Source organism: Ruegeria sp. AF3, assembly GCF_056536285.1.
The window spans coordinates 1070981-1518660 of sequence record NZ_JBQFJM010000001.1 but is presented as its reverse complement, the minus strand read 5'-3'; the positions used below and the strand labels follow the sequence as shown (position 1 = coordinate 1518660).

The 447680-nt window shown below is 58.1% G+C and carries 458 protein-coding genes, 2 tRNA genes, 1 other RNA gene, 4 pseudogenes and 2 riboswitches (2 of these 467 running past the window's edge); of the genes and pseudogenes, 251 read left to right on the top strand and 214 right to left on the bottom strand.

What is annotated here, in order from left to right:
• The 4 genes from holA to ACR3FC_RS07655 all read right to left on the bottom strand — a co-directional run.
• Window positions 1–889 carry the 5' portion of a DNA polymerase III subunit delta gene (gene holA / locus ACR3FC_RS07670; RefSeq protein ID WP_480474149.1) on the bottom strand. 140 nt of this gene lie to the left of the window's left edge, so 889 of the gene's 1029 nt are visible here — the first part of the coding sequence; the start codon lies at window positions 887–889; its stop codon lies beyond the left edge, outside the window.
• Window positions 886–1377, bottom strand: a complete 492-nt coding sequence (gene lptE / locus ACR3FC_RS07665) for an LPS assembly lipoprotein LptE (RefSeq protein ID WP_480474148.1) — start codon at window positions 1375–1377, stop codon at window positions 886–888. Before lptE ends, holA begins: the two co-directional genes overlap by 4 nt.
• Window positions 1364–3901, bottom strand: a complete 2538-nt coding sequence (gene leuS / locus ACR3FC_RS07660) for a leucine--tRNA ligase (protein WP_480474147.1) — start codon at window positions 3899–3901, stop codon at window positions 1364–1366. Before leuS ends, lptE begins: the two co-directional genes overlap by 14 nt.
• 72 nt (window positions 3902–3973) lie before the next feature.
• On the bottom strand, window positions 3974–4459 hold the full coding sequence (locus tag ACR3FC_RS07655) for a DUF3576 domain-containing protein (RefSeq protein WP_480476837.1): 486 nt from the start codon (window positions 4457–4459) through the stop codon (window positions 3974–3976).
• A 281-nt stretch (window positions 4460–4740) separates the two neighbouring features.
• Here ACR3FC_RS07655 and ACR3FC_RS07650 point away from each other — a divergent pair, with 281 nt between their 5' ends.
• Window positions 4741–5757, top strand: coding sequence for a porin (locus ACR3FC_RS07650; RefSeq protein WP_480474146.1), 1017 nt, complete (start codon window positions 4741–4743; stop codon window positions 5755–5757).
• A gap of 99 nt (window positions 5758–5856) precedes the next feature.
• Window positions 5857–6516: a YggS family pyridoxal phosphate-dependent enzyme gene (locus tag ACR3FC_RS07645; protein ID WP_480474145.1), complete on the top strand. Its 660-nt coding sequence runs from the start codon at window positions 5857–5859 to the stop codon at window positions 6514–6516.
• Here the strand turns inward: ACR3FC_RS07645 and ACR3FC_RS07640 are convergent.
• A complete protein-coding gene (locus tag ACR3FC_RS07640; protein WP_480474144.1) occupies window positions 6500–7000 on the bottom strand; it encodes a L,D-transpeptidase family protein in 501 nt (166 codons plus the stop codon). The two genes, ACR3FC_RS07645 and ACR3FC_RS07640, sit on opposite strands and share 17 nt — an antisense overlap.
• Window positions 6997–8088, bottom strand: a complete 1092-nt coding sequence (ribA, locus tag ACR3FC_RS07635) for a GTP cyclohydrolase II (protein ID WP_480474143.1) — start codon at window positions 8086–8088, stop codon at window positions 6997–6999. The genes ACR3FC_RS07640 and ribA overlap by 4 nt, the downstream gene beginning before the upstream one ends.
• 162 nt (window positions 8089–8250) lie before the next feature.
• On the opposite strand from ribA, the gene ACR3FC_RS07630 reads away from it, so the two are divergent.
• The 6 genes from ACR3FC_RS07630 to ACR3FC_RS07605 all read left to right on the top strand — a co-directional run bounded on the left by ACR3FC_RS07630 (window position 8251) and on the right by ACR3FC_RS07605 (window position 12270).
• A complete protein-coding gene (locus ACR3FC_RS07630; protein ID WP_171724917.1) occupies window positions 8251–8937 on the top strand; it encodes a response regulator transcription factor in 687 nt (228 codons plus the stop codon).
• A gap of 238 nt (window positions 8938–9175) precedes the next feature.
• On the top strand, window positions 9176–9568 hold the full coding sequence (locus ACR3FC_RS07625) for a GFA family protein (RefSeq protein WP_480474142.1): 393 nt from the start codon (window positions 9176–9178) through the stop codon (window positions 9566–9568).
• Between the two features lie 73 nt (window positions 9569–9641).
• Window positions 9642–10430 carry an exodeoxyribonuclease III gene (locus tag ACR3FC_RS07620; RefSeq protein ID WP_480474141.1) on the top strand — a complete coding sequence of 263 codons (789 nt, stop codon included), beginning with the start codon at window positions 9642–9644 and terminating at the stop codon, window positions 10428–10430.
• A gap of 75 nt (window positions 10431–10505) precedes the next feature.
• Complete coding sequence (trxA, locus tag ACR3FC_RS07615; protein WP_480474140.1) at window positions 10506–11420, top strand: thioredoxin; 915 nt, start codon at window positions 10506–10508, stop codon at window positions 11418–11420.
• 26 nt (window positions 11421–11446) lie between these two features.
• Window positions 11447–12088: an LON peptidase substrate-binding domain-containing protein gene (locus ACR3FC_RS07610; RefSeq protein WP_209504974.1), complete on the top strand. Its 642-nt coding sequence runs from the start codon at window positions 11447–11449 to the stop codon at window positions 12086–12088.
• A complete protein-coding gene (locus tag ACR3FC_RS07605) occupies window positions 12085–12270 on the top strand; it encodes a Trm112 family protein (RefSeq protein ID WP_209504973.1) in 186 nt (61 codons plus the stop codon). The genes ACR3FC_RS07610 and ACR3FC_RS07605 overlap by 4 nt, the downstream gene beginning before the upstream one ends.
• Here the strand turns inward: ACR3FC_RS07605 and ACR3FC_RS07600 are convergent.
• The gene (locus tag ACR3FC_RS07600; RefSeq protein WP_480474139.1) at window positions 12267–13529 is read right to left on the bottom strand and encodes an FAD-dependent monooxygenase; all 1263 of its coding nucleotides are present in this window, start codon (window positions 13527–13529) and stop codon (window positions 12267–12269) included. The two genes, ACR3FC_RS07605 and ACR3FC_RS07600, sit on opposite strands and share 4 nt — an antisense overlap.
• Before the next feature lie 51 nt (window positions 13530–13580).
• Here ACR3FC_RS07600 and ACR3FC_RS07595 point away from each other — a divergent pair, with 51 nt between their 5' ends.
• From ACR3FC_RS07595 to ACR3FC_RS07580, 4 genes are all read left to right on the top strand, one after another.
• Window positions 13581–14909: an amidase gene (locus tag ACR3FC_RS07595; protein ID WP_480474138.1), complete on the top strand. Its 1329-nt coding sequence runs from the start codon at window positions 13581–13583 to the stop codon at window positions 14907–14909.
• 108 nt (window positions 14910–15017) lie between these two features.
• Window positions 15018–16199 (top strand): aminotransferase class I/II-fold pyridoxal phosphate-dependent enzyme, encoded by a 1182-nt coding sequence (locus ACR3FC_RS07590; protein WP_480474137.1) that lies wholly within the window; start codon window positions 15018–15020, stop codon window positions 16197–16199.
• 14 nt (window positions 16200–16213) lie between these two features.
• Entirely contained in the window at window positions 16214–19138 is a 2925-nt protein-coding gene (locus ACR3FC_RS07585) for a DNA translocase FtsK (RefSeq protein ID WP_480474136.1), read from the top strand.
• Window positions 19139–19177: 39 nt separating this feature from the next.
• Window positions 19178–19774 carry a LolA family protein gene (locus tag ACR3FC_RS07580; protein WP_480474135.1) on the top strand — a complete coding sequence of 199 codons (597 nt, stop codon included), beginning with the start codon at window positions 19178–19180 and terminating at the stop codon, window positions 19772–19774.
• Between the two features lie 15 nt (window positions 19775–19789).
• Here the strand turns inward: ACR3FC_RS07580 and ACR3FC_RS07575 are convergent, their stop codons facing one another.
• Both ACR3FC_RS07575 and ACR3FC_RS07570 read right to left on the bottom strand, forming a co-directional pair.
• Window positions 19790–20371: a transglycosylase SLT domain-containing protein gene (locus ACR3FC_RS07575; protein WP_209504968.1), complete on the bottom strand. Its 582-nt coding sequence runs from the start codon at window positions 20369–20371 to the stop codon at window positions 19790–19792.
• Window positions 20372–20432: 61 nt separating this feature from the next.
• On the bottom strand, window positions 20433–21314 hold the full coding sequence (locus ACR3FC_RS07570) for an AEC family transporter (RefSeq protein ID WP_480474134.1): 882 nt from the start codon (window positions 21312–21314) through the stop codon (window positions 20433–20435).
• 80 nt (window positions 21315–21394) lie between these two features.
• On the opposite strand from ACR3FC_RS07570, the gene hspQ reads away from it, so the two are divergent.
• Window positions 21395–21721: a heat shock protein HspQ gene (hspQ, locus tag ACR3FC_RS07565; RefSeq protein ID WP_209504966.1), complete on the top strand. Its 327-nt coding sequence runs from the start codon at window positions 21395–21397 to the stop codon at window positions 21719–21721.
• A gap of 35 nt (window positions 21722–21756) precedes the next feature.
• Here hspQ and ACR3FC_RS07560 read toward each other — a convergent pair whose 3' ends face one another.
• From ACR3FC_RS07560 to ACR3FC_RS07550, 3 genes are all read right to left on the bottom strand, one after another.
• On the bottom strand, window positions 21757–23334 hold the full coding sequence (locus ACR3FC_RS07560) for a gamma-glutamyltransferase family protein (RefSeq protein WP_480474133.1): 1578 nt from the start codon (window positions 23332–23334) through the stop codon (window positions 21757–21759).
• Window positions 23335–23552: 218 nt separating this feature from the next.
• Window positions 23553–24002, bottom strand: coding sequence for an ATP-binding protein (locus ACR3FC_RS07555; RefSeq protein WP_480474132.1), 450 nt, complete (start codon window positions 24000–24002; stop codon window positions 23553–23555).
• 21 nt (window positions 24003–24023) lie between these two features.
• Window positions 24024–24362 (bottom strand): STAS domain-containing protein, encoded by a 339-nt coding sequence (locus ACR3FC_RS07550; protein WP_480474131.1) that lies wholly within the window; start codon window positions 24360–24362, stop codon window positions 24024–24026.
• Window positions 24363–24464: 102 nt separating this feature from the next.
• Here ACR3FC_RS07550 and ACR3FC_RS07545 point away from each other — a divergent pair, with 102 nt between their 5' ends.
• From ACR3FC_RS07545 to rarD, 12 genes are all read left to right on the top strand, one after another.
• A complete protein-coding gene (locus ACR3FC_RS07545) occupies window positions 24465–25637 on the top strand; it encodes an acetyl-CoA C-acyltransferase (RefSeq protein WP_480474130.1) in 1173 nt (390 codons plus the stop codon).
• Window positions 25638–25711: 74 nt separating this feature from the next.
• Window positions 25712–26167 carry a GAF domain-containing protein gene (locus ACR3FC_RS07540; protein WP_480474129.1) on the top strand — a complete coding sequence of 152 codons (456 nt, stop codon included), beginning with the start codon at window positions 25712–25714 and terminating at the stop codon, window positions 26165–26167.
• A 100-nt stretch (window positions 26168–26267) separates the two neighbouring features.
• On the top strand, window positions 26268–26786 hold the full coding sequence (locus ACR3FC_RS07535; protein WP_480474128.1) for a GNAT family N-acetyltransferase: 519 nt from the start codon (window positions 26268–26270) through the stop codon (window positions 26784–26786).
• Window positions 26787–26911: 125 nt separating this feature from the next.
• Window positions 26912–27481, top strand: coding sequence for a helix-turn-helix domain-containing protein (locus ACR3FC_RS07530; RefSeq protein ID WP_480474127.1), 570 nt, complete (start codon window positions 26912–26914; stop codon window positions 27479–27481).
• On the top strand, window positions 27481–28104 hold the full coding sequence (locus ACR3FC_RS07525; RefSeq protein WP_480474126.1) for a LysE family translocator: 624 nt from the start codon (window positions 27481–27483) through the stop codon (window positions 28102–28104). Before ACR3FC_RS07530 ends, ACR3FC_RS07525 begins: the two co-directional genes overlap by 1 nt.
• A gap of 4 nt (window positions 28105–28108) precedes the next feature.
• Entirely contained in the window at window positions 28109–28489 is a 381-nt protein-coding gene (locus ACR3FC_RS07520) for a GFA family protein (protein WP_480474125.1), read from the top strand.
• 15 nt (window positions 28490–28504) lie between these two features.
• Complete coding sequence (locus ACR3FC_RS07515) at window positions 28505–30958, top strand: GcvT family protein (RefSeq protein ID WP_480474124.1); 2454 nt, start codon at window positions 28505–28507, stop codon at window positions 30956–30958.
• Between the two features lie 14 nt (window positions 30959–30972).
• Window positions 30973–32007: an alcohol dehydrogenase family protein gene (locus tag ACR3FC_RS07510; protein ID WP_480476835.1), complete on the top strand. Its 1035-nt coding sequence runs from the start codon at window positions 30973–30975 to the stop codon at window positions 32005–32007.
• An 11-nt stretch (window positions 32008–32018) separates the two neighbouring features.
• The gene (locus ACR3FC_RS07505) at window positions 32019–32912 is read left to right on the top strand and encodes a homocysteine S-methyltransferase family protein (RefSeq protein WP_480474123.1); all 894 of its coding nucleotides are present in this window, start codon (window positions 32019–32021) and stop codon (window positions 32910–32912) included.
• A gap of 10 nt (window positions 32913–32922) precedes the next feature.
• Window positions 32923–33897 (top strand): GlxA family transcriptional regulator, encoded by a 975-nt coding sequence (locus ACR3FC_RS07500; protein WP_480474122.1) that lies wholly within the window; start codon window positions 32923–32925, stop codon window positions 33895–33897.
• A gap of 89 nt (window positions 33898–33986) precedes the next feature.
• The gene (locus ACR3FC_RS07495) at window positions 33987–36440 is read left to right on the top strand and encodes a GcvT family protein (RefSeq protein WP_480474121.1); all 2454 of its coding nucleotides are present in this window, start codon (window positions 33987–33989) and stop codon (window positions 36438–36440) included.
• 259 nt (window positions 36441–36699) lie between these two features.
• Window positions 36700–37605, top strand: a complete 906-nt coding sequence (rarD, locus tag ACR3FC_RS07490; protein WP_480474120.1) for an EamA family transporter RarD — start codon at window positions 36700–36702, stop codon at window positions 37603–37605.
• Here the strand turns inward: rarD and ACR3FC_RS07485 are convergent.
• Window positions 37596–38306: an SGNH/GDSL hydrolase family protein gene (locus tag ACR3FC_RS07485; RefSeq protein ID WP_480474119.1), complete on the bottom strand. Its 711-nt coding sequence runs from the start codon at window positions 38304–38306 to the stop codon at window positions 37596–37598. The two genes, rarD and ACR3FC_RS07485, sit on opposite strands and share 10 nt — an antisense overlap.
• Before the next feature lie 7 nt (window positions 38307–38313).
• Window positions 38314–38724 (bottom strand): nuclear transport factor 2 family protein, encoded by a 411-nt coding sequence (locus tag ACR3FC_RS07480; protein WP_480474118.1) that lies wholly within the window; start codon window positions 38722–38724, stop codon window positions 38314–38316.
• A gap of 92 nt (window positions 38725–38816) precedes the next feature.
• Between ACR3FC_RS07480 and ACR3FC_RS07475 the strand changes: the two genes are divergently transcribed.
• Window positions 38817–39464: an RluA family pseudouridine synthase gene (locus tag ACR3FC_RS07475; protein WP_480474117.1), complete on the top strand. Its 648-nt coding sequence runs from the start codon at window positions 38817–38819 to the stop codon at window positions 39462–39464.
• Between the two features lie 2 nt (window positions 39465–39466).
• Here ACR3FC_RS07475 and ACR3FC_RS07470 read toward each other — a convergent pair whose 3' ends face one another.
• Window positions 39467–39658, bottom strand: a complete 192-nt coding sequence (locus ACR3FC_RS07470; RefSeq protein WP_267363584.1) for a hypothetical protein — start codon at window positions 39656–39658, stop codon at window positions 39467–39469.
• Window positions 39659–39762: 104 nt separating this feature from the next.
• Between ACR3FC_RS07470 and ACR3FC_RS07465 the strand changes: the two genes are divergently transcribed.
• From ACR3FC_RS07465 to ACR3FC_RS07450, 4 genes are all read left to right on the top strand, one after another.
• Window positions 39763–40455 (top strand): helix-turn-helix transcriptional regulator, encoded by a 693-nt coding sequence (locus ACR3FC_RS07465; RefSeq protein ID WP_480474116.1) that lies wholly within the window; start codon window positions 39763–39765, stop codon window positions 40453–40455.
• Window positions 40456–40580: 125 nt separating this feature from the next.
• On the top strand, window positions 40581–41252 hold the full coding sequence (locus tag ACR3FC_RS07460) for a YiaD family glycine zipper/OmpA-like lipoprotein (protein WP_209505259.1): 672 nt from the start codon (window positions 40581–40583) through the stop codon (window positions 41250–41252).
• A gap of 122 nt (window positions 41253–41374) precedes the next feature.
• A complete protein-coding gene (locus ACR3FC_RS07455) occupies window positions 41375–41917 on the top strand; it encodes an NADPH-dependent FMN reductase (RefSeq protein WP_480474115.1) in 543 nt (180 codons plus the stop codon).
• A 15-nt stretch (window positions 41918–41932) separates the two neighbouring features.
• Window positions 41933–42724, top strand: coding sequence for an HTD2 family dehydratase (locus ACR3FC_RS07450; protein WP_480474114.1), 792 nt, complete (start codon window positions 41933–41935; stop codon window positions 42722–42724).
• Here ACR3FC_RS07450 and ACR3FC_RS07445 read toward each other — a convergent pair.
• Entirely contained in the window at window positions 42716–43750 is a 1035-nt protein-coding gene (locus ACR3FC_RS07445) for an NAD(P)/FAD-dependent oxidoreductase (protein WP_480474113.1), read from the bottom strand. The two genes, ACR3FC_RS07450 and ACR3FC_RS07445, sit on opposite strands and share 9 nt — an antisense overlap.
• A 55-nt stretch (window positions 43751–43805) precedes the next feature.
• On the opposite strand from ACR3FC_RS07445, the gene mnmC2 reads away from it, so the two are divergent.
• Window positions 43806–44471 carry a tRNA (5-methylaminomethyl-2-thiouridine)(34)-methyltransferase MnmC2 gene (gene mnmC2, locus ACR3FC_RS07440; protein ID WP_480474112.1) on the top strand — a complete coding sequence of 222 codons (666 nt, stop codon included), beginning with the start codon at window positions 43806–43808 and terminating at the stop codon, window positions 44469–44471.
• The gene (locus ACR3FC_RS07435) at window positions 44468–45337 is read left to right on the top strand and encodes a DMT family transporter (protein ID WP_480474111.1); all 870 of its coding nucleotides are present in this window, start codon (window positions 44468–44470) and stop codon (window positions 45335–45337) included. Before mnmC2 ends, ACR3FC_RS07435 begins: the two co-directional genes overlap by 4 nt.
• On the opposite strand, the gene ACR3FC_RS07430 is transcribed toward ACR3FC_RS07435, so the two are convergent.
• A complete protein-coding gene (locus ACR3FC_RS07430) occupies window positions 45311–47284 on the bottom strand; it encodes a lytic transglycosylase domain-containing protein (protein ID WP_480474110.1) in 1974 nt (657 codons plus the stop codon). The genes ACR3FC_RS07435 and ACR3FC_RS07430 overlap by 27 nt on opposite strands.
• Before the next feature lie 133 nt (window positions 47285–47417).
• On the opposite strand from ACR3FC_RS07430, the gene dapA reads away from it, so the two are divergent.
• Window positions 47418–48290 (top strand): 4-hydroxy-tetrahydrodipicolinate synthase, encoded by an 873-nt coding sequence (gene dapA, locus ACR3FC_RS07425; protein WP_480474109.1) that lies wholly within the window; start codon window positions 47418–47420, stop codon window positions 48288–48290.
• Window positions 48291–48423: 133 nt separating this feature from the next.
• Here dapA and ACR3FC_RS07420 read toward each other — a convergent pair whose 3' ends face one another.
• From ACR3FC_RS07420 to pdxR, 6 genes are all read right to left on the bottom strand, one after another.
• A complete protein-coding gene (locus ACR3FC_RS07420) occupies window positions 48424–49296 on the bottom strand; it encodes a dimethyl sulfoxide reductase anchor subunit family protein (protein WP_480474108.1) in 873 nt (290 codons plus the stop codon).
• On the bottom strand, window positions 49296–50045 hold the full coding sequence (locus ACR3FC_RS07415) for a 4Fe-4S dicluster domain-containing protein (RefSeq protein ID WP_267363598.1): 750 nt from the start codon (window positions 50043–50045) through the stop codon (window positions 49296–49298). The genes ACR3FC_RS07420 and ACR3FC_RS07415 overlap by 1 nt, the downstream gene beginning before the upstream one ends.
• Before the next feature lie 109 nt (window positions 50046–50154).
• On the bottom strand, window positions 50155–52974 hold the full coding sequence (locus ACR3FC_RS07410; RefSeq protein ID WP_480474107.1) for a molybdopterin oxidoreductase family protein: 2820 nt from the start codon (window positions 52972–52974) through the stop codon (window positions 50155–50157).
• A 90-nt stretch (window positions 52975–53064) separates the two neighbouring features.
• Window positions 53065–54072, bottom strand: coding sequence for a phosphate acetyltransferase (gene pta, locus ACR3FC_RS07405; RefSeq protein ID WP_480474106.1), 1008 nt, complete (start codon window positions 54070–54072; stop codon window positions 53065–53067).
• A 22-nt stretch (window positions 54073–54094) separates the two neighbouring features.
• Window positions 54095–55870, bottom strand: coding sequence for a sulfoacetaldehyde acetyltransferase (xsc, locus tag ACR3FC_RS07400; protein WP_209508319.1), 1776 nt, complete (start codon window positions 55868–55870; stop codon window positions 54095–54097).
• Window positions 55871–55995: 125 nt separating this feature from the next.
• Entirely contained in the window at window positions 55996–57456 is a 1461-nt protein-coding gene (gene pdxR / locus ACR3FC_RS07395; protein WP_480474105.1) for a MocR-like pyridoxine biosynthesis transcription factor PdxR, read from the bottom strand.
• 133 nt (window positions 57457–57589) lie between these two features.
• Between pdxR and ACR3FC_RS07390 the strand changes: the two genes are divergently transcribed.
• Window positions 57590–57898: an ArsR/SmtB family transcription factor gene (locus ACR3FC_RS07390; RefSeq protein ID WP_209507696.1), complete on the top strand. Its 309-nt coding sequence runs from the start codon at window positions 57590–57592 to the stop codon at window positions 57896–57898.
• Window positions 57891–58922: a permease gene (locus tag ACR3FC_RS07385; protein WP_480474104.1), complete on the top strand. Its 1032-nt coding sequence runs from the start codon at window positions 57891–57893 to the stop codon at window positions 58920–58922. Before ACR3FC_RS07390 ends, ACR3FC_RS07385 begins: the two co-directional genes overlap by 8 nt.
• A gap of 55 nt (window positions 58923–58977) precedes the next feature.
• Here ACR3FC_RS07385 and ACR3FC_RS07380 read toward each other — a convergent pair whose 3' ends face one another.
• Together ACR3FC_RS07380 and ACR3FC_RS07375 are read right to left on the bottom strand one after the other, a co-directional pair.
• Entirely contained in the window at window positions 58978–59367 is a 390-nt protein-coding gene (locus tag ACR3FC_RS07380) for a hypothetical protein (RefSeq protein ID WP_480474103.1), read from the bottom strand.
• 51 nt (window positions 59368–59418) lie between these two features.
• Window positions 59419–60180 (bottom strand): DUF1013 domain-containing protein, encoded by a 762-nt coding sequence (locus ACR3FC_RS07375; protein ID WP_480474102.1) that lies wholly within the window; start codon window positions 60178–60180, stop codon window positions 59419–59421.
• 130 nt (window positions 60181–60310) lie between these two features.
• Between ACR3FC_RS07375 and ACR3FC_RS07370 the strand changes: the two genes are divergently transcribed.
• Window positions 60311–60940, top strand: coding sequence for a ribonuclease T2 family protein (locus ACR3FC_RS07370; protein ID WP_480474101.1), 630 nt, complete (start codon window positions 60311–60313; stop codon window positions 60938–60940).
• Here ACR3FC_RS07370 and ACR3FC_RS07365 read toward each other — a convergent pair.
• Window positions 60937–61434, bottom strand: coding sequence for a hypothetical protein (locus tag ACR3FC_RS07365; RefSeq protein ID WP_480476833.1), 498 nt, complete (start codon window positions 61432–61434; stop codon window positions 60937–60939). The two genes, ACR3FC_RS07370 and ACR3FC_RS07365, sit on opposite strands and share 4 nt — an antisense overlap.
• Before the next feature lie 80 nt (window positions 61435–61514).
• Here ACR3FC_RS07365 and ACR3FC_RS07360 point away from each other — a divergent pair, with 80 nt between their 5' ends.
• Entirely contained in the window at window positions 61515–62444 is a 930-nt protein-coding gene (locus ACR3FC_RS07360) for a class I SAM-dependent methyltransferase (protein WP_480474100.1), read from the top strand.
• 59 nt (window positions 62445–62503) lie between these two features.
• Here ACR3FC_RS07360 and recR read toward each other — a convergent pair whose 3' ends face one another.
• From recR to ACR3FC_RS07345, 3 genes are all read right to left on the bottom strand, one after another.
• Window positions 62504–63097 (bottom strand): recombination mediator RecR, encoded by a 594-nt coding sequence (gene recR, locus ACR3FC_RS07355; RefSeq protein WP_480474099.1) that lies wholly within the window; start codon window positions 63095–63097, stop codon window positions 62504–62506.
• 61 nt (window positions 63098–63158) lie between these two features.
• Window positions 63159–63512 carry a YbaB/EbfC family nucleoid-associated protein gene (locus ACR3FC_RS07350; RefSeq protein WP_209507712.1) on the bottom strand — a complete coding sequence of 118 codons (354 nt, stop codon included), beginning with the start codon at window positions 63510–63512 and terminating at the stop codon, window positions 63159–63161.
• Window positions 63513–63701: 189 nt separating this feature from the next.
• Window positions 63702–65465 (bottom strand): DNA polymerase III subunit gamma/tau, encoded by a 1764-nt coding sequence (locus tag ACR3FC_RS07345; RefSeq protein WP_480474098.1) that lies wholly within the window; start codon window positions 65463–65465, stop codon window positions 63702–63704.
• Window positions 65466–65637: 172 nt separating this feature from the next.
• Between ACR3FC_RS07345 and ACR3FC_RS07340 the strand changes: the two genes are divergently transcribed.
• Window positions 65638–66150: a protein-tyrosine phosphatase family protein gene (locus tag ACR3FC_RS07340; RefSeq protein WP_480474097.1), complete on the top strand. Its 513-nt coding sequence runs from the start codon at window positions 65638–65640 to the stop codon at window positions 66148–66150.
• On the opposite strand, the gene ACR3FC_RS07335 is transcribed toward ACR3FC_RS07340, so the two are convergent.
• The gene (locus tag ACR3FC_RS07335; protein ID WP_480474096.1) at window positions 66142–66549 is read right to left on the bottom strand and encodes a hypothetical protein; all 408 of its coding nucleotides are present in this window, start codon (window positions 66547–66549) and stop codon (window positions 66142–66144) included. The genes ACR3FC_RS07340 and ACR3FC_RS07335 overlap by 9 nt on opposite strands.
• Before the next feature lie 91 nt (window positions 66550–66640).
• A riboswitch (cobalamin riboswitch) is annotated at window positions 66641–66859 on the bottom strand.
• 133 nt (window positions 66860–66992) lie between these two features.
• On the opposite strand from ACR3FC_RS07335, the gene ACR3FC_RS07330 reads away from it, so the two are divergent.
• Window positions 66993–67850: an alpha/beta hydrolase family protein gene (locus tag ACR3FC_RS07330; RefSeq protein WP_480474095.1), complete on the top strand. Its 858-nt coding sequence runs from the start codon at window positions 66993–66995 to the stop codon at window positions 67848–67850.
• A 36-nt stretch (window positions 67851–67886) separates the two neighbouring features.
• Here the strand turns inward: ACR3FC_RS07330 and rsgA are convergent, their stop codons facing one another.
• From rsgA to ACR3FC_RS07315, 3 genes are all read right to left on the bottom strand, one after another.
• The gene (gene rsgA, locus ACR3FC_RS07325) at window positions 67887–68915 is read right to left on the bottom strand and encodes a ribosome small subunit-dependent GTPase A (RefSeq protein WP_480474094.1); all 1029 of its coding nucleotides are present in this window, start codon (window positions 68913–68915) and stop codon (window positions 67887–67889) included.
• Window positions 68916–69073: 158 nt separating this feature from the next.
• Window positions 69074–69172, bottom strand: an RNA gene (gene ffs, locus ACR3FC_RS07320) — signal recognition particle sRNA small type.
• Window positions 69173–69211: 39 nt separating this feature from the next.
• A complete protein-coding gene (locus tag ACR3FC_RS07315) occupies window positions 69212–71080 on the bottom strand; it encodes a bifunctional 2',3'-cyclic-nucleotide 2'-phosphodiesterase/3'-nucleotidase (RefSeq protein WP_480474093.1) in 1869 nt (622 codons plus the stop codon).
• Window positions 71081–71263: 183 nt separating this feature from the next.
• On the opposite strand from ACR3FC_RS07315, the gene nudC reads away from it, so the two are divergent.
• From nudC to ACR3FC_RS07295, 4 genes are read left to right on the top strand one after another with little or no spacing between them, the layout of a single operon-like run.
• Window positions 71264–72247, top strand: a complete 984-nt coding sequence (gene nudC / locus ACR3FC_RS07310) for an NAD(+) diphosphatase (protein WP_480474092.1) — start codon at window positions 71264–71266, stop codon at window positions 72245–72247.
• Between the two features lie 39 nt (window positions 72248–72286).
• Window positions 72287–72754 (top strand): SRPBCC family protein, encoded by a 468-nt coding sequence (locus ACR3FC_RS07305; protein WP_480474091.1) that lies wholly within the window; start codon window positions 72287–72289, stop codon window positions 72752–72754.
• On the top strand, window positions 72744–73034 hold the full coding sequence (locus tag ACR3FC_RS07300) for a hypothetical protein (protein WP_480474090.1): 291 nt from the start codon (window positions 72744–72746) through the stop codon (window positions 73032–73034). The genes ACR3FC_RS07305 and ACR3FC_RS07300 overlap by 11 nt, the downstream gene beginning before the upstream one ends.
• 3 nt (window positions 73035–73037) lie before the next feature.
• Window positions 73038–73259, top strand: coding sequence for an N-acetyltransferase family protein (locus tag ACR3FC_RS07295; protein ID WP_480474089.1), 222 nt, complete (start codon window positions 73038–73040; stop codon window positions 73257–73259).
• Window positions 73260–73379: 120 nt separating this feature from the next.
• Here ACR3FC_RS07295 and ACR3FC_RS07290 read toward each other — a convergent pair whose 3' ends face one another.
• The gene (locus ACR3FC_RS07290; protein WP_267363539.1) at window positions 73380–74213 is read right to left on the bottom strand and encodes a prephenate dehydratase; all 834 of its coding nucleotides are present in this window, start codon (window positions 74211–74213) and stop codon (window positions 73380–73382) included.
• Window positions 74214–74333: 120 nt separating this feature from the next.
• Here ACR3FC_RS07290 and ACR3FC_RS07285 point away from each other — a divergent pair, with 120 nt between their 5' ends.
• From ACR3FC_RS07285 to ACR3FC_RS07265, 5 genes are all read left to right on the top strand, one after another.
• Window positions 74334–74846: a c-type cytochrome gene (locus ACR3FC_RS07285; protein WP_209507801.1), complete on the top strand. Its 513-nt coding sequence runs from the start codon at window positions 74334–74336 to the stop codon at window positions 74844–74846.
• A gap of 170 nt (window positions 74847–75016) precedes the next feature.
• Complete coding sequence (locus ACR3FC_RS07280; protein WP_480474088.1) at window positions 75017–76921, top strand: extracellular solute-binding protein; 1905 nt, start codon at window positions 75017–75019, stop codon at window positions 76919–76921.
• A 1-nt stretch (window position 76922) separates the two neighbouring features.
• Entirely contained in the window at window positions 76923–78017 is a 1095-nt protein-coding gene (locus ACR3FC_RS07275) for a microcin C ABC transporter permease YejB (RefSeq protein ID WP_480474087.1), read from the top strand.
• Window positions 78018–79124 carry an ABC transporter permease gene (locus ACR3FC_RS07270; RefSeq protein WP_480474086.1) on the top strand — a complete coding sequence of 369 codons (1107 nt, stop codon included), beginning with the start codon at window positions 78018–78020 and terminating at the stop codon, window positions 79122–79124.
• Complete coding sequence (locus ACR3FC_RS07265) at window positions 79121–80698, top strand: ABC transporter ATP-binding protein (RefSeq protein WP_480474085.1); 1578 nt, start codon at window positions 79121–79123, stop codon at window positions 80696–80698. Before ACR3FC_RS07270 ends, ACR3FC_RS07265 begins: the two co-directional genes overlap by 4 nt.
• Before the next feature lie 24 nt (window positions 80699–80722).
• On the opposite strand, the gene ACR3FC_RS07260 is transcribed toward ACR3FC_RS07265, so the two are convergent.
• Together ACR3FC_RS07260 and hemN are read right to left on the bottom strand one after the other, a co-directional pair.
• Window positions 80723–82651, bottom strand: a complete 1929-nt coding sequence (locus ACR3FC_RS07260; RefSeq protein ID WP_480474084.1) for an elongation factor G — start codon at window positions 82649–82651, stop codon at window positions 80723–80725.
• A 210-nt stretch (window positions 82652–82861) separates the two neighbouring features.
• Window positions 82862–84217 carry an oxygen-independent coproporphyrinogen III oxidase gene (gene hemN / locus ACR3FC_RS07255; protein WP_480474083.1) on the bottom strand — a complete coding sequence of 452 codons (1356 nt, stop codon included), beginning with the start codon at window positions 84215–84217 and terminating at the stop codon, window positions 82862–82864.
• A gap of 61 nt (window positions 84218–84278) precedes the next feature.
• On the opposite strand from hemN, the gene fnrL reads away from it, so the two are divergent.
• Together fnrL and ACR3FC_RS07245 are read left to right on the top strand one after the other, a co-directional pair.
• Window positions 84279–85022 (top strand): transcriptional regulator FnrL, encoded by a 744-nt coding sequence (gene fnrL / locus ACR3FC_RS07250; RefSeq protein ID WP_480474082.1) that lies wholly within the window; start codon window positions 84279–84281, stop codon window positions 85020–85022.
• Window positions 85023–85095: 73 nt separating this feature from the next.
• A complete protein-coding gene (locus ACR3FC_RS07245; RefSeq protein WP_209507747.1) occupies window positions 85096–85350 on the top strand; it encodes a GlsB/YeaQ/YmgE family stress response membrane protein in 255 nt (84 codons plus the stop codon).
• 39 nt (window positions 85351–85389) lie between these two features.
• Here the strand turns inward: ACR3FC_RS07245 and ACR3FC_RS07240 are convergent, their stop codons facing one another.
• Window positions 85390–86229 (bottom strand): universal stress protein, encoded by an 840-nt coding sequence (locus ACR3FC_RS07240; RefSeq protein WP_480474081.1) that lies wholly within the window; start codon window positions 86227–86229, stop codon window positions 85390–85392.
• Window positions 86230–86430: 201 nt separating this feature from the next.
• Between ACR3FC_RS07240 and ccoN the strand changes: the two genes are divergently transcribed.
• From ccoN to ccoP, 4 genes are read left to right on the top strand one after another with little or no spacing between them, the layout of a single operon-like run.
• Window positions 86431–88038 (top strand): cytochrome-c oxidase, cbb3-type subunit I, encoded by a 1608-nt coding sequence (gene ccoN, locus ACR3FC_RS07235; RefSeq protein ID WP_480474080.1) that lies wholly within the window; start codon window positions 86431–86433, stop codon window positions 88036–88038.
• Between the two features lie 16 nt (window positions 88039–88054).
• Window positions 88055–88783, top strand: coding sequence for a cytochrome-c oxidase, cbb3-type subunit II (gene ccoO, locus ACR3FC_RS07230; RefSeq protein ID WP_480474079.1), 729 nt, complete (start codon window positions 88055–88057; stop codon window positions 88781–88783).
• A gap of 12 nt (window positions 88784–88795) precedes the next feature.
• On the top strand, window positions 88796–88981 hold the full coding sequence (locus ACR3FC_RS07225) for a cbb3-type cytochrome c oxidase subunit 3 (RefSeq protein WP_209507756.1): 186 nt from the start codon (window positions 88796–88798) through the stop codon (window positions 88979–88981).
• A complete protein-coding gene (gene ccoP / locus ACR3FC_RS07220) occupies window positions 88978–89841 on the top strand; it encodes a cytochrome-c oxidase, cbb3-type subunit III (RefSeq protein ID WP_480474078.1) in 864 nt (287 codons plus the stop codon). The genes ACR3FC_RS07225 and ccoP overlap by 4 nt, the downstream gene beginning before the upstream one ends.
• Before the next feature lie 152 nt (window positions 89842–89993).
• Here ccoP and ACR3FC_RS07215 read toward each other — a convergent pair whose 3' ends face one another.
• Window positions 89994–90152 carry a hypothetical protein gene (locus ACR3FC_RS07215; RefSeq protein WP_480474077.1) on the bottom strand — a complete coding sequence of 53 codons (159 nt, stop codon included), beginning with the start codon at window positions 90150–90152 and terminating at the stop codon, window positions 89994–89996.
• Window positions 90153–90252: 100 nt separating this feature from the next.
• On the opposite strand from ACR3FC_RS07215, the gene ACR3FC_RS07210 reads away from it, so the two are divergent.
• From ACR3FC_RS07210 to nusG, 7 genes are all read left to right on the top strand, one after another.
• The gene (locus tag ACR3FC_RS07210) at window positions 90253–91128 is read left to right on the top strand and encodes a LysR family transcriptional regulator (RefSeq protein WP_480474076.1); all 876 of its coding nucleotides are present in this window, start codon (window positions 90253–90255) and stop codon (window positions 91126–91128) included.
• A gap of 102 nt (window positions 91129–91230) precedes the next feature.
• Window positions 91231–92658, top strand: coding sequence for a cytochrome c oxidase accessory protein CcoG (gene ccoG / locus ACR3FC_RS07205; protein ID WP_480474074.1), 1428 nt, complete (start codon window positions 91231–91233; stop codon window positions 92656–92658).
• A gap of 2 nt (window positions 92659–92660) precedes the next feature.
• Window positions 92661–93119: a FixH family protein gene (locus ACR3FC_RS07200; protein ID WP_480474073.1), complete on the top strand. Its 459-nt coding sequence runs from the start codon at window positions 92661–92663 to the stop codon at window positions 93117–93119.
• 3 nt (window positions 93120–93122) lie between these two features.
• Complete coding sequence (locus ACR3FC_RS07195; protein WP_480474072.1) at window positions 93123–95300, top strand: heavy metal translocating P-type ATPase; 2178 nt, start codon at window positions 93123–93125, stop codon at window positions 95298–95300.
• A gap of 5 nt (window positions 95301–95305) precedes the next feature.
• Window positions 95306–95464, top strand: coding sequence for a cbb3-type cytochrome oxidase assembly protein CcoS (gene ccoS, locus ACR3FC_RS07190; RefSeq protein WP_209507770.1), 159 nt, complete (start codon window positions 95306–95308; stop codon window positions 95462–95464).
• 99 nt (window positions 95465–95563) lie between these two features.
• A complete protein-coding gene (gene secE, locus ACR3FC_RS07185; protein ID WP_480474071.1) occupies window positions 95564–95761 on the top strand; it encodes a preprotein translocase subunit SecE in 198 nt (65 codons plus the stop codon).
• A 195-nt stretch (window positions 95762–95956) separates the two neighbouring features.
• Window positions 95957–96490 carry a transcription termination/antitermination protein NusG gene (gene nusG / locus ACR3FC_RS07180; RefSeq protein ID WP_209507773.1) on the top strand — a complete coding sequence of 178 codons (534 nt, stop codon included), beginning with the start codon at window positions 95957–95959 and terminating at the stop codon, window positions 96488–96490.
• A 96-nt stretch (window positions 96491–96586) separates the two neighbouring features.
• Here the strand turns inward: nusG and ACR3FC_RS07175 are convergent, their stop codons facing one another.
• The gene (locus ACR3FC_RS07175) at window positions 96587–97798 is read right to left on the bottom strand and encodes a peptidoglycan-binding domain-containing protein (protein WP_480474070.1); all 1212 of its coding nucleotides are present in this window, start codon (window positions 97796–97798) and stop codon (window positions 96587–96589) included.
• 446 nt (window positions 97799–98244) lie between these two features.
• Here ACR3FC_RS07175 and rplK point away from each other — a divergent pair, with 446 nt between their 5' ends.
• The gene (gene rplK, locus ACR3FC_RS07170) at window positions 98245–98694 is read left to right on the top strand and encodes a 50S ribosomal protein L11 (RefSeq protein ID WP_480474069.1); all 450 of its coding nucleotides are present in this window, start codon (window positions 98245–98247) and stop codon (window positions 98692–98694) included.
• A gap of 1 nt (window position 98695) precedes the next feature.
• Window positions 98696–99394 (top strand): 50S ribosomal protein L1, encoded by a 699-nt coding sequence (gene rplA, locus ACR3FC_RS07165; RefSeq protein ID WP_480474068.1) that lies wholly within the window; start codon window positions 98696–98698, stop codon window positions 99392–99394.
• Between the two features lie 57 nt (window positions 99395–99451).
• Here rplA and ACR3FC_RS07160 read toward each other — a convergent pair whose 3' ends face one another.
• The gene (locus ACR3FC_RS07160; protein ID WP_480474067.1) at window positions 99452–100222 is read right to left on the bottom strand and encodes a class II glutamine amidotransferase; all 771 of its coding nucleotides are present in this window, start codon (window positions 100220–100222) and stop codon (window positions 99452–99454) included.
• Window positions 100223–100669: 447 nt separating this feature from the next.
• On the opposite strand from ACR3FC_RS07160, the gene rplJ reads away from it, so the two are divergent.
• The 15 genes from rplJ to ACR3FC_RS07085 all read left to right on the top strand — a co-directional run bounded on the left by rplJ (window position 100670) and on the right by ACR3FC_RS07085 (window position 120316).
• Window positions 100670–101188, top strand: a complete 519-nt coding sequence (gene rplJ, locus ACR3FC_RS07155) for a 50S ribosomal protein L10 (RefSeq protein ID WP_480474066.1) — start codon at window positions 100670–100672, stop codon at window positions 101186–101188.
• 79 nt (window positions 101189–101267) lie between these two features.
• Complete coding sequence (rplL, locus tag ACR3FC_RS07150; protein ID WP_209507787.1) at window positions 101268–101645, top strand: 50S ribosomal protein L7/L12; 378 nt, start codon at window positions 101268–101270, stop codon at window positions 101643–101645.
• 250 nt (window positions 101646–101895) lie between these two features.
• A complete protein-coding gene (gene rpoB / locus ACR3FC_RS07145) occupies window positions 101896–106032 on the top strand; it encodes a DNA-directed RNA polymerase subunit beta (RefSeq protein WP_480474065.1) in 4137 nt (1378 codons plus the stop codon).
• Window positions 106033–106307: 275 nt separating this feature from the next.
• On the top strand, window positions 106308–110549 hold the full coding sequence (rpoC, locus tag ACR3FC_RS07140; protein WP_480474064.1) for a DNA-directed RNA polymerase subunit beta': 4242 nt from the start codon (window positions 106308–106310) through the stop codon (window positions 110547–110549).
• Between the two features lie 208 nt (window positions 110550–110757).
• A complete protein-coding gene (locus tag ACR3FC_RS07135) occupies window positions 110758–111537 on the top strand; it encodes an SdiA-regulated/phytase-like domain-containing protein (protein ID WP_209598267.1) in 780 nt (259 codons plus the stop codon).
• Between the two features lie 138 nt (window positions 111538–111675).
• Window positions 111676–112545 carry a DMT family transporter gene (locus ACR3FC_RS07130; protein ID WP_480474063.1) on the top strand — a complete coding sequence of 290 codons (870 nt, stop codon included), beginning with the start codon at window positions 111676–111678 and terminating at the stop codon, window positions 112543–112545.
• A gap of 434 nt (window positions 112546–112979) precedes the next feature.
• Complete coding sequence (gene rpsL / locus ACR3FC_RS07125) at window positions 112980–113351, top strand: 30S ribosomal protein S12 (protein WP_005621086.1); 372 nt, start codon at window positions 112980–112982, stop codon at window positions 113349–113351.
• A gap of 15 nt (window positions 113352–113366) precedes the next feature.
• The gene (gene rpsG, locus ACR3FC_RS07120; RefSeq protein WP_093964348.1) at window positions 113367–113837 is read left to right on the top strand and encodes a 30S ribosomal protein S7; all 471 of its coding nucleotides are present in this window, start codon (window positions 113367–113369) and stop codon (window positions 113835–113837) included.
• A gap of 18 nt (window positions 113838–113855) precedes the next feature.
• Complete coding sequence (gene fusA, locus ACR3FC_RS07115; protein ID WP_480474062.1) at window positions 113856–115973, top strand: elongation factor G; 2118 nt, start codon at window positions 113856–113858, stop codon at window positions 115971–115973.
• 60 nt (window positions 115974–116033) lie between these two features.
• A complete protein-coding gene (gene tuf, locus ACR3FC_RS07110; protein ID WP_480474060.1) occupies window positions 116034–117209 on the top strand; it encodes an elongation factor Tu in 1176 nt (391 codons plus the stop codon).
• 219 nt (window positions 117210–117428) lie between these two features.
• A complete protein-coding gene (locus tag ACR3FC_RS07105; protein WP_480474059.1) occupies window positions 117429–118139 on the top strand; it encodes an SMI1/KNR4 family protein in 711 nt (236 codons plus the stop codon).
• Window positions 118140–118350: 211 nt separating this feature from the next.
• The gene (rpsJ, locus tag ACR3FC_RS07100) at window positions 118351–118665 is read left to right on the top strand and encodes a 30S ribosomal protein S10 (RefSeq protein WP_008756422.1); all 315 of its coding nucleotides are present in this window, start codon (window positions 118351–118353) and stop codon (window positions 118663–118665) included.
• A gap of 18 nt (window positions 118666–118683) precedes the next feature.
• Window positions 118684–119409 (top strand): 50S ribosomal protein L3, encoded by a 726-nt coding sequence (rplC, locus tag ACR3FC_RS07095; protein WP_171638102.1) that lies wholly within the window; start codon window positions 118684–118686, stop codon window positions 119407–119409.
• A complete protein-coding gene (gene rplD / locus ACR3FC_RS07090; RefSeq protein ID WP_480474058.1) occupies window positions 119406–120023 on the top strand; it encodes a 50S ribosomal protein L4 in 618 nt (205 codons plus the stop codon). The genes rplC and rplD overlap by 4 nt, the downstream gene beginning before the upstream one ends.
• Window positions 120020–120316: a 50S ribosomal protein L23 gene (locus tag ACR3FC_RS07085; protein WP_170609990.1), complete on the top strand. Its 297-nt coding sequence runs from the start codon at window positions 120020–120022 to the stop codon at window positions 120314–120316. Before rplD ends, ACR3FC_RS07085 begins: the two co-directional genes overlap by 4 nt.
• A 281-nt stretch (window positions 120317–120597) precedes the next feature.
• On the opposite strand, the gene ACR3FC_RS07080 is transcribed toward ACR3FC_RS07085, so the two are convergent.
• The 25 genes and pseudogenes from ACR3FC_RS07080 to ACR3FC_RS06960 all read right to left on the bottom strand — a co-directional run bounded on the left by ACR3FC_RS07080 (window position 120598) and on the right by ACR3FC_RS06960 (window position 134412).
• Window positions 120598–120810, bottom strand: coding sequence for a DUF1127 domain-containing protein (locus ACR3FC_RS07080; protein WP_209505835.1), 213 nt, complete (start codon window positions 120808–120810; stop codon window positions 120598–120600).
• A gap of 247 nt (window positions 120811–121057) precedes the next feature.
• On the bottom strand, window positions 121058–121885 hold the full coding sequence (locus tag ACR3FC_RS07075) for a VOC family protein (RefSeq protein ID WP_480474057.1): 828 nt from the start codon (window positions 121883–121885) through the stop codon (window positions 121058–121060).
• A gap of 134 nt (window positions 121886–122019) precedes the next feature.
• Window positions 122020–122208, bottom strand: a complete 189-nt coding sequence (rpmD, locus tag ACR3FC_RS07070; RefSeq protein WP_267364815.1) for a 50S ribosomal protein L30 — start codon at window positions 122206–122208, stop codon at window positions 122020–122022.
• A 12-nt stretch (window positions 122209–122220) separates the two neighbouring features.
• Entirely contained in the window at window positions 122221–122790 is a 570-nt protein-coding gene (gene rpsE / locus ACR3FC_RS07065) for a 30S ribosomal protein S5 (protein ID WP_480474056.1), read from the bottom strand.
• A 186-nt stretch (window positions 122791–122976) separates the two neighbouring features.
• The gene (rplR, locus tag ACR3FC_RS07060; RefSeq protein ID WP_010437103.1) at window positions 122977–123336 is read right to left on the bottom strand and encodes a 50S ribosomal protein L18; all 360 of its coding nucleotides are present in this window, start codon (window positions 123334–123336) and stop codon (window positions 122977–122979) included.
• A gap of 11 nt (window positions 123337–123347) precedes the next feature.
• Window positions 123348–123881, bottom strand: a complete 534-nt coding sequence (gene rplF, locus ACR3FC_RS07055) for a 50S ribosomal protein L6 (protein WP_170467582.1) — start codon at window positions 123879–123881, stop codon at window positions 123348–123350.
• An 11-nt stretch (window positions 123882–123892) separates the two neighbouring features.
• Window positions 123893–124285 (bottom strand): 30S ribosomal protein S8, encoded by a 393-nt coding sequence (gene rpsH / locus ACR3FC_RS07050; RefSeq protein ID WP_209505841.1) that lies wholly within the window; start codon window positions 124283–124285, stop codon window positions 123893–123895.
• 13 nt (window positions 124286–124298) lie between these two features.
• The gene (rpsN, locus tag ACR3FC_RS07045; protein WP_142639784.1) at window positions 124299–124604 is read right to left on the bottom strand and encodes a 30S ribosomal protein S14; all 306 of its coding nucleotides are present in this window, start codon (window positions 124602–124604) and stop codon (window positions 124299–124301) included.
• A gap of 19 nt (window positions 124605–124623) precedes the next feature.
• Window positions 124624–125184, bottom strand: coding sequence for a 50S ribosomal protein L5 (gene rplE, locus ACR3FC_RS07040; protein ID WP_209505843.1), 561 nt, complete (start codon window positions 125182–125184; stop codon window positions 124624–124626).
• A complete protein-coding gene (rplX, locus tag ACR3FC_RS07035; protein ID WP_480474055.1) occupies window positions 125177–125488 on the bottom strand; it encodes a 50S ribosomal protein L24 in 312 nt (103 codons plus the stop codon). Before rplX ends, rplE begins: the two co-directional genes overlap by 8 nt.
• Window positions 125489–125490: 2 nt before the next feature.
• Window positions 125491–125859, bottom strand: a complete 369-nt coding sequence (gene rplN / locus ACR3FC_RS07030; protein ID WP_005621870.1) for a 50S ribosomal protein L14 — start codon at window positions 125857–125859, stop codon at window positions 125491–125493.
• Between the two features lie 75 nt (window positions 125860–125934).
• The gene (gene rpsQ / locus ACR3FC_RS07025) at window positions 125935–126165 is read right to left on the bottom strand and encodes a 30S ribosomal protein S17 (RefSeq protein ID WP_209505845.1); all 231 of its coding nucleotides are present in this window, start codon (window positions 126163–126165) and stop codon (window positions 125935–125937) included.
• 4 nt (window positions 126166–126169) lie between these two features.
• Complete coding sequence (gene rpmC, locus ACR3FC_RS07020; RefSeq protein WP_209505847.1) at window positions 126170–126376, bottom strand: 50S ribosomal protein L29; 207 nt, start codon at window positions 126374–126376, stop codon at window positions 126170–126172.
• A 202-nt stretch (window positions 126377–126578) separates the two neighbouring features.
• On the bottom strand, window positions 126579–127082 hold the full coding sequence (locus ACR3FC_RS07015; protein ID WP_480474054.1) for a hypothetical protein: 504 nt from the start codon (window positions 127080–127082) through the stop codon (window positions 126579–126581).
• 184 nt (window positions 127083–127266) lie between these two features.
• Window positions 127267–127473 carry a cold-shock protein gene (locus tag ACR3FC_RS07010; RefSeq protein WP_480474053.1) on the bottom strand — a complete coding sequence of 69 codons (207 nt, stop codon included), beginning with the start codon at window positions 127471–127473 and terminating at the stop codon, window positions 127267–127269.
• A gap of 253 nt (window positions 127474–127726) precedes the next feature.
• Entirely contained in the window at window positions 127727–128347 is a 621-nt protein-coding gene (locus ACR3FC_RS07005) for a 2OG-Fe(II) oxygenase family protein (protein WP_480474052.1), read from the bottom strand.
• Between the two features lie 236 nt (window positions 128348–128583).
• Window positions 128584–128997 (bottom strand): 50S ribosomal protein L16, encoded by a 414-nt coding sequence (rplP, locus tag ACR3FC_RS07000; RefSeq protein WP_267364819.1) that lies wholly within the window; start codon window positions 128995–128997, stop codon window positions 128584–128586.
• 12 nt (window positions 128998–129009) lie between these two features.
• The gene (rpsC, locus tag ACR3FC_RS06995) at window positions 129010–129720 is read right to left on the bottom strand and encodes a 30S ribosomal protein S3 (protein ID WP_209505853.1); all 711 of its coding nucleotides are present in this window, start codon (window positions 129718–129720) and stop codon (window positions 129010–129012) included.
• Window positions 129720–130100 carry a 50S ribosomal protein L22 gene (gene rplV / locus ACR3FC_RS06990; protein ID WP_209505855.1) on the bottom strand — a complete coding sequence of 127 codons (381 nt, stop codon included), beginning with the start codon at window positions 130098–130100 and terminating at the stop codon, window positions 129720–129722. The genes rpsC and rplV overlap by 1 nt, the downstream gene beginning before the upstream one ends.
• 3 nt (window positions 130101–130103) lie before the next feature.
• On the bottom strand, window positions 130104–130382 hold the full coding sequence (gene rpsS / locus ACR3FC_RS06985; protein WP_005980699.1) for a 30S ribosomal protein S19: 279 nt from the start codon (window positions 130380–130382) through the stop codon (window positions 130104–130106).
• Window positions 130383–130385: 3 nt separating this feature from the next.
• Entirely contained in the window at window positions 130386–131228 is an 843-nt protein-coding gene (gene rplB, locus ACR3FC_RS06980; protein WP_480474051.1) for a 50S ribosomal protein L2, read from the bottom strand.
• Between the two features lie 216 nt (window positions 131229–131444).
• Window positions 131445–132074, bottom strand: a complete 630-nt coding sequence (locus ACR3FC_RS06975; protein ID WP_480474050.1) for an MAE_28990/MAE_18760 family HEPN-like nuclease — start codon at window positions 132072–132074, stop codon at window positions 131445–131447.
• Complete coding sequence (locus tag ACR3FC_RS06970; RefSeq protein WP_480474049.1) at window positions 132067–133167, bottom strand: GmrSD restriction endonuclease domain-containing protein; 1101 nt, start codon at window positions 133165–133167, stop codon at window positions 132067–132069. Before ACR3FC_RS06970 ends, ACR3FC_RS06975 begins: the two co-directional genes overlap by 8 nt.
• 111 nt (window positions 133168–133278) lie before the next feature.
• A pseudogene (locus ACR3FC_RS06965) lies at window positions 133279–133356 on the bottom strand (50S ribosomal protein L23); the annotation flags it as partial.
• Between the two features lie 21 nt (window positions 133357–133377).
• Window positions 133378–134412, bottom strand: a complete 1035-nt coding sequence (locus tag ACR3FC_RS06960; protein WP_480474048.1) for a fatty acid desaturase — start codon at window positions 134410–134412, stop codon at window positions 133378–133380.
• A gap of 319 nt (window positions 134413–134731) precedes the next feature.
• Between ACR3FC_RS06960 and rplO the strand changes: the two genes are divergently transcribed.
• The 17 genes from rplO to ACR3FC_RS06875 all read left to right on the top strand — a co-directional run bounded on the left by rplO (window position 134732) and on the right by ACR3FC_RS06875 (window position 150645).
• A complete protein-coding gene (gene rplO, locus ACR3FC_RS06955) occupies window positions 134732–135205 on the top strand; it encodes a 50S ribosomal protein L15 (RefSeq protein WP_480474047.1) in 474 nt (157 codons plus the stop codon).
• A 110-nt stretch (window positions 135206–135315) separates the two neighbouring features.
• A complete protein-coding gene (gene secY, locus ACR3FC_RS06950; protein WP_480474046.1) occupies window positions 135316–136680 on the top strand; it encodes a preprotein translocase subunit SecY in 1365 nt (454 codons plus the stop codon).
• Entirely contained in the window at window positions 136677–137321 is a 645-nt protein-coding gene (locus ACR3FC_RS06945) for an adenylate kinase (protein ID WP_267363761.1), read from the top strand. The genes secY and ACR3FC_RS06945 overlap by 4 nt, the downstream gene beginning before the upstream one ends.
• Before the next feature lie 201 nt (window positions 137322–137522).
• Window positions 137523–137891 carry a 30S ribosomal protein S13 gene (gene rpsM, locus ACR3FC_RS06940; protein ID WP_480474045.1) on the top strand — a complete coding sequence of 123 codons (369 nt, stop codon included), beginning with the start codon at window positions 137523–137525 and terminating at the stop codon, window positions 137889–137891.
• Window positions 137892–137906: 15 nt separating this feature from the next.
• The gene (rpsK, locus tag ACR3FC_RS06935; protein WP_170462414.1) at window positions 137907–138296 is read left to right on the top strand and encodes a 30S ribosomal protein S11; all 390 of its coding nucleotides are present in this window, start codon (window positions 137907–137909) and stop codon (window positions 138294–138296) included.
• Window positions 138297–138410: 114 nt separating this feature from the next.
• Window positions 138411–139427: a DNA-directed RNA polymerase subunit alpha gene (locus ACR3FC_RS06930; RefSeq protein WP_480474044.1), complete on the top strand. Its 1017-nt coding sequence runs from the start codon at window positions 138411–138413 to the stop codon at window positions 139425–139427.
• A 175-nt stretch (window positions 139428–139602) separates the two neighbouring features.
• Entirely contained in the window at window positions 139603–140025 is a 423-nt protein-coding gene (gene rplQ, locus ACR3FC_RS06925) for a 50S ribosomal protein L17 (protein WP_480474043.1), read from the top strand.
• 109 nt (window positions 140026–140134) lie between these two features.
• Window positions 140135–140542 carry a glycosyltransferase gene (locus ACR3FC_RS06920; RefSeq protein ID WP_480474042.1) on the top strand — a complete coding sequence of 136 codons (408 nt, stop codon included), beginning with the start codon at window positions 140135–140137 and terminating at the stop codon, window positions 140540–140542.
• A gap of 65 nt (window positions 140543–140607) precedes the next feature.
• Window positions 140608–141993: a trypsin-like peptidase domain-containing protein gene (locus tag ACR3FC_RS06915; protein WP_480474041.1), complete on the top strand. Its 1386-nt coding sequence runs from the start codon at window positions 140608–140610 to the stop codon at window positions 141991–141993.
• A gap of 3 nt (window positions 141994–141996) precedes the next feature.
• Window positions 141997–143307: a replication-associated recombination protein A gene (locus ACR3FC_RS06910; protein ID WP_480474040.1), complete on the top strand. Its 1311-nt coding sequence runs from the start codon at window positions 141997–141999 to the stop codon at window positions 143305–143307.
• A gap of 186 nt (window positions 143308–143493) precedes the next feature.
• Window positions 143494–144537, top strand: coding sequence for an RluA family pseudouridine synthase (locus ACR3FC_RS06905; protein WP_480474039.1), 1044 nt, complete (start codon window positions 143494–143496; stop codon window positions 144535–144537).
• Complete coding sequence (locus ACR3FC_RS06900; RefSeq protein WP_480474038.1) at window positions 144534–145205, top strand: HAD-IA family hydrolase; 672 nt, start codon at window positions 144534–144536, stop codon at window positions 145203–145205. Before ACR3FC_RS06905 ends, ACR3FC_RS06900 begins: the two co-directional genes overlap by 4 nt.
• 3 nt (window positions 145206–145208) lie before the next feature.
• On the top strand, window positions 145209–145916 hold the full coding sequence (locus tag ACR3FC_RS06895; RefSeq protein WP_480474037.1) for an ATP12 family chaperone protein: 708 nt from the start codon (window positions 145209–145211) through the stop codon (window positions 145914–145916).
• A gap of 205 nt (window positions 145917–146121) precedes the next feature.
• A complete protein-coding gene (locus ACR3FC_RS06890; protein ID WP_480474036.1) occupies window positions 146122–147138 on the top strand; it encodes an amino acid ABC transporter substrate-binding protein in 1017 nt (338 codons plus the stop codon).
• A 128-nt stretch (window positions 147139–147266) separates the two neighbouring features.
• The gene (locus tag ACR3FC_RS06885) at window positions 147267–148535 is read left to right on the top strand and encodes an amino acid ABC transporter permease (RefSeq protein ID WP_480474035.1); all 1269 of its coding nucleotides are present in this window, start codon (window positions 147267–147269) and stop codon (window positions 148533–148535) included.
• 1 nt (window position 148536) lies between these two features.
• The gene (locus ACR3FC_RS06880) at window positions 148537–149841 is read left to right on the top strand and encodes an amino acid ABC transporter permease (RefSeq protein ID WP_480474034.1); all 1305 of its coding nucleotides are present in this window, start codon (window positions 148537–148539) and stop codon (window positions 149839–149841) included.
• 12 nt (window positions 149842–149853) lie between these two features.
• Window positions 149854–150645 (top strand): amino acid ABC transporter ATP-binding protein, encoded by a 792-nt coding sequence (locus tag ACR3FC_RS06875; protein WP_480474033.1) that lies wholly within the window; start codon window positions 149854–149856, stop codon window positions 150643–150645.
• A 44-nt stretch (window positions 150646–150689) separates the two neighbouring features.
• On the opposite strand, the gene ACR3FC_RS06870 is transcribed toward ACR3FC_RS06875, so the two are convergent.
• The 8 genes from ACR3FC_RS06870 to ttcA form a co-directional block, all read right to left on the bottom strand.
• Window positions 150690–151187: a SixA phosphatase family protein gene (locus ACR3FC_RS06870; protein ID WP_480474032.1), complete on the bottom strand. Its 498-nt coding sequence runs from the start codon at window positions 151185–151187 to the stop codon at window positions 150690–150692.
• Window positions 151184–151870, bottom strand: coding sequence for a ferredoxin (locus ACR3FC_RS06865; protein WP_480474031.1), 687 nt, complete (start codon window positions 151868–151870; stop codon window positions 151184–151186). The genes ACR3FC_RS06870 and ACR3FC_RS06865 overlap by 4 nt, the downstream gene beginning before the upstream one ends.
• A 22-nt stretch (window positions 151871–151892) precedes the next feature.
• The gene (gene argB, locus ACR3FC_RS06860) at window positions 151893–152756 is read right to left on the bottom strand and encodes an acetylglutamate kinase (RefSeq protein ID WP_480474030.1); all 864 of its coding nucleotides are present in this window, start codon (window positions 152754–152756) and stop codon (window positions 151893–151895) included.
• Between the two features lie 60 nt (window positions 152757–152816).
• On the bottom strand, window positions 152817–153470 hold the full coding sequence (gene yihA, locus ACR3FC_RS06855) for a ribosome biogenesis GTP-binding protein YihA/YsxC (protein WP_480474029.1): 654 nt from the start codon (window positions 153468–153470) through the stop codon (window positions 152817–152819).
• Window positions 153467–154204: an MOSC domain-containing protein gene (locus ACR3FC_RS06850; protein ID WP_480474028.1), complete on the bottom strand. Its 738-nt coding sequence runs from the start codon at window positions 154202–154204 to the stop codon at window positions 153467–153469. The genes yihA and ACR3FC_RS06850 overlap by 4 nt, the downstream gene beginning before the upstream one ends.
• A complete protein-coding gene (yidC, locus tag ACR3FC_RS06845; RefSeq protein WP_480474027.1) occupies window positions 154201–156030 on the bottom strand; it encodes a membrane protein insertase YidC in 1830 nt (609 codons plus the stop codon). Before yidC ends, ACR3FC_RS06850 begins: the two co-directional genes overlap by 4 nt.
• Before the next feature lie 126 nt (window positions 156031–156156).
• Window positions 156157–157713, bottom strand: coding sequence for a putative bifunctional diguanylate cyclase/phosphodiesterase (locus ACR3FC_RS06840; protein WP_480474026.1), 1557 nt, complete (start codon window positions 157711–157713; stop codon window positions 156157–156159).
• Window positions 157714–157757: 44 nt separating this feature from the next.
• Window positions 157758–158651, bottom strand: coding sequence for a tRNA 2-thiocytidine(32) synthetase TtcA (gene ttcA, locus ACR3FC_RS06835; RefSeq protein WP_480474025.1), 894 nt, complete (start codon window positions 158649–158651; stop codon window positions 157758–157760).
• A 114-nt stretch (window positions 158652–158765) separates the two neighbouring features.
• On the opposite strand from ttcA, the gene ACR3FC_RS06830 reads away from it, so the two are divergent.
• Window positions 158766–159701, top strand: coding sequence for an alpha/beta fold hydrolase (locus ACR3FC_RS06830; RefSeq protein ID WP_480474024.1), 936 nt, complete (start codon window positions 158766–158768; stop codon window positions 159699–159701).
• On the opposite strand, the gene yidD is transcribed toward ACR3FC_RS06830, so the two are convergent.
• Genes yidD through rpmH form a run of 3 tightly spaced genes read right to left on the bottom strand, consistent with a single transcriptional unit; the run spans window position 159698 to window position 160514 of the window.
• Window positions 159698–159931 (bottom strand): membrane protein insertion efficiency factor YidD, encoded by a 234-nt coding sequence (gene yidD, locus ACR3FC_RS06825; RefSeq protein ID WP_480474022.1) that lies wholly within the window; start codon window positions 159929–159931, stop codon window positions 159698–159700. The genes ACR3FC_RS06830 and yidD overlap by 4 nt on opposite strands.
• The gene (gene rnpA / locus ACR3FC_RS06820) at window positions 159928–160353 is read right to left on the bottom strand and encodes a ribonuclease P protein component (RefSeq protein WP_480474021.1); all 426 of its coding nucleotides are present in this window, start codon (window positions 160351–160353) and stop codon (window positions 159928–159930) included. The genes yidD and rnpA overlap by 4 nt, the downstream gene beginning before the upstream one ends.
• Window positions 160354–160379: 26 nt before the next feature.
• On the bottom strand, window positions 160380–160514 hold the full coding sequence (gene rpmH / locus ACR3FC_RS06815; protein WP_005980833.1) for a 50S ribosomal protein L34: 135 nt from the start codon (window positions 160512–160514) through the stop codon (window positions 160380–160382).
• 296 nt (window positions 160515–160810) lie between these two features.
• Between rpmH and ACR3FC_RS06810 the strand changes: the two genes are divergently transcribed.
• The 9 genes from ACR3FC_RS06810 to ACR3FC_RS06770 all read left to right on the top strand — a co-directional run bounded on the left by ACR3FC_RS06810 (window position 160811) and on the right by ACR3FC_RS06770 (window position 176209).
• Window positions 160811–161542: a TVP38/TMEM64 family protein gene (locus ACR3FC_RS06810; RefSeq protein ID WP_480476831.1), complete on the top strand. Its 732-nt coding sequence runs from the start codon at window positions 160811–160813 to the stop codon at window positions 161540–161542.
• 3 nt (window positions 161543–161545) lie between these two features.
• Window positions 161546–162964, top strand: a complete 1419-nt coding sequence (locus ACR3FC_RS06805) for a dihydrolipoyl dehydrogenase family protein (protein WP_480474020.1) — start codon at window positions 161546–161548, stop codon at window positions 162962–162964.
• Window positions 162965–162979: 15 nt separating this feature from the next.
• Window positions 162980–164365, top strand: coding sequence for an ATP-binding protein (locus ACR3FC_RS06800; protein WP_480476829.1), 1386 nt, complete (start codon window positions 162980–162982; stop codon window positions 164363–164365).
• A 64-nt stretch (window positions 164366–164429) separates the two neighbouring features.
• A tRNA-Arg gene (locus ACR3FC_RS06795) sits at window positions 164430–164506 on the top strand.
• Window positions 164507–165058: 552 nt separating this feature from the next.
• Window positions 165059–165517, top strand: a complete 459-nt coding sequence (locus tag ACR3FC_RS06790) for a hypothetical protein (protein WP_480474019.1) — start codon at window positions 165059–165061, stop codon at window positions 165515–165517.
• Window positions 165518–165530: 13 nt separating this feature from the next.
• Window positions 165531–167468: an adenylate/guanylate cyclase domain-containing protein gene (locus ACR3FC_RS06785; protein ID WP_480474018.1), complete on the top strand. Its 1938-nt coding sequence runs from the start codon at window positions 165531–165533 to the stop codon at window positions 167466–167468.
• Between the two features lie 499 nt (window positions 167469–167967).
• Window positions 167968–174846, top strand: coding sequence for a GAF domain-containing protein (locus ACR3FC_RS06780; protein WP_480474017.1), 6879 nt, complete (start codon window positions 167968–167970; stop codon window positions 174844–174846).
• Between the two features lie 3 nt (window positions 174847–174849).
• On the top strand, window positions 174850–175191 hold the full coding sequence (locus tag ACR3FC_RS06775; protein ID WP_170519322.1) for an Hpt domain-containing protein: 342 nt from the start codon (window positions 174850–174852) through the stop codon (window positions 175189–175191).
• Window positions 175184–176209, top strand: coding sequence for an adenylate/guanylate cyclase domain-containing protein (locus ACR3FC_RS06770; protein ID WP_170566137.1), 1026 nt, complete (start codon window positions 175184–175186; stop codon window positions 176207–176209). The genes ACR3FC_RS06775 and ACR3FC_RS06770 overlap by 8 nt, the downstream gene beginning before the upstream one ends.
• A gap of 253 nt (window positions 176210–176462) precedes the next feature.
• Here ACR3FC_RS06770 and ACR3FC_RS06765 read toward each other — a convergent pair whose 3' ends face one another.
• Window positions 176463–177872 carry an arylsulfatase gene (locus ACR3FC_RS06765; protein ID WP_480474016.1) on the bottom strand — a complete coding sequence of 470 codons (1410 nt, stop codon included), beginning with the start codon at window positions 177870–177872 and terminating at the stop codon, window positions 176463–176465.
• Between the two features lie 154 nt (window positions 177873–178026).
• Between ACR3FC_RS06765 and ACR3FC_RS06760 the strand changes: the two genes are divergently transcribed.
• Together ACR3FC_RS06760 and ACR3FC_RS06755 are read left to right on the top strand one after the other, a co-directional pair.
• Entirely contained in the window at window positions 178027–178719 is a 693-nt protein-coding gene (locus tag ACR3FC_RS06760) for a TetR/AcrR family transcriptional regulator (RefSeq protein ID WP_480474015.1), read from the top strand.
• Window positions 178720–178959: 240 nt separating this feature from the next.
• Window positions 178960–179874: a hypothetical protein gene (locus ACR3FC_RS06755; protein WP_480474014.1), complete on the top strand. Its 915-nt coding sequence runs from the start codon at window positions 178960–178962 to the stop codon at window positions 179872–179874.
• 22 nt (window positions 179875–179896) lie between these two features.
• On the opposite strand, the gene ACR3FC_RS06750 is transcribed toward ACR3FC_RS06755, so the two are convergent.
• The 10 genes and pseudogenes from ACR3FC_RS06750 to ACR3FC_RS06705 form a co-directional block, all read right to left on the bottom strand.
• A complete protein-coding gene (locus tag ACR3FC_RS06750) occupies window positions 179897–180490 on the bottom strand; it encodes a hypothetical protein (RefSeq protein WP_170798130.1) in 594 nt (197 codons plus the stop codon).
• A gap of 451 nt (window positions 180491–180941) precedes the next feature.
• On the bottom strand, window positions 180942–182702 hold the full coding sequence (locus ACR3FC_RS06745) for an AAA family ATPase (RefSeq protein WP_480474013.1): 1761 nt from the start codon (window positions 182700–182702) through the stop codon (window positions 180942–180944).
• Window positions 182699–183523, bottom strand: coding sequence for a hypothetical protein (locus ACR3FC_RS06740; RefSeq protein WP_480474011.1), 825 nt, complete (start codon window positions 183521–183523; stop codon window positions 182699–182701). Before ACR3FC_RS06740 ends, ACR3FC_RS06745 begins: the two co-directional genes overlap by 4 nt.
• A gap of 69 nt (window positions 183524–183592) precedes the next feature.
• Complete coding sequence (locus ACR3FC_RS06735; RefSeq protein ID WP_480474009.1) at window positions 183593–183826, bottom strand: helix-turn-helix transcriptional regulator; 234 nt, start codon at window positions 183824–183826, stop codon at window positions 183593–183595.
• A 222-nt stretch (window positions 183827–184048) separates the two neighbouring features.
• The gene (locus ACR3FC_RS06730) at window positions 184049–185335 is read right to left on the bottom strand and encodes a tyrosine-type recombinase/integrase (protein ID WP_480474007.1); all 1287 of its coding nucleotides are present in this window, start codon (window positions 185333–185335) and stop codon (window positions 184049–184051) included.
• Between the two features lie 26 nt (window positions 185336–185361).
• The gene (locus ACR3FC_RS06725; RefSeq protein WP_480474005.1) at window positions 185362–185544 is read right to left on the bottom strand and encodes a hypothetical protein; all 183 of its coding nucleotides are present in this window, start codon (window positions 185542–185544) and stop codon (window positions 185362–185364) included.
• A 493-nt stretch (window positions 185545–186037) separates the two neighbouring features.
• Window positions 186038–186699: pseudogene (locus ACR3FC_RS06720) on the bottom strand (IS3 family transposase); the annotation flags it as partial.
• Window positions 186700–186891: 192 nt separating this feature from the next.
• A complete protein-coding gene (locus ACR3FC_RS06715) occupies window positions 186892–188721 on the bottom strand; it encodes a caspase family protein (RefSeq protein ID WP_480474003.1) in 1830 nt (609 codons plus the stop codon).
• Between the two features lie 38 nt (window positions 188722–188759).
• On the bottom strand, window positions 188760–189437 hold the full coding sequence (locus tag ACR3FC_RS06710) for a DUF928 domain-containing protein (protein ID WP_480474001.1): 678 nt from the start codon (window positions 189435–189437) through the stop codon (window positions 188760–188762).
• Window positions 189437–191347, bottom strand: coding sequence for a CHASE2 domain-containing protein (locus ACR3FC_RS06705; RefSeq protein WP_480473999.1), 1911 nt, complete (start codon window positions 191345–191347; stop codon window positions 189437–189439). The genes ACR3FC_RS06710 and ACR3FC_RS06705 overlap by 1 nt, the downstream gene beginning before the upstream one ends.
• Window positions 191348–191788: 441 nt before the next feature.
• Here ACR3FC_RS06705 and ACR3FC_RS06700 point away from each other — a divergent pair, with 441 nt between their 5' ends.
• From ACR3FC_RS06700 to ACR3FC_RS06690, 3 genes are read left to right on the top strand one after another with little or no spacing between them, the layout of a single operon-like run.
• Window positions 191789–192784: an HlyD family secretion protein gene (locus ACR3FC_RS06700; protein ID WP_480473998.1), complete on the top strand. Its 996-nt coding sequence runs from the start codon at window positions 191789–191791 to the stop codon at window positions 192782–192784.
• Window positions 192781–195474 (top strand): ribosome-associated ATPase/putative transporter RbbA, encoded by a 2694-nt coding sequence (rbbA, locus tag ACR3FC_RS06695; protein WP_480473996.1) that lies wholly within the window; start codon window positions 192781–192783, stop codon window positions 195472–195474. The genes ACR3FC_RS06700 and rbbA overlap by 4 nt, the downstream gene beginning before the upstream one ends.
• On the top strand, window positions 195475–196590 hold the full coding sequence (locus ACR3FC_RS06690; protein WP_480473994.1) for an ABC transporter permease: 1116 nt from the start codon (window positions 195475–195477) through the stop codon (window positions 196588–196590). It abuts the gene before it with no gap.
• Window positions 196591–196689: 99 nt separating this feature from the next.
• On the opposite strand, the gene ACR3FC_RS06685 is transcribed toward ACR3FC_RS06690, so the two are convergent.
• Window positions 196690–197826, bottom strand: coding sequence for a GlxA family transcriptional regulator (locus ACR3FC_RS06685; protein WP_480476827.1), 1137 nt, complete (start codon window positions 197824–197826; stop codon window positions 196690–196692).
• Here ACR3FC_RS06685 and ACR3FC_RS06680 point away from each other — a divergent pair.
• From ACR3FC_RS06680 to ACR3FC_RS06665, 4 genes and pseudogenes are all read left to right on the top strand, one after another.
• Window positions 197713–198545 (top strand): annotated as a pseudogene (locus ACR3FC_RS06680) (CoA transferase). The gene ACR3FC_RS06685 and the pseudogene ACR3FC_RS06680 overlap by 114 nt on opposite strands.
• Window positions 198546–198575: 30 nt before the next feature.
• A complete protein-coding gene (locus tag ACR3FC_RS06675) occupies window positions 198576–198860 on the top strand; it encodes a hypothetical protein (RefSeq protein ID WP_480473993.1) in 285 nt (94 codons plus the stop codon).
• A gap of 4 nt (window positions 198861–198864) precedes the next feature.
• A complete protein-coding gene (locus ACR3FC_RS06670; protein WP_480473992.1) occupies window positions 198865–200493 on the top strand; it encodes a N,N-dimethylformamidase beta subunit family domain-containing protein in 1629 nt (542 codons plus the stop codon).
• Between the two features lie 242 nt (window positions 200494–200735).
• A complete protein-coding gene (locus ACR3FC_RS06665; protein WP_480473991.1) occupies window positions 200736–202070 on the top strand; it encodes an adenylate/guanylate cyclase domain-containing protein in 1335 nt (444 codons plus the stop codon).
• A 150-nt stretch (window positions 202071–202220) separates the two neighbouring features.
• On the opposite strand, the gene ACR3FC_RS06660 is transcribed toward ACR3FC_RS06665, so the two are convergent.
• The 6 genes from ACR3FC_RS06660 to ACR3FC_RS06635 all read right to left on the bottom strand — a co-directional run bounded on the left by ACR3FC_RS06660 (window position 202221) and on the right by ACR3FC_RS06635 (window position 205548).
• Complete coding sequence (locus tag ACR3FC_RS06660) at window positions 202221–202880, bottom strand: DUF2461 domain-containing protein (RefSeq protein WP_480473990.1); 660 nt, start codon at window positions 202878–202880, stop codon at window positions 202221–202223.
• 12 nt (window positions 202881–202892) lie between these two features.
• Window positions 202893–203231: a TfoX/Sxy family protein gene (locus ACR3FC_RS06655; RefSeq protein WP_480473989.1), complete on the bottom strand. Its 339-nt coding sequence runs from the start codon at window positions 203229–203231 to the stop codon at window positions 202893–202895.
• A 5-nt stretch (window positions 203232–203236) separates the two neighbouring features.
• Window positions 203237–203458 carry an MAPEG family protein gene (locus tag ACR3FC_RS06650; protein ID WP_480473988.1) on the bottom strand — a complete coding sequence of 74 codons (222 nt, stop codon included), beginning with the start codon at window positions 203456–203458 and terminating at the stop codon, window positions 203237–203239.
• Between the two features lie 24 nt (window positions 203459–203482).
• On the bottom strand, window positions 203483–203869 hold the full coding sequence (locus ACR3FC_RS06645) for a VOC family protein (RefSeq protein WP_480473987.1): 387 nt from the start codon (window positions 203867–203869) through the stop codon (window positions 203483–203485).
• Window positions 203870–203937: 68 nt separating this feature from the next.
• Window positions 203938–205173, bottom strand: coding sequence for an RNA polymerase sigma factor (locus ACR3FC_RS06640; RefSeq protein WP_480473986.1), 1236 nt, complete (start codon window positions 205171–205173; stop codon window positions 203938–203940).
• Window positions 205174–205176: 3 nt separating this feature from the next.
• Window positions 205177–205548 (bottom strand): YciI family protein, encoded by a 372-nt coding sequence (locus ACR3FC_RS06635; RefSeq protein ID WP_480473985.1) that lies wholly within the window; start codon window positions 205546–205548, stop codon window positions 205177–205179.
• 210 nt (window positions 205549–205758) lie between these two features.
• Between ACR3FC_RS06635 and ACR3FC_RS06630 the strand changes: the two genes are divergently transcribed.
• Entirely contained in the window at window positions 205759–207999 is a 2241-nt protein-coding gene (locus tag ACR3FC_RS06630) for a HEAT repeat domain-containing protein (RefSeq protein ID WP_480473984.1), read from the top strand.
• Window positions 208000–208099: 100 nt separating this feature from the next.
• Here the strand turns inward: ACR3FC_RS06630 and ACR3FC_RS06625 are convergent, their stop codons facing one another.
• A complete protein-coding gene (locus ACR3FC_RS06625; protein WP_480473983.1) occupies window positions 208100–209005 on the bottom strand; it encodes a LysR substrate-binding domain-containing protein in 906 nt (301 codons plus the stop codon).
• A gap of 178 nt (window positions 209006–209183) precedes the next feature.
• On the opposite strand from ACR3FC_RS06625, the gene ugpB reads away from it, so the two are divergent.
• The 5 genes from ugpB to ACR3FC_RS06600 all read left to right on the top strand — a co-directional run bounded on the left by ugpB (window position 209184) and on the right by ACR3FC_RS06600 (window position 214290).
• A complete protein-coding gene (gene ugpB, locus ACR3FC_RS06620) occupies window positions 209184–210494 on the top strand; it encodes a sn-glycerol-3-phosphate ABC transporter substrate-binding protein UgpB (protein ID WP_480473982.1) in 1311 nt (436 codons plus the stop codon).
• A 63-nt stretch (window positions 210495–210557) separates the two neighbouring features.
• A complete protein-coding gene (ugpA, locus tag ACR3FC_RS06615; protein WP_480473981.1) occupies window positions 210558–211439 on the top strand; it encodes a sn-glycerol-3-phosphate ABC transporter permease UgpA in 882 nt (293 codons plus the stop codon).
• Between the two features lie 20 nt (window positions 211440–211459).
• Window positions 211460–212296, top strand: coding sequence for a sn-glycerol-3-phosphate ABC transporter permease UgpE (ugpE, locus tag ACR3FC_RS06610; RefSeq protein WP_480476825.1), 837 nt, complete (start codon window positions 211460–211462; stop codon window positions 212294–212296).
• A gap of 3 nt (window positions 212297–212299) precedes the next feature.
• Window positions 212300–213355 carry a sn-glycerol-3-phosphate ABC transporter ATP-binding protein UgpC gene (ugpC, locus tag ACR3FC_RS06605; RefSeq protein WP_480473980.1) on the top strand — a complete coding sequence of 352 codons (1056 nt, stop codon included), beginning with the start codon at window positions 212300–212302 and terminating at the stop codon, window positions 213353–213355.
• A complete protein-coding gene (locus tag ACR3FC_RS06600) occupies window positions 213355–214290 on the top strand; it encodes a glycerophosphodiester phosphodiesterase family protein (protein WP_480473979.1) in 936 nt (311 codons plus the stop codon). The genes ugpC and ACR3FC_RS06600 overlap by 1 nt, the downstream gene beginning before the upstream one ends.
• Window positions 214291–214363: 73 nt before the next feature.
• Here ACR3FC_RS06600 and ACR3FC_RS06595 read toward each other — a convergent pair whose 3' ends face one another.
• Window positions 214364–216049, bottom strand: a complete 1686-nt coding sequence (locus ACR3FC_RS06595) for a tryptophan halogenase family protein (protein WP_480473978.1) — start codon at window positions 216047–216049, stop codon at window positions 214364–214366.
• Between the two features lie 65 nt (window positions 216050–216114).
• Complete coding sequence (locus ACR3FC_RS06590; RefSeq protein ID WP_480473977.1) at window positions 216115–217641, bottom strand: malonate--CoA ligase; 1527 nt, start codon at window positions 217639–217641, stop codon at window positions 216115–216117.
• Window positions 217642–217921: 280 nt separating this feature from the next.
• Here ACR3FC_RS06590 and ACR3FC_RS06585 point away from each other — a divergent pair, with 280 nt between their 5' ends.
• The 4 genes from ACR3FC_RS06585 to ACR3FC_RS06570 are packed head-to-tail and all read left to right on the top strand — an operon-like array spanning window position 217922 to window position 222264.
• Window positions 217922–219448: a DUF4153 domain-containing protein gene (locus tag ACR3FC_RS06585; protein ID WP_480473976.1), complete on the top strand. Its 1527-nt coding sequence runs from the start codon at window positions 217922–217924 to the stop codon at window positions 219446–219448.
• A gap of 13 nt (window positions 219449–219461) precedes the next feature.
• A complete protein-coding gene (locus ACR3FC_RS06580; protein WP_209505965.1) occupies window positions 219462–220154 on the top strand; it encodes a response regulator transcription factor in 693 nt (230 codons plus the stop codon).
• The gene (locus tag ACR3FC_RS06575) at window positions 220139–221671 is read left to right on the top strand and encodes a sensor histidine kinase (protein WP_480473975.1); all 1533 of its coding nucleotides are present in this window, start codon (window positions 220139–220141) and stop codon (window positions 221669–221671) included. The genes ACR3FC_RS06580 and ACR3FC_RS06575 overlap by 16 nt, the downstream gene beginning before the upstream one ends.
• Before the next feature lie 41 nt (window positions 221672–221712).
• Window positions 221713–222264: a VOC family protein gene (locus tag ACR3FC_RS06570; RefSeq protein WP_209505961.1), complete on the top strand. Its 552-nt coding sequence runs from the start codon at window positions 221713–221715 to the stop codon at window positions 222262–222264.
• Window positions 222265–222376: 112 nt separating this feature from the next.
• On the opposite strand, the gene ACR3FC_RS06565 is transcribed toward ACR3FC_RS06570, so the two are convergent.
• Entirely contained in the window at window positions 222377–222727 is a 351-nt protein-coding gene (locus ACR3FC_RS06565; RefSeq protein ID WP_480473974.1) for a hypothetical protein, read from the bottom strand.
• Window positions 222728–222991: 264 nt separating this feature from the next.
• On the opposite strand from ACR3FC_RS06565, the gene ACR3FC_RS06560 reads away from it, so the two are divergent.
• The gene (locus tag ACR3FC_RS06560; RefSeq protein WP_480473973.1) at window positions 222992–224728 is read left to right on the top strand and encodes a caspase family protein; all 1737 of its coding nucleotides are present in this window, start codon (window positions 222992–222994) and stop codon (window positions 224726–224728) included.
• Between the two features lie 671 nt (window positions 224729–225399).
• On the opposite strand, the gene ACR3FC_RS06555 is transcribed toward ACR3FC_RS06560, so the two are convergent.
• The 7 genes from ACR3FC_RS06555 to ACR3FC_RS06525 all read right to left on the bottom strand — a co-directional run bounded on the left by ACR3FC_RS06555 (window position 225400) and on the right by ACR3FC_RS06525 (window position 229280).
• Window positions 225400–225834: a c-type cytochrome gene (locus ACR3FC_RS06555; RefSeq protein ID WP_480473972.1), complete on the bottom strand. Its 435-nt coding sequence runs from the start codon at window positions 225832–225834 to the stop codon at window positions 225400–225402.
• Window positions 225835–225845: 11 nt separating this feature from the next.
• Window positions 225846–226718, bottom strand: coding sequence for a copper resistance D family protein (locus ACR3FC_RS06550; protein ID WP_480473971.1), 873 nt, complete (start codon window positions 226716–226718; stop codon window positions 225846–225848).
• On the bottom strand, window positions 226715–227056 hold the full coding sequence (locus ACR3FC_RS06545; RefSeq protein ID WP_480473969.1) for a copper resistance CopC family protein: 342 nt from the start codon (window positions 227054–227056) through the stop codon (window positions 226715–226717). The genes ACR3FC_RS06550 and ACR3FC_RS06545 overlap by 4 nt, the downstream gene beginning before the upstream one ends.
• 10 nt (window positions 227057–227066) lie before the next feature.
• The gene (locus ACR3FC_RS06540; RefSeq protein ID WP_480473968.1) at window positions 227067–227498 is read right to left on the bottom strand and encodes a c-type cytochrome; all 432 of its coding nucleotides are present in this window, start codon (window positions 227496–227498) and stop codon (window positions 227067–227069) included.
• 96 nt (window positions 227499–227594) lie between these two features.
• Complete coding sequence (locus ACR3FC_RS06535) at window positions 227595–227936, bottom strand: hypothetical protein (protein ID WP_480473967.1); 342 nt, start codon at window positions 227934–227936, stop codon at window positions 227595–227597.
• Window positions 227937–228733: 797 nt separating this feature from the next.
• Window positions 228734–228809: transfer RNA gene (locus tag ACR3FC_RS06530), tRNA-Ala, on the bottom strand.
• 144 nt (window positions 228810–228953) lie between these two features.
• Complete coding sequence (locus tag ACR3FC_RS06525) at window positions 228954–229280, bottom strand: TIGR02300 family protein (protein WP_480473966.1); 327 nt, start codon at window positions 229278–229280, stop codon at window positions 228954–228956.
• A 100-nt stretch (window positions 229281–229380) separates the two neighbouring features.
• Between ACR3FC_RS06525 and ACR3FC_RS06520 the strand changes: the two genes are divergently transcribed.
• The 3 genes from ACR3FC_RS06520 (at window position 229381) to ACR3FC_RS06510 (ending at window position 231998) form a co-directional block, all read left to right on the top strand.
• Window positions 229381–230076, top strand: coding sequence for a M48 family metallopeptidase (locus tag ACR3FC_RS06520; protein ID WP_480473965.1), 696 nt, complete (start codon window positions 229381–229383; stop codon window positions 230074–230076).
• A 30-nt stretch (window positions 230077–230106) separates the two neighbouring features.
• A complete protein-coding gene (locus tag ACR3FC_RS06515) occupies window positions 230107–230754 on the top strand; it encodes a GntR family transcriptional regulator (RefSeq protein ID WP_480473964.1) in 648 nt (215 codons plus the stop codon).
• A gap of 113 nt (window positions 230755–230867) precedes the next feature.
• Window positions 230868–231998, top strand: coding sequence for a lytic murein transglycosylase (locus ACR3FC_RS06510; RefSeq protein WP_480473963.1), 1131 nt, complete (start codon window positions 230868–230870; stop codon window positions 231996–231998).
• A gap of 3 nt (window positions 231999–232001) precedes the next feature.
• On the opposite strand, the gene ACR3FC_RS06505 is transcribed toward ACR3FC_RS06510, so the two are convergent.
• Complete coding sequence (locus ACR3FC_RS06505; protein WP_480473962.1) at window positions 232002–232964, bottom strand: acetyl-CoA carboxylase carboxyltransferase subunit alpha; 963 nt, start codon at window positions 232962–232964, stop codon at window positions 232002–232004.
• Between the two features lie 185 nt (window positions 232965–233149).
• Window positions 233150–233746: a LysE family translocator gene (locus ACR3FC_RS06500; RefSeq protein ID WP_480473961.1), complete on the bottom strand. Its 597-nt coding sequence runs from the start codon at window positions 233744–233746 to the stop codon at window positions 233150–233152.
• A gap of 73 nt (window positions 233747–233819) precedes the next feature.
• Between ACR3FC_RS06500 and ACR3FC_RS06495 the strand changes: the two genes are divergently transcribed.
• Together ACR3FC_RS06495 and ACR3FC_RS06490 are read left to right on the top strand one after the other, a co-directional pair.
• Window positions 233820–234272 (top strand): Lrp/AsnC family transcriptional regulator, encoded by a 453-nt coding sequence (locus ACR3FC_RS06495; protein ID WP_480473960.1) that lies wholly within the window; start codon window positions 233820–233822, stop codon window positions 234270–234272.
• A gap of 119 nt (window positions 234273–234391) precedes the next feature.
• Window positions 234392–234970: a PA14 domain-containing protein gene (locus ACR3FC_RS06490; RefSeq protein ID WP_480473959.1), complete on the top strand. Its 579-nt coding sequence runs from the start codon at window positions 234392–234394 to the stop codon at window positions 234968–234970.
• 54 nt (window positions 234971–235024) lie between these two features.
• On the opposite strand, the gene ACR3FC_RS06485 is transcribed toward ACR3FC_RS06490, so the two are convergent.
• Entirely contained in the window at window positions 235025–235987 is a 963-nt protein-coding gene (locus ACR3FC_RS06485) for an L-malyl-CoA/beta-methylmalyl-CoA lyase (protein ID WP_480473958.1), read from the bottom strand.
• A 295-nt stretch (window positions 235988–236282) separates the two neighbouring features.
• Between ACR3FC_RS06485 and dgcN the strand changes: the two genes are divergently transcribed.
• The 3 genes from dgcN (at window position 236283) to ACR3FC_RS06470 (ending at window position 239195) form a co-directional block, all read left to right on the top strand.
• Window positions 236283–237284 (top strand): N-acetyltransferase DgcN, encoded by a 1002-nt coding sequence (gene dgcN / locus ACR3FC_RS06480; protein ID WP_480473957.1) that lies wholly within the window; start codon window positions 236283–236285, stop codon window positions 237282–237284.
• A gap of 74 nt (window positions 237285–237358) precedes the next feature.
• A complete protein-coding gene (gene dgcA / locus ACR3FC_RS06475) occupies window positions 237359–238324 on the top strand; it encodes an N-acetyl-D-Glu racemase DgcA (RefSeq protein ID WP_480473956.1) in 966 nt (321 codons plus the stop codon).
• Between the two features lie 10 nt (window positions 238325–238334).
• Window positions 238335–239195, top strand: a complete 861-nt coding sequence (locus ACR3FC_RS06470) for a D-amino-acid transaminase (RefSeq protein WP_480473955.1) — start codon at window positions 238335–238337, stop codon at window positions 239193–239195.
• Between the two features lie 43 nt (window positions 239196–239238).
• Here ACR3FC_RS06470 and ACR3FC_RS06465 read toward each other — a convergent pair whose 3' ends face one another.
• The 3 genes from ACR3FC_RS06465 to ACR3FC_RS06455 all read right to left on the bottom strand — a co-directional run bounded on the left by ACR3FC_RS06465 (window position 239239) and on the right by ACR3FC_RS06455 (window position 240705).
• Window positions 239239–239553: a DUF1244 domain-containing protein gene (locus ACR3FC_RS06465; protein WP_480473954.1), complete on the bottom strand. Its 315-nt coding sequence runs from the start codon at window positions 239551–239553 to the stop codon at window positions 239239–239241.
• Window positions 239554–239641: 88 nt separating this feature from the next.
• Entirely contained in the window at window positions 239642–239881 is a 240-nt protein-coding gene (locus ACR3FC_RS06460) for a DUF6868 family protein (RefSeq protein WP_480473953.1), read from the bottom strand.
• An 86-nt stretch (window positions 239882–239967) separates the two neighbouring features.
• Window positions 239968–240705, bottom strand: a complete 738-nt coding sequence (locus ACR3FC_RS06455) for an N-formylglutamate amidohydrolase (RefSeq protein ID WP_480473952.1) — start codon at window positions 240703–240705, stop codon at window positions 239968–239970.
• 143 nt (window positions 240706–240848) lie between these two features.
• On the opposite strand from ACR3FC_RS06455, the gene pyk reads away from it, so the two are divergent.
• Complete coding sequence (gene pyk / locus ACR3FC_RS06450; protein WP_480473951.1) at window positions 240849–242294, top strand: pyruvate kinase; 1446 nt, start codon at window positions 240849–240851, stop codon at window positions 242292–242294.
• 32 nt (window positions 242295–242326) lie between these two features.
• Here pyk and ACR3FC_RS06445 read toward each other — a convergent pair whose 3' ends face one another.
• Window positions 242327–242761: an Lrp/AsnC ligand binding domain-containing protein gene (locus ACR3FC_RS06445; RefSeq protein WP_480476823.1), complete on the bottom strand. Its 435-nt coding sequence runs from the start codon at window positions 242759–242761 to the stop codon at window positions 242327–242329.
• A 208-nt stretch (window positions 242762–242969) separates the two neighbouring features.
• On the opposite strand from ACR3FC_RS06445, the gene ACR3FC_RS06440 reads away from it, so the two are divergent.
• The 5 genes from ACR3FC_RS06440 to ACR3FC_RS06420 all read left to right on the top strand — a co-directional run bounded on the left by ACR3FC_RS06440 (window position 242970) and on the right by ACR3FC_RS06420 (window position 246614).
• Window positions 242970–243407, top strand: a complete 438-nt coding sequence (locus ACR3FC_RS06440) for a universal stress protein (RefSeq protein ID WP_480473950.1) — start codon at window positions 242970–242972, stop codon at window positions 243405–243407.
• Between the two features lie 13 nt (window positions 243408–243420).
• Window positions 243421–244971, top strand: a complete 1551-nt coding sequence (locus ACR3FC_RS06435) for an alanine/glycine:cation symporter family protein (protein WP_480473949.1) — start codon at window positions 243421–243423, stop codon at window positions 244969–244971.
• Window positions 244972–245154: 183 nt separating this feature from the next.
• Entirely contained in the window at window positions 245155–245355 is a 201-nt protein-coding gene (rpmI, locus tag ACR3FC_RS06430) for a 50S ribosomal protein L35 (RefSeq protein WP_010443552.1), read from the top strand.
• Window positions 245356–245370: 15 nt separating this feature from the next.
• Window positions 245371–245736: a 50S ribosomal protein L20 gene (gene rplT, locus ACR3FC_RS06425; protein ID WP_039523695.1), complete on the top strand. Its 366-nt coding sequence runs from the start codon at window positions 245371–245373 to the stop codon at window positions 245734–245736.
• A gap of 68 nt (window positions 245737–245804) precedes the next feature.
• Window positions 245805–246614 carry a hypothetical protein gene (locus ACR3FC_RS06420; protein WP_480473948.1) on the top strand — a complete coding sequence of 270 codons (810 nt, stop codon included), beginning with the start codon at window positions 245805–245807 and terminating at the stop codon, window positions 246612–246614.
• Between the two features lie 89 nt (window positions 246615–246703).
• On the opposite strand, the gene ACR3FC_RS06415 is transcribed toward ACR3FC_RS06420, so the two are convergent.
• Window positions 246704–248095 carry an aminotransferase family protein gene (locus tag ACR3FC_RS06415; protein ID WP_209506068.1) on the bottom strand — a complete coding sequence of 464 codons (1392 nt, stop codon included), beginning with the start codon at window positions 248093–248095 and terminating at the stop codon, window positions 246704–246706.
• A 221-nt stretch (window positions 248096–248316) separates the two neighbouring features.
• On the opposite strand from ACR3FC_RS06415, the gene ACR3FC_RS06410 reads away from it, so the two are divergent.
• Entirely contained in the window at window positions 248317–249945 is a 1629-nt protein-coding gene (locus ACR3FC_RS06410; RefSeq protein ID WP_480473947.1) for an acyl-CoA synthetase, read from the top strand.
• Here ACR3FC_RS06410 and ACR3FC_RS06405 read toward each other — a convergent pair.
• The 8 genes from ACR3FC_RS06405 to hmgA all read right to left on the bottom strand — a co-directional run bounded on the left by ACR3FC_RS06405 (window position 249942) and on the right by hmgA (window position 256827).
• The gene (locus ACR3FC_RS06405; RefSeq protein ID WP_480473946.1) at window positions 249942–250277 is read right to left on the bottom strand and encodes a DOPA 4,5-dioxygenase family protein; all 336 of its coding nucleotides are present in this window, start codon (window positions 250275–250277) and stop codon (window positions 249942–249944) included. The two genes, ACR3FC_RS06410 and ACR3FC_RS06405, sit on opposite strands and share 4 nt — an antisense overlap.
• Window positions 250278–250363: 86 nt before the next feature.
• The gene (maiA, locus tag ACR3FC_RS06400; RefSeq protein WP_480473945.1) at window positions 250364–251002 is read right to left on the bottom strand and encodes a maleylacetoacetate isomerase; all 639 of its coding nucleotides are present in this window, start codon (window positions 251000–251002) and stop codon (window positions 250364–250366) included.
• Between the two features lie 11 nt (window positions 251003–251013).
• Entirely contained in the window at window positions 251014–251211 is a 198-nt protein-coding gene (locus tag ACR3FC_RS06395) for a DUF2783 domain-containing protein (RefSeq protein WP_209506076.1), read from the bottom strand.
• Window positions 251212–251216: 5 nt separating this feature from the next.
• The gene (locus tag ACR3FC_RS06390; protein WP_480473944.1) at window positions 251217–252827 is read right to left on the bottom strand and encodes an FAD-dependent oxidoreductase; all 1611 of its coding nucleotides are present in this window, start codon (window positions 252825–252827) and stop codon (window positions 251217–251219) included.
• A 134-nt stretch (window positions 252828–252961) separates the two neighbouring features.
• Window positions 252962–253912, bottom strand: a complete 951-nt coding sequence (locus ACR3FC_RS06385) for an MBL fold metallo-hydrolase (protein WP_209598814.1) — start codon at window positions 253910–253912, stop codon at window positions 252962–252964.
• An 87-nt stretch (window positions 253913–253999) separates the two neighbouring features.
• Window positions 254000–255256: a fumarylacetoacetase gene (gene fahA, locus ACR3FC_RS06380; protein ID WP_480473943.1), complete on the bottom strand. Its 1257-nt coding sequence runs from the start codon at window positions 255254–255256 to the stop codon at window positions 254000–254002.
• A 44-nt stretch (window positions 255257–255300) separates the two neighbouring features.
• Window positions 255301–255435: a hypothetical protein gene (locus ACR3FC_RS06375; protein ID WP_480473942.1), complete on the bottom strand. Its 135-nt coding sequence runs from the start codon at window positions 255433–255435 to the stop codon at window positions 255301–255303.
• A 36-nt stretch (window positions 255436–255471) separates the two neighbouring features.
• Window positions 255472–256827 carry a homogentisate 1,2-dioxygenase gene (gene hmgA, locus ACR3FC_RS06370; RefSeq protein ID WP_267365046.1) on the bottom strand — a complete coding sequence of 452 codons (1356 nt, stop codon included), beginning with the start codon at window positions 256825–256827 and terminating at the stop codon, window positions 255472–255474.
• A 57-nt stretch (window positions 256828–256884) separates the two neighbouring features.
• Here hmgA and ACR3FC_RS06365 point away from each other — a divergent pair, with 57 nt between their 5' ends.
• The 3 genes from ACR3FC_RS06365 (at window position 256885) to ACR3FC_RS06355 (ending at window position 259458) form a co-directional block, all read left to right on the top strand.
• The gene (locus tag ACR3FC_RS06365; RefSeq protein ID WP_480473941.1) at window positions 256885–257337 is read left to right on the top strand and encodes a MarR family winged helix-turn-helix transcriptional regulator; all 453 of its coding nucleotides are present in this window, start codon (window positions 256885–256887) and stop codon (window positions 257335–257337) included.
• A gap of 39 nt (window positions 257338–257376) precedes the next feature.
• Window positions 257377–258648, top strand: coding sequence for an adenylate/guanylate cyclase domain-containing protein (locus ACR3FC_RS06360; protein ID WP_480473940.1), 1272 nt, complete (start codon window positions 257377–257379; stop codon window positions 258646–258648).
• Between the two features lie 237 nt (window positions 258649–258885).
• Window positions 258886–259458 (top strand): hypothetical protein, encoded by a 573-nt coding sequence (locus ACR3FC_RS06355; RefSeq protein ID WP_480473939.1) that lies wholly within the window; start codon window positions 258886–258888, stop codon window positions 259456–259458.
• 84 nt (window positions 259459–259542) lie between these two features.
• Here the strand turns inward: ACR3FC_RS06355 and ACR3FC_RS06350 are convergent, their stop codons facing one another.
• Window positions 259543–260352 carry a division plane positioning ATPase MipZ gene (locus tag ACR3FC_RS06350; RefSeq protein WP_480473938.1) on the bottom strand — a complete coding sequence of 270 codons (810 nt, stop codon included), beginning with the start codon at window positions 260350–260352 and terminating at the stop codon, window positions 259543–259545.
• A gap of 486 nt (window positions 260353–260838) precedes the next feature.
• Here ACR3FC_RS06350 and ACR3FC_RS06345 point away from each other — a divergent pair, with 486 nt between their 5' ends.
• Window positions 260839–262449, top strand: a complete 1611-nt coding sequence (locus ACR3FC_RS06345; RefSeq protein WP_480473937.1) for an MFS transporter — start codon at window positions 260839–260841, stop codon at window positions 262447–262449.
• A gap of 54 nt (window positions 262450–262503) precedes the next feature.
• On the opposite strand, the gene rpmE is transcribed toward ACR3FC_RS06345, so the two are convergent.
• Both rpmE and rplS read right to left on the bottom strand, forming a co-directional pair.
• Window positions 262504–262725, bottom strand: coding sequence for a 50S ribosomal protein L31 (gene rpmE / locus ACR3FC_RS06340; protein WP_480473936.1), 222 nt, complete (start codon window positions 262723–262725; stop codon window positions 262504–262506).
• A gap of 11 nt (window positions 262726–262736) precedes the next feature.
• Window positions 262737–263120 carry a 50S ribosomal protein L19 gene (rplS, locus tag ACR3FC_RS06335; protein WP_480473935.1) on the bottom strand — a complete coding sequence of 128 codons (384 nt, stop codon included), beginning with the start codon at window positions 263118–263120 and terminating at the stop codon, window positions 262737–262739.
• Between the two features lie 379 nt (window positions 263121–263499).
• On the opposite strand from rplS, the gene ACR3FC_RS06330 reads away from it, so the two are divergent.
• Window positions 263500–264300: a glycoside hydrolase family 25 protein gene (locus tag ACR3FC_RS06330; protein WP_480473934.1), complete on the top strand. Its 801-nt coding sequence runs from the start codon at window positions 263500–263502 to the stop codon at window positions 264298–264300.
• Here ACR3FC_RS06330 and ACR3FC_RS06325 read toward each other — a convergent pair.
• The 11 genes from ACR3FC_RS06325 to ffh form a co-directional block, all read right to left on the bottom strand.
• The gene (locus ACR3FC_RS06325; RefSeq protein ID WP_480473933.1) at window positions 264297–264722 is read right to left on the bottom strand and encodes a hypothetical protein; all 426 of its coding nucleotides are present in this window, start codon (window positions 264720–264722) and stop codon (window positions 264297–264299) included. The two genes, ACR3FC_RS06330 and ACR3FC_RS06325, sit on opposite strands and share 4 nt — an antisense overlap.
• 134 nt (window positions 264723–264856) lie before the next feature.
• Window positions 264857–265666: a tRNA (guanosine(37)-N1)-methyltransferase TrmD gene (gene trmD / locus ACR3FC_RS06320; protein WP_480473932.1), complete on the bottom strand. Its 810-nt coding sequence runs from the start codon at window positions 265664–265666 to the stop codon at window positions 264857–264859.
• The gene (locus tag ACR3FC_RS06315; RefSeq protein ID WP_480473931.1) at window positions 265663–266478 is read right to left on the bottom strand and encodes a hypothetical protein; all 816 of its coding nucleotides are present in this window, start codon (window positions 266476–266478) and stop codon (window positions 265663–265665) included. Before ACR3FC_RS06315 ends, trmD begins: the two co-directional genes overlap by 4 nt.
• Entirely contained in the window at window positions 266478–266981 is a 504-nt protein-coding gene (rimM, locus tag ACR3FC_RS06310; protein WP_480473930.1) for a ribosome maturation factor RimM, read from the bottom strand. Before rimM ends, ACR3FC_RS06315 begins: the two co-directional genes overlap by 1 nt.
• On the bottom strand, window positions 266974–267123 hold the full coding sequence (locus tag ACR3FC_RS06305) for a hypothetical protein (protein WP_209506115.1): 150 nt from the start codon (window positions 267121–267123) through the stop codon (window positions 266974–266976). Before ACR3FC_RS06305 ends, rimM begins: the two co-directional genes overlap by 8 nt.
• Window positions 267124–267129: 6 nt before the next feature.
• The gene (gene bluB / locus ACR3FC_RS06300) at window positions 267130–267765 is read right to left on the bottom strand and encodes a 5,6-dimethylbenzimidazole synthase (protein ID WP_480473929.1); all 636 of its coding nucleotides are present in this window, start codon (window positions 267763–267765) and stop codon (window positions 267130–267132) included.
• A gap of 12 nt (window positions 267766–267777) precedes the next feature.
• Window positions 267778–268167: a 30S ribosomal protein S16 gene (gene rpsP / locus ACR3FC_RS06295; protein ID WP_209506119.1), complete on the bottom strand. Its 390-nt coding sequence runs from the start codon at window positions 268165–268167 to the stop codon at window positions 267778–267780.
• Between the two features lie 95 nt (window positions 268168–268262).
• A complete protein-coding gene (locus ACR3FC_RS06290) occupies window positions 268263–268559 on the bottom strand; it encodes a chorismate mutase (protein WP_209506121.1) in 297 nt (98 codons plus the stop codon).
• A complete protein-coding gene (locus tag ACR3FC_RS06285) occupies window positions 268556–269098 on the bottom strand; it encodes a GNAT family N-acetyltransferase (protein WP_480473928.1) in 543 nt (180 codons plus the stop codon). Before ACR3FC_RS06285 ends, ACR3FC_RS06290 begins: the two co-directional genes overlap by 4 nt.
• Window positions 269095–269649 (bottom strand): GNAT family N-acetyltransferase, encoded by a 555-nt coding sequence (locus tag ACR3FC_RS06280; RefSeq protein ID WP_480473927.1) that lies wholly within the window; start codon window positions 269647–269649, stop codon window positions 269095–269097. Before ACR3FC_RS06280 ends, ACR3FC_RS06285 begins: the two co-directional genes overlap by 4 nt.
• Window positions 269649–271157: a signal recognition particle protein gene (gene ffh, locus ACR3FC_RS06275; RefSeq protein WP_480473926.1), complete on the bottom strand. Its 1509-nt coding sequence runs from the start codon at window positions 271155–271157 to the stop codon at window positions 269649–269651. Before ffh ends, ACR3FC_RS06280 begins: the two co-directional genes overlap by 1 nt.
• 258 nt (window positions 271158–271415) lie before the next feature.
• Here ffh and ACR3FC_RS06270 point away from each other — a divergent pair, with 258 nt between their 5' ends.
• Window positions 271416–272303, top strand: coding sequence for a sulfotransferase domain-containing protein (locus tag ACR3FC_RS06270; protein ID WP_480473925.1), 888 nt, complete (start codon window positions 271416–271418; stop codon window positions 272301–272303).
• Between the two features lie 3 nt (window positions 272304–272306).
• Here ACR3FC_RS06270 and ACR3FC_RS06265 read toward each other — a convergent pair whose 3' ends face one another.
• Window positions 272307–272822: a hypothetical protein gene (locus ACR3FC_RS06265; protein WP_480473924.1), complete on the bottom strand. Its 516-nt coding sequence runs from the start codon at window positions 272820–272822 to the stop codon at window positions 272307–272309.
• An 87-nt stretch (window positions 272823–272909) separates the two neighbouring features.
• Here ACR3FC_RS06265 and ACR3FC_RS06260 point away from each other — a divergent pair, with 87 nt between their 5' ends.
• Window positions 272910–273440 carry a prolyl-tRNA synthetase associated domain-containing protein gene (locus tag ACR3FC_RS06260; RefSeq protein ID WP_480473923.1) on the top strand — a complete coding sequence of 177 codons (531 nt, stop codon included), beginning with the start codon at window positions 272910–272912 and terminating at the stop codon, window positions 273438–273440.
• Here the strand turns inward: ACR3FC_RS06260 and ACR3FC_RS06255 are convergent, their stop codons facing one another.
• Window positions 273441–274178 carry an aspartate/glutamate racemase family protein gene (locus tag ACR3FC_RS06255; protein WP_480473922.1) on the bottom strand — a complete coding sequence of 246 codons (738 nt, stop codon included), beginning with the start codon at window positions 274176–274178 and terminating at the stop codon, window positions 273441–273443.
• A 72-nt stretch (window positions 274179–274250) separates the two neighbouring features.
• Window positions 274251–274832 carry an FMN-dependent NADH-azoreductase gene (locus ACR3FC_RS06250; protein WP_480473921.1) on the bottom strand — a complete coding sequence of 194 codons (582 nt, stop codon included), beginning with the start codon at window positions 274830–274832 and terminating at the stop codon, window positions 274251–274253.
• A gap of 119 nt (window positions 274833–274951) precedes the next feature.
• On the opposite strand from ACR3FC_RS06250, the gene ACR3FC_RS06245 reads away from it, so the two are divergent.
• From ACR3FC_RS06245 to ACR3FC_RS06235, 3 genes are all read left to right on the top strand, one after another.
• Window positions 274952–275830 carry a LysR family transcriptional regulator gene (locus ACR3FC_RS06245; RefSeq protein ID WP_480473919.1) on the top strand — a complete coding sequence of 293 codons (879 nt, stop codon included), beginning with the start codon at window positions 274952–274954 and terminating at the stop codon, window positions 275828–275830.
• On the top strand, window positions 275827–276741 hold the full coding sequence (locus ACR3FC_RS06240) for a DMT family transporter (protein ID WP_480473918.1): 915 nt from the start codon (window positions 275827–275829) through the stop codon (window positions 276739–276741). Before ACR3FC_RS06245 ends, ACR3FC_RS06240 begins: the two co-directional genes overlap by 4 nt.
• 125 nt (window positions 276742–276866) lie before the next feature.
• Complete coding sequence (locus ACR3FC_RS06235; RefSeq protein WP_480473917.1) at window positions 276867–277280, top strand: universal stress protein; 414 nt, start codon at window positions 276867–276869, stop codon at window positions 277278–277280.
• Here ACR3FC_RS06235 and ACR3FC_RS06230 read toward each other — a convergent pair.
• Window positions 277277–277612, bottom strand: coding sequence for an ArsR/SmtB family transcription factor (locus ACR3FC_RS06230; protein ID WP_480473915.1), 336 nt, complete (start codon window positions 277610–277612; stop codon window positions 277277–277279). The two genes, ACR3FC_RS06235 and ACR3FC_RS06230, sit on opposite strands and share 4 nt — an antisense overlap.
• Window positions 277613–277696: 84 nt before the next feature.
• Between ACR3FC_RS06230 and ACR3FC_RS06225 the strand changes: the two genes are divergently transcribed.
• From ACR3FC_RS06225 to ACR3FC_RS06195, 7 genes are all read left to right on the top strand, one after another.
• Window positions 277697–278608, top strand: coding sequence for a DMT family transporter (locus ACR3FC_RS06225; RefSeq protein ID WP_480473913.1), 912 nt, complete (start codon window positions 277697–277699; stop codon window positions 278606–278608).
• A 184-nt stretch (window positions 278609–278792) separates the two neighbouring features.
• Window positions 278793–279125, top strand: a complete 333-nt coding sequence (locus ACR3FC_RS06220; RefSeq protein WP_480473911.1) for an AtpZ/AtpI family protein — start codon at window positions 278793–278795, stop codon at window positions 279123–279125.
• Window positions 279126–279127: 2 nt separating this feature from the next.
• Complete coding sequence (locus ACR3FC_RS06215) at window positions 279128–279913, top strand: F0F1 ATP synthase subunit A (RefSeq protein WP_267366759.1); 786 nt, start codon at window positions 279128–279130, stop codon at window positions 279911–279913.
• A 48-nt stretch (window positions 279914–279961) separates the two neighbouring features.
• On the top strand, window positions 279962–280186 hold the full coding sequence (locus tag ACR3FC_RS06210) for a F0F1 ATP synthase subunit C (RefSeq protein WP_005981269.1): 225 nt from the start codon (window positions 279962–279964) through the stop codon (window positions 280184–280186).
• An 86-nt stretch (window positions 280187–280272) separates the two neighbouring features.
• Window positions 280273–280824, top strand: coding sequence for a F0F1 ATP synthase subunit B' (locus ACR3FC_RS06205; protein WP_480473909.1), 552 nt, complete (start codon window positions 280273–280275; stop codon window positions 280822–280824).
• Between the two features lie 5 nt (window positions 280825–280829).
• Window positions 280830–281390, top strand: a complete 561-nt coding sequence (locus ACR3FC_RS06200; RefSeq protein ID WP_480473907.1) for a F0F1 ATP synthase subunit B — start codon at window positions 280830–280832, stop codon at window positions 281388–281390.
• Window positions 281391–281569: 179 nt separating this feature from the next.
• On the top strand, window positions 281570–282424 hold the full coding sequence (locus ACR3FC_RS06195) for a hypothetical protein (RefSeq protein WP_480473905.1): 855 nt from the start codon (window positions 281570–281572) through the stop codon (window positions 282422–282424).
• A 30-nt stretch (window positions 282425–282454) separates the two neighbouring features.
• On the opposite strand, the gene ACR3FC_RS06190 is transcribed toward ACR3FC_RS06195, so the two are convergent.
• Window positions 282455–283225, bottom strand: a complete 771-nt coding sequence (locus ACR3FC_RS06190) for an FCD domain-containing protein (RefSeq protein WP_480473903.1) — start codon at window positions 283223–283225, stop codon at window positions 282455–282457.
• Window positions 283226–283375: 150 nt separating this feature from the next.
• On the opposite strand from ACR3FC_RS06190, the gene ACR3FC_RS06185 reads away from it, so the two are divergent.
• The 5 genes from ACR3FC_RS06185 to ACR3FC_RS06165 all read left to right on the top strand — a co-directional run bounded on the left by ACR3FC_RS06185 (window position 283376) and on the right by ACR3FC_RS06165 (window position 290094).
• Window positions 283376–284569, top strand: a complete 1194-nt coding sequence (locus tag ACR3FC_RS06185) for an aminotransferase-like domain-containing protein (RefSeq protein ID WP_480473902.1) — start codon at window positions 283376–283378, stop codon at window positions 284567–284569.
• Window positions 284570–284595: 26 nt separating this feature from the next.
• Entirely contained in the window at window positions 284596–285021 is a 426-nt protein-coding gene (locus ACR3FC_RS06180; RefSeq protein WP_480473901.1) for a hypothetical protein, read from the top strand.
• Between the two features lie 140 nt (window positions 285022–285161).
• Complete coding sequence (locus tag ACR3FC_RS06175; RefSeq protein ID WP_480473900.1) at window positions 285162–288617, top strand: chromosome segregation SMC family protein; 3456 nt, start codon at window positions 285162–285164, stop codon at window positions 288615–288617.
• Window positions 288618–288670: 53 nt separating this feature from the next.
• A complete protein-coding gene (locus ACR3FC_RS06170; RefSeq protein ID WP_480473899.1) occupies window positions 288671–289021 on the top strand; it encodes a hypothetical protein in 351 nt (116 codons plus the stop codon).
• Window positions 289022–289293: 272 nt separating this feature from the next.
• Window positions 289294–290094: a hypothetical protein gene (locus ACR3FC_RS06165; RefSeq protein WP_480473898.1), complete on the top strand. Its 801-nt coding sequence runs from the start codon at window positions 289294–289296 to the stop codon at window positions 290092–290094.
• A gap of 75 nt (window positions 290095–290169) precedes the next feature.
• Here ACR3FC_RS06165 and ACR3FC_RS06160 read toward each other — a convergent pair whose 3' ends face one another.
• Genes ACR3FC_RS06160 through cobD form a run of 3 tightly spaced genes read right to left on the bottom strand, consistent with a single transcriptional unit; the run spans window position 290170 to window position 293227 of the window.
• On the bottom strand, window positions 290170–291333 hold the full coding sequence (locus ACR3FC_RS06160; protein WP_480473897.1) for a lytic murein transglycosylase: 1164 nt from the start codon (window positions 291331–291333) through the stop codon (window positions 290170–290172).
• An 11-nt stretch (window positions 291334–291344) separates the two neighbouring features.
• Window positions 291345–292265, bottom strand: a complete 921-nt coding sequence (cbiB, locus tag ACR3FC_RS06155) for an adenosylcobinamide-phosphate synthase CbiB (protein ID WP_480473896.1) — start codon at window positions 292263–292265, stop codon at window positions 291345–291347.
• Window positions 292262–293227: a threonine-phosphate decarboxylase CobD gene (gene cobD / locus ACR3FC_RS06150; RefSeq protein ID WP_480473895.1), complete on the bottom strand. Its 966-nt coding sequence runs from the start codon at window positions 293225–293227 to the stop codon at window positions 292262–292264. Before cobD ends, cbiB begins: the two co-directional genes overlap by 4 nt.
• A gap of 185 nt (window positions 293228–293412) precedes the next feature.
• Between cobD and ACR3FC_RS06145 the strand changes: the two genes are divergently transcribed.
• Entirely contained in the window at window positions 293413–293775 is a 363-nt protein-coding gene (locus ACR3FC_RS06145; RefSeq protein WP_209506176.1) for a response regulator transcription factor, read from the top strand.
• Here the strand turns inward: ACR3FC_RS06145 and ACR3FC_RS06140 are convergent.
• Window positions 293757–294746, bottom strand: coding sequence for a glutathione S-transferase family protein (locus ACR3FC_RS06140; protein ID WP_480473894.1), 990 nt, complete (start codon window positions 294744–294746; stop codon window positions 293757–293759). The two genes, ACR3FC_RS06145 and ACR3FC_RS06140, sit on opposite strands and share 19 nt — an antisense overlap.
• A gap of 212 nt (window positions 294747–294958) precedes the next feature.
• On the opposite strand from ACR3FC_RS06140, the gene ACR3FC_RS06135 reads away from it, so the two are divergent.
• Window positions 294959–295312: a hypothetical protein gene (locus ACR3FC_RS06135; RefSeq protein ID WP_209506181.1), complete on the top strand. Its 354-nt coding sequence runs from the start codon at window positions 294959–294961 to the stop codon at window positions 295310–295312.
• Between the two features lie 147 nt (window positions 295313–295459).
• Here the strand turns inward: ACR3FC_RS06135 and ACR3FC_RS06130 are convergent, their stop codons facing one another.
• Complete coding sequence (locus ACR3FC_RS06130; RefSeq protein WP_480473892.1) at window positions 295460–296632, bottom strand: MalY/PatB family protein; 1173 nt, start codon at window positions 296630–296632, stop codon at window positions 295460–295462.
• Window positions 296633–296726: 94 nt separating this feature from the next.
• Here ACR3FC_RS06130 and def (ACR3FC_RS06125) point away from each other — a divergent pair, with 94 nt between their 5' ends.
• Genes def (ACR3FC_RS06125) through ACR3FC_RS06105 form a run of 5 tightly spaced genes read left to right on the top strand, consistent with a single transcriptional unit; the run spans window position 296727 to window position 299183 of the window.
• Entirely contained in the window at window positions 296727–297245 is a 519-nt protein-coding gene (gene def / locus ACR3FC_RS06125; protein ID WP_480473890.1) for a peptide deformylase, read from the top strand.
• On the top strand, window positions 297242–297736 hold the full coding sequence (gene def, locus ACR3FC_RS06120) for a peptide deformylase (protein WP_480473889.1): 495 nt from the start codon (window positions 297242–297244) through the stop codon (window positions 297734–297736). The genes def (ACR3FC_RS06125) and def (ACR3FC_RS06120) overlap by 4 nt, the downstream gene beginning before the upstream one ends.
• A 53-nt stretch (window positions 297737–297789) precedes the next feature.
• Window positions 297790–298698: a methionyl-tRNA formyltransferase gene (gene fmt, locus ACR3FC_RS06115; protein ID WP_480473888.1), complete on the top strand. Its 909-nt coding sequence runs from the start codon at window positions 297790–297792 to the stop codon at window positions 298696–298698.
• Window positions 298699–298708: 10 nt separating this feature from the next.
• Window positions 298709–298945 (top strand): hypothetical protein, encoded by a 237-nt coding sequence (locus ACR3FC_RS06110; protein ID WP_267364066.1) that lies wholly within the window; start codon window positions 298709–298711, stop codon window positions 298943–298945.
• Window position 298946: 1 nt separating this feature from the next.
• Window positions 298947–299183, top strand: coding sequence for a GlsB/YeaQ/YmgE family stress response membrane protein (locus ACR3FC_RS06105; protein ID WP_480473887.1), 237 nt, complete (start codon window positions 298947–298949; stop codon window positions 299181–299183).
• A gap of 60 nt (window positions 299184–299243) precedes the next feature.
• On the opposite strand, the gene ACR3FC_RS06100 is transcribed toward ACR3FC_RS06105, so the two are convergent.
• The 7 genes from ACR3FC_RS06100 to ACR3FC_RS06070 form a co-directional block, all read right to left on the bottom strand.
• Window positions 299244–299846, bottom strand: a complete 603-nt coding sequence (locus ACR3FC_RS06100; protein WP_480473886.1) for a COG3904 family protein — start codon at window positions 299844–299846, stop codon at window positions 299244–299246.
• A 64-nt stretch (window positions 299847–299910) separates the two neighbouring features.
• The gene (locus tag ACR3FC_RS06095) at window positions 299911–300534 is read right to left on the bottom strand and encodes a trimeric intracellular cation channel family protein (protein WP_267364069.1); all 624 of its coding nucleotides are present in this window, start codon (window positions 300532–300534) and stop codon (window positions 299911–299913) included.
• A complete protein-coding gene (gene rnhA / locus ACR3FC_RS06090) occupies window positions 300531–300998 on the bottom strand; it encodes a ribonuclease HI (RefSeq protein ID WP_117872847.1) in 468 nt (155 codons plus the stop codon). Before rnhA ends, ACR3FC_RS06095 begins: the two co-directional genes overlap by 4 nt.
• Entirely contained in the window at window positions 300991–301578 is a 588-nt protein-coding gene (locus ACR3FC_RS06085; RefSeq protein WP_480473884.1) for a class I SAM-dependent methyltransferase, read from the bottom strand. The genes rnhA and ACR3FC_RS06085 overlap by 8 nt, the downstream gene beginning before the upstream one ends.
• Window positions 301575–302027, bottom strand: a complete 453-nt coding sequence (locus ACR3FC_RS06080; RefSeq protein ID WP_480473882.1) for a DUF3429 domain-containing protein — start codon at window positions 302025–302027, stop codon at window positions 301575–301577. The genes ACR3FC_RS06085 and ACR3FC_RS06080 overlap by 4 nt, the downstream gene beginning before the upstream one ends.
• Window positions 302024–302974 (bottom strand): 4-hydroxy-3-methylbut-2-enyl diphosphate reductase, encoded by a 951-nt coding sequence (gene ispH / locus ACR3FC_RS06075; RefSeq protein WP_480473880.1) that lies wholly within the window; start codon window positions 302972–302974, stop codon window positions 302024–302026. Before ispH ends, ACR3FC_RS06080 begins: the two co-directional genes overlap by 4 nt.
• Before the next feature lie 189 nt (window positions 302975–303163).
• Complete coding sequence (locus ACR3FC_RS06070) at window positions 303164–303739, bottom strand: LabA-like NYN domain-containing protein (RefSeq protein ID WP_209506211.1); 576 nt, start codon at window positions 303737–303739, stop codon at window positions 303164–303166.
• Window positions 303740–303884: 145 nt separating this feature from the next.
• On the opposite strand from ACR3FC_RS06070, the gene folK reads away from it, so the two are divergent.
• The 6 genes from folK (at window position 303885) to ACR3FC_RS06040 (ending at window position 309139) form a co-directional block, all read left to right on the top strand.
• Window positions 303885–304454 carry a 2-amino-4-hydroxy-6-hydroxymethyldihydropteridine diphosphokinase gene (folK, locus tag ACR3FC_RS06065; protein ID WP_480473879.1) on the top strand — a complete coding sequence of 190 codons (570 nt, stop codon included), beginning with the start codon at window positions 303885–303887 and terminating at the stop codon, window positions 304452–304454.
• A gap of 94 nt (window positions 304455–304548) precedes the next feature.
• Window positions 304549–304902 (top strand): DNA-directed RNA polymerase subunit omega, encoded by a 354-nt coding sequence (gene rpoZ / locus ACR3FC_RS06060; RefSeq protein ID WP_209506215.1) that lies wholly within the window; start codon window positions 304549–304551, stop codon window positions 304900–304902.
• Between the two features lie 26 nt (window positions 304903–304928).
• The gene (locus ACR3FC_RS06055; RefSeq protein WP_480473878.1) at window positions 304929–307061 is read left to right on the top strand and encodes a RelA/SpoT family protein; all 2133 of its coding nucleotides are present in this window, start codon (window positions 304929–304931) and stop codon (window positions 307059–307061) included.
• A 16-nt stretch (window positions 307062–307077) separates the two neighbouring features.
• Entirely contained in the window at window positions 307078–307770 is a 693-nt protein-coding gene (locus ACR3FC_RS06050; RefSeq protein WP_480473877.1) for a DUF2062 domain-containing protein, read from the top strand.
• Entirely contained in the window at window positions 307770–308516 is a 747-nt protein-coding gene (locus ACR3FC_RS06045; RefSeq protein WP_480473876.1) for a pyridoxine 5'-phosphate synthase, read from the top strand. The genes ACR3FC_RS06050 and ACR3FC_RS06045 overlap by 1 nt, the downstream gene beginning before the upstream one ends.
• Window positions 308513–309139, top strand: coding sequence for a LysE family translocator (locus tag ACR3FC_RS06040; protein WP_480473875.1), 627 nt, complete (start codon window positions 308513–308515; stop codon window positions 309137–309139). The genes ACR3FC_RS06045 and ACR3FC_RS06040 overlap by 4 nt, the downstream gene beginning before the upstream one ends.
• Window positions 309140–309177: 38 nt before the next feature.
• On the opposite strand, the gene ACR3FC_RS06035 is transcribed toward ACR3FC_RS06040, so the two are convergent.
• Entirely contained in the window at window positions 309178–310026 is an 849-nt protein-coding gene (locus ACR3FC_RS06035; protein WP_480473874.1) for a CE1 family esterase, read from the bottom strand.
• A 127-nt stretch (window positions 310027–310153) separates the two neighbouring features.
• Between ACR3FC_RS06035 and acpS the strand changes: the two genes are divergently transcribed.
• The 4 genes from acpS (at window position 310154) to ACR3FC_RS06015 (ending at window position 312780) form a co-directional block, all read left to right on the top strand.
• Window positions 310154–310573, top strand: a complete 420-nt coding sequence (acpS, locus tag ACR3FC_RS06030) for a holo-ACP synthase (RefSeq protein WP_209506227.1) — start codon at window positions 310154–310156, stop codon at window positions 310571–310573.
• A 62-nt stretch (window positions 310574–310635) separates the two neighbouring features.
• On the top strand, window positions 310636–311475 hold the full coding sequence (gene lepB, locus ACR3FC_RS06025) for a signal peptidase I (protein WP_480473873.1): 840 nt from the start codon (window positions 310636–310638) through the stop codon (window positions 311473–311475).
• Complete coding sequence (gene rnc / locus ACR3FC_RS06020; RefSeq protein ID WP_480473871.1) at window positions 311472–312149, top strand: ribonuclease III; 678 nt, start codon at window positions 311472–311474, stop codon at window positions 312147–312149. Before lepB ends, rnc begins: the two co-directional genes overlap by 4 nt.
• A 154-nt stretch (window positions 312150–312303) precedes the next feature.
• On the top strand, window positions 312304–312780 hold the full coding sequence (locus ACR3FC_RS06015; protein WP_480473869.1) for a hypothetical protein: 477 nt from the start codon (window positions 312304–312306) through the stop codon (window positions 312778–312780).
• Between the two features lie 51 nt (window positions 312781–312831).
• Here ACR3FC_RS06015 and ACR3FC_RS06010 read toward each other — a convergent pair whose 3' ends face one another.
• Window positions 312832–314214 carry a multicopper oxidase domain-containing protein gene (locus ACR3FC_RS06010; protein WP_480473868.1) on the bottom strand — a complete coding sequence of 461 codons (1383 nt, stop codon included), beginning with the start codon at window positions 314212–314214 and terminating at the stop codon, window positions 312832–312834.
• On the opposite strand from ACR3FC_RS06010, the gene ACR3FC_RS06005 reads away from it, so the two are divergent.
• The 3 genes from ACR3FC_RS06005 to ACR3FC_RS05995 are packed head-to-tail and all read left to right on the top strand — an operon-like array spanning window position 314213 to window position 315609.
• Window positions 314213–314341, top strand: a complete 129-nt coding sequence (locus ACR3FC_RS06005) for a hypothetical protein (RefSeq protein WP_480473867.1) — start codon at window positions 314213–314215, stop codon at window positions 314339–314341. The two genes, ACR3FC_RS06010 and ACR3FC_RS06005, sit on opposite strands and share 2 nt — an antisense overlap.
• A 33-nt stretch (window positions 314342–314374) precedes the next feature.
• A complete protein-coding gene (era, locus tag ACR3FC_RS06000; protein ID WP_480473866.1) occupies window positions 314375–315283 on the top strand; it encodes a GTPase Era in 909 nt (302 codons plus the stop codon).
• Window positions 315280–315609, top strand: coding sequence for a DUF1491 family protein (locus ACR3FC_RS05995; protein ID WP_209598772.1), 330 nt, complete (start codon window positions 315280–315282; stop codon window positions 315607–315609). Before era ends, ACR3FC_RS05995 begins: the two co-directional genes overlap by 4 nt.
• A 43-nt stretch (window positions 315610–315652) precedes the next feature.
• Here ACR3FC_RS05995 and ACR3FC_RS05990 read toward each other — a convergent pair whose 3' ends face one another.
• The gene (locus ACR3FC_RS05990; RefSeq protein WP_480473865.1) at window positions 315653–316141 is read right to left on the bottom strand and encodes a RidA family protein; all 489 of its coding nucleotides are present in this window, start codon (window positions 316139–316141) and stop codon (window positions 315653–315655) included.
• A gap of 134 nt (window positions 316142–316275) precedes the next feature.
• On the opposite strand from ACR3FC_RS05990, the gene recO reads away from it, so the two are divergent.
• Window positions 316276–317001 (top strand): DNA repair protein RecO, encoded by a 726-nt coding sequence (recO, locus tag ACR3FC_RS05985; RefSeq protein ID WP_480473864.1) that lies wholly within the window; start codon window positions 316276–316278, stop codon window positions 316999–317001.
• Here recO and ACR3FC_RS05980 read toward each other — a convergent pair.
• From ACR3FC_RS05980 to ACR3FC_RS05970, 3 genes are all read right to left on the bottom strand, one after another.
• A complete protein-coding gene (locus ACR3FC_RS05980) occupies window positions 316985–317377 on the bottom strand; it encodes an META domain-containing protein (RefSeq protein WP_480473863.1) in 393 nt (130 codons plus the stop codon). The two genes, recO and ACR3FC_RS05980, sit on opposite strands and share 17 nt — an antisense overlap.
• Window positions 317378–317417: 40 nt before the next feature.
• The gene (locus ACR3FC_RS05975) at window positions 317418–317972 is read right to left on the bottom strand and encodes a hypothetical protein (RefSeq protein WP_480473862.1); all 555 of its coding nucleotides are present in this window, start codon (window positions 317970–317972) and stop codon (window positions 317418–317420) included.
• A gap of 252 nt (window positions 317973–318224) precedes the next feature.
• Window positions 318225–319916, bottom strand: a complete 1692-nt coding sequence (locus ACR3FC_RS05970; RefSeq protein ID WP_480473861.1) for an acyl-CoA dehydrogenase family protein — start codon at window positions 319914–319916, stop codon at window positions 318225–318227.
• 144 nt (window positions 319917–320060) lie between these two features.
• Between ACR3FC_RS05970 and ACR3FC_RS05965 the strand changes: the two genes are divergently transcribed.
• Window positions 320061–320825, top strand: coding sequence for a sulfite exporter TauE/SafE family protein (locus ACR3FC_RS05965; RefSeq protein WP_480473860.1), 765 nt, complete (start codon window positions 320061–320063; stop codon window positions 320823–320825).
• 4 nt (window positions 320826–320829) lie between these two features.
• Here the strand turns inward: ACR3FC_RS05965 and ACR3FC_RS05960 are convergent, their stop codons facing one another.
• The 3 genes from ACR3FC_RS05960 to ACR3FC_RS05950 form a co-directional block, all read right to left on the bottom strand.
• Window positions 320830–321375, bottom strand: coding sequence for a hypothetical protein (locus ACR3FC_RS05960; RefSeq protein ID WP_480473859.1), 546 nt, complete (start codon window positions 321373–321375; stop codon window positions 320830–320832).
• A 33-nt stretch (window positions 321376–321408) separates the two neighbouring features.
• A complete protein-coding gene (locus ACR3FC_RS05955) occupies window positions 321409–321795 on the bottom strand; it encodes a hypothetical protein (RefSeq protein WP_480473858.1) in 387 nt (128 codons plus the stop codon).
• 283 nt (window positions 321796–322078) lie between these two features.
• The gene (locus ACR3FC_RS05950; protein ID WP_480473857.1) at window positions 322079–323677 is read right to left on the bottom strand and encodes a phosphoenolpyruvate carboxykinase; all 1599 of its coding nucleotides are present in this window, start codon (window positions 323675–323677) and stop codon (window positions 322079–322081) included.
• A 345-nt stretch (window positions 323678–324022) separates the two neighbouring features.
• On the opposite strand from ACR3FC_RS05950, the gene ACR3FC_RS05945 reads away from it, so the two are divergent.
• The 7 genes from ACR3FC_RS05945 to ACR3FC_RS05915 are packed head-to-tail and all read left to right on the top strand — an operon-like array spanning window position 324023 to window position 329444.
• Window positions 324023–324727: a response regulator transcription factor gene (locus ACR3FC_RS05945; protein ID WP_267364197.1), complete on the top strand. Its 705-nt coding sequence runs from the start codon at window positions 324023–324025 to the stop codon at window positions 324725–324727.
• Between the two features lie 31 nt (window positions 324728–324758).
• Entirely contained in the window at window positions 324759–326477 is a 1719-nt protein-coding gene (locus ACR3FC_RS05940) for an ATP-binding protein (RefSeq protein WP_480473856.1), read from the top strand.
• Window positions 326478–326480: 3 nt separating this feature from the next.
• Complete coding sequence (locus ACR3FC_RS05935; RefSeq protein WP_480473855.1) at window positions 326481–326951, top strand: HPr kinase/phosphorylase; 471 nt, start codon at window positions 326481–326483, stop codon at window positions 326949–326951.
• Window positions 326948–327829 (top strand): RNase adapter RapZ, encoded by an 882-nt coding sequence (rapZ, locus tag ACR3FC_RS05930; protein ID WP_480473854.1) that lies wholly within the window; start codon window positions 326948–326950, stop codon window positions 327827–327829. Before ACR3FC_RS05935 ends, rapZ begins: the two co-directional genes overlap by 4 nt.
• On the top strand, window positions 327826–328218 hold the full coding sequence (locus ACR3FC_RS05925; protein ID WP_209506320.1) for a PTS sugar transporter subunit IIA: 393 nt from the start codon (window positions 327826–327828) through the stop codon (window positions 328216–328218). Before rapZ ends, ACR3FC_RS05925 begins: the two co-directional genes overlap by 4 nt.
• A 16-nt stretch (window positions 328219–328234) precedes the next feature.
• The gene (locus tag ACR3FC_RS05920; protein ID WP_209506323.1) at window positions 328235–328504 is read left to right on the top strand and encodes an HPr family phosphocarrier protein; all 270 of its coding nucleotides are present in this window, start codon (window positions 328235–328237) and stop codon (window positions 328502–328504) included.
• A gap of 40 nt (window positions 328505–328544) precedes the next feature.
• A complete protein-coding gene (locus ACR3FC_RS05915) occupies window positions 328545–329444 on the top strand; it encodes a lysophospholipid acyltransferase family protein (RefSeq protein WP_480473853.1) in 900 nt (299 codons plus the stop codon).
• Between the two features lie 47 nt (window positions 329445–329491).
• Here ACR3FC_RS05915 and ACR3FC_RS05910 read toward each other — a convergent pair whose 3' ends face one another.
• Window positions 329492–330367, bottom strand: a complete 876-nt coding sequence (locus tag ACR3FC_RS05910; protein ID WP_209506328.1) for a 3-hydroxybutyryl-CoA dehydrogenase — start codon at window positions 330365–330367, stop codon at window positions 329492–329494.
• 164 nt (window positions 330368–330531) lie between these two features.
• On the opposite strand from ACR3FC_RS05910, the gene ACR3FC_RS05905 reads away from it, so the two are divergent.
• Window positions 330532–331335, top strand: coding sequence for a DUF6473 family protein (locus ACR3FC_RS05905; RefSeq protein WP_480473852.1), 804 nt, complete (start codon window positions 330532–330534; stop codon window positions 331333–331335).
• A gap of 59 nt (window positions 331336–331394) precedes the next feature.
• On the opposite strand, the gene ACR3FC_RS05900 is transcribed toward ACR3FC_RS05905, so the two are convergent.
• From ACR3FC_RS05900 to ACR3FC_RS05875, 6 genes are all read right to left on the bottom strand, one after another.
• Complete coding sequence (locus tag ACR3FC_RS05900; protein ID WP_267364206.1) at window positions 331395–332324, bottom strand: electron transfer flavoprotein subunit alpha/FixB family protein; 930 nt, start codon at window positions 332322–332324, stop codon at window positions 331395–331397.
• Window positions 332324–333082 (bottom strand): electron transfer flavoprotein subunit beta/FixA family protein, encoded by a 759-nt coding sequence (locus ACR3FC_RS05895; RefSeq protein ID WP_267364208.1) that lies wholly within the window; start codon window positions 333080–333082, stop codon window positions 332324–332326. Before ACR3FC_RS05895 ends, ACR3FC_RS05900 begins: the two co-directional genes overlap by 1 nt.
• 201 nt (window positions 333083–333283) lie before the next feature.
• A complete protein-coding gene (locus ACR3FC_RS05890) occupies window positions 333284–333856 on the bottom strand; it encodes a cob(I)yrinic acid a,c-diamide adenosyltransferase (RefSeq protein WP_480473851.1) in 573 nt (190 codons plus the stop codon).
• The gene (locus tag ACR3FC_RS05885) at window positions 333856–334059 is read right to left on the bottom strand and encodes a twin transmembrane helix small protein (protein ID WP_480473850.1); all 204 of its coding nucleotides are present in this window, start codon (window positions 334057–334059) and stop codon (window positions 333856–333858) included. The genes ACR3FC_RS05890 and ACR3FC_RS05885 overlap by 1 nt, the downstream gene beginning before the upstream one ends.
• Before the next feature lie 76 nt (window positions 334060–334135).
• Window positions 334136–334963, bottom strand: coding sequence for an SDR family NAD(P)-dependent oxidoreductase (locus ACR3FC_RS05880; protein WP_480473849.1), 828 nt, complete (start codon window positions 334961–334963; stop codon window positions 334136–334138).
• 69 nt (window positions 334964–335032) lie between these two features.
• Window positions 335033–335662, bottom strand: coding sequence for an SH3 domain-containing protein (locus ACR3FC_RS05875; protein ID WP_480473848.1), 630 nt, complete (start codon window positions 335660–335662; stop codon window positions 335033–335035).
• Between the two features lie 201 nt (window positions 335663–335863).
• Between ACR3FC_RS05875 and ACR3FC_RS05870 the strand changes: the two genes are divergently transcribed.
• The 3 genes and pseudogenes from ACR3FC_RS05870 (at window position 335864) to tuf (ACR3FC_RS05860) (ending at window position 340192) form a co-directional block, all read left to right on the top strand.
• Window positions 335864–338212: a DNA topoisomerase IV subunit A gene (locus tag ACR3FC_RS05870; protein WP_480473847.1), complete on the top strand. Its 2349-nt coding sequence runs from the start codon at window positions 335864–335866 to the stop codon at window positions 338210–338212.
• 99 nt (window positions 338213–338311) lie between these two features.
• Window positions 338312–338905, top strand: coding sequence for a hypothetical protein (locus tag ACR3FC_RS05865; protein WP_480473846.1), 594 nt, complete (start codon window positions 338312–338314; stop codon window positions 338903–338905).
• Window positions 338906–339017: 112 nt separating this feature from the next.
• A pseudogene (gene tuf / locus ACR3FC_RS05860) lies at window positions 339018–340192 on the top strand (elongation factor Tu).
• Window positions 340193–340484: 292 nt separating this feature from the next.
• Here tuf (ACR3FC_RS05860) and rpe read toward each other — a convergent pair.
• Complete coding sequence (gene rpe / locus ACR3FC_RS05855; protein WP_267365711.1) at window positions 340485–341174, bottom strand: ribulose-phosphate 3-epimerase; 690 nt, start codon at window positions 341172–341174, stop codon at window positions 340485–340487.
• Window positions 341175–341335: 161 nt separating this feature from the next.
• On the opposite strand from rpe, the gene phnC reads away from it, so the two are divergent.
• The 4 genes from phnC to phnE (ACR3FC_RS05835) all read left to right on the top strand — a co-directional run bounded on the left by phnC (window position 341336) and on the right by phnE (ACR3FC_RS05835) (window position 345439).
• The gene (gene phnC / locus ACR3FC_RS05850) at window positions 341336–342157 is read left to right on the top strand and encodes a phosphonate ABC transporter ATP-binding protein (protein ID WP_480473845.1); all 822 of its coding nucleotides are present in this window, start codon (window positions 341336–341338) and stop codon (window positions 342155–342157) included.
• Between the two features lie 67 nt (window positions 342158–342224).
• On the top strand, window positions 342225–343127 hold the full coding sequence (phnD, locus tag ACR3FC_RS05845; protein ID WP_480473844.1) for a phosphonate ABC transporter substrate-binding protein: 903 nt from the start codon (window positions 342225–342227) through the stop codon (window positions 343125–343127).
• A gap of 66 nt (window positions 343128–343193) precedes the next feature.
• Window positions 343194–344075 (top strand): phosphonate ABC transporter, permease protein PhnE, encoded by an 882-nt coding sequence (gene phnE / locus ACR3FC_RS05840; RefSeq protein WP_480473843.1) that lies wholly within the window; start codon window positions 343194–343196, stop codon window positions 344073–344075.
• Window positions 344072–345439, top strand: a complete 1368-nt coding sequence (phnE, locus tag ACR3FC_RS05835; protein ID WP_480473842.1) for a phosphonate ABC transporter, permease protein PhnE — start codon at window positions 344072–344074, stop codon at window positions 345437–345439. Before phnE (ACR3FC_RS05840) ends, phnE (ACR3FC_RS05835) begins: the two co-directional genes overlap by 4 nt.
• Window positions 345440–345641: 202 nt before the next feature.
• On the opposite strand, the gene phnF is transcribed toward phnE (ACR3FC_RS05835), so the two are convergent.
• Window positions 345642–346352 (bottom strand): phosphonate metabolism transcriptional regulator PhnF, encoded by a 711-nt coding sequence (phnF, locus tag ACR3FC_RS05830; RefSeq protein ID WP_480473841.1) that lies wholly within the window; start codon window positions 346350–346352, stop codon window positions 345642–345644.
• A gap of 103 nt (window positions 346353–346455) precedes the next feature.
• Here phnF and phnG point away from each other — a divergent pair, with 103 nt between their 5' ends.
• Genes phnG through phnN form a run of 8 tightly spaced genes read left to right on the top strand, consistent with a single transcriptional unit; the run spans window position 346456 to window position 352308 of the window.
• The gene (phnG, locus tag ACR3FC_RS05825) at window positions 346456–346914 is read left to right on the top strand and encodes a phosphonate C-P lyase system protein PhnG (RefSeq protein ID WP_480473839.1); all 459 of its coding nucleotides are present in this window, start codon (window positions 346456–346458) and stop codon (window positions 346912–346914) included.
• On the top strand, window positions 346914–347489 hold the full coding sequence (gene phnH / locus ACR3FC_RS05820; RefSeq protein ID WP_480473838.1) for a phosphonate C-P lyase system protein PhnH: 576 nt from the start codon (window positions 346914–346916) through the stop codon (window positions 347487–347489). Before phnG ends, phnH begins: the two co-directional genes overlap by 1 nt.
• 3 nt (window positions 347490–347492) lie before the next feature.
• The gene (locus ACR3FC_RS05815; RefSeq protein ID WP_480473837.1) at window positions 347493–348584 is read left to right on the top strand and encodes a carbon-phosphorus lyase complex subunit; all 1092 of its coding nucleotides are present in this window, start codon (window positions 347493–347495) and stop codon (window positions 348582–348584) included.
• Window positions 348581–349426 (top strand): EamA family transporter, encoded by an 846-nt coding sequence (locus ACR3FC_RS05810; RefSeq protein ID WP_480473836.1) that lies wholly within the window; start codon window positions 348581–348583, stop codon window positions 349424–349426. The genes ACR3FC_RS05815 and ACR3FC_RS05810 overlap by 4 nt, the downstream gene beginning before the upstream one ends.
• A 3-nt stretch (window positions 349427–349429) precedes the next feature.
• Window positions 349430–350290, top strand: a complete 861-nt coding sequence (locus ACR3FC_RS05805; RefSeq protein ID WP_480473835.1) for an alpha-D-ribose 1-methylphosphonate 5-phosphate C-P-lyase PhnJ — start codon at window positions 349430–349432, stop codon at window positions 350288–350290.
• Window positions 350287–351057 carry a phosphonate C-P lyase system protein PhnK gene (gene phnK, locus ACR3FC_RS05800; RefSeq protein ID WP_480473834.1) on the top strand — a complete coding sequence of 257 codons (771 nt, stop codon included), beginning with the start codon at window positions 350287–350289 and terminating at the stop codon, window positions 351055–351057. The genes ACR3FC_RS05805 and phnK overlap by 4 nt, the downstream gene beginning before the upstream one ends.
• Window positions 351058–351079: 22 nt before the next feature.
• Window positions 351080–351763: a phosphonate C-P lyase system protein PhnL gene (gene phnL / locus ACR3FC_RS05795; protein WP_480473833.1), complete on the top strand. Its 684-nt coding sequence runs from the start codon at window positions 351080–351082 to the stop codon at window positions 351761–351763.
• On the top strand, window positions 351760–352308 hold the full coding sequence (gene phnN / locus ACR3FC_RS05790) for a phosphonate metabolism protein/1,5-bisphosphokinase (PRPP-forming) PhnN (protein WP_480473832.1): 549 nt from the start codon (window positions 351760–351762) through the stop codon (window positions 352306–352308). Before phnL ends, phnN begins: the two co-directional genes overlap by 4 nt.
• On the opposite strand, the gene ACR3FC_RS05785 is transcribed toward phnN, so the two are convergent.
• Window positions 352290–352973 carry a DUF1045 domain-containing protein gene (locus ACR3FC_RS05785; protein ID WP_480473831.1) on the bottom strand — a complete coding sequence of 228 codons (684 nt, stop codon included), beginning with the start codon at window positions 352971–352973 and terminating at the stop codon, window positions 352290–352292. The two genes, phnN and ACR3FC_RS05785, sit on opposite strands and share 19 nt — an antisense overlap.
• 52 nt (window positions 352974–353025) lie before the next feature.
• Here ACR3FC_RS05785 and ACR3FC_RS05780 point away from each other — a divergent pair, with 52 nt between their 5' ends.
• Window positions 353026–354168 (top strand): alpha-D-ribose 1-methylphosphonate 5-triphosphate diphosphatase, encoded by a 1143-nt coding sequence (locus tag ACR3FC_RS05780; protein WP_480473830.1) that lies wholly within the window; start codon window positions 353026–353028, stop codon window positions 354166–354168.
• Here ACR3FC_RS05780 and ACR3FC_RS05775 read toward each other — a convergent pair whose 3' ends face one another.
• From ACR3FC_RS05775 to ACR3FC_RS05745, 7 genes are read right to left on the bottom strand one after another with little or no spacing between them, the layout of a single operon-like run.
• Window positions 354169–354645 carry a class I SAM-dependent methyltransferase gene (locus ACR3FC_RS05775; RefSeq protein WP_480473829.1) on the bottom strand — a complete coding sequence of 159 codons (477 nt, stop codon included), beginning with the start codon at window positions 354643–354645 and terminating at the stop codon, window positions 354169–354171.
• Window positions 354646–354655: 10 nt separating this feature from the next.
• A complete protein-coding gene (locus ACR3FC_RS05770; protein WP_480473828.1) occupies window positions 354656–355411 on the bottom strand; it encodes a polysaccharide deacetylase family protein in 756 nt (251 codons plus the stop codon).
• Window positions 355408–356550: a glycosyltransferase family protein gene (locus ACR3FC_RS05765; RefSeq protein WP_480473827.1), complete on the bottom strand. Its 1143-nt coding sequence runs from the start codon at window positions 356548–356550 to the stop codon at window positions 355408–355410. Before ACR3FC_RS05765 ends, ACR3FC_RS05770 begins: the two co-directional genes overlap by 4 nt.
• Window positions 356547–357131: a histidine phosphatase family protein gene (locus ACR3FC_RS05760; protein ID WP_480473826.1), complete on the bottom strand. Its 585-nt coding sequence runs from the start codon at window positions 357129–357131 to the stop codon at window positions 356547–356549. Before ACR3FC_RS05760 ends, ACR3FC_RS05765 begins: the two co-directional genes overlap by 4 nt.
• A complete protein-coding gene (locus tag ACR3FC_RS05755) occupies window positions 357128–358204 on the bottom strand; it encodes a glycosyltransferase family 4 protein (protein WP_480473825.1) in 1077 nt (358 codons plus the stop codon). Before ACR3FC_RS05755 ends, ACR3FC_RS05760 begins: the two co-directional genes overlap by 4 nt.
• Window positions 358204–359451, bottom strand: coding sequence for a glycosyltransferase family 4 protein (locus ACR3FC_RS05750; protein ID WP_480473824.1), 1248 nt, complete (start codon window positions 359449–359451; stop codon window positions 358204–358206). The genes ACR3FC_RS05755 and ACR3FC_RS05750 overlap by 1 nt, the downstream gene beginning before the upstream one ends.
• Entirely contained in the window at window positions 359448–360662 is a 1215-nt protein-coding gene (locus ACR3FC_RS05745; protein WP_480473823.1) for a glycosyltransferase family protein, read from the bottom strand. The genes ACR3FC_RS05750 and ACR3FC_RS05745 overlap by 4 nt, the downstream gene beginning before the upstream one ends.
• A 391-nt stretch (window positions 360663–361053) precedes the next feature.
• On the opposite strand from ACR3FC_RS05745, the gene ACR3FC_RS05740 reads away from it, so the two are divergent.
• Window positions 361054–363435, top strand: a complete 2382-nt coding sequence (locus tag ACR3FC_RS05740) for a mechanosensitive ion channel domain-containing protein (RefSeq protein WP_480473822.1) — start codon at window positions 361054–361056, stop codon at window positions 363433–363435.
• A gap of 57 nt (window positions 363436–363492) precedes the next feature.
• Here the strand turns inward: ACR3FC_RS05740 and ACR3FC_RS05735 are convergent, their stop codons facing one another.
• Genes ACR3FC_RS05735 through ACR3FC_RS05715 form a run of 5 tightly spaced genes read right to left on the bottom strand, consistent with a single transcriptional unit; the run spans window position 363493 to window position 370717 of the window.
• Window positions 363493–364848, bottom strand: coding sequence for a CoA transferase (locus ACR3FC_RS05735; protein WP_480473821.1), 1356 nt, complete (start codon window positions 364846–364848; stop codon window positions 363493–363495).
• Complete coding sequence (locus ACR3FC_RS05730; RefSeq protein WP_480473820.1) at window positions 364845–365999, bottom strand: ABC transporter permease; 1155 nt, start codon at window positions 365997–365999, stop codon at window positions 364845–364847. Before ACR3FC_RS05730 ends, ACR3FC_RS05735 begins: the two co-directional genes overlap by 4 nt.
• Complete coding sequence (locus ACR3FC_RS05725) at window positions 365996–367024, bottom strand: ABC transporter permease (RefSeq protein WP_480473819.1); 1029 nt, start codon at window positions 367022–367024, stop codon at window positions 365996–365998. The genes ACR3FC_RS05730 and ACR3FC_RS05725 overlap by 4 nt, the downstream gene beginning before the upstream one ends.
• Before the next feature lie 14 nt (window positions 367025–367038).
• On the bottom strand, window positions 367039–368952 hold the full coding sequence (locus tag ACR3FC_RS05720; protein ID WP_480473818.1) for an ABC transporter substrate-binding protein: 1914 nt from the start codon (window positions 368950–368952) through the stop codon (window positions 367039–367041).
• Complete coding sequence (locus ACR3FC_RS05715) at window positions 368945–370717, bottom strand: ABC transporter ATP-binding protein (protein ID WP_480473817.1); 1773 nt, start codon at window positions 370715–370717, stop codon at window positions 368945–368947. Before ACR3FC_RS05715 ends, ACR3FC_RS05720 begins: the two co-directional genes overlap by 8 nt.
• A 233-nt stretch (window positions 370718–370950) precedes the next feature.
• On the opposite strand from ACR3FC_RS05715, the gene ACR3FC_RS05710 reads away from it, so the two are divergent.
• From ACR3FC_RS05710 to ACR3FC_RS05685, 6 genes are all read left to right on the top strand, one after another.
• Entirely contained in the window at window positions 370951–371448 is a 498-nt protein-coding gene (locus ACR3FC_RS05710; RefSeq protein WP_480473816.1) for a class I SAM-dependent methyltransferase, read from the top strand.
• Between the two features lie 19 nt (window positions 371449–371467).
• Window positions 371468–372097 (top strand): glutathione S-transferase family protein, encoded by a 630-nt coding sequence (locus ACR3FC_RS05705; RefSeq protein WP_480473815.1) that lies wholly within the window; start codon window positions 371468–371470, stop codon window positions 372095–372097.
• 110 nt (window positions 372098–372207) lie between these two features.
• On the top strand, window positions 372208–374610 hold the full coding sequence (locus tag ACR3FC_RS05700; RefSeq protein WP_480473814.1) for a GcvT family protein: 2403 nt from the start codon (window positions 372208–372210) through the stop codon (window positions 374608–374610).
• A 2-nt stretch (window positions 374611–374612) separates the two neighbouring features.
• Window positions 374613–376151, top strand: coding sequence for a trimethylamine methyltransferase family protein (locus ACR3FC_RS05695; protein ID WP_480473813.1), 1539 nt, complete (start codon window positions 374613–374615; stop codon window positions 376149–376151).
• The gene (locus ACR3FC_RS05690) at window positions 376152–376826 is read left to right on the top strand and encodes a TetR/AcrR family transcriptional regulator (RefSeq protein ID WP_480473812.1); all 675 of its coding nucleotides are present in this window, start codon (window positions 376152–376154) and stop codon (window positions 376824–376826) included.
• Window positions 376823–378127, top strand: a complete 1305-nt coding sequence (locus ACR3FC_RS05685; RefSeq protein ID WP_480473811.1) for an NAD(P)/FAD-dependent oxidoreductase — start codon at window positions 376823–376825, stop codon at window positions 378125–378127. Before ACR3FC_RS05690 ends, ACR3FC_RS05685 begins: the two co-directional genes overlap by 4 nt.
• Window positions 378128–378248: 121 nt before the next feature.
• Here ACR3FC_RS05685 and ACR3FC_RS05680 read toward each other — a convergent pair whose 3' ends face one another.
• Entirely contained in the window at window positions 378249–378611 is a 363-nt protein-coding gene (locus tag ACR3FC_RS05680; protein WP_480473810.1) for a DUF3307 domain-containing protein, read from the bottom strand.
• Between the two features lie 244 nt (window positions 378612–378855).
• Here ACR3FC_RS05680 and ACR3FC_RS05675 point away from each other — a divergent pair, with 244 nt between their 5' ends.
• Window positions 378856–381852, top strand: a complete 2997-nt coding sequence (locus ACR3FC_RS05675) for a cyclic nucleotide-binding domain-containing protein (protein WP_480476821.1) — start codon at window positions 378856–378858, stop codon at window positions 381850–381852.
• A 6-nt stretch (window positions 381853–381858) separates the two neighbouring features.
• Here ACR3FC_RS05675 and ACR3FC_RS05670 read toward each other — a convergent pair whose 3' ends face one another.
• The 9 genes from ACR3FC_RS05670 to ACR3FC_RS05630 all read right to left on the bottom strand — a co-directional run bounded on the left by ACR3FC_RS05670 (window position 381859) and on the right by ACR3FC_RS05630 (window position 390042).
• Window positions 381859–382146: an ArsR/SmtB family transcription factor gene (locus ACR3FC_RS05670; RefSeq protein WP_480473809.1), complete on the bottom strand. Its 288-nt coding sequence runs from the start codon at window positions 382144–382146 to the stop codon at window positions 381859–381861.
• 111 nt (window positions 382147–382257) lie between these two features.
• The gene (locus ACR3FC_RS05665; protein WP_480473808.1) at window positions 382258–383490 is read right to left on the bottom strand and encodes a mandelate racemase/muconate lactonizing enzyme family protein; all 1233 of its coding nucleotides are present in this window, start codon (window positions 383488–383490) and stop codon (window positions 382258–382260) included.
• Between the two features lie 23 nt (window positions 383491–383513).
• A complete protein-coding gene (locus ACR3FC_RS05660) occupies window positions 383514–384608 on the bottom strand; it encodes a Zn-dependent alcohol dehydrogenase (protein ID WP_480473807.1) in 1095 nt (364 codons plus the stop codon).
• 82 nt (window positions 384609–384690) lie between these two features.
• A complete protein-coding gene (locus ACR3FC_RS05655; protein ID WP_480473806.1) occupies window positions 384691–385890 on the bottom strand; it encodes a TCR/Tet family MFS transporter in 1200 nt (399 codons plus the stop codon).
• 86 nt (window positions 385891–385976) lie between these two features.
• The gene (locus tag ACR3FC_RS05650; RefSeq protein ID WP_480473805.1) at window positions 385977–386693 is read right to left on the bottom strand and encodes an alpha/beta fold hydrolase; all 717 of its coding nucleotides are present in this window, start codon (window positions 386691–386693) and stop codon (window positions 385977–385979) included.
• Between the two features lie 12 nt (window positions 386694–386705).
• The gene (pcaD, locus tag ACR3FC_RS05645) at window positions 386706–387494 is read right to left on the bottom strand and encodes a 3-oxoadipate enol-lactonase (protein ID WP_480473804.1); all 789 of its coding nucleotides are present in this window, start codon (window positions 387492–387494) and stop codon (window positions 386706–386708) included.
• 60 nt (window positions 387495–387554) lie between these two features.
• A complete protein-coding gene (locus tag ACR3FC_RS05640; RefSeq protein ID WP_480473803.1) occupies window positions 387555–388529 on the bottom strand; it encodes a threonine ammonia-lyase in 975 nt (324 codons plus the stop codon).
• Window positions 388526–389356 (bottom strand): alpha/beta fold hydrolase, encoded by an 831-nt coding sequence (locus ACR3FC_RS05635; protein ID WP_480473802.1) that lies wholly within the window; start codon window positions 389354–389356, stop codon window positions 388526–388528. Before ACR3FC_RS05635 ends, ACR3FC_RS05640 begins: the two co-directional genes overlap by 4 nt.
• Entirely contained in the window at window positions 389356–390042 is a 687-nt protein-coding gene (locus ACR3FC_RS05630; RefSeq protein WP_480473801.1) for a haloacid dehalogenase type II, read from the bottom strand. The genes ACR3FC_RS05635 and ACR3FC_RS05630 overlap by 1 nt, the downstream gene beginning before the upstream one ends.
• A gap of 125 nt (window positions 390043–390167) precedes the next feature.
• Between ACR3FC_RS05630 and ACR3FC_RS05625 the strand changes: the two genes are divergently transcribed.
• Entirely contained in the window at window positions 390168–390596 is a 429-nt protein-coding gene (locus ACR3FC_RS05625; protein WP_209505363.1) for an FKBP-type peptidyl-prolyl cis-trans isomerase, read from the top strand.
• 33 nt (window positions 390597–390629) lie between these two features.
• Here the strand turns inward: ACR3FC_RS05625 and ACR3FC_RS05620 are convergent, their stop codons facing one another.
• Genes ACR3FC_RS05620 through fabA form a run of 4 tightly spaced genes read right to left on the bottom strand, consistent with a single transcriptional unit; the run spans window position 390630 to window position 393435 of the window.
• On the bottom strand, window positions 390630–390809 hold the full coding sequence (locus ACR3FC_RS05620; RefSeq protein ID WP_480473800.1) for a hypothetical protein: 180 nt from the start codon (window positions 390807–390809) through the stop codon (window positions 390630–390632).
• 58 nt (window positions 390810–390867) lie between these two features.
• On the bottom strand, window positions 390868–391659 hold the full coding sequence (locus ACR3FC_RS05615) for an enoyl-ACP reductase FabI (RefSeq protein WP_480473799.1): 792 nt from the start codon (window positions 391657–391659) through the stop codon (window positions 390868–390870).
• 5 nt (window positions 391660–391664) lie between these two features.
• A complete protein-coding gene (gene fabB, locus ACR3FC_RS05610) occupies window positions 391665–392894 on the bottom strand; it encodes a beta-ketoacyl-ACP synthase I (RefSeq protein WP_480473798.1) in 1230 nt (409 codons plus the stop codon).
• Window positions 392895–392925: 31 nt separating this feature from the next.
• A complete protein-coding gene (gene fabA / locus ACR3FC_RS05605; protein WP_209598228.1) occupies window positions 392926–393435 on the bottom strand; it encodes a bifunctional 3-hydroxydecanoyl-ACP dehydratase/trans-2-decenoyl-ACP isomerase in 510 nt (169 codons plus the stop codon).
• Window positions 393436–393623: 188 nt separating this feature from the next.
• Here fabA and irrA point away from each other — a divergent pair, with 188 nt between their 5' ends.
• Window positions 393624–394040 carry an iron response transcriptional regulator IrrA gene (gene irrA, locus ACR3FC_RS05600; protein ID WP_267366106.1) on the top strand — a complete coding sequence of 139 codons (417 nt, stop codon included), beginning with the start codon at window positions 393624–393626 and terminating at the stop codon, window positions 394038–394040.
• Here irrA and ACR3FC_RS05595 read toward each other — a convergent pair.
• Window positions 394018–394941: a LysR family transcriptional regulator gene (locus ACR3FC_RS05595; RefSeq protein ID WP_480473797.1), complete on the bottom strand. Its 924-nt coding sequence runs from the start codon at window positions 394939–394941 to the stop codon at window positions 394018–394020. The genes irrA and ACR3FC_RS05595 overlap by 23 nt on opposite strands.
• 83 nt (window positions 394942–395024) lie before the next feature.
• Here ACR3FC_RS05595 and ACR3FC_RS05590 point away from each other — a divergent pair, with 83 nt between their 5' ends.
• A complete protein-coding gene (locus ACR3FC_RS05590) occupies window positions 395025–395822 on the top strand; it encodes a phytanoyl-CoA dioxygenase family protein (protein ID WP_480473796.1) in 798 nt (265 codons plus the stop codon).
• 6 nt (window positions 395823–395828) lie between these two features.
• Here the strand turns inward: ACR3FC_RS05590 and ACR3FC_RS05585 are convergent, their stop codons facing one another.
• Window positions 395829–396692, bottom strand: a complete 864-nt coding sequence (locus tag ACR3FC_RS05585; protein WP_480473795.1) for a hypothetical protein — start codon at window positions 396690–396692, stop codon at window positions 395829–395831.
• 122 nt (window positions 396693–396814) lie between these two features.
• On the opposite strand from ACR3FC_RS05585, the gene miaB reads away from it, so the two are divergent.
• From miaB to cmk, 10 genes are all read left to right on the top strand, one after another.
• Window positions 396815–398134, top strand: a complete 1320-nt coding sequence (gene miaB, locus ACR3FC_RS05580; RefSeq protein WP_480473794.1) for a tRNA (N6-isopentenyl adenosine(37)-C2)-methylthiotransferase MiaB — start codon at window positions 396815–396817, stop codon at window positions 398132–398134.
• A gap of 37 nt (window positions 398135–398171) precedes the next feature.
• Complete coding sequence (locus ACR3FC_RS05575) at window positions 398172–399071, top strand: outer membrane protein (RefSeq protein WP_480473793.1); 900 nt, start codon at window positions 398172–398174, stop codon at window positions 399069–399071.
• 136 nt (window positions 399072–399207) lie between these two features.
• A complete protein-coding gene (locus tag ACR3FC_RS05570; RefSeq protein ID WP_209505382.1) occupies window positions 399208–400230 on the top strand; it encodes a PhoH family protein in 1023 nt (340 codons plus the stop codon).
• A 36-nt stretch (window positions 400231–400266) separates the two neighbouring features.
• On the top strand, window positions 400267–400761 hold the full coding sequence (gene ybeY, locus ACR3FC_RS05565; RefSeq protein WP_480473791.1) for an rRNA maturation RNase YbeY: 495 nt from the start codon (window positions 400267–400269) through the stop codon (window positions 400759–400761).
• A 35-nt stretch (window positions 400762–400796) separates the two neighbouring features.
• A complete protein-coding gene (locus ACR3FC_RS05560; RefSeq protein ID WP_480476819.1) occupies window positions 400797–401684 on the top strand; it encodes a hemolysin family protein in 888 nt (295 codons plus the stop codon).
• A complete protein-coding gene (lnt, locus tag ACR3FC_RS05555) occupies window positions 401681–403195 on the top strand; it encodes an apolipoprotein N-acyltransferase (RefSeq protein WP_480473790.1) in 1515 nt (504 codons plus the stop codon). Before ACR3FC_RS05560 ends, lnt begins: the two co-directional genes overlap by 4 nt.
• Window positions 403196–403225: 30 nt before the next feature.
• Window positions 403226–403274: riboswitch (SAM-SAH riboswitch) on the top strand.
• 5 nt (window positions 403275–403279) lie between these two features.
• A complete protein-coding gene (metK, locus tag ACR3FC_RS05550) occupies window positions 403280–404461 on the top strand; it encodes a methionine adenosyltransferase (protein ID WP_480473789.1) in 1182 nt (393 codons plus the stop codon).
• A 95-nt stretch (window positions 404462–404556) separates the two neighbouring features.
• Window positions 404557–405267: a tRNA (guanosine(46)-N7)-methyltransferase TrmB gene (gene trmB, locus ACR3FC_RS05545; protein ID WP_480473788.1), complete on the top strand. Its 711-nt coding sequence runs from the start codon at window positions 404557–404559 to the stop codon at window positions 405265–405267.
• Window positions 405268–405335: 68 nt separating this feature from the next.
• Window positions 405336–406682 carry a 3-phosphoshikimate 1-carboxyvinyltransferase gene (gene aroA, locus ACR3FC_RS05540; protein WP_480473787.1) on the top strand — a complete coding sequence of 449 codons (1347 nt, stop codon included), beginning with the start codon at window positions 405336–405338 and terminating at the stop codon, window positions 406680–406682.
• Entirely contained in the window at window positions 406679–407296 is a 618-nt protein-coding gene (cmk, locus tag ACR3FC_RS05535; protein WP_480473786.1) for a (d)CMP kinase, read from the top strand. Before aroA ends, cmk begins: the two co-directional genes overlap by 4 nt.
• A 24-nt stretch (window positions 407297–407320) precedes the next feature.
• Here cmk and ACR3FC_RS05530 read toward each other — a convergent pair whose 3' ends face one another.
• Window positions 407321–407797: a YHS domain-containing (seleno)protein gene (locus tag ACR3FC_RS05530; RefSeq protein ID WP_480473785.1), complete on the bottom strand. Its 477-nt coding sequence runs from the start codon at window positions 407795–407797 to the stop codon at window positions 407321–407323.
• A gap of 629 nt (window positions 407798–408426) precedes the next feature.
• Here ACR3FC_RS05530 and rpsA point away from each other — a divergent pair.
• The 6 genes from rpsA to ACR3FC_RS05500 all read left to right on the top strand — a co-directional run bounded on the left by rpsA (window position 408427) and on the right by ACR3FC_RS05500 (window position 415359).
• Window positions 408427–410103 (top strand): 30S ribosomal protein S1, encoded by a 1677-nt coding sequence (rpsA, locus tag ACR3FC_RS05525; RefSeq protein ID WP_480473784.1) that lies wholly within the window; start codon window positions 408427–408429, stop codon window positions 410101–410103.
• Between the two features lie 270 nt (window positions 410104–410373).
• Window positions 410374–410658 (top strand): integration host factor subunit beta, encoded by a 285-nt coding sequence (gene ihfB / locus ACR3FC_RS05520; RefSeq protein WP_050603110.1) that lies wholly within the window; start codon window positions 410374–410376, stop codon window positions 410656–410658.
• A gap of 7 nt (window positions 410659–410665) precedes the next feature.
• Window positions 410666–411016 (top strand): lipopolysaccharide assembly protein LapA domain-containing protein, encoded by a 351-nt coding sequence (locus tag ACR3FC_RS05515; protein WP_480476817.1) that lies wholly within the window; start codon window positions 410666–410668, stop codon window positions 411014–411016.
• Window positions 411017–411021: 5 nt separating this feature from the next.
• Window positions 411022–411666, top strand: a complete 645-nt coding sequence (locus ACR3FC_RS05510) for a phosphoribosylanthranilate isomerase (RefSeq protein WP_480473783.1) — start codon at window positions 411022–411024, stop codon at window positions 411664–411666.
• A 98-nt stretch (window positions 411667–411764) separates the two neighbouring features.
• Window positions 411765–413012, top strand: a complete 1248-nt coding sequence (gene trpB / locus ACR3FC_RS05505; protein WP_480473782.1) for a tryptophan synthase subunit beta — start codon at window positions 411765–411767, stop codon at window positions 413010–413012.
• A gap of 943 nt (window positions 413013–413955) precedes the next feature.
• Window positions 413956–415359, top strand: a complete 1404-nt coding sequence (locus ACR3FC_RS05500; protein ID WP_480473781.1) for an Ig-like domain-containing protein — start codon at window positions 413956–413958, stop codon at window positions 415357–415359.
• Between the two features lie 28 nt (window positions 415360–415387).
• Here ACR3FC_RS05500 and ACR3FC_RS05495 read toward each other — a convergent pair whose 3' ends face one another.
• From ACR3FC_RS05495 to ACR3FC_RS05465, 7 genes are all read right to left on the bottom strand, one after another.
• Window positions 415388–415762, bottom strand: coding sequence for a DUF2237 family protein (locus ACR3FC_RS05495; RefSeq protein ID WP_480473780.1), 375 nt, complete (start codon window positions 415760–415762; stop codon window positions 415388–415390).
• A 9-nt stretch (window positions 415763–415771) separates the two neighbouring features.
• Window positions 415772–416935: a serine hydrolase domain-containing protein gene (locus ACR3FC_RS05490; protein ID WP_480473779.1), complete on the bottom strand. Its 1164-nt coding sequence runs from the start codon at window positions 416933–416935 to the stop codon at window positions 415772–415774.
• Between the two features lie 83 nt (window positions 416936–417018).
• Window positions 417019–417699, bottom strand: coding sequence for an aminoacyl-tRNA hydrolase (gene pth, locus ACR3FC_RS05485; protein WP_480476815.1), 681 nt, complete (start codon window positions 417697–417699; stop codon window positions 417019–417021).
• Window positions 417700–417841: 142 nt separating this feature from the next.
• Window positions 417842–418489 carry a 50S ribosomal protein L25/general stress protein Ctc gene (locus tag ACR3FC_RS05480; RefSeq protein ID WP_480473778.1) on the bottom strand — a complete coding sequence of 216 codons (648 nt, stop codon included), beginning with the start codon at window positions 418487–418489 and terminating at the stop codon, window positions 417842–417844.
• Window positions 418490–418736: 247 nt separating this feature from the next.
• Entirely contained in the window at window positions 418737–419903 is a 1167-nt protein-coding gene (locus ACR3FC_RS05475; protein ID WP_480473777.1) for an alpha-hydroxy acid oxidase, read from the bottom strand.
• A gap of 145 nt (window positions 419904–420048) precedes the next feature.
• Window positions 420049–420840, bottom strand: coding sequence for a tryptophan synthase subunit alpha (trpA, locus tag ACR3FC_RS05470; protein ID WP_480473776.1), 792 nt, complete (start codon window positions 420838–420840; stop codon window positions 420049–420051).
• A gap of 79 nt (window positions 420841–420919) precedes the next feature.
• Complete coding sequence (locus tag ACR3FC_RS05465; protein ID WP_480473775.1) at window positions 420920–421408, bottom strand: acyloxyacyl hydrolase; 489 nt, start codon at window positions 421406–421408, stop codon at window positions 420920–420922.
• Window positions 421409–421608: 200 nt separating this feature from the next.
• On the opposite strand from ACR3FC_RS05465, the gene ychF reads away from it, so the two are divergent.
• The 7 genes from ychF to ACR3FC_RS05430 all read left to right on the top strand — a co-directional run bounded on the left by ychF (window position 421609) and on the right by ACR3FC_RS05430 (window position 429887).
• Entirely contained in the window at window positions 421609–422706 is a 1098-nt protein-coding gene (gene ychF, locus ACR3FC_RS05460) for a redox-regulated ATPase YchF (protein ID WP_480473773.1), read from the top strand.
• Between the two features lie 65 nt (window positions 422707–422771).
• Window positions 422772–423653: a LysR family transcriptional regulator gene (locus ACR3FC_RS05455; RefSeq protein ID WP_480476813.1), complete on the top strand. Its 882-nt coding sequence runs from the start codon at window positions 422772–422774 to the stop codon at window positions 423651–423653.
• An 85-nt stretch (window positions 423654–423738) separates the two neighbouring features.
• The gene (locus ACR3FC_RS05450) at window positions 423739–425442 is read left to right on the top strand and encodes an NAD(P)H-dependent oxidoreductase subunit E (RefSeq protein WP_480473772.1); all 1704 of its coding nucleotides are present in this window, start codon (window positions 423739–423741) and stop codon (window positions 425440–425442) included.
• Complete coding sequence (locus tag ACR3FC_RS05445) at window positions 425443–425679, top strand: hypothetical protein (RefSeq protein WP_480473771.1); 237 nt, start codon at window positions 425443–425445, stop codon at window positions 425677–425679.
• Window positions 425672–428455 carry a formate dehydrogenase subunit alpha gene (gene fdhF / locus ACR3FC_RS05440; protein WP_480473770.1) on the top strand — a complete coding sequence of 928 codons (2784 nt, stop codon included), beginning with the start codon at window positions 425672–425674 and terminating at the stop codon, window positions 428453–428455. The genes ACR3FC_RS05445 and fdhF overlap by 8 nt, the downstream gene beginning before the upstream one ends.
• A gap of 111 nt (window positions 428456–428566) precedes the next feature.
• A complete protein-coding gene (locus ACR3FC_RS05435) occupies window positions 428567–429355 on the top strand; it encodes a cyclase family protein (protein WP_480473769.1) in 789 nt (262 codons plus the stop codon).
• A gap of 10 nt (window positions 429356–429365) precedes the next feature.
• Window positions 429366–429887, top strand: coding sequence for a thioesterase family protein (locus ACR3FC_RS05430; RefSeq protein WP_480473768.1), 522 nt, complete (start codon window positions 429366–429368; stop codon window positions 429885–429887).
• 21 nt (window positions 429888–429908) lie between these two features.
• On the opposite strand, the gene ACR3FC_RS05425 is transcribed toward ACR3FC_RS05430, so the two are convergent.
• Window positions 429909–433955, bottom strand: a complete 4047-nt coding sequence (locus tag ACR3FC_RS05425) for a translocation/assembly module TamB domain-containing protein (RefSeq protein ID WP_480473767.1) — start codon at window positions 433953–433955, stop codon at window positions 429909–429911.
• A gap of 38 nt (window positions 433956–433993) precedes the next feature.
• Window positions 433994–435799 carry an autotransporter assembly complex protein TamA gene (locus ACR3FC_RS05420; protein ID WP_480473766.1) on the bottom strand — a complete coding sequence of 602 codons (1806 nt, stop codon included), beginning with the start codon at window positions 435797–435799 and terminating at the stop codon, window positions 433994–433996.
• Between the two features lie 331 nt (window positions 435800–436130).
• Between ACR3FC_RS05420 and ACR3FC_RS05415 the strand changes: the two genes are divergently transcribed.
• Entirely contained in the window at window positions 436131–437066 is a 936-nt protein-coding gene (locus tag ACR3FC_RS05415) for a LysR family transcriptional regulator (RefSeq protein ID WP_480473765.1), read from the top strand.
• A 36-nt stretch (window positions 437067–437102) separates the two neighbouring features.
• Here the strand turns inward: ACR3FC_RS05415 and ACR3FC_RS05410 are convergent, their stop codons facing one another.
• From ACR3FC_RS05410 to ACR3FC_RS05400, 3 genes are all read right to left on the bottom strand, one after another.
• Window positions 437103–438089, bottom strand: coding sequence for a type I glyceraldehyde-3-phosphate dehydrogenase (locus ACR3FC_RS05410; protein ID WP_480473764.1), 987 nt, complete (start codon window positions 438087–438089; stop codon window positions 437103–437105).
• Window positions 438090–438142: 53 nt separating this feature from the next.
• On the bottom strand, window positions 438143–438466 hold the full coding sequence (locus tag ACR3FC_RS05405; protein ID WP_480473763.1) for a hypothetical protein: 324 nt from the start codon (window positions 438464–438466) through the stop codon (window positions 438143–438145).
• Window positions 438467–438577: 111 nt separating this feature from the next.
• Entirely contained in the window at window positions 438578–439411 is an 834-nt protein-coding gene (locus ACR3FC_RS05400) for a bifunctional allantoicase/(S)-ureidoglycine aminohydrolase (protein WP_480473762.1), read from the bottom strand.
• A 224-nt stretch (window positions 439412–439635) separates the two neighbouring features.
• Here ACR3FC_RS05400 and ACR3FC_RS05395 point away from each other — a divergent pair, with 224 nt between their 5' ends.
• Window positions 439636–439944, top strand: coding sequence for a hypothetical protein (locus tag ACR3FC_RS05395; protein ID WP_480473761.1), 309 nt, complete (start codon window positions 439636–439638; stop codon window positions 439942–439944).
• A 15-nt stretch (window positions 439945–439959) separates the two neighbouring features.
• Here the strand turns inward: ACR3FC_RS05395 and ACR3FC_RS05390 are convergent, their stop codons facing one another.
• Complete coding sequence (locus ACR3FC_RS05390; RefSeq protein ID WP_480473760.1) at window positions 439960–440895, bottom strand: 2-hydroxyacid dehydrogenase; 936 nt, start codon at window positions 440893–440895, stop codon at window positions 439960–439962.
• Between the two features lie 232 nt (window positions 440896–441127).
• On the opposite strand from ACR3FC_RS05390, the gene ACR3FC_RS05385 reads away from it, so the two are divergent.
• Genes ACR3FC_RS05385 through ACR3FC_RS05375 form a run of 3 tightly spaced genes read left to right on the top strand, consistent with a single transcriptional unit; the run spans window position 441128 to window position 443549 of the window.
• Window positions 441128–441931 (top strand): thioesterase family protein, encoded by an 804-nt coding sequence (locus ACR3FC_RS05385; protein ID WP_480473759.1) that lies wholly within the window; start codon window positions 441128–441130, stop codon window positions 441929–441931.
• Window positions 441932–441975: 44 nt separating this feature from the next.
• A complete protein-coding gene (locus tag ACR3FC_RS05380; RefSeq protein WP_480473758.1) occupies window positions 441976–442650 on the top strand; it encodes a DUF1007 family protein in 675 nt (224 codons plus the stop codon).
• Complete coding sequence (locus tag ACR3FC_RS05375; protein ID WP_480473757.1) at window positions 442635–443549, top strand: nickel/cobalt transporter; 915 nt, start codon at window positions 442635–442637, stop codon at window positions 443547–443549. The genes ACR3FC_RS05380 and ACR3FC_RS05375 overlap by 16 nt, the downstream gene beginning before the upstream one ends.
• Window position 443550: 1 nt before the next feature.
• Here ACR3FC_RS05375 and truA read toward each other — a convergent pair whose 3' ends face one another.
• Window positions 443551–444318: a tRNA pseudouridine(38-40) synthase TruA gene (gene truA / locus ACR3FC_RS05370; protein WP_480473756.1), complete on the bottom strand. Its 768-nt coding sequence runs from the start codon at window positions 444316–444318 to the stop codon at window positions 443551–443553.
• Window positions 444319–444425: 107 nt separating this feature from the next.
• Between truA and ACR3FC_RS05365 the strand changes: the two genes are divergently transcribed.
• The 4 genes in view from ACR3FC_RS05365 to ACR3FC_RS05350 are tightly spaced (at most 60 nt apart) and all read left to right on the top strand, a layout consistent with a single transcriptional unit that may run on beyond the window.
• The gene (locus ACR3FC_RS05365) at window positions 444426–445841 is read left to right on the top strand and encodes a YcjX family GTP-binding protein (protein WP_480473755.1); all 1416 of its coding nucleotides are present in this window, start codon (window positions 444426–444428) and stop codon (window positions 445839–445841) included.
• The gene (locus ACR3FC_RS05360; protein WP_480473754.1) at window positions 445838–446293 is read left to right on the top strand and encodes an N-acetyltransferase family protein; all 456 of its coding nucleotides are present in this window, start codon (window positions 445838–445840) and stop codon (window positions 446291–446293) included. Before ACR3FC_RS05365 ends, ACR3FC_RS05360 begins: the two co-directional genes overlap by 4 nt.
• Window positions 446286–447275 carry a YcjF family protein gene (locus ACR3FC_RS05355; RefSeq protein ID WP_480473753.1) on the top strand — a complete coding sequence of 330 codons (990 nt, stop codon included), beginning with the start codon at window positions 446286–446288 and terminating at the stop codon, window positions 447273–447275. The genes ACR3FC_RS05360 and ACR3FC_RS05355 overlap by 8 nt, the downstream gene beginning before the upstream one ends.
• A 60-nt stretch (window positions 447276–447335) precedes the next feature.
• Window positions 447336–447680, top strand: the 5' portion of a protein-coding gene (locus ACR3FC_RS05350; protein WP_480473752.1) for a VIT1/CCC1 transporter family protein. The gene runs 366 nt beyond the window's last position; only the first 345 of its 711 coding nucleotides appear in the window; its start codon is at window positions 447336–447338; its stop codon lies off the right edge, out of view.

The window sequence follows — 447680 nt, the reverse complement described above, 5'->3', positions numbered from 1 at the left end:
CCCAGCCCTGTGCCTGACGCAGAATACGGTCACGCCGTTTGCCGTAAACCGGCGGACGCAACTTGCCGATACCCTGCGCCGCACCACCGGGATCCGAGGCGCAGGCATAAAGGGTGCGGAAATGCCGGGTTGCCCCAATACACAGAGTTACCCCGTTGGTACCCTGTGCCTGCAAACGCCGGATCAGTGGTCCGATCTCACCGGCGCGGCCTTCTGCAACCACGTTCAGCACGTCGTCAAGCGCCGCCTCGGTCGAACGCGGGGCGCAGGCTTCGATGTCTTCCATGGTCAACTCAGAGTTGTCACCGCGCTTGTAGAGCGACAGTTTCTCAATGGTTTGGGTAAAGTCACCAGGGCTGAGACTGTTGGCCAGTTCGTTGATGGCAGACGTGACATCGCGGGGGATGTTATTCAGATGCGCCTCGGTCAGAACCCGCTCGACCTCTGCACGCGATGGCGGGTCGTCATAAATGCCTATCGCATAGGCCGCGGGATGCCCTTCGAACGCTTTGCGGATTTTCGAGTTTGGTTTCAGCTGACCAGCCGTCACGATGATCTGAGCGTCGCCGGGGGTCCAATCTTCAAGTGCGGCCAGAATCGCAGGCGAGGCGGTTTCGGTGGCGTCTTCCACAAACACCGCGCGCGGGCCGGGGAAAAACCCAACCGCCTTGACCGCGTCCAGCAGAGACGCCGGATCGCCGCGCAAGTCGCCACCCGGCAGGCGGGTCAGGCGCATTTCCTCTTCCGCACCAGGACCAAGCAGGGCGGCCAGAACCTGCTGCCGCTTAAGCGCCACCCGCATGGCATCTGCACCATAGATCAGCAGCCCGGTCTTGTCCGCATCCGGCTTGGCGAAATACCCGTCAGCCTCGCGCGGGCTCAACTTCATTTGGACAAGCCCGGTGTTGAATACAGGCGGTTCACGATATGCCCGGACAGGATCACCATCAGGCGTTCTTTCGCATCGCGTTCGTCAGCCAGCGTCGACACGGTGGAACCCGAAGCAGAATAGCCCACAAAATCGGTTACGGTGCCGGACGCCGCGACTTGCCCGGTCTCATTGGATTTCAAAGCGTATTGCGCCCGTCCATCAATCGTGTACCGCGTTGTCTCGTTCGTCGTGGTTATGGCCGCGCCGCGGATTTCGGTCGAGACCTGAACATCCAGAGCGTAATCGCTGATAGAGCCCGCGCTGCGGCCCAGTTGGTGTTCAAGGTTCTGAACCAGGAGATAGCTTTCGACGGTATTTGGCGCAGATACCGCCACCCGACCGAACAAGGCTGAGCCCGACCCGCCCGGAGCATAAACCGGTTGGAAGCCGCAGGCAGCCAGTACCAGCGGCATCACAAGCAATGTTCTGCGATCAAACAACGACATTCACAATCCGGCCCGGAACAACGATAACTTTCTTCGGCGCGTTGCCATCCAGCGCCTTTTGGACAGCTTCGGTGCTAAGCGCGATATTTTCAACCTCGGCTTTGTCCATATCTTTCGGAACGCTGATTTCCGCGCGACGCTTGCCGTTGATCTGGATCGGCAGGGTGACGGTGTCATCAACCAGCATCGCCTCATCCGCGACGGGCCACGGGGCGACGGCCACAAGGCCCTCACCGCCCTGATGCGCCCAGATATCTTCTGCCAGATGTGGTGTCATCGGTGACATCAACTGGGCCAGAGTTTTGATCGCTTGTTTCTGAGCCGCCGCTCCGGCCTTGGATTTTGCCAGCGTATTAGTGAAAGCATAAAGCTTGGCTATGGCGGCATTGAAGCCAAAGCTTTCAACACCCAATGTCACGTCACGGATGGTTTTATGCATCTCGCGCAACAGGTCCTCATCGCCTTCGCCCGCTGCATTGGCGTCCATAGCGCCGATCCTGTCGCATAGGTTCCAAACGCGATTCAGATGCTTATAGGCGGCTTCGGCCCCTGCCGCCGTCCATTCCACGTCTCTCTCGGGTGGCGAATCGGACAACACGAACCAGCGGGCCGTGTCGGCGCCAAAGGCCGAAATGATGCTGACTGGATCGACCACGTTTTTCTTGGATTTCGACATCTTGGCCGAAGGGATGATTTCGACCTCAGTACCATCGGCCAGTTTGCCGTCGGTCACATCCTCGGGCAGGTGATAGACCGGCCGTCCGTTGGCGTCGCGCGTCTGGTAGATCTCATGCGTCACCATGCCTTGTGTGAACAGCGCGTCGAATGGCTCGATGGCCTTTTGGGGCAAGTGACCGGTGAGGTTCATCGCCCGCGCAAAGAACCGGGAATACAGCAGGTGCAGAATCGCGTGTTCAATGCCGCCGATATACTGGTCGACATTCATCCAATACTCGGCCTCAGCCAGATCGGTGGGTGTTTCCGCACGCGGAGCGGTAAAGCGCGCGAAATACCACGACGAATCGACGAAGGTATCCATCGTGTCGGTCTCGCGCTTGGCCGGTGCGCCACAAGACGGGCAGGCGCAATCGCGCCAGGTCGGGTGGCGGTCCAGCGGGTTGCCGGGTTTGTCGAATGTCACATCGTCGGGCAGGCGGACCGGCAGGTTTTCTTTCTTCTCGGGCACCACGCCGCAGCTTTCGCAATGCACGACGGGAATCGGACACCCCCAATAGCGCTGACGGCTGAGGCCCCAGTCCCGCAGACGGTATTTGGTGACACCCTCGCCCCAACCGGCTTGTTCAGCAAAATCGACGGTGGCGTTGATGGCTTCTTCGCCTGTCGCTTCGGTCAAACCGGCAAAGTGGTTCACCCAGCGGACTTTCTCGGTTTTCGGCGGGACGAATGCGATTTTGTCGACCGGCGTGTCGTCATCCAGTGCAAAGAATGTGTCGACCACAAGAAGGCCGTATTTGCGGCAAAAGTCGAGGTCACGCTGATCATGCGCAGGGCAGGCAAAGATTGCGCCCGTGCCGTAATCCATCAGGATGAAATTGGCGATCCAGACCGGCAGTTCCCAGCTCGGGTCCAGCGGGTGCTTGACCTTGATGCCTGTGTCAAAGCCCAGCTTTTCGGCGGTTTCTATGGCTTCCTCAGTGGTGCCACCTTTGCGACATTCGGCCACGAATTCAGCCACTTCTGGATTTTCGGCTTCAAGCTGTTTTGCGATCGGGTGATCGGGCGAGATGCCAACGAAAGATGCGCCCAGCAGCGTGTCGGGGCGGGTTGTATAGACGGTGATCGGATCGCCGCCGTCTGTGCGTTCAAAGCCGAATTGCAGACCACGGGATTTGCCGATCCAGTTCTCCTGCATCAGGCGCACTTTGGCGGGCCAGTTGTCCAGAGTGTCCAGCGCATCCAGCAATTCTTCGGAATAGTCCGAAATCTTGAAGAACCACTGGGTCAGCTCGCGTCGCTCTACCAATGCACCCGAACGCCAGCCACGACCATTTTCAACCTGCTCGTTGGCCAGAACGGTCATGTCGACCGGGTCCCAGTTCACCACAGCGTTTTTGCGATAGACCAGCCCGGCATCGAGCATATCGAGGAACAGCGCCTGTTGCTGGCCGTAATACTCGGGGTCGCAGGTCGCGAACTCACGAGACCAGTCGATTGACAGGCCAAGTGGTTTCATCTGGTCGCGCATGTCGGCGATGTTGCTGTAGGTCCAGTCCTTCGGATGACCCCCGATGGCCATCGCGGCATTTTCCGCAGGCATCCCGAATGCGTCCCAGCCCATCGGGTGCAGCACGTTATGGCCTGTCGCCAGCTTGTGCCGGGCGATCACGTCACCCATCGTATAGTTGCGCACATGCCCCATATGGATTCGGCCAGACGGGTAGGGAAACATCTCAAGCACATAGTATTTCGGCTTGTCCGCCTTGTGGTTAGCGGTGAAGATCCCGGCCTTGTCCCAGGCCTCCTGCCATTTTGCTTCGATTTCAGTGGCCGAGTAGCGCGACATTGTGCGGTCCTTCGTGAATGAAAACGCCGGGTAGGAACCCGGCGTGGTAATATTGTGATTTTCGGCGGGTTGCTAGAACTTGTTGTCTGCTATGCGTAGTTGCCGGGCGCGCGACAGAATCGCATCCTCGACTGCGCGGGATGTTGCCGCACTCACCGGAGCCCCCCCACTTGATTGCAGCGCAACCGACAAAGAGCGCGCGGCAAGCGCCGGATCGCTGATATGAACAGTTGCCCGGTAGGATCGGCCGCCGCCCGGAGGCGTGCCATAACCCGTTACGATTACACCGGTAAACGGATCAACCTCTTGCACTGGCAGGAAGCTCAGCACATCCAGCGAAGCCGCCCAAAGATACCGGTTCACGTTTGTTGTCTGTTCGGCGGTGCTGCGGTCAAAGATGTCCCAGATAGTTGCCCGCTCGGGGTCATTCAGCTCCTGTTCGTCCGAATTGCCGCCAGCGATGTTGGGGGAGTATGTTGTTGAAGCGTTTCGATTCTGCCCACATGCCGAAAGAGCGGCGGTCAGCAGGATCATTCCCAAAATCGTCGGCAGGCGCATTGCAAACAGGTCCTGTTTCACATGTTCTACAGTATTCAGGGGATACTCCTAGCCAAGGACCCCCGCTGCAACAAGCCCATTCTTCTGAAATGTAAGTGTATCAGCTGCATCGGGGCGAAAACTGACTGTGGCATCCTTGCACCAATTTGACCTCAATGACGCTGACGTCTTTATGCCAAGCTTGCGCAAAGGGGGCAAAAAGAGCGAAACGGTGTCCGTGCTGAGACATGTGCCGAGGCATATGTCGAGTAGATAACTCTTTTGAAACCGAGGGAAACAAGATGAAAAAAGTTCTCTTCGCATCGACGGCGCTGATTGCGACCGCAGGCGTTGCAGCAGCTGAAGTTAACTTCAGCGGTTATGGCCGCTTTGGTATTGGCTACGTTGAAGATCGTAGCGGAACCGTTGCAAACATCCAGACAACCGGCACCTCAACAGCTACTACTGCTGTTGTTCAAACTGACGACGCGATCCTGGTCTCGCGCTTCCGTCTGAACATCGACGGTATTGCAGAAACCGACGGTGGCGTTCGTTTCGAAGGCCGCGTTCGTCTGCAAGCTGACGAAAACAGCGGCAACGGCGAAGCAAACCGCGCTGGTCTGAACGGTGCACGCTTCTCGGTCATCTACGGTGGCCTGCGTGTTGACGCCGGTAACGTTGCAGGTGCCTTCGACAACCTGGCAAACTACTACGGCAACGAAGTTGGTCTTGAGCTGTTCGCAGGTCAGTACTCGGGTGTTAACTACAACTTCTTGGGTTACACTTCGACCGGTTCGGGCTCTAACGCCGTGTTCTTCCAGTACTCGGTTGGCGACTTCTCGTTTGGCGCATCGTACGACCAAGCGACTGTAGCTCTGAACGGTGCACCTATTAGTGCAGACCGTTGGGACATCAGCGCAACCTACACCTTCAACAACATCACAGCTGCTTTGGCCTACGGCCAGACCGACGCTGGTGTTGCTGGTGTAAGCGATCCGAGCCTGACCGTTCTGACCCTGGGTGGCGAATGGGGTGACTTCTCGGGTACTCTGTTTGTTGCAGACGACGCAACTCAAGTTACTGCAACTGACGGTACCGCATGGGGTCTGTCGGCTGCCTACAACCTGGGTGCTGCAACCACCCTGCTGTTCACCTACGGTGACGGTAACGCGTCTGCTGATACTCAGCAGGTTGCTGTTGGCGCGATCTACGACCTGGGCGGCGGTGCATCGCTGCGCGGTGGTATCGGTGTCAACGACTGTGACAGCTGCACAGACTCGACCATGGTTGCTGACTTCGGTGCTCAGTTCAACTTCTAAGCTGATCTGAACCGCAAGGTTTAAGGGCGGGTCTTCGGACTCGCCCTTTTCTTTTGCGCCGACTTGGTGTTTTTCTGCGCAAAACAGGATGAGGGTCCCATGTCGCTGCAAGACATCACCGCACGTATCGCCAAAGCCGAAGCCAGGTCGGACAGACCGGCTGGTTCTGTCAAACTGATTGCCGTGTCCAAAGTGCAGCCGAATGAAAGGGTGCAGGCGGTTCTTGAGCAGGGGCACAGATGTTTTGGCGAGAATCGCGTGCAGGAAGCAGCAAGCAAGTGGCCCGCGTTCAAAGAACTGTTCGAGGGTATTGATCTGCACCTCATTGGCCCGTTGCAGACCAACAAGGCTCGTCACGCAATGGAACTGTGCGATGCGATCCATTCGGTAGATCGACCCAAACTGGCCAAGACACTGGCGCGTTTGGCACAGGAAATGGGAAACTGCCCGGACCTGTTCATTCAGGTCAACACCGGTGAGGAAGACCAAAAGGCCGGTATCCTTCCTGCGGACGCGGACAGTTTCATTGCCGAGTGCAGGGCGTTGGATCTGCCCGTGCGTGGATTGATGTGCATTCCTCCGGTCGATGAAGAGCCTGCTCTGCACTTTGCGCTATTGGCCAAAATCGCTGCATGCAACGGGCTTGATGGATTGTCTATGGGGATGAGTCACGATTTCGAACAGGCCATCGCTTTGGGCGCAACCCATGTCCGTGTTGGCTCGGCCATCTTTGGCGAACGGGTTAAACCTCAGGAATGATCAGCCATGATCCGGGGGCAATGCGCTGTGATATCCAGTGTAGATGGTCCCGACGAAATGCAACGCAGCCTTCGGTTGGATAACCGGGTCTGCGCCATTGGTGCAGAAAAATCGCTGACCCTCTGCCCGGAACCGCGTTTGGCCAGTTCCAGTCGGTCAACAGAATCAGATCATATAACGGGTCGGCGCGGCGCAGCTTTTCGTGGCTGAATGCATAGGGTGCGCTGACCATGTGGTTGTATCTGCTTTCAGACACGTCGTCAGACCACAAGTCCCGTGGGCCAATGGCACGGGCCCATTTGCTGGGGGCGGCCATTCGGTCGGCCCGGTACAGCATACCGACGATTCGATGATGTCCAGTTGGGGTCGCGCCATCGCCTTCGCGTTTTGCGTTGCTCAACCCGCCTTTGCCCACGGAGCAAGGGAACTCCCTGCCAAGAAACCGGATGCCGCGCGGGGTCAGAACAAGATCGCCTGGGGTCAAAGCAGATGCCCTGATTTCTTGGCCTTGGTTGCCAGGTATCCCCGGTTGTGAGAGGTTTCGCCAACCCTCAGAGGGACACGCTCGGTTACTGCGATACCTGTTCGCTCCATCATGGCGATCTTGGCCGGGTTGTTGGTCAGCAAGCGGACAGAATTGAAGCCCAGCGACTTCAATATGTCCGACCCAAGCCGAAAATCGCGCTCATCGTCCTCAAAACCCAGCCTGTGGTTCGCCTCAACAGTGTCAAAACCCTGATCCTGAAGGAAATAGGCGCGCATTTTGTTGGCCAGACCGATACCGCGCCCTTCCTGATTCAGGTACAAAAGAACGCCTGCACCTTCTGCCCCCATCTGTTCCAGGGCACCGCGCAGTTGCGGGCCGCAATCACATTTCAGGCTTCCCATCAGATCGCCGGTGAAACAGGCAGAATGCAATCGGGCCAGCACAGGCTTGTCGCGGTCCGGGCGTCCGATCTCGACGGCGTAGTGCTCTTCACCACCGTCTTCAGGTCGGAAGACGTGCAACCGGCCTGCTTCGGACACCTCCATCGGAAGGCGGGCCGCGACGACTTCGTGCAAAGTGCTGCGATCCGCCAGATGAGGTGTGGCGCGCGTGTGATCAATGCATGTCAGACCGTGCGACGCGGCAAATGCCCTGCCGTCCTCGACAGGTACCACGACCACAGCGGGAAGGATGCGCGCGGATTTGGCCAATGCAATTGCGATACGGTGGAGATTGGCATTACCGTGCCGCTCGGTCATCAACGGGCCCTTCATGGGCGCGTTCAGATCGTCGGAAGGATCGGCAACCGCCTGTACCCATGCGATATCCGCATCCGCCGGGATCGATACACGCGCCAGATCCCCGTCGTACGCCCGCGCTTTCAGGGTTTCAGCACGTCGCCCAGTTATGGCCACCACCGGACTCCCTAGTTTTTTCAGGTCGGCCAGACGCTGCGGGCTGAGCGTTTCGGCAGAAACCGCAAGCACGCTGAAGCCGCTGTCATCAGTCAGTGCAACGGGAACGCCCATGCGCAGATCGGCCCGGGCCCGGGCGAGAAGTTCCGTGATGTCGGGGATGAGACTCATCAATGTTACCCTATAACGCTCAATCTTTCTCCTAGCTCTTTCGAAAGGAAATGTGAAACATTTCCGCGAACTCTGACACGAAGGCGTGAAACGGTTGCAGCAAATCTTGTTGATTGCATATTCCACGCGCAAGTGATGGAAAAGCGTTTGGAGGACCGGGAAATGGCTCAGCTCAAGAAAATCCTGCTAGTGGACGATGATGAGGATCTGCGCGAGGCGCTCAGCGAGCAACTTGTCATGACCGAAGACTTTGACGTGTTCGAGGCGTCGGATGGTCACTCTGCCATGGAGCGCGCGCGCGAAGCGATCTATGATCTGGTCATTCTTGATGTGGGTCTGCCGGATACCGACGGGCGCGAACTGTGCCGCCTCATGCGCAAACAGGGTGTCAAAAGCCCGATCCTGATGCTGACCGGTCATGACAGCGATGCCGATACGATCCTGGGCCTGGATGCCGGCGCGAATGACTATGTCTCGAAACCATTCAAATTCCCGGTGCTTCTGGCACGTATCCGTGCGCAGCTTCGACAGCACGAACAATCCGAGGACGCTGTATTTGTACTTGGCCCCTATACGTTCAAACCGGCGATGAAGATGCTGATCACGGAAGAGGACAGAAAAATCCGCCTGACCGAGAAGGAAACCAACATCCTCAAATTCCTGTACCGCTCGACTGACGGCGTGGTGGCGCGGGATGTGCTGCTTCACGAAGTTTGGGGATATAATGCTGGTGTCACAACGCACACGCTGGAAACCCACATCTACCGCCTGCGTCAGAAGATTGAGCCCGATCCGTCAAATGCGCGCCTTTTGGTCACAGAATCCGGTGGATATAGGCTGGTTTCTTAACTGAGTGTGGATTGATTTGGATCAAAGTGATACCCTGTACTCATAATTAGGTTACTCCCAACCCGCGCATGTCCGGGTTATGACATGCACCTCCCTGTTGGACTGCCGGGCCGGATGGCCCGGCTTTTTTCTTTTCTGAAGGACGAGATCATGCGCCGCCTATACCGTCACAGGCGTTGCGAAATCCATTTTGTTCCTGTAATGTTCTAATTCTTGCGAAAGGTTGGAGGAGCGCGTGATGATCGAAGGAAGCTGTTTGTGCGGGGCGGTGAAGTTTAACCTGAAGTCTCAACCATCCGTGATGGGAACCTGCCATTGCTCAAGATGCAGAAAAGCCGGGGCCAGCACAGTCGTATTTGTCAACAAAGAAGACTTGGTGTGGGTTAGGGGAAGGGAAAACGTAACGCTGCACCAGCCTGATCCGCCTTACAAATACGACAGGTGTTTCTGCACGAAATGCGGGACATCTTTGGGCGAAATCACTTCAGAAGCAGACAGTTTTCCAATCGCTGCAAACGCATTGGATACTGGGTTAAAGCAGAAAGTTCAGTTTCACGAATTTGTTTCGGAAAAGCCGGACTGGTACGAGATTTGCGACGATGCCCCCCAAAATGAAAGCCACCCGTCCTAGCTTTTCTTTTCTGATGGTACCCCATCCCCCACCGCGTTAACCTTCGCCAAATCGCGACAGAGGAATCCTCGCCATGCCCTTCACACTTGCCACCTGGAACATCAACTCGGTCCGACTGCGCGAACCTATCGTGCTGAAACTGTTGGAAGAAGAGGCACCGGATGTTCTGTGTTTGCAGGAATGCAAGTCTCCGGTTGAAAAGATCCCGACCGAAGGGTTCGCGGAGCTGGGCTATACCCACATGATTGCCCGTGGCCAGAAAGGATATAATGGCGTCGCCATCCTGTCCCGCCTGCCGATAGAGGAGGTGGGCGACATGGATTTCGCAGATCTCGGCCACGCACGCCACATAGCCGGGCGGTTGGAGAATGGTGTCACGATCCACAACTTCTATGTCCCCGCTGGCGGTGATGTGCCAGATCGTGAAGTGAATGAGAAATTTGGCCAAAAGCTCGACTATCTCACGGGCATGCGCGATTGGTTCCACGCAGAAAAGCCGGAAAAATCCATCCTCGTCGGCGATCTGAACATTGCCCCGCGTGAAGATGACGTCTGGTCACACAAACAATTGCTCAAGATCGTCTCGCACACTCCGATTGAAGTGGAACATCTGGCCGAGACCCAGGACGCGGGTGGTTGGGTCGATATCACCCGGCAGGATATTCCCGAAGGGCAGCTTTTCAGCTGGTGGTCCTACCGGGCCCGCGACTGGGATGCGGCAGACAAGGGGCGGCGGCTGGATCATGTCTGGGCCACGCCCGATATTTCGAATGCGGGCCATTCCAGCCGCATTCTGCGCGACGCGCGTGGGTGGGAAAAGCCCAGCGATCATGCGCCGGTCTTTGCGACTTTCGACATTTGAACTGAAACTCTGCCCTTGGTTTCTGCGACAAGCGATTGCATATAGAGCGCAAGTTCGAACGAAAGAGTGATTGCCATGGACATCCTGAACGGCGCAGCCGCCCCAGCCACCGATCTGATCAAGGACGGGACCGAGGCCACTTTCATGGTCGATGTGGTCGAAGCTTCGCAGGAAACGCCTGTTATCGTTGACTTCTGGGCACCTTGGTGCGGCCCGTGCAAGACGCTGGGCCCGATGCTGGAAGACGCTGTTACCGCCGCCAAAGGCGCGGTGAAGATGGTCAAGATCAACGTGGACGAGGCACAGATGATCGCCTCGCAAATGCGCATCCAGTCGATTCCAACGGTCTACGCGTTTTTTAAAGGGCAACCCGTGGACGGTTTTCAGGGCGCGCTGCCGGGGTCCGAGATCAAGGCTTTCGTAGACCGCGTGATCGAGGCGTCAGGTGGGGAAAGCCCCGGTGGTCAATTGGATGACGCGGTAGTTGCCGCCGAAGAAATGCTGAGCGAAGGCGCAGCGGCAGATGCCGCGCAGACTTTTGCCGCCGTTCTTGGCGAAGACCCGAACCACGCGGCAGCATATGGCGGGCTGGTGCGGGCACATATCGCCACTGGCGATCTGGAGCATGCCGAGGCCATCCTGAACGGTGCACCGGCTGAAATATCCAACTCGGCCGAGGTCGAGGCTGCGCATGCGCAATTGCAACTGGCCAAGCAAGCGGCTGATGCGGGTCCGGTGGCTGATCTGACAGCGGCCGTTGAAGCAGACCCCGAAAATCTTCAGGCCCGGTTTGACCTGGCACAGGCCTTGCATGCGAACGGCGAAGTGGAAGAAGCCGTGGCGCAATTGCTGGAATTGTTCCGCCGGGATCGTGAGTGGGATGACGGGGCCGCCAAGACCCAGCTTTTCACGATCTTTGATGCGCTCAAGCCCAATGACCCGATCGTTCTGAACGGTCGCCGCAAACTCAGCTCGATGATATTTGCCTAATTTCTGATCAGAGCTAGAATTGGGACATGATGCATCCCGCCGATCTGCCGGACACCGTATCCGTGTTCCCCTTGCCCGGGGCGCTGTTGTTGCCCCGCTCGCGCTTGCCGCTTCACATCTTCGAGCCGCGCTATTTGCAAATGCTGGACGATGCGCTCAAGACCAAGGAACGGCTGATTGCGATGGTCCAGCCAAATCCTTCGGCCCATGATGAGAACAAACTGCACCGCATCGGATGCGTCGGGCGTGTGACCCAGTTTTCCGAAACGGAAGATGGCCGTTATCTGATCACGCTGACCGGTGTGTCCCGGTTCCGCGTGGTTTCAGAGTTGGACGCTTTCACGCCATACCGGCGGTGCGAAGTTTCGTGGGACGGCTTTGACAGGGATCTGGGCAAGGCCGAAAACGACGACAGGTTCAATCGCACCAAGTTCCTAGCTTTGCTGGAACGCTTCTTTTCGTCCCGGCAATTGTCCACCGATTGGGCTTCTCTGAAAGATGCCGAGGATGAATTGCTGGTGAACTCGCTGTCCATGTTGCTGGACTTTGACCCGGAAGACAAACAGGCCTTGTTAGAGGCCCCTTGCCTGCGCACACGGCGCGAGACGCTGATGACATTGATAGAATTCGCAATGCGAGGCGGATCGAATGAGGAAAAACTGCAATGACTGACCCTGAACACGCCTTTGATCGCCGCATGCTCGAAGCTCTGGTCTGCCCGCAGACGCAAACGACCCTGCGCTATGACGCCGAAAGGCAGGAACTTGTGTCACAGGCCGCAGGTCTGGCTTTTCCCATCCGCAACGGCATTCCGGTCATGCTGGTCGACGAGGCACGGCAGCTGGACTAAATTGGCTGCCCTTGCAGCAGCTTGGGCAAATCTCCGGTCAAACCGGCGGCTTCGCGGACGAAACCGCGCTGCAACCCCGGCAGTGCGCCGACAATTCCCATACCAACGTCTCGCCCAATGCGCAGCAACGGGTTGTCGTTCGAGAACAGTTTGTTGAAAACATCCGTTGCCATCGCAAGAGCAGCGGTGTCGAACCTGCGCCATTCCTGATAGCGTTCCAGCACCATAAGCGATCCGATGTCTTCGCCGCGCCGTCCTGCCAAGGTCAGAACCTCTGCCAACGCGCCGACGTCACGCAAACCGGCGTTCAGGCCCTGACCGGCAATCGGGTGCATCCCGTGGGCAGCATCCCCGACCAGTGCCAGACGATCAGCGATAAAGGAATTGGCGATGGTCAGGTTCAAAGGATAGGTGAAACGATCACCAGCCAGATGGATGTCACCGAGGAAATCGCCAAACCGCGGGCGTAGCACTTGCAGATACTCATCCTCGGGCAGGGCGTTGATCTGCTGCGCGGCCTCGGTGCGTTCGCTCCATACAATGGAACTGCGATTGCCGGTCAGCGGCAGAATCGCCAAGGGGCCTGGCGGCATGAAGAACTGATGGGCAATGCCGTGATGCGGCAGCTCGTGTTCAATGGCGCAGACAAGTGCGGTCTGGCCATACTCCCAACCTGTGCGCTTGATACCTGCGCGGCGCGCGGTGCCGCTGTGGCGGCCGTCACACCCAACCAGCAGGCTGCTGTTCACAGTCGAACCATCGTCCAGCGTCACGGTCACTCCAGTGGTGTCGGCTTGTTGCGACACAACAGTCTTGCCACTCAGCTGAGTGATGCGGGGCTCATCAGCCATAGCGTCCAGAAAGGCGCGGCGCAGGTGACGGTCTTCGACCATATACCCCATCGGGCCTTCTTCTATTTCGGCGTGGTCGAAATGCATGAAAAACGGTGACGGGCCTGTACCGGCGTGGCCGTCTGTGACCTTGATCTCCAGCATCGGTTGGGCGTGTTCCGCAACGCGGTCCCAGACACCGATGGCAGCCAGCAAGCGCTGTGACGCCAAGGCCAGCGCATAGGCTCGCCCGTCGAATGCCGCATTCTTGCGGACCTTCTCTTCCAGCGCATCAATCACTGTGACCGAATGTCCGGTTTGTGCCAGAGCCAATGCCAAAGCCGGGCCGTTCAGCCCGCTGCCCACGATCAGAATGTCAGATGCCTGTGTCATGCCCTGCAATATGCGCGCCCTTTCGGGATTGTCCATGTGCAGTCCTGTCGCTACCGTTCTTTCAAGCCAAAAAGCAGGAGGGGCGGGATGCAGGATTGGTTGACCATGACGGCGTGTGATTTGGGCCGTGGAATTGGGATGGGCCAGATCGATCCGGTTGAATTGACGGAAACCTACCTGTCCGCAATAGACACCCATCCGCACCGCGACCGCATCTATGCCCGCGTCACCCATGACCGCGCCCGCGCCGAGGCCGAAGCCGCGCAGCAACGCGCGAAGATGGGATTGCGGCGGTCGTTGCTGGATGGGGTTCCCATTAGCTGGAAAGACCTGTTCGACACCGCTGGTACTGCGACCGAGGCCGGGTCGGCGCTTTTGAAAGACCGGGTGCCGGACGCGGATGCACTTGTGGTACGCAACGCAACCCAGATGGGAACGGTCTGTCTGGGTAAGACGCATATGAGCGAGCTGGCCTTTTCCGGCCTTGGATTGAACCCGATCACCGAAACGCCCCCTTGTATCCATGATGAAACGGCTGTGCCAGGTGGGTCTTCATCTGGTGCGGGCGCGTCGGTCGCCTGGGGGTTGGCGGCCTGCGGGATTGGTTCCGATACCGGCGGTTCAGTGCGAATTCCAGCGGCATGGAATGATCTGGTGGGGTTGAAAACCACGGTCGGGCGGCTGAGCCTTGAAGGTGTGGTGCCGCTCTGCCTGCGGTTTGACACTGTCGGGCCACTGGCGCGATCTGTTGAAGATGCAGCACATATGCTGGCCCTGTTGGAAGGCGGGGCACCTGCAGACCTGAGGGGCGCTTCGCTGAAAGGCCGTCGCTTTGCTGATTTGCAGAACATCGCCAAGGACGACCTGCGTGATGCCCCGCGAAAAGCCTATGACGAGGCCATTGCGAAACTTGCGGATGCAGGCGCTGAGATTGTTCCATTGGACGTGCCCGAGCTGAACGAGGCGATGACCCTGTCCAGCGTCGTCTACACGACCGAGGCCTATGGGTTGTGGCGCGATGTGATCGAGGCCAACCCAGAGGCAATGTATCCCGAAATCCTGGAACGGTTCCGCATTGGTATGGGTTATTCCGGGCCCGATTATGTCGCGGCCTGGGCTAAGCTCAAGGCGTGCCGCAGTGCCTGGGATGCGGCAACTGCCGGGTTCGATGCGGTTCTGGCACCCACAGCACCGATTTTGCCACCCAATCTGGACCGGTTGATGACCGATCACGACTATTACGTGACTGAAAACCTGCTGGCCCTTCGCAACACGCGGATCGGCAACCTGATGGGGCTTGCGGCGCTGACCCTGCCCACCGGAACGCCCTGTTGCGGGCTGATGATGATGGGGTATCCGAACTCGGAAGAGGCCCTTTTGCGGTTGGGGTCAGCGGCAGAATCGGCATTGGCCTGAATGCCACAATCCACTGATTCGGAACCTCTTTGTCTGGACGAAGAGGTATGCGGGCTGTAATCTGCCAAAAAAACGGGGCGCAAATGACCCCGATATTGAGGCAGTAATATGGATTTCCCCGAGCGGTTTTCGAACCTACCGGAATATGCATTCCCGCGTTTGCGCGCCCTGTTGGATCACCATCAACCGGGCGGTGACGTCGTTCATATGACGATTGGCGCACCCACGCATGACTTTCCGGCCTGGGTGACGGATGTCATCATGGAAAACGCGGCCGGGTTTCAGGGCTATCCGCCGAACGAAGGCTCGGAAGACCTGCGCGGTGCAATCACGGGCTGGATCAAGCGGCGCTATGGGGTCGAAATGGACCCTGACACCAACGTCATGGCGCTGAACGGCACACGTGAGGGGCTGTATAATGCGGCCATGGCGCTGTGCCCGGAACAGAAGAATGGCAAACAACCGATCATCCTGTGCCCGAACCCATTTTATCAGGTCTACATGGTCGCGTCGATTTCGGTGGGTGCGCAACCTTATTTTGTCCCTGCAACCGCCGCGACAGGTCATCTGCCGGATTATTCCAGCCTGCCCGAAGATGTGCTGAACCGAACTGCGGTGGCTTATATCTGCTCCCCGGCCAACCCGCAGGGTGCAGTTGCGTCGCGCGACTATTGGGCTGACCTGATCCGTCTGGCCGAGGCTTATGATTTCCGGATCTTTGCCGACGAATGCTATTCTGAGATTTACCGTGACCAAGCCCCGACGGGGGTTCTGACCGTCGCGCAGGAACTGGGGGCTGATCCCGAACGGATCACGCTGTTTAATTCCCTGTCCAAACGCTCGAACCTGGCCGGTTTGCGCTCGGGCCTGATTGCAGGTGGACCTAAGTCCATCAGCCAGGTGAAAAAGCTGCGCACCTATGCCGGATCCCCACTGCCTTTGCCCTTGCAAGCCGCCGCCGCGCGCGTCTGGGCGGATGAGATACATGTCGAGCAAAACCGCGCGCTCTATCAGGAGAAATACGCCATTGCTGATGAGGTGTTTGCGGGCGTGCAAGGTTACATGTCGCCAGAGGCCGGGTTCTTTCTGTGGTTGCCGGTCGAGAATGGCGAGGACGCGGCATTGAAGGTTTGGAAGGATACCGGGGTTCGGGTTCTTCCTGGCGCATATCTTTCACAAGGCGATCCGGGGAACAACCCGGGCGAAGGCTTTATCCGGGTTGCATTGGTAGCCCCAAAAACAGAGTTGCAGCGTGGTCTGATCACACTCCGCGACTGCATCTATACGTGAGGTACGAGGGCAAAATGGCATCATATAATGCGCGAAACCGCGACCCATTGTTGGACAGCACAACACAGGCAGCCCTTGAGCGACGCAGTAAAGAACTGATCGGTATCGCGCTGATCCTGTTGGGCTTGGCCGCGGCTGCGATGATCTGGTCCTATACGCCCGATGATCCCAACTGGATGGTTTCGACCGATGCACCCGTGCAGAACTGGATGGGACGGGTCGGAGCGTCTATTGCAGCCCCCTTATTCATGATCGTGGGCTGGGGAAGCTGGGGCATCGCGCTTGTTCTGGTTGGATGGGGTCTGCGTTTTGCGGGCCATTTCGGTGAAGACCGGGCCATTGCCCGCCTGATCTTTGCCCCGATCTGGATCGCTGTAGCCTCGGTCTATGCCGCAACCCTTGTTCCCGGTGCCGAGTGGCGTGCAACGCATAGCTACGGTTTGGGCGGTTTGTTTGGCGACACGGTCATGGGCGCGTTGCTGACGCTGTTGCCGATCTCCTCGCATTTTCTGGTCAAACTGATGTCTCTGGCCATGGCCGTCGGTATGACCGCGCTGGGTGTTTTTGTGCTGGGCTTCACCAAGGCCGACGTGAAACGTGGCTTCCGGGCCTTCATCCTGGGCCTTGTGATGTCTTATGACATGCTGATGACGCTGATGGGGCGCGGTGCGACTTCGGCCGCGCAAGCGGCACGGGATCGCCGGGCGCAGTGGGAAGAACGCAAGCTTGCTCGGGCTGAAGCGGTCGAGGCGATGTTTGACGACGAACTGGTCTATGCCGACCCTGTTTTTGAAGAACCTGAATTGGGACGCCCTGAACCTCCGGTCAAATCGGGCCTGTTGGCGCGAATGCCGTCGCTTATCCGTCGCCCCGATCCAATGCCCGAACCCGAGCTGGTGGACCCGGAACCGATCGCGGGCTTTGACGACATGCCCGGCGAAGATCGCATCCGCTCCAAAATCTCGGCCGCCGTGCGAAATCGCAAGGTTGCTGTGGGCGAAATGACACCCGAGCCAGATCCCAGCCTGCCGTTGACCAAAGGTCGTGGACGCCGTCCCGATCCGCTGATCCTGAACCAGCATACCTTGTCCGAACTGCCCCCGGAACCGCCGGTGACGGCGTATGGTCTGCGCCCCGAGCCGCAGGTGTCCACTGGTGACACGCCAGAGGCACCAGAGCCTGCTTTGATGGGTTATGAGGCCGGGACGGAACAATACGACTACGCGTCCGAGTTGGATATCGATGATGAATCGGTTTTCGAGGATGTCGCCGATGCCATGCCGCAACCGCGTCAGGCGATGAAGATCCCAGTGGCTGAACCGCGGAAGCCTGTGGTGGCGCAGCCCGTGCGCCGGACACCGTTGCCGTCCCGTCGTGCGCAGGCCGAAGCGCAACCGGCATTGTCCTTCGAGGAACGACACTCTGATTTTGAACTGCCGCCTCTGGGCTTATTGTCCAACCCCGCAAATATCCAGCGCCATCACCTGAGCGATGAGGCCTTGGAAGAAAACGCGCGGATGCTGGAAAACGTTCTGGACGATTACGGCGTCAAGGGTGAGATCGTCAGCGTACGCCCCGGCCCGGTCGTGACCATGTACGAGCTGGAGCCCGCTCCGGGCCTTAAGGCGAGCCGTGTGATCGGTTTGGCAGACGATATTGCGCGCTCGATGTCGGCCCTTTCGGCACGTGTTTCGACACTGCCCGGCCGTTCGGTGATCGGGATCGAGTTGCCCAATGAAAACCGGGAAATGGTGGTTCTACGCGAAATCCTCGCCAGCCGCGATTTCGGCGATGGCAATCAGGCGCTGCCGTTGGCGCTGGGCAAGGATATCGGCGGCGCGTCCGTGGTGGCGAACCTGGCCAAGATGCCTCACCTGCTAATCGCCGGGACCACGGGTTCGGGCAAGTCGGTGGCGATCAACACGATGATCCTGTCGCTGCTTTACAAGCTGACGCCGGATGAATGCCGCCTGATCATGATCGACCCCAAGATGCTGGAACTGTCGGTTTACGATGGTATCCCGCATCTGCTGTCACCTGTTGTGACCGATCCGAAAAAAGCGGTCGTGGCCCTGAAATGGGTCGTGGGCGAAATGGAAGACCGCTATCGCAAGATGTCCAAGATGGGCGTGCGCAACATCGCTGGCTACAATGGCCGTGTGAAGGATGCGCTGGCCAAGGGCGAGTTGTTCAGCCGCACGGTGCAGACCGGGTTTGACGATGAAACCGGTGAACCAACATTCGAGACGGAACAATTCGCGCCCGAAGCGATGCCCTATATCGTTGTCATTGTTGATGAGATGGCCGATCTGATGATGGTCGCGGGCAAGGAGATCGAAGCGTGTATCCAGCGTCTGGCGCAAATGGCGCGGGCCTCAGGTATTCACCTGATCATGGCAACACAGCGCCCGTCTGTTGACGTGATCACCGGCACGATCAAAGCCAACTTCCCGACGCGGATTTCGTTCCAGGTGACCTCAAAAATCGACAGCCGTACCATTTTGGGCGAGATGGGCGCCGAGCAGCTGCTGGGGCAGGGCGACATGCTTTACATGGCCGGTGGCGCCAAGATCACCCGATGCCACGGGCCGTTTGTGTCGGATGAAGAGGTCGAGGAAATCGTCAACCACCTCAAACAATTCGGCCCGCCCGATTACGTGGGCAGCGTTCTGGATGGACCGGCCGAGGACAAGGTCGACAACATTGACGCCGTTCTGGGGCTGAATACAGGTGGCAACACGAACGGAGAGGACGCGCTGTACGATCAGGCGGTGGCAATTGTGATCAAGGATCGCAAATGCTCGACCTCTTACATTCAGCGGAAACTCGCCATCGGGTACAACAAGGCGGCGCGGCTTGTTGAGCAGATGGAAGAGGAAGGTGTTGTTTCGTCAGCAAATCATGTCGGGAAACGCGAAATCCTCGTCCCCGAGCAATAGGATATTTAATAACAAGGGCAGACAGCCTATCTGTACGGCATGAAACAGATTGCTTTTGCCCTTGCTTTGACACTGGCTGCACCAGCCGCCTGGGCGGCAGAAAAACTGCCGCTTTCGCAAATCTCAAGTTACCTGAACGGATTGAAAACGGTTCAGACAACGTTCACGCAGGTGAATGATGATGGCTCGTTGAGCACCGGGCAGCTGTGGATGCAGCGCCCAGGCAAGATGCGGTTCGAATATGACCCGCCCAACAGCGCTGTGGTGCTGGCGCGCTCGGGCAGTGTTCAGATCTTTGATCCCAAATCGAACCAGCCGCCCGAGCAATACCCGCTGAAGCGCACGCCGCTATCCATTGTGCTGGCGCGCAATGTGAATCTTGATCAGGCCAATATGGTTGTCGGCCACAGCTTTGACGGCACGGCCACAGTGGTCACTGCACAAGACCCCAAGAACCCTGAAGCAGGCCGGATTGAATTGATGTTCACCGATAACCCGGTCGAACTTCGCAAATGGGTGATCCATGACAACGCGGGCAGTCAGACCACAGTTCTTCTGGGTGCGCTGACCGAAAGCGATGACCTGGATCAGGGCCTTTTTTCGAACAAGGAAAGACGCGGGTCAGTCAATCGCTGACCCGTTGAGTATGACTCAATACCGGCAGTTCGCTAATTGCGCCTGATACAGTTGCGCGCGTGCGTCCACGTCATTGGCCACGCTCAACAACCATGATTTGCTGTTGTGGGTGCCGCGTGCGTACCCCGTGTGGCCTTCGTGATAGGCCAGGTATTGATTGCGTGTGTCGCCGGGGTGGATGCCGTTGCGCTCATAGCTTTTGTTCATATACCAGCCGATGAAGTCCGACGCGTCGCGGATGCGATCCCGCTTGGCCCGACGCTTGCCGGTTTCGCGCTGATATTGATCCCAGGTGCCGTCCAGTGCTTGGCTGAACCCATAGGCGCTGCTTTGCCGCCCCATCGGGATCACGCCCAGCACGTAACGGTGCGGGGTACGTGCATCGTGGCGATATCGGCTTTCCTGATAAATCGTGGCCATCTGAACGTGAACCGGAACACCCCATTTCTGCTCGGTGCTTTTGAAAGCCTTGATAAAATCCGGTCGCTCGTGCGCAATACTGCACGCGTCGTTCAGTTTGCTGGGCGGTTGTTTTGACCCGCCGCCACAGGATGCCAAAAGCAGCACCCCGAAGAGTACGATAAGAATTCTGCTCATGTGCCTCATGCCTTTTTTTGTTTATTCTAGCGTAGATTGAGCTCTGAGGAAATCACAATCGCTACAAAACAATGGCAAGAATTACGGGTAACACCGCCACGGAAAGCACAGTGGACACCATGACCATGCCGGCAACGGCATCGGAATCGGCCTCAAATCGTTCTGCCAACAAATATGAGGTCACAGCGACCGGCGTACAAATTTGCAAGACCAGAACGCCAAAGGCGACAGTGTCCAGATCAAACAACACTCCAATCCCCCAGCCCAACGCAAAGCAGACGATAAGTTTCAGGACTGACAACCAGAGTGCTTGCCCCAGACTGCGCGAGGTCAGGCGGGCGATTGCCACACCGACCGTGACCAACATCAGCGGAACAGCCATTTGCCCCAAAAGCTCTAACGTGTTGGTTAGAAATGTCGGAGTTTGCCACCCTTGCCACAAAAACACTGCACCCAGAATGGTCGCCCACGCCATCGGCTGGCGCAAGACTTGTCCCCATGCGCCTTTTCCGGCGACTAGGTATATTCCATAAGTGAAAGAAAACAGCGCAGTTACAGACAGAAAGATGACTGCGTAACCCAAGCCAATCTGTCCGAACGCAAAGATACATAGCGGCAAGCCAAGATTGCCGGTATTGCCGAAAATCAGCGGTGACAGGTACGTGCGCTGATCCAGTTTCAATACGCGAACCAGCAACCAGAACACCCCTGCCAGCAGAAGATTTGCGACCAGGGTCGCGGATGTGAAACGCGACAAATCTCCGCCCGGGATGTCGGTTTGCATGAGCGCAACAAAGATCAGACTGGGCATTGCCAGCGTCGTTGCAAAGCGTGTCACAAATTGCAGCCGGTATTCGAACCCCAGTTTGACCCAGGTAAAGCCAATGGCCGCCAAGAGAAAAACCGGGGCCACGATTTCGAACACTGTCAGTATTAGGTTCACAGACTGTTTCCCTGAATTTCACATCAATGATTGGCATTTCGGGCCAAAAACCGTTAGTAAATGCGGTGGGGGCTGAAACAATGTTAAAGACACGCGCGAAATACGGATTGGGCCAGGTGGTCCGTCACAAGAAACACCCTTTTCGAGGGGTGATTTTTGACGTGGACCCAGAGTTTTCGAACACAGAAGAATGGTATCAGGCCATTCCGGAAGACAGCCGTCCAAGGAAAGAACAGCCGTTCTACCACCTGTTGGCAGAGAACGACCAATCCTTCTATGTTGCTTATGTTTCAGAACAAAATCTGGTTGCAGACTATTCCGGCGAGCCGGTTGAACACCCGGATATCTCCAACATGTTCGGCCCATTCGAAGACGGTGCCTACCCTCTGCATTTCCACCTGAACTAGGTCTGGCGAACCGGTCGGCATTGTACTGCCGCTGATCAGTATCCAAGGGCACACCCATCCTTGCGCGGGTCGCTGGCACCTTCCAAAACACCGTCTTTTCGGATTCGGATCGCTTGCGCTCCACCAAGCGGAGTTTCCGGAACTTCAATATTGTGGCCGATTTCAGACAATTGTTTCGCCACTTCTTCAGAATAGCCCCGCTCCAGTTTCAGGACATTTCCATCAAAAAAGGCACGCGGCGCGTTGATGCTTTCCTGTAGCTCCAGCCCAAAGTCCCTAAGGTTCGAAACGAAACGCGCGTGCCCGGTCGGTTGATAAGCACCGCCCATGACGCCGAATGGCATCGTGACACGGTCATTCTCGGTCAACATCCCCGGTATGATCGTGTGCATCGGGCGCTTGCCACCAGCCAGTTCATTGGGGTGACCCGGCTGAAGCGTGAACCCCGCGCCCCTGTTCTGAAGCAAGATGCCGTATCTCTCGGACGCGATCCCTGACCCAAAGCCATGAAAGATCGAGTAGATCAGCGACACAGCCATAAGGTCGCGGTCGACCACTGTGATATAGACCGTGTCTTTGTGTATGGCTTCCGTCAAAGGTGCTGCTGCGGGCATTGCGCGTTTTGGGTCAATCAATGCCGCCAGCCTGACTGCTACATCCATATCAAGAAACCGCTCGGCCCGCGCGACATGATCGGGATCAGCAATAAACCGGTTGCGCGCGTCATAAGCCAGCTTGGTGGCTTCAGCCTCGATATGAACCCGTTCTGCTCCAAATGGATCCATACTGGCCAGATCGAACTGTTTTAGAATGTTCAGCAGCAGGATCGCGGTTGCACCTTGGCCGTTCGGCGGGTGTTCGACCAGATCAACACCCTTGTAGGCCCCGCGCATGGGCTGCGTTTCAGTGCACTTGGTGCGGTGGAAGTCCTCGGCGGTGTGGACACCTCCGAGTGCGGACAGAGCCCGGATCATATCCTCGGCAATGTCTCCTGAATAAAAAGCGTCTCGTCCCTGGCTGGCGATCCTGCGCAAGACCTCAGCCTGACCGGGGGCGCGAAAGATCTGCCCGATTGCGGGTATTTGCCCATTGACCAGATAATGATCACGCGCAGCGCCCAGTAATGTGGTCGCCCCTGTTTTCCAGTCAAATGCAACCCGAGGGGCCACCGGAACGCCAGCCTCGGCATAGTGGATTGCGGGTTCCAGAATCGCGCCCAGCCCCAATCGCCCTTCGGTTTCTGCAAGGTGACAGAAGGCGTCCACGGCACCGGGAACAGTCACCGCGTCCGGGCCGTTCAACAGTACAGATGACAGACCCTTGTCTCGCAAGGGCTGCGCCCGCGCAGCGGCCGGTGCGCGACCCGATCCGTTCAATGCGCGTATCCGGTTTTCGCCCGCACGGCTGAACAAAACGAAACAATCGCCGCCCAACCCGGTCATCTGCGGTTCGCAAATCCCAAGCAGAACTGCACCTGCAATCGCTGCGTCCATGGCGTTGCCGCCGCGCTCAAGAATATCGATTGCCACCTTGGCGGCCAGCGGGTGCGACGTTGCGCACATCCCCCGCGTTGCAAAAACTTCCGACCGGCCAGGTTTGTGCAGATCACGCATGGTGGTTCTTTCTCCTTAAAACAGGGGAAAGCTATTCTCTGATTGCCGGTTGTCCAGTCAATTCAAGTTGGGGAGGAGATCCTCGGCGCCGTTCACTGGGTGGGGGCTGTGATAATTGGCGCCGAGGGAAGCTATCTGAGCTACGATTCACTGTATGGCGGCGATTTGCGGCGCGACAATGTTTCGAAAATGGCGTTATTGTGGCCAATTGCGGCTGATTACCCGTTCTTGTCAAAGTTAAATCGCAAGGATAGCCGATTGCACCCGTCGCGACGCTCATAACAGATATCGCTGGTAAGTTGATGAATCAGGAACCAGCCGAACCCGCCTTCGGGCAAATCCTGAATGCGGGTTCCCAGTGGTGCTGGTGTTCCGTCTGGTGGTTCGTAGCCGGGCAATGGATGGCCCGTGTCCGAGATCAGAATGTCCAGGCGGTTTCTGTCCAACCGGCATGTGACCTGAACCCCGGCCGGGGCCACGTCCATATAGGCATGTTCCACAACGTTGTTGATTGCTTCTGCCAGTGCGATCTTGACGTCGTCCGCCTTGTGCGGCGGCAACCCTCGTTTCGCCAGTCCTGCACTGAGTTTCGCAATCCCCGCGCTGGCTTCTGTTTCCGTTGCGGGAAAGCTCACTTCCAGGCAGGTCGCGTTACAAATGGGCTCCATGTTGTCGCACTCCTGCTCTTGTCACCTGTCCGGTTCCGACAGGGCGTCATCCAGTGTCGCAAACAACCTGAACACAGTATCCATGCGCGTCAGGCGAAAGACCTTTTCCACCACGGGCTGCGGGCCTGCCAGATCAAGCCTTCGGTTCAGCCCCAGTTGTTTCATGGAGGCCACGATTGCGCCCAGCCCGCTTGAATCGATGAACTCGACACCTGAAAGGTCAAGGACAACCCGATCAGCGCAGGCCTCGGTCTCAGCGCGCATGTCTTCTTTGAACTGAATGGCCATCGCAGCGTCGATCCGGTCAGAGTGAACGGTGATAATCTGTGTCGTACCGTCTGATGTGCTGGTCAGCCTCATGGTCCGGCCGCCCTCCAATCTGAAAATGAGTCGTAGAAATACGCTAGACGCGAATTCTTACCATTCGGTATTCAAGGGCCGGACGACAGGAGGATTATCCGGATGAGAGATGTTGTTATTGCAGGTGCTGCCAGAACACCAATGGGTGGTTTTCAGGGCATGTTCGACGGTGTCGCAGCATCCGAGCTTGGCGGCGCAGCGATTCGTGCCGCGTTAAAGCAGGCAGGGGCACAGACGGTTGACGAGGTGTTGATGGGATGTGTCCTGCCCGCAGGTCAGGGGCAGGCACCGGCGCGCCAGGCGGGTTTCGCGGCGGGTTTAGGCGAGGAGGTTCCTGCCACCACGCTGAACAAGATGTGTGGTTCCGGGATGAAGGCGGCGATGATGGCCTTCGACCAGATCGCATTGGGTCTTGCGGACACAATGGTCGCCGGAGGGATGGAGAGCATGACCAACGCGCCCTACCTGCTGCCGAAAATGCGGGGCGGTGCGCGCATCGGTCATGGTCAGGTGATCGACCACATGTTCCTTGACGGGCTGGAAGACGCCTATGACAAGGGCCGCCTGATGGGAACCTTTGCCGAAGACTGCGCCGAGGCGTATCAGTTCACCCGCGAAGCGCAGGATGAATATGCCTTGAAATCCTTGTCCAACGCACTTTCCGCGCAAGAAAGCGGTGCTTTCGCGGGCGAGATCGTCCCCGTCACAGTGCGCACGCGAAAGGGTGAGGTTGTACAGGTGGCTGACGAGCAACCCAAATCTGCCCGTCCCGAGAAAATTCCGACGCTGAATCCCGCTTTCCGCAAGGACGGGACAGTGACCGCCGCCAATTCCTCGTCAATATCCGACGGCGCGGCGGCGCTTGTTCTGGTATCGGCTGAAACGGCAGAAGCGCGAGGGCTGACAGTTCGGGCCCGTATTCTGGGACATGCCAGCCATGCACAGGCACCCGGACTTTTCACGACTGCGCCGGTTCCGGCGGCGCAAAAGCTCCTGTCCCGCATCGGTTGGAACAAGGATGATGTCGACCTGTGGGAGGTCAATGAAGCCTTCGCAGTTGTGCCGATGGCTTTCATGCACGAGATGGGATTGCCGCGCGACAAGGTGAACGTAAATGGCGGTGCCTGTGCCTTGGGCCATCCTATAGGAGCATCTGGCGCCCGTATAATGGTCACCTTGTTGAACGCGCTCGAGAAACGAAATCTCAAGCGGGGGGTTGCTGCAATCTGCATCGGCGGCGGTGAAGGAACAGCTATCGCGATCGAACGCATTTGACCCTTCATCTTTTTCGAAATACTCCGGGGGTTCGGGGGCAGAGCCCCCGGGGTTTTCCAAGGGGTTCGGGACCTATGACCGTCGATTACAGTACGCTGGCCAGTACAATTGCAGCATTGACCGAAGGCGAAACCGATCAGGTTGCCCTGATGGCCACCGTTGCTTGCGAGGTCCACTATTCTGACGACCGTTTCGACTGGACCGGGTTTTACCGGGTGACAGAACCGGGCTTGCTGAAGATCGGCCCCTACCAGGGCGGGCATGGCTGTCTGGTCATCCCGTTCGCGCGCGGCGTCTGCGGGGCGGCAGCGCGCACTGGCGAAGTGCAGCTGGTGCCGGATGTCGACGCGTTTCCGGGTCACATCGCTTGCGCCAGTTCAACCCGGTCCGAACTTGTTCTGCCGGTGCGGAACGCAGCGGGCGAGTTGATTGCAGTTTTCGACATCGACAGCAATCAACCCGATGCGTTCTCAACTGAAGACGCGGATAACTTGTCCGCGATCCTGTCAAAGACCTTCGCACAAGCCTGATTGATTCTCGGTCCGTACAAGGTGCGTCTACCGGTTTCCTCTTTTCGATTTCGCTCGGGGCCTGATAAAACCGGAAAGCCCGATACGTATTGGATTAACCATGGTTCCAGGCCATTTCCGAACTCCGCGCCTTTCGGTTCGCAACTGGAAGGTTGAACTCACCGATCCGCGATTGCGAGCTCGGCTTGAAGATGATCTTGTCGCGCTTCTGACCCCTGCGGTCCTGAAACACCTGCCACCGTCGATGCAGTTGCAGGGCCGGGATATTTCGAACTGGATTGATGACAGACGTGCTGAAAGCGATATTCTGCTTGCGCGCTATAACCGCGGTAACCACCATATTGGCCTATTCGTGTTGGCCATGAGTACAGAGGCCGATTCAATTCCAAACCTTCACGTTGGCTATCTGATTGCAGAATCCGCTTGGGGGAATGGCTACGCCTCCGAGATGTTGCAAGGCTTGCAGGACGCATTGACGCCTGGGCCTGCCGTGCGTCTCATTGCCGGGGTCGGGCGTGACAATCCGGCCTCTGCCCGCGTTCTGCAAAAAACAGGCTTCACGCTTTGGCACGAGCGCGCCTCTGCCACCACCGATACATATGTTTGCCATATCAGCTGAGTGACCGAACCGTCAGGGCATAGCCAATCCGGAATACGGGCTTGCGTGAAAAAATGCTTGGAAATTTCACGGAATCGAGGCATCGTGAAAAACGAGATCAAATTTTCACGAGAGTTGGAGCCCCCTTGAACAGCCAGGCCCCGCAAAGTGCAACACTTGGTGCAGATATCCGCGCGCTGCGCAAGGCGCGTGGATTGACGCTGAGTGCTATCGCAACCCGGCTGGACAGGTCTGTGGGCTGGCTCAGCCAGGTCGAACGTGACATGTCTGAGCCGTCAATCTCGGACCTGAGGCAGATCGCCGAATGCCTTGGCGTACCCATGTCGATGTTGTTTGCTCATTCGGCGGCACCTGCGGACGAGCAGGGATATGTCGTGCGTGCCGGCTCGCGCCGGCCCATGGGGTCGGGCGAGGAAGGGTTGATCGAAGAACTGCTCTCGCCGGATCTGACCGATGATTTCGAAATGGTACATTCTACCTTCAAACCCAACTCGCAGATGCAGACACCGGCCAATCGTCCGACACAGGAAGTCGGATACATGATCTCGGGCAAGTTGGACCTGACAATCGGGGCGCGCGCGTTCACGGTTGGGCCAGGTGACAGTTTTCGGATCCGACACGAACCTTATCAATGGGCCAACCCTTACGACGAGCCCGCTGCGGCCATCTGGGTCATCGCCCCGCCGGTCTACTGATGTCGTTCGAAGCCTGGACCATATTTGCGTTTTTCTGGGTGGTTTTCGTAACCACGCCGGGTCCAAATGCGGTCAATTGCATCTCAAACGGGATGAGCCTTCCGTTCCCAAAGGCAATGCTGGGCGTATTGGCAATTCTCACGCAAGCCAGCGCCTTTCTGATCCTGTCTGCGCTGGGAGTGACGGCCCTGATCGCCGCATCGCCGACCGGGTTCTTTGTCGCCAAGCTGATTGGTGCGGGGTTTTTGATCTGGTTGGGCATTCGCGGATGGATGAATGCAACAAAACCCGCACCAGCCTCCGAGCGTCCGGCGCGACATGTCTATCTGCACGCACTGGCAGTGGCCACGATCAATCCCAAAAGCGTCGCCGGGTACCTGGCCGCGTTTTCGCAGTTCGTTCAGCCCGAGGTCCCGGTCTGGCAGCAGATGGGGGTTATCATGCCTACCGCGCTGATCATCACCACACTCAGCTACACCGGCTTTACGGCGCTGGGCGCCTTGATGGGCAGGGCAGCGCTGAGCGCCGTGTTCAATATCTGGGTGCGCCGGATCATGGCGGCCTGTTTTGTCATCTACGGTGTGTTGTTGGGAACCAGCACCACACCCGCAACAAAGGGGTAGTCAGATGCACAAGGGATCCTGCCTTTGCGGCTCGGTCGCGTTCACGATTGACGGAGACCTGTCGCTGCCTTCGGTCTGCCATTGCGGACAGTGCCGCAGACAGTCGGGCCATTTCTGGGCTTCGACCTCAACCCATCAGGACAACCTGAGTTTCTCGGCCAGCGACACGCTAAGCTGGTATCGCGCGTCTGACATCGCCCGACGGGGGTTCTGCAGCAAATGTGGCTCGTTTCTCTTCTGGCAACACAACCAGGAGGACACGATTTCGATCTCCATGGGCGCACTCGATGCTCCCACGGGTTTAAAGCTCTCAAAGCACATCTTTGTGGCTGACAAGGGCGATTATTACGACATCACGGACGATCTGCCTCAAGAGGCACAGTAACAGGGATCTAAACGCATGAGTGATTTTCCAACAAAAGCCCGCGTGGTCATTATCGGCGGTGGCGTGGTGGGGGCTTCCTCGCTATATCATCTGGCCAAGAAGGGCTGGACCGATTGTGTTCTGCTGGAAAAGAACGAGCTGACTGCCGGGTCGACCTGGCATGCGGCAGGGAACGTTCCGACCTTTTCGACCTCATGGGCGATCATGAACATGCAGCGCTATTCGACCGAGCTGTATGCGCGTCTGGGTGAGGAAGTCGATTACCCGATGAACTACCACCAGACCGGTTCGATCCGACTGGCGCATTCGAAAGAACGTGTGCAGGAGTTCGAGCGCGCCATGGCGATGGGCCGCTATCAGGGTATCCCGATGGAAATGTGGACCCCGGAAGAGGCGAAAGAGCGCTATCCCTTCCTGGAAACGCACGATCTTGAGGGTGTTCTCTACGACCCGACGGATGGTGATATCGATCCGGCGCAGCTGACCCAGGCGCTGGCCAAGGGCGCGCGCGATATGGGGCAGAAGATCATCCGTTTCTGCCCGGCGACTGGCGTGACGCAGCATAATGACGACACCTGGACCGTGCACACGGACAAAGGCGATATAGCCTGTGACTATGTTGTGAACGCAGCCGGATACTATGCGCAGCGTGTGGGCGAATGGTTCAAGCCCTTCGGTGGCCGCACCGTTCCGGCAATGGTCATGAGCCACCAGTACCTGCTGACCGATGAAATCCCCGAGATCGAAGCATGGACCAAGCAAAGCGGTGCCAAACTGCCGTTGCTGCGTGATGTGGATGTCTCGTACTACCTGCGGCAGGAAAAGAACGGCTTCAACCTTGGTCCTTACGAGCCGAACTGCAAGGGCCACTGGATGACCGAAGACGATCCGATGCCGGATGATTTCAGCTTTCAGCTGTGGAATGACGATCTGGACCGCATCGAAGATATCGTCACCGATGCGATGGAGCGAGTGCCGCTGATGGCAACCTCGGGCGTTGGACGCGTCATCAACGGGCCGATCCCTTACGCGCCTGACGGGCTGCCTTTGATCGGCCCGATGCCCGGCGTCAAGAACGCGTTCGAAGCACATACTTTCACGTTTGGCATCGCGCAGGGCGGTGGCGCAGGCAAGGTTCTGGCCGAGTGGGTCGTTGATGGCGCGACCGAATGGGATATGTGGGCCGTCGATCCGCGCCGCTATACCGATTACACCGATCAGGATTATTGCAACCAGAAAGGCATGGAAGTCTATGGCAACGAATATGCCATGCACTTCCCGCACCATGAATGGCCCGCCGCGCGCGACAAGAAACTGTCACCCGTGCATGACAGAGTCAAGGCGCTGGGTGGCGTAATGGGCGCCTATAACGGCTGGGAACGCGCCAACTGGTTTGCACAGCCCGGCGATGACACCTCGCTGGACGCGACCCATACTTGGGGTCGGTCCGGACCGTGGGAACAGCGGATCAAGGAAGAATGTGAGGCCGTGCGCGATCATTGTGGCGTGTTGGACCTGCCGGGCTTCTCGCGGTTCAAAATACAGGGGCCGGGTGCTGATGAATGGCTGCGCGGTCTGGTTGCAGGGGCATTGCCCAAGATTGGTCGGGTTGGGCTGGTTTACTTCGCAGATGACCGCGGGCGTATCCTGACCGAAATGTCGGTCACGCGTGAGGCCGAAGACCTGTTCGTTCTGGTCACTGCAGCGACCGCGCAATGGCATGACCGTGAATGGCTTGTGCGTCACATACCTGCCGATGCCGAGTTCACGCTGGAAGACTGGACAACGCGGATGAGCACGCTGATCGTTACCGGGCCTCGATCTCGGGACATTCTCAGCAAAGTTACCGAGGCCGATCTGACCTTGCCGTGGCTCAGCTTTCAGGAAAGCGAAATCAAAGGCGGATGGGTCGCTCTGCTGCGTGTCTCATTCGCTGGTGAGCTGGGCTGGGAAGTTCACGCTGAAAATGCGGATATGCCTGCGATCTACGACGCGATCATCGATGCCGGTGCCAAGCCGTTCGGGATGTATGCGCTGAACTCGCTGCGGATCGAAAAGGGGTACCGCGCCTGGAAGGGCGATCTGTCGACCGACTATTCCCTGCTTGAAGGCGGGTTGGAGCGTTTCGTCAAGCTGGACAAACCGCAGGACTTCCCGGGCAAGGCTGCAATCCTGAACGAAAAGCAGCAAGGCGTGAAAAAGTCCTTCGTCACCCTGACTGTTGATGCGGGCGATTGCGACGCGCCGTATATGTCCTGCATCTGGCATGGCGATGAGATCGTGGGCGAAACCACATCCGGCGCATGGGGCTACCGTGTTGGTAAATCCATCGCGCTGGGCATGATCCGGGCCGAGCTTGCCAATCCGGGAACTGAGCTTGAGGTCGAAATCTACGGCCAGAAATGCCGCGCCGTGGTAGAGCTGGACCAGCCGCTCTGGGACCCCGAGAACGAGCGGTTGCGCGCGTGACGCTTCCGGCTACCATGTCTGGCGTCTATCTGACCGGCCATGGCGGGCCAGAGGCGCTGGAATGGCGTGACGATATCCCTGTCCCGGCCCCTGGGCCGGGGCAGGTGCTTGTTCGGGTCGCTGCGGCAGGTGTCAATAACACGGATATCAACACGCGGATCGGCTGGTATTCATCGGATGTCACCGGCGGGACGGATGCCGTCGATCAGGATGTTGAAGCCGGAGGGTGGGGCGGTGCACTGAACTTTCCCCGCATTCAGGGCGGCGATCTGTGCGGGATCGTTGAAAAGGTCGGGCCAAACTCGGGGTTCAAAAAAGGCCAGCGTGTGACTTGTCCGATCAACCTGCCGCGTCCGAGCCCAAGAAACCCTCAGGGCTTTATTGCGCTCGGGTCAGAGATTGATGGGGCTTTTGCCCAATACTGTCTGGTTGAAGCAAATGACCTTTATGACGTAAGTGCATCGCCCCTGTCAGACGTGGAAATTGCGGCCATTCCCTGTGCCTTTGGTACTGCCGAAAACCTGCTGACCCGCGCAGGCGTGACGTCTGGGCAAAAAGTTCTGATCACCGGTGCGTCAGGCGGCGTTGGTCTGGCGGCGGTGCAGCTTGCTGCGCTACGCGGGGCATCGGTTTGGGGTGTGACGGCGGCAGCGAAGGCAGAGGTCGTCAAATCCCAAGGCGCGTTGGGCACATTTGGCCGGGATGAGCTGCCACCGCAGGATATGTTCGACGCGGTCATAGATGTGGTTGGCGGGCCCGCATGGGCATCGCTGATCCTTGCCCTGAAACCCGGCGGGCACTACGCCGTTTCGGGGGCAATCGCCGGTCCGATTGTCGAGGCTGATCTGCGGGACATCTATTTGCGCGACATCACCATTCACGGCTGCACGCATCAGGCACCCGAAGTCTTTGGCCGCCTAGTGGAGTTGATGAATTCCGGACGGATTAAGCCACTGGTTTCCCGAACCTACCCATTGAAGGATATCGCCCGCGCACAGGCTGATTTTCAGGCAAAGACCCTTCCGGGTAAACTCGTGCTGCTGCCTTAAGGAGCAAGGACATGACAAAGATCACTCTGTTGGACGGTTCAATCGGACAGGAACTGGTCAAACGCAGCGGAGATCGGGCGACGCCGCTATGGTCCACGCGTGTGATGATCGACCACCCTGATCTGGTCAGCGCGGTGCATGGCGACTATTTCCGTTGTGGTGCCACGATTGCCACCACCAATACTTATGCAGTCCACCGCTCTCGCCTTGTACGGGTGGGGATGGAGGACCAGATGTCCGCCCTTGTCGACACTGCCCTGACACAGGCCGAACGTGCCCGTATTTCGACCGGGGGGCGGATCGCCGGGTCTCTGGGGCCGCTTCTGGCATCTTACCGACCCGACCTGAACCCGGACCCGGCAGACGCGGCGAAAAAGTTCGCTGAACTTGTGGCTTTGATGGCTGCGCGCGTCGATCTGTTTCTGATCGAGACAGTGTCCTCGGTGCAGGAGGCCGAGGGCGCGCTGCGTGGAACGACCGGATGTGGCAAACCAATCTGGCTGTCATTCACGGTCAATGACGACGATGGCAGTCGCCTCAGGTCTGGCGAACAGCTCAGGGATGTCGCGCCATTGGTTGAAGAGTTTTCGCCTGACGCGCTGCTGATCAATTGTTCGCGCCCCGAAGCGATCCCAGCTGCTCTGGACATCCTGTCCGGCATGAACAAGCCTTATGGTGCCTATGCCAACGGCTTTACACATATTTCGGATGAGTTTCTAATGGACGCGCCGACAGTGGATGCGTTGGATCAACGCCATGATCTTGGTCCCGATGCCTATGCGGATCACGTCATGCGTTGGGTCGGTCAGGGGGCCACGATTGTCGGTGGATGCTGCGAGATCGGCCCGGACCACATCGAAGCGCTGGCCAAGCGGTTGCGTACTGCCGGGCATGAGATCGTCTAAGGTGACAGCGATGAGGAAATTTGCTTCTGAATCACCGCAGGCGATACAGCAACATTTCGATATTCTGGTCGCACCCGGATTTGTACTGCTTGAACTGGCCTCATTGGTCGAGGTTCTCAGGCTGGCAAATCGTGTGTGTCCGAAGCCGCCGTTCACTTTTGCCTATCGGTCGCTCAAAGGTGGCCCGATCTCCAGCAGCAGCGACGCGGTGGTGCAAACGGAACGCGTGCAGGCGCAGCCCAAGGCGAATTATCTTTTTGTGATCGGCAATTCTGACCCGGATCACCCGGACTTGTCTTTGGAGCGGGTGGTGTCGGATTACACCTTCCGGGATGCCAAGGTGTTTCTGCTGGCGGAAGCCGCCAGCCGGTATATCGACGAACAGGGTACAGACGACTTGGCAACCCACTGGGAGAATGCCTCGTTCCTGCGGGAACGCGGGGCCCGGTTTGAAGCCAAACTGTCGATTGCAACCGAACAGGGCGCGGTTGTGACCTGTGCCGGAATGGAGGCGACAACAGATATCGCGCTGGCAGTGATCGGCCGTCATATCTCGGGGCCCGCAAAAATGACCGTGGCGGACATCATGTTGCATGAAAACATCCGGGATTTCGCCTCGATGCAGCCATTCTCTGGGGTAAAGTTGACGGCGACCGGAGATGTGAAGCTGGATCAGTGCATCAAGCTCATGCAGGCCAATATCGAAGACCCTCTGCCGATCAATCAGATCGTCGATTCGCTGCGACTGTCGAACCGCTCGCTTGAGCGTAAGTTCAAAACCTTCTTTGGCACCACGCCCAACGGATTCTATCGTGAAATGCGGCTGGCCAAGGCCAATAACCTGCTTCTGAACACCACTATGAGCGTTCGCGAAATCGGGTTGGCCTGTGGTTTTCCGAACGGGTTTTCGTCTGTTTACAAAAGCTTCTTCGGTGTCACGCCTTTTGTCGTTAGGCGGGAAAAGCGGGCCGCGACACATCGGTGAAAACTGCTGATCTTGTGACGTTTTTGGTGCATTTGTTGTCGATCTTCCGTGGCAGTTTACGCCAAACCTGACACAGCGGAGATTTCAGGATGGTTGATCTTCCCAGCAAGGCCCGAGTGGTCATCATCGGTGGCGGCGTCATCGGATGTTCGGTCGCGTATCATTTGACCAAGAAGGGCTGGACTGATGTTGTTCTTCTAGAGCGCAAGCAACTGACCAGCGGCACCACCTGGCACGCGGCGGGCCTGATCGGGCAACTGCGCGCGTCTTCCAACATGACCAAACTGGCGCGCTATTCCGCAGAGCTTTATCTGGGCCTTGAGGAAGAGACCGGTGTCGCCACCGGCCTGCGTCAGGTCGGGTCCGTTTCGGTCGCCCTGACCAGTGAGCGGTTGGAAGAGCTTCACCGAAATGCGGCAATGGCCCGTGCCTTTGGCGTGCCGGTCGAAGAGCTGTCACCGACCGAAGTCAAAGAGCGATATGAGCACATCAACCTCGACGGCGTGGCAGGTGGCGTTTGGTTGCCAACCGATGGCCAGGCGGATCCTGCTAATATTGCCTTGGCGTTGGCCAAGGGTGCGCGTCAACGCGGTGGGGTGATCAAGGAACGGGTGAAGGTGACCGGGATTTCCCGGCACGGACGGCGTGCAACCGGTGTCGACTGGGTCAGTGATGACGGGCAAACCCAAGGGCATATCGCCTGTGATATGGTTGTTAATTGCGCGGGAATGTGGGGGCGCGAGATAGGCAAGATGGCCGGTGTGAATGTGCCGCTGCATGCCTGCGAACATTTCTACATCGTCTCTGAACCCATTGAAGGGTTGAGCCAGATGCCGGTTCTGCGGGTGCCAGATGAATGCGCCTACTACAAGGAAGATGCAGGCAAAATGATGCTGGGCGCATTCGAGCCCAATGCCAAACCCTGGGCCATGAACGGTATTCCAGACAGCTTCGAGTTCGACCAACTGCCCGAGGATTTCGACCACTTCGAACCGATCCTCGAAGCGGCCTGCAACCGGATGCCAATGCTGTCCGAGGCGGGTATTCACACCTTCTTCAACGGCCCTGAATCCTTTACTCCCGACGACGCCTATCACCTGGGTCTGGCACCCGAGATGGACAATGTCTGGGTCGCGGCCGGGTTCAACTCGATCGGTATCCAGTCCGCCGGTGGCGCGGGCATGTCGCTGGCCGAGTGGATGGATACCGGTGAAAAGCCCTTTGATCTGGGCGACGTGGATATCGGTCGGATGCAGCCGTTTCAGGGCAATAAGAAGTACCTTTTTGAACGCTCAAAGGAAACGTTGGGACTGCTCTACGCCGATCACTATCCCTATCGTCAGAAAGTCACCGCGCGCGGTGTGCGCCGAACCCCGTTCCACCATCACCTGAAAGAACAAGGCGCCGTTTTTGGCGAACTCGCAGGTTGGGAACGTGCCAATTGGTACGCGAATGAAGGGCAGGAGCGCGAATACCAGTACAGCTGGAAGCGCCAGAACTGGTTCGAGAATTCCGCTGCCGAGCACAGAGCCGTGCGCGAGAATGTGGGCATGTATGACATGTCTTCCTTCGGCAAGATTCGCGTGGAAGGCACTGATGCTGAAAAGTTCATGAACTACATCGGCGGGGGAGACTACTCGGTCCCTGTCGGCAAGATCGTCTATACGCAGTTTTTGAACCGCACGGGCGGGATCGAAGCGGACGTCACCGTGACCCGCCTGACCGAAACTACCTATCTGGTCGTGACCCCCGCAGCCACACGCTTGGCGGATCAGACATGGATGATGCGCCATGTCGGGGATTTCAACGTGGTCATTACAGATGTCACAGCGGGTGAAGGCGTTCTCGCTGTCATGGGGCCAAACGCTCGGGCTTTGTTGGAAAAAGTCTCGCCCAATGATTTCACAAACGCGAACAACCCCTTTGGCACCGCGCAGGAAATCGAGATCGGAATGGGCCTCGCCCGCGCTCATCGTGTGACCTATGTGGGTGAGCTTGGGTGGGAAATCTATGTTTCCTCGGACATGGCGGGCCACGTCTTCGAGACGCTGCATGAGGCCGGTCAGGACATGGGGCTGAAGCTGTGTGGTATGCACATGATGGACAGCTGCCGGATCGAAAAGGGTTTCCGCCATTTCGGCCATGATATCACCTGTGAGGATCACGTGGTTGATGCTGGTCTTGGCTTTGCCGTCAAGGTGGACAAAGGTTGTGATTTTATCGGGCGTGAAGCGGTGATTGCACGAAAAGAAAGCGGCCCCAAAAGGCGTCTGGTACAGTTCCGTCTGACCGACCCTGAACCGTTGTTGTTCCACAACGAGCCGATCGTGCGTGATGGCGAATATGTCGGCTACCTGAGTTCCGGCAACTACGGTCACAGCCTCGGCGGTGCCATCGGAATGGGCTATGTACCGTGCGAAGGTGAAAAGGCCGCAGACGTTCTGGGTTCAACCTATGAGATCGATGTTTGCGGCGTGAAGGTCAAAGCCGAAGCATCGCTTAAACCGATGTATGACCCGAAATCCGAACGGGTGAAGGTCTGACAGACAGGGCTGGGGGCTCTGCCCCCGCCGCCCGTGCCGGGCGACTCCCCCGGGATATTTTGGGCCAGATGAAGTGCGGATCCCTTGCTTCACCTGGCTCTAAATATCCTGGAGCGCGAGGCAGAGCCTCGCATTTTGGCGGCAACAGCTGCGGTCAGCTAACTTATCACAAATCGTTATGTGACACTTCACTGTTTTCAGAGTTTTCAATCCGTTCAGTTCTGCCGTAAACGAAACCGGTATCAACCGGAGAACCTTCGTGACAGACACGCCTTTACCACCTCAGAATGCGGACACGCCCAAAGGTCTGGCTTTGGCTGTCACGGCGTATGTCCTGTGGGGATTTCTGCCGCTTTATATGAAAGCGATGGATCACATTGGACCGGTTGAGGTGGTGGCGCATCGGGTTATCTGGTCTGTTCCGGTTGCAGGTTTGCTTCTGGTCGCGCTGGGGCGTACCCGGGACTTGAAAGCTGCACTGGGCAATCCCCGGATGCTGGCCATGGCGGCTTTGACGGCGGCGCTGATTTCCGTGAACTGGGCGATTTATGTTTGGGCGATCTCGACGGGGCACGCGCTGGACGCGGCGCTTGGGTATTACATCAACCCGCTTTTCAGTATTGCGTTGGGCGCAACTCTGCTGCGTGAGCCCCTGACGCGGACCCAATTGTTTGCGGTGGGGCTTGCCGCGCTGGGCGTTCTTGTACTTGTTCTCGAGACAGGGCGGCTTCCCTGGGCGGCGCTGAGTTTGATGGTCAGCTGGGGTTTCTATGCGTTCTTCAAGAGATCCCTTCCAATTGGTCCCAACCAGAGCTTTCTGCTTGAGGTCCTGATCCTTTTGATCCCGGCCTTGGCTTATGTCACCTGGCTGGGCGTGCAAGGCACAGGCCATTTTGGGGTCGCGATGTCTGATACCCTACTGTTGTCCTGCGCCGGTATCGTCACGGCGGTTCCATTGCTGGTCTATGCGAACGGGGCCAAGCTGGTGCGCCTGTCGACCATGGGCATCCTGCAGTACATTGCGCCGACTATGATTTTCATTACAGCCATCACTCTGTTTGGTGAGAAAATCGACACCGGACGCATGATCGCATTCCCCCTGATCTGGGTGGCATTGGTCATTTACTCGATCCCGATGATCCGGCAGGCGCGGGCTCAGGCCTGAAGCAACAGGCGTGCTGCAGCATCTGCCCACAGCGCATAGGCCCGGGGGCTTGGGTGATAGCCGTCCGGTGCCGCCAGGGCCGGGTCGTCGGGCAGATCAAGCCTTAGATGTTGCACGTGTGAATGGACGGAAACAACCTGTTGCAACGCATTATCCAGCCGCGCAGCCTGACGGCCAAGCACCCAGGCCAATGGGTGTGGCAGGGCGGGAAACCTGTTCATTTGCGGAACGCCGGTGATGATTATGCGCCGCGCCCCCAGGTCTTTTGTCAGGATGTTGATAAGCTGCGCCTGACGATCCGCAAATGTGCGGCAAGAGACGGCGCGGGTGACATCGTTCACCCCCAAAGCAGTGACCACCGCATCGAATTCGCCCTTTATGCGGCTCAGGCGGTCAATCGTATCCAGCGTCGTGTGCCCTGTGGTGGCCTCAAGTTGCCATTCAACCGTGTGGTGTCTGGTCAGCCGGTCCACAAGCTGCCCCGACAAGGCCTGCGCCTGAGTTCCCGCGCCCACTCCGGCCGCCGAGCTGTCGCCGGTGATCAGCAGACGCAGGCGGGGGCCACGCCCTGTTCGGCCCGCTCGCGGGCCAGTCGGCTCCGGCAAAAGCCGGGCATTGCGGCGCACCAAAAGGGCTTGCGCGGCCAGAATGGGCAACAAGGGCACACGTAAAACCTGGTCGGGTGCTATCAGAGTGCGCATCATCAAGTCACGTCAGGGCGTTTTTGAATTCCAGAAAACGAGCGTCAGTCATCACGCGCGCCATCATCGCCTCGCGTAATGCGCCGACTGTTTTGTAGGGGCGCATGGCCACTTCGAAGATTTGGATCAGACCATCCTCGTTCAGCGTAATGAGGTCAACGCCAATGCCGTCCAGATCTCCAATCTTGCATTGAAACTCCAGTGCCCAATCGTTGCCAGCGCCCATGATCCTGCGATACCGGAAGTCGGAAAAGACCTGCCCGACATGACCAAGAACGGCAGCCACAGGTGAGCGCCCGGTCCAGGTGCTGTAATAGGTTGGTGGCAGGAACTGCACATCTTCGGCCAGCAGATCGTGGATCAGCGCCTCATCGCCCTTGGCGACAACCTCTTGCAGTCGTTCAATTGTGGGGTGCATGTCCTGTCCTCCTGCGCAGAAGTTCACTGATCATGACCGTGCGCGCAAGGACGACGTTGCGGGAAGGTGCGCGCTGAGATAGGCAGGCCCGCATGAGCGAAACCTATGCCCCCCCGCAAACCGCGCTGGACGTGCTGCACGAAGATGCGCAGCTGATTGTAGTGAACAAACCGTCGGGTCTGCTTTCCGTGCCGGGGCGGGGCGATCATCTGGCTGATTGCCTTCTGACACGCGTGCAGGCGGCTTTCCCTCAGGCGTTGCTTGTGCATCGACTGGACCGGGACACATCAGGTGTCATGGTTTTTGCCCAAACACCCCATGCGCAACGGCATCTGAGTATGCAGTTCGAAAAGCGGCAGACCCGGAAAACCTATATTGCCCGTATCTGGGGGCGGATGGAGCCAAAGACCGGCACGGTTGACCTGCCGTTGATCGTGGACTGGCCCAACCGACCCAGACAAATGGTGTGTCATGATACGGGCAAACCTGCGGTCACCGATTGGCGCGTTGTGAAACATGAGGGCGAGACCTCTCGCGTGCGCCTGTTTCCCAAAACCGGGCGGTCTCATCAGCTGCGCGTTCATATGCAGGCATTGGGTCACCCGATCCTGGGCGATCCGTTCTATGCAACAGGTGCCGCGAGGGAGTTTCCCAGATTGATGCTGCATTCCGAAGAATTGCGCCTGAAGCATCCCGAGGGCGGGCATTCGATGAAGTTTCGCGCCCAGCCCGATTTCTGATCTCAGGCAATTCTTGCCCACAGCATCTTCAGGTTGCCCAGCGAAATGCGTCTTGTTCGTTTCGTCGAAACCGATTGGCGGCGATGGCGCTCCTGCGCGATCTCACGTTCAATCTCGAAGGCACGCAGTGTGTGGTCCTGTGACCATTGGCCAAGTTTCAGTGTCATCATGACGTGGTTGTCGAGGTGCGGCATTTCTTGGCTCCTTGTGTGATATCCACCCATTATCGCGCGTCACTGCTGACAGCATGTTGTCAGTGGGGTGTGCTAGGGTGTCAGCAGAGTGTCAGGAGAATGCGATGCGCCGTTCGACCCGTTTGTTTGAAATCATCCAGATCTTGCGGGCCGCAAGTGCGCCGGTCACGGCAGAAGCACTGGCCACCCGGCTAGAGGTGTCCGTTCGCACTGTCTATCGTGACATTGCCGAATTGCAGGCCCAGCGAACACCCATCGAAGGTGAGGCCGGTGTCGGTTACATGATGCGGCGCGGTTACGATCTGCCGCCGCTGAATTTCGACGCCGAAGAGGTTGAGGCTCTGTGGGTTGGCCTGTCTCTTCTGGCGCGCACCGGCGACAGCCACTTGCAGCGCGCTGCAAGTCGAATCTGTCGGAAGATCGATGCACTGCATAGCCCGACCGATTGGTTGCAGGTTTCACCCTGGGGGGCTCCGGCGGATGATCCCGAGAAGGGATGTGTTTCTGTTTCGCATTATCGCGAAGCTATTCGGGCAGAACGGAAAATTCGCATCACTTACGTAGATGGTGAAGGCGAACAAACCATCCGCGTGGTGCGCCCGCTAGCGCTGATCTATCATATCGAATGCACGTTGCTGGCAGGGTGGTGTGAAATGCGAAGCGGCTTTCGCTATTTCAGAACCGATCGCATCTGGTCCAGTGAACACACTGACGAAAGATTTCTGGGGCAAGGTAAATCTTTGCGTGATCTCTGGCAGGAACAACAGCACGCGGGCACCTTTGCGGAACCGGTATGAATGGCCTTTGGCGGGTATTCGCCTATTTCACCGCATTGTTGCTTGAGCCTGTGAGCAAGCGCAGTGATATACTGGGTGAAATGGATCAAGCCCGAAGAACGGGTACCGGAGCAGAAGGTGATATCATGACGATTTCAAAGTTTTTTCTGGCGACAGGCCTGTGTTCAATCATGGCCGTGACGGCCTGTACCGATCCTGGCACCCTGACCGTTCAGAACGACCCCAACAAAAATACGAAGCAGGGTGCGGTTCTGGGTGGCCTTATCGGCGCGGGTGTCGGCGCGATTGCCAATAATTCGAACCCGGGTCTTGGGGCGCTGGCCGGTGCCGCCATTGGTGCCACGGGTGGCGGTCTGATCGGCAACCAGTTGGACAAGCAGGCTGCGGAATTGCGTCAGCAACTGGCAAATGACGGGATTACAATCGTCAATGCGGGTGACCGGCTGATCGTGACCGTCCCGAATGACATTACGTTTGACACGGACAGCTCGACCGTGCGCCCGGCGCTGCGGGCGGATCTGGTGAAAGTGGGCCAGAACCTTGTCAACTATCCCAACTCGAACGTGCAGATCATTGGTCATACCGACAGCGACGGCGACGCGTCTTATAATCAGGGATTGTCCGAGCGTCGCGCAAACGCGGTCGCGGATATCCTGCAAGCCAATGGTGTCAGCTACAGCCGTATCAGAACCTACGGTCAGGGTGAAAACAACCCGGTCGCGTCCAACCTAACGCCGCAAGGAAAAGCGCAAAACCGGCGGGTTGAGATTGTTGTGGTCCCCAGCGGAAACGCGTGATCCTGAAACGCAAGACCGGTCTGGCACATCCCCTGTTGCGCAATGACTGTGCGTCAATGGGGGTTTGGTCGGGGTCAATCTCGGTCTAACTAATGGGAAACACTGAAACGGAGTTGTCCCTGATGTCTCAACCGACCCTGCTTGGCCTGTCCGGCTCCCTGCGCAAGGACGCGACGAACCGCAAGCTGCTGCGCGAAGCGGCCCGGTTGTTCGACCCTGTCAGCTATGCCGAAGCAGACCTGAACTTGCCGCTTTATGATGGCGATCTGGAGGATGCCGAAGGGATACCGGCATCTGTTCAGATGCTGGCCGACCAGATCGGGCAGGCGGATGCGGTGATCATCTCGACGCCCGAGTACAACAAAGGGCCTTCGGGCGTTCTGAAAAACGCGCTGGACTGGGTCAGCCGGACGAAAGGCAATCCATGGGCGGGCAAGCCGGTTGCCGTGATGTCGGCGGCGGGTGGCCGCGCTGGTGGGGAAAGGGCGCAGATGATCCTGCGCGCTTGCATGGTGCCCTTTCAGCCCCGCATCTTGCAGGGTCCGGAAATCCACCTCGCTGACAGTTCGAATGAATTCGACGAACAGGGAAAGTTGCTGTCCGAACGGTATGAAAAGTCACTGCACATGCTGATGCAGAAACTCAGGGTCGAGGCCGGTTTCTGAGCTTGGACTGCGCATATGTTGGAACAAAGTCAAAGCGATATCCTTGACCCGGCCCGTGCCGCTTCGTTTCAGGTTGCGTTGGGCTCTGAGCCAACAATTGCCAAAGGCTCAGCTCTGCCGCCATTCTTCCATCAGCTCTATTTCTGGGCGCCGCAACCGCCTGCTGCGCTGGGGCGGGATGGGCATCCCAAGGTGGGTGGCCTGATCCCGGATATGGGATTGCCCCGCAGAATGTGGGCCGGTGGGCAATTGGAATTTCATGCACCGCTGATCGCGGGTATCCCTGCTGACAGGACATCGGTTCTTGAAAACCAAAGCGCAAAAACAGGGCGCTCCGGACCGTTGGGTTTTGTCACGTTGCGGCATGAGATACGGCAAGGTGGCCAACTTTGTCTGACAGAATGGCAGGACCTTGTTTATCGTGAAGACCCCACGCCGGATGCAATAACTCAAACGCCGCCTCGTTCACGCACGGATGAAACGGATATCCACGCGGTTGCGTTCGATACCACCCTGCTGTTTCGCTACTCAGCGCTGACCTTCAACGGCCATCGCATTCACTACGATCTGGACTATGCGCGCGATGTGGAAGGATATGCAGGGCTGGTTGTGCACGGGCCACTTCTGGCGCAGCTTCTGATGCTGTTTGCAGTTGATCTTGGCGGACCACTCAAGTCGTTTTCTTTCCGTGCGACCTCGCCGTTGATGCATTTCGAGACTGCTCAGCTGTGCCGGAACGGTCAGGACATGTGGGTGCGCGGACCGGATGGGCGGCAATGCATGAAAGCTGTGGCCCTATCACAGTGAGGCTCCGGGGCGGAAGTCATCGGGGATCGAATCCCGATCCTCCAGCATCAGATCGGCCATGACCTCGGCCACTTTCGGAGCCATGCCAAAGCCGATCTTGAAACCGCCATTGGCGATGAACTGACCCTGATGCAACGGATGCAGGCCCAACATCGGGGCGCGGCTTTTGCTGCGGGGACGCACCCCGGCCCAACGTTCGATCACCTCGGCCCCGTGTAAAAGCGGCAGCGCGCGCGTGGCCCGGTCTATGACATTGTCCAATGCACTGTCTGTGCTGGTTGGGTCGTCATAGTCCCGTTCAGACGTTGATCCGATTGCAAGCGTTCCGTCCGCATGTGGCACGATATGGACCGCATCCGCGAAAAGCTGTGGCACCTCTCCCGCGTCAAAGCGCAACAGGGCTGCCTGACCTTTGACACCGTTTCCGACGGTCTTTCCGTAGGCGTCGTTCAGTTCAAGTAATCCGGCTAGGCCCGTGGCGTGGACAACCTGCCCTTTATCATCAGCGCTACTGACAACGTGGACACCCATGACCTCAAGGGCTGCAACCAGAGCGGCGCAGGCCCGCCGGGGATGCATGCGCGCCGTCAGCGTATCGCGGATGACAAAGCCGGTGGGGCTGGGCGGGCACCACGATCCGGCCTGCGATGTGCTGATCACCCGCCATTCTGCCCGCCCCTGCCAAAGCTGATCGGCTGAACCTTCGCGTTGCCGGGCCAGATCCAGACTGCGGGCGTCAGGAATGGGTTGAAGACGGCCCAGCCGCCCGTAGCCGGGAGAAACGCCGCCGGTACCCTCGACCTGATGCCAAAAGGGTTCGGCCATGATCAGGCTGTCGAATTGGAAAGCTTTCTTAGCATTCCAGTTTTCAGGCACGTGCGGGGCCAAGGCCCCCACCAGACCGCCGCTGGACCCGGAGCCCGGCCCAAAAGGATCGACGACCTGCACCTTCGCGCCCCGACGGGCGCAGGTCCAGGCGATGGACAGGCCGAAAATTCCTGCCCCGCGAACCGTCACATCGATCATTGCCAATTCCCTTTTCCTTGTTCAGTGTCGCGCCGCTTAGCTACAGGATTCCCCGATGGCAGACCAGCATGCCGAATTGACGTGGACCGAGGATCAGATACCGGTCTCGGACCGTTTCGACGATCCCTATTACTCGTTGCAGAACGGGCTGGAAGAGACGCGCCATGTGTTTCTAGCAGGTAATGATCTGCCAGAACGTTTTGCGCCGGGGTTTCATATTGCCGAGCTGGGCTTTGGCACCGGTCTGAACCTGCTGACGGTCTGGTCTGAATGGGAGAAATCCGGCCAAACAGGGCCGCTTCGGTTCACCAGTTTCGAAGCCTTTCCCATGGCCACGGATGATATGCGTCACGCGCTTGAGGCCTTCCCCGAGTTGCACCCGTGGAGCAGCCGGTTTCTGGCCCATTGGACAGGTCGCGCGTGCAGTCTTGAAACCCTTCAATGCGAAGTGATCATCGGCGATGCGCGCAACAGCCTGCCGCAATGGACTGGCCTGGCCAACGCCTGGTTCCTCGACGGGTTCTCTCCTGCCAAGAACCCAGAATTGTGGGGGGCAGATCTGATGCAGCAAGTGGCGGCGCATACAGCCACCGATGGTACAGCAGCCACATATACGGCCGCCGGGTTTGTTCGACGCGGGCTTCAGGATGCCGGTTTCACCGTCACCCGTACATCCGGTTATGGCCGAAAGAGGCACATGACGCGGGCGCTCAAGGCATGACGCAGAAAAACAATGCAGGTGCGGGTATTGCCCTGATGGTGGGCGCGACAATTGTCTTTGCCTTGCAGGACGGTATCTCACGCCATTTGGCCGGAACCTATAACACCTACATGGTGGTGATGATCCGCTATTGGTTCTTCGCGGCCTTTGTCATTGCGTTGGCGGCGCGATCCTCAGGCGGGTTAAAGGCGGCCATGCAGACGAACCAGATGGGTCTTCAGATCCTGCGGGGCCTGCTGCTGGCCACCGAGATCTGCGTCGCCGTGTTTGGTTTCACAGTGCTCGGTCTGATCGACAGTATGGCCGTTTTCATAAGCTATCCCCTGCTTGTCGCCGCGCTGAGCGGTCCGGTTCTGGGCGAAAAGGTCGGATGGCGGCGCTGGGTCGCGATCGGCGTTGGTTGCATTGGTGTTCTGATCATTCTGCAGCCGGGCGTTGGTGTCTTTGATCCTTGGGCCGTCATTCCGCTGATCTCGGCGTTTCTGTTTGCGATCTATGGCCTGCTGACGCGCTATGTCGCACGTCAGGACAGCACGGCCACCAGCTTTTTCTGGACCGGCGTCGTTGGCGCCGTCGCCATGACTCTGTTTGGAATGTGGTTCTGGGAGCCAATGGCCCGCAGCGACTGGCTCTGGATGGCGTTGCTGTGCGTCAGCGGGGCAACGGGGCACTGGCTGCTGATCAAATGTTATGAGATGGCCGAAGCCAGCGCCGTCCAACCCTTTGCCTATTTTCACCTGGTCTGGAGCGCGATTCTGGGGATTTCGATCTTTGGTGAAACACTGCGCCCTGAAGTTGTCGCGGGCGCAGCGATTGTTGTAGCCGCAGGGCTTTTTACCTTATGGCGCGAACGCCGCCAGCGATGATCCGATCAGTTCCTGCGAAAACGGAACCGGCAGGGCGGGCTGCCCCAGTCGGGCGCGGTAGACCGGCAAGCTTTCGGTCACGCGCATCACATAGTTGCGCGTCTCATCGAACGGAATGGTCTCGATCCAGTCTACGATATCCACCTCGCCGGTGCGTGGATCACCATAGCGTTCCATCCACGAGATCGGGCGCTTTGGACCAGCATTGTAACCCGCCGCCATCATGACGACATTCCCGTTGAACTCGGTCGCAAGGCCCGAAAGATAGTTGGCGCCAAGCTTGGCGTTGTATTGCCAGTCCGACGTCAACCGACCGGTCTGATGGCCGCTGAGTATCCCCAGCTCTCCGGCCACCAGCTTGGCCGTTGCGGGCATCACCTGCATCAGGCCGCGCGCACCCGCGCCGCTGACGACAACCGGATCAAATTCGCTTTCGCGCCGTGCGATGGCCAGCGTCATTTCCTTGGCCATTGGCAGACGCATGTCGGCCACCGGATGAACCGGGTAGTAGGCCGCAGGCAAAATGGTGCCCGTGGTCGCAGCCCGCTTGGCGATCATCACAGCCAGATGCGGCTGCTTAAGTTCAATTGCAAGGTCGCCCAACTGGTTGGCCTGCACAGGGTCAAGACCTTCGACAAGATGGGTCAGGAACCTCTCGGACAAGTTGTCTTCCCCGGCCTTCAGCAACAGCAGCCCGGCTTCCAGGACGCTGGATTCGGCGAACTCAGCCTGACGCCAGTGCGGCGCGCGACGCGGATTGGCCAGTTCCTTGTCAAATGGCCGTCCGATCCGTTCCGCCGCAAGCAGACCATAAAAAGAGGTCTGATGATCCGCGCCCATCGCATAGGCCTCATAGGCTTTGTCTGCTTCCCCAAGCTCGGCGTAAGCTCGCCCCAGCCAATAGCCGCCGCGCCCTTTCGAGATCGGCGATTGCACGGCATTCGAAAAATTCTGGAAGTGCCGCACAGCTGTGGCAGGGTCATTCAGTTTGCGCAGGGCCAGAAACCCGGCCAGCCACTCGAGATCCGCATAGGAATATCCCATTTCGGGGGTCATATGGTGCTTGGCCGCCACGTCATAAGCGCGCGCCGCTCGCCCCGATCGCATCTCGAGCCGGGCCAGACGGCGGCGTCCCTCGGCCCATTTGTCAGGCTCGCCCAGAGCCTCCGGTCCGGTTGACCGTGCCAGCATCAGGTCGACGGCGCTGTCATCCAGTTCTTTCTTGTCCCGCCAGACAAAACGGTCGAATGCCAGCCCCGGCGCATCTGCCAGCGACTTCGGTACCGCCGCCACCTTGCCGTCTACGCCTGGCTGGCGTTTCTGCAACGCGATCCGTGCTTCGGCCAGCTTGCGCTCATCCGTGCTGACCAGGGGCAGCATCTGTTCTGCGCTGACCAAATGGCCATCCCACAGCATCCGGTCCAGCCGCGCGGCATGGTGTGGCTTCAGCAGTTTGGCAAAATTCTCCAGATAGTCCTTTTGCAACCCCGACCCCATCGGCATGGTACGCCAGGCTGTCACGATGTCGGCTTCCGCCTCGCCAATGCGCCCTTTGGCCTTAAGGGCCACCGCATAGTTCAGCGCGCCTTCAGCAGTCTGAGGAGTCAAGCCAGCGTAAAACTTCAGAACCCTGTCGGGATCGGCCCCGGTAAAGACCGGCTCACTCTTGCGGCGCAGCCAATCCAGCCCGGGCCAATCCGGGCGGCGTTCGAGAAACACCAGCACATCGCCCGAGCTGCCAAACCCCTCACGCAGCCAGTGCCAGACAATGACATCGCGCGGGACCGAGCCGCGCTGGCCCGATACGCGCAGTGCCGCGTTCCAGTCGCCCTTGCGCATTTCATACAGCCCGGCGCGCAAATCACCGGCCGCATCCGCGCGTGCGGCTTGCGGTGTCGTCACTGCGTATAGAATCACACCAGTCAACAGTGCTAGAAAGCGTGTCATCCCTTGCATTTCCCAACCAACCGAGGATAGAGCCTGTGAGGATAAACCCTGCGCCGGCGGGATCAACTCACAAAGCTGGAAACGTGAGAGGCCGAGGCGCAAAAACCGCAATGTGCACCTTAAGGAGCGTGTCATGTTCAAAGGCTCGATGCCAGCCCTCGTCACTCCGTTCAACAACGGCGAGTTGGACCTGAAGACGCTTAAACATCTGGTCGAATGGCAGATCTCCGAAGGCTCGACCGGGCTGGTGCCCGTTGGAACCACCGGCGAAAGCCCGACGCTCAGCCATGACGAACACGAAACGGTCATCGAAGAAGTGGTCAAAACGGCTGCTGGCCGTGTGCCGGTTATTGCCGGTGCCGGGTCGAACAACACGGTCGAAGCCGTCCGTTTCGTTCAGTTCGCCGAAAAAGTTGGGGCCGATGCGGCGCTGGTTGTCACGCCTTACTACAACAAACCGACTCAACGCGGCCTGATCGCGCATTTCCAAGCCCTGCACGAGGCTGCGGATATTCCGATTATCATCTACAACATTCCCGGGCGATCGGTCATCGACATGACCCCCGCCACCATGGGCGAATTGGCCCGGTTGCCGCGTATTGTCGGGGTCAAGGATGCGACGGGCGATCTGGCGCGCGTCAGCCAGCAGCGTGCGATCTGTGGCAAGGACTTCTGCCAACTGTCCGGTGAAGACGCCACGGCACTGGGTTTCAACGCCCATGGCGGTGTCGGATGCATTTCAGTTACCGCAAACGTGGCCCCCAGGCTCTGCGCCGAATTCCAGCAGGCCACATTGTCGGGCGATTATGCAAAGGCACTGGAATACCAGGACAAGCTGATGCCGCTGCACGAAGCGATCTTTATCGAACCCGGGTTGGTCGGCGCCAAATACGCGCTCAGCAAACTGGGTCTCTGCAGCACTGAAGTCCGCTCGCCTCTGACCGAGCTGGAAGACAGCACAAAGGCCGCGATTGAAGCAGCAATGGCACACGCGGGCCTCATCTGACCCGGTCTTCAGAAACCGGAAAAGGCGGCCTCGACTACCGAGCGCCGCCTTTTTCTTTTTCAGGATCCAGACTTCATCTGGCCAAAAATATCCCAGGGGAGTCGCGGTGTGCCGCGGCGGGGGCAGAGCCCCCTCAACGTTTGCCGTAATAAAGCCCCACGACATGTTCGGCCTGCGCAAAGAACAGCCAGCGCGAGGTCGCGACACCCGCCAGATGCGATGCCACCGCCAGCAAGGCCAGTAAATGGTTGAATGGCAGGACCAGCAACAGAACCGGCAGGACAAAGGCCAATACAAACGAGATCACCCGCAATTTCTGTGCATGTTTGCGCCCGACCACATGAACAAACTCACGCAGCAGATAGTTGGTACCGGTATGCGGTGGCTCGAACGCTCTGACTGTGCCCCGGTTACCCAAACCTGTCGCCGTGCCCAGATCCGTTCCGGATACCTCCAGCGCTTTGTCGCCTTTCTTCCAATACAAGAATTGAACCAAAGCGGCGATCAGCAGAAGCGGAATAGCAACACGTGTCTGGCCCGCCAGCAACGCTCCACCCGCCAGGCTGAAGCTCAGGAACATGGCGGGGGTCAGGTTCATATTCCAGCGCGGGATGGTCTTGAGTTGCGTGTAGATCATCGATGTCGTGAACACGGTCGCCAGTGACATCAAGGCTCCGACCCAACCCAGCAGGCTCCAATGCCGATCCAGAAACACTACGCCAATCGCATAAAGTCCCATGACGACCAGGGCGAGCACGGCACACCAGCCCTCACGGCTGAGCCAGCTGGTTTTCCATTGGGTAAAAGCCTTCAAGGCCCGTTCCGGGTGGCCGAGGTGGAAGGTTGAGGCCATCAGCCCTCCGACGGCCAGACCGTAAGCAATGGCGAAGAACACAAAGGCCACCCAACCCGAGACAGCCGGAAGGCCAAGACCAAGAAAGAAGAGCAGGCCGAAGCCCAGACCGGACAGGGTGGTAAAGAGGATGACGGAGGGTGCAGGATGCATCAGAGTTTCTCCAACGTCTTGTCGAGCCAGCCGAGGAAGCCCTTGGGCTCTTCAGCGACAGGTGCCAACAGGGGGGCCAGGATGTCGATCTGATCTTCCACCGTGTCTTTCGGGCGCGGCGGCAGATATTTATTGACGGGTTTGGTGCCCATTTCGGGCATCAGGTCCATTCCGCCGCGGTCCGCAACAAGCTTGCTGACGTCGCTGTCCGGATCGCCCAGATCGCCAAAGTGCCGCGCGCCCGCCGGACAGGTTCGGACACAGGAGGGAATCCGGTCCACCTCGGGCAGGTTCTCATTATAGATCCGGTCGACGCAGAGTGTGCATTTCTTCATCACCCCCTCGGCCTTGTCCAGTTCACGCGCGCCATAGGGGCAGGACCAGGCACACAGGCCGCACCCGATACAGTCGCTTTCATTAACCAGCACGATGCCATCTTCGACCCGCTTGTAGCTGGCCCCGGTCGGGCACACGGTAACACAGGGCGCATCTTCGCAATGCAGGCAGGATTTAGGGAAATGGATCAGTTGCGCGTGCCCTTCCGCCGGTTGCACCTCGTAGGAATGCACGCGGTTCAGGAAAGTGCCCGAAGGATTGGCGCCATAGGCATCCTGATCGGACAGCGGCGCGCCATAATTTTCCGTGTTCCAGCCTTTGCAGGAAATCACGCAGGCATGGCAACCAACGCAGGTGTCCAGGTCGATCACCAGACCCATCTTGCGCTCGGTGGAGTTCGGTAGCTGGGTCATGTCAGGATACCTGTGCTGTTGAGGACGGGTGAGGGGGCCAGCCCCCTCTTGAGCCTACGGCTCAATTCACCCCCGGGATATTTGTGGCCAGATGAAGTGCGGATCCGGGTCATTTGCCCACCTTCCACGCCAAATTCGCAGGGCCGGTTCCTACCGGTGATTTGATCGGGTCAAAATGAGGCTGGCTTTGGGCATCGGCGGGCGCGTCGGCTTTTTCGATTTTCACCTTCAGGTCAAACCATGCGGCCTGACCAGTAATGGGGTCGGAGTTGGCCCAACGTAGCCCGTCGCCTTTTGGCGGCAGCAATTCGTGGATCAGGTGGTTGAGCAGGAAACCCTTGGTGGCCTCGGGCGCGTCCTCTTGCAGGGCCCAGGCGCCTTTGCGTTTGCCGATGGCGTTCCATGTCCAGACGGTGTTGTCGTTCAGCGCGGCCATTTCCATCACAGGGACCGTAATCTCACCATGAGGGGATGTGATTTTGGCCCAATCTCCGTCGTTCAGGCCGTGCTTGCGCATCAGCCTGGTCGGAACATAGAGCGGGTTTCGCCCGTGCAACTGCCGCAGCCAGGCGTTTTGCGTGCCCCAGCTGTGATACATCGCCATCGGGCGCTGGGTCAGCGCGTTGACAGTGAAGCCGTCGTTGCCGTGCTGATCGGTTTCGTACCAGATCGGAAGCGGGTCCATCGTGTCTTTGATCCGCTGGCGCAAATGATCAGGCGGCTGTCGGTCGCCATGGCCTTCGGCTGCCAGCTGAAACTTGCGCATCGGTTCGGAGTAAAGCTGGAATAGGTATGGCTGCGGGCTGTCATAGAGCCCCATGCCCACGGCCCATTCCTGATAGGCTGCATTCCACGGTTTGTAGTAATCCGCGCCTTGCGGGATATGCGCCACGTAGAAGCCACCGTTTTCGATATAGCGGTTCAACTGATCCGGGTTGACCTCTCCGCGCCCTTCCTTGTCGGCGTTTTCACCGCGGAATCCGGCCAGCGGGCCAATACCCGGCTTGCGTTCGTGATTGACGATGTAGTCGGCGTAATCGACCCATTTTGCGCTGCCGTCTTCATGGGTGAAACCCGGAAGTTTCATTCGGTTAGCGAGATCGATCAATACTGACTGAAATCCGCGCACGTCGCGGTCCGGTTCGATCACAGGCCAGCGGATTGCGTCAGCGGCCGCATCCGCCTCGCAAATCGGGCGATCCAGCAGCGAGATACAGTCGTGGCGTTCGAGGTAGGTCGTGTCCGGCAGGATGAGGTCCGCGTAAGCCACCATCTCGGAAGAATAGGCGTCCGAATAGATGATGCGCGGGATCACGTAATCGCCGTTTTCATCTTTGTCCGTCAGCATCTCGATGACACCCTTGGTGTTCATGGTCGAGTTCCACGACATGTTGGCCATGTACATGAACAGCGTATCGATCTTGTACGGGTCGCCCGCATGTGCGTTCGAGATCACCATATGCATCAGCCCGTGACTGGACATCGGGTTTTCCCAGGTGAACGCCTTGTCGATCCGCGCGGGGCTGCCATCTTCCTTCAGTGCAAGGTGTTCCGGGCCGCGGACGAAACCCAGATGCGGGCCATCCAGTGGAGAATTGGGCGTCACCTTGCAATGCGGTGTCGGGTGCGCCTCGACCGGTTTGGGGTAGGGGGGCTTGAAGCGGAAGCCGCCGGGAACCTCGACCGTGCCCAGGATGATTTGCAGCACGTGCAACGCGCGGCAGGTCTGGAATCCATTGGCATGAGCCGAAACGCCGCGCATCGAATGCATTGCAACAGGGCGGCCAACCATCTTGGTGTGTTTCTCGCCCCGGAAATCGGTCCATTCGTGATCGAGCTCAAACGCCTCGTCAAAGGCGACGCGCGCCAGCTCCGCTGCAATCGCGCGAATGCGATTGGCGGAGATACCGCATTTTTCGGCAACAGCTTCAGGCGCGTGTTCCTCGGACAGGTATTTTTCTGCCATCAAGTGAAATACAGGGCGATGAACGACACCGTCATTTTCGTAGACCGCCGACAAATCCGGGCGAACGCCCGGCGTGTCGAAAGCCGTCAGCTTGCCTGTATTCCGGTCGATGACCAGGGGCTTTCCGTCATCGTCGCGCAGGAACAGGCCCTTTCCGGCGCCTTCTGACGCGTCCACCAAAACCGGGGCATTGGTGTAGCGGCTGAGATAGTCGAGATCGATCTTTCCGGCTTTCATCAGCACATGGGTCAACGACAGGATGAACAGCCCGTCGGTTCCCGGTGTGATGCCGACCCAATCATCGGCGACGGCATTGTATCCGCTGCGGATGGGGTTGACGCCGATTACACGTGCGCCGCGCGCTTTGATCTTGCCAATACCCATTTTGATCGGGTTGGAGTCGTGGTCTTCGGCCACGCCAAACAACATGAACAGCTTGGTTTGGTCCCAATCAGGCTGGCCGAATTCCCAGAACGCGCCGCCCATCGTATAGATGCCGCCCGCGGCCATGTTGACCGAACAGAAGCCGCCATGCGCCGCATAGTTGCAGGTTCCGAAATTTTGAGCCCAGAAGCTGGTAAAACTCTGACTTTGGTCCCGGCCGGTGAAAAAGGCCAGCTTTTCCGGGTTATCTTTACGGATTGGTTCCAGCCAGCTGACAGCCAGTTCCAGCGCTTCGTCCCAGCTGATCTCCTCAAATTCACCCGAGCCACGCGGGCCGACCCGTTTCAGTGGCTTGCGCAGGCGCGAAGGGGCGTTGACCTGCATGATCCCGGCGGACCCCTTGGCACACAAGACGCCCTTGTTCACCGGGTGGTCGCGATTGCCTTCGATATAAGCAACCTTGCCGTCTTTCATGTGAACGTTGATGCCGCATCGGCAGGCGCACATGTAGCAGGTGGTCCTGCGGATTTCGTCCGAGACTTTCGGTGACGTATCAAGGATCGGCTGCTGATGGGTCATTTGCGGGTCCAGTTGGTTATGTCAGGAGGATTTTGTCAGTTTCCTCGGTATTTTAGAACATCGTTCCGGGAGCGGTGCGAAAATTAAGTGTTACAGTCCATTTGCCTGTAATGCGGTCACGGCGATCATCTGGGTCACATCCTCGGCGCTGCATCCGCGGGACAGGTCGTTGGCGGGTTTGGCCAGCCCCTGTAAGACCGGTCCGATGGCGGTGTAGCCCCCCAGTCTTTGGGTGATTTTGTAGCCGATATTTCCAGCATCAAGATTGGGAAAGATCATCACGTTGGCCTGCCCGGCGACAGACGAACCCGGTGATTTACGCTCACCAACCGAAGGTACAAAGGCGGCGTCGAATTGCAGTTCACCGTCGACGTTCAGGTCTGGCGCGGCCTGGCGCAGCATTTCTGTAGCCTCGATCACCTTTTCCACGTCCGGATGCTTGGCGCTGCCCTTCGTGGAAAAGCTGAGCATCGCGATCTTTGGATCGACCTGCAGCAGCGTCCGGGCCGATGTGGCGGATGCCATGGCAATCTTGCTCAGCTCGCCCGCGGTCGGATTGATGACCAGCCCGCAATCGGAATAGAGCATCGCCCGCGCCCCGGGCTGAGCGTTTTCCGGCGGGTACATCAGGAAAAAGGATGACACCATTCCTGCATCGGGGGCCATGCCAATCACTTGGATGGCTGCACGGACGATTTCGCCGGTCGTGTGAACGGCCCCTCCCACGGTGCCGGTGGCGCGTCCGCTGCGCACCAGCATGGCGGCATAGACGGGGGGTGTTTCAACGGCAGCACGGGCTTTGACCCGGTCGACGCCTTTATGCTGGCGCAGTTCGAAAAAGGTCTGGGCAAATTCTTCGGTCAGGTCCGAAGTCACAGGGTCATGGATCTCAACGCCGTGAGAGGCAGCAGCCCCCTGTTCTTTCAGGGACGCTTCGACTTCGGCGTGCGGGCCAACCAGAATGATATCGGCCAGATTGGCCCTCTGCGCGTTGAGGGCCCCTTTGGTGATGCGGGGGTCGTTGCCTTCGCTGAGGGCGATTATGGGACGGGTGGCCGGAGCGTTTTGCCGCAACAGCTCGACGGGTGTCAGGGTCATGTGCTCCGGCCTCGTCCTGGGGTTAAGCGCCCTGCGCTTTCATGTCATCGGCGCTGATGCCGGCGACTGCGACGGGTTTTTTCATCGCGTCGCGGCGGAAAGGCTCGCCAAGCTCCTGGTTGATCAGGGCCTCGATCAGCGTGGTGATGCCGTTCTTCTGGTCCTCGATTGCCTGGTTCAGCGCCGCGGTCAGCTCGTCCTGGGTGCGCGCGACAACGCCTTTCAGGCCACAGGCCTGCGCGATACCGGCATAAGACACCTTGGTGTCCAGCTCGGTGCCCACGAAGTTGTCGTCGAACCACAGGGTCGAGTTGCGCTTTTCCGCGCCCCACTGGTAGTTGCGGAACACGATCTGGGTCACGGCGGGCCATTCCTCGCGGCCGATCGCGGTCAACTCGTTCACCGCGATGCCAAAGGCACCGTCACCGGCAAAGCCCACAACCGGAACATCCGGGCAGCCGATCTTGGCACCGACGACGGCGGGCAGGCCATAGCCGCAGGGGCCGAACAGGCCCGGCGCCAGGTATTTGCGCCCCTCTTCAAACGACGGATAGGCGTTGCCGATGGCGCAGTTGTTGCCGATGTCCGAGCTGATGATCGCCTCTTTCGGCAGTGCCGCCTGAATGGCGCGCCACGCCATGCGCGGGCTCATCCAGTCGGGCTTGGCCGCGCGGGCACGCTGGTTCCAGGTGGTGCCCGGATCGTCATCCTCGTGGGTCATCGAGGTCAGTTCCTGCGCCCAGGCCGATTTCTTCTGCGCGATGCGCTCTTTGCGCTCCTTGCGGCCTTCGTCACCGGCTGTGTCGCTCAGCTGGGCCAGAATGCCCTTTGCCACCTTGGCGGCGTCGCCGATGATACCGACGCTGACAGCTTTGGTCAGGCCGATACGGTCGGGGTTGATGTCAACCTGGATGATCTTGGCATCCGCGGGCCAGTAGTTGATGCCATAGCCCGGCAGGGTCGAGAACGGGTTCAGACGGGTGCCGAGGCACAGGACAACATCCGCCTCGCTGATCAGCTCCATCCCCGCTTTCGAACCGTTATAGCCCAGCGGACCGGCAAACAGCGGGTGGCTGCCCGGGAAGGCGTCATTGTGCTGGTAGCCGACGCAGACCGGCGCATCCAGACGCTCGGCCAGCGCTTTCGACGCCTCGATGCCGCCTTCGGCCAGAACCACACCGGCGCCGTTCAGAATGACAGGGTTCCTGGCGTTCGACAGCAGCTCGGCCGCCTGGGCCACGGCGGTTTCGCCGCCCGAGGGGCGCTCGAACTCGACAATGGCGGGCAGGTCGATATCGACAACCTGGGTCCACATGTCGCGCGGGATGTTCAGCTGCGCCGGGGCGCTGGCGCGCTTGGCCTGCATGATCACACGGTTCAGAACCTCGCAGACGCGGGTCGGGTCGCGGACCTCTTCCTGATAGGCAACCATATCCTCGAACAGCTTCATCTGCTCGACTTCCTGGAAGCCCCCCTGACCGATGGTCTTGTTGGCCGCCTGCGGGGTCACCAGCAGAAGCGGCGTGTGGTTCCAGTAGGCAGTCTTGACGGCGGTCACAAAGTTGGTGATGCCCGGGCCGTTCTGCGCAATCATCATCGACATCTTGCCGGTGGCACGGGTGTAGCCATCCGCCATCATCCCCGCGCTGCCCTCATGCGCACAGTCCCAGAACATGATCCCAGCCTTCGGAAACAGGTCCGAAATCGGCATCATCGCCGAGCCAATGATCCCAAACGCATGCTCAATTCCATGCATCTGCAAAACCTTAACAAAGGCCTCTTCCGTCGTCATCTTCATAGGGGTGCTCTCCAAGCAAGAGTGAGGAAACCGGGCACCGGGGCCCAGGGGTTGATATGGTTTTGGCGTAAGGGTGCGACCTGCGTTAGGGCCAGACGCGTCTGCGGAATATGTCCAGTGCGATCTCAGGCAGACCGGATGGCTTCCGCGATAAGTTCAACGCCGGGGCCTATGCGGTTGGTCGAAATAGAAGAGTACCCGAGGCGGTAGAAATTCTGTGGCCTGTCGGGCCCCGAGAAAAACGGAGCACCCGGTTCGATATGAACACTCTGGTTCTGTAGCTTTAGCGCAAGCTGCGTTGTGTTGACGTGCTCAGGGGCCGACATCCACATTGAAGAGCCGCCCATTACACCCCGCCCGGCCACTGTCAGCCCGCTTTCCTCGATGGCTTTGTCCATCGCATCGCGCCGCTCTTGCAGGGCTTTCGACATACGTCGGATCTGCGCGTCGTAATGGCCCAATGACAGAAAATACGCTGCCGTGCGCTGAATATGACCCGGAGGGTGGCGCAGGACCAACGAGCGAAGCGCACGTGCTTCGCGGATGAAAGGTTCGGACCCGACCATATATCCAAGCCGCAATCCCGGGAACAGCGATTTGGAAAAACTGCCCACGTAAATCACGCGCCCATCCCGATCCATCGACTTGAGTGCAGGCGAAGGTGCGCTGCGAAAGGCCATCTCGAATTCGTAGTCGTCCTCGACAACCATTGCATCCAGATCGCGTGCCCGATCCAGTAGCTTGTTGCGGCGGTCGACCGGCATCGTCGCGGTTGTCGGGCTTTGATGGCTGGGGGTGGTAAAGATGACATCCGCTTCGTCGGGGATCGCCTCCGGTGGCAAGCCGTCGCGATCGACGCTCAGGGGCGTCACAGCGCAGTCCCAGTGGTTCAAAAGGCTTCGCAGCGCGTAGTAGCAGGGATCTTCGATTACGGCCGTGCGATTGTGGGTCAGCAAAATGCGAGAGGCCAGCCAAAGCGCGTTCTGCGCGCCCAAGGTGATCAAGATCTCTTCGGGGCGGGCAACGATACCACGGCGCGGCAGGGTGTGGCGCGCGATGAACTCGATCAACAACGGATCATCCTGATCCACGTAATCCCCTGTCAGCGAATCGAAGTCCTTATGCCCCAATGCGCGAACCGCACACAATCTCCAGTTGGCGTGATCAAACAGGGTCCGGTCGGCCTGACCGTAGATGAACGGATAGCGGTATTCGCGCCAGTTGCTGGGTTTCGGCAGGACGTCGCTGTCCAGAAAGCGGCGTGCCAGTGCCTTGTCCCAGTCGACAGATTCCGTGCCGCGCTGCACAGGCGAGTATTTGGGCGGAACCGGCGCGTTTTGCGAGACGTAATATCCTGAGCGACCCTTTGCCGTCAGATAATCATTGGCCAGCAACTCGGTATAAGCCAGCGTCACAGTGATGCGGCTGACACCCAGATGTGCGGCCAGCTTTCGCGAGGATGGCAGTTTTTCCCCGACATGAAAGCGACCGGACAGAATGCCCTCGGCAATCATCTGCTGGATCTGGGCCTGCAACGTGCCCTGACCGTTGAGCTCAAGAAAGAATGTTTCGACCGATATCCCCATGCCTGCTTATAGGTTGGACTTAAGGCGGGGGCAATCTGGACTTACAGTGCCATGGAAAATTTTCCCAAGGTGGGTTGACCAGGATCTTTTATAAAACTAAAAAACTAGAAATCTAGTTTAATGGAGGCGACTCATGTGGGAAACTGCTGCTGCCGGATTTTCCGCCATGGGCTCGGAAGCCCGGCTGAAAGTTCTCAAGACACTGGTGCGGGCTGGCGAGGCCGGTCTGACTGTTGGCGAAATCCAGAACCGGACAGGGATTGCCCCGTCGACTTTGGCGCACCACCTGCGGTTTCTTGCAGCCGGAGGTGTGGTTGAGCAGGAAAAGATCGGTCGCACCACCATCAACCGGGCCTGTTATGACGAATTGAAGACGCTGGCGCAGTTCATTCTCAGTGAATGCTGCGCTGACGCGGTTGGAAAGGCGGCCAACGATGGCTGAATTGACGCAATCCCCCCGACTGACCGCCAAAGGCGCGAAGGAGATGATCAAGACGCCCTGGGCATTGATTGTCGTCATTCTTGTGGCGGTGGCCGTTCTCGACCCCGGCAACCTGACTGAGGTTGTGAGTTTTGCAGTCAGGGCTTTGGCGCATACTGGACAATACATCCTGTTTGCCGTGCTTCTGTTGTCATATCTCAAGGCGACAGGGGCCGAGGTGATGGTGGCGCGCGCCTTTGAAGGGCGCGAGACCCGGATGATCTTTCTGGCCGCCCTGTTCGGCGGACTCGCACCATTTTGTTCTTGCGAAGTCATTCCCTTTATTGCGGGCTTGCTTGCACTCGGAGCGCCCCTGTCGGCCGTGATGGCGTTCTGGCTCAGCTCGCCATTGATCGACCCGCCGACGCTTTTGATTACGGCTGCTGCACTGGGGTGGCCCTTTGCGATCGGCAAGGCGGTTGCCGCCGTTGCGCTTGGCCTCTTCGGCGGGTTCGCGGTTCGGTTGCTGATGCGGCAGGGGGCGTTTGCACAGCCCTTGCGCGAATACAAACCTGCAGGGTGTTGCGGATGTGGTCCGAAAGCGGATGACACGCCGGTCTGGAAGTTCTGGCAAGAGCCTGAACGCCGGGTTCGGTTTCGTTCGGAATTCGTGCACAACGGGCTGTTCCTGCTGAAGTGGCTGGCGCTGGCCTATGTGCTCGAAGCTTTGTTGGTCAACTATGTGCCTGCGGACCTGATCGCTGGCGTCGTTGGCGGAGAAGGCGTGCTGCCGATCATTGTCGCCGCGCTGGTGGGGATGCCGGCCTATCTGAATTCCTATGTCGCGCCGCCGCTGCTGGCGGGTCTGATCGATCAGGGCATGACCGCGGGGGCTGCGATGTCGTTCATGGTTGCGGGTGCCGTCAGTTCCATACCGGCGATGGCCGCAGTCTGGTCATTGGTCAAACCATGCGTGTTTGTCACCTACCTGAGCCTTGGCGTGGGGGGCGCAATAATCGCAGGTATCATCTTTCAGGTGGTATGAACGAAAAAGCCGCCCGGCGTCAGCATCGGCGGCTTTGTTTGGTCTGAAATCTTGATCAACCGGACTCGCAGAGACGGGGCAGTTTGAACCGATACCGGGCTTCACCGCTTTTCACGTAGATGCGTTTTTCCACGCAGGCCGTCGTTCCTACGGTTTTTGAAATCTGCGATTCGGTCGACGTGATCGACGTGGCCGATCCATCGGGCAGGCGAACCGAGGCTACGACGCCGTTCTTCAGGTCCCCGTTCACCGGGGTTGCGGACAGAACCGGTACGATCAAAAAAGCCTCGTGCTCATGTTCGCCTTCGTCCCCCAGCAGAAACAAGGTGGTGACGATGGCGATCATGACAACACCACCCGCCAGACCCAGCCCCCATGTCCTGAGAAAGGCATAGATCGTTACGGCGCGGTGCGGACCGAAAATCGCGGAAAGAATGCTCAGCATGACAAGTCCGTCAAAAAAGCCCCAGCCGTTCCGACCGGGGCTGATTGTCTGTTACAAACGAGGATCATCCTCGTCTTCATCATCCGCCCCGCCTTTGGGCAGGTTGAAGAAACTGTCGGCGTCGATGATAGGCTCGTCGTCTTTGTCATCCGAGCGATCATCGGACAGCGAGAAGGTTTCCAGACCTTCGATCGCGGTCGGGATTTTCGGCGCAGCGTCCATTTCCAGCGACTGCTCGGTCGAAACCAGTTTGCGACGCTCGTCATCGCTCATCACGCCGCCTTCGGCCGCTTTCTTGGCTGCGGCCTTTTGGACGATGGCATCCAGTTCGGACTGTTTGCACAGGCCCAGCGCAACCGGGTCGATCGGCTGCATGTTCGAGATGTTCCAGTGGGTGCGCTCGCGGATCGACTGGATGGTCGGCTTGGTGGTGCCGACCAGCTTGGCGATCTGGCCGTCGCTGAGTTCGGGGTGGAACTTGACCAGCCACAGGATCGAGTTCGGACGGTCCTGACGCTTGGACAGCGGGGTATAACGCGGGCCACGGCGCTTTTCTTCGCCGGATGCCGCCGGGTTGAACTTGAGCTTCAGCTTGTGCAGGTGGTTGTTCTGCGCGGCGTCGATCTCATCCTGGGTCAGCTGGTTGTTTGCGATTGGGTCAAAGCCCTTTACGCCTGCGGCCACATCACCATCGGCGATGCCCTGCACTTCCAGTTCGTGCATCCCTACGAAATCCGCGATCTGCTTGAAGCTGATCGTGGTGTTGTCCACCAGCCATACGGCGGTTGCCTTGGCCATAAGCGGTTTTGCCATCAGCCCGTCTCCTATACATACATCTTTCCCGTCGCCGGAATTCGGCGGCCCCTTGGTTTTGGGGCAGGTTTCCGTTGTCGGGGAACTTGGCCCGTATATAGTCGCCACGCAGCAAGAAGGGAAGAGGCGAATGCGCTGGGTCGTATTGTGGGTTTTCAGCGCGATGGTAGCGCTGGCCGATGGTGAAAAAGCGGGTGAGTTCGACTATTACGTCTTGTCGCTTAGCTGGTCGCCCAACTGGTGCGCCCGGGAAGGGGACGCGCGCGGGTCAGACCAATGCGACGACCGACACGACCACGGATGGATCCTGCACGGGCTCTGGCCGCAATTTGATCAGGGCTGGCCATCCTTCTGCCGCTCACCCGAGGCGCCGCCATCGCGCCGCATGACGCGGGAAATGGAAGATATTCAGGGTAGTGCTGGCCTTGCATGGCATCAGTGGAAGAAACACGGCACCTGTTCGGGGCTTTCTGCGCCCGACTATTTCGCCCTGTCCCGGCGTGCCTATGATGCGGTAGAACGCCCGCAGGTCTTCCGCAAGCTGGACGCATCCGTCAAACTGCCGGCTTCGGTGGTTGAGGATGCGTTTTTGACGGCCAATCCGGGGCTTGAGCGCGATATGATCACGGTCACCTGCAAACAGGGCTATATCGAAGAGGTCCGCCTGTGCCTGTCGCGCGATCTTGATCCGGTGCCATGCAGCCGCGATGTGATCCGCGACTGCACCGCCAAGGACGCGCTGTTCGATCCGATTCGTTAAAGTTTTTTGTTCTGGCAGTCCCGCGCATAGTCCAGCGCCTTGGCGGTGCCTTTCAGATTAATCGCCATCACCACCTCGCCTGCGGGATTGTAAACCGTCATCGTCTTGTTCTGGGCAATCGCGGTGACGAAATTCCGGTCGGTGAAAAAAACCGTCGCACCGGGCACTTTGCGTTCATTGAACCCGATAGCGGTGGCATCAAAGCTCTTGCCGTCCAGTTCGAACCGGATGGGATAGCTTTTACCCTGTTCAATATTGCCCCAGGCCTTGTTGTAAACGGCGAAGTACCCGCGATTATCCAATGCGTCATAGCCCAGCCGCACGACCGAGAGGTCCTGATAGACCGTCTGGATCAGACACCCGTTCCCAAGCGCGGGGTCCATCATGATGTTCCAGCCTTCGACAAAGCCCTTGTCGACCAGCTCCTGCGACAGGGCAGCGGTTGCGGTGAAGGCGGCGAAGGTAAAGGCGAGAAGGCGGGTCAAGTTAATCACTCCCATCTAAAAAACGTGGTTGGCTGTATCTAACTGTAACTCTGTTTCAGGCAAACAGTATTCTCTGAAACCTGGTCCAGATGCTTCAGCAGTTTCAAAGTACGACAGTTTTGCGCGGCAACTATGCTACAGTGATTGCGTTCAAGAATGTGAGAAACGCTATGACTGCCAACAAAGCGCAGGCGGATTACTGGAGTTCAGCTCCGGGACTTCAGTGGATCAGGTTCGAAGAAGAACTGGACGCTGTTTTTGAAGCGGTGGACCAAGAACTCATCCGGCGAGCGGGTGATATCCATGATGCGGATGTACTTGATGTTGGTTGCGGAACCGGCGCCACGAGCCGTGCTTTTGCGAAAAAGCTGACCCCAAATGGAACACTGACGGCGTTGGATATTTCCAAACCGCTGTTAGAGCACGCTCAAGAGAAAGCTGGTAAGCTTCCCGTAAAATCAAGGTATTTTTTGATGGACGCGCAACAAGGTGCGATCCCAAGCGCGCCATTCGATCTTGTGATTTCGCGCTTTGGCGTCATGTTCTTTTCCGATCCGAACGCTGCGTTTGCCAATATACGAAAACACATGCGGGCACAGGGGCGTTTGATTGCAGCGGCTTGGGCTCCAATGGCAATAAACCCTTGGTTCGATGCTCCATGCAAAGCGGCAGTTTCACGTTTGGGGCCACCTGATCCTGCTGATCCCAACGCACCGGGACCTCTGGGTTTTCAGGATATCGACTACGTTGTCGATGTGTTGAAAAAAGCAGGGTTCAGAAATGTGAAAGGAGAGGTTTCGGCGATCACACTAAAACATCAAGGACCGCTCAAGAAAGTTTCTGATTTGGCTTCCAACATAGGACCAGCAGCGCGAATTCTAAAAAAGTATTGTGGAACGGATGCGGATGTCGCGGCAATACAAGAAGCCGTTATGGAAAAATTCAGGGTATTCGAGAATCCGGAGGGCGTTGGTATTCCCGCAAAGTTAAACTTTTTTGAAGCAGTTAACCCTGAATAAGCTTACAAATGACAGCCAGGTGACAGACTCGTGCAGCTGGTATATCATCCTTCGTTAGGCTACATTTCCTTGCGCGCCCTGAGCGCCGCCGTAATCGTCCCATCATCCAGATAATCCAACTCTCCGCCGATGGGCACGCCTTGCGCCAGTGAGGTCAGGCGCACCTGACCTTCCAGCTGGTCCGCGATGTAATGGGCGGTGGTCTGGCCGTCGACAGTGGCGTTCAGGGCAAGTATCACTTCGGTGATCCCTTCGGCCAGAACCCGATCCCTGAGGCGGGGAATACGCAGCTCGTCCGGGCCGATGCCGTCCAGTGCAGACAGTGTGCCACCCAGCACGTGATAGCGGCCTTTGAAGACCCCTGACCGCTCCATCGCCCAGAGGTCGGCGACGTCCTCAACCACGCAGAGTTCGCCGTTCGCTCGGGCCTCGCTATTGCAGATATCGCAGATATCGGTGGTGCCCACGTTGCCGCAATTCAGGCATTCGCGAGCGGTGATGGCCACTTGCTGCATGGCGTCTGACAGGGGCGTCAGAAGCAGAGCGCGTTTGCGGATCAGATGCAGCACCGCACGGCGGGCCGAGCGCGGGCCCAACCCCGGCAGTTTGGCCATCAGGTCGATCAGATTGTCGATTTCGCTGTTCGTGCCCATGGCCTGCCCTGCTTTGCGCCGGAGGGAGCCTCCGGCGGGAGTATTTGGGAAAAGATGAAGCTCAGAACGGTAGCTTGATGTCCTTCGGCAGGCCCATGCTTTCGGTCAGCTTGCCCATCTCTTCCTGTGAACGTTCGGCAGCTTTGGCCTGAGCGTCCTTGATGGCGGCCAGGATCAGGTCTTCGACCACTTCCTTGTCGTCGCCGTTGAAGATCGACGGATCGATGTCCAGCCCCTTGAGTTCACCCTTGGCTGTGGCCGTTGCCTTGACCAGCCCCGCACCGGATTCGCCGACAACCATCATGTTGTTCAGCTCTTCCTGCATTTCGGTCATCTTGGTTTGCAAGTCTTGTGCGGATTTCATCATCTTGGCCATGTCGCCCAGTCCGCCAAGCCCGCCGAGTCCTTTCAGCATCAGTCGTCTCCTGTGTTTCTGTTTGGTTCTAAATACGGACCGCAGGCAGGCGGCACAAGAGGTCTCCCGCCTGTCCAGATCAGAGCGTCGCCGACCGATCAGTCATGCGCCTGCATTCCCACCCTCAGTTGTATCGTGGAGGGGCGTGAGTATGCCGGTTTCTTGAAACTTGGACCCACAAGCTTAGGGCTAATCCTCTTCGAAGGGGTCCCATTCATCTTCGACTTCGGGAAGGGCCTCGGTCTCAACCTTGGCGGCGCGCTGTTCAGGTGTTTCGATCCTTATGATCCTCGCCTTGGGGAAATGCGTCAGCACGGCCTGAACCAGCGGGTGCTCTTCGGCCTCGGCTTTCAGGGCCAGTTCGGCCCGGTCCCGCACTTCCCCGATGGTCGCGGCATCCCCGTCCGAGACAATGGAGACGGCCCACCGATTGCCAGTCCAGCGTTGCAGGGCAGAGCCCAATCGCGACGCCAGATCCGACGGTGCCTGAGGCGTCGGGGTGAATTCGATCCGGCCGGGCTGGTACGACACAAGGCGCACGCCGCTTTCTACCTCGACAAGCAGTTTCACATCGCGGTTTGTGCGGATCAGTTCCACCACATGTCCGAAGGTTGGATAGCGGGCCAGGGCCGTCTGGGCATCCTGCGCCAGCGCGGCAACCGGTGCACCACCCGCGCCGCGCGGGAGCGATGCATAGGCAGGCGGTGGGGTCGCGTTGGATTGCGTTGCCACCGGGGCCTGCCGGGACAGTGACATGCCCCCGCCCGGCCCGCCGGGGGGCGAAGGTGGGGCGTCTTGCAGCCGTTTGATCAGCTCTTCGGGGCTGGGCAAATCGGCGACATGCGTCAGTCGGATAACAGCCATTTCGGCGGCCATCATCGCGTTGGGCGCCGCAGAGACTTCCTCCAGCGCCTTCAGCAGCATCTGCCACATCCTGGTCAGAACCCGCATCGGCAAAGCCTCGGCCATGTGCTGGCCCCGTGTGCGTTCGTCGGGGGAAACCGTCGGGTCTTCGGCCGCGTCGGGTGTGATCTTTACGACGGACACCCAATGCGTGATTTCGGCCAGATCGCGCAGCACAGCCAGAGGGTCTGCGCCTTCCGCATATTGCCCGCTCAGTTCAGTAAGCGCTCCTGCCGCGTCACCGCGCAGGATCATGTCCATCAGGTCCAGAACACGACCTCGATCCGCTAGACCCAGCATCGCACGGACCTGATCTGCCGTCGTCTCACCGGCCCCGTGCGAGATTGCCTGATCGAGCAATGAGGTCGCGTCGCGGGCCGACCCTTCTGCAGCGCGGGTGATCAGCGCCAGTGCGTCGTCGGCAATCTGCGCGCCCTCGGCCCCGGCGATCTTGCGCAGCAGACCGATCATGTCTTCGGGCTCAATCCGGCGCAGGTCAAAGCGCTGACACCGCGACAGAACCGTGACCGGCACTTTGCGAATCTCGGTGGTCGCGAAGATGAATTTCACATGTGCGGGCGGTTCCTCGAGCGTCTTGAGCAGCGCGTTGAATGCGCTGGTCGAGAGCATGTGAACCTCGTCGATGATGTAGATCTTGTAGCGCGCGCTGGCGGCGCGATAGCGGACACTGTCGATGATCTCGCGGATATCGTTGACGCCGGTACGGCTGGCCGCATCCATTTCCATCACATCGACATGGCGACCTTCCATGATTGCGACGCAATGCTCGCACTGACCGCAAGGCTCTGTTGTCGGCCCTCCGGTTCCATCCGGTCCAATGCAGTTCATGCCCTTGGCGATGATCCGCGCCGTGGTGGTTTTTCCCGTTCCGCGAATGCCGGTCATGATAAAGGCCTGCGCAATCCGGTCGGCCTCAAAAGCGTTTTTTAGGGTGCGCACCATAGCATCTTGACCCACCAGGTCGGCAAAGGTTTCCGGGCGGTATTTGCGGGCGAGAACCTGATAGGCGGGGCTGGGCGTGTCTGTCATGTCTACTCGCTCGGATTCGGTGCTTCGGCACAGCGTAGTGGCGGCGGCAGTCCGCGTCCACTGTGGGGCGAGATGATTTTTTGTTTCAGAAACGGACTGGTTTCCAACTAAACTGGACCAGCGGATTTAATGACTCATTTTGTAAAGAGTACCTTGGGGGAGGACGCACTTCATGTCGCAGCTGGTCATTTTTGCTCTGCAGGTCGGAGGCGGAACGCTTGCCCTTACTTCAATGCCAGGGCGTGGCGGGGATTACGCCACCGATCTGGATACGATTGCGGCGTGGAAACCAGGCCTTGTGATTTCAATGACGACGGATGTCGAAATGCTTCAGGATGGCGCGCAGCACTTTGGCAGTGACATCCAAAGCCGGGCCAGCCGGTGGGTTCACCTGCCGATCGAAGATTTTGGAGCACCGACGCAAGCGGTTCGGAAGGCCTGGCCAGAGGTCAGCGCCACGGCCCGACACGCACTGTCGGGCGGTGGCCGGGTCCTTGTACACTGCCGTGGGGGGTGTGGCAGATCCGGGATGATTGTTCTGCGACTGATGGTTGAATGCGGTGAACGCGCCAGCGACGCACTGGACCGCTTGCGGGCCGTGCGCCCCTGCGCTGTCGAAACCGATGCGCAGCTGGCCTGGGCGTCCCGGATCACCCCGGCACAGGTGGAAGTGGGATCAAGCTGAAAGCTGCTGTGGCGCGTAGCCGGTTTTTTGGGGGCGGATCGTCGAAACCTCGATCATGGCGCAAGGCAGGTTCGCGATGGTGCCCGAGGGCAGCGTGCTGAATGTAGGTCCAAAGATCAAATCAGCATAGGCATCCAGATCCCGAGTTGCCGTGTCAGGGTGTGTTCCACAGAAAATGCGAACGCTGCCGGATCGCGCTCTGATCGTTGCCATGCACCCTTCTGCGCAATGTGACAGCGCGCTGCTGCCTTCAAATTCGAAATCCTCGCTGGTGGCCGAAACCGCCTGCGCCATGGCTTCCGAAATCGAGCGGGCCAGTCGCGCCAAAGCCGGGCAGGTTTTCCCTGTCCGCTGGCACACCGTTGCGCTGTATTCGTGTGATTTTGTCTTCCAGATCATCCTGCGCCCTCCGCGCGTGGTGGGCTGGAATATTGGGGCAGGTGGGACAGCATTTCGCCGTCAGGACCTGCCCGGACACCCCGCCCGAGTTTCGGTTTCAGTTCCGATGGCAGGTCTCCTGACTTGCGGGTCATTGCTCTGCCGACCTTCCCAGCCCATAGGCCAGTGGTATTTCGGCATTGCTTACCGCTTACAGTTGCGGGGGCAGTCGCGGACTTGGTTGATGTCTGTGTGACCAGACAAACCGCACCGTGTTCCCTTTTCATCCCGACCTCTTGTAGGGGCCGGAAACCATCACACAACCGCTAGCGTCTGATCGCGTTCCGAGTCAAGCCGATCTTTAGGCCGGACGTTTGGTCATGCTGGATGCGGATTATGTTCCGGCCTAGTGTCGTCGGCATTGAAGGCAGGCAAACCGATTGTTTCAGTGAAAGCCGGGGATCATGTTGGATACGGAACAGACGGTGTTGATCGAAGATTTCAGCTTTCCGTCAGGGTCCGTGACCTTGTCGGCGCGGTTGTACCGGCCTGTGGGTGAGCCGGAAACCGTTGTTGTGCTGAACAGTGCTACAGGTGTGCCGCGTGACTATTATCGCCATTTTGCGCGATGGCTGACTACCAAGCGGGGGATGGCTTGCCTGACCTATGACTATCGGGACTACGGGCTTTCGTTGGTCGGCCGCCTGAAAGACGCGCGTGCAACAATGGCGGATTGGGCGTTGATCGATATGCCTGCGGCACGGGCCGAGATGCGCAGGCGGTTTCCAAAGGCGCAGCACTGGACCATTGGTCATTCGGTCGGTGCGATGCTGGGGCCGGTGCAGCCGGATATCAATCAGATCGACCGTATGATCTGTGTGTGTTCGGGGCTGGTGACTTTGAAAGATCACCCATGGCCCTATCGGGGGTTGGCGGGGCTGTTCTGGTATGGCCATGCACCGCTGATGGTGCGGGTGCTTGGCTATCTGCCTGGCAAAGCAATCGGGTTTGGCTCGGACCTGCCAGCCTCGGTATACTGGCAATGGCGCAAATGGTGCACAGCTCCTCTTAGCTACGTTCCCGAGATCGGGCAGAATTTGCCTGATGCGCATTGGGGCAGTTCTGGAACACCTGTGGATCTGTTCACGTTCGAAGACGACCAGATGGTTCCGCCCGAGGCGGTTTGGCGCCTTGCCGATCTGTATGGCCCCGGGGCCAGACGCTACCTTCTGAAGCCTGCCGAATTTGGGCTGCCGGAGATTGGTCACATAGGCGCATTTGCCCGGCGCAATGCAGCGGTCTGGCCGCGCCTGATCGCCTGATCAGACGCGACGCAGGTTTTCCATAACACCTTGCAGCTATGGCCGTTTGCGAAGCTTCTTGTCCTGCATGACACCGCGGACCATCTTGCCGAACGCCTTGTCCCGCGCCCGCGATTGCGCAACGGTTTCCGAGTTTCGTTGATCTTCGCGCCGCAGCTTGCGCCAACGGTCCAGCCGCGCCGGATCAAGAACGCCTTTGCCGATTGCGTTCTGCACGGCACAGCCGGGCTCGGTCTCGTGCTGACAATCCGAAAAGCGGCAGCTTTGGCCAAGCTCTGTGATGTCCGAGAACACGTTGTCGATTCCGTTCTGAGCGTCCAGCAAACGCAATGCGCGCATTCCCGGCGTGTCGATCAGCCAGCCACCGTTACCCATCCGGTGCAACGCGCGCACCGTTGTCGTGTGCCTGCCCCGTGCGTCGTCTTCGCGAATTCCAGAGGTGGCGAGGTTTTGATCCGTCATGGCGTTGCTGAGCGTCGTTTTACCCACGCCCGACGACCCGACCAGCGCGCCGGTCTGGCCTTTGGGGCACCATGCCAGAACCTTTTCGATATCTGCCGGGTCCAGCGCATTGATCGCCAGTACCGACAAAAAAGGGTCCAGAGATTGCACTTGTCCCGAGAAACTGCCGGGGTCATCCGACTGGTCAGCTTTCGTCAGGACAACGACAGGATAACATCCGGCCTGATGTGCCAGCGCCAGATAACGTTCCAGCCGGGGCAGGTTGAAATCGGCGTTGCACGAGCTGACGATGAACAACACATCGACATTGGCTGCTATCAGTTGTGTTGCGGCACCTGTACCGGCAGCCCTGCGTTGCAGCAGGCTGCGCCGGTCCAGAATGTGACGCACGCGGTTTTCGGCGTCGGCAAGGACCCAATCCCCAACGGCATATGAACCGGTCGGATTATCCGGTGTCAGCAAAGGGATATCACCATCCGGGCTCAGCCCGATCAGACGGTCCCGATGTACCGATGCGATACGAAAGGGCGTGTCAGAAGGAAAAACCGCATGCTGCGCGGCAAAGTAAGAGGACCATCCCAGGTCCGAAAGCGTATAAGACATTTATCTGCCTGTTTTCAGAAACAGCAATGCCAACGGATGGCACGCGCGCATCCGCAGGTCGTGTGTTCAGGCAGTCCGGTGATTCCGGTGAATCAGAACCAGTCTGCCCGAAGGGTTTTCACTACAATCATAAAGCCCTCCTGTGGCTGTGGTTCACGAAGTGAGAGGTTGGACATCGACCCAAGCGGGGCTCGTTGTGGCTGCTTCCTTCCGGACCTGACCAGGTTGGCGAGGCGCTCGCCCGCGCCAACCTCTCGAGTCCGGATATAGGGAAGGCAACGGGAAAAGACAACCCGTCAGAGCGTCAGGCGGATGCGTTCAAATCCCCTGCCATCCGAGCCCAGCAACACGGGATCGAACCTGCGCAACTCATCCAAATATTTCGGGGCGCCCGGACCTGTTCGAAGAATTGTTGTCACGCCCCGCTGCGGCATCAGCGAGAACGGGTAGGGCTGCGTGACGATCGGATCGGGCGGAAGGTGCTGCGCCAGGTAATCCCGCACAAGGTCCTTGATGCTCAGCGGTGGCAGGCTGATGAACTCAGACGTTGTCGCATGCGGGAAATGCCCGCCTCCGCTGGCGCGGTAATTGTTCAGCGCCATAACGAACATCTGCTCCGGTCGTACGGGGCGGCCTGCATATGTCAGATCGCTGATCCGCCTGTGGTCTGGATGGATCATTTTCCCCTGCGCATCGTATCGAGGCGGCTGAGTGGGGTCGATCTGATAAGACAGTCCAAACACGATGTCGAAATTGTACCCGGCCCGTTCAGGGTTGATCAGTTCGGGCTCGGAACCGGGCTTTAACTGGTTGAATACGCTGGCCGACATCTCCAACCAGTCCAGCAGATGCGCGCCGCTGATCCGGATTGCGCGCAGCTCGTTGGGAAACACATGCAGATCCGCGACATGGCGCAAACATATTTCTCCGGCGGGTACCTCGGTATAATGGCGGGGGCCTGAGCGCCCGCCGGATTTGGCAGGCGAAACAACCGACAGAATCGGCAGATCCGCCAGGTCTGTTCCCTGCAAAAGCGGGCGCAGTGCGGCGGCTTGCGCCGCAGCTACAAGGTTCAGCCCGCGATCCGGCGCACAGCAACTGAAATAGCTGTGCAATGTATCCGGGATATGTGCCACCGGTGCCGCAACGGATTGACGGGTCATACGATGCGCCACCTCACACAAGCCCGCAATTTCACGGTCTTCCCCGACGGCTGTGCCGTTGCTGATAACCGGGCGCAGTTCGACGCGGCTATCCCGGATTCGCACTTTGCCGTCCAGCCCGGCGGTCACGGCCAAATCGATAACCCCCAGGTAAGGGCCCGCTGATCCCGGCATGACAATGGGCGTTCCATGTACCAGCCCCGTCAGGTGATCGACCATCGGGGTATTGGCGTGGCTCTCTCCTGGAAGTGTCAGGTGGGTGTGCCCGGCCACAATGGCATCGATGCCTTTGATCGCGGCCAGAGGGATCACGGCGTTTTCCATCCCGGCTACCGGCTCGCTGCCCCCAAGGCCGGAATGAGCAAGCACCACGATGATATCACACCCCTCGTCGCGCAATGTCTGCGTCCGGGATTTAGCCGCAAGCAGGATATCCTCGACGACGATATCGTCATCCAGATTATGCGCCTCCCAACAGGCCGTTTGCGGCGGAAGAACCGAGAAGATGCCGATGCGAACGGGAATGTCTTCACCGTTCAAAGACACGGTGCGGTCCAAAACGATGTGCCGCTGCCAGGGCTGAGGTCCATGCGTGCGATACAGGTTGCTGCAAATAACTGGGCAGGGGGCTTGCGTCAGGATGTTGCCCAATGCTGCCAGTCCGAACCCGAGATCATGGTTGCCCAGCCCGATCGCGTCATAATCCAGGGCTTCGAACGCCGTCATCATCGGATGGGCAGTGCCACTTTTGGCGGCCCAATCGCCCATTGGGGTTCCCTGCAACGAATCCCCGTTGTCAAACATCAGCACCAGCGCGTCCTTGGCCTCTTGTCGGGCTGCGTGGATCAGGCTGGCGGTGCGCGTCAATCCAATCGTCTGGTCTGGCGTGTCGGTGTAATAGTCAAAACCGGTCAGGTTCATATGCAGGTCAGTTGTGGCCAGAATGCGAATTTTCCCACTGTCACCAATGGGCTGTACCTGCGTCGAGAAGGGGATCTTCACTTTGAGTATTCTGCTATTGAATGTGGGTATTGATTAAATCCATCAAAATTCACTCTAGATGATTTTTCCGAGGCCACCATGCGGCTTTTCAGCGGCAGGGTGGTGGATTTTCCGTCCCTGAATAGCCATTGCAACACAGGCCGAGACGTGGCAGCCCTGTGCGCAAGATCAAAAGGAAATCCAATGAAAAACGCAGAGCACGTAACCTTCGGGGGGTCGGGCCTTGATCGGGCGGCGCAGTATCGCGGAGATGCGAACAAGCTGGCCGAGGCGATGCACAACCCGGCCGCCCGCTGTGTCTTGCTGTGGCGTGGAAAGCTGCTGGTACAGGGTGAGGGGCTGGACCAGCTTGCCATGATCCCGATGACGCATCCGCTGATCAGCAGTGGTCCCGGTGGCGTCATTGAATCCCCGGTGTTTTTGGGTCTGAGCGCTGACAGCGCCCCCGTGTTTGCCGTTGATATTTCCGCATGGGCAGCCGAGGGGCTGGATCTGACCAGTCTGGGCGCCTTCGTGGACAAGTCCGAACAACAACACCCGGATTTACCGCAAGGCCACGTGTTTGCCGAACTGCGCCGGATCATGACACGGCTGTCGGCACGCGACGCGGAACTGGCGGCCACGTCTAAGGCAATAATCGGCTGGCATGAAACACATCGCTATTGCGCACGATGCGGTGCCGCCAGCGAGGTGTCGCAAGGGGGATGGCAGCGCAGTTGCCCGTCCTGTGGCGGGCAGCACTTTCCGCGCACCGATCCGGTTGTGATCATGTTGATCACGCATGGTGACAGCGTGATGATGGGCCGGTCTCCGGGCTGGCCTGACGGGATGTTCTCCTTGCTGGCGGGATTTGTTGAGCCCGGCGAAACGCTTGAGGCAGCAGTGCGCCGCGAAGTGATGGAAGAGGCGGGCGTGCCGGTGGGTGCGGTTTCGTACCTGTCCAGCCAGCCCTGGCCGTTTCCGGCCTCATTGATGTTTGGGTGTGCAGGTGAGGCACTGTCACGCGACATCGTGATCGATCCGGTCGAAATAGAAGAGGCGATGTGGGTCAGCAAATCCGAAATGATGCAGGCCTTTGCAGGCGATCATCCTAGGCTATTGCCAGCGCGCAAGGGGGCAGTCGCTCATTTTCTGCTTCAGAACTGGCTTGCAGATACTCTGGACTGAGGAAACATTGGCTCAGTAATTACGACAGCAAAGGTCAGTATGCAGTTTTCAGCGCGCGAAGATATCGAAGCCCCCATCCAATCGGTATTCGACATGGTGTCGGATTTCGAACGGTTCGAGCGTATGGCAATGCGCCGCGGCATCGATGTGCGCCGTTTGGGCGGTGGCGCAGCGGTGACTGCCGGAACCGAGTGGAATACGGAGTTCAAACTGCGCGGAAAGCCGCGTCAGATGTCAGTGGTTATGACTGATTTCGACAGGCCTTCGCAAATGCGATTTGACGCTGCCAGCAAGGGCATTACCGGGTTCACGACCGTGGATTTTCTGGCCCTGTCCCCGCGCCGGACGCGCCTGAGCATCGAGATGTCCCTGGCCGCCAAGTCCCTGCCGGCACGGTTGCTGTTGCAATCCATGAAGCTGGGGCAGTCGAGGTTTCGCAAGCAGTTTCAGGTGCGTCTCAGCGAATTCGCACGCGAGTTGGAGCAGAGGCACCTGCATGGCGGGTAAGACACAAGATCGCACTGCAGGTGTGAAGGGATCGGACCACCTGAGTTTCAAATCGGCATCCGAAACCGATGCCGAAGGGGTCGCTGGCGTCCTTCACGATCTGGTCCTGGCTGGCAAGCGGCGCAAAGCCCACGATGTCGATTTTGCCCTAAGGCACTATATTCGCCACCCGGATCAATTACGATGTACAATCGCCACGGACCCGAATGGTCACGTGCTCGGGTTCCAATCCCTGAAATATGCGGTCGAAAACAACCCCTACGGCGTGTCAGTGGGGTAGGGCGTGATTGGAACCCATATCCGACCATCAGCCGCCCGGCTTGGGATCGGGCGCGCACTTTTCGCGCACACTCTGGACGCGGCCCTAGCGCAGGGTCTCCCTGCTATCGATGCAACAATTGGCGCAGGCAATACTGAAGGTCTGGCCTATTACGAAGCCATGGATTTCCGGACGTACCGCACACAAGATGGGTCTGTGTCAAAGGTCTACCGGATTAACCGCTAGAGAGCGACGATTCTAGGCGCAGCGGCGCGAAGAGTGAACAGGCCACCGGCATTGCCAAACAGCTTCGAAAAAACGGGCAACAACGCATCAAGCCCAAAGGAATGCCGTCGTGAACCGTGATTATCCACGCGGATGTGCTGCCGGATAGACGCCCAGAACCTCGACATTTGTCGTGAAATGCTCAAGCTCGTCCATGGCCAGCTGCACGTTGCGGTCTTCGGGATGCCCGACGATATCCGCGTAAAACTGCGTCGCGGTAAAGGAGCCGTCGACCATATAGCTTTCCAGCTTGGTCATGTTGATCCCATTGGTGGCAAACCCGCCCATCGCTTTGTAAAGCGCAGCAGGGATGTTGCGGACCTGAAACACAAAGCTGGTGATCATCCCATGATCGCCCCGGCGGGACAAATCCGTTTCGCGCGACATGACAAGAAAGCGGGTCGTATTGTCGTCATTATCCTCGATATGGCGGGCCAGAACGTTCAGGTTATAGATCTCACCGGCCAGCTCACTGGCCAGCGCGGCTGAATGCGGATTGCCTTCCTCGGCCACTTCGCGAGCGGCGCGGGCGTTATCGGGGCTGACGCGGCCGCGGATGCCGTGTTCCTTAAGGAAACCCGCACATTGCGGCAGCAGCACCAGATGCGAATGCGCCTCGGTTATGTCTTCCAGTTTTGCACCCGGCACGGCAAGAAGGTTGATATGAACCCGGACAAAGGCCTCATCGATGATATGCAGCCCGCTGTGGGGTAACAGCCGGTGAATATCGGCCACCCGCCCATAGGTCGTGTTCTCGACCGGAAGCATTGCCAGATCCGCAGCACCCGAGCGGACCGATTCGATCACATCCTCGAAAGTGCGGCAGGGCAGGGCTTCCATATCTGGCCGAGCGTTGCGGCAGGCCTCGTGACTGTAGGCGCCGGGTTCCCCCTGAAAAGCAATGCGATTGGTCATTTGGTCGATTCCATGCAACAAGTTCGCGATTTGGTCGTTTCGTCGCGGTGTCTATACCTTGCCTCTCGCAAGGGGAAGCCTTAGACAGCTGCCCAGACAGCTGAAATGGACTCGCGATCAATGTTCGACACGATGACAGTAACCAAGGCCGCCGCAGGCCTGTTCGGCACATTCCTGGTGCTGCTTCTGGCCAAGTGGGGGGCGGATGTCCTCTATTCTTCCGGTGGCCATGGCTCGGCTGAGGCCGCCTACATTATCGAAACCGAAAGCTCAGGCGAAAGCGCCGACGGTGAAGAAGTGGTCTTTGAAGACCTGCTGGCCGCCGCAGACGTCGAGAGCGGCGCAAAAGTGTTCCGCAAATGCACCGCGTGCCACAAGCTGGAAGACGGCGCAAACGGCACCGGCCCTTACCTGTACGGTGTGGTTAATCGCCCCGTCGCCTCGGCCAACGGCTTCACCGGTTACTCGGCCGGTATGCAGGCGCATGGCGGCAACTGGACACCCGAAGCGCTGGATGCCTTCCTGACCAAGCCCGGCAGCTATATCTCGGGCACATCGATGAGCTTTGCCGGCCTGAAAAAGCCGCAGGATCGCGCCGACGTGATTGCCTATCTGCAGACAATCGGCAACTGATTGCCTGACCGATCAGAACCATTCAAAGCCGCTGCCGCAACGCAGCGGCTTTTTTGTCTGAAGAAACCTTCACAAAGTGCTCACGCATTCTAAACTTGAATCTGCACGTGCTGGCACTTTAGCTAGCGGTTACGACATTGACGGTGACAATGACCGAGAGGATGAGCAATATGATATCCCTGATGCCTGCTGCACGTGATCTTGAGGTAAGGCCATGGGTTGGCATTTTGGGGCTCTGTGCCGCGCTGATTGTTCCGCATACAGCACAGGCACTGGATGAGGGGGTCACCCGCAGCCACGGGTATTCGTATTTCGGAAATCTGGATTACCCGGAAGACTATGCGCATCTGAATTATGTGAATCCCGACGCCCCCAAAGGTGGCGAGCTTTCGTTGGCAGCGTCGGGAACGTTCGATTCCCTCAACCCCTATTCGCGAAAGGGGCGTGCCGGTGCGCTGACCACATTGCAATATGATCGCCTGTTTGAAAGTACCGAAGACAGTGTCGGGCAGTATTACGGCGTAGTTGCGGAAAGTCTGGAATATGACGAAGGGCGCAATTTCGTCATTTTCCATTTGCGCCCCGAAGCAACTTTTTGGGATGGCACGCCTGTCACGGCGGAAGATGTTGTCTACAGCCACCGTTTGTTCATCGAACAGGGCCTGCCGTCTTATGCGCAGGCCGTTGGCCGTATGGTGACAGGAGCCGAGGCGTTGGATGACCATACCGTAAAATTTACCTTCAATCCCGAAGTCACCCGCCGCAGCCTGATCGAAACCGTCGGCTCAACTCCTGTTTTCTCAAAAGCATGGTTCGAGGCGGATGAGACACGGCGATTGGATGAACCGCGGCTGGAAGTGGCGGTAGGCTCTGGCCCCTACAAGCTCGACAGCTATGACATCAATCGCCGCATCGTTTACAAACGCCGGGACGATTATTGGGGCAAGGACCTGCCTTTCAATGTCGGGCGCAACAACTTTGATACAATCCGGGTTGAGTATTTCGCCGATCAAACGGCAGCGTTCGAGGGTTTCAAGGCGGGTGAATACACATTCCGGATCGAAAGTGATCCCAAGCTTTGGGCGACCGGGTATGATTTCCCAAAGCTGGATGAAGGCACAGTTATTCGGGATGAGATCGCGGATGGCAGCCCGCCGACACCTTCGGGCTTTGTCTTCAATCTTGGAAAACCGCAATTTGCCGACAAGAATGTCCGCAAGGCCCTGGCCCTGGCCTTCAATTTCGAATGGACGAACGAGTCATTGTTGTTCGGCCTGAACACGCCGCGGAATTCTTTCACGCAAGGAACCCCGATCGAGGCGCATGGCCTGCCCAAAGGGGCAGAGCTGGCGTTCTTGCAGGCGCTTGGCGACGTCGTTCCCGAAGATGTCCTGACGGAACCCGCTGTTGTGGCGCACGAATCAAACCCTGCACGCCTGAATGACCGAAAGAACCTGCGCAAAGCTGCCAGGATATTGGATGAGGCAGGCTGGTCCGTCGGCGAAGGCAATATTCGTCGCAATGCCGAAGGTCGGCCTTTGAAGGTAAAAATTCCATATCCTTCAAACCTGCCGACCTCGACCGCAACGATGATCGAAACCTATGTCCAGAACCTGCAATCCATCGGGGTGGATGCCTCGACCGAGAAAGTGGATCCGGCGCAATACACGTTGCGCAGCCGCGAGCGGGATTATGACATGGTCTATTCCACGCGCTACGGATCGTTCTTGTCTACCGGGGGCGGTCTGAGCCAGATGTACGGATCGGAAGAAGCGGCCTTTAGTCTGTTCAACCCGGCAGGTTTGGCCAGCCCCTTGGTCGACGCGATCATCGAGGCGTCCTTTGAAACGGACAATCAGGCAGATCAGGACACGGCGTTGATGGCTTTGGATCGCGCCTTGCGGTACGAGTTTTTCGTAATCCCCGTGGGGTACATCGCAGAATACTGGACAGCATATTACGATATGTACGAATACCCAGAAAACCTGCCGCCCTATTCACTGGGTTATCTTGATCTGTGGTGGATCAATCCGGAAAAACAGGCTGCGTTGAAAGCGAAAGGCGCGCTGCGATAACATGGGCGCCTATATACTAAGACGCTTATTGCTGATCATTCCGACCCTTCTGGGTATCATGATCGTCAACTTCACGCTGGTCCAGTTCGTACCTGGCGGGCCGGTCGAACAGATCATCGCGCAAATCGAAGGTCAGGGTGACGTATTCGCCGGGTTCGCCGGTGGGGGCGATGCCGGAGCGGGTTCCGAACCGGCGGGCGGTGTCTTCGACGACAAATATGTCGGCGCACGCGGCCTTCCGCCCGAGTTTATTGCCGAACTCGAAAAAGAATTCGGCTTCGACAAGCCCCCGCTTGAACGGTTCCTGATCATGATGGGCAACTATCTGACGTTTGATTTCGGCGAGAGTTATTTCCGCTCGATCAGTGTGATCGACCTGGTGCTTGAAAAGATGCCGGTCTCGATCTCGCTGGGGCTGTGGTCGACCCTGATTGCCTATCTGGTCTCGATCCCGCTGGGTATTCGAAAGGCGGTCAAGGATGGATCGCAATTCGATACCTGGACAAGCGGGGCGATTATTGTGGCCTATGCCATTCCGGGCTTTTTGTTTGCGATCCTGCTGCTGGTGCTCTTCGCTGGCGGATCATATTGGCAAATCTTCCCGCTGCGCGGTCTGACGTCGGACAATTGGGACAGCCTGAGTTTCTTTGGCAAGATCACGGATTATTTCTGGCACATAGCGCTGCCGACGATTGCGTTGACGATCTCGGCCTTTGCGACGCTGACCCTGCTGACCAAGAACTCGTTTCTGGACGAGATCAAGAAACAGTACGTCATGACAGCCCGCGCCAAAGGGTTGAGCGAGCGCAAGGTGCTCTATAATCATGTCTTCCGAAACGCGATGCTGATCGTGATCGCAGGGTTCCCGGCCGTGTTCATCGGTGTGTTCTTCGGGGGGTCGATCATTATCGAGACGATCTTTTCGCTGGATGGTCTGGGCCGATTAGGGTTCGAGGCTGCCGTTGCGCGCGATTATCCGGTGATCTTCGGCACGCTGTTCATCTTCGGTCTGATGGGGCTGGTCGTCGGCATCATCAGCGACCTGATGTATGTGCTGGTCGACCCGCGCATCGATTTCGAAAAGCGGGAGGGGTAAATGGCTTTGTCCCCGCTGAACCAGCGCCGCTGGAGCAACTTCCGCCGCAACAGACGGGCCTTCTGGTCGCTGATCATCTTCTCGATCCTGTTTGGCCTGTCGCTCTTTGCCGAGTTTATCGCAAGCGACAAACCCATCCTTGTGAAATATCGGGGAGAGTACTTTACGCCGATCTTCAACTTCTACGCCGAAACCGAATTTGGCGGCGATTTCCAGACCGAAGCGATCTATCGCGACCCCGAAGTTCAGTGCCTGATCGACAGCGGTGGATTGGAAGACTGTTTCGATGATCCCGAAGGCATCATCGAACAGATCGACGCCGGAACGTTCCAGGCTGAGGGTTTTGAACGCGGCTGGTCGCTCTGGCCGTTGATCCCCTATTCCTTCAATACCTCGGTGGACCGGCCCGGCGCGGCGCCCCTGCCGCCCAACGGCCAGAACCTGCTGGGTACCGATGATACCAAGCGCGACGTGCTGGCCCGCGTGATTTACGGCTTTCGTTTGTCGATCCTGTTCACGCTGCTTGTGACGGGCGCGGCAAGCCTGATCGGGATTTTCGCCGGGGCCATACAAGGGTTCTTTGGTGGGTGGCTGGACCTGATCTTTCAGCGGATCATCGAAATCTGGTCCGCAACCCCGTCGCTTTACGTCATCATCATCATGTTTGCGGTGCTGGGGCGAAGTTTCTGGTTGCTGGTCGCGCTGATGATCCTGTTCAGTTGGACCGGGCTGGTCGGAGTGGTCCGCGCCGAGTTCCTGCGGGCGCGGAACCTTGAATATGTGCGCGCCGCGCGGGCGCTGGGCGTGGGCAACATGACGATCATGTTCCGTCATATGCTGCCCAATGCGATGGTGGCCACGCTGACCTTCATGCCGTTCATCGTCACCGGAACCATCGGCGGGCTGGCTTCGCTGGATTATCTGGGCTTTGGCCTGCCGTCCTCGGCCCCCTCGCTGGGAGAGCTGACCTTGCAGGCCAAGCAGAACCTTCAGGCCCCGTGGCTGGCCTTCACCGCCTTCTTCACCTTTGCCATTATGCTGTCGCTGCTGGTCTTCATCTTCGAAGGCGTTCGCGATGCGTTTGATCCCAGAAAGACCTTCTCATGAGCTTGCTGGATGTGAAAAACCTCAAGGTCTCGTTCCGTCAGGATGGGCAGGTCAACGCGGCGGTCAAAGGCGTGTCCTTCACTGTGGACCGGGGTGAAACCGTCGCGCTGGTGGGCGAATCCGGATCAGGAAAATCCGTGACGGCGTTATCGACCGTTTCCCTGCTGGGCGACAGCGCGTTGGTCGACGGCTCGGTCACCTATGACGGGCAAGAGATGATTGGCGCCTCGGAACAGCGTCTGATGGATGTGCGGGGCAACGACATCAGCTTTATCTTTCAGGAGCCGATGACCTCGCTGAACCCGTTGCACACGATCCAGAAACAGATGGCTGAATCGCTGGCCCTGCATCAGGGGGTGGCGGGCGATGTGGCGAGAGACAGGATTGTCGAGTTGCTGACCAAGGTCGGTATCCGCGATCCTCAAGACCGGCTGGACAGCTATCCGCATCAGTTGTCGGGCGGTCAGCGGCAACGGGTGATGATCGCAATGGCCCTTGCCAACAAACCGGACATCCTGATCGCGGATGAGCCGACAACGGCTCTGGATGTGACCATTCAGGCGCAGATCCTCGAACTGCTGGCTGAATTGCAGAAATCGGAAAACATGGGGATGCTGTTTATCACCCATGATCTGGGCATCGTGCGCCGCATTGCCGACCGGGTCTGTGTGATGAAAGACGGCGAGATTGTCGAAACCGGCGTGACGGCCGAGATATTCGAAAACCCGCAGCACCCCTATACCCGCAAACTTCTGGCGGCGGAGCCGTCGGGTCGGCCTGAACCCGTTGCCTCAGATGCGGAAGAGGTCGCACGCACCGACCACCTTAAGGTCTGGTTCCCGATCCAGCGCGGGTTTCTGAAGCGAACGGTTGGATATGTGAAAGCGGTGAACGACGCGACCCTTAGCGTGCGCGCGGGTGAGACGTTGGGGATTGTTGGCGAAAGCGGGTCAGGCAAGACCACGCTGGCGCTGGCCATGATGCGGTTGATCGCGTCCGAGGGTGGCATCACCTTTCGTGATCAGGACGTGCGCAAATGGTCCACGCGGGAACTGCGCCGGTTGCGCAAGGACATGCAGATCGTGTTTCAGGACCCGTTTGGCAGCCTCAGCCCGCGGATGACCTGCCAGCAGATCATTGCGGAAGGTCTGGCCATTCACAAAGTCGACCCGGACCGCGCGCCACGCGAACTTGTGGCCGAGGTGATGACTGAAGTGGGGCTTGATCCGGCGACGATGGATCGATACCCGCACGAGTTTTCTGGCGGTCAGCGTCAGCGCATCGCCATTGCGCGCGCAATGGTTCTGCGTCCCAAACTGCTGGTTCTGGACGAGCCGACCAGCGCGCTGGATATGACCGTTCAGGTTCAGATCGTCGATCTGCTTCGCAATCTGCAACAGAAATACGGGCTGGCCTATCTGTTCATCAGCCATGACCTGAAAGTGGTCCGTGCCATGTCGCACAACGTGATCGTCATGCGAAACGGCGATGTGGTCGAAATGGGCGCGGCAGAGGATTTGTTCGAAAACGCCCAGACCGACTATACCCGCGAATTGATCGCAGCGGCGGGCTGAGAACAGCCCGCCCGGTGTCGCGCGTCAGGCGCTGGCTTTTTCTCGCGCCGATGACTGGGGCACAGGCCCGCGCAGTTCTTCATAGTGATCAAAGCTCAGCTTGACCCACCCAGTTCCACGTGTGGCACTGGCAAGGGTGCGGTGCAGCTCGTCCTCGGCAACGGCGGGCAACTGGGCGTTGAATATCTCCCAGCCCGTTGCATTCGGGTTGCCCTCAAATCCCAGAACCTGCCCCTGAAGGGTGCTGATCGTTGGTACGAGATCGCCCACAAAAGCCGAGGGTAAGTGTATCTCGGCGCTCAGGATCGGTTGCAGGACCACAGGTTTGGCTTGCGGCAATGCCTCGCGCACGGCGTTCTTGCCTGCGGTCCGGAAGGCGTAATCCGAACTGTCCACATTGTGGTGTTTGCCATCGCTCAGGGTCACTTTGACATCAACCACCGGAAAGCCCTCGGGGCCTTGTTCCAATGCGTCCTTGGCCCCGTGTTCCACCGACGGGATGTAGTTTTTGGGAACGGCACCGCCCTTGACCACTTCATCGAACTGGAACCCCGATCCGCGCGGCAATGGCGCGACCGATATTACCACATCCGCGAATTGCCCCGCGCCGCCGGATTGCTTGCGATGGCGATGGCGATGCTCAACCGTTGCGCGGATGGTTTCGCGATAGGCGGTTTCCACCTGTTCCGCCTCGATCTCGATCCCGAAATCCTCTGCCAGCTTGGCGGTCACGCGGCGCATATGTTGCGGACCTTGCGAGCCCAGAATCGAATGGCCGCTCATCTCATCCTGTTGCAGATGCAGGCCCGGATCGATTTCGGCCAGACGGCTCAGGGCGTTTGACAGGCGCACATCGTCCCGCTCATGCGCGGGCGAGACGACTTGACGATGCGCAACCGGATGAGAAGACGCCCATTCTGGCAACTCTGTCGCGGAGGAACTGTCATAAATGTATCCGGGGTTGAGGTGATCGGATTTGACCGCCAGTCCGATCTGCCCGGCCTCCAGCGCGGCGATCTGGGTCTTGGCGTCCAGTGTTGTCAGGTTGCCGACCGTTTCACCGCCCAACGCCTCATGGGCTTTTACCCCGTCCCCAAGGCCGCGCAGAACGATGATCTTTCCGATATGCTTTTTGACATCCGCAAAGCCCGCGATGGCACGGGCGTTTTCGGCGGCCTCGTCTCGTCCGGCGGCGATATCAAACTCGGGGGCCTCATGACGCAGTGCTTTCATCAGGCGCGTCAGCCCGTTGCCGTGGCTTGCGGCGCCCAGACAGGCTGGGATCAACTGATGATTCTGCAAAACCTGCGCGGCCAGCTCATAAACCTCATCGCTTGGGGGCTGTTTGTCTTCAATCAATTGTTCCAGCAGGTGGTCATCGAAATCGGAAAGTGTCTCAAGCAACTCGGTCCGGGCTTCCTGCTCGCGATCCTCGACAGATTTGGGCAGCTCTATCAGGGCCGACGGCTGGCCCTCCTGATATTTCCACGCCCGTTCCGAGATCAGATCGACCGCGCCGATGATCGTGTCCCCCTCGCGGATCGGAACCTGACGCAGGGCGATGTGGTGCGTGCAGTAGGTTTGCAGCGCCGCGATGATGTCGCGGATGCGGCCATTGGGGTTGTCCATGCGGTTGATGAAAAGAAAACAGGGAATGCCTGCCTCTTCCACCAGCCGAAGATACGGCGCACACAGCACGGCGGCATTTGGATCGGGCGGTACCACGATAACGGCAGCATCCGAGATCGCCATGGCTGGGCCGACATACGCGAGGGAATCGCCACCCCCATCCACGTCGATCGCGCACCAGGGCTCGTCCAGGTAAGAAAAACCGTGCAAGTGCACGGTTCCGGAAACATCGAATGTGGTCGGGCGCCCGTCGAGGCGGCTGATGGCCTCGACCAGGGTAGATTTGCCCGACTGGCTGGGCCCGAGGACGGTGAATACGCGCATGAGTGTTGTCCCTCTTTCAGGTTGCAGAATGGCTGCACGAAAAGGGCCGTCCGACGCAGTCGCGTCAGCTAGGACTGTCTGTAATTTGCCCGCCTCAGGCCGCAGGGCGAAACATCACCCCACAGCTTGAGTGTGGGAAAAACCGCAGGCGTGCGTCAAGCCCCCGATGTGTTTTGTACTCAACGGGCTGAATGTTGCCCGAAAAAAAGGTCAGATCGCCGAGCTGTGCCCGGCTTTGCTGAGGTCGTATGCGTCAAAGCTGCGGGCAACCATCCGGGTCAGCGCCCTCGCCTCGGGGGGGATGAACAGCCCTTCCTCGCTGATTTGCAGCAGCCCGTCGAATGAGGCGTTGGCGGCACGATACATCTCATTCAGCGCTGCGGCCGAGATATCGTGATCGCGCAGGATTTCAGCCGAATCGATCCGGAAATCGCACATCAGCGCTTCGATCAGACGGGCGCGCAGAATATCCTGACCTTTGAACAAGTGCCCGCGGGACGTCGAAAACTGCCCGTTGCGGATGGCTTTTGTATGGGCGGATGTGGCCGGGGCGTTCTGCGCATAGCCCTGTGGAAAGCGCGAGATCGAGCTGGCCCCGACACCGATCAACACATCGGCCTGATCGTCGGTATAACCCTGGAAGTTCCGCTTCAGACGACCCGTGCGCAGGGCCTGGGTCAGCCCGTCATCCTGCGTGGCAAAATGGTCGATGCCGATCTCGGCGTAGTTGTCCCACAGGAACAGGCGGCGGGCGGTGTCGAACAGTTCCAGCCGTTGTTCGGGCGTTGGCAGTGCGTCCGACGGGATCAGCTGCTGCCGTTTGGCCATCCACGGCACATGGGCGTACCCATAAAGCGCCACGCGGTCCGGGCTGAGCGACAGAAGCTTCTGCACGCTTTCCGTCATCCGGGCCTTCGTCTGGTGTGGCAGCCCGTAAAGGATATCCGCGTTCAGGCTGGCAATGCCACGTGCGCGGATCATGTCGATCGCGTCGCGCGTGGTATCGTAGCTTTGAATGCGGCCAATGGTCTTCTGGATTTCATCGTCGAAATCCTGCACTCCAATCGAGGCGCGGTTCATGCCTGCCTCTGCCAGCGCATCCAGACGCGCCTCGTCAATCTCGTTCGGATCGATTTCAACCGAAAACTCGGCGTCCGGCCCCATGGGGATGATCCCCAGAATGTGCTGTGCCAGATCGCGCATCAGCTGGGCGTTCAACAACGTTGGCGTACCGCCGCCCCAGTGCAGGCGCGACAGCACCACATCCGCGGGCAGGCGCGCCGCCAGCAGGTCCAGCTCGGCTTTTAGAACATCCACATATGCAATCACCGGATTGTCGGTTTGTGTGCCTTGCGTCCTGCAGGCGCAGAACCAGCACAGCCTGCGGCAGAACGGGACGTGGATATAAAGGGATATGGCGCTGCCGGGCTCGATTCCCGAAATCCAGTCGCCAAACATGTCCGCCCCCACGTCATTGTTGAAATGGGGCGCTGTGGGATAGCTTGTGTAACGCGGTACTTTCGCGTCAAAAAGTCCAAGCTTTGCCAATTGTGGTTTCACTATCATGACGATACCCTTAGGGGGCAGGCGACTTAGGTGCTTTGACGGAGATCAAGTGGAAACGCAGATGACAATAAAAGCACAGTTCGATCATTCAAATTGCGCAGACTGCCCGATACGACATCGCGCGGTCTGCGCCCGCTGTGACGCTGACGAGCTGGAAGCGCTTGATGCCATTAAGTATTACCGCAGTTTCGAAGCGGGTCAGACCATCATCTGGTCGGGCGACCAGATGAATTTTGTCGGTTCAGTCGTCGCGGGAATCGCGTCGCTGACACAAACGATGGAAGACGGGCGCACCCAGATGGTTGGTCTTCTCTTGCCCAGCGATTTCGTCGGTCGCCCGGGGCGCGACATTGCGCCTTACGATGTGCAGGCGACAACGGATGTCGTGATGTGCTGTTTCCGCAAGAAACCATTTGAAGAGCTGATGAACGAAACGCCACACATCGCGCATCGCCTGCTACAGATGACGTTGGACGAGCTTGATGCTGCCCGTGAATGGATGCTGGTTCTGGGTCGCAAGACAGCGCGCGAAAAAATCGCCAGCCTGATATCGATCATTGCCCGCCGGGATGCGTCGATTGGTCAAAAGGGCCTGTCGGGACCGATCGTGTTCGATCTGCCCCTGACCCGAGAGGCCATGGCGGATTATCTGGGACTTACGCTTGAGACGGTCAGCCGCCAGATCTCAGCTCTGAAAAAGGACGGTTTGATCTTGCTGGAAGGCAAACGTCACGTGACCATCCCCGATCTTGGCCGGCTCATGGAAGAAGCAGGCGACGATTCCGATGGCGGGTTTCTGGTCTGACCGGTCTTTCGCTCGGCAGAACTCGCTTACCGCGACCATCCGGTCGGTTCACGAACTAACATAGGAGTGTGGCATGGGGTTCAGCAGTCTGTTGGCAATGCTGTTCATTGGCGCAATCGCTGGATGGCTGTCGGGAAAGATCATGGAGGGCCGTGGGTTCGGCCTGATCGGCAACATTATCGTCGGCATCGTCGGTGCGTTCCTGTCGGGCATGATCTTTCCGGCGCTAGGATTTTCTGTTGGCGGGGGCCTGTTGTCGTCGATCCTTTTCGCAACAATTGGGGCCGTGATCCTGTTGTTCCTGATCGGCCTCATTCGTCGGGGGTGAAAAAAGCCGCCTGTCGAGGCGGCTTTTTGCTTGTTTAGGTCAGTGCGCCAGGAACACCGGAACCGAGGATTGTTCCAGCATGTTCCGGGTCGCCCCGCCCAGAATGGCTTCGCGAAAGCGGGAGTGGCCATAAGCGCCCATCACAATCATGTCCGATTCGGTATCCGTCGCGTGGCGATTAAGGATATCCGAGACGCGGGTCATGGTCTTGCTGAGCACATCGATCTCGCATTTGACACCATGACGGGCCAGCATCTGGGACAGCATCCCACCCGGGTCCGACCGGTCTGGCCCGTGCTGTGGTGGGTCAATAACCACAATACGGACGATCTCGGCCCGTTTGAGGAAGGGCAGGGCCCGCCGGATGGCGCACATGGCCTCGACGCTTTCGTTCCAGGCGATCATGATGTTGCCCGGCGCTTTCAACGGCGCGCCGCTGTCGGGAACCACAAGAACAGGGCAATGTCCTTCGAACATGGCCGCTTCGATAATGGGCTCGGCCTCGGCCCCCCGACCTTCACCATACGGATGTGGCAGGATCACAAGGTCGGAAAACCGGGCCCGGTGCGCGACGTGGCGCCCGATATCGGCAATTTGTGCAACGCCGTGTTCGGCGGACCAACGCACACCGGATTTGCCGAGATAGTCATTGGCAAAGGCCAGCAAATCCTTTGCCTCGGCATTGGCCCGGTTCAGCGTTTCCTGAACGATCAAAGCATTGGCACCCGCATAATAGTAACCTGTCTGACTGCGATCGACGCCCAGACACAGGACTTCGGCATGGGCATCCTGAGCCTCGGCCAGGGCCACAATCTGCGCCAAAGCAGCCTGTGCAGTCTGCGTTTCGGTCATGACTGTGAGAAGAGATTTGTACGCCATTTTGACCTCATGGTTCGGGCAATTGGTCTCATGTGACCTGTTAGCCCTTTTCTACTACCATGCGTGTCATAGAAAACGCTGGACTGTCTTGATACAGATCAAAGCAATGAAGGTGGCCGTGCTTCAGAACGGCAGCCAGTCAAATGGGTTTCGCGCGTCATAAGAATCAAAAGCGCGCGGAGCATGGCAAAGGGACGCAATATGTCGAATTACATCAAGCTGATCGTGCTTGGTCTGATCGCGCTGTTTGCAGCGATCGGAACCAATTATGCACGCGATTTGGCGTATCAGGTACATGCGCTGCTGGTGATGCTCATCGCCGGTGGCCTGTTCATCTGGACGCTTCGAAACACTGACGAGCCAGATATTCAGATCGACCGCTCGGGCGAATACATGGATGACGTGATCCGCTATGGCGTGATCGCAACTGCCTTTTGGGGCGTGATCGGGTTCTTCGCCGGGACCTTTATCGCGTTTCAGCTGGCGTTTCCGGTACTGAACTTCGAATGGGCGCAGGGTTATCTGAATTTTGGTCGTCTGCGTCCGTTGCACACTTCGGCGGTCATTTTTGCCTTTGGCGGTAACGCATTGATCGCAACCTCGTTCTATGTGGTTCAGCGTACCAGCGCGGCGCGGCTTTGGGGCGGCAACCTCGCGTGGTTCGTGTTCTGGGGCTATCAGCTGTTCATCGTTCTGGCCGCAACCGGCTATGTGCTGGGCGGAACGCAGTCCAAGGAATATGCCGAACCTGAATGGTATGTCGATCTGTGGCTGACCATTGTTTGGGTCGCCTATCTGGCGGTCTACCTGGGTACGATCATCAAGCGGAAAGAACCCCACATCTATGTGGCCAACTGGTTCTATCTGGCCTTTATCGTCACCGTCGCCATGCTGCATCTGGTCAACAACATGACCATCCCGGTCAGCATCTGGGGTTCGAAATCGGTCATCGTCTGGTCGGGTGTGCAGGATGCCATGATCCAGTGGTGGTATGGCCACAACGCTGTGGGCTTCTTCCTGACCGCGGGTTTCCTGGGCATGATGTACTATTTCATCCCGAAACAGGCCGAACGCCCGGTGTTTTCGTACAAGCTGTCGATCATCCACTTCTGGGCGCTGATCTTCCTGTATATCTGGGCCGGTCCACACCACCTGCACTATACCGCGCTGCCTGACTGGGCGTCGACGCTGGGCATGGTGTTCTCGGTGATCCTGTGGATGCCGTCCTGGGGTGGTATGATCAACGGTCTGATGACGCTGTCGGGCGCATGGGACAAGCTGCGCACCGATCCGGTGATCCGCATGATGGTCATCTCGGTCGGCTTCTACGGCATGTCCACCTTTGAAGGTCCGATGATGTCGATCCGTGCTGTGAACAGCCTCAGCCACTACACCGACTGGACCATTGGTCACGTGCATTCGGGCGCGCTGGGCTGGAACGGCATGATCACCTTTGGCGCGCTGTACTTCCTGGTGCCCGTGCTTTGGAAGCGCGAGCGTCTGTACTCGCTGCAGATGGTCAGCTGGCACTTCTGGCTCGCCACGATCGGCATCGTGCTTTATGCCGCGTCGATGTGGGTCACCGGTATCATGGAAGGCCTGATGTGGCGTGAAGTGGATGCAAATGGCTTCCTGGTGAACTCGTTCGCTGACACCGTGGCCGCCAAGTTCCCGATGTATGTGGTGCGTGCTCTGGGTGGCGTTCTGTTCGTCGCTGGCGCCGTGATCATGTGCTACAACCTGTGGATGACTGTGCGGAAAGCGCCGGCCAAAGAGGCCAGCCTGACCGTCGCGGTCCCTGCTGAATAGAGGGAGGGCCGGAGCAATGGCAATTCTCGACAAACATAAGATCCTCGAGACCAACGCGACCCTCCTGCTGATCTTCAGCTTTCTGGTCGTGACCATCGGTGGCCTGGTGCAGATCACCCCGCTGTTCTATCTTGAGAACACCATCGAGAAGGTGGAGGGCATGCGCCCTTACACCCCTCTCGAAATGGCAGGGCGTGAGATTTACATCCGCGAAGGCTGCTATGTCTGCCACAGCCAGATGATCCGCCCGATGCGGGACGAGGTCGAACGTTATGGCCACTACTCGCTGGCGGCTGAATCGATGTATGACCACCCGTTCCAGTGGGGATCAAAGCGTACCGGACCTGATCTGGCGCGTGTCGGTGGCCGCTATTCGGATCAGTGGCAGATGGACCACCTGCGCGACCCTCAGTCTGTGGTGCCTGAATCGGTGATGCCCAAATACGGCTTCCTCGAACATCGCAAGATCGACGGCAAGTATATCGGTGACATCATGGCGACCAATGCGGTTGTCGGCACCCCTTATACCGACGAGATGCTGGAAAACGCGGTTGCCGATTTCAGCGCGCAGGCCGACCCGGACAGTGACTACGACGGTCTGCTGGAGCGGTACGGTGACAAGGTCAACGTACGCAACTTCGATGGTCAGCCTGAACTGACCGAAGCCGACGCGCTGATCGCCTATCTGCAAATGCTGGGTACGCTGGTCGATTTCTCGACCTTTACCCCGGATGCAAGCCGTTAACAGGAGGGTGGGATGGAAGAATACACACTTCTTCGACAGTTCGCGGATAGCTGGATGCTGCTTGTGTTGTTTGCCTTCTTCGTTGGCATCGTGATCTGGGTTTTCCGCCCCGGTGCCAGCAAGGAATACAAGGACACCGCCAACATTCCCTTCCGGCATCAAGACAAACCCGCCACACCCAAGGAGGCGCGGCAATGAGCAAGACACCTGATAAACAGCCGGGCGATCCAAATACAACCGGGCACAGCTGGGACGGGATTGAGGAATTCGACAATCCCATGCCGCGCTGGTGGCTATGGACCTTCTACGCCACCATCTTCTGGGGCGTGATCTATACGATCATGTTTCCGGCCTGGCCCTTGGTCCACGGCGCGACAGCCGGTGTGCTGGGATGGTCAACCCGAGAAAACGTTCAGCAGGACATGGTTGCCTTCGAAGAGGCAAACGCGCCCTGGAACGCCAAGCTGGTGGAAACTTCGCTGGAAGACATCGCCAAGGATGCAGAACTGCAGCAATATGCCGTGAACTCGGGAGGTGCGGTGTTCCGGACCTGGTGCGCACAATGCCATGGTTCGGGTGCGCAGGGTGCGCCGGGATTCCCGAACCTGTTGGATGATGCCTGGCTGTGGGGCGGAACGCTGGACGATATCGTTTACACCGTCAGCTACGGTATCCGGAACGAAGAAAGCGCCGATGCGCGCTATTCCGAGATGCCGGCATTTGGCGAAATCCTCGAACATGAGGAAATCACGCAGGTGGTCCAGTACGTCATGTCGCTGAGCAATGCCCAGACCGACGATGCGGCAGCGCAGGCAGGTAAAGTTGTCTTCGAAGACAACTGTGCGGCCTGCCACGGCGAGGATGGCACAGGCGATATCTTCCAGGGTGCGCCGAACCTGACTGACGCGATCTGGCTTTACGGTGGCAGTGAAGAAATGCTGACGGAAACCGTAACTTACAGCCGCTTTGGTGTCATGCCGAACTGGGATACCCGCCTGACCGAGGCGCAGATTCGCGCCGTATCTGCCTATGTCCACCAGTTGGGCGGCGGTCAGTAAGATCTAAAGAACACCTTCGGGCGGTTCGCCGCCCGAAGGCTGGGGCACCGGCTGTTCCATCTGTTCGCGCGTTTCCTGAACAGCCGGTGCTTTTTTCCCACAATAAGGCCACTTAAACCTGTGGTCCAGATTCAGGTTTACTGTTACCTGCGTCAAAAGTTGTTCGGATCCACCTCGCGCGGGTTTTTAATCCACCAATGACCTTCCGGCAGCCAACGGCGTTTGTGGCGACCCGGTTTTGGCACATCGCGAATATGCGGCGCATTGATCCGGGTTGCGGTCATGAAAGATCTGGCAAAAACGGTCAGCATGGTTGGTCTCCTCTGCAAGGGTATCTCTGCAATAAAGATTGACCTTTGAAGTGCTGAATGCGACTCAAATACCATTCCATAGTGTAAGTCAGGGTTACATATGAATTGGTTGTCGCTTCCCCCATTGGCCGCGCTGAGGGCGTTTGCGGCATTTGCTGAAAAACGCAATGTCGTCGAAGCTGGTGCTGCGTTGAACGTAAGCCATGCGGCGATTAGCCAGCAGTTGCGCGTACTTGAGAACCATCTGGGTGCTGCCTTGCTGGATCGAACAGGCAAGGCCCTGACCCTGACCGCCGATGGTGAACATCTGGCCCGAGCCCTGCAACTCGGGTTTGGCGCGATCGAGGCGGCAGTGGGGGATTTGGTGCGGTCTGGTCAGGATCGCCCGGTCCACGTGTCGCTGACATCCTCTTTTGCGGCCTCTTGGCTGATGCCGCGTCTACCGGCTTTTCGCGAAACCCATCCCGAGGTGAACCTGATCCTCGATCCCACTGCCGAAGTTGTTGAACTGCGACCGGGTGGGATCGACATTGCCATTCGGTACGGCCCCGGCGGTTGGACCGGTGTGCAATCAGAGATGCTGTTGCAGTCGCCGGTGGTCATCGTCGCCGCTCCGAAACTGCTGGGTGAAAAGACGTCATGGACGCCGACCGAGTTGGCCCAACTGCCCTGGCTCGAGGAAATCGGCACCACCGAGGCGACGACCTGGCTGGCCGAACATGGTGCCGGTCCTGAACGCGGTGCGGGCCGGACCGAGCTGCCGGGAAACCTGGTGCTGGACGGTCTGCGGGCCGGGCAGGGGGTCACTGTCACGGTGCGACATTTCGTCGAGCCTGACATCAAGGCCGGTCGTATTGTCGAGCTTTATGCAGAGCCGGATACTCGCGGATACCATATTGTGACGCCAAATTCAGCACTTAGACCAGCTGTCAGAACTTTTGTGACGTGGTTGAGGCATCAGGCACGGGAAATGTGATAAAAGGTGTCTGTACGATGCGCGTTTTGACCCATGTCAAAGTTGCTATGCACGTGATCTGGAAGAACACACACTCAGAAGAGCCAGTACCGGAGCCAGCCTGTGAGCGATTCCAACCCCACCCCCAGCCTATACGCCGCACGAGAACCGATCTTTCCAAGGCGCGTTTCTGGGCCATTTCGGAACCTGAAATGGATCATCCTTATCGTGACACTGGGCATTTACTATGTAACGCCCTGGATCAGATGGGATCGCGGCCCCAGCTTGCCGGATCAGGCCGTCCTGCTGGATTTGGCAAACCGACGCTTCTATTTCTTCTGGATCGAAATCTGGCCGCACGAGTTTTATTTCGTGGCGGGCCTGCTGATCATGGCGGGGCTAGGTCTGTTTCTATTCACATCTGCGCTGGGGCGGGTCTGGTGCGGGTATGCCTGCCCGCAAACGGTCTGGACTGACCTTTTCATTCTGGTCGAGCGCTGGATCGAAGGCGACAGAAACGCCCGTTTGCGCCTGCATCGTCAGGAAAAGCTGGATTTCCGCAAGGCTCGGCTCCGGTTGACGAAATGGGTAACCTGGTTCCTGATCGGCCTGGCCACCGGCGGTGCCTGGGTGTTTTATTTTGCGGATGCGCCGACGTTGCTCCGCGATCTTGTGACGGGCAACGCGCATCCCGTCGCTTACACGACGATGCTGGTTCTGACTGGCACGACCTTCTTTTTCGGCGGGTTCGCCCGCGAACAGATTTGTATCTACGCGTGTCCTTGGCCGCGCATTCAGGCCGCGATGATGGATGAAGATACGCTGGTCGTGGGATACCGCGAATGGCGTGGTGAGCCGCGCGGCAAAGGCAAGCGGACAGCTGATTCCGAGTTGGGGGATTGCATCGACTGCATGGCCTGCGTCAATGTCTGCCCTGTCGGAATCGATATCCGCGATGGTCAGCAGCTTGAATGTATCACCTGTGCTCTGTGTATCGACGCGTGTGACGACATGATGGCCAAGATCGGCAAACCGCGCGGGCTGATCGATTATATGGCGCTCAGCGACGAGCCGCGCGAACGCTCAGGCCAGCCGCCCAAGAATGTCTGGAAACACATCTTCCGGCCCCGTACGATCCTGTACACCTCGTTGTGGTCACTGGTGGGGGTTGCGCTGCTGTTCGCCCTGTTCATTCGCTCTGACATCGATCTGACCGTAGCACCCGTGCGCAACCCGACCTTTGTCACTCTGTCGGATGGCACCATTCGAAACACCTATGACGTCAGGCTGCGCAACAAGCACGGTGAGGACCGCCTGTTCAAATTGTCTCTGGCGGGCGATCCGTCGATGCGATTGGAAATTGAGGGAACCAAGATAGATACTGTGAATGTCACGGCGGATACGGCACAATTGACCCGTGTATATATCGTGGCATCCCGTGACAGCGGTCCGGCGGCAGCAGAAGCGACGCCAGTGCGGATCTGGGTCGAAGACCTCAGCAGCGGCGAACGTGCTTACAAAGACACCACGTTCAACGGACGGGGGAACTGATCATGACCGAACGTAAATTCACCGGAAAGCACGCTTTGGCGGTGTTTGTCGGCGCCTTTGGCGTGATCATCGCGGTGAACCTCGTGCTGGCTTATAATGCGGTGAAGACGTTTCCGGGGCTGGAGGTCAAGAATTCCTACGTTGCCAGCCAGGAGTTCAACGATCGCCTGAAAGAGCAGCAGGCATTGGGCTGGACGGTTCGGGCAGAAACCAAAGGTGGTCTTCTGATCCTGCATATTACGGACGCGACCGGCGCACCGGTTCAGGTCAGCGAATTGCAGGCGGTGGTTGGCCGCGCAACCCATGTGCGGGACGATTTCGCACCGGATTTCACCTTTGACGGCGCGGCCTATGCCACTCCGGCCATGCTGGGCAAGGGCAACTGGAATATCCGGCTGGTCGCGCGTGACGGCAGTGGCGCCGAGTTTTCGCAGCGCGTTCCGCTGTATGTGAAAGGGTAGCCGATGACGGCGCAGCTTTCATCCGGTACGGCGGCCTGCCCGGGGTGTCTGGCAGCACCAGCAGAACCCGCGCGCCCGATTCCGGAAGATGTGCAGATTGCCTTGTCCTTGCCGGGCATCCACTGCTCGGCCTGTATCACGACGGTCGAACGTGAACTGAACGCCCATCCCGGTGTCGAAGACGCGCGGGTCAACCTGACTCTGAAACGGGCGATGATCAAAGCCGCGCCGGAAACCCGAGCGGCCGATCTGATCCCGGTGCTTGAACGGGCAGGTTTCGAAGCGCACGAGCTTGACCCCGGCGCTTTGTCGGCAACACAGGCGGACAAGGCGGGACGTGACCTGCTGATGCGACTGGCCGTCGCCGGGTTTGCTTCCATGAACGTGATGCTGTTGTCGGTGTCGGTCTGGTCCGGCGCAACAGACGCGACGCGTGACATGTTCCACTGGATCTCCGCTGCAATCGCGCTGCCCGCCATTGCCTTTTCGGCGCAACCGTTCTTTGCCAACGCTTGGAGCGCCCTGCGGGTACGGCGGCTGAACATGGATGTGCCGATCACGCTGGCGATCCTGCTGGCGCTGGTCACATCCCTGTGGGAGACCGCACTGAGCGGAGAGCATGCCTATTTCGATGCCGCGCTGACCCTGACATTCTTCCTGCTGGCGGGCCGATATCTGGACTACCGCACCCGCGCCGCAGCCCGATCCGCGGCAGAAGAGCTTACCGCTCTGGAAGTGCCGCGCGCCATCCGCATCGTGGACGGGCTAGAGGCCGAAGTTGCGGTGGCCGATCTGAAGGTTGGTGATCTGATCCTTGTGCGCCCCGGTGGCCGAATGCCGGTGGACGGTCAGATTGTGTCTGGCCAATCCGAACTGGACCGTTCGCTGTTGACGGGGGAAACCCTGCCGGTGTTTGCCGAAGCCGGCCAGCTGGTCAGTGCGGGCGAGGTCAACCTGACAGGTCCGCTAACCCTGCGCGCCACAGCAGTGGGGCAGGATACGTCGCTGCACCGGATGGCGGATCTGGTGGCCATCGCTGAATCGGGGCGGTCCCGCTATACCTCGCTGGCCGACAAGGCCGCCAAGCTTTATGCGCCCGGTGTCCACATCCTTTCGGCGCTCAGCTTTGTGGGGTGGTACATCTATTCGGGCGATTTGCGCACCGCTCTGAACATCGCCGCGGCGGTTCTGATCATCACCTGTCCCTGCGCCTTGGGTCTGGCTGTTCCGGCAGTGACCACCGCTGCCTCGGGCCGGTTGTTCCGCAAGGGTATGCTGATCAAGCACGCAACCGCGCTCGAACGGTTGTCCGAGACCGACACCGTGGTGTTCGACAAGACGGGCACGCTGACCTCGGGTGCGCCGGAACTGGTCAATCTTGGCGATCACGCCCGCGCGCAGGTCGAGGTTGCGCTGGCCCTGACCGAGGCCTCTGCGCATCCCTTGTCCGTGTCATTGGCCAAAGCCGCGCGACAGGCCGGGATCAAGCCTGCAAATGTTCGGGACATAACCGAAGTGCCGGGATACGGCACCCAAGGGGAATACCGCGGTCAACGCGTTCGTTTGGGCCGGGCCGCATGGCTCGGCGCACAGCAGGGCGCGGAAACGTCTGCCTGGCTTGCAATTGGCGACGATGCGCCCTTGGCGTTCCGCTTCTCGGACGCGTTGCGCCCAGGCGCGGCCGAGGCGGTGGAAGCGTTGCGGGCGTCAGGCAAGCATGTGCTGTTGATCTCGGGGGATTCGAAGGGCGCCGTGCAATCTTTGGCCGAGAAGCTGGGAATAACGGATTGGGTCGCCGAGGCTTTGCCGCAGGACAAGGCACAGCGCATTCAGGACCTCAGGGATCAGGGCCGCAAAGTTCTGATGGTGGGGGACGGCCTGAACGACACGGCTGCATTGGCGGCGGCACATGTGTCGATCTCTCCGGCCTCGGCGTTGGATGCGGCGCGGGTTGCCTCGGACATCGTTCTTCTGGGCAATGACCTTCTGCCCATTGCGGATGCCTGCGATACGGCCATCAAGGCCACCCGTCGCATCCGCGAGAACTTCCAGATCGCAACCGTTTACAACGTGATTGCCGTTCCGCTGGCCGTGATCGGACTGGCAACACCGCTGATCGCGGCCTTGGCGATGTCGACCTCTTCAATTACCGTATCGCTGAACGCATTGCGGCTGAGGTAACCCTGATGGAAGTGCTTGCCTATCTGATCCCGATATCCCTGTTTCTGGGGGGCGTTGGTCTGGTCGCCTTTATCTATACCGTTCGTTCCAATCAGTACGAAGACCCCGATGGCGACGCGCGCCGCATCCTGAGTGACGAGTGGGACGACAAACCCAAACCCTGACCAATCGCCCGATATGCGCAGAGTTCATCCAAGCGCCCTTGAAATTGCCGCAATGCCCGGCTATGTCCGGCCCATCCGCAAGCAGAGAGAACACGCCAAATGGCCACCACCAACCCGATCCAGTTCATTCAGCAAGTCCGTGCCGAAGTTTCCAAGGTCGTCTGGCCGACCCGGCGCGAAGTGCTGTTGACCACGGTCATGGTCTTCATCATGGCGGCGCTGACAGCTGTGTTTTTTGCTTTGGTCGATCTGGGTATCCGGGGCGGCCTTCAGCTGGTTCTGGGCGCTTTCGGCTAAGCCGGTTCAGGCGGGGGCAAATACGACTGCCCCTTGCACCTCGCGCGATGTCAGAGTAGGTGACGCATATTCGGAATGGGCGTGTGGCGATTCGGGCCGCGCGCCGCTTTTTATTCCGGATAACGTGACAGGATTTAAATGACGGGTGTGTCCGCAAGATGTGATACCCCGAAGACAAACAAGGACGACAGGTTCATGGCGAAACGGTGGTACTCGGTCAGCGTTCTTTCGAATTTCGAAAAGAAGATCGCAGAGCAGATCCGCACGTCGGTGGCTGAACAGGGCCTTGAGAACGATATCGACGAAGTTCTGGTGCCCACCGAAGAGGTGATCGAAGTGCGCCGGGGCAAGAAGGTCACCACCGAACGCCGCTTTATGCCGGGTTACGTGCTGGTGCATATGGAAATGTCGGATCAGGGCTATCACCTGATCAACTCGATCAACCGCGTCACCGGCTTTCTGGGCCCGCAAGGTCGCCCGATGCCGATGCGCGACGCCGAGGTGAACCAGATCCTCAACCGCGTTCAGGAAGGCGAAGAAGCGCCCAAGCTGATGATCACTTTCGAGATCGGCGAAAAGGTCAAGGTCAACGACGGCCCGTTCGAGGATTTCGACGGCATGGTCGAGGGCGTTGACGACGAGGCGCAAAAGCTGAAGGTTTCGGTGTCGATTTTTGGCCGCGAAACCCCGGTCGAGCTGGACTTCACGCAGGTCACCAAGCAAAGCTAAGCGTTCTGCCAGAGAAATTCGAAACGCCGCGATGTCAAAGCATCGCGGCGTTTTCAGTTTCAGCCTTACACGGGCCGATACAGTTTTCAAATGGGCTTACTGCGACTGAACCATGGCTGCGCGCAAAAGCTGCGGGCGGTCGGTCTGGGATGGCAGGAAAACCGCCTGCGACCCGGAATCCAGCGCCGAAAGGCTTGCATCATACCATTGCATCGCAAGGTCGCGGCGCGCCTGGACACCAAAGCCTTCGCGCAGGTGGTGACCGACCAGTTCTCCGTATGCGGGTTCACCCATGGCAACCAGCATCAGCGCGGAGCCAACCGCGGTATCCATGTTGTCCTGACGATATCCCATCGCAAGGCAGACCTTGCTGGTCGCGGCAAGATCAGCAGGGCTTAGACCCGAATCCAAGGCAAGCTTGCGCACCTGGGTTTCAGCCTCTGATTTCGAGTTGATAGACAGCGCGTCAACTTGCGGTGCCAACATGTCGCCATAAGCGGCGCACTGGGCTGCGACCTGATCGGGTGTAAGGCCCTGGATGTCCTGCATCAGTTCTTCACCCTGTGCCATCGCATAGCTGCGGGCAAGGCAGAATTGCTCGCTGAGCGCAAAGTCAGGATCGGACATGTTGGACAGGGTCGTATAGCCGCCATTGGTCGACGTTTGCAGCATGACCCCGCTGCACCGATTAGCCAACGATGGGCCTCCGGTACCGCCGGAAAACAGGCTCGGCAGGCTGGCTGTCGTAGCTTCAGCGGCGCTTGTTGCGGGTTCGGCCTGTTGAGGCGTGATAACCGGGATGGCCGGGGCCTGGGTCTGAGGTGCCGCCGCCAACGCAGAGCCGGTTTGCACCTGTTGCCGATAGGCCATCAAAAGCGGTTGACCCGAAAGCTGGGTTGCCGCCTGCCCACCGCTTGTCGCCCAGTAATAGGCCTGCATCAGAAAGTCATACTGATAGGGCTGGAAGTCATAGCCATTCACAGGATAGCCCATGGACACCTGATAGCGTTCGATCGCCGACCGGGTCCCATGCCCGACCTGCCCATCGACACGCCCGGCATTATAGCCGAAATAGTTGAGCGCGGTCTGTGTCTGCGCCCCTTGCGAGGTGGACGGAATGCCTGACCGGTAGGTCTGGCTTGAAGACCGGGACTTTTTCTTTTGCTGGTCCTTGCCGATCGCGTATCCGACGACCCCGCCAACGACAGCACCGCCGATGAAGTCGCCCGCATCGGCCCGTGCGGTCTGGGGAACGGACGCCGCAAAAGACAGTGCGGCGACAAGCATAGTTAATAAACGAATAATCATGACGAACCTCCGAACAAATTAGTTTTCCCCGATTATAGCACAGCCGCAGCATGGCGCGGTTATTTATGCGGCGCAAGGAACGAAGCCACAGCAGTCTGTCGGTCGGGCGCCGGGTTCGCTCCGGTTTTTTCAAGCAAAATAAACCCTTAATATAGCGCGAAACCTCGTTTTACAGGCCGCCTGGGATTTCCTGAGTTTGACCGGAATGACCAGCAATTTCCCGCCATGGCGCGTCGACGCCGGTGTTTATCGATTTGAAACTCGATTCGGTGATCCCGAATTGAATGGCGGGCCACTTGCCAACCCCCATGATCCCCTGTAAACGCCGCCCCATCGTCTTCGGGCGAGATTCTCTCGTGGGAGGTTACCGGGATCGCGATCCCGGGCCGGACCACGCAACATAATCTGGGTGAGACGCGTTTCACCTTAGTTGAAAGGAAAACCAAATGGCCAAGAAGCTTGCTGGTACAATGAAACTGCAGGTTCCTGCAGGTCAGGCGAACCCGTCGCCGCCGGTTGGTCCGGCGCTGGGTCAGCGCGGCATCAACATCATGGAATTCTGCAAGGCGTTCAACGCCAAGACCGCAGACATGGAGCCCGGCGCGCCGTGCCCGACCGTGATCACCTACTATCAGGACAAGTCCTTCACCATGGACATCAAGACGCCGCCGGCGTCTTACTACCTGAAAAAAGCAGCTGGTCTGAAGCCGGTTGGCAAGCGGAACCGCCCTCGTGGAGCGGAAAATCCCGGTCGTGAAACGATCGCAACCGTGACCTCGAAGCAGGTTCGTGAAATCGCCGAAGCCAAAATGAAAGATCTGAACGCCAACGACATCGAAGGCGCAATGCAGATCATCTTGGGCTCGGCCCGCTCCATGGGCATCGAGGTGAAGTAAGATGGCAAAACTCGGTAAACGTACCCGCGCTGCGCGCGAAGCCGTCGCTGGCAAGGAAAACCTGTCGGTGGACGAAGCTGTTGCTCTGGTCAAGGCCAATGCAACTTCGAAATTCGACGAGACCATCGAAATCGCGATGAACCTGGGCGTTGACACCCGTCACGCAGACCAGATGGTGCGCGGCGTTGTCGGCCTGCCGAATGGCACAGGCAAAGACATGCGCGTTGCTGTGTTCGCACGTGGCGCGAAGGCTGACGAAGCGAAAGAAGCAGGCGCGGATATCGTTGGTGCAGAAGACCTGATGGAAACCATTCAGGGCGGCACCATCGAATTCGATCGTTGCATTGCAACCCCGGACATGATGCCGATCGTCGGTCGTCTGGGTAAGGTTCTGGGCCCCCGTAACCTGATGCCGAACCCCAAGGTTGGCACCGTGACCATGGATGTGAAAGCAGCCGTGGAAGCAGCCAAAGGCGGTGAAGTTCAGTTCAAGGCGGAAAAAGGCGGCGTTGTGCACGCAGGCGTTGGCAAAGCATCGTTCGATGACGCCAAGCTGGCCGAAAACATTCGCGCCTTCGTCTCGGCTGTTGCCCGGGCCAAGCCGTCGGGCGCCAAAGGCACCTACATGAAGAAAATCGCGCTGAGCTCGACCATGGGCCCCGGTGTGACCGTTGATGTGGCAGAAGCTTCGGGCGAATAATCCTGATCTACGCCAAAGCAATGTTGCGGGCGGTCCAATCGGACCGCCCGTTTTCGATTAGCTGAACGGCAACGCGGTATGGCTGGCAGTTTCGCCGGTCAGGGTAAAGAAACTCCGGTCTTCTATGGGCGTCCATTTTCCTATGCCCTTGTCCAGAGGTTCGGATGCAATGACCTTGCCGCCGTGGTCCAGCCCTTCCCCGAAATACAGGGACGGGCTGCGCTGGTCGCTGGAATATCGAAACGCATACAGGCTCTGTCCATCTGAAAAGGCGACGGCCATGCGATCCGGTTGCGTCCGATGACTGTCAAGCGCATCGATCTGACGCAGAGTTGCGACAACAGCGTCCTGCGGCGCATCATCCAGCCCGTTGGCCAGCAGCAGCAGAAACAGAAGCTCTGAATCCGTCGACCCGCGCCGCGCCGCATAAAGCTCGTCCGGCAGTGAGGATTCTAGCCGTCTGCGCAAACGCCCGAACTCTCCGATCTGACCATTGTGCATGAAGGACCATTTGCCAAATGTAAAAGGGTGGCAGTTTGCGCGCGACACTTCGCCGAATGTCGACGCGCGGACATGGGCCAAAAACAGCGAGGATTTTATCATCCTGCAAAGATCGACCAGGTTACCATCCGACCACGCGGGCAGGACATCCCTGTACAGGCCGGGACGATCCTGATCCGCGTACCATGCCATACCGAAGCCATCGCCATTGACGGCAAGCTTTGCCTCGGCCGCGTGCTGGCTTTGCTCCAGCAATGAATGCTGGGGCCGGATGACGATGTTTTCAAGCGGAATACTTGGTCCGCAATAGGCGGCAATTCTACACATTTTTTCTGCTTCGTCTTGTTTCTGAGAAAAATTGTCGGGTTATAGTCTTGAAGTTGGAACAATGTCACGAACTATTTTGCGCTCAACCCTGTAATTCGACCTAATCAATTGCTCGTCAGCGCACTTTATCTTGTTGTCTTGGTCATCCCTTGTTGCGTTTGATTTATCACAATTTACCTCTTGGAAACCCCGGCCATCTGTCCTAAGTAGACCTGCGGAATAAAGCGTGCGATTCGTCGTGCGCTTTATTTTGTTTCGTCCAAGACGGTGGGTGGTGCCATATGGCCCCTTAATTCCCTGCCTGAGACGGGTAAGACCAAAGAATTCTGAGGGTCCCACCCTCGGGCGAATTTTGGCCAATCCCGTAACAACGGACCTGAACGCCGGGGCGCAAGCCGCGGCAAATATGAGCCGGGGTGAGATCTCACCCCTAACTTGGAGAGAACTGTGGATAGAGCCCAGAAAGAGAAAGTGGTCGAGGAACTCGGCCAAATCTTCGAAAGCTCTGGCGTCGTAGTGGTTGCTCACTACGCCGGTCTGACAGTTGCCGAGATGCAGGACCTTCGCGCACGTGCCCGTGACGCGGGTGGCTCCGTGCGTGTTGCCAAGAACAGGCTCGCCAAAATCGCCCTCGAGGGTAAGCCGTGTGCAAGCATGGCCGACCTGCTGACAGGGATGACCGTTCTGACCTATTCCGAGGACCCCGTGGCAGCAGCCAAGGTGGCCGAGGACTTCGCCAAGGATAACAAGAAATTTGAAATCCTCGGCGGTGCTATGGGCGAGAACGCTCTGGACCGCAAAGGCGTTGAAGCCGTTTCGAAAATGCCGTCTCGCGAGGAGCTTGTTGCTTCGATCGTGGGCTGCATTGGCGCACCTGCTTCGAACATCGCCGGCGCGATTGGCGCACCTGCAAGCAATATCGCAAGCATCCTTTCCACCATCGAAGAGAAGGCGGAAGCTGCGTAAGCGGTTGGCACTGAATGATCTGCGTAGGGTACCTACCCTGACGTTGGAACACACATTGTAAACGGAAAGAGCTGATAAAATGGCTGATCTGAAAGCACTCGCAGAAAGCATCGTGGGTCTGACCCTGCTGGAAGCACAAGAACTGAAAACCATCCTCAAAGACGAATACGGCATCGAGCCCGCAGCTGGCGGCGCCGTAATGGTCGCAGCAGCTGGTGGCGACGCCGGTGGCGCAGCTGAGGAAGAAAAAACCGAATTCGACGTCGTTCTGAAGAACGCCGGCGCTTCGAAAATCAACGTGATCAAAGAAGTTCGCGGCATCACCGGTCTGGGCCTGAAAGAAGCCAAGGAACTGGTCGAAGCTGGCGGCAAGATCAAAGAAGGCGTGTCGAAAGACGAAGCCGAAGACGTCAAAGCCAAGCTGGAAGCAGCTGGCGCCGAAGTCGAGCTGGCCTAAGCCTGGTCTCAGGCGCATCGCTGATGCGCCGAAAATTTTGGCTGGATCCGGAGAAATCCGGGTCCAGCCGAACCTGTCTTAGAAAGGTCCTCACAGAATGGGGAGTTTTCTAAGACACGGTTTTCGGATCGGGAGGCCGCCTTCGGGACGGTGGCCACGAATTGATCCGGACGTGTTGTCTCGATTGTGCAAGATGCCGGGGCCCGACGGTGTCTTTGCCCGCTGAGAACATCGAAAGGTGACATCTGACATGGCTCAAACGTTCCTTGGCCAGAAACGTCTTCGTAAATATTACGGCAAAATCCGCGAAGTGCTGGAGATGCCGAACCTCATTGAGGTACAGAAATCTTCTTATGATCTTTTCCTGCGCTCCGGCGATGCAGAACAGCCCACAGACGGCGAAGGCATCAAAGGCGTGTTCCAGTCGGTTTTCCCGATCAAGGATTTCAACGAAACCTCCGTTCTGGAGTTCGTGAAATACGATCTGGAAAAACCCAAATACGACGTCGAAGAGTGCATGCAGCGTGACATGACCTACAGCGCACCGCTGAAGGTTACCCTGCGCCTGATCGTGTTCGATGTCGATGAGGACACCGGCGCGAAATCGGTAAAAGACATCAAGGAACAGGATGTCTTCATGGGCGATATGCCCCTGATGACCCCGAATGGCACCTTTGTCGTCAACGGCACCGAGCGTGTGATCGTCTCCCAGATGCACCGTTCGCCCGGCGTGTTCTTTGATCACGACAAGGGTAAAACCCATTCCTCGGGCAAGCTGCTGTTTGCCTGCCGCATCATCCCGTATCGCGGCAGCTGGCTGGACTTCGAGTTCGACGCCAAGGATATCGTGTTCGCCCGTATCGACCGCCGCCGCAAACTGCCTGTGACAACCCTGCTTTATGCGCTGGGTATGGATCAGGAAGCGATCATGGACGCGTATTACAACACCGTTTCCTACAAGCTGGAAAAGAAGAAGGGCTGGGTCACGCCGTTCTTCCCCGAGCGTGTTCGCGGCACCCGCCCGACCTATGACCTGATCGACGCGAAATCAGGTGAGGTGATTGCCGAGGCAGGCAAGAAAGTCACCCCGCGCGCGGTCAAAAAGCTGATCGACGAGGGCACCGTCACCGAACTGCTGGTTCCGTTCGATCACATCGTTGGCAAGTTTGTCGCCAAGGACATCATCAACGAAGAAAACGGCGCGATCTATGTCGAAGCCGGTGACGAACTGACGCTGGAATATGACAAGGACGGCGACCTGATCGGCGGTACCGCGAAGGAACTGATCGACGCGGGCATCACCGATATCCCGGTTCTCGACATCGACAACGTCAATGTTGGTCCCTACATGCGCAACACCATGGCCGCAGATAAGAATATGGGCCGTGAAACCGCGCTCATGGATATCTACCGCGTCATGCGTCCAGGTGAGCCGCCCACCGTCGAAGCGGCGTCGGCTCTGTTCGACACCCTGTTCTTCGACAGCGAGCGGTATGACCTGTCCGCTGTTGGTCGCGTGAAGATGAACATGCGCCTGGCACTGGACGCACCGGATACCCTGCGCACCCTGCGCCGCGAAGACATCGTGGCCTGCGTCAAGGCTCTGGTCGAACTGCGCGATGGCAAAGGCGACGTGGACGATATCGACCACCTCGGCAACCGTCGTGTGCGTTCGGTCGGCGAACTGATGGAAAACCAGTACCGCGTCGGTCTGCTGCGCATGGAGCGCGCGATCAAAGAGCGTATGTCGTCGGTCGAGATCGACACCGTCATGCCGCAGGACCTGATCAACGCGAAACCGGCCGCTGCTGCTGTGCGCGAATTCTTCGGCTCGTCGCAGCTGTCGCAGTTCATGGACCAGACCAACCCGCTGTCGGAAGTCACCCACAAACGCCGTCTCTCGGCGCTTGGCCCCGGTGGTCTGACGCGTGAACGTGCGGGCTTTGAGGTGCGCGACGTGCACCCGACCCACTATGGACGGATGTGCCCGATTGAAACGCCGGAAGGCCCGAATATTGGTCTGATCAACTCGCTGGCCACCTTTGCCCGCGTGAACAAGTATGGCTTCATCGAAACACCTTACCGCGTTGTCAAGAACGCCGAGGTGACTGATGAGGTTCACTACATGTCCGCGACCGAGGAAATGCGTCATACCGTGGCGCAGGCGAACGCGACACTGGACAAGAACGGCAAGTTCATCAACGATCTGGTTTCGACCCGTCAGGCAGGCGACTACACCCTTGCCCCGCGCGAGAATGTGGACCTGATCGACGTGTCGCCGAAGCAGCTGGTCTCGGTTGCTGCATCGCTGATCCCGTTCCTTGAAAATGACGACGCCAACCGCGCTCTGATGGGCTCGAACATGCAACGTCAGGCGGTTCCGCTGCTGCGGGCCGAGGCACCGCTGGTCGGGACGGGCATCGAGGAAAAGGTTGCGATCGACTCGGGCGCTGCGATCCAGGCGAAACGCGCCGGTATCATCGACCAGGTCGATGCCCAGCGTATCGTTATCCGCGCCACCGAGGATCTGGAACTGGGCGACGCTGGCGTTGACATCTATCGTCTGCGCAAATTCCAGCGTTCGAACCAGAACACCTGCATCAACCAGCGTCCGCTGATAAAGGTGGGTGACACCGTCCAGAAGGGCGAGGTCATTGCCGACGGTCCGTCGACCGATATGGGTGAACTGGCCCTTGGCAAGAACGTGGTCGTCGCGTTCATGCCGTGGAACGGCTACAACTACGAAGACTCGATCCTGATCTCAGAACGTATCGCGCGTGATGACGTCTTTACCTCGGTCCATATCGAGGAATTCGAAGTCGCCGCCCGTGACACCAAGCTGGGCCCGGAAGAGATCACCCGCGACATTCCGAACGTCGGTGAAGAAGCGCTGCGCAACCTCGACGAGGCGGGCATCGTTTACATCGGTGCGGATGTCGAGCCGGGCGATATTCTGGTCGGCAAGATCACTCCGAAGGGCGAAAGCCCGATGACCCCGGAAGAAAAGCTGCTGCGCGCCATCTTTGGCGAAAAAGCATCTGACGTGCGCGACACCTCGCTGCGCGTGAAGCCGGGCGATTACGGTACGGTCGTCGAGGTGCGCGTCTTCAACCGTCACGGCGTCGAGAAAGATGAGCGTGCGCTGCAGATCGAGCGTGAGGAAGTCGAACGTCTGGCCCGTGACCGGGACGACGAGCTGGCGATCCTTGACCGCAACATCTATGCGCGTCTGCAAGGTCTGATCCTGGGTAAAACTGCGGTCAAAGGCCCGAAAGGTGTCAAGGCAGGGTCGGTGATCACCGAGGATCTGCTGGACACCCTGACCCGTGGTCAATGGTGGCAGCTGGCTTTGGAAGACGAGCAGGACGCCCAGATCGTCGAGGCCCTGAACGAGCAATACGAAGTGCAAAAGCGCGCTCTGGACGCCCGTTTCGAGGATAAGGTCGAGAAGGTCCGCCGTGGCGACGACCTGCCGCCGGGTGTGATGAAGATGGTCAAAGTCTTCATTGCCGTAAAGCGCAAGTTGCAGCCGGGCGACAAGATGGCCGGTCGTCACGGGAACAAGGGTGTGATTTCCAAGGTTGTTCCGATGGAAGACATGCCGTTCCTGGCCGATGGTACGCCGGTCGACTTCTGTCTGAACCCGCTGGGTGTGCCTTCGCGTATGAACGTTGGTCAGATCCTTGAAACCCACATGGGTTGGGCCGCGCGCGGTCTGGGTCTGAACATCGATGAGGCTCTGGGTGAGTACCGCCGGTCCGGCGACCTGACCCCGGTGCGCGAGGCGATGAAGCTGGCCTATGGCGAAGATGTCTACGAAGAAGGCATCACCGGCATGGACGAGGAGACGCTGGTCGAAGCAGCGGGCAACGTGACCCGCGGTGTTCCGATCGCAACCCCGGTCTTTGACGGTGCCAAAGAGGCTGACGTCAACGACGCGCTGGTGCGTGCCGGTTTCTCACAGAGCGGTCAGTCGATCCTGTTCGACGGTCGTACGGGTGAGCAATTTGCGCGTCCGGTCACCGTGGGCATCAAGTACCTGCTCAAACTGCACCACCTTGTGGACGACAAGATCCACGCGCGTTCGACCGGGCCCTACAGCCTGGTGACCCAGCAGCCGCTGGGTGGTAAGGCGCAGTTCGGTGGTCAGCGCTTTGGTGAGATGGAAGTCTGGGCTCTGGAAGCTTACGGCGCCGCCTACACCCTGCAGGAGATGCTCACCGTGAAATCGGATGACGTCGCCGGCCGGACCAAGGTCTATGAGTCGATCGTCAAGGGCGAGGATAACTTTGAAGCGGGCGTACCGGAATCGTTCAACGTTCTGGTGAAAGAAGTCCGCGGCCTCGGCCTGAATATGGAACTCCTGGATGCGGAGGTCGATGAGTGAGACGCTTCTTAGCGATTGTGTCCATGGGGTGCCTGTGTGCACCTATGGCGAGTGCGCAGTCTGGAAATGACGGGTTCAAGCTAAACTTGCACGCTGTTGAGGGCGGTGAGTGTGGCGCTGTTATGGACATTCCAGAAAGCTGTCTCGTCCGTGGAGAAGCAATCTGCGAGGAAGCCGACGAAAAACTTGTTGAGCTAGCTATCCAATTCAAACCTGGCACTCGCGAAATCGCTACATTGTGGTTTCGCTGTGCCGCCGGGAATTGAGGAAATAAAATGAACCAGGAAATCACCAACAACCCGTTCAACCCGCTGACGCCCCCGAAGGTCTTTGACGAGATCAAGGTCTCGCTGGCGTCGCCTGAGCGGATTCTGTCTTGGTCCTATGGCGAGATCAAGAAACCCGAAACCATCAACTACCGGACGTTCAAGCCCGAGCGTGACGGTCTGTTCTGTGCGCGTATCTTTGGCCCGATCAAAGACTACGAATGTCTGTGCGGCAAATATAAACGGATGAAGTATCGCGGCGTTGTCTGCGAGAAATGCGGCGTGGAAGTCACCCTGCAGAAAGTCCGCCGCGAGCGTATGGGCCACATCGAACTGGCCGCGCCCGTTGCACATATCTGGTTCCTGAAATCGCTGCCGTCCCGCATCGGTCTGATGCTGGACATGACGCTGCGCGATCTGGAACGCGTTCTGTACTTTGAAAACTACGTCGTCATTGAGCCCGGTCTGACCGACCTGACATACGGCCAGATGCTGACCGAAGAAGAGTACATGGATGCGCAGGATGCCTTTGGCATGGACGCGTTCACCGCCAATATCGGTGCCGAAGCCATCCGTGAGATGCTGGCCCAGATCGATCTGGAAGCCGAAGCCGAGCAGCTGCGCGCTGATCTGGCCGAAGCCACAGGCGAACTGAAGCCCAAGAAGATCATCAAGCGTCTGAAGGTTGTTGAATCCTTCCTCGAGTCGGGCAACCGACCTGAATGGATGGTCATGACCGTGATCCCGGTCATCCCGCCGGAACTGCGCCCACTGGTTCCGCTGGATGGTGGCCGCTTTGCGACCTCGGATCTGAACGATCTGTATCGTCGCGTGATCAACCGGAACAACCGCCTCAAGCGTCTGATCGAACTGCGTGCGCCTGACATCATCGTCCGCAACGAAAAGCGGATGTTGCAGGAATCCGTGGACGCTCTGTTTGACAACGGCCGTCGTGGCCGCGTGATCACCGGCGCCAACAAGCGCCCGCTGAAATCGCTGTCGGACATGCTGAAAGGCAAGCAGGGCCGCTTCCGTCAGAACCTTCTGGGGAAACGCGTCGACTTCTCGGGCCGTTCGGTCATCGTGACCGGTCCGGAACTCAAGCTGCACCAGTGTGGTCTGCCCAAGAAGATGGCGCTGGAACTGTTCAAGCCGTTCATCTACTCGCGCCTTGAAGCCAAGGGTCTGTCTTCGACCGTGAAACAGGCGAAGAAGCTGGTCGAGAAAGAGCGTCCCGAAGTGTGGGATATCCTCGACGAGGTGATCCGCGAACACCCTGTCATGCTGAACCGTGCGCCGACGCTGCACCGTCTTGGCATTCAGGCGTTCGAACCGGTTCTGATCGAAGGCAAAGCCATTCAGCTGCACCCCCTGGTCTGTTCGGCCTTCAACGCCGACTTCGACGGCGACCAGATGGCCGTTCACGTCCCGCTGAGCCTTGAGGCACAGCTGGAAGCCCGCGTTCTGATGATGTCGACGAACAACGTTCTGTCGCCTGCAAACGGCGCGCCGATTATCGTTCCGTCGCAGGACATGATCCTGGGCCTGTACTATGTGTCGCTGGAACGTGCCGGCATGCCGGGCGAAGGCAAGGTCTTTGGTTCGATCGACGAAGTTCAGCACGCGCTGGACGCGGGTGAGGTGCATCTGCACACCAAAATCACAGCGCGGATCACGCAGATCGACGAAGAAGGCAACGAAGTTCAGAAGCGCTATGAAACCACTCCGGGCCGTCTGCGTCTGGGGGCCCTGCTGCCGATGAACAACAAGGCGCCGTTCGATCTGGTCAACCGCCTGCTGCGGAAGAAAGAAGTGCAGCAGGTGATCGACACCGTCTACCGCTACTGCGGTCAGAAAGAGTCGGTTATCTTCTGTGACCAGATCATGTCGATGGGCTTCAAAGAAGCGTTCAGGGCGGGCATCTCGTTCGGCAAGGACGACATGGTCATTCCTGATGACAAGTGGGGCATCGTTGATGACACCCGCGATCAGGTGAAAGATTTCGAACAGCAGTACATGGACGGCCTGATCACTCAGGGCGAAAAGTACAACAAGGTTGTCGATGCCTGGTCGAAGTGTAACGACCGCGTGACCGAGGCGATGATGAGCACCATCTCGAACGTCGCCAAGGCCGAAGACGGGTCGGACATGGAGCCGAACTCGGTTTACATGATGGCTCACTCCGGTGCGCGGGGCTCGGTCACTCAGATGAAACAGCTGGGCGGTATGCGGGGCCTGATGGCCAAGCCGAACGGTGACATCATCGAGACGCCGATCATCTCGAACTTCAAGGAAGGTCTGACCGTTCTTGAATACTTCAACTCGACCCACGGTGCCCGTAAAGGTCTGTCGGATACCGCTCTGAAAACCGCGAACTCGGGTTACCTGACCCGTCGTCTGGTGGACGTGGCACAGGACTGCATCGTTCGCGAGATCGACTGCGGCACTGAACGCGCGATCACGGCCGAAGCTGCGGTCAACGACGGTGAAGTTGTCGCCTCTCTGGCCGAGCGTATTCTGGGCCGCGTGGCTGCCGATGACATCCTGCGTCCGGGCACGGAAGAGGTGCTCGTGGCCGCGGGTCAGCTGATCGACGAACGGATGGCGGACATCATCGATGAGGCTGGCGTTCAGTCGACCCGTATCCGCTCGCCTCTGACCTGCGAGTCCGAGGAAGGCGTCTGTGCCACCTGTTACGGTCGTGACCTTGCTCGCGGTACCATGGTGAACACGGGTGAGGCTGTCGGCATCATCGCCGCCCAGTCCATCGGTGAACCCGGTACACAGCTGACGATGCGGACCTTCCACATCGGCGGTGTTGCGCAAGGTGGTCAGCAGTCGTTCCAGGAAGCAAGCCAAGCCGGCAACGTATCCTTCGAGAACCCGCAGATCCTGGTGAATGCCGCAGGCGAAAGCCTCGTCATGGGCCGGAACATGAAGCTGGTGATCAAGGACGATCACGGCGAAGAGCGTGCCAACCACAAGCTGGGCTACGGCTCCAAGCTGTTCGTCAAGGAAGGCGCGAAAGTGTCCCGTGGCGACAAGCTGTTCGAATGGGATCCCTACACCCTGCCGATCATCGCCGAGAAAGCCGGTACCACCAAATACGTCGACCTGGTTTCGGGCCTTGCCGTCCGTGACGAGACCGACGAAGCAACCGGCATGACCCAGAAGATCGTGATTGACTGGCGCGCGGCCCCCCGTGGCAGCGACCTGAAGCCCGAGATCATTCTGGTCGGTGACGATGGCGAACCGGTCCGCAACGATGCGGGCAACCCGGTTCACTATCCGATGTCGGTGGATGCGATCCTGTCGGTCGAAGATGGCCAGAAGATCGAAGCCGGTGACGTTGTTGCGCGTATTCCGCGTGAAGGTGCCAAGACCAAGGACATCACCGGTGGTCTGCCGCGTGTGGCCGAACTGTTCGAAGCCCGCCGTCCGAAAGATCACGCGATCATCGCAGAAGCCGATGGTTACGTGCGCTTTGGCCGCGACTACAAGAACAAGCGCCGCATCACCATCGAACCGGCTGACGAGTCACTGGAGCCCATCGAGTACATGGTACCCAAGGGCAAGCACATCCCTGTTGTCGAAGGCGACTTCGTACAGAAGGGCGACTACATCATGGACGGTAACCCGGCTCCGCATGACATCCTGTCCATCATGGGTGTCGAGGCGCTGGCGAACTACATGATCGACGAAGTGCAGGATGTGTATCGTCTGCAAGGCGTGAAGATCAACGACAAGCACATCGAAGTCATCGTGCGCCAGATGCTGCAGAAGTGGGAGATCCTGGATTCAGGCGACACCACCCTGCTGAAAGGCGAACATGTCGACAAGCAGGAGTTCGACGCAGCCAACGAAAAGACCATCGCTCGCGGTGGTCGTCCGGCACAGGGCGAGCCGATCCTTCTGGGGATCACCAAGGCCTCGCTGCAAACGCGTTCGTTCATCTCGGCCGCGTCGTTCCAGGAAACCACCCGCGTACTGACCGAAGCGTCCGTGCAGGGCAAAAAGGACAAGCTGGTTGGTTTGAAAGAGAACGTCATCGTTGGTCGCCTGATCCCTGCCGGTACAGGTGGGGCCACACAGGCCGTCCGCCACATCGCGCAGTCGCGCGACAATGTGGTGATCGAAGCCCGCCGGGAAGAGGCCGAAGCGGCCGCTGCCCTGGCTGCGCCGATCATGGATGATGATCTGGTCGGGGATGAGCTGGATGTTCTGGTGGAAACACCCGAAAGCCGCGAGTAATCGCCCGATTGACAAGTTAAGGAAGGCCCCGCGATTTCGCGGGGCCTTTTTTTTCAGGGTTGAAACGCACGCCACGCTTAGGGCAGTTCCAGACCACTGGCATATCGCGCTTGCCGTATGAGACCTACAATAACAGCAGGGTTTTTCTGATTTAGGCTAAACTGTGCTACCATCCGCCTTGAATTCACACAGGTGACGGGGGTGGATGATGAGAGCTGTCACAAAGCTGTCGCGCGTATTTTCGGTTTTCGGTCTGGGCCTGATGGCCGCCTGCACGGATTATGCCTATGTGGGGATGCCGCCGGGCCAGCCATCGCGTGAGATCGTGATCCCGAACGGCACGACGCGCCTGATCCCGATATCCGGCTCGATCGTCGGGCTGGCTTATGATGAGCCGAGAAGGCGGATCTTTCTGCGCAATCTTCCCGGTACCCAGCTACAGGAGCTTGACCGAAATGGCCGTGTCCTGCGTACCTTTGCGGCACAGCGGGTTCCGGCCGGATGCGGTGGCATCACACCTGACGAGTTCCCCATAAAGGAATGCGGGCTGGCCATTCGGGGCAGCGACGGCCATCTGTTCCTCGACCATCCGAACGGGGTGATGATCGCGGAACTGACCCGCGACGGCCAATTCGTGCGCAACATAACCCTCAGCCAGCCACAGGGGCCGATTGGCGGGCTGGCCTTTGATGAAACGACCGGCACGCTTTATGTACTGTTCATCCGCAATCGCCTGATCGCCGAGGTGGATTTGAACGGCACGGTTCTAAGGACGATCCGCGCGACCAATCCATCGGTCGGCGCAGCGGTGCAGATCGAACGCTTTGGCCTTGGCATCAACTCCAAACGCCGCGAGCTTTATGTCGCCCTTCAGAACGGCAACCAGCTTGGCGTTCTGGACATGTCCGGTGGGTTGATTGCAACGCACACGCTCAGCGCCGGGGTGGCTGTGGAAGGTATCGGAGGCGGTCGGGTCTCCGGTCTTTGATACGGGCACAGCGGGCGGTTTCGACACGCTCCGCACGCGTCAGAGCGCAATTCTTGCGCTGATCTGATTTGATGCGTTGACAGGCGGCTGTCCGATTGGGCCAATGGCCCGATCACTCTGCGCAGGGCCATATCTGACATGAACCCAAACACCAAAGGTGCCTTGCTGATGATGGGCAGCATGGCGGCCTTCACCCTGAACGACACTTTGGTCAAGGTCGCGCTTCGGGAACTGCCTTTGTTCCAACTGGTGGCCATGCGGGGCGTACTGGCCGTTTTCCTTGTCTACGGTCTTGCCCGCTATCTGGGGGCGCTGCACCTCAATTTCTCAAATCACGACCGGTGGCTGGTTGCGCTGCGCAGTCTGGCCGAACTGTCGGCTACCTTCTTTTTTCTGACAGCGCTCAAGAACATGCCGCTTGCCAATGTGACGGCCATTCTGCAGGCGCTGCCCCTGACCGTGACGCTGGGCGCGGCGCTGGTCTTTTCCGAACAGGTCGGCTGGCGGCGCATATTGGCGATTGCCATTGGTTTTGGCGGCATGGTTCTGATCGTCAGACCCGGTCCTGACGGCTTCAGCCTGTATTCCATCTACGCGCTGATCGCAGTGGCTTCGATCACGGTTCGCGATCTGGTGACGCGACGCATGTCGCCCCAAGTTCCTTCAATGGTGGTGACACTGGCGACGTCTCTTTCCATCACGGTGGCCGCCGCGATTGCTTCGGTGTTCGAAGGATGGGTTCCGGTTTCCGGCGCTGCGGGTTCTTTGGTTGCAGCGGCGGCCGTGTTCGTCCTGATGGGCTATCTGTTCAGCGTCATGGTCATGCGACAGGGCGATGTCGGGTTCATCGCGCCGTTTCGCTATTCCAGCCTGATCTGGGCCCTGGGGTTGGGCTGGGCCGTATTCGATGAATGGCCCGACGGCCTGACCATGCTGGGTGCGACACTGATCGTGGCCGCCGGACTGTTTACGCTGTTCCGGGAACGCGCGAGTCGGGAAGCGGCGTGAACCTGCGTGACAAAGCTCTGAACACTGGTCATCCGAAGGCGAAACCCGGCCTCCGGTTTCGGGTTCAGCTTAACATTGGCGCTTCTGGTGCAGGGCAGTTTTATGAACCCGGTTGAGCCTGCGCACCCATATAGGCACGGCCCGGATCAGCCAATTTCCGGGCAACCGGTATCGTGCTGTTGACACTCGGGCCGACTCCCCCTATTACGCGCGTCATCTCGGTGCCGGGGGCCGCCCCATAGCCGATTCCAGTAATGAGCTGGTCAAGGCCCGGACAATTTTGCAGTTCGCGCCCTCTGAGAAACAACCGCGACGTTCACCTCGGAATGGGAACGCTCGTGGGTTTTGCGCTTGTGGACGCATCAGCGCAGCGAAGTTAGCCGCACGCCAGTTGCGTGCATGTCATGTGTGTTGCAAACGGGGAAGAAACCGGAATGCCAACTATTCAACAGCTGATCCGCAAACCGCGGCAGCCCAAAGTAAAACGCTCGAAGTCCATGCACCTGGAGCAGTGCCCGCAGAAACGCGGCGTCTGCACACGTGTTTACACCACCACACCGAAGAAACCGAACTCGGCTATGCGTAAGGTTGCCAAAGTGCGCCTGACCAACGGGTTCGAGGTCATCTCGTACATCCCCGGTGAAAGCCACAACCTTCAGGAACACTCGGTTGTTCTGATCCGTGGCGGCCGTGTGAAAGACCTTCCCGGTGTGCGTTACCACATCCTGCGCGGTGTTCTGGATACTCAGGGCGTCAAAGACCGTAAGCAACGCCGTTCGAAATACGGCGCGAAGCGTCCCAAGTAAGAAGGAGAGGCTGATATGTCACGTCGTCACGCCGCCGAAAAACGCGAAGTCCTGCCTGACGCCAAGTTTGGCGATAAGGTTCTGACCAAATTCATGAACAACCTGATGATCGACGGCAAGAAGTCGGTCGCCGAGCGTATCGTCTACAACGCCTTTGACCGCGTCGAAAGCAAGATCAAGCGCGCGCCCGTCGAAGTGTTCCACGAAGCACTCGACAACATCAAACCGTCCGTCGAGGTTCGCTCGCGCCGGGTTGGTGGTGCAACCTATCAGGTTCCGGTCGAAGTCCGCCCCGAGCGCCGCGAAGCACTGGCCATCCGCTGGCTGATCACCGCTGCGCGCGGCCGCAATGAAAACACCATGGAAGAACGCCTCGCCGGTGAGCTGCTGGACGCTGTACAGTCCCGCGGTACCGCCGTGAAGAAGCGCGAAGACACCCACAAGATGGCCGAGGCGAACAAAGCCTTCAGCCATTACCGTTGGTAATCCCAGAGGCTTATCCAAATGGCACGCGAATATCCGCTCGAACTATACCGTAACTTCGGTATCATGGCGCACATCGACGCAGGTAAGACCACCTGCTCGGAGCGTATCCTGTATTACACTGGTAAATCCCACAACATCGGCGAGGTGCACGATGGTGCAGCCACCATGGACTGGATGGAGCAGGAGCAGGAACGCGGCATCACCATCACTTCGGCTGCAACTACCACCTTCTGGGAACGCACCGAAGACGGTCAGAATGCTGACACGCCTAAGCACCGCCTGAACATCATCGACACCCCCGGCCACGTTGACTTCACCATCGAAGTTGAACGCTCGCTGGCGGTTCTCGACGGTGCCGTCTGCGTTCTGGACGCAAACGCCGGTGTTGAACCCCAGACCGAAACCGTGTGGCGTCAGGCTGACCGCTACAAGGTTCCGCGTATGGTTTTCGTCAACAAGATGGACAAGATCGGCGCAGACTTCTTCAACTGCGTTCGCATGATCGAAGACCGCACCGGCGCACGTGCTGTTCCGGTTGGTATTCCGATCGGTGCCGAAACCGAGCTGGAAGGCCTGGTTGACCTCGTCACCATGGAAGAGTGGCTGTGGCAGGGCGAAGACCTTGGTGCAAGCTGGGTCAAAGCTCCGATCCGTGACAGCCTGAAAGACATGGCTGACGAATGGCGCGGCAAGATGATCGAAGCGGCCGTCGAAGAAGACGACGACGCGATGATGGCCTATCTGGAAGGCGAAGAGCCCGACGTTCCGACCCTGCGCAAACTGCTGCGCAAAGGCACGCTGGCGCTGCATTTCGTTCCGGTTCTGGGTGGCTCGGCGTTCAAGAACAAAGGCGTTCAGCCGCTGCTCAACGCTGTGATCGACTACCTGCCCAGCCCGCTGGACGTTGTTGATTACATGGGCTTCAAACCCGGCGACGAGGAAGAAGTTCGTAACATCGCACGTCGTGCCGATGACGACATGGCCTTCTCGGGTCTGGCGTTCAAAATCATGAACGACCCCTTCGTCGGTTCGCTGACCTTCACCCGCGTTTACTCGGGCACCATGCAGAAGGGCGACTCGATCCTGAACTCGACCAAAGGCAAGAAAGAGCGCATCGGTCGTATGATGATGATGCACTCCAACAACCGGGAAGAGATCGAAGAAGCGTTTGCAGGCGACATCATCGCGCTGGCGGGTCTGAAAGACACCACCACCGGTGACACCCTCTGCGATCCGAAGGATCCGGTGGTTCTGGAAACCATGACCTTCCCCGATCCGGTGATCGAGATCGCGGTCGAGCCCAAAACCAAGGGCGACCAGGAAAAGATGTCTCAGGGTCTGGCCCGTCTGGCCGCCGAAGACCCGTCCTTCCGCGTGGAAACCGACCTGGAATCGGGTCAGACCATCATGAAGGGCATGGGCGAACTTCACCTGGACATCCTGGTGGACCGTCTCAAGCGCGAGTTCAAGGTCGAAGCCAACATCGGTGCGCCTCAGGTGGCTTATCGTGAAACCATCTCGATGCCGGTCGAACACACCTACACCCACAAGAAACAGTCGGGTGGTTCGGGTCAGTTCGCTGAAGTCAAGCTGGAGATCCAGCCCACCGAGGCAGGCGAAGGTTACTCGTTCGAAAGCCGCATCGTTGGTGGTGCCGTTCCGAAGGAATACATCCCCGGTGTTGAAAAAGGCATCAACTCGGTCATGGACAGCGGCCCTCTGGCTGGCTTCCCGGTGATCGACTTCAAGGTTGCCCTGCTGGACGGTAAGTTCCACGACGTCGACTCGAGCGTTCTGGCATTCGAAATCGCGGCCCGTATGTGTATGCGTGAAGGCATGCGCAAAGCTGGCGCGAAGCTGCTGGAACCGATCATGAAGGTCGAAGTGATCACCCCGGAAGAATACACCGGCGGTATCATCGGTGACCTGACTTCGCGTCGGGGCCAGGTGTCGGGTCAGGAATCCCGCGGCAACGCAATCGCGATCGACGCGTTTGTTCCGCTGGCGAACATGTTCGGCTACATCAACACCCTGCGTTCGATGTCGTCGGGCCGTGCCCAGTTCACCATGCAGTTCGACCACTACGATCCGGTTCCGCAGAACATCTCGGACGAGATCCAGGCGAAATACGCATAAGCGACGATTTGAGGGAGCGCCGTTCCGGGGCTCCCTTCATTACAGAAAAAGGAGGCCATCATGGCAAAGGAAAAGTTTGAGCGTACAAAACCGCACGTCAACATCGGCACGATTGGGCATGTTGACCATGGTAAGACGACGCTGACCGCAGCGATCACCAAGTATTTTGGTGACTTCAAGGCGTATGACCAGATTGACGGCGCGCCGGAAGAGAAAGCCCGCGGCATCACCATCTCGACCGCGCATGTGGAATACGAGACCGACGCGCGCCACTATGCGCATGTCGACTGCCCCGGCCACGCCGACTACGTCAAGAACATGATCACCGGTGCTGCTCAGATGGACGGCGCGATCCTGGTTGTGAACGCCGCGGACGGCCCGATGCCGCAGACCCGCGAGCACATCCTGCTGGGCCGCCAGGTTGGCATCCCGAAGATGGTCGTGTTCATGAACAAGGTTGACCAGGTTGACGACGAAGAGCTGCTGGAACTGGTGGAAATGGAAATCCGCGAGCTGCTGTCTTCGTATGAATACCCCGGCGACGATATTCCGATCATCGCAGGTTCGGCTCTGGCCGCGATGGAAGGCCGTGACCCTGAAATCGGCGAGAACAAAATCCGCGAGCTGATGGCGGCTGTTGACGAATATATCGACACGCCCGAGCGTGCTGTTGACCAGCCGTTCCTGATGCCGATCGAAGACGTGTTCTCGATCTCGGGCCGTGGTACCGTTGTGACCGGCCGTATCGAGCGTGGCGTGATCAACGTTGGCGACGAGATCGAAATCGTCGGCATCCGCGACACCTCGAAAACCACCTGCACCGGCGTTGAAATGTTCCGCAAGCTGCTGGACCGCGGTGAAGCGGGCGACAACATCGGCGCCCTGCTGCGTGGTGTGGATCGTGACGGCGTTGAGCGTGGCCAGGTTCTGTGTAAGCCGGGTTCGGTGACACCGCACACCAAGTTCGAAGCCGAAGCCTATATCCTGACCAAGGAAGAAGGCGGCCGTCACACCCCGTTCTTCGCGAACTACCGTCCGCAGTTCTACTTCCGTACGACTGACGTGACCGGCACCGTGACCCTGGCGGAAGGCACCGAGATGGTCATGCCCGGCGACAACGTGTCGTTCGGCGTTGAACTGATCGCACCGATCGCGATGGAGCAGGGCCTGCGCTTCGCCATCCGCGAAGGCGGCCGCACCGTCGGCGCCGGCGTCGTGTCGAAGATTACTGAATAAGGTCGAGTTTTCTTTAGAAAACTCTGGCCGGTGGGCGGCAGTTGCTCTGAAAGAGCAATGAGAGCCCACTCCATTGAACTAAAGAAGGCCGTTCCACAAGGGGGCGGCCTTTTTTTGTGCTTCTAAGTTGAAGCCTCAATATGTATTGAAACCAAATTGTTCTGTGAGTAGCGCCTCCTTGTGAAGCTTGTTCCCCTGTGACTGGATTGAGGTATGTGAATGGCCAAAGAACCGAACATTTCGGAAGCGCTCGCACACCTTACTGCTTCAATTCGCGGGCGTTGGGACAAACTGGGTTTTTTTGACGGCGAGAATGGTTCGTTTGCGACTGGTTATATACCTACGGTCGCCCCGCAGGAGTACCTTTGCCGCTTCTATGCTGGACTGACGGACGATCAGCTTGCACAGGCAGAGGAAGAAAGTGAAAGATATCTGCCAAACCAATACGTCGACTTCCTAAGGGAATATAATGGTGCGAGCATCATGGGAATCACTCTCTTTGGTGCAACCGGAGGCCAAAATACAAGAGCGTTAGACGACGTTATCGGGCAGCCGATTAGCTTACGGCATCAGAATGTGCATTACCTAAGGCCGGATTACGTCCCGGAAGGTCATTTTGGAATAGGGGTCATGAATGGTGAATGGTATTCTCAAGGCCAGCTATATTTGACCAGCGCCGGCGAAGTCGAACTCATCAATAAGGACCACGATTTGATTGGGGCCCGTTGGTCAAGCATGGCTGAATTTTTGAAACAAGAAGTTTCACGCCAGATGAAACGATATGACGATACCGGCAATGAGATTACCTCGGTGAAGCGACTACCCGGTGAAACATCAAATTGGGAACAGCTTGCAAAGGATATCCATAGTGAAAGTGACACTACCGGAGGCTTGCTCAGGCGAGTCAGAGAATTTCTGCGTCGAAGCTAACAACAGATTTGAGCGGTAAGTTGTCGACTGAGCTTCATGGTCTGCGAAAACTCGTTAAACCCCTTGCCAAACCCCTCCAACCCCTGTAGATCGCGCGGGTTCTCAACAAGAACATCAAGGCGGGATGATTCCCGCCTTTTGGGTTCGATGAGGGTTGGCGATGCGCGTCTGTCCTCCTCTCAACCTCAACGCCTGATAAAAGGCTGTTACTATGCAAAGCCAAAATATCCGTATTCGGCTGAAGGCATTTGACTATCGCGTTCTGGATGCCAGCACGCAAGAGATCGTCAACACTGCCAAGCGGACCGGCGCGAATGTGCGCGGCCCGATCCCGCTGCCGAACAAGATCGAGAAGTTCACGGTTCTCCGTGGCCCTCACGTTGACAAGAAATCCCGCGACCAGTTCGAGATCCGCACGCACAAGCGTCTGCTCGACATCGTTGATCCGACCCCCCAGACCGTGGACGCGCTGATGAAGCTCGACCTGGCTGCTGGTGTGGACGTCGAGATCAAGCTGCAGTCGTAAGATCGGAGGGTATAGAATATGCGCTCTGGTATTATCGCAAAAAAAGTTGGCATGACCCGCCTGTTCATGGAAGACGGCAAGCAGATCCCTGTGACCGTTCTTCACCTGGACAACCTGCAGGTTGTTGCACAGCGGACCGCTGAAAAAGACGGCTACACCGCCGTTCAGCTGGGCGCTGGTGCTGCCAAGGCAAAACGCACCTCGAAGGCCATGCGCGGCCACTACGCCGCTGCCAAGGTCGAGCCCAAGCGCAAGCTGGCCGAGTTCCGCGTCTCCGAAGATGGCCTGATCGAAGTGGGAGCCGAAATCTCGGCCGAGCACTTCCTGGCTGGTCAGAAGGTTGACGTGTCGGGCACCTCGATCGGTAAAGGCTTTGCCGGTGCGATGAAGCGCCACAACTTCGGTGGTCTGCGCGCCTCGCACGGTGTGTCGATCAGCCACCGTTCGCACGGCTCGACCGGTCAGTGTCAGGATCCGGGCAAGGTGTTCAAAGGCAAGAAGATGGCCGGTCACATGGGTGCTGCCCGTGTTACCACCCAGAACCTCGAGGTTGTCAAAACCGACGCCGACCGTGGTCTGGTCTTCATCAAAGGCGCCGTTCCCGGACCGAAATCGGGCTGGGTCACCGTCAAGGACGCCGTGAAGAAGAAAGCACCGGAAGGCCTGCCTTTCCCGGCTGCTGTGAAATCGGCTGCAACCGAAGCACCTGCGGAAGAAGTATCCGCGGAAGGTGGTGAAGCATGAAACTTGATGTAATCAAACTGGACGGCGGCAAGGCCGGCGACATCGAGCTGGATGCAGACCTGTTCGGCCTCGAGCCGCGCGCGGACATCCTGCACCGTGTGGTCCGTTGGCAGCGCAACAATGCGCAGGCCGGCACCCACAAGGTCAAGACCCGCTCGGAAACCAGCTACTCGACCAAGAAGATCTATCGCCAGAAGGGCACCGGTGGCGCACGCCATGGTGACCGTAACGCACCGATCTTCCGCAAGGGTGGTGTTTACAAGGGCCCGACCCCTCGTTCGCACGGCCACGACCTGCCGAAGAAGTTCCGTAAGCTTGGCCTGCGCCATGCTCTGTCGGCAAAAGCCAAAGCAGGTGAACTGGTTGTGATCGAGAACGCCGAAGCAGAAGGCAAGACCGCCGCACTGGCCAAACAGGTTGCAAACCTGGGCTGGAAACGCGCTCTGGTCATCGACGGCGCGACCGTGAACGAAGGGTTCCTGAAGGCGTCGCGCAACATCGAAGGTCTGGATATCCTGCCGTCGATGGGTGCAAACGTTTATGACATCCTCAAGCGTGACACCCTGGTGCTCACCAAAGCGGCTGTCGAAGCACTGGAGGCTCGTCTGAAATGAGCGCGAAGGCAGAACACTACGACGTGATCCGCAAGCCGATCATCACCGAAAAGTCGACCATGGCGTCCGAAAATGGCGCGGTTGTCTTTGAAGTGGCGATCGAAAGCAACAAGCCGCAGATCAAAGAGGCCGTTGAGGCGCTGTTTGGTGTGAAGGTCAAGGCGGTGAACACCACCGTGACCAAAGGCAAGGTCAAGCGGTTCCGCGGTCAGCTGGGCCGTCGGAAGGACGTCAAGAAAGCATATGTGACCCTGGAAGAGGGTAACACAATCGACGTAAGCACCGGTCTCTGATCCGACGCTTACAGCGACACTTTACGGCCCCGGTGGATCACTCCGCCGGGGCCGATTTCGTTTCAGGCGTCGAAGCTGGGGATGCGCGTCAGGGCAGGGCGGTCACACGCCCTCCAGCGGTCGCCTCAGGACGGTTTTGACGTTTCGGGCATGTGGGCCGCCTCAACAGCCATCGCACCCTCTGGCGGCCTCTGAGCGGTCTGCACGCGGGGCAGAGCCTGCAACGGATATAGAAAAGGCGCCGTTAAGGCGCCTTTGGGTCGTTTCAATTGTGTGCGTGGTTATGAGCAATATACGTGCCGGTGCGCGATATCTGCGATGTCGCAGCGGCGGATGCCGATATCGTCCAGCTCACGGTTGCTCAGACGCTGCAACTCGGTATAGGTGCGCTGATACTCAGCAGCACGAGCGCGGGCTGTTTTGATCCGTGTGATCATGTCAGCGATCCGGGTGCCGAAGTTGAAGCCGGTATGGGTCAGTGTCGCAGTTGTCATCTCTGTATTCCTTTCTCAAATCAGGGCGTATTCCCTGACCTTTCCTTTTGAGTTCCTTCATTGGACAAGGCAGAGATAGGAGCGTTTGCTATCGCTAACAACGCAGATTTTGGTCTAGCCGGTATGCATGCGGCGAATAACTTTTGCTGGCTGGATTGTTCGTAGCCTGGTTCCTATTCCTATTGGCATGGATTTTGCAGTTGACCTGCGGATTGACGCGATGGCCATCTGCGGTTTGCAGCGGCTTTCAGTTTGTTCCCAATACCGGACCCACCTGCTGAAATGCAAAATAAAGTCCCGTCGGATCACGAAACACACGCGGTGCATGCTGCGCGCTTTGCCGTGATCGAACACGCACTTCGGACGCTCCAAGCGTCAAAGCATCACGTACCGCATCCTCGATAGCGGTGACCTTAATTCCGGGTAGCCAGGCGCATCTTTCACGTATCTTTATATCTGGTGAAGCTACCACAGGAATATGTGTAAGCCACGGACCTGGCCCGGCCGCGCCTGGGCCATCCGTTTTCGAAGATGTTCGATCAAACAACGATTGGTAGAATTCAACTGGAAACTCTGGGCCTTCGCTCAGATAAACCTCTGTTGTGAACTGTTGTGTAGGTATCGGGTAATCGTGTTGTGAAACGGAAATGCCAAACCTGGCTCCCAAGGGGTCCAACAATAGGCAGTTTCGACCGACGCCGGGCACATCAAAGGGGCGCCGAATGATATGTGCGCCCAGCTTCTCGGCACGCTTTGAATACTTGTCAACATTGGGAACCTCGAAATAGGGAAGCCAGCCGGCATCAAAGCCCGCTGGAGTCTTGGTAAATCCACTTCCGGCTTCCCCATTCAAAAGAGCAAGAGTGAATTCCCCCTTTCCCCGGCCCCAGACATAGTCTTCTGTGCTTTCCTTAATGAAATCCCACGATGCTACACGGCCATAGAAAGCCTCGGAAGCGTTCAGATCAGGCGTAAAGAGGTCATGCCAAACGATCCGTCCTGTCTTATCCGCACTCACTTCAAGAACCTCCTGCGTGAAACACGCTGGATAGCCCATCATAATCCAATTGGTCATTGATACAGATCAATCTGAACATGGCGCTCCAGAAATCCGGGTTGGAGGAAGGAATCCCCAAGAAGCTGAAGTGCCAACAATAAACGCCCCCGAATTTACCGGAGGCGTTTTTGTTCTTTCCGATGAAGGCGGGCTTAGCCGCGTTCTTCGATGATCTCTACCAGATGCGGGATCTTGCGGATCATGCCGCGCACCGAAGGAGTATCCTCCAGCTCACGGGTTCTGTGCATCTTGTTCAGGCCCAGGCCGATCAGGGTTGCGCGCTGTTCGGCGGGGCGACGGATCGGCGAACCGACCTGTTTGACGACGATGGTTTTTGCCATGACGTGCTCTCCTTATGCTTCTGCTTCAGCAGCAGCCGGTGCTTCGTCCCGCTTGGGCAGGATGTCAGCAACCTTTTTGCCACGACGTGCGGCAACCGAACGCGGGCTCTGCTCTTTCTGCAGGCCGTCGATGGTGGCGCGGATCATGTTGTACGGGTTCTGCGAGCCCAGCGACTTGGACACAACGTCCTTGACGCCCAGCATTTCGAACACGGCACGCATCGGACCACCGGCGATGATACCGGTACCTTCAGGCGCGGCGCGCATAACCACTTTACCGGCGCCGTGACGGCCCTCGATGTCGTGGTGCAGGGTCCGACCTTCGCGCAACTGCACGCGGATCATCTGACGCTTGGCTTGCTCAGTCGCCTTGCGGATGGCCTCAGGTACTTCTTTCGCTTTACCCTTGCCAAAGCCGACGCGGCCTTTCTGATCGCCGACAACCACCAGAGCGGCGAAGCCAAAGCGCTTACCACCTTTTACGGTTTTCGACACGCGGTTGATTGCGACCAGGCGATCTGCAAATTCCGGTGTTTCTTCACGGTCGCGGCCACGGCCCCGACGGTTTTCACGTTCTGCCATTTGGCATCCCTTTTCCTCTAGAGGCGCTTGCGGCGCCAATTACTCAATCGAAGTGAACCCGTGAATGACATTCTGGGGCTCCCCGATCATCGAGGCGGGCGGACCCGCCTTCAAAGTGCCGGTGCCGGGCTGAAGCCCGGCCTACGGCGTCGTATCCGGTAGGCCGGGCTTCAGACCGGCACACCATCAGATCTTCAGGCCACCTTCACGCGCAGCGTCGGCGACAGCCTTCACTTTGCCGTGGAACAGGAAGCCGCCACGATCGAAATAGGCCTCTTCGACGCCTGCCTTCTTGGCACGCTCGGCGATGGCCGCGCCGACTTTCGTCGCCGCTTCGACGTTGTTCTTGCCAACAACACCCAGATCTTTTTCCAGGGTCGAGGCCGAGGCCAGGGTCACGCCACGTACGTCGTCGATCAGCTGAACAGAGATGTTCTTGTTCGAACGGTGTACGGACAGGCGCGGACGACCCGCGTTGACCTTGCGAAGTTTGTTCCGAACGCGCAGGCGGCGCTTCAGAAACAGGGTTCTTTTGCTGTTTGCCATTGTCTGCGTCCTTACTTCTTCTTGCCTTCCTTGCGGAAGATGAACTCGCCCTTATAGCGGATGCCCTTGCCTTTGTACGGCTCGGGGCGGCGCCACTCGCGGATTTTGGCCGCGGTTTCGCCCACCAGCTGCTGGTCGATACCTTCCACAACGATTTCGGTCTGCTTCGGTGCGGTGATGGTGACACCTTCCGGAGCCGTGAAATCAACATCGTGGCTATAGCCCAGGTTCAGCTTCAGGGTGTTGCCCTGCATCTGCGCCCGGTAACCAACACCCTGGATCTCCAGCTCTTTTTTGAAGCCTGTGGTCACACCGGTTACCAGGTTGGCAACCATGGTGCGGCTCATGCCCCACTGCTGGCGGGCACGCTTGGACATGCCACGAGGGTCGATCTTGACCACGTTGTCTTCAACCGACAGCGTTACGTCGTCGGTGGCGGTGAAGCTGCGGGTGCCTTTCGGACCTTTGACTTCGATGGTCTGACCCGACACAGAGGCGGTTACGCCGCTGGGCAGCTCGACCGGTTTTTTACCAATACGAGACATTGCAGACCTCCTTAGAAGACGGTGCAGAGCACTTCGCCGCCAACATTGTTGGAGCGAGCGTTTGCGTCCGACATCACACCTTTCGGAGTGCTGACAATCGACACGCCCAGACCCTGACGGACCTGCGGGATGTCATTGACGCCCATGTATACGCGGCGACCGGGTTTCGAAACCCGCTTCAGTTCGCGAATGACAGGGGTGCCTTCGTAGTATTTCAGGCTGATTTCGATGGCCGGATGACCGTTTTCACCGGTCGTCTTTTCATAGCCACGGATGTAGCCTTCGTCCGCCAGCACGTCCAGAACCCAAACACGCAGCTTCGACGCCGGAGTGGAAACGGTGGACTTGCCGCGCATTTGCGCGTTGCGGATACGGGTGAGCATATCGCCGATAGGATCATTCATATCTATGTCTCCCTTACCAGCTCGATTTCACCATGCCGGGGATCTGACCAGCAGAACCCAGCTCGCGCAGCATGATACGGCTGACCTTCAGCTTACGGTAGTAAGCGTGGGGACGACCGGTCAGCTGACAACGGTTGTGCAGACGGGTAGCCGAGCTGTTGCGCGGCAGTTTCGCCAGTTTCAGACGCGCTTTGAAACGCTCTTCCATCGGCTTGCTCTCGTCATTCGCGATTTCTTTCAGCTCGGCACGCTTCGCGGCATATTTGGCCACCAGGCGTTCGCGCTTCTTCTCGCGTTCGATCATTGCTTTCTTAGCCATGTCTCAATCCTCCCGGCGCTTACGCGTTGAACGGCATGTTGAATGCTTTCAACAGTGCCTTTGCTTCAGCGTCGGTTTTCGCTGTGGTGGCAATTACGATATCCAGGCCCCAGACCTCGTCGACCTTGTCGAAGTCGATTTCCGGGAACACGATGTGCTCTTTCATGCCCATGGCAAAGTTGCCACGACCGTCGAAAGAAGGCTTAACACCGCGGAAGTCACGAATACGCGGCATCGCGATCGTGATCAGACGATCCAGGAATTCGTACATCCGGTCACCGCGCAGGGTCACTTTCGCACCCAGCGGCATGTCTTCCCGGACGCGGAAACCCGCGATCGACTTCTTCGCCTTGGTTGCAACGGCCTGTTGACCGGCAATCGCAGTCAGGTCCTCGACAGCAGCTTTCGCTTTCTTCGAGTCTTTGACAGCCTCAGCACCACAACCGATGTTCAGAACGATTTTTTCCAGCTTGGGCAGCTGCATGTCGTTCTTGTAGCCGAACTCTTCTTTCAGAGCGGCACGGATGGTCTCGGCGTACTGCGCTTTCAGGCGCGGGGTGTAGGTTGCGTTATCAAGCATCGATCACGTCCCCTGTGGTCTTGGCGAAACGCACCTTCTTGTCACCTTCCATGCGGAAGCCAACGCGGGTTGCTTTGCCGTTCTTGTCCAGCAGTGCCAGGTTCGACAGCTCGATCGGGTTTGCCTGAGGCAGGCGACCACCTTGCGAGGTTTGCGACTGGCGGGTGTGGCGGATGGCGATGTTGATGCCATCGACCACAGCTTTGCCGGCTTTGGGGTCAACCGAGGTGATAGTTCCCTCTTTGCCCTTGTCCTTGCCGGACAGCACGACGACCTTGTCGCCTTTGCGGAGTTTAGCAGCCATGATTACAGCACCTCCGGAGCCAGCGAGATGATTTTCATGAAGTTCTTCGCGCGCAGTTCACGAACAACGGGGCCAAAGATACGGGTACCTACGGGCTCGTTGTTGTTGTTCAGGATGACGGCGGCGTTGCGATCGAAACGGATCGCGGTGCCGTCTTCGCGACGGACTTCCTTGGCGGTGCGTACGACGACGGCCTTACGGACGTCACCTTTCTTTACGCGGCCGCGCGGGATGGCTTCCTTCACCGAGACGACAATGATGTCGCCAACGGAGGCGTATTTACGCTTGGAACCACCCAGGACCTTGATGCACTGAACTCGGCGTGCGCCAGAGTTGTCAGCGACATCCAGATTGGTCTGCATCTGGATCATGTGGTTTCTCCCGACCTGTGGGGGCTGGTCTGATTAAATCCCCCAGGGTTTCGACAAATGAAAAATCCCGGAAGCTTACGCTTCCAGAACTTCCCAACGTTTCGTCTTCGATTTCGGCGCGCATTCGATGATGCGTACAGAGTCGCCGACCTTGAAGGCGTTCTTTTCGTCATGAGCCCGGTATTTCTTGGACTTACGAACGGTTTTGTGCAGCAGCGGGTGCTTGAAACGGCGCTCGACCAGCACGGTGATGGTCTGTTCGTTGGCGTCGCTGGTCACGGTGCCTTGCAGGATACGCTTGGGCATCTGATTACTCCTCGGATGCCGCAGCAGCGGCCTTTTCGTTCAGGATGGTTTTGACGCGGGCAGCGTTGCGGCGGGCCGCTTTGATGCCAGCAGTGTTTTCCAGCTGACCGGTTGCCTGTTGAAAGCGCAGGTTAAAGCTTTCTTTCTTCAGGTTGACCAGTTCCTCGCGGAGCTGATCAGGGGTCTTGTCACGCAGTTCTTGGGCGTTCATCGCCTTTTCCTTTGCTCAAAACACCAGAAGGCCCCGTACTCGGGTCACCTTTGACCTGGTGGATGAATGATAGACATACGAATCGCCCGACAACGCCGGGAGACCGCAAGATGCCGCTCTATAGGGGGTTAGGGGTGGGGTGGCAAGGGAAAGTTTGCCATGCGGGAACAGGGAATTTCCCGAAATCAAAAACCCGCTTGTGTCACCGTGTCAGACCCTGGCTATTTGCCACTCTGGTCAATACGGACAGCATCTCGGAAACCTCTTCCGGCGAAAGACGGCCATGACCGTCCAGGAACGCTCCGATGTCACGCCCGGTATATCGCCCCGTCAGCTTCCCTTCGTCAAGGATCAGATTGTTTCGCACAAGCTCCATGGCGGTCACATGGCAAATACGGCATTTCTCGATGAAGACACCGCCCGAGTCCCGGATAATCCGGAAATGAGCAAGCAGTACCTCGGCCTTGTCCGTAGTCACCCCGCCATGACCGGAGCGCAAGTAATTTTCGACCGCCCGTCCGGACCGGGCTCCGACCAGCACACCATCTGACACACCAAGCTCATCCCAAACGAAATCACCGGAATGGGGGGCGTGGCATCCGGCACAGCTGTCTTCGTAGATGCGGTGCGGGTTCGCAACTTGCCCCACAGCACTTGTCGTGCAGGCAATTGTCGCAACCAGAACGAATGAGAATAGGGCTTGCATCGTAAATGCCTGACCAAAGCCTGAACAATACACCTCAACATGACGGGCGGGTGCATAGCTTGGATTCTATCGTGTGTCTGAACCCAATGGAATGATTGAGATCAGATGGCTCAAATTCGCTTTTACGAAAAACGCGGCCCCGTTTGCACGAGACCGCGTCTGCAACTGTCTAAGCCTGGGCGACTTACGCCAGAGCGATGTTCACAGCCGACTCGCGGCCGTCACGGCCGGGCTCGATGTCGAATGTTACTTTCTGGTTGTCGGCCAGACCGGTCAGACCCGAGCGTTCGACAGCAGAGATGTGTACAAACACGTCTTTGCCACCGGTCTCCGGTGCGATGAAGCCAAAACCTTTAGTTGTGTTGAACCATTTTACGGTGCCATTGGCCATATCCGTATTCTCCAAATAATTGCTGTCCGCGGAATTGCGACAGCGCGGCGTGGTCGGTCTGGATCGAGAGACTGAACGCCGAATATCGGGAGACAGTGGTCGAAAAAGAAAAACGTAAGCGTGCCTCACATGGTCCATGTCGGCACATATTGCAAGTGTTATCGAAAACTCTTTGTGAATCGTGATTGGTAGGGGGCCGCCCGTTCGTCTCGCAAACGCTACACTGAACAACTACTGTGCAATGAGCTGATGCTCACTCCCACTTATAGTTGAAACTCACTGAAATCCGCTCTTCCTCGGCCATGTTCATCGGCACCTCGTGGCGCAGCCAGCTTTCCCACAGCAGAACATCGCCCACCTGCGGCTTCACATAGATGAAGGGCTGCAAATCGCGCCGCCCGCCTTTCAGCCGCGTCGGCGCGGCCATCATGCGGCCTGAGCGGGGGTCTTCCAGCTTCAGCGCGCTCGCGCCTTCGGGCATCGCCACATAGGTGGTGCCGGAAATCACACTGTGCGGGTGCAGGTGGCTGGAATGCATGCCACCCTCGGGCAGGATGTTGATCCACAGGTCTTCCAGCTTCAGCTTACCCTCGCCCAGATCAAACTCCAGATCCTTGGCAAAAGCCGCCACATGGCTGTCCAGCGCCTTGACCAGATCGGCGAATATCGGAAACCGCCAGGGCAGGTCGGTCAGCGAAGCATAGCTGGTGTAACCGGGATAGCCGTTTTCTTCGCACCAGTCCTGACCGGCCTCGTCATCCTCGGCGATGACAAGGCACGAGCTTTCCAACTCCTCCGCATCGATCGGGGGACCGAACTCGGACAAAGAGGCACGATAGAGGCGGGTGACGAAGAGTGATTCAATCTGTGGCATGGGGCTGTCTTAAACCAGCCGCGCAGTGAACGCGATGGCTGTTTTGCGAGGCTCTGCCTCGCGCTCCGGGATATTTGCAGCCAGATGAAGAACGGATCCCCTGCTTCATCTAGCCCAAAATATCCCGGGGGAGGCGCGCGGCACGCGCGGCGGGGGCAGAGCCCCCTAAAGAAAAACCCCCGCCGGTGTTCCGACGGGGGTCAATCTTGTCACGAGCGGGGGTGCCCCCGGATCGCTTACCAGTCTTCGCGAACCACGACGCGGGTCTTGATCGGCAGCTTCATCGCAGCCAGGCGCAGGGCCTCGCGGGCGATGTCGTCATTGACGCCGTCGATCTCGAACATCACGCGACCGGGCTTGACCTTGCAAACCCAGCGGTCGACCGAGCCCTTACCTTTACCCATACGAACTTCGATCGGCTTTGCCGTGACCGGAGTGTCGGGGAAGATGCGGATCCAGACACGGCCCTGACGCTTCATGTGACGCGTCATGGCACGACGTGCAGCCTCGATCTGGCGTGCGGTTACACGCTCAGGCTCAATCGCTTTCAAGCCGTAGGTGCCAAAGTTCAGATCAGAGCCGCCCTTGGCTTCGCCCTTGATCCGGCCTTTGTGCAACTTGCGGAATTTTGTACGCTTTGGTTGAAGCATATCTTTCCCTCCTTAGCGACGACCGCCACCAGCACCACGAGGTGCAGGGCCGTCCTGGAGTTCCTGTGCTTTACGGTCACGTGCCTGCGGATCGTGCTCCATGATCTCCCCTTTGAAGATCCAGACCTTGATCCCGATGATCCCGTAGGGGGTCATCGCTTCGGCATGTGCGTAATCGATGTCGGCGCGCAGCGTGTGCAGCGGCACACGGCCTTCGCGGTACCATTCGGTCCGTGCGATTTCGGCACCACCCAGACGGCCAGCGACGTTCACCCGGATACCCAGGGCGCCCATGCGCATGGCGTTCTGTACGGCACGCTTCATCGCGCGGCGGAACGAAACACGGCGTTCCAGCTGCTGAGCGATCGACTCGGCAACCAGTTGACCGTCAAGTTCGGGCTTGCGCACTTCGACGATGTTCAGGTGCAGTTCGCTGTCGGTCATCGCAGCCAGCTTCTTGCGCAGGACTTCGATGTCCGCACCTTTCTTGCCGATGATGACACCCGGACGTGCGGTGTGGATCGTAACGCGGCACTTCTTGTGCGGACGTTCGATGATCACACGGGCAACACCGGCCTGCTTGCACTCTTTCTGGATGAACTCACGGATCTTGAGGTCTTCCAGCAGAAGATCACCGTAGTCCTTGGTATCTGCGTACCAGCGGCTGTCCCAGGTGCGGTTGACCTGAAGGCGCATGCCGATCGGATTGACTTTATGTCCCATTAGGCTTGCTCCTCAACTTGACGCACCTTGATGGTGATCTCCGAGAACGGCTTCATGATCTTGCCGAAACGGCCACGGGCACGCGGGCGACCGCGCTTCATGACCAGGTTCTTGCCAACCCAGGCTTCGGCGACGATCAGTTCGTCAACGTCCAGGTTGTGGTTGTTTTCGGCATTCGCGATTGCGGACTGCAGGCACTTCTTGACGTCCTGCGCGACACGCTTGTTCGAGAAAGTCAGGTCGGTCAGGGCCTTCTCGACTTTCTTGCCGCGGATCATAGCTGCTACCAGGTTCAGTTTCTGCGGGCTGGTGCGAAGCATGCGCGTTTTCGCCATTGCTTCGTTTTCAGCCACGCGGCGGGGGTTCTTTTCCTTGCCCATGACTTACTTCCGCTTCGCTTTTTTGTCTGCGGCGTGGCCATAATAGGTCCGGGTCGGCGAGTATTCACCGAACTTCTGACCGATCATGTCTTCCGAGACGTTTACCGGGATATGCTTCTGGCCGTTGTACACACCAAAGGTCAGACCCACGAACTGGGGCAGGATGGTGGAACGACGCGACCAGATCTTGATGACTTCGTTGCGGCCCGACTCGCGCGCTGCTTCGGCTTTTTTCAGCACGTAAGCATCGACGAAAGGACCCTTCCAAACAGAGCGAGACATGGATTAACGTCCCTTCTTCTTGGCGTGCCGCGAGCGGATGATCAGCTTCTGGGACGCTTTGTTCTTGTTGCGGGTACGCTTACCCTTGGTGTCCTTACCCCACGGCGTAACCGGCGTACGGCCACCCGAGGTACGGCCCTCACCACCACCATGCGGGTGGTCGATCGGGTTCATAGCAACACCACGAACCGACGGACGCACGCCCTTGTGGCGCATACGACCGGCTTTACCGATGTTCTGGTTGCTGTTGTCGGGGTTGGACACGGCACCGATGGTGGCCATGCATTCCTGACGGACCATGCGCAGCTCGCCCGAGCTCAGACGGATCTGAGCGTAGCCGCCATCGCGGCCAACAAACTGAGCGTAAGTACCGGCCGCACGTGCGATCTGACCGCCTTTGCCAGGCTTCATCTCGATGTTGTGGACAATGGTACCGATGGGCATACCCGAGAACGGCATTGCGTTGCCCGGCTTGATATCGGCCTTTGCCGACGCGATGACCTTGTCACCAACAGCCAGACGCTGCGGAGCCAGGATATACGCCTGCTCGCCGTCTTCGTATTTTACCAGTGCGATGAACGCGGTCCGGTTCGGGTCATATTCGATCCGCTCGACGGTTGCCGCGACATCAAATTTGTTCCGTTTGAAGTCAACGATCCGGTAGAGACGCTTTGCGCCACCGCCGCGGCGGCGTGAAGTGATCCGTCCGGTGTTGTTCCGGCCGCCCGATTTGGTCAAACCCTCTGTGAGAGACTTGACCGGACGTCCTTTCCAAAGCTCCGAACGGTCGATCAGCACCAGCCCGCGCTGGCCCGGCGTCGTCGGCTTGTACGACTTGAGTGCCATGCTTTCTGTCTTCCGTTTAGCAAGTGCAGGGGAGGTCCCCCGCTATGTGATAGGCCCCCGTAGGTGCCAAAGGTATAGGGCCCCGAAGGTCCCCGGTTGCAAAATATCTAAGGCCCCGGAACGAATCCGAGGCCACAAGATTGGGTGCATGTAGCAGTGTTGGGGGTGGGTGTCTATAGCTTCTCCTCGATTATTGTGCACCAAGGAAACCGTTAACTAAACCCTTGTTAGCATCGCTTCTTGAAAGAGGTCAGCAACCTCCAACAATAAAGCCGCTGCAAAATCAACGTGCGCATCCACATCCATTGCTGTAAGATCTGGAGAGTCACCGTGCGCAACTGAATGTCGCCAACCCACCAATTCTTTATCGATTCGATTCCGAAATCTCTGCATTCTAGCAAGATCAAAATCCAACAAACCGAAGTTTTCAGACAAGCGTGAAAAATCAAGATTGGAACGCGCCATCACGATCTTTTCATCGACACTGTCGTAACTACAATCGATCTGGCTCTTCAATTTAGCCACAAATCCGTGTCGAGCTTCAAGAGAGTGGTTTCGATCCCTGACACGGTCAAAATCACTGCTCAACGCACCAACTAGCAAACTCCAATCCTTGTCGCGAACCTTTCTGCCACTTGATTTAAGGAAGCCCAAATATGATTTAACACATTCGTTGTAAAAACCTTCCCAGCAGGCATAAGACAATACAACAACCGCCTTGGATTTTACTCCATAGACGTCTCCGGATGCAGCGTACTTGAAAGACCTTTTGACTTCTGACAACTCCTTCGCCCGCCTGAGTCGAGCTCCGTCGATCTCATCGAAGAATGCCCCCAAGTTAGACATTAGGATTAAACCATTGCGCTCCGAACGGGACAGTCCGCTGCAATCTGACGGTTCCCCTCAGTCCAGATGCACTCATAGGCACCACTTCGGGCTGGTGCCAGAAATCTGCAATTTTGTCTGTTATGTATTTTTCTGAGTTGGCCAATGCTTCGATTGCTTCTTTGTTCCGCCCAAGGCCAACGGCAATTGCTTCTAGTGCCCTCAAGGAAAAACGTGGAGCAATACCGTCTGGCGCATTGGCTGGAGGTATCAGTGCGTCATCACCAGCAACGTTGTACAACATCTGCACAGTCCATGAAACGGTTCCCATAGCTTTCGCCATGTCTTCACTCGCAAGTATGTCTACAATGGCATGGTCCAAAAACTCTTGCACATCGAGATCTCGGTCAAAATCTTTGAAGATATGCACGAGTAGTCGGACAGCATACTCTATGTTTCTTTGGGTCTCGGCCTGAGCATCATTAATCTTGAATACAGAATTGAATTCAGGGCTCTTCGCAAATTCGCGAATTTCCTTGGTAAAGTCGCTATTTGCAAGAACCATCGCGCAAGTTCGCACTTCTTGCTCATTGGCATAAGCTCCGCCGCGATTCAAACGCTGAAAGAGATCGTATTTTGTTTTTGGATCACTTGGGTGCTTCAAGATTTGAAATTCGATGCGTGCCCTGCGAAAGAAGAGCTGAAGTGCTTTATCGAGTTGAACTTCGTCGTCCTCTTCTTTCTCCCAAACCACATTATCCAATGAAGCTAAGTATTTAGTCGCTTGAAGCTTGGAGCGAAGTGATTCACCCGTTTCTACGTCTTTCAACAGCCCCATGAACTCTAGTAGGGTACTGGTTCGCTGCAGGCCATCTATAAGCTCCCATGTGCCGTCTTCGTTTTCGTAAGCAAACACGGGTGGGACAGGGATACCCACAAGAATAGACTCGACGAAGTTGGATTTTCGCTCATTCGTCCACCTGAAAAGCCTCTGAAAGTCAGGGAGAATATTCAACTCGCCTGAAGAATACATGTTCCCAACTTCGCCAATTGTTATCTGAACACTGTCGGTGTTGACAGTTCGCTTAGCGACTTCAATTTCAGACTTAAGCATCTAAATACCTCAACCTTTGATTGTCCGGATATTACTGGACGTTAAGTCCCCCGCAACAAAAAAACCCCCGCGATCGCGAGGGCCTTCAACTCTCTCCAAAGACGGGTTCGATCAGAGATCGGTGCTCACGTCGATGGTGTTACCCTCTTCCAGGGTCACATAGGATTTCTTGACGTCTTTCCGACGGCCCTGCTAGCTGCGGAACACCCCTCACCCATAAAGCGCGCGGGCCTCGGCGAAGGACAGCAGTCGGCGGCTTTGCTCATCCCACAGGTGCAGGCGCGCGTTGGCGAGGCTCTCGCGGATGGTCATCCGGTTGCTGTTGGCCAGCTCATCATGGTCGCGCAGCACTTCGGTCAGGCGATAGAACGGAATGCGGCTGTACAGGTGATGCACGTGGTGGATACCGATATTGGCGGTGAACCACTGCAACACGGACGGCAATATATAATGAGAGCTTCCGTGCAGCGCCGCTTCGTGCAACTGCCAGTCTTCATCGGCGTCCCAATGCGTGTCCTCGAACTGGTGTTGCACATAGAACAGCCATACCCCGGCGGTGGCGGCAATCAGGGTCGAGGGCAGGAAGATCAGCACCATCGGCATCAGCCCGCCAAAATAGTAGATGGCCACAAGCGCAACCAGAATGGCAAGATTGGTGGCCATCGCGCTGACCCAGAACCGGACGCTGTCGGTCAGACCCAGTGGAAGGCGGTTCTGAAACAGGAACAGATATCCGGGGCCAAAGACGAACAGGGTGATCGGGTTTCGATACACACGATACCAGAACCGGTTCATCGGGGTTTTCGCCTGATACTCGGCCACGGTCAGGGTGTGGATATCGCCCATCCCGCGTTTGCCCAGATTGCCGGAACTGTTGTGATGTGTGGAATGCGTGCGGCGCCAGACATCATAAGGTGTCAGCGTCAGAACTCCGATCGAGCGTCCAACCCAGTCACTGACCGTCCGGTTCTTGAAGAACGCGCCGTGCCCGCAATCATGCTGGATGGCAAACAGGCGCAACAGAAAGGCCGCGTTGAGAACGGAAATCGCAAAAGCCAGCCAATAGCTGACCGACAGCGAAATCCAGGACAAAGCCCAGAGCGCGAAGAAGGGGATGACACTGACGCCCAGCTCAAACGCGCTGCGCAGCTGGTCGGGTTCGCGATATTTGGCAAGCGTTGTTACCCAGTCACGTGCAGCGGTAGTCTCCGGCTGTTTCCGGGTCGAGAGTGTGGTTTCAGTCATGCGCCTGCCAAGTTCTTGTTTGTGGCAATCCGGATAGACTACCGCCCGGTCATGGCAAGCGATAATTGCCAAAATCGCCATATTTCGTGCTCGATTTTCGGTCAGACCCCGGTGAAGGTGTCCTTTTGGGTTCACCCGCGGGGCCGGTCCCGGGGCTTTTGCCGGTCATGACAAGCGGCTGGCGATCTACAGTCTTGCCAAGCCCTGCCATCGGGCCTATACGCCTGCGGTGGCTTTTTGGCCGCGAGAATCAAAACCAAGAAATGCCGTGTTTGGCCCATCACGCTTCGGGGGTCATATCCGGCTTAGGAGAAGCGAAATGAAACTGAACGAATTGCGCGACAATCCTGGCGCCGCCCCAAAACGCACCCGCGTTGGCCGTGGTCCGGGTTCCGGCAAAGGTAAAATGGGTGGCCGTGGTATCAAAGGCCAGAAATCCCGCTCGGGTGTGGCCATCAAGGGCTATGAAGGCGGTCAGATGCCCTTGTACCAGCGTCTGCCCAAGCGTGGCTTCAACAAGCCAAACCGCAAGGAATTCGCCGTCATCAACCTGGGCCTGATCCAGAAATTCGTCGAAGCCGGCAAGCTGGACGCCAAGGCTGCGATCACCGAAGACGCTCTGGTTGCGTCCGGTCTGGTCCGCCGCAAGCTGGACGGTATCCGCGTTCTGGCCAAAGGCGAGATCAGCGCCAAGGTTGATCTGGAAGTGACCGGTGCGTCGAAAGCTGCTGTCGAGGCAGTTGAAAAAGCGGGCGGTTCACTGAAAGTCACAAAAGCCGCTGCGGCAGAGTAAGCGCTTGTGAGCGGGCAAAGACCCGCTTACATAGACTTCAGAGTTTTCCAAGACGCCGTCCGAGCCGGAAAACGGTTCCGGGCGGCGTTTGCATAAGAGAGACCGACTTTATGGTATCAGCAGCAGAACAAATGGCAGCCAACACAAGCTGGGCTGCCCTTGGCAAGGCCACCGATCTGCGCAACCGCATCCTGTTCACGCTGGGTTTGCTGATCGTCTATCGTCTGGGCACCTTCATTCCGGTGCCGGGGATCGACGGAGCAGCATTGCGCGAGTTCATGGAGCAGGCGGGGCAGGGCATCGGCGGCATGGTTTCGATGTTTACGGGCGGGGCGCTTGGCCGAATGGGCATCTTTGCCCTTGGCATCATGCCCTATATCTCGGCCTCGATCATCGTGCAGCTGCTGACGTCGATGGTTCCCGCGCTCGAACAGCTCAAGAAAGAGGGCGAGCAGGGCCGCAAGAAGATCAACCAATACACCCGTTTCGGCACCGTGGCGCTGGCCACCGTCCAGGCCTATGGTCTGGCCGTTTCGCTGGAATCTGGCGATCTGGCGACCGATCCGGGGCTGTATTTCCGCATGTCGACCATGATCACACTGGTTGGCGGTACCATGTTCCTGATGTGGCTGGGTGAGCAGATCACCGCACGCGGCATCGGCAACGGTATCTCTCTGATCATTTTCGTCGGCATCATCGCCGAGGTCCCCGCCGCCCTGGCGCAGTTCTTCGCGTCGGGCCGTTCGGGCGCAATCAGCCCCGCCGTGATTGTTGGCGTGATCGTGATGGTGATTGCCGTCATCATGTTCGTGGTCTTCATGGAACGGGCGCTGCGAAAGATCCATATTCAGTACCCGCGCCGTCAGGCCGGGATGAAAATCTACGAAGGCGGCTCCAGCCACCTGCCGGTCAAGGTCAACCCCGCGGGCGTGATCCCGGCGATCTTTGCCAGCTCGCTGCTGCTGCTGCCGGTGACGATCTCGACCTTCTCGTCGGGCGCGGCAAATGGGCCGGTCATGTCGTGGCTGCTGGCCAATTTCGGCCCCGGACAGCCGCTGTATCTGCTGTTCTTCGCGTCGATGATCGTGTTCTTTGCATATTTCTACACGTTCAACGTGTCGTTCAAACCGGATGATGTGGCGGACAACCTGAAAAAGCAGAACGGGTTCGTGCCCGGTATCCGTCCGGGCAAGAAAACCGCCGAGTATCTGGAATACGTGGTCAACCGCGTGCTGGTTCTGGGGTCGGCCTATCTGGCACTGGTCTGCCTGCTGCCCGAGATTCTGCGCAACCAGTTTGCCATCCCGTTCTATTTCGGCGGCACCTCGGTTCTGATCATCGTCTCCGTGACCATGGATACGATCCAGCAGGTTCAGAGCCATCTTCTGGCGCATCAATACGAAGGGCTTATCGAAAAGTCTCAACTGCGCGGCAAAAGCAAGAAACGCGGCAGGAAGGGACCCTCTCGTCGATGAATATCATTCTGTTGGGCCCCCCGGGGGCTGGGAAAGGAACGCAGGCCCGTCACCTGGTGGAAACACGTGGCATGGTGCAGCTCAGCACGGGCGACATGCTGCGCGAAGCCAAGACCTCGGGCACCGAGATGGGCCGGAAGGTTGCGGCGATCATGGACGCGGGCAAGCTGGTCACCGATGAAATCGTGATCGGCCTGATCGAAGAGAAACTGACCACCGAAACAGGGGCCGGTTTCATCTTTGACGGCTTTCCCCGCACGCTGGCGCAGGCCGATGCTCTGGCCGCTTTGCTGGCCAAGCTGGGCCAGTCGCTGCACACCGTGATCGAGATGCGCGTTGATGACGACGCGCTGGTGGGCCGGATCACGGCGCGTTCGACCTGTGGTGGCTGTGGTGAGGTCTATAACGACAACACCAAACCGATCCCGGCAGATGGTAAATGCACCAATTGCGGCAAGGAAAATGATTTCCAACGCCGCGCCGACGACAACGAAGACAGCCTGCGCACGCGCCTGATGGAATACTACAAGAAGACGTCGCCGCTGATTGGCTATTACTACGCCAAGGGCGATCTGCGTCCGGTGAATGGGCTGGCGGATATCAAGGAAGTCACCGCGTCGATCGAGGCGATACTGGGTTGACCGAAAGTTGGGGCTTGACGGCCCCACCAAAAGCCCATATCGACCCCCATCCCTAAAGGGAATCAAGACTGCATGCGGGATTCGTCCCAATTGCCCCGACCACCTCGAATAATACTGGACCCTCTGGCGTCACTGCCACGGTAAAGTGTTGTGAAAAAAGGTTCCGGAGTTACGGAACCGCAACAAAAAGGAAAGTGACACGTGGCACGTATTGCCGGCGTAAACATCCCGACTGCAAAGCGGGTTCCAATCGCCCTCACATATATCACCGGTATCGGCAACACCTCGGCCAACGCGATCTGCGAAGCCGTGGGCATTGAATCGCACCGCCGCGTCAATGAACTGTCGGATGCCGAAGTTCTGGCCATCCGCGAACATATCGACGCCAACTACACCGTCGAAGGTGACCTGCGTCGCGAAGTTCAGATGAACGTCAAGCGTCTGATGGACCTGGGCTGCTATCGCGGTCTGCGTCACCGCCGCAACCTGCCGGTTCGCGGTCAGCGTACCCACACCAACGCTCGTACCCGCAAAGGCCCCGCAAAGGCCATTGCCGGTAAGAAGAAATAAGGGAGGGTCTGACTGATGGCACGCGATAAGACTCGCATCAAGCGCAAAGAGCGCAAGAACATCGCATCGGGCGTTGCCCATGTGAACTCGACCTTCAACAACACCAAGATCCTGATCTCGGACGTACAGGGCAACGCCATCTCGTGGTCGTCTGCCGGTACCATGGGCTTCAAGGGATCGCGGAAATCTACCCCGTATGCCGCGCAGATGGCTGCGGAAGACGCAGGCAAGAAAGCGCAGGAACATGGCGTCAAGACGCTGGAAGTCGAAGTTCAGGGCCCCGGTTCGGGTCGTGAGTCGGCTCTGCGCGCACTGGCTGCCGTGGGCTTCAACATCACGTCGATCCGTGACGTGACCCCGATTGCTCACAACGGCTGCCGTCCGCCGAAGCGTCGTCGCGTCTAAGCGATCTGAAATTAAGCTGGGGCTGTGTTTTTACACGGCCCCAGCACGTCATTTTGAACCTCGGGCGTCTGCACCTTGTTGGTCATGGGGCGCGGGCAGGAATGGAGGGATTACATGATCCACAAGAATTGGGCAGAATTGATCAAGCCGACCCAGCTGGAAGCCAAGCCGGGCAACGACCCTGCGCGTCAGGCGACTCTGGTTGCCGAACCGCTGGAGCGTGGTTTTGGTCTGACCCTGGGCAACGCCCTGCGTCGCGTCCTGATGAGCTCGCTGCAAGGCGCGGCCATCACCAGCGTCCAGATCGACAACGTCCTGCACGAGTTCTCCTCGGTTGCAGGCGTGCGCGAAGACGTCACCGACATCATCCTGAACCTCAAGCAGGTTGCCCTGCGCATGGAAGTCGAAGGCCCCAAGCGCCTGTCGATCAATGCCAAAGGTCCGGCAATCGTTACCGCAGGTGACATCAGCGAAAGCGCAGGTATCGAGGTTCTGAACCGCGATCACGTCATCTGTCACCTGGACGACGGCGCCGACCTGTTCATGGAGCTGACCGTCAACACCGGTAAGGGTTACGTTTCGGCCGAAAAGAACAAGCCGGAAGATGCGCCCATCGGCCTGATCCCGATCGACGCGATCTATTCGCCGGTCAAGAAAGTCGCCTATGACGTGCAGCCGACCCGCGAAGGTCAGGTTCTGGACTATGACAAGCTGACCCTGAAGATCGATACCGACGGTTCGATCACTCCCGATGACGCACTGGCCTACGCCGCGCGCATCCTGCAGGATCAGTTGTCGATCTTCGTCAACTTCGACGAGCCGGAATCGGCAAACCGTCAGGACGAAGACGATGGTCTGGAGTTCAACCCGCTGCTGCTCAAGAAAGTGGACGAGCTGGAACTGTCGGTCCGTTCGGCAAACTGCCTGAAGAACGACAACATCGTCTATATCGGCGACCTGATCCAGAAGACCGAAGCCGAGATGCTGCGCACCCCGAACTTCGGCCGCAAGTCGCTGAACGAGATCAAGGAAGTGCTGTCCGGCATGGGTCTGCACCTCGGCATGGATGTCGAGGATTGGCCGCCCGACAACATCGAAGATCTGGCAAAGAAATTCGAAGACGCATTCTAAGCATCTTCGGCTGCGGCGGCGGGGTCCACCTGCCGTCGCAGGTTTTGTACATTTCGGGCCAATGGGGTCTGAAAGCCGGTACAAAACGTACAATCCGGGCAATCCCGCCCCAAGGTGAGCCTCTGACACGCATCGGAGGCCGGACAAAGCAAAACGCGAAAGAAGGAATTGAAAAATGCGTCACGCACGTGGTTACCGCCGCCTGAACCGTACTCATGAGCACCGCAAGGCTCTGTTTGCAAACATGGCTGGCTCGCTCATCGAACATGAGCAGATCAAGACAACTCTGCCCAAAGCAAAAGAACTGCGCCCGATCATCGAAAAGCTGATCACTCTGGGCAAGCGCGGCGACCTGCACGCCCGCCGTCAGGCCGCAGCACAGCTGAAAGAAGACAAAGACGTCGCCAAGCTGTTCGAAGTTCTGGGCCCCCGCTATGCTGAGCGTCAGGGCGGTTATGTCCGCATCCTGAAAGCCGGATTCCGCTATGGTGACATGGCTCCGATGGCGATCATCGAATTCGTCGATCGCGACATCGATGCCAAAGGCGCCGCGGACAAAGCCCGCGCTGCCGCCGAAGAGGCCGCAGCCGAAGAATAAGCACAACGGTCATCGACCTGATGCGCCTGCCCGAGCAATCGGGCGGGCTTTTTTGTGCCTCAGCTAACCAATTGCCTTCATTCGATTTGCGCCATAAGTTCAGGCTGTTATGGCAAGTGAACCCGCAGCAGGATACTCGGGCAAACCGCTCTGGGCGAAACTGGGATTCAAACCCGGATACACGGTCCGTACACTCAACGCCCCTGCCCATTATGCAAACCTGACAGCGGGTGCCGACGGTGTTCTGTTCGACCCCGTAGCCGATCTCGCGGATGCGGTTCACATGTTCCTGAACCACCCGGACCAGATCGCCGAAATGGCGGCTGAGCAGATTGCCCACATACGGCCCGGAGGAATGCTGTGGGTCTCCTGGGCCAAAAAATCTTCGCCACTGCACGCAGGTGTGACCGAGGATATGCTGCGCGGTGAAATCCTGCCGCTGGGCTGGGTCGACGTGCAGGTTTGCGCGGTTGACGCCGATTGGTCCGGGCTCAAGTTCCTGCGCCGCCGAAGCTGAGCGCGCGGCTTGCATTTATCGCCTTTGCCCCGCATATCCCAAGGATGATCTAATCCGGAGCCCCCATGATCCGCGCATCCATTATTTCTCTTATGCTTGTCATGGCCCTGCCAGCATTTGCCGAAACCCGCGTCCCGCAATCACAGTCCGAAATCTCTCTGGGCTTTGCTCCGGTGGTCAAAAAGGCCTCGCCTGCGGTGGTGAATATCTACGCCAAGATCGTGCGGCAGGGGCGGGCCAGCCCGTTTTATTCGGACCCGTTCTTTCGGGATTTCTTCGGCGGCAGCCTGGGAACACCGCAGCCGCGGGTTCAGAACTCGCTGGGCTCCGGGGTCATCCTGTCTGAAGATGGTTACGTTGTGTCCAACTACCATGTTGTAGGCTCGGCGACCGAGATCAGGGTCGTGACAACCGATCGGCGCGAGTTTTCTGCCACGGTTGTACTGGGGCACGAAGAAAGCGATATTGCGATCCTGCTTCTGGAAGAGGCGCAAGATCTGCCCTACCTGACCCTGCGCGATTCCGATCAGGTCGAGGTTGGCGAATTGGCCCTTGCCATCGGCAACCCGTTCGGGGTGGGGCAGACGGTGTCCTCTGGTATCATCTCGGGCTTGGCGCGTACAGGAACGGCGACGGGCAATGCGCGCGGGTATTTCATTCAGACAGATGCAGCGATCAATCCGGGGAATTCCGGCGGTGCGCTGATTGATATGAACGGGGACCTGATCGGGATCAACACGTCTATTCTGACACGCTCGGGCGGGTCGAATGGCATCGGTTTTGCCATCCCCGCAAATCTTGTGGCCGAGTTCCTGAAACAGGCACAGCAAGGCAATGACAGTTTTGTCAGCCCTTGGGCAGGCATGACCGGTCAGCATATGAGCGCGGATATTGCTGAATCCCTTGGTCTTGCCATCCCACTGGGTGTTGTCATCTCGGACCTGCATGACCTTAGCCCGCTGCGCGAGGCGGGGCTTAAGGTGGGGGACGTCGTGACCCATGTGGACGGGGACGAAGTGAACTCACCTGCCGAGATGAAGTTTCGCATGTCTGTCGCAGGGGTTGGGGGAACATCGGTTCTGACACGGCTGCGTGGCACCCAGAGCGAAGAGGTTGAGGTGGCACTGATCAAAGCGCCCGAAGTCCCGGCGGCTGAAGAGACGACATTGGATGAAGACACTGTCCTGCCGGGGCTGGTGGTGTCCCGCGTCAACCCTTCGGTGATCTCTGACATGGGCTTGCCACTGTCCCAGACAGGTGTCGTTGTTGTTGATCCCGGCCCCTATGGTGGACGCGCGGGTTTGCGATCGGGGGATATTCTTGAAAGCATCAATTCCAATGACATCGAACGTCCTGGGGATGTAGAGAATGCGCTGACAGATCCGGGTCGTCGTGTGCAGATGGGTCTTCTGCGCGGTGGCCGGTCAGTCTCATTGCGGTTCCGGCTGTAACCCGTGAGCGATCTGTTCGATACCGGGCCAACGGAACCCACCGCTGCGCCACACCGTCCCCTGGCGGACCGGTTGCGCCCGCAGACTCTTGCCGAGGTCATCGGTCAGGAACAGGTTCTTGGCCCGAATGCGCCGCTGGGGGTCATGCTGGCGTCGGGCAGTCTGTCCAGCCTGATCTTCTGGGGGCCGCCCGGTGTCGGAAAGACGACGATCGCACGGTTGCTGGCGCAGGAAACCGATCTGCATTTCGTTCAGATCAGTGCGATTTTCACCGGTGTGCCGGATTTGAAGAAGGTTTTCGAAGCGGCCAAGATCAGGCGTCAGAATGGGCAGGGGACCTTGCTGTTCGTGGACGAGATTCACCGCTTCAACAAGGCACAGCAGGACGGTTTTCTGCCGCATATGGAGGACGGCACGATCCTTCTTGTCGGGGCAACGACCGAGAACCCGTCCTTTGAGCTGAACGCCGCTGTTCTCAGCCGGTCGCAGGTTCTGGTGCTGGAACGGCTTGGCCTTTCCGATCTTGAACGCCTGACCCAGCGCGCCGAAAAAGAGCTGGGCCGCGCGTTGCCGTTGACACCCGCAGCCCGCGATGCGTTGCAGGAAATGGCAGATGGTGACGGGCGGGCGTTGCTGAACCTGATCGAACAGGTCTCGGCCTGGAAGGTGGATGCGCCACTGGACACGGACGCGCTGTCGACGCGGCTGATGCGGCGGGCGGCGAAATATGACAAGTCGGGCGATGAACATTACAACCTGATTTCAGCCCTGCACAAATCGGTACGCGGGTCCGACCCGGACGCGGCGCTGTACTGGTTCGCGCGAATGCTGACAGGGGGCGAAGACCCGCGCTATCTGGCGCGTCGGATCACACGGATGGCGGTCGAGGATATCGGCCTGGCCGATCCGCAGGCACAGGCCATTTGCCTGCAATCCTGGGAAACGTATGAGCGGCTCGGCTCCCCCGAAGGTGAACTGGCGCTGGCGCAGGCGCTGGTCTATCTGGCCCTGGCCCCGAAATCCAACGGTGCTTATGTCGGCTATAAGGCAGCGATGCGGCTGGCCAAGCAATCGGGCAGCGAGCCACCGCCCAAACATATCCTGAATGCCCCTACATCAATGATGAAGGATCAGGGATATGGTGCCGGCTACGCGTATGACCATGACGCCGAAGACGGGTTTTCCGGTCAGAACTATTTCCCCGAAACGATGAAACGCCCGGTTCTATATCAACCGGTCGAGCGTGGGTTCGAGCGTGAGCTGAAAAAGCGCCTCGATTACTTCGCCAAGCTTCGGACCCAGCGCAACAGCTAGGCTGGCTGGGAATGTATTGACTGCGCCGAGGAGTGGCGGTCGGCGCTGAGCCCCCTCGAACACTAAAGGTTCCTGTCTGATACCTTGACTCTTGCCGCGTTGCGCGCGAGAGACCCCCATGATTTCTGGGACACGGACAAAGACACAATCCGGGCGGATCACCCGCGCGGCGCAAGGGGCAATGGCATGAGTGGCGTACAGATGATTACAGTCGCTGAAGGGGACGGCGATCAGCGTGTGGACCGCTGGTTGCGCCGCCTGTTCCCGCATGTCAGCCAGGGCCGCATCGAAAAGATGTGCCGCAAGGGAGAACTGCGCGTGGATGGCAGCCGGGCCAAGGCCTCGACCCGATTGGAGGTCGGGCAGGTGGTTCGTGTGCCGCCGTTGCCGGGGCCTGATCACAAACCGGTTGAGGTCAGGCATCGTATCTCGGATGCGGATGCCAAGATGATCCAGTCCTGCGTGATCTACCGTGATGATCACATTCTGGCCCTGAACAAGCCGCAGGGCCTGCCGGTTCAGGGCGGCAGCGGGCAGACCCGGCATGTCGACAGCCTGTCCGAGGCGTTGCGGTTTGGGTATGACGAAAACCCGCGTCTGGTTCACCGCCTGGACAAGGACACGTCAGGTGTTCTGCTGCTGGCCCGCACGCGCGAAGCCGCAAAGGGGCTGACAGCCGCTTTCCGTCACCGCGACACGCGCAAGATTTACTGGGCGCTGGTTGCAGGTGTTCCCACGCCATATCTGGGTGAAATCAAGACGGGTCTTGTGAAAGCAGCTGGTCATGGCGCGCACGGCGAGGGTGAAAAGATGATCCCCGTCCATATGAACGAGATCGACAGCACCCCCGGTGCGAAACGGGCACATACACATTATGCGACCCTCTACCGTGTGGCCGGGCGCGCCGCTTGGGTCGCGATGGAGCCAATCACGGGCCGCACCCACCAACTGCGCGCGCATATGGCAGCGATCGGGCATCCGATCATCGGCGACGGCAAATACGGTGGCTCGGGGCAGGAAAACCTGGGTGATGGCTGGGGCGCGCAACTGGGTGGGATCATCAGCAAAAAGCTGCATCTGCACGCGCGGCGACTGTCATTCCTGCATCCGATAACGCGCAAACCTGTGATCGTGACAGCGCCCTTGCCGGAACATATGAAACACAGCTGGGACACCTTCGGCTGGACCGAGGATCTGGCCGCCGACGACCCGTTTGAGGCGCTGCAATGAGCGCACCCCTGCGGCTGGTTCTGTTTGATGTAGATGGCACTCTGGTCGACAGTCAGGGCAGTATCGTTCACGCCATGACCACCAGCTTTCAGGCCGCTTCGGTCCCTGTACCGACGCGAGAGGTGATCCTGTCCATCGTCGGGCTGTCCCTGCCGCATGCTATCGCACGGTTGGTGCCGGACCAACCTTCCTCGGTCCAGAACGATCTCGTTGAAGGGTATAAGGAAGCCTATCACGCGCATCGCTTGGATTTGGGCGCGGCCAGCTCTCCGCTCTATCCCGGTGCGAGAGAGGCGATTGAAGCCTTGCACGCCGTGCCCGAAGTGCTTCTTGGGGTGGCAACCGGCAAATCCCAGCGCGGGCTTGATGCGTTGATCGAAGTGCATGGGCTTGAGCCCTACTTCGTCACCCGGCAGGTTGCCGACCACCATCCGTCGAAACCGCATCCATCCATGGTGCAGACCGCGTTGGCCGAGACCGGTGTCGAACCCGACTGCGCGGTGATGGTCGGCGATACAAGCTATGACATGGACATGGCCGCAGCCGCAGGGGTGCGCGGCATCGGCGTGGCATGGGGGTACCATGATCGGTCTGCTTTGACCTCGGCCACCTGCGTGATTGAGACCTTTGACCAGTTGCCCAATGCGCTGGCCGGGATATGGAACTGAAACATGAGCGACTGGAAACCGAAACGCTTCTGGAAGGAAAGCCGGATCACCGAAGTCGACGGCGGGTTTACGGTTGAACTGGATGGCCGCCGCGTCAAGACCCCTGCCAAAGCGGCGTTGATCCTGCCGACCCGCGCCATGGCCGAAGCGGTTGCGGCAGAATGGGATGCCCAGCAGAAAGAGGTAGATCCGTCGACAATGCCATGCACCCGTTCGGCGAATGCGGCAATCGACAAGGTTCGGTTCCAGTACGGGGAAGTTGCCGATATGCTTGCGGATTACGGCGATTCTGATCTGCTGTGCTATCGGGCGACACATCCAACAGAGTTGCAGGAACGTCAAAGCGCCGAATGGGACCCGGCACTCGACTGGGCCGAGGCTGCGCTGTCTGCTCGCTTGCAGCCGGTTATCGGTGTGCTGCACAAGCCGCAATCTGCCGCTGCCCTGTCGGCGCTGCGTGCTCGCGTCCACGCGCTGGATGCGTTTCAACTGGCGGCGTTCCACGATCTGGTCAGCTTGTCGGGGTCATTGATTCTCGGGTTTGCGGCGGCCATGGATTGGCGCGAACCAGCCGAAATTTGGCGCATTTCGCGGCTGGACGAAACCTGGCAGGTCGAACAATGGGGTCACGATGACGAGGCCCATGTGGTCGCCGAAACGAAGAAAGCCGCGTTTCTGCATGCTAAACGCTTCTTTGATATGTCGGTTTGATCCTTATTTTCCGATTTTTGGCCAAATGTTCAAATTGGTTGGGGTCTGATCCATCGTTTTCGATGATCCGACCCTTGACGTTTGTTTATGAATACGCCCAAACTCAGTGCCACTAAAGGGGAGACACCTTTGGAGTAACCTATCCGGCATCCACTTGCCGGGCAGAGCCGCCTCTGATGGGGCGGGAAATCAGGAAGAGGTAAAAATGAAAAAATCCGTAATCTTGGGCGCGGCAACGATTGCCGGTCTTGCTGCTGGCGCAGCCGTGGCAGGGACCGTTGACGACGTTAAAGCGCGCGGCAAGCTGAACTGTGGCGTGACCACCGGTCTGGTTGGCTTTGCTGCTCCCGATGCCAATGGCGAATGGCAGGGCTTTGACGTATCGCTGTGCCGCGCCGTTGCTGCTGCTGTTCTGGGCGACGCAAGCGCGGTAGAATTCGTTCCGACCACCGGTAAGACACGTTTTACCGCTCTGGCTTCGGGCGAGATCGACATGCTGGCGCGTAACACCACCTGGACCTTCAGCCGCGACGTCGACCTGAAGTTCGAATTCACTGGCGTGAACTATTATGACGGTCAGGGCTTTATGGTTCCCAAGGCGCTGGGCGTAAGCTCGGCCAAGGAACTGGACGGCGCAACCGTTTGTATCCAGACCGGCACCACAACCGAGCTGAACCTGGCGGATTTCTTCCGTTCGAACAACATCAGCTACGAACCGGTTCCGATCGAAACCAACGCCGAAGCACAGCAGCAGTATCTGGCTGGCGCATGTGACGTTTACACCACCGACGCTTCGGGTCTGGCGGCAACCCGCGCCACATTCGAAAACCCCGGTGATCACATCCTGCTGCCTGAAATCATCTCGAAAGAGCCGCTGGGCCCGCTGGTCCGTCACGGCGACCACGAGTGGGGCGACGTTGTGCGCTGGACTCTGAACGCGCTGATCTCGGCTGAAGAACTGGGCGTAACCTCGGCCAATATCGATGAACTGGCCGCTGGCACCGAAAACCCCGAAATCAACCGCCTGCTGGGTACCGAAGGCACCCTGGGCGAGATGCTGGGTCTGAACGCTGACTGGGCAGCCAAGGCGATCAAAGCCGGCGGCAACTATGGCGAAGTGTTTGCCAAGAACATCGGTGAAGAAACCCCGATTGGTCTGGCACGCGGCCTGAACGCACAGTGGACCGAAGGCGGCCTGCTGTACTCGCCGCCGTTCCGCTAATATCGACGGAGAAGGGCGCAGGGCAACCTGCGCCCTTTTTCCATCCATAAGAATCACGCCCGTACGGTTTTGAGCAGGGATCAACTCTGCCGACATATTTACGGGATGCACGGGGATATACATAGGTCATGACGACTCTCACTGACCCGCCGAAGGAGCAGTTCCGGCTGTCCATGCTCCTTTATGATACGCGGTACCGATCTGCGACCATCCAGGTCATTGCAATGATTGGTTTTATGCTTCTGGCAGCCTGGATCATTTCCAATACCATCCAAAACCTCGAAGCGCTTGGAAAACCGGTTGAGTTCGGCTTTTTCGCAGAACCGGCCAGTTACGATATCAACCAGCGCTTGCTTGAATACGATTCGCGCGACAGTCACTTGCGCGCGGCCTTTATCGGCTTGCTGAACACGCTGGTTGTGGCGGTTCTTGGTTGTATCACAGCAACGATAGTCGGTGTTTTGGTTGGTGTTCTGCGCCTGTCCAACAACTGGCTGGTTGCGCGGATCATGACCGTCTATGTCGAGATGTTCCGCAACGTACCTGTGCTGCTGTGGATCGTTCTGGCCATGGCCATTCTGATCGAAAGCCTGCCAGCACCAAGGGCGTTCCGCGGAGAAAACCCAGAAGCCACGATGAATCTGTTCGATTCTGTCGCGGTGACCAATCGCGGGGTCTATATCCCGGAGTTCCTGTTCTCGCGCAGCCTGGGTGATATACACATCTTCGGTGCGTCGAGCCTGCGGTTCGATATCTCGCTGGACCTGATCGCCATTCTGATCGTGCTTGGTGGCAGCATCTTTGCGATGCGCAAGGTGTCCGCCTGGGCACAAGCCAAGCAAGAGGCATCCGGTGATCGTCCGACGATCTGGCACATCCAGCTGGGTATTCTGTTTGTGCCGATGATTGTCCTTCTCACCATCCTGGGGTTTCACCTTGGTTTCCCTGAGCTGAAAGGCTTCAACTTTACCGGCGGCACACATTTGCGTAACTCGTTGATCGCGCTGTGGCTGGCCTTGTCGCTTTACACGGCGGCCTTCATCGCCGAGATCGTTCGTGCGGGTATCCTGGCCATCTCAAAAGGCCAAACCGAAGCCGCATCGGCGCTGGGTCTGCGCCCGGGCCGGACCATGCGCCTTGTGATCCTGCCGCAGGCATTGCGGGTGATCATTCCGCCCATGATCTCGAACTACCTGAACCTGACCAAGAACTCGTCACTGGCGATCGCGGTCGGATATATGGACATCACGGGGACCCTTGGCGGCATCACCATGAACCAGACCGGTCGCGAGCTGGAATGTGTTCTGCTGTTGATGCTGGTCTATCTGTCCATCTCGCTGAGCATCTCAGGGGTGATGAACTGGTACAACAACCGTGTAAAACTGGTGGAGCGGTAATATGAGTGATGTTTCATTTGTCCGCACGGAAATGCTGCCCGAGCAGGCACCGCCTGCTTCCGAGGTCGGTGCGCTGGGATGGGTCAAGCACAACCTGTTCTCAAGTTGGTTTAACACGATCCTGACGGTGGTTTCGCTTTATGCGATCTACTACGTGCTGTCAGGTGTTCTGCCATGGATTTTCCAGTCCGTGTGGAATGCCGACTCTCTCAACGAGTGCCGCGAGATCATGATGGCCACCTGGGGGTCGACCCATGGGCACGCCTGCTGGGCGGTTATCAATGACCGATGGTTACAGTTGCTGTTCGGCTTCTATCCAAGCCATCTGTACTGGAGACCGATCCTTGCGCTGGTTCTGTTGCTGGTCGCATTGGCGCCGGTTCTGTATTCGGATCGCGTCCCAACCAAGATGCTGATCTTCACGGCAATCTACCCGTTCCTGATGCCGTTCCTGATGTGGGGCGGAACCATCTGGGGGCCAATCTCGGCCGCGCTTGGGTTTGTCGCCGGTTGGTTCGTATACTCGGTTCTCAGCAAGCAGGTGAGTGAACTGGTGGGTATGATCGGTGCGGTCGTTGCCGCAGTGATCTGGTGGCTGGTGCTATCCAGCTATTTCACGGGCGCGTTGGACTCGGTTCTGCCGATTGGCATCGAAGCTGTTGAAAGCCGTCAGTTCGGTGGTTTCATGCTGGCGATCCTGCTGGGCGTTGTGGCCATTGGTGTCTCACTTCCGATCGGTATCGTTCTGGCGCTAGGGCGTCAGTCGGACCTGCTGATCGTCAAATACCTGTGCGTTGGCTTTATCGAGTTCATTCGCGGTGTGCCGCTGATCACCTTGTTGTTCGTGGCGTCGCTGCTTCTGAACCTGTTCCTGCCACCGGGCACCAACTTTGACATCATCCTGCGGGTGATGATCATGATGACCCTGTTCTCGGCGGCCTATATGGCCGAGGTGATCCGGGGTGGTCTGGCTGCCCTGCCACGAGGTCAGTACGAAGGCGCCGACAGTCTGGGCCTGAACTACTGGCAGGCGCAGAGGCTGATCATCATGCCGCAAGCCCTGAAGATCTCAATTCCGGGCATCGTGAGCACATTCATCGGGATCTTCAAGGATACGACGCTGGTGTCGATTATCGGGTTGTTCGACGTGATCGGACTGGCATCTGCCATCCGCGCCGACACAGCCTGGAACGGCATCTATTGGGAACTGTTCGCGTTCATCGCGTTCCTGTTCTTCATCGTCTGCTTCTCTATGTCCCGTTATTCCATGTATCTGGAGCGCAAGCTTCAGACTGGCCACCGTTAAGGAGTTCAACACATGTCTGAACTTGCAATTGACCGCGAAATCGACCGTTCCAAAATGCAGGTGAGCGACGAGGTCGCCATCGAAATCACCAACATGAACAAGTGGTACGGGTCCTTTCACGTGCTGCGCGACATCAATCTGACCGTCAACCAAGGCGAGCGGATTGTTATCGCGGGCCCGTCTGGATCGGGGAAATCCACTCTGATCCGCTGCCTGAACGCGCTGGAGGAACACCAGCAGGGTACGATCATCGTGGATGGGACCGAGTTGTCGAATGACCTCAAGAACATCGACAAGATCCGGTCCGAGGTTGGGATGGTGTTCCAGCACTTCAACCTGTTCCCGCACCTGACCATTCTGGAGAACTGCACGCTGGCGCCGATCTGGGTGCGCAAGACGCCCCGGAAAGAGGCCGAGGAAACGGCGATGCATTTCCTGGAGAAGGTCAAGATCCCGGAACAGGCCCTGAAGTATCCGGGTCAGCTTTCGGGTGGTCAGCAGCAGCGTGTGGCGATAGCGCGTTCGCTGTGCATGCGACCGCGCATCATGCTGTTCGACGAACCGACCTCGGCGTTGGACCCCGAGATGATCAAAGAGGTGCTCGACACCATGATCGAACTGGCCGAGGAAGGCATGACCATGCTGTGCGTGACGCACGAGATGGGCTTTGCCCGTCAGGTTGCCAACCGCGTGATCTTCATGGATGCGGGCCAGATCGTGGAACAGAACGAACCGGAAGAGTTCTTCAACAACCCGCAAAGTGAGCGGACCAAACTGTTCCTCAGCCAGATTCTGGGACACTGAACGTTTCAAGATGGTGGAAAGGCGGGGTTTTGTCCCGCCTTTTTCTATTCCAGCAACTCACGCGCGGTGGTGAAACCCAGCACAGTGCCCGTATGCCAGCGCACGTCCGACCAGCTGTCGGCGTCAAATGTCATCACAGTTGTTGCACAAGTCGGATAGTCTAAAAAGCGCATGTGATCCGGCGACTGTCGCACAAGTTGGCTGGCGAACTCGGCGATGCCGGGGTTATGGCCCAGCATCAATATTACGGGTTCCGTAGCGCCTGCCAATTCACGCAACATGTCTTCTGCGTCGGCGTGGTAGAGCGCTTTGTGAAAGCGGACCTTATCGGCCTTTAACCCCATTCCATCCCATGTCTCGCGGGTGCGGTTAGACGTCGAGCTGAGCACTTCATCCGGCATCCAGCCGTTTTCGCGCAGCCATGCACCAATGGCCGGGGCCGACCTGCGCCCGCGCTTGTTCAGGGGGCGTTCATGATCGGCAAGTCCTGGGTTTTCCCAGCTGGATTTTGCGTGTCGCGTCAGGATCAGGGTGCGGGTCATGACGGATGAAAAGCCTTCATATGATGGGCTGATTGTTCGGGGTTGCGCCCTGCGCCCACGCTGAGCGGGCAGGCGAGACGGGCCAGACAGCCGCCTGTCATGCAGTTTTGACCCTCAGCGGTATCAAGATGGTCGTGGCAGGCTGCAAGGTCATAGAAGTTTTGCGCGTTCAGCGCGCCGACAGGGCAGGCCGTCGTGCACGGGGCGGCGCAGGTGTCACAGGGGGAAACGCCGGGTGTCTCTGGGATGGCAAACTCATGGGCGAAATGCAGTGCGCCGCGATATGAGATCATCATACCGACCGTGTCATGTACCAAAGCCCCCACCGGGCTGCTGAAGGTGCGTCCCGATTTCAGGGCCCAGTCGATGAATGGCGCATAGGGCGGACCACCAAAGGGGAAATAGGCCTGTGCACCGAACGCATGTGCCATCTGGCCGACGACTCTGGTTGACCAGCGGTCTACTGGATCAGGCCCCCGCCATTCGGGCGAGGCTTTCAGAGCAGGCCAAAAATCAGAACCCGCGCCCAACAAGATCAGCGTGCCCGTGTCGAGTTGCCGGGCTGCCACGTGATGGGGATGCAGCGCGCCCATGACAATCAACCCCGCCTGACGCGCCGCGTGTTCAACGCGGCCATAAGTTCCCGCATCCGGGACAGAGGAAGGTTGCGCGAAATCTGTCATCTTCCCTCGGCTGTTGCAGTGATCAGTCCGGCCGTATCAGAGACCCGGCGCCATGTTCTGTGAACAGTTCAAGCAGAACCGCATTTGGCGCACGCCCGTCAAGTATCACGACGGCCCGAACGCCGCTGCGCAGGGCGTCGAGGGCAGTTTCGGTCTTGGGGATCATGCCGCCTGCGATGGTGCCTTCGCGGGTCATCTCGCGGATCTGGCCGGCTTTCAGCTCGGTCACCACTTCACCAGCCGCGTTCTTGACGCCCGAGACATCAGTCAGCAGCAGAAGGCGGTCAGCTTTCAATGCCGAGGCAATCGCCCCGGCTGCTGTATCGCCGTTCACGTTGAACGTTTCACCCTCACGGCCCGCACCCAGCGGGGCGATTACCGGGATCACATCATGTGAGAACAGATCATGCAGGATTTTCGGGTTCATCTCGGCAGGGGTGCCGACATAACCCAGCGACGCATCCGTCTGGTCGCAGATCATCAGGTTTGCATCCTTGCCCGACAAACCCACGGCCGAACCGCCCTGACCATTGATCGCCTGAACGATGCGCTTGTTCACCAGGCCAGACAGAACCATCTCGACAACTTCGACGGTTGCCGTGTCGGTCACGCGCTTGCCGTTCACAAAGTCGGACTGGATATTCAGCTTGTCCAGCATCGCGTTGATCATCGGACCACCGCCATGCACAACGACGGGGTTCACGCCGACCTGACGCATCAAGACGACATCGCGCGCAAAGCTCTCCATCGCCTCGTCACTGCCCATGGCGTGCCCGCCCAGCTTGATGACGACGATGGCTCCATCATAGCGCTGCAGATAGGGCAATGCGCTGTTCAGGGTTGCTGCGGTGGCGATCCAGTCCCGGTTCATGTCACGTGTCTTCATTGCTAAGGTCCCTCTGACCGTCCGTGTTAGGGCCTTTGCACCGCGCTGCCAAGGGCGAAGCTATTCCAGATGTGCAATGATCGAGCGCAGGGTCGGAATCCCGTCGCCTTTTTCGGACGAAGTCAGGACGATTTCCGGGAATGCTGCGGGATGTTTGGACAAGGCCGCGCGGGTTTGCTCCAGAACCTTTTCGCGCTCGTTGGCCTTGACCTTGTCAGCCTTGGTGAGAACGCATTGAAAGGTCACGGCACTGGTATCCAGCAATTTCATGATTTCAGCGTCGACCGGTTTTACCCCGTGTCGCGCGTCGATCAGGACAAAGGCACGGCGCAGTGTCTGACGACCGCTCAGGTATTGCTTGAGAAGCTTCTGCCATTTTTCCACCACGTTAACCGGTGCATTCGCATACCCATAGCCCGGCAGGTCCACCAGATAGAGGTCGGGGCCTTGCGTGAAGAAGTTGATTTCTTGCGTGCGGCCAGGTGTGTTCGAGGCACGCGCCAGACCCTTGGTTCCGGTTAGCGCGTTGATCAGGCTGGATTTGCCGACATTCGAGCGTCCGGCAAAGCAAACCTCCAACCGGTCAGGGGCGGGCAGGCCCGTCATGGCGACCACGCCTTTGATAAATTCAGACGGGCCGGCAAACAGTTTGCGACCGCGTTCTTTGGCGAAGTCATCCGGCTCTTCAGCCAGCGGAAACGGAAGCGTGGTCATAGCAACTCCAGCGTATCATTCAGACGGATTTCACCACCCTGAACAACTTCTGCATAAACACCGAAATCCTGATGATCCCAGCTGTTCAGCGCGCCCAAAGTATCCGCGTCGCGTTCGCCGGTTTCCGGATTTGCGGTCGTGGCCAGACAGCGGGTGATACGCTCGCGAACCCGGAGTACGGTTTCGCCAATGCGAAGGTCACGGCCCAGCCAGTCGAATTCATCCCACTCAGGCAGGCCTTCGAACCAGATGTTTCCACGCCACCGCGCCGCAGACAAAGACTGGCCCAGCTTTTGTTCAACAGCGCGATGAGAGGCCATGTTGCACAGGCTGATTGACGGGAAATCGGTATCGGTCATGCCGCGCCCGGGCACCCGGACAATTCGGGCAGACGCAGCGCGGTCTATAGGCATAAGCGGCTTTACCCAATCCAGGAAAACCGATTGCTCCGTGTCGGGGTGAAAGCTCAGATCCGGGCGGTCCGGGTGGTGCAAAGTGACCTGGTCGCCGTCCAGTTTCGCCCAAATTGCCATCAGCTTGGGAGCTTTTGAACCGCGGCTGAAATTCACACACGGGGCCCATTCCGTTCCGTCGGTCTTGGTCGCTTCATGGGCAACCGCCCAAACGCGATCCCCGGGCATGGTCTGCCCGGGGTTGAGGGTAATCAGGCTCAGGGCTTCACGCCCATGGCTTTTGATCGGGTGACGCCAAAGGCCTGAAACAGTTCCGCTCATTTCTTGTCCGTGTTCGGCAATCGCTTAAATCCGGATTTGATGTTTCCGAATACGTCCGGCGAATAGCCCTGACTGCGCATGATCAGATACTGTTGGGTAAAGGTGATCGTGTTGTTCGCAATCCAGTACACGACCAGACCGCTGGCAAAGCCGCCCAGCATGAACATGAAGACCCAGGGCATCCACGCGAAGATCATCGCTTGTGTGGCATCGGTTGGTGCCGGGTTCAGTTTCTGTTGCAGCCACATCGAGATCCCCAGCAGCAGCGGCAGAATACCGATAAAGATCAGCGCCATCAGGGTATCCGGTTGCGGGCCGGCCCAGGGCAGCAAGCCAAAGAGGTTCATGATCGAGGTCGGGTCAGGTGCGCTCAGGTCCTGGAAGGGGCCAAACCACGGTGCCTGACGCAGTTCGATTGTGACGAAGATCACCTTGTACAGTGAAAAGAAGATCGGGATCTGCAACAGGATCGGCAAACAACCGGCAGCGGGGTTCACCTTTTCCTTCTTGTACAGCTCCATCATGCCCTGCTGCATCTTTTGGCGGTCGTCGCCCGCGGCTTCTTTCAGGGCTTCCATCTGCGGTTGCAGTTCCTTCATCTTCGCCATCGAGACGTAGGACTTGAAGGCCAGCGGGAACAGGATTGCCTTGATGATCAGCGTCAGGCCAATAATGGACCAACCCATGTTGCCGATCAGCGCATGAATGTTGTGCAGCAGCCAGAAAATCGGCTTGGTCAGGAAGAAGAACCAGCCCCAGTCGATACTGTCGATGAATTTCTGCACACCGTCAGCCTGGTATTCGCGGATGGTCTCCCATTCCTTTGCGCCAGCAAACAGCTGCGTTGTCACCTGCTCGGTTGTTCCCGGTGCCACGGTCAGCGTCGGAAGTACCGTTTCTGTCTGGTAAATCTTGCGACGCGAGTCGTATTTGGCAGCCGCCTTGAAAGCAGAACCGGGTTCCGGGATCAGCGTGGTCATCCAGAAATGATCGGTGAACCCGATCCAGCCGTTTTCCTTGACCTGGAATACCTCGGCCTGCGCGCGTTCGTCCGGATCGATATCGAAATCACGAACGTCGCCATAATCAACTTCGGTCAGAGTGCCGTCGGCCATACCGATCACACCTTCATGCAGAATGAAGAAGTTTTTCAGGTCCGGCAGGTCGCCGTCTTCGCCAATGCCGTGGCGCGCAAGAATGCCATAAGGTGCCAGTCCAACTTCGGTTCCGGTGGCGTTTTCGACAGATTGCGTGACCGTGAACATATAGTTCTCGTCAACCGCAATGGTGCGGCGGAATGTCAGTCCATTGCCGTTTTCCCAGGCCAGTGTCACAGGTGTGTCAACACCCAGGGTTTCACCCTGCTCAAGCATCCAGATGGTATTTGGTCCGGGTACGTCTGTACCGGTCAGGCCCGCGCCGGGGGCCCAACCATAGAGGGCGTAATAGGCGGATTGCGACCCGACCGGCGACAACAGCTCGACAATCGGAGAATCCTCGGCCAGTGAGACCTTGTAGTCTTTCAAAGACAGCTCGTCGATCCGACCGCCAGCAAGGGACAGGCTACCGGTCAGGCGAGGCGTGTCGATATTGATGCGGGGCGCTTCGGCCTCGGGTTCAGCTTCGGCAGCTGCCGCGGTTGCCTCTCCGACAGTGCTGTTATCGGCTGTGCTGGGCGTCTGAACCTCCCTGCCTTCGACGCTGGTTATTTCAGCCTGATCCGGCGTTATCGTTTGTTCCGGAGGGGGGAACAGCACGAACCAGACCAGGATCACGAGAAAGCTGAGCGCGGTTGCGAGGATAAGGTTCTTGTTCTGATCGTCCATCGGGGACAGCCACCTTGAGCAGTGAAAGACACCCGCAGGGTTCAACAGAGTGCAGACCCAAAGGTCAAGCGGAATCGCCCGTCATTTCGTCACGGAGGGGTCTTCTTTGTCACGATTTCCGGTTCCCTACCGCGTTTGCCGCCCGATTTTTGGAACTCCTTCGATCTTGTTGCGGTAAGACGAGATCCAATCCTTGGTTTTCTCAAATGGCATGGGTTTGCCGATGCCAAACCCCTGAACATGATCGCAACCCAGTTGGGCCATCAGAGCGTGTTCACCCGGTGTTTCGACACCTTCGGCCAAAGTTTCCAGATGCAAACGTTCCGCCATCATCAGAATGGCGCTGGCAAGCTGTTGCTGGCTTGGGTCCAGATCCGCTTTGGCAACAAATGACCTGTCGATCTTGATACGGGATACGTTGAACCGTTTGATAGAACCGATCGAGGCATGTCCTGTCCCGAAATCGTCCAGATCAATACAGCACCCCATTGCGGCAAGCCCGGTGACGTTGCGGGTGATGACATCGTCGGGCCGTCTGGAGAACACGGTTTCCAACACCTCGACCGCCAGCCTGTCAGGAGTCAGATCGAATTGATCCAATTCCCATTTCAGACGGTCGATCAGGCCCGGATTGCGCAGTTCGTCAGATGAGAAATTGATCCCGATGCGCGGCACCGACAGCATGGACCGATCCCATTCGCGCATTGCAGAGAAGGAATGATGCCGCATGGCCTGCCCCAGCCGGTCCATCAGTTCGGCCTGTTCGGCAAAGGGCAGGAACACATTGGGGGCAAGAACCCCTTTTTTCGGATGTTCCCAGCGGGCCAGAGCCTCAAACCCACTGATACGCCCGGTATCGGTGGAGATCTGGGGTTGAAACCACGGGCGGATTTCACCGCTGTCCAGCGCCGCCTCGAACTCTTTGCGCAAGTTGATCCTGACCTGCGCCCGTCTGCGCGTCTGAGAGGAAAAAGCGCGAATCGTGGAAGGCCCGTTTTGTTGCGCCTCCAAAAGGGCGTTATTTGCGGCTTCCTGCCATTCGATTGCCGAGCCGTCAGTGATATTGCTGCTCAGGCAAAAGCCAATGGAACAGGACATATACACGCCGGTGCCATTCAACATGATGGGGTCTTCAACGGCGTTTTGCATACGGCCCGACATCTGAATACATGCTTCCAGATCCAGTTGCCGTGCCGGGTGCAGAACAACCATCATCCTGTTTCCACCCATCCGGGTTGCGCAATCATTGGAGCGGATCATGGACAAAACGCGCGAGCAGAATTGCTGTGCAACGTGGTTTGCCGCCGCCTGTCCGTGCAGATCAAGCAATTGCGTGAAGTCATCCAGAACCACCGCGAAACAGGCCGAGTTTTCCCCCTTCAGGCGGGCGTCGGCAAATACCTTCTCCAAAACTGTTTCAAACTGGTCCTTTGACAGCAGACCGCCGGGGCGCCAAAGCCCTTTACGCGACGGATTGGCTGCGAATGCATTGATGCCTGCGACGATCAGAGGCAAAATCAGGGCCAGTGCAACCAGGGCCTGTTCACCCCCAATCCAAAACGCACTCAGACAAAGCGCAGGAACAAAGGCCAGCGCGGCTGGGCCGCCCAGAACGGTTTTCAACGAATGGACAAAACGGTCGGTAAGGGGATGGTTCCGCATCAGCTTTCTGGCCTTGGGCATGATCTGCACAAGGCAAAGCCTATGAAACCAGTCTAAGTCAGTCGTTAACGCAGAAGCGGAATCTCTTCTAAGTTCCCAGATTTTTCGTCGGAATTTAGTGAAAGGTTAATGAAATCAAACAGCTTTCCATCCAGAAGGTGCGATGGCCGCGCGTTTGTTAACGCTCGGAACATAACCTGTCGCCGACCCGGGCTGTTCTTTTCCCATTGATCCAGAATCTGTTTGACCTGCTGGCGCTGCAACCCATCCTGACTGCCGCACAGGTCACAGGGAATGATCGGGTATTGCATCGCCTTTGCAAATTTCTCGCAATCGGCTTCGGCGACATGGGCGAGCGGGCGGAATACAAAAAGATCGCCTTCTTCGTTCACCAGTTTCGGTGGCATCGTGGCCAGGCGGCCGCCGTGGAACAGGTTCATGAAAAACGTCTCAAGGATATCGTCGCGGTGATGCCCCAGAACGACCGCCGAGCACCCTTCCTCGCGCGCGATGCGATAGAGGTTGCCACGGCGCAAACGGGAACACAGGGCGCAATAGGTCCGGCCCTGCGGAACCTTGTCCATCACAACGGAATATGTGTCCTGATATTCGATCCGATGCGGCACGTCCATTCGACCCAGAAACTCGGGCAGGACCGTCGCCGGAAAGCCCGGCTGGCCCTGATCCAGATTGCAGGCCAGCAGATCGACAGGCAACAGGCCCCGCCACTTGAGCTCGTAGAGAACGGCCAGCAATGTATAGCTGTCCTTGCCACCCGAAAGACAGACCAGCCAGCGGGGAGGCTTGCCATCCTTGTCGTGGGCGGACGGATCCACCATCCCGTATTGCTCGATCGCTTCACGGGTCTGGCGCACAATGCGTTTACGCAGCTTCTTGAACTCGGTTGTCGAGGGCGCGCCGGCAAACAGCGGGTGGATATCGTCTGCATCATCAAACATGCGCCGTGGTTACAGCGGACCGAAGGCCCGGGCAAGGCGTAGAAGCTGGATCAACCGCATTTGGAGAGTAGTTACACCCGTGTTACCCTGCGCGTATTTTTCAGGAGGTATATTATGGACTATTTCTTTTCCGTCCGCGCCCGAAGCGGCGATCACTATTCAAACAAGATGGGCGCCGCGCGATATCTGGCTATTCCGGGGAATGTCGGGCAACCGGCACGGCAGCATGAAATACCGCAATCTCAATGGATAAGCCGGATTCAGGCCGAAGCCGGGGCGACGGCTACCGAGAACGGGCATATTGTTGTCTTCGTGCACGGGTTCAATACCGAGCAATACCAGATGCTGGAACGTCACCGCAAAATTCGCACCGGTCTTGAGATGCATGGCTTTAACGGTGTGGTCATCAGTTATGACTGGCCAAGCGATGGATCTGTTCTGGGCTATAACGTTGACCGGGCTGACGCGCGGCGTGCGGCTGAGAAATTGTTCAGTCACGGGATCACGCGGCTGTCCCGCATGCAGACTGCGGATTGCCGGTACAACGTCCATGTTCTGGCACATTCCATGGGCACGTTCTTGGTGCGCGAAGCCATGGATTATGCCGATGACGACCACGAAACCGCGCAACACAGCTGGATGACCAGCCAGATCGCGTTTGTCGCGGCGGATGTATCCGCGAAATCGTTCCGCGATGGCAGTTCCAAGACGTCCTCTCTGATGCGACGTTGTACTAGGCTGACATGCTATTACAGCCCGTTTGACGAGGTTTTGTCGATTTCAGAGGTTAAGCGTGTCGGAGTATCGCGCCGACTGGGCCGTGTCGGAATGCCAAACGACCGGCCCGAGAAAGCGGTTAATCTGTATTGCGGGTCTTATTTCAAAAATACCCGCGATGAATACGGGGACGGGCCTTCCGCGACACACAACTGGTATTTTGACTCGCCCCGGTTTTTCGAAGACTTGCACCATACATTGATGGGAAAACTGGACCGAGAGGTCATTCCGACCCGCAGCTTCACCGACCGCGGCAATCTGGCGTTGATTTAAGGGTCTGTATTGTCGGGCACCGGATCGTAACCGTCACTGCCCCAGGGATGGCACCGGCATATCCGGTGCGCAGCCAGCCATGATCCCCGGATCGCGCCATGTTTTTCCAATGCTTCCAGCGCATAGGCCGAGCATGTGGGCTGATAGCGGCAATTGAAACCAACCCAGGGGCTGAAAATCAGCCGGTACGCGCGAACGGGCAGGGCGACGATATGGGACAGGAAGGTCATTTGTGGCCCGCATGCACTTTGCGAAGCGCATACCGCAAGTCGCTCAGCAGGACGTCATAAGGGAGATCGGCGGTTACATCAGCCCGCCCGATCAGCACATAGTCCCATCCCTCAAGACCGGACACAGGCAAGACCGCCCGTGCGACTTCTCTCAGGCGGCGCTTGGCACGATTGCGGGCCACGGCATTTCCGACTTTCTTTGAGCAGGTAAAGCCAACGCGCAGCCCGACCGCTTCATCCGGAGCGCGTCGGCGGGCCTGCACCATCATCGAAGACGTTCCCTGTCTGCGCGCGCGCGCGGCTTTCAGGAAATCGGCTCTTTTTTTTAGGATCGTCAGAGATGTGGGTAGACAAACAGAAGCCGCCGGGGGCGTATTCCCGGGGTGGTTCTTACCATCCTCAGGGGCCTCCGGCGGCATCATGTTCATACCCTGATCAGTGGGCGGTTTTACGCGCTCAGCGATTTGCGGCCGCGGGCGCGGCGCGCATTCAGGATCTTGCGGCCGGCTTTTGTGGCCATGCGCGCGCGGAAACCGTGGCGGCGTTTGCGAACCAGGTTCGAAGGCTGATAGGTGCGTTTCATCGCTCCGTCTCCAATCTATAGCGGTCGGGTGCGGCGCGGATTCGCCTGGCCCTAGTGTTCGAAGCCCGTCCTCTACTGCCAAGCGAAGTGTAAGTCAAACCCCAACGGTCCGGTTTTCGCGGCTTTTGCAACAATTCTGTAAACCGATTGCTGAAAAGATTTCAAATCGGTCGATTATCGTCTGAAACTGTCACGTTCGCGGCCGCATAGATCAAGGCCCCGTGAACCCCCTGTTGCCAAAAGCGCATGCAGCGCATGTTGGGCGTAAGATGAAACAAGAAGAACCGGAAGACCAGATGTCCGAAACAAGCCACGTTCCACGAAACGGGTTGGCGCGCCAAATCCCTTTGCTGGTGATTCTCGGTGTCGCCGCGGTGGGGTTTTTCACGCTGGGTGATTACCTGACTTTCGAAACCCTGCGCGACAACCGCGAAGCGTTGCTGGCGTGGCGGGACGCAAACTATTGGGCCATGGTGGCCGGGTTCGTTGCCGTCTATATCGTGATCGTCGCGTTTTCGCTGCCCGGGGCAGCTGTCGCCTCGATGACCGGTGGGTTCCTGTTTGGACTGTTTGCCGGAACGGTGTTCAATGTATTTTCGGCCACTATAGGCGCATCGGCCATCTTTTTGGCCGCCCGCTGGGGGTTGGGCAATGCATTGACGGCCCGGTTGGATGCCTCAAAGGGGACGATTGGGAAGCTGAAGGACAGGTTGCGCGAGAACGAAATCTCGGTGCTGTTCCTGCTGCGGCTTGTCCCGGTTGTGCCGTTCTTTGTGGCCAATCTGGTGCCTGCGCTGGTGGGCGTCAAATTTCGCAATTTTCTGATCACGACGGCGCTGGGCATTATCCCGGGGGGTATCGTTTACACCTGGATCGGCGTTGGGCTGGGCGGTGTGTTCGACCGTGGTGAAACACCGGACGTTTCTTTGTTGTGGGAACCCTTCGTTATTGGCCCCATTGTCGGCTTGTGTGTGCTGGCTGCTTTGCCGATTGTCATCAAGTCCCTGCGTGGCGGAAAGGACGCCTGACCCATGCAACACCTCAAGACAGATATCCTGGTCATTGGGGCCGGGTCCGGAGGGTTGTCGGTTGCGGCCGGTGCCATCCAGATGGGTGCGAAGGTGATCCTTCTGGAAGGGCACAAGATGGGCGGCGACTGCCTGAACTTCGGCTGCGTCCCGTCGAAAGCGCTGATTGCAAGCGGCAAAGCGGCCTTTGGTCAGGCGCATTCCGGCCCGTTTGGCGTGGCCGACGTAAACCCTCGGATCGACTATGCGGCGGCGAAGGATCATGTGCGGGATGTGATTGCCCAAATCGAACCGATGGACAGCCAGGAACGCTTCGAAGGTTTGGGTGTCAAGGTGATCCGCGAGTTCGGCAGCTTTATCTCCCCGACCAAGGTGCAGGCCGGAGATCATGTCATCACCGCGCGCCGGATCGTGATTGCAACCGGGTCGTCGCCAATGGTTCCGCCGATCCCGGGACTGGACACAGTGCCTTATCAAACAAATGAAACCATCTTCGACCTGCGCGAGCGTCCGGAACACTTGCTGATCATTGGCGGTGGTCCGGTGGGTATGGAAATGGCGCAGGCTCATGTCCGGTTGGGCAGCAAGGTAACAGTTGTTGAAGGGCAGAAGGCATTGGGCAAAGACGACCCCGAGGCCGCGTCCGTGGTGCTGGAGGCTTTGCGCGGCGAAGGTGTTATGGTCCACGAAAATGCCGTGGTGGCCCAGATTCGCGGAAGGGAAGGCGTTGTGGAAATCGTGACCGAGAATGGCGATATTCACAGGGGCTCTCACCTTTTGATCGCCGTAGGGCGCAAAGCCAATATCGAGCGTCTGAACTTGGCCGCGGCAGGAATTGACCGCACCCGAACCGGGATCAAGACGGATGACAGCTTGCGGACGTCAAACCGCCGGGTCTATGCGATTGGCGATGTCTTGGGGGGGCTGCAATTCACCCATGTAGCCGGGTATCATGCGGGTATCATCATTCGATCCGCCTTGTTCGGCCTGCCCGCTAGGGCGAAAACGGCGCATATCCCATGGGCAACGTTCACCGATCCTGAACTGGCGCAGGTTGGTCTGACCGAAGCTCAGGCCCGCGACCGGCATGGCGACAGGGTGCAGGTTGCGCGCTTTGATTATCACCACAATGACCGCGCTTTGGCCGAGCGCAAAACCAAAGGGTTCATAAAGGTCATGGTGGTGAAGGGCAGGCCAGTCGGCGCCACGATTGTGGGCCATCAGGCGGGCGAGTTGATCAACATGTGGTCGCTGGCTTTGGCCAATAATCTGAAGATGGGGCAGATCGCTGCTATGGTTTCACCCTATCCGACAATCGGAGAGCTTAACAAACGCGTTGCTGGCGCTTATTTCTCTCCAAGGCTGTTTGAGAATCAGACAGTTAAACGTGTGGTCAGGTTCGTCCAGCGCTGGATTCCCTGACCTGAAGAGGAGCGTATTTTGAACTCGCTGTCGGGCCGATTTCTGATCCTGACGACGGTCTTCGTTATGTTGGCCGAAATCTTGATCTTTGTCCCGTCGATTGCCCGGTTCCGCGAGGATTTCCTGCTAAACCGTCTGGAACGCGCCCAGATCGCATCGCTGGCGTTGTTGGCTGACGATATGCTGGCCGAAGATCTTGAGGCAGAACTGCTGGCGAATGCCGGTGTCTACAACGTTGTGTTGCGTCGGGATGAAGTCCGCCAACTCATGCTGTCGTCACCAATTCCCGAGGCAATCACCAAAACATTCGATCTACGGGATGCCGGTCCGTGGATTTTGATCCGGGACGCGGTGAGCCGGATATTCATACCCGAAAATGAAGTCATCCGTATCATTGGCGAGCCGGTCAAGGGCGCGGGGTTGCTGATTGAGGTTACGATCGACAGCGCCCCCCTGCGTATGGCGATGGTTGACTACGGCCTGCGCATTCTGGGGCTGTCCTTTGTCATCTCAATCATCACGGCGTCTTTACTGTTCCTTGCGGTGCGCGTGGTTCTTGTTCGCCCAATCAAAAGCGTAGTGGGATATATGCAGCGCTATGCCAGCGCACCCGAGGATGCGCGCGGCATCATCTCGCCGAATTCCAGAGTGACGGAATTGCGCGAGGCCGAAGAAGCGCTGAAGATGTTGCAAACGGAACTGACGCAGGCGCTCAAACAGCGCGAGCGGCTGGCGCAACTGGGTGGGGCGGTTGCAAAGGTCAGTCATGACCTGCGTAACATCCTGACATCGGCGCAGCTGTTCACGGACAGGATCGAATCCAGTGATGACCCGCTGGTCCGGCGAATGGCTCCGAAGTTAGTGAATTCGATCACCCGTGCTGTATCGCTGTGTGAAAGCACATTGGCATTCGGCCGTGCAGAAGAACCTGCGCCCACTTTGACGATGGTGCCCCTACGGACAATTGCGGCTGACGTCGCCACCAGCGAACAGCTGGCAGTCGCAGGGGGCTGCGTCGAGATCGTGAACGAAGTGCCTGAAGATCTGATCGCCCGCGCCGACCCTGAGCAGTTGTTTCGTGTCATCATGAACCTCGTGCGTAACGCAAGACAGGCGTTGGAAGCTTCGGGTCAACCGGGGCATATCACTATTGCCGGGTGTGAATATCAGGACGCATGGTGTCTTGAAATTCGCGACACCGGGCCGGGTCTTCTGCCAAAAGCACGTGAAAACCTGTTCACACCGTTTCAGGGTGGGGTCCGCAAAGGAGGCTCTGGCCTGGGCCTTGCAATCTCTCAGGAACTGGTGCGCGGGCATGGCGGTAACCTGACACTGAAAGAGACCGGGCCCGAAGGAACGATCTTTGAAATAAGGCTTCCGCGCGGAGACATGACTTTTTGATTTTTTTTTGAAGAATCGGCTTGCACGTCTTTGACCACAGGTCTAAACAGCGCCTCACCAACGCGGACCGATAGCTCAGCTGGATAGAGTACTTGACTACGAATCAAGGGGTCGGGGGTTCGAATCCTCCTCGGTCCGCCACTTGGTACTGAAAACATTGACGAAATTCCGATCAACGTTTTCCTGCCCCTGATCTGCCACTAAATTCGAAACGCTTGCCGGTTTACCCCTGCGATGCCGAGTGAGTCCGAATGTCGCACCCCACCCCCCGGCCTCACCCGGACGCCGCACGGTTTTGTTTATACCCCACGCATACCAAGCGCGGGGTATCTGGACTTTTTGACTGATAGGTCAGGTGAGATATGGCCACTCCCGCGCGGCTACAAACTCGTTACGCCAAGAGTACATCAGCTGCTTGGCCATTTGGCGCACTTAGCACGAAAGACCGCTTTGAAGTCCACGCAGACACCCGATCCATTCCGATGATTATCCGCAATGCGGACTTTGCAGCCATCCGCATTCTTGCTCTAAAGGACCACAATCAGCCCAAAGCGGACCTTCATCACTAAGCTTTGCAATCTCTGAGATGCGGGACGAAGCTGACTTTTCAGGTCCGGCTATGCGTTCCTTTCCTAGCAATAAATTTCGTAGTCTCTATCATGCTGGTTTTGCCCCACTGTCGAAGGAAACAACATGTTGCGTTCAATGCTTATCCCCGCAGTTCTCTTTGCGCCTCATTGTCTGACTGCTGCAGAGAAAGTGTCGGCAACGAACTTCTATGTCGTCAACCAAGAGCAAATTTCCGCGGGCGAGGACGTGTTCTGGAAAGAGGACAACTATGGGACTTATACCGTTGACGAGGGACCAATCGATCCTGGTTTTGTCCGGTGCGTGGGCTCGGGTTTCGGCGGACCCAGCGGTGTCAGCGGCGGTGGCGTCTGTGTTTATGGTGAAGAAGAGGACACGTTCACCATGAGATGGGAGGTTGTTGCCTTCGGCGTCAACAACTGGCGGATTGTTTCCTCCACCGGCAAATATTCGGGGATGACTGGAAGTGGAACGACCAAAACACGTGTGGCGTCAAAACTCCTGGCGCTACCGCACCGTATTTCTGACTGGGAAGGCGAGGTTGCCTTGCCCGCTAGGGATTGAAACTCGAACTGAAATGGTCGGGGATGATGCTGATTTGAAAGGTTGGCAAAGCCCGCATTGGGCTTGTTGTCGCCTTTCGTTACTTTTCACATTAATGACCGGTGGCAGCCCGAAGCGGACATTCTCGAAAGTTGGCACACTACTGCCGAACTTGATAGATTCGAAAAAAGGTTGCTATTGGGAAATGCGCATGACACGCCGACTTGCCGCCATACTTGCCGCCGATATGGTCGGCTACTCACGGCTTATGGCGGCTAACGAGGCGGGAACACTTGCTCGTCTCAAAGACCTACGACGGGACATCATCAATCCAAGTATCGAAAGTGCCGGAGGTGAGATTATCAAGCTTACCGGTGATGGCCTGTTTGCACTTTTTAGCTCGGTCGTTTCTGCCGTTGAGGCCGCAGCGACGCTCCAGAAGGCGCTGCACGCCGCCGAAGCCGAGAGCCCCACCGAAAGCCGGATCAGCTTCCGAATAGGGTTGCACATTGGAGACGTAATCTTGGACGAGGGCGACATTTATGGCGAGGGTGTTAATCTTGCCGCAAGACTCGAAGGCATCGCTGACCCAGGCGGTGTCATACTGTCTGACGACGCATGCCGGCAGGTTCGAGGCAAAATCGAACACGACATCATAGACCTTGGCGAAGTAGCGCTCAAAAACATCTCCGAGCCAGTTCGCGCCTACAAATTGGCGATGGAGGGCAAATCAGATTCCACGCAAAACCAATCTCAACCCACTGACAAACCCTCCATCGCTGTCTTGCCCTTCCAGAACATGTCCAATGATCCAGAACAGGAATACTTCTGTGACGGCGTTTCCGAAGACATCATCACAGAGCTCTCGCGCTTTCCCGAGCTTTTCGTCATCGCCCGCAACTCCTCATTTTCGTTCAGGGGTCGCCCCGTCACCCATATAGATATCGCTCGAGAACTCGGTGTTCGCTACATGCTAGAGGGTAGCCTCCGTCGAGCCCAAAACCGCGTACGCATTACTGCCCAACTCATCGACTGCACAAATGGAGCCCATGTTTGGGCCGAGCGCTACGACCGCACGCTAGACGACATCTTCGCGTTACAGGATGAGATTACACGCAGCGTGGTCGGCGCCATCGCCCCCCAGATATCCATTGCCGAAATAGATCGCGCGTCTGTGGCTCGAGATATCGACTTCAACTCCTACGACCTCTCGCTACGTGCAATGGCGATCTTCTACGCGGGAGGCTTCTACTCTCAGGATAAGTTCGATGAGGTCATATCGGTCTCTGATCGCGCCATTGATCTCGACCCGCGCAACGTCCAGGCCCATTGGATCAAAGCGTTTGCCTACCTGATGCGTTATCTATACCAGTTCGATGAGGACCCCACCGAAAACCTGGGCCTAGCTGATAAAAGCGTTGAACCTCTGTTTCTTGGTGGTCAACTCGACCCGCGCGCCTTATGCGTTCGCGGTATGGTTCGTCATTTCCGTGGAGATTTTGACGGGGCCAACGCCGACTTCAGTTTGGGCTTCACACTGAACCCGAACTTTGCCCGGAACATCTTCTTCATGGCCTGGCATGAATCTTTGGTCGGCCGAACCACACAGGCGCGCGAACATGCCCACCTTGCCCTCCAGCTTTCCCCACGCGACACTGACCTCTGGGTAGGAGACGCCTATCTGGCGCTCGCCCAAGCTGCCTTCGCCGACGCTGATTTTGAAGACGCAATGCGTTGGGGTGAGCACGCCATTCAGATGACGCCGCGTGCGCCGATCCGCCGGGCTCTTATGATCGCCAGTGCCGCCCACCTCGGGCGCGCCGAAGCAGGCCTGCCACATGAGCAGGCGCTGGCGGATTTCGCCCCAGCGTTCCTAGACAGCATTGTCTCCGGAGCTTTGATCCTCTTCCGTCTACCCGAACACAATGCGCTTTTGGTCGAAGGCTTGAAGAAAGCTGGTGTTAAGCCGTAGAGTTGGTCAGGACGCCAAAGCTCGAAACTATCGCAGACAAATCGTGCCAAGGGCCAATCCAATTTTAGCGCAATGTCCTCGAAAGGTTCTAAGCAATCGCTCATTGCTTCAATCGGCGACGACTGTTTCCAGCCCAAAGAAGACATACAACAGCGATGTTTGAGTATTCTGGGAAGTTTAACACAGCTCCTATTTAGGACACCTTTTTGGCAAATAGGGCGGCTTTCTTTTTGACTGTGCGGATCTTCCCAAGGCCACACCATACCGGCATCGCCCGAACCGCATGAAACACGACCCACAAAGAAACTCTGTGACTTCTATCGTATGCCCTCTAAACTCCAGTCTTGTGTGTTTCATTGGTTTGCGTGGGGGGGCACGAACGCAAGTGGGTCGAAAAAAGGTATCAAGAGAGCCTGCTGATTCAGCGTCGTCATCCTCGCAAAGCAGGGGGCTCAGCGCGGATGATCAACAGGCTCGGTTTGAAGCCACCGCGCGGGTTATGCAGGCGATCTCCGAGACCAAGGATGACGTCCAGCCAGTATGCGACCTGATTGTAACGCTGGCAAAAGATCTCTGTGATGCCTTTTTTGCCGGTCTGGTACTCGGGCAAGAAGGGGATGCTCGTCAGCAACTGGTTGCCAGCGTTAATCTACACCCGGATATTCAGCAACTCTGGCTCGACGGCAAATACACGATGGAGCCAGGCAACTCCATTGTGACTGACACTATTCTAAGTGGCGAGACAAAACGTGTTGTCGATATGGGGGACACCGATTTTCATAAATCGGGAGATGAGCGCTTTAAGCTCATTGTTGACACTCATGGGTGCAGGAGCAATCTCTTTGTTCCATTGAAAGTGGGTGGTAGCGCAATCGGATGCCTGATGTTGGCACGGGATGAGGTACGACCTTATTCCGACGATCAGGTGCAGCTGGTTGAAACTTTCGCCGCGCAAGCGGTCATTGCAATTGAAAATGTTCGACAGTTTAGCGAGTTGCAGGTGCGTCTGGCTCGTGAAGGTGCCACGCGTGATGTTCTGGAGACGATCAGTCGGTCTCGGGATGATGAAGCGCCGGTATTTCAGACGATCTTGGAAAACACCGCACGGCTTTGCGAAACAGATGTAGCCACGTTGAGCCTGCTAAATGAGGCAGGAACTCATTTGGAATACGCGGCCCATTTTGGCGATCAATTGGCTACATACAAGGTCGGCGTGGATCGCTGGTCCCTGGACTCAAATTTACAAATTGCCGAGTCCGTGCGGGAAGCGCGCGTCATTCACAATGTCGATTTGCGCCAGACGGAACACTACATCAACGGGGATCCCTGGCGCCGGCAACTGGTTGATGAGGAAGGTGTCCGTTCGTTTCTTACGGTTCCTTTGATGTCGACAAATGGTGACCCAGTAGGCGTCATTGGGATTTACCGGCATGAAGTGCGGCCATTTACTGAAGATGAGATCTCTTTGGTCGAGGGCTTTGCGGCCCAGGCTGTGATTGCAATCGACAACACACGTCAAATGAAAGAGCTGCATACTCAACTGGAACGCCAAGTGGCGACGCAAGAGGTCCTGAGTGTTATCAGCAAAAGCCGGGACAATGACGCACGAGTCTTTGAAGCCGTACTTCAGCAAGCCACGGAAATCTGTGACGCGGATCAGGCGGCGCTGGTTTTGGTCAACGCTGCGGGAACCCATATTCAATTGGCCGGTGCATGGGGGCACGATAGAACCGACGTCGAATTGGGAGAAGAGTGGCCTCTCGATGGTTCGGTTACGGCGGCGGCGGCGATACGAAATTGCAAGGTTGTACGAGTCGAGGACATCGCCGACACTGAGTTCTACCGCTCGGGTGATCCTACTGCTGTTACAATGGTCGAGGTCGAAGGCATCAGGTCACGGGTTGTTGTGCCCTTGATGCAGGGGGAACAAGCGATAGGTGCTATTGCGGTTAGCCGCCGCGAAGTCCGCCCGTTTTCTGATCCCGACGTGCAATTCATCGAAGAGTTCGCCAAACACGCAGTCATAGCGATAGAAAACACGCGCCAATTTCGAGAGGTTCAGGAACGACTTGAGCGCGAAAAAGCATCGCGAGAAATCCTCGAAGTCATAAGCCGTAGCCGCGACGACGAAAGACCTGTATTCCAAAGCATTCTCGAAAACTCCAGCCGTCTGTGCAAAGCGCCACTCGCCTTCTTGTGTATCGCTGATCACGAACGAGGGCTCGCAACGATCCCGGCAAATATTGGCGCAAGAACCGATTTTGACGAAGCGCTGAAAAATTTTGAGGAGCCGTTAACGCGCACTGAATTGATCGCGATCAGACCAATGATCGATGGCCAAGTTATTCGCCAGGATGATATCGCGGATGACCCGCTTTATTTCAAGGACCGAGACCCAAAACGGGTTCAGATGGTTGAGATTGAAGGAGCCCGCTCGGTTCTGGCAGTTCCGTTGATGAAGAACGGCACCGGTCTAGGGGTGATCGTACTATATCGCCGTGAAGTTGCGCCTTTCTCAGATGATGATGTGGCACTGGTCCAAACCTTTGCAGCTCAGGCCGTGATCGCAATGGAAAACGTCCGTCAGTTCCGGGAAGTACAGGACCGGACGGCGGAAGTTACGCAGGCTTTGGAATATCAGACCTCTACATCTGAAGTACTGCGGGTGATTTCGTCGTCGCCAAACGAGCTGGCACCCGTTCTCGATGCTATCCTCAAAGAAGCGTCGCGTATCTGCGAATTGCAGGATGCCTATGTTGCAATGTTGAACCTCGACGATCAGCTTTTTCATGTTCATGCGATACTTACGCAGGACACCACCTTTGCGGAATATGTCAAAGCTCATCCTATTTCGCCTGATGAAAGCGGTGTAAGCGGGCGTTCCATTCTGGCGAAGCGCACAATCTATATCGAAGATGTTGAAAAGGATTCTTCTTATACTTGGATGGAAGAAAGCGGCGTCGGTGAATACCGATCCGTGCTCGGAGTGCCGTTGATCAAGAACGGCGATGTCGTAGGTGTCATTTCAATCGGGTCCCCCGAGGTATCGGGGTTTTCTACCAAGCAGATACAGTTGCTGGAAACTTTTGCAGATCAAGCCACTATCGCCATTACGAATGCGAGTCTTTTCCGCGAGGTCGAGGAACGCACTGCGGAAGTAGTTCAATCGCTTGAATACCAGACGGCCACATCTGATGTGTTGTCGGTCATTTCGCGATCCCCAAACGAGCTGGAACCGGTGCTTGAGGAAGTCTTGAGGGTTGCAAGCCGAATCTGTGAACCAAAATACGCCGCGATTTCGATCCTCAATCCAGAGGATAGTCTATACCACACTGATATCACGCTGGAATTTGACAGTGATTTCATGAGGTTCATAAAAAACAACCCGGTGCCAGCCGGTCATGGAAGCGGTATTGGCCAAACAGCAGCACGAGGAGAAACAGTATATTACAAGGATACCGAAGCTGAAGAATACGAGTGGAAAGAGGCGGCCCGTATCGGAAAATACCGCTCGCTGTTAGGTGTCCCTCTGATCAAGGGCAAAGTAGTAGTCGGTGTTATAGTCCTATGCCACGACAAAGTCGCACCATTCAACGCAAAGCAAATTTCACTCTTAGAGACTTTTGCGGCACAGGCCGTGATTGCGATCAACAACACTCAGTTATTCGAAGAAGTTCAAGCTCGTACCGCCGAAGCTGAAGAGACATTAAAGTACCAGACAGCTACGTCTGAAGTACTAGATGTTATCTCCCGTTCACCCAACGACCTGCCGCCAGTGTTGGACGCCATCCTGGAGGTTGCTTCGCGCATCTGCTCGCCAGAGTACGCATTTTTTGCCATGCGGGATGCAGACGATGGGCTTTATCGTGTCGTGATGTCTCATAACGTAAGCGAGGCATTTCTGAAGTTTCTGACGGATAATCCGATAGCTCCTGAAGAAGGCTCGTGCATCGGGCGAACTGCATTGCATGGAAAGACAGTCTACATAGAAGATACTCGAAACGACCCAACTTACACTTGGAAACAGGCTGCCGAGATAGGCGATTATCTCACCACTCTCGGGGTTCCACTTGTCAAAAATGGTCGCACGCTTGGTGTTATCGTCATGGCGCACAGGCAGGCTTCGGCATTTAGCGCCAAACAGATCAACCTGCTGGAAACCTTTGCTTCGCAGGCTTTGATCGCGATTAACAACACGCAATTATTCGAGGAAGTGCAAAAACGCACCGCCGAAGTTGAGGAGTCTTTGGAGTACCAAAAAGCCACAAGCGAGGTACTCGAAGTTATTTCCCGATCTCCCGACGCATTAGAGCCTGTACTGGAAGCGTTGTTGGCCGTTTCGTCTCGCATCTGCCGCCTACAGGATGCTTTCCTGGCGCTTAAGATGCCCGAAGATGGGAAGTACCACTATTTTGCCGGGCACAATTTGTCTGGAAAATTCGCTGACTTCATAAAAGCGTATCCTTTCGAACCAGGAGAAACATCGGCCACAGCACGTGCCCTTCTGCATGGAAGGGCTGACTATGTAAAGGACACGCAGGCTGACCCCAACTATGACCCACTTCTCAAGTCCAATCTCGAAGGCTATCGATCCGTTCTTTCCGTGCCACTGATACGAGATGGCGAGACAATTGGCGTTATCAGCATGGGGAGTCGAACCACCGCTGCTTTTAACGAGAAGCAAATCAAGCAGATGGAGACATTCGCGTCCCAAGCGATAATAGCAATTCAGAATTCGCAACTCTTCAACGATACTCAAACCGCACTCGCGCGCCAAACGGCAAGTGCGGACGTGTTAAGGGTAATCTCTGAATCCCCAACCGATACCAAACCGGTTTTTGAAAAGATTGTCGCGCTGGCGACGACCCTCATAGATTGCGACCTGTCGATTGCTATTCAGGCGAACAAGACTGAACTTTGGCAAATCGCCGCCGCGACACCCGATGGCGTCGAAGAAATCACATGGACCGAGCGCCTGCCGATTGATCCCGAAGACAATTTGCCGTCCAAGGCAATCAAGAACGGCAAGACCTTGCATTTGCCCGAATGGCGATACGATGAGCTACCCCCGCGCGATCAAGAGATCATCCGCAGGAAAGGGTTCAAGTCTTCGCTGACGGTGCCTCTGATGCGCGGGACGGAATGTTTCGGTGCCTTGGTATTCATCCGAAAAACGGCCAAAGTTTTCAGCGAAAATGAAGTCGCCATTGCCGAGTCTTTCGCTGATCAGGCCATCATCGCGCTGGAAAATGTTCGCCTGTTTAATGAAACTCAGGCTTCCCTGGCACGTCAGACTGCGAGTGCGGACATTCTACGGGTGATCAGCCAATCTCCTGACGACATCAGGCCAGTCTTCGAGGCAATCGCAAAAGCAGGTGTGCGGTTGGTCTCCTCTGATATGGTTGCAGCTATGACCGCGCAAGATAACACGTTCGAGGTGCTTGCGCGGGTTAGTGCAGAAGGTGTTGCTACCCTTGAAGGCAACCAAAGTTTTCCTATCGACCCGGATCCGATGTCCAGCTTTCCCGCGCAGGTTCTGCATGAGAAGAAGATGCTCCATCTACCGGATTGGGATACACTCGAACTCTCACCGTTCGAACAGATTACGTATGACCGGCATGGCGTGCGCGCAGCTTTGTTGCTGCCACTTATGAAAGGCAAGGCGTGTCTGGGTGTGTTGGTGTTCGCTCGAAAATCAGCCGGCGCTTTCACCAAAGATGAGATCGACCTCGCCTACTCATTTGCAGATCAGGCGGTGATTGCCATCGAAAACGTGCGTCTGTTCCGTGAGGCCGAAGAGGCGCGAAAGGTTGCTGAAGAAGCAAACGAAGCAAAAAGCGCCTTCCTGGCGACGATGTCCCACGAAATTCGAACGCCAATGAACGCCGTAATCGGTATGAGCGGGCTGTTGATGGACACAGAGTTGGACGCAGAACAAAGTGACTATGCCAATACCATCCGCGATAGCGGCGATGCGCTGTTGGGCATCATCAACGAGATCCTCGACTTCTCGAAAATTGAAGCCGGGCAGATGGATATCGAAAACCATCCGTTCGACCTGCGCGAATGCATAGAAAGCGCCCTCGATTTAGTCAGCGGTAAAGCTGCCGAGAAACAGCTCGATTTGGCTTATGAGTTCGATGACACACTGCCCCTGGCGATTAGCGCAGATCTGACCAGATTGCGGCAAATTCTGCTGAATCTCCTTTCTAACGCAGTGAAGTTTACCGAAAGCGGCGAAGTGGTTCTGTCTGTTGAACAATCCGCCGAGGTGCAGGGATCGCTCGAACTGACGTTCAAAGTCCGAGATACTGGAATCGGCCTGTCCCAAAAGGGCATGAGCCGATTATTTCAATCTTTCAGTCAGGCAGATAGTTCCACGACCAGAAAATATGGCGGCACTGGTCTGGGTCTTGCGATCTCGAAACGCCTCGCCGAACTTATGGGTGGGACCATGTGGGCTGAAAGCCATGGCGAGGGGAGCGGTTCCACCTTTGTTTTCAAAATCCAGGCAAAACCTGCAAAGCCAGTTAAGTCTTCTTCCCGCAATCTTGTCGGCGTTCAGCCTGAACTCGAAGGCAAGCGAATTTTGATGGTGGACGACAATGCCACCAATCGTAAAATCCTCGCTCTTCAAACTGAGAAATGGGGCACGCAGACCACGACGCGTGAATCTCCGTCAGAGGCGCTGAGCATACTTGAACAAGGCGTCGAGTTCGATTTGGCCATTCTCGACATGCATATGCCCGAAATGGATGGAGCAGATCTCGCCAAAAAGGTTCGCGCCAAGAAGCCGGGTTTGCCACTAATCCTTTTCAGTTCACTTGGCCCGCGCGAAGTAGATCTGGAGGAAGGGCTCTTTGCTGCCAACCTTGCCAAACCTTTGCGCCAATCCCACCTGTTCGATACCTTGGTTACATTGTTCGCGACTGAAAAAGTACGAGTAAAGCCGTCCAAACTACAGGACAAACCCCAAACAGATCCGGATATGGCAACGCGACATCCACTGCGAATTTTGCTGGCCGAGGACAATTTGGTGAACCAGAAACTTGCACTGCGCCTACTGGAGCAGATGGGCTATCGCGCTGATTTGGCCAGCAACGGTGCCGAGGCTGTCGAAAGCGTGAACCGTCAAAAATACGACGTCGTTTTCATGGATGTGCAGATGCCCGAAATGGATGGTTTGGAAGCGTCACGACGTATCAACAAAGCGCTCCCCGAAGGAAGTCGCCCTCGTATAATCGCGATGACCGCGAACGCAATGCAGGGGGACCGTGAGATGTGCCTGGATGCAGGGATGGACGACTATATCACCAAACCGATCCGCGTACCTGTCCTAATCGAAGCCCTGTTAAATTCCCCAAGAATAAGAAGGTGATCCATGACAGACAGCCCAATTGATCATGAAATCTTCATGGAACTAAAAGACGCCACAGGCGAAGATTTTGCAGCCGAACTTGTAAACACCTTTCTCGACGAAGCGCCAAGTATGATTGGCGAATTGAAAACGGCGGCGGGCGAGGCCGATGTAGACCGATACCGCCGTGCTGCACATTCTATCAAGTCGAATGCCAACACATTTGGTGCGACGGCTCTTGCCGAACTGGCCAGGAAAGTCGAGCTGGGAGAACTGCCCGAGGCCGGAGACCTAACAGATGCGACGGCGTTGGAGACAGCCCTAACCACTGCCGCCGCCGCGTTGCGGAGCCTGATTGATGTCTGACGCCCCCGGCCATTTGCTCATCGTCGATGACAACAAGGTGAACCGCTTGCTTTTGTCGCGCAGCGTAGAGCTCTTGGGTCATCAAGCATCGGTCGCGGAAAACGGCCGGGTTGCGATGGAGATGTTGTCTAACCAGCCGTTTGACTTGCTGCTACTGGATATTGAAATGCCAGAAATGGACGGCTTCCAAGTTCTGGAGGCCGTCAAATCGGACATTGATCTGCGCGATCTGCCAGTAATAGTGACGTCATCTGTTGAGGGTCTCGACAACGTAGTGCGCTGCATTGAATTGGGTGCCGAAGACTACCTGCCAAAGCCTGTTAATAAGACACTACTTAGTGCGCGTGTCTCCAGCTGCCTTGAAAAGAAAAGGCTCAGGGACGAACAGAAGCGCCTGCTAGAGCGCTTTGCTACAACTGAGGTTGCACAAGACTTACAAGAGTCCGGTTTTGCCATAGGCGGCAAGCGCGCCAATGCTTCGGTCCTGTTCTGCGACATTCGCGGCTTCACGACCTTGTCTGAAAATCTCGCTCCCGAGGAAACAATTGATCTGCTCAACACTTTTTACACGTTGATGTTCGAGGCTGTTACTAGCAATGGCGGAATTGTCAGCCTGATGCTGGGAGACGGTTTGATGGCTCTGTTCGGAGTTCCGCAGCCGCTGTCCAACTCCGCTCAAAGTGCGGTGGCGGCAGGGCATGAAATGCACAACATGATTGAGATATTAAATCTCGAAAGGCGCTCAGAAGGGAAAAGTGACCTAAAAATCGGCATCGGAATAGCGACTGGCGAAGTCGTCGCCGGCTATGCCGGTACGGACAATCGAGCGACGTATACTTGCATAGGATCGACCGTAAACCTTGCTGCTCGCCTCGAGGCAGAAACGCAGAAAACCGGAAGCCGTATATTGATTGATCAAGAAACCTTCGATCTGTTGGAAGGGGCAAATGTGTTGGAGACATTTGGTAGAACAATGATCAAGGGTTTCTCCGATCCGTTCGATATCCATGCGCTATGACCATTCATGCAACCTGGCAAGCGCAACTACATCGGGTGTAGTTGCGCTTGTGGCTTTGCTTTTAGCCTGATGATTTTCATATGTGGCTCAGTGATTGGAGACTAGATATTGTCAGACTTTGCAAAGTCAGCTTTCTGCGCATTGCTGTCATTGGGGCATAGAGCAGCATCGGTCAAAGTGGGCTCTATCCGGACCTTCCTCGCGCGATGGGCCAAGTTGCGGTGTGCGGACAAACCTGCCATCCGCTTTTTCACTACTCAGGTGAATAGGGCTCCAAAACTCCAAATGGCACAGGCGTCTCCTCTTCGAGAGTTTGCTGGAACTCCGCAATCTTGCCGAAGATCACTGGCAACACCCAAGTTGCTTCGCTCTGAATCGGATATTCCTCTTTGGGATCGGTGATGAGGTTGTGCACACGAGGCACGTTGAGCGGACGTGGCTCGCTGTTCATGTTCTCAAGTTCCACCAGATGCAGCTTCCAATTCCGCCACTTGTAACCATAGACATCATCGTTGTTGTAAATGATGAAGCCTTCGCGGTTCGAATTGTCTTGTTCACCAAGGAAGAAACCCAACTGGTCTACACCGTCAATAATACGGTCTTGGGGCAGGTCGTACCCAGCTACGCTGCCCAATGTCGGCAACATATCCACGAGGTGTACGATCTCGTTGCTTTTGATGCCTGCATCAATTTTTCCGGGCCAACGGATCAGGAAGGGAACTCTTAGAGATCCTTCCCAGGCTGTAAAATACGCACCCCTCCATGGTCCTGCGGTGCCATGCCACGGTTCGAAATACTCGGGCCCATTGTCACTCAACCAGATCACGACAGTATTGTCTTTTACCCCCAACTCACTGATTGCATCGAGGATTTGCCCTGAACGAAAGTCGATCTCCGCCAACACATCTGCGTAGTGACCATTACCTGTGAACCCGTCGAAGTCGGGATGAGGCAAGGTTGGAAGGTGCGGTTGCGTAAAGGGCACAAAGGCGAAAAACGGCGTTTCGCTCGCCACAGATCGTTGAATGAAGTCAATCGTGCGTTCTGTCAGTTCACCGTCAATCGTGCGTCGGGTTTCTACAGTGTAGGCTTTGACATCGCGGGGAGCCTCATCGCGCTTCGCTTCTTGGATCATCGGTTGACCACTGACTGATGCATCGAACTGAAACTGGGAGGAGTACTCGGACTCATCCGTCGTATTTGCCACGCCATACCACTCGTCAAATCCTTGATCCGTCGGGAAGCGTCCGGGCAAATCGCCAAGGTGCCACTTTCCGAACATTCCCGTGGCATAGCCAGCCTCTGAGAAAAGCTCAGCCATGGTCACTTCCCAGTTGACCATACCGTAGGGGACGCCCCAAACGACTTTGGTCGTTGCTGATCGGATTGGTCTGCGTCCCGTCATGAGCGCCGAGCGACTAGGGGTGCATTGAGGTTCGACATTGAAGTTCAAAAGCTGCATACCCTCCGAGGAAAATTCATCCAGCCGTGGCGTTTCGGCCCCGCGCAAGGCACCTCCGCCATAGGCTCCAAGTTCGCCCCATCCCAGATTGTCGACCATCATAATGACAACATTGGGTTTTTCGCTCTGTGCCGAGGCGAAGCCAACAAATTGCAGTGTCGTAGCTAGTAATAAGGCAACTGTGCGGATGGTTGCGATCATCTAGTAGTCCTCCGCCGTGGTACTGAGGGTCGGTGCTCTAGAGTGTTACCGGACCCAATTGCTTTTCGCTTGGTGTGATTGCCCAAGTGTAGGACAATTGTCCTAAAATATGCAATCATTGCCTTACTTATGATAATCTCGCTATCAGGTGACTATGACGACAAAGATAGAAGACTATGTTCCCGACGACGTAATTGTCATGTTGCGTGAACTTGTCGTTCAACGCCCCGTTCCTTTGTCCGCAGATGATCTGTCTGGCAGTGCAAGTACCAAAAGGCGCATTCTTGACGCCGCATTTTTGCTCTTTATTGAAGCCCGGATTGATGATTTCACGATGCGCAATCTCGCGAACCGTATCGACATGCGTGTCGGCAATCTGACGTATCACTACAAGACGAAATCCAAACTTCTCGAGGCGCTTGCTCAGGATCGGCTGGCGACCTATGCGGAAGAAATTCTCGCCACATTGCAACTGAGCGTGCCTTCGCCACGGCGGGCACTTGATAGAATTGTCTCATTATTGGTTCAGGACTTACGACGACCTGAGATTGCTTTCTTCCCGCAACTCTGGGCACTCGCCTTGTTCGATCCTGTTGCTGAAAGATTGATGGACCAAATACACGAACTGGAGCGACGGGTCTTTGCTGGGCTCGTGAGGACGTGCAGGCCCGATTGGTCCGGCGTGCAATGCGATGCATTCTCGCTTCATATCACCGCAGCGATAGAAGGACTGACACTGTTCATCGGGCGGAACAAGAAAACCAAAGGGGTCTACGCTTCGCCGGACGAAGAAATCCATCGGGTTATGAAACACATTCTCGAGGCACAGAAATTGGGGCTTTCTTGAGCTGAAAAGGACTTCTCGAAAAGTCTGCCAATTGCACTTTGGGCTCGATGCAGAAGTTCGCCTAAGTTTTGCTAGCGACCGCAATACAGCACAAAGCGGACAACGATTTAGCTTCCATCTTCAAGAGTTCGTTTGGATCAACTGCACCGCCAAATATTACAAGTATTTTAGTGTCATGGCGTCAGTTTTGTTATAAAATAACACATCCCATGAGCGGCGTAGCAGTAATCGTCATCAGCCATGAAATTTGCATCGCAAGAACACGAAAGCCTGTTTCACGAACGAGGCGAGCCCTACCGAATGGGTAGCCCCGGAGCGCGGACTTGCGGCGCGCGACTGAAAACAGGGGCCGCTTGCCCCAACCCCGCAATCAAGGAAAGCAAGCAGGGCCGGTGTCTTAGCCACTGTGGACCCCATGCCGCGCGTGCCTATCGTGAGCGCCAGAAACGCCGGTTTGAAACCGGCAGAGTGTCCTCCGCAGAGTGGAACCGGGCCGAAGCGCGCCGCGCGGCGAACCGGCTGGGGGGTCAGTGGAAGAAAAACCCGTGGTTGCCGGGCAGCACAATTGACCTGGGTGAACACGAGTGCGCGTTTCGTGACGTGCTGGGCGACTTGATTGTAGAGGCCTTGCCCCCAGCGGTCACGGATTGGCTTCGGTGGCGGTACCGGCGAACACAGATCGACCGGCAGAACGACGCAGCTTGGCAAAAGGCGCTGTTGGAGGATTTGCCTCGGCGCGTCGCTAAGGCCGGGCCACGTCCGGCTGATGGCTGCGGACGTGACTCAAAGCCGAGTGCGACGCCCCGGACGTGGAAAGTGAACTATGGGCAGGATAACCCATATTCAAAGCGCGCCATGCCAGACAAACCCAAGGCCCCTAAAGCCCAGCGCGGCAAAGGCTACGGACGCCGTGGCCGTCCCCGGACGCAGCCTGCCGGTGAGGACGAACTATCAGTTCTGGCGCAGGTCTACCGGGAGAACGCTGTGCTACTGGAACCGGTAATGGCGGGAGTCACGGATGAGGCGAAGCAACTGGCGGTGCTACGGACTCTGCGGGACTATCTGGCCCGCCCTACGGACGCAGAGGCGTGCAAACGCTGGCTGGCAGTGGTAGAACCTAACGCGGTGTGTCAGCGGCGCTCTGTGCGCCGCTGATCGTTGTTTGTGCGGGTCAGCTTCACTTGACGCCCATTTGTTTAAGCGCCGCGTCGAACCGCGCTTGGCCGTTGCAGGCAATCCAATAGCTGCACAGGCTTAGCGGGTCGCCTGTCGCAAAGGTCTCAGGAACGCCCGGGACGTAAATGGGTAGGTTTACGGCGTCCTCAATCAATGAGTACCGGGGCTTCGGCCCTTGATGCACCGACTGCCATTGGCGCCAGACCTTCGGCTGCATATCGAAGTGGGGACGGGCCAACGATCCGAATGTGTCTAGGGCAATGCGTTCTTCTTCGAGTTCCGTTGGCGGCAGAGGCGAAATTGCAGCGCCGCCAATCGCCAACACGAGTTGGTCTTTAGGCACCAGTACATATTCCAGCAGCCAGCCTTTCGGATCACGCGGAGCAGAGCGACGGAATGCAATCGCCGCGCTGAAAGCGGTTGTGTGTACGCTTTCCTTGATGATCCGCAACCGGGCGGTGCGGTCCGGGTGCTTCAAAAAGTATGCTTCATCGTCGTGCCGGTTTTGCCCCGGAAAGAGGTCGTGCGAGGTCGCTGTATCAATCGCCATTTCGACGGCAGTTTCGTAAGTGCGGGGTGCCGCTGTGTTGGACATGCTCTGCCCTTTCTATTCAAATCGTCTTCATCACAGACCGGGCGTTGCCTGTATGCTGCGCTAGTTGCGCAAGATGTGTTTTCCACCCAGTGCGGGACAGCGGCCCCCGCATGCTTATCGCTGTGAATATCGCTCTGACTTTTCGCGTTGCATGCAGTCAGATTGAGTAACCGTTGCGTCTCTTAACCCTCGCAATGCGCCCCGTTCAAAGGCAATAAATCGAACTCATTTCCACGGTCCGGCAGAGGTGTTGTTTGGTTCACCGTGCATGAGGGATTTCTTCCACCACGGTCTGTCCGCCTTAAGTAAAACTCTGTGGTGGTGGGGCGCTTTTTTAAAGCGCGCCCCACTACCCCGTGCAGTTTTACGGACCAATCCACAACCCCTCACGGTTCAACTGTGGGACTGTGGAAGCGTCCTGTCTGAACAGTCAAAGTGGGGTTTCTCACGCTCATTGAGCGGACCCCTCGACCTCATTTCGAACGGCTGCCGGTTCGCCTGCGGCAACGCAGTTTACAGCACGCCCTGCGCGCGGATCGTGTTCTGAAACTACCCGCAGTCCGCCGTCGGCAATCCAGCTTTCCAGCATGTCCGAAACCGCGCTGTAGGCCCGCGCCTGATCCGGGTTTCGGTCCGCTGCTTTGATGCCGCGCGTACCTACATCCATGCTCAGCGTGTCTGCGATCAGGTAGCCCGCCCAAGACGGCGACCGCTTGTCGGCCCGCGGCTTGGACGCAGCGGATTGAATGGCAGCTTGAACGAGGTGAAGGTCGCTAGGTGTCCCCACGGTTGGGCCAGGCGGCGTCCAATCCTCGACAACTGCAACCGTGTCCCCTGCCGGATACTCGGGTGTGCCGTTGTGCAACTTCACCGAGACCAGTCGCCGCCAGCGCGCTTTCGCAGCGGGCGCGAGGTTGGCCTTACCGTTCTCTACGCGGACGTATTGGTGGCGTTCATCGTCGGTAATACCAAACTGACGGGCTTCTTTGTCTGTCATGCGGACCAACTGGCGAACAACGCGCGCGCCGTCTACGATGGCGGATGCGCCGCGCGCCGCGCTTGCCCCCGCCGCACCCATGTCCGCGCCCGCTGCTTTGCCGACGTGGTGAACCAGAACAATTGCCGCGCCGGTACGGTCCGCGATCTGGCGTAGCGCCCCCATCAGCGTATTGGCTGAGTTATTGTCGTTCTCAGGCAGATTGTGAATAGCGCCCAAAGGGTCCAAAACCAGCACGCCTACCTTCGCGTCCAGCATCACGCGCACAAGAGCGTCTACCATACCCGGTACCCCTTCTGGCCCATCACGGCGCATCCGTGCCAAACACAGGTGCAAATCACGTCCAGACGTCATGAACAGCCGTCCGCCAATGTCTGCGTCCGTAATCCCGTAGTGCGCTTGAGCCGCTGCCAAACGGCGCAACTGTTCGTCCTGGGGGTCTTCGGCGTTGTGCAGCCAGACGTTTGACGGGCGGGTTGGTTCGTCACCGCTGAACAACGTCTTTCCTGTCGACATTGCGAGCGCTTCCGCTTTTATCAGCGCGCTTTTGCCTGTACCACCGGGCGCGACCAATACGGACACGAAGCCTTCGATAACACTGCGCCCGTACAGCCAACGACGAGGCGGGATTTGTCCCGGCGCAGGGGCCTTTACAGGCGTCAGAGAGAACGCAGCCAAGGCCCGTGCCATCGCGCTACCTATAGCGACCTGTGCCGAAAGAGCGTCCACGTCCGCCGAGTTGACCGGGCTGGCACCGAAAACGGCTTGTGCGTCAGCATGGGCCACACGTTCGCCCAGCGCTGGGTCCAATCGTCCGGCAAAGCCGCGCAGCCATGTCCAGCCAGTGCGTGTATCACGGATCGTGTCGTAAAGCTGAGCGTCATGCACGGTGTCGCCGCCCCAAGCCCAGCGCGCAGACCATTCAAGAAACAGGGCGCGCCCTTCGGCTTCAAAGCCGGTTCCTTCCACTGCGCCGCGCACTGCGTGCGCTACGGATACTTGTTCGTCCCGGCCAATGCGGTCTGTGTTTGGCAAACCTTCCATCAGCATCTTGAACGGCTCCAAGAAAGCTACTTTGTCCGGTGCCGCGTCTGCGCTGGGCGGCGCGCCTGCGGACGTGGACACACCTTTGCGTCCAGGCAAACCAAGCCGGTTAGCAATCCCAACAAGAGTGTTTCGGAGTTCTTCGGGGGTGGGTGCCAGTACGTGCATCATGCGGCAAGTTCCTGTTTGTTGTCGAATTGCGCCACCGGTAGTGCAAGGCACAGCTTGGCCCCCCGTTGACGCTTTCGTTCTGTCGGAATGTTCAAGGTGTAGGGCAACCGCACAATGCGGGCTGGGTCCGCAACTGGGTCCGAACCCAACGCGGCAAGCGCCTCAGCCAACGGACCGGTTGACGACGATTGCAGAGCGCCGTCCCGTTGTTCTTGTACGCGAAACCAAACTTGGAAGCCGTTTCCGCTGTGGACTACCAATGAAGGGGTCAGTGCGTCCAACGCTGCAATTGTTCGTGTCCAGTCCGGGTCCACGTCCGGGGCGTCTTTCATGTCCAAATCCGCGACCAAATGGCGGCGGCAAGCAACGTCCTGCGCCTTGGCCCGGCGGTGTTGACCGGCCATGTGTTCTTTGCGCGAACAGACGCCCAGGTAGAGATTGCGCAAACCAAACTGGGCCTTGATGAAATCGTGCAGAGCGGCTTGGCCTGCTGCTCCGTCCAACTTTTCACAGAATGCGACAACACTGCCGTCTGTGCCGATTGCGCAGAGTTCGATCACGTCGCCGGACGTGAACAACGACGCAACCGCATCAAGCGCGCGCTGCGCAATGCCGCATTCAGTTAGTGCATCGCGCGTCGCTGTAAGTGCGTCGTCAAATGTGAGAGACCCGAACGCGAAGTGCGCGGCCAGCCCTTCGGCGGTGTTATTGTTACAATCCAGAATGTATTTCTCCTTCGCCAAAGCCAAGACGTCCATAGCTTCTTCTGGTGAAGGTGATCGTTGCCCGCTAGTTGCGGGTTTGGTGGTATTTGTGCTCATGGAAAACTTGCCTTTCGCCCCGTTGCCGCGCTTGCTTGTGGCGCGGGGTTCTTCTTTTTGGGCTTCAAATTATGCAGCGAGCCGAGCGGCTTTTTGTCCTTCAATCCAGTCGGTCAACTCCGATTGACTCCAACGAGACGCTCGACCAATTTTTATCGGCTTGGGAAATTCGCCATTGTTCATCATCACGTAGATTTTGGTTCTCTTGAACCCAACGATTTTGACGACTTCTGGATAAGCCAGCAACCGTTCGCCTGACGTAGCCCGCTCTTGGCAGCTGTTCTGCTCAGGGGTGTTCTGCATTCTCGCCTCCATAGAAACTGATCGAGTAAGAACTAGGAAGGTACTTGGCGTACTGCCACGAAAAAGTATGCTAATTGTCTGAAAATAATCTGTTTTCTGACTGCTCTGTCAAAGTTGGAGGCGTTGTTTGTCTGTTGTGTCAGGCGCGGGACGAATGACCGTGCAATTTCGGGTCAAAAAAATGTCGCCTTCCTGAGCACTTCGAATCAGCAAAGGCAAAGTTTAGGCTCGATCCCTGAAAGGAATGACGCGGGTGTTGTCGTGTTCTTTGCCGTCAATGAAGTCTTGCCATGCAAGCATTAGGCCCCGGCGACGCTCAACAGCTTGTTCGCGCCGATAGGCTCTTTCCACGTCGTTCAGTTGGTGGGCCAAGGCTTCTTCGGCCAACTCACGGGGAAATTCAGTGTCGTTCGCGGCCCAATCTTTGAACGCGCTTCGGAACCCGTGCGGGACGTACTGACCCAAGTTCATGCGCCGCATCACGGCACGAATGGTCATGTCGGACATTGGCCTGCCCGGTTTAGCGCCTTCAAACACATAGTCGTCTGATTTGATTTCAACGTTTCGCAGCGCTTTAACTTCCGAAAGGATCGCCAGTGCTCTAGGGCAGAGAGGAACTACGTGCTTTCTCCGGGCCTTCATGCGCTCCGCCGGAATGGCCCAGAGTGCGTTTTCCTCGTCAATTTCACTCCAAAGTGCCAATCGCACTTCGCCAGAGCGCGATGCCGTGAGGATTAGAAACTCTAACGCGAGTGCACCCACCGACTTGCTTGCTCGTAGCTGTTGGGCGAACGATGGGACGTCTTTTCTTGGCATTGCCGGGCGGTGCCCCCCGGTCAGTTTCCGGGGCGCGGACAAAGTGGCGTTGAACAGTTCCCAGCGGGCAGGGTTATCCTGATGGTAAGCCCCGTTTTGGATTGCGTGGTAGAACAAGGCCTCAAGCCGTGCCCGCAAGCGAGTGGCCGAAACATGCAGCGCGTCCCACATCGGTTCGTTTCTTTCCGTGCCGTCGGCCTGCTTGACGGGCATAGGCTGTGTCAGAACTTGCCAAATGTCTTGCCGGGTAATCTCGACCAAAGGTTTGTCTGCGAGGGGCGCCGCGTACTTACGAAGTGACATGCCCCATTGGGCAACGTGCTTGGGGTTGGAGAACCCTTTTGTTTTCCAGGGCAAAAACACATCGACGTAATCGGAGAACGTCACGGTTGCGGCTTCGGCCTCTATTGCCGCGACGCGCATTGCAGCGGCTTGGTTTTCAGCCTCGGCAATTGGATCAAGTCCGCTTGCCAGCAAGTCGCGCGCGGCTGTGGCCTTCTGGCGCGCTTGTGCAAGCGTCGTTGAGGGAAACCCGCCGAAGCCCATTTCCCGCTGCTTTTGTCCTTTCAGCGTAAAGCGGAACACCCAACGCTTTGTCCCGTTGGCCGTGCAGCGCAAAGACAAACCGCCCCCATCATTGAGGGCGGTGCCAGGCGCGGCGTTTTCAACTTGTTTGACTGTCAGTCGGTGCATTCCCCGCGCCATGTCTGTTCTCCCGCTTAAATGCTGATTGCAGCGCGATACTCGGCAACGACGTCCGTGGACACTCCTGCCGCTGCCGCCGCTTTTTGATCATCAAAGCCAAGGTCGTTGACCAATGTGCAGAGCAAGTCTGCAAGGTTGCGCCAACTTTCTGGCATGCCGAAATAGATTGTGTCGGGCAGGGTTGGCAGGAGCTCCATTGCCTGTGCCAACAACGGTTGCTCTGCTGTGACTTCATTTGTGAGGGCGGAATTGCCTGCGCGTTCGATAGTTTGCACGTCTTTTCTTTCTACTAATCCGGGGCAATGGGTGCGGCCCCTAATCGCGCCCCTTGTGTGCCCCTAAAAATCAGGGGCAGTCAACGGAATTCGGCGGACGTCAGCGGATGTGACGCCCACTTCCGTCGAAAAATTGCTGATAAGAATATATAAAATGAACACCAGCGGACGTCAGCGAAAAGCCAATGGCGGCTCCTCGGTCCGCCACTTGGTAATTTGTGAGGCGACACATAGTTCTGCCACCAGCGACAGAACCTTTCCTTTTTTGGCCTCACATCTTCCATCCATCACCCAAACCGATTTCGTTGATCCTGACCTCCTTTTGGTAAAATCAGGGCTGATTTGCAGATCAGACGCCGAAGGCGCCTGTTCCTGCTGATCTGCCAGGTGACGAACGCGGATGGGGTGAGCTTCCCCATTTCCGGTTGGGCTCGTATGCTGTGAAGTCCCGGTTCAACAGGTTCGGCGCGATATTGAAGGCGTTATTGCAGTTGGTCGTCACTTTGTATTACTTCGATCTCTCGACTCGTATGCCATTTTCACGCATCAGCCGACCAACACGACGATGCCCGACGCTCAGACCAAGTTCCTTCAACTCGTCAGTCATTCGTGGACGGTCGTAGCTGCTCAGGCTGAGACCAGATCGCTCCTGGACATGAGTCAGCACGACCACGTTGATCCGCTGCCTTTGGCTGGCTGGGCGGCTGCGATAAGCGCACTGGATACATGAGCTGACATTCAGAACTTGGCAAAGGCGGTTAATTGGGAATTCGCATCCATGCTCTTAGATGAAACTAAACTTCATGGCTTCTGGCTCGCGAGGTAGGTTGTGGCCTTTTTTAGAATACCCCTCTCCTCATTGAGAACCCGGTTCTCCCGTCGAAGTCGCTCGTTTTCACGGACGAGGTCCAGATCCTTGTCCGACACAACGCCGGCATTACGATGCGCTGGTACCCACTTGTTCAGCGTCGAAAGGCCAACACCTAAGTCTAAATCAACCCGCCGACGTGTCAGCTCGCTGGTCAGCGGAGTCTGCACTGCATCAGCACGGAAATCTTCCGTCCGTTTCAGTCCCAAAGTTCGTCTCCTTTGCTGCAATAAGTGCCATCAAAGGAGCGGCATCAAACCGCGACACGTCCAGATCGGGCTTGAGAGCGATCGGATTTCGATTGCATCGCAAGAATTACTAGCCGGGATAGCCCTCTTGTCTGAATCTTTTGTAGAGCTGAGCAATGCACCTGGGCTGCAATCCATTTGAACTTATCCCGGTTAGGGCAACCTGCCTTCCAGAACGACTGAACGTGCAAAGCGTCCCGACCCGTCGAACCATTGTGTAGGCACGATCTCACTCAGGTCTCGGCGTCCGTTTCGTTCATACTGAAACTGAGCGAAAGCCTTGTTGCCTTTCCCATGGGTCTTGTTCGGTTTCGATGGCAACCAATTTGTGTAATTGACCGGCTCTCCGGTGTACCACCGCCAGCCTGTCACGGCATTTTCTTCCTTTGGGTCCTTCCGGAAGCCAAAATAGGGGCCAGCCTTGTAACTGGTGTTGGTTCGACTGTCATAGCCTTGTTCAAACAAGGCTGGATCATGGGCGATCATGCGCACCACGAATGCGTTCTCGTCAGCCGATGTCAGGGATGCAAGATCGATGCCACAGCTCTCGGCGAGGCGGCGTGCGTCGTCGATCGAGCCGGAATAAATCATGGCGATGTAGAAGCTGCCCCGGTACTTGCCATAGATGCTTTTCCGCAGCCCAAGGCACCTGAGCACTGTTATGATCTCTTCGTTTTCACCCAGCATTTCAAGGTCATCCGGCATTTGACGCACGGCAAATGGATTGCTGACAAAACTATCGTCAGCCCCATCCTGCCATTCCATTCGCAAGCTTGCCAGAACGGCCGCATCGACATGGCCCGTCGGATCAAGCCCTCGGGCCTCCTGCAAAGCCTTTATTCCCGCCCGCGTCTTCGGTCCGAACGCGCCGTCCGGCACGCCGACCTCGAAACCGGCGGTATTGAGCGCCTCTTGCAGACGCTGTTTCCGTTCGCGGTCCGGTACAAGGAAATCCTCCATTGTGGACAGGTGGCCCTGTTTCTTCAGCCAATCCGGCGTAATCTCGGCCATGCGCCCCAGAATCTCGGGCTCGACGATGGTGGCCGCCCGGTACTTGCCGGCGACCAGCGACCAGCCACGCATGGTGTTCACTTTCATCGCGGCGCTGATTGCAGTGTCGCGGGTCGCAAGGGGGCGCACGGCGACGGGCTGGGTCGTCTGGTCTGCAGGTGCCAGCATTGCCACCTGTTCGACCTGTGGCACAAGGTAGATGTCTTCGCCAGGCAGTGAGCCATATGTAAATGGCTCCTGAAATCCATCCGTAAGCTCCACCACCCGATCGCGCACCCGGCGAAGCATTTTCCCAAGCTCCAACCCCGGCTGTTCGATATGTTCCAAAAGTGCCGTCGCATAGGGGCTGTTCCGGCCGCCCCCGTCCTGCGCCAGCGTTCCACCACGCGCGGCATAGCCCACGACAACCCCACCAGGTTCCACTGCGGCCAGCCCACGCCCGATCGACCGAGTGGCCGACGCGCGCGACATCTGCGCAACGAAAGGATTGTTGCGGCAGGCATCGACCAGAACCAGTTTCAGCCCCGGCGTATCGGCAATCGAATTCACGATTACATCCAAACGGATGGCCTCGAAGTCGACGTCGCGGTCGCTTTTCAGGGCCGCACTCACCGGGATCAGGTAGTTGGTGTTCTCGATCTCAATTCCGTGGCCCGCGAAATAGACAAGCGCCACATCGGCCCCTGCGGCGGTTTCGGTAAAGTCCCGAAGCGCGATGCGCATACCGTTGTAATCCAGGTCCAGACCCGTGGTGACCTCGAACCCTATACGTGCCAGCGATTTCGAGATGTCCTGAGCATCATTGACCGGGTTCTCCAGACTTGAGACATGCTGATAAGCGGAATTGCCAATGACCAGAGCCACGCGTTTTTCCGTCGCCGCAAAGGCCGCTGCTGACATGGTGCAGATCAGTGCAACGGCCAGCAGAGCGTAGCGTAGAGCCAGACCCGAAAAAGACCGGTATATCATCATGCGTCCCCCGCCTGTTTGCCGAGGGGTTGGAGCGTGTCCTATGGCAGCGAAATGCCAGCAGACCGGACAAGGCTCGTAAACCCCGCATTCCGGTTGACCCGAACTTTACCCGATAACTCGATTTCGACAAAGGGGTGCAGGGCATCGAACCATAATCCCTCGGCGGCCAAGGCCGGCACATCCTCTGCGGCGGGCTCTGGGGCGGTGACCCGTTCCACGTAAGTCGTCACCGTCGCGATGACGGCCCCCGCCTCAGGTTCCGCCAGAACCACTGTCCAGACATAGATACTCCCCGGCTCCAGCACGAGTTCCGAGCGCGACAGGTCGAGCGCGTAGAACCCTTTTCGGAACCGACCGTTACCGGTAATCCCGACTCCGTTCTGCTGCGACTCGACCGGGGCCAACTGTGCGGACATCTGGCCTGAAAAATTATCAGCCAAGTGCCAGATCAGCGGGGGTTTGCCCAATGTGGTCACGCCGCCGCCAGCCGGTGCGAGCACGGCCAGCGCTCCAACCTCTTGCTCGACATCGCGCGTGGCAGCGCCGACGCGGTCCGCCGGGGCACCGATGGTGGGCGGAATGAAAATGACCTCGTCTGGATCAGCCTGCTGACTGCCTTCGCTTTCTTGCGCCGACAGGGAAATGGTCGAGCCCAGAAGCAGCAGCAGACCGGTTATCAAAGCGCCAAGAGTGTTTCCCGAACATGCCGGTGTCATCATTGCGATGCCCCCCTCTGTGCCGATCCTGTCAGCAAGAATAACGCAATTTCCCGCGACTTGTCGTCGTGGATAAGGTGCCCGACCAACTGAAACGTGAAATAGCGTCCGACGAGTTCTCGAAGATCAGCGCTGGCACAGATCGTGGTTGCCGACGCGCGCCTAACTTGCAACGCTTTTCCGAATGCCTCGATACGGGCTGCGATGTTCACCGTGTCGCCCATGATGTTGTATTGAAGGCTGCCCGCGCTGCCCAACGTGCCGCCCAAAACCACGCCACTATGGAGCCCGATCCGCAGACCATAAGGTGCCAACAGACCACCTTCTGCATTCAGTCTGTCAATCCGGTCAGAAATCTGCAGTGCCGTCCGGCAGGCCGCGACAGCGTCCTTCTGGATGTCCTCCTCGGTCGTTCGAGGCAGCGGCGCACCGAACACCACCAGGATTCCGTCACCGGTGAACTTCTCAATGAACCCGCCATTTTCGCGAGCGACCTGGCTCATTTCATCCAAAATCCGGCTTGTCCAGTCCATGAAGGCACCCGGTTCGGCCGAGCCGCCGACGGTCGTCGAGCCTTCCAGATCAGCAAGAAGGACACTGACGCGCAAGCGGCGGGGGCGCGGCTTTCCGCCAGCAAAAAGGATATCACGCGCGTTCCATATCTCGGCTGTGAGTTCCGGGGACAGATGATCCGAGAACAGTCTGGCGATGGCCTGGCGTTGCCGACGCGAGATGATCCCGACAGTGAGGAGCGCTAAAAGAAAGGCGGTAAACCAAGCAACCGATGTCGGAACGACCGGCAACCATATGCCACGAGACAAAAGGTTCGAAAGCGCCACTCCAATAGCGATGGCAAGGCCTGGTCCAAGTAGTATGACGGTCAGCACAGTGCGCGACAGAACTCCAGCTAATGCCCCGAACAATGCGCTGGCGAAGATTATCGCCAAGTGCGCACTTTGCCCGGGGCTGCGCATCGGTTGGCTGCGGCCCGCGGCATAATCGATTAATTGCTGGGTGGTGGCTGCATGCACCAATACGCCATAGCTGAATGGCGTCTGCGGCGGGTTGTTCAGCGGTGTGCGGAAATCGTCTTTGATCGACTTGCTGGTAACCCCGATCAGGGCGACTTTTCCTTCGATCATGTCCGCGTCTGCTTGTCCGGCGAGCAAGTCGCGGGCCAGTATGATCGGGGCCATCGGCAATGCGTTGGTGTAATCCAGCAGCACCTGATAGCCCGTATCATCTAGCCCGCGATAGCTGCCGAACCTGTCTTCCAGCCGTCGCACCGGCGTCTGACCAAACAACAGGGTCCGGGGATCGTCCGGCCAGGCTTTCAGGCTGTTTTGACCCGTGGCGCGCAGGGCCAACTGTGTGCTGAACGCCAAAGAAATGCGATCGGTGCCGCTGACCAGCAGAATACTGCGCCGGGCGACACCATCCGCGTCGACGGGGATATCAGCAAACCCCACGCTGCCGTCGTTCTGCGCAAAATCCGGCGCCTCGATGCTCAGCCCGCCGCTGTCGTTCAGTTTCACAACCCAGATCGCATTGGTCTTCAGGAACGCCGCTTCGAGTTGCTGCCGCCCCTCGATCACCTCATTGTCGCGATAGATATCGATACCGATTACAGCGGCACCTGCCGACGACAGTGCGTCGATAATATTCGCAATCTGACCATCTGAGAGGGGCCAGCCCCAGGTGCGCAAATCCTCGTCATCGACCGCGACCACGACAACATCCTGTGCCAGGGCATCGCTGGCCCTGCGGGCCAAAACCCAATCGTAATGTGCAAGCTCGGGCCGCTGCAGGTATCCTTCAGAACGAAGGCCTGCGAGGATCGAGAAAACTCCAAGCGCGGCAAGACCCGCCACGAAAAGCGCCTGCACCGGACTAAGAAGCCTTCTGTTCATCTTACAAGTTTGCAATTGTTCGAACGTAAATAGCAACTTGCGTTCGTTGTTTTCTCAAAACCAGCCGAGAGTTTGCAGGGCTGAACGCCGCTCAACCCGTGTCCTTGAGGGTGCTCTTCACAAGGCGGACTTTTGAGGAACCTGCTAAAGCTATCGGTTCAGGGGCGAGAAATTGACTCTGAAATCGACTGCCACTCGTTTTCACTTCAGCTTGGCTGTCAACGCGGTGCGCATTGCCTTAGTGTGGGAAGCCAGGGTTGGTTTGCATGCCATGTTGTTTCTCTTTTGTGGTAAAGTTTCAGGTCACAAAGGCTGAACATGTCCGCGACAGGCTCGCAGAGTCTTTCTTTGCCCTAACGTCGTTGGCTTGATCCAAAGCAAAGCCCAAGGCTCAGCAGCAGTATAGAGGAATACCCGCAGCGAGTTTTCAGGCGGTGGAAAATGAAGAAAAACTCATTGATTTTTCTTGCTTTGGCTGCGCTCGCGATGGTGGGCGTGGTGGTCTATTCCCTGGTCTCTGAAAACGGGAACCAGTTGCCTGATGGATTTGCGCAGGGGAATGGTCGAATTGAGGCGGAACAGATTGAAATTGCGCCGACCTTAGCCGGACGTGTCGAAAGCGTCATGGCAGTTGAAGGCGGCATGGTCGCCACCGGAGACGTGCTGGCGGAAATGGACAATGATGAGTTGTCCGCCACGCTAGATCGTGCCAAGGCCGAAGTGGCGCTGGCACATCAGACCAAAGTGGAAGCGGAGGCACTTGTTGTGCAGCGGAAAAGCGAACTGCGCCGGGCCGCGCAGGAGCTTCAGCGCGCAACGGCGCTCCTGACTGGGCAGAATATCTCTGAAACGGTTTTCGAAGAACGCGAAACCATACATCAGGTTGCCGCGGCGGTTCTGGGTGCCGCACAGGCGCGCGTGGCCACCGCAGAAAGCCAGATTGCGGCCGCCGAGGCCGAAGTGCGCCGTATCGAGGCGCTGATCGAAGACAGCTCGCTTTTGGCTCCGACACGCGGGCGTGTGCTTTATCGGCTGGCGGAACCCGGCGAGGTCGTTGCCGCGGGTGAACCAATCCTGACTCTGCTCAGCCTTGAGAATGTGTATATGGAGGTGTTCCTGCCTGCGCGCGAAGCCGGATTGCTGCCTATTGGTGCCGAAGCTCGCATCATTCTTGACGCCCTGCCGGACTATTCCATTCCAGCCTTTGTAACCTTTGTCTCACCTGAAGCACAATTCACACCCAAGCAGGTCGAGACTTTGGATGAACGCGAACAACTGGTGTTCCGCGTCCGTGTGCGCATCCCCGAGAATCTGGTCCAACTCCGGATTGAGCACGTCAAAACCGGGCTTCGCGGTGTTGCCGTGATCCGGATCGATCCAAACCTTGCGTGGCCAGAAGCGTTGGAACAGGGTATCCCGCCCGAGCTGTTCGAATGACGCCAGAGGCCGACATTGAGATTCGCATCACGGGTGTCACGCACCGGTATCGCAGCGATGTCGCGTTGCAGTCGGTTTCGCTTGATCTTCCCAGGGGCCAGCTGGTCGGCTTCATCGGACCGGATGGGGTGGGAAAGTCGACCCTGCTGGGGTTGATCACCGGTGCAAAGAAACTGCAAACCGGATCAATCAATGTTCTAGGTGGCTTGATCGACGACGCCGCGCACCGACGCCTTATCTGCCCGGCCATTGCCTTCATGCCACAGGGCTTGGGTCGAAACCTTTATTCTGAGTTGTCAGTACGCGAGAACCTTGAGTTCTTTTCGGGGCTTTTTGGCCAAGGGCAAGAAGAATGTGACATCCGGATCAATGCGCTGTTGTCGGCGACAGGGCTGGCGCCGTTTGAAGACCGGCTTATGGGCAAGCTTTCGGGCGGGATGAAGCAAAAGCTCGGCCTGTGCTGTGCTCTGATACATGATCCGAAGTTGCTGGTTTTGGATGAACCGACAACCGGTGTCGATCCACTCTCACGCCGTCAATTCTGGGCATTGATTAATGCCATTCGGGCAGAGCATCCCAGACTGTCCGTCCTTGTGTCCACTGCTTACATGGAGGAGGCGGAAAGCTTTGACCGAATTGTTGCAATGGACGGAGGTCGCGTCATCTTTCAAGGCAAACCTGCTGAACTGAAAGGGCAGGACCGGGATCTCGAAACCGCATACCGGCGCTTGCGGTCACACGATGGTTTTGGATTGGCGTCGGAACAAACACCTGTTCGGCAGGTCAACCCGAACCCTGTGATTTCTGCCCGAGGCCTGACACGTCGGTTCGGGGATTTCACCGCTGTCGACAGTGTCGATTTCTCGATCCATCGCGGAGAGATATTCGGTTTTCTTGGGTCAAACGGTTGTGGCAAATCCACCACGATGAAGATGTTGACCGGCCTGTTGCCAGTCAGTTCCGGAGAGGCATTGTTGTTTGGCAACCCGGTTGATGCACGTGATCGCAAGATGCGTCGCGACATCGGATACATGAGCCAGGCTTTTTCGCTCTATGGCGAGTTGTCAGTTCATCAGAACCTACAGCTTCATGCCCGGATATTTGCAATCCCTGATCGAGAGGAGCGCATATCGGAATTGACCGAACGTTTTGGTCTGACGGCCCATCGCGACACACTAGCTGCCGCGCTGCCTCTTGGAATCAAACAACGTTTGTCATTGGCGGTGGCGGTTATCCATCGTCCCCGAGTTCTCATTCTTGATGAACCAACCTCGGGTGTGGACCCCGAAGCACGCGATGTCTTTTGGGCTTTGCTGGTCGAACTTTCGCGCAAGGACTTGGTGACGATCTTTGTCTCCACCCATTTCATGGCCGAGGCAGAGCGCTGCGACCGCGTATCATTCATGCATGCGGGCCGTGTTCTGGCGGAAGGTACGCCCGCGGACCTGATCGCCGCAGAAGGCACCGGCAGCCTTGAGGAAGCTTTCATTTCAGTTTTGGAGGCCGCAGAAAAACCTGCACCTGTCGTGGCACCCAAAGTTGACTTTGTCACCAAGACCAAGGTCACCGGACAAGGTATCGGTCGTGCCCTGACTTACACACGACGCGAAGCGGTTGAAGTAGTCCGCGATCCAGTTCGTCTGGCATTTGCATTTCTTGGCTCGGCGATTTTGATGCTGGTGTTCTGCTTTGGCATAACACTCGACATAGAAGATCTTGAGTTTGCCGTTCTGGACTTGTCTCAAAGCCCGGAAAGCAGGGCTTACACGGAAGAAATATCGGGATCGCCTTATTTCAAGCAAACGCCGCCTTTGATCAGCGCCACAGAAGGGCGCAGACGGTTGCAGGCAGGGGACGTTTCGATGGTGATCGAGTTGCCACCTGATTTCGGGCGCAAGTTGCGCACAGGTGAACCTACCCAAGTGCTGGCAACCGTTGATGGCGCGATCCCCTTCAAGGGGGAAACAGTCGAGGGGTATGTCGCCGGGCTGCACCAGTCGTTTCTTGACGGGCAGTCGAGGACCACAGGCGAACACGCGGTTGAGATCGCCCGTATTGAACCCCGGTTTCGCTATAACCAGAGCTTTGAGAGCATTGCCGCGATGGCCCCGGCCATGCCCGCCATCCTGCTGATCATGCTGCCTGCCGTGTTGGCTGCGGTCAGCGTCGCGCGAGAGCGCGAGCTGGGCTCGGTCGTCAATTTCTACGTAACACCGACAACCCGGCTCGAGTTCCTGATCGGCAAACAGATACCCTATATCATGATTGCCTACGTGAATTTCCTGTTGCTGGCCGCAATGATTATTTTTGTCTTCGATGTGCCGCTTAAGGGCGATCCCCTGCCTTTGGCATTGGGTGCGTTTTTGTATGTTTGGGCGACGACGTCTTATGGATTGCTGATCGCAACCATGACATCCAGCCAGGTGGCAGCGACTTTTGCCACTGCTATCGCTTCGGTCGTGCCTACCATCCAGTTCTCGGGTCTTTTGCAGCCCGTATCAACGCTTGAGGATGGTGCGCAGCTTATCGGCTCTCTCTGGCCCTCATCCTACTTTCTGCACCTCAATGTCGGGGCCTTCACCAAAGGGCTTGGATGGGAGGCGCTCGCACCGGACATTTTGGCACTGGCCTGCTTTGGACCGGCGTTGACACTGATCGCCGCGCTTTGCCTTCGCGCGCAGGAGAAGTGAATGCAGCGATTGTCCTGCATATTCTGGCTTGGCCTGAAAGAAGTGATGAGCCTGCGTCGGGACTGGGTGATGATGGCGCTGTTGGTCTGGTCTTTCACGCTGGCACCCATGATGGAGGCAACCGGCGTAGCGACCTCGGTCAACAACGCGTCGATTGCATTTTCTGATGAGGACAATTCTCCACTGTCCCGAGCGCTTGCCACAGCATATTTTCCACCCGAGTTCCAGCCGGTCGTACAAATCGAACCAGGTAGCGGTCCAGCGCAAATGGACGCCGGAGAATTCATCTTCATAGTTGTTGTTCCACCGGGATTCGAGAAAGACCTAAGGGCAAGGCGCAAGCCTGAAATCCAAGTTCTGATCGACGCCACGGCGATGGAGCAGGCCGGGATCGGTGCCAGCTATATCACCAATATTTTGGGTGCCGAAATTCGCCGCTTTGCGATCGGTGTCGATCTTGTAGATCCACCGCTGGTCGATGTCATCCTAAGAAGCGCTTTCAACCCCAACCGTGATACCGTGCGTTTTGCCGGGATCGTTGCCCTGATCGGACAGATCATGTGGCTTACCACCATTCTGACCGGCGCTGCCATGATCCGAGAGAGGGAGCACGGGACGATCGAGCATCTGCTGGCAATGCCGCTGACCCCGTTTGACATTGCAGCAGCCAAAATCTGGGCCAATGCTGCAATTGTCCTGATCGCGGCCAGCCTGTCGCTGACCTTTGTCATGCAGGGTGCGCTGGGAATTGAAATCTCGGGGTCAAAAGGACTGTTCCTGTTTGGCACTGCCCTGTTTCTGTTCACCGCAACCGCACTCGGGGTTTTTCTCGCTACGATTGCGCGTTCGATGGCGCAGTTTGCGCTTTTGGTCATGCTGATCGTCCTTCCCATGCTGATGCTGTCCGGAGGAGAGACGCCGGTTGAAGGGCAGCCAGACTGGTTGCAGGTCGGGACGCTGCTATTGCCGTCTCGTCACTATATGGCCGCCAGTCAGGCAATTGTGTTCAAGGGTGCCGGTCTCGAAACAGTTTGGCCAGAGTTCATCTGGATGGCTTTGCTGGGCGCTGTCCTGCTGGCAACAAGTCTGGCCCTCTTTCGGAGATCTGTTGAGTAATTGAGCCAAACCGGTTTGGGATAATGTTCAAGGGGCGATGTCATAATGCCTCTGGGACGATTGATTTATTCATATGTGACCGAATACCCCGGCCGCCGATCAGCTGTTAGAATCCCCTTCTCCCGCTTCGAAAACTTGCACGCGTCGTTTGGCAGAACCTTCAATCATCCACCTCTTCCGGGCCACATCTTTGGATCGTGTGGGGAGTTTTTTACGCAGGCTGCGGATAAGAGTGGTCGTATTCGCAAAACCGCAACGCAGAGCGATTTCCCCAGGCGCAAGATCACTGTAGAGAAACATTTCGCGGGCGCGTGCCAGTCGTATAAGCAGATAATACCGCCCCGGTGTTGTCTGAAGCTCCGTCCAGAACAGACGGCGCAAGGAGCGTTCGGACATATGAACCTGTTTTGCAAGGGCAGAGACCGGCTGCGGTGTTTCGAGTGCTCCGGACACCAATGCGACAATCCGTTTGAGTTTTGGCGTCACCGCTGACGACAGCGCCTGATCTGGATAAGAGGCACCGTGCCGCCTGGAATTGTCATGCAGGAACATCGCCGCGGCGTCAAAGGCAACTGATGGGCCAAACCTGCTCCGGATAAAGTGCGGCATCAGGTCTAGGGCCGCTGCGGCGCTGCCGCATGTCCAGAAACGGCCATCCTGAACATAACGGTCAAAGAGGACATGGGTTTCGGGAAACTCCTCTGCAAAATCCTCAAGAAGTTGCCAGTGTAACGTCGCCTTCCGGTGGTTCAGAAACCCGCCCCGCGCCAACACCCATGCTCCTGTATCCGCGGCAATCACGGTTGCGCCCTGCATCAGCCGGCCAAGGCCCCGGCCACGGCGCAGCTCAGCACCGCCGAATGGCTGGCCGACGACCATGCAGTCACTTCGGGGCTGGTGGCCGTACTTGATGACCCCCGCCACGGGCGGATGCGTCAGATGGGCAATGTGGCCTGGCTGGCCGACGATCCGGGTGTGATGACCAAAACCGCTGGCCCTTAAGCGGATGGATATCGCAGCGAGCTTGCCCGTGTTTTCGCGGAACCACCCCGAAATTTCAGCGTTGGAGAAGGGCAAGGCGATTGGCTTGATGGGCTCAAGGTTCTGGATCTGACCAACGTCATTGCCGGGCCGACCATTGGGTCGACATTGGCCCGTTTTGGGGCGCAGGTCACACTGGTACAGCCGGTACGACCTTCGGTCGATCCGTGGAACGCGGTGTTTTTTGGCCTGCATGCTCAGCGCGGCAAGAAGAGCATCTTGCTCGATCTGCGTTCGGAGGGCGGGCAGCACGTCTTTTGGCAAATGGTCGCTGAAGCAGACGTAATCACAATGAACGGAACAGACCAGCAACGAGAAAGCTTGGGGCTGAGTGAAGCCCGGCTGACCGAGGTTAACCCGCGTCTCATCGTTGTGCAGCTTGAAGCCTGGGGCGGACCGCGTCGGGGACCAAAATCGGATCATCTGGGTTATGACGATCTCGCACAGCCGCGACCGGCGCGATGACCCGCTTTGGCGGCGGGCCGGAAACGCCCGAGGAACACGCCCATTTTGGCACGATTGATGCATTGACGGGGCATTGCGCCTGCGTGGCGCTGGGCGCCGCGCTGGAGCGGCTTAGAATGACAGGCAAGGGTGGCATCGCCCGCGCGTCGCTAGCCGCCGCAAGAGAGTTGATTCAAGCGCAGTTCATGTATCATTTCGACACGCGCGCGCCGTTTGACGAACCTTCGGGGCGAAAAACGCTTGGTTGGGGGCCGTTCCATCGCTGCTATGCCGCGTCCGACGGCTGGATGTTCTTCGCCGCACCGACCGAGGGTCACGCCGCCTTGGCGCGCGTGCCTGACCCGTCCGATCTTGCCGGCTTGGACGATACTGATCTGGACTCCGCTCTGTCCGAGCGTTTCGCGAAAAAACCAGTGCTCAGGCTTTCGCTGGGAGCTCGGTGGGTGTGACCCGCCTCGGTTCGCTGCACGACACCCAACGTGGGCCTTCAGGCTGAAAGCGCAGGCGCTATCGACATTCGCAATGCAACCTTCCGAGCCGTTCGACATGACCAGCACCCGATGGCCCGCTGGGTTGATCTGGTTGCCCCCAATGCGGTGCGACCGCAGAATGCCACGATAACCATCCCCGGCCCGGCACCAAAATACGGACAAGACACGCGCGAAATCCTTGCGCGTCTGGGTTATGGTGACACCGAGATACAACGTATGATCGAAAAAGCCGTGGCAGCTGAGAGCTGGTCGGAAAAATATCTGCCGGAATAGACACATGACCCAAGACAAGTTCGGACCGGAAATCACGCCACGCACCCGTGCAAAGGCGCGCCATATCCTAGATCATTATTACATCGGCCCGTCCCGAAATGATGCGGTTCTCGAGATCTGGGGATATACCCCAAAGATGAGCTATGCCCCCGGAGATCGCGTGGCACTTCATGTGTCGACCACGGCGCGTGAATGGGATCTTGAGATCGGTCGCGACGGGCTGGTCTATCAACCACTCCTGACCGAGACGGGCTTGCCGGGGGTGTATCACCCCACGCCGGAGGATTGCTCGGTCAAGGGTTGTGGCTGGCCCGAGGGCTATGGTTTTTGCATTCCCGAAGACTGGGCGCCTGGCGGCTACCTTGTCACCTTCCGCGCCCGCAGTGGCGACGAGATGGTCGAAGAGCATCACATCATCCTTGTAAGAAGCGCCCCTGATGCCAAGCCATCACCCTATGTTCTGGTTTGTGCCACCGGCACATGGCTGGCTTATAACTGCTGGGGCGGCTCGAACCATTACGAAGGCATCACCGGTCCCGAAGGTAACGCCTTTTCCCCGGTTCTTTCGACCCAGCGACCCTGGTCGCGCGGGTTTTGCAGGCTGCCTGAAGGCGCCCCGCGGGCGCTGCGGGAAAAGCCGACCAGACCGGGCGAAATGGTGCGCTACCCCAATATGGAATGGGCTTACGCTTATGGCTATTCCAAGAAATACGCCTCGGCTGGGTGGGCCAGCTATGAACGCCATTTCGCCCGTTGGGCCGAGGGGGAAGGCTATGATTTCGACGTGATCGCGCTGCATGATCTTGAGCACGACCCGAAGCTGCTTGGCCGGTATGCCTGTGCCGTGTTTGTCGGCCATGACGAATACTGGAGCGCGATTATGCGTGACGCTGTTGACACCTATGTCGATGGCGGTGGCAACGTTGCACGGTTTGCCGGAAACTTCCTGTGGCAGACCCGGATCGAAGACGAGGGTCACACGCAGATCTGTTACAAGTATATCGCGGATCAGGACCCGCTTATGGGCACCGAACAAGAGCACCTCGTCTCGGGTGCCTTCGAGGTCGCACCAGTTGACCGCCCGGGTGCCTTGACATTCGGTGTTAACGCTCTGCGCGGTGTTTACGCCGGTCTTGGGAATTGCGTGGGCGGCGGCGCAGGCGGCTTTACGGTCTACCGCCCCGACCATTGGGCATTTGACGGAGCCGGGGTCGGCTATGGCGACATTTTAGGCGCGCACGGCCGGATTTTTGGCTATGAGGTCGATGGTCTGGATTACCGTTTCGAAGACGGTCTGCCATTTCCCACCTGTACCGACGGCGCTGTTCCAGAGATCGAGATACTTGCCATGGGGCTTGCCACCAATATCGAGGCAGATCACGGGGTCTGGGGTGAAACGCTCTACATCGGCGCCGACGATGCGCGGTTCAAGGCGCAGATGCTGTTCGGCGAAGTCACACCCGAGACGCTCGACGCCTGTAAACGTGGCAATGGGATGATCATCTCGTGGCGTCGCGGCAAGGGTCAGATCTTTACAGCCGCAACCTGCGAATGGGTTGCCGGGCTGATCCGCCGGGACGAGCAGGTAGAACAGATCACCCGCAATGTGCTCGACAGGTTGGGAAAGGGTTAGGTTACGTGCTCAAATGAAGGTTGGGGCGTATTGCCTTTCCAAAGAATTACTTGTTTCGCGGATACATGACCCTCACGTTTACTACCAGCAAGTGATGCGGTGACTAACAACTCGATCAGACGAGAGACGATCAGCAAATTTAAGCCCAAGCCGAACTGGTTTTTTCAGGTTTCACCACACAACAGGAATGGCTTAGCGAATTAGCAAAGGCCGTTTACGATATCCGGCAAATGTCCGATACCGTGCAAACCAGAATACAATCGCGCAGCAACGTGGCGTTCGCCGAAGAAGAGCGTCAAGGGACATTGCTGGCAGCTAAAGTCCGAACACTTGCATTGGCCGTTGTTCTTCTTTGGCAGGTGATCGACAGCCCGGAAACAGGACCGGCTTATTACTTCAATCTTCTGGAAATTTTTTTCTTTATTTTATTGGGAGGTTTGCAGTTTGTCGCTGCCTACACGCGTCGCGGCGGGCGTGGTCTTCCGTATGTGTTCGTTACGTTAGATTGTGTTTCTCTTGCAGCCGTTTTTACCTTGGGATCACCATATATCGACAGCCCCTTGCCACCCGCCATAGCGATGGACACGGCGCGGTTTTTGTTTTTCTTCCTATTTCTGATGCAGACATCTTTCAGTTTTCGGCCTTCCCTTGTGGTTTGGTGCGGTGTCAGCATCATTGTGTCCCGCCTCGGGATGTGGGCATGGTTTCTGAGTCAGCCTGACGTACGCAGTAACTTGGAGTTGACCGAGCAATCCGTTGAAGCCTGGCTTGCCGGGGCAAGAGACTTGAACTTTCTGTTTCTTGGCTATGCAGCCATAGAATTGATGGTCGTGCTGATCGTGTCTGCCGGGCTTGCGATCGTCGTCGCGCGCTCTCGCAGGCTGGTTCAGAATTTCATTTCGACCGAAAGAAAGCGAGCCAGCCTGGCGAGGTATTTTTCACCCAACGTGCTTGACGAATTGAGCAGTCTGGAAGCCGGAATTGCGGCTGGTAGGCAACAAAACGTTGCCGTGTTATTCGCGGACATAATGGGGTTTGCGAAGCTTTGCGAGAACGCGACTGCCGACGAGGTGATCGAACTTTTACGAGACTACCATGATCGGTTGGGTAAATCGGTATTCGATAACTCTGGCACTTTGGACAAGTATATCGGCGACGGTCTTATGGCCACGTTTGGCACTCCAACGCCCAGTGCACACGACCCTGCCAATGCGTTGAACTGCGCATTCGAGATGATAGAAGCGTCAGACAAATGGAACGCAGAAAGAGAGTTGTCCGGGAAGGAACCGGTGCGTGTGGGAATCGGGCTGCATTGGGGATCGGTTGTAGATGGCGACATAGGCAACGAGCGGCGACTGGAATACGGCGTGATTGGGGACAATGTGAATGTCGCAAGCAGGATCGAGCACCTGACCAGAGAACTGAACACGCAATTGGTCGTGAGCCACGATTTGGTGCAGGCCATCGGGCACAACGATGCAATCCCAAACTTAAGCCGGTTGACTGACGCCGGAGAACAAAAAATCCGGGGGCGCGCCGCTCTGGTTAAGGTTTGGGTTTATCCGGCAAGCCGATGACATCTCAGCGCGACAGCATCGCGACAGTTGAGCTCGCATTTATTTCCGAGCTCACTTGTAGACGGTGATCCTATCAAGGCATTGGGCGATTGAGACCGGCACGGCAGTGAGGCCTGTCAAACCTCCGCCCCCCCGTAAACCAGGCAGGGGTTACTCGATCCGAGAAAGCAATTGGAAAACCGGCAAGAGTTGCCCAAAAACACCTTTCGTTCGTTCAATGAGGTTTGGTTCGATAGCTAAGGCAGGATTGCTCAAATCTGTCCAGACGGTAAAGCCTTTGCGGCGCAATGCCTCTTCATTTGGATGATCTTTGTCGAAACCGGAGGGAACACGTTTCAATTCAGGATCCCCGACCCGGAAACCACGCTTTCGCATCTCAGCGGCAAGCTGTATCACCTCTGCCCCATTGGGGCCTGCCATCTCTGTTCGGAAGGCATCCAACGCTTCCTTTTCGTACTGAAACACCCCGCAGCCAAGCGCCAGATCATCGGGTGAGAGACCGAAGAACCACATCGGCGGCTGATCCGCACTCCCGTCTGGAATAAACGCAATATGCAGGTGTGCGTTGTAAGGTGTTTTGTCCTTGGAAAAACGGACATCCCGATGAATACGAAAAATCTTGCTGCTATGGGTCTGGCCGGTCAGATCACGCAAGGCATCCGCCATGTCATTCGCGAACAGCGTGCCTGCCTGCTTCAAATGGGTCTCGTAAGTTGATTTGTTGGCTGCAAACCATTCCTTCGTGTTATTGGCCCGCAAATCCCTGAGAAAACCAAGCGCTTCGGGTGAGAAACTTTCAAACTGAGCCATTGCTTTCTCCGTTCAGTCTTTCGCGGGAAGGGCCGCGGCGTGTTCGAGACAAAGGTGTAACCAGCGCAGCAAAGCGGCGTCATCGCAATCACTCTCATCCACGCGGATAAAACCGCCCAGTTTGCGTGTGCCGTGGATCACTTCTTGGGCCGTGGGATCCGCCAGCGCAATGCTTTCGTTGTCCTTGCCCACCCGGAACATGAACCGGCCCAGCCCGTCGTTATGCCGCCGCGCCCCGCACAGCATGTTGCCGTTCAAGAAAAAGCAATTACCACCCATCATGCGCTTTTCTGAAATGCCCACATGCGCGGCCAAAGCGTCGCGAATGCGGGCGTTGAGGGTTTCATCCACCGGCATCAGCTGGATGCCTCAAGCTGCCGGTGGATTGATGGCGTGAACGGAACATAATCGACGAAGTTTCCATGTGACCGCATTACGCGCACGAACCTGTCGCCCCCATCCCATAGCGGATGGGCAACCGTCCTGAATCGACGCAGGTCAACAGCAATCGCCAGTGGAACGGTTACCCAGTCTAATAACGCTGCAACAACCTGCACAATGTGCGAACTTTGTTCCATCTGCGCCCTCCTTTCAGACAGTTCTCAGGGTCTCATGCTTTCATAGGTGATCAATGCAAAGCGGGCACCTTGGGGGTCGTTCAGCGTGGCCATGCGCCCGACCCCCGGCATATCCATCGCGGGTTGAAGAACGGTGGCGCCTTTGGCTTCGGCCTTTGCAACACTCGCATCCACATCGGTCACTGTGAAGAAGACCGTCCAGCTTCCACGCGCCTCTGGCATTGGTGAAAAGCCTCCGATAGCGGTCTCTCCCACAACTGCGGCTGAATAACTGGACCCATCCTGCATCGGCATATCGCTGATCGTCCAGCCCAGCACATCCTGGTAAAAGGACTTGGCCTTGCTCTGATCCGGCCCGGAATGCCCGATCCATCCTGAATTTCCGACAGCCGTCATCTCAAGTATACTCATGGGTACCTCCGTTGGTTACGCCCGCCACATGCGGGTCTGACCCAAGGACGTATGAGGAGTGTGTGTTCCTACAGGCCCTCCAATTCTTTTTGACTGATTTTGATTTTTTCTTTGATCACGTCACATTCCAACGCGGTGGGGGAAAGCGCCAACACGGTTTCAAAGGCGGAAATGGCGTCTTTATGATCCCCCGCTTCTTGCAAAAGGCCACCTCGCATTGCGTGAAACCAACGATAGTTGGACAACTCCTGTGACAGCGGATCCATTGCTTTCAATGCATAGTGTGGGCCGTATAGCTTGGCCTGTGCGGCAATCTGGTTGAGCCGGATCACCGGTGTCGGCTGTAATGCGTAAAGGGCAGCATAGTGACTTTCGATCAACGCCCAGTTGGTTTCTTTCGATGAGGCGGAACAGGCATGTGCCGCTGCGATTGCAGCCTGGACGATATATACCCCGCGGTGACCAGTCCGCTGGGCTTTTTGCAACAGCGATGTAGCCTCAGCGATATTCGAGCGATCCCAAAGATCGCGGTTCTGATCGTCGAGTGCGACAAGCTTGCCTTCCGCGTCAATCCGGGCCCGGCGCCGGGCGTGTTGAAACAACAATAGCGCCAGCAATGCGGCCTGCTCGCCCATTGCAGGGAACAATGCGACAAGAAGGCGGGCAAGCCGGATCGCTTCTTTGCACAGCGTGAGCTTGATTTGCTGCGGCCCGGCCGAGGTCGACCACCCTTCGCTGAACATCAGATAAACCATTGTCGAGACTTCGCCCAACCGGGCTTGCCTCTCAGCCGGGCTTGGCGTTTCAAAGGCGACCGGGTTATTTGCGATCTTCTTTTTGGCGCGGGTAATGCGCTGCTCCATGGTTTTGGATTTGACCAGAAATCCGCTGGCGATCTCATCGACACTCAGCCCCACGACCACCCGCAAAGCAATGGCGATCTGATCCCGCCGATCCAGTTCCGGATGACAGCAGATGAACAGCAAGCGCAGGACATCGTCCCGCATCTCGTCAGGGTCGGGTGTTTCCGCCGGCATCGGTTGAAACTCCTCTGCGTGGCGCGACAGGATTGCCGTGCGCCGCCGGGATTTGCGTAATTCGTCCAGACCCGCATTCCGGGCCGTGGCCAGAAGCCATGCCAATGGATCACGAGGCGCCCCGTCCTGGGGCCAAACTGCCAAGGCTTTCAGGCAGGCGTCGGCAAAGGCCTCCTCTGCGGTGTCCAAATCCCGAAAAACCCGCGTCAGGGCAGCAATGGCGCGCGGGCGTTGATCAGCAAATGTGGCCTCCAGCCAGTCTGACATGATCTATTCCGACGATATTGCACCCCCGGCCCAGGCCACAGGCCGAACTTCCAGCCGCGCGACCGGTGAAGAGATCAGTTTTGCATGTTCCAACGCTTCCTCAAGGTCTTTGAAGTCAGCGGCGTAAAACCCAAGGAAGTTTTCCTTGGTCTCGGAAAACGGGCCATCGGTGATCAGGGGGGCAGCGCGCTCAGACGTGGCCGGTTCGACCATTACCGCTGACGTTGGCGGCATCATTTTTATCGACACGAACTCTCCGCGTTCCGACAATACTGCTTGCAGGGCGCGATGGCCTGACATCACTTCGTCCTGGCGATCTTTCGGCAATGCCTCGAACACGCCCGGTTCCCCATAAATTGTGATTGCGTAAATCATTTTCGCCTCCTTGCGTTGGTCGCATTGTGCAAGGACGCGCGACGCCATGCAAATCCGACAACGACCAGAACCGACAAAATTACCCAGGCCGCTTTTGTCTGAAAACCCAGCGGCCCGGGCTTCCATTTCCATCCAGATAACAGGTCGGGGGTTTTCAATAACCGGTACAAAACCCGTGTCTTGAAAACCGGTTCCCAGAAAAATGTCCAAATGGTAGGCTGCGAAACTATGGAAAGCCGGCCAAATCGTCGATTAGCAGCCATCTTAGCCGCCGATATCGCAGGCTATTCAAGATTGGTTGGCTTGGATGAAGAAGGCACCATCGACAAGCTGCGCCGGATCCGCGCTGAAGTCATCGAGCCCTTGATCGCCGGGTATTCAGGGCGCATTGCGAACACAGCGGGTGACAGTTTTCTGATCGAATTCCCCAGCGCGGTCGATGCGGTTCGCGCGGCCGTCGCGATACAGGCCGAACTGTCGAAAAGAAACTCAGATGCCGAACCCGACCGCGCAATCGTTTTTCGGATCGGTTTGAATGTCGGCGATGTCGTCTCAAACGCCGACGACATCCTGGGTGATGGTGTCAACGTGGCCGCACGGCTTGAGGCACTGGCAGAACCTGGGGGGATTATCGCATCGCAGGCGATTGTCGGATACGCGCGCAACAAGGTGCCCTTCGCCTTTACGCCAATTGGCCCGCAATCCGTCAAGAATATTGCAGACCCCATTGAGGCGTTCCGCGTCGAAACAGATGCGTTGACCCCGGCGGTAAAGCACAAAACGAAGAAAGCACCGCGTCTAATGAAGCTGGCTGCATTCCTGATCGTGTTGGGTGCGACCGGGTATGTCGGGACAAAGACATGGGAAAAGGGTCGGCTGCGCGCCTCTGAGGCACAGATGGCTTACCCACTTCCAGACCTGCCTTCGATCGCCGTGCTTCCGTTGACGAACTTCACCAGCGACGCGTCCAACAAGATGTTGATAGATGGCGTTTCCGAGGATCTGATAACGGACTTATCCCGCATATCAGGGTTATTTGTCATCGCCGGAAACACATCCTTCGCATTTCAGGACCGCGACATTGATGTGGCAGGCTTTGCCGAGAAACTGGGCGTTCGCTATGTCGTTGATGGAAGCCTTAGACGCAGCGGAGAAGGTTTTCGGGTCAACATCCGCCTGACGGACACTTTGAACGGCAGATTGATCTGGGCGGAGCGTTTCGACGGTGAAATCGATGAGATCTTCGACCTGCAAAACAACATTGTACTGGCGATTGCGCACGAGTTGGATGTTCCGCTCGACACGCAAAGCCGGATTGCTATCGAAAACATAGAAACTGGAAAGATCGAGGCGCGCGAAGCGTTCCAGCGTGGATGGGAGCTTTATTCACGCTTCAATGAACAGGACAATCTGGCCGCAATTCCGCATTTTGAGCGCGCGGTCGAGTTGGACCCGAATTATGCGCGCGCCTGGGCGACGTTAGCTCTGGCACACTTGCGACCACACATCTTCCACCACTGGTCAGCCTTTGCAGATGCTGACGAACGGATGCATATCGGACTGTTCTATAAATACTACCGTGAACTGACGCATCAGGACACCTCGCTTATCCATGTTATCAGGGCAATAGTCGCTCTCAACCTTACGGATTGGGAAGGCGCCGAGAGCGTAAGTCGGGGAACAGAAGAAGCGAGGCAAGAAGCCGCGAAAGCCATTGCCCAGCAACCAAGCGACCCCGAAGCGCATGTGACAATGGGATGGGCCTTGATCGCGGGCGGCGAGCCAGAGGAAGGGCTGGCATTTGTGCAGGCCGCAATGCGCCTAGATCCGGAATATCCCAGCCACTACGCGTTATTTCAGGGGGCTGCACTGTTTGCGATGAATGATCTGACTGGTGCAGGGGCCGTTATAATGTCTGAGTTGGACCGAAACCCGCAGGCAGTTGAGTTGATGCCATTTGCAGCGTCGGTTCTGGCCTTGAATGGTGACCGAAGCAACGCGCGCGCAATGATCGAACAATGGCAGGATGGAGAAAACGAGAAAGTTCTGAGCGAAGCGGTACGCGATTATTTCTTTATCGTGCGATGGATCGGCGAGCATCAATATTTGAACAACCGTTTGAAAAAAGGCCTTCGATTGGCCGCGCTTCCGCCGAGTACGACAGTTGCAAGTCTCAAAGCTGATCTGATGCGCGGAGATGCCAAGGAACAACGTGACGCGGCTCAGTCTTTGGCGCTCTTTGGTGCCGACGCAGCTCCAGCCGTTCCGGAACTGATCAAGCTGTTGGGTAGCCCTTCGGTTTTTGTCAGAAAAGAAGCGGCCATCGCCTTGGGTGAAATCGGAGGGAAAGCATCCCCCGCTTTACCTGCATTGGAAGCAAACGCAGACGAGTCTTTGTCGGGAAGATTTGCCGCCCGAGCCATTGAACAAATACGCGGAGCCTCACAATAACGACGACTTTGGGCGCTATCGACCTCTTTGCTCCTGCTGTTATTTGGAGACTGTTGGCTGGAAACCCGGGCAGATATCCTTCGCCCCGTTGACCGCAGCCTCAGGCAAGTGTTCTGAACGCATTCAGGCTTTCGCTGAAATGCTCGATGAACTCCAGTGTTATCAAAGACGGCTGCTTCAAAACCGGGCGTACCAGCGAAAGCGTATGCGGCAAGAACGGCTTGAATGGCCTGTAGCTTAGCCCCCGGTCTGTGTAATGGACAGCGTCCAGCTCGCTGACAATTGAAACACCGACGCCTTTTATCGCCAATTCACATGCCGCCGTGAATTGCCGGACTTCGATATGCGAGTTGAGTGTAACATTGGCCTGCTGAAATGCCTTCGAAAGCCGTCCGAAAAAGTCGCTATCGCGCCGCGTATGTATGATGCTCTCATCTGCAAGATCGGAAGGCGTCACCTCCGAGAGGTTCTCAAGTGCGTGATTTTTCGGGAACACGCAAACCGTGCGCACATCGACATTTCTGCTTTCGACTCCAGGATGACCGTTAAAGCCATCGGTGATTCCAAAGTCATATTGTTCGCCGACCATCCATTCCAAAATCCGTTCCGGCCTGTCCGGTTCGATCGTCATAGTAACACCTGGCCGGTCTTTCAGAAAACTTGCTACAACATCCGGCAGATGGCTGGTGGCAAAACCGGGAAGGCAGGCGACGCGGATATGCCCGGCTTTTCGCTGTGTGATATTCTGACTGGCGTCTGATATCTGCTTCATCAATTCCAGAACACGATCCACGCTGGGTTGCAGATAGCGAACTTCCTGGGTTGGTACCAATCGCCCTTTGCGGCGATCAAAAAGTTGAAATCCAAACGATTTTTCAAGATCCGAAAGCAACCTGCTAACAGCTGGTTGGCTTATCCCCAAATCGGCGGCAGCTGCTGTGACCGAACCATTGGTGGTCACCGCCATGAGCGCTTCCAGTTGCCGAATTCTCAAAGTTTGTCTCATTCCAGACCCGGTGCTGCTTGTACATTCAATTTGTATAACACCGTATTATGATTTTTGCCAAAAAATAGGGCTTGAATTATATTTCTTTAGCGGTAACGTCGTGAAATCGTCATGTGTGTCGAATACGCGTTGAAGTCGGTACTCAACGAAGCATCGAACCTGATGCATGGGAGGAATCATGAAAAAGAATTTGCTTGGCGCTCTTGCCGTTACAACTGCCTTGTCCCCCTTGGCGGCAATGGCACAAACCGAAGTTCAATTCTGGCATGCCTTCACCGGCCGCCTTGGCGAACTTGTCAAAGCGCAGGTTGAAGAGTTCAACGCCAGTCAGGATGAGTTTGTCGTGGTCGAAAGCCACAAGGGCAACTATTCGGAAACCCTGAACGCTGGTATTGCCGCTTTCCGCGCAGGTGAACAGCCACATATCCTGATGGTTTTCGAAGTCGGTACCGCAACGATGATGTCGGCAAAAGGCGCGATCAAGCCGGTCTACAAAGTCATGGCCGAAAGTGGCGCGTCTTTTGATCCCGATGCCTATATCGGTGCGGTGAAAGGTTATTACACCACCACCGACGGAGATATGTTGTCGCTGCCGTTCAACTCTTCCACGCCGGTCTTGTGGGTCAACCGCGATGCCATGCAGGCGGCGGGTGTTGATCCTGACACTGACCTGTCGACTTGGGAAAAAGTCGGCGATGTGCTGGAGCAACTCAAAGCCGGAGGCGAGGACTGCCCGCTGGTGACGGCATGGCAAAGCTGGATCCACCTGGAAAACCTGTCTGCCTATCACAACGTTCCGTTTGCATCGCAGGACAATGGTTTTGCCGGTCTGGATACAGAACTGATGCTGAACGGCCCGGTACAGGTCGCGCACCTGAGCGCCATGGGCGACTGGGCAAAGGATGGCGAATTCATCTATACCGGTCGCAGAAATGAAGGCGGCGCAAACTTCCGGGCCGGTGAGTGTGCCTTGTTCACCGAAAGCTCGGCCGGGTATGCCGGGATCAAAGCCGAGGCCGAGTTCGACTTTGATGTGCGCCCGCTGCCGTATTGGGAAGCGGTCACAAGCGAGCCGCAGAATACCATCATCGGCGGTGCTTCCCTTTGGGTGATGGAAGGTCATGATCCGGAAGAATATAAAGGCGTTGGCGAGTTCTTGAGCTTCTTGTCTTCGTCTGACGTTCAGGCGGCATGGCACCAGAATACCGGGTATCTTCCGATTACCGCGGAAGCCGGTGAAGCGACCCGTGCGGCCGGTTTCTATGACGAAAATCCGGGCACTGATATCGCTGTGATCCAGATGACCACAAAAGAGCCGACGGCAAACTCGAAAGGTCTGCGTCTGGGATCGTTCGATCAAATCCGCGGTATCATCGATGAGGAGCTTGAGGCCGTCTGGTCCGGTGAGAAAACCGCCCAGGAAGCCATGGACAGCGCAAAGGAACGCGGTGACGCGCTTCTGCGCAGGTTCGAATCGGCGAATCAATAAATTTCTGAAATCCGGTGCGGGCTCGGCAGAGCCCGCATCCACTTTTCTCGGCGGGTCATCAGGATGGAAAAACGCGTCACATTTCGCGGCTGGTTGTTGCCATTGGCGCTGATCGCTCCGCAGGTCGCCATTTCTGCTGTATTTTTCTTTTATCCCGCAGCGCAGGCGGTCTGGCAGTCGCTGTTCATCCCAGATCCGTTCGGGTTGTCGTCCAAGTTCGTCGGTCTGGGCAATTTTGAATTTCTGCTGAGCGACAAGTTTTATCGCGCATCCTTTGTAACCACGGCGGTGTTTTCGACGCTTGTTACGCTCTGCTCCATGATCCCGGCCCTGTTTCTGGCAGTCATTGCAGATCGGCTGATCAAAGGATCCGGAGCTTATCGGACTCTGTTGATTTGGCCTTATGCAGTCGCACCGGCGGTTGCGGGTGTACTCTGGCTGTTCATGTTCAACACGCGCGTCGGTGTCGTGTCGTGGTATCTTGGACAGCTGGGCTATGACTGGAACCACGTATTGAATGGCACCGAAGCGATGGGGCTTGTGGTTGTCGCTTCGGCCTGGGGGCGCATCAGTTATAACTTTTTGTTCTTCTTCGCCGCACTCCAGTCGGTTCCGAGGTCGGTCATCGAGGCCGCCGCGATCGATGGCGCACGATTCTGGCGCAGGTTTTTCACGATTGTCCTGCCGTTGCTGTCACCTACAGCGTTCTTCCTGCTTGTTGTGAATGTGGTTTACGCGTTCTTTGAAACTTTTGGCGTAATCCACACAATCACCGGCGGCGGGCCGCAGCAGGCCACGACCATACTGGTCTACAAGGTCTTTTCAGACGGGTTCGTCGGTCAGGATCTGGGCTCGTCTTCGGCGCAATCGGTCATTTTGCTGATTGTCGTCGGCCTGCTGACCGTCATTCAGTTCAAATACGTGGAAAAGAGGGTGCATTACTGATGGCAGCCCAGCAGCACGGAATGGTCGAAAAGCACGGAGCGGGTATCTGGCTGACGCATGCCCTGATGATCCTTGGCGTTCTGGTCATCTTCTTTCCGATCTGGCTGGCGTTTGTCGCCTCAACCGTTACCCAGCCGGAAGTTGTATCACCACCCATGCCGCTTTTGCCGGGTGATCAGTTCTGGGAGAACTACAAGGCAGCCCTGTTTTCCGGCGTGAATGTCCCCGTCGCAACGATGCTGTTCAACAGCCTTGTGATGGCCATCGGGATTGCAGTGGGCAAGATCGTCATTTCACTGCTGTCGGCATTTGCAATCGTCTATTTTCGTTTTCCCGGTCGAACAACGTTCTTTTGGCTGATCTTTCTGACCCTTATGCTGCCGGTCGAAGTGCGGATCGTTCCGACATTTGAGGTCGTGGCCGGGTTCGGAATGCTCAATAGCTACTACGGGCTGATCTTTCCCCTGATCGCCTCGGCCACGGCGACCTTCCTGTTCCGTCAGTTCTTTCTGACAATTCCGGACGAGCTGGCCGAAGCTGCGCGTGTGGATGGTGCCCGGCCAATGCGGTTTTTCATCGACATCGTCGTTCCGATGAGCCGGACAAACATTGCGGCACTGTTCGTCATCCTGTTTATCTATGGGTGGAACCAGTATCTGTGGCCGCTGCTAATCACCACCGACCCTGAGATGAATACCATTGTGATGGGCATCAAGCAGATGTTCCCGTCTGGCGATGATGTGGCTGATTGGCCGGTCATCATGGCAACCTCCATTCTGGCGATGATCCCGCCAGTCATCGTGGTGGTGTCAATGCAAAAGCTCTTTGTCCGCGGCCTTGTCGATAGCGAGAAATAAGAAATGGCAACAGTAACTCTGGAGAATGTCAAAAAGAGCTTTGGCCCGACAGATGTCATACATGGCATCGACATCCAAATCGAAGATGGCGAGTTCATTGTCATCGTCGGCCCTTCGGGTTGTGGGAAATCCACGCTGCTGCGGATGGTGGCAGGGCTTGAGACCGTGACCTCGGGTGAAATCCGGATTGGTGAGGAACGGGCCAACGAAAAAGAGCCGATGGATCGCGACATTGCCATGGTGTTCCAGAACTATGCGCTCTACCCCCATATGTCGGTCCGGCAGAACATGGGCTATGGCCTGAAGATTGCAGGGTTGCCCAAGGCCCAGATCGATCAAAAAGTGACCGAGGCGGCCAGGCTATTGCAGCTTGAACCATTGCTGGACCGCAAACCCAGACAATTGTCAGGCGGCCAACGTCAGAGGGTGGCTATGGGCCGCGCGATTGTCCGTGAACCTGCGGTCTTCCTGTTTGACGAGCCTCTTTCGAACCTGGACGCCAAGCTTCGCGTGCAGATGCGGCTTGAGATTCGTGAGCTCCAGGAAAAACTGGGGATCACGTCGCTTTATGTAACCCACGATCAGGTTGAAGCCATGACAATGGCCGACAGGATGATCGTCATGAACGGCGGTATCGCCGAACAGGTTGGCACACCGCTAGAGGTATACGAAACACCAAGAACCCTGTTTGCGGCGCAGTTCATCGGCAGCCCAGCGATGAATGTCTTTGAAGCCCGACGCGAAAACGGAACCGCCATGATTGGTGAGGTCGCGGTTGGTTCGTCGCCGGGTCCTGATACTGCCTTCAAACTGGGGGTACGACCCGAGCATCTATTGCTGGATGACAATGGCCCGATTGAGGCCACGATTCAGATGGCAGAGCCATTGGGGGCAAACACGCTGTTGCACGGTCAACTGACCGGCTCGGGGGATCCGATCACGATCAGCCTTCCGGGTGTGCATCCGATTGAAGGCCGACATCCGAACATGCGGTTTTCTGTGTCCTCAAACCATTTGCATCTGTTTGACCGATCTACCGGTGAAAGGCTGGAAGGCTGATGGCATTCTCACAGGTCGAGGCTTTCCGGGGGGGCGACAACCTGATCCGCATCGTAGGCCACCGGGGTGCGCGAGGTGTGTTGCCTGAAAACAGCATGATTGGCTTCGACTTTCCGCTCTCCATTGGCGTGCCGCTTCTGGAGTTTGATGTTGTCCTCACGGCTGACGACATCCCTGTCATAACCCATAATCACCGGCTGCACGCCCCCAGTTTTCGCGATGTTGACGGCCAGTTTCTGACCGGGGAAGAGCCGAAGGTTTCAACCCTGACGTTCGAGCAGATTCAGAAGTTCGATGTCGGGCGGTTGGATGGGAATTCTGCCTATGGTCAGCGTTTTCCTGATCAGGCACAAATGGATGGCGTTCGCGTTCCAAGGCTGCTTGACCTGCTGGATCTGGTGAGTGACCCCCAACATAGCGATGCCTGTCTGATGCTCGAGCTGAAGTCGGACCCCGATTTGGCCCATGACGCGCGCTACAGAGAGAAGTTTGTCCGCCTTGTCCTGCAAGAGGTCCGTTCCAGGGCCCTGTCGTCGCGCGCCGTGCTGCACAGTTTCGACTGGAATCTGTTGGAAGAATGTCAGCGGCAAGCGCCTGATATGCCATCTTCTTATCTGACCCAACTTCCCGAAAACGCCGAGGATGTAGGGGAGGATTCTTCAAAAGCAGTCTGCCCGGATTTTCGAGGCCGCAAAGGCGATATTCCGCTATTGGTCAAGCAAGCGGGCGGCTCACTGTGGTGCCCGTATTATGCAGATGTAACTGCCGAAAACGTCGAACTGGCCAAGGATTTGGGCCTTTGCGTTGCGGTTTGGACGGTCAATGACCCTGTAGACATTGCCAAGATGATCGACCTGCGTGTGGATGCCATTGTTTCTGATTATCCGGGTCGGGTGCAAAGGCACTTGTCTGACCGGGGTATGAGCTGGCGTTAAACCGCCCTGAAGGCCGGAGCTGAATGCCTCGCCCTTCAGTTTATCAAATTTCCTTCGTACGGGCAGAGAACCCCTAGAACAGTTGCAAATCCTTCGCGCCGCTTTGGATTTCAGCAAAGTTCGGCATGTTCTGGATCGTAACAGGTGCGGGTTTCGTGCCCGGCATCGCAACCGTCGGTTTCGCCACGTTCGCCATTCCAAAGACCGGTTTTTCCAGCTCCCCCCGGATATCGCGCAGCAGCGTTTTATGATCCGGCATCACTTTGACGATCTGCGCAAGATCCTCTTTCGCACGCTGCATGCCCTGGAACCAGATCACTTTCTTCAACGGCCGCAAACGATCTCGGATGCCGGTACCGTAACCCGTATCATAGACCTGTTTGCCCAACAGAACCGTCTGGTACACGCGATGATCAAACAGCGTGGCAAATTCCACATCGTGATCCATCGGCAGACGGTGCTGCCACAATTCCAGATTCTCGGCCAGGCGATCCGGTATCTTCATCTCTGTTCGCGCGTCGATCCAATACGGGTCATCCTTTCGGTTACCCAATCGGTAATGCAGGCAGATGAATTCCAGAACCTCGTTATAAAGCTTATCCATCTGCCGGTTGTATCTTGCCCGCAGCGACGGGGCGACGTCGCGCGTCGGCAAGTGTTCTGCAAACCAGCGTACTGCGTGGTCAATCATGTGGATCGCGGTACTTTCCAACGGCTCGATAAACCCGCCGGACAGACCGATTGCCACACAATTCTTGACCCAGGCATTGCGCACGCGCCCGACGCGCATCGGGATGATCCGCGGCGTCAAACCCTTACCGCTGTCACCCAGCCATTCAAGATATTCGTCTGCCGCCTGATCATCCGTTCGATGCGCCGAGGAGAACACATAGCCCGTACCGACGCGATTGTAGAGCGGCACCCGCCACGTCCATCCCGCGCCCAGCGCGGTCGACCGCGTGAGGCTTTCGATCTTGTTGGGATTGCGGTGTTCGACCTGCAACGCCATGGCGCGATCATTGGGCAGGTAGTCCGAATAATCCAAGAACGGCTCGCCCAGCGCCTGATTGATGATCAAACCGCGGAACCCGGTGCAATCGATGACCATTTCGATGTCATGACGGCCCGCGCGCTCCAGCATCAGATGGCTGACGTTGCCCTGTTCATCCAGCTCGACTTTCTGTACCTCGTCCTGGATATGCTCGACGCCGCGCTTGGTGCAGACCGTGGTGAGCATGCCCGCAAACTTCACGGCATCCAGATGATAGGCATAGCCAAAACGCTGTTCAAACTCGGGCTGACCTAGCTGCCGCGCGCCTTTGCACAGACGGCCCAGATGATCGTGGGGCGAGATGGACTGTGTAAAGTCCCGTTCTCCGTTGCCAAAGCGCAGGAAATACTCGGCGGCGTCCAACCCTTCCAGCATCTGGCCATGGGCAAAGGGGTTCACGTAATCGATGCGTTTTCCTTTGGGGTCCTTGTTCCAGTTGCAGAACTTCACGCCCAGCTTGAAGGACGCGTTCGTCTCGCGGAAAAAATCCCGTTCGGAAATGCCCGCCTGACGGAGCGTGACCGGCATGCGTGGCACCGTAGCCTCACCCACACCCACGGTCGAAATATTAGGGCTTTCGATCAGGCAGATATGTGGCCGGTCCGCTGTTGATGAAGTGCGTGAAAACACCATGTCCAGGATCAACGCGGTCATCCAGCCTGCCGTGCCGCCACCTACGATGGTGATCTTGCGCAAACGATTGTTCATATTCTTCTATCCCCATTGGTTTTGAGGACTATATCAAGTTTCCGACGCTTATCTAGGCTCTGCCATTATGTGCCTTGTGACCCGGCTTTGAACATGTCCCTGAACTGGTCGCGCAAGATGTTCTTTTGGACTTTTCCCATTGTATTGCGGGGCAATTCATCCAGTTGAATAAGCGTGCGGGGATGTTTGAACCGCGCCAGGCTGTCGCGCACTGCGCCCATGATCGCGTCGAGATCCGGAGATTGCCCAGGTTCGGCAACAATCAGGCCCAGCACGGTTTCACCGAAGTCGGGATGCGGCACGCCGATCACTGCACTCTCGAGAACACCGGGCTGGCCGTCCAGAACCAGTTCAATTTCCTTGGGGTAGATATTGTAGCCACCCGAGATGATCAGGTCCTTGTTGCGCCCGACGATATGGACATACCCATCTTCGTCGATACGTCCGAGATCACCGGTGATGAAAAACCCGTTTTCGCGCAGCTCGGCAGCCGTCTTTTCCGGCATCTGCCAATATCCCTTGAACACGTTCGGACCACGCACTTCGATCTCGCCGATTTCACCCTGCGGCAAAGGGTTACCGCCTGCATCGCATATCTTTAGTTCGACCTCCGGCAAGGGAAACCCGACCGTGCCCGCGCGACGTTCGCCGTCATAGGGGTTCGAGGTGTTCATATTGGTTTCGGTCATGCCATAGCGTTCTAGGATACGATGACCGGTACGCTCCTTGAATTGTGTATGGGTATCCGCCAGCAGAGGGGCTGAGCCCGATACGAACAGGCGCATATGTTCGGTCAGCCCCCTGGTAAAACGCGCGTCTGCCAGCAGGCGCGTGTAGAAGGTTGGCACGCCCATCATCGACGTGGCTCCGGGCATCCTGTCAATGATCTGATCAGGGTCGAATTTTGGCAGCCAGATCATGCTTCCGCCAACCGCCAGAATGATATTGGTGGCCACAAACAGACCATGTGTGTGAAAGATAGGCAACGCGTGCAACAGAACGTCTTCGGACGCAAACCGCCACTCTTCGACCAGTGTCCGCGCATTGGACAGCAGGTTGTTCTGGGTCAGCATCGCCCCCTTTGAACGTCCGGTGGTGCCCGACGTGTAAAGAAACGCCGCCAGATCCTCACCGTCCCGATCCACGGTCGCAAAGCTGTCTGGCATTGCAGCCGCCAAATCCATCAGCGAGCCAGAGCCATCCGCATTTAGCGTTTCGACCCTGCCCCCAAAACGCGCGGCAATCGGGGTCAGTTGGTCTTTGCTTCGGCCATCACAGACAACAAGTGACGCGCCGCTGTTTTCGATGAAATACGTCAGTTCGTCCACGGTATAGGCGGTGTTCAGCGGCAGGAAAACCAGACCGGCCTGCGCACATGCCGCGTAAAGCGCCAGCGCCTCAGGCGATTTATCGACCTGAGCTGCAACGCGGTCTCCGGGTTTTAGACCCAGTTGCGTGGCCACATGGGCGATCCGGGCGGCTGTGCTCAGAAAGTTTCGATAGGTGATGGTCGTCCCGTCTGTCAGGTACAGGAAAGCCGTATCTTTGCCGGTGTGAATGCCAAACAGATCATCATAGAGAGGGTTAGCCATGTTCGATCCTCCGTTTCCTCAGCCATAACGGCGAACCGCTTCTCAGGGGAAGGTTCAACTGTGTCACACTGCGCTTTTGCTTGCAGTTCAATGTCTGGACACGTCGCATTTACTGCGCAGCGCGAGTTGCAGCTCGGAAATCGTGGTTGGTAAAGCCTTTCACCGCCTCTGCACATTTTCTGCACGAAAGCCCCATGAAGGCTGCGGATACGTCGCGCCAAAGATGCAAGCGCCACAGGCAATCTGCCGGGAACACAAACCTGCAAGCAGGAGACAGGACATGAGGCAGGAACTGACAATTCGCGGCGTACCGGACAGCATCGTGCTGGACGCGTGGTGGCTGGGAAAGATGGACAAAGCCCCCCGATGGGGAGGCAATAGACGACAGCAGGGTGGTTCTCTGATGTCCACGCTGAAAATGCGCCATGCAATCCCGCTTCTTGCATCGCTGGTTGCGCTTGCTGATTGGTTGTTTTGGGAACAGCCGCTAGGCATTTCAGTCACGGTCTTCATGCTGGTTTTGTCCGCCGCGATCATGGCGATGAAACCCCGGCGTGCGACTGCAAAGGAGTGGCTCATAGCCGCCGCATTTGCCTTGATCACCAACCTGCCGGTAGTCATCGATTTGCAGCTTCTATCTTTATTGTTCAGCCTTGCTGGTTTGGTCAGTCTGGCGACCTGGGCGCTATTCGGTCAGACCGTAAATGAACGTCTGCTGCTGCGCACCGCCCTGCGCCTGCCTTCCATCGGCGCGACGCTTTTGCTGCGCGACACATGTCGTACCGCTGTGGCCGCCGATTTTGGGTCCGACAGCCGCCGCCACGCAGCCTCGCTGGCCTTGCCGTTGCTATTGGGCGCGGTCTTCCTTGCTTTGCTGGCCGCCGCCAATCCAGTGCTGGAAGACCTTCTGGCTGAGCTGGACCCAAGTCTTTTGTTCGAAGGGTACTTCTGGCTGCGACTTCTGTTCTGGAGTGTAATGGCCTCGCTGCTGTGGCCGTTCCTAAACCTCAGCGATCCATGGCTGGGCGGCATTGCCCGTCCCGCCACCATGCCCAAGACAGGCCCAAGCCGGGCCGCATTTCTGGTCAATCCAATCTCGGTGCGCAATTCGCTGTTGCTGTTCAACCTGATGTTCCTTGTGCAAACCGTGATGGACCTCGGCATCCTGACCGGCGGTGTATCCCTGCCTCAAGGGATGAGCTATGCCGCTTATGCCCACCGAGGCGCTTATCCGCTGGTGGTGACGGCCCTTTTGGCGGGCGTATTCACTCTGGTCACTCACAGCATGATCGGCGCGGACCGGACGTTGCGCTTTCTGATCTACATGTGGTTGGCGCAGAACATGTTCCTGGTGCTGACAGCTGCCATCCGGCTGCATCATTACGTCGACGCCTATGCGCTTACCTATTTGCGGGTCGCCGCCTTTATCTGGATGGCACTGGTTCTCACCGGCCTGCTGCTGACCGTGGTGCAAATCCATCGCGGCTTCGGTGCAACCTGGCTTCTGCGGCGTTGTTTTGCAGCGCTGCTGGTGGTCTTGTATACCTGCAACTTTGTGAATTTCGCATCAGTCATTGCCAGCTACAATCTGAGCCACGGCAGCGCTCTGATGCAACAGGACACTGGTTACATATGCAGCCTTGGCGCTGATGCTTACCCCGCTATCCGCGATCATGAAACCAGAACGGGACAGCAAGTCTGTGACGCGTGGATGCGATATGATCTGAAAAAGGATGCAATCACCAACTGGCGCGAATGGGGCTTTCGGAGATGGCGAATCCAAGCCTATTATCAGCAGCAGAGTTGAAGGACCCCATTTGATGCCTGCACGCATTCTTGTTGTCGACGATGATCCGGATATCCTTGAGGTGACAAGGTTCGCGATTGAAAAGGCAGGATATGCGCCACTTCTGGCCAGTGACGGCCTGACCGCGCTTGACACAAACCGCCAGGAAAGCCCCGACCTGATCGTGTTGGATATCGGGTTGCCCGAAAAGGATGGTCTGGAAGTATGCAGGGAAATCCGCAAATCCTCGGACGTGCCGATCCTGTTCCTGACCGCCCGCGATGACGAGGTCGACCGTATCGTCGGGCTGGAGCTGGGCGCCGATGATTATCTGACGAAACCCTTTTCCCCACGCGAATTGGTGGCCCGGATCAAGGCCATCCTGAAACGCAGCGCGCCGACACCTGCCCAGCCCGACCCGGTGTTGTCGCAAGGCAGCCTGCACCTGGATGCAGAGCGGCACCTGTGCAGGTTCGCTTCAACCCCTGTGACGCTGACCGGATCGGAATTTCGGCTGCTGGCAACTCTGATGGCCCGTCCCGACCGCGTTCTGTCCAGGGCGCAGCTGATCGATGCGCTTTACGGCTATAACATCCACGTCTCGGACCGCACCATTGACAGCCATATACGCAATGTCCGTGCCAAACTTGCCCAGGCCGGCTGTGCCGAGGGGATCGTGACCATTCACGGTGTCGGCCTCAGGATGGGTGCATGCACGCCCGGCTGAACCGCAAATGGCGCCCCAGATTGTGGACCATCGTTCTGCTGGTGCTGGGCATTGTCCTGTGCTTGCCCTTTGCCGGGCTGGTCCTATTCCGCTTTTATGATAGTCAACTGGTGCAACAGACCGAAGAAAGCCTGCTGACACAGGCTGCGGTTATGTCAGCGGCGTATGCCGAGCTTTATGCAGATGCAGCCGGGATCAAGCCGCCCCGCCCGAGTGCAATCTCAACCGAGCACGCGGTGTTCCCATCACTGTCGGTCAATCGCGAAACGGTTCTGCCACCGCGCCCGGACGCGCGGCCCGCAACCGTCCGACCCGGTTCGGTTTATCAGGCCATCGCCGCCCCGCTAAGCCGCATCGCCAACGCCGCCCAAGCGCAAACCCTTGCGGGTTACCGGATGCTGGATGTCGATGGGAACGTGTTTGCCGGAACCGCGGAAATCGGGCAGAAGCTGGGCCATGTTGACGAGGTTCGCGAGGCCCTTTCAGGGAAAACCGTCTCGGTCGCGCGCACCCGCGTGCGCGAGGACGCAACGCCTGCGCTTTATACCCTCAGCCGCGGTGCCCGCGTGCGCGTTTTCGTGGCGATGCCAGTGTACGTGGATCAGACCTTGATCGGGGCGGTTTACCTGAGCCGCACCCCGAACCATATTTTCCGCTTTCTGTACGGCGAACGTTTCAACCTTGCCAAGGCCGCGGCATTTGTCGCTTTGTCTGCGGCGCTTATCGGGTACGTGTTCTGGCGGTTCATCACTCGGCCGATCCACCTGTTGATCCAGCGCAGCCAGATGGCGGGCCACGGTGGTCAGGCATGGGAACCACCAGACCAGCTTGGCACGCGGGAAATCGCGGATTTGAGCCATAGTTTTCAATCGCTGACGGAACGCTTGCAGGACAAGCAGGACGGATTGAAAACGTACACCGCCCATGTCACCCACGAGCTGAAGTCACCCCTCACCGCCCTGAAAGGCGCGGCAGAGCTGCTGCGCGACGACGATTTGCCATCTGCGCAGAAACACCGCCTGCTGGACACTGTAGAAAAGGGCGGAAAGCGGATGGAGGATCTGCTGGCCAACATGCGCGCCTTCAGCCTGGCCGATCAGAGTGCCATCAACGGTACATGCTGTCTGAACGACATCACTGATCAGGTCGTCCAGACGTTCCCGGCGCTTGCCATCAAGGCTGAAAACGATAACTTGCCCTTGCCCGTCGCGGCACCCACCCTGCACATCATACTGACACATATGCTCGAGAACGCTCAGCAACACGGCGCGCAGAATGCCGTGCTGACAGCCTATCAGAACGACGGTGTCATCAGTCTAAAAATTGCGGATAATGGCGCCGGTATCAGTGAAGGGAACAAGGACAAGATTTTGCAGCCCTTCTTTACGACAAAAAGAGAGGCCGGTGGCACAGGTATGGGCCTGAATATTGTCAAAGCGACCATGGAAGCAATTGGTGGGCAACTCAGTGTTGTACCAAGCAATCAAGGCGCTTGTTTTCTTCTCACCTTCAACTAGCCGGGCGAGGTGAGAACTCATCAAACGGGAGGAAACTCAACATGCGCAAATTGCAGGCACAGGGCATTCACCACATCACCCTGACTGGTGCAGACCGGCAAACGTCAATAGACTTCTGGGAGGGTCTTCTCGGGTTTTCGCTTATCTTCGATCAACCAAACCTGGACGATCATTCACAGGGTCACTTGTACTTTGCCGCTGGTAACGGCCAGACGATCACGGTGTTCACCAATGAAGATCGAAAACCGTCCGGCAGTTTGCTCAGGGATCAGGTTGGCGCGGTTCATCATCTGGCCTTCGCGGTGTCACGCTCGGTTCTCATGCAGGTCGAGGAACGGCTTGACGAGAGGGGTATCAAGCACACGCCAATCAAAGACCGGGGCTTCATGAACTCGATCTATTTCCACGATCCGTTGGGTTTGAGGATCGAGCTTGCGAGTTACCGCTTTGAGCCGCCTGAAGGTGCAACTCATGGTGACGTTCTGGCCGAAGCGCACAGGCTGCGCGTTGAACGTGGTGATCTTGCGATTGCCGACGTCCACCTTGCCGATGCGATCGAGAATATCGTCTCGGAGCGTACTCCACGGATGTAACCTTTTTGTCGTTTACCCTGAGCGGTGGGCATCGTGATCCCCAACAATCGAAACTGGCAAAGTCGTTTGATCGATCCAACGTCCCTTCTGGGGTATTCTTCATGCAAAAAACCTAATCGGGAAGCGTGGCCGCTGTGAGCGACCGCAGAAATTCGGCAATGTTAGACACCTCTTGTCGGCTCACCGTGCGATTTGTGAACATGTCAATATTCAGCCCTGGAACCGTGTCTTCAACGCTCGCGGCCACAATGCGAATGTCGGCCAAAGGATCATCGCAAAGGGTGCGTCCCAACTGAGAAACGGCCATAACTTTGATCGCCTCTTCCAGACCTCTTACCGAGCCATTGTGGAAATAGCGCGCGGTCAGCGCGACATTGCGCAGAGAGGGCACGCGAAACCTGCTGGGACGCTCCTTGAGAAGCAGATCGTATTTATCCAGATAGGGATTGCCGTCCCAAAACACCGGGAATGTTCGGTAAGTCCCAAGTGGCTTTTCAGTGCCCGCTGCGGAGAACCAGAAATCCTCCGTTGCTCAAACCCCTAAATCTGTCCGGTGGGTGCTGACGTCACAAAAGGCCCAAGTGAAGCAGTTGGTTTGACAACAACGTCGCCCATAAACTCCATTTATGCTATATTAGGTCCGGTTTCAGTGGACGATTTTGCCATGTTAACGCGCCAATTGCACCAATGCTTCTTTGGATCGTGGATATATCTGAGCTTCGTTTTGATGTTCGGACTGAACGCAGCACTTGCGGAAACGCCTCATGCAAAACGTGTGGCTTTGGTAATTGGAAATGCACGATATGAGCATGTGTCAAACATCCCAAACTCAGCCAATGACGCCCAGGATATTTCTGCCGCCCTCAAGAGGATCGGCTTTCATGTCACAGCAAAACAAAACCTCGACTACCGCGAAATGCGCCTGACCTTAAGAGACTTCTCTGAGGATGTAGTCGATGCGGATATGGTATTAGTCTATTTTGCAGGTCACGGGATCGAAATCGACAACACAAACTACCTGATACCGACCAATGCCGAACTCAGGAGTGACAAGGACGTAGAATTCGAGGCAATCCGTCTGGATACGGTGCTCAACGCCGTTTCGACCGCGAAAGGCTTGAAGCTGGTCATAGTGGATGCGTGTCGGAACAACCCGTTCGTGAGCGATATGGTTCGAACCACTGCAACCCGATCAATCGGTCAAGGGTTAGGCCGCATCGATCCCAGTGGGGTTCTTGTCGGGTATTCAGCGCGAGGCGGGACTTTGGCGCTGGATGGTGACGGTCGCAACAGCCCGTATGCAGAGGCCTTTCTTGAACATATCGAGGTACCCGGGTTGGAGCTTGGGAAGATGTTCCGGAAGGTGCGGGATACAGTTTACGAACTTACAGATGGGTATCAGGAGCCATTCACCTATGGGTCTCTGCCCGGTCATGACATTTTCCTTGTCCCAGCAGCACTCAAAGAGCCAATCAATAGTGACGATGCCACTGCAAATGCTGCCAATGCCGTTCGCCCTGTCGATGAGCGCGAGCGGTCGGCGCAACGTGTTCTGGGCGAGGCCATGCAGCTGGAAGACGAAAGCGCGAAGCAGGGCGCTTTGAAGCTGATCGCGCAGCTGTATCCAGACACCCGCGCTGGGCAATATTCTCAACAGGTTACGGATGTGGTCGGACACACAAATCGGAAGATTGCCACACTCGTCACGCCGAAAACGACGATTTCACCCCCTGGAACCGAAAGCCGCCTAGACGCGCCTGCACCGTTGCCACGCTCGAATTCGGACATCGAGGCCAGTCTGAATCTGAACCGAAACGAATACCGGAGCATTCAACGCGGCCTGAACGCGCTTGGGTTTTCAGTTGGATCAGTGGATGGGATCTTCGGGCCTCGGTCCCGTGAAGCTCTGAAAGAGTTTCAGAGGCAAAATGACGCAGAAAGAACCGGATACCTCACAGCACAAAGCTACGCCGTTCTGAAAAATATAGCAAAACCAGAGCCATCCGCGCAAAGCGACCAACAAGCAGACCCTCAGATACTGGTGGCCGTACCCAAGTCGCCCCCAAACGAGAACGCCCAAAACGCCTTCTATGGTGACTATGTCATCGAATTCAAAAGACGACCGGACCCACGTTACAATGGCGGCGAACTTGCCAACGAAAAGCCTAAAACAATGCTGCGAGTGGTGTACCGTAAATCGGCCGCCGGGTTTCAACTAATTAGTGCTCAAGACAATACTGGAACCGGTGCGTCGCGTCCGCAAAAGTTTCGCGCATCGCTGTCTGACAACGGAAAACTGCGGATCTCAGGAAACGTGGGATACCTGTTTGGAAAAACCCGAGTTGTACCATTCTCGGTCACTCAGAGTTTTTCGAAGGAATTTACCAGTGGCACAACCGTGCATTCCAATCAGGGTCGGTTTGATGCTGCATTTTTCTTTGATATGACAATTACACGGCGCTGAGTGAAGTCGGAATGGGTGTAGCGCGGCCCAGCAGACAGGCTCGCTTGCCCAAGCGCATCCGCGTTCGCCACGTGGCGGATCAGCAGGAACAGGCGCTTTCGGCAACTGATCTGCGTATCTGCGCTGATTGTTCCAAAAAGAAGTCAGGGTCATTCCAACGGGTTTGGATGCCAATGTAGGAAGTGAAGTGCTCATGCACCTTTGTGCGCAGTTCGCCGTGGTTCGTGTCCGATGCTTCTATGTGCTTTGCTATTGTGTCGCCGCACACTGCAAGACGCCGTGCCAGAGTACAAGCCTCATTAGGGCATCTAGTACGCAATGACACACGAAGGTTCTACGCGGGGTGTTTAGTCTGGTGCGGTGTTTTGGTGCCGCGTCGGGTAGGGGCCAACGAAAGTAGTAGATGCCGTGTCGGGACAGTGAGAGATACGCATGCAGCTTCATTTTGCGTCACACCTGTGTGTCACGCCGCTCTAATGCTTGCTAACTGGTTGTATTGTTAGGTTTTGGCGGAGCCTGGGGGAAACGCTGCCGAACGCCTAATGCCCTGATAGTAAACACTATTGTAGTGTGCTGGTTTACAGAGTGTCTCACCTTAGTGTCACACTTAGAAGCACTCAACCTGCTACGTTGAACTGTGTATACCCAAACCGACACCAGACTACTGTCCTTTACTGATGAGGAAGGTTGCGACTAGCCTGCATTTGCTGAACATCGTCAGGCCAAGTGGAGCGTATGTAAGCCAGCACGTCCCATATGTCGTCGTTAGTCAGGGTGCCCTCAAAGCCCGGCATGCCGCTGTTGAAGTCTTTAATACCGCGTGCTGCCAATGCGTCTGCCCCACCTAGTTTGGTATACTCGAACAGTAGCTGGTTATCATGGTGCCATGTGTGCCCTGTCACGTCATGTGGTGGGGCGGGTAACACTCCGTCATCACCGGGTGTCTGCCAGTCGGGTTGGCCTTCCAGATTAACTCCATGGCACGAGGCGCAGTACTCTGCGTAGAGTTTCTGCCCATTCGCTAGGTCTCGGTCTAACAACTCATGATCTGCAGCGACGCTAGTACCAATACTGCATATAGCGAGTGCATACAGGTGTTTGTTCATCTCTACCTACCTTAACTCGGAAGCGTTAGTACGCTGGTGAGTGTCGCCGTTGTCGCCAGAACCGCAAATACGACTATTGCCTCAACCTCGATAGATCGGGCGAGGCGTTGCGCTGCTTTAGCCTCTCCGCTTTGTAAGGCCGGAACAAATCGGAGCTTGTTGGCAGCGGCGAGGATCAACAACAGCGCCACAAGGAACACTTTGAGCAACAGAGCCTGACCGTAGCTAGTGAACAAGAGCCCTTGGAGATTGCCAACAAACAACCAAGCCATCCAGAGACCCGCCGCGACCAGCGTTGGCACAATCAGTGCAGCAGCTTGTCCGAACCTGTGCCCTAGTTCAGCAGCATCTGTCAGGTGTTCAGGCATGAGAGCCATACCCCGCAGCGGGCTAAAGATACCCACCCAAAAGGCTACACATAGAAGATGCAACAGGAGCAAGAGTTGGACACCAAAACTCTCCAGTTCCGGTACATGTCCGATCTGTGCAAAGGACCACATGGCCAATGTGCCACCCAACAGCGCGATCCATAGACCAAAGCGAGGAACAGACAGTCCCACAAGGATCAACACTGCGCCTGCAAGGCGATAAACAAGTACGTCGCCTACGGATGTTTGCCAAAGCAAGCCAAGCATCTCTGGATCGACCATGCCGTCAACTCCGCCTGTTAAGGCGGCCCCACGAAGCATAAAGCCAAATACTGTTGCTGCGAGGGAAAGCCACACCAAAACCATGGCTTGGCGCTTCATCGCAAGGCTTACAGGCGCGACTAGTTCGGAATAGAGGCACTTAACGACGACAAGCCCGGTTGACCCAGCAAAGCCGATGTAGAGCACCAGCTTTGCGAGGATTGCGACAACTCCCCAAATGTCTGGCATGCTCATTCCACGGAAAAGGAAAACTCGCCCTGCATCGCATGGCCGTCTTTACCTAGGCCACGCCATTCGATGACATAGGTGCCGGTTCCATTGCTTGGCAATGGGATCGTGAACACCTGACGGAAACTTGTTTGGTCCCCCAAATCCAAGCGTATCGCCGCGTGCTCTTCATGGGCCATCTCAATCCGTGTCAACCGGATGTCCTTGGTGAAGCTGAGGCCAATTTCGGCGGGCACAGAGGTTACAGTAGCCCCGTTGGCAGGTGTCGTTTCTTCGGCCTTGGAATGCGCCAGTACCCCGCTGGGAATAGCAGCCATGATTGCGAGCGTTATGATCTTTTTCATGGTCCTGTCCTCAATTTATTCCGTTGGCACGTTGAATTTCACGAATGTACGCGATCACCATGGCAACGTCGCCTCGCGTCAATCCTTCGACCGGCGGCATGTCACCAAACTGCCAATGATGGCTTCTTACACCTTGTGAAACCGCCCTCTGAAAGGCTTCGTCAGCGTGGTGGCTGGGCTCGTATATCTTGTGGATCAGAGGCGGTCCTGCGCCTTCTACTCCGACCGCGTTGACGCCGTGGCAAGTAGCGCAGGAGACATCAAAGACACGCTGACCGATTACAGCATTGCCCTCAATTGACGGCATCTGAATTGCGACCATAGCATCGCCTTCAAGTGCCTCCTGCGGCGTAGTCTCTTCGATTGAACCGGGCCGAAGGGTTATGAAAGCGGCGACGGCAGCGACGGTGCATACACCGACTAGTAAGTAACTTTTTTTCATGGATTGGTCCTGACATTTTGGAAGCTTATAGTGCTGCGGTTCATTGCGAACAGCGGCACGTGCAGGTCGCAGATGTTCGCAAGGATTTACGCTGCTTCAAAGGTCAGGGGGCTTGTATGGGTTATCCGGTTCAATCGGCTTGGCTTGAGTTCCAATCTGAAACTCTGGATCAATTTCACGTTGATCCTGCGCGGCTTCTCCGTTCTGGGCGAGCAAAACAATGGCTTGGCAGATAGAGGGATTACACTCGCCGGTTCCTGAACTGTCCGGGTCATGGTGGCTGTTTGGGGACGACTTATCGATGCTATTTTTAGCCACGGAAGCGTGTTCTGTTGATTGCATGTGGCTTTCACAGTGAAGGCCGATGCAGCCATCTGATAGCGCATGAACAACGGTGCCAAAACCGGTCAGGGTGACCAGAACGCTGACTAGTAGCACAATTGAGTATCGTCGGATGACCATGGTTCAGGACGCTACTGCAGCAGACCAAGCATGACAACGCCATCACGTTTATAATTATGGATTGTGACCAACTTAATTTCGAGCTTTTTGGGCCCGCCTCCTCGTAGCTAGCAACATGAGAAGGTCCTTCGTACTAAACCCCTAACTGCAGTGATGTGGACGACGTCGCAGTTGAGTGTTGACTTGTGTCAAAGCGTAGGTTGCCAAATTGTTGGTAAGGTGCTTCGCAAATGGGTCAGAGCAACAGCATAAAAGCAACCCGGAGAACGGTGGCGTTTTTGGCTATACTTATAGCTATGGCCGCATGCACGGACAGGCATCACCACGGTGACTGGCACGGCCATGGTGCAGAGGGATGCTATGGACCTCACCATGACGCTATCGGCGAAGCTCGTTGTGGGGCGTTTGAGTAAGCTACTTTGCAAGGACGCACTCGCAAACAACCAGTCTAGCCAGTTTATGTTTGTTGATCACGAGGCCGCTGTTGATAGTGAACAGCCTCATTTGACTAGTCCAGTTTGATTGTTAGTGCATCGTCGGCCTCTGATCCATTGGAATGATGGTTTCCGGGGCTGGTGGGCGATAGCCCAATGCACTGTCCGATGTGTGGTGCTTGGTCCAGTGTGGGGTTTTGGTCTTGTGTCGGGCAGGGGCCAACGGAAGTAATATATGCCGTGTCTAGACAGTGAGAGGTACGCATGCAGCTTCATTTTGTGTCACACCTGTGTGTCACACCGCTCTAATGCTTGCTATCTAGTTGTTCTGTTAGGTTTTGGTGGAGCCTAGGGGAGTCGAACCCCTGACCTCTTGCATGCCATGCAAGCGCTCTCCCAACTGAGCTAAGGCCCCATCATTGTACCATCGGTATGGTGGACGGACGTTTAGGAGACAGCGGCTGCGAGTGCAAGTCCAAAATTGGAATTGGACGCGAATTTCCGTCCGGGCTGTCCCTCTCAAGTAAAAGGCGATCCAAGGGGATCGCCTTTTACTTGATCAGTTGTCGTCGTCTGACGTCATGTCGGTGATGTCGTCCAGTGAAACGTCATCACTGTCGTCATCATCGTCGTCCAGCAGATCGTCATCCAAATCCACGTCGACGCTGTCATCATCGTCCAGAACCAGATCGTCATCCGCCGTGTTTTCACGTGCTTTGACCGAAGCCGCGTCTTCCGCATCCGCCGCGATCATGCGGCTTTTGACTGTTTCAAGCTCCACAATCTCGCCAGTGTAGGGGCTGATGATGGGGTCTTTGTTCAGGTCGTAAAACCGCTTACCAGTTGTCGGGCAAACACGCTTTACGCCCCATTCTTCCTTGGGCATGTCAAATCCCCTTGATATCAGGTGAGTCGTCTAAATGATTCAGCTCACCTGCCACAGGCAGAGGGCACTGTCAAAGTCTTTGCGCAAGAGAGGTCGCGATATGGGAGAGCACGCATTGCCAGGGACACCGCCGGTGCCACTGAGATTGCGCAAATCGGCTCGGGCGCGGCGTATCAGCCTGCGAATCTCCCAGCTGGATGGGCGCGTCACGTTGACTTACCCGAAGGGCGTGCCGGAATCCGAGGCCTTGAGCTTTGCGCGCACCAAGGAAGAGTGGATCCGGCAGCATCTTCAGGGTCGGCCCGATATGGCCACCGTGCAGTTTGGGCAAGTGATCCCGATCGAGGGGAAAGCACGCCGAATCGTCCCTGCCACCGGGCGGCGGGTTATGCTGAATGCAGATGAGGTTGCCGTGCCGACAGGGGCCGAGGCCCGCAGACTGGGCCGGTTCCTGAAGGAACTGGCGCGAGACCGGTTGACCGGCGCCTGTGATGATTATGCAGCTATGCTGGGGCGTTCGTACACGACACTCAGCCTGCGTGACACGCGGTCGCGTTGGGGGTCGTGCAGCTCGCATGGCGGGTTGATGTTTTCGTGGCGTCTTATTCTGGCACCTCCTGACGTGTTGCACTATGTCGCGGCGCATGAGGTGGCACATCTTGCCGAGATGAACCACTCGCCTGCCTTCTGGGCGCAGGTTGAAAAGATCTTTGGTCCGTATCAGCCGCCCCGCCGTTGGTTGCGCGACAACGGGGCCGAGTTGCATCGCTACAGATTTGACACAGAGCCGAGTTGACGTGGCGCCTTTTTGTGATCACATGAGCATATGTTGACCGCGCGCCCTTCCGAAACCCAGACCGCAACACATGACCGGGTGTACCGGGCGCTGCGATCCCGGATCATGCATGGTGAGATGGCACCGGGGCAGGCCCTGACGCTGCGGGGCATCGGCAAGGAATTTGGTGTTTCAATGACTCCGGCGCGAGAGGCGGTCCGCCGCCTGGCCGCAGAAGGGGCATTGTTCCTGTCCACATCGGGCCGGGTTTCGACCCCGGAGCTGACGAATGACCGGATTGAGGAACTGGCTGCCTTGCGCGCCTTGCTTGAGGTCGAACTGGCAAGCCGGGCCTTGCCCAGGGCACACATGGCCCTGATCGATAGGTTGCAGAGCATCAACATGACAGTTGCCGAGATGGTGACCAAACGGGATGCGGTTGGCTATATCCGTTCAAACCTGGAATTTCACAGAACCCTGTATCTGCGCGCTCAGGCCCCTGCGATGCTGGCCATTGCTGAAACCGTCTGGCTGCAACTTGGCCCAACGATGCGGGCGCTTTACGGACGTCTCAGGCGCGCAGAGCCGCCACATTATCACAAGCTGATCATTGCGGCGCTCAAGGCCGGGGACGAGCCGGGATTGCGGCTGGCAGTGCGCTCGGATGTGACGCAGGGGCTGCGTTTGCTGGTCAGCTGAGCGGCTTCCTGCCGACATCGTCAAAGCGCCCGTCCAAGGTGTCACTGTTCTGGCCTGTGCAACCCGGCTGGGTTACTCTTGCGGCAAATCACAAACAAGAGCAGACCCAAACCATGATCACTCGCCGGACTTTTTCCATTTGCCTCGGATCAACGCTTTTGGCCGCCTGTACAGGCGGTGCCGCTCCGTCCGGCACGCCTGCAACCCGGATGCGGGCTGTTCCTAATGCCGGGTGGGATGCCTGGGTTGCCGGTTTCAAGGGCAGGGCAGCGTCGCAGGGGATCTCCCGGACAACCGTTGACCGCGCCTTTCAGGGGGCCGGGTATTTGCCCGACGTAATCGAACGCGACCGAAATCAGGTCGAATTCAAGCGCAGCCTCGAAGACTACCTAGCCATCGCGGCCTCGGACGAACGGATCAGCACCGGCCAGCAGATGCTGCGGCAACATAACGGCACCCTGTCGCGGATCGAGGCGCAATATGGCGTGGATAAGGAAATCGTCGTGGCCGTCTGGGGGCTGGAGAGCCGTTACGGCGCGCGCCGCGGTGATGTGCCCGTTGTATCGGCTCTGTCGACGCTTGCTTATGATGGCCGGCGTGGGCAGTTCTTTGAAAGTCAGTTGATCGCGGCGATGAAGATCCTTCAGAACGGCGATACCACGCCTGCCAACATGACCGGCAGTTGGGCCGGGGCGATGGGGCACACGCAGTTCATTCCGACCTCGTATCTAGCCTATGCCGTGGATTTCACCGGCGACGGGCGGCGCGACATCTGGTCGGATGATCCGACGGATTCGCTGGCTTCCACCGCTGCTTACCTGTCGCGTGCAGGTTGGGTGCGAGGTCAACCCTGGGGCGGAGAGGCGGGGCGTGTTTCCGGTACTCCGGTGGCCGTGTTGCAGCCGCAAATACCGGGCCCCCGCATCGCCGTGTTCCGCAATTTCCAGGTAATCAAACGCTATAACAACTCGGACAGCTACGCGATCGGCGTCGGTCATCTGGCGGACAGGATCGCGGGCGGGGCGCCGTTTCAGGCCTCGTTCGGGCCGGATGCAAGTGGGCTTACGCTGGACGACCGCAAGGAATTGCAGCGCCGCCTGACATCTGCGGGGTATGACACGCAAGGCGCAGATGGCGTGATCGGAAACAACACCACCACAGCCATCAGCGCTTATCAAAGCGCCAACGGTCTGCCCGTGACAGGTGAGCCTTCGGTTGCTTTGCTGCGCAGGTTGGGTGGCTGACGGTTACGCTGCCAGCCCCTTCGACCCGATATCAAGGAATTTCTGACGGCGGTCCTTTATCAGGGCCGCCCCATCCTTGCCGTCCAGTTCAGTCAACATGGCGGTGATGGCCGCGCGCACCGACTCAACCGTTGCCGGTCGATCGCGATGTGCGCCACCCTTGGGTTCCGGGATGATCCGGTCACATACGCCCAGCTTGTGCAAATCCTGAGCGGTCAAACGCAGCGCCTCGGCCGCTTCACGCATCTTTTCGGCATCTTTCCAAAGGATCGATGCGCAGCCTTCCGGCGAGATCACCGAATAGACCGAATGCTCCAACATCGCCACGCGGTTTGCGGTCGCAAACGCCACAGCGCCGCCCGAGCCGCCTTCGCCGATGATGACCGAAACCAGCGGCACGCCGATTTTCAGACACATTTCGGTCGACCGGGCAATCGCTTCGGATTGGCCGCGTTCCTCTGCTCCTTTGCCCGGATAGGCGCCAGCAGTGTCGATCAAGGTAATGACAGGCAGTCCAAAACGCCCGGCCATCTCCATCAGACGAACTGCCTTGCGATAGCCTTCGGGGCGGGCCATCCCGAAATTGCGTTCGATCCGCGACTTGGTATCGCTGCCCTTTTCGTGGCCGATCACCATCACCGGCTGATCGTTAAAGCGCGCAAGACCACCGATAACGGCGAGATCGTCGGCAAAGTTCCGGTCACCGGCCAGCGGGGTGAACTCGGTGAACAATGCGTCCACGTAATCCTTGCAATGCGGGCGCTCCGGGTGACGCGCCACCTGGCACTTCCGCCAGGGTGTCAGGTCGCGATAGAGTTCATCCAGCAGCTTGGAGGCTTTGGCATCCAGCGCGGCGGCTTCTTCTGCCACATCCATTTCTTCGTTGGCACGGGCCAGCGCGCGCAGCTCTTCAGCTTTGCCTTCAATTTCGGCCAGCGGTTTTTCGAAATCCAGATACTGGGTCATGACGCCTCATCTGCGTGAAATTTCCTAGCTATATGCCGCTGGCTGGCCTCAGATGCAACTAGATGACACTGAAGCGGCATCGTTCATGTCAAAAGCCGTTGATCAGATTAAGAGATTCTTTCTCTTGCCAGCACATTCCCGACATGCCCAGCAGAACAATCGCTGAAATCGACTTATGGGGAAACTCATTCCGGCCAAAGCACGGGGTAGAGCGAAACCACAAGCAGCACAGCCATTGTCCAGTTGAAGACAACCAATCGGCGCGGGTTTGTCAGCATCCGCGCCATCTGCTGTCCCAGAACGGTCCATGTGCTGACGGACGGTAAGTTGACGGCTCCGAAGACAAACGCAACGATGGCAATCGCATACATCGTCCGATCCGGTGTATAGGCCGTGGTGGCGGTCAGGGCCATGGCCCAGGCTTTTGGGTTTACCCATTGAAACGCTGCGGCTTGCAGGAATGTCATCGGCACTCCGGTCACCTCGGCGCTGCTTGCCGGCGCGGCATGTGCAATCTTCCAGGCCAGATAGAGCAGATAAATCACCGACAGGTTTTTCAGCACTGAATAGCTGACGGGATACCGATCAAAGACCTGCACCAGACCAGATCCGACGAGCAGCACCATGAAGGTAAAGCCAAGCCCAATGCCCAGCATATGCGGAATCGAACGTCGAAAGCCGAAATTTGCCCCCGAAGCCATCAGCATCAGGTTGTTCGGCCCCGGTGTAATCGAGGTTACGAAGGCAAAGGCGATCAGGGCCATCAGGATGTCATAAGTCATGGCGCGAAGTATTGTCCGCTCTGCGGCAAATAAAATTGCTTTTTTGTGCGTGTTTCCTGTAGTTGTGCAATCAATGATGAAGAATGACAGAATAAACCGCCAGATATTGCAGGAGCTGACCCGTGACGGACGGATCAGCAATCTGGATCTGGCTGAGCGTGTGGGCCTTTCCCCTTCGGCCTGCCTGCGCCGTGTGCAAGAACTTGAGCGGGCCGGGGTGATCACGGGGTATCGCGCGGTTCTGGACCCGGCGGCGATGGGTATCGGCTTTGTCGCTTATATTGGTGTAGGGCTGGGCGAGCATACGAAGGCCGCGCAGGAGGGGTTTGAACGAGCGCTCCAACTAGCCCCGGAAGTTGTCGAATGCCACAACATCACGGGAACAATCGAATACCTGCTGCGGGTCGAATGTGCAGACCTGCCGTCTTACAAGACCTTCCATACCGAGGTGTTGGGGACCCTGCCGCATGTCACCTCGATCACATCCTATGTGGTCATGGATTCACCCAAGAATTTGCGAGCGTGACGTCTTGAATTGTGAAGGCACACTCTCTTGCAGGGCGAAAACTCACAGCCTAAAGTCATGGAAATGACGTTGCCTTGGGATATGCCCAGCCAGAACGGCACGCAAACAGGGAGATTACGATGAAACGCGTTCGAACAGTGGCGGCCGCAGTTGCCTTGTCAGTGGTTGCCGGGGCCGCCTTGTCTGCCCCGCTGAAACTGCAACCTGCCAACCCGCAGCCTTCTCCGAAGGCGGGGCTGAATGTGAAGTACATTGGCACAGGCAATCAACACAAGAAGATCCGCGATCTGAGTCAGGCAAAAAGCATGCTGTCCAAAGCGCAGCCTGGGCAACCGCTGCAGGGACTGGATTACAGGGACACCAGTCAGGGTGACAATGTCATGACATTCGACGGCGCTTACAATGTTGCTGCCGAGATTACGGGATATATGCGGTTCGACTCGCCTGGGGTTTACGAGTTGGAAACCTGGTCGAATGACGGGATAGAAGCATTCGTCGGAGGCCAAAATATAGGCTATGTCACGGGTATTCAGGGTTGTGAGGCCAACCAGCGGACCGAAGTCGAAGTGCCCAAGGCAGGGTGGTACCCGCTCAAGATCATCTATTTCCAAAAGCTTGGAACATCCTGCCTGATGATGAAGTCGGGTAAAAAGGGCGAAAGGTTCACCTGGACGCCGAATGCTGTTTTTGGGCGGTGATACCAGAACAAAGTTGGAAAAAGGTGCCGGGTCGGGCGCCTTTTTTATTGTGCATCAGCCGTTGGCCGCGATCAACTCGGCCTGTGCCACGATCACCTCGGCCTGCTTGATCGAAGCGATGTCGACCAGACGTCCTTTGTAAACCGTCGCACCTTCGCCATTGGCTTTGGCTTGCTCCATCGCGGCGAGGATTTCGCGGGCCTCTGACACGGCTTCTTCCGAGGGGGTGAACACCTGATTGGCCAGCGCGATCTGCTTGGGATGGATGGCCCATTTGCCCACCATGCCCAGCGTGGCCGAACGTTTGGCCTGCGCAATGTACCCCTCGTCATCGCTGAAGTCACCGAAGGGCCCGTCGACTGGCAGCACGCCATGGGTGCGGCATGCGGCAACGATGGCGGCCTGTGCCCAGTGCCATGGATCGGACCAGTGTTTCGCACCCTCGTGCAGCATGTAATAGTTTTCCTGCGTGCCGCCGATGCCGGTGGTTTGCATCCCCATCGAAGCGGCAAAATCAGCCGCGCCAAGGCTCATAGCCTGCAAACGGGGCGAGGAGGCTGCGATTTCTTCGACATGGGCGATGCCGGCGGAAGATTCGATGATAACCTCAAAGCTGATTGGTTTGGGGCGACCTTTGGCGCGTTCGATGGCGGTGACCAATGCGTCCACCGCATAGACATCTGCCGCGCAGCCGACTTTGGGGATCATGATCTGATCCAGACGGTCGCCCGCCTGTTCCAATACATCGACAACGTCGCGATACCAGTACGGGGTATCCAATCCGTTGATGCGAACGGACATGTATTTGTTGCCCCAGTCCACGGTGTTCAGTGCTTCGATGACATTGGCGCGGGCCGTATCCTTATCCGAAGGCGCAACCGAGTCTTCAAGATCGAGGTTGATCACATCCGCAGCGGATGCCGCCATCTTCGGGAACAGTTTGGTGTTCGACCCCGGGCCAAACAGCTGACAGCGATTGGGACGCGCCGGTGCGGCAGGTTGGATGCGAAAGCTCATCTGGACCTCGTCTGAGTAATGAAATTACGATTTTCCTGCTCAATGAGGTATTAAATTGCGCGGTGCGGCGCAAGAGCGATTGTGCACCTGCGGCAATGCGGTTGCAGAAAGCAGCTTCAAAACTGCCCGAGTGGGGTGATTAAAGTTTAATCAGTTTGAAAACTTCGAAGATTTTTGCGCACATCGAGAACACTGCGCAAGAAACTCGCGCATAGGCCGTGGTTGACGGGCCAAAACGCGAAGCGCTCGTTTTACCGCTTCTCTAGCCTGCCCCGGAATCAAAGGAGTGACCGCAATGATCGAGACACCGTACCTGCTGTTCCTGGGCGATGCGCCCGACCAATTGGCGGCCAAAGTGGCTGTTGGGATCAAGGACTGGCGTCCGGAAAACGCCGTGGGCCAGTATCGAATGGACGGCTGCAAGGCCGATCTGGGCTTGGCTGACATGACCCTGACCGAAGCGAAGGAAGCCGGTGCCAAGACACTGGTGATCGGTGTGGCAAACCGCGGCGGTGTGATCAGCCAGGACTGGAAAAAGGTTCTGGTCATGGCGCTTGAGGAAGGGTTCGACCTGGCCTCGGGGTTGCATAACCTGCTGCGGGATGAGCCGGACCTGGTAGCGGTGGCCGAAGCAACAGGACGGAAACTGCACGACGTGCGGGTGCCTGAAATCAATTATCCGATTGCAAACGGGATCAAGCGCAAGGGCAAACGGTGTCTGGCCGTCGGAACAGACTGTTCGGTTGGCAAGATGTACACCGCGCTGGCGATGGACGCCGAGATGCGTGAGCGCGGGATGAAATCGACCTTCCGCGCGACCGGCCAAACCGGCATCCTGATCACCGGTGACGGTGTGCCGCTGGATGCAGTCATTGCTGACTTCATGGCGGGTTCGGTCGAATGGCTGACACCGGACAATGACGATGATCACTGGGACCTGATCGAAGGGCAGGGGTCATTGTTCCACGTATCCTATTCCGGCGTGACCATGGCACTGATCCATGGCGGCCAGCCGGACGCCCTGATCCTGAGCCATGAACCGACCCGTGCGCATATGCGCGGCTTGCCAACCTATCAACTGCCAACATTGGAAGCCCTGCGCGACACCGCGCTGGCGCTGGCCAAGGTGGCAAACCCGGATTGTCAGGTTGTTGGCGTTTCGGTCAACACCCAGCACATGTCCGAGGCAGACGCGACCGCCTATCTGGCCAAGATCGAAGAGGATATGGGCTTGCCTGCGACCGACCCGTTCCGTTTTGGTTCGGGCAAGCTGGTGGACGCGCTGGCCGCAATATGATCTGAACAACGCGCCGGTGGCGGACTGTTCCGCCTCCGGCGTGAGTATTTGGGAAAAGATGAAGGAGCGGGTGCGTGCAGATTGAGGTTTCTCGCGATGTGTTCCGGCTGGCGCAGGTCTTCACCATCTCGCGCGGGTCGCGGACCGAAGCAAAGGTGCTGACGGTTCGGGTTTCGGACGGAAGCCATCACGGCTGGGGCGAATGCGTTCCTTACGCGCGTTATGACGAAACGCTCGAGTCTGTTGAGGCTGAGATTGCCGGTCTGCCCGCGGATGTCACCCGCCAGACGCTGACGGATCTGCTGCCCGCAGGCGCCGCGCGGAACGCCGTGGATTGTGCCCTGTGGGATCTGGAGTGCAAACGTGTTGGCAAGCGCGCCTGGGACCTGGCGGGTCTGCCCAAGCCCGGCCCCGAGATCACCGCTTATACATTGTCGCTGGACACCCCCGAGGCAATGCAGGCGCAGGCCGCCGGGAACGCGCATCGCCCGCTTCTGAAGATCAAGCTGGGCACGCCCGATGATATGCCCCGGCTTGAGGCGGTGCGCGCCGGTGCTCCGAATTCCAAGATCATTGTGGATGCAAACGAAGGCTGGTCGGCCGAGGTTTACGCCGACCTCGCCCCGCATCTGGTGCGGCTGGGCGTGGCATTGGTGGAACAGCCTTTGCCCGCAGGAGATGACGATGCATTGATCGGGATGAAGCGCCCGGTGCCAGTCTGCGCTGACGAATCCTGCCATGACCGTGCCAGCCTGCCCAAGTTGAAGGGTAAATATGATGTCATCAACATCAAGCTCGACAAGACCGGGGGCCTGACCGAGGCGCTGGAGTTGCGCAAGGCAGCGATTGCCGAAGGTTATGACATTATGGTGGGATGCATGGTCGGCAGCTCGCTTGCCATGGCACCTGCGACATTGCTGGCACAGGGTGCGATTGTAACGGACCTTGACGGTCCGCTTCTGTTGGCCGAAGACCGCGACACCCCGCTGGATTTTGACGACGCCGGAGTGCACCCGCCTGCGGCCGCACTTTGGGGTTGAGGAGACGAATATGACCCGTACCGTTTACGTAAATGGCGAATACCTGCCGGAGACCGAGGCCAAGGTTTCCATATTTGACCGTGGCTTCCTGTTTGCGGACGCGGTTTACGAAGTCACCAGTGTGCTGGACGGCAAGCTGATCGACTTCGAAGGTCACTCTGTCCGTCTGAAGCGCTCGCTGGACGAGCTGGAGATGGCGGAGCCCTGCACCAAGGACGAACTGCTGGAGATCCACCGCAAGCTGATTGAGCTGAACGGCATCGAGGAAGGTCTGGTCTATTTGCAGGTCTCGCGCGGCAGCGATGGCGACCGGGATTTCGTGTTTCCGTCGGCAGATACCAAGCCCAGCCTCGTTTTGTTCACGCAGAACAAGCCCGGGCTGGCTGACAGCCCGGCGGCCAGGAAAGGCGCCAAGATCATCTCGATCGAAGACATCCGTTGGGGCCGGCGCGACATCAAAACGGTGCAATTGCTCTACCCGTCGATGGGCAAGATGATGGCCAAGAAGGCAGGTTGCGACGACGCATGGCTGGTCGAGGACGGCTTTGTGACCGAGGGCACCAGCAACAACGCCTATTTCGTCAAAAACGGCAAGATTGTCACTCGCCCGCTATCCAACGACATTCTGCACGGCATCACCCGAAAGGCCGTGTTGCGCATGGCGGCTGAGGCGCAGATGGAAATCGAAGAACGTCTGTTCACCATCGACGAAGCCAAAGAGGCTGATGAAGCATTCACCACCTCGGCCAGCGCCTTTGTGATGCCTGTGGTTGAAATCGACGGAGTTGCGCTGGGTGACGGTACGCCGGGACCGATTGCAAAACGCCTGCGCGAGATTTATCTGGACGAAAGCCGCAAGGCGGCGATCTAAAGAAAAAGGCCCGCCAATCTGGCGGGCCTTTTTCGCATTGGACCTAGCCCTTTTTTGTTACATTCTCTTCAAACGCGATCTTGAAGGCGGCCTGTTTTTCAGCGCTGGCCTCGGTTTGATAATTGGCTTTCCATTCATCCATGGTCATGCCGTAGAAAAGTTCTCGGGCCTCGTCCTTGCCCATCTCGATCCCCTTTTCATTGGCCGCTTCCTGATACCAGCGCGACAGGCAGTTGCGGCAGAACCCGGCCAGATTCATCATGTCGATGTTCTGCACATCGGTGCGGTCTTCCATCAGGTGCTTTTTCAGCCGACGAAAGGCGGCAGCCTGAAGTTCGATTTCGGTTTGCTTGTCCATCTTGTGGCTCCGGAAGGCAGTGTGTGTTTCTTCTGACGTAACAATCCTGCCGTGTCGTTACAACAACGGTGCTTGTGGTCAGTGCTACCTACATCAGTTTCAAGGCCAGCCAGGGCACGATGCAAAAGATCAGTGTCAGGATCTTGTAGTTGGCAAGAAATCTGAAATAGGCTCGTTTCACGTCGGCGCGATCCATCTGAAACATCCTGCCGTGAATGCCAGCGATCCAGTCCTGCAAAAGCAGAATCATGACGGTGGTGAACAGCAATACCGCGATATTAAGCGCGGCCATCCAACCAAAAAACGTTGTCAGAAACTCCTGTGTCATGACGATCCCCTTTCCCGCATTATATGGGGATCAGGGGCATTGCTCACAATGGCGTGAGGGGCGGAATGCCCCAGCAAACCTTGCGGTCAAAGGTCGCTGGCGTCCAGCGCATCTTGCAGGATTACCGCCAGCCGCTCGGCCCAATGCCGTTGACCGGCATGGTCGGCAATCAGATCATTGCGCAGCTCGATCAATGCATTGGGGCGGCTAAAAGCGGTGCAGTGCTTGTCAATCGCGTCACCTGGCAAAACGCCGGTATAGGGTTCATTGACACCAACGCACAGGTCATCTTCCTGTTGCAGCCGGTTGATCAAAGGGCGCGAAAACCGCTCGTCTGGGGTGTGCAATACGCCAATGTGCCACGGACGCGGATCACGTCCGCGCAACTGGCGCGTGAAGGAATGCATCGACACAATTACCGCATGTGGCAGTGCCGCCATCTCGGCCAACGCTGTGTGGTAGGGGCGATAACACATGTCCAGGCGGCGTTCGCGCTCGGCGGCATCGGCATGGCGGTTGCCGAGGATGATCGACCCGTCATACAGTTTCATCAACAGCGTGGGGTCATCTTCCCCTCGGTTCGGGTCGATTACGAGGCGCGAGAAGTTGGCGGCAATCACCGGTGCGTTCAGAATCTCGCCCAGATGTTTTGATACCTCATACGCTCCGACATCATAGGCGATATGGCGCTCCATATCCTCGCGTGGCAGGCCAAGGTCTCCGTCGTTGACCTCGGGGGGGACGGTGTTGGTTGCGTGGTCGCATGTGATCAGCCACCGGGACGGGCGATCCGCGCCGTGAACGAAAAACGGGGTGTAAGTCATAAGCCTGTCATCTAGTTTGTCGCAGGTGTAGGGCAGTTGCTTTAAAAAGGGAATTGCGCAATAAGCGCCATAGCAGTGTTTGCGGTAACATTTTGCAAAAGCTGATCTGCGTGATCTGAACCGGCATGAGGAGGTCAAGACCAATGCGACGCCTGAGGAATGTAAAAATCGTGGCGACGCTGGGACCGGCGTCCAGCGACTATGACACCATTCGTGCCCTGCACGAGGCCGGGGCGGATGTGTTCCGTCTGAACATGAGCCACGGCAGCCATGATGAGATACGTGAACGCCACAGGATCATTCGGCGGGTTGAAAAGGATCTGGACAGCCCAATTGCCATTCTGGCCGATCTTCAGGGCCCCAAGCTGCGGGTTGGTGTTTTTGCAAATGATACGGAGGAGCTGGAAGAGGGCGCGGCGTTCCGTCTGGACCTTGATCCAGCCCCCGGCGACACCACCCGCGTGTGCCTGCCGCACCCCGAGATATTCGCGGCCCTTGAACCGGGCGCGCGCCTTCTGGTCAATGACGGCAAGATCCGTCTGATCGTTCAGGATTGCGGTCAGGACTTTGCCAATTGCACGGTCGAAGTCGGCGGTACGATCTCGAATCGCAAGGGCGTGAACGTCCCGGATGTGGTGCTGCCGCTGGCGGCCTTGTCGGCGAAGGACCGTGATGATCTGGAGTTTGTGTGCCAACTGGGTGTCGATTGGCTGGCGTTGAGCTTTGTTCAGCGTGCGAAAGATGTGTTCGAGGCCCGCGCGCTGGCTGATGGACGCGCCGCGATCCTGTCGAAGATCGAAAAGCCCGCCGCGGTCGAGGCGTTCGACGACATCCTCGATGCCTCGGACGGGATCATGGTGGCGCGGGGCGATCTGGGCGTGGAACTGCCGGTATCCGCGGTGCCGCCCATTCAGAAGAGGCTGGTCCGCAAGTGCCGTAGTGCCGCCAAGCCGGTCATTGTCGCCACCCAGATGCTGGAAAGCATGATCGAAAGCCCGATGCCCACGCGTGCCGAAGTGTCGGATGTGGCCACCGCGATCTATGAGGGCACGGACGCCATTATGCTCAGCGCGGAATCGGCGGCAGGTGCTTATCCGGTTGAGGCCGTGCAGACCATGAATGAGGTCGCCATCGAGGTCGAGGCCGACCCGACCTATTCCCAGATCATCGCCGCGTCCCGCACGGCAAAAGGAAGCACTGTGGCCGATGCCATCGTCGCGGCCGCCCGAGAGATTGCTGAAAAGACCGATATCAAAGCCATCTGCTGCTTTACGCAAAGCGGAACGACCGCCTCATTGACCGCCCGCGAACGTCCCGGTGTTCCGATCATTGCGATGACATCGTTGATGGGGACCGCGCGCAGGCTTTGCCTGAGCTGGGGGTGCAACTGCGTCATGACACCCGAACTTCAGCGGTTCAAAAGCGCCGTGGTCAACGCGGCCCGCGCGGCGCGGGCAGGGGGGTTTGCAACCGAAACCGACCAGATCGTGGTTACGGCCGGTGTCCCCTTCAACGTACCGGGCACGACTAACATTCTGCGGGTGGCCCCTTGTGATGAACGGCTGATCTACAGCACGGATCCGGAATAACCGCACCCCGACACTCGGGCCCGAGTGTCATGTCAGCCAACCGGCTCTTTTACAATCTCCATAACTGTAAAAGAGCTGGTCTGATGTATCCCCGGCAGCTTGTTGATCTTCTCGCCCAGAACCAGCCGGAAATGTGCAATGTCGCGCGTTCGAACGGTCAGAAGATAATCAAACGAGCCCGCCACCATCAGGCAACTTTCGATTTCCGACACATTCCGAACAGCCTCATTGAATTTCACAAGGGATTGTTCCGCAGTTGCGACCAGGGATACCTGCACCACGGTCAGCAGCGCCAGCCCCATCCTTTCCTTGTCGACAACGGCTCTGTACCCCTTGATATAGCCATTCTTCTCAAGTCGTTTTACACGCTCGGAACAGGGCGTATTGGTAAGGTTTACGCGCGCCGCCAACTCAACTATCGAGAGCCGGCCATTGGCCTCCAGCTCGTACAGGATGCGTTGATCGATATTGTCTAAATCTCTGCTAATCAGTAATATTCCCTGTATTTTTGGCGCAATTCGATAAATTACACTGAAAATGGCCCAAAAAAATCTCCAATTCCTAGTGAAATTTCCTAATACTTACCAAAGGGCGGTCTTGTTGAAAAGTTCCAAGTTCCGGCCGCCCTGCCGGGGGCGTGGGCCCCGGCCTTAACAACAAAAACGGAGGAACGAAATGACAACAAAGATTGTCATAGGACTCGACGGGACTGAAACCGGCGAGCGTGCGATTGCCTTTGCCAAGGATTTGGCAAAGCTGATCGGAACGTGCGATTTGCTGGTCGCTTATGTGATCGAATGGTCACCTTACACATTCCAGACACCTGAAGAAAACGCCCAGCGCCACAAGCGCCGCGAAGAAGAGGTTGATCTGGCGTTGTCGCGTGTCGTGACACCTGCCGTAGAGGCCCTCAGGGCTGCGGGTTTCGAGGCGCAGGGCATTGTGCGCCATGGCGATGTGGCGGAAACGCTGAACGCCATCACTGTCGAAAACGGAGGCTCGCAAATCGTCGTGGGCCGGGCATCTGCGGACGGGATCAAGAAACGCCTGTTCGGCAGTTCGACGCAATATCTGGTGATGCATGCCGACGTTCCGGTTACGGTCGTGAACTGAGGGGAGGGCTAAAATGAGAACGCTAAAAACACTTGGCGCCGTAACGGCCGCCACCATTGCCGCCAGCCCTGCCCTTGCGCAAGAGGCGCCGGGACTGGACGAAAAAATCAATCAGGCCTTTGCAAACCTGACCGGGCCGTTTGTCAGCTTCATCTTTGCACCGCTGCCCGGAACCAGCTTTCCGTGGATCGTTATGTGGCTGGTCATCGCTGCATCGGTTTTCACGCTGTATTTCGCGCTTGTGCAGTTGCGGTTCTTTGGTCACGCGATCAGCCTTGTCAAAGGTGACTATTCCGATCCCAACGACGCGGGCGAGGTCAGCCACTTTCAGGCATTGGCCACAGCGCTGTCCGGCACTGTGGGCCTGGGGAACATCGCGGGCGTGGCCGTTGCCATTGGCATCGGTGGGCCAGGCGCAACCTTCTGGATGATCCTTGCGGGTCTTCTGGGCATGGCATCGAAGTTCACCGAATGTACGCTGGGCGTGAAATACCGCAATGAATACGAAGACGGCACCGTTTCAGGTGGCCCGATGTATTACATGTCCAAGGGCTTCGACGAGCTGGGCCTGCCCGGTGGTAAGATCCTGGCGGTGCTGTTCTCGATCTTCTGTATTCTGGGCGCGTTGGGCGGCGGGAACATGTTCCAGGCTAACCAGGCGCATCAGCAGATCGCCGGTATCGTTGGGGACTATCCGGGCTGGATTACCGGTATTGTTTTTGCCGCGGTCGTGTTCATGGTCATTGTTGGCGGTCTGAAATCCATCGCTCGGGTGACTGAAAAGGTCGTGCCGTTCATGGGTGTGCTGTATGTCGCCACCGCACTGGTCATCATCGCGATGAATGCGGACATGATCGGCTGGGCCTTTGGTCAGATCTTTGCCGGTGCCTTCACGGGGCTGGGCGTAGCAGGGGGCATGGTCGGCGCGCTGATCCAGGGCTTCAAGCGCGCGGCATTCTCGAACGAGGCGGGCGTTGGCTCGGCGGCGATTGCGCACTCGGCGGTTCGGACCAAGGAACCGATCACCGAGGGTTTTGTATCGCTGCTTGAACCGTTCATCGATACCGTCGTGATCTGTACCATGACGGCACTGGTGATCATCATCACGCAACAGCTGATCATCGACCCTGAAACCGGCAACTACATGCTGAACGAGGCGGGTTCCGCCATCGCAACAGTGGGTGGCAATTCCGGCGTCAGCCTGACCTCTGCCGCCTTTGCCAGCGCGTTCAGCTGGTTCCCGTACATCCTTGCGATCGCGGTGATCCTGTTTGCCTTCTCGACAATGATCAGCTGGTCCTACTATGGCCTGAAGGCCTGGACCTACCTGTTCGGAGAAGGTCACACAAAAGAGCTGATCTTCAAGATCATCTTCTGCGTCTTCGTGGTGATCGGCGCTGCAGCCAACCTCGGTCCGGTTATCGACTTCTCGGATGCGGCGATCTTTGCGATGGCGGTTGTGAACGTCTTTGCCCTCTACTTCCTGATGAAAGTGGTGCGGCAGGAACTGGCGTCCTACTCCGCAAGGCTGAAGAGCGGTGAAATCCGCAAATTTGAACACTAAGTCCAATCACCGGGGCGGCTTGTGTCGCCCCGGTGCCTGACCAGCCTGCAAAAAGCATAGATTCTGGTCCAAACCCCCTTGCCAGTATGACCGAACTTGCGTAAACGGCGCTTCTGATCGCGTGACCGGCCGAGATGGCATGCCGAGTCGCGTCTGAAACCGAACCCGGAAAAGGAGACGGAAATGCCTAAGATGAAGACCAAATCAAGCGCCAAGAAGCGCTTCAAGGTGACTGCGACCGGTAAGGTCCTTGCTGGCCAGGCCGGCAAACGGCACGGCATGATCAAGCGGACCAAGAAATTCATCCGCGATGCCCGTGGCAACACCACCCTGTCCGCCCCCGACGCAAAGATCGTCAAGGGCTACATGCCCTACGACCGCTAAGAGGAGATGTAAGAGATGTCCCGCGTTAAAGGTGGAACCGTAACTCACGCCCGTCACAAGAAGATCATCAAGGCCGCAAAAGGCTATTATGGTCGTCGCAAGAGCAACTTCAAAGTCGCAACTCAGGCCGTCGACAAGGCCAACCAGTACGCGACTCGTGACCGCAAGAACCGCAAGCGCAACTTCCGCGCGCTGTGGATCCAGCGGATCAACGCTGCTGTGCGCAGCCATGACGAGGCTCTGACATATTCCCGCTTCATCAACGGTCTCAACCTGGCCGGTATCGAAGTGGACCGCAAAGTTCTGGCCGACCTGGCCGTGCACGAACCGGAAGCGTTCGGCGCGATCGTCGCCAAAGCTCAGGCTGCTCTGGCTGCCTGAACCTCTGAAAAGAGACAGTGAAAGAAAGGCCGTCCCCTTGGGGCGGTCTTTTTCTTTGGCAGAAACCCGTGGATTTCCGCGTCAACCAAGTATGGTATTCCATTCTGGATAATGCACGTAATTGCTGTAATTATATAATCAACTTCTCTTTTGGATTGAATGGAATTACCAGAATGCCTTTTTGCCAAAAATTAATACAAGCTCTTATTGTTCTGACTGCCACGTTAGTCGGTTACTCTGATGAAGCGCGGTCGCAGGACGCTATCACAGAGCCCGATACTCCGGACGTGTTGGTTGAAACCTTTGACGGAGAAGACCAGACGCTCATGCTGGGCGGGCAGATTGACTTTCAGTCGGTCAAGTCGCCCTGGGCGTTTTATGTGGCCGATGGCAAGCTTGTGATGGAAAATAGGCAGGATACCCGCAGTCTTCAGTTCAACGATGTGGCATGGGTAAATTTTCCAGGATCGGACTCGTTGGAGAGTACGCAAGACATGGTGATATCTGCCGTTGTGGGCGGAGAGTTTTCCGGAAAAAGCGGGGTTGGCATTCTGGTTGGCAGCGGGAAAGCGGGAAAATATGTGGTATTTGCCGTGGACGGCAAGGGGCGCTTCCACGTTCTGCAAAAAGACGGACGTCAGTTGCGCGTCGTGCATGCGGGCACTCATGACGCGATTTTGCTCGAGTCTCCGAACAAGTTGTCCTTTAAGGTGCGAGGCGCGCATGTTGTCTTCTATGTCAACGGAACAAAGGTCATTCAAACGCTGTTTTCAAAACGAACGTCCTCGGGCGCGGACGGTCGCGCGGGAATTGGCCTCGCAGCATTCGGAACCGGCAGGTTTGAATTTGACGAAGTCGAAATCAAGAGGGTGAACTGAGACTGGACTTCTGCGCTTGAATGAACCGGCGCAGAGCGCGCCGGTTCAGAGAATTGGAGATTCTAAGATCAGCGGTTAGTCGGCTTGGATCATCCAAAAACACGCCCCAGCGCGCCGTCAACCGCGTCGGTGATCTGGTCGATGTCATCGGCCGTAGCAATCAGCGCAGGCGAGAAGCACAGCGTGTTGTTGCGACCGGGGATCGAGCGGTTGGTCACGCCGATGATCACGCCCTGTGCCATACAGTCGGCAGTAACGGCCTGCGCCAGTTTCTCGTCCACCGGCTCTTTGGTGCCGCGATCCACAACCAGTTCGGCCCCCAGGAACAGGCCCTTGCCGCGCACATCGCCGATGACCTTGTGCTTGTCCATCAGCGCCAGAAGGTTGTTCGTCATGCGCGCGCCCATGTCCGTGCAGTTCTGCAACAGGTTTTCATCCTGAATGATGCGCATGTTCTCGATGGCCGCTGCCGGACCAGCGGTGCACCCACCAAAGGTCGAGATATCGCGGAAATAGTTCATTGGGTCCGCGGCATCGTCTTTGAACAAGTCAAAGACTTCCTCGGTGGTGACCATGCAGGCAATCGCGGCATAGCCCGACGCAACGCCCTTGGCCATGGTCACGAAATCGGGCTTGATACCGTATTGCTGGTACCCGAACCACGTGCCGGTGCGGCCCACTCCACAGACAACCTCGTCGATATGCAGCAGCACGTCGTATTTCTTGCAGATCTCCTGCACGCGCTGCCAGTATCCTTCAGGCGCTTCGATCACACCGCCACCCGCTGTCACCGGCTCAAGGCACAGCGCACCTACTGTATCAGGGCCTTCGCGCAGGATGACGGCTTCAATCTGATCTGCGGCCCATTCGCCGAAATTCTCTTCGGGTGCGCCGTCCAACTCGTGCTTGCGATATTCCATGCAATGCGGCACGCGCACGAAATCAGGGGCGAAGGGGCCGTATTGCGCTGTGCGCTCGTCCTGACCGCCTGCCGACATGGTCGCCAGCGTCGAGCCATGATAGTCCCGGTCGCGGTACAGGATTTTGGTTTTCTTGCCGCCGTATTTCTTGTGCGCGATCTGGCGCACCATCTTGAACGCCTTCTCGTTCGCCTCGGAACCTGAGTTGGTGTAATAGACGCGGCTCATGCCCGGCATCTTGTCGATCAGTTGCTCGGCAAACAGCGCACCCGGGATGGAACCGGCCGAATTGGCGAAATAGCACAGCTTCATCAGCTGGTCGTAAACCGCCTTGCAGATCGATTCGCGGCCATAGCCGACATTGACGGTCCAGACGCCGCCGGAAACCGCATCCAGATGCTCTTTGCCTTTCTGGTCCCAGACACGCATGCCCTTGCCCTCGACAATGATGCGTGGGTCATTGGTTTCAAAGGGTTTATGCTGGATCAGATGGTGCCAGATATGGGCGCGGTCGGCCTCGACCACGCGGGAAAGATCGTTTTCGTTGAACGTGCCGTCCATGACATGTCCTTTCAGTGAGGAAGCGGTGCACGGGATATGGAAATGCCTCATCCCGGCATGTGTTTAAGATGCTTCAGATCACCGCGAAAGCCCGGATGTAGATAGGGCCAGATCGTATCATCCCGTATCGCCAGTCAGTTTTGCCGCCGTATTTCTACGGGTTTGTCAGAACGCGAACTTTGTGCTCAATTCGCCCAAACTGCGTTTCGGGAGGACAGCGGATGGCAGCGACACATATCTACGAGCGTCATTTGGACAAATGCCGGGCAAATTACACACCCCTGTCGCCCCTTACGTTCATTGAACGGACGGCGCAGGTCTACCCGGATTATCCATCCGTGGTTTATGGGGATCGCCGGTATTCCTGGGCTGAAACCTATGCCCGTTGCCGGCGTCTGGCGAGTGCGTTGACAGCGCGTGGGATTGGACGGGGCGATACCGTTTCGATAATCGCGGCCAACATCCCGGAAATGTACGAGGCGCATTTTGGCGTGCCCATGACGGGCGCTGTTCTGAACGCAATCAACACACGGCTGGATGCGCCGATTGTCGCATTCATCCTGAACCATGCCGAAGCCAAGGCGCTGCTGGTCGACCCCGAGTTTTCGGATGTGGTGAAAGATGCGCTGCAACAGGTCGATCATGACATTCTGGTCATCGATATCGAAGACCCCACCTTCGACGGCGGTGAAAAGCTGGGCCGCCTGACCTATGATGCCCTGCTGGCCGAAGGCGACCCCGCGTTTGACTGGTCACTGCCAGCGGACGAATGGGACGCGATCACCCTGAATTATACCTCGGGCACCACGGGCAACCCCAAGGGCGTGGTTTACCACCATCGCGGCGCGACCCTGAATGCGCAGTCCGATTTGCTGGACTGGGATATGCCCAGGCATTCGGTCTATTTGTGGACCCTGCCGATGTTCCACTGCAACGGCTGGTGCTTCCCGTGGGCCATGGCAGCCAATGCAGGTGTTTCCGTTTGCTTGCGCGCGGTGCGGGCCGAACCGATCTATGCTGCTTTCCGGGACGAGAAAGTGACCCATTTCTGCGGTGCGCCGATCGTTCTGAACATGCTGGCCCACGCTCCGGATGAGTTGAAGGACTTTGACCACCAGATCAAGGTGATGACGGCAGGTGCCCCGCCGCCTGCGGCCGTGATCGAAGCGATGGAGGCGATGGGTGTCGAGGTCACGCATGTCTATGGCCTGACCGAAACCTATGGGCCTTCGGTTGTCTGCGCATGGAAAGACGAATGGAACAGCAAAGGGCCTGAAGACCGCGCGGCCCTCAAGGTGCGGCAAGGGGTGCGCTATACAGCGTTGTCCGGACTGATGGTGGCCGACCCGGAAATGCTGGAACCGGTTCCGGCTGATGGCGAAACCATGGGTGAGATATTCATGCAGGGCAACGTGGTGATGAAAGGATACCTCAAGAATCCCGACGCTACCGACAAGGCCTTTCACGGTGGCTGGTTCGCGTCCGGTGATCTTGGCGTCATGCACCCCGATGGCTATATCGCGCTCAAGGACCGTTCAAAGGACATCATCATCTCGGGCGGCGAAAATATCTCATCTGTCGAGGTCGAAGGTATCCTCTACAAGCATCCGGCGGTGATGGAGGCTGCCGTGGTGGCCCGTCCCGATGAGAAATGGGGCGAAACGCCCTGCGCCTTTGTCGAGTTGAAACCCGGCGCAGCCGCAACCGAGGCAGAGCTTATCGCCTTCTGTCGCGACCGGATGGCCCATTTCAAGGCACCCAAAACGGTGGTGTTCGGCACCCTGCCCAAGACATCAACCGGCAAGGTGCAGAAATTCGTTCTGCGGGATCAGGCACGGGCGCTGGGTTAAAGGTTGTCGAATATCGACAGGTCCAACGCCAGCATCTCACCCATCCAGATCGCGCGGTCGCGGTGATCCTCCAGATGTTCACCGGTTTCCGGGTGCGTGAAGACCGTCAGACCCTGCCGGTTCAGCATCAGCCATGGGATGACCTGATCGAACGCCCCAGCGGCAAAGCCCAGCTGGCAGCTCCAGCGCGGATGGGGGCCGACGTTTCGGGCGTGCATCCGGCCCATTTGAACAGGGAACAGGCGGGTCGCCTCTTCACAGACCTGCTGAGCGGTGTCCTGCGTGTCGGCATCGAAATAGATATGGGCGTGATAGCCGGTGATCTCGGGCATAGAAACCTCATCTGCTTTGTTGGCTCAAAGCTAAGGCCTAAAAGGAAAAAAACCTAGCTGCGCATGCACACAGGGTCTGTGCAATGTTAACCCTGCGCATGTGCGTCGGGATGTGCCGCGACAAAGGCCGGGTGATTGGCGCAGGCCTCTTCAACCCGCAGCAGGCGGGGCATATCCGACAAATCAACCTGCCACCGGCGCGCGTTATAGATCTGCGGGATCAGGCAGAGGTCGGCGAGACCGGGCTTTGACCCAACACAGTAGGGGGCCTGTTCGAAATCACCCAACATGGTTTCGAACGCCTGCAACCCGGGTTTGATGAAATTCCGCATCCAGTCGCCGGGCATGTCGGGGGCGTTATGGCTCAGGGTCGTGGCATAGCGCGCAACCGACAGGTTGCAGACTGGGTGGATGTCGACGGCGATCGCATAAGCCAGCGCCTGAACACGCGCGCGTTCCGCCGGATCATCAGGCAGAAGGTTCAACTGCCGGGTCCGGTCCAGATAGTCGAGGATGGCCAGCGATTGCGTCAACCGCAGCCCGTCAATATCCAGAACCGGCACAAAGCCCTGCGGGTTTCGCGCGATATGTTCATCGCCCTTTTGTGCGCCGCCCACCAGATCGACAACAACCGGGCGATACGCGATCCCGGCCAGATTCAGGGCGATCCGCACCCGGTAACTGGCCGAGGATCGCCAATAGTCATAAAGGACGACGTCGCTCACGTCCGGGCCTGTCAACTGTCAGTCAAAGCGGCAGCGCGAAGGGCGTCCGTCAGCACCGTACTGTCACCGATGTGGTTGGCCAACACCAGTACCAGCCGCGCATTCAGCGCGTCGCTGTCTGCTTTTTCCAGGCCTTCATGCGCGGCCAGAAGTTCGGCATAGAAGTCATCGGCGTTTTTGATGTTCGGGGTTAGGATCAGGTCTGACATGGGGCTTACTCCTTACCGCAGGCTCTGCGGATCGCGTGCCGGAAGGTGTTTTCTTCGTAACTGTCACGCCGGGCGGCCACATGCTGGTCCGGGCGGATCAGGTAGACTGCGCTGGTCGCGTCGCCCAGATAGCGGCGTTTGAGGGCCAGCGTCATATCATCCTTGACCGACAGCGCCAGTCGCGTGACCTCGATCCCATCTTCTTCCAGGGTATCTGGGGCGTCTGCATCGATAGTCAAAAGCGTGAACTTGCCTGCAAGCTTGGGCAGCAGAAACTCGTCACCAAGCGGAGCGTCTGGACAGGCCGAACCCGGGCGCGTTCCGGCGGGGCCGTTCAGCGCGTCCGCAGAATTCAGCGAAGATCCATCATAGGTGCAGGGCTGGCTCAGGCGGCCAGAATTCACCAGCGGGCGCGCGAAGTCATAATGCTCGCTCAGGTCCAGTACCGCATCGCGCAGGATCCGCGACATCTCGGATTTCGGGGTGATGAAATCGGTCGACCGGCTGGAATTCAGGATGTTCTCATCGGCCCCGTACACGCGTTCGGCGTTGTAGCTGTCCAGCAGAGTTTCAGGTGCTTTCCCATCCAGAACCAGCTTCAGTTTCCAACACAGGTTGTCGGTGTCCTGAAGGCCGGAATTGGCCCCGCGCGCGCCAAAGGGGCTGACCTGATGCGCGCTGTCGCCCGCAAACAGGACACGGCCCTTGCGGAAGCTTTCCATGCGACGGCACTGGAACGTATAGATCGAGACCCATTCCAGCTCAAACTCGACATCATCCCCAAGCATTGCCTTGAGGCGGGGGATCACGTTCTCGGGGCGCTTTTCGCGTTCCTTGTCGATATCCCAACCCAGCTGCAAGTCGATGCGCCATACATTGTCGGGCTGTTTATGCAACAATGCGGATTGCCCCCGATTGAACGGCGGATCGAACCAGAACCAGCGTTCAGACGGAAAATCCGCATCCATGATCACGTCTGCAATCAGGAAGTTGTCTTCGAAAATCCGTCCTTCGAAATCAATGCCCAACATCCGCCGGGCGGGGGAGGTCGCGCCATCACAGGCAATCAGCCAATCGGCTTCGATTGTGTAAGGTCCTTCGGGCGTCCCGACCTCCAGCCGCACGTGATCGTCATGCGTGCCAATCGCCTCGACCTTGTTGCGCCCGCGTATCTCAATCGGTGCGCCTTCTGCCTGCAACTCGCGGACCCGTTCAACGAAATAGTTCTCAAAATGGTATTGCTGAAGGTTGATGAAGGCAGGGTTGGCATAACCTTGTTCCGGTTGCAGGTTGAAGTCATAGACCTGTCGGTCATCGAAGAACACCTTGCCCCGATCCCACAGGACGCCCTTGTCGACCAGTCGGCGTCCGCATCCCAGCCGGTCGGCAATTTCCAGCGTGCGTTGCGAGAAACAGATGGCGCGGCTGCCGAAACTGACCTTGTCATTCTCGTCCAGAACCACGACGTCGACCCCTTGCTGCGCCAGATCAATCGCGGCGGCCAGACCAACCGGACCCGCGCCGATCACGATAACCTTGTGCCGAACCGGCGTCGGGCTGTCCTGATCGGGGCTGCGTTCATAGCCGTAAAGCGGAGTTTCAAAGATCTTGTTCATGGGCTTCCCCCCAAGCAGATGCGCCAAAGTGCTGCATGTCCTGTGCCCCGGCAGCACGTGCCGAAACCTTTGGCATATGGTTTCACTGAATCCCGCCGCCTAAAACGATCTGGATCAAACTGGGCCGTTTTTCCTTACCCCTGCAGGGCCTCCCACATCTCAAGATCGCGTTGGGCGGTCCAGATGCGAGGCGTGTCGATACCGCGGGCTTCGTCATAGGCGCGGGCGACGTTGAACGGCAGGCAGTGTTCGTAGATCGCGTAACTGGCGAATTTAGGGTCACATTCGGCGCGGACTGCGTCCCATGCCTCTTTCAGGCTGCCACCGCGCGCCGCAACCTTGGCTGCGGGGCGGTAGGTGCTTTCGACGAAATCGCGGGTGTTTTCGATGGCGGCATTGACCATGTCCTTGCCAACCAGCGCGTCGCCGCGTCCCGGTGCGATGGCGTCGACATCGAACCACTTGATCTCGTCCAGCGTGTCGCCCCAGTCGCTGAAATGCCCGTCGCCGCAATAGCAGGCCGAGTGATATTCGACGATGTCGCCGGTGAACATCACGTTCTGGTCAGGCACATGGATGACGATATCACCGGCGGTATGGGCGCGCCCCAGATGCATCAGGTCGATCCGGCGGTTGCCCAGATAAACGGTCATCGTGTCGCTGAATGTGGTTGTGGGCCAGGTCAGGCCGGGGATGCTTTCATGCCCTTCGAACAGGCGCGGGAAGCGCTGGAATTCGCTGTCCCAGTCTTCCTGACCGCGTTCAACCACCATGGCGCGGGCCATGTCGGACATCAGGATCTGTTGTGCTCCAAAAGCGCTGGCACCTAAAACCCGTACAGCGTGATAATGGGTCAGGGCCACGTGGGTGATCGGCTTGTCGGTCACAGACCGCACGCATTCGATCACCTTGTTGGCCAGGCGCGGGGTCGCCTGCGCCTCGACGATCATCACGCTGTCATCGCCGATGATCACGCCCGAGTTCGGGTCGCCCTCGGCGGTGAAAGCATAGAGCCCCTCGCCCACTTCGGTGAACGAGATTTTCTTTTCCGACATGTCCCCCTGGGACGCGAATGCTTTGGCCATCTTGGTTTTGTCCTTTTGCGGTTGCGCGGAAGGCAGGGATTGGATGCCTCCGGCGGGAGTATTTGGGAAAAGATGAAGCTCAGTGCGTCATCGCTCGAATGGGGAATTGAGTGCAGGCAGAACGGTGCCGGTGCAGTCGCCGAACCCGATCGTATAGCCGTCGCCCCTGGCCGCGCCGGTCAGGGTCATCGTGTCGCCGTCTTCGATGAAGCTGCGGGTTTCACCTGTGTTCAGCGTCAGCGGCTCTTTCCCACCCCAGCTAAGTTCCAGCAACGATCCGCGTTCGGGCTTGGTTGGTCCGGATATGGTGCCTGACCCCAGCAGGTCGCCGGTGTTCATCGGGCATCCCGATGTGGTGTGGTGGGCCAATTGTTGCGCGGCGGAATAATACATCTGGTTGTAGTTGGTCCGCGCGATGGTCGTGACGTCTTTGCCTTCGGGTGCCATGGTGACGGCCAGATCGATGTCATAAAGCATCGGGCCGCAATCCTTGAGGTGGTCCAGCAGCGCGAACTCGCGGGCTGGCGTATCACAGCGGAACGGCTCGAGGGCTGCCTTGGTCACGATCCAAGGGCTGATCGAGGTTGCGGTTGCCTTGGCCTGAAACGGACCCAGCGGCTGGTATTCCCAGGCCTGTATATCACGTGCCGACCAGTCGTTCAGCAGAACGTAGCCGAAGATGTGGTCGTCAGCTTCCTGAACCGTGATCGGGCCATCCGAGGGCGTGCCGACAATCGCACCCATCTCCAACTCGATATCAAAGCGGCGGCTGGGCAGGAAGGCGGGCAGGTCCTGATCGGGGGATTTCAGCTGTCCCCAAGGGCGACGGATATCCGTGCCGGACACCACGACCGAGGACGCCCGTCCGTTATAACCAATCGGAATGTGCAACCAGTTCGGCGGCAGCGCGTTTTCCGGGCCACGAAACATGGTGCCCACGTTGAAGGCATGGTTCCGCCCGGCATAGAAATCGGTGTATTCGCTGACCGCGAAGGGCAAGTGCATCTCGGCTTCGGCCTGTGGTACAAGCAGCGGTTCGACCTTGCTTTGTTCGTCCGAGCCGTCCGCCAGAAGGCTGATCAGCCGCTCACGCAGGGCGGTCCAGACAGCGGGGCCTTCTTCCATCAGGGGGTTCCAGAACGGCAGATCGAACAGCGGTTCATCGGTCAGGGTGATCAGGCCTTCGGCTTCGGCCGCGGTAACGTCCAGGATCATGTCGCCAATGGCCACACCGCAGCGTGGATCATCGCCTTCAGTCGAGAAGACACCGTAAGGCAGGTTGTTCAGTGGAAACGGATGCGCCGCGTCGTTGGCCGAGGCCACCCAGGATTTCATCAAAGGCATATTTTGCCCCTATTTTGTTGTACTTGGTACGTGGTTCGAAACGATCATAACCCCTGAAAGACAGGCGCCAAAGCCCAGAACGGGCGCGGTTGCGGCAGGTCGGCTGCCAAGGCCCCGTCTTTGTTTTCCGGTTGCAGCGACAGTACGCCTGCAACCGGAATGGGTATGTTCATCGCCATCAGGACGGGTGCTGTCCGGGTAACCCAGTCTGAGGGTCACTTCTTGCCCGGTGTGCCGTCGAACTTCTTCTCTAGCGATGTCCAGCAATCGATATAGTCGTCCTGCAACGGTGCCTCATTGGCGGCAAACGGCGTCAGGTGCTGGGGGAACCGGGTTTCGAACATGAACGACATCGTCTGGTCCAGCTTTTCCGGCCCCAGATTGGAATAGGATGCTTTGTCAAAGGCTTCCCTGTCGGGGCCATGCGGGATCATCATGTTGTGCAGACTGGTGCCACCGGGAACGAAGCCCTGCGGTTTCGCATCATATTGACCGTAGATGTTGCCCATCAGTTCCGACATGATGTTCTTGTGATACCACGGTGGGCGGAACGTGTCTTCCATCACCATCCAGCGTTCGCGGAACAGGACAAAGTCAATATTTGCGGTGCCGGGCTGGCCCGAGGGCGCCGTCAGAACGGTAAAGATCGACGGGTCGGGATGGTCAAACAGGATCGCGCCGACCGGGCAATAATTGCGCAGATCGTATTTGTAGGGCGCATAATTGCCGTGCCACGCCACCACATCCAGCGGGCTGTGTCCGATTTTCGTGGTGTGAAACTGGCCGCACCATTTGATCGTCACGGTCGACGGGGTTTCACGATCCTCATAGGCAGCGACCGGAGCTTTGAAATCGCGCGGGTTGGCCATGCAGTTGGCCCCGATCGGGCCGCGACCCGGCAGTTCAAACTTCTGGCCGTAATTCTCGCACACAAAGCCACGTGCCGGGCCTTCCAGAACTTCAACCCGGTACAGCAGTCCACGCGGGATGATCGCGATTTCCTTGGGCTCAAGGTCAATGATTCCCAGTTCAGTCGCAAAGCGCAGTCGCCCTTCCTGTGGCACCACCAGCAACTCGGAATCGGCCGAGAAGAAATAGTCGTCGACCATGGATTCGGTAACCAGATAAATGTGGCAGGCCATGCCAACCTGGGTGTTCACGTCCCCTGCCGTCGTCATGGTCCGCATCCCGGTCATCCAGTTCAGACCTTCATCGGAATGCGGCACCGGGTCCCAGCGATACTGGCCCAGGCTGATCACATCCGGGTCGATGCACGGGGCCGATTTCCAATAGGGCAAGTCGATCTTTTCGTAACGGTGCGAATGCTTTACCGACGGGCGAATACGATAGCACCAGGTGCGTTCAGGTGGGTTGGCGGTAAAGGCCGTGCCACTCAGCTGTTCACCGTAAAGTCCGTAGTTGCACCTTTGCGGGCTGTTCATCCCCTGCGGCAGCGCATCGGGCAGCGCCTCGGTTTCAAAGTCGTTGCCAAAGCCGGGCATGTAACCGGCATGGGTACCAACAGGCGTTGCTGCTTGCGTCAATGAATGCGGATCCGTCGGACGGTTCATTACGTATTCCTCCGTTTGCTGCTTGTCGGTTAATAGTTGATTTTGTAACTAACAAGCATGACACATGACGAATCTGAAAAAAATGATGACTTTTTCCTGCAAAATTTTCTGCCGTTTCTGCTGAACCAGGCAGCCGAGCGCGCCTCGTTGAAATTTCAGGCTGTCTACAAGGGACGGTACGGAATGCTCAGAACCGAATGGCGGGTGCTGTTCCATCTGGGGCTGTTTGGCGAAATGACCGCCAAGGAAATCGGTGAACGGGCCGGAATGCACAAAACCAAGATCAGCCGTGCAGTTGCCAAGCTCGAGGAGCGCCGGTACCTGAAACGCACACGGGACGAGGCTGATCGGCGGGCGGAATGGCTGACACTGACACCAGCCGGGCAAGCCGTGTATCGCGACTTGTACGGGGTGGCCGCAAGCTATGACGCCACGCTGTCGGGCCTGTTCAGCGAAAAAGAGGCCGCCTTGCTGCGCCAGATGTTGCGACGGTTGGCAGGCGTGGATTGACCACTGGTAATTGGCGCCTGCCGTCCCCAGATGTGTGTCATGCTTGATACGGAATTTGAAATGACGTCTTTCGAACCTGCCAAGGTATCCACACACACCCTGATCGACTGGTTGGTCCAAAAGGGGCTTGAGGGTGCCGGGCAGGAAGAGTTGCTGGAAGGGTTCTGCACCAGTCTGGTCGATATGGGCATTCCGCTGATGCGGTTTCATGCGGCGCAGTCAACCTTGCACCCGGTTTATGGCGGAACCGGATATAGCTGGTACAAAAGCACCGGCGGTGAATCCGAGAAGTTTGAAAACACGGATACGCCCAGCGAAATGTGGCAACAAAGCCCGCTTTATGCGCTGCTGAACGAGGATCTGGATGAAATCCGGGTCAAACTTGTCGACCATAATGAACCCAGCCGCTTTCCATTGTTGAACGACCTGAGAGAGGTTGGGGCGACCGATTATTATGCCACCGGCATCTCGTATGAGGGGGCGGGAAAGATGCGCCCCGACGGTACCAAAAAGGTCAGTGATGGCGTCCTGATGTCCTGGACCAGCGATGCGCCGTCCGGGTTTGATGACAGAGATCTCAGGCACATTCATGCGGTATTGCCCCATCTGGGGCTGGCGCTCAAATCCGCCAAGAACCAGAACCTGACCGAAGACCTGATGCGGGTCTATCTGGGTCGTGATGCCGGGCGCCGCGTCCTGTCAGGTGAGATTCGTCGCGGATCATTGCAGCAAATCGATGCGGTGATCTGGAATTTCGATCTGGAGGGGTTCACCAACCTGTCAGAAGACCTGCCGGGCCACGAGATCATCGACATGCTGAATGATTACCTGGCTGTGGCCGTGGGCGTTGTGCACGACAAGGGTGGGAATATCCTGAAATTCATGGGCGATGGGCTGATGGCCATGTTCGATGTCGGCGAAATCGACGAGGACGCCCGTGCCGCGCTCAGCGCGGTGCCCTTGCTGCAAGCCCGTATGGATGAATTGAACGCCCGACGTCAGGCACAGGGGCTGCCGGTTGCGAATTTCACGCTGGCCCTGCATTCCGGCGAAATCCTGTATGGCAATATCGGGTCCGAAACACGGCTGGATTTCACAGTGATCGGCCCCGCCGTCAATCAGGCCGCCCGAATCGCGGGAATGCACCGGTCGCTGGGTCAGAGAATCCTGATCTCGGACGACGTCGCGGTCGCGGCACGCCCCTGCGCACAAGACCTCATCTCGGTCGGGCGCTACATGCTGCGCGGGGTGAACGAACCCAAAGAGCTGTTCACGGTATACAGTCCCGGCGGTCCATCAGTTACCGGGTGAAACCGAGGCTGTTCCGTTCAGCGGTTCCAAAGCTGAAAGGCGTGAGGGAGCACCTTTGTTTCGCTGGGTACGAGCGGCGGGTTGGAGCGGATGTTCGAGAATAGTGAGGATGTGAACAAATGGCGGGTTTGAGCCCTTGGCGGTCATAGGAAAGAAGGCCGATTCGGCAAATAGATCGAATGCATTCGACCAGCCGTGTTATTTTCACTTGAACGCATGATGCGAGGAGTGTTTTCAATGATGCGCAATGGTCGAGAACTGAAGGTTTCCAAGATCAAATTTGCCGTCCTTACATTGATGTGTTTCGGCATGACGGGACCGCCGGTTTTCGCAGAGGGTTGCAGCATGGCAACGTTGGCTCAAATCCAGGGCAAGTCCTTCGTCTTCCAAAAGTTGCAGCTGGAAGTTGCGACACTGATGCAGGGTCAGTCGGAGGCCATCATCGAAGTTCAAACCGGTGTTACGTTAAGCAGCGCTGATGATGGAGGCTTTTTTGGCCCAACCGGCTTTCTTCGCAAGCGAATGGACAAGGGGCAGAGCTCTATCAACTCACTTCTCATTTCCGCGCGCCGCATGAAGCTGGAAGAGGAAGCATCCCGGCGCTTGGGTGAGATCAAGGAAAACGCCGAAAAGATAGTTGCGACCGGACTTGAAATGGCACCGCTTCTCGAAGCAGGCGAGATCGAAAAAGCAACTCGACTTTATGCAGATATATCCTTGCCTGCTCAAGTCGAAGCTCTGGGCGCAGCTTACACAATGGCCTCCGAGTATGAACGATCCGGCAAGCTCATGGCACTCAAGTGCAAGTGACCTTCGCCCGAGGGTTAGTTCAAAAAGCAACCGGCAAAGAAGTAAAGGCCGCAAAGTCCGCAGACCAGCCTCCAATACAACTGATCAGAAATCGACTTCGACACCCGGCAGGTTCAGCTCTCGCATCATGTCGCGCAGTTCCTGCCGTGCTGCGATGTTCGAGATGTTCAGCTGTTTGACGCCAATATCCTTGAGGTCCAGCAGGGTCAGGCCGCGGGGAAACAGTTCGCGAAAGATCACCCGTTCGGAAAAGCCCGAAGCGACGCGGAAGCCGATGCGCTGCGACAGCATTTCGATCGCGCGCTGCATCTTTTCCTTGTTGACCATGCGCTGGGTACCGACGCGGTTGCGCACAACGACCCAGTCGATGGGCTTCAGCCCGGCCTGCGCCCGCAATTGCCGGGCGTTCCAGACCATCTCGGAATAGACGGACGGGCCAAGGATTTTCTCACCCTTTGAATCAATCCGCGCCAGCAGGTCAAAATCGATGAAGCTGTCGTTCAAAGGGGTGATCAGCGTGTCGGCCAGCGAATGGGCCACCTGGCTCAGCCGGGTATGAGAGCCGGGGCAGTCGATCAGGATAAAGTCGCTGTCGCTTTCCAGTTGCGACACGGCAGCAGACAGGCGGTGGTCATAAATGTTCTCGCCCGGTTTCAACGTGCTGGCATCAATCTCGGGCAGGTCGTGATGGCGTGGGCCGGGCAGCGTCAGGCCCGAGCTTTTCAGAAAGTTGTTCCGGTTCTCGAAATACCGTCCAAGGCTGCGCTGCCGCAGGTCCAGATCCAGCGTGCTGACCTTGTGCCCCAGTCGGGCCAGTGCGGTTGCCACATGCATCGACACGGTCGATTTTCCAGCGCCGCCTTTTTCGTTACCGACCACAATGATATGTGCCATGCTTGTATTCCCAAGTCTTGCCGTGTTTGACTACACGTTGTTGGCACCCACTATATGTTGTGTCGCCTACGATGAAAAGAACCTCAAGCGGCGCTTTTGGGCATTATCGGACTCTATTTTGGAAAACACAGCGCAGTGCGCGGGTTACGGGAAGGCACCAGTCTGGTGATCTGCCTTGATCGGCTATCCGATCACGGTCTTGGCAGCGATATCGCCGTGTCGGCGCCTAGTCCCAAACATCTTGAACAACCGCTGCCTGCAACGATCCGCACTGGAATCAATCGCGCCGTTTGCCTGATTCACACATGTACAGATCGCGCTCCCAAAGGGTCCTTTCGCGGTGACGCCGCTTGGTCCGGATCGTGAAAACTATGCGGGGGGCGGAAAATTTGGTTAAATACCAAACAGATTTACACCGAATAACCTTGCAGGCTTTGCACGGGTCCTCTTCGGTTCATCTTCAAAGCAGGTGAAAGGGGCATAGGCATGCCGGACACTGCTGCGGACAGTTCAGGCGGTTCACGCGTTGTTCTTGCAATGACGGCCATTTGCATGATGGTCGTTGGCTTCAACACAACTGCTGTTGCGACCATCCTTCCATATCTGAAGGCCGAGTTCGATCTGACGCCCTCGGGTCTGCAATGGGTGATGGCGATCTATACGGTGGCCAGTGCGACCCTTGTGACGATTGTAAGCCGGCTTGGGGATATCACGGGCAAGATGGGTGTCTTTTTCTTTGGCATGATCGTATTTGCCTGTGGCTCTGCTTCTGTGCTGTTTTCACAGAACGCGGCGATGCTGCTGATTGGGCGTGGCGCGCAGGGGGCAGGGGCTGCGGCCCTGTTCGGCACCTCATTGTCCCTGCTGACCGCCGCAACGCCCGAGGAACAACGGGCCAGCGTAACCGGTGTGTGGGGCGCAATCGTGGGCCTTGCGATAGGCGTTGGGCCCATAGTCGGAGGAAGCTTTGCCAACTTTCTAAGCTGGCGCGGGGTATTCGCCACAGACCTTGTGTTACTTGCCATTGCGTTTGTGATCGGCCTGCAGGTCAGCAGGAAGAACTATGTCCCGGATACGCGCCTTCAGGGTGCAAAATTCGATACCGCAGGGGCGATTGCCATTGTGTTGCTGCTGGGTCCATTGTCTTTCGCACTCAGCAACGGTGAGGCACACGGATGGGGCAATGCCCTGACCATCGTTCCTTTGGGTGTCGCCGCTTTGGCAGTTGTCGGTCTGGTCTACACCTCGCGGCGCAGCGACGATCCGCTGGTCGAGTTCCGGTACTTCCGGCACCCGCGCTATCTTATGGCGGCAACGGGGATGTTCTTTGCGGGATTTGCGTTGTTCTGTTTCTTTGTCTACTTCAACGTGTTCGTCCAGTCCCCGGATGCGTTCGGCTATTCACCGGTTGAGGCGGGCGTGGCAATCCTGCCGCTGAGCCTGAGCATGTTTGTCATTTCCGTCACCGCGCCGCGCCTGCTTGCACCTTACAGTTTCCAATGGCCGGTGAGTGCTGCAATGGGGTTGATGGCCTGCGGCTTCCTGCTTTTGACAACAACCTCGAATATCGACAGCTATGCTGAAATCTGGTGGAAACTGATCATTGTGGGGGTTGGCATCGGCATCTGTTTTTCGTTGCTGCCCCGTCTTGGGCTTCGGTTGCTGCCCGACGAACATGTCGGACAGGGGTCCGGGGTGATCAACGCATTCCTGTATTTCGGGGCCACGATGGGATCGGTTGTCGGCGGTCTGGCCGAAGCTCTGACCATCCGCTCGGGCCTGTCAGAAGTCATCACCGCGCTGCCCGCCGGATCGACGCAGCGCGACGACCTTGCGCGCGCCCTGACACATGGCACGGCAACACAGGTGGAACAGCTGATTGCCGGGCTTGACCCGTCAACTGGTTCAGCGCTGGCCGGGGCGCTGCGTGATCTGCGGGATAATGCCTTTGATGCGGCGATGCTCATGGCCGCGATCGCCGCCAGTATAGGGCTGGTGATCGCGCTGCTGCTGTTGCGCGGTCCGGTTCCGCCATTGCACGACGCGGCTGAACTTACAAAACCAAAGGATCAGAAACCGGGGAAAACAGGGGCCTGAAACGAAAGAAGGCCGCCCGTTGGCGACCTTCCTTTGAAAGACTTTGGCAAAGGTTTAGAAACCCAGACCTTCGTATTTCTTCTTGAACTTCGACACGCGGCCGCCAGCGTCCAACAGGCGCGACGAACCACCGGTCCATGCAGGGTGTACCGAAGGGTCGATCTCCAGTGCCAGCTGGTCGCCTTCGCTGCCCCAGGTGGATTTCATCTGAACGATGGTGCCATCGGTCATCTTGACGTCGATGACGTGATAATCGGGATGGATGTCTTTTTTCATCTTTCCGCTCCTTACGCTTCGGCGCCAGCTTTGGGCTTGTAGTTGGAAACCTCTGCGATACGCGCGGATTTACCGCGACGGGTGCGCAGATAGTACAGTTTGGCGCGACGAACGCGGCCGCGGCGGACAACGGTGATGCTGTCGATATTGGTCGAATACAGCGGGAATACACGCTCCACGCCTTCGCCAAACGAAATCTTGCGAACGGTGAACGAACCGGCAATGCCGCTGCCGTTGTTGCGCGCGATGCAGACGCCTTCGTAGTTCTGCACACGGGTGCGCGACCCTTCGGTCACCTTATAGCCGACACGGATAGTGTCACCGGCTTTGAAATCAGGGATGTCTTTCCCCAGGGCGGCAATCTGTTCCGCCTCAAGCTGTGCGATCAGGTCCATCGCAGTTTCTCCTATCTGCTCGTGGTTGGTCCACGAAGTTGGGCACGGCCTGAGAGCTCTTGGTCTTCACCGGGTCCTGCGTACAGCCCGCCAGAGGTCAGATCGAATGTTCCTTTGGTCTGGCCTGACCCGGCGCATCCCTGCCGAAGAAAACGGGACGTCACGCCATGGTGCAAACCAAAACACCGGCGTCGCAGAACGCGGCACCGGATTGCGGTCGTTTAAGGGTATTGCAGGCAGGGATCAAGGGAAAAACGCCCTGACTTGCCCAACAGGCCGGTAGGAATCCGCCAGCCTGAAACTAAGGCGTTGCCAAGCGGCCCAGATCAGGCATTCTGAGGCAAATAATATGAGCAGATATTTCAGACAGGACCCTATGATGCGATTGGCATTCATGCTGGCCATTACGGCCGTTGCGCTGATGTCTTGCGGGCGAGGCGGCCCGAAACCTCAGGCCGTCGAACCCGTTCCGGGCGTGGACAGGACAGCACCACTTGTGATCTACCCCGATTTTGGCGACGCGGATCCCCATGACTGGGAAGGGAGCCACCCCGGACAATACCCGATCCATGGCCTTGACGTGTCACGCTGGCAGGGGCCGATTGACTGGCGCACGGCCCGGGCATCAGGTGTCAGCTTTGTGTTTCTGAAAGCGACCGAAGGCGGCGACGTGGCAGATCCCCTGTTCGACGATCACCGCCGCGGCGCGCAGTCGGCCGGTGTGCCTTGGGGCGCCTACCACTATTATTATTTCTGCCGTTCGGCCCGGGAACAGGCCCGCTGGTTCATCCAGAACGTGCCCAAAGGGGCAGACCTGCCGCATGTGCTGGATATGGAATGGACGCCGCATTCCAAGACCTGCACGCTGCGCCCCGATGGCAGAACCGTCCGGGCCGAGGCGCAGCATTTTCTGGACATTCTCGAACGACATTATGGCCGCCGCCCGATCGTCTATACCACGGTGGATTTCTATGAAGACACCGATATCGGGCGCCTGCCCAAGACCGAGTTCTGGCTGAGATCGGTCGCAGGCCACCCACGCACTGTCTATCCCCGCGCGGTCTGGCGATTCTGGCAATATACCGGCACTGGTCTGGTGCCGGGCGTTCAGGGCCGGGTGGACATCAACACTTTCAATGGCACGCCAGACGTCTGGGCCAGATGGAAGGCCGGGGGTTAGGTCTTTGGTGCGCCGTAGGTTTCAATGGTGCCGCCGCTAACCAGATGGTCCAACCGGCGCTCACGCTCTTCCCCAAAGGCGTTGCGCACCCAGAACGATTCACCTGCGCTCAGTTCCCGGCGTTCGAAACCGCGCTCTTGCAGGCAGCGGTCCACCTGATCGATTTCGCCCTGCGTGCGCAGTTCGTCCTGGATCGGGGCGGTAATCGCTGGGCCGATGAGGATACCCCATAAAAGGATATTCGTTGCATATCCCCCGATGACGGCGCTGTTTCCGCCTTCGTCAGCTTCCAGAGAACAGGAATCGACCGCTACCCGCGCCGAATGCAGATTGTGACCGGCTTGCGTTGGAACGGACATCCCCAGTGGTTTGGTCGTACAGGCAGAGGCAACCAGAAAAGCGCCAAGCAATAACTTCTTCATAATGCAATTAGTCTTTCGTTTTAAGGCCCTGAAAACGCAGGGCTTTCAAACGTGCATATTTTGGAAGATGATCAACTGCAAATAGAATTCTGGCAAACACAGAACCTGCGGCATGTCTGCAACAATTCGGTCTGTCACTCAGACGAATCCGACCGGGATTTTGCATAGTCGGCCCAGATATCCGGGCGCCGCTCGCGGGTTTTATCCTCAGCCATCTTGTGACGCCATTCGGCGATGCGGCCGTGGTGGCCCGACATCAGAACCTCGGGTATCGGGCGGCCTTTCCAATCTGCCGGGCGGGTGTATTGCGGATGTTCCAGCAGGCCCGAGGAAAAGCTTTCCTCTTCGGTCGAGGCCTGATTGCCCAGAACGCCGGGGATCAGGCGCACCGTGGCATCGATCAGGGCCTGCGCCGCAATCTCACCGCCGGTCATCACGAAATCCCCCAACGAGACCTCCTGCACACCGTAATGCTCCAGCACGCGCTCATCCACGCCTTCGAACCGGCCACACAGCAGGGTCATGCCATCGCAGCGCGCAAGGTTCTGCATCATGCGCTGGTCCATGCGCCGCCCGCGCGGGCTGAGGTAAATCAGTGGCCAGTTGCCCTGAATGCCCGCCATGGTGTGCTCGATGGCTTCGCCCAACACATCGGGCCGCAAAACCATACCCGCGCCGCCCCCGGCTGGCGTGTCATCCACGTTGCGATGTCTGCCGACGCCGAATTGCCGCAAGTCCACGGTTTCCAGCTGCCACAACCCCTCTTGCAGGGCCTTGCCGGTCAGGCTTTCTCCCAGAACGCCAGGAAAGGCGGTTGGGAACAGGGTGATGATCTTGGCTTTCCAGACGCCGTGCAAGTCCGGGGTGGGTGTTATCAACTCACGCGGTTTCAGCGTGGGCCGGATCGCCTTGCGACCATGGGATTTGCCGGGTTTGTCAGTCATTTCTGGCGGGCCAGTTCATATTGGGCGGTTCGAATCAGGGCCTTTTTCTGAGTGATCAACGCCGTTTCGTCCAGCGATGATCGGTTCAGGGCCAGCAGTTCCCTCAGAACGTCGTCGGAAAGCTGAGGGCTTTCATGCGCGGGCTTCACTAGCCGCGCCGATTTCGCGTGTGGCAGGCCAAGAAATTCGGCAAACGGTGCGCCCAGTCCAAGGTGGTGACCTTTCAGCGCTTCCATCCACGCGGTCCGTATCGTGACAGTTGGCAACCGGTCCATAATCCGGTCCGCCGTGTCCTGTAGCGATGGCAGATGCGCAAGATCGGCGCAAAAGCCGTCCAGGTCCTGAACCATGCGCGACAGGTGAAGATCGTGGGCCCAAAGGCTGCGCAACCACGCATCGCGATTGCGCAACGACAGGTAGACGGTGATGTCGGTTTCTTCGCCCACCAGACGGCGGCGCAGCACGCTGACAACCGTTTCCGCCAGTTCGGGTGCGGCTCCGTATCCTTCGCTTTTGTTCCTGCTGGGGCGCAGGCCCAGAAAATTCTCTTCGCTCAGGATCAATCCCCGGCGTGCTCCGAAATCCAGACCGTCGAAAAACGTGTGCAGCTGACCGCCAAACCCTGCCAGCGTGTCATCCAGACGATAGATCGAATGGCGCGTGGCCGCTTCGTTCAACCCGGCCTTGCGGGTCTTATAGGGAAGAACCAGAGCGAAATGCGGCCAGATCAGCTCGCGGTTTTCGTGCAGAAAGGACTGTGCTGCCGTCATACCGGTCTTGTGAAAACCCAGATGCAGCAGAACACGTCGCATCAGATCAGGCCTTCGGGCGGGTCGGCCACGATGCGGCCCTGTTCCAGATCGACGGTTGGCACCACCTGCATCGTGAACGGCAGCAGAACCGTCGCCTTCAGGCCCGGCCCGTGTAGTTCCAGCAGGTCCGTGGCCCCGTGGTTCTGCACGGATTTGACCTTGCCCAGCAGGGTGCCGCCGGTGTCATAGACCTCAAGCCCGATCAGGTCTGTGTGATAGAATTCGTCGTCGGGTAACGAGGGCAACTGATCGCGCCGCGCAAACAGGCGCAAACCGTTCAGCGCATCCGCCTGTTCTTTGGTTTCAACCCCGCCAAGACGGGCGGCAAAACCGTTCTTGATCGTACGCGTCAGAACCACCGGATAGCGTTCCTTGCCGGTTTCATCCGTCAGTGGCGAATACGCCTCGATATCTTCGGGAACGGCGCAGAAGCTTTTCAGGCGCACTTCACCGCGTACACCATAAGACCCAGCGACGCTGCCGACGCAGATCAGATCACTCATTGGCAGCCCCCGTCGTCAAGCAGATCCCGTTTCTCCATTCGCCAAGCCCTTCGCAGGCTTCGCGCTGATTGTTGCGCTCAAAGAACACGCCCACAATAAAGGCGATCAGCAGCAGAATGGGAAGGCGTATCAATCCGAACATATGGCGCTACCTTGTTTCGATCTTCAGGCTGTCGGCCCGGTTTTCCCAGCCAACCTGCTCAAGTTCGGGGGTGTCAGATATCTGTTCCGGCCATCCGACACAGAAATACCCGATCAGACGCCAGTTGTCCGGCACATCCAGATCGCGCGCCATCTGTTCGGGGTCCAGAATGGATACCCAGCCCAGCCCCAGCCCCTCGGCCCGCAGGGCCAGCCAGAACAGGGTGATGGCAGAGACCACGGAATAGCGCCGCATCTCAGGCATCGAGCCCGCGCCAAGACCCAATCCCTTGTCAGTGCTGTCGTCGCAGAAGACGGCCAGTTGCACCGGCGCTTCCTGCATTCCCGACAGTTTCAGGCGGCTGTAAAGCTGCGCCCTGTCACCGGAATAGCCCGCCAGAGCATCATCATTGGCGGTTTGGAAATTCCTTAGCGCCGCAGCCCGGGCCGCTGCGCTTTCGACGCGGATCACGCGCCACGGCTCGCTCAACCCCACCGACGGGGCCAGCCGAAACGCGTCGAGGCAGCGCGCAAGAACTGCCTCGTCTACCGCGTCGCCGCGGAACCGGCGCACATCGCGCCGGAGCCGCAACAACAGATCGAACTGCGTGCGAAATGCGTCAGTAAAGGTCTGATCCCGCACGCTTCGGCCTGCTTATTCTTCTGCAGCCGCTTCTTCAGCCGGTGCAGCAGCCGCTTCGGCAGCTTCCGCAGCCTTTGCAGCTTTCTCTTCCGCGCGTTCCTGAGCTTTCTTGCCCGGTGTGCCCTTGTTGGGGTTGTTGCGCTCGGCCTTGTCACGGGTGCCGGCAGCTTCCAGCATACGCGCGATACGGTCGGTGGGCTGGGCGCCCTGATCCAGCCAGTGCTGAACGCGTTCCATGTCCATTTTCACACGCTCTTCGCTGTCTTTCGGCAGCAGCGGGTTGTAGGTGCCCAGTTTCTCGATGAAACGGCCGTCGCGCGGCATCCGGCTGTCAGCCGCCACGATGCGGTAAAACGGACGTTTTTTCGAGCCTGCGCGGGCGAGACGAATTTTCATTGCCATGGTGGTATCTCCTTTGAATGGCATCACGCCGGAGGCGTGTATTTGATTGGCCGGTGTGTTTTCCGGTTAATTCTGATGGTTGCTGAACCTCTGGTTCACCCTTGGTGTTTCCTGTGGTGTCGGATGACTTCCTGAATGATGAAATTCAGAAAAGCCTTGGCGAAATCGGGGTCCAGATCGGCCTCTTTCGCCAGGTCTTCAAGCCGTGCGATCTGCGTGGCCTCACGCGAGGGATCGGACGGGGGAAGGTTGTGTTCGGCCTTGAGCTTGCCAACGGCCTGTGTGTGTTTGAACCGCTCGCCCAGCGTATAGACAAGGATCGCATCCAGCCGGTCGATGCTTTCGCGATGCTCTTTCAGCAATGCAGCCGCGCGTGTCACGGGGTTGTTCATTGGCCGGTCCTTTCGGGTGTCGAAACGTCAATCTTGGGGTGCCGCCACACCTGGCAGGGCTGGCCCAGCAGTTCGGCATTGTCACGCTCCAGCGTTGCGCCCAACCGTTCGGCCAAAGCGCGCGAGCGATCGTTTTCGTGGGCGATGTACGAAATCACCCCGTTCAGGCCCTGATGCCGCGCCGCATAGGACCGGGCGGCAAGCGCCGCCTCATAGGCAAAACCTTTACCTTCGAAATCTTCCATCACGGTCCAGCCCAGTTCAGGCTCGTCCCAGCCGGGGGCGTCAATCAGGCCGACGCCGCCAGCGAACCGACCGCTGGATTTCTCGGTCAGGTGCCAGAGGCCAAATCCTTTCAACGCCCAGTGCCCAAGGCGTCTGGCCAACATGCCCCAGCTTTCCAGCGCGTCCCGGGGTCCGCCCACCAAATGGCTGCGCTCGGTCGCAAAGAATGCGGTCAGCGCAGGCAGATCATCCAGATGCGGCGCGCGCAGGATCAGGCGTTCGGTTTCAACGGTGGGGATGGTGAACGCGGTCATGCGTAGGCCTCCATCCCGCCATTCACCAGATCCGCAGGCGCGGGGTGACGCCAGATTTCGGACCTGCCGAATTTGGGGTGGTCATAGTGATACTCGAACTGCGCGCCCAGCCGTTTCGCCACGGCCTTGCTGGCAAGATTGTCCAGATCAATCAGCGAGATCGCCGTTTTCCACCCCAGAACATCATACGCATAAGACCGTGCGGCCAGTGCCGCCTCGGTCGCGTAACCCTTGCCGGTGGCGTGGTTCATCAGGGTCCAGCCGATTTCGGGTTCGGGCCAGCCTTCGGGGCACCAAAGCCCGATCCGCCCGACATAAGTGCCCGAGGCTTTTTCCTCAGCACTCCAGAACCCGTAACCGCGCAGGGACCAGTGGCCCAGCAGCGAAGCGATCAGTCGCCAAACCTCATCCCGGCGCAGTGGTCCGCCGACGAACTTCGCTGCATCGCTGGCAAAAAACGCGGTATCGGCGTCCAGATCAGACTCGGACGGCGCGCGCAGGATCAGGCGCTCGGTTTCAAGCCGGGGGATATGTTGGGCGATGGCGTTCATTACTTCTTCTTGCCAAACCCGCTCAGGCCCTGAGGCAGCCCCATGCCGCCGCCCAGACCAGGCAGACCACCGGGCATCCTGCCGCCCATCGCCTTGGCCGCCTGTTCCAGTGCCTTGGGGTCCATGCCAGCGGCCATGTCTTCGGGGCTGGGGCCACCTTTACCGAACATGCCCTTCATGGCCTGTTTCAGCATCTTGCCTTTGCCCATCTTGCCCATCTTTTTCATCATGTCCGACATCTGCCGGTGCATCTTGAGCAGCTTGTTGAGGTCGCTGACCTCCATCCCCGAACCGGCTGCAATCCGTTTCTTGCGGCTGGCTTGCAGCAGTTGCGGGTTGGCGCGTTCGCGTTTAGTCATGGACTGGATCAAGGCGATCTGCTGGCGCAGGATCTTGTCGTCCAGACCCGCCTGATCCATCTGCTTGGCCATTTTGCCCATGCCCGGCATCATGCCCATCATGCCCTGCATGCCGCCCATCTGGATCATCTGTTCCAGCTGCATCTTCAGGTCATTCATGTTGAACTGACCTTTGACCATGCGCTTCATCATGCGCTCGGTCTGTTCCATCTCCATCGTTTCCTGGGCTTTTTCGACCAGGGCAACGATGTCGCCCATGCCCAGAATACGTCCGGCGATCCGGTCCGGCTCGAAGGTCTCCAGCGCGTCCATCTTCTCGCCCAGACCGACAAAGCGAATAGGCTTGCCAGTCACCGCGCGCATAGACAGCGCCGCACCACCGCGCCCGTCCCCGTCCATCCGGGTCAGGACCACGCCCGAGATACCGACCTTGGCGTCGAATTCTTCGGCCACCTCAACGGCGACCTGACCGGTCAGGCCATCAACCACCAGCAGGGTCTCGCGCGGGTCAACAGCGTTGCGGACCTGTTCGACCTCGTCCATCAGCACTTCGTCGATATGCAGGCGACCGGCGGTATCCAGCATGTAGACGTCATAGCCGCCCAATGTGGCTTGCTGCTTGGCGCGCTTGGCGATGTCGACGGGTTTCTGGCCCGGTACAATCGGCAGCGTGTCAACGCCGACCTGCGCGCCCAGAACCGCTAGCTGGTCCATCGCCGCCGGGCGATAAACGTCGAGCGAGGCCATCAGGACCTTCTTGCCCTCTTTCTCTTTCAGGCGCTTGGCCAGCTTACCGGTGGTGGTGGTCTTACCCGAACCCTGCAGACCGACCATCAGGATCGGGGCAGGCGGGTTGTCGATCTTCAGCTTTCCGGGGTCTTCCTCGCCGCGCAGGGTATCGACCAGCGCGTCATGCACGATCTTGACGACCTGCTGACCGGGGGTGATCGACTTGGTCACCGCCTGACCGGTCGCCTGGTCCTGCACCTTCTTGACGAATTCACGCGCCACCGGCAGCGAGACGTCGGCCTCAAGCAGGGCAACGCGGACCTCGCGCAGGGCGGTCTTGACGTCTTCTTCAGACAGGGCACCCTGTTTGGTTAGCCGGTCAAAGACGCCGGAAAGGCGTTCGGATAGATTTTCAAACATGCCTTCGGCCTCCTTAGCCGGTTATCTGATGGCGCGTCCTAGATAGGATGCGTCGGTTAAATGCACAAACGCCCCCACGGGCGAAACTCGCTGGTGGGGGGCGATCCCTGAACGACTCAAGGGACCGGAAGATCAAGACGCTTCCGGATGTTTGGCGGTCATCTACGCCTCTGGGCGCTGCGAGTCAAGGCAAACGCTTTGAGCATCTGGCCACTTGGTGTAGCGTCCAAAGGTCGGGGTCAGTTTTGGAGTTTGGTCATGAGTCAACCATTGCCGCAGCGCACCAAGGATTATGTCGGTGAAGTCACAAATACCGATATCTGGTCCGACTTCGTAATCCGTCCCGATGACATCTTTGTCTGCACGCCTCCCAAATGCGGCACCACGTGGACGCAGACGCTGGTACGAATGCTGATCACCAAAACCGCGGATCCAGTCGTGTACAACAACGCGGTCTCTCCCTGGCTCGATTGCGGGTTCAGAGATCGTGAGGAGCAGGACAGAATACTTGCCGCACAGACGCACAGACGGTGCATCAAGACCCACACGCCATTGGACGGGATCACCTATTCCCCGGATGCGGCCTATCTGGTGGTGCATCGCCATCCGGTTGACGTGCATTTCTCGCTGCGCCGCCATGTGGAAAACATGAAAGACGACTGGCTGGACTACCTGTTTCCCGATGATCTTTCCGAAGCCTTCGCGATGTTTCTGGACCGGCCCGCCTCGTCAAAGGGCACCGACGATCTGACGCTGGCCTCATACGTCCACCATTACCGTTCATTCTGCGCGTTCCGGCATCTGCCAAACATCCATTTCCTGCATTACGCCGAACTCAGCCGCGATTTGCCGGGGCAGGTGGCGCGGATCGCAAACATCTTGGGGACCGAGATCGCACCAGAAATGATCGACGATATCGCTGAGGCCGCAAGCTTTGGTTCAATGAAGGAAAACGCCCGGCGCGCTTCGCAGCAGCCCGGTTTCAAAAGCGCATTTCAGGATTACGCGCAGTTCTTCTCGTCCGGGACCAGCAACAAATGGGAGGGCAAGCTGACCGCCGATGACATGGCCCGATACGACGCGCGCCTGTCCGAAATGGTGACACCGGCCGATCGAGCCTGGCTGGAGCATGGACAAGTCCTGTAATCGTCAGGCCTGTTCCTTCGTGTCTTCCTGCTGCGCGGGCAGCCATGCGTTGACCGCGTCAACCAGTTTATGCGCGCCGCGCCCGTTCGAGAACGCATCGACAATCGGATGACGCCCTTCGCTCATTCCCTTGTCCAGCACCAGAACCGGGCGATACAGCGTCGAACTGCTGCTGTCGCTGCGGAAAGTCGAGCTTTCAACTTCGGCATGGGACAGGCTGGACAGCTGATGCTCGACCGCTTCATAGCCAAAGACAGACTGCCTGCGGATCAGAATGCGGTTCTTTGTGCGGTCCAGAATAACCTGAACCCGCCGCACGAAAACGCAGAACGCCCCGACACCTAGCCCGCCGCCGATTAGTGCAAAGAACAGCCCGAACCAGATATTCTCGCCGCCGTCACTGACCATGACCAGCCCTGCGCCGACAAAGGTCAGTATGAAAAAGACCAGCATGATCCCGATGAACCAGGGCGAGTCGGCAAGGATCAGTTGGGTCGGAGTGTTTCGAGTGACTTTCATGGCGGCACGCTAGCACCGTTTTCTGCTCTGCCCCAGCTTGAATTCGCCGCCATGTTGCGCGATGAGCGCTACAAACAGGAGGGCCCCATGGACGCATCATCCACATTTCAGGATACATTGCCGCTCAGTTCTGACGCGCTGTTGGCGCAGCTGGATGACTGGGGGCTGCCCTACCGCCTGCATACCCATGTTCCTTTGCGTACGGTCGAGGACTCCAAGGCCGTAGAAGGCCAGTTCATGGTGCCGGGCGAGAACGCGTTGCGGGTCAAGAACCTGTACTTGCGCGACAAGAAAAAGCGCAACTACCTGGTGACGCTGGAACAAAGCCGCGAGATTGACCTCAAGGCGCTGGGCGCAGAACTGGGTGTCGGCGCCCTGTCTTTCGGTTCGGCAGACCGGCTGTTGCAGAACCTTGGTATTCGCCCCGGTGCGGTCAGCCCGCTGGCGATGATCAACGGCGTGCAGAACGATGTGCAATTTTTCATGGACGCCGCTGCCCAAGGGGCCGAGGTGATTTATATGCACCCGTTGGTCAATGACCGTACCGTTGTGATGAAACAATCCGACGTGATGGCGTTCTTCGATCGCATCGGTTGCACCGTTATGTGGCTGCCCTGATCACTCAAGCGCCAGTTTCAGCGCGGCGGCGACATGAGCGGCGGACGGGTTGATGAACAGGTGCCCGTCGGCCTCGAATACCGGGTCATCCAGATACTTTGGAAAGGCCAGCGGCAGCTCGGTACAGGCCAGCAGAATGGCGGTTCCGGGACGGGCATGTTTGTTGCAAAAGGCCAGCAACCTTGCGCGCGCTGCATCAGAGGCACCACCGTAGAAATCACTGTCGATCATGGCCTGCATCTCGGAAATCTCGGGGTCGGGCAGCCGCGCATTCGCAGTGATGCCCTCGGCCGCCAGACGATCCGCATAGTTGGTGGCCTGCATCGTCACGGTTGTTCCAAGCACCAATGCGTTAGACACGCCTGTGTTGGCCGTGGCCTCTGCCGTCGCGTCGAAAATGCTGAGAATGGGCATGGAAACACCCTGTCTGATCGCGTGCAACCGCGCGTGTGGGGTGTTGGACGCTATGATGCCAAAATCGCAGCCTGCGCGCTCCAGCGTCAGCAGCGCGTCGCGAAACACTGCATCAAACGCCGCCCAGCTGGCTTCGTCCCCTGCGACACCCCGCAGGGCGCGGGTCTTGGCCTGTGTGACAGACTCGATGGTCATGGCAGGGATCGGCAGGGGCGCGCCGTGGCCGCGCGCCGCAAAGTAACGCCCGGCACCTTCGGCAATCGCCCTGTAGTAGTCCACGGTCGACGCCCAGCCCACACCGCCCAGAATTCCGATCTTTTTCATGCGCGCCATCCAGTCCGCCAGTTCCATCTGGCCAGCAGACTGGACGTTTCAGGGCTTATTGACCAGTGGCGATCAGGCCGCCAGTTCTGTTACCGCCTTTTTGGCGCTTTCCAGCGCGGCTTCGGGGTTCACCGCCATTTGATCCGCGGCGATGACCGCTACATCATGGATGCCGATAAAGCCCAGAACGTGACGCACATAGTTGGTGGCAAAGTCGATCTCGGATCCGACAGCGGTACCGCCCGACGCGATTGCCAGAATGGCGCGTTTACTCTCCAGCAACCCTTTTGGGCCGTTCTCCGAATATGAAAAGGTCAGGCCCGCGCGGGCGACCAGGTCGATCCAGGCCTTGAATGCAGCGGGGACCGAGAAGTTGTAGATCGGCAGGCCGATAACGATGGTGTCAGCCTCTTGCAACTCGGTCACCAGCGCGTCCGAAAGGGCCAGCCGGTCGCGTTGCAGGTTGTCGCGCTGCTCGGCCGGGGTAAAGTTGGCGGTGATCCAGTCTTCGGTCAGCAGGGGCAGGGGGGTGGCCAGATCTCGGCGGATGATGCGTTCCGCACCCAACTGCCGGACAATGCGGTCAGACAGGTTGCGGGTGGTCGAACCCGCGCGGCGGGCAGAGGCGTCGATATGCAGGATGGTTTTAGCCATTTTTCGGGTCCTTTAGGTCAGGGAAATCTTGTTCTGATCCCAATATGGCTGTTGCGTTTGCGAACAAAACTCGGATACATCAACAGCTATTGTTAGAAATTGCACAGAACGGTGTGACGATGGACAATTGGGATGAGGTGCGGACCGCCTATCAGGTGGCGCGCATGGGAACCGTCAGCGGCGCGGCCGAGGTTCTGGGCGTGCACCACGCCACAGTGATCCGCCACATCGACGCGATCGAGGCCCGGTTGGGTGTCAAACTGTTCCAGCGCCACGCGCGAGGATATACCCCGACCGAAGCGGGCGACGATTTGCTGCGCGTGGCGCAGGCCACCGAAGACCAGTTCAACCAGCTTGTCGGCCGGATGAAGGGGCGCGGTGACGATGTATCGGGCGAACTGGTGGTGACGTCGCTGGGCTCCATCGCGCCTTTGGTGGTGCCGACGCTGACCGAATTTCAAAAGATGCACCCCGAGCTGATCGTGCGCTACCTGACCGGAGACCGCCTGTTTCGGCTGGAATATGGCGAGGCGCATGTTGCGATCCGTGCGGGATCGGCCCCGGATCAGCCCGACAACGTTGTGCAACCCTTCCGGCAGGAAGAAGTCGGCCTCTATGCCAGCACCTCTTATATCGAACGGCACGGCAAACCTTCGGGCATCGAGGATTTCGGAAACCACCACTTCGTCAGTTCTGACGATGAAAGCAGCCGCGCGCCGTTCACCCGGTGGCTGCGCAACACGGTATCCGCCGACCGCATCACCTTTCGCTGCACCAACAATTTCTGTATGCGCGAGGCCGTTCTGGCCGGGGCCGGTATCGGCTTTATGGCCCGTTGGGAGGCCGCCCGTCATGACACTCTGGTCGAAGTGATCGACCCGCTTCCGGAATGGTTCGGCAACCTGTGGCTGGTGACCCATGTGGACCTGCACCGAACCACCAAGGTGCAAACGTTCCTGAGTTTTCTGAAAGAGGCCTCCAAACGCTGGTGCCCATGAATCCGCAGATGCGCGGCCATCTGGCCATGCTGACTTTTTCGGCCCTTGTTGCAGGCAGTTTCTCGCTTGGGTCGATGATTGCCAACGAAATTGCCCCTGCTGCCTTGAATGCGGTGCGCTTTGCCTTCGCGGCTGTGGTGATTGGTGTGGCGGCCTTGGCAACAACCGGTCTGCCCCGCAGTGCCGCGCAGGCGCCCTGGCGGTATCTGGTGCTGGGCGGGCTGTTCGCCACCTACTTTGTCCTGATGTTTTACGGGCTGCAAACCGCCCCGCCGGTCAGCGCTGCCGCGGTTTTCACCCTGACCCCCGTTGTCTCGGCCATTGCGGGCTGGGTCCTGCTGCGCCAGATCACCACGCCGCGCATGGCAATAGCCCTGTCCATCGGTGCGATTGGGGCGCTGTGGGTGATCTTTCGGGCCGACTGGCAGATGTTCCGCGCCTTCCAGATCGGCGAGGGCGAGGTCATCTATTTCTGGGGATGCGTCGCGCACGCGATTTACACCCCCATGATCCGCAGACTGAACCGCGGAGAACCTGCCGTCGTGTTCACGTTCGGTACGCTGGTTGCCGGGTGCCTGTTATTGGTCCTGTTCGGCTGGTCTGACCTGAAGGCAACCGATTGGGCAGCTCTTCCCGCCATCGTCTGGATCGGGTTGTTCTATATCTCATTCTTCGCAACGGCGGCCAGTTTCGTCCTGGTGCAGTTCTCCTCGCTCCGGCTGCCGTCGGCCAAGGTCATGGCCTATACCTATCTGGTGCCAAGCTGGGTGATCCTGTGGGAAATCGCGCTGGGCAAACCAGTCCCGACGGGATTGATCCTGGGCGGTGTGGCGCTGACGGTCATTGCGCTGCTGATGCTGCTGAAAGAAGAGGCCCCGCGCTCCATTCCCCAACGCCGGGCAGCTGAGTAACGCCGCTCCCGGTCTGAAACCGGTACAGATTGCCCACGAATTCCAAAAGCAGAATCTGTTGAGCCAGATCAAGGCAGGCCCTTGGTCTCAGGACTACCTTGGAAGGCGGACAAAAGGAGGAGATTATGTTCAAACATATCATGCTGCCGATTGACCGCCACCTGCCGCCCGAGGTTCGCAAGGCCGCAGATGTCGCCGCGCAGGTGGCAAAATGGCAAGGCGCCAAGATCACTCTGGTCAGTGTCAGCGGGGCCCATATGGGTGCATCCTCGGAAACCGAGGCCGAGATAGACAAGCAACTGGCCGACTTCACCGAACAGCTTGTATCAGAAGGCGCGGGCGAGGTCGCGGTGCGCAAGATACACTCGGTTGATGTTGCTGCCGAAGTGGACAGCGACCTGACCCGCGCGGCGGAAGAGATTGGTGCAGACCTGATCATCGTGGGCACCCACGCGCCCCGGATCACCGACTACATCTTTTCCAGCCACGCCGGATATCTGGCCAAACATGCCAGCATGTCGGTTTTCGTCGTGCGCTAGGCCTCATCCGAGATCGGAAGCTCGACTTCCAGAAACCGTTCGAACGCATCCAGGTTGATGGGTTCGAACTGACCGAACCCCTGCATCCAGACCGAAGCAGTGCGCAACGCGTCGGGTTCCAGCTTGCACCACTTCACCCGGCCGCGCTTTTCCTGTGATATCAGCCCGGCTTTAGTCAGGATGACCAGATGTTTCGAGATCGCCGCCAGCGACATCTCGAACGGCTCGGCGACATCCGTCACGGCCATATCGTCCTCCAGCAGCATCGCCAGAATGGCGCGGCGGGTGGGGTCGGCAAGGGCCGCGAACACGGTGTCGAGATCGTTGGACATGGGTCTTTCCTAATGGGCGAGAACCCGTTTGACAATTTACCCTATCACGTCACTGTGCAGCGGTGATGCACAAAGGGGGCGGCAATGGCGCTGAAATACTGGCTGGTGATCTGCGTCCTTGGCATCGGGTGGGGCATGTCTTTCATGTTCAACGCCATATTGCTGCGCGAACTTGGGCCGTTATCCGTATCGTTGGGACGGGTTGCATTTGGGGCTCTGGGCTGTTGGATCTATGTGATTGCCGCCCGTATGCCGGTTCACCTGACACTCGGGCGCGCCATTGGACTGCTGGGGTTCGGGGCGCTCAGCTATGCCGCACCATTTGCGTTCTATGCGCTTGGGCAGCAGCATATCGCGTCCGGCGTGGCGGGGATCGTGAATGCGACAACACCGGCCTTTGCCGTCATCGTTTCGCATTTCTGGCCGGGAAGCGAGCGTGCGACGCTGTTGAAATCCCTTGGCGTGTTGTGCGGCTTCATTGGGATTGTCGTGTTGTCCGTTCCGATTTTGCGTAATGGCGAAACCTCTCAGTTCTGGGCGGTTCTGCTGACCCTGTGCGCGCCGATCTGTTACGCGTTTTCCGTCAACATTGCGCGGGCCTTCCGTGACATGCAGCCGGTGGTGCTGGTCGCCCTGGCCCTGACGGGGGCGGCCTTGGCAATTTTACCCTTGGCACTTTGGCGTGAAGGCTTGCCGATGATCGAGCGCACTGAAACATGGCTTTCGTTGTTGATGATCGGATTTGTGCTGACCTCGGCCGCTTTCATTGCCTTCTACTGGTTGCTGCCCAGAGTCGGGCCAACCAACATTTCGACCGTCACGCTGATCGCACCGGTTTCCGCCCTGATACTTGGAACCTGGGTTTTGGGGGAAACTCTGCAACCCGAACATTTGATGGGCATGGCGGCGATTTTTGCCGGGCTCTTGCTGATCGACGGACGCCTTGTTCGACGCCTGTGGCCGCAGCTAGCGCGCAAAGATCAACCAAAAGGTTGAATATGGGTTTTGGGGCGATTACTGCCGCTCAGGCCAAAGGCAGGCAATTCGATCGGGCGAGCAAGCCAAAAATAACAGTTTAAAAACAATTTATTAGCCTGCGTCATTTCACACCATCAACGCCGTTGACTCTGCGCCTTTCGCGCCTTAGCACCATGCGCAAGACAGCGCGAGGATTCCGTCCGTGACCGATGACGACCAAAAGCAGCGTATGGCGCAGCTTGAGGCCAAGATCGAGGCGGCGAAAAAGGCCAGAAAGCCGGCTGCCCGCGCTGACAGTGACATATCCGGGGGCGAGCTTGCCTGGAGGATGGTCATCGAAATGGTTTCCGGTCTTGGGATCGGATTTGGCATCGGATACGGGCTGGACAGCCTGCTCGGGACGATCCCGATCTTTCTGGTGCTGTTCACATTGCTGGGCCTTGTCGCGGGCGTGAAGGTTATGCTCCGCAGCGCGCAAGAGGTTCAAGATAAACAAGCGGCCGATATGCAGGCCGAAAAGGACGAGAGGGACTGAACGTGGCAAGCGAGACCACCGCAGCACACGGCGCCGAAGGCGCAGACCACGCAGCAGAAGCCAGCAGCCTGGTGTTTCACCCGATGGACCAGTTCATCGTCAAGCCGCTGTTCGGTGGCGAGATTGCCTGGTACACGCCCACCAACGTGACCCTGTGGCTGTTCCTGGCCATCGTGGCGATCTTTGGCCTGCTGGTTCTCAGCACGTCAAAGCGTGCCATCGTCCCGACCCGGATGCAGTCGATTGCGGAACTGGCCTATGGCTTCATCTACAAGATGCTGGAAGACATCTGCGGCAAGGACGGCGTCAAGTTCTTCCCCTATGTCATGACCCTGTTCATGTTCATTGTGACCGCGAACTTCCTGGGTCTGATCCCAACCTCGTTCACCACCACATCGCATTTCGCCGTGACAATCCCGCTGGCGCTGGCCGTGTTCCTGACCGTGACCATTCTGGGTTTCGTCAAGAACGGTGCCGCGTTCCTGGGCCTGTTCTGGGTCTCCAGCGCGCCGCTGGCGCTGCGCCCGATCCTGGCGATCATCGAGCTGATCTCGTACTTCGTACGCCCCGTCAGCCACTCCATTCGTCTTGCCGGTAACGTCATGGCAGGCCACGCGGTGATCAAGGTGTTTGCAGGCTTTGCCGCAATTTCCCTGATTTCGCCTGTGTCAGTTCTGGCGATCACCGCAATGTATGGTCTCGAAGTCCTTGTGGCCTTCATTCAGGCCTACGTATTCACCATTCTGACCTGTGTTTATCTGAAAGATGCGCTGCATCCTTCGCACTAAGGTCCGACAACCCAACATCGAAACTTCCAATTCGTAAGGAGAAACATCATGGAAGGCGATCTCGCACACATCGGCGCAGGCCTGGCAGCAATCGGTTCCGGCGCAGCCGCAATCGGGGTGGGCAACGTTGCAGGCAACTTCCTTGCCGGCGCTCTGCGCAACCCTTCGGCGGCTGCTTCGCAGACCGCAACCCTGTTCATCGGTATCGCATTCGCAGAAGCCCTGGGGATCTTCGCATTCCTGGTCTCGCTGCTGCTGATGTTCGCCGTCTAATCTGCGGAACCTGATCCTTACGCGCAGGTGGGTCCAAGCCATAGCGGCCCACCTGTTGTAAAGACAACGTTCCGACGGAGGACATCATGGCGACTGAACCCATTAGCGAAGAAGTAGTTGGCGCGTGCGTCGACTCGCATGGCTCTGCCATCGGGATGCCGCAGCTCTGCTTCGATTGGTTCCCCAACCAGATTTTCTGGCTGGTCATTACGCTGGTCGTCATCTTTCTGGTCCTGTCTCGCGTGGCTCTGCCCCGCATCGCGGCAATCCTGGCCGAGCGCCGGGGGACCATTACAAATGACCTGGCTGCGGCCGAAGATCTGAAGGCCAAAGCGGTCGAGGCCGACGAGGCCTATAACAAGGCGCTGGCCGATGCCCGTGCCGAAGCGCAGCGTATCGCGGCCGAAGCCCGTGCTGAAATCCAGGCTGGTCTGGATGACGCGATTGCCAGGGCGGATGCGGAAATCGCTGCAAAGGCGGCTGAATCGGAAAAGGCAATTGCCGAAATCCGTGCCGGTGCGCTGGAAAGCATTCAAGTGGTCGCCAAGGATACGGCGGCTGAACTGGTCACCGCGCTGGGCGGCGAGGCGGATGCCAAAGCCATCGACAGTGCCATTGACACGCAGATGAAAGGATAAGTGACATGCGGAACACTCTTGCCCTTATCCTGATCGTTGGTGCCGCCAGCCCCGCGCTGGCTGCAAGCGGCCCGTTCTTCTCGCTTGGCAACACCGACTTTGTGGTCCTTCTGGGCTTCATCGTTTTCATCGCGGTCCTGTTCTACTTCAAGGTGCCGGGCATGATCGGCGGTGCGCTGGACAACCGTGCCGAAGGCATCAAGGCCGAGCTGGACGAAGCCCGCGCCCTGCATGAAGAAGCACGCAGCCTGCTGGCCTCGTACGAGCGCAAGCAGCGTGAAGTGCAGGCACAGGCTGATGCGATTGTCGAGGCGGCCAAACAGGACGCGGCTCTGGCTGCGGACCAGGCGAAGGTCGATCTCGAAAAGTCGATCGAACGCCGTCTTGCTGCTGCGCAGGATCAGATTGCCTCGGCCGAGGCCTCTGCCGTGAAAGACGTGCGCGATCAGGCCGTTTCGGTTGCGATTGCCGCTGCCAGCTCGGTTCTGGCCAAGCAGATGACAGCCGCGCAGGCAAACAAGCTGATCGAAACCTCGATCGCAGATGTGGGCGCCAAGCTGCACTGACGGGGACGCCGACAGGTAAAAAACGCAGATGACCCGAGAGCAATGCGCTGTCGGGTCTTTTGTTTTGGGGGCGGGGCTGATTTATTGACCGGAACATCACCCGGATTCTGTACCCGTCTTTGGGTCGGAATGTCCCGCTCGGGGCCGACGGGTGCAAAAAGAACAGGGAAAGACGGGCCGTGGCAGGCGAAAACGTTTCGATGAATATTGTTGGGGTGGTCAGAAACGGCGGGGCCGCGCTGATCGAAAGCATCAACAGGATCGAAGACCTGACCACCCGCTTGTACCGCTATTCCGTGACCATTGCGACAAACGACAACACCGATCGTACGGATCGGGTTCTGTCCGAATTCGCGCGCCGCGACCCGAATGTGGACCTTGTCCGCATGGATGGTCTGGCCTCCAGACTGCCGGGCCGGGTCGAGCGGATCACGGCGGCCAGAAACGCTGTCCTCAACAGGCTGGAAGAACGCGACAGCGGTCACGACCTGACATTGGTGCTTGATCTGAACGGGCCGAATGTCTGTCTGGACGCTCAGACGGTTCTGACGGCCGCACAACGTTCCGTACCACGCTGGGAAGGTATCTTCGCGAATTCCAAACCGGCCTACTACGATATCTATGCCTTGCGCTGCGCAGGCTGGTGCGACGAAGACGTCTGGCAAAGAATTCGGACAACACGCAAGCCCCTGTTCGGGCGCCGCAAATGGCGGAAAGTTCTGCTGAAATCAGCGGTTTTCGACCGCCAGTATCACATTCCGTCCGATATGCCCCTGATACCGGTCGATAGCGCCTTTGGCGGCGCAGGATTGTACAAAACACGCGCCCTGCGTGACCTGCGCTATTCCTGCCGGGATGAAAAGGGCGACCTCGTGTGCGAACATGTGATGCTGCATAAACACCTCAGGGACCGGGGCGCGCGGCTGTACATCGACCCGGCCCTGACAACCATCGCCCCGAATGACGATCTGGGCGAAGGCAGTGGCACACCTTTCCCGTCACACCTGATCCAGGCCGAGACCGGGGCCGCCTGAGCTCCGCTCCCGGAAGGCCTTCGGAAAGCGCTAGGCCTGACGGGTTTCGTGCTGCAACCTTTGCTGCGCAACGGCCTCGTTCCGCTCTGCCTTCTGCTGATCGATCATGCAGCGCTCGACAAAGCTCAAATGCGTTTCGACGGCATGACGTGCGGCTGCCGGATCGCGGGCCTGAAGGGCTGCGTTGATAGTGCTGTGCTGGTCCAGAATGGCCTCGCGGGTCGCGCGCTGCCGGAACATTGTCCGTCGGTTATAGAACACTCCCTGCACCAGCAGGTCATACATTGACCGCATCATGTGCAGCATCACCACATTGTGGCTGGCTTCGATGATGGCCATGTGAAACTCGGCATCCAGCTGCGCCTCTTGGTCCGCGGCGTTCCGGTCATGGGCCGCCCGCATCTTGTCATAGATCGCCTGAACAACCTTCAGGTCGCTCTCTGATCCCAGCCGCGCGGCCCGTTCTGCCGCCAGCCCCTCCATGTCGCGGCGAAAGGACAGGTAATCGAATACGGCCTCGTCATGGCTGCTGAATAACCGGACCAGCGCTGGCGAAAAGGCCGACCCCAAAACCTCGGCCACATAGATCCCGGACCCGGCTTTTGTTGTCAGCAACCCCTGTTCCTGAAGCTCGGACACCGCATCGCGCAGGGACGGGCGCGACACGCCCATCCGTTCGGCCAACTCACGCTCGGGCGGCAGACGCTCACCGGGGCGCAGGATGCCGCGCAGGATCAACAGCTCGATCTGGCGAACGACCGCAAGCGACAGTTTTTCCGTCTGAACTTTCTGAAAAGGCATGGTTCGTTCCGAAATTGGTCAACTCATTTGACCATGGACAGGGGGGCTGTTCAAGAATACCCGGTCAAATCCGCTGAAATATTAGGTCAGAAGTGTTGACTTTAATTTGATAAAGCATAGGCTGCGCCGAAATGAGATCGGAGGAGCCTCATGTCCCAACACCCATTGTTTGCCACCCGGGCCTCCCGGATGAAGGCGTCAGAAATCCGCGAGCTGCTGAAACTGCTCGATCAGCCCGGTATCATTTCGTTTGCCGGTGGCATTCCGGACCCCGCGCTTTTCCCGGCTGAGGCTTTCGCGCAGGCGTTTCAGCAGGCATTGGGGCCGGACATGCAGGCGCAGGCGCTGCAGTATTCGGTCAGCGAAGGCTATGCGCCCCTGCGCCGGTGGCTGGTGCAGCACATGCGCGAGATCGGGGTGGAATGTGACATGGATAACGTCCTGATCACCTCGGGCTCGCAGCAGGCGCTGGATTATCTGGGCAAGCTGTTCCTGTCCCCCGGCGACACGGCCTTGGTCGGGTGGCCCACCTATCTGGGCGCTCTTGCCGCGTTCAACGCATATGAGCCGCGCTTTGACCGGCTCAATGGCAACAAGGGGGCCGATGAATTCAGGGCTGCGGCAGGGAATGGCTCCGTGAAATTCGCCTATCTGTCGCCCGATTTTGCCAACCCGACAGGCGAAACCCTGACTCGCCCTGGCCGTGAGGCATTGCTGGACCTGACCGACGAACTGGACTGCGCGTTGATCGAAGACGGTGCCTATCAGGCGCTGCGCTATGACGGTGATCCGATCCCGCCGATCCTGGCTCTGGAACAGGCGCGCAAGGGGTCGATCGAAAACTGCCGGACGATATACTGTGGCAGCTTCTCGAAAACCCTGTCACCGGGTCTGCGCATGGGGTGGGTGGTTGCGGCCAAGCCGATCATCTCGCAGATGGTTCTGCTGAAACAGGCGGCGGATCTGCATTCGGCGACCATCAACCAGATGGCCGTGCATCAGGTCGCGGAAGCGTGCTTTGACACCCATATCCCGAAAGTGCGCGACACTTACCGCGCGCGCCGTGATGCGATGCTGGATGCGCTGCAACAGCACATGCCCGACGGGGTGGCGTGGACGCGCCCCGAAGGCGGTATGTTCGTCTGGGTGACACTCCCGGCGGGGATCAGCGGGTCTGACCTGCTGGCGCATGCGCTGGATACGGTGAAAGTGGCCTTTGTGCCGGGGCAGGCGTTTTTCCCAGACGGCAGCGGGGCAAACACGATCCGGCTCAGCTTCTCGAACTCGGACGAGGCGACGATCCGCGAAGGCATCCGCCGGTTGGGCGAGGTTCTGCGCGCCTGACGTCTGGAAATGTTCTGTTAACCAATATGCTGCAACTCTGCGGCATGATCCGGTTTCTCGCACCTCTTCTGCTGACCGCCTGCGCCGCCGGGACCCCGCATTTCCGCGAGGTTCCTGCCACCCGCGTGGCGGTGAACGGCAGCGTGTTCGACGTGCGCGTGCGCGGTGATCTGGCCGAGGCGGTGCGGATCAACGCGCAATACGCCCCGCGGCTTGGCCCTGTTCGGGATCGCGCCGCGCTGGCCATGGCGCAGGTTTCGGGCTGCCCGATCCTCGACGTGCTGGGCGACGCGGCTGTCACGGTTGGTGTTCTGGGGTGTGACCGCGAGGCGGGGGAACGGCTGCTGCTGACTGCCGTCTCGACGCCCAGATATGAATGTATCGACTATGGTATCTACGAAAATGTCGGGGGCGACAGCGGCTATCAGGTCTTTGAATGCAGCCCATACTGACATACGCGTGTTCCTGCGCATTTCGGCAAGATGTTGTGGATAACTTGCACTGATGTCCCATATCCTGCGCAACTGCGTTGACTCGGACCCCATCCCTTGCGCAGACTTTCAATTCATAGGAATCACGGGACACGCGGCCATTGCGTTTCAGCAAGCTCAAACTGACCGGCTTCAAAAGCTTTGTTGATCCGACCGATCTGATCATCGCGGACGGATTGACCGGTGTGGTGGGTCCGAATGGCTGTGGCAAGTCCAACCTTCTTGAAGCCTTGCGCTGGGTGATGGGGGAAAACCGCCCCAAATCCATGCGCGGCGGCGCGATGGAGGATGTGATCTTTGCCGGTGCCGCCACACGGCCCGCCCGCAATTTCGCCGAAGTTGTCCTGACCATGGACAATTCCGAACGTCTGGCACCCGCGGGGTTCAATGACACCGACCAGCTTGAAATCGTGCGCCGGATCACCCGCGATGTCGGCAGCGCCTACAAGACCAACGGCAAGGATGTGCGCGCGCGCGATGTGCAGATGCTGTTTGCGGATGCCTCGACCGGTGCCCATTCCCCCGCGCTTGTGGGGCAGAACCGCATCGCCGAGCTGATCAGCGCCAAACCCCGCGCCCGCCGTCGCATTCTGGAAGAGGCCGCCGGGATCTCGGGGCTGTATCAACGCCGGCATGAGGCCGAGTTGAAGCTGAAAGCGACCGAGGCCAACCTGACCCGCGTCGATGACGTGCTCGAGCAGTTGGGCGGGCAGCTTGCGCAACTGGCCCGTCAGGCCCGTCAGGCCGCACGCTATCGCGAAATCGGCGAACAGCTGCGTCAGGCCGAGGGGATGCTGCTCTATCGCCGCTGGAAAGAGGCCGACATGGCCCGCCAGCAGGCTGAAGACAAGCTGCGGGCCCGGATTTCCGAGGCCTCCCGCGCCGAGGCCGAAGCCCGCGCCGCAGCAGCAAAAAGGGCCGGGATCGAAGAAACCCTGCCCCCTCTGCGCGAGGAAGAGGCCATCGCCGCCGCTGTCCTGCAACGCCAGCAGGTGCAGCGCGATCAACTGACCGATCAGGAAACCCGCGCGCGCCAGACCATTGAAACACTGACCAGCCGCATTCATCAACTCGGCAAGGATATCGACCGGGAAACCGGCCTGAACCGCGATGCGGGCCAGATGATCGAACGGCTGGAATGGGAAGCCCGTGAACTGGCCAAGGCTGCCGAAGGGCATGACGCGAAGGTGGCGGAAGCCGCAGAAATTGCCCGCGAAGCCGCGTCGATCCTTCAGGACCGCGAAGACCACCTGTCGCAGCAGACCGAAGATATGGCGCGTCTGGTCGCCCGTCACCAGTCGGCGCAGCGACTGGTCGAAGACAGCCGCAAGACGCTGGCACGCTCTGAGGGCGAAGAGGAAAAAGCCCGGCTGGCCGTGGATGAGGCCAAAACAGCCCTGACCCGTGCCAGCGAGGCGTTTGAAACTTCGCAGGAAAGCGAGGAAGAAGCCCGCGAAGCCGCCGAGGCCGCCGAAGAGGCGCTGGCCGCCGCAGATGAGTTGCGCAATGAAACGCAGGCCCGCGAAGCCGAGGCACGCGCGCAACGGTCCGAGGCCGAAGGCGAATTGGGTGCAATCCGCGCCGAAACAACCGCGCTTGCCAAGCTGGTGGAACGCGACACGGCCGAAGGCGGGCAGGTGATGGACCTGCTGCGCGTGGAACCGGGTTTTGAGAAGGCGCTGGGAGCAGCCTTGGCCGATGACCTCCGTGCGCCGCTGGTTGAAGGTGACGGCCCGTCCGGCTGGGTTCAGGTGGCAGGCTATGACAGCGATCAACCCTTGCCCGATGGGGTCGACCCGCTGGCGCTGCACGTGTCAGGGCCGGACAGGCTCAGCCGTCGCATCGCGCAGATCGGGCTGGTCGATGCGGATCAGGGCGCGCGGTTGCAGGCGTCGTTGAAGCCGGGCCAGCGTCTTGTGTCGCGCTCGGGCGACCTGTGGCGCTGGGACGGGTTCCGCGCCTGGGCCGAGGATGCGCCAAGCGCGGCGGCGCTGCGTCTGGAACAGCTCAACAAGCTTGAGGCGCTGAAACAGGAACTGGCCCGCACCGAGGCGCAGGCCGACGGTGCCCGCGCCGCGCATGAAACCCTGTCGCGGCAACTGGCGGACGTGACCGAGGCCGACCGACGCGCGCGCGAAGCCCGCCGTGCCGCCGATCAGCGCATGGCCGAAACCGCACGCCAGCTCAGCCGCGCCGAGGCCGATCGCAACCTCGCGCAGGGCAAGCTGGAAACCCTGGCCCTCGCCGTAGACCGTCACAAGGAAGACGCCATGTCCGCCCGCGTGCAACTGCGCGAGGCCGAGGCGGCGCTGAACGACCTGGGTGATCTTGCCAGCGCCCGCGCCGAGGTTGAAGACATCAAGCAGACGGTCGAGGCAGCGCGGATCACCATGCTGACCCACCGCTCGACCCATGATGAGCTGCGCCGTGAAGGCGACGCCCGCACCCGACGCACGCAGGAGGTCACCAAGGACCTGAGCGGCTGGCGGCACCGTCTGGAAACGGCCGAGAAACGGATTTCGGAACTGGCCGAGCGCAAGGAAAGTTCGGAAGAGGAACTGACCGAGGCTATGGCCGTCCCCGGCGAAATCGCCGAGGCGCGGGAAGAGCTGAACGAGTTGATCGAAGCCGCCGAAGCCCGGCGGGCCGATGCCGCTGACAAGCTGGCCGAAGCAGAAACACAGTTGCGCGAAGTGGTGACGGCCGAGCGTGAGGCCGAACGCCTGGCCTCAGAAGCCCGCGAAAACCGCGCCGCAGCCGAGGCGCGCAGTGAAGCGGCAAAGGAAAGCGTGCTTGCGGCGGCAGAACGGATTGCCGAAGACCAGCAACTGACCCCGAACCAGTTGCTGAACCAGCTGGACGTCAACCCCGACCAGATGCCCGCCGCGGATGCTCTGGAAGCCGAAGTGAACCGCCACAAACGCCAGCGTGACGCCATGGGCGCGGTGAACCTGCGGGCCGAGGAAGACAGCAAGGACGTTCAGGAAGAATTTGACACGCTCAGCAGTGAAAAGGCCGATCTGGAAGAGGCGATCAAAGCTCTGCGCAGTGGCATCTCCAGCCTCAACCGCGAAGGGCGCGAGCGTCTGTTGACCGCGTTTGAACAGGTGAACTCGAACTTCGCGATGCTGTTCAAGCATCTCTTTGGTGGGGGCGAGGCCAATCTGGTCATGGTCGAAAGCGATGACCCGCTGGATGCGGGGCTGGAAATCATGTGTCAGCCGCCGGGCAAGAAACTCTCGACCCTCAGCCTGCTGTCTGGCGGCGAACAAACCCTGACAGCGACCGCGCTGATCTTTGGCGTTTTCCTGGCCAACCCGGCCCCGATCTGTGTGCTGGACGAGGTTGACGCGCCGCTGGACGATGCCAACGTCACCCGCTTTTGTGACCTGCTGGACGAGATGTGCCGCCAGACCGACACCCGTTTCCTGATCATCACCCACCACGCGGTGACCATGGCGCGCATGGATCGTCTGTTCGGCGTCACCATGCAGGAACAGGGCGTCAGCCAGCTGGTTTCGGTCGATCTGAAGAAGGCCGAGCAGATGGTGGCCTGACCGCTCACCGCAACGTTATGATGATTGCAGGCATAACGCGCTACCTTGGCCTCATGACGCGTTTCCTGATCTCCGCCCTCATCGCCGCCACCCCGGTTGTCGCCGCCGACTGGCCCGTCAAACCCGGCGATGTCCCGCTGACAGTGGCCGAGCTTGACGCCCTCGCAGGCCAGACGCTGACCTTCTACGATGATGGTCAGGCCAAGTTTTCGGCCGGTGGGGCCTATTCCTATACCTACGCGGGAGGAGATTCCGCCTTTGGAACCTACGCCATCGCCGATGACGGTTCCGTCTGCATTGCGTACCGCAACGGGTTCAGCCGCTGCGACCTGTATGTCCACAGCGGCGAGCGGCTGATTTTGATCGATCAGAAAGGGGATCGATACCCGGTGCGGCCCGAATAAGGAAGTCAGCAGTTCAGGCCGGTCACTTTGGCAATGGACCAACCCGTGCAGCGTACTGAACCCGCGGCAGGTGCCAAAGGCTACGCCAGGAACATTAGCCCAAAAATGCACGCCCGAAGATAGGCCAGAACCAAACTGTGGGCACCTCGACACAGCGCGCTGGCGCAAAGCAGGGTAAGTCGTGCCAAAACCGCCGCCGCGGTTGACGAGCCACGCACCGCTTCGTTAGTGCAGCAGCGACCCCGTTTCGGCTTAGGGCAAGAGGTGCTGTTTTGGAATTTCAAGTTGCAAGTTTCTGGTTTGGTTCGCCGTTATCTTGCGTTGAAAGAGTATGCATTCAGTCCTTTCTGGATCATGGCTATGTCTTCCACCTGTACGTGCTGGATATGAACATGGATGTTCCCGAAGGCGTCGTTGTTCATGATGCCCGCGAAATCTATACAGATGAAACCACCGAAAACCTGACCGGTGGCCGACGACGGATGGCGGTCTATTCAGACATCTTCCGTATCCACATGCTGCAAAAAACCGACTATGTGTGGGTTGATCTGGATATCTACTGCATCCGGCCGCTGGATGTTCCACCGGACTATCTGTTTGGTGTCGTCTGGCGCAATAAGGCGATGAACAATTGCGTCTTGCGCCTTCCCAAAAATTCTCTGGCACTGAGGCTGATCCTGAATTTCCTTGAGTCAGAAGTCCCGATCCCGTTTTGGTTGGGCAGTGATCGTGTTGAGAAACTGGTCAAACGCTATGAAGCGGGCGAGACAATCACGCTCTATGACCTTCCGTGGACGACAACCGGCCCAAGCGTGACCCGCTGGGCGCTGGGGGTCACCGGTGAAATCGACCGAGGCCAGCATTGGCATTTGTATTGGCCGCGTCGCGGGTTTCTGGACCCGGTCGAGAACATTGAAGACTACGAACCCGACTGGGCCCGGTTTCACCATTTCCAGGGCGAAACCCGCAGTGGTATTCGCAGCAAATTCGGTGGTATTCCTCCAAAGGGAAGTTACATCGATTTTGTCTGTCAAAGACATGGAATTGACCCCGAGAAATATCCGGTCACATAATCAGCGGCGTCGGTGCCGATATCGTCGAATAATCTTGGGGTTTTGCGCCATACCGCAGCAGTGCGGGCCGCTGGCTCAGAGTTTTTCCAGCAACTCCATCGTTGGCCAGGCATCCGCGGGCAGGCCCAGGCGTTTCTGTTCCGCCTGCGTCGCATCCCGCGTTCCGGCCCCCAGAATCCCGTCGATCTTGCCGACATCATACCCCTTGGCCTGCAGTTTGGTCTGCAACTGTTTCATCTGTGCGCCATTCAGGCCCTGCGCGGGATTGCCCGCATCATAGATCTGGCCGCCCTCAAGCCGTGTTCCGAAATAGGCGGCGGTCAGAACATAGACAAAGCTCTGGTTCCATTCGAAATAGACATCGAAATTCGGATAGGCCAGAAAAGCAGGCCCGTTGCGCCCCTGTGGCAGGATCAGCGAGGCGGGTAGGTTGGCCAAGGACCCGCCGCGCGCCTGTACGCCCATCGCCTGCCATTCCGCCACCGAACGCGGTTTGCCGGGGCCGGACAGGGACCAATCCATCTGCGCGGGCACGGTGACCTCCTGCAACCAAGGCTCACCCGCGCGCCATCCCAGATGGGACAGCATTCTGGCCCCCGACATCAGCGCATCAGGTGCCGAGCTTTTCAGGCGGACATGCCCGTCACCGTCACCATCGACGCCGTTTTCCAGTATGTCACGCGGCAGCATCTGCACCATGCCGATCTCTCCGGCCCAAGCCCCGGTGGTGCGGGCCGGGTCGAAATCACCGTTCTGATACAGCTCGATGGCGGCGAAGATCTGCGGTCGGAACAGCTCCGGGCGGCGGCAGTCATGGGCCAGCGTCACCAAGGCGTTGCGGGTGTTGAAGTCGCCTTGAAACGATCCGTAATCGGTTTCAAATGCCCAGAAGGCCAGCAGCACCCCGCGGGAAACGCCATATTCCCGCTCGATCCGATCAAAGACCGCATCGTATTTGCGCGACATCGCTTGCCCGCGCTCGATCCGGTTTTGAGAAATCAGACGACGAGAAAATTCAACAAAGGGCTTCTGAAAAACGCCCTGCGCCCGGTCGGCCTTCAGCACGGCGATGTCCTGCTGCACCCCGTCAAAGAACCCGTTCACTGCTGATTTGTCCAAACCTTGCTGCACGGCCTCGGCCTTCAGCCCTTTGACAAAGGAAATAAAACCACCGCCACATTGCGCCAGCGCAGGTGAGGTGAACAGGGCAGCGGCGATCAGGCCAGAGAGTATACGCATGAAAAGGTCCGTCAGAATATCAGTTTGGCCCCAACCCACACTGACACGAGCCCAAGCGCAAGCCCCCAAACCCGCCAAAGCATGTCACATGCGCGAAAAACTTCTGATGCACCGATCTCGCGCGGGGCGTCGCCATTGACCCAGGCTAGGTCGCGCACCTGCCCGTCATAGCTGCGCGGGCCAGCCAGCGCGACATTCAGGGCGCGGGCCATGGCGGCTTCGGGCCAGCCAGCATTGGGCGAGATATGGCGTTGCGCATCCCGCATCATCTCAACCCAGCGCGACCATTGGCCGGACAGTGCCACGATCATCACGCAGGTCAGGCGGGCAGGGATCAGGTTCAGCAGGTCGTCGAACCGGGCCGCGGCCCAGCCAAAATCACGGTACGTTTCGGTGCGATAGCCGATCATGCTGTCGGCGGTGTTCACCGCCTTGTACACCAGCAACCCCGGAAGCCCGGCGACCAGAAACCAGAATGCAGGGGCAATGACCCCGTCGCTCAGGTTTTCAGCCGCGCTTTCGATGGCGGAACGCGCCACCTGTGCCCCGGTCATGTCCTGCGTGTCGCGCGAGACGATCATAGCCACCTGCGCCCGCCCGTTTTCCAGCGAGGTTTGCAACCCGTCACCAACCGCGCGGACATGGGCAACCAGCGACTTTTGCGCCAGCAGAATCGCGCAGCCAAGAATTTCAACCACCGGCCCCAGCAGGGACAGACCCCACCCGAGGCCCCATGCGCCGCAGATCAGAAGGGCAAGCACCGCCACACCCTTCAACCGCCGACCGCGCCCGTGGTTCAGGCGTTTGTCCAGCCATCCGATCATGTTGCCGATCATCACCGCCGGGTGTTTGACGCGGGACCAGAGCCAGTCGGGCTCTCCCAGAGTGGCGTCCAGACACATGGCGCAGACCAGCATCAGGGCAGGGTTCACAGCGCGGCCTCCAGCCTGTCCCACCCCTTTTCCGGTGGCAGACCCAGACGCAGAAAGGTTGTTGAATAAGGAAAGATACGGCTCCAAATATGGGCGCGGGCCAGCCGGTCCTGCCACCCCAAGGCGTCATCAACCCGATACAGACGAAACAGGCTGGTGCCACCGACAATATCCGCGCCCCTGGTCAGCATCAGCGCATCCAGCCGGGCCGCCTCATCCGCCAGTCGCGCGCGTGTGGCATCGGCCCAGTCATCGTCCGACAAGGCCTTTGTCCCAACCCGCAGGGCGGGGCCGGACACCGACCAGGGTCCGGTCAGGTCGTTCAGGCGGTTGATCAACTCAGGCCGCCCGATGGCAAACCCAAGCCGCATCCCGGCCAGCCCCCAGAACTTGCCAAAACTCTTCAGCACGATCACGCCGGGACGTTCCGCCATATGGATCAACGATACCTCTGGCGTGACATCGCAAAAGCTCTCGTCGATCACGGTCAGAGGCGCCGAGACATCGCGTTCCTGCCAGATGCGCCCGTCCGGGTTATTGGGATGCACGATCACGCGGGCGTCAGCCGCGCTCTCAGGCTGAACACGCCACCCCTGCGCCGAAAAGGCGGCGGCGTGTTCGTTATAGGTGGGCGGCGTGATCTGGACACGCCCTGGCGCGGCCAGCGCCGGAATGCGAGAGATGACAGCCGATGCACCGGGCACCGGCAGGATTGCAGCCCCTTGCGGCACGTTCCAGAACCTGCGGGCCGCATCACTCAGCCGTTCAAAGGCACCGTGATCCGGCAGTTCGGCCCAATCCCCGGCGGTCAGGCCCGCAACGGCGTAAGGATGCGGATTGATTCCGGTCGACAGATCGATCCAATCTTCACGCGCTCCGCCATACCTGACAATCGCCCTGTCCAGCCCCCCGCCGTGGTCGCGAACTGCGCGGGGGTCCAAGCCGTGATCAAGTGTACTCATCTGCTCTCTCTGCGGGGATTGACCGGTTTCGGGGTGCTTCAAGCGGATTTTTGCCATTTACACAAGCAAATCCGCCCGAACACGCAAGCGTGCGGCCGCTGTTAACACTTTGTTAAGGAAATAACGAGATCACGGACCACGGGGGTCGGCACCACTCACCATACCAAGTGCCGAGGTTGTTGCAAATGAAAGTTCTGATTGTTGAGAGTAACCCCGACCTTGGTCGGGTCTGGAAAAGACATCTGGAGCGGCAAGACGCCGAAGTCACACTGGTTGACGCTCAGGAGGCCGCCATTCTGGCGCTCTATGGCACGGATTTTGATATCATCGTGCTGGATCTGGTTCTGGAAACCGGAAGCGCATTGGCTGTGGCCGATTTTGCCAGCTATCGCCGCCCCGAGGCGCGGGTGATTTTTGTCACCAACACCACCTTCTTTTCCGACGGGTCGATTTTTGCGCACAGTCCCAATGCCTGTGCCTATGTTCAAAGCGAAACGCCGCCAGAGGATCTGGCGGCGATGGTCGAACATTACGCTGCGGGGCGCTGACCGCGTCCATGCGGCTCCATGTAATCCAGCACCGGGTTCACCGGAATGATCCGGTGCGGATTGATGCTGTCATGGCTGTAGTGATAGTGGCGCACAATGTGGGTCATGTTCACGGTCTCGGCGACACCGGGCCATTGATACAGCTCACGCGTATAGGCCCATAGGTTCGGGTAATCGACCAGGCGCCGCCGGTTGCACTTGAAATGCAGGTGATAGACCGGGTCGAAGCGGATCAGGGTTGTGAACAACCGCCAATCGGCTTCGGTGATCCGATCCCCCATCAGGTAACGGTTCCGGGCCAGACGCTCCTCCAGCCAGTCCAGCGTGTCGAACAATGGGTGTACGGCAGCGTCATAGGCGTCCTGCGTGGTGGCAAAGCCCGACTTGTAGACGCCGTTGTTGACGTCTGAATAGATGCGCGTGTTGACCTCTTCGATCTCGTCCCGCATCGCCTCGGGCCAGTAATCGTCCGTATTGCCAGTGATATCGTTGAAGGCCGAATTGAACATGCGGATGATTTCCGAACTTTCGTTCGAAACGATGGTCTCCTGCACCTTGTCCCACAGGATCGGAACCGTGACGCGACCGGAATAGGACGGATCCGCCTTGGTATAGATCTGATGTGCATGGCTCAGCCCGTAAAGACCGTCACCCGTGGCACCGTGATCATCCACCTCAAAGGTCCAGCCCTGGTCCAGCATGTCGGGATGCACGACCGAAACCGGGATCAGATCGCTCAGCCCTTTCAACGCGCGAAAGATCAGGGTGCGATGCGCCCAGGGGCAGGCGTGGCTGACATACAGGTGATACCGCCCGGCTTCGGCCCGGAACCCGCCTTTGCCCGACGGTCCCGCGCGGCCATCGGCGGTCAGCCAGTTGCGAAACTGCGCCGCGCTGCGTTTGAATGCGCCACCGGTGGATTTGGTGTCATACCAGGTGTCTTGCCATTTTCCGTCGACCAGCAGGCCCATATCTCATCCTCCGCACAGGCGTTTGGTCAAAGATAGGTCCAAGCCCCGCCCGTTCCTATGCATTTGCCCGCGCACAAGACCTGCATGCGCGCACAGCCAATGCTGGGATTTCTGTGCAACAAACCGCAGGCACAGCCTGCTCCGCGAACGCGTTCACTGGATTTTTACAACAGTTCCCGCACAATAGAGGTCATTAGCGGGGGAATGATTTAATGAGTACTTATGTTTCAAAGGAAATACGCGCCGAGTTGGATGCGGCCCGAATCGCCACATTGAAAAAGGCCAGTCGCCTTCGTGTCCAAATGGGCGACAATACCTATAAAATTCTCAAATTGTGGAAAGATGGTTTCACGGTTGAGGCGGAAACAACACCGCGCCTGCGCGGGTTGGTCGATATCTATGACGGGGCCAATCTTCTGTATCAATGCCTGATCATTGCCGATCAGGATGAAGGCGGAGAGATGCGATACGAATTCAAGCGCAGCACCGCCGCCCATGACAAGGCACCGCTGGATTTCTACCGCGCCCCGGACGCGCCCATCGCACTGCTGGGCTACGAAGACTAGGCTCGGATTTTTGTCGTCCCGGGTTCGGTCAGGGTGACGCCCACCATGCCGTAGGGCTGGCTATCGCTATGGATTTCGCCGTGGGGTCCGCGCCCGGACAGCAGGCGCGGTCCATCGTGAGGCCAGTCAAACCAGCCACCGCTTGGCTTATTGCAGGTCGCCAAAGGCCCGCTTCAGCCGCACGCAGGCTTCCTCGACCCGCGCCCGTTGTGTGGCCAGGTTGAACCGTTCAAACGTTTCTCCGCCAGTGCCAAAGCCGGGCCCGGACGAGGTTGCAATCCGCGCATCCTCGCGCAGGCGGCGGACAAACTCGGTGTGATCCATGCCGGTGCCGGAAAAGTCGACCCAGGCCAGATAAGTCGCCTGCAAGGGCATCGACCAAAGGCCCGGAATCTCGGCGATGGTCTGGTCGAACAGACGCCGGTTTTCCTCCAGATGCGCGATCTGGGCATCTGCCCATTCCGCGCCGGCCGGGCTGTAGGCGGCGGTGATCATCGCCACACCCAACGCGCTGGGGCCATAATCCAGCGTTGTCAGCCGATGCTTCATCGCCTCGCGCAGTTTGGGGTTGGGAATGATCATGTTGCCGGTGTGCTGCCCGGCGATGTTAAAGGTCTTCGATGCCGCTGTCAGCGTCACCGTCCAATGCCGCGCATCCGGGGCCGCCACATCCATCGGCACAAACTTGGCACCGGGATAGACCAGATCGTGGTGGATCTCGTCTGACACAAGGATCAGCCCGTTGCGCTCGGCAAATGCGGCCACGGCGCGCAGTTCCTCCGGCGTCCAGACCCGGCCCGACGGGTTCTGCGGCGAACACCACAGCAACATCTTCTCGGACCCGTCCAGCCGCGCCTGCGCATCCTCCAGATCAAGCCCGTAGCTGTCGCCGTCGCGCACCAGCGGGCATTCCACAACCCGGCGGCCCGCCTTGTTCACCTTATGGGCAAACTCATGGTAGACAGGGGTGAAGGTCACGATGCGATCGCCAGGCTCGGTCCAGACATCCAGCGACAGGGCAATAGCATTGCCCAGACCCTGAGACGTCAGAACCCAGTCCGTGTCAATTTCCCAGTCGTGGCGGGTTTTCATCCACCATTGAACCGAGGCCAGATACTCCGGGTGCGCCCAGGAATACCCGAACACGCCGTGATCTGCGGCCTTGCGCACTGCGTCGATCACGCAGGGCGCCGTCGGGTAATCGGAATCGGCCGTCCACATGGCCAGCCCGTCTTCGGGCGAGACACCGTACAGCATCTCCATCTTGTCCCATTTGGTACTGTTGGTGCCCCGGCGGTCGATCAGGTCGTTGAAAGTCATGTCAGCTCCATTCTGATGGTCGAAAGCTAACCGCAATTCAGGCAGGTGCAAGGGGGGCGTTGCGGCGCGGGGCACGATGCCCTAAATCAGCCTCATGAAACGTAACATCCTGATCTATCCCGACCCCCGTCTCAAGAAGGTCTGCGCCCCCGTGGCCGATCTCACGGACGACCTGCGCGCACTGGCCGATGATATGCTGGAAACGATGTATGACGCCCCGGGTGTTGGCCTCGCCGCGCCACAGATCGGCGTGCTGGATCGCTTGATCGTGCTGGATTGCATTAAGGAAGAAGGCGAGGCGCCGCGCCCGCTGATCATGTTCAACCCGCAGGTCATCGCGTCCTCGGAAGAAACCAATGTCTACGAGGAAGGCTGCCTGTCGATCCCTGATCAATACGCCGAGGTGACGCGCCCCAAAGTGGTCGATGTGACTTGGATGGACCGCGACGGAAACCTGCAACAGGAAACCTTTGACGGGCTCTGGGCCACCTGCGTTCAGCACGAGATCGATCATTTGGACGGCAAGCTGTTCATCGACTATCTCAAGCCGCTGAAACGGCAGATGATCACCCGCAAGATGCAAAAGCTCAAACGCGAACGGGCCCGTGCATGACCGTTCGTACCTGCCTGCCATGGCCTGACAAGCGCCTGTGCACCAAGGCGGATGAGGTGCCCGAGATCACCGATGAGGTCCGCGCCATCTGGGACGACATGATCGACACGATGGAGGCGATGCCCGGCGTCGGTCTTGCCGCGCCACAGATCGGGGTGATGCTGCGGCTTGCCGTTGTTGACGGCTCTGCCGAACGGGGCCGGGCGGTGCGTCTGGCAAACCCGGAAATCCTGCACAGCTCGATCGAGCTGCGCGAACATGAAGAGGCCAGCCCGAACCTGCCCGGCGTCTCGGCCAAAATCAAACGCCCTCGCGCGGTGACCGTGAAGTTCCTGAACGAACATGGCATGCTGGACCGCCGCGATTTCGTCGGGATCGATGCGACCAGCGTGCAGCACCAGATAGACCACCTGAACGGACGGATGTATTTCGACCGTCTCAGCAAGGTCAAACGTGACATGCTGCTGCGCAAGGCACGTAAACAACCCTGACGTCCCTAGGCCGGGCTTCAGCCCGGCACCCGTCCCAACCGCCGGAGCCAACGATGCGCATCATCTTCATGGGAACCCCCGATTTTTCGGTCCCGGTGCTGGACGCACTCGTCAGGGCCGGGCACGACATCGCCGCCGTCTACTGTCAGCCCCCGCGCCCCGCCGGACGTGGCAAGAAAGACCGCCCGACACCGGTTCACGCCCGGGCCGAGGCGCTGGGCCTGCCCGTCCGCCACCCGGTCTCTCTGAAATCTGCTGACGAACAAACCGCGTTTGCCGCGCTGAACGCCGATATCGCCGTCGTCGTCGCTTATGGCCTGATCCTGCCGAAACCCATTCTGGACGCGCCGCGACACGGCTGCCTGAACATCCACGCCAGCCTGCTGCCGCGCTGGCGCGGTGCCGCCCCGATCCACCGGGCGATCATGTCCGGCGATGCCGAAACCGGGATCTGCATCATGCAGATGGAGGCCGGTCTGGACACCGGCCCGGTCCTGCTGCGACAGGCAACCTCGATTGAGGCTGAAGAAACCACCGCGCATCTACATGACCGGCTCTCGGCCATGGGGGCCGCGCTGATCGTCGAGGCGCTGGCCAAGCTGCCGGACCTGATACCCGAGCCTCAGCCCGAGGATGGCGTGACCTATGCCGCCAAGATCGACAAGTCCGAGGCCCGCATCGACTGGACGCGCCCGGCGGTCGAGGTCGACAGGCAAATTCGCGGGCTGTCACCCTTTCCCGGCGCGTGGACCGAAATGAATGGCGAACGCATCAAGCTGCTGGTATCGCGGCTGGCAGACGGGCAGGGCGCAGCGGGTGAGGTTCTGAACGACGACCTGCACGTGGCCTGCGGTCAGGGTGCGGTCGAACTGCTGCGCTTGCAACGGGCGGGTAAAGGCGCGCAGGATAGGGAAACCTTCCTGCGGGGCTGGCCCATTCCCACCGGCACCCGCCTGACCTAGGAGAAGCCCGATGTTCATGGTGATGATGGGGACCGTCGTGATTGCCGGGATCGTCGGATATCTGTCCGAACAGACCGGGTTCACTCATAACGGCTATCTTCAGTCGATCATCATCTGCGTGGGCGGGGCGTTCCTGTTCTACTTCATCCGCATCATGTTCGGTATCAGCTTTGGCCCTCCGGGTTTGGATGCGGTGATCTCGTCTATCGGCGCGCTGATCATCGTGCCGACCCATTGGCGAAAATGACATGCCCGTCGTCGCCCTGATCATCATCGGCGCTGCCGCGGGGTTCCTCGCCACCCGCCTGATGCGGATCGAGGCGGACATTCCAACCACCATGCTGATCGGTGTTTTCGGGGCCCTGATCGGAGGGTTCGTTCTGCGGTTTCTGATAACCGTCATGGGCTGGATGTCGGGCTTTGTGGGCGCGGTTCTGGGCGCATTGCTGGTGATCTGGATCTGGCAGACCTACCTGCGCCGCTAGCATATTCCTTGGCCGCGCATTCCGTCCCGGAAACCTTCACTCGACAGATAGTGCAGCAGATCAGCGCTCGTCGCACTCCAGCGCTGAACCAAGCGCCGGGGCTGTTTTCGTCGTCATATCGAACCGGTTCGCCTCGGCGGCGGTCATCCAGTGGATGCTGTCGGCCGGGGCCGCATACAGCGTGTACCAGTAAAACGCCTCATCCACGCCAATGTCCCTGAAGTAATCCAGATAGCGGTCATGTTCCGGGTCATCTTTGGGCAGCTCCGTGGCCACCAGCCCCGATCCGGCCCAGCTGTGAACACCGACACAGGCCCCCGGTTGCAAAACGCGGCGATGTCCGGCCAGAAACAGATCGGTGCCGCCGCTGGCAACCAGACCGTCCGAGGGCACAACGGTATCGAACCCGGCCTTGCGCACCTCTCGGCTGAAGATGACATTGGCGTCGTCATCCACCGACCCCTCGATATATTGCAGCACCAGCGTGCGCGCTTTGGGGTTTTCGGCGGTGACGTCTTCGAAAGCGGACAGCGTTGTTTCGTCAATCGTGCCCGAGGCGATGATCCGGTCACCCTCAGCAACAAAGCGGACGGGTGCATAATATGCGCCGCATGAGGCCAGCAAAGCCAGTGAGACCGCAATCGATGTAAGTCTGAACGGCATTTGGCCTCCGGGCTGCGCGTTCCAAACAGCTATCAGCCCGCCCCGGTCGCGTCCACCGACAGGTTCAGTTTCGGGGCGGGCGGCTTTTGTAGACGGGCAACTGCCATCCAAACACCAGCGACCCGGCCCGCAAGGCCCAGCACACAAGGGCGCACAGACCCAGCACAAAGGCGGGCTCCAGCCCCAGCCTGACCGCAAGTACCGCCGTCAACGCCCCCACAAATGCGCACGAGACGTAAAGTTCGCCCTGTTTCAGCACCAGCGGCACCTCGTTGCAGACCACGTCGCGCATCAGCCCGCCCAGACACCCGGTCGTCACTCCCATCAGCACGACGATGATACCGGGCTGATCCAGTGACAACGCGGCTCCGGTTCCGGCCGCAACGGCGACTGACAGCGCGAAACTGTCCAGCCAGACCAGCCAGTTATAGCGGCTTTCCACCAGATGCGCGGTAAAGAATACAAACACCGCCGCCGCGACGGCGATCAGGATGTAATCCGGCTGGCCGACCCAGAAGATCGGGTGCCGGTCCAGCAGCAGGTCGCGTACCGTGCCGCCGCCAACTGCGGTCAGGCAGGCCATGAAAGCAAAACCCACCAGATCCAGCTGCGCCCGGCTGGCCACCAGCGCCCCGGTCAGCGCAAAGATCAGAACCGAGGCATAATCCAGCAGCGTCAGCGCGCTCACGCCTGCGCCTTTTTCGGCTTGAAGGGCGCCATGCCTGCGCGGGCCAGTTCATCGGCCTTTTCGTTTTCGGGATGGCCCGCATGGCCCTTGACCCATTCCCATGTCACATCATGTCGTTCCTGCGCCTCGTCCAGACGCTGCCACAGATCGACATTCTTGACCGGCTTCTTGTTCGAGGTTTTCCAGCCATTCCGCTTCCAGCCGAATATCCAGCCGGTGACGCCGTTCTTCACATAGGCGCTGTCGGTGACAATGGTGATCTTCGACGGGCGCTCCAGCGTCTCAAGCGCGCTGATGGCAGCCAGCAACTCCATCCGGTTGTTGGTCGTCTCGGCCTCGCCGCCGTTCAGTTCCCGCTCCTTCAAAACCCTGTCCCCGTCCATCGCGCGCAGCAGCACGCCCCAGCCTCCGGGGCCGGGATTGCCGGAACAGGCGCCATCTGTATAGGCAAACAACTCAGGCATGGGCGAACACCAGAATAAACCCGTCGTACGACCCGGCCAGACCCTTGCCCATTCCTTCGACCGCGCGGTCAACCGTGAACCCGGCCTGGGTCAGCGCCTCTAGGATTTCGGCTTCCGAGTAATAGGTGTAATAGCGGTCCAGATCGTCACGATGCTCGCCCGTGCCCAGCTTCATGCCCAGAAACAGCTGGCCTCCGGGCTTCAGGGCCGTGTGGATCGCTTTCAGGTGACGCGGAAAATCCGCACGCGGCGCGTGCAGCAGGGAAAAACTGGCGTAGACGCCATCATATTCGGCGGTTTCGGTAACGTCGTCGAACGTGCCCAGATGCGCGTCCACCCCGTTCCGGCGGGCATGTTCGACAAAGGCGGGGGTGGCATCCAGCGCCCGCACCTTCAGCCCCTGACGCATCAGGAAACCGCTGTCCGATCCGGGTCCTGACCCCAGATCCAGCACATAGCCGCCCGCACCGACCGCATCGGCAAAATCCTGACGGGTCTTGAGCTGTTCGGCTGGCAAAGGAATGGCCAGATATTCGTTTACTCTCTTCGTATAGGCATCAATTGTGCGTTTGTCGCTCACAGGTACACTCCGACGGCTAGGCTGGCCAGAACGACTGCGGTCAGCAGGATACGCAGCTGCATCCACCAGACCGGCGTCAGCCGCCAGTATGAAAACAGGGCGTCCAGCAGCAGCAAGCCGGTGAACCCGTAGATCAGATTGGTGCCCGCAGTGACCGGCCCGCCGCCCGTCATGGCAAAGGCCCACAGCGCAGGCAGGACCGACAGCGCATAACACAGCGCCGCCTTGCTGCCCGAGGTTTTGGTGGCAAACCCCCACAGCACACCTGACATAAAGCTCAGGATGACCGAGCCATAAAACAGCTGCACATAAGGCCCGACAAAGCGCGGGCCAAATGTATGCGTGCCCCAGTCGTTCAGATCGCCGTTCAGATATGTCAGCGCGCCCCAGACAAACGGGACCAGTCCCGCCAACCCAAGATAAAGCGGCGCCTTCGGCACGCCGGTCACGCCGGTTGCCTCAACACGCGCGGTACTTTGAACTCGACGTTTTCGGTTGCGGTCTCGACCGGCTCGACAGTGACATCGTAATGGTCGCGGAAGGCGTCGATCACCTCGTTCACCAGCAATTCCGGGGCAGATGCGCCTGCGGTCACCGCAACGCTTTCGATGCCCTGCAAAGCGCGCCAGTCGATCTCGGTCGCACGCTGGACCAGCTGCGCGTATTTGCACCCCTCGCGTGAGGCAACCTCGACCAGACGGCGGGAGTTTGACGAGTTCGGAGCTCCCACAACCAGCAGCGCATCGGCCTTGGGGGCCACGGCCTTCACGGCCTCCTGCCGGTTGGTGGTGGCATAACAGATGTCTTCCTTATGCGGCCCGACAATGGCCGGGAACCGGTCCTGAAGGGCTGCGATGATGTCCTTGGTATCATCCACTGACAGGGTGGTCTGGGTGACAAAGGCCAGCTTGTCGGGGTCGCGCACCTGCACGGTGGCCACATCCTCGACCGTTTCGACCAGCAGCACATCACCCTTTGGCAACTGTCCCATCGTGCCAACGGTTTCGGGATGGCCCTTGTGGCCGATCATGATCATCTGCAATCCCGCATCCGCATGGCGCTGCGCCTCGACATGAACCTTCGACACCAGGGGACAGGTGGCATCCACATAGATCATCTCACGTTGCGCGGCTTCGGCGGGTACCGATTTCGGAACACCATGGGCGGAAAAGATCACCGGGCGGTCATTGGGGCATTCATGCAGTTCTTCGACAAACACAGCCCCTTTGGCCCGCAACCCGTCGACCACGAATTTGTTATGCACGATCTCGTGGCGCACATAGACCGGCGGCCCCCATTTCTGCAGGGCCATTTCAACGATCTTGATGGCGCGGTCCACACCGGCGCAGAACCCGCGCGGGGCGGCCAGGTAAAGTGTCAGTGGCGGCTTGGTCATTCGGCTGTCTCCTTAGGGCACAGGTAAGTCTTTTCCCGGCCTTGGTCCAGACAGGACATTGTCATTCATCTGACACGAATCGTTGTTAGTCAGAGGATGTTTCAGCACCAATCCTTAGTTAAAGAAGCGCGGCCAGGACCCCGGTCCTGACCGCGCGAATTTTTCCCATCAACAGGCAGTGGTGCCGGATCAGCTGCCGCCTGCAACCGCGACGCTGCGATGCTCTGCCGGCATTTCACGCGGCGGGCGACCGATTACGTCGCGCAGGTCTTCCAACTCGATGAAGTTGTCGGCCTGACGGCGCAGTTCGTCCGAAATCATCGGCGGCTGACTGCGGATGGTCGACACGACTGATACGCGAACGCCCTGACGTTGCAGGCTGGCGATCAGCGGGCGGAAATCTCCATCGCCTGAGAACAGCACGATATGATCCACACGCGGTGCCAGTTCCATGGCATCGACCGTCAGCTCGATATCCATGTTTCCTTTGACTTTCCGACGCCCCATGCTGTCGGTGTATTCCTTGGCCGGTTTTGTGACCATGGTGAAGCCGTTGTAATGAAGCCAGTCAACCAATGGGCGGATCGGTGAATACTCGTCGTTTTCAAGCAGCGCTGTATAGTAGAAAGCCCGAAGCAACTTGCCACGGCGCATGAATTCCTGCCGCAGAAGTTTGTAGTCTATGTCGAAACCGAGTGCTTTTGCCGCGGCATAAAGATTCGAGCCGTCGATGAACAGCGCTAGCCGTTCGTCCTTATAAAACATAAATAGGTCCTTCCGGTATAATCCAGACTGCGCCGCGTTACGTGAGTGAGTGGGTGTTTTATAAATTGACGCAATCTGGTGGGCTTATAATTAGAACTTTTGGCCGTTATCGCAAGTATGCAATGTGTCGAATATAGGGTAGCATATGCACAATTCATTGCCAAACGCTGTTGTGGCATTGGGCGCAAATCTCGATTTGAGAGGAAATGGGCCCGCTGTAACGCTACAGCGCGCAATTGACGCACTTTCGCAGCAGGGCGTAGTGATTCGCTCTGTCAGCCGGTTTTTTGCGACGCCTTGCTTCCCCGCTGGCGCTGGCCCGGATTACGTGAATGCGGCTGTGCTGATCGAAACCGACAAGTCCCCGGCCCAGCTTTTGCGCGTACTGCACGAGGTTGAACACCAGTTCGGTCGTGAACGGGTGCAGCGCTGGGGAATGCGGACGCTGGATCTGGATCTTGTGTGCTATAGCGATCAGATTCTGCCCGACCGCGCCCTGTTCGACCGCTGGCTGACCCTGCCGCCCGAGGCACAGCGACAAGAAGCACCGCGACAGCTGATCCTGCCGCATCCGCGCCTTCAGGACCGCGCTTTTGTGCTTGTGCCGATGGCGGATATTGTGCCCGACTGGCGCCACCCCGTGCTTGATCGCACGGTTTCCCAGATGGTCGCCGACCTGCCCCCGTCCGAGGTTGCAGCGGTTACGCCGCTGTGATCCCTGCAAATGCAGCATTTCCTGCTTGTCAAGGCGCGGAATCGCGCTTAGATAAACCTCTTCCTGACATGGACTCAGAAACGGAGAGCGCCCAATGGCCCGCGTGACGGTTGAAGATTGCGTAGACAAGGTTCCAAACCGGTTCGAACTGGTGATGCTGGCCGCCCATCGGGCGCGCGAGATTTCTGCCGGTGCCGCGATTACCGTTGACCGCGACAACGACAAGAACCCTGTCGTGTCCCTGCGCGAAATCGCCGACGAGACCCAAGGTGCGGACGCCCTGCGCGAACGCCTGATCGAGGCCAACCAGACCCAGATCGAGGTTGATGAGCCGGAAGAAGATCAGATGGCGCTGCTGATGGGTGCCGAGTCGGACAAGCCTGCGATGGACGACATGTCCGAAGAAAAGCTCCTGCGCGCTCTGATGGAGGCTCAAGGGCAGGGGTAAGCTCCAAAGACGAAGGTGCGGGCCGGATGATTTCTGCTGACGATCTGATTGCGCTGGTCCGCAACTACAATCCCAAGACGAATGCTGAACGTCTCGCGCTGGCCTATGAGTTTGGCCAGCAGATGCACGCAGGGCAATTCCGCCACTCAGGCGAGCCCTACTTTACCCACCCTGTTGCCGTTGCCGCCATCCTGACCGAACAGCGTCTGGATGATGCGACGATCATCACCGCATTGCTGCACGACACGATCGAAGACACCAAGGCCAATTACGGCAAGGTGTCCGACCTGTTCGGTGATGAGGTCGCCAAGCTGGTCGATGGCGTCACCAAGCTGACCAACCTGCAACTGTCCAGCCGCGAAACCAAACAGGCCGAGAATTTCCGCAAGCTGTTCATGGCCATGTCCAAGGACCTGCGGGTCATTCTGGTCAAGCTGGCCGACCGTCTGCACAACATGCGCACCATCAAGGCGATGCGGCCCGAAAAGCAGGTTCAGAAAGCGCGCGAGACGATGGATATCTACGCGCCGCTTGCGGGCCGCATGGGGATGCAATGGATGCGCGAGGAGCTCGAAGACCTCGCGTTCCGCGTCCTGAACCCCGAAGGCCGCCAGTCGATCATCCGTCGCTTTATCACGCTGCAACGCGAAACCGGTGATGTGATCCACCGCATCACCGGCGACATGCGTCACGAGCTGGAAAAGGCCGGCATCGAAGCCGAAGTCTTTGGCCGCGCCAAGAAACCCTATTCGATCTGGCGCAAGATGCAGGAAAAGGATCAGGGCTTCTCGCGCCTCTCGGATATCTACGGGTTCCGCATCATCACCCAGACGGAAGAAGACTGCTATCGCACGCTTGGGGCCATCCATCAGCGCTGGCGCGCGGTGCCGGGTCGGTTCAAGGACTATATCAGCCAGCCGAAATCGAATGGCTACCGCTCGATTCACACCACCGTTTCGGGCCGCGATGGCAAACGGGTCGAGGTTCAGATCCGTACCCGCCAGATGCACGACGTGGCCGAAACCGGCGTTGCGGCGCACTGGTCCTACCGGGACGGGGTGCGCACGGAAAACCCCTTTGCCGTCGACCCGGCGAAGTGGATATCCAACCTGACCGAGCAATTCGACAACGAGGACGATCACGAAGATTTCCTCGAAGCCGTCAAGCTCGAGATGTATTCGGACCAGGTCTTCTGCTTCACCCCCAAGGGCGACGTGGTGAAACTGCCGCGCGGTGCGACCCCAATCGATTTCGCCTATGCCATCCACACCCGGATCGGCCATGCCTGTGTGGGGGCCAAGGTCGATGGCATTCGTGTGCCGCTCTGGACGCGGATGAAGAACGGCCAGTCCGTGGATATCATCACCGCTGACGGGCAGACACCGCAGGTCACGTGGCTTGAGATCGCCGTCACCGGCAAGGCCCGTACCGCCATCCGCCGCGCCCTGCGCGAGGTGGATCGCGAACGGTTCATCAAGCTGGGCAAGGAACTGGCGCGCTCGGGCTTTGACCATGTGGGTCGCAAGGCCACCGACAAGGCGCTTGATACCGCCGCCAAGCACCTGCGCCTGAAAGACCGGCATGAATTGCTGGCCCGTCTGGGCAGTGCCGAATTGACCGCTCATGAGGTGGTTCAGGCCGTTTATCCCGAACTGGCTCAGGATGACGGCGATGCCATCCCGCTGCGGCGCGCGGTGATCGGTCTTGAGCCCGGCCAGAAATTCGACCGCGCGCCCTGCTGCCAGCCGCTGCCGGGCGAACGGATCGTCGGCATCACCTACCGGGGCAAGGGTGTTGTGGTGCACGCCATCGACTGCGACAAGCTCAGCCAATATGAAAGCGAACCGGAACGCTGGGTCGATCTGCATTGGCATTCTGGCACGCACCCGGCCGTCTATGGGGCGACACTGGATCTGACCATCGGCAACGATGCCGGGGTTCTGGGGCGCATTTGCACATTGATCGGCGAGAAAAAGGCCAATATCTCAAACTTGGAATTTGTGGACCGCAAACCGGATTTTTACCGCCTGCTGATCAATGTCGAACTGCGCGACCTTGAACAGTTGCATTCGCTGATGCTGATGCTTGAGGCTGAAAGCGACGTTGCAGCGGTCGAGCGTTATCGGGACCGGACCAAAACCGCGACCGCGGCTGGCTGAGAAGGGGTGATCACGGGTGGTATTCAAGCGCCGAGACCGACGCTCTCCTGTTCAGGTCGCTTCGGAACTCGTCTATCCGCGTGGCGGATGGACCCGCGCCTTCCACTATGTCAAACACCGTGTCCGCCGCCTGCCGGATTCCCCTGACCGGATTGCCCGCGGCATCGGGGCGGGCGTTTTCGCATCCTTCACGCCGTTTTATGGGCTGCACTTTCTGGTCGCCGCAATTGGTGCGCGGCTGATCAAGGGCAATATTCTGGCCGCGCTCAGCGGTACGTTCTTCGGCAACCCCCTGACCTATGTCCCGATTGGGGTGATCTGCCTGCAAACCGGGCATTTCCTGCTGGGCACCGAATATGAAGAAGGCGACACGCAGGGGCTGATGGGCAAGTTTGCCGACGCCATCGGCGACCTCAAGGACAATCTTCTTGCCCTGTTCACGGACCGCGTGGCCGACTGGCACGGGCTGGGTCAGTTCTACGATGACGTTTTCTATCCCTACATGATTGGCGGCATCATTCCCGGTATCGTGGCGGGCATCATCTGCTACTACCTCAGCCTGCCGCTGATCCTGACCTACCAGCTGCGCCGCCGCGCCAAGATCAAGGCAAAGTTTGAAGAAATCAAACGCCGGGCCGAAGAAACACCTGCCGGTCCCGCGCCAAGATCGCTAAGGTCGGGGCGAAAATCTGCAAAAGGAACCAAATGATGTCCGAAAGCCGTCTGCGTCTGGGTGTGAATATCGATCATGTCGCCACCGTGCGCAACGCGCGCGGCGGGGCCTATCCTGACCCGCTGCGCGCCGCCAAGCTGGCAGAGGAGGCCGGCGCCGACGGCATCACCGCGCATCTGCGCGAAGACCGCCGCCATATCTCGGACGCCGATATCGACGGGCTGATGGAGGTTCTGTCGGTGCCTCTGAACTTTGAAATGGCCGCCACCGAAGAGATGCAGAAAATCGCCCTGCGCCACAAACCGCACGCCGTCTGTATCGTTCCCGAAAAGCGCGAGGAACGCACCACCGAAGGCGGGCTCGAAGTCGCGCGCGAGGAAAACAAGCTGGCCCATTTCATCGCCCCCCTGCGCGAGGCCGGGTGCCGCGTGTCGATCTTCATCGCCGCGGATCAGCGTCAGATCGAGGCCGCGCACCGCATCGGTGCCGAGGTGATCGAACTGCACACCGGTGCCTATTGCGACGCCCATGCCGAAGGACGTATGGACGCCGCCGCGCGCGAGCTTGAATCGCTGCGCCTGATGTCCACCTTTGCCCATTCACTGGGGCTCGAGGTCCATGCAGGCCATGGCCTGACATACGACTCCGTAAAGCCGGTTGCCGCTTTCCCCGAGGTCATGGAACTGAACATCGGGCATTTCCTGATTGGTGAGGCGATCTTTCTGGGTCTCACCCCCGCCATTCGGGAGATGCGCCGCCTGATGGACGAGGCGCGCGCGTGATCACCTCCGGCTTTATCGCCATCTGGTTCGCCTGGCTGATGGCAGGGGGCTCTCCGGGCCCGGCCACGATGGGCATTGCCGGAACCGCCATGACCGAAGGCCGTACCGCCGGGCTGGCCTTTGCCCTTGGCATCTGCGCCGGATCGGCCGCCTGGGGCATTGCCGCGGCGCTGGGCCTGTCGGCGGTCATGCTGGCCAATGTCTGGCTGTTCGAGGTAATCCGCTATGTCGGCGTGGCCTATCTGGGCTGGCTGGCGCTGAAGGCCCTGAAACGCGCGGTGACCTCGGATGATGAGGTCGCATTGGGCAAACCGGTCACCGGCACGCTGCCCACGGTTTTTGCCAAAGGTGCGGCGATCCACCTGACCAACCCCAAGGCAATCCTCAGCTGGGGGTCGATCTATGCCATCGTCGCGCCGAGCGATGCCAACCTGCCGATGCTGCTGGGCTATTTCGCCATGCTGTACGCAGGATCGCTGCTGATCTTCATCGGCTATGCGTTCCTGTTCTCATCCGCCCGCATGGTCCGCACCTACCGCCGCGCCCGCCGCTGGTTCGATTTCGCCTTTGCCGGGTTTTTTGGCCTGGCGAGTTACAAGATTTTGACGGTGCGGTTGTCGTAAAGCAGGCAAATTGATTTTGGCAAATGCCGGTGGAGGCGCTAGGGCGCGCTCGAGATTTCCAGAAACCATTCCGCAACAGCATTTGCCCAACCGGGTTGCCTGCCGTGACCATGTGGCCCCAGCGACAGGGTGACAGAGCCGTTCTGACACTCGGTCCACTTCTTTCGCCAGGTTGCACCTTCTGTTGAAACACTGTTCGCCATCTGCCCGCATCCATTGGTTCTGGTCAGAATTTCAATGGATTTCAAAACGCTACCCTGTTCGAAATCATAGTCCCCAAAGGTCACAAAACGCCCTTCCAGCGGGACGGTCCGGTCTGCAAATCCGTGGGAATGATGCATGTGAACTGGGCCGCTGCACCGCCGCCACATCGGCTCCCAAAAGGCCCCTGATGCCGAGGCATAGGCAAAGGCAAAGGAATGATCCGTGCAGGCCTTGTCCCAAACCAGTGATCCGCCGCGTGAATACCCCGCCAGCAAAATGCGGTCGGCGTTCAGGTCGAAACGGGCAATGGCGTCTTGCTTGATCTGCTCCAGCGCGGCCAGATCATCCCGCGGCCAGCGATAGCCATCATGCACTCCCCAATCCAGCGCCTTGGGATTGCCAATGTCGACCTGACCGTTCGGCGCGATAAAGGCGATGCCGCGGTCGGTAAAGGCCGCCGCGAGGCCGGAAAGATTTACGGCTGAATTCGCCGTTGCCCCATAGCCATGCAGATAGATAACAGCTGGCGGCTCGGGCGCGGCCTCGGGCAGAACCACCCGATAGGACAACTCTCCTACCTGACAGGGGGTATCCTGGGTTCCGCAATCCTGTGCAAAAGCGGTGGAAACGGTGCTTGCGACAATGCCAGCCACCGCGATTGCCATGAACGGAATTTTCGACATTGCGTCCCCCCGCACCAACCAAAAAACTGAACATTCCGGTAAAGTATATCACGGAATGCGGCAACCAACCGCTTGCGTGTGGTCATCAATTGCCGTTGATTGGCCCGACCAGAGAAATGAGAGCCATATGATCCTCGGCATCGGCACAGACCTTGCAAACATCGACCGCATTCAGGGTACGCTCGACCGGTTCGGCGACCGGTTCCGCAACCGTGTCTTTACTGACACCGAACAGCGCAAGGCCGAACGCCGCGCGGATACCGCAGGCACTTATGCCAAACGCTGGGCCGCGAAAGAGGCATGTTCCAAGGCGCTCGGCACCGGCCTGCGCATGGGCATTTCGTGGAAAGACATGGCCGTCACCAACCTGCGCACCGGGCAGCCGGTGATGCATGTCACCGGCTGGGCCGCCGAACGCCTGAACGAGCTGACCCCCGCAGGTCACGAGGCGATCATCCACGTCACCCTGACCGATGACCACCCCTGGGCACAGGCCTTTGTCGTGATCGAGGCGCGTCCCCTGCAAGATCACGTCACACAGCCTTGACTTGACCCCATCCCCCCCGCATGTAGCAGCGAAGCCAAGCACAGAGAACTGGAGAGAGCAGTATGGCCGAGGAAGCCAAAACCGGAAGCGGCGTCTGGGAAACGATCAAGACCATCGTCTATGCCCTGCTGATCGCGGGCGTGTTCCGGACCCTCTTCTTTCAACCGTTCTGGATTCCGTCCGGTTCGATGAAGCAGACGCTGCTGATCGGCGATTTCCTCTTCGTCAACAAGATGGCCTACGGCTATTCCTACGCCTCATGTCCCAGCCTGATCATCCCCAGTGTCGGCCTGAATATCGACGCCGAAGATCTCTGTGGCTGGATGCAGGGCGACGACGGAAGCCGCATCTGGGGCGGCGATCCCGTGCGCGGCGACGTCATTGTCTTCCGCCACCCGGTCAGCGGGCGCGACTATATCAAGCGCCTGATCGGCCTGCCGGGCGACCGCATTCAGGTCCGCGAGGGGCAGATCATCCTCAACGGCACACCGGTTCCGCAACAGCCTGACGGCATATTCACCGAAATCGCCGAACCGCAGGGCCCGCAACGCCTGCGCCCCCGCTGCGAAAACGGCCCCGTCGGTGTTGGCGGCGCCTGTGAAAAGTCGCGCCTGATCGAAACCCTGCCCAACGGTGTCACTTATGACGTGCTGAATATCGGCAATCAGGGCTCGGACAATACCGGCATCTATACCGTGCCCGAAGGCCACTATTTCTTCATGGGCGACAACCGCGACAACTCGGCTGACAGCCGCCTGCCGCAATCCGCTGGCGGGGTTGGCTATGTGCCTTACGAAAACCTGATCGGTCGCGCCGACCGGATCATGTTCTCGTCCGCTGGCCGGTCGATGCTGTTCTTCTGGACCTGGCGTGGGGATCGGTTCTTCAAGGCTGTGAATTGAAGCTCTCAGCCGAGATAAAGGCCTTCCAGCAGCGTTTGGGGTATGAATTTGCCAACCCCGAGCTGCTGGTGCGTGCGCTGACCCACGGCTCGGTCTCATCGTCGACCCGGCCCGACAATCAGCGGCTTGAATTTCTGGGCGACCGGGTGCTGGGTCTTGTCATGGCCACCGCGCTGCTTGAGGCCGACAAGAAAGCCTCCGAAGGCCAGCTTGCGCCCCGGTTCAACGCTCTGGTCCGGAAAGAGGCCTGCGCAGATGTCGCCCGCCAGATCGATCTGGGCGCGGTGCTGAAACTGGGCCGGTCCGAGATGCTCTCGGGTGGGCGCCGCAAACAGGCGCTGCTGGGCGACGCGATGGAGGCGGTGATTGCCGCCATCTACCGCGACGCCGGGTTCGAAGCCGCCCGCGATGTCATCCTCGCCCTCTGGGGCGACCGCATCCACAAGGTCGAGGCCGACGCCCGCGACGCCAAAACCGCGCTTCAGGAATGGGCGCAGGCGCGCGGCCAGAAACCACCCAGCTATGTCGAGGTCAAACGCAGCGGCCCCGACCACGCCCCCGTCTTCACAATCGCCGCCCGCCTTCAGGACGGAACCGAGGCACAAGCCACCGCAGGCTCCAAGCGCCAGGCCGAACAGGCGGCCGCCAAGGCGTTGCTGGATCGGGTCAGCTGATCGGTGCTGCCGCCCGGCCTGTCACAAGTTTCAATCAAACTTGAAGACTATATCCGCCACGACCCGAGACATGTATCTGGGTGTTAGCTGCTTTGGCATCAGTCTGACTGCGACAGGTCAAAGCACTTGGGAAACAACGGATAAAGGCAATCCAATGCAACGTGCAAAACTCTCGCTCGTCAATATCGGCTTTCTGTTCATTGCCGGGTTTGTGGCAACCATGGCCTTCGATTTCTGGGGGCAGGTCGTCAGCCCAGGCATCGGCTGGGCCAACCTGTCACCCGAAGGTCTGGCGCAGAGTTTGCTGTCCAGTCTGGGCCTTCCCAGCAACGCTTTTCTGGGTTTCTTCGTGCATTTCTACATTGTCGGCCTGATTGCCTATCCTTTGGGCTGGTTCCTTGTTTTCCAGCCAATCTGGGTCAAGGTTCTGGGCCCGGTCCACATGTTTGTTGCCTCGGCAATCTATGGTTTCGGTCTGTGGGTATTTGCTATCGGAGGTGTCACGACCTTTGCAGGTCTGCCGCCGTTCCTGAACTTTGTCGGCATCACATGGGTCGCGCTGATCGGACATGTTTTGTACGGCATCGTGTTTGTGGCCGTGCTGAACCCCATCCTGCGCCGTCACCCGTGATCTGATCCGTTCAACCCGCCGGTCCGGTGTCGGGCCGACGGGTTTCATCGTTCAAACCACCCGGATGAACCCGGTCAGCCCGGTTTTCTGATGTTCGATCACATGGCAATGAAACGCCCAGTCGCCGGGGTTGTCCGCCACCAGCGCTATATCCGCCACCTCATCCTTCAACAGCAGCATCGTGTCCGTCATCAGTGGTGGCAGGATGCGCAGGTTGGATCGCAGCGGCACGAAGGCCAGCCCGTGCAGGTGGATCGGATGCAGGTTGGGCGACTCGTTGCGCAACCGCAGGACATAGCTTTTGCCCTGTTCCAATACCGCCAGCGGCCCGGTGCCCTGCGCCGCATCGCCCGGCCAGGGTTTGCGGTTGATCGACCAGAAACTGTACCCCAGCGTGCCGCAGAACCCGTCATTCGGGGCACTGCCCTCCGGCGTCCAGCCAAAGACGAACTCATGCAATTCCGCACGATCCGGATCGGGGCGCGCAACGGGATTTGTACGCAGCGGGCGCAGCTCTCTCAGATCGCGCGCCGCTGATGTGCCAGTAGCCCGCATGCGCGCCATGGCGCGGTGCGGCTGGCCGGGAAACTTGGCCATCAGGTCCGCCGTCTGCCCTTCGCCCTCGGGCATCCGGACGGCAAAATCCACCCGCTGACCGGGGCCCAGCAACAGCGGTTCATCCGCCGTTGGCACCGGTAGGTCGATCTCGACCGGATGCCCGTCCCACGCGATGATCCGGGTCTCGGCCCCCTCGGGATGCAGCTTGTAGATGCGGGTCGTGTCCGTGTTGACCACCCGCAGCCGCACCAGACTGCCCGCCGCATGCTCATAGACCGCCTCGCTCTGCCAGTTGGCGGTCTGCACTGTACCAAACGTGCCCGCCCGCGCCGCACCCCGCGCCGTATAGGCAGGCAGGAACGCGTCATCCTCGTCCAGACGGAAATCCCGCAGATTGATCACCTGTTCGCTGTCGAACCCCGGCTCGTCCGGCTCGGCAATCACCATCACGCCGGTCAGCCCGCGCGCCATCTGCTCCATCGTCATGCAATGGGGGTGATACCAGTAGGTCCCCGCATCCGGTGGCGTGAACTCATAGGTAAAGCGCTCACCCTCGCCGATGGGCATCTGGGTCAGGTAAGGCACCCCGTCCATCTCGTTGCGAATGCGCAGCCCGTGCCAGTGCATCGAAGTGTAATCCGGCAGCGTATTGCGCACACTCAGCCGCATAGGCTCGCCCTGTCGCCCAAACAGAACCGGCGGCGGCGCATCGGGCGACAAGCTGACCATCCCCGTGGTCAGCCCTTCGCGCAGCCGGTAACTGGCAGGTTGCAGCACCAGTTCCTGTGCTGCATCACCTGTTGCCAGCGACCATCCGCCCAACCCAACCGCGCCAGCGGCGACACCGCTTCCAAGAAGAAACTCGCGACGTTTCATGACAACCTCATTGAAAGGATTTGCTGCCGGGCTGGAACTGGCTGGGCATCTGAGCCTGTCCTGCCACCGCAGACGCAGCACCGCAATGCGACAAATCCCTCTGGCCCGCCGCCCCTTTCTGCTATAGGGGGGCGCAGTTGCAGACAGGATTGCCAGACACATGACCACACGCGCCGGATTTATCGCCCTGATCGGAGAGCCCAACGCAGGCAAATCCACCCTCCTGAACCGCATGGTCGGGGCCAAGGTCTCGATCGTGACCCATAAGGTGCAGACCACGCGCGCCCGTATCCGGGGCGTTGCGATGGAAGGCGATGCGCAACTGGTCTTTGTCGACACGCCGGGCCTGTTCAAACCGCGCCGCCGTCTGGACCGTGCCATGGTCGCCGCCGCCTGGGGCGGGGCCGCCGATGCCGATATCGTCGTGCTGATGGTCGAGGCGCATCGCGGCATCACCGAAGGGGTCGAACGCATCCTCGAAGGGCTGGCCGAGATCGGGCAGGGCCGCACCATCGCGCTGGCCATCAACAAGATCGACAAGGTGCCGTCCGAGAAACTGCTGGCGCTGACCAGCGACCTGAACGCGCGCTACCCTTTTGCCGAAACCTTCATGATCTCGGCCGAAAAAGGCCACGGCGTCGACGACCTGCGCAAATGGCTGGCGGGCGAATTGCCCGAAGGCCCGTGGCTGTATCCCGAAGACCAGATCGCCGATCTGCCCCTGCGCATGATCGCCGCTGAAATGACGCGCGAGAAGCTGACCCTGCGCCTGCATCAGGAACTGCCCTACCAACTGACGGTCGAGACCGAAAACTGGGAAGAACGCAAGGACGGCTCGGCCAGAATCGATCAGGTCATCTATGTCATGCGCGACGGCCACAAGGGCATCGTTCTGGGTAAGAAGGGCGAGACGATCAAGGCCGTCAGTCAGGCCGCGCGGGCGGAACTGGAAGAGTTCCTCGACCGCAAGATCCACCTGTTCCTGCAAGTGAAAGTCCGGCCCAACTGGCTTGAGGAATCCGAGCGCTATTCGGAAATGGGTCTGGATTTCAAAGACGGCAACGCATGACCCGCCTGACCGCTGATTTCTGGGTGCACGCCTATCTGGCGCGGCTCCGGTTTCAGGAAATCCCCGCCTTTGTCGTGGCCCATGGCGATGACACCGCGGGCGCGGTTCTGGTCAAGCTCAACACGCTCGACGGGCAGGCCACCGCCTTTCAGCGCAGCTTTGATCTGATGAGCGGCGAACGCACATGGGTCGAACTGTCCTCTGGCCCCGAGGGCGACGTGGATCACGCCATCCAGCGCCAGCGCAGCTTTGACCCCGACCTCTGGGTGATCGAGGTCGAAGACCGGCAAGGCCGGCACCTGCTGGGTGAAGAGGGGCTGGAGTAGCGGGCCAGACGCATGTCGGCTTTGAGCCCAAAGCGGAAATGATCTACGCGTTGGCCACAAACGCATCCACTTCGATTTCAACCAGCCATTCAGGATTGATGAACCTGTCGATCGCCATAATCGTGTCCACAGGTTTGACATCCCGGCAATAGGCCTTTCTGGCCTCAATCGCCTCTTTCCAGTTGTTGATATCGGTGAGGATCACGCGAGTACGCACCATATCATCAAGACCAGAGCCAGCTTCCTCCAGCGCGGCTTTGATGATTTCAAAGCAATGCGTTGTTTGGGCGAAAACATCGCCCACGCCCACCGTGTTGCCATCTGTATCAACGGGTGCAGTGCCCCCAACCGAGATGAATGGTCCTACCCGGACAGCTCTACTGAAGCCCACGATGTCTTCCATGGGATTCCCGTTCGATATCAGCTTGCGCTCGTATGTCATCTCTCTCCTCCACCTGATAATGGTGAGGTTGGTGTAGCATATTTTTTGTGGGGCCGAGGCCGAAAACCAGACGGCGGCTTTGTCCCGCATAGATGCCCAGTCCCCTGCCGTCGGACCAAGCGATTCACGTATCTTTCCGCGTTTGATGAGCAAAACCATTGCAGAACGGAACCCTTCACGATTTTCTGGGAACACTACAACTTAATCACCGACAGGACTCCGAATTGGACTGGCGCGATCACGGCATCCTACTGACCTCTCGCCGCCACGGCGAAACCTCGGCGATTATCGAGGTCTTTACCGAATCCCACGGGCGTCATGCCGGTGTGGTGCGGGGCGGGACCAGCCGCAAGATCGCACCCATCCTGCAACCCGGCGCGCAGCTGGACGTGCTGTGGCGCGCGCGGCTGGAAGAACATATCGGCACCTTTCAGGTCGAACCCCTGCGCTCGCGCGCGGCGGCGGCGTTTTCCGGGCGGCTGGCCCTGTCCGGGCTGAACGCCGTCGTGTCGCTTTTGTCCTTCTGCCTGCCCGAACGAGAGGCGCATCCGGCGCTCTATACCCGGACCGAGCGGTTGATGGACCTGTTGGGACAGGATGAGATCTGGCCGCTGGCCTACCTGCGATGGGAACTGGCGTTGCTGGACGAACTTGGCTTTGGCCTTGACCTGACCGCCTGCGCCGCGACCGGCACGACCGAGGGGCTGGTCTATGTGTCGCCCAAGACCGGGCGCGCCGTCAGTGCCAAAGGGGTCGGGGAATGGGCAGACAAGATGTTGCCGCTGCCGCCCTGTCTGCGGGGTGAAGGCACCGCGCCGGATGCCGAGATTGCCGAAGCTTTGCGCACAACCGGATATTTCCTGAACCACCGCGTCGCCCCCGCGCTGGGGCATAACCCACTGCCCGAGGCGCGCGCGCGGTTTGTGGATCAGGTCACTCGGCGGCTGTGAACACCATCTCGTGCCCGTCCTCATTGCGCAGGATCAGCACATCGCCTGACACTTCGGATTGGGTCATGGCCAAAAGGGCGGCGAAATAGACCCCCTCGGCCTCAAGCCCGGCGCAGGCGGCCCGCGTTGCTCTCAGGTCTTGAACTTCGAACCACGGGTAGGGCGCGTTCAGCGTACCGTCATAGCTATTGCAGGGGGCATTTCCGGTGATCCTGCCCTCTTCTGGGAACCGCAGCAGGGCGCTGGCGGCAAAGGGCTGTCCGTCGATCTCCTGCAACGCCCATGTCCGGTCTGCCGCGCCATAGGCGGCAACGGATTCATCCCTGTCGCATTGAGACAGGGCCATCAAAGGCAGGGTCAGGATCAGGCGTGTCATGGCAGGGTTCTAGCGTATCAGCCCTATCGGCGAAACCGGGTCAGTAGGGCAAAGACCCGTTCAGAAGCCGCTCGCGCACTTCCAGCCGGGGTGCCCAGTTGTATCGTGTATCCTCGCGCACCGGCGCCCAGAACAAGACACCACTGTTGCGCCAGGGGTCCAGGATAATGCCATCATACATCGTGTCCCCCTTGGCGCTGATCGACGCCGAATGGTGGATGATGCGAAACGGGGTCGGCGGCGACGTGGCCCAGTGCAGATCCAGCGTCCGGAAATTCTCCTGCCGCAGGCGTTTGGTCATCGCTTCGGCCCAGTCATTACACAGGCCCTTTTCGCGGAACCCGTTGATGATCTTGGCGTTGTGGATGATCGCCGGGTCGGTGACATTCCAGTCCTGCTTCAGCTGCTGCGAATAGGCATAGGCAATCGTGGCCGCTTGCTGTGCCTCGGCCGGATCGACATTGGGCCCAAGCGCTTGGATCGATTTCGCCAGCGCGTCCACATCACTCCGGCTCACCGTCGGCTGCGAGGTGGTGCAAGCCGCCAGAGCAAGAGCCGCAAGAACAGCGCACATGGCAAGGAAAGGTCGGGTCATGCGGTTTCCCAATAGTTAATTGCGACGTCTCGTGTTCGGCTGATGCTCTACCGGTGAAAGGGGCGGGATCAAAGGGGGAAGTTTTGAAACACGTGGGTCATTTGTAACCGTCACGCGGGCCACGAGGGGCGATGGTTTGCTTTGTACAAAACGTACTCTGCATGGTTCGGGCCGCGTACAGATTGTACAAAACAGGAAAAAGACCCGGCGCAAGCGCCGGGCCAGTCGGGGAAACAGGACTGCCGGAATGGGTCACCCGAGCAGACGTCGTGCGATGACCTGTGCCTGAATTTCAGCAGCCCCTTCGAAAATGTTAAGGATACGCGCGTCACACAGAACGCGGCTGATCTTGTATTCCAGCGCAAAGCCGTTGCCGCCATGAATCTGCAACCCGTTGTCCGCCGCAGCCCAGGCCACACGCGCACCAAGAAGCTTGGCCATACCGGCCTCAAGGTCACAGCGCTGGCCGTGATCTTTTTCCCATGCGCTGAAATAGGTCAGCTGACGCGCGATCATGATTTCGACCGCCATCATCGCCAGCTTGCCGGACACGCGCGGGAAGTTGATCAGCGATTTTCCGAACTGCTTGCGGTCGATCGCATATTGCATGGCGATGTCCAGCGCACACTGTGCCACGCCGATGGCGCGGGCGGCGGTCTGGATGCGCGCACTTTCGAAGGTTTCCATCAACTGCTTGAAACCTTTACCTTCTTCTCCGCCCAGCAGGTTCTCACCCTTGACATGGAAGTCGTCAAAACCCAGCTCGTATTCCTTCATGCCGCGATAGCCCAGAACCTCGATCTCGCCACCGGTCATGCCGGGGGTGGGAAAGGGATTCTCGTCAGTGCCCGGTGTCTTTTCCGCCAGGAACATGGACAGGCCGCGGTGGTCGGTGCTGTTGGGGTTGGTCCGCGCCAGCAGGGTCATCACATGGGTCCGCGCTGCATGGGTGATCCAGGTTTTATTGCCGGTTATCTTGTAATCGCCATTCTCATCCTTGACCGCGCGCGTGCGCAGGCTGCCAAGGTCTGAACCGGTGTTAGGTTCCGTGAAAACGGCGGTCGGCAGGATCTCGGCGCTGGCGATCTTTGGCAACCACTGTGCCTTTTGCGCGTCGGTGCCGCCTGCGATGATCAACTCGGCCGCAATCTCGGATCGGGTACCCAGCGAACCCACGCCGATATAGCCGCGCGACAGTTCCTCGGACACCACGCACATCGACGCTTTGGACAGGCCAAACCCACCGAATTCCTCGGGGATGGTCAGGCCGAAAACGCCCATTTCCGCCAGTTCTTCAATGATTTCCAGCGGAATCAGTTCATCCTTCAGGTGCCAGTCATGCGCGTTTGGTTCGACCTTTTCCTGCGCGTAGCGGCGGAACTGGTCCCGGATCATCTCAAGCTCTTCATCCAGACCAGACGCGCCGAACATCGTAGCTCCGGCCTGATCCTGCATCAGCGCAACCAGACGGCTGCGCGCAGCCTGAGAATTGGCCCGTGCCATCAGGGTCTGCACTTCGGTCGACTGAAAGCCCGACAGCGCATCCCAGCCAAGGCCCATATCCTGAAGACGCACCACCTCGCCCTGGTTCATCGGAATACCGCCCGCCACCTGGTGCAGATATTCGCCAAACGCGATCTGGTGCAGCAACTGCTCGGTCTCGCCAAATTTGCCATCGGCTTGCAGCGCTTCTGCCCAGCGCTGCATCTGTTGCAGCGACTGCGAATATGTCGCCAGCCAGGCCAGACCATGCGCGGCGGTCTGATTTGCTTCGATCAATGCGCCAGAGACCCGGCCTTCAGCGGTCACCATGCCACGCACGGATGCGCGGGCTTTTTCAATAACGGCGTCCACAGCAGGCACGGCGGCTCGCGTCAAATCCAGAAGATCGGGCAATACTGCATCAGTTGTCATTTGGGTCATATCCTGTCCGTCATGGGCCATGAATCGCGTCCTTTCCTCGGTCGTCTGGTCATATCATGCTGCACGTGCAGCGCAACAAAAATACTAATTATGCCGTTAAAAAGTTCAAAAATTACCTGAACATTTTTGCAATGCAGAAGAAAATCCAGATGATATCTAGAGGGCATGGACCTGTTTTCCCTTCTGTCGCCGCAAGAGCTGTTACTTGCCATCGCCGTTGCCTTTGCCGCAGGGTGGGTCAAGGGCATGGTTGGATTTGCCATGCCCATGGTGTTTGTATCTGGCCTGAATTCGTTTCTGCCGCCGGATCTGACCTTGGCGGGGCTGATCCTGCCGACCCTTGTCACCAATGGCGTTCAGGCTTTTCGCGGGGGCGCCAGCGCCGCACTCAGCTCTATTCGCCGGTTTCGGGTGTTCCTGGTGGTTGGCGGTATTTTTCTGGTGCTGAGCGCACAGCTGGTCACGCTGGTGCCCGGCTCGGTCTTCCTGCTGCTGATCGGCGCGTTCGTGTCCTTCTTCGCCCTTGTGCAGGTTCTGGGCGTCAGGCTGGTGCTAAATCATCCATCAACCGGTGTTGAGGCCGTTGTTGGCGGTGTCGCCGGGTTCGTGGGTGGCATGTCGGGCATTTGGGGTCCCCCCACAGTTGCATATCTGACGGCCTTGAATACCCCGAAGAAAGAGCAGATCCAAATTCAGGGTGTCATCTATGGATTGGGGGCGGTCATGCTGCTGGCCGCGCATGTCTGGTCCGGTTTTCTGCGCGTGCAAACGGTTCCGTTTTCAGTAATCCTGATCGTTCCTGCCATGCTAGGGATGTGGGTCGGATTGAAACTGCAGGATCGCATCGATCAGGCCAGCTTTCGCAAGGCCACGCTGTTCGTTTTGCTGGTGGCGGGCTTGAACCTACTGCGGCGTGGCCTGATGGGCTGAAGCTCTAGTCCGGTCGCCTGTCTGCAAACCGGAACGCGAAATACAGACCCAGCATCAGAAAGAACAGGCCCGAAATGTCGCCGATCAGGAACGCGATGTACTCAACCGTTGCACTGCCAAAGACTAGATTGGTCAGGCCAGAGACCAGAAAGGATGTGGCTATGCCCACGCCCATAACGCAAACCCAGCAGGGTTTGCGGTTCGGGTTGGGGAACAGGTCCCATCCGACAGCCTTCAGCAGATAGAAAACCGCAGGAACCGTCAGGACGGCGACAGCAATTGCCAGCAGGCGGGTGGGCAGGAAAACATCCGTTCCCGCCAGATAGGCAAAGACGATGAACACACCCGGCAGCAATGCGAATATTGCGCGCCACCCCAACAGCCAGGCCGACAGAACCCGTACGCCATGCGGCAAAAACAGCAGGCTCGCCCGGCTTGGATATTCCGGAAAAAACACGTTCTGCATTGGCATCAGCACAGCGAAGGTCAGTATCGACGCCAGAACATAAGCCAGTGAAGCCGCAAGGGTGTCAGTCGCCCAGCCGCGCATCGCGATCACATCACCGTGCACGCACGGGGCGCGTCATCTGGGGGCATGAACGATGTACCGCCCGCGATTGGCGCTGCCACTTTGTGAAAGATAGCCTTTTTCGACCAGCGATTTCAGCGCGCGAAAAAACGTTGGGCGCGAAATGCTTTGGACCAGCGTATGCTCGATCAACCCGAACGTACGCACTTCTTGAGTGGATTTTGAAAGCTCTTCCGCGGCGTAATAGATGTCGCGCTCAACCGGAGATAGTTTTTCCAGCCCAAGCGTCCGCTCCATGCTTTGCATCAATTTGCGTAGTTCGGTGAGTTTCGAGATTTCCGTCATGGTGTTACCTGTAGTTTTCTGTGCCAACCGCCGCCTGTCCGCGACCATTTGAACCACACTGATCGCAATACCAACCAGCCAGTCCCATGTTGACACTCATCCCCGTTTACTTAGACTAGAAGCCTGATTAGGTTGCTCAATCCAGCGTTGTGAGTGTGCGCATATGAGCTTCCACAAAGTCCTTTCAGTCAGTGCCCGGCGCGAATGTGCCGGGCTTTTTCGTTTCAACAGTAAATAGGCCTAGCGCAGATCGCACTTTGAAACAACGCACTTGTATGTGCATTTAATGACATACAACTATAAGATGAGTATTTAGCGGACGGCTAAAGAAGCTGCGGATCGGTAAAAAGAAAGGGGCCCAGCGGCCCCTTTTTTTCGTTTATCCGATTGCGACGGCTTTGATGTCGTCATCAATGAAAGGCAGATACTGCTCGAAGTTCTCGGCAAACATCTGCACCAGTTTCTCGGCCTGTTTGTCGAATGCGGCCTGATCATCCCAGGTCCGACGTGGGTCAAGCAGAACTTCGGGGACACCCGGGACAGAGACGGGAACGTCAAAGCCGAAATTGGCGTCCTTGCGGAACTCGGCGTCGCGCAGCGAACCATCCAGCGCTGCGGTCAGCAGGGCACGGGTGGCCTTGATCGGCATCCGGCTGCCGATACCATAGGCGCCACCGGTCCAGCCTGTGTTGACCAGCCAACAGGTCGCGCCGTGTTGGGCGATCTTGTCGCGCAGCAGGTTTCCGTAGACTTCCGGGCGGCGCGGCATGAACGGAGCACCAAAGCAGGTCGAGAAAGTGGGTTGCGGTTCGGTAACGCCTCGCTCGGTCCCGGCCACCTTTGACGTGAAACCCGACAGGAAGTGATACATTGCCTGCGCAGGCGTCAGCCGCGCGATCGGAGGCAGTACACCAAAGGCATCGCAGGTCAGCATAATGATGTTTTTCGGATGCCCACCCAGCGCGCTTTTGGATGCGTTCGAAATATACTCAAGCGGATAGGCGCAACGCATGTTCGCGGTCAGGGAGTCGTCGTCGAAATCCAGTTCCTTGGTCTCAGGGTCAAAGACCATGTTTTCGATCACGGTGCCGAATTTCGAGGTGGTCGCGTAAATCTCCGGCTCGGCTTCGGCGTTCAGGTTGATGGTCTTGGCATAGCAGCCGCCTTCGAAGTTGAAGGTGCCCCGATCCGACCAGCCGTGCTCGTCATCCCCGATCAGCGTGCGCGACGGATCGGCGGACAGGGTTGTCTTGCCAGTGCCGGACAGGCCAAAGAACACGGCGGTGTCGACCGCGTTGCCGACAGCATGGTTGGCCGAGCAGTGCATCGGCATCACACCCTTTTCGGGCAGCATGTAGTTCAGCAGGGTGAATACGGATTTCTTATTTTCACCTGCATATTCGGTGCCGCCGATCAGGATCAGCTTGCGGTCGAAGTTCAGCGCGATCACCGTTTCGCCGCGGCAGTTATGTTTGGCCGGGTCAGCCTTGAAGCTGGGGCAGTTGATGATAGTGAAGTCTGCGGTGAACTCGTCCAGATCCTCGCGGTCGGGACGGCGCAACAGGTGGCGGATGAACAGGTTGTGCCAGGCAAGCTCGGTCACCATGCGCACGTTGATTGCGTAGGTTGGATCGGCGCCCCCGACGAGGTCCTGCACGAAATAGTCACGGCCTTTCATATGCGCCAGCATGTCTTGGTAGAGGGCGTCAAATCCCTCCGGCGTCATCTCGGCATTGTTTTCCCACCAGATGGTGTCGGCCACGCTGCTGGTTTTGACGACATGCTTGTCCTTGGGCGAGCGACCGGTGAACTTGCCAGTGGTGACCAGAAAGGCACCGCCATTTCCAAGTGTACCTTCGCCGCGCTTCAACGCTTCTTCGATCAGCGCCGGTTCCATGAAGTTATAATAGACATTGCCCAGACCCTCGATGCCCTGATCCTCGAGGCGGAATTGCGGGTTAACCCGTCCAGATGTCATGTGTGTCTTCTCCTGTGGCGGCGCCGGGGCTTTGGGCCCTGAGGCGCCTTTGGGGCAGTGTACCGGGAAAACCGGCGGCTGAGCGCGTCTTATCATGGTCGTTCAGGACATGAACAGGCGGGTTTGACGCAGTTAGCGCAACCAAGCTCGGGTTTAGCGCCATCAAAAATTCGATGACCGAGAACCGGGCATATTTTTGCGGGCATAAAGGCAAATTTGCCGCAGACCTGCCGCAACAAAGGCACGATTCGCAGTTACGGATTGATTCGGCGTCTTAAAACCGCCAACAATGCCTTACAAATAAGCGAATTATTGCGCGAGTGAGCAGGAATAGGGGTGAGCCCGATGTCAAAGATTGCACTTGTGGATGACGATAGAAACATTCTGACGTCTGTATCCATGACACTCGAAGCCGAAGGTTTCGAGGTTGAAACTTATAATGATGGCCAGGCCGCGTTGGATGCGTTCAACAAAAAGCTGCCGGACATGGCCGTGCTCGATATAAAGATGCCGCGTATGGATGGCATGGATCTGCTACAGCGGCTGCGTCAGAAAACGCAGATGCCGGTGATCTTTCTGACCTCGAAAGATGATGAAATCGACGAGGTTCTGGGTCTGCGCATGGGCGCGGATGACTATGTAAAAAAGCCCTTCTCGCAACGGTTGCTGGTTGAGCGCATCCGCGCGCTGCTGCGCCGGCAAGAAGCAACAAGCGGCGATGCGATCGCTGCCAATAGCAATGACACAAAGGTTATGGAACGCGGCGACTTGCGGATGGACCCGCTGCGCCATGCAGTCAGCTGGAAAGGGAATGATGTATCCCTGACCGTGACCGAATTCCTGCTTCTTCAGGCACTTGCCCAGCGTCCGGGTTTCGTCAAAAGCCGCGACCAGCTGATGGATGTGGCCTATGATGATCAGGTTTATGTGGATGACCGGACGATCGACAGCCACATCAAGCGTCTGCGCAAGAAGATGCGCGCGGCTGATCCCGAGTTTTCGGCGATCGAAACCCTTTATGGTATCGGTTACCGGTACAACGAAGAATAGGCGCCACGCCAGCAAGGGGTAATGGGCTCTCGTGCGCGACACCGAAGCAGCAAGCGAACTACGTGACGGTGACGTCGTACTCGGGGATGACTGGGTCATTCCCGACGATTCCGAGTCAGCGGAACTGAGGGAAAAACGTTCTCAGAGAAACCTGTTTTCTCTGCGAGGCTCGCCTTTGGCGCGCAAGATCATCACCTTTAACCTGATCGCGCTGGTGATCCTGGTTACGGGGTTGCTGTACCTGGACGATTCGCGGAAAGAGACGGTTCAGCAAACAGCGCGCAATCTGCTTGGCGATGCGCAGCTGGTCAGCAACGTCTTTGAAACCCAGCTGCGACAGGGTGCGCAACACACCGCACAGGATGCTGGGAACCTCGACGTAAGAGATACGCTGTCTGGGTTGACACTTCCCGAAGGCGGCGAAGTCTTTGTCTATGACGCCAGTGGCACCCTGATTGGCTGGACACGCGGCGCCCCGCAAGTGTCGGCCATGCCGGTTCTTCTGCAAACCAATTCCGAGCTGCAAACCGGCAGCACAGTAATCAGCGACACGCTGAACGCGGTGTGGATCGGTGTGTCGAACCTTCTCAACTGGTCGACCGAGGTCGAGGCACCGACGCTGGCACAACGGGTGCAGGGAATAATCCCGCAGGCGCTGGCAGGCCAAAGTCAGGTGCAGGCTGTTCAGGACGCCGCAGGTGAGACCGTGATCGTGGCCGCTGCGCCGATCCTCTACGAAGATACCCCGGCCGGAGCGGTCGCCATCACCGGCCCAGCAGGCGAGATTGACGCATTGGCCCGTCGCGAGCAGGAACGCATCCTGCAAATGTTCGTGGTGGCTTTGCTGGTTTCGGTGGGTCTGAGCCTTGTGCTGGCTTCGACCATCGCCAACCCGCTGGCAGATCTGGCCGCAGCGGCGGAAATGGGTAAGGACCGGGGCACAGGGGTCAATCCGGGGCGCATTCGCATCCCTGATCTTAGCGCCCGTCCGGATGAAATCGGCCGCCTTAGCCGCGCTTTGCGGGGCATGGTAACGGCTCTGTATAATCGGATTGACGCAAACGAACAGTTCGCAGCTGATGTCGCCCATGAAATCAAGAACCCCCTGGCCAGCTTGCAATCCGCTGTCGGTACATTTCGCATGGTCAAGCGCGAAGATCAGCGCGACAAGCTGCTGGCTGTGATCGAGCATGACGTTCGGCGTCTGGACCGGCTGGTCAGCGACATCTCGAACGCATCGCGTCTTGACGCGGAACTGGTCAAGGAAGAAGAACAACCCTTTGATCTGCTCAAACTGATTGGCAATTTAGGTCAATATCTGGGTGAGGATGCGCGATCGAAGGGGATCGACTATATCACCGATCTGCCATCCGATCCGATTGTCATCAACGGGCTTGAGGCCCGGCTGGCGCAGGTTTTCGTCAATCTGATCACCAATGCCATTTCCTTCTGTGAAGAAAATGACGCGATCAGGGTCTGGGTGCGTCAGCGCGACAACCGTGTTCTTGTCGTGGTCGAAGACACCGGGCCGGGTATTCCGGAACAGGCCTTGACCAAAGTGTTCAAGCGATTCTATTCGCAACGCCCACCCGAGCATTTCGGCAACAATTCGGGGCTCGGTTTGGCCATCTCGAAACAGATTGTCGAAGCCCATGGCGGCGTAATCTGGGCTGAGAATATCCGCCCGACAGAGGCTGATATCACGTCAGACCCGCTGGGCGCGCGTTTTGTGGTGGGGTTGCCCGTTTAAACCATGCAAGCAGGTTCTCTGTCAGACGCCAAAGACCGGGACAGCGCTTGTGTTCATGCCTCATGTATAACAGTGGCCGGGCGCGGGCTGTTGATTGTCGGTGCCTCGGGCGCGGGAAAATCGGCATTGGCATTGCAGATGATGACCTATGGGGCAGGGCTGGTTGCGGATGATCGGGTCGAACTGTCAAGGCGGGGCCATCAGGTCATTGCCGCCGCCGTGCCGCAGATACAGGGTTTGATCGAGGCCCGTCACATTGGTTTGATCAAAGCGGATGCATTCGGACCGGTCCCTTTGGACTATGTTATGGACCTGGATCAAAACGAGCCGCAGAGGTTGCCTGCCGAGGCGACAATCGTGCTGCTGGGGCAAACTGTTCCCTTGCTTCGCGGGGCAGGCGTGCCCAACTTGGCCGCAGCGTTGATGCAGCTTCTGAAATATGGGCGTGTACACCCGGAATGGCCGAACAAATGACAGAGCAACGGCGGATCGTGTTGGTTACAGGCCCATCAGGGGCCGGAAGATCCACAGCCATTCATGTCCTGGAAGACCTGGGCTTTGAGGCTATCGACAACTTGCCGATGGGCCTGTTGCTGCGCCTACTGGACAGTGCGGACAGCGACCGCCCTATGGCGCTGGGCATTGACGCCCGCAATCGCGATTTCTCGACAATCGGGTTTATCGAACTGGCCGAAAGCCTGGGTCGCATGGCGCGGGTGGATTTGACCGTTCTGTATCTGGATTGCAGCGACGACGTGTTGGTGCGCCGGTTTTCGGAAACCCGCAGGCGGCACCCCGTTGCCAAGAATGCCAGCCCTGAGACCGGCGTTCAGCGTGAAAAAGAGCTGCTGGCCCCCATACGCGAGATTGCAGATACCCTGATCGATACAAGCCATCTGAACGTGCATCAGCTGCGGGAAGAAGTTGAAAACTGGTTTGCGCCCCAAGGGGGGCGACATCTGGCAGTTTCTATCGAGTCGTTTTCGTACAAGCGGGGCCTTCCGCGCGGGCTGGACATGGTCTTTGATTGCCGGTTTCTGGCAAACCCGTATTGGCGCCCCGAGTTGCGGGCGGCGGACGGGCGGCACTCGGACGTTGCGCGCTTTGTTCAATCGGATATGAATTACGCACCCTTTCTTGAACGTGTTATGGATTTGCTTACTTTGTTGCTGCCGGCCTTTCGGGCCGAAGGAAAAGCACATCTGTCGGTGGCTTTTGGATGCACGGGTGGGCAACACAGATCCGTCGCAATGGCAGAAGCTGTTGCAAAGGCCCTTGCAGAGGACGGGCAGCAGGTGGCAATTAGACATCGCGAGATGGAACGTCGGTCGTTGAGTGTGAGGTCGGATTGATCGGAATAGTGATCGTTGCGCATGGCGGTTTGGCCCAGGAATACCTGGCCGCCACACAGCATGTGGTCGGACCGCAGCCCGGCCTTGTGGCCATTGCGATCGAACCCGACCACGATAGGGATGAAAAACAGGCGGAAATCTGTCGTGCGGCTGACGAAGTGGATATGGGCGACGGTGTTGTCGTTGTAACCGACCTGTTCGGTGGCAGCCCTTCAAATCTCAGCCTGCGGGCCTGTGCGCCTCAGGATCGGCGGATATTGTATGGGGCAAACCTGCCAATGCTCATTAAATTGGCCAAAAGCCGCCACTTACCCGTTGGTGATGCTGTCCGCCAGGCAATGGAAGCTGGACGGAAATACATCAATGCGCAAAATGTGACTTTGGACTAAAACCGGATTGATGAATATGACCACCCGAAGCCTGAAAATTATCAATGAAAAAGGTCTGCATGCCCGCGCCTCGGCAAAACTGGTCGAGGTTGTGGAAGGTTTCGACGCGCATGCCGAGGTGTCGAAGGACGGAATTTCTGCGTCAGGTGACAGTATTATGGGCCTTTTGATGTTGGCAGCCTCTCGCGGAACAACTATTGACGTCGAGACCTCCGGGCCGGATGCTGAAGCATTGGCAGAAGCTCTGGAAGCGCTTGTGAACGACAAGTTCGGAGAGGGGTTCTAAGCTGCCCTTGCCGGGACAGGAAGAACGGGAAGACCAGGAATTGGCGGAAACGACGCACGAGACCAAGACAAGCCCGGTGGTGGATGGGACCGCAGATCAGGGCGAGATCTACGACCGTAGAACTCTGACCTATGCAAACTCGTTCGATGACGCCTGGACTTCAACGGCCATTCGCGCCATCGAATGGTGCACGGGCAAGCTGACCATTCTGCGGATGGTCAACAAATTCGAGAAAAAGAACGAATTTTATCGTGGGCAGCGGTTCTGGGGTGGCGCGCTTGAGGTGATGGGGATCGACCTGACCACGCCGCTAGAGCAGATCGCCCGTATTCCAAAAACCGGCCCTGTGGTTGTCGTTGCCAACCACCCCCACGGAATGGTGGATGGTATGATTCTGGCCGAGTTGATCGGGCGGGTCCGCAGTGATTATCGCATTCTGACCCGCTCGGTCCTGACGGGTCTGGATGAGGCCGCGACATCTTTCATGATCCCGGTTCCATTTCCGCATGACCCCGAGGCGCAGGCCAAAATGCTGGAAATGCGTGGCAAGGCGATGGACCATCTGAAAGACGGCGGCGTCGTGGCGCTGTTCCCGTCCGGTGTCGTCATGTCCTCGGATGACTGGTTTGGCCCCGCGGTCGAGCGCGAGTGGAATGTGTTCACCGCAAAGATGATCCGCCGTTCAGGCGCGCGCGTGGTGCCTATTTTCTTTCCCGGCAGCAACTCGCGATGGTACCAGATCGCCAACAAACTGTCGCCGATCCTGCGGCAAGGCTTGTTGCTGCATGAAATCGTCCGCTCGTGCAAGAAACCGCAATCGCCAGTCATTGGCGATCCGATCTCGGATCAGGACATGGAACAGTTGGAGCGTGACCCGCGTGGTTTCATGACCTGGCTCAGAAACCATACAATGTCGCTGGGCAAGTCAGGCCAATCCTGATCCGTGTCTTCATCTGACCGACACCGTGCTTGGCAAGGGCGGTTTTGTTAACGTGTCGGAACCGGCACCTCGCCGCGATAATCATAGAAACCGCGCTGCGTCTTGCGCCCCAGCCATCCGGCCTCGACGTATTTCGTCAAAAGTGGGCAGGGGCGATACTTGGTATCAGCCAGACCATCATGCAAGACGTTCATGATGGCCAGACAGGTGTCCAGCCCGATGAAGTCCGCCAACTCCAACGGCCCCATGGGGTGATTCGCACCCAGTTTCATCGATTGGTCGATGGACTGGACGCTTCCGACACCTTCATACAGCGTATAAACGGCTTCGTTGATCATCGGCATCAGGATGCGGTTAACGATGAAAGCCGGGAAATCTTCGGCGCTGGCAGCTGTTTTGCCCAACCGGTCCACCACCGCTTTGCAGGCTTTGAAGGTTTCCTCATCCGTTGCGATACCGCGGATCAGTTCCACCAATTGCATGATCGGAACCGGGTTCATGAAGTGAAAACCCATGAAACGTTCGGGTCGGTCGGTACGGCTGGCCAGACGCGTGATGGAAATGGACGACGTATTCGACGTCAGGATCGTATGCGGCAGGAGGTGTGGCTGCAGATCTTCGAAAATGGCCTGTTTGACCGTTTCCCGCTCGGTCGCAGCTTCGATCACCAGATCGGTCTGTCCCAGCTGCGGCAATTCAAGGGTGGTTGTAATACGCTTCAGGGCCGCCTGCATCGCATCGTCAGTGATCTTGCCGCGTGATGCCTGACGCGCCATGTTGCCTTCGATCGTGGCCATTGCGCTGTTCAACGCATCCTGACTGACATCATTCAGCAAGACATCGTATTCCGCCAAAGCCAGAACATGAGCAATGCCGTTGCCCATCTGACCCGCGCCAATCACCCCGACCGATTTAACTTCCATGTTCAGCTGCCTTTGCCCTGGAGGATACCGGGACAGTATCGGCAGACCGGGGCAGGCGGCAAGGGGATCGAACCGGTCAATTTTGCTTCAAATGCGCGCATTAGGAGATTCTCAATACCTAAGGCCGCAAATTGGCATTTGGGTGAAAATGTGGGGGGCTTGGTATGAGCTTTCATCGGGTCAGCGACAGCACAGAGGCCGCGTGCCAATATGCAGGATCAAACCTTTGGTTTCGGGCACCGCCCGGAAATCTTGAGACGCCCTATGTGGCCTGTCTGGGGGGAGAAGAGACGTTTGGCCGGTTCGTGGAATATCCATACCCGGCATTGCTTGCAAAAAGATTGCCGCAGCCTTGTATCAATTTTGGCAGTCTTTTTTGCGGGGCTGAGGCACTGCTTGCTGATCCGGGGGTCTTAAATCTTGTCAAAGGATCGGACCTTTGTGTGCTGCAAGTGCTGGACGTGCCTTACCAGTCGAACAGGTTTTATCGCGTGCATCCGCGTCGGAATGATCGGTTTCTTGAACCCTCGTGCGACCTGCTGGACCTTTATCCCGAGGTCGATTTCACGGAAATCCACTTTGTCAGGCATTTGCTGGAACGGTTGCGTGTCATAAAGGACGCGCGCTTTGAGGTTGTGGCACAGGAGTTGCGAGAGACTTGGTTGCGCAACACATCCGAGCTGATACGCCGGATAAAGCCGGGGGTTGTTCTTCTCTGGCTGCATATACAGCGACAGGAAGACCGGCATCGCGACCTTGTCCTGCCCGACGCTGACATGATCGAACAGGTTCGACCGCTATGTGCCGATGTCGTGGAATGCTCGGTCAGTGTGTCCCCCTTGTCAGACGAGATCGAGGACGTGTTGTTCGGGACGCTGCAACAGCCTGTGGCCGAGCATATGCTCGGCCCCTCTGCGCATAGGGAGATTGCTTTGAAGCTTGAGGTGGCTTTGAGGGGATTGAATTGAAAAAGGCCCGCTTGGTGGCGGGCCTTTGGTGATTGTGGGGCTCAGATCCCGGGCTGTGGTCAGCCGAGTTTTTCGGTCAGTTCCGGGACTGCCTGGAACAGGTCGGCAACCAGTCCGAAGTCGGCGACCTGGAAGATCGGGGCTTCTTCGTCCTTGTTGATCGCAACGATGACCTTTGAATCCTTCATGCCCGCAAGGTGCTGGATTGCGCCCGAGATGCCGACCGCGACATAAAGATCGGGGGCAACAACCTTGCCGGTCTGACCCACCTGCCAGTCGTTCGGGGCATAGCCCGAGTCCACAGCGGCGCGCGATGCGCCAACCGCGGCACCCAGCTTGTCAGCCAGAGCTTCGATCAGCTTGAAGTCGTCTTGCGAGCCGACACCACGGCCGCCCGAGACAACAACGCCAGCCGAGGTCAGTTCCGGACGGTCGCTTGCAGCCACCTTGTCTTCGACCCACGACGACAGGCCGGGATTGTCGCCGACCGAGATGGTCTCGACCGCAGCCGAGCCACCTTCGCCCGCCGCGTCGAAGGACGCGGTGCGGATGGTGACGACCTTCTTGGCGTCGTTCGACTTCACGGTCTGGATCGCGTTGCCCGCATAGATCGGGCGCTCAAACGTCGAGCCGTCAACCACGCCCGAGGCATCCGAGATCACCATAACGTCCAGCAGGGCCGCGACGCGCGGCATCACGTTCTTGGCGTCGGTGGTCGCGGGGGCCACGATATGCTCGTACCCATCGGCCAGACCCACGATCAGCGCGGCGGTCGATTCCGCCAGGCGATGACCCAGCGACGCGTCTTCGGCAACCAGCACCTTGGACACGCCGTCGATCTTGGCGGCAGCCTCGCCGGCAGCGGCGGCCGAGCCACCTGCGGCCAGAACGGTCACGTCACCCAGCGCCCTGGCGGCGTTGACGGCCTTGGCGGTGGCGTCCAGCGCCAGTTCGCCATTGTTGACTTCGGCAAGCAGAAGTACAGCCATTACACAGCCCCCGCTTCTTTGAGTTTCGAAACCAGCTCATCCACCGAGCCAACGATGATACCAGCGGCCCGTGCCGGCGGTTCTTCGGTCTTGACGATTTCCAGGCGCGGCGTGACGTCGACGCCGTAATCGGCGGCAGTTTTCTCGTCCAGCGGCTTTTTCTTCGCCTTCATGATGTTGGGCAGCGACGCATAACGCGGCTCGTTCAGGCGCAGGTCAACGGTCACGATGGTCGGCATCTTGACGCTGATGGTCTGCAACCCGCCATCCACCTCGCGGGTGATCTTGGCGCTGTCGCCTTCGATATCCAGTTCCGAGGCAAAGGTGCCCTGCGACCAGCCCAACAGGGCCGACAGCATCTGGCCGGTGGCGTTCATGTCGTTGTCGATCGCCTGCTTGCCCGCCAGAACGATGCCGGGCTGCTCTTCCTCGACCACTTTGGCCAGGATCTTGGCAACCGCCAGCGGCTCGATATCGGTGTGCACATCATCCGTCGCAACAACCAGAATCGCGCGATCAGCCCCCATGGCCAGCGCGGTCCGCAGCGTCTCCTGCGCCTGCTTCACACCAATCGAAACGGCAACAACTTCGTCTGCCTTGCCAGCCTCTTTCAGGCGAATGGCCTCTTCAACCGCAATCTCGTCGAACGGGTTCATCGACATTTTGACATTGGCGAGATCAACACCGCTACCGTCCGCTTTCACGCGGACCTTCACATTGTAGTCAATCACGCGTTTGACAGGTACCAGTACCTTCATTGTAGCGCTTTCTCCTCAAAAAAAACGGCAAGCCGCGAAGGCGACTCCACCAATGCTCTCGTCGGACTTGATAACGTCTGCTGCACCCGCAAAACAGAGCAAAATCGTCACGTCGTCGCGTCGGGACGTCGCGTTTTGCAGTTTTTTACCTTGAGGCACGCAAGATTGTTGCCCGCATTGTGTCTATTTTCTGGGAAATATTCAGCGGTTCGCGCCAGGAACCCACAGCACGTCGTCCTTGCCATCATTGTTTGCGCAACGGGCCGCGACGAAAAACCAGTCACTTAGCCGGTTGAGGTATTTGACGGCCACATCGTTAACCGGTTCCATATTTGTCAACTCGACTGCCAATCGCTCGGCGCGACGCGATACGGTGCGGCACACGTGCAAATGCGCGGCCAGCCGCGCCCCCCCCGGCAGGATAAAGCTGCGCAGCGGTTCCAATGTTTCGTTCATGATGTCAATTTCGGCTTCCAGCCGGTCGATCTGAGCGGATACGATTCGCAGCGGTGGATAGTCCGCTTCGGCATCCTTCTCCATTTCAGGGCGGCAAAAATCTGCACCAAGATCAAACAGGTCGTTCTGAATCCGCGACAGGGCGGCATCGACTTCGCCTTCAGCCTCGGTGCGGGCCACGCCAACAAAAGAATTCAACTCGTCCACTGTTCCGTAGGCGGCAACGCGTCCCGAATACTTTGCCACACGCTCGCCATTTCCCAGTGCGGTTTTGCCATCGTCGCCGGTGCGTGTGTAGATTTTGTTCAGTACAACCATTACTGTACTCCTTGCCCGCGTAGATAGACGTATAGCACGATCAAAATAACGGCGATGAACTGAAAGAGGATACGCAGGCGCATCATCTTGTTGCTTTTCTTAGCTGCTTCCATGCCGCCTTTGCCGAAATTCGCGATGCCCAGGGCTAACACAACGACAACTGCCGCCATGGCCAGAAGCAGAATGACCATTAAAGGGTCCATTTAAAGTCACCGTCCGGTTTTTTCGATTATCCCCATCTAGCGTCAAGGTGACGAAAAGCGAACGGGAAATAACGTCTCAGATATCCGAAAGGATGCGATCCGTGGCTTTTGTTGGCAGAATCCGGCGCAGAACCCCTGCGACATATGTCGGGGTGGTTACATAGTAGCGTGGTTTGGGGCGGCGCGCCTCGACCGCATGGGCCAGCTTGTCGGTGACGGCGGAGGCGGGCAGTTCGAACCGGTCCGGTGCACTGTTTTCGTATAACCGCTTCAGCAGCGAACCTTCGTATTTTTCCCGCAGGGCCGAGTTCTCCCAGTCGATGTACTTTTCGAACACCGGGATTGCCTTTTCCCTGAGCTTCGAGGTGATCGGGCCGGGCTCGATCAAAACGACCTGAATGCCGGTATCCCGCAGCTCCAGCCGCAAGGTGTCGGTCAGTCCTTCGATGGCGTATTTGGTGGCGACATATGCGCCGCGCCAGGGGAAGGCGACAAGGCCCAGTACCGAGGAACATTGCACGATCCGGCCGTGGCCCTGCTCGCGCATGACGGGAATAACCTGTCGGGTCAGCTCGTGCCATCCAAAGACATTTGTTTCAAAGATATGGCGCAGAGCGTCTGTCGGGACGTCTTCAACCGCACCAGGCAGTCCATGCGCGCCGTTGTTGAACAGCGCGTCCAGTGTTCCGCCCGTTGCCTCAAGTACATATGACAATCCCGAGGAAATGCTGTCGGGTTCGGTATAGTCGATTCTGGGGCTTTCAAACCCTTGCGCGCGCAGGCGATCACAGTCGCGCTGCTGTCGGCAGGATGCAAACACACGCCAGCCTCGCGCACGCATTCCGTGTGCTGCGTCCAGCCCAATGCCCGACGAGCATCCCGTAATAAGAATCGATTTCTGCATGTGCCTTCCGAAGCTGAACCCCGCCAAAAGCTAGGGCGGGGTTTGCGGCAGGGCAATGACGTCCGGGCGTCAGTTTGATGTTTTCCGGACAAGTGATGCTGAAATCCACCCAACCTGTTGCGCGGGCAACACGCGCAGGCGCAGCCAGCCGGTGCCGGAATCGCTCAGGACCTCGACCCTTTGGCCAAGCGCGGCCTTGCCGATGATGGGATAGATCGTGCCGGGGCCATCGCGCAGATTGACCCGGGTGCCCGAAATCTCGCGGATGTCGGTCTGGGCCTCGGCAGGCGTGGGCAGTTCGACTGTGGGCAACTCGGCGTCGGTGACCACCTGCTCCAGTGCGGTCACACCCTGTTCCAGTGATGCCAGAGTCAGGGTCACGCTTTCGTCTTGAAACGGCGAGGGATTGGCTTTCAGGCCAGCCGCGACCTGCGAGAGGAGGGCCTTTGTTTCGGTCTCACCCAACTGGGTTACCGCCTCGGCAACAGGTGGAACCACCAGTGCGGGTTTGACGGCGGCACGGGTGACCAAATCTTCGACAGGTGCAGGTTCAACGACCGGGGCAACCGGTTCTGCCACGACAGCCACGCGTTCCGGTTTGGCAGGGCGCACGCCGCGCGGTTCAAAATCAGGGCCACCGCTCATCACATAAAAGGTCCAGCCGAGCGCGGCAAAGGTAACAAGTATCAGGCGCGTCATGGCGCATCCCCCAAAGCAATCGTAACATCAACAAATGGCAGCAAATCAATTGATGAGATCTTAGCATATTTTGGGTGACGAGTCGAAAAATGGGGGAAAACAACACGGTGTCTCCCCCTGTTGCAAAAAGCACGACTTTTCCCCAGCAATTTATGTGCTGCTCGCTTTACCAGGGCGCACTTGCGTCGTATCACATCATATATGAACGATACGATCGATGACCCCAACATGGAGGCCCCTGCAGGTGGGGGCGAGGTGGCGGAACCGCTGCGCCGCGCGATTGGTGAGCGGTATCTGACCTATGCGCTGTCCACTATCATGCACCGGGCGCTGCCCGATGCGCGGGACGGGTTGAAGCCGGTTCACCGCCGAATCCTCTATGCGATGAGAGAGTTGCGACTCAGTGCAACCGGAGGTTTCCGGAAGTCTGCCAAGATCTCCGGCGACGTGATGGGCAACTATCACCCGCATGGCGATGCTGCAATTTACGATGCGATGGCGCGCCTGGCGCAGGATTTCAACGTCCGCTATCCGCTGGTCGACGGGCAGGGCAATTTCGGCAATATCGACGGCGATAACCCGGCGGCTTCGCGATACACCGAGGCGCGGATGACCATCGTGGCCGAGGCGCTGCTGGAAGGGTTGAACGAAGACGCCGTTGATTTCCGCGACAATTACGACGGCACCCTGACCGAACCGGTCGTGCTGCCTGCACAGTTCCCGAACCTGCTGGCCAATGGCGCAAGTGGTATCGCGGTGGGGATGGCGACGAATATACCGCCGCACAACATCTCGGAACTCTGCGATGCATGTCTGCATCTGATCAAGACGCCGGAGGCGCGCGATGACACGTTGCTGAACTATGTGCCCGGCCCAGATTTCCCGACCGGAGGCGTGATTGTCGAGCCGCCCGAGAATATCGCGCAAGCCTATCGCACCGGGCGCGGTTCGTTCCGTTTGCGCTGCAAGTACGAGGTCGAGGACTTGGGGCGCGGACAGTGGCAGATCATCGTCACCGAGATTCCTTATCAGGTTCAAAAGTCCAAGCTGATCGAGAAGATCGCCGAGCTGATCCAGACCAAGAAAATCCCGATCCTTGCCGATGTGCGCGACGAATCCGCCGATGACATCCGTCTGATCCTCGAGCCGCGCTCCAAGAATGTGGACCCTGAGGTGCTGATGGGCATGCTTTATCGCAACTCGGACCTTGAGGTGCGGTTCAGCCTGAACATGAACGTGCTGATCGACGGGGTGACGCCCAAGGTCTGCTCGATGAAGGAAGTGCTGCGCGCGTTTCTAGATCACCGACAAGAGGTGCTGCTGCGCCGCTCGCGCCACCGCATGGCCAAGATCGACCACCGGCTGGAAGTGTTGGAGGGCTTTATCGTTGCCTTCCTGAACCTCGACCGTGTGATAGACATCATCCGCTACGACGAAGACCCCAAAGCCGCGCTGATGCGCGAGGATTGGGGGATCGCCCACATCCGCGCCACCAGCGAGGCCGACTATGTCTCACCCAAACCGGGCGAGGGCGAGTTGTCCGAGGTTCAGGTTGACGCGATCCTCAACATGCGCCTGCGCAGCCTACGCCGTCTGGAAGAGATGGAGCTGGTTCGCGAACGCGATGAGTTGATGCTGGAACGTGCCAACCTCGAAGACTTGTTGGCCGACGAAGGCCTGCAATGGGCCAAGATTTCCGAGCAGTTGAAAGAGACGAAAAAGACCTTCGGCAAAGATTACGAAGGCGGCGCGCGCCGCACGCGGTTCGCCGAAGCGGGTGAGGTCGAAGAAGTGCCGCTTGAGGCGATGATCGACCGCGAACCGATCACGGTCGTCTGCTCTCAGATGGGTTGGATTCGCGCCATGACCGGTCATATCGACCTGACCCGTGAATTGAAGTTCAAGGATGGCGATGGGCCGCGCTTTATCTTCCATGCGGAAACGACCGATCGGTTGCTGGTCTTCGCTTCGAACGGGCGGTTCTATACAGTCAGCGCGGCCAACCTGCCCGGCGGGCGGGGCATGGGCGAACCCCTGCGCCTCATGGTCGATTTGCCGAACGAGGCACGGATCATCGATATCCTGATCCACAAACCGGGGCGCAAGCTGCTGGTGGCCTCGGATGCGGGCAACGGGTTCATGGTGCCCGAAGATGACGTGCTGGCCCAGACGCGAAACGGCAAGCAGGTGCTGAACGTCAAGGACGACGAAACAGCAGTGATCTGCAAACCGGTCGAGGGCGACCACGTTGCAATCGTGTCCCAGAACGGCAAGTTCCTTGTCTTCCCGACAGAAGAATTGCCCGAAATGACTCGCGGCAAGGGCGTGCGCCTGCAAAAATACAATATGGCACGCGGGCGGCAGGGGACGCTTGAGCTGGACGGCGGTCTGTCTGACATCACCACCTTCAACTGGGAGGAGGGCCTGAAATGGTCCATGGGAGGCGACAAGACCCGGCATGAGGCAGATATGTCCCAATGGCTGTCCAAGCGCGCCAGCGTAGGTAAAAAAGCGCCTTACGGCTTCCCGCGGGACTATAAGTTTTCGTGATCCGACCCCGGTTGCGGTAGAAATCCACCGATACGGCTTGGCACAACCCGTATCGGTGCGCTACACCCAATAAAAACAGGCCTATCGAGACAGAGAGACATGTTGCGCATTCTGACCCTAATCACCGGATTGGCCCTGATGGCCGCTTGCACGCAGACGCAGGTTTATGAGCCGCCTGAATCGCTGGGTGAATTCAAGCTGCGGGTCAACTACGCGTTCGCTGACAAGGCCGTGCAAGGGCCAGTATCCCGCGATGCAACACCCGACGAATGGACGAAGGCCATCCAGAATGCAGTCGATATTCGTCTGGGCCGTTATGAAGGTACGCAGGAATATGACATCGGAATCAGCCTGGAAGGCTACATGCTGGCGCCCCCGGGAATCCCGATCATCTACAATCCCAAAAGCACTGCGATTGTGCTGGTCAACGTTTATGACGTGAAGAAAGAAAAGTTTCTGGCAAAGGGAAAGCAGTTCCAGGTGCTGGAAGACACGACCGGAGGCAGTGCGCTGAAAGGGTCGGGGCACGAGCGTACCAAAAACGAACAGATGGCCGGTCTGTCACTGAAAGTAGCCGACCGGGTCGAAGAGTGGCTGGCTGAAGAACATGAAGAGAATGGCTGGTTCGAAAAACGGCCAGACCTGATCCAGCCCCTCGATTCCACCGAGGTTACGCAAAATCCGGCGGGATAACCGCATTTCCCTCAGGATGTGCTTGATTTTCCCCTTTGAACCAAATATCTCGCGCGCGCAGATAGTAACCCGGGACCAAGGGTCCCCCAAATCGCAAAAGGGCGCCTGAGGAATGGCAAAGGAAAAGTTTGAGCGTACAAAACCGCACGTCAACATCGGCACGATTGGGCATGTTGACCATGGTAAGACGACGCTGACCGCAGCGATCACCAAGTATTTTGGTGACTTCAAGGCGTATGACCAGATTGACGGCGCGCCGGAAGAGAAAGCCCGCGGCATCACCATCTCGACCGCGCATGTGGAATACGAGACCGACGCGCGCCACTATGCGCATGTCGACTGCCCCGGCCACGCCGACTACGTCAAGAACATGATCACCGGTGCTGCTCAGATGGACGGCGCGATCCTGGTTGTGAACGCCGCGGACGGCCCGATGCCGCAGACCCGCGAGCACATCCTGCTGGGCCGCCAGGTTGGCATCCCGAAGATGGTCGTGTTCATGAACAAGGTTGACCAGGTTGACGACGAAGAGCTGCTGGAACTGGTGGAAATGGAAATCCGCGAGCTGCTGTCTTCGTATGAATACCCCGGCGACGATATTCCGATCATCGCAGGTTCGGCTCTGGCCGCGATGGAAGGCCGTGACCCTGAAATCGGCGAGAACAAAATCCGCGAGCTGATGGCGGCTGTTGACGAATATATCGACACGCCCGAGCGTGCTGTTGACCAGCCGTTCCTGATGCCGATCGAAGACGTGTTCTCGATCTCGGGCCGTGGTACCGTTGTGACCGGCCGTATCGAGCGTGGCGTGATCAACGTTGGCGACGAGATCGAAATCGTCGGCATCCGCGACACCTCGAAAACCACCTGCACCGGCGTTGAAATGTTCCGCAAGCTGCTGGACCGCGGTGAAGCGGGCGACAACATCGGCGCCCTGCTGCGTGGTGTGGATCGTGACGGCGTTGAGCGTGGCCAGGTTCTGTGTAAGCCGGGTTCGGTGACACCGCACACCAAGTTCGAAGCCGAAGCCTATATCCTGACCAAGGAAGAAGGCGGCCGTCACACCCGTTCTTCGCGAACTACCGTCCGCAGTTCTACTTCCGTACGACTGACGTGACCGGCACCGTGACCCTGGCGGAAGGCACCGAGATGGTCATGCCCGGCGACAACGTGTCGTTCGGCGTTGAACTGATCGCACCGATCGCGATGGAGCAGGGCCTGCGCTTCGCCATCCGCGAAGGCGGCCGCACCGTCGGCGCCGGCGTCGTGTCGAAGATTACTGAATAAGGTCGAGTTTTCTTTAGAAAACTCTGGCCGGTGGGCGGCAGTTGCTCTGAAAGAGCAATGAGAGCCCACTCCATTGAACTAAAGAAGGCCGTTCCACAAGGGGGCGGCCTTTTTTGTAAGGCTTTGTATCGAAGGCCGTCGACCTACCCGTAGGCCGGGCTTCAGCCCGGCACGTCTATGACCCAAATGAAGGCCATACCAAGTACGTCAAGGCGGGGCGCATCCCGCCTGATGAAATCAAAGAAGTCCAGCTTTGCGTATAAAGCAAACTACGCTGTCGAGTGTGGACGGCTCAGCCCAACCCGCCTTCAGCTGCGGCCCGTACGGCCCGAATGTTCTCACCGTAAACCTCGGGCCGATCAACTGATCCGCCTTTGAACACGGCAGACCCGGCGACCAACACATCAGCCCCCGCTGCGGCAACAAGGGGCGCTGTCTGGGGATCAACACCGCCGTCGATCTCGATATGCACCGGGCGGTCACCGATCATCTGGCGCAATTTGCGGATCTTGCTGGTCATGTCGATGAACTTCTGGCCACCAAAGCCGGGGTTCACGGTCATGACGCAGACCAGATCGGTGAGGTCCAGCAGGTGTTCGACCGCCTCAGCCGGGGTGCCCGGGTTCAAGGCGACGCCTGCCTTCATGCCTGCGGCGCGGATTGCTTGCAGCGTGCGGTGGGTGTGGGCCCCCGCCTCGACATGCGCGGTCAGAATGTCAGCGCCTGCATCAGCGTAGGCCTGAATGTATGGATCGACCGGCGTGATCATCAGGTGCACGTCCATGACCGTCTTTACATGCGGGCGGAAGGCTTTGACGGCTGGCGGGCCAAAGGTCAGGTTCGGGACGAAATGGCCGTCCATTACGTCAACATGGACCCAATCCGCGCCCTGCGCTTCGATGGCCTGAATTTCCTGCCCGAAATTGGCAAAGTCGGCGGACAGAATGGACGGCGCGATCTTGATGGTGCGGTCAAAGCTCATATTGGCCTCGTGTCAGCTGAAGAGTCGCGGATGCGTATACCCGTGAGGCGGAGCGATGGATACCCCCCGCGCGCCGGGGCGTTACAAAACTTTCACTACGCTGACACATATCCTTTGAACGGCATCTGTAGCAGTCCGCCAACACGAATTGGGGGTGGCACGTGCTGCGTATCAAGAAACTGACCAAACGCTTTGGTGACAATGTTGCCGTGAATGCCGCGACGCTGGATGTGGACAGGCCGTGTATGATCGGGGTCATCGGACGGTCGGGCGCGGGTAAGTCCACCCTGCTGCGGATGATTAACCGCCTGACGGATGCCAGCGAAGGCGAAATCCAATTTGAGGGCCGGGACATCACCCAACTGAAAGGCCGTGACAAACGCGCCTGGCAGGCTGATTGCGCGATGATCTTCCAACAGTTCAACCTGGTGCCGCGCATGGATGTGGTTTCGAACGTGCTGCATGGCACGCTCAACCGTCATTCGACGCTGGCCGCTATGTTCAACCTGTTCCCGATGGATGAAATTCACCGTGCCATCGACATTCTGGACCGGTTGGGAATTGCGGAACACGCTCCGAAACGGGCCGAGGCCTTGTCGGGCGGCCAGCAACAGCGCGTGGCGATTGCGCGGGCGCTGATGCAGGACCCGAGGATTATTCTGGCGGATGAACCAATTGCCTCGCTGGACCCGATGAATGCACAGGTGGTGATGCAGGCGCTGCGCCGCATCCACGAAGAAGATGGCCGCACTGTCATCGCCAACCTGCACACGCTGGACACAGCACGTCGCTATTGCGACCGCGTGGTTGGGATGCGCGACGGGCGCATCGTGTTCGATGGGCTGCCCGAGCAACTGACCACAGGCGTCGCCCGCGAGATCTATGGCGCCGATGCCAGCTTCTCGGAAGAAGCGACATCAACGGAAATCGAAACGCTCGACGCCACGCGAAAGGCGCTGATGGAAGCAGAAGCAACCATCTGAGCCATCCCAACCCCTTTCATCGCCCGGCCCGGTGAGAGGCCGGGGTTATCAAACTGGAGAGAGACAGATGAAAAAACTGATTGCTGCCTTGGTCGCATCCACAACACTGGCTGCACCGGTCATGGCCGAAGAAATCAGCGAATTCCGCATCGGCATTCTGGGTGGCGAGAACGCTCAGGACCGGATGAGCAAAAACGAGTGTCTGCGCGAATACACCGAAGAACTGTTGGGCGTTCCGACCAAACTGTTTGCCCCTGCCGACTATAACGGAGTGATTCAGGGGCTGCTGGGCGGCACGATTGATGTCGCCTGGCTGGGTGCGTCGGGCTATGCCAAAACCTATCTGAGCGACCCCGACGCGGTTGAGCCGGTACTGGTCAAGGTGAACACCGATGGCGGCTACGGCTATTACTCGGTTGGGTTTGCACACAAGGACAGCGGCATCACCTCACTTGAGGACATGAAGGGCAAGGTTTTCGGCTTTGGCGACCCGAATTCGACCTCGGGTTATCTGATCCCGTCGATTGAGATTCCCCAGGCCACCGGAGCAACCATGGAGTCGGGTGACTATTTTGCTGAGGTGAAATTCACCGGCGGTCACGAGCAGACCATCGTTGCGGTGAACAACGGTGACGTAGATGGCGGTGTGACCTGGGCCGATGGTCTCGGCGAGTGGGAAGACGGCTATCAGTCGGGCGCACTGCGCCGCGCTGTGGATGCTGGTCTGGTCGACATGAACGATCTGGTCCAGATCTGGAAATCGGCACCGATCCCGGAAGGTCCGGTTGTACTGCGCAAGGCTCTGCCCGAGGATGTCAAAGCTCAGGTTACCGAATTGTGGAACACGCTGGATGAAAAAGACCGCGAATGTTTCTACGGCGTGGCCGCGGGTGAGGCCAAGAGCTTTGATCCTATCACGCATGAGGCCTACGAGGTCATCATCGAAGCGCGCAAGCTGAAGTCCAACTAAGACTGCATATCCATTGATCGGGGTCTGGTGATGTACCGGACCCCGTTTTCCCTTCAGGAGCATTCCATGACAGACCTTACCGCAGGGTCCTTATCCGTCGATCAGATCCGCAACGACTATACAGCGATGACACGGCGCAAGCGGGTCTATGGTGGTATCCTCCTGATCCTGTTCCTGTCGTTGATGGCGGCAGGGTTTCGCACAGCCGACAACCGGAATGCCGGCAGCTTTGTCGATGGCTGGCACCGTATCCTTGATTACCCCACAGAGGTTCTGTCCGAAGCGGGGGAAAAGATTGCCGAAATGCCAGCCAATCTGCTCTCGTTCTTCCCAGCCCTGGTCGAGACAATCAACATCGCGGCGGCGGCGACGCTTGTCGGCACAATTGTCGGAACGTTTTTCGCCCTGATGTCGACACGCGGCATGGCGCTGTGGCCGTCATTGATCCCGCTGTTTCGCCGAATATCAGACATCTGCCGCGCCATTCCCGAGATCGTAATTGCGTTGGTTCTGATCTTCATTCTGGGCGGTGGCCCGGTTCCCGCCATGATCGCCATCGCTATTCACACTGCTGGCGCATTGGGCAAGCTGTTTTCCGAGGTGAACGAGAACGCCTCGCTGAAACCGGTGGATGGGCTGCATTCCGTGGGTGCCAACTGGTCACAGCGGATGTATCTGGGGGTGATTCCGCAGGTCGGGCCGAACTATGTCAGCTACGCGCTGCTGCGGTTCGAGATCAACATCCGTGCCTCGGCCATTCTTGGATTTGTTGGGGCAGGCGGTCTGGGTTACGAGCTTCGCAATGCCATGTCCTGGGGGCAGGGGCGTTATGACGAAGCCGCGGCCATCTTCATCCTTCTGTTCGTGACAATCGTGGTCGTCGACCAGCTGTCTGGCTACCTGCGCGACCGTCTGACCCATGGCTCGGAAAAAGGAGCTTTGGCATGAGCACCTTCGCAACCAATCTGACTGTCGATGACCTCAAAGCCGAAGCAGATCGCTTGTTCAACCGCAAGAGGCTGATGAACTTCGGGTTGCCTGCTCTGGTTTTCGTCTATCTGATCTATGTCTTTTTTGTTTTTGACGTGTCGGGCCTTGTGGGGCGCGCAAACTGGGCAAATGGCAAGACGCTGGTGGCTGACAGCTATAGCTACAAAACGCATATCGCGCGGGATAATCGCACCGGTGAAGTTTCAGCCGCCATCGAGGGTGAGCGCAAGGGGGCATATCCTGAAGGGCAGGCCCCGGAGTGGGTGGCGCTGGGCGAGACAACTGTGATCGACCTTGAAAAGGGCCATGTCGTGCGTTTCGGTTCGCAGACGGTGGAATATGACATTCCCGGCTATGGCACCATTCGCGCAACACCTACGCGTTCGGCCGGTGTACAGGCGGAGTTGCCGGAGGGCGAGGTTCCGGAGTGGATCAACGTCTCCAAGAACCGGCTGTCTGTGACAACGGACGCAGGTCGTTTGACTGTCACCCGCAACCGGTCCGAGGTGTTCCGCTATTTCACAGGGTGGGAATTGTTCTGGTTCACGCTGGACAGCCCTTATTTCGGCAAGTCCTTCCCGGAACTGGCCAGACGCGCGGCGTCGGGCGAGGCGGGCGCGATCTTTAATGATTTCTGGACCAACAAGATGTGGCGCCATCAGGATGTGGCCTGGGCCATCTTCGAGACGATGCTGATGGCATTTCTGGGCACGTTTGGCGCGGCGATTGTGGCCCTTCCATTGGCCTTCCTTGCGACGCGCAATTTCAACCGGATGACATCCATCCGCTTTGCGACACGGCGTGTATTCGATTTTGTGCGCGGCGTAGACGCGTTGATCTGGACTGTGGTTCTGGCCCGCGCCTTTGGTCCCGGCCCGTTGACCGGTGCGCTTGCCATTCTGGTGACGGACACCGGGACATTCGGCAAGATATTCTCGGAAGCGTTGGAAAACGTGGATCAGAAGCAGATCGAAGGTGTGCAGTCCACGGGTGCGAACGCCCCGCAACGGTATCGGTTTGGCGTTATCCCTCAGGTTACGCCCGTTTTGCTGAGCCAGCTTTTGTATTTCCTCGAATCCAACACCCGCAGTGCGACGGTGATCGGTGCAATCACGGGCGGCGGCATTGGGTTACTGCTGACGCAGGCAATCATCACGCAGAAAGACTGGGAAGAGGTCGCCTATTACATCATCCTGATCATTCTGATGGTGATGCTGATGGATTGGTTTTCGGGCTGGCTGCGCCGTCGTCTGATCGAGGGTAAGGCGGGTAAAAAGCGCTGGCCGCGCACGCCCGACCCCAAACCGCTCCTGTTGCCCTGAACCGGGTTTGGAGTGACAAGAAAACAGCTCGGTTCAGTGCGGCGCAATCGTTTGAAGAAGCGTCACAGAGCTTATTCCATTACCGTTCATCCCATATTCAGAATAATGCTGACCCGAAAGGCAGCTGAATCGATTTTCGCACCATGCCCAACGGGATGCGACCCCCGGCAGAAGGTCGAAGTCGGGCGGGAAAGGATGTGGATTACTCTTCGTTCAGCGTCAGCGTGACACGCTCACCAGCAAATACGGTTCGGCCATATTCGACGGGTCTGCCGTCCGGGTCCGCGTTGATGCCGACCGAAAACAACACGGGGGCACCTTCGGACAGTTGCAGGTGAAGGGCTTGCGTTGCTGTCGCACCGCGCGCGGTCAATCGGGTCGAGATGCGGGTGTAGTCCGTGATACCGCTGCGTTGCAGGGCTTTTGTTACAGACTGGGTCTCGGTCAGCGCCTGTAACAGGTTTGGAAAGCGTTCTGCCGGGAAGACGCTTTGAAAAACGGCTATGGGCTGCCCATCCGCCAGTGATAACCCGTCATAGACATGCACCGGGTCCCCTTTGCTCAGACCCAGTGCTTCGGCCTCGGCTTCATCTGCCGCGCGTGTGGTCAGGGCCAGGATTTTCTTTCCCGGTATCTTGCCGCTGGCCGAGACGTTCTTGTGATATCGAACCCTTTTGCCAATCGGATAGTCGGTTGGCCGCGCCGCCACAAAAACGCCCGCACCGCGCCGGGCATGAACCAGACCTTGTTCCGACATGTCAGCCAACGCGCGCCGCACTGTGTGGCGGTTGACACCGTATTTAGCGGCCAGCTGCGCTTCGGTCGGCAGGCGGTCACTGGTTTGATACCGCCCTTCGGCAATGTCCGAGGTCAGGCGCAGGGCAATGCTTTTCCAGATCGGCGTTTTGCTCATGTCACCAAATCTTCACACAGTTGGAGATTGCGTGTAGCGCACACGCAGGTTAATATTTGTCTAGTTGTATAGTTTAAATAGACAACCCGGCCAAGAGGCTTTGATGACAGATCAGACAGAAATCGCGACCGGGGCGCGCAGGGATTGGATGGGTTTGCTGGCCCGTGCACCTGCCGACACCCTGATGACCTTGTGGGACGGGATTGAGACCCGCCCGAGCTTTGACTGGCTGCGCCGCCCCGAGGTCGGGAGCGTGATGGTGCGTGGTCGCACCGGCGGCACCGGAGCACCGTTCAATCTGGGCGAAATGACGGTCACGCGCTGTTCTGTGGTGTTGCAGGATGGAACGGTTGGTCACGGTTATGTTCAGGGTAGATCGAAACCCAAGGCCGAAGCCGCAGCATTGATTGATGCGATGATGCAGACCGGGGCAGCAGATGAGGTGCAGGCGCGGCTGCTCGACCCGCTTCAGCAGCAAATGCAGGCGGTCAAAAGCACACGCGCGGCCAAGGCAGCGGCCACCAAGGTTGAGTTTTTCACGCTGGTTCGGGGGGAAGATTGATGGCCGCGCAAACACAGTTTTCCGGGGGCTTTCAAAACGCACCTGTCGATGCCGCACATGCGTTCCGCGCTGCGATGACCGTCATGGCACGCCCGGGCGACATACGCGTCCTGTCGGGCGGTGAACCTCCTGCACCTCTGTCCGTGGCGGCTGGTACACTGCTGCTGACGCTGTGCGACCCCGAGACCAGGGTTCATCTGGCCGGAGGCACCGATACCGAAGCAGTCCGCAATTGGCTGACTTTCCACACGGGCGCCCCGCACGTATCCGCAGCAAAGGCTGATTTTGCCGTTGGCACATGGAACGCATTGGGGCCGCTTAACACCTATCGCATCGGAACGCCGGAATACCCGGATCGTTCTGCGACCCTGATAGTGGAATGCGACCGGCTGGAGCAGAGCGGTACCGTTCTGAGCGGCCCCGGCATCAAAAAGACCGCGCGCCTGTCTCTGCCGGATATTCCGGCGCTTCAGGGGAATGCGATGCTCTATCCTCTGGGGTGCGATTTCTTCTTTACCTGCGGCGACAGGGTTGCGGCCCTGCCACGCAGCACGCAGATCACGTCGGAGGCCTAAGCGATGTATGTTGCTGTCAAAGGGGGCGAAAAAGCCATCGAGAACGCCCATGCCTGGCTGGCCGAAGAACGCCGGGGCGCGACCGATGTGGCGGAGCTGAGCCTTGCGCAGATCCGCGAACAGCTGAGCCTTGCAGTGAATCGGGTCATGGCGGAAGGCTCGCTTTATGACCCCGATCTGGCTGCGCTGGCGATCAAGCAGGCGCGGGGCGATCTGATCGAGGCGATCTTTCTGATCCGCGCCTATCGCACCACGCTGCCGCGTTTTGGCCATTCCAATCCCGTCGAAACGGGAGAGATGGCCTGCGACCGCCGGATCTCGGCCACGTTCAAGGATGCGCCGGGTGGGCAGGTTCTGGGACCGACGTTCGACTATACGCATCGTTTGCTGGATTTCAAACTGGCTGCGGATGGTGATGTCCCGAATGCTCCGGAAGGTTCTGCACGGCAGGAACCGACGCCGCATATCACCGAATTCCTGAAGGACGAGGGCCTCATTCAGGACGAAGAAGCAAGTGATGACACCCCCGGCGACCTGACGCGCGAACCGATGGAATTTCCTGCCAGTCGCCCGTTGCGCCTGCAATCGCTCACTCGCGGGGATGAGGGTTTCGTGTTGGGCATGGCCTATTCCACCCAGCGCGGTTACGCGCGCAACCACGCGTTTGTGGGTGAATTGCGGATCGGTAAGGTTGCGGTTGAAATGGACATCCCCGAGTTGGGGTTTGCCATCGAAATCGGCGAGGTCGAACTGACCGAGTGTGAGACGGTGAACCAGTTCAAGGGTTCAAAAACCGAGCCGCCTCAGTTCACGCGTGGTTATGGTCTGGTCTTTGGTCAGTCTGAGCGAAAGGCCATCGCGATGGCCTTGGTTGATCGCGCGCTGCGGTGGAAGGAACTGGGCGAAGACTATCTGGGCGCGCCTGCGCAGGATGAAGAATTTGTTCTGAGCCACGCGGACAACATTCAGGCGACCGGTTTTCTCGAACACATCAAGCTGCCGCATTACGTGGATTTCCAGTCCGAGCTTGAATTGGTCCGCAAACTGCGCCGCGAGGCTGACGCGCGGATCACGTTAAAGGAGGCTGCCGAATGAGCGGGCTCGTCTTTCTGGTGGTAATGCTGGCAGCGCTGCTGCACGCCACGTGGAACGCGTTGGTCAAGGGTGGGTCGGACAAAAGCGCCGCGATGACGGCTGTGGTGATGGGGCAGGGGTTGTCCGGCCTCCTTCTTCTGCCGTTTGCCCAGCCGCTCGATTGGACGTGCTGGCCCTACCTGCTGGCAGGCATCGGGCTGCATCTGGGCTATCAGCTGTTTCTGATTCAGGCCTACAAGATCGGCGACCTGACCCAGGTCTACCCGATCGCACGCGGTGCCTCGCCGCTCTTGGTTGCGCTTGGTACGGCGCTGTTCTTTGGGGTTACGTTCAGCCAGGCCGAGCTATTGGCGATGGCAATGATCTCGGTCGGGATCGCCTCGATCGCGCTGGTGCGGCGCGCGGATGGCAATTTCAACATGGCTGCTGCAGGGCTGGCGCTGATCACTGGGTTGTTCATCGCCGCCTATTCCATCGTCGACGGGCAAGGCGCGCGCATTGCGGGAACAGCACTGGGCTTCTTCGGCACGCTGACGGCGGCGAATGCGCTGGGCTTTGCCCTGGTGGCGCGGGTTGCGCGACCGGGGTTGTTGCGGCGGGCAGCCAGCCTTTGGCGGCTGGCGGTCCTTGGCGGCGCGGCCTCATTCACCGCCTATGTTCTGGTTGTCTGGGCTTTCACCCAAGCGCCCATCGCGTTGGTCACTGCCTTGCGCGAGTGTTCGATCATCTTTGCACTGATCATCGGCGTGACCTTCCTAAACGAAAGGCTCGACCTGAAAAAGGTCGCCTCAACCGCGCTGACCCTTGCGGGTGCGATCCTTCTGCGCATGAGCCGGAGTTGACCCATGTCTGACTACAACTTCGCCTATCTAGACGAACAAACCAAACGGATGATCCGCAGGGCCATCCTGAAGGGCCTCGCTATTCCGGGGTATCAGGTGCCCTTTGCCAGCCGTGAAATGCCGATGCCTTACGGCTGGGGCACCGGAGGGGTGCAGGTCTCGGCCGCGGCGCTGACGCCTGAGGATACGCTCAAGGTCATCGATCAGGGTGCGGATGACACGACCAACGCGGTGTCGATCCGCAAGTTCTTTGAAAAGACCGCAGGTGTGGAGACGACCGAGGAAACCGAGAAGGCGACGGTGATCCAGACCCGCCACCGCATCCCCGAGGCAAAGTTGCGCGAAGATCAGATCATCGTTTATCAAGTGCCGATCCCGGAACCTCTGCGCTTTCTCGAACCGCGCGAGACCGAGACACGCAAGATGCACAGTCTAGAAGAATATGGGCTGATGCATGTGAAGCTATATGAGGATATCAGCCAGCACGGGGCGATCTCGACCGCTTACGCCTATCCGGTGAAAGTGTCTGGCCGCTATGTGATGGACCCGTCCCCGATCCCGAAATTCGACAACCCGAAGCTTGAAATGGATGCAATCCAGCTGTTCGGTGCCGGGCGCGAGCAGCGCATCTACGCGGTGCCGCCACATACCAGGGTCGTGAGCCTGGACTTCGAGGATTACCCGTTCGAGGCCACCAAGGCCGATCATTCCTGTGACCTGTGCGGGGCCGAGGATAGCTATCTGGATGAAGTCATCATGGATGATGCGGGCAACCGAATGTTTGTCTGTTCGGACACCGATTATTGCCGGTCGCGCCGCGAAGCGGGCCATATGGGCCGACTGGCCGAGGAGAACGCGGCATGACCGCCCTGTTGCAGGCCAAGGGCATCGAAAAGCTCTATGGTGCGCGGATCGGATGCACGGATGTGACTTTTGATCTCTATCCCGGAGAGGTGATGGGGATCGTGGGTGAAAGTGGCTCGGGCAAGTCGACCCTGCTGAATTGTCTGGCCGGTCATCTGGTTCCTGATGCAGGGCAGGTGATCTTTGACACGCGCGCGAATGGGCCGGTGGATACGGTGACCATGTCGGAGCCCGAACGCCGGATGCTGAGCCGTACCGATTGGGCCTTTGTGAATCAGCATGCACGTGACGGGCTGCGGATGTCAGTTAGTGCCGGAGGCAATATTGGTGAACGGCTGATGGCCGTGGGCGAGCGCCACTATGGTGACATCCGAGACAAGGCCATTGACTGGCTGGGCCGGGTCGAGATCGAGGCCGAGCGCGTTGATGACCGGCCCACCGCGTTTTCGGGCGGAATGCAGCAACGTTTGCAGATCGCCCGCAATCTGGTGACTGGCCCGCGACTGGTGTTCATGGACGAACCGACCGGGGGGCTGGATGTCTCGGTTCAGGCGCGGTTGCTGGACCTCTTGCGCGGCTTGGTGCGTGAAATGGGGCTGAGCGCGATCATCGTGACCCATGACCTTGCCGTAGTGCGCCTGCTGGCCGATCGGCTGATGGTGATGAAGGATGGTCATGTGGTTGAGGCCGGGCTGACCGATCAGGTGCTGGATGATCCTCAACACGCCTATACGCAGCTGCTTGTGTCCAGCGTTCTGCAGGTTTGAGTATTTGGGAAAAGGTGAAGCAATGATTGAACTGATCAATGTGAGCAAAAGCTTTACCCTGCACAATCAGGGCGGTGTCGTTATCCCGGTGATGGAAGAAGCGTCGCTGAAGGTTGAACCGGGTGAGTGCGTTGCTTTGACGGGGACGTCAGGCGCGGGCAAGTCCACGCTGATGCGCGTGATTTATGGCAACTACCTGGCGGCCTCTGGTCAGGTGTTGGTAGGAGGTCTGGACGTGGCAAAAGCCGAGCCGCGCCAGATCTTGACCCTCCGCCGGGAAACGCTGGGCTATGTCAGTCAATTCCTGCGGGTCGTGCCGCGGGTGCCGACGCTGGACGTTGTGGCAGAGCCTTTGCTGGCCGTGGGTTGCGACAGAATTGAGGCGCTGGAGAAATCCACCGGGTTGCTGAAGCGGCTGAACATTCCTGAGCGTTTGTGGACCCTGAGCCCCACAACCTTTTCGGGCGGGGAACAGCAGCGGGTGAATATTGCACGTGGCTTTGCCCATGACTACCCGGCGATGTTGCTGGACGAACCGACGGCAAGCCTGGATGCGCAGAACCGCGAAACCGTGTTGTCACTGATTGAAGAGGCAAAAGGGCGTGGCGCGGCGATTGTCGGGATATTCCACGACCTTGATGCACGTGAGCGTGTCTGTGACCGCGAAGTCAATGTCGCCGACTTCACGCCGGGACTGGCGGCATGACACTTGCCCCTGTCATAGCGATTGTTGGCCCCTCGGGCGTCGGCAAGGACAGTGTCATGGAAGCGTTGGAGGCACAGGTGCGCGGCGCCCGGCGCGTGCGAAGGGTGATCACCCGCCCCGCAGGCGAAGAAGGCGAGGATTTCGACCGGGTTTCGGTCGCAGAATTCCAGCAGATGGAACAGGCAGGCGCTTTCGCGCTGAGCTGGCCCGCGCATGGTCTGTTCTACGGTATCCCTGCTGAGATTTTGCGACAGCGTCAGGGGGCGAATGCGGTTCTGGTCAATCTTTCTCGCCGGGTTCTTTTACAGGCGCAGAAGGTGTTTGGAGACCTGATCGTGATCTCTCTGACGGCAAATGCCGGAGTTTTGGCGCGGCGCCTGTCCGCGCGGGGACGGGAAAGCGCAGACGAGCAGGCGCGGCGGTTGTGTCGCGCCAACGCGGAGTTGCCGGATGGTCTGAACCGGGTCATCGAAGTCGACAATTCCGGCGCGCTGGAAGACACGGTCGCCGAAATCCTGCGCCGCCTTCAACCGGAAAGCGCGTAGCGATGGATCAGGTGAAACCACCCATCTTCCGTCTCGCCCATCAGGGCAAGATCAGTGATCTGGAAGGGCTGCGGCAGCAAAGGGCTCAGATGGGTTTGCAGTGCTTCTTGCGTTGCCTTGAGGGTTGGTTTGTCCAGTTTGCCGCTCAGCGTGATGTGAAATCGAAACGCGTCCAGCACGTAGGGATAACCCCATTTGGTCAGATTGTCGTCCTGCTCGGGGGTCAGCCCGGCGGCGCGGCGGCGCGTCAGTTCAGCCTGAGTGGCAGGTGCGCGAAACCGGTCGAGGTTGCGAACACAGGCCGCGGCCAGCGCATTCAGCGCCTGCGTTTCACCCAGCGGGCACAGGGCCAGGAACCGTCCAAGGCGGGCAATTTCCAGACCGTCAAGTGTGACAGGCTGCCGAGTTGCAGCCAGCGCAATGCACGCCTGGTGCAACGCGTCAAAGGTCAGGCCATCGCGCAACCGGAACGGCGGTTTCAATGTCGCGTGCAGCCCGTATTTGCGCGGCACCTCAGTGATGGTCGCAATGTCGATGCCGCCCATGATCGGATGCGCGACCTGCATTCCCTTTTCCATGTCCCAGCCCAGCCAGCTGGTCGCAAAATCCGTCCAGACCGCCCCGGCGGGCGGCGCAAAATAGATCGCGTATCGCGTGAATGTCACATTGGCCTCCTATTAAGTGGCCTTCCAATACCTCAGATTGTGTGAAGTTCAGATGACAGAAGACTTGATCCTTGCCAATGCCACGCTTGTGTTGCCGAATGAAACTGTCACCGGCTGTGTTCGAATTGTGGATGACACTATCATCGAAATTGACACCGGGAGTGCAGTTCCCGCAGGTGCGATAGACTGCGAAGGCGACTATGTCAGCCCCGGTCTTGTCGAGTTGCACACGGATAATCTTGAACGCCATATTCAGCCGCGCCCCAATGTACATTGGCCCCATGCCGCCGCCATTCTGGCCCATGACGCGGAACTGGCCAGCGTGGGGATAACAAGTGTGTTCGATGCGATGCGGGTTGGTTCGATCCCGTCCGGCGCCGGACGGTACGGAAAATATGCCCGCGGCCTGTCGCGGGAGTTGCGGGAACTGCGCGAGCAGGATGCGCTTAAGATCAGCCATTTCCTGCATTTGCGGGCAGAGGTGTGTTCCGAGACACTGATCGAAGAACTGGACGAGTTTGGACCCGAGGATAGGGTCGGCCTTGTGTCCATCATGGATCACACCCCCGGCCAGCGTCAGTTTCGCAACATGGGCAAGCTGGAATCCTTTCTGAAGGGCAAATATGCAATGGACGATGATACGTTCTTTCAGCATGTGGCTCAGCTGAAAAGCCTACGTGATCGCAACGGCGATGTGCACGAGGTCGAAACCGTCAAGGCCGCGCGCCGATTTGGGGCCGTTCTTGCCAGTCATGACGATACGACCGAAGATCAGGTGAAGGTCTCGGCAGGTCACGGCATTCGGCTGGCTGAGTTTCCCACAACGGTGGAGGCCGCACGGGCGTGTCATGAACATGGTATCAAGGTTATGATGGGTGCGCCAAACGTTGTACGCGGTGGCTCTCATTCCGGCAATGTTGCGGCCCGCGAATTGGCCGAGCTTGGGCATCTGGACGTAATGTCCTCGGATTACGTGCCGTCGGCCTTGTTATTGTCTGCGGTCATGCTGGGTCAAATGTGGGGCGATATGGCGCGTGGAATGAAGACCGTCACATTGGCGCCGGCGCAGGCCGCCAGGCTGGAGGATCGTGGCGAGTTGCGCGCCAATGCCCGCGCCGATGTTATCCGTTTCCGGATGCGCGCGGGTGTGCCAGCCCTCAACTCGGTTTGGGCGCGCGGTCGCCGTGTGGCGTGATCAGGCCGTATAGAACAGGTAACGGTCCGGCGCGATCGTCTCGGGCCCTTTGATCTGGTTGAAGCCGACAAGGGGCTGGCCGGAAATCAACAACCCACCGGGCTGCATCACTTGCGCGATCAACGGGCTGAGGCGCGCGGCCTCGGCCACATCTTCGTGTTTGATGCCGCGTCCGAAATCATAATGCGCCAACGCGATCTTGTGCCCCTCGGCCATCAGTTTCCGCAGCATGGGTTCAGCTTCACCTTGCAGGAAATCTTCGGCCGGTGGGGTGCTTTCGGGATGGCATTGCAGCACACGATCCATCACCCAGATCCGGCGGTGCGGCAGAATTTCTCGCAGGTGGTCATAGGTGCGACCATTGCCCAAACCCATATCCAGCACATCGCCGGGCTGGCCACTGATCTGTTCGGCTGCCCAGTTCAGCCCGTCACGTTGGGCCGTCAGTCGGCGCAGCATGGAATCCAGTCGGCTCATGACGATGTCCTCACTCGTTCTTTGGTGCGACCCAGGGTGTGGCAGGACCGTCCAGCAGATGTTTCAGCAACGCCTCGGTAAAGGCCCAGATGTCCTGATCATGGACCAGGTGATGGGTCAATACTCCAAAAGGCTCGGCGTTGTCTGCGCGGCCTTCGCGCCTGTCCCGCAGGAGGTTAACTGTCTGTGCGATCAGGCGGTCCGGAGAGATCAGACCGCGTGCACCCCGCCAGTCAATCGGGTCAAGATGTGTGTTGACCTGCTCAAGACCCGTTGCCGCCATTTTTGTTCTGCGGGGCGTTGCCGTTGAAAGAACGCGATACCCCAGCGATGGAAGATGTTCGATGACTTCTGGTGCAATGCGGTTCCACGGAGGGACAAACATCGGTCGCAGGGTGTTGCCGAACAAGGCGTCAAGGCGAGACAATCCTGCCGCGGCATCCGCGACAACTCGGTCCAACGGACGGTTGAGACGAAACTCGGCTTTCTTCTCACCGGCGGGCGCATGGTTCGTGTGGGACCACCCGTGGATCACTGGAATGAGAGTTTCGCTGCGCGCAACATAGTCGGCCAGCGCAGGGGTTGCCGCGCGCGGAATGACGGCCAGATGTACCGGCAGGCCTAACTGCGCGGCCAGATCGGACAGCCGGTCCAACTGCGATGTCGGAGCGATTGCGTCATCATCTCGCCACCACAGCGGCAGCGACAGGCCCGCTGCACGCCAATGGGTCAGCTCGACCTCAAGTGGGTGCCAGTCCGGGTTCATTTACGCCGCTCCAGCAGGTGCTTGGCGATTTCCACGGTTTGGGCCGCACCATCAAACCCGAAATCCTGCTGCGCGCGGGGCCCATCTGAAATGACGCGCTCTACGGCCTGCGCCAACGCCTGCCCGCTCAAGGTTCGGCTGAGAAGCACCTCGATGGCTGGCAAACTCGACAGGCTTTGCCCACGCAGCCCCTGTTCAACCTCTTTGCCATCATCGAATGGGACAAAAACAGCGGGTGTTCCGCTTTGCAGAATATCCATGGCGGTGTTGTAACCGCACATGCTGACCGATGCCGCCGCATGGGGCAGCATCTGGCGAAAATCGGGGCGCACAGGTTCCAGAATTGCCGAGGTTCCTTCAGCCAGTTGGGACAGCTCTGCGATCCTTGCCTTGGCATCCGTCCCGCCGATCAACAGGCGCCAGCGCCTGTTGGGCATCTGGCGGGCGGCCTCGATGGCCGCGCGAAAGATCGGTTGCCCCACGGAACCGCCGCCGGCGCTGACAAGGATTTCGCCCCGCCCAACGGACTGCGGATGCGGTTGAGGCAGTTCCGGCGCAACAAAACCGGTATAATGCAGCCGTTCCGCCAATCGGTCCGACACCGGCCAACTGACCGAAAGCGGTGTGACACTTTCGGTCGAGTGAACAAGAATGCCGTCATAAAAGCGGGTGACGATATCTTCAGTACGCTGGGCCTTGGCGGGTTTGGATGGCGGGGCCAGAATATCGCGGATCGATCCCAGGATGACCGGAGGCTGAGGCAGGGCCCGTGCCGCATTCAGGGCCGCGTCGAATTCCGCTGCCAGCGACCGGCGCCCAAAGGGGAAAAGCTCGGTTATCAGGATTTGCGGCTGAAAGCTGTTTACCGCCTGCACCATGGCTGTCACGCGCGCGCGATGATAATCAGCATCGGCCTCGGCACCGCTTTCAGTCAGAAGCCGCGTGAAATTGGTTCCATCCGATCTGAGCGGTGGCAAACCGAACAGGGTTAGCCCGCTGCTGTCTAGTTGAGGCGCAGGCATCCCACCCGAGACGACCATGACCTCGTGACCGTCATCCCGGAAGGCCCGGCCCAATGTCAGAGCCCGGCTCAGATGCCCTGTTCCCAACAGGTGCGTGACAACGATCATCACCTTCATGGAAGCCGCCCATGTTTGATCAAGCGAACAGGGTCCGGATCTGCGGTCATCGTATTCATATCGACGATATACAGCCGATTGCGCTTGATCTTGAAGGGGGCGGGACCATCAAAATCCCAACCCCACGCCTGGGCGAGAATGACCCGCATGATGCCAATATGGCAGACCGCGACTGTATCCTGCCGCAGCCCGGACACCCAGGGGTGCAGCCTGGTCCAGACCTCGGCAGGGCTTTCACCGTCAGGCGGGCAAAAATCCCAACTCCAGTCTTCGATATGGCGATACCCGCTGGTTTCATCGGCGATCAGGTCGACGCCTCGAAGCCCTTCCCAGTCGCCCCAATTCATTTCTATCAGCGCGTCCGAGGTTTTCGGGGCGCGCCCAGACACGATGCGTGCCGTCTCGCTGGCGCGCAGCAAGGGGCTGGACCAGATATCGGCGGCGGCCCATGGATCAGGCAAGCGATACCCGGCCAGCTCAGACCGCGCGTCGTCATCCAGCGGAATATCGCTGCGCCCCTGAATGCGCCCTGCGCGGTTCCAGTGGGTATGCCCGTGGCGAAGTAGTGCAAGACGGGTCATGATACATCCTTCAACAAGGGCCGTAGATGCGCCCACAACCGTTCGGTCGCCTGAGGCATAAGATGACGCCGGGCCACATAGCTGCGCGCATTCTCCCCAAACGCGTGGCGCTGCGCGGTATCCTCAAGCAGGTTTTGCATGTGATCGGCAAGCCCTCTGGCCCCAGCTTCAATCGGTGGGTAAACCGCAGGTGCCAGCACGTCCCGAACGCCGGGACGATCCTGTGCGACCACGGGCAGGCCTGTCGCCTGCGCCTCTAGATAGACCATCCCATAGGCTTCGTTCACGCCGGGCCAGACAAGCAGGGATGCGTGTTGGTAGATTTTCTGTAAGTCCGCCCGGTCGAGCTGGCCCAGAAAGTGCACCCGGCTTCCGAACGGCACCATCAACGCTTCAACATCCGGCCGCGCCGGTCCGTCCCCCGCGATGTTCAGGTTCCAGTCACATGTCAGGTGCGAAAGGGCTTCGGCCAAAATCCGGTAGGACGCCAGCTTGTCCCCATGCCGCATCATTCCGACAGTAAGCATGGGGCCGTCCCCGGCCGTAGCCACAGGCAACACGGTTTCAAGCAGAAATGGCGGCAATTCAACCAGTGCCTGCTTGCCAAAACGGTCCCGTTCCAACGTAATCAGGTCATTGGCAGTGTGGTAGAAAATGATATCCGCTGCATCACACGCCTGATGCGCCGCTTGGGCGAAATCGGCCCACGGTCCGTTCAGCCTGCTTGATGCGCGCGTGCTTTCCAATTGCACATACGGAATGCCGCGCGCCTGGCAGATCTTGGGGCCCAGCAGGTCGGGTGCTTTGTAGTAATTGTGATAAGTCACCCAAAGATCAGTATCAAAGGGCAACTCGGCGTTCAGCCGCTGTGCTTCAATCTCAGCCGCGCGAACAAGGGTTCGCTGTAGGTCCCGGTCCCCGTTCTTGTCATAGATGCGTAGGTCCGAGGCCAGTTCGACCTTATCCCCTTGCGCCGCCAAGGCGAGCATCAGGTTTCGCGCCATTTCGCGGTCGCCCGAGGGTATCTGGCTGCCGGGGGATTTCATTGGCGCATAAAACGCGACCCGCGCCATTACGCGTCTTCCATGCTCAGGGTTTTCAACCGTGCCGACAGCCGTACAATACCGGGTTCCATTCGAAAATCTGCAATCAGGCGGTTATAGGCTGCACGCGCCATAGTTGCTGCCGTTTCCGGATCAGCGGCCAAAGCTGAAATGGCCGAAGCCAATGCAGCCGGGTCGTCATCAGACAGCACGCCATGCGTTCCGGATTGGATGAATTCAGGGATAGCCGAAACCGGTGTCGACAGAATTGGCAACTGCTGCGATGCGGCCTCCATCAACACGTTCGGCAATCCGTCACGGTCCCCGTCCGCAGCAACACGGCTGGGCAAAACAAACAGGTCGGCCTTGCGCATGGCTTCGATCACCTCGGGCTGATCGCAGGCGCCCCTCCAGGTGATGCGGTCCACGATACCAGCAGCGCGCACCTGTTTGTGTAGTGAGTCCCCAAGACCCCCGCCGCCAATGTGGGTCCAATGCCAGTCCAGGTTTTCCGGCAGCAGCGTGAAGGCCGCAATAAGGCGGTCAAAGCCCTTCTTTTCAACCAGCCGCCCAACGGAAATCATGTGAAACGGATCGCCAGCGGCGCGTATCCTGCGCTTTGGCGGTTCGGGGAAGCGCGACAGGTCCAGGCCATGATAGATAAGGTCCACGCGGTTGGGGTCATCAGCGAGGCTGCGCAGGTGTTCCGCGCCGATTGCCGTGCAGGTGGCTCCGAAAGCGGCCCCATATGTTGCAGCCTGCAGCTTTTCACGCTTTTCCCAGTCCGGTGAGGTCCAGATATCCTTGGCATGGGCGGAAAAGCTCCATGGCAGACCGCGCATGATGGCCGCATATCGGGCGACGGACGAGGGGGTGTGCATGAAATGGGCATAGAGCCCCTGCGTCTGGGCGGGTAACTCGGCGGCCAGAACACATGCTTGCCCAAACCGGCGGATGCGGTTCGGCGTGGGATCGCGGCGCAGGTCGTGCCGCCAGATCTTGTAGGCCTCGGCATAGCCGGGCAGGTCTTGGGCGGCAGTGCGGGCCGCCCACACCCGCTGTGGCTCCTCATGCAGGTATTCCGGCAGATAGCGAACCTGCCCCAAGAATCGATCGTGCAAAGGGTGACGTTTGGTGTCGGTCGGACGGCGCAGAGACCAGATGTCAAATCGGTGCCCGGCTTCCTGCAAGGCAACAAGTTCCTGAGCGATAAATGTTTCGGACAGTCGCGGCCAGCCTTTGACCACAACCGCCAGATTGGGAGAGGCCGAGTTCATCCAGTGGCTCGTTTCTGTTCCCGTGTCAGCAGGCTGTCAATGCGGTCGGTGACATAGTCCAAACCGTCCAGCAATCCACTTTGGATGGCATGCGACGGCACAGATTGGTGCGGCAGATTGCGGATGGCACGGATCATTGCGTCGGGTGTCAGGCTGTCGCGTCGTTCGTCCAGCATCTTGACCAGCCCCAGCTCTTCCGCGCGTGAGGCCCTTATCCACTGTTCCAGACGAGGTGTGGTGCGTGGAACAATGACGGCCCGTTTGTCGAAGGACAAAACCTCGCAAAACGTGTTGTATCCACCCATGCAGACCACGCCTTCGGCCCCTGCAAACAGCGTTTCGATCTGCGATTCAAATCCAACCGCAGTTACGCGACCATTCAATGCGGCAACCCGTGCTTCGAAATCGTTGCGCAATTCACCCGACAGGAATGGGCCATAGACCAACACGGCACGCGGCGACAGGTCCGGGTCTTTCTCGTAGGCGGACAGCACAAGGTTGACCAGCGCCTTACCATCGCCACCGCCGCCGGGTGTGATCAGGATATAAGGTTGCTGAGGCGGTTCCCCGACCGGGCCGAGATCGCGGCGCAGATATCCCGTCCAGTGAATACGCGATCGCGCTGACGCGCTCAGCCGCAATCCTTGCGTCGGATCGTAGATCGACTGTGATCCGTAAACCCAGATCTCATGATAGAACCGCTCGGTCGCTTCGATGGCTTCTTTGCGTGCCCATTCGGCGGCCAGCACTTCGGGTTCGTCCAGCACATCACGCAGGCCCAGAACCAGTTTCGTACCGCAATGGCGTTCGAGATATTTCAGTGTTGGCAACAGCTCACCCCGGAACCCTGTCGGTTCCTTGTCGACCACCAACACGTCTGGGTCGAACTGCTGAACCGCGGTCTGGATCAATCCCGCACGCAATTCGGTTACTTCGTCGATCCCCATTCCGATTGTGCGCGCGGCATACGAGCCGTCCGCACGCTTGGTCACACCGGGCAGGCGCACATGGTCAACCCGGCGCGGAAAAGTGAAACGGCCTGCCACGGGTGAACCCGTCAGGATCAGCGCCGAGGCGCTTGGGTCCGCCTGCGTGATTGCCGCAGCCAAGGCGCGGGACCGGCGCAAATGCCCCAGACCGAACGTGTCATGGCTGTAAAACAGGATACGCGGCGCGCGGTCCGGTTTAGAATTGGTTGTGCCAAGGCTCATAGTGTTGCCCGTCTTCTTGATCCCAGAGCGAAATCCGCGCGTTCGCTAGCGTTACCGTATATTTCAATACCACGCTTGCCAAAGGCGGATTTGCGCATTTGCAAATGTTTCAAGCATTGCGATTTGGCAACAGCGTTTTGACAACTTCGCGGCATATCGCACCACAGCTAGAGAAGATCGCATAAGGATCCCGATGAAGGCAATCGGGTCGGACCTGAAACTTTTGCCCGGTCATATTCAATTATGGCAAGATTGAAAACACCTGCGAGCATCAGAGTGCGCCAAGAACACGTCCAAACACGATATTGAGACGGAGTGATGCGAGTGTTTGAACTGCCTGAAACGCTTCTGTAATCTGGCCAATATCGGCAAAAACTGGATGCAAGACCCAATGCGAAATAACTTTCCGGCCGTATTTTTTTTGGCGTTGTGGGCCATTTTCCTGAGCGTTCCCACTGGTGCATTGGCGCAGACGTCCTTGATTCCCGGATATTCTTCCGGGTCGGGCAGTTCGTCCGGGACCGACAAGGAAAGTGATTTGGCCGCTGCAATCCGTGCTGCCAGCGATGCAGGCGCGAGTGTCATTGTCATCGACAGTGCCGGTCAGGTTGTGACAACGGCAGGTGGAAAGGATGCAGGTTCGGGGGGCGCGGACAGCGATTCGAGCAACCCGATGGGTGACGGTTCGCAGCTGATGAAGGCGCAAGAGCGGTTCTCGAAATTCCGCGAGTCGATGAATTCCCGTCTCGAGGCGCTGCCCTATTCTATTTTTGAAGTACAGTACATCCTGCGCCAGACCAGCCCAGATGGCCGTATCCAGACCTATGTCGAGGTGTTGGGCTGGAATATCCTGTTCCTGTTACTTGGGCGGTGGCTGTCGATCGAGATTTACGGGAAACGGTTCGCGCGCCGCTGGGTGGTGGCGCGGATCAAGGACGAACCACAGGGTTATCGGGAAAAGATGCCGTTCCTGCTGTTCCGGTTCCTGATGGGGATCGGTGCTACGGTCTTTGCAATGATCATGGCTTTGATCGTCGGGTATCTGATCTTTGGCGAGGCCGAGGATATCTCGGTCCAGTTCACGATCACCGCCATCTTTACGGCTTTTTTCCTGTCGCGCACGGTGTCGGACCTGTGGCGCATGGTCCTGTCGCCTTATCTGAGCCAATATCGATTACCGCCCTTTTCGGACAAGAATGCGCGCAGGCTGTACATCTGGGCGTCCGTGCTGGCGACCTATGATATTTCGGTCGTCCTGTTTTCCACCTGGGTCGCTGATTTTGGGCTGAACTACAATGTCTACGCCATGGTGTATGGCGGTCTGACGATGCTGGGCGCGCTGGGTAATATTCTGATGATCCTATTCAACGCCCGTGCCATCTCGAACGCGATCCGGGGTGGGCGGGCATCCGAACAGGTGTCTTGGCTGCTGCGGTTTGTGTCATTTGGCTGGGCGCCGGCATTGATCATCTATGTCGTGTTCAGCTGGTTCCGTCTGGCTGTTGATCTGGCGCTGGAGCATCCGACACCGCTGCCGTTGATTGCAAGCAGCTATCTGATCTTCATGTCCGTGGTCGTGGCCTATGGTGCAATGAACTACCTGCTGGAGCGGTATTTTGACCGCTCGCGCATGATTAGCGAAATAAACGGGGAAGCCGAGGCAGCGGATGAAGGCGTCATGGCGGCGGATATACCCGAGGCTGAACAGCCGAAGCAGCATCTTCTGACTTATGAAGACCTGGCCCGCCGGGTAGCCGGAATTCTGGCTTTCGTGCTCGGGGCTTATGCGCTTGTCGTGATATGGTACCCGAACGCGGACTGGAGCGAGGATCTGCCGGTAGAACGTGCGCTGGATGTGATGGTCGTCCTGTTTATCGGGTACATCCTGTTTCATTTCTTTCGGATCTGGATCGACAGCAAGATCGCTGAAGAATCCGACGATGGCACCGAGGTTGAACTGGGCGACGAAGGCGGGGAAGGCGGGCAAAGCCGTCTGGCAACGTTGTTGCCACTTTTCCGGGGCGCAATTCTGGCCGTTGTCGTGGTCACGATCGTACTGATTGTCCTGATGGAACTGGGTATCAATGTCAGCCCGCTTTTTGCGGGTGCCGGTGTGGTTGGTCTGGCCGTGGGTTTCGGGTCGCAAACGCTGGTGCGCGACATTTTTTCCGGCGCATTCTTCCTGCTGGATGATGCGTTCCGGAAAGGGGAATATATCGACATTGGGGATGTGAAAGGGACGGTCGAGAAAATCTCGGTCAGGTCCATGCAACTGCGTCACCATCTGGGTGCGCTGAACACCATTCCCTTTGGCGAGATCAAAGTGCTGACCAACTATTCGCGCGATTGGGTGATCATGAAGCTGCCGCTACGCGTGACCTATGACACCGATGTCGAGAAGGTTCGCAAATTGATCAAGAAACTGGGTCAGGAACTGTTGGCCGATCCCGTAATCGGAGACAATTTCATCCAACCGCTGAAGTCACAGGGCGTGATCGAGATGCAGGATTCAGCGATGATCATCCGGGTCAAGTTCATGACGAAACCCGGCGACCAGTGGCTGGTTCGCAAAAAGGTCTATCAGGACATTCGCGAGCTGTTCGCGCGAGAGGGGATCAAGTTTGCGCATCGCGAGGTCACTGTAAGATTGGCAGATGGCAAAGAGGCGGAAGACCTGACACCAAAACAGCGTGAGGCCGTGACAGGGGCTGTTCAGGCCGCAATTGACGAGGACTATCTGGACGATATCGGGCCGGATGGCGACGACCGGTAGAGAGTCCCGCCGCCGCTTTGTGTTGAGTCTCGGATGAGGTGCCCCGAAAGCGTGAGGTCAGTTGGAAACGAAGGGCCAGACCGGGTCAGATGTACCCAGTTTCGACGCCGGTAAATCCCATTGCAGCACAGTTTCACCGAGGCTTAGCGCTGGTTTGAGGCGGTGCCCCGGTCCCCAGCCCGAGGCTTCTGTTGAAGGGGAGTAATCCGTGGGCATCGGGCGAATGGGCTCAGCCTCGACGTCGTCTTTGCCGAGAATCGCCAAAAGCTCGGCGGTGCGGGCAAGGGACAGATGCGCATGCATGATGGAATTGCCCGACGCGGCCTCGGCCAATGCGGAAAGGACGGCGGCGGCCATCAGGTAGCCGGTTGCGTGGTCCAAAGCCTGAACCGGCAATGGCGTTGGTTTGTCTGCGTCAGCCCAACCCATGCCCGTATGCGCAATTCCCGCGCTCATCTGCACAAGGCTGTCAAAGCCGCGCCGGTTCGACCAGGGGCCTTGCAAGCCATAGGCATTCAGCGTCACCTCGACCCTGTTCGGAGCCAGTTCATCGCGCTTAGCACGGGTCAGGCCCAGCGCGTCCAAAGCGCCGGGCCGGTACCCGTGCACGAATACATCGGCCTGGGACAAAAGCTCTTGCAGCCGTTCCATTCCATTGGTCGATTTCAGATCGAGATAAGAGCAGTGTTTGCCTAGTGAAATGTCAGGGATCACACCGGGTTCGTCCCAACCGGGCGGATCGATCCGCAAAACCTCGGCCCCGAAACCGGCCAATGTGCGTGTCGATACCGGACCCGCGAGAACGCGTGTCAGGTCAAGAACGCGCAACCCGGCAAGAGGTCTTGCAGAGGTTGCCTGCGGCCTCTCGCGCAGCTTGACGTACCGGGGGCCTTGCCAACCAATCAGCGGGTCGCGCGATACAGCGCGGCCCTGCGGATGTTCAAGCCATTCGGTCCGGCTGCGCATGGCAGCGGCCACGCCGCCTTCGGCCACAATATCGGTTTCCAAATCGGATATGGCCCGGGTTCTGACGGCTTTTGCCACAGCGTCACGCTCTGGCAGCGTTCCAAGAACCTTCATCGCTGCCGCGCGATGGCGTGGCAGGTTGGTGTGCAACCTGATCCACCCATCAGAAGCCCTGTAATCCCCCGCGACCGAATCCCAAAGGTTCGGCATTTCCCATCCATCAGGCTTGAAGGAATAGCCGAACCACAAGGATGCCAGCCGATGGTCGACGACGATCTCGGGTGCTTTCTGGGTCAGGTTCAGCGCCTGCATAAAGCGGGACATCTCTTGCCCAACGGCTGCAAAGCTGGCCGTCGCCAGTTCGGAAACGGCAAAAGCACTTGGCAGAGCGCCTGTGCCGACCCTGCGATATCGGTCGGCAGCCGGAAGGGTGGCAAGAAGGCTCATTGCTGATAAGGATCCAGGCTGTCGCGCAATCCGTCACCTAGAAAGTTAAAGGCCAGTACGATTACGATGATCGGCAGCATCGGGATTGCCGTCCAGGGATAGATCTCGATCGACGCGAGGTTTTGCGCGTCATTCAGCATCACTCCCCAGCTTACCGCTGGTGCACGAAGGCCCAGGCCAAGAAAGCTGAGCGCGGTTTCCCCAAGGATCATTGCCGGGATCGACAGGGTGGCAGATGCAATCAAATGAGACATGAAATTCGGCAACAAGTGCTTGCGGATCACCCGGCCCGAGCTTGCGCCCATCATTTCTGCGGCCCGCACGTATTCTTCCTCGCGCAGGGACAGGAACTTGGCACGGACCGAACGCGCCAGCCCGGGCCAGTCGAGGATACCGAGGATGATCGAAATGATGAAGAATACGGCAACCGGGCTCCAATTCGAAGGCACGGCGGCAGACAGTGCCAGCCACAGCGGCAATTCCGGCAGCGAGCGCAGGATTTCGATGACCCGGTTGATGACCCAGTCGATGCGCCCACCGAAATAACCCGCCATCGAACCGAACAGGATACCCAGAAAGAACGATACCGAAATACCGATCAGACCCACGGTCAGCGACAACTGCGCGCCATAGAGGATGCGGCTGAAGATATCGCGCCCCAACCTGTCGGAACCCCACAGGAACAAAGTGGCACCATCCGGCGCGCAGAAAAGATGCGTATCTGTCTTGATAAAACCTGCAAGTCGATATTCGGATCCTTCACAGAAGAACCGGATCGGGCGCGGGTCATCAGTGTCAGGGACGAACTTCCACTGGAAGGTTTCCAGATCCGCCTCGGCGACGATTGGAAAAACATGGGGGCCGATAAAAGCGCCGTCGTAAAACCAGTTCACGGATTGTGGTGGCGCGTACAGATGCTCTCCGTTCCGGTCATTAGGGCCATACGGCGCGATGAAACCGGCAAACGGCAGCATCAGGTAGCACAGCAGCAGGAAGATACCCGAGATCAGGCCCAGCTTATGTGTGCGGAACTTGCGCCAGACCAACACCCAGTTTGGGGCATCCAGATCGGCGCGTTCCAGTTGCTGTATCGATGCCTGCGGATCAAAAGGCGCGTCATCGACGTAGCGATTGTCAGGACGTTCGGTCATGCTTCGCGCCCCTCATACCGTATGCGGGGATCCAGCATGACCAGCAGAATATCCGAGATCATCGTGCCGATAAGCGTCAGCAGCGCGACAAACATCAGGATGAATGCGGACAGGAATTGATCCTGCGTTTTCAGTGCTGTCAGCAAAGTCGGCCCGATGGTTTGCAAGCCCAGAACGACTGAAACCAGAACCGATCCTGACACCATTGATGGCAGAAGGTTACCGATGTCCGCAACGAACGGGTTGAATGCCACGCGCAACGGATATTTTGTTAGCATCCGCGACGGGGCCATGCCCTTGGCAATGGCCGTTTCCACATAGGGCTTCCCCAGTTCGTCGAGCATATTTGCCCGCAGGCGCTGCATCATCGCCGATGCGCCCGAGGTTCCGATGACAAAAGTCGGAACGATCAGGTGGATGAGAATGGATTTCATCTTGTCCCAACTCAGCGGCTGACCTTCGAATTGGGGGTCCATCAGACCGCCGATAGGCAGGTTGAAATACCGATGCCCGTAGTAGAACAAGATCAAGGCCAGCAGGAAGTTTGGGGTCGCCAACCCCAGATAACCCACAAAGGCCGAGGTATAATCAATCCACGTCCGTGATCGCGCCGCAGCAATAACACCCAGGGGAAGGGCAACGGCATATACAAACAGGATCGCGGCAAGGTTGACGACGACCGTCAACCAAAGCGTGTCGCCTACGATTTCCGATACAGGCCGGTCGAACTCAAAGGACCAGCCGTAATTGCCTTGGATCAGACCTGAAAATCCGTGTGGTCCCGGCCAGAAGCCTATCCAGATCAGGTACTGTTCCCACATAGGGCGATCCAGAGCGTACTCGGCGCGCAGAAACTCGGCCTTGGCGACACCCGCTGACTGGCCCGAGGCCTGAAGCTCGGCAATCTGGTTGCTCAGGTAATCACCGGGCGGCAGGTTGATGATTATGAAGATCAGGACCGAGACCACCAACAATGTCAGCAGCATCGTGAAAAAGCGATACACCGCATAGCGCAGCATGACCATTTAGCTGCTCCTGCTTAGTCGGCGAAAAAGAACTCGTCCGGGCGGTGAACGCCGAAATGCGCACCGGGCTCCCATGCCCACATGGCCTGTTCCGGCACATTGCGCAGACGGTTCGACACGACAATGGGTTGGGGTGCTCCATTCAGGATACCAATGGCATAAAGCTGATCGGCGTGGATTTTAAGCATTTCCGTCCAGATTTCCTTGCGTTCGTCGTCCGTTGTGGCGACCTCCCAGTTATGGGCCAGTTGCATCAGACGTTCTGCCTCGGGCATGTCGGGGGCTTCCCCGGCTTCACCACCTGTCTGGTAGAACTGGCCCCATTTTGGCCAGGCCAGGAATACCTGATCGGTGGGCGCCAGATAGGTTGGAGACGTGTGTGCCTGCGGGATGCCGTCATCCCATCCATACCAGACCGATGCCATCGAGTTGCCGGCAAACACCCGGTTGCGCAGGATATCGCGATCCAATGGGCGCATGACCAGCTTGACCCCGATCTCACGCCAGGTGTCGGTGACGATTTGCAAGGCGTTTTCAACCTCTTGCCGCTCACCAGCAGTTTCGATCACCAGTTCCATAGGGCGGCCATCCGGTAACAAACGGACACCGTTCTTGTCGCGCTCGGTCAGGCCGACCTCATCCAGCAACGCATTGGCCTGGCCGACATCGTAACTGGCCCAGGCGGTGGCATTCCTTTCATCGTAAAAGGGCGAGGCAGGCAGAACCGACATTGCACCGGGGTGCGCAAGCTTGAAATACAAAGCTTGGTTGATTGTCTCGCGGTCGATGGCAAGGGACAGGGCGCGCCGCACACGGACGTCACGCAACACTTCGCGCCAGGCGTCATCCTCGAAATTGAGGTTCGGATAGATCGCGATTTGCGATGCAACGCCGGTTTTCCACAGTAATGTCTTGTAGCCGCCTTGCGCCTCGCCTTTTTTCAGGATGGAAGCGTCGCGGAAATCCAGGCCCCGACCTTGCAGGTCGCTTTCCCCTGCATTGGTTTTGGCGGCAACCAGACCGGGGGCAACGATCTCCATCTCGACCACATCGATATAGGGCAGCTGAACCCCTTTGCTGTCGATACGGTGGTAATAGGGGTTACGTACGAAATTGTGGCGGATTTTCTTGCCGGAACTTGCGTTCAGCCAAGGTTGCAACGTGGGCAATTCGTGATTGTCGAATTTGTACAGGTTGTCGAGCTTGTTGTGCAGCGCGGCCCAGCTTTTGACGCGGGCATCGTCGACCAGAAAGGCAAGTTCCTCAGGCTCGGCATATTTCTCGTGATATCGTTTCAGGAACGCTGCGGGACGATAGATAAAGGGCGGTCTTGCCTGAGCCAGCGATTGTAGAAAACCCGGGTTTGGGTCCTCCCATTCGAAAATCACAGTGGTTTCATCCGGGAAGGTAACAGTGGGTGATTTGCCTTCGACTATCAGAAAATCCGGCGGGCCTGACGGGCTGAGCAATTTGTTGTTGGCAACGTCTTCCCACCAATAGCGGAAATCTTCCGACGTAAACGGAGAGCCGTCGGACCATTTGTGCCCTTCGCGCAGTTTCAGGGTGAATTTGCGGCCGTCTTCGTTTTCAAACGACGCCAGCAAATCGGGGATAATCTCGTAGTTCTGGTCGAAACCGACCAGCCGGGCATAGCCATAGACAACCATCTGGCGGATATCTTTGGAGCGCGTGATCATGGTGCGCAGGGTGCCGCCCTGTTTGCCAAACTCGCGCCCCTTTGCTGCCAGATCGACAATCAGCGGGTCCTTGGGCAGGCGCTCTTGAACGGGAGGAAGATTGCCCGCTTCTACTTCCGCGTTCCAGAACGCGCTTTCCTGCGGCGTCGGGATCGTCTCGGCCGTGGCGGGCAGCATCCCGATGAACGCCAGCGAAGCGGCCAGGATCAGGGGGCGAGTGGTCTTAAACATGGCAACGTACCTTATGGCCCGGTTCCAATTCCACCAATGAGGGTATCACGGTGTCCGAGAAACGAAAGGCTTCATCCCAACTGTCCGGCGCGCCGGCGCCCAAGGAAACCACTTGCAGGTCGATCGGGCGATTGATGTCGGGTTCGGGTTGAGCGGCAATCAGCGCTTTGGTGTAGGGGTGGCGCGGATTGTAGAAAAGAGTTTCGGGTGGTGCTTGCTCGACGATCAGGCCTCGACGCATCACGGCAACTTCGTCGGCGATCCGTGCAACAACGGCCAGATCGTGCGAGATGAACAGATAGGACAGATTCAGGCTGTCCTGTAGATTTTCCAACAGGGTCAGAATCTGCCCCTGTACCGATACATCCAGCGCCGAGGTGGGTTCGTCACACACGATGAGCTGCGGGTCGAGCATCATGGCGCGTGCTATCGACAGACGTTGCCGCTGCCCCCCCGAAAAGGCGTGTGGATAGCGTTTCAGCATGTCGGCTGTCAGGCCGACGCGCTGCAACATCTCGGCGGCCTTGTCGCGCTGCTCGGCGGTTGTTCCGATGCGGTGAATTTCCAGCGGCTCAGTCATCGCGTCCTGAATGCGCATCCGCGGGCTGAGCGAGCTGTAGGGATCCTGAAACACCATCTGCGCATTGCGCTGAAACGCCGTGCGCTGGGCGCGGGTCATGTTGTGCACCGTGACGGGATCGGCATTCGGCGCGGTGCGGAACAGGACTTCTCCGCCGGGATCGGGCAGTTCCGCACCCAACGCGATCCGCGCGGCTGTCGTTTTACCTGATCCGCTTTCACCAACAATGGCCAGCGTCTTGCCACGTGCAAGATTCAGATCGACCCCTTTGCACGCATAGATTTCCTTGTCGGCCTGCCACCCTTTACTGGACCGCATCGTGTAGGTCTTTGAGACGCCCTTCATCTGAAGGATCAGATCGTCGTCCGGCATCGGTATGCCCACAGAAGCCTGATCTGGAATTTCCGGCGCAGCATCAAACAGTTGTTTGGTATATGGATGCGCCGGGGAGGTCAGGATTGGTGCGGCCGGGCCGGCCTCCATGATGCGGCCCTTGTGCATGACCACAACCTGTTCGGCCATGTTGGCAACCACGCCCAGATCATGGGTAACCAGAATAAGCGCCATGCCAGTCTCGCGCTGCAATTCCTTGATCAGCCCCAGAACCTGAGCCTGAGTGGTCACATCCAGCGCGGTGGTTGGCTCGTCCGCGATCAGCAACTCGGGTTTGGATACCATGGCCATCGCAATCATGGCGCGTTGGCGCATTCCGCCCGACAGCTCGAACGGGTAGGAGTCATAGGCGCGCTGTGGATCTGGAAAACCCACGCGCTCGAACTGCGTCAGGACCTTTTTGCGCGCTTCAGACTCGGAAAGCCCACGATGCAGCCACAGGACTTCACTGACCTGATTCCCAATCTTGTGCAGAGGTGACAGTGATCGCATTGGTTCCTGAAAGATCATCGAAACGCGATTGCCACGAATGCCGCGCATTTCCCGTTCGGTGACCGCTGTCAGGTTACATGTGCCCTTGGAATCATTCAAAGTTATCGTGCCGCTGCGTATCTGGGCCGTTCGCGGCAGAATCCGCAAGACGGCCCGGCACGTGATGGTTTTACCCGATCCCGATTCACCGACCAGCGCCAAGGTTTCCCCTGGTTTGACATCAAAGTTCACATCCGCGACCACGGAACTTCCCGCACCAAAGCCGATGCTGAGGTCTCTGACGCACAACAACGCGCTCATGCAGGCTTTCCAACCGTTTGGCCGCTTGGTGACATCGGTCGTTTCAACTCCCCGTGATTTTTTCGCCAGTGTCGCGCGGTTCCGCCTGTCTAGTCAAACCCGTTCTTGGGCTGAAATGTCGCGAAAATGTGAAACTTTGGGCTTCGTCGCTACACAAAGTCTTGAGAATTTGTCATCTAAGGCGGCGTCGGGGGCATCTATGCTTTCGATTGGTATCAAGGAGATATTTACCGGTGTCCAAGAATCAAAGCCGTCTGGACTTGTTTATCGATCGAATGGTGTCACAGCGCGCCTGTCTGGATCACGCGATTGCGCAAACGGCAGGCATGGCAGGTCCGGTGTTTGAACTGGGTCTGGGCAATGGGCGCACCTATCATCATCTTGTGCAGCACATCGATGGACGCCCTGTCTTTGTGTTCGAACGCGCGGTGGCTTCGCACCCCGATTCAACCCCGCCCGAGGATCGGGTGATTTTGGGAGATGTGCGCGAGACGCTGCCAGCGGCGGTCGACAGGTTTGGACCGACAGCAAGCCTGATCCATGCAGATCTTGGGGGGCATAATCGCGAAAAGAACGACATCTTTGCGCGGCTTGTTTCCCCGTTGATCGAGCCATTGCTGGCACCGGGTGGATTAATGGTATCAAGCGACCGGATGTATTTCGAGCGGCTGGAGGAAATGCCGTTGCCCGAGGGTGCCGTCGAAGGGCGCTGTTTCATCTATCGGCGCTGACCAGAGAGAAGGGGCCTGCATGATATTCTACGATTGCTCTACGGCCCCAAACCCGCGCCGTGCTCGCATGTTCATCGCGGAAAAAGGGTTGGACATCGAAACGCACGAAATCTCGATTGCTAAGGGCGCGCAGTTGAGCGCTGAGTTTCGTGCAGTGAACCCCCGGGCCACAATCCCGGTTCTGGTAACGGATGAAGGCGCAGTCCTGACCGAAAATCTTGGCATCGCCGCGTATCTTGAAGCGCGTTTCCCCGAGCCGTCCTTAATGGGCCGTACCGCTGATGAAAAAGGGTTGGTCTTGATGTGGAACGCAATTGCCGAGCAGCAGGGCGGTGCGCCCATCGCTGAGGCTTTGCGCAACAGCCACCCGGCGTTCAAAGACCGTGCTATTCCCGGCCCTGTTAACCATGCGCAGATCCCTGAGCTGGCGCTACGTGGGCGCGAGCGGGTTGCGTCGTTTTTCGAGCTGCTGGAGGCGCGGCTGATGCAAAGCGCGTATGTCGCTAGCGATGTATTCACTCTGGCGGATATATCCACTTTTGTTTTTGTCGATTTCGCGCGCGTCATAAAGATGCGGATACCGGACGGCAATACGAACACGCAGGTCTGGTTTGAAAGCGTGAAAGCCCGCCCAAGCGCGCAGCTTTAGGTTTGCAAAGCAATAGGTAGAGTTCTCTCATTCCGCACTGTACAGAAATGTCTAGACAGAACTGAACAGTGCTATTAGCGTCTTCCAAGATTCTGTTCAGGGAGGTCGGGATGAAATCCCAATATCGCGTAGTGGTCATTGGTGGGGGCGTCGTTGGTGCCTCGGTTCTGTATCATCTGGCCAAATTCGGCTGGTCGGATGTGGTCATGCTGGAAAGGCGGCGGCTGGCTTCGGGATCGTCATGGCACGCGGCGGGCGGCATCCATGCCCTGAACGCGGATCCAAACATGGCCTCGTTGCAGGCCTACACAATCGACCTGCTGAGTGAGATCGAAAAAGAATCGGGCCAGAATATCGGTTTGCATATGACCGGTGGCCTGACTTTGGCCGGTACGCCTGAACGCTGGGAGTGGTTGCAGGCCAATTACCGCATCTTCCAGTCCATCGGTATTGACGACTGCGAATTGCTGACCCCGCAAGAGGCACAGAGACGCTGCCCGATCATGTCAACCGACGGTGTTTTGGGCGCGATGTGGGCGGATCGCGAGGGGTATATCGATACAACAGGTACTGTTCAGGCTTATGCTACTGCGGCCAGGAAACGTGGTGCCGAATATTATGAGGAAACCAAGGTCGAGGAATTGATCCAGACGGCGGATGGCTGGCAGGTGGTGACCGATAAGGGCACGATCACCTGTGAACATGTGGTCAACGCGGCCGGGCTCTGGGCCAAGCAGGTTGGGCGCATGGCAGGGGTAGAGCTGCCAGTCTCACCGTTGAAGCACCACTATCTGATCACAGACACGGTGCCCGAAGTCGCGCAGGCAGATTTCGAGATGCCGATGACTGTGGACCTCGAAGGATTCACCTATATGCGGCAGGACCAGAAGGGCGTTCTGGTGGGGATCTACGAGGTCGATCACGAACACTGGGCGATGGATGGCGCGCCGTGGAACTATGGCGAGGAACTGTTTCAGGAACAGCTTGACCGGATCGAGAACGAGCTGACATTGGGCTTCGAGCGGTATCCGTCGATCCAGAACGTGGGCATCAAGACATGGGTCAATGGTGCGTTCACGTTCTCGCCGGATGGTAACCCGCTGGTTGGTCCGGTTCCGGGCAAACGAGGGTATTGGACGGCCTGTGCGGTCATGGCGGGGTTCCTGCAAGGTGGTGGCGTTGGGAAAACACTGGCCGAATGGATGATCCATGGCGAGCCCGAAGCGGATGCCTGGCCGATGGATGTGGCGCGCTATGGGGATTTCGCACAGAACAAGCGGTATATCCGTGAAACCACTGGCCAGTTCTATTCGCGCCGCTTCGTGATGACCTACCCGAACGAACAATTGCCTGCGGGTCGCCCGTTGAAGATGGCTCCGGCGCATGACGCGATGACTGAGGCCGGATGCAAATGGGGCGTCAGCTGGGATCTGGAGGTGCCGTTGTATTTCGCACCCAAAAGGTTCGAGGAAACGCCAACTCTCAAACGTTCGAACGCGCACGACATCGTGGCGGCTGAATGCAGGACCATCCGTGAGGGCGTGGGCCTGATGGATATCACGGGCTTTTCCCGCTTTGAGGTTTCCGGTCCCAATGCCAAAGCGTGGCTGGATAACGTTATGGCTTCGAAACTACCCGCCCCGGGTCGTGCCAAACTGGCGCCGATGCTGGGCGAAGACGGGCGGCTCAAAGGCGATCTGACCGTGTTGAATTGGGGCGATGGCACCTGGTGGATCATGGGCAGCTATTACCTGCGCGCCTGGCATATGCGATGGTTCAACGATCATATGATGGATGGGGTCACCGTCCGCGACCTGGGAGAGGAGTATTGCGGGTTTGCCGTGGTCGGACCGAAATCGCAGGCGGTGGTCGAGAAACTGGCCGAACAGGATATCTCAAACCTGAAATTCATGGGCTGCGGTGATTTCGACATCGGCCTGGTCCGTGCCCGCGTGGCCCGCATGTCGGTGACCGGCGAAAAAGGGTATGAAATCAACTGTCGCTATGGCGATCACATCAAGCTGCGCCGCATTTTACTGGAAGAGGGTTCAGAAGAGGGAATCCGCGAGTGCGGATTCAATGCGATGCTGTCAACGCGGCTTGAGAAAAGCTTTGGCATCTGGTCGGCAGAGTTCACGCAGGCTTACACACCCGGCATGACCGGCATGGATCGCTGGATCGACTGGGACAAGGAGTTCATCGGCAAGAAGGCCGCTTTGGCCGAACGGGATGGCAATGGCCCGGCGCAGGTACAGGTAACACTGGAAATCGATGCGTTGGACGCCGATGCCAGCGGGTATGAGCCGGTCTGGGCCAATGGCGAACGCGTGGGTTTTGTGACTTCAGGCGGTTATGGGCACCACATCGGCAAGTCGTTGGCGATGGCCTTGATTGACCGTGACAAGGTGGACCCGGGTACGGAACTGTCTGTCCATGTGGTGGGTGTGGAATGTCCGGCGCGAGTAATTGCGCCGTCGCCCTACGACCCTCAGGGCAAAGCGATGCGGGGCTGATCATGGCCGCTCCGGACCGACGACGCCGAAGGCGAGGGGGCGAGGCTGCCCCGCAGCCCAGCCGCGACGTGAACTATCGCCAGCTTAGGAACCCTTTCCCATTGATGGAGGTGTTCCCGGCTGACCAGATTGCGGACATGCACGAGACAGCGTTGCGTACGCTCGAGGAGTTGGGTGTAAAGACCCTGCTTCCCGAGGCGCGCAAGCTGTTCAAGCAGGGTGGCGCGCGCGTGGATGAAGACAGTGAGATGGTCTTTATTGGGCGCGAGATGGTTGAGGCTGCCGTTGCCTCGGCCCCCAAATCTATTGCTTGTCGTGCCGGTTCACGGCATCGGGATTTCACTCTGGAACTGGGTTCGCTGGTGTTTCAACCGGGGGCAGGCGCGCCGAACGCAACCGATCTGGAACGTGGTCGCCGCCCGGCGACAGGTCAGGATTATCTGGAGTTTCTGAAGCTCACCCATCATTTCGATGTGTTCCAGATGATCTCTCCTCAGGTTGAACCTCAGGACGTACCGACGCATCTGCGCCACTACTTCACGACGCAGGCACAGATGGAACTGACCGACAAGTTCCCGTTCTTCTTCTCGCGCGGTACGCCGCAGGTCATGGATTGCTTTGAGATGCTGTCCACGGCGCGAGGTCTGTCGGATGATGAGTTCCGGGGCAACGCGCATTGTTACACGATCATCAACACAAACAGCCCGCGCACGTTGGACATTCCCATGGCGCAAGGTCTGATTGACTTCGCGCGCCATGGTCAGATGTCGATCATCACACCGTTCACCCTGATGGGGGCGATGGCGCCGATCACCGTGGCCGGGGCAATCACCCTGTCCCATGCCGAGACGCTGGCCGCGCTGACCTTGGCGCAGCTGGCCAGACCGGGCGCTCCGGTGTGTTACGGCACGTTCACCAGCAATGTGGACATGAAATCCGGTGCACCTGCATTCGGGACGCCCTCGCATTTTCAGGCATCACTGGCCGCAGGCCAACTGGCGCGTCACCTTGGCCTGCCCTGGCGGTCGGCGGCAGGGTCAGCGTCAAACAGCAACGACGTGCAAGCGGCGAATGAGAACCAGTTTGGCCTTTGGGGTTGCCTGATGGCCGGGGCGACTGTGATCATTCATTCCGCGGGCTGGCTGGAAGGGGGATTGACCGTATCCTTCGAAAAGCTGGTCTGCGATGCCGAGGTGCTGAACATGGTGGCCGAGCTTTGCGCGGGCGCGCAGGCGGGGTCCGCCGAGATTGGCTTTGATACCGCTTTAAGTGAGGTCGCGCCTGGCGGTCATTTCTTTGCCTGCCCCCAGACGATGGAGCGCTACACCACCGAGTTCTATCAACCGCATGTCCATGACTACGCCAATTTCGGCACATGGACCGAACGCGGTTCAACAGATGCCAACCAACGTGCAACGGGGGTTTGGCAGGGTATCCTGAACGATTTCAAGGCCCCTGCCATAGACAATGATCGTTTTGGTGCATTGCAGGACTTTATCGCACGTCGCACCGCCGAGGGCGGGGCGCCACCGGAGAGTTGAATGAACAACAAACCTATCCTTCACCGCGATGATCCCGAGGCCGAGCCCCTGATCGGCAATGTCAAGGTCACCCGCGACGACTGGCTGAACGTAGCGATGGACGTGCTGATTTCGGACGGGGTGGACCAGATCAAGGTTCTTAACCTGGCCGAGCGGATGGCCGTGTCACGTTCATCCTTCTACTGGTACTTCAAGTCCAGACAGGAACTTTTGGATGCACTGCTGGCGCGGTGGCAGGCGACCAATACGGTTGCGCTTGTAAAACAGGCCGAAGCACCAGCCGAAACGATAACGGGCGCGGTCTGCAATGTGCATCGTTGTGTGGTCAACACGGACTTGTTTGACACCGCATTGGATTTTGCCGTGCGCGACTGGGCGCGTAAATCGGGCAAAGTACGCCGTGCGCTGGACCAGTCAGACACACGGCGACTTGAAGCTTTGCACGCGATGTTCGCCAGATACGGCTATTCCGAAATCGAGTCCGAAACACGTGCGCGCGTGCTGTATTACATGCAGATCGGATATGATCTGGCACAATTGAACGAACCCTTCGAGACGCGGATCTCGATGGTGCCGCATTACCTATACGCCTTTACGGGCGTTGAACCGAAACCCGAAGAAGTTGAAGAATTCAGCGCATATTCCCGGCGCTACTGGAAAGGAGACCCGACATGAGTCAACCAGACGCAATCATCATTGGCACAGGTGTGATCGGCGCGGCCATCGCGTTCGAAATGTCCAAGGCGGGCTGGAAAACCCTGTCTCTGGATCGCAACGCACAGGTTGGGCACGGTTCAACCGCCGGGTCCTGCGCGATCATCCGGATGCATTATTCCACCTTCGACGGAACGGCGTTTGCCTGGGAAGGCTATCATTACTGGCGCGACTGGGCTGACTATCTTGGACTGCCAGAGGGGGCCAATCTGGCTCAGTTCAGGGAAACCGGCTGCCTGGTCATGAAGACCGAGGCGAACGGGATGCTGGAAAAGCACATGCGCAATTCATCAGAACTGGATTGCCCGTTCGAAGAATGGTCGGGGGAAAAAGTGGTTGAACGCCTGCCGGTTTATTCGTTGGACAGCTTTGCCCCGGCGCGCCGCATGGATGACCCGGAATTCGGCCAGCCCAACGGGCGAAAGATGACGGGTGGAGTGTACTGGCCGCAGGCGGGATATGTCACCGACCCGGCCTTGTCGGCGCAAAACCTGATGGATGCTGCCAAACAGCACGGGGCCGAGGTCCGCACCAGTGCCGAAGTTACCGAGATCCTGACCGAAGATGGTCGCGTTTCCGGAGTCAAGCTGGCCTCGGGCGAAGAAATCCGCGCAAGGGTTGTCGTGAACGTGGCCGGGCCGGGCTCGGCTATCATCAATGGGATGGCAGGCGTTCTGGGCGACATGACCATCAAAACCCGCCCCCTGCGGCAAGAGGTCGTGCATGTCCCTGCCCCGGAGGGGTTCGACTTTGAAAACGACGGAACCATCGTCTCGGACAGCGACATCGCCTGCTATTGCCGCCCGGAACACGGCAATCACATCCTTGTGGGATCTGAGGACCCGGAATGCGATCCGCATCAATGGTGCGAGGATGATGTCACCTATAACCGAGAGTTCACGAACCAATGGACCACACAGGCCATGCGATACGCGCAGCGTGTACCCAGCCTTGGTATTCCATCAAAAACGCGGGGCGTGGTTGACCTTTACGATGCCTCTACTGACTGGATTCCGATCTATGACAAATCCAGCTTGCCGGGGTTTTACATGGCCTGCGGGTCCAGCGGGAACCAGTATAAGAATGCACCGATTGCGGGTAAAATGATGGCGGCACTGATCGCGTATTGCGAAGGCGGAGCGGATCACGACGCGGAACCGTTGCAATTCGAACTGCCTTATATCAAACGGATCATCGACGTGGGCTTTTACTCACGCAAGCGCCCGATCAATGAGGAAAGCAGCTTTTCGGTTCTGGGCTAGTCGGGTTTTTGCAACAATCAAAGTCGAGCGGGGCAGGTTTACAGCTTACCTCGCTATGACCGACCGAAGGATCGGCGCATAGCTTCCAGGCTGCGAAACGGACAGTATACCCTGATGTTAGTTACGTTGCCGCGAAGGTGACCCAGGCCCAGACCATCGCCACATAGGTCAGGTTGTGCAGGCACTGATCCAGCCCAGCCGCACGCCAGAATGCGGCCTGCGTGGGCTCAAGTTGTTTCTTGTCTGAATAGCTGGCTTTCACGAAATCGATATTGAAGTGAATAACCCATTCAAGCAATTCGACAATCAGGATAAACAAAAGCGGCGCGCCGAAAGCGGCAAACACGATGACAGAGCCCGCAACATGAACTGCTGCATGCTGCGCGCGTCCCAAGTGAAAATACTCGCCTCTGCCAGAGAGCATCTTCGGTGTCTGGAGGTAGTAGTCAGCGAACATATGCTTAATCTGTAAAAGGCAAAGCATAAGTAGCACTGCGCCAATACTGGCAGTCAAAAGAACCCTCCCGATATCGTTCAAAACCGACTTTAGGCAATAACACGGCCATGCGTAAATGAACTAGTTCACATAAGATAAAGAAAATTCTCAGGAGGGAAAAAATTTGCATAACGTGTCAGTATGGCAGTAAATTCAAACTGTTGAATTTGGGCGCACGGCGTCCGGGCCGTGTTATCGGCCAGCAGTAGGGGCAGGTTCCATAGAACGCACGATTTTCCGCTTTATCTGGAAATACTCCAAACGTGATCAGCTGATCCTGCTGGCTGTGACGGCGACGTTGTTTCCGTTGCTCTATCTTACGCTGGAGTTGCCCAAGCGTATCATCAACGACGCAATCGGTTCGACAACGGCCGAAGTGGATGTCTGGGGTTATACGCTTTCACAGACGAATTTCCTGATTATTTTGTGTTTTGCTTTCCTGGCTGCCGTGCTGGCGCACGGGCTGATGAAAATGCGCATCAACACCATGAAGGGTGTGCTGAGCGAACGCATGCTGCGACGGTTTCGGTATCAGCTGGTCAGCCGCGCGCTTCTTTTTCCGCAACCTTATTTCGAACGGGTCAGCCAAGGCGAAATGGTCTCGATGATCACGGCTGAAAGCGAACCAATGGGGGGGCTGATGGGCGATGCGATCAGCCAGCCGGTTCTGCAAGCCGGTCAGATGATCACCATCCTTTCTTTCTTGTTCTTGCAAAGCTTTTGGTTCGGGCTGGCCGCTGTCGCCCTGATCCCGGTACAGGCCTGGTTAATCCCCAAATTACAACGTCAGATCAACCTGTTGAACAAGAAACGCATTCAGGAAGTACGGGCGTTGGCTGCCCAGATCGGCGAAAACGCGGCAGGGGCGTCAACCCTACGCAGCAATGGCGGTTGGCGCTATCGCAGGGCTATGGTTTCCGATCAATTGGGGCGGCTTTTCACGATCCGCTTTGAGATTTACCAGAAGAAGTTCTTTATGAAGTTCATAAACAACTTCATCTCGCAGCTGACACCATTCATGTTCTACCTGATTGGTGGCCTTCTGGTGTTGCAGGGTTCGGTTTCGCTGGGGGCATTGGTTGCCGCGCTAGCGGCGTACAAGGATCTGAGCTCACCCTGGAAAGAGCTGTTGACCTATTACAACCAAACCCAGGACATGTCGTTGCGCTGGGAAATCGTCGTTGACCGTTTCGATCCGGCCGGATTGAAGGATGAAGTGCTGTTCGAGGGCGAACTAGCAGAGCGCCCCCACCTGAGCGGCGATATCGTGTTGAATCACGTTTCAGTTCGCGACATGGACGGAAATCAGGTGCTGGATGATCTGAATCTTACTTTTCCCGGTGGCAAGACGATTGGTATCGCCGCACCCAGCGAAGAGGATCGGCGCGCCATGGGTGAGCTGCTGACCCGCGAGATTTTGCCCGCTGCCGGCACGGTTCAGGTTGGGGATCTGAACCTGGCAGATCTGCATCAGGGCGTTGTGGCCGCGCGTATCGGGTACGCAACGTCCCGCCCGGTCATGTTTCAGGGAACGTTGGGTGACAACGTGATGATGCCGATGCGATTCAAACCCTTGGCTGAATCCTCAGACGACCCTGATTTTGCCGAGACTTTGCGGGCTGGAAACAGCATGGATCCGTTCAGGGTGGAATGGCTTGACCCGGCGCTGGCCGGGTTTGAAGACGCGACGGCGTTGCGCGACTGGTGGTTGCAGCTGATTGATGGAATGGGGTCTGGTGCAGCCTTGTTTCGGCGCGGTGCCGAACAAAGCTTTGTTGCGACCGAACACTGCGAACTGGCAAGGAAACTGGTCGAGCTGCGCCCGCTTGTGCGGCAGGCGGTCCATGACGCGGGTCTTGAGCAGCAGGCGCTGATATTCGACCGGAATGCTTACAACCCGGCGCTGCCTGTTGCCGAGAACCTGCTTTTTGCGACGCCCCGCGTGCCGGTGACGCAGGCGTTGCTTGCCCGGCAGAAGGTTTTCCTCATGCAGTTGCGAGAGCTGGGGCTGGATGAGACGCTGATCGCCCTGACCCGTGACGTGATCGAGATGCTGCGACAGATCTTCGGGTTCGACGGAACCGACCATCCGTTGTTCCGCAAGCTGGGTCTTGATGCAAAGACTTATGAGGCAGCTGTGGAGCTGGTTGAACAGACCCGCAAAGAGGGAACATCAGGGCTGGATGACGAACAGCTGGCCAGTATGTTGGCCGTGCCTTTCGTCGTCTCGGCTGAGCAGATTGGCCCGGCTTTCACGGATGAGCTGAAAGACCGCATTCTGGAACTGAGGCAGAGTCATTCGGATAAGCTGTTGGAAAGCCTCAAGGACGCATTTGTTCCGCTGGATCCGGAAGATTTCGCGCCTGGATTGACGGTCATGGAAAACGCGCTGTTCGGCAAGGTCAGCCAGATAGGCGGCGCGCGATCGGATGAGGCCCGCAAGGTCATTGTCGACGTGTTGGAGGAGAACGGCGCGCGTCCTTTGGTGGTCGAGCTGATTTATGACATTCCGGTTGCTTTGGGTGGGCAGAGCCTTCCGGCGGTTTTTGCCGAACCGCTGGCGTTTACCCGCGCGACAATCAAGAAGCCAGATATCCTGATCCTGGAGCAGGCATTGGCCAGTTACGACATGAAAACGCAGGTATCGGTTTACAAGAAGCTGCGCGAGTTGCTGCCGGATGCCACGGTGTTCTACCTCAATGACCATTTCGAAAACCCGGACGTATTCGACATGTTCGTGGAAATCCGGCAAGGTCGTGTCGTCTCGGATGGAGGACCGGTAGACGTGGGAAAAGACAGCGCATCTTCAGCAGATCTGGCGCGGAAACTGCGCGCGCTGGAGCAGACCCCCTTGTTTTCAGGTCTGGACCGGAGGCAATTGCGCCTTCTGGCTTTTGGGGCGCAATGGTTCGATGCCAAGCCTGGGCAGGTGGTGTTCCTGAAAGATGATCAGCCCACCGATGGCGCTTATGTAGTGCTGGAGGGAGAGGCAGGCCTGTACCTGCCACAGGAAGATGGACCCGATCAGTTGATCACCACCGTGGGGCCGGGCGCATTGGTGGGTGAACTTGGTCTGATCCGCAAAGAACCACGCGCGCTGAGCATGGTGGCCGAAACACAACTATCCTGCCTTAGGATCGGTGAGGAAGAATTCCTGGCCGTTGTGGAAAACGATGCGGCAACCGCGTTCAAGCTGATGCAGGTGATCGCCGGTTACGTGTCCAATTAGGCGTGATCAGCTGGCAGGCTCGCAAAACAGCTCGTACAGCAGACCGATCATCTGCGCTGCATTTCCATCGCTTAGCGAATAATAGATCGTTTTGCCATCTCTTCGGGTGGTGACAAATCCTTCCTCCCGCAGACGGGCCAACATTTGGCTGACGGCGGCTTGTCGTAATTGCAGCAAATCCTCAAGCTGGCCTACCGATTTCTCGCCATTCCCAAGGTGGCACAGGATCATCAGGCGCCCTTCATGCGCCAGTGTCTTGAGAAATGCAGCCGCGCGGGCTGCATTTTCTTTCATTTCTGATGGTGTGTCCGAGGTGTGTGCCTGAGGTTCGGTTTCTAGGAGTGTCACGTTTTGACCGTTGTGCCGTTAATCTTGGGTCAATATGCCTCAAACCCGTCTGCGTTGTCACCCCTCGGTTGCAGGGGCACCGCCCTGAAAAGCATTGCCATTAACGTAATCGCAGGGCTCTTCCTGCATCTGCAAGTGCAAGCCGCGACCTTCATACGGGTGCGCGCGGGCCAGGTCTTCGTCGACATCGATCCCAAGTCCCGGCGCTGTCGGAGCGATCACGAAGCCGTCCTCTATCTGAATGGAACCTTTGATCAGCTGGTTGTGGAACGGGGTTTCAATGGTTTCCAGCAGCAGCAGGTTCGGGATCGACGCGGCCAGGTGGATATTGGCGGCCCATTCGACCGGTCCTGCATAAAGATGTGGCGCCATCTGAGCATTGAATATCTCTGCTATAGCGGCGACTTTCTTCATCTCCCAGATTCCTCCGGCTCGCCCCAGCGCCGGTTGTAGGATTTCCGCAGCCCCGGCGCGCAGAACGGCTCCAAACTCGGCCTTCGTTGTCATGCGCTCTCCGGTGGCGATGGGGATACGGACGTTGCGGGCGACACGGGCCATGTCTTCGATCATATCAGGTGGCGTGGGTTCTTCGAACCATAGGGGCTGATATGGTTCCAGCGCCTGTCCCAGCCTAATGGCACCAGCCGTGTTGAACTGACCGTGTGTGCCAAACAGCAGGTCGGCCTTGTCCCCTACCGCTTCGCGAATTGCCTTACAAAAGGCGACGGACATGGAAATGTCACTCAACGCGGGCATGTGGCCGCCACGGATTGTATAAGGGCCCGCCGGGTCGAATTTTACAGCGGTATAGCCGCGTCGCACCATTTCAGCGGCTGTTTCACCCGCTTGTTCGGGAGAGGTCCAGAAGTCGGTCAGATTGTGATGCGGCAAAGGGTAGAGGTAAGTGTAGGAGCGAATTCGCTCGTTCACCTTGCCGCCCAACAGGGCGTAAACCGGGCGGTCGTGATCCTTGCCCAGAATATCCCAACAGGCGATCTCCAACCCCGAGAATGCGCCCATCACCGTCAGGTCGGGGCGCTGCGTGAAGCCGCTGGAATAGGCACGGCGGAACATAAGCTCGATGTTTTCGGGGTTCTCGCCCAGCATGTGCCGTTCGAACACATCCCGGATGACGTGGCGCATCGCCTCAGGTCCGACGGACGAGGCATAGCATTCGCCCCAACCGGTTATGCCGGTGTCTGTCGTCAGTTTGACCAATATCCAGTATCGCCCCCCCCAACCCGGAGCGGGTGGGGCGGTGACGATGATGTCGAGATCCTGCAGTTTCATCTCAGTTCCTCCGAGCCGGGAGATCAGGTTCTGTCGAACAGGATCACGTTGCGCTTGGCAGATCCGGTTTTGGTATCGGCAATGGCCTCGTTGATCTGATCCAGCGACCAGCGGCCCGAGATCAGCTCGTCCAGTTTCAACCGACCCTGCTCGTAGAGGTCGATCATCCAGGGGATGTCCCGCTGAATAACCACATCACCCATTTTTGAGCCGACAACACCCTGGCCGAGGGCTGCCAGAACAACCGGTTCATAGCTGGCCATGCCGCCCGAATGCGGCATTCCGATCATGATGGCCTTACCGCCGCGGCCAAGATAACGCGGGGCCTGATCATAGGCGGCGATTGCACCGACCGTAATCAGAACCGCATCGGCACCGCGTCCGCCAAGGGCTTTGAACGCTGCCTTCCAGGGTTCTTTCAGGCTGGCCAGCACGCCATGGGTCGCGCCGAACTCCTTCGCGATTTCCAGCTTTTCTTCAGTCATGTCGACGGCCACGATCCGTCGTGCTCCTGCGATCCGTGCGCCCTGAATGGCGTTCAGGCCAACACCACCCGCACCGATGACAACGACATCCTGACCCGGACGCAAATTGGCGGCGTTTACAGCAGCGCCGACCCCGGTGATCACCCCGCAAGACAGAAGGCTGGCCAGGTCTTTGGGCAGGCTTTCGGGTATCCTGACGATCTGCCGATGGCTCACCACAACTTTTTCGGCAAACGCGCCGCAGGCCATGGCCTGTTCCAGAGGACTACCGTCAGCCGTTTTTAGCGGGCCTTTGACGGTGTCGTACGGTGTTTCGCAATTTGTCGGGTGCCCTCCGGCACAGCTGGGGCAGGACCCGCACGCGCGGATCAGCGTCACAACCACAGGCTCGCCAATCCTGAAGTCCCCAGCGGCCTCTCCGACTGCGGAGATCACACCTGCGGCTTCGTGTCCGTAAACGGCGGGCAGGAACCCTCCCCAGGCACCCTCGGCATAGGATATGTCTGAATGGCATATGGCCACTGCATCCAGCGTCACTTCGACTTCGCCCGTGCCGGGGGGCGCCAGTTGAACCTCTTCGATAACCAGGGGTTCGCCGAATGCCCGGCAGACTGCGGCTTTGATTGTTTGCATGTTTTCCCTCATTCCCGTTGGCCCCACGGTGGCGTGGGAAAGCGTTGATCGCAAGGCGGAAACCGCCATGTGAGTGTCGTTGTTAAGCCACGACAGGCGGGGACCGGCGAAACAAAACGAACCCGGCCAGCATCAGCGCCAGTGCCAGCAGGAAAGGAGCACCCGGCAGGTACAGCGGTGTGTCGGGGCGAATGAACTGCGCAAATACGCTGGTCATGACCAGGGGCGAGATTACCATCGAAAGCGCGTTGAGCGCGGCGAGGACGCCCTGCAACTCTCCTTGCTGCGAATCTGGTGTCGCTTTGGACATCATTGCCTGAAGTGCCGGTGTGGCTATTGCCCCGATTGCGGTGATTGGGATGAACAAAAGCGCAATGAACCCGTTGGTCAGAAAGGCCAGAATTGCGAAACTAAGAATTTCAAAACCCATCCCGTAGATGATGGCACCCCGTTCTCCGCACAATCGGATTGCGGGGCGGATCAGACCGCCCTGCACAACGGCCATGCCGATCCCATAGACGCCCAGTGACAGGCCGATCATCTGAGGGGACCATCCGAACCGCTCGGTGGTGAAAAAGGACCAGATAGCGGGGTAGACGTAGATTGAGACCGAATACAGAAAGTAGACCCACAGCATAGGTCGGATACCGGGCAGTGCAGCAATGGCGCGCAGCGAATTCACCGGGTTGGCGCGGCGCAGGTTGAAGGCGCGCCGGGTCTTGTCGGTCACGGTTTCAGGCATCACGAAGCAGCCGATGGCAAAGATCAGTGCCACCAGACCTGCCGCAGCCCAAAACGGGGCACGGGTTCCATATTCGCTGAGCAACCCGCCGATCACTGGTCCGAGCACAAATCCGACGCCAAAGGCCGCCCCCAACAGGCCAAAGTTTGCGGCCTTGTCCTTGGGATCGGAAATATCCGCCATGAACGCGGCGGCGGTGGAATGCGTGGCTGCGGTAATACCGCCGACAATACGACCGGCCAGCAACAGCCAGATACTGCCCGCCACTGCCATAACCATATAATCAAGCGCCATGACGAACAGCGACAGCAGCAGCACAGTTCTGCGGCCATAGGCGTCGGACAGGTTTCCAAGGATTGGACCAAAGATAAATTGCATCGCCGCAAAAGCGGTACTCAGCACTCCGCCCCAGATCGCTGCATTGGCAAGCGAACTGCCCTGCACATCAACAATCAGTTGCGGCATGATCGGCATAACCAGACCAATGCCCATTGCGTCGATCATGACGATGCTGAGGATGAAGAGTGATGGCAGGCGCATGGAACTCGGGCGGGTGATCTGTTCGTGGCACCCTAGGCACAGTCACTGAATGTGGAAAGACAGAGTTTCACGTCCAACCTGCTGCATCACTCAAATTTGCTTGCCAATTCGCTCAGCAATCCGGCCAGTTCCTGTGGATGCGAGAAAAACGGAGAATGCGAACTGTCGATGGTTAGCCGCAGGTCCTTCGGGATAAACGCGCACATGTCCGCCTGATATTCCGCGGGGATCGTTCGGTCATCTGTGGTGCGGATATAGGCCTTGGGCACTTCGTTGAAATTCGTGCCGACCGGCAGTGGTGTTTCCTGGGGGCGAATGGCCTGTGGGCACAGGCGCGCATAGGCGTAAGGCAGGATATCGTCCGGGCAATCGTGGTAGAACAGCTTTGGGATGGCATCTACCGACACGGTGTAAGACAGCCCGTCAGACGATTTGTCAATCGCGTGGGCAATTGTCTGCTGCGGGCCGCGTCTGCGCATTTCTGCCAGCGAAAGGCCATCGTGAGGCACGTAGGCGCACAGAAAGATCAGGGCGCGCATGGCGTCCGGTCGAGCTTCGGCGGCGGCGCTGATCGGATACCCGCCCCACGAGTGACCCACGACAATCGTATCGGGCGTGCAGGCGTTCAGAACGGCATCGCGGCAATTTTCCAGCGTCACCTCGGACACCGGCGTTGGATCTGCACCATGGCTGGGCAAGTCGATGGCCCGGGCCGAATGTCCCAGAGCTTCCAGCGCGGGGATCAGGTCGCGCCAGCACCAGGCTCCGTGGCAGGAGCCGTGGACCAACAGGAAAGACGCCATCGCTGTTCTCCTTCAGATATGCCCGATATCGGTCAGAAACCGGGTCAGGATTGCTGCGTATTCTGCGGGTTTCTCGACGCAGGGCAAATGGCCAGCTCTGCGGATCAGTTCGAACCGCGATCCGGGGATCAGGTCGACAGTTTCGCGCACCAGATCGGGCGGGGTCGAGCCGTCCTCGCTTCCGGCGATGCCAAGCGTGGGAAGGCGCAGGCCGCTTGTGGGTGTATAGAAGTCGGTCCCGGCGACGGCAGCGCAACAGCCCAGATATCCGTCAAGCGGTTGGCTGATCATCATGTCGCGCCATGGCAGGTGGTTTTGCGCTGCGCGGAAATCACGGGAAAACCAGCGTTCCATCGTGGCGTCTGCCACCGCTTCAATCCCGCCGCGACGCACAGCGTCGATCCGATCCTGCCAGACTGCGGGTGTGGCGATTTTGGCAGCGGTGTTCGACAGAACCTGCGCACGTATCTGATCCATACGTTTGACGGCCAGCCCCTGTGCAATCATCCCGCCAATGGACAGGCCGACAAAAACGCAGTCGCGAACCTTCAGGTGATCCAGCAGCGACTCGGCATCGCGGATCAGGGCACCCATAGAATAAGGCGCCGGTGGAACCGAGGATTGCCCATGCCCGCGTTTGTCATACCGGATGATACGCAACCCTTTGGGCAGGTGCGGTAACACTGCGTCCCATATGTGCAGGTTTGTTCCCAATGAGTTGGCAAAAACCAGTGGCGCGCCGTCCGCCGCACCATCGACACGGTAATTCAGTTTCACGTCGCCCAGATCAGCGATCATCATGACTCAGGTCCTTGCAGCCCCGGCTTTCCAGGTGCAACTTGCACAGGTTTGGGATGCCTGTCAGGTCAGGAATTCCAACGCCCTGGCAAAAACATCCGGATCGACGTTACCACCCGATGTGACCACGATCACGTCGTCGCCCTCAATCTCGTCGCCCCGGAACAGGGCCGAGGCCAATGCAACTGCGCCGCCGGGCTCCAGCACGATCTTGAGGCGCAGGAAAGCAAGTGCCATAGCCCGCAGGGCCTCTTCTTCGGTCACCGAAATACCGGGCCCGCAAAGACGGTTTAGGATGGGAAAGGTGATGTCGCCGGGTTGCGGTGTCAGGATGGCATCGCAAATATTGCCTGATGCCGCGTTGTTGTTCTGAATCCGTCCCGTCGCCAGTGATCGTTTGACGTCATCGAACCCTTCCGGTTCGCACGGGCGTGCCCTTAGGTCGGGGGCGTGTTTTTCCAATGCCAGTGCAATGCCAGAGGTGAGGCCGCCACCGCCGCAACAGACCAGAACATCCGCCTGAGATAACCCAAGTTCCGCGGCCTGTCTGGCGATTTCCAAGCCGGTAGTACCTTGCCCGGCAATCACCTGAGGTTCGTCATATGGCCGGATCAGAGTCAGCCCGCGTTCGGCGGCGATGGTCTCCCCGATCTCTTCACGGCTTTCGTTTGCACGGTCGTAAAGAACGACATCACCTCCAAGCGCGCGGGTGTTTTCGATTTTCAGGTGTGGCGCGTCCGACGGCATGACAATGACCGAAGCAATACCGTGTTTCGCCGCCGCCATCGCAACGCCTTGTGCGTGATTGCCCGAAGAATATGCAATCACGCCGCGCGGGCGTGTGTCTTCGTCCAGCGCGGATATGGCAGACCAAGCTCCCCGAAACTTGAAACTGCCCGTATGTTGCAGGCATTCCGGCTTGACCCAAATCCGGCGCCCGGCAATCGCGTCAAGAAATGGCGACGACAGAATTGGTGTCTCGCGGACATGTCCATTAAGCCGTATGGCCGCGGCTTCGATCATTTCAATTGTGCTCATGCAGCGTTCTTCAATACCTTTTTGATGACATCCAGAGATTGAGGCTCATTCAAGAACGGAACATGCCCACGATCCGGTACTTCGGCCGAGATCAGACCGGGATGCCGCCGGTGCATCTCAGCCAGTGTTTCTGCGCTCAGAACGTCCGAGTTTGCGCCCCTGATCGCTCCGCATGGAATGTTGCGCAGCGCTTCAAAAAACAACCAATAGTCGGGTATAGCACCGCTCGCGGCCTGTTCCAGAAGCGCCTTGCGCAGGGCCGGATCATAGCGCAGCGCCAGCCTGTCCCCTTGTTGTTTATATTGAATTTCGGCCTGTTTGCGCCAGATCTCCAGGGGAACTCCGGGGAATTGCGGCTCCATCACATGTTTCAGGGCGGCAGCAGCTTCGTCATGGGTTTTCGCGGTGGGTTGTGCGCCCACATAGGCCATGATCTTGGCGATGCCTGACGTCTCGATGACGGGCCCCACATCGTTCAGAATCAAACCGGCCAAGCGTTCGGGGTGGCTTGCTGCCAGTGCCATGGCAATCAGCCCGCCCCGCGAGGTGCCCAGAATGACCGCTTTTTCGATGCCCAGAAAATCCAGCAGTTCAATCGCGTCATGGGATTCACGAAAGATGTTGTAGTTCATGAAATCGGGGTCGTAGTCCGAGCGGCCGCGCCCCCTGTAATCCATCGCAATCATGCGCAGTTCAGTGGCATGTGGTGCGAAATACGAAAAATCCCGGCTGTTTCTGGTCAATCCGGCCAGACACAAAAGCGGCGTGCCCGATCCATGGTCTTCGAAATAGATGCGCTTGCCGTCCGAAGTCGTAAAGTCTGACATCAAAGACCAGCCAGCTTGGGAATGGTGGTCAAATCAGACAGAACATGCGCTGGCGTCCACGGCAGCCGGTCCATTGGTTCCCCGATCCGATTGACCCAGACGGTGACAAAACCATAACCGCTGGCCCCCGCGGCATCCCAGCCGTTTGAACTGACGAACAAGACTTCGTCGCGGGCGCAGTCAAACCTGTTCTGAACCAGATCATAGACACGGGAATGGGGCTTGAAGACCCCAACGCTTTCGACCGACAGCACGTCATCCAGCACATCGCCGATCCCGGCGGACTGAACAGCACCGTCCAGCATGGGCGGTGATCCGTTGGACAGGATGGCAGTCTGCATCCCGCCATCCTTGAGGGTTTTCAACATGGCAGGAACTTCGGGATAGGCCTGCAACTCCCAATAAAGATCCAGCAAGCGTTGACGCAGTTCAGGGTTGCCCTGCAGGCCTGCAGCTTCCAGCGCCCAGTCCAGCCCGTCCTGCGTGACATCCCAGAAGTCCGCATGCGCATCAGCCACTGCACGCAGCCACGTGTATTGCAATTGCTTCAGGCGCCAATGTCCCGCGACCTCGGGCCATTTGTCTTTCAGTGCTTCGAATCCAGGTTCGCTTGCCGCCTGCCGGGCGGCGGCCGCAACATCAAACAGTGTTCCGTAGGCGTCGAACACGCAGGTCGTGACTGCCATATGACCCTCCTTTGATTGCGCGCAGGTTGGCACAACACGGAATGGGGGGAAAGGGCCAAGGGTTTACAACTTTGTGTCAATCTCTAGGGTTGGCCGCTTAACCCCTAAAACGGCCGGAGGCCACTATGACCGAAATCAAGCAAGGCGACACGGTTCGCATCCATTACACAGGGACATTGCTGGATGGCAAAGTCTTTGACAGCTCGGATGGGCGCGATCCGTTGGAGTTCGTGGTTGGATCGGGTCAGATTATTCCCGGTCTGGACAGTGCCATGCCCGGTTTGTCCGCAGGTGACAAGAAACGGGTCGAGATTGCCTGTACCGACGCCTACGGCCCGATCAATCCTGCGATGCGTCAGGAAATCCCCCGTGAGGGTATTCCCGAGGATATTCCGCTGGATCCGGGCACTCAACTGCAGATGCAGACACCGGACGGTCAGGCCGTACCAGTGACAGTTGTGGACGCCAACGAAGCGACTGTAACCCTGGATGGGAATCATCCGTTGGCCGGACAGGATCTGGTGTTTGAGATTGAAGTCGTCTCGATCAATTGAGACTTAGTTCGGGTTGGAACTCCTGCACGGACTTCAGCCGATCAAAGATTCAACAGCTGCACGTACCTGTGGCTGGGTGAAAAAGACAAACACCAGCAGCAATGAAGTCAGCGCGAGCAGCAGCACTCTGGCCCGCTGGCTGAGGAAACCGGATTTCTTCCGGCTTTGCACTGACCGTGCGTTGTTTGCAATGATTTGATCTAGCTTGCTCATATCGAAGTCCTGCCGCCCAAAGATGGTGAAATCTTGGCGGCGGCAGGGAAAGATATGGTCACATGAAATCGGGTTGTGGCATGCCCAGAACGTGGAAACCACCGTCAACGCGGATGATTTCACCAGACGTGCAGGCACCCGCATCAGATGTCAGGTAAACTGCGGTCCCGCCAACAGCTTCCAGTGTGGCATTCGAACGCATCGGCGCATTCTGATCACAGAACTTGTATGTCCTGCGCGCTCCGCCAATGGCCGCACCGGCAAGGGTTTTCATCGGCCCAGGTGAGATTGCGTTCACGCGGATACCATCCGGGCCAAGGTCATTGGCCAGATAACGGGTCGCCGATTCCAGCGCAGCCTTGGCAACACCCATGACGTTGTAGTTCGGTACAACCCGGTTTGATCCCTGATAGGTCAGCGTCAGCAGCGAACCCCCTTTGTCCTTCATCATCGGATAGGCGCGGCGCGCCACCTCGATGAAAGAATAGGCCGACACGTCCATCGAGTGTTTGAAGTTCGCCCGCGTGGTATTCAGAAACCGGCCTGTCAGCTCGGACTTATCCGAATACGCAATGGCATGAACAACAAAGTCGATGGTGGGCCAACGCTGAGCCAGCTCACCAAAGGCGCGATCCAGTGACTCGTCGTCGGTCACATCGGCATCCACCATGAAATCACTGCCCAAGCTTTGAGCGAGAGGTTCCAACCGCTTGCCGAACGCTTCGCCCTGATAGGTGAAGGCCAGTTCTGCGCCTGCCTCGTGCATGGCCTTGGCAATGCCCCACGCGATTGAGCGGTCATTGGCCACGCCCATGATCAGGCCGCGTTTACCTTTGAGAAGATCCGACATCACTTTCACCCGTTATACTTAGACAGAATCATGGACCCGTTAGTGCCGCCAAAGCCGAAGCTGTTGGTCATGACACTGTCCAGTCCTGCGTTTTCAACCACTTCAGTTGCAATTTCACCGGGCAAGATGCCTTGGGCGAGTGTGTCGACATTGATCGACGGCGTAATGAAATCATTGTCCAGCATGAGTAGGCAGAAGATCGCCTCAAGCGCTCCTGCCGCGCCTTGCGCGTGGCCAGTCATTGATTTGGTCGAGGAGATCGGTGGCACATTGCTTTCACCGAAGATGCGGCGCACAGCCTCTACTTCGCCAACGTCACCGACGGGGGTCGAGGTCCCATGTGCATTAATATAGCCGACCTTGCGACCTTCGGGCAGTGTTTCCAGCGCCAGCCGCATCGCGCGCTCGCCGCCTTCACCTGAAGGGGCCACCATATCGTGGCCATCCGAGGTGGCAGCATAGCCGGTGACTTCGGCATATATCTTTGCACCGCGGGCCAGAGCGTGCTCCAACTCTTCCAGAACGAGGATGCCGCCGCCACCGGAAATCACAAACCCATCACGGTTTTCGTCAAACGCGCGCGAGGCTTTCTCGGGCGTGTCATTGTATTTCGACGACATCGCGCCCATCGCATCGAACAGACACGAAAGCGTCCAGTCCAGTTCTTCGCCGCCGCCAGCAAACATGACGTCCTGTTTGCCCAGCATGATCTGTTCGGCCGCGTTGCCGATGCAATGCAGCGAGGTCGAGCAGGCCGAGGTGATCGAATAGTTGATACCCTTGATCTTGAACGCGGTCGCCAGGTTTGCCGAGATTGTCGAGCACATACATTTTGGCACGGCGAACGGCCCTATCCGCTTGGTTGCACCGGTGCTCAGAACCGTCTGATGAGCGGTCAGCATCGCGCTTGTCGACGGGCCGCCGGACCCGGCCACCAAACCTGTGCGCGGGTTGACTACCTGGTCCTCGGTCAGACCGGAATCTGCAATGGCTTGAGACATGGCGATATGAGCGTAAGCCGCGCCCGGACCCATGAAGCGCAGGGTGCGTTTGTCCACGTGTTCAGCCACGTCAATCTTGAGCGTTCCCGCGATCTGACTGCGAAACCCATGTTCCGCCATCTGTTCGCTGGCTTCGATCCCGGATTTACCTGCTTTGAGCGAGGCCAGAACCTCTTGGGCATTATTCCCGATCGAAGACACTACCCCCAGACCGGTGACGACTACTCGACGCATGTGCGCACTCCTTGTTTCGGGTCGGTCAGGCTCAGGCCTCGGACAGAACGACCTTCATATCTTTGACATCATAGATCATCTCGCCATCGGCTTCGACGATTCCATCTGCCACACCCATGGTCAGGCGACGTGTCTGAATCGCTTTTTTGAAATCGATTTTATACGTTAGCATCTTGCGGTCCGGACGAACCATACCGGTCAGTTTCACTTCGCCCACGCCAACGGCCATGCCGCGCCCTTGCCATCCACGCCAACCCAGGTTGAAACCGGTCAGCTGCCATAGACCATCAAGGCCCAGGCAACCCGGCATAATTGGGTTGCCTGGAAAATGGCAGTCAAAGAACCAAAGGTCAGGGGTGATATCGAACTCGGCCAGCACATGGCCTTTGCCGTGCAGGCCACCATCATCCGAGATGTCGGTGATCCGGTCCATCATCAGCATTGGCGGGGCGGGCAATTGTGCATTGCCGGGGCCAAATAATTCGCCGCGGGCGCATTTCAGCAGATCGTCTTTGTCAAAACTGCTCGGGAACTGGGCCATTCTTGCCGCCTCTCCTGCCGTGGGTCCGTTCGTAATATCTGGCCTCGTCTAGCACCCGTTTGCAAGGTCCTGCAAGAGCAGCGGCCACATCATGTTGTGTATACCGCGTTCTTTGCGAATGAATTTCATTTGAAATTGCCAACCATGCGCTCCTATATATAATGGAAGTCACTATGGGTATTGGATCAATGACACCGCAGAGCGGCGATATAGCTACGGGTTGGCTGGTGAACGCTGGCCTGCGTCCGACGCGTCAGCGTGTGGCGTTGGCCGAGCTTTTAGTGGGCGATGGCCGCCATCGTCACGTTACCGCCGAGAGCCTGTTTGAATCGGCCAAGGCGAATGGTGACGCTGTATCACTGGCGACGGTTTACAATACCCTGCGCGCGTTTTGCGACGCCGGCGTTCTGCAGGAAATCACTGTGGACGGGTCAAAAAGCTATTTCGACACGAACACGCATGATCACCCTCATTTTTATTGGGAAGACGAGGCACGCCTGAGTGATGCGCCATCGGACCAATTGGTGATCCAGCGCCTGCCCGAAGCGCCCGAAGGGGTCGAGATTGCCTCGGTTGACGTTGTCATTCGCCTGCGCAAAAAGTAGCGCCAACACCGCCGTTCAAACTCGCCAACAACAAACGTTCAACCTGATCAATGGTCGCGTCAGCGGGCCCTGTTCCGTGGCGCGCAAGAACAACGGATTCAGTTGCGTCCTGATTGCTGATCGGAACACTGACAAGACGTCTGTTGTCATAACTGACCGCGTTGAGCGGGCTGGTATAGCTGATCCCGATCCCTTCGCCATGGGCGGCAAGACTGCGCTGAATCTCGATCGATGCTGCCCTATGTGCGACAGTCGGGTGCAGACCGTTGCGCCGAAAGAGACTGAGGATGTGTTGTGCCGACCAGCCTTCTGTTGACAGGATCAACGGGTGAGCAGCCAAGTCAGCCAGTGAGACCGTGCCCGCTGTCGCCAATAGATGATCTGGGGGGATAAGGGCCTTTGGCCGACTGTCGAACAGTTTTGCTCGTGTGAACCCCGCATCCATTGTCAGCTCGTAAGTGATGGCAATATCGATCTGGCCATCAATCAATCTGTTCAGCAGCCCTTCGAAGGAGGCGGCAAAGTAAGTGATAGCGATGTTTGGAAAAGCATTGCGCAAATGGTGCAGGGCGGGTGCCAGCAGGAATGGGGCGAGGTCCGTAAAACACCCCAGTCTTAGACGTGTCGTGCCCGGCGATGGAGTTTCTGATGACTCGATTTGGGCTGCGTCTTTCAGAAGGGTCTCGGCCTGATCGATGAATTTTCGCCCCTGAGGCGTCAGCGCCATGGCCGAGCCTCGGCGGCGGATAAACAGCGGGTGTCCCAAATGTGCTTCGACACGCGTCAGGGCTGTGGACAGGGCCGGTTGCGATACATTCAGGTATTGTGCGGCTGCGGACAGGCTGCCGTGGCGCCCGACCGCGCAAACATATTCGTACTGACGCAGTGAAATGTATAACATAAAGTTAATTATAACTTCGAAAGATATGATTTGAACAGAACACTCCTTCAACGCAAAAGATTGGAAAACGAATGGAGACCCGGATGCCTCACCCGCTTGTAACTCAAGAGATGATCACAACGTATCAGGATGATGGCGTCGTTCTGATCAAAGGGCTGTTTGCAGAATATGTGGATCAACTGCGCGACGGCATTGCCGCGAATATGGCAGAGCCTGGCCCGTATGCATCAGAAAACAAGAAAGAGGGTCAAACGGGTCTGTTCTTTGACGATTATTGCAACTGGACCCGCATCCCGCAGTTCCGCGAGGTGATCGAAAACTCGCCCGCGGCCGAGGTCGCAGCGGACCTGATGCAGTCGAAAAGTGTTCAGGTGTTTCACGACCACGTATTGGTAAAAGAGCCCGGGACATCCATGGCCACGCCCTGGCATCAGGATGGCCCATATTACTTCGTTGAGGGTCAGCAAACCATCAGCTTCTGGTCTCCGCTGGATCCGGTCAGGCAGGCGACGTTGCGCTGTGTCGCGGGCTCTCACCGGTGGGAGAAAGAGGTGCTGCCAACCCGCTGGGTTTCTGAGGAAGGTTTTTTCCCGGATGAAGGCCAGTACATCCCCGTGCCGGACCCGGATGCCGAGGGCATGAAGGTCGTCGAATTCGAAATGGACCCCGGTGACGCCGTTGCCTTCAATTATCGCACCCTTCACGGTGCGCGAGGAAACCACTCGGACAGCCGTCGCCGCGCCTTTTCTCTGCGGCTGGTCGGCGATGACGCAAGGTATGTAGAGCGTCCAGGCAGAACCTCTCCACCGTTTCCCGGCCATGACATGACGCCGGGGCAGCGTCTGCGAGAAGACTGGTTTCCGGTCCTGTTTCAGCGCTGAGGCGCTTCAGAACCATTGGCCTGATTCGATCAGGCCCAGATCCAGCAGCTGCCGCGAGTGCCATTCAAAAGGCACGGAGTTGCGCCAGCTAAAACTTGGAATGTCAAAAGTCGACCCGGCATTTGTTTTGAGCGCCTTCGCGGCGCGGAAGGAACAAATAGCCGCGGTCACGTTGTGATGCCATGGGCAGGAATAGGTATTGTATTCCGGCTCATTGAACGTGTGGTCGGATTTCAGGATCAGGCCCTTTTGCGCCTTGAACAGGGCGATGCGGTCGATGCGACGGCGTTCATAGGGAATGTGATCCTCGAACCGCCAGCGCAAGCCACCTGACAGGTCCACCTGACGGTCCAGTGGTTGGCCATCAGGGTCGTGGCGTGATTGGGCATAGTAACCCGTTTTGTCGAACAAAGCCTGTTCGGGGGCGACACCGTTGGGAAAAGCGGTCAGGTCCTCGGCATAAAGGTCGATGACGTAGCTCAGCATCGCATTGCGGCGTTCTTCGCTGTGAAAGGCCAGCATTTCGCCAATGCTGCGCGTTTCGCAAAACGGAAAGAACAGGTATTCGGCGTTATAGCAGTAATACATCCAGATGCCGGGTGCGGCCTGAATTATTCTGTTCAGGGTATCGAAAACCACCGTTCGGGGAACGCATTTCAAGGTGACCCGATGCACTCGGTCGGTCAACGCGGGCTCTAGTCGGAACTCCTGAGGCATGAAGGCGATAACGGATTTGAACCCTAGCTTCAGATGGTGATGCAGAGTGCTTTCCAACTCGACCTCGTCCTCGGCAAAGACCATCGCAACGGGGCCTTGCGCCATTGCGGGCTGCCCGGCTTTCAGGAAATGGTCGAGGGAATCGTATTGCATCGGCTGTTTTCAGTTTTGTCTTGCTGGAAAGTTCCGCCAAATTCGGGTAATTGCGCCCGCATTGCAAGCGGCGTTCGAAGCATATAGACGACGCCGGTCCAGCGAATGCAAAGGCCCGTCTCATGTCCGAACCGAAGAAGCTGTTTATCAAGACCTATGGCTGTCAGATGAATGTCTATGACAGTGAACGCATGTCCGAGGCGCTGGGCGGGCAGGGCTACGTTGAAACCCAGACCCCCGAAGATGCGGATATGATCCTGCTGAACACGTGCCACATCCGCGAGAAAGCGGCAGAAAAAGTGTATTCCGAACTGGGGCGCTTCAAGGGTCTGAAGGCCGAGAAGCCTGATCTGAAAATCGGCGTGGCGGGCTGTGTTGCTCAGGCGGAAGGCGAAGAGATCATGCGCCGCCAGCCGCTGGTTGATCTGGTGGTCGGACCGCAAAGCTATCACCGCCTGCCCGAGATGGAGGCAAAGACCCGAGCGGGCGAAAAGGCGTTGGACACGGATTTCCCCGAAGAGGATAAGTTCGAAAAATTGAAAAACCGCCCCAAGGCCAAGCGCGGACCGACGGCGTTTTTGACTGTTCAGGAGGGCTGCGATAAATTCTGCGCCTTCTGCGTGGTTCCTTATACACGCGGTGCTGAAGTCAGCCGCCCAGCCGATCGCATCATTCGCGAAGCCCATGATCTGGTCGAACGCGGCGTGCGCGAGATCACGTTGCTGGGCCAAAACGTCAACGCCTATCACGGTGCCGGGGCGAATGGTGACATGACGCTTGCCGGCTTGATCTGGGAACTGAACAAGGTCGACGGGCTGGAACGCATCCGCTTTACGACCTCGCACCCAAACGACATGGCCGACGACCTGATCGAGGCACATGGCACCTGTGACAAGCTGATGCCTTATCTGCACCTGCCGGTTCAGTCGGGTTCGGACCGTATCCTCAAGCGGATGAACCGTAGCCATACGGCAGAAAGCTATCTGCGGCTGGTCGAACGCATTCGTGCGGCGCGTTCAGATATCGTGATGTCGGGGGACTTCATTGTTGGTTTCCCAGAAGAGACCGAAGATGATTTTCAGGCCACGATGGATTTGGTCGAAGAGGTCAAATACGGCTATGCCTATTCCTTCAAATACTCCACACGTCCGGGAACCCCGGCAGCTGAACGGTTGCAGGTTGATCCGGCTGCGGCAGATGAACGGTTGCAGCGGCTTCAGGCCTTGATCACGCGCCATCAGCGAGAGATTCAGGACGGTATGGTCGGACGCACTGTCCGCGTTCTATTCGAAAAACCGGGTCGCCTGCCCGAACAGATGGTTGGAAAGTCCGAATATTTGCATTCGGTGCACGTAAAAGGACCAGAGATCGCCACGGGTGACTTGAGAGAAGTCCGGATCACTGAGTCCGGGGCGAATTCTCTGGCCGGTGAGTTGTTGTAGGTCGGTGTAAACACCTCCCGGACACCATAGTTGGTGTTTGTTTCCAAAATTTACCCTTGATTTATTGCTTGGAACTATGCTCCGAGAGGAGCCATGGTTTTTTGGGCGTAAGGATCTGCGTCTACAAATCGGCGATATGCCGGTCCCGGAAAACGGGATGAGGGAGGTACGAGTGTCGATTATCAAGAGCTTTGGGAGCCTGAGCAGGTTGAAAACACTGACGCTAACTGCCGCTGTTACACTGATTGCCGGCGCATCCATAGCCGGTGACTTGAAAGGTGACATAAGCGATCCGGAAGTGGTCAGCCCGAAAAGATTCAGCAGCGATGTCCGCGCTTTTTACCTGGGACTTACCGGCGGTTATGGGTCTGGCGGAGACGATCGGTTTGGCCTGACAACACCCGGCGGACAGTTTGATATCGGTGATCAGGATTTATCCGGAACATACGGGGGGCTCCGGGGCGGCTGGCGTGGTGTCTTACCAGCTGCAGGTGGGCGCGACTACGTCTATGGCTTTGAAGTCGGGTATGAATTCGGATCCCTGGACGACACTGTCAGCAGGCGGATCGGCGGCGTCAATGTGCAAGGCGGAACAGAGATATCGGATGTTCTGGCAGTCCGATTTCGCAATGGTCTGACAAACCGCAGCGGACGAATTCTGTATTTCTTCAGTGTCGGATATCTGTGGGGCGATGTGGAAACAACCAACAGTATTGCATCGGCCACTTCGGTTCAGAATTTCTCGGTGTCAGATCGGCGGAACGGCTATTCGGCAAGCATAGGGGCCGAGCATAAGTTGTCGGGCAATTGGTCGATCACAGGCGAATATGAATATGTCCAGTTCCAATCAAAGGACGTCCAGTTCAGTTCTGGTTTTTCCACAAAGTCCACACCAAAATACAGCGGCTTGAGAATCGGGCTGAATTACACCTTCTGATGTACATCCAATCGGCAACCGATCACCATTAAATCGGCTGTTATGACATCTCAGCATTTATTTTTGAAACTGTGGCTTGCGCCTACCAAGATTTGTTGTCTACGCTCGGGTTGAACAGCCAAGACAGGAGAGCGGATTGGCCATCGGTGCCCTGACCCCACCGCAAGATGAAATGCCCCAACACGAGGCGTTCGTAGAATTTCCCGACAACCGATTGCTGATTGACCTGTGCGGTGAATATGACCGCAATCTGGCCGAGATCGAAACAAAGCTTTCGGTCCAGATTGTGCGCCGCGGCAATCAGCTTGTTGTGATGGGCGATGAAGATGCTCAGAAACAGGCGGTTGAGGTACTTCAATCGCTGTATACACGGCTTGAAGGTGGGCGCGAGGTTGAGGCCGCAGACGTCGATCGCGAGTTGCGGATGGGTGTTTCGGAGCAGGGAACCGGAAGCCGCGATGGCGATCAGCTTGAGATGTTCAAGGGCGGTTCTGTCGAGATCAAGACCCGCAAGAAGCTGGTTGAGCCGCGCACCGACGCCCAGAAAGCCTATGTCCAGTCACTGTTCAACAATGAGCTGGCCTTTGGGATTGGTCCAGCGGGGACGGGTAAGACCTATCTGGCGGTGGCGGTCGGGGTTTCGATGTTCATCGGCGGGCATGTAGATCGAATCATCCTGAGCCGTCCGGCGGTCGAGGCGGGCGAGAAACTGGGCTATCTGCCAGGCGACATGAAGGACAAGGTCGACCCTTACATGCAGCCGCTTTATGACGCGCTGAACGATTTTCTGCCCGGAAAACAGTTGGCCAAGCTGATCGAAGAGAAACGAATCGAAATCGCTCCGCTGGCCTTTATGCGCGGTCGTACGCTGGCCAACGCATTTGTGGTTCTGGATGAAGCGCAAAACGCCACCACGATGCAGATGAAGATGTTCCTGACCCGTCTGGGCGAAGGAAGCCGCATGGTCATAACTGGCGACCGGTCACAGGTCGATTTGCCGCGTGGCGTTCAATCGGGCTTGGCGGATGCTGAGAGGTTGTTAAAAACAATCCCGAATATCAGCTTCAACTACTTCACCTCGAAAGACGTGGTGCGTCACCCGCTTGTCGCTGCGATCATCGAGGCGTATGAGGCCGATGCGGGCCGTGAAACCACGTGAACACATAGCCCGCTAACGAGGCTGTTACGCGGTAAGATGACCCTGGAACTCATTTTCGAAGACGAAAGGTGGCAAGATCTTGAGGTCTTGTCACAAAAGGCGATTAACGCCGTTCTGACCCATTGCGGATTGGCCCCGGAGCAGTGCGAAGTCAGTATATTGGGATGCAACGATGCGCGGATTTCAGAACTGAACGCAGAATTTCGCGGTAAACCGACGCCCACCAATGTGCTGAGCTGGCCTGCGGAAGACCTAGCTCCGGATGAGCCAGGGCAATCACCACGCCTGCCAGAGCCGGATTTTACCGGCGAGATTGTTCTGGGCGATATTGCGATTTCCTATGACACCTGTGCCCGCGAGGCGGCCGAGGCCAACAAGGCAATGAGTGACCATGTGACCCATTTGCTTGTTCACGGAACGTTGCATTTGCTGGGTTATGATCACATTCGTGACCCCGATGCCACCTTGATGGAAGGGATTGAGGTCAAGATACTTGGCAAATTGGGTATTGATGACCCATATAAGGTATAATGTGGGTTCAAGACCCGATCAGTTGGAACAAGGTAATGGGCGATATAGAAGGCAGTTCTAGGGCGGCGCAAAGCGCGCAACCTCAGGACAGCAGTACTGAAACGGAAGAGAAAACCGGTCTGTTTTCTCGAATCCTCGAAGTGTTTTCGAGCGATGATACTCAACCGGACCAGACGGTGAACGGACAAAACGCGGCTGTGGCGCAGCCACGCGGGATGATAAACCTGCGCCGGATGCGCGTTGAGGATGTTGCCATCCCTACCGCTGAAATCGTTTCGGTACCTTCAACGATCACAAAAGATGAACTGGCGGATGTTTTCCGGAGCAGTGGTATGTCAAGGATTCCTGTCTATGAGGGAACCTTGGATACACCGCTTGGTTTTGTTCATCTCAAGGATTTTGCCCTGACCCACGGTTTCAACGGTGGCGGCAAAGAGTTTGATCTGACCTCGATGCTGCGGACGCTATTGTTCGTGCCGCCATCCATGCCAATCGGCGTCTTGTTGACCAAGATGCAAACCGAGCGGCGTCACATGGCATTGGTGATTGATGAATATGGCGGCGTTGATGGACTGCTCACGATCGAAGACCTGATCGAGCAGGTCGTCGGCGAAATCGCTGACGAGCACGATGCGGATGAAGACCAGCTTTGGGTGCAGGAAAAGCCCGGATGTTATGTGGTGCAGGCGCGTGTGCCGCTCGAAGATTTCGAGGCCGAGATTGGCCGGTCTCTGACCAGTCATGAAGACGTCGACGAAGAGGAAATCGATACTCTGGGCGGGCTTGTGTTTATGCTCTCCGGCCGCGTTCCGGCGCGGGGTGAAGTTGTCATTCATCCAGAGGGTCCGGAATTCGAAGTGATCGAAGCCGATCCACGCCGTATCAAACGGCTGCGCGTCATGCTGCCGGACGTTGCTGCATGACCCCAGTACGGGGCTGGCCATTATCATTGAGATTGTTGGTCGCTGCCGCCCTTGGCGGTGTAGGCGCGTTTGGTCAGGCACCTCATCTGTATTGGGGCGCAACCGTTTTGGCTCTGGTCCTGATTGTGCCGATCTTCCTTGCCAGCGAAACCCGAGGCCGGGCGGCATGGGTCGGCTGGGCCTTCGCGACCGGCTATTTTGCCCATGCCCTTGGCTGGATCATTGAGCCGTTTCAGGTAGATGCTGAACGCCATGCCTGGATGGCCCCGTTTGCGTTGGTGTTCTTAGCGGGCGGACTGGCCTTGTTCTGGGCTGCCGCCTTTGGCCTGTCGCGCAGAATTGGTGCCACGCCCGTTCGTCAGGGCATATTACTGGTTGCAGTTTTGTCCCTGGCCGAAGTGGTGCGGGGATATGTGTTGACCGGCTTTCCATGGGCTGGGGTCGCGCAAATCTGGGTGGACACGCCAGTGGCGCAGATGCTGTCTCTGGTCGGGCCGTATGGGTTGAATGCGCTGACCTTTGCCGCAACATTCCCAATTGGCGCGGCATTGGTGCAGGATAAACCCTTGAACGGTTTGGTGCGGACCCTGGGTTGTACCGGCGTGATGGCAGCGATGGCGATTGCCTACGGGTTGGCGCGACCCGTCGTTCAGGACGGTTCGCATCTGGTTCGCGTGGTCCAGCCGAATGCCCCTCAGCACCAAAAATGGGATCCGGCATATGCGCCTTTGTTTTTCGCGCGTCAGGTTGAATATACCGCAGCCTTTCCCAGACCCGACCTGATTGTCTGGCCCGAGACCGCAGTTCCAGCTTGGTTAGGTAGCGCACAACCGTTTCTGTCAACTGTTGCGGATGCCGCGCAGGGTGTGCCGGTGATATTGGGGATTCAGCGCGCAGAAGGCCCGAGAATCTTCAACTCGCTGGTCTATCTGGATGAAACCGGGCGTCAGGCAGGGTTGTACGACAAACACCACTTGGCGCCTTTCGGTGAATACGTCCCCTTGGGTGACCTGATGGGGCGTTTCGGGGTCAGTGGTCTGGCTGCCACAACCGGGCACGGGTTCAGCGCGGGGCCGGGCCCCGCCCTGTTGGACCTCGGCAAGCTGGGAAAGGCGTTGCCACTGATTTGCTACGAAGCCGTCTTCCCGCAAGATGTGAACGGTGCGCCGGGTCGGGCTGATTTCTTGCTGCAAATCACAAATGACGCCTGGTTTGGAACACGGTCGGGACCGTTTCAACACCTGGTACAAGCCCGGATGAGGGCAATTGAGCAGGGCTTGCCGATGATCCGTTCGGCCAATACCGGTGTATCGGCCATGATTGACCCATTGGGTCGTTTGACTGCGTCGTTGGCTCTGGGTGAGGCTGGATATGTGGACGCCGTGCTGCCGCAACCACACCGTCGCACGGCTTATGCACGTATCGGAGACAGTCCGATAGTTGTTGTCTTACTGTTTATTCTGGCGATGGCGCTGTTTGGTACCCGCGGCAACCGGGCAATTAGAGATTGACCCCAACTTTGGGCAAGCGTATGCGTCTGTGGTCTGTCACAACGGCTTCCTGGCGTGGCGGAGAAACCTTAATGGAGCACATTTATGTCCCGACAGAACTATACCTTTACTTCGGAATCCGTTTCCGAAGGGCACCCGGATAAGGTCTGTGACCGTATCTCAGATGCTGTCCTTGATGCATTTCTGAATGAAGAGCCTGAGGCGCGCGTGGCCTGCGAAACCTTTGCCACGACCAACCGCATCGTTATCGGTGGCGAAGTTGGTCTGTCGGACAAGGACAAACTGCACGACTACATGGGCCACATCGAAGAGATCGCGCGCGAGTGCGTGAAAGATATCGGATATGAGCAGGACAAATTCCACCACGAAACCGTCGAGGTGACAAACCTTCTGCACGAACAATCCGCCCATATCGCGCAGGGTGTGGATGCCGCAGACAACAAGGACGAAGGCGCTGGCGACCAGGGCATCATGTTCGGCTTCGCGACAACCGAGACGCCTGCGCTTATGCCTGCACCGATCCAGTATTCGCATGCAATCCTGCGGCGTCTGGCCGAAGTGCGCAAGAACGGCACCGAGCCTGCACTGGGGCCGGATGCGAAATCTCAATTGTCGGTCGTTTATCAAGACGGCAAACCGGTTGGCGTCAGCTCGATCGTTCTGTCGACGCAGCATCTGGACGAGGCGCTGACGTCGGATGACATCCGCGCCATCGTTGAACCTTATATCCGTGAAACTCTGCCCGAAGGCTGGTTGTCGGCTGATACCGAATGGCACGTCAACCCGACCGGAAAATTCGTTATTGGCGGGCCGGATGGCGACGCTGGTCTGACCGGTCGTAAGATCATCGTGGATACCTATGGTGGCGCAGCCCCGCATGGTGGCGGCGCATTCTCGGGCAAAGACCCGACCAAGGTTGACCGTTCGGCGGCCTATGCCGCGCGCTATCTGGCGAAAAACGTTGTAGCCGCCGGTATGGCCGAGCGCTGCACCATTCAGTTGAGCTATGCCATTGGCGTATCGAAGCCGCTTTCGATCTATGCAGACACGCATGGCACGGGTCAGGTTGCAGATGCGGCGATCGAAAAAGCAGTTGGTGAGGTCATGGATCTGACACCCCGCGGCATTCGTCAGCACCTTCAGCTGAACAAGCCGATCTACCAGCGTACAGCGGCTTACGGTCACTTTGGCCGCGAACCGGATGCGGATGGCGGTTTTAGCTGGGAACGCACTGATCTGGTCGACGCTCTGAAATCCGCAGTTTGATCTGAAAAATCCAAAGCGCGCCTTCAGGGGCGCGCTTTTCTTTGGGGCGGTGCACGCCCTTGCAACGTACTCCACTGCGCAGTATGGCCACCGCCATGAGCACAGAGACCCCACAACGCCCGCGCAGAAACTTTTATGGCCGCTTCAAGGGCAAGACCCTGAAGCCCAGTCAAAAGACCTATCTGAACGAAGATCTGGCCGCCTTGTCACCCGGCGCCGTGGACTGGGCCTCGAATCCCGAACGCAAGCCGCTGGACCTGAACGATCTGTTCGGCGGCAAGCCGGTCTGGTTGGAAATTGGCTTCGGCGGTGGTGAGCATCTGGTGCACCAGGCGCAAAACAATCCTGACATTGGCATCATCGGGGCCGAGCCATACATCAACGGTGTTGCCATGCTGCTGGGCAGAATCCGTCAGGCAGGTGTTGAAAACCTTGCCGTGCACCCCGGCGATGTGCGCGATCTATTCGACGTGCTGCCAGAGGCCAGCATTTCGCGCGCGTTCCTTCTCTATCCCGACCCATGGCCCAAAACGCGGCATCATCGCCGTCGATTTGTAACCCAGGAACATCTTGAACCGCTGGCGAAAGTGCTGAAACCCGGGGCGATCTTCCGGGTTGCAACTGACATTCCCGATTATGTGCGTCAGACCTTGGAAGAGGTTCCGCGCGCCGGGTTTGAATGGCTGGCCGAACGCCCTTCTGACTGGCGCGAGCCGTGGGGCGACTGGATCTCCACGCGATACGAACAGAAGGCGCTGCGCGAGGGTCGGACACCTCACTACCTGACCTTCCGACGCAAAGGCTGATTGCCGCTGGACCAACGGGCGTCAATTCGCTAATCGGCTTGAGCACTGATAGCGCAAAAGGAGCCCTCATGTCCGGACACGGCACGCCCATCCCGATGACCTCGCATCCCTGCGGCCCGCTGACCGGCACGGCCGAGGTGCCCGGCGACAAGTCGATTTCGCACCGGTCGCTGATCCTTGGTGCTATGGCCGTGGGTGAAACCAGGATTTCGGGTTTGCTGGAGGGCGAAGACGTACTGGATACCGCAAAGGCGATGCGTGCCTTCGGCGCCGAGGTCACAGAGCACGGAAACGGGGAATGGACAGTGCACGGCGTGGGTGTCGGTGGCTTCGCCGAACCGGGTCAGGTGATCGACTGTGGCAACTCGGGAACCGGTGTGCGGCTGATCATGGGGGCGATGGCGACCTCTCCGATCACGGCGACCTTTACCGGTGATGTCAGTCTGAACAAACGCCCCATGGCGCGGGTGACTGACCCTCTGGCCCTGTTTGGGGCACAATCGGTTGGGCGATCCGGCGGGCGCTTGCCGATGACCATCGTCGGCGCTGCGGATCCGACCCCTGTGCGATACGAAGTTCCTGTGCCGTCTGCGCAGGTGAAATCCGCCGTACTTTTGGCGGGTCTGAATGCCCCCGGAAAGACCGTTGTGATCGAGAAAGAGGCTACGCGTGACCATTCCGAACGGATGCTGGCTGGATTTGGTGCCGAAATCACGGTCGAGGATACCGACGAGGGCCGTGTTATCACTCTGACTGGTCGCCCGGAGCTGAAGCCACAGGTCATCGCTGTACCGCGCGATCCGTCCAGCGCGGCTTTTCCGGTTTGCGCGGCATTGATCACACCTGGATCGGATGTTTTGGTGCCAGGGATCGGTTTGAACCCCACACGCGCGGGCCTTTTTACAACCTTGCGCGAGATGGGCGCTGATCTGACCTATGAAAACGAACGCGAAGAAGGGGGCGAGCCGGTTGCCGATTTGCGCGCCAAGTACTCGCCTAACATGAAAGGCATCGACGTTCCTTCCGAGCGTGCCGCCTCGATGATTGATGAATACCCGGTTCTGTCTGTGGTGGCTGCAAATGCCACAGGCACAACGATGATGGGCGGCGTGAAAGAGCTGCGCGTGAAGGAAAGCGACCGGATTGACGCCATGGCCCGTGGCCTGCGCGCCAACGGGGTGACAGTCGCTGAAGGTGACGACTGGTGGTCGGTCGAAGGGCTGGGCATCGGCAACGTTCCGGGCGGCGGCACCTGCGAAAGCTTTCTGGATCACCGCATTGCCATGTCGTTCATGGTGATGGGTATGGGGGCGCAGAATCCCGTAAGCGTGGATGATGGTGGCCCGATTGCAACGTCTTTCCCGATCTTTGAACCACTGATGGCGTCGCTTGGCGCAAAGGTACAGCGCACGTGAGTTTCACGGTTGCCATTGACGGACCAGCGGCCGCGGGCAAGGGCACGATATCCAAGGCTGTGGCGGCGCATTTCGGCTTTGCCCATCTGGACACGGGCTTGCTGTATCGCGCTGTCGGAAGGCGGACTCTGGAAGGGGTTGACGCGCTTGAGGCCGCGCAGGCCCTGACAGCGGAAGAACTTGAACAAGGCGACCTGCGCACCGCCGAGATTGCGCAGGCAGCTTCCAAAGTGGCGGTTCTTCCAGAGGTTCGCGCAGCCTTGGTCGATTTTCAGCGCACATTTTCCCGCAGGGCAGGTGGGGCCGTTCTGGACGGTCGTGATATCGGCACGGTGATTTGTCCGGATGCCGAAGTGAAGCTGTTTGTAACAGCCAGTGCTGAAGTGCGCGCCGAGCGACGCTTCCTGGAGCTAAGTGCAAAAGGCGCTGACGTAACCCGTGAACAGGTTTTGGCGGACGTCAGAGAACGGGACGCGCGAGATGCTGAGCGCAGTACCGCTCCGATGAAACCGGCTGAGGATGCCGTGCGGTTGGACACCACTGATTTGAGTATCGAGGCGGCGTTGGCCAAAGCCCTTGAGGTGATCAACGCAAAACTGCCCGCGACGCGTTAACGCCGCGGGCAATCGGGGCGGGTCTTACAGCTCGCCCACGGCGACGGTTTTGATATTCGCCCATTGGTCATCCGCCGTCTTTGCGGTGGCGACAACGTCCTTCAAAAAGGCTGCCCGGGTTTCCGCGTTCAGGAACAGAAACAGTTTTCCGTCTGCGACAAGGTATTGATCCGGGTCACCGTCAAACTTCTTGCCGACCGATACGCCGAATGAACAGAAGCCACCATGCTGCGGCAGGTATGCAGCAGGGTTTGCCTCGAACGCTTCACGGTTCGCGGCGGACGTGAAATAATAGGAGGCTCCGTCATAAGTTGACGAGTGAGTGGCGAAGCCTTCGACCGGGTTGCCATCATTGACCAATGCAACCAGATCAACGCCATGTGCGGCCAGTGGCGCACCAGCGGCTGAAATGCCGTTGGACACGTTGATTTCGTCAGCGGCAAAGGCCGGGGTGGACAGGGCAATTGCAGTCGCCATGGCGGCAAAGATGAGAGATTTCATAATATTTTCCTTTTGGTTCTGGTTTCTGGTCGACCTCTTTGTCGACCGATAAAGCTAAATTAGGGAAAGGATACGGAACGTTTAATCTCAGATACGTCACCAAATCTTGCAGATCGTACAAACAGTCGAATGGTTGGCGTTCACTCTCCAAATCTCCACCATCCATCCTGTGACGCAGGAAGCCGGGCGCCGCGTGACGCGCGAAAAGTTGAGACATATTACCTTTGCGTTGCATGCTGAGGCTTAGCCGCGTGGTTCGGTCCCCAGTACCAAGATTCCTTCGGGCAAGAACCTGCCGCGGACCATGCAGTCTTTTTCAGTCAGAACCTGCTATCATTCAGGTTGCCATATCGCATTGGGGATCAGCGCTAGGCAGGAGTTCCTGCACGCGCTACCTCGCACCATAGGCTTTGCACTTGCACCGGTTCAAGATTCAGCCTATACGCGCGCTGTCGATACAAGGGCGGTCAACGTCCGGATGACGTTTCTGAGCAGGGCCGGGTTACCTCGGCCCTTTGTGTTTGTTTGCTCGGGGCGCACCGGATCACGCCTGAAGACGTCATGAAACAAGACCGGCGGAGACAACCGCTCGGCCAGCAAAAACGTACTGTAAAGGAAATGAACGCCACATGGCTAACACATCCATGGAGGAATTCGAAGCCCTCCTGAACGAAAGCTTCGAAATGGACACGCCCGAAGAGGGTTCTGTTGTCAAAGGCAAGATCCTGGCGATTGAAGCCGGTCAAGCCATCATCGACGTCGGCTATAAAATGGAAGGCCGCGTTGATCTGAAAGAATTCGCAAATCCCGGCGAAGCCCCTGAAATCGCTGTCGGCGACGAGGTCGAAGTTTACCTGCGTGCCGCAGAAAACGCCCGTGGCGAAGCCGTCATCTCGCGCGAGATGGCCCGCCGCGAAGAGGCATGGGATCGTCTGGAAAAAGCATATGCCGACGACCAGCGTGTCGATGGAGCAATCTTTGGCCGCGTCAAAGGTGGCTTCACCGTCGATCTGGGTGGCGCAGTTGCATTCCTGCCTGGTTCGCAGGTTGACGTACGCCCCGTACGCGACGCAGGCCCGCTGATGGGTCTGAAGCAGCCGTTCCAGATTCTGAAAATGGACCGCCGCCGTGGCAACATCGTTGTGTCGCGCCGCGCAATCCTGGAAGAATCGCGTGCCGAACAGCGCGCCGAAGTCATCGGCAACCTGACAGAAGGTCAGAACGTCGAGGGCGTGGTCAAGAACATCACCGAATACGGTGCATTTGTTGACCTGGGCGGCGTTGATGGCCTGCTGCACGTCACTGACATGGCATGGCGTCGTGTAAACCACCCGTCCGAGATCCTGACGATCGGCGAAACCATCAAGGTTCAGGTCATCAAGATCAACAAAGACACTCACCGCATCAGCCTGGGCATGAAGCAGCTTCAGGAAGATCCGTGGGATCTGGTTGCCGCCAAGTACCCGCTGGGCTCGGTCCATCAGGGTCGCGTCACCAACATCACCGACTACGGCGCATTTGTCGAACTGGAAGCCGGTGTCGAAGGTCTGGTGCACGTGTCCGAGATGTCCTGGACCAAGAAAAACGTCCATCCCGGCAAGATCGTCTCGACCAGCCAGGAAGTCGACGTCATGGTTCTGGAAATCGACGGCGCCAAGCGCCGCGTGTCTCTGGGCCTGAAGCAGACTCAGCGCAACCCATGGGAAGTGTTTGCAGAAACACACCCCGAGGGCACCGAAGTCGAAGGCGAAGTCAAGAACATCACCGAATTTGGTTTGTTCATTGGCCTCGAGGGCGACATCGACGGCATGGTTCACCTGTCGGACCTGTCCTGGGACGAACGTGGCGAGGATGCAATCCAGAACTACCGCAAAGGCGACATGGTTTCGGCCGTTGTCTCGGAAGTGGATGTCGAAAAAGAGCGTATCTCGCTGTCGATCAAAGCTCTGGGTGGTGACAAGTTCGCAGAAGCCGTTGGCGGCGTGAAGCGTGGCTCGGTCATCACTGTAGAAGTGACCGCAATCGAAGATGGCGGCATCGAGGTCGAGTACGAAGGCATGAAGTCGTTCATCCGCCGTTCCGATCTGTCGCGTGACCGTTCCGAACAGCGCCCCGAGCGTTTTTCGGTCGGTGACAAGGTTGATGTCCGCGTAACCAACGTTGACAGCAAGACCCGCCGTCTGGGCCTGTCGATCAAGGCACGCGAGATCGCAGAAGAGAAAGAAGCTGTGGAACAGTACGGTTCTTCCGACTCGGGCGCGTCGCTGGGCGACATTCTGGGTGCAGCGCTGAAGTCGGGCGACTAAGCCCGGGGCGCATCCCAAGCATGATTTACGGCCTCGCATGGAAGTGTGGGGCCGTTTTTGTTGCGAATCAACATGTTCCAAACACACTGCTAAAACTCGATAATGTTCGCGCTTGAAGTGTGTAAATCGGCCTGTCGGGCAAAATTTCGCGTGAGAATATGGCAAAATAAGGCCTCAACACGCAGAGTATCCGTTCCCCCGTTCTGGGTTTTTTCCTATACTGTCAAAACAGTAGACCTGTCACACCGGCTGCCTGGGAGGGTATCTCGAATGATCCGTTCAGAACTGATTCAGAAAATCGCTGACGAAAACCCGCATCTCTATCAGCGTGATGTCGAGCGGATTGTGAACACCGTGTTCGAAGAAGTCACCGATGCCATGGCGCGCGGCGACCGGGTCGAACTGCGTGGCTTTGGCGCGTTTTCGGTGAAAAAGCGGGATGCCCGCGTAGGGCGCAACCCCCGTACCGGTGAAACCGTTCAGGTCGAGGAAAAATGTGTACCATTTTTCAAAACTGGCAAGTTGCTCAGGGATCGTTTGAACGGTAAAGCCTGACCTCATGATGCGTTACCTTCGATATGCTTTTCTTGGGACTCTCGGGATCGTTCTGATTTCCGTGTCTCTGGCGAATGTTCAGTCTGTTGAACTGAGACTGATGCCCGATGCTCTGGCCGAGCTTCTGGGCTTTAACGTCAGTACCTCTTTACCGCTTTTTCTGGTCGTTCTCGGTGGCGTTGTCGCCGGTTTGATCATCGGTTTCATGTGGGAATGGCTGCGGGAGCATAAACACCGCCGCGATGCGACCGTGAAAAAAGGCGAGGTCCGCAAGCTTGAACGCGAAGTCAAGAAGCTCAAGAAAAAGCAGAACGAGGGTAAGGATGATATTCTGGCCCTACTCGACGAGGCCAGCTGAGGCTTATGTCTACCGATGTATCCGTTAAAATCTGCGGTTTGACCGCATCAGAACATGTGCGCGCTGCGGTTGAAGCCGGCGCACGCTATGTCGGGTTCAACTTTTTTCCCAAATCGCCCCGTTACGCACCAATACCGCAAGCCGCGGCGTTGGCCGCCGAAGTACCAGTCGGCGTTGCCAAGGTCGCTCTGGCCGTGAATTTCTCGGACGCGCAGCTTGATGAGATTGTCGCTGGGGTTCCGCTGGATATGTTGCAGCTTCACGGCGGAGAGTGCCCCGAGCGTGTGGCAGAGGTCAAGCAGCGCTATGGCCTGCCCGTCATCAAGGCGATCGGTGTGGCGGAGGCCGAGGACTTGGCAGCGATTGATCTGTATTCCGAAGTTGCAGACCAGCTTCTGATCGATGCAAAGCCGCCGAAGAATTCGGAACTTCCCGGCGGCAACGGTCTTCCTTTTGACTGGCGGCTGCTGGCAGGTCGCAAATACTGGCGCAGGCCGTGGATGTTGTCCGGTGGTCTCAACCCGGACAATGTCGCTGAGGCGATCCGCATGACGGGTGCGCGGCAAGTCGATGTGGCGTCAGGTGTTGAAAGCGCGCCGGGCGTAAAGGACGCTGGACTGATACAGGCATTTATCGACGCGACGCGCTGATTTTGTTTGCCTCTGCAAGGGGGCAATATGGTGCGTTTTGCCATGGCAAATCCCGCGACGACCACCTATGACAGTCAGGTACGACGAGGGAGACACCCATGGCCAACGATCTTTTCAATTCCTTCATGTCCGGCCCTGACGAGCAAGGGCGCTTTGGCATATTCGGCGGGCGTTTTGTCAGCGAAACGCTGATGCCGCTGATCCTGTCACTGGAAGAGGAATACAACAAAGCCAAGGATGATCCGACCTTCTGGGCCGAGATGGATGATCTGTGGGCCAACTATGTGGGCCGCCCCTCGCCTCTGTATTTTGCGGAACGCCTGACCGAGCATCTGGGCGGGGCGAAGATCTATCTGAAACGCGATGAGCTGAACCACACCGGCGCACACAAGATCAACAACGTGCTGGGCCAGATCATTCTGGCGCGACGCATGGGCAAGACCCGGATCATTGCCGAGACCGGGGCAGGGCAGCACGGTGTCGCGACAGCCACGGTCTGTGCGAAATTTGGTCTGAAATGCATCGTTTATATGGGTGCCCATGACGTGCAACGTCAGGCCCCGAACGTGTTTCGTATGCGCTTGCTGGGGGCCGAGGTGATCCCGGTTACTTCGGGTCGTGGTACGCTGAAGGACGCGATGAATGACGCGCTGCGCGACTGGGTGACCAATGTGCGCGATACGTTCTACTGCATCGGAACAGTGGCCGGTCCGCACCCATACCCGGCGATGGTGCGTGATTTCCAGTCGATCATTGGCAAGGAAGCCAAAGAGCAGATGATGAAGGCCGAAGGCCGTCTTCCCGATACGATCATTGCGGCTATCGGTGGCGGCTCGAATGCGATGGGCCTGTTCTATCCTTTCCTTGATGACAAGGCCGTCAACATCATCGGTGTTGAGGCTGGCGGTAAAGGTGTGAACGAAAAGATGGAGCATTGTGCCTCGCTGACAGGCGGTCGCCCGGGCGTGCTGCATGGCAACCGGACCTATCTGTTGCAGGATGATGACGGGCAGATTCTGGAAGGCTATTCGATCTCGGCCGGTCTGGACTATCCGGGTATCGGCCCCGAGCATTCCTGGTTGCATGAGGTCGGTCGCGCGACTTACGTCTCGATTACCGACAAGGAAGCGCTTGAGGCATTCCAGCTGTGCTGTGCCACCGAGGGTATCATTCCGGCGCTGGAACCCAGTCACGCCCTGGCGCATGTCATGAAGATCGCGCCCGAGTTGCCCAAGGACCACCTGATCTGCATGAATATGTGCGGACGCGGTGACAAGGATGTTCAGACCGTCGCAAAATACCTGAACTTCGACATGTCCGACACCGAAGGCCGCACTGCAGGGTGATTTCAACCAGGACCGCACCGGGGCTATATGCCCCGGTTGACAATCTTGATCGAACAAGCAGCGGGGAAAACCCTTCGGTCCACCCGTGATTGTAATGCCCCTTTGAAATGGCTTTCGAATCTGATTGCTGTTTTGCCGGGCGCAGCCGGATGTTGTTCCTGCCCTGGCATGGCCTCCGTTTTTTCACGCGTGCTCGCCCTCGCAAGCGATCCTTTTGGACCCGGTGGAGCCCGTGCAAAGAATCGTCCACAAGCGATATCGCCCTGTTCAACTTGTGCTTGAAGGTTTCCAAATGGTGATCAGTGTAGCAACTGGAGCCATACTGTTGCAAAACTGCTGAACTGTCAGCGATTATGTCCCTTCTGTCTTTGCAGGCGAATTTCCAGCGCTGCTTGCCTCACGGTTCTTTCTCCACGCGACGACACAGTAAAAAATGGGTGTTTCAAGCTGTCTGAGAGTTGGTTCAGGTCAAAACCCGGTTGTTCCAACAACACTGTGTAGTCCGCACGCCCCAGTTGAATCCCGCAGCGTTCTATACAGCGTCTTCCAATTGAATTAACTTCTCATTAACCGGCGATTTGCCGCCGGTTCTGGGGATGTCTCTGCGAAGACGGGGCAAGGAAGACGCTGCTTGGGATGTGATTTTGACCCCGGGCACTCTGGTGTTTGGCACCCACGCGGTGCTGTAGGAGGTAATATGGTTTGGTCCGCAATCACGAGGCTGTCATGTCTCTGTCTTCTGGTTTCCGCGCTTTTGATGGGGGGTACTAAACAGGTTGCCGCCCTTGGTACCTATTTCATTACACAGAATGACCCCACACCTGGTGGTGGCAGTATAGTGTTTAACAATAATCCACCGCTTTCCATGGCTTTCGTTTCAGTCGGGGGATTTGTCCCTGGGGGTACGTATTACAGCTTAGGATCTGTTTCTACGGCGTTGCCTGTGATCACCCCAGCTGCGTTGACTGGGCTTGGTTGGATCAATCCAACAATTATTAGCCAGAATGGGGCGGATTCGACCTATACTTCAGATAGTTATATGGGTGTTGTGTTTACCGCGCAGGAAACGGTTGGAGGGCCGCTGTACCGATACGAATTTGCGCTGTCCGGCGCCACGAATACCCAGTATATCAACACGCGGACTTTGGCCGACACGACGCAGCCGACGGCCTCAATCGGTGCACTGACAACAATCGGCAACGGTACGTTCCAAGCGGTGATCACACTTAGTGAACCCAGCACAGATTTCACAGTGGGCGACTTGTCGGTTACCAATGCTTCAGCCACCCTGACAGGGTCCGGAACCAATTATGTCGCAACGTTGACTGCGCAAAATAACGGTACAATTGAGCTGTTTATTCCCGCTGGCGTTTTTTCTGATGCCGCCGGGAACCTGAATCTTGCATCCAACAGGGTCAGCACACAACAGGGCGTAACGGATACACAGCGACTGGTGCAGGCCTTTCAGAACGCCCGGGCCAACAGCCTTGTGACCAATCAGCCAGAGCTGACGCAGTTTCTTCAGCAATCGGGATCAGGTGCGTTGGACTCATCAGTGACGCAAGGATCGGGGTATCTGAAATTTGCAAGTGATCCAACCCAACCGGTCTGGTTCAATCTGTCCGGTAACTGGAGCTCGCAAAACGATTACGACAGTTCTTATGCCTTGGCCGTGGTGGGGGCGCATGGCTGGGTGAACTCGAACCTTCTGATCGGCGCCATGTTGCAGATCGACTATGCCGAAACCGAAAACGGCCCGGCCAGCGTGGATGGCACAGGGTGGCTGGTCGGACCTTATGTCGTCGCCAAACTGCCCAGCCAGCCGGTGTTTTTCGAGGGGCGCGTTCTGTACGGTCAGGCCGATAACGATATTTCCCCGCTGGGCACCTATACCGACAGTTTCGATAGCGAGCGCTGGCTGATCCAGTCGCGCGTAACCGGAGAGATGAAGCGCGGGAACCTGACGCTTATGCCGTTGCTGGACATCAGCTATGCCAGCGACAATCAGGAGACTTATACTGATAGTCTGGGCAACCTGATTCCGCAGCAGGATTTCAGCCTGACCACCGCACGGTTGGGCATGGATTTCAGCCATCCAATCCAAGTGTCGCGCGGTCAGATGATGCTGACCGGTGGTCTATCTGGTATTTGGAGCACAACATCCGGCACAGGCACTGTTCCTGGCGTGACACCGATAGGGGATACGGCACGTGCACGCGCTGATCTGGGTTTTGACTACCGACTGGAAAACGACAGCCTTCTGGCCGCAAATCTGTTCTATGATGGTATCGGTGAAAGCGGATTTGAAAACTACAGTGTCAGCCTGATCTGGCAAATGGCATTCTGAATCCGCCGTGTGCTATTTTGGGAGTCCGTCAGGTCTTCGCCTTGTTTTGGAGCAGAATGTCGAGCGGTACGATTTCAAGCGCGCGTTGATGTGTCGCCTCCAGATGAACCTGTGGCGCACATCCTTCGTCATGAGCTTGCAAAAACCGGCTTGCACATAAACACCAGCTGTCACCTGGGCGAAGGCCGGGAAAGCCGAATTCGGGCCGTGCCGTGCTCAGATCATTACCCACATATTTTGAGAACGCCAGAAATTCGGCTGTCATCACGGCGCAGACTGTGTGACTACCCTGATCCTCGGCGCAGGTATTGCACGCGCCATCCCGGAAAAACCCTGTCAAAGGGTCGCGAGAGCAAGGGGCCAAAAAGCCACCCAGTACATTTACACTGTCTTGTTTCTGCATAATGGCATCTTACAGACTTTCCGCAATCTTGCGGAACATTTCGATGTTAAGATCATTTACGCTGGGTTCACGGAACAGCCTGTCTGCACCAGTTGTCACAATTAGAACGCCCCTGGGCTGGTTGAAATAGATGTACTGACCATAGACACCGCGGGCCAGAAACTCTCCTTCATGTGCGCCGCGGGGAATCCACCATTGATACCCGTACCCGATCTCTCCTTGTGCGGTCGGTGCGCTGGGTTGGGTGGCTTCGAAAATCCATTCGGCAGGAACCAGTTGCTTTCCGTTCGCGATGCCGTCCTGAAGGATCATTTGTCCGAACCGGGCGAAATCACGCGTGGTGAAGTTGAGGCCACCCAAAACAAAAGCGACCCCTGCACCATCAGTGATGTAGTATCCGTCCCGCTCCAGCCCCAACGGTTGAAGTATCTTTTCCGTCAGAAGGTCTGCCACGTTCCGCCCGGTCGCACCGCGTATCACCATGCCCAGAACATGGGTGTCGATCGACACGTATTGCCAGGTTTCACCCGGCGTCGCAAAGCTGTCCCGCAGCGAGGCTGCGAAATCGTCCAACTCACCACCCAGCGCAACCACACGCCCCATCCGATTGATGTCGGAATTTGGGTCGAGATAATCTTCATCAAACGTCACGCCGCTTGCCATGTTCAGCACGTTGCGGATCGATGCAGCCTCATACGCGCTGCCCTTCAGTTTGGGCGCATATTTGACAACCGGGTCATCCAACGACCCGATTGCACCCTCTTGCAGCAGGATACCGAAAAGCGCCGAAAGATAGCTTTTGGCGACCGACCAGGAAATCCTCCGGTCATCAGACCCGGTTCCAAGATAATATTCCTCGAACCTGATTTTGCCGTCCTGCATAACCAGCAACGACGTGACCGCGCGTTCATCGATCCAGCTGTCGGTTCCCTCCGGCAGCTCGAACCCTTCGCCATAAGGCAGGTCCCAGGTAGGTGCGTCGCCACGCGGCAGGTTCACGGTTAGAAAAGCTTCGTCCATGTGCGAGAAATTGTGAACGATCTTCTCTTCAGAAAATAAAGAGTTTACGGCTAAAAGGCGCTGCAACTCTTCGCGTTTCCACAGCCCGACGGCAGTGGCGGCCAGAACCAGCGCCAGCACGATGCGCAGCACCCACTTCAAGATGGATTTCATCGCATTGCCTCCCTAGTTGAGCGGTATTGGAACGCGGGAGATCACATTCCGCAACCTCTACGTAACGGAAAGAGGCCGACGTGCTACCTGAATTTGTCCAAAAGCTTCTGCATCGCCGATCGGTCGTCGTCCGCGGCGTCGGGTGCGGCTATTGAAGGTGTGTCGGTTTTTGGGGCAGCGGTTTTTGATGATCGCGGCGGGGCAGTTCGCAATGCAACCGCATTCATGAACTTGCCGCCCTCGTCCTGTGCCAGGTAGGGTGCTCCGTCCGAAACACCCCGAAGAACGTCGTCCAGCCATTCGGCTTCGGATTTTGCAAAGTCGTTCAGGACATATCCCGACACCATTTCCTTGCGGCCCGGATGCCCGATCCCAAGGCGCACGCGATCATAAGCCGCCCCGATATGCTCATGGATCGAGCGCAGACCGTTGTGCCCGGCGTGCCCGCCCCCTGCCTTGACACGTAGCTTGCCCGGAGCAAGGTCCAGCTCGTCATGGAACACAACAACGTCGGTGGAGTCGAGCTTGTAAAACCGCATCGCCTCGCCGACGGATTGACCCGAACGGTTCATGTAGGTTTGCGGTTTCAACAGCAGGACTTTCTCGGTGCCAAGTCGACCTTCCGAAATCTCGCCCTGAAACTTCGATTTCCAGGGGCCAAACCCGTGATCCTCTGCGATCCGGTCCAGGGCCATGAACCCGATATTGTGCCGGTTCCGGGCATATTTCTGGCCCGGGTTTCCCAATCCAACAAACAGCTTCATGTTTCCGTTTTGCCTCTGTAGCTCCAAAGCCATTTCATGCCCGGAAATCGTCAGGAAATCCAGTCAGGCCTGATGACTGAACCCGTAAAAAAAACGGGGCTCACCCGAGCCCCGCTTCAAAGTCGGAAACATTGTTCCAGACTTATTCTTCTTCTTTTCTGACAACTTCGACTTCATCGGCTGCAACTTCACCATCTTCATCGTCGTCGCTGGTGGACAGACCAGTCGGCGCCGAGATGTTGGCAATCACAAAGTCACGATCGATGGTCGGTTTGGTGCCCTCAGGCAGTTCAACCGACGAAATGGTCACGACGTCATTGATGTTCAGACCGGTCAGATCAACAGTGATCTTTTCAGGAATGTCACCGGCGGTGCAGATCAGTTCGACTTCCGGGCGGACAACGGTCAGAACGCCACCCTTTTTGATGCCAGGGGCCACCCCTTCATTGATGAACTCAACGGGGATGAACAACGCGATCTTGGTGGTCCGGCGCAGGCGCATCAGGTCCAGATGGGTCGGCAGGTCTTTGACTACATCACGCTGAACGTCGCGGCAGATGACGCGCACGTCATCGTGGCCTTCAACTTTCAGGTTCCACAAGGTCGACTTGAACCGGCCCGCTTTCAGGCGCTTGAACAGGACGTTGAACGGGATCTGGATTGGCAACGGATCTTTGTCACCACCAAATACGATGCCCGGAACCATGCCGTCGCGGCGTGCCTGACGAGCGGCGCCCTTGCCTGTCCCCGTCCGTTCCAGAGCTACGAGATCAGGAATCTCACCAGCCATGATATATTCTCCAATGTTAGGGCGGGCATCCTCCAAGGCTGTATACCCGCGTGAAGCCGCGTCCTTAGCTTGATTCACCCGATTTGGAAAGAGGTAATCTTGCCATGCGTTCAGCTGGGTTCCACCGCCTATCCTGGAGTGTCGATCTGGTGGACGGCTGAAGAATCCCCAGCTTCATCTGGCCAAAAATATCCCGGGGGAGGCGCCCGGAACGGGCGTCGGGGGCAGAGCCCCCCTGATTGACCGGTTACGCTTGCCAGCGGCCCCCAAAGTTTTCGGGTATCAGCAGATTGTGACGCCCCAACGCGGCCACGTTTTTCTCACCACAAAGCGCCATTGTGGTGTCAAGCTCCCTCTGGATCAGCTCAAGCGCCGTGGTGACACCTTTCTGACCCATGGCACCCAGACCATACACAAACGCGCGGCCAACATAGGTCCCTTTTGCCCCAAGCGCCAAGGCTTTGAGCACGTCTTGCCCGGACCGGATGCCGCTGTCCAGATGCACCTCGATATCGCCACCGACCGCATCCATGATCTCGGGCAGGACACGAATTGAGCTTAGCGCGCCGTCAAGTTGACGCCCACCATGGTTTGACACGACAATCGCATCGGCACCCAGCTTGGCGGCCATCCTTGCGTCCTCCGCATCAAGGATGCCCTTGAGGATCACTTTCCCGCCCCATTGCTCCATCAGTTTTTCAACCTTGGACCAGTCCAGGCTGGGGTCGAACTGTTCTGCGGTCCAGGCCCCCAATGACGATGCGTCCGAAATACCATGCACATGCCCCACGATGTTGCCGAACTCGCGACGCTGGGCCCGCAGCATTTCAATGCCCCAGGCCCATTTGGTCATCAGGTTGGCGATGGTTTTTGCCGTCAGTTTGGGCGGGGCCGACAGACCGTTTTTCAGATCTTTGTGCCGTTGGCCCAGAATTTGCAGGTCGAGTGTAATCACCAGCGCGGAGCATCTTGCGTCTTTTGCCCGCTGGATCAGCCGGTTGATGTAGTCCGTGTCCTTCATCGTATATAGCTGAAACCAGAAGGGCTTGTCGGTATACCCGGCCACATCTTCGATCGAGTTGATGGACATGGTGGACAGCGTAAAGGGTACACCAAATTCCTCGGCGGCTTTGGCGGCCTTCATCTCTCCGTCTGCATGTTGCATCCCCGTCAATCCGACCGGGGCAAGCGCCACGGGCATTGAAACGTCTTCGCCAATCATTTGCGAAGATGTCGACCGACCGGACATATCGACCGCAACCCTTTGGCGAAGGCGTATTTTTTCAAAATCGGTCGTGTTTTCGCGAAAGGTCTGTTCTGTCCAGCTGCCGCTTTCGGCGTAGTCATAGAACATACGGGGCACGCGGCGTTCATATATGCGTTTGAGGTCTTCGATATTGGTGATCACAGGCATGAAAACAGGGCTCCGCTCACTTTGGTTAGTTTTCCTTACCAATTCATTCCCAAGGCTGCAATGTCTTGACGTCACAGTGAAGGAACACAAAAAACCCGCCGCGGTATCCGCGACGGGTCACAATTCTCGCATGTTGCCTGCGAAATCAGGCGCTGTGCGCGCCATCCGAAAGAGATTTCACAAAGGTCAGCACTTCGGCCACAGGTTTACCTGCGCCGATCTGGCTGACGATCGCTGACCCGACCACCGCGCCATCCGACACCGAGGCAATTTTGCGCGATTTCTCAGGCGTGTTGATCCCGAACCCCACGATCACCGGCAGATCGGTCGCGGCCTTGATGCGAGCAACCTCGGGGCCAACATCTGTTGCCTCTGCCTCGGCTGCGCCAGTAATCCCGGTGATCGAGACATAATACACAAAGCCCGAAGTGTTTTGCAGAACGCGTGGCAGGCGTTTGTCATCCGTAGTGGGGGTCGCAAGGCGAATAAAATTCAGACCTGCCGCTTGCGCGGGCAGGCAGAGTTCTGCGTCCTCTTCGGGGGGGAGGTCCACCACGATCAAACCGTCAATCCCTGCCGCTTTTGCATCGGCCAGAAACGCGTCGACACCCCGGCTGTAGATCGGGTTGTAATACCCCATCAGGACAATGGGGGTTGTATCGTCCGTTTCCCGAAACGTTCGTGCCAGATCCAATGTGCGTTGCAAGGTCATGCCCCGCTCAAGCGCACGTTGGCCTGCGGCCTGAATAGTAGGGCCGTCGGCCATCGGGTCGGTAAAGGGCAGGCCCAGCTCGATAACATCCACGCCAGCACCAGGCAGGCCTTTGACCACTTCAAGCGAAGTGTCATAGTCGGGATCTCCGGCCATGACATAGGCGACAAAGGCTTTTTTGCCTTCGGCTTTCAGGGCGGCGAACTTGGCGTCGATACGGGTCATCGGATGTCCTTGCACTCGGGTTTCGACCTGATGTGCAGAAACTTTGACCGAAAATCAATCCCGCCCAGACAGGAATGGATCAGAAGCCCAGATGATAGCGTACCAGCAGGGCATTCACGCCCGGGTTCTCGTCATTTGTGCTGGCGTTGGATTTATGGGTAAGTGCGACAGATACGCTATTGCCATTGTTCAGGTTATAGCCAAGTCCCAAAAGGCTGCGAATCTGGAAATCGCCCCCCAGATCATTCAGGTCGTTGTTGGCGTTATAATACCCAGGCATCACGCTGCCTTCCACGAACCAGCGATCGCTTAGCGCATACTGCCCGATCAGGCCCGCGCCGATATGCGTGTCCCCATCCTCATCTACGGTTAGGGCCGCGCCCAAACCGGCGCGAAACCGCGTGGCCTGATGAAATGGCGTGTGGTGGTATTCGATCGAGATCAGACCCTGATCCTCAGATGTGTCTTCAGAATAGTCCGCGTATCCGGCACCAAAAACAACGGTCTGGGCCTGGGCTGACGCGCAGGCCGTTGCCGCCAGTACGGTTGCAAGAAAAAAGTGTTTCATCTGTGTCCGCCAACAAAAAGTGATCGTGCGCTATTAACTGGTATTCGTAGCCGTCGTTTTTCAATTTCGGCAAGAACACGTTTTCCAAACAATTTTGTGATGTGGCGAAATGGACTCTGCCAAAGAGCCGCCAGCAATCCCTTGCGCAATCAGGCGGACCTGCATAGAAGCTGCGATCGTATTCTATGCAGGAGGCCGTGATGGGCTTTAAAATGGGAATCGTGGGTCTGCCGAATGTCGGCAAGTCGACCCTGTTCAATGCGCTGACCAAAACCGCAGCTGCGCAGGCCGCGAACTTCCCGTTCTGCACCATCGAGCCAAATGTCGGGGATGTTGCGGTTCCCGACGCCCGCCTCGACAAGTTGGCGGCGATTGCATCCTCAAAACAGATCATCCCAACGCGGATGACTTTTGTGGATATCGCGGGTCTGGTAAAAGGCGCGTCAAAGGGCGAAGGGCTGGGCAACCAGTTTCTGGCGAACATTCGCGAAACGGATGCGATTGCCCATGTGCTGCGCTGTTTCGAAGACGGCGACGTGACACATGTAGACGGGCGCGTTGATCCGGTTGCGGACGCTGACACGATCGAAACCGAGTTGATGCTGGCCGATTTGGAAAGCATCGAAAAGCGTCGGGCCAATCTGGTGCGCAAGCTGAAGGGCAACGACAAAGAAGCGCAGCAGCAGGATCGCCTGTTGGCCGAGGCGCAGACCATGTTGGAAAGCGGCAAGCCCGCACGTCTGGTCGACGTCAGCGACGAAGACGCCAAGGCATGGAAGATGTTGCAACTTCTGACCACGAAACCGGTTCTCTACGTCTGCAACGTGTCCGAGGAGGACGCTGCAAAAGGCAACGAATACTCTGCCCGCGTAGCCGATATGGCCGCCGCTGAGGGCAATGCCCATGTCATCATCAGCGCCAAGATCGAAGAAGAAATAAGCCTGCTGGATGAGGACGAAGCCCAGATGTTCCTTGAGGAAATGGGACTGGAAGAGCCCGGCCTGGACCGTCTGATCCGCGCCGGTTACGATCTGCTGAAGCTGGAAACCTATTTCACCGTCGGCCCGAAAGAGGCCCGCGCCTGGACCATCCGCACCGGCACCGCTGCACCGCAAGCAGCAGGTGTGATCCATGGCGATTTCGAAAAGGGCTTCATCCGCGCCGAGACCATCGCCTATGACGACTATGTCGCTGCCAATGGCGAACAGGGCGCGAAAGAGGCGGGTAAGATGCGGGCAGAGGGTAAAGGCTATATCGTCAAGGACGGCGATGTGATGCACTTTTTGTTTAATACCTGATCAATTGGGCTGTTCCTGTCGGGTGAGCGGGGTATCCTGCCCTATCCGCAGCATTGGAGCTTTCTTTGATCGAAATCCGCGACCTGCAACTGCTCAGCGCTTTGGCGCGGCATCGGCATTTTGCCAAGGCGGCCGAGGAGTGCGGGATTTCACAGCCTGCGTTTTCTATGCGCATCCGCAATCTTGAGGATCGGTTGGGTGTCTCCATCGTCCGCCGCGCCAACCGCTTTCAAGGGCTGACCGAAGAGGGCGAGATGATCGTCCAGCGGGCGCGGCGCATTCTGGACGACACCAAGGCGCTGGAACAGCAGGTGCTTGCTGCCAAGGGCGAGATTACGGGCACACTGATCCTCGGCGTGATCCCGACCGCAATCGCCTTCACGGGGCGGTTGGTCAAAAGGCTGCGTGACGCGCATCCTCGTATCGTCACACGCATTGAAACCATGTCCGCCACCGCAATTCAACATCGGCTGGACGAAGGCAGCCTAGATGCCGGGGTAACCTATGGTGACAGTATCGGCACCGATTTCCGGCAGGTTCAGCCCCTTTACGAGGAAACCTATGTGTTGTTGGTGCCCACGCATTTGACGGACCAGACCGGCCCGATTCCGTGGGCGCAGGTCGCAGAATTTCCGCTCAGCCTTTTGGAGCCGCAGATGCAGAACCGGCGTATTCTGGACAGGGTGTTCGCCGAACAGGGGCTGCACCCAGATATCGTTGCCGAAACCAGCGGTTTCACGGCTTCGATGGTCATGGTGCGTGAAGGGCTGGCAGCGACGGTTGTCCCTCGGGTTTTGGTGCGCGCGCTGGGCGATTTGAAGGGAACGAAAGTGTTGCCGCTGATTGAACCTGTTGTCAGCAAACCGATTTGTCTGGCAACCCTCAGCCGGGATCCCGAGCTGCCAACCGTCAAGGCTTTGCGGGATGTGGTGACCTCTTTGCGGTGATAAGGCGTCGTTATCGTGCGATTGCGAAAAGCGATTTGACGATATGTTTGCCTGATGAGAGACGGAACCTCAATCGGAGGGCATCATGGCACCATTAGATACCAAGCCATCAGGCACACCCAAGGGCGTCTGGAAGTCAGGTAAAGGCAAGGGGCGGCACACACCCAAAGGCCGTCAGTTCACGGATGAGGCGCAGGCTGAAATCACACGCCTGCTGGGCGATCGTCCGCGCCGCCGCGATCTGTTGATCGAATTCCTGCATTTGATTCAGGACGAACACGGTCATATCAGCGCCGACCATATCGCGGCATTGGCTGTCGAGATGCGGATCGGTCAGGCCGAGATCTACGAAACCGCGACTTTCTATGCCCATTTCGATGTGGTGAAAGAAGGTGAGACGCCTCCTCCCGCTTTGACCATACGGGTTTGTGATTCCCTCTCTTGCGAAATGGCTGGTGCCCAGCAGTTACAGAAGGCGTTGGAAGACGGTTTGGACCCCGCCGAAGTTCGCGTCGTTCGCGCGCCCTGCATGGGGCGTTGCGATACCGCTCCGGTATTGGAGATTGGCCACAACCACATTGATCATGCGACCCCCGAAAAGGTGCAGTCGGCGATTGCAGCAGGGGACACCCATGCGCATCTGCCCGACTATGAGACCTTCACGGCCTATGAGGCAAACGGCGGCTACGCCAAGCTGAAAGATCTGCGCGACGGCGGTGATTGGGAACAGGTGCAAGAAGACGTCCTGTCCTCGGGCCTGCGTGGTCTGGGCGGCGCTGGCTTCCCGTCAGGTAAGAAATGGGGCTTTGTTCGTATGAACGAAGGTCCGCGCTATCTGGCGGTAAACGGCGACGAGGGTGAGCCCGGCACATTCAAAGACCGCTATTATCTGGAGCGCACGCCGCATGTCTTCCTCGAAGGTATGCTGATCGCCGCGTGGGCAGTCGAGGCCGAGACCTGCTTCATCTACATGCGCGACGAATACCCGGCAGTGCTGGGTATTCTGCGTCGTGAGATTGCGGCATTGGAAGATGCCGGTATCGTCGCAAAGGGTTACATCGACCTGCGCCGGGGTGCTGGCGCTTATATCTGCGGTGAAGAATCCGCGATGATCGAATCGATCGAGGGCAAGAAGGGCCTGCCACGCCACCGTCCTCCGTTCGTGGCACAGGTTGGGGTCTTTAACCGTCCGACCTTGGTGCACAATGTCGAGACGCTGTATTGGGTCTCAAAAATCTGCCGCGAAGGGCCGCAGATTCTGAACTCTGTTGAAAAGAACGGCCGCAAGGGCCTGCGCAGCTATTCGGTCTCGGGGCGTGTGGCGAAGCCAGGCGTTTACCTGCTGCCCGCAGGTTCGACCATTCTTGATGTGATTGATGCCGCCGGCGGCATGGCTGATGGCCATGTGTTCAAGGCGTATCAACCAGGCGGGCCGTCGTCTGGTCTTCTCCCCTCAAGCATTGACGACGTCCCGCTCGACTTCGACACACTTCAGCCGCTTGGCACCTTCATCGGGTCTGCCGCCGTTGTGGTTCTGTCCGATCAGGACACCGCCCGCGATGCCGCGCTGAACATGCTGCGGTTCTTCGAGGATGAAAGCTGTGGTCAGTGCACACCCTGCCGGGCAGGTTGTGAAAAGGCGGTCAAGCTGATGCAGGCCGACAAGTGGGACACCGATCTGTTGGAGGATCTGTGTCAGGTGATGGGCGATGCATCGATCTGCGGTCTGGGGCAGGCGGCCCCGAATCCGATCCGCTTGGTCATGAAACATTTCCCGGAGGAGATTTAGATGGCGCTCGTAACCCAATTCGAACGGGACGATCGGGATTTTAGATCGCTTCATCCAACACACGTCGTCTGCAGGTACCTCGTTTCGCTAAACGATGGGAAGAAGGTCTTGCAATTAAACACATATGGATCAGCGGAACGAGAAATCCCCGACAAACTGAGCCAAACGCTTCAGTTCGACGAGAAATCAGCCCGCCAGCTGTTGGCAATCCTGAATGAGGAATTCGGAAATGCTTGACGCAAGCCCAACCATGACCGTCACCTTCAACCTGAACGGCGATGACGTCACCGTGCCCGAGGGCACCACGATCTGGGAAGCGGCCAATGGCCGGGGCCTGGTGATCCCGCATCTGTGCCACAAGCCTGCGCCGGGATACCGCCCCGATGGCAACTGCCGCGCCTGCATGGTCGAAGTGGAGGGCGAGCGCACGCTGGTCGCCTCATGCATCCGCCCGGCGGCTGACGGGATGGTGGTCAAGACCGACACCGACCGCGCCGAAAAATCGCGCGCCCTGGTGATGGAACTACTGGTGGCCGATCAGCCCGAGCAGCCGCATGACGTATCCAGCCATTTCTGGGATATGGCCAAGCTGAACGATGTCAGCGACAGCCGTTTTCCTGCGAAAGAGGCCGAGAAAATCCCGCTTCTGGATGACAGCCATGTGGCGATGCGTGTCAATCTGGATGCGTGTATCAACTGCAACCTTTGTGTTCGGGCCTGCCGCGAAGTGCAGGTTAATGACGTGATTGGCATGGCTGGTCGCGGTCATACCGCGCAGGTGGCGTTCGACCAGAATGACCCGATGGGTACCTCCTCCTGTGTTGCTTGCGGTGAATGTGTTCAGGCCTGCCCCACCGGTGCGCTGATGCCTGCCACCGTGCTGGACGACCAGCAGCAGGGGGACAGCAAGGATTATGATAGCGAAACCGAAAGCGTCTGCCCGTTCTGCGGTGTGGGCTGCAAAGTGTCGCTGAAGGTCAAGGACGGCAAGGTGAAGTATGTCGAGGGCATCAACGGCCCCGCAAACGAAGGTCGTTTGTGCGTCAAAGGTCGCTTTGGCTTTGACTACATCCACCACCCGCACCGCCTGACCAAACCGCTGATCCGGCGCGAGGATGCGCCCGCCAAGGGGCTGAACGTTGATCCGGGCAACCTGTCGAGCCATTTCCGAGAGGCGACCTGGGAAGAGGCGATGGACTTGGCCGCGACCAAGCTGATGGCCCTGCGTGCCGAAGACCCACGTTCGGTTGCGGGCTTCGGTTCGGCCAAGTGCACCAACGAAGAGGCGTACCTGTTCCAGAAGTTCATTCGTCAGGGCTTCAAGCACAACAACGTCGATCACTGCACCCGTCTGTGCCACGCTTCATCCGTTGCGGCGCTGATCGAGAATGTGGGTTCGGGCGCGGTGACGGCGACCTTTAACGAGATCGAAAACGCCGATGTGGCGATCATCATCGGTTCGAACCCGATCGAGAACCACCCTGTCGCGGCGACCTATTTCAAGCAGTTCGCCAAGCGTGGCGGCAAACTGATCGTTATGGACCCCCGTGGCGTTGGTATGCGCAAGTTCGCGGATGAAATGCTGCAGTTCCGTCCGGGGGCCGATGTCTCGATGCTCAACGCGATCATGAACGTGATCGTCGAGGAAGAGTTGTATGACAGCCAGTACATCCACCGCTGGACCGAGAACTGGGAGGCCGAGAAAGAACACTTGCGCGCCTTCACGCCCGAAGCGATGGCACCGATCTGTGGTATTGAACCGGATCAGCTGCGCCGTGTCGCGCGTACCTTTGCGCAGGCCAAAGCTGGTCTGATCTTCTGGGGCATGGGCGTCAGCCAGCACATCCACGGCACCGACAACTCACGCTGCCTGATTTCGCTGGCTCTGATGACGGGCAATGTCGGTAAACCCGGCGCTGGGCTGCACCCGCTGCGGGGGCAAAACAACGTGCAGGGCGCATCGGATGCGGGCCTGATCCCGATGTTCCTGCCGGACTATCAGTCGGTGACTGACGACGGCGTTCGCGCCAGGTTCAATGATGTCTGGCATTCGGATGACTTCTCGAACGAGAAGGGTCTGACGGTGACCGAAATCATCGATCAGGCCTATGCGGGCAATATCAAGGGCATGTATATTCAGGGTGAAAACCCGGCCATGTCCGACCCGGATGTGAACCACGCCCGCGCGGCGCTGGCCAAACTGGATCTGATGATCGTGCAGGACATCTTCCTGACCGAGACGGCGAACTATGCCGATATCATCCTGCCTGCCTCGGCGCTCTATGAAAAGAACGGTACGGTGTCGAACACCAACCGTCAGGTACAGCGTGTACGGCCTGCCGTTACCCCCCCGGGAGAAGCGCGCGAAGATTGGAAGATCACGGTCGAGCTGGCACAGCGCATCGGGCTGAACTGGGATTACACCGATGTCTCTCAGGTCTTTGCCGAGATGAAACTGACCATGGCATCGCTTGACAACATCACGTGGGAGCGTCTGGAGACCGAGACGATTACCTACCCGTCGCTCAGCGAAACCGACCCGGGTCAGGCCATCGTGTTCGGGGATGGTTTCCCCCGTTCGGGCGGCAAGGCGAAGTTCACTCCCGCCAGCGTCATTCCGCCGGATGAGGCCCCGGACGAGGAATACCCGATGATCGCCACCACTGGCCGTCAGCTGGAACATTGGCACACCGGCTCGATGACCCGCCGGTCCAATGTTCTGGACGCGGTGGAGCCGGAGGCGAACTGTTCGATGAATCCACGTACGCTCAAGCTTATGGGAATCGAGCCGGGCGATATGATCCGCCTGACCACACGTCGTGGTTCGATTGAGATCATGGTTCGCGCGGACCGGGCGATTGCCGAGGATATGGTGTTCATCCCGTTTGCCTATGTTGAGGCGGCGGCGAACATTCTGACCAACTCGGCCATCGACCCTTATGGCAAAATCCCCGAGTTCAAATTCTCGGCCATTCGCGTCGAAAAGATCGAAAGCGCAGTTGCGGCTGAGTAAAACCAACACATATCAAGCAAAGAAGGCGGCCAGATGGGTCGCCTTTTTCTTTTCTTGACAGGCGCTTGCGCTCGACCAACCCTGTCGTAGATGTTGGTGGAGGAATTTCTTATGGCACGCCGTTTCGTCGATCTGTCCGTTCCGTTGGAAACCGGGATCGTGTCTGACCCGCCAATCATGTTGCCGCAAATTGAATATCTGACCCATGATCAGACGGCAGAACAGGTCATGTCTTTCTTTCCGGGTCTGGAACGGCAAGACCTGCCGAACGGTGAAGGATGGGCAATCGAACGGTTGCAGATCGCGACCCACAACGGCACGCATCTGGATGCGCCGTATCACCATCATTCCACGATGAACAAAGGTGAACGGGCAATAACCATCGACGAAGTGCCGTTGGAGTGGTGCATGAACCCCGGCGTCAAGCTGGACTTTCGGCACTTCGAGGATGGGTATGTCGTTACCGCGGCAGATGTCGAAGCCGAATTGAAGCGCATCGGCCACGACCTTTGCCCGCTGGATATCGTCGTGGTCAACACTGCTGCAGGGACACGTTATGGCGCGCCGGATTATCTGGTCAAAGGATGTGGAATGGGGCGCGAGGCGACGCTTTTTCTGACTGAACGTGGCGTGCGTGTCACCGGCACCGACGCCTGGAGCTGGGATGCCCCGTTTCCGCTCACCGCTCAGGAATACGCTGAGACCCGAGATCCATCTATAATCTGGGAAGGCCACCGCGCGTCGATGGACATCGGGTATTGCCACTTGGAAAAGCTGACCAATCTGGAAGATTTGCCGCCCTCAGGGTTCGAGATTTCCTGTTTCCCCTTCAAGATTAAAGGGGCCTCTGCCGGATTTGTCCGCGCAGTTGCAATATTTGACGAACAAGACGCGCAGTAAAGGGGGCCAGATGCAGCCGACTACGACACCTCCTGGCGGGCATGATGGCCCGTACGCTGCGCCGGTGGAAATTCGCGGCTTTGAAGTACGGCCCGAATGGATCGACTATAACGGCCATATGAATGTTGGGTTTTACAGTGTCGCCTTTGACATGGCGTTGGAAAAGCTGATGGTTGACCATCTCGGGCTGGGCGAGGTGCAGGTCAAGGCGTTGGGGCAGGGGCCTTACATCCTGCAGTCTCATCTGCATTTCGTGCGGGAGGTCAAAGACGGTTCATCGTTTTATTTCAGGTTCCGTATGCTGGATGCTGACAGCAAGAGAGGACATTATTTCGCACAGATGCTTTTGGCAGAAACTGACGAGATTTGCGCGACGCAAGAGGCGCTTTTCATGAATGTCAGCCACAGCACCGGGCGATCCGTACCCTATCCGGATTGGGCAGCGACGCGTCTTGCGCAAATGGTGGTTGACCATAAGTCTCTGGGACCGGCTTCGCAGATCGGCCAACCGATAGGAATTCGCCGGAAATAGTTTCCAGGGTCAGAAGCGATCCTAATAGTCCTTTGAAAAGAACACTCCGATGCCCGTTTCGCCGCGACCGTCAACCGTGCCCTTGACCGAGAAATTGTCGGTAACATCAAGGTTCAGGTTCACCTCGGTATCGCCTTCGGTATTGACGGTAAAGTCGGTATAGAGGTTTTCACCCAGATAGGCCCCGGCACCCAATCGGCCCGCGCCACCTTCTGACGCACCAACATCAATCGTATCAACACCGGTAGAGTCGCGTAATCCCTTGGTCGCGTCCCCTCCAGCACCGCTGAGTTGCGCCAGCGACGCGGCCATCTGCGCAATCAGGAACGGTGAGATTTCCGAGAACCTGTTCCCAAAGAGCAGCATCGCCAGTGCCTCTTCAGCCGGGCGTTCGGGATCGGAAAACACGCTGACCTCGGGTGAATCCAGCGGCCCTGCGATTTCGATGGTCGCGGTGCCGTCCGAGGTGCTGGCAGAGGATTCAAACTCGATATAAGGCGTCAAGTCACCCTGTAGGGTCACGATGCCTTTGGTCAGGGCCAGCCTGCGGCCCAGAATATCGAAATTACCGCGGATCAATTCAATCTGACCTGATGGGACCACCGAGGTCGTGGTGCCACCAATGGAAATCCGGCCACCCAGTTCGGCATTTACACCGCGCCCCCGTACGAACACGGCTTTGGGTGCCAGCAAGTTGATGTCCAGTGCTATTCGGGATGTGCTTTGGCCCTTGTCTTTGGTGGTTACAAGACCTGCACGCTCGCGCGTGATGAAACTGGCACCGCTTTCGTTGACATGCTGTATTTCGGGGATCGGTGCGGCACCTACAGCCCCCGAAGCCGCAGCGAGGTTGATATTGGTCTCACCAAAGGTGATCTGCCCAGCCAGCGAACTGTTCCCGGCTAGAGCGCCGGTCATCGCAATCTGACCGTTCAAAGTCGTCTCGTATAAAAGCCGATCGGTCAGGACGAGGCTGTTGATTGTTGTCGTGATCTGCGCATTGAACGGGGGCGTCAGATCGACAGGTCCATTGACGGTAAAGCCACCACCGGCCCGCACCCCGCCGTTCAGCGTGATGGTTGCACGGCTTTGCGCCAGATCCACCTGTCCGTTGATCCCGGTGATGGTCTGGCCTGCGCCGGGAAGTGCAAGGGATGTTCCCGAAGTGGTAATCGATCCGCTTAGGGACGCCAGATCAGCCGGGCCTTTGAGGGCTAGATCAAAACGCGCGGACCCCTCAATCTTGTTAGGCGTGATGAAGACGTTTGCTATCCCCAGGTTTACGCCACCCTTTGCTGAAATATCTGCATTGCTGCTGGTTTCATCAAAGGTGCCTGCAACCGTGCTGACGATGTCTGCGGGACCTTGCGCCTTGGCGTCGATGGTCCAAACGCCACTGTCCCGCTTGGCATTGCCCGCAGCGGTAAGGGTGCCGGGAAACTCTGGCACAAACCTTTCGATGCGGTTGAACTTGGCATCGAAGTCCAGATCAGCGGATCCATTTGTGTCCACCGTACCGGACACTTTGGCATAGGAACTCTCTGGCCCAAGCAAGTGTGCTGTTCCTTCGAGCCCGGACCGTGTCGGAGCGACGTTGCCGTCCAGTTTCAGAGGCCCGGAGAGTGTTTTTGACAGCCGCCCCAGATCATCCAGCGCTGCGGAAAAGGTCAATCCGCCGGCATCGCGGTTCAGTTTGCCGGATGCATCCGCAGAAAGGGCGGTGCCGATCAGCTGGAATGTGCGAATATTCAGACCGGCCTCGTCATTCACCGCATCCACCGTCAGGTTCGTTCGCCCCTGGATCAGGTTGTCAACCGCGTTGATGCCGGACTTGATGTCATCAGCAGCCAAGTTGCCTTTGACGTCAAATGCCTTGCTGCCAACCGTACCTTTGCCTGCGACGTCCGCGATGATCGAACCTGCAAGATCTCGCCCGGCAAGAGTTGAAAAGGGTGACAGGTCCGGGATGTTCAGACTGACCTGCCCGTCCACGGCCAATGCATCCGTCGGATCATCAATTGTTGCCGCGGCGCTTGCCACAATGGCTGAACCTTTGATCACCGCGTCGCGGATTTTAATCTGCTTCTGACTCAGCGCGCCGTCGAAATTTATCTCGGTCCGACCGACCAGCAGCGGGTCAATCTCGGGTAGGCCCGTTTTGACATCCCGGCTCATCACGCTGGCTGTGCCATCAAACTCGAGCGTCTGAACAGTGCCTTTGCCGTCCAGTTTCGCCTGTACCGCACCGCCAAGCTCACGTTTGGCGAGGCCCGAGAACACGGAAAGATCCCGCGCGTTGACTGTTGCTTGCCCGTCAATCGTCACGCTGCCCTCAGGGGTGGTAACCGTACCATCAGCCTGCGCGCGCAGAGTATCGCCGATCAGCGTAAAATCCCGGATCGTTACGCCATCTGGACCGCGTTTTGCGTCCAGCGTGATTGTTGTGTTGCCCCGGATCACTGGGTCAATGTCATCGCGCCCTGTGGAAAGACCGCGCCCTTCGACCTCCAGCTTGCCATCGAAACTGCCTTCAAGCGGCGAACCCTGGCCCGTGAGCCGGGCAGTGGCCTGACCGCCCAGTTCCAGCTGCGCCAGACCCGAAAACCGTGCCAGATCGGTCGCCTGCAATGTCGCGGTTCCATCGACGGCCAAACCACTGGACAAGCCGCTGATCTCGGCATCAACGCCCAGTTCATAGTCCGAGCCGACCATCTCGACCCCGGACACGTTCAGGGTCTGATCCCTGCCATACTGGAACGTACCGTCCAGCGTAATGCGGTCTCCAATAGCTGCGTTCAGGGCATCGTCAGTCAGGTCGATACCGTCCAAAGCAGCTTGCAAATCACCGTCGATCCGCAAAACGTCACCCTGTTCCAAAGTTCCCTGCGCCGTAATTTGCGCGCGTTGCAGGTTCAGGGTATCGGATTTTACGGCGTTAGCGGTCAGACTTAGATCCCAGAGATTGCCGTTTTTCTCATCAAACAACGCAGAGACCTGCGCAGCTTCGATCGATGTGTCGCCACCTGACAACGGAAGGACGACGCTTTGCCCCTCGGGCGGTGTAATGCGTCCTTGCAGGGCCGCCAGTTGCAGCCGACCTCCCGGCGCCAGTTGCAGCGCCCCTTTCAGGTTCAGTGCCTGAGAACTGAGTTCCAGATCACTGATATCCAACGCGCCTTCAGGTAGGGTCCGTCCATCCACGATCAACTGCGTTTTGGGGCCGAAGAACGTATCCATATTCTCAGCGACAAAGGGCGTCAGGTCACCGCCCAGATCTGCGGTAAAGGCGATGCCCTCCTCCGCGCTAGCCACGGCTGTTGGGGCAGAACGTAACCGAACCTGTCCGGTCACCCGTGGCTGCCCATCACTGCTCAGGCTGATTTCGGCCGTAAAATCCGTCACCGGCCCGGACCCTTTCGCGGTCAATCCGATCGGGGGGCTGTCCGGCATTTTCAAAGCGGTCGAGATCAGACCCCCCGCAGCTTCGGTGACCTGAAGGTCAAGATCAATCTGGCTGTCAGTGTTCCGAAAACCCGCAGCTAAGGAGATTTCATCACCGGCCCGATCCAGTCGGGTGATGTCCAGTTTGGTGTCCAGCGTCCCGTCGGCCAGCGACAGGTTGCCATTGACGGCCAGTTCCGCCGCAACGCCGATCAAAGGTTTGCCCAAGGCCAGCTCGCCAATGTGGATTTCGCCGATTTCGATGGCCACGGGCAGTTCAGGCAGTTGAAAAGCTTGGGTCTCGGCAGAAGCGGACGGTGTGTCCTTGGTCGTGGTGCCCGGCGCACGGGCGACGTCGATTTCCTGTGCGGTCAGCGCGTTGACCGAGAACCGCCCACGAATCAGCGCCAACCGGTTCCAATCCAGTTCCGCTCCCCGGATGGTCAGCCAGACCCCTTCATCATCGGCCACCGTGATCTCGGTAATGGTGGCGCGTGAACTCAGCGCGCCTTGCAGACCTTTGACGGTAACATTCTGATCGTCGCCCGACAGCGTGTCTTGTAGGAACCGCTCGATCATACTGCCGCCTTCGTCCTCCTGCGCGGGGCCGGCCACTGGCACAAGCATCAGCGTGCCAATCAGCAGAAGGTATGAAAGGTGCCGCCTCAAAACGCTTGCCCGATCCCGATATAGAATTGCAGACCGTTGCCGCTGGAGCCGCTTACCGGGAAGGCCAGGTCAAACCGGAGGGGTCCGAAGCCGCCCAAATCATATCTTACGCCGATACCGGCACCTGCATGATCTTCCGCGCTACTTCCTATAAAGGAAGAGGTATCGACGACACCGTAGTCGTAAAACCCAACCAACGACAGAGAATCTGTCACCTTGCCCCGGATCTCGCCTGAAAGTCCAAGGAACGATTTGCCGCCTGCGACACCGGTCCCGACCGGGATGCCAAGGCTTTCATAGGGTTGCCCGCGCACGGTTCCCGCACCACCGGAAAAAAACAGAAAGTCGGGTGTAACGCCATCTGCTGGCGGGCCAATGACTGATCCAAGTTGCGCCCGCGCTGCCAGCACAACCCTGCCGCCAGTTCCAAGGCTGGTATAGATCCGGCCGTCGACAAACAGGCGAAGGCCCGTATCGGTGCCGGAAAAGCCAACGAAAGGCATGACTTCGGTATCCAGATAAAAGCCGCGCGTGGCGCTGACTTTGCTGTCGCGCTCATCCCATTCCGAGCGGAAGGGCAGGATAAAGTATCTGAACTTTCGGCCATTTCCATAGGCGTCGTCAGCATCTGACCACTGTAATCCAGCCGAGGCTTCGGCATAGAGCGTGTCCGAGAATGTGCGGCGCGCACCATATGCCACAGACGCAACCGATACATTGTAGTTTTCAGTGTTGCGGCGCTCCAGCAACACGTTCCAGAATGTATTGTCGTCCGGACCCAGACGATCGGGCTGATCCAGACGCAATCCGATCCGCCCATCAAGATCTTCGGAACCACCGATATTTCGTATCGCGGCCTCAAAACGCAGACGCTCCGCGCGTTTGAACATGTTTCGATGTGTCCAGGTCGCGGTCACGTCGAGACCGTCGCGCGAGGCCAGCTCGAGCCCAAAGGTCAGCTGACGCTTTGGTAGGTCTTCGAATGTGGCGTCGAAATCCAGTGTCCCGTCGGGGTTTGCTGTCTCATGTTCCTGCAATGAGACGACGTTGAACGTGCCGGTTCGGCGCAAACGCGTTCCAACCTTCTGGATTTTTTCTGGTGAGTAAACTTCCCCGCTTGGGAAACCGGCGATTTTTTCGATGGACCGGTGGCGCACATCCGTGTCGCCCTTAATGAACATTCTGCCAAACGTCAGCCTGCGCCCCGGGTCCAGATCAATCTGCGCATCCAGACGGGCCTGTGCGTGACGGGCGATAATGGTCTGATCCTCGATTTTTGCTTTTGCGTGGCCTGCATTCCGCCAACCCTGCACACCGTCCGAGCCTGCTTTTTGAATGACCCCTGTTGTTGCTAGTTTGCCGGGGGCGAAACCTTCGGGCAGCACGGTGCCAGACGCCAGGGGCTGAACAATGGCCGTGCCGAATTTGAAGCTTGGCCCGGTTTCAACGGTAATTGCGGCCCTGTTGATCTGGGCTGGCACAGTCAAAGAGCTCAACTCAGCGGCTTCCTGCCCGTCAAGCTTAATGCTGACAACCGGGCTGAAATACCCTTCGTCATACAAGATCTGCACAAGCGTGCGGTAATCCGACAAGGCGGCAGACAGGATCTCAAGTGGCGTATCCAGACCCCGTTCTTCCGCTGTTGTCACCGATGATGTCTTTTTCAGACGTTCAACAAGTTCCTTTGAAGCGCCCGGCGCCGTCAGAGAGGTTTCCAGCGCCATCAGAGCGGTCGGGGTCAGTGCCATGACAATGGCACTCAGCCAGCACTTCAAACGGCCTTGCGGCATGCGCCCTTGCATGAATAGCCCCAACTGTCCCAGTTCCAGATCTCAGCTACCGTGTGATGCACGGTCTTATAGTGTCAGGTTAGAACATCTGAATGCCGTTGGGAAAAGGGATAAACGCGGGATCAGGAAATTTTGGTCGAATTGTCCCGGCCTTTGCTGACACAATCGCTTTGCCGCACCTCGATTGGCAGACCGGAATTGCCGCAGTCCGGGCCAAAGCCAACCGTATACAACCAATGTCCTGGCCGGTCCTTGGCTTCCGCCCTGTGTAATTCACTAGGCAAACGGGCGGTTCTTCGGTATTCCCAATATATTGTCAACTGGTATCAAAAAAACCGAAAAAATGTCCTATCTCGACAACATCCGAACCTTTGTCAGGGTTTACGATCTGGGCAGCATGTCTGCGGCCGGGCGAGATCTGAGGATTTCGCCAGCGGTGACATCGGCGCGAATATCGCAGCTTGAGGACCATCTGGGTGTACGTCTGTTCCAGCGCACCACACGTAACCTGTCCCCGACAGAGCAGGGAAAAGCATTCTACCCCGGTGCGGTGGCGGTTCTGGATGCGGTGGACGAGGCCGAGGCTCAGGTCACGCATCTGACCGAGGCACCGCGCGGGTCGTTGTTCGTGGCGTCTCCACTGGGGGTGGGGCGGCGATTGCTGGCACCGCATGTGCCTGAATTTCTTGCAGAATACCCCGAGATTGATGTCCGCTTGCGCCTGACGGATCGCTCGGTTGACCTGACGACGGAAGGTCTTGATCTGGCGTTTTTCATTGGCCAGCCCGAGGACAGCACGTTGCGTATTCGCAAGATTGCCGACTGCCAGCGTGTATTGTGTACTGCGCCGGATTATGTGGCGCGGCGCGGTATGCCTAAAACCGGAGCTGACCTGATTGCCGACAAGCATGAATGCCTGAATCTGCGCTTTCCGGGTGCGACCGAGTTTCAGTGGATGCTGAAAACGCCCGACGGTCCGAAACGTTTTGCCGTGTCCGGGCGGTTCGAATGTGATGATGGGGATGTCCTGACGGATTGGGCGTTGTCCGGTCAAGGCATTGCAATGAAGCCGGTTTTCGAGGTGGCCGAGCATCTGAAATCCGGTCGCCTCGTACCGGTTGCGACGGAAACTCCGCCTGTTCCAGTTCAGATGGCCTGCCTATACACGCATCGACGCCATCAGGATCCAAAGGCACGCCTGTTCATGGATTTCATGATTGAACGGATCAGTAAGGTAGTCCGCGTTACAGAATACCCTATCGCGGGGCCTAAACCATAGGCACCGACCCGACGCTGTGCACGAAGGTAAGTCCGGTCACGGCGCGGCCATCAGGCGGGCCACGTCCAGCATGCGGGCCGAAAAGCCCCATTCGTTGTCGTACCAGCCGAAAACGCGCACCTGATTTTCACCGACCATGCGGGTTTCGGGCCCGGCGATGACCAGCGATTCCGGGCGCGCCCGCAAATCGGAGGACACCAGCGGCATATCCGTCCAACCCAAAACCGGGGACGCGTCAATGGCCTGACGCAAAGCATGATCGAAATCCTCGGCCCGCATACCGCGTTCCAGCGTGACCACGAGGTCGACCGCCGAAACGCTGGCTGTCGGGACGCGAACTGCGGCACCCGAGATGCGCCCGGCCAGATGTGGAAGGACCACGTCGATCAGGTGTGTGGCGCTGGACGTTGTCGGAACCATGGACAGCGCACCGGCCCGCGACCGGGCAAGGTCGCCGCGCGGGGCGTCAACCATGGGCTGGCTGTTTGTATAGCAATGGATGGTTGTCATATGGCCTGACAAAACACCACCAATGTGGTCCAGCACTTTAACCAGCGGTGCCAGCCCATTGGTTGTGCAGGAGGCGTTCGATACGATCCGGGCGCTGCCCAACTGATCTTCGTTCGCCCCCAGAACGACGGTTATGTCGGCCGCGGGCGAAGGGCCCGAGATCAGGACCTTGCTAGCGCCCGCAGATAACCCGCGACGCGCCACGTCGGATGTGCGCGCGACCCCGGTACAGTCCAGCATCACGTCAACGCCGGACAGGTCAACGCGTGTCAGATCGGCACTGTGGGTCATAGGAACAGAGCGCCCGTCCACGATCAGCGTTTCATCCCCCTGTGACACATCGCCGGGATAAGGGCCGAAGGTGCTGTCGTATTTGAACAGGTAAGCGCAGGTCTCCAGCGGCGCGATGTCATTGATCAACACCAGCTCGATATCCGACCCTTCGGGCAGGGCCAGAACCTGCCGCAGGATCGTGCGGCCAATGCGGCCGAATCCGTTTATCGCGAGTTTCATGCGAAAGCTATGGCAGGGCGTCGGGGCGACCTCAATGCCTGATCCGCAACAGCTTACTTGCAACTGACCTGAGAAAAGAACTGACCCGAGATATTCTGGTACATGCTGTTGAAGATCACCTTGCAGCCCGTCGCTTGTTGAATGGCAGCAATAGCTTGCGTCGTGCGAAGGCGTGGGGGCGGGCCGAACGGGTTCAGGTTGTTGTTGTCGCGTGTGGCGCGATAAATGATCGGTGCGTCAGCGACCTGTGTCACAGCCCAGTTACGGCTCATGACGAAGACGGATTTGGTCTCTTCCCCCGCAATGGCGGGTGCTGTGTGTAGGATTGCAGAGGTAGAGAGTACGGCAACGGCTATCAGGGCAAGGCGCAGTTTCATGGATAAATCTCCAATGCTCTAAACAAGAAATTACCTGGAGTTCAGCAAATTCCGACCCTTGTGTGAAGCCCTGGGATAAAAAATCACTGCGATTTCCAGCCAGACCAGCGTTTAGCGGTGCGACAGGGACAGGGGCATATGCCGGTTGACGTCCTTGTAAAGCAGATACCTGAATCGGCCCGGCCCCCCTGCGTAACAGGCTTGCGGGCAAAAGGCGCGCAGCCACATGTAATCTCCGGCCTCAACTTCGACCCAGTCCTGATTGAGGCGATAGACCGCTTTCCCTTCCAGAACATAAAGCCCGTGTTCCATCACATGAGTTTCGGCGAAGGGAATGACCCCGCCCGGTTCGAAATTGACAATGTTCACATGCATGTCATGGCGCAGGTCCTGTGGGTCTGCGAACCGCGTGGTGGACCATCGGCCTTCGGTGCCCGGCATTTCGACTGGCGTCACATCGCGTTCGTTGGTGATGATCGGGTCTGGCGCGGGCAACCCGGGAACAGCCTCATAGGCTTTGCGGACCCAGTGGAACCGCGCTGCCGTCTGACCAGTGTTCCGCAATGTCCAGTCGCTGCCGACGGGGATATAGGCATATCCGCCTGTCGCCAACACATGGTTTTCCGAGTTCAGTGTCAAAGTCACTGTTCCTTCGACGACAAAAAGCACCGCCTGAGCTTGCGCGTCTGTCTCTGGCTGATCGCTGCCGCCGCCGGGCTGCACTTCCATGATGTATTGCGAGAACGTTTCGGCAAATCCGCTGAGCGGGCGTGAAAGAACCCACAGGCGTGTTCCTTCCCAGAACGGCAGATAGCTGGTGACGATGTCGCGCATCGTACCTTTGGGAATGACCGCATACGCGTCGGTGAACATGGCGCGGTCGGTCAGCAACTGGTTCTGGCCGGGATGGCCGCCGGTCGGGGCGAAGTAGGTCGGATGGGTCATTTGTCTGCCTCGGGATCGTTTGAATGGCACTATGGGCACAAAGGCGCGGCGCTATTAGGTCCTGACGCGCGATAGGTTTGTTCGGGATATTTTGAAGGTCGGCACCCCGGGGCTTGGCCCTGCTGAAACAGAGGTATATCCTTGGTCACAAATGATTTCAGTTCTGTGAGGCCCCTATGAAAGCCCAGTTGTTACCCATCATTGCCGCGTGTGGCGCCCTTTTGATGACCGGTTCCGCCGACGCCAAGTCACTCTCCCGAATCATAGCTGAGATGGGGCTGTCCCCGGCAGACTTTGAAGTGGTTAGTGAAACCTCGAATGCGCTTTTGAACAATGGCACGCCCTCTGTAGGGCAGGAACGGTCCTGGCAAAACGACGAGACCGGCTCAAAAGGAACGATCAGGGTGCAAAACGTTCAGGGCAACTGCGTCGGCCTTCAGCATGTCATCCAGCCGGAAGGCAGCGATCAAAGCCGAGAAATCAGAACCCGCCGGTGTAATGACGGTAACGGAAACTGGATCCTGACACCCTGATCTCTGACTTGGCTATCAGTACCCGAGGTCCCGGCTGACTTCGTGCAGCAGGGGATCGCCGGATTTGAGCCTGTGGTAGTTCTCGGCCACATCCGACAGTGCATCGCCCAGATACCAGCCCGAGACGTGCGGTGTGATCGTCACAGCGGGGTGCCGCCACAAGGGGCTGTCCTTCGGCAGCGGTTCCTGTGATGTGACGTCCAACACCGCGTGGCCCGGAGAACCGTTATCCAGCGCCGCGATCAGTGCCGCCTCGTCAATCAGGTTTCCGCGTCCGGCGTTCAGCAACTGACTGCCCGGCTTCATCGCGGCCAGCGTCTGTGCGTCAAACAGACCCACGGTTTGCGGCGTCGAAGGCAGGATGGCACAGACGTGATCACATTGCCCCAATAGCCGTGGCAGCGCGTCTTGCCCATGCTGGCAGGTGACACCATCGATGGACTTTGGTGAGCGGCTCCAGCCCATGACCTGAAACCCGACGGCACGTAACATGCGGGCAGTGCGGGCCCCGATATGGCCCAGACCCAGAACGCCCACAACCGTATCAGGTGTGAAAACGGGCGCGCGCGGCAACCACTCGGCGCGCCTCTGGGATGCCTCGTGAAAGACCATGTGGCGCTGAGCGCGCAGAATATAGGCGAGAAACCATTCGGCAATGCCCTGCGCAGGCGCGTCTGGCTTCAATCGCGCCACACGGATATGCGGAGGCAGGTCCGGATGGCCAACTATGGTCTCAACCCCGGCCCCCAGCTTCTGAACCAGTTTCAGGTTGGGCAACTTCGCCGGGTGATTGCTTTGCATGCTGACCACTGCAAGCATCGTAATGTCGTTGGGGTCGCCCAGCGTTCCGGGTGTGCGGATGTCTGCACCGGGCGCCAAGGCCTGCAATGTGGCGGCGATTTCCTCATCCCCAATCCAGTCCGACAACCCGGTTTCAATCAACAACGCCATATGCGAACCCCACTTGGATTTGATGTGGTGACGTCCCGTCACAGCGGTGGACAGGATCAAGTCAGTTAAGCCATCCTCGTGCCTAAAAGTACAGCCCGGTTTCAAGATCTGAAAAAGGACAGTTTCGTGAAGAAATAACTCAACCTGCGCAGGGAAAACCACGTTTCTTTGCAACCGGTTACCGGGGTGAACGAACTGAAGTAAACAACGCAGAAAAGACCAGAGAGGACGAATGGCAGGGCTCGACTTCACGGATCAGACCTATTTTCATCAGCGCGAGGATGGGGCGTTTGTAGGACATGATCCTGCACGCGGTCCGTGGTCTGCCGATCATTGCCACGCAGGGCCGGTCAGCGGGTTGATAGTGCGGGCAGCGGAAACTGAGGTTGGCCCCGAAAAGATGCTGACCCGCCTGACAGTTGACCTGTTGCGCCCTCTGCCCTTGGCCGGGTTGCGGGTTGCCGCAGAAACCACGCGCCAAACAAAGACGCTGGCGACCACACGTGTTACGGTGCACGATCTGGATGACACACTCTGCGCCACGGCCACCACCATGCATCTGGTGCGGCGCGATCTAGGCGTGGTGGCAAACGTCGAAACCAGCGCGCCACAGTTGGAAGACGCGGTAGAAGGTCCTTTTCCAATCGGCGAGATTCGTCACGATTTGAAGGGGTTTGCCCACTACAGTGACATCCTTTATCCCAAAGACGGCAAACAGGGGGCCGGACCCAAAACGGTCTGGATGCGCACCCCAAAGCTGTTGAGCGGCGAAGATCAGTCGCCCATTCAGGCACTGTGCCCGTTGGCGGATTGCGGCAATGGTATCTCGTGGAATGCTCCGACGTCGGAGATGGGGTTCATGAACACCGATTTGACCGTGAATATCCACCGCGAACCGGTGTCAGATTGGCTGGCGTCCAGTTCGGTTTCACATTGGCAACCTACGGGCATCGGCATGTCTCAGTCGGTGCTTTTTGATACGCAGGGTCCTGTAGGGACGGCCCTGCAAACACTGGTTCTGTTCCCGCCAGTCTGAAAGTCGGCCAGTTTCCGCAGGCGTGTGTAAAGGCCGTTGTCGCCGTGTCCCGTCAGACCTATCTTGCGCATATGCGCTGGCTCTTCACCGTCATGACCTGTTGCCTGCCGATCCCGGCACTATCCCACCCGCATGTCTTTATCGACACCGGGCTGGAGTTCGTCGTGGATGAGGCCGGTCACCTGACCCATATCCGGGTGACGTGGGCATATGACGAATTTTACTCTCTGCTTGTTCTGGAAGACATGAATCTGGATCAGGATGCTGACGGTATTCTGACGGAAAGCGAAGAAAAACGTCTGAGCGGGTTCGATATGCAATGGGTCGAGGGGTACAACGGCGACCTCGTGCTCACCAAAGACGGAGCGCTGGTTGCTCTGTCCGGTCCATTAGAGCCCAGTGCGACAACGGAAGATGGGCGGGTCGTGACCACCCACATGCGCGCGGTTGAAGGCGACGCGATACTTGCCACAGGGCTTTCCGCCAAGGCATTTGATGAGTCCTTCTATACGGCCTACGAGATTACGCGCCCTGTAACCGTGACGGGCCCGGCTTTATGCCGGGTGGATCGTAACGATCCCGACATAGACGGGCAGCTTGCACAGATGCAGGCGTTTCTGTTGACACTGGACGCGGATTACGACCTGGAAGAAAACGATATTCCATTGGTTGGTGAGAACTTTGCGACTGAGATCCTCGTTTCATGTCCCGTTTCCTGATTGTTCCGGTCGCTCTGGCCTTCGGTTTGCTTCTTTGGTTCTGGGGCAGTGGTGGGTTTGACAGCCTGGCAAGTTGGGCAGCCGGAGAGCAGCGGGACTTTCAGAACCAGATCGCGCGGTCCTTGCGTGCCGCGCGTGCGGAACAGCCTCAGGCGGTGGCCACGCTTCTGACCGTCTGTTTCGCCTACGGGTTCTTTCATGCCGTGGGTCCGGGCCACGGGAAGGTTTTGATCGGGGGCTACGGTTTGGGTCGGCGTGTTGCCTTCTGGCGGTTGTCGGCGATTAGCGTATTGTCCAGTTTTGGACAGGCGGTGATGGCGGTTGTGCTGGTCTACGCGGGGGTGCTGGTCTTTCAGATGTCCCGCGAAAGCCTTGTTGGGACGACCGAACAGGTGATGGCTCCGATCAGCTACGGAGCCATTGCGTTGATTGGGCTTTGGTTGATTGTACGGGCTGTGCGCAATTTCGCACGACAACGAAAAAAGCATGTCCCTTACGATCACGCCCATCAGCACCATCATGATGGCAGCGCCTGCGCGGAGTGCGGTCATCGTCATGGTCCTACCGCGGACGAGGTTGCGAATGTGGGCACATTGCGCGAAGCCTTGATCCTGATCGCAGGCATAGCTGCACGTCCTTGTACCGGTGCCTTGTTTGTGCTGATCCTGACGTGGCAAATGGGCATCGCCATGGTGGGGATCGCGGGTGCTTTTGCCATGGCGCTTGGTACGGCGACTGTGACTACGCTGGTCGGGTGGACGTCTTTTGGTCTGCGCGGCGGGCTGCTGGCTTCGGCTTCGGCCACGCGCTTTGCGTCGATTTTGGCACCCAGCATCGAACTGGTGGCAGGACTTACAATTGCGGTGATTGCAGGCGGGTTGCTTCTGCGCGCGGTTTAGATCAGTCGAACACCGGTTCCGGGTATCCGACCCGCGCCAGATACAGTCCGTGCGGCGGACATACCGGCCCGCAGGCAGCGCGGTCGGCGGCTTCCAAAGCCTCACGCACATCTTCCGGGGTCCATGCTCCGGCCCCGACGCGTTCCAGAGTGCCAACGAAGCTGCGCACCTGATTGTGCAGGAACGACCGGGCGCGCACGTGGAAATGAACCTCGGGGGCGGAAAAGCCCTCGACCCATTCAACGCGCAGTTCATCCAGGGTTTTGACCGGGCTGGCCGCCTGACAGATCGACGACCTGAACGTGGTGAAATCATGCCGGCCCAGCAGCATGTTTGCCCCTTCCTGCATGGCGTCGACATCCAGCTGGTGGCTAATCTGCCAGACCTGTCCCCGGTCGTGGGTTGCGGGCGCTCGGCGCATCAGGATGCGGAACAGATATTGCCGTTCAACCGCTGAAAACCGCGCGTGCCAATCCTCGGTCACGGGGGCGGCCTTTACGATGGCCACTGGGAGAGGCTTGAGGTGATAGTTCAGCGCCTCAGACAGGCGGAACGGGTCCCATTCCTTTGTCATGTCGCAGTGGGCAACCTGCCCCAGAGCGTGAACGCCGGCGTCCGTGCGCCCCGCTGCGGCAATTGTGTGATCGCCCGGCTGAATACGGGAAAGCGCCTGTTCGATGGCACCTTGCACGGATGGTTGATCCTTTTGCCGCTGCCATCCGGCAAACGGCTCCCCCTGGTATTCAACTTTCAACGCATATCTGGGCATGTGCCGCTGGTACAGCGCAGCGCAGGATCGGGCAAGGGGGCGAAAGCGCTGGTATGTGCCGCGACCGCTACCTATCTTGGGTAAAAGGAAAATTGCGGGGCGGCGGATTGGTCATCTCTTCACTGGCAGACAGTCTTGCGCGTGGCGTCGAAAGTATCGGCGACAGCGTGTCCGAGACATTTTTCGAGCCGGTCATCCGTTTGGGTGTCACCGGGCTGGCACGATCCGGCAAAACAGTATTCATCACTTCGTTGGTTGCCAATCTGTTGGATCGGGGCCGTATGACCGGGCTTGTTGCGCAGCAGGAGGGGCGGATCAATGCCGCCTTTCTGCAACCCCAACCGGATGACACTGTGCCCCGGTTCGATTATGAATCGCACCTGTCTGCCCTGACGGGACCGATACCGCACTGGCCAGACAGCACGCGTGCGGTGTCTGAATTGCGTTTGTCCTTCAAGGCCCGTCCCGCCGGGCTGCTTGCCGGGTTGCAAGGGCCGCGCACGGTCCATTTGGATATCGTCGATTACCCCGGCGAATGGCTGCTGGATCTGGCCTTGCTGGACAAATCTTACGCAGACTGGTCTCAGGAAACTCTGGCACGGATCGAGACCCGTGCGGAGGCTGCCGCGTATCTGGCGCTGGTCCAAAATACAGACCCGTCGGTAGGGCACGACGAACCTGCCGCACAAGCTCTGGCCGCGTCGTTCACCGCCTATCTCAACGCAGCGCGCGATGCCGGGTTTTACGACTGTACGCCGGGACGTTTCCTTCTGCCGGGCGATCTGGCGGGATCTCCGGTACTGACCTTTGCACCGTTGGCAATCGCTGGCCCGTCGCGGCGCAGGACCCTTCAGCGCGAGATGGAACGGCGGTTTGAAGCTTATAAATCTCAGGTCGTGAAACCGTTTTTTCGGGATCACTTCTCGCGGATTGATCGGCAGGTGGTTCTGGTTGACGCGCTGAGCGCAATTCACAAGGGTCCTCAGGCCGTTGAAGATATGCGCCGCGCGATGGCCGATATCCTGTCGGCTTTTCGTCCGGGCCGGAACGCATGGCTGAGCCAGCTTTTGCTGGGCAAAAAGGTCGAACGCATCCTGTTTGCAGCGACAAAAGCGGACCACCTGCACCACACGCAACATCCCCGCCTGACCGCGATTATCGAGGCTTTGACGCGCGAGGCGCGCGATCGTGCGAATTTCGCCGGGGCCCGGACCGCGGCCCTGTCTCTAGCATCGCTGCGTGCAACGACCGAAGAGATACGCAGCCACGACGGAACCGATCTGCCATGCGTGCGTGGTACTTTGTTGGACAGCGGCAAACAGGCCGCTTTCTGTCCCGGAGACTTGCCCGAGGATCCGGCGCATCTGTTGGGTCCGGCGCGAAATGGAGCGGAGAGTTGGTTGAACGAAGACTATGGGTTCATGGCCTTTGCCCCGGCAAAACTAACCCTGAAACCCGGTGACGGCCCTCCGCATATCCGACTGGATCGTGCGGCGCAGTTTCTGATCGGAGACAGATTGTGATCGCGACACTGCGCCCCGCACGCACCACAGATGCCGGTACAATCGGTACGATCCTGCACGGCTTCGCCTTGGAAAACGACTGGATGCCCAAACTGCACAGCTGTGCTGAAACCATCGCCTTTTGCGGCCGGATGATTGATCAGGATTGGGTCACTGTGGCCGAGGCAGAGACAGGTGTGGTCGGGTTTCTGGCGCTGAATGGTGGTGAAATCCATTCACTTTATCTGGATGCGCAAGCTCGGGGGCAGGGGATTGGTCAGCAATTGCTGGGTCACGCGAAATCAAGCCAGCGGCGGCTGGGCTTATACGCGTTTCAGGATAATTCCCGTGCCTGTCGGTTCTATGAGCGAAACGGCTTTGCCGAGGTTGCGCGCAGCGATGGGGCAGAAAACGATGAAAACCTGCCGGACATAAGGTTTGTCTGGCACAGCAGGGATGCGACAAATGGCTAAAGGTCCGGTTCTGATCGATCTTGACGATGATGAACCCGCTGCTGATGTCGCGCAGGCAAAACCGGTGCCGGATACTGTGCCGCCTCAGGGGCAGGCGATGCAAAGCGCGGCCCGACTGGCGGCCCGCAAACCCTCGGCCCTTGCGCGCTGGTTCTGGGGGCTTGCGCTTTCGGTGGTCGGGGCGGCCATATCGGTGGCTGCCTGGGATTTTGCAACCTCTCTGGTGGAGCGGACGCCCGTATTGGGTTGGATCGTTGCCGGACTGTTGGCTGCATTGGTTCTGGTGGCGGTGATCATCGCGCTGCGCGAGCTCGCGGCTTTGGGGCGGTTGTCCCGTGTTGATGGGATGCGCCGTGCAGCGGATATTGCATTGGCTGATGAAGACCTGGCTCAGGCGCGTGCCGTCACACATCGCATCATAGCATTCTACAAAGGGCGCGAGGATACCCGCTGGGGTCGTGAGCGATTGTCCGAGCGTATGGGAGAACAGTTCGATGCCGAGGCGCTTATAGTCCTTGCCGAGGATGAGCTGTTGGCCCCGCTCGACGCCGCCGCCAGCCGTGAGGTTGAGGCCGCGGCACGGCAGGTTGCCACCGTGACCGCTCTGGTCCCTCTGGCACTGGCGGATGTTGTAACGGCACTGGCTGCGTCCCTGCGGATGATCCGTCGCATTGCGGAAATCTACGGGGGGCGGGCTGGCACGTTGGGAAGCTGGCGTCTGACGCGTGCCGTCTTTGTGCATCTGGTCGCAACTGGGGCGGTGGCCGTTGGTGACGATCTGCTGGAACCTGTTCTTGGCGGATCCGTTCTCAGCAAATTGTCCCGACGGTTCGGAGAAGGTCTGGTCAACGGTGCGCTCAGCGCCCGAGTGGGCGTGGCCGCGATGGAAGTCTGCCGCCCGTTACCATTCTCAAAACGCCACAAACCCTCCACGCGGGGCATCATCAAGCGAGCCTTGCAGGGTCTATTCTCCAAGGGTTGATCCAGAGCAAAGCGTCAGAACACTCCCTTCGGCACTCTGCCTGTGAAAAAGGAGCTAGCCATGACGGATCACGGTCACAGTCCGCAGGAAATCGCCGACCGGATCAATGCTCCGCCCGGGCGTGGCGTGTTGCGCGACGTTGTGTATGGCGGCATTGACGGTTCCGTCACAACGTTTGCCATTGTCGCCGGTGTCGCGGGGGCGGGTCTTTCCCCGTTTGTCATCGTGGCGCTTGGTCTGGCAAACGTTCTGGCAGACGGGTTTTCCATGGCCGCAGGTAACTATTCGGGCACGAAGGCCGAACTGGACAACATACGGCGCATTCGGGCGATCGAGGAACGCCACATCGCACTCTACCCCGACGGCGAGCGCGAGGAGGTCCGTGAAATTCTGTCACAAAAAGGG

Bases quoted from the DNA above. Each gene is read 5' to 3' on its own strand.
- lptE (WP_480474148.1), bottom strand. From the start codon at position 1,377: ATGTCGTTGTTTGATCGCAGAACATTGCTTGTGATGCCGCTGGTACTG.
- leuS (WP_480474147.1), bottom strand. From the start codon at position 3,901: ATGTCGCGCTACTCGGCCACTGAAATCGAAGCAAAATGGCAGGAGGCC.
- ACR3FC_RS07655 (WP_480476837.1), bottom strand. From the start codon at position 4,459: ATGCGCCTGCCGACGATTTTGGGAATGATCCTGCTGACCGCCGCTCTT.
- ACR3FC_RS07650 (WP_480474146.1), top strand. From the start codon at position 4,741: ATGAAAAAAGTTCTCTTCGCATCGACGGCGCTGATTGCGACCGCAGGC.
- ACR3FC_RS07645 (WP_480474145.1), top strand. From the start codon at position 5,857: ATGTCGCTGCAAGACATCACCGCACGTATCGCCAAAGCCGAAGCCAGG.
- ribA (WP_480474143.1), bottom strand. From the start codon at position 8,088: ATGAGTCTCATCCCCGACATCACGGAACTTCTCGCCCGGGCCCGGGCC.
- ACR3FC_RS07630 (WP_171724917.1), top strand. From the start codon at position 8,251: ATGGCTCAGCTCAAGAAAATCCTGCTAGTGGACGATGATGAGGATCTG.
- ACR3FC_RS07625 (WP_480474142.1), top strand. From the start codon at position 9,176: ATGATCGAAGGAAGCTGTTTGTGCGGGGCGGTGAAGTTTAACCTGAAG.
- ACR3FC_RS07620 (WP_480474141.1), top strand. From the start codon at position 9,642: ATGCCCTTCACACTTGCCACCTGGAACATCAACTCGGTCCGACTGCGC.
- trxA (WP_480474140.1), top strand. From the start codon at position 10,506: ATGGACATCCTGAACGGCGCAGCCGCCCCAGCCACCGATCTGATCAAG.
- ACR3FC_RS07610 (WP_209504974.1), top strand. From the start codon at position 11,447: ATGATGCATCCCGCCGATCTGCCGGACACCGTATCCGTGTTCCCCTTG.
- ACR3FC_RS07605 (WP_209504973.1), top strand. From the start codon at position 12,085: ATGACTGACCCTGAACACGCCTTTGATCGCCGCATGCTCGAAGCTCTG.
- ACR3FC_RS07600 (WP_480474139.1), bottom strand. From the start codon at position 13,529: ATGGACAATCCCGAAAGGGCGCGCATATTGCAGGGCATGACACAGGCA.
- ACR3FC_RS07595 (WP_480474138.1), top strand. From the start codon at position 13,581: ATGCAGGATTGGTTGACCATGACGGCGTGTGATTTGGGCCGTGGAATT.
- ACR3FC_RS07590 (WP_480474137.1), top strand. From the start codon at position 15,018: ATGGATTTCCCCGAGCGGTTTTCGAACCTACCGGAATATGCATTCCCG.
- ACR3FC_RS07585 (WP_480474136.1), top strand. From the start codon at position 16,214: ATGGCATCATATAATGCGCGAAACCGCGACCCATTGTTGGACAGCACA.
- ACR3FC_RS07580 (WP_480474135.1), top strand. From the start codon at position 19,178: ATGAAACAGATTGCTTTTGCCCTTGCTTTGACACTGGCTGCACCAGCC.
- ACR3FC_RS07575 (WP_209504968.1), bottom strand. From the start codon at position 20,371: ATGAGCAGAATTCTTATCGTACTCTTCGGGGTGCTGCTTTTGGCATCC.
- hspQ (WP_209504966.1), top strand. From the start codon at position 21,395: ATGTTAAAGACACGCGCGAAATACGGATTGGGCCAGGTGGTCCGTCAC.
- ACR3FC_RS07560 (WP_480474133.1), bottom strand. From the start codon at position 23,334: ATGCGTGATCTGCACAAACCTGGCCGGTCGGAAGTTTTTGCAACGCGG.
- ACR3FC_RS07555 (WP_480474132.1), bottom strand. From the start codon at position 24,002: ATGGAGCCCATTTGTAACGCGACCTGCCTGGAAGTGAGCTTTCCCGCA.
- ACR3FC_RS07550 (WP_480474131.1), bottom strand. From the start codon at position 24,362: ATGAGGCTGACCAGCACATCAGACGGTACGACACAGATTATCACCGTT.
- ACR3FC_RS07545 (WP_480474130.1), top strand. From the start codon at position 24,465: ATGAGAGATGTTGTTATTGCAGGTGCTGCCAGAACACCAATGGGTGGT.
- ACR3FC_RS07540 (WP_480474129.1), top strand. From the start codon at position 25,712: ATGACCGTCGATTACAGTACGCTGGCCAGTACAATTGCAGCATTGACC.
- ACR3FC_RS07535 (WP_480474128.1), top strand. From the start codon at position 26,268: ATGGTTCCAGGCCATTTCCGAACTCCGCGCCTTTCGGTTCGCAACTGG.
- ACR3FC_RS07525 (WP_480474126.1), top strand. From the start codon at position 27,481: ATGTCGTTCGAAGCCTGGACCATATTTGCGTTTTTCTGGGTGGTTTTC.
- ACR3FC_RS07520 (WP_480474125.1), top strand. From the start codon at position 28,109: ATGCACAAGGGATCCTGCCTTTGCGGCTCGGTCGCGTTCACGATTGAC.
- ACR3FC_RS07515 (WP_480474124.1), top strand. From the start codon at position 28,505: ATGAGTGATTTTCCAACAAAAGCCCGCGTGGTCATTATCGGCGGTGGC.
- ACR3FC_RS07510 (WP_480476835.1), top strand. From the start codon at position 30,973: ATGTCTGGCGTCTATCTGACCGGCCATGGCGGGCCAGAGGCGCTGGAA.
- ACR3FC_RS07505 (WP_480474123.1), top strand. From the start codon at position 32,019: ATGACAAAGATCACTCTGTTGGACGGTTCAATCGGACAGGAACTGGTC.
- ACR3FC_RS07500 (WP_480474122.1), top strand. From the start codon at position 32,923: ATGAGGAAATTTGCTTCTGAATCACCGCAGGCGATACAGCAACATTTC.
- ACR3FC_RS07495 (WP_480474121.1), top strand. From the start codon at position 33,987: ATGGTTGATCTTCCCAGCAAGGCCCGAGTGGTCATCATCGGTGGCGGC.
- ACR3FC_RS07485 (WP_480474119.1), bottom strand. From the start codon at position 38,306: ATGCGCACTCTGATAGCACCCGACCAGGTTTTACGTGTGCCCTTGTTG.
- ACR3FC_RS07480 (WP_480474118.1), bottom strand. From the start codon at position 38,724: ATGCACCCCACAATTGAACGACTGCAAGAGGTTGTCGCCAAGGGCGAT.
- ACR3FC_RS07475 (WP_480474117.1), top strand. From the start codon at position 38,817: ATGAGCGAAACCTATGCCCCCCCGCAAACCGCGCTGGACGTGCTGCAC.
- ACR3FC_RS07470 (WP_267363584.1), bottom strand. From the start codon at position 39,658: ATGCCGCACCTCGACAACCACGTCATGATGACACTGAAACTTGGCCAA.
- ACR3FC_RS07465 (WP_480474116.1), top strand. From the start codon at position 39,763: ATGCGCCGTTCGACCCGTTTGTTTGAAATCATCCAGATCTTGCGGGCC.
- ACR3FC_RS07460 (WP_209505259.1), top strand. From the start codon at position 40,581: ATGACGATTTCAAAGTTTTTTCTGGCGACAGGCCTGTGTTCAATCATG.
- ACR3FC_RS07455 (WP_480474115.1), top strand. From the start codon at position 41,375: ATGTCTCAACCGACCCTGCTTGGCCTGTCCGGCTCCCTGCGCAAGGAC.
- ACR3FC_RS07450 (WP_480474114.1), top strand. From the start codon at position 41,933: ATGTTGGAACAAAGTCAAAGCGATATCCTTGACCCGGCCCGTGCCGCT.
- ACR3FC_RS07445 (WP_480474113.1), bottom strand. From the start codon at position 43,750: ATGATCGATGTGACGGTTCGCGGGGCAGGAATTTTCGGCCTGTCCATC.
- mnmC2 (WP_480474112.1), top strand. From the start codon at position 43,806: ATGGCAGACCAGCATGCCGAATTGACGTGGACCGAGGATCAGATACCG.
- ACR3FC_RS07435 (WP_480474111.1), top strand. From the start codon at position 44,468: ATGACGCAGAAAAACAATGCAGGTGCGGGTATTGCCCTGATGGTGGGC.
- ACR3FC_RS07430 (WP_480474110.1), bottom strand. From the start codon at position 47,284: ATGACACGCTTTCTAGCACTGTTGACTGGTGTGATTCTATACGCAGTG.
- dapA (WP_480474109.1), top strand. From the start codon at position 47,418: ATGTTCAAAGGCTCGATGCCAGCCCTCGTCACTCCGTTCAACAACGGC.
- ACR3FC_RS07420 (WP_480474108.1), bottom strand. From the start codon at position 49,296: ATGCATCCTGCACCCTCCGTCATCCTCTTTACCACCCTGTCCGGTCTG.
- ACR3FC_RS07415 (WP_267363598.1), bottom strand. From the start codon at position 50,045: ATGACCCAGCTACCGAACTCCACCGAGCGCAAGATGGGTCTGGTGATC.
- ACR3FC_RS07410 (WP_480474107.1), bottom strand. From the start codon at position 52,974: ATGACCCATCAGCAGCCGATCCTTGATACGTCACCGAAAGTCTCGGAC.
- pta (WP_480474106.1), bottom strand. From the start codon at position 54,072: ATGACCCTGACACCCGTCGAGCTGTTGCGGCAAAACGCTCCGGCCACC.
- xsc (WP_209508319.1), bottom strand. From the start codon at position 55,870: ATGAAGATGACGACGGAAGAGGCCTTTGTTAAGGTTTTGCAGATGCAT.
- pdxR (WP_480474105.1), bottom strand. From the start codon at position 57,456: ATGGGGATATCGGTCGAAACATTCTTTCTTGAGCTCAACGGTCAGGGC.
- ACR3FC_RS07390 (WP_209507696.1), top strand. From the start codon at position 57,590: ATGTGGGAAACTGCTGCTGCCGGATTTTCCGCCATGGGCTCGGAAGCC.
- ACR3FC_RS07385 (WP_480474104.1), top strand. From the start codon at position 57,891: ATGGCTGAATTGACGCAATCCCCCCGACTGACCGCCAAAGGCGCGAAG.
- ACR3FC_RS07380 (WP_480474103.1), bottom strand. From the start codon at position 59,367: ATGCTGAGCATTCTTTCCGCGATTTTCGGTCCGCACCGCGCCGTAACG.
- ACR3FC_RS07375 (WP_480474102.1), bottom strand. From the start codon at position 60,180: ATGGCAAAACCGCTTATGGCCAAGGCAACCGCCGTATGGCTGGTGGAC.
- ACR3FC_RS07370 (WP_480474101.1), top strand. From the start codon at position 60,311: ATGCGCTGGGTCGTATTGTGGGTTTTCAGCGCGATGGTAGCGCTGGCC.
- ACR3FC_RS07360 (WP_480474100.1), top strand. From the start codon at position 61,515: ATGCTTCAGCAGTTTCAAAGTACGACAGTTTTGCGCGGCAACTATGCT.
- recR (WP_480474099.1), bottom strand. From the start codon at position 63,097: ATGGGCACGAACAGCGAAATCGACAATCTGATCGACCTGATGGCCAAA.
- ACR3FC_RS07350 (WP_209507712.1), bottom strand. From the start codon at position 63,512: ATGCTGAAAGGACTCGGCGGGCTTGGCGGACTGGGCGACATGGCCAAG.
- ACR3FC_RS07345 (WP_480474098.1), bottom strand. From the start codon at position 65,465: ATGACAGACACGCCCAGCCCCGCCTATCAGGTTCTCGCCCGCAAATAC.
- ACR3FC_RS07340 (WP_480474097.1), top strand. From the start codon at position 65,638: ATGTCGCAGCTGGTCATTTTTGCTCTGCAGGTCGGAGGCGGAACGCTT.
- ACR3FC_RS07335 (WP_480474096.1), bottom strand. From the start codon at position 66,549: ATGATCTGGAAGACAAAATCACACGAATACAGCGCAACGGTGTGCCAG.
- ACR3FC_RS07330 (WP_480474095.1), top strand. From the start codon at position 66,993: ATGTTGGATACGGAACAGACGGTGTTGATCGAAGATTTCAGCTTTCCG.
- rsgA (WP_480474094.1), bottom strand. From the start codon at position 68,915: ATGTCTTATACGCTTTCGGACCTGGGATGGTCCTCTTACTTTGCCGCG.
- nudC (WP_480474092.1), top strand. From the start codon at position 71,264: ATGAAAAACGCAGAGCACGTAACCTTCGGGGGGTCGGGCCTTGATCGG.
- ACR3FC_RS07305 (WP_480474091.1), top strand. From the start codon at position 72,287: ATGCAGTTTTCAGCGCGCGAAGATATCGAAGCCCCCATCCAATCGGTA.
- ACR3FC_RS07300 (WP_480474090.1), top strand. From the start codon at position 72,744: ATGGCGGGTAAGACACAAGATCGCACTGCAGGTGTGAAGGGATCGGAC.
- ACR3FC_RS07290 (WP_267363539.1), bottom strand. From the start codon at position 74,213: ATGACCAATCGCATTGCTTTTCAGGGGGAACCCGGCGCCTACAGTCAC.
- ACR3FC_RS07285 (WP_209507801.1), top strand. From the start codon at position 74,334: ATGTTCGACACGATGACAGTAACCAAGGCCGCCGCAGGCCTGTTCGGC.
- ACR3FC_RS07280 (WP_480474088.1), top strand. From the start codon at position 75,017: ATGATATCCCTGATGCCTGCTGCACGTGATCTTGAGGTAAGGCCATGG.
- ACR3FC_RS07275 (WP_480474087.1), top strand. From the start codon at position 76,923: ATGGGCGCCTATATACTAAGACGCTTATTGCTGATCATTCCGACCCTT.
- ACR3FC_RS07270 (WP_480474086.1), top strand. From the start codon at position 78,018: ATGGCTTTGTCCCCGCTGAACCAGCGCCGCTGGAGCAACTTCCGCCGC.
- ACR3FC_RS07265 (WP_480474085.1), top strand. From the start codon at position 79,121: ATGAGCTTGCTGGATGTGAAAAACCTCAAGGTCTCGTTCCGTCAGGAT.
- ACR3FC_RS07260 (WP_480474084.1), bottom strand. From the start codon at position 82,651: ATGCGCGTATTCACCGTCCTCGGGCCCAGCCAGTCGGGCAAATCTACC.
- hemN (WP_480474083.1), bottom strand. From the start codon at position 84,217: ATGATAGTGAAACCACAATTGGCAAAGCTTGGACTTTTTGACGCGAAA.
- fnrL (WP_480474082.1), top strand. From the start codon at position 84,279: ATGACAATAAAAGCACAGTTCGATCATTCAAATTGCGCAGACTGCCCG.
- ACR3FC_RS07245 (WP_209507747.1), top strand. From the start codon at position 85,096: ATGGGGTTCAGCAGTCTGTTGGCAATGCTGTTCATTGGCGCAATCGCT.
- ACR3FC_RS07240 (WP_480474081.1), bottom strand. From the start codon at position 86,229: ATGGCGTACAAATCTCTTCTCACAGTCATGACCGAAACGCAGACTGCA.
- ccoN (WP_480474080.1), top strand. From the start codon at position 86,431: ATGTCGAATTACATCAAGCTGATCGTGCTTGGTCTGATCGCGCTGTTT.
- ccoO (WP_480474079.1), top strand. From the start codon at position 88,055: ATGGCAATTCTCGACAAACATAAGATCCTCGAGACCAACGCGACCCTC.
- ACR3FC_RS07225 (WP_209507756.1), top strand. From the start codon at position 88,796: ATGGAAGAATACACACTTCTTCGACAGTTCGCGGATAGCTGGATGCTG.
- ccoP (WP_480474078.1), top strand. From the start codon at position 88,978: ATGAGCAAGACACCTGATAAACAGCCGGGCGATCCAAATACAACCGGG.
- ACR3FC_RS07215 (WP_480474077.1), bottom strand. From the start codon at position 90,152: ATGCTGACCGTTTTTGCCAGATCTTTCATGACCGCAACCCGGATCAAT.
- ACR3FC_RS07210 (WP_480474076.1), top strand. From the start codon at position 90,253: ATGAATTGGTTGTCGCTTCCCCCATTGGCCGCGCTGAGGGCGTTTGCG.
- ACR3FC_RS07200 (WP_480474073.1), top strand. From the start codon at position 92,661: ATGACCGAACGTAAATTCACCGGAAAGCACGCTTTGGCGGTGTTTGTC.
- ACR3FC_RS07195 (WP_480474072.1), top strand. From the start codon at position 93,123: ATGACGGCGCAGCTTTCATCCGGTACGGCGGCCTGCCCGGGGTGTCTG.
- ccoS (WP_209507770.1), top strand. From the start codon at position 95,306: ATGGAAGTGCTTGCCTATCTGATCCCGATATCCCTGTTTCTGGGGGGC.
- secE (WP_480474071.1), top strand. From the start codon at position 95,564: ATGGCCACCACCAACCCGATCCAGTTCATTCAGCAAGTCCGTGCCGAA.
- nusG (WP_209507773.1), top strand. From the start codon at position 95,957: ATGGCGAAACGGTGGTACTCGGTCAGCGTTCTTTCGAATTTCGAAAAG.
- ACR3FC_RS07175 (WP_480474070.1), bottom strand. From the start codon at position 97,798: ATGATTATTCGTTTATTAACTATGCTTGTCGCCGCACTGTCTTTTGCG.
- rplK (WP_480474069.1), top strand. From the start codon at position 98,245: ATGGCCAAGAAGCTTGCTGGTACAATGAAACTGCAGGTTCCTGCAGGT.
- rplA (WP_480474068.1), top strand. From the start codon at position 98,696: ATGGCAAAACTCGGTAAACGTACCCGCGCTGCGCGCGAAGCCGTCGCT.
- ACR3FC_RS07160 (WP_480474067.1), bottom strand. From the start codon at position 100,222: ATGTGTAGAATTGCCGCCTATTGCGGACCAAGTATTCCGCTTGAAAAC.
- rplL (WP_209507787.1), top strand. From the start codon at position 101,268: ATGGCTGATCTGAAAGCACTCGCAGAAAGCATCGTGGGTCTGACCCTG.
- rpoB (WP_480474065.1), top strand. From the start codon at position 101,896: ATGGCTCAAACGTTCCTTGGCCAGAAACGTCTTCGTAAATATTACGGC.
- rpoC (WP_480474064.1), top strand. From the start codon at position 106,308: ATGAACCAGGAAATCACCAACAACCCGTTCAACCCGCTGACGCCCCCG.
- ACR3FC_RS07135 (WP_209598267.1), top strand. From the start codon at position 110,758: ATGAGAGCTGTCACAAAGCTGTCGCGCGTATTTTCGGTTTTCGGTCTG.
- ACR3FC_RS07130 (WP_480474063.1), top strand. From the start codon at position 111,676: ATGAACCCAAACACCAAAGGTGCCTTGCTGATGATGGGCAGCATGGCG.
- rpsL (WP_005621086.1), top strand. From the start codon at position 112,980: ATGCCAACTATTCAACAGCTGATCCGCAAACCGCGGCAGCCCAAAGTA.
- rpsG (WP_093964348.1), top strand. From the start codon at position 113,367: ATGTCACGTCGTCACGCCGCCGAAAAACGCGAAGTCCTGCCTGACGCC.
- fusA (WP_480474062.1), top strand. From the start codon at position 113,856: ATGGCACGCGAATATCCGCTCGAACTATACCGTAACTTCGGTATCATG.
- tuf (WP_480474060.1), top strand. From the start codon at position 116,034: ATGGCAAAGGAAAAGTTTGAGCGTACAAAACCGCACGTCAACATCGGC.
- ACR3FC_RS07105 (WP_480474059.1), top strand. From the start codon at position 117,429: ATGGCCAAAGAACCGAACATTTCGGAAGCGCTCGCACACCTTACTGCT.
- rpsJ (WP_008756422.1), top strand. From the start codon at position 118,351: ATGCAAAGCCAAAATATCCGTATTCGGCTGAAGGCATTTGACTATCGC.
- rplC (WP_171638102.1), top strand. From the start codon at position 118,684: ATGCGCTCTGGTATTATCGCAAAAAAAGTTGGCATGACCCGCCTGTTC.
- rplD (WP_480474058.1), top strand. From the start codon at position 119,406: ATGAAACTTGATGTAATCAAACTGGACGGCGGCAAGGCCGGCGACATC.
- ACR3FC_RS07085 (WP_170609990.1), top strand. From the start codon at position 120,020: ATGAGCGCGAAGGCAGAACACTACGACGTGATCCGCAAGCCGATCATC.
- ACR3FC_RS07080 (WP_209505835.1), bottom strand. From the start codon at position 120,810: ATGACAACTGCGACACTGACCCATACCGGCTTCAACTTCGGCACCCGG.
- ACR3FC_RS07075 (WP_480474057.1), bottom strand. From the start codon at position 121,885: ATGACCAATTGGATTATGATGGGCTATCCAGCGTGTTTCACGCAGGAG.
- rpmD (WP_267364815.1), bottom strand. From the start codon at position 122,208: ATGGCAAAAACCATCGTCGTCAAACAGGTCGGTTCGCCGATCCGTCGC.
- rpsE (WP_480474056.1), bottom strand. From the start codon at position 122,790: ATGGCAGAACGTGAAAACCGTCGGGGCCGTGGCCGCGACCGTGAAGAA.
- rplR (WP_010437103.1), bottom strand. From the start codon at position 123,336: ATGGCAAACAGCAAAAGAACCCTGTTTCTGAAGCGCCGCCTGCGCGTT.
- rplF (WP_170467582.1), bottom strand. From the start codon at position 123,881: ATGTCTCGTATTGGTAAAAAACCGGTCGAGCTGCCCAGCGGCGTAACC.
- rpsH (WP_209505841.1), bottom strand. From the start codon at position 124,285: ATGAATGATCCTATCGGCGATATGCTCACCCGTATCCGCAACGCGCAA.
- rpsN (WP_142639784.1), bottom strand. From the start codon at position 124,604: ATGGCTAAGAAAGCAATGATCGAACGCGAGAAGAAGCGCGAACGCCTG.
- rplE (WP_209505843.1), bottom strand. From the start codon at position 125,184: ATGCTTGATAACGCAACCTACACCCCGCGCCTGAAAGCGCAGTACGCC.
- rplX (WP_480474055.1), bottom strand. From the start codon at position 125,488: ATGGCTGCTAAACTCCGCAAAGGCGACAAGGTCGTCGTGCTGTCCGGC.
- rplN (WP_005621870.1), bottom strand. From the start codon at position 125,859: ATGATCCAGATGCAGACCAATCTGGATGTCGCTGACAACTCTGGCGCA.
- rpsQ (WP_209505845.1), bottom strand. From the start codon at position 126,165: ATGCCCAAGCGTATCCTGCAAGGCACCGTGACCAGCGACGCCAACGAA.
- rpmC (WP_209505847.1), bottom strand. From the start codon at position 126,376: ATGAACGCCCAAGAACTGCGTGACAAGACCCCTGATCAGCTCCGCGAG.
- ACR3FC_RS07015 (WP_480474054.1), bottom strand. From the start codon at position 127,082: ATGCAAGCCCTATTCTCATTCGTTCTGGTTGCGACAATTGCCTGCACG.
- ACR3FC_RS07010 (WP_480474053.1), bottom strand. From the start codon at position 127,473: ATGGCCAATGGCACCGTAAAATGGTTCAACACAACTAAAGGTTTTGGC.
- ACR3FC_RS07005 (WP_480474052.1), bottom strand. From the start codon at position 128,347: ATGCCACAGATTGAATCACTCTTCGTCACCCGCCTCTATCGTGCCTCT.
- rplP (WP_267364819.1), bottom strand. From the start codon at position 128,997: ATGCTTCAACCAAAGCGTACAAAATTCCGCAAGTTGCACAAAGGCCGG.
- rpsC (WP_209505853.1), bottom strand. From the start codon at position 129,720: ATGGGACATAAAGTCAATCCGATCGGCATGCGCCTTCAGGTCAACCGC.
- rplV (WP_209505855.1), bottom strand. From the start codon at position 130,100: ATGGGCAAGGAAAAGAACCCCCGCCGCGTGGCTGAAAACGAAGCAATG.
- rpsS (WP_005980699.1), bottom strand. From the start codon at position 130,382: ATGTCTCGCTCTGTTTGGAAGGGTCCTTTCGTCGATGCTTACGTGCTG.
- rplB (WP_480474051.1), bottom strand. From the start codon at position 131,228: ATGGCACTCAAGTCGTACAAGCCGACGACGCCGGGCCAGCGCGGGCTG.
- ACR3FC_RS06975 (WP_480474050.1), bottom strand. From the start codon at position 132,074: ATGTCTAACTTGGGGGCATTCTTCGATGAGATCGACGGAGCTCGACTC.
- ACR3FC_RS06970 (WP_480474049.1), bottom strand. From the start codon at position 133,167: ATGCTTAAGTCTGAAATTGAAGTCGCTAAGCGAACTGTCAACACCGAC.
- ACR3FC_RS06960 (WP_480474048.1), bottom strand. From the start codon at position 134,412: ATGACTGAAACCACACTCTCGACCCGGAAACAGCCGGAGACTACCGCT.
- rplO (WP_480474047.1), top strand. From the start codon at position 134,732: ATGAAACTGAACGAATTGCGCGACAATCCTGGCGCCGCCCCAAAACGC.
- secY (WP_480474046.1), top strand. From the start codon at position 135,316: ATGGTATCAGCAGCAGAACAAATGGCAGCCAACACAAGCTGGGCTGCC.
- ACR3FC_RS06945 (WP_267363761.1), top strand. From the start codon at position 136,677: ATGAATATCATTCTGTTGGGCCCCCCGGGGGCTGGGAAAGGAACGCAG.
- rpsK (WP_170462414.1), top strand. From the start codon at position 137,907: ATGGCACGCGATAAGACTCGCATCAAGCGCAAAGAGCGCAAGAACATC.
- ACR3FC_RS06930 (WP_480474044.1), top strand. From the start codon at position 138,411: ATGATCCACAAGAATTGGGCAGAATTGATCAAGCCGACCCAGCTGGAA.
- rplQ (WP_480474043.1), top strand. From the start codon at position 139,603: ATGCGTCACGCACGTGGTTACCGCCGCCTGAACCGTACTCATGAGCAC.
- ACR3FC_RS06920 (WP_480474042.1), top strand. From the start codon at position 140,135: ATGGCAAGTGAACCCGCAGCAGGATACTCGGGCAAACCGCTCTGGGCG.
- ACR3FC_RS06915 (WP_480474041.1), top strand. From the start codon at position 140,608: ATGATCCGCGCATCCATTATTTCTCTTATGCTTGTCATGGCCCTGCCA.
- ACR3FC_RS06905 (WP_480474039.1), top strand. From the start codon at position 143,494: ATGAGTGGCGTACAGATGATTACAGTCGCTGAAGGGGACGGCGATCAG.
- ACR3FC_RS06900 (WP_480474038.1), top strand. From the start codon at position 144,534: ATGAGCGCACCCCTGCGGCTGGTTCTGTTTGATGTAGATGGCACTCTG.
- ACR3FC_RS06895 (WP_480474037.1), top strand. From the start codon at position 145,209: ATGAGCGACTGGAAACCGAAACGCTTCTGGAAGGAAAGCCGGATCACC.
- ACR3FC_RS06890 (WP_480474036.1), top strand. From the start codon at position 146,122: ATGAAAAAATCCGTAATCTTGGGCGCGGCAACGATTGCCGGTCTTGCT.
- ACR3FC_RS06885 (WP_480474035.1), top strand. From the start codon at position 147,267: ATGACGACTCTCACTGACCCGCCGAAGGAGCAGTTCCGGCTGTCCATG.
- ACR3FC_RS06880 (WP_480474034.1), top strand. From the start codon at position 148,537: ATGAGTGATGTTTCATTTGTCCGCACGGAAATGCTGCCCGAGCAGGCA.
- ACR3FC_RS06875 (WP_480474033.1), top strand. From the start codon at position 149,854: ATGTCTGAACTTGCAATTGACCGCGAAATCGACCGTTCCAAAATGCAG.
- ACR3FC_RS06870 (WP_480474032.1), bottom strand. From the start codon at position 151,187: ATGACCCGCACCCTGATCCTGACGCGACACGCAAAATCCAGCTGGGAA.
- ACR3FC_RS06865 (WP_480474031.1), bottom strand. From the start codon at position 151,870: ATGACAGATTTCGCGCAACCTTCCTCTGTCCCGGATGCGGGAACTTAT.
- argB (WP_480474030.1), bottom strand. From the start codon at position 152,756: ATGAAGACACGTGACATGAACCGGGACTGGATCGCCACCGCAGCAACC.
- yihA (WP_480474029.1), bottom strand. From the start codon at position 153,470: ATGACCACGCTTCCGTTTCCGCTGGCTGAAGAGCCGGATGACTTCGCC.
- ACR3FC_RS06850 (WP_480474028.1), bottom strand. From the start codon at position 154,204: ATGAGCGGAACTGTTTCAGGCCTTTGGCGTCACCCGATCAAAAGCCAT.
- yidC (WP_480474027.1), bottom strand. From the start codon at position 156,030: ATGGACGATCAGAACAAGAACCTTATCCTCGCAACCGCGCTCAGCTTT.
- ACR3FC_RS06840 (WP_480474026.1), bottom strand. From the start codon at position 157,713: ATGCCCAAGGCCAGAAAGCTGATGCGGAACCATCCCCTTACCGACCGT.
- ttcA (WP_480474025.1), bottom strand. From the start codon at position 158,651: ATGTTTGATGATGCAGACGATATCCACCCGCTGTTTGCCGGCGCGCCC.
- ACR3FC_RS06830 (WP_480474024.1), top strand. From the start codon at position 158,766: ATGGACTATTTCTTTTCCGTCCGCGCCCGAAGCGGCGATCACTATTCA.
- yidD (WP_480474022.1), bottom strand. From the start codon at position 159,931: ATGACCTTCCTGTCCCATATCGTCGCCCTGCCCGTTCGCGCGTACCGG.
- rnpA (WP_480474021.1), bottom strand. From the start codon at position 160,353: ATGATGCCGCCGGAGGCCCCTGAGGATGGTAAGAACCACCCCGGGAAT.
- rpmH (WP_005980833.1), bottom strand. From the start codon at position 160,514: ATGAAACGCACCTATCAGCCTTCGAACCTGGTTCGCAAACGCCGCCAC.
- ACR3FC_RS06810 (WP_480476831.1), top strand. From the start codon at position 160,811: ATGTCCGAAACAAGCCACGTTCCACGAAACGGGTTGGCGCGCCAAATC.
- ACR3FC_RS06805 (WP_480474020.1), top strand. From the start codon at position 161,546: ATGCAACACCTCAAGACAGATATCCTGGTCATTGGGGCCGGGTCCGGA.
- ACR3FC_RS06790 (WP_480474019.1), top strand. From the start codon at position 165,059: ATGTTGCGTTCAATGCTTATCCCCGCAGTTCTCTTTGCGCCTCATTGT.
- ACR3FC_RS06785 (WP_480474018.1), top strand. From the start codon at position 165,531: ATGGTCGGGGATGATGCTGATTTGAAAGGTTGGCAAAGCCCGCATTGG.
- ACR3FC_RS06780 (WP_480474017.1), top strand. From the start codon at position 167,968: ATGCAGGCGATCTCCGAGACCAAGGATGACGTCCAGCCAGTATGCGAC.
- ACR3FC_RS06775 (WP_170519322.1), top strand. From the start codon at position 174,850: ATGACAGACAGCCCAATTGATCATGAAATCTTCATGGAACTAAAAGAC.
- ACR3FC_RS06770 (WP_170566137.1), top strand. From the start codon at position 175,184: ATGTCTGACGCCCCCGGCCATTTGCTCATCGTCGATGACAACAAGGTG.
- ACR3FC_RS06765 (WP_480474016.1), bottom strand. From the start codon at position 177,872: ATGATCGCAACCATCCGCACAGTTGCCTTATTACTAGCTACGACACTG.
- ACR3FC_RS06760 (WP_480474015.1), top strand. From the start codon at position 178,027: ATGACGACAAAGATAGAAGACTATGTTCCCGACGACGTAATTGTCATG.
- ACR3FC_RS06755 (WP_480474014.1), top strand. From the start codon at position 178,960: ATGAAATTTGCATCGCAAGAACACGAAAGCCTGTTTCACGAACGAGGC.
- ACR3FC_RS06750 (WP_170798130.1), bottom strand. From the start codon at position 180,490: ATGTCCAACACAGCGGCACCCCGCACTTACGAAACTGCCGTCGAAATG.
- ACR3FC_RS06745 (WP_480474013.1), bottom strand. From the start codon at position 182,702: ATGATGCACGTACTGGCACCCACCCCCGAAGAACTCCGAAACACTCTT.
- ACR3FC_RS06740 (WP_480474011.1), bottom strand. From the start codon at position 183,523: ATGAGCACAAATACCACCAAACCCGCAACTAGCGGGCAACGATCACCT.
- ACR3FC_RS06735 (WP_480474009.1), bottom strand. From the start codon at position 183,826: ATGCAGAACACCCCTGAGCAGAACAGCTGCCAAGAGCGGGCTACGTCA.
- ACR3FC_RS06730 (WP_480474007.1), bottom strand. From the start codon at position 185,335: ATGCACCGACTGACAGTCAAACAAGTTGAAAACGCCGCGCCTGGCACC.
- ACR3FC_RS06725 (WP_480474005.1), bottom strand. From the start codon at position 185,544: ATGGAGCTCCTGCCAACCCTGCCCGACACAATCTATTTCGGCATGCCA.
- ACR3FC_RS06715 (WP_480474003.1), bottom strand. From the start codon at position 188,721: ATGATGATATACCGGTCTTTTTCGGGTCTGGCTCTACGCTACGCTCTG.
- ACR3FC_RS06710 (WP_480474001.1), bottom strand. From the start codon at position 189,437: ATGACACCGGCATGTTCGGGAAACACTCTTGGCGCTTTGATAACCGGT.
- ACR3FC_RS06705 (WP_480473999.1), bottom strand. From the start codon at position 191,347: ATGAACAGAAGGCTTCTTAGTCCGGTGCAGGCGCTTTTCGTGGCGGGT.
- ACR3FC_RS06700 (WP_480473998.1), top strand. From the start codon at position 191,789: ATGAAGAAAAACTCATTGATTTTTCTTGCTTTGGCTGCGCTCGCGATG.
- rbbA (WP_480473996.1), top strand. From the start codon at position 192,781: ATGACGCCAGAGGCCGACATTGAGATTCGCATCACGGGTGTCACGCAC.
- ACR3FC_RS06690 (WP_480473994.1), top strand. From the start codon at position 195,475: ATGCAGCGATTGTCCTGCATATTCTGGCTTGGCCTGAAAGAAGTGATG.
- ACR3FC_RS06685 (WP_480476827.1), bottom strand. From the start codon at position 197,826: ATGCAGGCCAAAAAACACCGCGTTCCACGGATCGACCGAAGGTCGTAC.
- ACR3FC_RS06670 (WP_480473992.1), top strand. From the start codon at position 198,865: ATGACCCAAGACAAGTTCGGACCGGAAATCACGCCACGCACCCGTGCA.
- ACR3FC_RS06660 (WP_480473990.1), bottom strand. From the start codon at position 202,880: ATGGCTCAGTTTGAAAGTTTCTCACCCGAAGCGCTTGGTTTTCTCAGG.
- ACR3FC_RS06650 (WP_480473988.1), bottom strand. From the start codon at position 203,458: ATGGAACAAAGTTCGCACATTGTGCAGGTTGTTGCAGCGTTATTAGAC.
- ACR3FC_RS06645 (WP_480473987.1), bottom strand. From the start codon at position 203,869: ATGAGTATACTTGAGATGACGGCTGTCGGAAATTCAGGATGGATCGGG.
- ACR3FC_RS06640 (WP_480473986.1), bottom strand. From the start codon at position 205,173: ATGTCAGACTGGCTGGAGGCCACATTTGCTGATCAACGCCCGCGCGCC.
- ACR3FC_RS06635 (WP_480473985.1), bottom strand. From the start codon at position 205,548: ATGATTTACGCAATCACAATTTATGGGGAACCGGGCGTGTTCGAGGCA.
- ACR3FC_RS06630 (WP_480473984.1), top strand. From the start codon at position 205,759: ATGGTAGGCTGCGAAACTATGGAAAGCCGGCCAAATCGTCGATTAGCA.
- ACR3FC_RS06625 (WP_480473983.1), bottom strand. From the start codon at position 209,005: ATGAGACAAACTTTGAGAATTCGGCAACTGGAAGCGCTCATGGCGGTG.
- ugpB (WP_480473982.1), top strand. From the start codon at position 209,184: ATGAAAAAGAATTTGCTTGGCGCTCTTGCCGTTACAACTGCCTTGTCC.
- ugpA (WP_480473981.1), top strand. From the start codon at position 210,558: ATGGAAAAACGCGTCACATTTCGCGGCTGGTTGTTGCCATTGGCGCTG.
- ugpE (WP_480476825.1), top strand. From the start codon at position 211,460: ATGGTCGAAAAGCACGGAGCGGGTATCTGGCTGACGCATGCCCTGATG.
- ugpC (WP_480473980.1), top strand. From the start codon at position 212,300: ATGGCAACAGTAACTCTGGAGAATGTCAAAAAGAGCTTTGGCCCGACA.
- ACR3FC_RS06600 (WP_480473979.1), top strand. From the start codon at position 213,355: ATGGCATTCTCACAGGTCGAGGCTTTCCGGGGGGGCGACAACCTGATC.
- ACR3FC_RS06595 (WP_480473978.1), bottom strand. From the start codon at position 216,049: ATGAACAATCGTTTGCGCAAGATCACCATCGTAGGTGGCGGCACGGCA.
- ACR3FC_RS06590 (WP_480473977.1), bottom strand. From the start codon at position 217,641: ATGGCTAACCCTCTCTATGATGATCTGTTTGGCATTCACACCGGCAAA.
- ACR3FC_RS06585 (WP_480473976.1), top strand. From the start codon at position 217,922: ATGAGGCAGGAACTGACAATTCGCGGCGTACCGGACAGCATCGTGCTG.
- ACR3FC_RS06580 (WP_209505965.1), top strand. From the start codon at position 219,462: ATGCCTGCACGCATTCTTGTTGTCGACGATGATCCGGATATCCTTGAG.
- ACR3FC_RS06575 (WP_480473975.1), top strand. From the start codon at position 220,139: ATGCACGCCCGGCTGAACCGCAAATGGCGCCCCAGATTGTGGACCATC.
- ACR3FC_RS06570 (WP_209505961.1), top strand. From the start codon at position 221,713: ATGCGCAAATTGCAGGCACAGGGCATTCACCACATCACCCTGACTGGT.
- ACR3FC_RS06560 (WP_480473973.1), top strand. From the start codon at position 222,992: ATGTTCGGACTGAACGCAGCACTTGCGGAAACGCCTCATGCAAAACGT.
- ACR3FC_RS06555 (WP_480473972.1), bottom strand. From the start codon at position 225,834: ATGAACAAACACCTGTATGCACTCGCTATATGCAGTATTGGTACTAGC.
- ACR3FC_RS06550 (WP_480473971.1), bottom strand. From the start codon at position 226,718: ATGAGCATGCCAGACATTTGGGGAGTTGTCGCAATCCTCGCAAAGCTG.
- ACR3FC_RS06545 (WP_480473969.1), bottom strand. From the start codon at position 227,056: ATGAAAAAGATCATAACGCTCGCAATCATGGCTGCTATTCCCAGCGGG.
- ACR3FC_RS06540 (WP_480473968.1), bottom strand. From the start codon at position 227,498: ATGAAAAAAAGTTACTTACTAGTCGGTGTATGCACCGTCGCTGCCGTC.
- ACR3FC_RS06525 (WP_480473966.1), bottom strand. From the start codon at position 229,280: ATGCCCAAGGAAGAATGGGGCGTAAAGCGTGTTTGCCCGACAACTGGT.
- ACR3FC_RS06520 (WP_480473965.1), top strand. From the start codon at position 229,381: ATGGGAGAGCACGCATTGCCAGGGACACCGCCGGTGCCACTGAGATTG.
- ACR3FC_RS06515 (WP_480473964.1), top strand. From the start codon at position 230,107: ATGTTGACCGCGCGCCCTTCCGAAACCCAGACCGCAACACATGACCGG.
- ACR3FC_RS06510 (WP_480473963.1), top strand. From the start codon at position 230,868: ATGATCACTCGCCGGACTTTTTCCATTTGCCTCGGATCAACGCTTTTG.
- ACR3FC_RS06505 (WP_480473962.1), bottom strand. From the start codon at position 232,964: ATGACCCAGTATCTGGATTTCGAAAAACCGCTGGCCGAAATTGAAGGC.
- ACR3FC_RS06500 (WP_480473961.1), bottom strand. From the start codon at position 233,746: ATGACTTATGACATCCTGATGGCCCTGATCGCCTTTGCCTTCGTAACC.
- ACR3FC_RS06495 (WP_480473960.1), top strand. From the start codon at position 233,820: ATGATGAAGAATGACAGAATAAACCGCCAGATATTGCAGGAGCTGACC.
- ACR3FC_RS06490 (WP_480473959.1), top strand. From the start codon at position 234,392: ATGAAACGCGTTCGAACAGTGGCGGCCGCAGTTGCCTTGTCAGTGGTT.
- ACR3FC_RS06485 (WP_480473958.1), bottom strand. From the start codon at position 235,987: ATGAGCTTTCGCATCCAACCTGCCGCACCGGCGCGTCCCAATCGCTGT.
- dgcN (WP_480473957.1), top strand. From the start codon at position 236,283: ATGATCGAGACACCGTACCTGCTGTTCCTGGGCGATGCGCCCGACCAA.
- ACR3FC_RS06470 (WP_480473955.1), top strand. From the start codon at position 238,335: ATGACCCGTACCGTTTACGTAAATGGCGAATACCTGCCGGAGACCGAG.
- ACR3FC_RS06465 (WP_480473954.1), bottom strand. From the start codon at position 239,553: ATGGACAAGCAAACCGAAATCGAACTTCAGGCTGCCGCCTTTCGTCGG.
- ACR3FC_RS06460 (WP_480473953.1), bottom strand. From the start codon at position 239,881: ATGACACAGGAGTTTCTGACAACGTTTTTTGGTTGGATGGCCGCGCTT.
- ACR3FC_RS06455 (WP_480473952.1), bottom strand. From the start codon at position 240,705: ATGACTTACACCCCGTTTTTCGTTCACGGCGCGGATCGCCCGTCCCGG.
- pyk (WP_480473951.1), top strand. From the start codon at position 240,849: ATGCGACGCCTGAGGAATGTAAAAATCGTGGCGACGCTGGGACCGGCG.
- ACR3FC_RS06440 (WP_480473950.1), top strand. From the start codon at position 242,970: ATGACAACAAAGATTGTCATAGGACTCGACGGGACTGAAACCGGCGAG.
- ACR3FC_RS06435 (WP_480473949.1), top strand. From the start codon at position 243,421: ATGAGAACGCTAAAAACACTTGGCGCCGTAACGGCCGCCACCATTGCC.
- rpmI (WP_010443552.1), top strand. From the start codon at position 245,155: ATGCCTAAGATGAAGACCAAATCAAGCGCCAAGAAGCGCTTCAAGGTG.
- rplT (WP_039523695.1), top strand. From the start codon at position 245,371: ATGTCCCGCGTTAAAGGTGGAACCGTAACTCACGCCCGTCACAAGAAG.
- ACR3FC_RS06415 (WP_209506068.1), bottom strand. From the start codon at position 248,095: ATGGACGGCACGTTCAACGAAAACGATCTTTCCCGCGTGGTCGAGGCC.
- ACR3FC_RS06410 (WP_480473947.1), top strand. From the start codon at position 248,317: ATGGCAGCGACACATATCTACGAGCGTCATTTGGACAAATGCCGGGCA.
- ACR3FC_RS06405 (WP_480473946.1), bottom strand. From the start codon at position 250,277: ATGCCCGAGATCACCGGCTATCACGCCCATATCTATTTCGATGCCGAC.
- ACR3FC_RS06395 (WP_209506076.1), bottom strand. From the start codon at position 251,211: ATGTCAGACCTGATCCTAACCCCGAACATCAAAAACGCCGATGACTTC.
- ACR3FC_RS06390 (WP_480473944.1), bottom strand. From the start codon at position 252,827: ATGAACAAGATCTTTGAAACTCCGCTTTACGGCTATGAACGCAGCCCC.
- ACR3FC_RS06385 (WP_209598814.1), bottom strand. From the start codon at position 253,912: ATGGCCAAAGCATTCGCGTCCCAGGGGGACATGTCGGAAAAGAAAATC.
- fahA (WP_480473943.1), bottom strand. From the start codon at position 255,256: ATGCCTTTGATGAAATCCTGGGTGGCCTCGGCCAACGACGCGGCGCAT.
- ACR3FC_RS06375 (WP_480473942.1), bottom strand. From the start codon at position 255,435: ATGGCGATGAACATACCCATTCCGGTTGCAGGCGTACTGTCGCTGCAA.
- hmgA (WP_267365046.1), bottom strand. From the start codon at position 256,827: ATGAACCGTCCGACGGATCCGCATTCATTGACGCAAGCAGCAACGCCT.
- ACR3FC_RS06365 (WP_480473941.1), top strand. From the start codon at position 256,885: ATGACACATGACGAATCTGAAAAAAATGATGACTTTTTCCTGCAAAAT.
- ACR3FC_RS06360 (WP_480473940.1), top strand. From the start codon at position 257,377: ATGCTTGATACGGAATTTGAAATGACGTCTTTCGAACCTGCCAAGGTA.
- ACR3FC_RS06355 (WP_480473939.1), top strand. From the start codon at position 258,886: ATGATGCGCAATGGTCGAGAACTGAAGGTTTCCAAGATCAAATTTGCC.
- ACR3FC_RS06350 (WP_480473938.1), bottom strand. From the start codon at position 260,352: ATGGCACATATCATTGTGGTCGGTAACGAAAAAGGCGGCGCTGGAAAA.
- ACR3FC_RS06345 (WP_480473937.1), top strand. From the start codon at position 260,839: ATGCCGGACACTGCTGCGGACAGTTCAGGCGGTTCACGCGTTGTTCTT.
- rpmE (WP_480473936.1), bottom strand. From the start codon at position 262,725: ATGAAAAAAGACATCCATCCCGATTATCACGTCATCGACGTCAAGATG.
- rplS (WP_480473935.1), bottom strand. From the start codon at position 263,120: ATGGACCTGATCGCACAGCTTGAGGCGGAACAGATTGCCGCCCTGGGG.
- ACR3FC_RS06330 (WP_480473934.1), top strand. From the start codon at position 263,500: ATGCGATTGGCATTCATGCTGGCCATTACGGCCGTTGCGCTGATGTCT.
- ACR3FC_RS06325 (WP_480473933.1), bottom strand. From the start codon at position 264,722: ATGAAGAAGTTATTGCTTGGCGCTTTTCTGGTTGCCTCTGCCTGTACG.
- trmD (WP_480473932.1), bottom strand. From the start codon at position 265,666: ATGACTGACAAACCCGGCAAATCCCATGGTCGCAAGGCGATCCGGCCC.
- ACR3FC_RS06315 (WP_480473931.1), bottom strand. From the start codon at position 266,478: ATGCGACGTGTTCTGCTGCATCTGGGTTTTCACAAGACCGGTATGACG.
- rimM (WP_480473930.1), bottom strand. From the start codon at position 266,981: ATGAGTGATCTGATCTGCGTCGGCAGCGTCGCTGGGTCTTATGGTGTA.
- ACR3FC_RS06305 (WP_209506115.1), bottom strand. From the start codon at position 267,123: ATGTTCGGATTGATACGCCTTCCCATTCTGCTGCTGATCGCCTTTATT.
- rpsP (WP_209506119.1), bottom strand. From the start codon at position 268,167: ATGGCAATGAAAATTCGTCTCGCCCGCGCAGGCTCGAAAAAACGTCCG.
- ACR3FC_RS06290 (WP_209506121.1), bottom strand. From the start codon at position 268,559: ATGAACAACCCCGTGACACGCGCGGCTGCATTGCTGAAAGAGCATCGC.
- ACR3FC_RS06285 (WP_480473928.1), bottom strand. From the start codon at position 269,098: ATGACCGCGTTCACCATCCCCACCGTTGAAACCGAACGCCTGATCCTG.
- ACR3FC_RS06280 (WP_480473927.1), bottom strand. From the start codon at position 269,649: ATGAACGCCATCGCCCAACATATCCCCCGGCTTGAAACCGAGCGCCTG.
- ffh (WP_480473926.1), bottom strand. From the start codon at position 271,157: ATGTTTGAAAATCTATCCGAACGCCTTTCCGGCGTCTTTGACCGGCTA.
- ACR3FC_RS06270 (WP_480473925.1), top strand. From the start codon at position 271,416: ATGAGTCAACCATTGCCGCAGCGCACCAAGGATTATGTCGGTGAAGTC.
- ACR3FC_RS06265 (WP_480473924.1), bottom strand. From the start codon at position 272,822: ATGAAAGTCACTCGAAACACTCCGACCCAACTGATCCTTGCCGACTCG.
- ACR3FC_RS06260 (WP_480473923.1), top strand. From the start codon at position 272,910: ATGGACGCATCATCCACATTTCAGGATACATTGCCGCTCAGTTCTGAC.
- ACR3FC_RS06255 (WP_480473922.1), bottom strand. From the start codon at position 274,178: ATGAAAAAGATCGGAATTCTGGGCGGTGTGGGCTGGGCGTCGACCGTG.
- ACR3FC_RS06250 (WP_480473921.1), bottom strand. From the start codon at position 274,832: ATGGCTAAAACCATCCTGCATATCGACGCCTCTGCCCGCCGCGCGGGT.
- ACR3FC_RS06245 (WP_480473919.1), top strand. From the start codon at position 274,952: ATGGACAATTGGGATGAGGTGCGGACCGCCTATCAGGTGGCGCGCATG.
- ACR3FC_RS06240 (WP_480473918.1), top strand. From the start codon at position 275,827: ATGAATCCGCAGATGCGCGGCCATCTGGCCATGCTGACTTTTTCGGCC.
- ACR3FC_RS06235 (WP_480473917.1), top strand. From the start codon at position 276,867: ATGTTCAAACATATCATGCTGCCGATTGACCGCCACCTGCCGCCCGAG.
- ACR3FC_RS06230 (WP_480473915.1), bottom strand. From the start codon at position 277,612: ATGTCCAACGATCTCGACACCGTGTTCGCGGCCCTTGCCGACCCCACC.
- ACR3FC_RS06225 (WP_480473913.1), top strand. From the start codon at position 277,697: ATGGCGCTGAAATACTGGCTGGTGATCTGCGTCCTTGGCATCGGGTGG.
- ACR3FC_RS06210 (WP_005981269.1), top strand. From the start codon at position 279,962: ATGGAAGGCGATCTCGCACACATCGGCGCAGGCCTGGCAGCAATCGGT.
- ACR3FC_RS06205 (WP_480473909.1), top strand. From the start codon at position 280,273: ATGGCGACTGAACCCATTAGCGAAGAAGTAGTTGGCGCGTGCGTCGAC.
- ACR3FC_RS06200 (WP_480473907.1), top strand. From the start codon at position 280,830: ATGCGGAACACTCTTGCCCTTATCCTGATCGTTGGTGCCGCCAGCCCC.
- ACR3FC_RS06190 (WP_480473903.1), bottom strand. From the start codon at position 283,225: ATGCCTTTTCAGAAAGTTCAGACGGAAAAACTGTCGCTTGCGGTCGTT.
- ACR3FC_RS06185 (WP_480473902.1), top strand. From the start codon at position 283,376: ATGTCCCAACACCCATTGTTTGCCACCCGGGCCTCCCGGATGAAGGCG.
- ACR3FC_RS06180 (WP_480473901.1), top strand. From the start codon at position 284,596: ATGCTGCAACTCTGCGGCATGATCCGGTTTCTCGCACCTCTTCTGCTG.
- ACR3FC_RS06170 (WP_480473899.1), top strand. From the start codon at position 288,671: ATGACGCGTTTCCTGATCTCCGCCCTCATCGCCGCCACCCCGGTTGTC.
- ACR3FC_RS06160 (WP_480473897.1), bottom strand. From the start codon at position 291,333: ATGCGTATACTCTCTGGCCTGATCGCCGCTGCCCTGTTCACCTCACCT.
- cobD (WP_480473895.1), bottom strand. From the start codon at position 293,227: ATGAGTACACTTGATCACGGCTTGGACCCCCGCGCAGTTCGCGACCAC.
- ACR3FC_RS06145 (WP_209506176.1), top strand. From the start codon at position 293,413: ATGAAAGTTCTGATTGTTGAGAGTAACCCCGACCTTGGTCGGGTCTGG.
- ACR3FC_RS06140 (WP_480473894.1), bottom strand. From the start codon at position 294,746: ATGGGCCTGCTGGTCGACGGAAAATGGCAAGACACCTGGTATGACACC.
- ACR3FC_RS06135 (WP_209506181.1), top strand. From the start codon at position 294,959: ATGAGTACTTATGTTTCAAAGGAAATACGCGCCGAGTTGGATGCGGCC.
- ACR3FC_RS06130 (WP_480473892.1), bottom strand. From the start codon at position 296,632: ATGACTTTCAACGACCTGATCGACCGCCGGGGCACCAACAGTACCAAA.
- def (WP_480473890.1), top strand. From the start codon at position 296,727: ATGAAACGTAACATCCTGATCTATCCCGACCCCCGTCTCAAGAAGGTC.
- def (WP_480473889.1), top strand. From the start codon at position 297,242: ATGACCGTTCGTACCTGCCTGCCATGGCCTGACAAGCGCCTGTGCACC.
- fmt (WP_480473888.1), top strand. From the start codon at position 297,790: ATGCGCATCATCTTCATGGGAACCCCCGATTTTTCGGTCCCGGTGCTG.
- ACR3FC_RS06110 (WP_267364066.1), top strand. From the start codon at position 298,709: ATGTTCATGGTGATGATGGGGACCGTCGTGATTGCCGGGATCGTCGGA.
- ACR3FC_RS06105 (WP_480473887.1), top strand. From the start codon at position 298,947: ATGCCCGTCGTCGCCCTGATCATCATCGGCGCTGCCGCGGGGTTCCTC.
- ACR3FC_RS06100 (WP_480473886.1), bottom strand. From the start codon at position 299,846: ATGCCGTTCAGACTTACATCGATTGCGGTCTCACTGGCTTTGCTGGCC.
- rnhA (WP_117872847.1), bottom strand. From the start codon at position 300,998: ATGCCTGAGTTGTTTGCCTATACAGATGGCGCCTGTTCCGGCAATCCC.
- ispH (WP_480473880.1), bottom strand. From the start codon at position 302,974: ATGACCAAGCCGCCACTGACACTTTACCTGGCCGCCCCGCGCGGGTTC.
- ACR3FC_RS06070 (WP_209506211.1), bottom strand. From the start codon at position 303,739: ATGTTTTATAAGGACGAACGGCTAGCGCTGTTCATCGACGGCTCGAAT.
- folK (WP_480473879.1), top strand. From the start codon at position 303,885: ATGCACAATTCATTGCCAAACGCTGTTGTGGCATTGGGCGCAAATCTC.
- rpoZ (WP_209506215.1), top strand. From the start codon at position 304,549: ATGGCCCGCGTGACGGTTGAAGATTGCGTAGACAAGGTTCCAAACCGG.
- ACR3FC_RS06055 (WP_480473878.1), top strand. From the start codon at position 304,929: ATGATTTCTGCTGACGATCTGATTGCGCTGGTCCGCAACTACAATCCC.
- ACR3FC_RS06045 (WP_480473876.1), top strand. From the start codon at position 307,770: ATGTCCGAAAGCCGTCTGCGTCTGGGTGTGAATATCGATCATGTCGCC.
- ACR3FC_RS06035 (WP_480473874.1), bottom strand. From the start codon at position 310,026: ATGTCGAAAATTCCGTTCATGGCAATCGCGGTGGCTGGCATTGTCGCA.
- acpS (WP_209506227.1), top strand. From the start codon at position 310,154: ATGATCCTCGGCATCGGCACAGACCTTGCAAACATCGACCGCATTCAG.
- lepB (WP_480473873.1), top strand. From the start codon at position 310,636: ATGGCCGAGGAAGCCAAAACCGGAAGCGGCGTCTGGGAAACGATCAAG.
- ACR3FC_RS06015 (WP_480473869.1), top strand. From the start codon at position 312,304: ATGCAACGTGCAAAACTCTCGCTCGTCAATATCGGCTTTCTGTTCATT.
- ACR3FC_RS06005 (WP_480473867.1), top strand. From the start codon at position 314,213: ATGACAACCTCATTGAAAGGATTTGCTGCCGGGCTGGAACTGGCTGGG.
- ACR3FC_RS06010 (WP_480473868.1), bottom strand. From the start codon at position 314,214: ATGAAACGTCGCGAGTTTCTTCTTGGAAGCGGTGTCGCCGCTGGCGCG.
- era (WP_480473866.1), top strand. From the start codon at position 314,375: ATGACCACACGCGCCGGATTTATCGCCCTGATCGGAGAGCCCAACGCA.
- ACR3FC_RS05995 (WP_209598772.1), top strand. From the start codon at position 315,280: ATGACCCGCCTGACCGCTGATTTCTGGGTGCACGCCTATCTGGCGCGG.
- ACR3FC_RS05990 (WP_480473865.1), bottom strand. From the start codon at position 316,141: ATGCGGGACAAAGCCGCCGTCTGGTTTTCGGCCTCGGCCCCACAAAAA.
- ACR3FC_RS05980 (WP_480473863.1), bottom strand. From the start codon at position 317,377: ATGACACGCCTGATCCTGACCCTGCCTTTGATGGCCCTGTCTCAATGC.
- ACR3FC_RS05975 (WP_480473862.1), bottom strand. From the start codon at position 317,972: ATGACCCGACCTTTCCTTGCCATGTGCGCTGTTCTTGCGGCTCTTGCT.
- ACR3FC_RS05970 (WP_480473861.1), bottom strand. From the start codon at position 319,916: ATGGCCCATGACGGACAGGATATGACCCAAATGACAACTGATGCAGTA.
- ACR3FC_RS05965 (WP_480473860.1), top strand. From the start codon at position 320,061: ATGGACCTGTTTTCCCTTCTGTCGCCGCAAGAGCTGTTACTTGCCATC.
- ACR3FC_RS05960 (WP_480473859.1), bottom strand. From the start codon at position 321,375: ATGCGCGGCTGGGCGACTGACACCCTTGCGGCTTCACTGGCTTATGTT.
- ACR3FC_RS05950 (WP_480473857.1), bottom strand. From the start codon at position 323,677: ATGACATCTGGACGGGTTAACCCGCAATTCCGCCTCGAGGATCAGGGC.
- ACR3FC_RS05945 (WP_267364197.1), top strand. From the start codon at position 324,023: ATGTCAAAGATTGCACTTGTGGATGACGATAGAAACATTCTGACGTCT.
- ACR3FC_RS05935 (WP_480473855.1), top strand. From the start codon at position 326,481: ATGCAAGCAGGTTCTCTGTCAGACGCCAAAGACCGGGACAGCGCTTGT.
- rapZ (WP_480473854.1), top strand. From the start codon at position 326,948: ATGACAGAGCAACGGCGGATCGTGTTGGTTACAGGCCCATCAGGGGCC.
- ACR3FC_RS05920 (WP_209506323.1), top strand. From the start codon at position 328,235: ATGACCACCCGAAGCCTGAAAATTATCAATGAAAAAGGTCTGCATGCC.
- ACR3FC_RS05910 (WP_209506328.1), bottom strand. From the start codon at position 330,367: ATGGAAGTTAAATCGGTCGGGGTGATTGGCGCGGGTCAGATGGGCAAC.
- ACR3FC_RS05905 (WP_480473852.1), top strand. From the start codon at position 330,532: ATGAGCTTTCATCGGGTCAGCGACAGCACAGAGGCCGCGTGCCAATAT.
- ACR3FC_RS05900 (WP_267364206.1), bottom strand. From the start codon at position 332,324: ATGGCTGTACTTCTGCTTGCCGAAGTCAACAATGGCGAACTGGCGCTG.
- ACR3FC_RS05895 (WP_267364208.1), bottom strand. From the start codon at position 333,082: ATGAAGGTACTGGTACCTGTCAAACGCGTGATTGACTACAATGTGAAG.
- ACR3FC_RS05890 (WP_480473851.1), bottom strand. From the start codon at position 333,856: ATGGTTGTACTGAACAAAATCTACACACGCACCGGCGACGATGGCAAA.
- ACR3FC_RS05885 (WP_480473850.1), bottom strand. From the start codon at position 334,059: ATGGACCCTTTAATGGTCATTCTGCTTCTGGCCATGGCGGCAGTTGTC.
- ACR3FC_RS05880 (WP_480473849.1), bottom strand. From the start codon at position 334,963: ATGCAGAAATCGATTCTTATTACGGGATGCTCGTCGGGCATTGGGCTG.
- ACR3FC_RS05875 (WP_480473848.1), bottom strand. From the start codon at position 335,662: ATGACGCGCCTGATACTTGTTACCTTTGCCGCGCTCGGCTGGACCTTT.
- ACR3FC_RS05870 (WP_480473847.1), top strand. From the start codon at position 335,864: ATGAACGATACGATCGATGACCCCAACATGGAGGCCCCTGCAGGTGGG.
- ACR3FC_RS05865 (WP_480473846.1), top strand. From the start codon at position 338,312: ATGTTGCGCATTCTGACCCTAATCACCGGATTGGCCCTGATGGCCGCT.
- rpe (WP_267365711.1), bottom strand. From the start codon at position 341,174: ATGAGCTTTGACCGCACCATCAAGATCGCGCCGTCCATTCTGTCCGCC.
- phnD (WP_480473844.1), top strand. From the start codon at position 342,225: ATGAAAAAACTGATTGCTGCCTTGGTCGCATCCACAACACTGGCTGCA.
- phnE (WP_480473843.1), top strand. From the start codon at position 343,194: ATGACAGACCTTACCGCAGGGTCCTTATCCGTCGATCAGATCCGCAAC.
- phnE (WP_480473842.1), top strand. From the start codon at position 344,072: ATGAGCACCTTCGCAACCAATCTGACTGTCGATGACCTCAAAGCCGAA.
- phnF (WP_480473841.1), bottom strand. From the start codon at position 346,352: ATGAGCAAAACGCCGATCTGGAAAAGCATTGCCCTGCGCCTGACCTCG.
- phnG (WP_480473839.1), top strand. From the start codon at position 346,456: ATGACAGATCAGACAGAAATCGCGACCGGGGCGCGCAGGGATTGGATG.
- phnH (WP_480473838.1), top strand. From the start codon at position 346,914: ATGGCCGCGCAAACACAGTTTTCCGGGGGCTTTCAAAACGCACCTGTC.
- ACR3FC_RS05815 (WP_480473837.1), top strand. From the start codon at position 347,493: ATGTATGTTGCTGTCAAAGGGGGCGAAAAAGCCATCGAGAACGCCCAT.
- ACR3FC_RS05810 (WP_480473836.1), top strand. From the start codon at position 348,581: ATGAGCGGGCTCGTCTTTCTGGTGGTAATGCTGGCAGCGCTGCTGCAC.
- ACR3FC_RS05805 (WP_480473835.1), top strand. From the start codon at position 349,430: ATGTCTGACTACAACTTCGCCTATCTAGACGAACAAACCAAACGGATG.
- phnK (WP_480473834.1), top strand. From the start codon at position 350,287: ATGACCGCCCTGTTGCAGGCCAAGGGCATCGAAAAGCTCTATGGTGCG.
- phnL (WP_480473833.1), top strand. From the start codon at position 351,080: ATGATTGAACTGATCAATGTGAGCAAAAGCTTTACCCTGCACAATCAG.
- phnN (WP_480473832.1), top strand. From the start codon at position 351,760: ATGACACTTGCCCCTGTCATAGCGATTGTTGGCCCCTCGGGCGTCGGC.
- ACR3FC_RS05780 (WP_480473830.1), top strand. From the start codon at position 353,026: ATGACAGAAGACTTGATCCTTGCCAATGCCACGCTTGTGTTGCCGAAT.
- ACR3FC_RS05775 (WP_480473829.1), bottom strand. From the start codon at position 354,645: ATGAGCCGACTGGATTCCATGCTGCGCCGACTGACGGCCCAACGTGAC.
- ACR3FC_RS05770 (WP_480473828.1), bottom strand. From the start codon at position 355,411: ATGAACCCGGACTGGCACCCACTTGAGGTCGAGCTGACCCATTGGCGT.
- ACR3FC_RS05765 (WP_480473827.1), bottom strand. From the start codon at position 356,550: ATGAAGGTGATGATCGTTGTCACGCACCTGTTGGGAACAGGGCATCTG.
- ACR3FC_RS05760 (WP_480473826.1), bottom strand. From the start codon at position 357,131: ATGACCCGTCTTGCACTACTTCGCCACGGGCATACCCACTGGAACCGC.
- ACR3FC_RS05755 (WP_480473825.1), bottom strand. From the start codon at position 358,204: ATGGCGCGGGTCGCGTTTTATGCGCCAATGAAATCCCCCGGCAGCCAG.
- ACR3FC_RS05750 (WP_480473824.1), bottom strand. From the start codon at position 359,451: ATGAACTCGGCCTCTCCCAATCTGGCGGTTGTGGTCAAAGGCTGGCCG.
- ACR3FC_RS05745 (WP_480473823.1), bottom strand. From the start codon at position 360,662: ATGAGCCTTGGCACAACCAATTCTAAACCGGACCGCGCGCCGCGTATC.
- ACR3FC_RS05740 (WP_480473822.1), top strand. From the start codon at position 361,054: ATGCGAAATAACTTTCCGGCCGTATTTTTTTTGGCGTTGTGGGCCATT.
- ACR3FC_RS05735 (WP_480473821.1), bottom strand. From the start codon at position 364,848: ATGAGCCTTCTTGCCACCCTTCCGGCTGCCGACCGATATCGCAGGGTC.
- ACR3FC_RS05730 (WP_480473820.1), bottom strand. From the start codon at position 365,999: ATGACCGAACGTCCTGACAATCGCTACGTCGATGACGCGCCTTTTGAT.
- ACR3FC_RS05725 (WP_480473819.1), bottom strand. From the start codon at position 367,024: ATGGTCATGCTGCGCTATGCGGTGTATCGCTTTTTCACGATGCTGCTG.
- ACR3FC_RS05720 (WP_480473818.1), bottom strand. From the start codon at position 368,952: ATGTTTAAGACCACTCGCCCCCTGATCCTGGCCGCTTCGCTGGCGTTC.
- ACR3FC_RS05715 (WP_480473817.1), bottom strand. From the start codon at position 370,717: ATGAGCGCGTTGTTGTGCGTCAGAGACCTCAGCATCGGCTTTGGTGCG.
- ACR3FC_RS05705 (WP_480473815.1), top strand. From the start codon at position 371,468: ATGATATTCTACGATTGCTCTACGGCCCCAAACCCGCGCCGTGCTCGC.
- ACR3FC_RS05700 (WP_480473814.1), top strand. From the start codon at position 372,208: ATGAAATCCCAATATCGCGTAGTGGTCATTGGTGGGGGCGTCGTTGGT.
- ACR3FC_RS05695 (WP_480473813.1), top strand. From the start codon at position 374,613: ATGGCCGCTCCGGACCGACGACGCCGAAGGCGAGGGGGCGAGGCTGCC.
- ACR3FC_RS05690 (WP_480473812.1), top strand. From the start codon at position 376,152: ATGAACAACAAACCTATCCTTCACCGCGATGATCCCGAGGCCGAGCCC.
- ACR3FC_RS05685 (WP_480473811.1), top strand. From the start codon at position 376,823: ATGAGTCAACCAGACGCAATCATCATTGGCACAGGTGTGATCGGCGCG.
- ACR3FC_RS05680 (WP_480473810.1), bottom strand. From the start codon at position 378,611: ATGCTTTGCCTTTTACAGATTAAGCATATGTTCGCTGACTACTACCTC.
- ACR3FC_RS05670 (WP_480473809.1), bottom strand. From the start codon at position 382,146: ATGAAAGAAAATGCAGCCCGCGCGGCTGCATTTCTCAAGACACTGGCG.
- ACR3FC_RS05665 (WP_480473808.1), bottom strand. From the start codon at position 383,490: ATGAAACTGCAGGATCTCGACATCATCGTCACCGCCCCACCCGCTCCG.
- ACR3FC_RS05660 (WP_480473807.1), bottom strand. From the start codon at position 384,608: ATGCAAACAATCAAAGCCGCAGTCTGCCGGGCATTCGGCGAACCCCTG.
- ACR3FC_RS05655 (WP_480473806.1), bottom strand. From the start codon at position 385,890: ATGCGCCTGCCATCACTCTTCATCCTCAGCATCGTCATGATCGACGCA.
- ACR3FC_RS05650 (WP_480473805.1), bottom strand. From the start codon at position 386,693: ATGGCGTCTTTCCTGTTGGTCCACGGCTCCTGCCACGGAGCCTGGTGC.
- pcaD (WP_480473804.1), bottom strand. From the start codon at position 387,494: ATGATGATCGCTGATCTGGGCGACGTGAAACTGAATTACCGTGTCGAT.
- ACR3FC_RS05640 (WP_480473803.1), bottom strand. From the start codon at position 388,529: ATGAGCACAATTGAAATGATCGAAGCCGCGGCCATACGGCTTAATGGA.
- ACR3FC_RS05635 (WP_480473802.1), bottom strand. From the start codon at position 389,356: ATGTCAGACTTTACGACTTCGGACGGCAAGCGCATCTATTTCGAAGAC.
- ACR3FC_RS05630 (WP_480473801.1), bottom strand. From the start codon at position 390,042: ATGGCAGTCACGACCTGCGTGTTCGACGCCTACGGAACACTGTTTGAT.
- ACR3FC_RS05625 (WP_209505363.1), top strand. From the start codon at position 390,168: ATGACCGAAATCAAGCAAGGCGACACGGTTCGCATCCATTACACAGGG.
- ACR3FC_RS05620 (WP_480473800.1), bottom strand. From the start codon at position 390,809: ATGAGCAAGCTAGATCAAATCATTGCAAACAACGCACGGTCAGTGCAA.
- ACR3FC_RS05615 (WP_480473799.1), bottom strand. From the start codon at position 391,659: ATGTCGGATCTTCTCAAAGGTAAACGCGGCCTGATCATGGGCGTGGCC.
- fabB (WP_480473798.1), bottom strand. From the start codon at position 392,894: ATGCGTCGAGTAGTCGTCACCGGTCTGGGGGTAGTGTCTTCGATCGGG.
- fabA (WP_209598228.1), bottom strand. From the start codon at position 393,435: ATGGCCCAGTTCCCGAGCAGTTTTGACAAAGACGATCTGCTGAAATGC.
- irrA (WP_267366106.1), top strand. From the start codon at position 393,624: ATGACACCGCAGAGCGGCGATATAGCTACGGGTTGGCTGGTGAACGCT.
- ACR3FC_RS05595 (WP_480473797.1), bottom strand. From the start codon at position 394,941: ATGTTATACATTTCACTGCGTCAGTACGAATATGTTTGCGCGGTCGGG.
- ACR3FC_RS05590 (WP_480473796.1), top strand. From the start codon at position 395,025: ATGCCTCACCCGCTTGTAACTCAAGAGATGATCACAACGTATCAGGAT.
- ACR3FC_RS05585 (WP_480473795.1), bottom strand. From the start codon at position 396,692: ATGCAATACGATTCCCTCGACCATTTCCTGAAAGCCGGGCAGCCCGCA.
- miaB (WP_480473794.1), top strand. From the start codon at position 396,815: ATGTCCGAACCGAAGAAGCTGTTTATCAAGACCTATGGCTGTCAGATG.
- ybeY (WP_480473791.1), top strand. From the start codon at position 400,267: ATGACCCTGGAACTCATTTTCGAAGACGAAAGGTGGCAAGATCTTGAG.
- ACR3FC_RS05560 (WP_480476819.1), top strand. From the start codon at position 400,797: ATGGGCGATATAGAAGGCAGTTCTAGGGCGGCGCAAAGCGCGCAACCT.
- lnt (WP_480473790.1), top strand. From the start codon at position 401,681: ATGACCCCAGTACGGGGCTGGCCATTATCATTGAGATTGTTGGTCGCT.
- metK (WP_480473789.1), top strand. From the start codon at position 403,280: ATGTCCCGACAGAACTATACCTTTACTTCGGAATCCGTTTCCGAAGGG.
- trmB (WP_480473788.1), top strand. From the start codon at position 404,557: ATGAGCACAGAGACCCCACAACGCCCGCGCAGAAACTTTTATGGCCGC.
- aroA (WP_480473787.1), top strand. From the start codon at position 405,336: ATGTCCGGACACGGCACGCCCATCCCGATGACCTCGCATCCCTGCGGC.
- ACR3FC_RS05530 (WP_480473785.1), bottom strand. From the start codon at position 407,797: ATGAAATCTCTCATCTTTGCCGCCATGGCGACTGCAATTGCCCTGTCC.
- rpsA (WP_480473784.1), top strand. From the start codon at position 408,427: ATGGCTAACACATCCATGGAGGAATTCGAAGCCCTCCTGAACGAAAGC.
- ihfB (WP_050603110.1), top strand. From the start codon at position 410,374: ATGATCCGTTCAGAACTGATTCAGAAAATCGCTGACGAAAACCCGCAT.
- ACR3FC_RS05515 (WP_480476817.1), top strand. From the start codon at position 410,666: ATGCGTTACCTTCGATATGCTTTTCTTGGGACTCTCGGGATCGTTCTG.
- ACR3FC_RS05510 (WP_480473783.1), top strand. From the start codon at position 411,022: ATGTCTACCGATGTATCCGTTAAAATCTGCGGTTTGACCGCATCAGAA.
- trpB (WP_480473782.1), top strand. From the start codon at position 411,765: ATGGCCAACGATCTTTTCAATTCCTTCATGTCCGGCCCTGACGAGCAA.
- ACR3FC_RS05495 (WP_480473780.1), bottom strand. From the start codon at position 415,762: ATGCAGAAACAAGACAGTGTAAATGTACTGGGTGGCTTTTTGGCCCCT.
- ACR3FC_RS05490 (WP_480473779.1), bottom strand. From the start codon at position 416,935: ATGAAATCCATCTTGAAGTGGGTGCTGCGCATCGTGCTGGCGCTGGTT.
- pth (WP_480476815.1), bottom strand. From the start codon at position 417,699: ATGAAGCTGTTTGTTGGATTGGGAAACCCGGGCCAGAAATATGCCCGG.
- ACR3FC_RS05480 (WP_480473778.1), bottom strand. From the start codon at position 418,489: ATGGCTGGTGAGATTCCTGATCTCGTAGCTCTGGAACGGACGGGGACA.
- ACR3FC_RS05475 (WP_480473777.1), bottom strand. From the start codon at position 419,903: ATGCCTGTGATCACCAATATCGAAGACCTCAAACGCATATATGAACGC.
- trpA (WP_480473776.1), bottom strand. From the start codon at position 420,840: ATGACCCGTATCGACGCCAAGTTCGCCGCCCTGAAAGCCGAAGGCAAA.
- ACR3FC_RS05465 (WP_480473775.1), bottom strand. From the start codon at position 421,408: ATGAAACACTTTTTTCTTGCAACCGTACTGGCGGCAACGGCCTGCGCG.
- ychF (WP_480473773.1), top strand. From the start codon at position 421,609: ATGGGCTTTAAAATGGGAATCGTGGGTCTGCCGAATGTCGGCAAGTCG.
- ACR3FC_RS05450 (WP_480473772.1), top strand. From the start codon at position 423,739: ATGGCACCATTAGATACCAAGCCATCAGGCACACCCAAGGGCGTCTGG.
- ACR3FC_RS05445 (WP_480473771.1), top strand. From the start codon at position 425,443: ATGGCGCTCGTAACCCAATTCGAACGGGACGATCGGGATTTTAGATCG.
- fdhF (WP_480473770.1), top strand. From the start codon at position 425,672: ATGCTTGACGCAAGCCCAACCATGACCGTCACCTTCAACCTGAACGGC.
- ACR3FC_RS05435 (WP_480473769.1), top strand. From the start codon at position 428,567: ATGGCACGCCGTTTCGTCGATCTGTCCGTTCCGTTGGAAACCGGGATC.
- ACR3FC_RS05430 (WP_480473768.1), top strand. From the start codon at position 429,366: ATGCAGCCGACTACGACACCTCCTGGCGGGCATGATGGCCCGTACGCT.
- ACR3FC_RS05425 (WP_480473767.1), bottom strand. From the start codon at position 433,955: ATGCTTGTGCCAGTGGCCGGCCCCGCGCAGGAGGACGAAGGCGGCAGT.
- ACR3FC_RS05420 (WP_480473766.1), bottom strand. From the start codon at position 435,799: ATGCAAGGGCGCATGCCGCAAGGCCGTTTGAAGTGCTGGCTGAGTGCC.
- ACR3FC_RS05415 (WP_480473765.1), top strand. From the start codon at position 436,131: ATGTCCTATCTCGACAACATCCGAACCTTTGTCAGGGTTTACGATCTG.
- ACR3FC_RS05410 (WP_480473764.1), bottom strand. From the start codon at position 438,089: ATGAAACTCGCGATAAACGGATTCGGCCGCATTGGCCGCACGATCCTG.
- ACR3FC_RS05405 (WP_480473763.1), bottom strand. From the start codon at position 438,466: ATGAAACTGCGCCTTGCCCTGATAGCCGTTGCCGTACTCTCTACCTCT.
- ACR3FC_RS05400 (WP_480473762.1), bottom strand. From the start codon at position 439,411: ATGACCCATCCGACCTACTTCGCCCCGACCGGCGGCCATCCCGGCCAG.
- ACR3FC_RS05395 (WP_480473761.1), top strand. From the start codon at position 439,636: ATGACCGGTTCCGCCGACGCCAAGTCACTCTCCCGAATCATAGCTGAG.
- ACR3FC_RS05390 (WP_480473760.1), bottom strand. From the start codon at position 440,895: ATGGCGTTGTTGATTGAAACCGGGTTGTCGGACTGGATTGGGGATGAG.
- ACR3FC_RS05385 (WP_480473759.1), top strand. From the start codon at position 441,128: ATGGCAGGGCTCGACTTCACGGATCAGACCTATTTTCATCAGCGCGAG.
- ACR3FC_RS05375 (WP_480473757.1), top strand. From the start codon at position 442,635: ATGTCCCGTTTCCTGATTGTTCCGGTCGCTCTGGCCTTCGGTTTGCTT.
- truA (WP_480473756.1), bottom strand. From the start codon at position 444,318: ATGCCCAGATATGCGTTGAAAGTTGAATACCAGGGGGAGCCGTTTGCC.
- ACR3FC_RS05355 (WP_480473753.1), top strand. From the start codon at position 446,286: ATGGCTAAAGGTCCGGTTCTGATCGATCTTGACGATGATGAACCCGCT.